A 457242-nucleotide genomic window follows, 5' to 3' on the forward strand; every position below is an offset into this window, starting at 1 on the left:
GGACCACGGCCCCGGCATCCCGGAAGAGGTCCTGCCGCACGTCTTCGACCGCTTCTACAAGGCGAGCGCCTCGCGGCCGCGGTCGGAGGGCAGCGGTCTCGGCCTGTCCATCGCGATGGAGAACGCGCACATCCACGGCGGTGAGATCACGGCCGCCAATCTGCCCGAGGGCGGCGCCGTCTTCACCCTGCGGCTGCCCATGGACGCCTCGCGGCTGACGGAGGACGGCGAGCGGGACGGCGGTGGCGTCACCCAGGGGCGCGGTGGCGCATCGGGCCGCGGCCGGGCGGCCGGCGGCACGTCGGGCGCGCCCGGCGACGGCACGGAGGGCGACCGATGAGACAGCCCGGTCCCGCGCGACCGCACGGGCCTGCGCCGGGGTCCGGCGGGGCCCGGAGGTGGCGGCGTACGGCCGCGGTGGCCGCCCTGGCGCTGGCCGCCGCGGGCTGCGGAGTCCGCGGCACGTCCGTACCGGTCGACGCCGGGGGCGCGCCCTCGCGGGTGAGCTGCAAGGTGCCCGAGGGCGATGCGCCGGCTTCGCCCGGCGAGGTGCAGGTCACCGTGTATCTGGTGTGCAGCTCGACGCTGACTCCGGTGGAGCGGACCGTGCCCCTGACCAAGGCGCCGGCGGACGGCGCGCGGCTGCAGGCCGCCCGCGCCCTGCTGGGTGAGCTGCAGAAGCAGCCTCTTTCGGCGGAGGAGGAGGCCGGGTTCAGCAGTGCGGTACCCGAGGACGTCGAGGTCACCGGACCCCGGGCGGCCGATGCCGCGGACGCGCTGCGGCTGAGCGTCCGTCCCGACGATCTGCCGTCCTTCGCGCTGGCCCAGCTGGTGTGCACCTACGGCATGAGCGCGGCGCTCGGCCGGACGCACGCGGTGATCCTGGGCGGGCCGGGTGGCGACGCGGCGCACCGCTACGAGTGCTCCGACGAGGTGCTGACCCACCCGGACATCGCCCAGAACACGAGCTGGGGCGGCCCACTGTCCCGCAAGGGCTGAGGCGGCCGGGCCGCCGGCCGCCGAGTCCGCCGTGGGACCGCCTCCGGGCGCGCTCCGGGGCCCACGGCGGCGGGACCGTCAAAACGGACGCGACAGTGCGGAACCGCAGCCCCCGCTACCGGCGTCCTGGGCTTTGTGCAGCGTCATGGCCTCGGCGACACCGCCGCCCTCCGTTTGCGCGCCACCGGACTGCTCCTCCTTGTGGCGCACCTTGTGCTCGTCGGCTGGCTGATGCTGCGTCCGCGGACGGTGCCCTGGGTGCCCGCCCCGAACCTCGAACCGCTGGCGTCGATCAGCGCCGAGCTGGCGCGCGGGCCGTGGGAGGCGGTGCAGCATCTGGGCGGATCCGCGCTGCTGCTCGCTCCTCTCGGAGTGCTGCTGCCGATGTCGGCCGGCCGACTGAACGTTTCGCCGCTGGTGTCGCTGACCCGCACGGTGTTCGCCGGCGCCATGATCGCGCTGGCCATCGAGCTGCTGCAGACCGGGGTCCCCGGGCAGGTCCCGGACATCGACACGGTGCTGCTGAACGCGGCCGGGGTGGCGCTGGTGCACCTGGCCGTCGTCCCCGGGTGCCGGTCCCGGCTCCGTCGCCGGAACGAGGATCTCAGGGGTGCGACCCCGACGATCCCCAGGGTCGGACTGGCCCCCCAGGCTGATGTTCTCTCCGGCTCGCGGACTTACCTTTGAGACATCGGGGCAAACGCCTCAGCATGTAGCAAAGGAGCCGTCATCATGGCCGCCGAACTGGTCCGTCCCCGCGACAACCGAATGATCGCCGGAGTGTGCGCGGGCCTGGCCCGTCGCTTCGGTACGACCCCGACCACCATGCGCACGATCTTCGTGGTCTCGTGCCTGCTCCCCGGCCCGCAGTTCCTGGTCTACCTGGCGCTGTGGATATTCATGCCCTCGGAGAAGACCACCGCCGCCGCCTGGTAGCACGCGAGGGCGCTCCTGCCCCGCCCGCCCCGGCACGCCGACGGCCGTGCCCCGGCACGCACGCCGAAACGGCGTACGGCCGGGGCACGGCCAGGCGCACGTCCCCTACGGGACGGTGCGGTGTGTTCAGCCACCCAGGGGGAGACCCTTGGTGACGGCGCCGGCGGGCAGGTTCTTGCCGGTGACCGGCAGGCCGCCCAGCAGGTTGCCCTTCGAGTTGCTCTTGGTCTTGACGACGCCGCCGACCGGCTTGGCGTCGGCGGACTTGGAGACCGTCTTGGCGGCCTGCTCGACCGGGAGACCGCGCAGCACACCCGCGGTGTCGATCGCGTCGGCAGCCGGGGCAGCGGCGGCGGTGCCCGCGGCGGTGGCGGCGAAGGCGGCACCGAGCGCGGCGACACCGAGAGTCTTGATGGTTCCCTGCTTCATCGCTTTTACGTCCTCGTGATGGGGGCTTGACCGGCTAGGAACCTACTGACGGGGCCACCGGCGCCGCAAACAGCGAGAAGCGAAGAAAAAACGGCCGGTGGACAATCCACCGGCCGTTCGAATAACGCCTTCAACCACCGTTACACAGCGTCAGACCCGCTGTTCACAATGGGTGTGGTGCCCGCGTGACGGAAGAGCCATTCGGCCCTCAGCGCCGCGTATTCGGGCTTGATCACGTCATTGATCATCGCCAGACGTTCATCGAAAGGAATGAACGCTGATTTCATCGCATTGACTGTAAACCACTGCATGTCATCGAGCGTGTACCGGAATGTCTTGACCAGGTGCTCGAATTCCCGAGACATGTTCGTACCGCTCATCAACCGGTTGTCGGTGTTGACGGTCAGGCGGAACTGGAGCCTGCGCAGCAAGCCGATGGGGTGCTGCGCGTAGGAGTCCGCGGCACCGGTCTGGAGGTTGGAGGTCGGGCACATCTCCAGCGGGATGCGCTTGTCCCTTACGTACGAGGCGAGCCGGCCGAGCTTGACCGAGCCGTCATCGGCGACCTCGATGTCGTCGATGATCCGCACGCCGTGGCCGAGGCGGTCGGCGCCGCACCACTGCAACGCCTGCCAGATGGACGGCAGTCCGAAGGCCTCACCGGCGTGGATGGTGAAGTGGTTGTTCTCCCGCTTGAGGTACTCGAAGGCGTCGAGGTGGCGGGTGGGCGGGTAGCCGGCCTCGGCGCCCGCGATGTCGAAGCCGACGACACCGAAGTCGCGGTAGCGGTTGGCGAGTTCGGCGATCTCCAGGGCGCGGGCCGCGTGCCGCATGGCGGTCAGCAGCGCGCCGACGCGGATGCGGTGGCCGTTGGCCTTCGCGCGCCGCTCGCCCTCACGGAAGCCGTCGTTGACGGCCTCGACGACCTCTTCGAGGGTCAGCCCGGCTTCCAGGTGCTGCTCCGGCGCGTACCGGACCTCGGCGTAGACGACGCCGTCGGCGGCGAGGTCCTCGGCGCACTCGGCGGCCACCCGGGTCAGCGCCTCGCGGGTCTGCATGACGGCACAGGTGTGCGCGAAGGTCTCCAGATAGCGCTCCAGCGAACCGGAGTCGGCGGCCTCGCGGAACCAGATCCCGAGCTTTTCCGGGTCGGTTTCGGGGAGCCCGGCGTAGCCGGTCTCCCGGGCCAGGTCGACGACCGTGCCGGGGCGCAGGCCGCCGTCGAGATGGTCGTGGAGCAGCACCTTGGGGGCGCGGCGAATCTGTTCACTGGTCGGGAGGTTGGTGGTCTCGCTCGTCATCTCGGCACTCTAGCCCCTACGCGCGTAGATCTCATCGAACGATACGTAACAGTGACCCGTCGGCGGGGTGGCCCGTACGCCTCCTTCTGCCATCGTTCTCGTCATGGCTCAGCAAGCGCTGCCGGTGCGCGAGGCCCGGCTGGGAAAACCGCTGGGATCGGCCGGCGAGGACGTGACCCGCGCGGCACTGCGATGGCGGCGTACGGAGGGGCGGGCGGCGGGCCCGGTGAACGCAGTCGCGCTTTTACTGCCGGCGGGTGAGCCCACCGGGGTGCGGCGCCCGTCCCCCATGTCGGCGCTCGCCGTGCGCCCGTTCGCCGTCCGGCTGGCGAAGGCGGGGCGACCGGAGGGGCTGACCGCCCATGTGGTGCGCTACCGCTGCCGCGGCTGGAACGGCGCGGCCGCCCATCCCGCGCGGGACGCGACGTGGGCGCTGGAGGAGGTGGTCCGCCGCTACGGCGATGTGCCGGTGTGCCTCGTCGGGACGGGCATGGGCGCCCGTGCCGCGCTGCACGCCGCGGGCCACCCGGCGGTGCATTCCGTCCTTGCGGTCGCCCCTTGGTTTCCCGAGCCGGGCCCGGACGCGGCGAAGCCCGATCCGGTCAAGCAGCTCGTGGGGCGGCAGGTGTTGCTCGTCCACGGCACGAACGACGAGCGCACCGACCCCGAACTGTCCTACCGCTACGCCGAGCGCGCCAAGAAGATCAATCGCGACACCTGCCGCTTCGAGGTGCACTCCGACGGCCATTCACTGAGCCAGCACCGCCCCGAAGTCCTGGCTCTCGCAGCCGACTTCATGCTCGGCTCGCTCTTCACCAGGGATTACGCCCGTCCGGTGCGCGACGCCCTGGCGGCGCCACCGCCGCTCGGCCTGCGGATGCCGCTGGCCGCCGGCTTCGGAGCGTCGCTGCGGCACTGAACGTCCCCTCGGGCACTCGGTGTCCGCGGCCGCCGCTCGCCGGTCTCAACGCGGCAGCAGCAGTCCCCGCCGGCTCAGCAGGAACTTCTTGAACGCGGCCACCGGCGGGGTGTCCGGATGTCCGCCCAGCCAGGCCACGCCGATCTCGCGGACCGCGCGCGGCGCGGTCACGGTCAGTTCGGCGACACCGGGCCGCGGCACCGCCGGTGGCGGCAGCAGCGCCACGCCCAGCCCTGCCGCGACGAGGCCGCGCAGCGTCTCTGCCTCCTCCCCCTCGAAGGCGATCCGCGGGGTGAACCCCGCCTCTGCGCACAGCGCGTCGGTGATCCGGCGCAGCCCGTAGCCCGGTTCGAGGGTGACGAACAGCTCGCCCGCGGTCTCCGCGAGGCGGACCCGCTTGCGGCCGGCCAGCGGATGGTCGTCCGGGACGACCAGGCGCAGCTTCTGCTCGTCCAGGCGGCGGGCGACCAGGTCGGGGTAGTCCGGGACGGGCGAGGTCAGGCAGAGGTCGAGGTCGCCGGCGCGCAGCCGCTCGATCATCGCCTCCCCGTAGTTCTGCACGAGTTGGAAGCGCACACGGGGGTGGTCGGCGCGGAAGGTGCGGATGAGGCCGGGAACGGTCTCGGGGCCGAGGGTGTGCAGAAAGCCGAAGGCGACCTTGCCCGCGGTGGGGTCGGCGTCGGCCTGTACGGATTCGGTGGCCCGCTCGATGTCGGTCAGCGCGCGCTCGGTGGAGGCGAGGAAGGCGCGGCCGGCCGGGGTGAGGGAGAGGGTGCGGCCGTGCCGGGCGAAGAGGGCGACGCCGAGGTCGTCCTCCAGCCGGACGATGGCGCGGCTGAGGGTCGGCTGCGGCATGCCGAGCTCCTGCGCGGCGCGGGTAACGTGCTCGTGCCGGGCGACCGCGGTGAACTGCGCCAGGCGCGGGGCGAGCGTCAGGGCCCAGGAGTCGACGCCGAGCTCGGCGGCCTCTCCCGCGTCCGCCGCGCCGCCCACCGTCCTGCTCCGTGTTCCCGACGTCTCATTTCTGTTGCGAGCTTGCGACAGAGGTGCTCGTGAACTGGGATCATGTGTCACAGCATCGATTATGGCGTTTCTATGCATTGGACGCATGAAACCCCGACGCCTACTTTCGAAGCATGCCCTCCGCTGATACCGGGGCGTCCGTCACCGACCGTGCGGCCGCCTCTCCCCAGTCGTCCCCCGACACCTCTCGCACCGCCGCCGCCGTCGACCCCGAGTCCGGCAAGCTGCACCCGGGCGGCCCCGGCTACCGCCGGATGAGTTTCGCCCTCTTCGCCGCCGGAGTCGCGACCTTCGCGCTCCTCTACTCCACCCAGGCCCTGCTGCCCGCGATCTCCACCGACCTCGGTGTGACACCGGATCAGGCCAGCTGGACCGTCTCGGCGGCCACCCTCGGACTGGCGCTCGCGGTGATCCCGCTCAGTGCGCTGTCCGAACGCCTCGGCCGCCGCACGCTGATGACCGCCTCGCTGACCGTCGCCGCGGTTCTCGCGCTGCTGGTGCCGTTCGCCCCGTCGCTCGGCTGGCTGATCGCGCTGCGCGCCGTCCAGGGAGTCGCGCTGGCCGGACTGCCCGCCTCGGCGATGGCCTTCCTGGCCGAAGAGGTACGTGCCAAGGCCCTGGTGGCGGCCATCGGCCTGTTCGTGGCGGGCAACAGCATCGGCGGCATGTCCGGGCGCATCGTGACCGGCTGGGTCGCCCAGCTCTGGGGCTGGCGGGCCGGGCTCGGCGCGGTGGGCGCGCTGGCCGTGCTGTGCGCGGTGACCTTCCGGCTGCTGGTGCCCAAGGCCCGTCACTTCGTGCCCCGTTCGGTGGGACCGCGGGCGCTGGCCCGCACCCTCGGCGGTCACCTCGCCGACCCCCTGCTGCGGCGCCTGTACGGCATCGGCGCGCTCTTCATGACGGTCTTCGGCGCGGTCTACACCGTCATCGGCTACCGCCTGGTGTCCGAGCCGTTCAACCTCCCGCAGGGCATCGTCGGTTCGATCTTCATCGTCTACCTGGTCGGTACGGTCTCCTCGGCCGCGGCGGGCAAGCTCGTCGGCCGGATGGGCCGCCGGGGCGCGCTCTACCTGGCGGTCGGCGCGACCTCGTCAGGTCTGCTGCTCTCGCTCGCCGACTCGGTCGCCGCGGTGCTGGTGGGCCTGGTCCTGATCACCGCCGGCTTCTTCGCGGGCCACGCGGTCGCCTCGTCCTCGGTCAGCCGCACCGCCAGGACGGCGCGCGCCCAGGCGTCGGCGCTCTACCAGTGCGCGTACTACATCGGCAGCAGCCTGGGCGGTGCGCTCGGCGCCCTCGCCTTCCACGCCGCCGGCTGGGAGGGCACCGTCCTCCTCGGCCTGTTCGCGATGGTCGGTGCCGCCGGCATCACGCTGTACGCCACCCGCAAGGCCGTGGCCGAACGCCGCCTCCTGCACCTGGAGAAGGCCGCGTAACGCCGCACGGCTCCCCGTACCGAAGGGCCCGCCCCACCACCTGTCCTGGTGGGGCGGGCCCTTCGCCGTCAGGCACCGAGGGGGAACACGCTGGTGTCGAGGGTGAGTCCGAAGGGCGCGGGAAGGCGGACGTCCTCGCCGAACTTCACCCGCTGGAGCTCTTGGTAGACCTCGTCCTTCGGCTCCCCGTAGAGCGTGACCGTGGGCCCGGCAGGGGCGAAGCGGTCGATGAGGACGTAGAGCGGAACTCCCGCCTGCGCGTAGGCGGCTGCCTTGTTGATGCGGTCGTAGCTCGCGTTGCACGGCGAGGTGACCTCGACGACCAGTTCGGCGGCTGTGAGGGGGGCGGGGTCGCCTCCGTCCAGCTCGTCGACAACCGCGTCCGGGATCACGACAAGGTCCGGGATGTAGAGGCGGCCGCGCGAGGGGTGAGCGACTGCGAGGGTCTGGTAGACCCCCCACTCCTCGGGAAGCACGGTGTACAGACTGCGCTGAACCCTCGCGGCAATACGGTGGTGGGGCACGGCCTGCGGTGGCGTCACCACGATGGTCCCGTCAGTGATCTCCACCTTGCTGCCTTCGGGCCAGTCCGACTCTCTCCAAAAGCGGACGAGCTGTTCCCAGTGCTGCCTCGGTGCGGGCTCAGTCGGAATTGCACTCATGGTGGTCTCTTCACTCGGCATGCCACCGATCCCAGCATGGCGAACGGGACCCGCGGCAGGCCACGGATCCCGTTCATCCATACGGGAAACCCAGGTCAGCCGATACGTTCCAGCACCACCGGCGTGGTCGCGAAGGCCGCGTCCTCCGGGCCGATCAGGACGCCGCCGTCCAGTGCCTCCAGGGCGTAGGGGAACTTCTCGGGGGTGTCGGTGTGCAGGGTCAGCAGCGGTTGGCCCGCGGTGATGGTGTCGCCGGGCTTGGCGTGCATTTCGACGCCGGCGCCCGCCTGCACCGGGTCCTCCTTGCGGGCGCGGCCGGCGCCCAGGCGCCAGGCGGCGAGGCCGACGGCGTAGGCGTCGAGGGTGGTGAGGGTGCCGGAGGAGGAAGCGGTGACGATGTGCTGCTCACGGGCCACCGGGAGGGCGGCGTCGGGGTCGCCTCCCTGGGCGGCGATCATGCGCCGCCAGTGGTCCATGGCCGAGCCGTCGGCCAGCGCCTTGGCGGGGTCGGCGTCCTTCAGGCCCGCCGCGTCGAGCATCTCGCGGGCGAGGGCGAGGGTCAGATCGATGACGTCCTGCGGGCCGCCGCCGGCCAGCACCTCGACGGATTCGCGGACTTCGAGGGCGTTGCCCGCGGTGCGGCCGAGCGGGGTGGCCATGTCGGTCAGCAGGGCGGCCGTACGGACGCCGTGGTCGGTGCCCAACTCGACCATGGTGGCGGCGAGTTCGCGGGCGTCGTCGAGGTTCTTCATGAACGCGCCGGAGCCGACCTTGACGTCCAGGACCAGGGAACCGGTGCCCTCGGCGATCTTCTTGGACATGATCGAGGAGGCGATCAGCGGGATCGACTCGACGGTGCCGGTGACATCGCGCAGCGCGTAGAGCTTCTTGTCGGCGGGCGCCAGGCCGTCACCGGCGGCACAGATCACGGAGCCGACGTCGTGCAGCACGCCGAGCATCTCGGCGTTGGAGAGCTGGGCGCGCCACCCGGGGATGGCCTCCAGCTTGTCGAGGGTGCCGCCGGTGTGGCCCAGGCCGCGGCCGGAGAGCTGCGGGACGGCCGCGCCGCAGGCGGCGACCAGCGGGGCGAGCGGCAGGGTGATCTTGTCGCCGACGCCGCCGGTGGAGTGCTTGTCCGCGGTGGGGCGGGGGAGGGAGGAGAAGTCCATCCGCTCGCCGGAGGCGATCATGGCGGCGGTCCAGCGGGCGATCTCCGTGCGGTTCATGCCGTTGAGGAAGATGGCCATCGCCAGGGACGACATCTGCTCGTGGGCGACCTCGCCGCGGGTGTAGGCGTCGATCACCCAGTCGATCTGATCGGGGGCCAGTTCACCGCGGTCACGCTTGGTGCGGATGACGGAGATGACGTCCATGGAGGCTTCCTTTCGAACGGTTGCCACCCGTTCTACACGCATAGACCGCATGGGGGCGAGGGGACGGCGGCGTGCGGGCGCACGGGGCGCTATCGGACGAGGTGTTGCGGGCCGAAGGCGTCCGGCAGCAGCTCCGCCAAGGGGCGGATGCCCGCGGCCGTGTCGACCAGCAGCTCCGGTCCGCCGTGCTCCCACAGGAGTTGGCGGCAGCGCCCGCACGGGACCAGCGGCTTGCCCTCGCCGTCGACGCAGGTGAAGGCGGTCAGCCGGCCGCCGCCGCCCGCGAACAGCGCGGAGATCAGGCCGCATTCGGCGCACAGGCCGAGGCCGTAGGAGGCGTTCTCGACGTTGCAGCCGGTGACGGTGCGGCCGTCGTCGACGACGGCCGCGGCCCCGACGGGATAGCCGGAGTAGGGGGCGTAGGCCCGGGACATCGCGTCCCGGGCCTGCCGCCTCAGCGACTCCCAGTCGGGAGCTGTGCTCACTTGCCCTGACCTCTCCGATACGTCTTGCCGATGGACTTCGGCGGCCGCAGCCGCTGCGCGGCCAGTGAGAGGACCAACAGCGTTGCGATGTACGGGGCGACGCCGACGATCTCCAGCGCGACCGTATCGGACGTCGCGTACCAAAGGCCGAGCAACGCGGCGACGACCAGGCTGATCACACCCTGGGTGAGCCGGCCGGCCCGCAGCTTCCAGACGGCCAGGCCCACCAGCAGCACGGCGAGCAGGAGCAGCAGCGCGTGGACGGTGGGGCCGCCGCCGCGCAGCTGCAGGGCGTCCATGAAGCCGAACAGGCCGGCGCCCATGGCCACTCCGCCGGGCCGCCAGTTGCCGAAGATCATGGTGGCGAGGCCGATGTAGCCGCGGCCGCCGGTCTGGCCGTCCTGGAAGATGTGCACGTAGATCGCCAGGAACGCGCCACCGAGGCCGGCCAGCGCACCGGAGGCGACCACCGCGGCGTACTTGTAGCGGTAGACGTTGACGCCGAGCGATTCGGCCGCGATCGGGCCCTCGCCGCAGGAGCGCAGCCGCAGCCCGAAGGAGGACCGCCACAGGACGAAGAAGCTGAGCGCGAAGACGGCCACGGCGAGCAGGGTCAGCCAGGAGACGTTGCTGACCAGGGAGCCGGCGATACCGGCCACGTCGGAGACCAGGAACCAGTGGTGCTTCTCGACGGAGTAGAGCCACTCGGACAGGCCGGGGACGGTGAACGTCGGCATGTCCGGCATCGGTGGCGACTGCTTGTCGTTGCCGCCGGCCGCCGAGGCCGCGCTGCCGTCGGCGCCGAACCACAGCTTGGCGAGGAACTGCGTCAGGCCGAGCGCCATGATGTTGATGGCGACGCCGGAGATGATGTGGTCGACGCCGAAGGTGACGGTGGCGAGGGCGTGCAGCAGCCCGCCGAGCGCACCGCCGATGACGCCGGCCAGCGCCGCGGCCCAGGGGCCGTACTGCCAGCCGATCGCACCGGCGGAGAAGGCGCCGAGCATCATCATGCCTTCGAGGCCGATGTTGATGACGCCGGAGCGTTCGGCCCACAGACCGCCGAGGCCGGCCAGGCCGATCGGCACGGCGGCGTTGAGTGCCGCGGTGTACTGGCCGGAGCCGGTGAGGTTGTTGGCGCCGGTGACGACCCGCAGCAGGGACAGCAGAACGAGGCTGCCCGCGATGATCAGCAGGACCTTGGGGTAGGTGAGCTTGCGCCGGGAGGCCGTGGGCTTGCTCTTGTCGCCGCGGGCCTTGGTGGCCGGGGCCGTGAGGTTCGTGCTCACGAGGAGACCTCCACCGTCTCGGTCTTGCGGGTCCGGGCGGCGAGCTGCTCGCCGACCTGCCGCTGCTGGAGTCTGAGGCCGTAGCGGCGTACGACTTCGTAGGCGATGACGACGCACAGCACGATGACGCCCTGCATCACGCCGACGATCTCCTGCTCGTATTCCTCGAATTCGAGCTGGGTACCGGTCCGTTCGAGGAAGCCCCACAGCAGCGCGCCGGCGGCCATGCCGACCGGGTGGTTACGGCCGAGCAGCGCGATGGCGATGCCGGTGAAGCCGATGCCGATGGGGAAGTCGGTGCCGTAGTTGTACGAGACGCCGAGCAGGGTCGGCATCCCGATGAGACCGGCCGCGGCTCCGGACAGCAGCATGGAGGTGACGACCATGCGCTTGACGCTGACGCCACCTGCCTCGGCCGCCGACTCCGACTGCCCCACGGTGCGCAGGTCGAAGCCGAAGCGGGTGCGGTTGAGGACGAACCAGTACGCGAAGCCGACGATGACGGCGATGACGATGAAGCCGTCGATGGGCTTGGGCGTGGTGGGGAGGGTGAAGAAGTGGCTGGAGGCCGGGAGGTTGGGCGTGTGGAAGAGGTTGCCGTCCCGCTCCGCGAGCCGTCCTTCCTGGAGGAAGTAGCCGATGACCGCGGCCGCGATCGCGTTGAGCATGATCGTGGTGATCACCTCGCTGACCCCGCGCGTCGTCTTCAGCAGACCCGCGATACCGGCCCAGACCGAGCCGACCACCATCGCCACGATGATGATCAGCGGGATCTGCAGGAAGCCGGGGAGCGTCAGCGCGCCGCCGACCACCGCAGCGAAGAACGCCGCGATGCGGTACTGGCCGTCCACGCCGATGTTGAAGAGGTTCATCCGGAAGCCGATGGCGACGGCGAGCGCGGACAGGTAGTACGGGATCGCCTTGTTGATGATCCAGACCTGGCTGTCGCTCTTGGAGCCGAAGTCGACCATCACCGTGTAGGCGTGGATCGGGTCCTTGCCGGTGGCCAGGATGATCACCGACGTGATGATCAGTGCCGCGACGATCGCCAGGACGGGCGCCGCGATCCCCAGGATCAGCTTGTTCTTGTCGAGCTTCTTCCTGGTGAGCTTCTTCGTGGCGAGCTTCTTCACTCGGAATCCGCCTCCTCGGACGACGGGGACGGCTCGGACTGGCGCGGCACGCGTGCCGCGTCGGCGTCGCCGCCGGCCGCGGTGAGGTGGCCGCTGGCGGCACCGGTCATGGCCGAGCCCAGCTCCTCGGGGGTGATGGTGGCGGGGTCCGCGTCCGCGACGAGCCGGCCGCGGTACATCACCCGCAGGCCGTCGGACAGGCCGATCAGCTCATCGAGGTCCGCGGAGATCAGCAGGACCGCGAGGCCCTCGCGGCGGGCAATGCGAATCTGGTCCCAGATCTGGGCCTGGGCACCGACGTCCACGCCCCGGGTGGGGTGCGCGGCGATCAGCAGCTTGGGGTGGTGGCTCATCTCGCGGCCGACGATCAGCTTCTGCTGATTGCCGCCGGAGAGCGAGGCCGCGGTGACCTCGATGCCGGGGGGGCGCACGTCGTAGGCGGCGACGATGCGCTCGGTGTCGGCGCGGGCCGCCTTGAGGTCCAGCAGCCTGCCCTTGGCGTTGGGCTTCTCCGTGACATGGCCCAGGATGCGGTTCTCCCACAGCGGGGCCTCCAGCAGCAGCCCGTGCCGGTGGCGGTCCTCGGGGATGTAGCCGATGCCGTCCTCGCGCCGGGTGCGGGTGGGCGCGTGGCTGATGTCGGTGCCGTCCAGCGCGATGGAGCCGCCGTCGGGGTCGCGCATGCCCATGATCGCCTCGACCAGTTCGGCCTGGCCGTTGCCTTCTACGCCCGCGATGCCGAGGACTTCGCCCTTGTGGATGGTCAGCGACACATCGTCCAGGACGGTGCGCTCGACCCCTTCGGCGTCCGTGGTGAGCAGCCGCAGCCCCTCGACCTTGAGCATCTCCACGTCCGTGACGGTGGATTCGCGGGTCTGCGGCGACGGCAGCTCGCTGCCGACCATCAGCTCGGCCAGCTGCTTGGGCGTGGTCTCGCCGGGCACGACCGAGGCGACGGTGGTGCCGCGCCGGATGACGGTGATGTCGTCGGCGACCGAGAGCACCTCGCCCAGCTTGTGGGAGATGAAGATGACGGTCAGGCCCTCGGCCTTGAGCTCGCGCAGGTTGTCGAAGAGGGCGTCGACCTCCTGCGGGACGAGGACCGCGGTCGGCTCGTCGAGGATCAGCGTCCGGGCGCCGCGGTAGAGGACCTTGAGGATCTCCACACGCTGGCGGTCGGCGACGCCGAGGTCCTCGACGAGGACGTCGGGGCGGACGCCGAGGCCGTAGCGGTCGGAGATCTTGACGATCTCGGCGCGGGCCTTGCCACCGATGCCGTGCAGCTTCTCGCCGCCGAGAACGATGTTCTCCAGGACGGTGAGGTTGTCGGCGAGCATGAAGTGCTGGTGGACCATGCCGATGTTGCGGGCGATGGCGTCGGCCGGGCTGTGGAAGCTGACCTGTTCGCCGTCGATGCCGATGGTGCCCTCGTCCGGCTTCTGCATGCCGTAGAGGATCTTCATCAGGGTCGACTTGCCCGCGCCGTTCTCGCCGACGAGCGCGTGCACGGTGCCGCGGCGGACGGTGATGTCGATGTCGTGGTTGGCGACAACACCCGGGAACCGCTTGGTGATCCCGCGGAGTTCCACCGCCGGTGCCGCGGCGGGGGAACTGTCTGCCTGGGGGCTGCTGGACGCTTTGATGGCGCACTCTCCTCGGGGGACAGGGAGTGGTACGGAGAAGCGGGGAGGCGACGATATCGCGCCAACTCGACGCTACGCGCGTAGTGTTGACGACGGAAGACCATCGCGGAAAAGGCCGGCGCATGCCGGCGCGGAAGGCCCGGCGCGGCGGCCGTGGCCGCCGCGCCGGATCCGGGGGGCTGCTACCGCTTGGCGGGGGTGTCGCTGACCTTGACCTCGCCCGACGCGATCTTCTTCTTGGCCGCGTCGATCTTGGGCTGGAGGTCGTCGATGAAGCCGCCCGAGGTGGACAGCCGCACGCCGTCGTCCTTGAGCGTGTAGCTCTTGTTGCCGTCCAGCGGCTTCTTGTCCTTGACGCTCTTGACCAGGTCGTAGACCGCGACGTCGACGTTCTTCATCACCGAGGTGAGGATGGAGCTCTTGTACTGCGCCAGGCCCGGCTGCTGGTACTGGTCGGAGTCGACGCCGATCGCCCAGGTGCCCTTCTTGCCGGCGACCGTCTCGATCGAGCCGTTGCCGGACTGGCCGGCCGCGGTGTAGATGACGTCGATACCGGCGTCGAGCATGCCCTTGGCCTTGCCCTTGGCGGCGGCCGGGTCGTTGAAGCCCTTGTCGTCGTTGGCGTAGAGGTACTCGGAGGTGATCTTCGCCTTGGGGTCGGTGTCCTTGACGCCCTGCTCGAAGCCGGCCTGGAACTTCTGGATCAGGGCGTTGTTCACGCCACCGATGAAGCCGACCTTGTGGGTCTTGCTCTTCAGGGCCGCGGCGACACCGGCGAGGTAGGAGCCCTCGTGCTCGGCGAAGACCATGCCGTAGACGTTCTTGGCCTCGGAGGGCGAGTCGACCACACCGAAGGTGGTGTCGGGGAAGTCCTTGGCGACCTTGTTGACGGACTTGCCGTAGTTGAAGCCGACGCCGATGACGGGGTTGAAGCCGGCCTCCGCGAGCGAGGACAGCCGCTGCTCGCGGTCGGCCTCGGTCTCGCCGTTCTTGGCCGTCATGAGCTTGGACTTCACGCCGAGGTCCTTCTCGGCCTTGTCCACGCCACGGGCCGCGGCCTCGTTGAAGGAGTGGTCGTCCCGGCCGCCGACGTCGAAGGCGAGTCCGACGCCCTTGTTCTTGCCACCGGCCTCGGTGGACGATTCTCCGCAGGCGGTGAGCGAAACAGCGAGGGCCGCGGTGGCTATGCCCGCGGCAGCAATCTTGGATACCCGGCGCACGAGGGGCCCCTTCGACTCGTAGCGCCTCCGTCGGCGCTGATTCCGCCGCATCGTAACGCGCGTAGATGCCAGAAAAAGGGGCCGTTCGAAGCCGTTATCGGATCGTCGCGAACGAGGGCCGACGGCCGGGTTACGGGCGGGCGTTGTCGATCATCGCCGCGGCGGTGAACAGCTCCACACCCACCTGGATCGCCCGCTCGTCCACATCGAAGTCCCCGCGGTGCAGATCGTGCCGCCCCACCTCGCCGGGCGGACGCACCCCGAGCCGGGCCATCGCCCCCGGGACGTGTTCGAGATACCAGGAGAAGTCCTCGCCGCCCAGGGACTGCTCGGTGTCCTCGACGGTGTGTGCGCCCAGCCGGGCCGCCATCGCGTCCTGCAGCAGCTGGGCCGAGGTCGCTTCGTTGACCACCGGCGGCACCCCGCGCACGTAGGTGATCTGCGATTTCGCGCCGTGCAGCGCGGCGACCTCGTCGATGGCGGCGTGCACCAGGTCGGGTGCCTGGCGCCAGGCACCCAGGTCGAGGCAGCGGACCGTGCCGGACAGGCCGGCGCGCTGCGGGATCACATTGCAGGCGTGGCCGGACTCCAGCCGGCCCCAGGTGACGGCGAGTCCGGCCCTGGCGTCCACCCGGCGGGCCAGCAGCGCCGGCACGTCGAGGGCGACCCGGGCGGCGGCGGTGACCATGTCGGTGGTCAGATGCGGGCGCGCGGTGTGGCCGCCCGGGCCGTCCAGCGTGACCTCCAGCCGGTCGCAGGCCGAGGTGATCGCGCCGGTCCGCAGCCCGATCCGGCCGGCGTCGACCCGCGGGTCGCAGTGCACGGCGAGGATCCGGCCGACGCCGTCCAGGGCCCCGGACGCGATGACGTCGGGGGCGCCGCCCGGCAGCACCTCCTCCGCCGGCTGGAAGACCAGCCGCACCGGCCGCGGCAGCTGCCCCCGGCGGGCCAGCTCGGCCAGGACCAGGCCGGTGCCGAGGACGACGGTGGTGTGCACGTCGTGGCCGCAGGCGTGCGCGCGGTCGGGGACCGTGGAGCGGTAGGGGACGGTCTTGGTGTCCGGGATGGGCAGGGCGTCGATGTCCGCGCGCAGGGCCAGCAGGGGCAGGGTGGGGTCGACGGCGAGGGCGGGAGCGGGGCCCGGTGCGGCCGCCTCGTCGTCCACCGCGCTCGTGGTGGGAGCCGTACCGATGTCGCACACCAGGCCGGTGCCGGTGGCCAGGACGCGGGGCCGAAGACCGGCCTGCTCCAGGCGCGCGGTGATCGCCGAGGTGGTCCGGAACTCCTGGTTTCCCAGCTCGGGATGCATGTGCAAGTCGCGGCGGAAGGCGATGAGTTCGGCGCGCAGATCCTCGGGCAGCACACCGGGGAGCGGAGGCCCGGGGGGAGTGTCGTCGGCACCGGTATCGCGGGACATCAGTTGGTTCACCCGTTGAAGGTTACGGGGCCCCGCGGGGCAACTGTCTCTCGATCAACAAAAGTTCAGCCCGTTAGGGGAAGAAAATCTAGGCCGCCCGGCGCATGGACCGATGGCGGCAGGGGTATGACCTATGGCTTCATCCGGCTGCCACCTGCTGGGTGAAGGGCAGTCGCTGCACGTCGCGGGCGGTGCCGGTGACCCCGTCGAGGAAACCTTGCGCGCGCGGCGACGCCGTGCTCGTCAGCCACGCCGGATCGACATCGCAGACGGCGACCTTCACGCCCGTGCCGAGCAGGGCCAGCGGCAGGGTGTGCACCACGGTCGAGGGGAAGCTGAGGATCAGCCGTCCGATGGGGCCACGCCGGGCGATCAGCTCCAGCGGCAGATCGGGGCGTACGACCTCCAGGCCGGTCTCGGTGGCGAGCCGGTGGAGCTTGTCGGCGCTCTCCCGGCGGTGTGCGAAGTAGCGGGTGGCGCCGTGCGTACGCGACAGGGCGCGCACCGCCTCCAGGTACCGGTCGGCGTCCACCACCCCGGTCTCGACCAGCGAGGTGCCGACGAGGTCGGTGCCGCGGGTCAGCCGGGGCGGGCCGAAGCGGCTGCGGGTCCAGGCGAATTCGTTGGTGGTGACGTGCACGCCCGGCGGCGCGTCGACCGGCATCGAGCTGAAGAGTCCGACGGTGCGCCGACCGCCCTCGGGTTCCGGGGTGAGCCGGCGGCGCGCGGTCGCCGAGAAGGGAGCGAAGACCAGGTCCCGCGCGCCGCGCCCGCTGCCGTGCCGGTGCCAGCGCACCAGCCGCTCGCCGCGGGCGAGTTGGCCGATGAACTCCATGGTGGCGGTGCCGTCGTCGACGACGACCAGGTCACGTGCCCGGGTGAGGGTGAGCAGCAGCTGGACGTAGCGCGAGAACGGGTCGCCGATGACGATGCGGCGGGCGCGGCGCAGCAACGGGGCGAGGCCGCCGATGGTGCGCACGGGGGCGGTGGGGCCGCCGCGGGCCTCTTCCCAGCGCACCGTGTGGCCCTCGTCGCGGGCGAGTTCCGCCATCCGGCGCAACTGGCCGCGGGTCATCGGGTCGTGCGGCGAGAGCACCACGAGGGTGAGCGCCTCGGCCCGCGCGGTGTGGGCCCACTCCAGGACGTTGAGCAGCTGCACCGGGCTCTCCACGAAGGCGAGGGTGCCGCCGGCCTCCGCGGCACCCGCGCCGGCCCGGACGGTGGACGGCGCGCGCCTGCCGCGCTGCCGGGGCACCCCCAGGAGACGGCGGGCGGGAGTACCCGCCGTCTCCTGGGGCGGGACCTGCGCGCCGGGCACGGACGGCTCGGCGCGGGTCCCCTCGGGTGAGCTCACGATGGGCGTCCCGTCGTCCGCTCAGACCGAGGCCGGCTCGCGGTCGGCGTCGGCCGCCTCCGTCTCGGCCACCACGCCGGTGACGCGGCGCAGCTTCTTCATCGGGCCGAGCTCGCTCTCGTAGACCTTCTTGACGCCGTCACCGAGGGACTCCTCGATGGTGCGGATGTCGCGGACCAGGCGGGACAGGCCGCCGGGCTCGACCGAGGCGGCCTGGTCGGAGCCCCACATGGCGCGGTCGAGGGTGATGTGGCGCTCGACGAAGGTGGCGCCCAGGGCGACCGCGGCGAGGGTGGTCTGCAGGCCGGTCTCGTGGCCGCTGTAGCCGATCGGGACGTTCGGGTACTCGTCCTGCAGGGTGTTGATCATGCGCAGGTTGAGCTCCTCGGCCTTGGCCGGGTAGGTGCTCGTGGCGTGGCAGAGCAGGATGTTCTCGCTGCCCAGGACCTCGACGGCGTGCCGGATCTGCTTGGGGGTGGACATGCCCGTCGAGAGGATGACGGTGCGGCCGGTGGCGCGCATGGCGCGCAGCAGCTCGTCGTCGGTGAGCGAGGCGGAGGCGACCTTGTAGCAGGGCACGTCGAACTTCTCCAGGAAGGCGACGGACTCGACGTCCCACGGGGAGGCGAACCAGGCGATGCCGCGCTTCTTGCAGTACTCGTCGATGGCGCGGTAGCCGTCCTCGTCGAACTCCACGCGGTGGCGGTAGTCGATGTAGGTCATCCGGCCCCAGGGGGTGTCGCGCTCGATGTCCCACTGGTCGCGCGGGGTGCAGATCTCCGGGGTCCGCTTCTGGAACTTCACCGCGTCACAGCCGGCGTCCGCGGCGGCGTCGATCAGCGCGAACGCGTTCTCCAGGTCGCCGTTGTGGTTGATGCCGATCTCGCCGGTGACGTAGACGGGGCGGCCGGGGCCGGCGACGCGGTCACCGAGGGAGCGGAGACGGGAGTTGGTGCTCATGGGGAGGTTCCTTCTTCGTGGGTGATTCGTGGGTATGGGGTGTGAAGGGTTCGAGGGGTGGTTCAGAGGGACGGGCCCAGGAGCCAGGAGGCGATCTCGCGGATCGCGCCGCTGCCTCCGGGCGTCGCGGTGACCGCGCGGGCCGCGCCGCGCACCACGTCGTGCGCCCCGGCGACCGCCACCGGCCAGCCGACGAGGTCGAAGCACGGGAGGTCGTTGACGTCGTTGCCGACGTAGAGGACGCGCTCGGGCGCGATGCCCGCTTCCTCGCACCACTGCTTGAGGGCGAGGTCCTTGCGGTCGATGCCGTGCAGGACGGGCACCTGGAGCTTGCGGGCCCGTGCGGCGACGACCGGGTTCTTCTCCGAGGACAGGATCAGCAGCTTCAGCTCCGCCTTGCGCAGCGCGGCGATGCCGAGGCCGTCGCCGCGGTGGACCGCGACGAGTTCCCGTCCGTCGGCGTCGATCAGCACCCGGTCGTCGGTCTGGGTGCCGTCGAAGTCCAGTACCACCGCGTCGACGTCGTCGGTGGTCGGCAGGTGGGTGGCGAAGTCGGTGGGGGCGCCGGGGCGCGGGGCGTCCAGCAGCGGCGCGAGGGCGCGGGCGCGGTCGAGGTCGTGCGGGTCGTCGACCTCCAGCACCCGGGCGGGGTCGGTGCGGACGGGTTCGGTGCGGCCGAAGAAGCGGTGCCCGCCGGCGCGGAAGCCGGCCGCGTCCATGGCGTAGGCGGCGCCGGTCTCCAGCAGGTCCTGGGGGCGGTCCTGGCGGCGGGGCCGGAAGGACTTGTCGTGGTTGACGCCGTAGCCGCCGGCCGTGGTGACGGTGGCCGTGGCGGTCCGGGGGCCCGCCGCGGATGCCGCGACGGCAGGGGCGGGGGTGGCCGCGCCGCCGACGCCGGTGACTTCGCTGCCCGCGTCGTCGGCGGCGTCGCGCCAGACGAAGCCGTGGAAGGGCGCGACGGTCAGCGCGCTGTCCGCGCCGCCCTCGACGACCGCGGCGGCGACCCCGTCGATGTCCTCGGGGACGAGGAAGGGGCTGGTGCACTGGACGAGGAGGACGGTGTCGACCGGTGTGCCGTGCTCGGTCTCGTAGCCGTCCATGGCGTGCAGGACGGCGGCCTCGCTGGTGGCCGTGTCGCCGGCGATGTCGCCGGGCCGCCGTATGACCACCGCTCCGGCGCCGCGGGCGGCGGCCGCGATGCCCGCGTCGTCGGTGGAAACCACGACGTCGGTCACCAGGCGCGCGGCGCGGCAGGCGCGGATCGCGCGGACCACCAGGGGCACTCCCCCGACGGTGGCGAGGTTCTTGGCGGGCACGCCCTTGGATCCGCCGCGGGCGGGGATGACGGCCACCACGGTCGGCCTGCCGGGCCGACCTGGCCGGTCCTGCGGAATGTGCGGCATTTCGGGCTCCTTCCGGGGGCCGTGCGGGCTCCGGGGGCTGACGGACGGGGTGCTCACAGCTGCCCCCAGCGGCGGATGGCGGGGGCCACGCGCTGCACGCCGTGGCGGTAGGCGCCTCTGGCGGCCTCGCGGACGGTGTCGCGGGCGACCCGGCGCAGTCCGCCGGCCTGCTCTGGGGCCTCCGCGTAGCCGGCGACCGGCGCACCGTGCGGGTCCAGGCCGTGGCGGGCGAGGATGCCGGGGAGGTAGCCGGGGGCGGTGCGGGGTGTGTAGTACGGGGTGATCGGCGGCAGCCGGTCGGCGGTGCGCAGGGCGGTGACCCGGGCGTGGGCCGCGTCGAAGGCCCTTGCGTACGCGTCGTGGTCCGCTGCCGGGGACGCGGGGGCCACGCCCTGGCGGGCGAGCCATGCCGGGTCCGGCTCCGGGCGGTGTCCGGCGTCCAGCTCGTCCCAGGAGGCCAGGCAGCCGGAGCCGAGGAAGTGGTGGTTGCCGAGGACTTCGCGGATGCCTAGGTCGGTGAGGACGGCGGTGGGGATGCCGCGGTGCAGGGATTCCAGGGCGGCGGTCGAGCTGACGGTCACCATCAGGTCGGTGCCGTCCAGGACCTCGCCCATGTTCCCGTACACCAGGCGGCAGTTGGCGGGCAGGCCGCCGGGCACCTTGGCGGCGAGCTTCTGGTAGGGCAGTTCCTCGATGTGCGTGGTGTGCTCGCCCGGCTTGCTGCGGAGCTTGATCAGCACCTCGCGTCCGGGGTGCTTGCGGGCGTGCTCAACGGCCCTGCCCAGCAGGTACGTCCGGTCGGCGCGGCTGTCCGGTACGGACGGCTGGGCGGCGAACACCACGGTATAGGGGTCGTGTCGGCCGGTGTAGCGCTCACCGCCGAGGAAGGGCAGGGCGCATTCGACGACGCTGCCGTCGTCCGCGCCGACACCGCGGTAGACCTCGCGGAAACGGTCCGCGTCCTGCCGGGAGTTGGCGAGCACGACATCGGCGCCGTGCCGCAGCAGCAGCCCGTCGGCGAGCTTCTCGTAGACCACGCCGACATAGCCGGTGACGACGACGGGGCGGCGGATTTCCTCACCTGCCGGGGTCCCGGCCCCCTGCCAGGCACGGGCGAGGCCGTGCAGCATCGCCTGCACCGCACCTCCTACGCAGGCCAGCACGATGACGTCGTAGCGCGTACGGTCGATGGACCGGACGAAATCGACGCCCCGGATCTCGCGCAGCGAGTCCGCACGGGCGCCGACCTCGTCGAGCTGGCGGACCGTGGGGGTGGCGCGGCCGCGGAGGAGATAACCGTCGAGCCGGATGTCCGATTGGAGCCGGTACGCTGTCAGAGCGCCCCATTTCCACCGGGTATCCGAGTCGGCGAGCACGGCGACCCGCGGCGAGGAATTCGTACGTGTTGGCACGTCGATGACGCTAGGAAGGCATTCCGGTCAGCGGGCCAACTGGGTCGCAACAAAGGGTTAACAGCGGGTCGACGAATGACGAACCGGGTCGCTTATCCGCCTGGTTAACCATCCCGCCATTCTTCGTTCACCCTGTGGCCCGCACCCGGTAAAGACGAATGCCGGGTCCGCGCCTAACGTCACCCGGGTGGTTAAGCTCTCCGTCATCGTGCCGTTCTACAACGTGCAGACATACGCGCCCGACACTCTGAAAAGCCTGGCAGCGAACGCCCGCGAGGACTTTGAATTCCTGCTCGTCGACGACTGTTCGCGCGACGAGACCCCGGAGATCCTCGCGCGCGCCGAGCGCGAGCTCCCGGGCGCCCGACTGCTCCGGCACGAACAGAACGGCGGTCTCGCCACCGCCCGCAACACAGGACTGGACGAGGCCCGCGGCGAATACATCGCCTTCCTCGACGGTGACGACTGGCTGGCTCCCGGCTACTACCGGGAACTCCTGGGCGCCATCGAGGAGTTGGAGTGCGACTTCCTGCGCACCGACCATGTCCAGTGCACCGCCCGCGCCCGCACCGTCCATCGGGTCCCGCACGGCCGGCGCGGCGTCGTCATGGACCCGCGCAGCCTGATCCTGCCCGCCGACCGCTCCACCTCCGTCGACTACGCCTTCGCCTGGGCCGGTATCTACCACCGCAGGCTGCTGGACGACGGTCTGCTGCACTTCACGCACGGCCTGCGCACCGCGGAGGACCGGCCGTGGATCTGGCGGCTGCACCGCGAGGCGCGCTCCATGGCCGTGGTGGGGCAGCTCGGCGTCTTCTACCGGCGGGGGGTCGCGTCCTCACTGACCCAGATCGGCGACGTACGGCAATTGGACTTTATTCGCGCGTTCGACCAGGTGATCGAGGAAACCGCGCGGGACCGCGATGCGGACGTTCTCCTTCCGAAAGCGGTGCGCACCTATTGCGCGATCATTTCTCACCATCTCGGCTCGATCGAACGGTTCGAACCGCAGGTCGCCAGGAAACTGCGCTCGATGAGCGCCGCGGCCATGAAACGCATGCCGCAGGACGTACTGAAGGAAGCACTGAATTCGATGGATGTGCAGCGCGCGTCCCGTTTGCGGCGGCTGCGCCGCCGCCCCGCCCAGGTGGAGGTCGCGGCCTGATGCCCAGCCGAGCCACCACCCAGATCTTCATGGCCTCCACGCTCTATGGCGCGGCCACCCTGGCCGCCGCGCTGGACGCCGACCGCTTCGAGCCGGCCGACCGGCGCCTGCTGCTGCTCAGCAACAACGCCACCACCCCGGAGACCACCGCGTCGCTGGACACCATGCCCGGCTTCGCGCGGCTGCGCGGCCGCTTCGACCGGGTGCTGTCGTGGAACGACACGATCAGCCCCTTCCACCCCGGCGGCTGGTCACCGCGCGCGGACGATGTCCCGTTGTGGGAGCGGCACTTGCGGCTGCTGTGGGGCCTGGGCGACGACCGGGTCGAGCTGATCGTCGAGTCCATCCAGGTCAACCCGGCGCTGGCGCTCGCCCAGTTGTTCCCCGACGCGCCGATCGACGTCTACGCCGACGGGCTGATGAGCTACGGCCCGACGCGCAACAAGCTCGACCCCCTGGTCGGCACCCGCATCGGACGGCTGCTGCACCTGGACCTGGTGCCGGGCCTGAAGCCGCTGCTGCTGACCGAGTTCGAGGTCGCGGCGCAGACCGTGCCGACCGACTCCTTCACCAAGGTACTGGCCGAACTCGGCGACGACAGCGGCCCGTTGGACGTGCCCGAGGGCGGGGCCCTGCTGCTCGGCCAGTACCTCTCCTCGCTGGGCATCCTCACCCCGCAAGAGGAGGAGGAACTGCATGTGCGGATGGTGCGCGGCGCCGTCGCGCGCGGCCACCGCGAGGTGGTCTTCAAACCGCACCCGTCCGCGCCGGCCCGCTGGTCGCGGCTGCTGGAGCGGGAGGCCGAGAAGCTGGACGTCGAGCTGACCGTGCTGGACAGTCCGGTGCTGGCCGAGGTGCTCTACCAGCGGATGCGGCCCGCTCTGGTCGTCGGCTGCTTCTCCACCGCGCTGCTGACCGCCGCCACCTTCTTCGACCTGCCGACCGCGCGGACCGGCACCGAGCTGCTGCTGGAGCGGCTCACGCCGTACCAGAACAGCAACCGCGTCCCGGTCACGATCGTGGACGCGCTGGTGCCCGACCTCGACGACCGGAGCGCGCGGCCGCATGCCGCGCAGGACATCCAGGGCCTGGTCACCGCCGTCGGCTATGCCATGCAGCACCAGATCTACCCGCAGTTGCGGCCCGCCGCCGAGCGCTACCTCGCCGCCCGGCTCGACCAGGGCACCTGGCGTTACTTCAAGCGCCGCCGGCTCACCTCGCTCGCACTGCCCGGTGCGATCCCCTCGCAGCTGTCGTTCCTCCCCCGCAACGCCACCGTGCGCCGGGTCGCACGCCGGGCGCGCGCCGTGCAGCGGCGGCTGAAGAAGCGGGCCGTCTTCGGATGACCGCGCAGCTGACGGCCACCGCGGCTCCCCCGGAGCCGGACCGGATACCCGACGGCGGCGGCGTCGCCACCCGGCTGACACCGCCACCCGCGCGAGGCCCGGTGCGGCTTCGCGCACTGGACGGGCTCCGGCTGCTCGCCGCCCTGATGGTCGCCGCGTACCACTACGGCGGGCGCGACGGCGAGATATCCCAGGCCTGGGGCGGCTCTCCGGCACAGCAGTTCCCCACCGCCTCCGGCCTGTTCGCCTACGGCTGCCTGGGTGTGCAGATCTTCTTCGTGATCAGCGGCTTCGTGATCTGCCTCAGCGGCTGGTCCCCGCCCGGCGACCGCCGCTTCCTCGCATCAAGCTCCCCGCCCGGTACGGCACGGCTGCGGGCCTTCCTCGCCTCCCGCGTCTCGCGTCTCTTCCCGGCGTACTGGGTGGCGATTCTCCTGGTCACCGCGGTGTTCGCGCTGCCCTGGGTGGCCTACGAGGCGCTCGCGCCCAGTGACGTGCTGACGAATCTGACCATGCTCCAGGAGCCGCTCGGGGTGGACCGGGTGCTGGGCGTGTGCTGGACGCTCTGGGCCGAGATGCGTTTCTACGCGCTCTTCGCGCTCTGCGTGGTGCTCCCCGGCGCGACGCGCGGCCGGGTCGTGCTGTTCTGCGCGGGCTGGACGCTGGCCGCGGCGCTGGCGCAGGCCGCCCACCAGCCGGTCCTCGACATCGTGCTGATGCCCGAGTACGCCCCGTACTTCGTCGGCGGCGTGGGCCTCTACCTCCTGCACCGCTTCGGTGCCCGCGACCCGATCGCCTGGGCGATCGTGCTGGTCAGCTGGCTGATCGGCCAGCACTACGCGGTCGCGCGGCTGTGGCACGCGCAGTCGGCCGACGGCTTCTCCTACCGCTCGGCGGCCGGCATCGTCGCCGTCATCACCCTCGGCTTCGCACTGGTCGCGGCCGTCGCCCTGGGCAAGATGCGGTGGGCGAACTGGCGTTGGCTGACCGTCGCGGGCGCGCTGACCTACCCGTTCTACCTCGTGCACGAACACCTGGGCTGGGTCGTCATACGCGCACTGCACCACGGCGTCGGACTCCCCTCGTACGCCACGCTGCTGCTGGCCGTCGGGCTGATGCTGCTGCTGGCCTGGGTGCTGCACCGGTGCGTGGAACGCCCGCTGACGCCCCTGCTGAAACGGTGGATCAACCCGAAACGGCCGGCGGTCTGAACGACGGATGCGCACTCCGCCCCAAAGGCGTGCGGCCGCGCCGGCGGATGTTCGCCGGCACGGCCGCACGGAGGGAACGGGCACCTGAGGGGGGTGGGGTGCCCGGGGCGGGAATCGCCCTGAGGTAAGGGGCCGGGGCCTGTCTTCACGCCGCCGCGCAGGCGGGAGGCGAAGACGGGCTCCCTAGAGCACCAGGGACAGCAGCAGGACGCACACGATCCCGACCACCGAGATCAGCGTCTCCATGACCGACCAGGTCTTCAGGGTCTGGCCGACGTTCATGCCGAAGTACTCCTTGACCATCCAGAAGCCGGCGTCGTTGACATGGCTGAAGAACAGCGAGCCGGAGCCGATGGCGAGGACCAGCAGGGCGCTGTGCGTGGTGCTCATGTCCGCGGCGAGCGGGGCGACCAGACCGGCGGCGGAGATGGTGGCCACCGTCGCGGAACCGGTCGCGAGTCGGATCGCGACGGCGATCAGCCAGGCCAGCAGCAGCGCCGAGATGTTCCAGTCCTTGGAGATCTCCAGGATCATCTGGCCGACGCCGGAGTCCACCAGCGTCTGCTTGAAGCCACCGCCGGCGCCGACGATCAGCAGCACACCCGCGATCGGGCCGAACGCCCTCTCGACGGTGGTGGCGATCCGGCCCCGGGTGAAGCCCGCGGCCCGGCCCAGCGTGAACATCGCGACGAGGACGGCGGTCAGCAGCGCGATCAGCGGCGAGCCGACGACGTCGAAGATCCGCTGGGTGACGTTCTCGGGGTCGTCGATCACGATGTCGACCAGCGCCTTGGCCAGCATCATCACGACCGGGAGCAGCACGGTGGCGACGGTGGTGACGAAGCCGGGGCGCTTCTCCAGGTCCTCGGAGGGACGCTGCGGGACCATGTTCTCCGGCGGGGCGATGTCGACCCAGCGGGCCGCGTACCGGGAGAAGACCGGACCGGCGATGATCGCGGTCGGGATGGCGACGACCACGCCGAGGGCCAGGGTGATGCCGAGGTTCGCGCCGACCGCGTCGATCGCGACGAGCGGGCCGGGGTGCGGCGGGATCAGCCCGTGCATGACGGACAGGCCCGCCAGCGCCGGGATGCCGATCCGCATCAGCGAGAAGTTGCCGCGCTTGGCGACCAGCAGCACGACGGGGATCAGCAGCACGATGCCGACCTCGAAGAAGATCGGCAGCCCGACGATGCCGGCGATCAGCACCATCGCCCAGGGCATCGCCCGCCCACTGGCCCTGGCCAGGATGGTGTCGACGATCTGGTCGGCGCCGCCGGAGTCGGCGAGCAGCTTGCCGAGGACCGCGCCGAGCGCGATCAGCACACCCGTCCCGGCGACCGTGGTGCCCAGGCCGGCCGAGAAGCTGGCTATCGCCTTGTCGAGCGGCGCACCGGCCACGGCGCCGAGCACCAGCGAGCCGATGATCAGCGACAGGAAGGCGTGCAGCTTGAACTTGGTGATGAGCAGGACGATGACGGCTATGCCGGCGAGGACGGCGATGCCCAGCTGCGCATGACCGGCCGAGGTGATGGGCTCGGTCGCATCCGCTGCGAGCATCTCGACGCTGAGATGTGTCACGGCGATTCCCTTGGTTGGACGGAGGGGGGAAGGGGGATTGCTGCGGTGCCTGTGGGGGGGTGGGGATTCGGTGGCGCGGAGGCCGGGGCCTTTCGGGCGGTCTAGGTGGCCGGCTCCAGCCGTCGCAGCGCGGCGACGGCCCGCTCGGCGATCTCCTGCGGTGTGCCGGACACGTCCACGGCCACACCCGTCTCGTCGGAGCCGAGCGGTTCGAGGGTGGCGAACTGGGAGTCCAGCAGCGCGGTGGGCATGAAGTGGCCCTTGCGCTCGGCCATCCGCTCCTCGATCAGCGCGCGGTCCCCGGTGAGGTGGAGGAGGACCACCCCGGGCGCGGCGGCACGCAGCCGGTCGCGGTAGGCACGCTTGAGGGCGGAGCTGCTGACGACGCCGCCCTTGCCGGCCCTCTCGTGCGCCCAGGCGCCGATGGCGTCCAGCCAGGGGCCGCGGTCGTTGTCGTCCAGCGGGGTGCCCGCCGACATCTTGGCGATGTTGGCCGGCGGGTGGAAGTCATCGCCCTCGGCGTAGGGAATGCCCAGTTCGGCGGCGACGAGCGGGCCGATCGTCGTCTTGCCGGTGCCGGCCACTCCCATCACGACGATGACGTGGGGGGTGCTCATCCCGAATACCTCGCTGTCTTCATTGACCTCGTGCGTCGCCCCACTGAAACCTATTAGGTACGACGTATTCAAGAGTCTGTGATGCAAACGTCATACTTAATCTCGGCCAGAGGGGAGAACGTAGGCTTGGCCCATGGAGAACGAGGGGAAGGGGCTGCACGCCCGGGTGCTGGAGTCCCTCGGACCCGCGATCACCGCGGGGGACTACCCTCCGGGCACGGTCTTGCGCACGGACGAGCTGGAGGAGCGCTTCGACGTCTCCCGCACGGTCATCCGCGAGGCGATCCGGGTCCTGGAGTCCATGCAGCTGGTCGCCTCAAGGCGACGCGTCGGCGTGACCGTACGGCCCACCGAGGAATGGAACGTCTACGACCCGCGGGTGATCGGCTGGCGGCTGGCCGGCCGGGACCGCCCCCGGCAACTGCGCTCCCTGACGGTCCTGCGCTCCGCCATCGAGCCGGTCGCGGCGGGTCTGGCCGCCACCCACGCCACCCCCGCCCAGTGCGCCGAGCTCACCGAGCACGCCATGGGCATGGTGGCCACCTCACGCGGCCAGCAGCTGGATGCCTACCTCGTGCACGACACGGCCTTCCACCGGGTGGTGCTCCGCGCCTCCGGCAACGAGATGTTCGCCCGGCTCGGCGATGTGGTCGCCGCGGTGCTGACCGGCCGCACCCAGCACCATGTGATGTTCACCGACCCCGACCCGGCCGCGGTCACCCTGCACGTCCAGGTCGCCGAGGCGGTACGCACCGGCGACGCGGCACGCGCCGAGTCCCTCACCCGCGAGATCACCGTCGGCGCGATGGCCGAACTGGACGTACTGGCACCGTAGTCGGCCGCCACCGCCGCGCGGCGCCCGGTTCAGAACAGTGGCTGCTGGCCCGGGATCGGCGGCGCCTCGGGGTCGAAGAGCTTCTCCGCCGGCGCCATCATCGGAGCCATCCGCCGCGACCCCGGGCAGGAGATCAGCTCCAGGCCGGTGCGCCGCCCGGGCGGGTCGTGACGGGCGAAGCGGCCGCCGACAACGGCGATCTCTCGGGTGCAGACGGGGCACGTGCGGCGGGGTGAGGACATGACACCAGTGTGACGCAGCCCGGTTCCGCGCCGGCCGGGTCCCCGGCCGGCGGCCACCGCAACGGGTGACCTCGGGAAGGCCACACGCGACTCGCCCTTCCGGGCTCGCTCCCCCAGCTCGCTCCCCACTCCCCCGCTCAGAACACGTCCGTCGGCTCGTACGTCCCCCACACCTCGCGCAACGCGTTGCACACCTCCCCGACCGTCGCCTTCGCCCTCAGCGCCTCACGCATCGGGTAGAGGACATTGGCCGTTCCCTCGGCCGCGGTCCTCAACTCCGCGAGCGCCGCGGTCACCGCGCCACCGTCCCGCCCGGCCCGCAGCGCGGCCAGCCGCTCGACCTGCTGCGCCTCGATCGCCGGGTCGACCCGCAGTGGTTCGTAGGGCTCCTCCTCGTCCAGCCGGAAGCGGTTGACGCCGACCACGACCCGTTCGCCGGCATCGGTCTCCTGCGCGATGCGGTACGCGTTCCGCTCGATCTCGCCCTTCTGGAAGCCGTGCTCGATGGCGGCCACCGCGCCGCCCAGATCCTCCACCCGCCGCATGAGTGCGACCGCCGCGGCTTCCACGTCGTCCGTCATCGCCTCGACGGCGTAGGACCCGGCGAACGGGTCGACGGTGGCGGGCACATCGGTCTCGTACGCGAGCACCTGCTGCGTACGCAGCGCGAGGCGGGCGGATTTGTCGGTGGGCAGCGCGATGGCCTCGTCGAAGGAGTTGGTGTGCAGCGACTGGGTGCCACCGAGCACCGCGGCCAGGCCCTGGACCGCCACCCGTACGAGGTTCACCTCCGGCTGCTGGGCGGTGAGCTGGACGCCGGCGGTCTGGGTGTGGAAGCGCAGCATCTGCGACTTGGGGTTGCGCGCGCCGAACTCCTCCTTCATCACCCGGGCCCAGATCCTGCGCGCGGCACGGAACTTGGCGACCTCCTCCAGGAGGGTCGTACGGGAGACGAAGAAGAACGACAGACGCGGCGCGAAGTCGTCCACGTCCATACCGGCGGCGATCGCGGTGCGGACGTACTCGACGCCGTCGGCGAGCGTGAAGGCGATCTCCTGGGCGGGCGAGGCGCCGGCTTCGGCCATGTGGTAGCCGGAGATGGAGATGCTGTTCCACTTCGGGATCTCGGCACGGCAGTACTTGAAGATGTCCGCGATCAGGCGCAGCGAGGGCTTGGGCGGGAAGATGTAGGTGCCGCGCGCGATGTACTCCTTGAGCACATCGTTCTGGATGGTGCCGGTGAGCCGGTCCGGCGTCACCCCTTGTTCCTCCGCGACGAGTTGGTAGAGGAGGAGAAGCAGTGCCGCGGGTGCGTTGATGGTCATGGAGGTGGAGACCTCGCCCAGCGGGATGCCGCCGAACAGCAGGCGCATGTCCTCGATGGAGTCGATGGCCACACCGACCTTGCCGACCTCCCCGGCCGCGATCGGCGCGTCCGAGTCGTGCCCCATCTGCGTCGGCAGGTCGAAGGCGACCGACAGACCCGTCGTGCCGTGGGCGATCAGCTGCCGGTAGCGGGCGTTGGACTCGCGCGCGGTGCCGAAGCCCGCGTACTGGCGCATCGTCCAGGGGCGCCCGGTGTACATCGACGGGTACACGCCCCGGGTGAAGGGGTACGCGCCCGGCGCGCCGAGCCGGGTTTCCGCGTCCCAGCCGGTCCGCGCTTCCGGTCCGTACACGGGCTCGATGGGCAGCCCGCTCTCGTTGCGTCGCACACTCTCCGGCTCGCGCGCCATGGGTGTCGCCCTCCACTGGTGACCGGTGATCCCCGTTACCGAGAAGTAGCACTTCTGCCGCCGCGACGGACTGTAGCGGCGGGCAGGCGTGTCGCGCGGAGCGGCACCGCTGGGCCTGCCGACGGCGCGCGCAGGTTCGCCGCCCGGTAGCGCAGGGAAGCATCACCGGTGGCCGGTGCAGCCGGCGAAACCCGGGGGTGGGACATGCGGCGTGGTGGGGGCGGACGAACGGTGCGCGGCGGGCGGGTGGCCGCCGCGGTGCTCGTGGTGGCGGCGCTGGCGGTGGGCTGCCGGCCGGTGACCGTCACGGGCACCGGCGGATCGGACGGGAGCGGACGCCACCTGCCCACGACCGCCGCCCCGGCTCCCGACGACGGCCCGCCGACCACCAGCCGTCCCACACCCCCGGTGTCGCAGGAGCGCACGAGGCGCCCCGCCCAGCCCGCCCGGCGACCGGTGATGGCGGCCGGCTCGCAGGGCCCGCAAGTCCGCGAACTCCAGGCGCGGCTGGCCCAGCTGGGGCTCTTCGGCCGCTCCCCCACCGGGTACTACGCGTCCGTCACCGCCGCCGCGGTCCGTGCCTTCCAGCGGCAGCAGGGCCTGTCGCCCACCGGCGCGGTGCAGCCCGCGGCGTGGAGCGCGCTGCGCTCCCGTACCCGGCAGCCGTCGCACACCGAGCTGTACCCGCCCACGACCAAGCCGATCGGCACCCCGGATCCGCGGTGCATGACGGGCCGGGTGATCTGCATCAGCAAGCGGAGCGACACCCTGGCGTGGATGGTCGACGGCCGGGTGGTCTCGGCGATGGACGTCCGCTTCGGCTCGCAGTACACCCCCACCCGCGAGGGCACCTTCGCCATCACCTTCAAGAGCAGGCACCACGTCTCGACGCTCTACCACTCGCCGATGCCGTACGCGATGTTCTTCAGCGGCGGCCAGGCGGTGCACTATTCGTCGGACTTCGCCGCCCGCGGCTACAGCGGCGCCTCACACGGCTGCGTCAACGTCCGGGACAAGCAGAAGATCGCCGCGCTGTTCGCGGCGGCGCGGAAGGGCACGAAGGTGGTCGTTCACCGGTAGCGGCGCCGCGCCCGCCACTGGGGGCCGGGCGGAAGAGAAAGGGCGCGGGCAGGGCCGGGGGAACGTGCCCCGCCCGCGCCATGTGCGCGGAGCCGTAGGTACGGGGGGAACCCCGGCTCCTGCGCAGCCGATGACCAGTCGGCTTCACTTGCTACTGCGCCACCGGGCCGAAAAACGTCACAGCCGGCCGCTCAGCGCGGTGGTGACGGTGGCGCCGACCGGGTCCGGGGCGGAGCCGGAAGGCGCGGGGGCTGGTGTGGACGCGCCGGGCGTCGGGGTGGTGCTCGGTGCGGCGGGCGGGTGTTCGTCGTCGTCCTCGTCGCCGCCGCCTTGGCCGCTGCCGCTCTGGCTGCCGCCCTTGCCGCCGTCGTAGCCGTCCTCGCCGTCGCCGCCCGAGTCGCCGTCCTGGTGGGAGCGGAGGTACTTGCGGCAGAAGGCGTGCACCTTGTCGGCGCCTCCGGCGGCGCGCTCCAGGCGGCGGATGGTGCGGCGGTCCAGTCCGCCGTGGTCACCGGACTCGTAGGCCCGGCAGAGCCGCTCCACGTACCTCTGGCGCGCATCGCGGTCCGGCGGGGTGTCGCCGTTGTCGCCGGCGCCCGCGGTGTCCTCGGGGCCCGGGCCGTCGCCGGGGGTGCCGGTGGCCGCGCCATCGTTGTCGCCGCCCGGCGTCGGGCTGCCGCCGGGCGGTGTCGTGCCCTGGCCGGGGGTGGCGTCCGGGGTGCGCTCGGTGGTGCCCTCGGTCTGGGGACCGGGTTCCTGCGTGGCGAGCGTGCCGGGGGTTTCCGCGGCCGAGACGCTGGCGGCCGGGTCGGGATCGCCACCGCCGCCCTCGAAGGGCGTCGGGAGCATGCCGGTGCCGGCCGCGACGGCGACGCCGCCGATGGCGCAGGCCGCCAGGGCGACGGCGAAGCCGCGCCGGAAGGGGCGTGCGAGCCGGGTGCGTTCGGGGAGGTCGGCGCGCAGGGTGTGCGCGGCGACCGGCTGCTCGCCGGCGACGGGCTTGCGCCGACGTGCCGCGGAGCCGTTGCGCGCCTGGCGGAAGGCGGCCAGTGCCGCGTCCTCACCGGGCAGTTCTCCCGTCCGGGCGGCTCCCCCGCCGGCCGCTGCCGCGGCGTCGAGGAGTTGCCTCAGCTCGCGTGCGCCGACGCTGTCCGGGCCTATCACCGGCTCGCCGCGCAGCAATTGCTCCGCGGCGTCCTTGTCGAGCCAGTTGTACCGGTCGTCGGCCATCACATGTCCTTCTGCGTTCGTGCAGCCGTTTCCGTCACACCCGGTACGTACGATTCCGCCATGCCGTCGCGGCGTCTTCTGCCCTGTGCGGGCACCCCGCCCACCGTTCCACCACCCCGGCGCGGGGTGCGCGCGGCCCGCTCCGCGGGGGCGTCGGCGCCCTGCTCCGCGCCGTCCTCGAAACCTTCCGCCGGTCCGCCGTCCCCGGCACGCGCGGCGCTGTCGCCGTCGTCACGATCCTGGCTCAGATCCAGGTCGGCGCCCACGTCCGGCGCGTCGGCGAGCAGTTCGGCCAGCCGCCGCAGGCCCCGGTGCGCGGCGGTGCGCACCGCGCCGGGCCGCTTGCGCAGGACCTGCGCCGCCCCCTTGGCGTCGAGTCCGACCACCACCCGCAGCACCACGGCCTCGGCCTGGTCCTGGGGCAGCCTGGCTATCAGGCCGAGGGTGCGGCCGGTGCCCAGCGCCTCCAGCGCCTCGCCCGCGGTGTCGGACGCGGCGGGGGTGTCGGCGAGTTCGCTCTCGTCGCCGCCGACCGCGGGGCGCCGGCCCCGCATGCGTATGTGATCCAGGGCGCGGTTGCGGGCGATCCGGGCGGCCCAGCCGCGGAAGCGGTCGGCGTCACCGCTGAAGCGGGCGAGGTCGCGGGTGATCTGGAGCCATGCCTCGGACGCGACATCCTCGGCGTCCGCTTCGCCCACCAAGGTCCGCACATATCCGAGAAGTCGGGGATGCACAGCGCGATAGACGGTACGGAACGCCGCCTCGTCGCCGTTCTGTGCCGCCTGCACGGCAACCGTCAGCCGACTGTCGTCCGGCTGAATGTCGTCCCCTCGCACGGGTCCATCCTGTCGCACGCGGAAAGTCCGCCGCCCGGTCTTTGATCACTTCGCTTCGCTGACCGCTCACGCGTCACGCGGCTCCGGACACCTGCCGGCCACCGCCCGCCGCCGGTCACTCGGCGCGCCGGGAACTCCTGGTAACCCGACTGTTCCTGCTGACCGTAACCCGTGCCGACGCACGCTCCGAATCCGGGCCACCGCAAGGAGCGACGACCACCCCGGTACCCCGGCGCCAGCAGCGCCCGGCGGACCGGCCGGCGCACGGCCCTCCGCCCGACGCGGCGCCCGTCCGGTGCGCGCACCGATCCATCTGGCAACTCCCGGAATCACGGCCTGTCTCGATCACGCACGACGGCGTGATCAGTGCGCCAACCGGCGCGGATGGGCACGTTACGGGCCACTGCGGGGCCGCGTCCAGAGAACTGGCGGTGCCACGGCCCGCACCCCGTGTGACGCTTTCGGGCCGTCCGGCGCTGTATCGGATAGGGGCCGTGAGCGGCCCCTTCGCGAACGACGGCCGGGGCCTCTCCTGTGGGGGGTGGCGGCCCCGGCCGTCCCTCGCTTCCCTCCGGGCCCGGCCGTCGTCGGGCCCTTTTCCTCACCCGGCCCGTTGCGCCAGCGCCTTGAAGTCCTGCCAGGACATGGCGGGGGTCCGCGGGTCCCAGGTCTTCTGGGCCAGTGCCGCCAGCGGCAGCCGGATGCCCGCGGCGACCTGCTCGGTGGTCTGCGAATCGGCCAGGTCGCACCAGATGGCGAAGCGCGCGCCGGGCACCCGGTCGGGGCCGGTCTGATTCCGCGGTACCCCGACCGGTGCGGTGCCGCGCAGCACCCTCGGGGTCCAGCTCCGGTAGATCCGCTCGCCGGTCGGGTAGGTGAAGTCGTTGGGCTCGCCGAGCACGTAGTAGAGGTACTCGTCGTTGAAGTTCAGGACGGTGCGGCCCTCACGCAGGAACTGCGCCGGGTCGTTGGCGCCCATCTCCTTGCCCGTCCAGTAGGCCACCGTCCGGTCCTTGTCGGGGCTCACCTCGCCGCCGGAGAAGAACCCGTCGTTCCACGCCTCGATCCGCTTCTTGCCCTTGTCCCGGACGGTCTTCTCCCGGTCGTTGAGCCAGCCGGTCGCCAGGTCCTCGATGGTGCCGTTCGGCCCGTACTTGTCCCGCGCGGCCCGCGCGAGCTGCGGATAGGTCGTATCGGGGGAGCTGGACATCAGCGCCTGGTACTCATCGCCGCCCAGATGCCAGTCCACCGAGGTGAACAGCTCCGCGAACTCGCGCATCAGCTGGTCGATCAGGGGGCCGGACTTCGGATTGGAGATGTCGATGGCGCCGCGCACCGTGCCGCCCTGCGCGTTGCGCAGCTGGAGGTCCTGGTGCTTGTTCAGGACGGCGCCCAGGTGACCGGGTGAGTCGATCTCCGGGATGACGGTGATGTGCAGGCTCGCGGCGACGCGCAGCAGATGGCGCACCTGGGCCTTGGTGAGGTGGTCCGCGGAGACGATCTCGGGGTGGGTGTCGCTCTGGATCCGGAAGCCCTGGTCGTCGGAGAAGTGCAGCTGGAACTGGTTGAGCTTGAGGTCGCCGAGCTCCCGGAGGCGGCCCTCGATCCAGGCCGCGCTGAACGGCTTGCGGGCGTTGTCCAGCATCATGCCGCGCTGGGGGCGGTCCGGCCGGTCCTCGATGGTGCCCTCGGGGAGGCCGCCGGCGGTGCGTACCGCCTGCTTCACGGTCCGGGTGCCGTAGAAGACGCCGGCGTCGGTGGGGGCCGTGAGGGTGAGGCGGGTGCCGCGGGCGGTGAGGGTGTACGCCTCGTCGGCGGTGCCGTCGGCCGGCGCGTTGTTCGGGTCGTCGCCCTTGCCGGTCAGTTTCACCTCGATGTCGCCCGGCCGTACGGTCTGCTCGCCCCAGACCGTGGGCAGGCCGCCCAGATCGCGGGCCATCAGCCGGGCCTCGTCGGCGACGGTGCTCTTCTCGCCGGCCGGCACCACCACCCGGGCCCCCTTGGACGGGCGCCAGCCCTGCCCGTCGGCCGGGCGGAAGTCACGTACCGCCGGGACGATGCGCGGCGGCCCCTTCACCGCCGCCCAGGTCGGGGTGGGCGCCGGCGAGGGAGCCGCGCTCTCCGAGGAGCCGGTGCTGCCGGGGGCGTCGGAGTCCGCCGCGTCCGAACAGCCGGCGAGCGCCAGCGTCGAGGCGAGGACCGCCACCAGGGCCACCCGCCCCACCGGGCCCCGCCGCGACCTCGGCCGGGACGAAGGCGAGGGCCACAGGGAGGTCGACGGCCGGGTGGAGCGCGACGGCCGCATCGGATTCAACATCGTGCAATCCTCACATTTCAGGGCGAAGGCATTGCCAAGTGCGGGGGCCTGTCGTCCACCAACCGCCGGAAAGCTCTCTCATCCGGGTGAAATTCGCGCATCCGTCGGACAGTGGTCGACAAGCGTCGTTAGCGTGGCGTCTTGAGCGGTCAGCCGCCCGGGGCCTCCCGGCCGGTCGGAATTCCGTCGGCGTGTCGCGTCGCCCGCACCATCGCACGACAGCTGCCACCTCCTCCGCTTCCTCCGCCCGCGTACCCCGGCTTCCGTCCGGCTCCCGTCCAGCTTCCGTCAGTAGTCCGTCCGGCACCCGCCGAAGAGATCCATCCGCAGTCCTCCGCACCACCCGAACCCTGCCGGAACCACCCGAACCGCTCCGGCCCGTCCCCTGCCCGCCCGCATCCGCATCCGCATCCGTCCGAGGAGCCACGCTGTCCGGCGAGAACCCGGCCGCCAGGCCGACGACGCTGCACATTCCGCAGCCCACGCGCTGCGGCATACGTGCGCAGGGCGGGGCAACGCTGTCCCCGGACCTCCGGGCCGCCACCGGGCTGGACCGCTTCAACGCCGCGCCCCGGGACCTCACCGAGGCCGCCCTGCTGACCTGCTGCGGCAGCCGCCGCTGGGCCGAGCGGGTCGCCGCGCACCGCCCGTACCCGGACCCGGACTCCCTCCTCGCCGCCTCCGACGAGGCCTGCTACGACCTGACCCCGGCCGAGGTGGACGAGGCGCTCGCCGAGGAGTCGTTCTCCCCGCACCCCCTGGTCGGCGCCCGCGGACCGGGCACGCTCGCCGCCCACACCGCGCTGCGCGCCGCGCACGCCGAGTACGAGCGGCGGTTCCGGCACGCCTTCGTGATCTGCCTCGACGGCTATCGCGAGGACGAGCTGCTCGACCAGGTGCTGGCGGGGATCCGCACCCGGCTGGGCAACGACGAGGACGAGGAGCGGGCGGTCACCGCCGACGAACTGCGCCGTCTGATCAGCGGCCGGCTGGCACGACTCGTGGCTTCTCACCCGTAAAGTGACGGTTCGTGTTTGTGTGATAGCCCGTTGGTGCCTGTTTGATCACACCTAAGGACCCCGGGCGAAGGAACCGACAAGTCGTCGCTACGATGGCCAGGGCCGGTGGACCGTACCCGGCCGGGCCCGACCGACAGTGAAGCCGGCTGGCCCCAATCCCCGCTCCCGGAGGGTATTTCCGTGCCGGCTGGAACGCTGTACCGCGGCCGGGAAGGCATGTGGTCCTGGGTGGCTCATCGAGTCACCGGCGTCCTCATTTTCTTCTTCCTGTTCGTACACGTCCTCGACACCGCTCTCGTCCGGGTCTCACCCGAGGCCTATGACGATGTCGTTGCGACATACAAGACGCCCCTCGTCAACGTGATGGAGTACGGCCTGGTGGCCGCCATCCTCTTCCACGCGCTCAATGGCCTGCGGGTCATCGCCGTGGACTTCTGGTCGAAGGGCCCGAAGTACCAGAAGCAGCTGCTGTGGACCGTTGTCGGTATCTGGGTCGTGCTGATGGCCGGTGCCTTCTACCCCGTGCTGCAGCACACCCTGCGCACGCTGTTCGGGAGCTGATGAAGCGAGATGTCTGCTGAAACCCACTCCCCCGCAGGTGCCTCTGCGACGGACGACGTCCCGCTCTACGACGTCGACCACCCGGCACCGGTGATCGAGCCGCCGCGCAAGCGCACCGGCAAGACCCCGCGCGCCTCGCGAGGCAACTTCGAGATGCAGACCTGGCTCTTCATGCGCCTGTCCGGCATCGTCCTGGTCGTCCTCGTCCTGGGCCATCTGCTGATCCAGCTGGTGCTGGACGGCGGCGTCTCGAAGATCGGCTTCGCGTTCGTCGCGGGCCGCTGGGCCTCGCCGTTCTGGCAGGGCTGGGACCTGCTGATGCTCTGGCTCGCCATGCTGCACGGCGCCAACGGCCTGCGCACCGTCATCAACGACTACGCGCAGCGGGACAACACCCGCTTCTGGCTGAAGATGCTGCTGTACACCGCCACGGTGTTCACCGTCCTTCTGGGCACGCTGGTGATCTTCACCTTCGACCCGAACATCCGCTAGGCCCCGGGGCTGAGGTAACGACCAATGAAGATCCACAAGTACGACACCGTCATCGTCGGCGCCGGCGGCGCGGGCATGCGCGCGGCCATCGAGTCGACGAAGCGCAGCCGCACCGCGGTCCTGACGAAGCTCTACCCGACGCGCTCCCACACCGGCGCCGCGCAGGGCGGCATGGCCGCCGCCCTCGCGAACGTCGAGGAGGACAACTGGGAGTGGCACACCTTCGACACGATCAAGGGCGGCGACTACCTGGTCGACCAGGACGCCGCCGAGATCCTGGCGAAGGAGGCCATCGACTCGGTCCTCGACCTGGAGAAGATGGGCCTGCCGTTCAACCGCACGCCGGACGGCACCATCGACCAGCGCCGGTTCGGCGGGCACTCGCGCAACCACGGTGAGGCCCCGGTCCGCCGGTCCTGCTACGCCTCGGACCGCACCGGCCACATGATCCTCCAGACGCTGTACCAGAACTGCGTCAAGGAGGGCGTGGAGTTCTTCAACGAGTTCTACGTCCTCGACCTCCTGCTCCAGGACGTCGACGGGGTCCAGAAGTCCGCGGGTGTCGTCGCGTACGAACTCGCGACCGGCGAGATCCACGTCTTCCAGGCGAAGTCGATCGTCTTCGCCTCGGGCGGCACCGGCAAGTTCTTCAAGGTGACCTCCAACGCGCACACCCTGACCGGTGACGGCCAGGCCGCGGCCTGGCGCCGCGGGCTGCCGCTGGAGGACATGGAGTTCTTCCAGTTCCACCCGACGGGCATCTGGCGCATGGGCATCCTCCTGACCGAGGGTGCGCGCGGCGAGGGCGGCATCCTTCGCAACAAGGACGGCGAGCGCTTCATGGAGAAGTACGCGCCCGTCATGAAGGACCTCGCGAGCCGTGACGTCGTCTCCCGCTCCATCTACACGGAGATCCGGGAAGGCCGCGGCTGCGGCCCGGACGGCGACCACGTCTACCTGGACCTGACGCACCTGCCGCCGGAGCAGCTGGACGCCAAGCTGCCCGACATCACCGAGTTCGCGCGGACGTACCTCGGCATCGAGCCCTACACGGACCCGATCCCGATCCAGCCGACCGCGCACTACGCCATGGGCGGCATCCCGACCAACGTCGCGGGTGAGGTGCTGGCCGACAACACCACCGTCGTCCCGGGCCTGTACGCCGCCGGCGAGGTCGCCTGTGTCTCCGTGCACGGCGCCAACCGCCTGGGCACCAACTCGCTGCTGGACATCAACGTCTTCGGCAAGCGGGCCGGTATCGCCGCCGCCGAGTACTCCGCGGGCGCCGACTTCGTCGAGCTTCCCGAGGACCCGGCACGCCAGGTCATCGACCAGGTCGAGCGCCTGCGCGACGCCAGCGGCACCGAGCGGGTCACGGAGATCCGCAAGGAGCTCCAGGAGTGCATGGACGCCAACGTGATGGTGTTCCGCACCGAGCAGACGATCAAGACCGCGGTCGAGAAGATCGGCGAGCTGCGCGAGCGCTACCTCAACGTGTCCATCCAGGACAAGGGCAAGCGGTTCAACACCGACCTGCTGGAGGCCATCGAGCTGGGCAACCTGCTCGACCTGGCCGAGGTCATGGCGGTGTCCGCGCTGGCCCGCAAGGAGTCCCGCGGCGGCCACTACCGCGAGGACTACCCCAACCGCGACGACGTCAACTTCATGCGGCACACCATGGCGTACCGCGAGGTGGGCGCAGACGGCGCGGAGTCGATCCGTCTCGACTACAAGCCGGTCGTGCAGACCCGCTACCAGCCGATGGAGCGTAAGTACTGATGAGCACCCCGACTCTCGACAAGCACTCCGCGGCCCTGGACGCGGCCGAGGACGGCGCTTCGCCCACGATCACCGTCACCTTCCGGATCCGCCGGTTCAACCCGGAGATCTCGGAGGACGCCAGCTGGCAGGACTTCGAGCTGGAGATCGACCCCAAGGAGCGCGTCCTGGACGCCCTCCACAAGATCAAGTGGGAGCTGGACGGTTCGCTGACCTTCCGGCGTTCCTGCGCCCACGGCATCTGCGGCTCCGATGCGATGCGCATCAACGGCAAGAACCGCCTGGCGTGCAAGACGCTGATCAAGGACATCAACCCGCAGAAGCCGATCACGGTCGAGGCGATCAAGGGCCTGACGGTCCTCAAGGACCTCGTCGTGGACATGGAGCCGTTCTTCCAGGCTTACCGCGACGTGATGCCGTTCCTGATCACGACCGGCAACGAGCCGACCCGTGAGCGCCGGCAGACCTCCGAGGACCGCGAGCGGTTCGACGACACCACCAAGTGCATCCTGTGCGCCGCGTGCACGTCGTCCTGCCCGGTGTTCTGGAACGACGGCCAGTACTTCGGTCCGGCCGCCATCGTCAACGCGCACCGCTTCATCTTCGATTCGCGTGACGAGGGTGGCGAGCAGCGCCTGGAGATCCTCAACGACAAGGACGGCGTCTGGCGCTGCCGTACGACCTTCAACTGCACGGACGCCTGCCCGCGCGGTATCGAGGTCACCAAGGCGATCCAGGAGGTCAAGCGCGCGCTGATCACGCGTCGCTTCTGATCACGCCTGACTCCTGACCCCGGCTCCGCTCCGGGTCGCCGCCCGGACAGCGAACCGGGTGACGACCCGGGCGCCGATCCGGGTCCGCACGTCACGAAGGGCCTCGCTTCCGTACCCACGGAGGCGGGGCCCTTCGGCGCTCACCGGCGCGCCGACCGGGTAGACCAGCACCGGCGGCAGCGCGTCGTCCGCGAGCGCCACCGGCTCGTCACGGCAGAAGTACGACGGGACCAGCACCAGCCCCCGCCCCGCCAGGCGCAGTTCCCGCTCGACGGGATAGTCGACCTCCAGCACCGGCGCCCGCCACCGCATCGCCGGCCCGAACGTCCGCAGCATCGCCTCGGCTCCCGACTGGCCCAGTGCGTGGGTGCGTAACGCCCGGTCCGCGGCGACCCACCGGGCGATGTGCGGCCAGTGGGGGGCGACGGCGAGATGGTGGTAGGTGCGCAGGCTGCGGGCGAGATCCCGGAGCGCGGCGGGCTCACCGTCCGCGATGGCGCGGGCCCATCCCGGCAGCGGCTGCTGCGCGGCCAGCATGTCCAGTTCGGCGCGGAGCCTGGCCCGTGGTGTGCTCATCACGGCCTCCAGCCCCGGCTCGACGCCGGCCGCGGCGGCGGGCGGTGTGAGGAAGTCCGGGAAGTAGCCGTGGAGCGGGATCAGCGGCAGCAGGGTCCGCAGCAGCCCGGGGCCCTGCCGCACCGCGTCCCGGCGCCAGGCGGCCAACGCCGGCTCGGCACGGTGATCCCGCAGGCTGTGCAGGCTCAGCACCGTCTCCCACAAGGGATCGGCCCCGTCCGCCAGCCGGGTACGGGCCAGATCCTGCGCGGTGAAATGCACTCTCAGCACGCCATCCCCCCTGCTCCCACCGCTCCCCCGAACGGCGTGGACATTGAGGATCCGTCGCCCCGGCCGGTTCCGCAAGCCAAACGCGCGAGTCGGTGGGGACTTCGGTGGGGGCCAGGGGGAATCAGGGGGTGGGGGTGGAGCGAGATGCGGCGGGCGGGGGGGGGCTGGTGGTGGCGGCCGGTCAGGGGACTGTCAGGCGGACCGGAGTGCCCTCGACGGCGGCGTCTCGTCCTCGGTGCGGCGCTCCCGCATGCCCTGCTCGTACGCCCCCAGGGCCGCCCGGTGACTCCGCAGCTTCTCGATCTCCCCGTCCAGCTGCGCCATCTGCCGCTCCACCACCTCCCGGGAGAGGGCACAGGAGATGAGCGCGGGGCCGCCTCGGGCGCAGGGCAGCAGGTCACGGATCGCGTCCGTGTTCAGGCCGGCGGCGAGGAGTTCGCGGATGCGGGCGACGGTGTCGACCGACTCGGGGCCGTAACTGCGGTAGTCGTTGGTGTCGCGCCGGGCACGGAGCAGCCCCCGCTGCTCGTAGTAGCGCAGCGAGCGTGTGCTGACGCCGGTACGACGCGACAGCTCACCGATCCTCATCCGGCTCCCCCATGCCCTCTCCCGCCGCCGACTTGACCTTCACACCGGCGTCAAGGTGCAACCTCGTGCCCATGACGCACATTCCCGCGAACACCGCTGCTCCTGCCCCCAACCAGGGTGAAGGTCTCCAGGCCCGCCGCGTCGGCCTCGGCACCTCAACGGCCTGTCGCCGACGGAGCTGGACGCCGTACTGGACCCGAGCCCCGACCTCCCGCCGCCCGGTTCGGCGGAACAGGCCGCGCTCGTACGGGCCGTGGACACCACCGCCGACCTCCCGCAGCTCGCCGTGCCGGCCCTCGTCATCGCCACCACCCGGGACCAGCTCCTGCACCCCTCGCTCTCCCGCTACGTGGCCGACCACATCCCCGGCGCCACCTACGCCGAGATCGCCACCGGCCATGTGCCGATGGTCGAGCGGCCGGAGGAGTGGCTGGGGCTCATCACGGGCTTCCTGGCGGCACACGGGCTGTGACGGGGCCGGGCGGGGCAGCAGGCCCCACGGTTGCCGGGCCGGCCGGCTCGGGGGCTGGGGTGCGGGAGCAGGAGGGGAATGGCGCGACCCGGCCTCCGGGCACGGCTCGGGTTCCCGTATCCGGGCCGGGGGCAGAGCCGGAGCCGGCCGCCGATTAAGGTCGTGCCGTGGATGACGCGACGACGAGCAGCGGGAAGGCGGCCGGGCCCGGGAGCGGCCCCGGGGCCAAGAGCGAGCAGACCCGGCGGCTGATCCTGGAGACCGCCCTGCGTCTCTTCCGCGAGCGCGGCTACGACCGGACGACGATGCGGGCCATCGCCCAGGAGGCCGGCGTCTCCGTCGGCAACGCGTACTACTACTTCGGCTCCAAAGAGCACCTCGTCCAGGGGTTCTACGACCGGATCGCCCAGGAGCACGCGGCCGCCGTCCAGGACATCCTCGCCCGCGAGACCGGCCTGTCGGACCGGCTGCGCGGGGTACTGCTCGCGTGGCTGGACATCGCCGAGCCGTACCACGAGTTCGCCGCCCAGTTCTTCAAGAACGCCGCCGACCCGGCCAGCCCACTCAGCCCCTTCTCCGGGGAATCGCAGGGCCCGCGGGACGCCGCCATCGCCCTGCAGCGCCAGGTCCTGGCCGGCGCGGACATCAAGCCGGACCCCGAACTCGCCTCCCAGCTACCGCAGTTGCTGTGGCTGCAGCAGATGGGCCTGGTCCTCTACTGGGTCCACGACCGCTCGCCGCGGTGCGCCCGCAGCCGCGCCCTGGTGGAACGCACCACGCCGCTCGTCGCCCGCGCGGTGGCCGCCTCCCGCTTTCGCGTACTGCGGCCCTTGGTGCGCGAAGTCACCGAGGTACTGAGCGAGTTCCTGCTCCGCCCGCAGGACCGGGTCGCACCGCCGGGAGAACCGCGCGCCCCCGGCGAAGGCTCCGACGGCAAGAACTGAGAAACCCGGGGCGGGCCGGCCTACTCCGCCTTCCCGTCGAGGACCTTCTCCAGGAAGGCGTCCAGGTTCCGCACGGTCCGCGTGATCCGCTCCTCCAGCGGCAGCGTCTCCTCGTGCCGCCCGGCGAGCTGCGAACGCTTGCGGCCGCGCACGTAGAGGGAGCACGCGAGGTCGGCGCAGAAGTACGTACCGACGGTGTTCCCCTGCCGCCCAGAAGGGCCCGCCCGACGCGCGGCGAGCAGGCTGACCCCGGAACCCGGATGCCCGGTCACACAGACCGAGCACACCGTCGTCTTGGTGAAACTCCGCCGCACCCCCTGCGGAACCCGCAACGTCACAGCGACCAGTTCGTCGCCGCGCGGCGCCACCAGATACCCCCGGTCCGGAGCCCCTGGGTCACGCCACCCGAGAAAGTCCAGATCCGCCCAGGGCAGCTCGGCCAGCCCCACCGGCAGATTGATCCTGCTCGCCTCCCCCTTCGAGCAGTTCACGAACGACGTGCGTATGGCTTTTTCACCTACGGGCTCCATGGCTACGGAAACTAACAGCGGGGCGGGTGCTCGGTCCTGCGATTTTCTCCCCGGCCCAACCGGCGCCGGCCGCTCCGATGGGCCGATGGGCCGATGGAACAGCAAAGAGAGCTGCCGACCGTGTGGGAACGGTCGGCAGCTCTCTCGGATGTCAGGGGCGCAGAGGGGCGCGACGGGTGTGTATGCCCCCTCGCGGTCTCAGCCCCAGGCTTGGGTGCGGGTGTTGTTCCGCCGTCGCATGGCGACCACCACCGCGATGACAATGCCGACGACAACCAGCGCCCCGACACCGATAGCGCCGTAGAGCATGAGCTTCTGCTTCCCGCCCATGGGCGGGTCGGGGTCCTGCCCCTTGTCGGCACCGGCCTTGACGGGTTCCTGCGGCGCCTCGCCCTTCGGCATGGGCAACGGGCCCTGGGCCGGGCCCGCCGCGATGTCGCGTCGCAGCGCCGGGCCGGGCTGAATGAAGCCGTAGCCGTAGTGCGTGTCCGGGAGCTGGAGGTGCTTGTCCTTCTGTGCCTGCGGCAGGCCGGCCGTCTTCACCAGTCGGTTGGCGATCTGGCCGGGAGTGAGGTCCGGGAACTTCTCCTTGAGGAGCGCGACGGTGGCAGAGACGTAGGCCGTGGCGGCCGAGCTGCCGTCCGCGGTGCGGTAGTCCGAGTCGCTCTTGCCCATCGCGACCGGGATCTTCACGCCCGGGGCGAGGAGATCGAGAGTGGAGTTGGTGTTGTTGGCGTCGGACGCCTCACCGAACTCGTCCACCGCTCCCACACCGATCGCGCCGGGGCACGCCACCGGGTAGTTCTTCACCGAATTGCCGTCGTTGCCGACACCGGCCACGACGACCACGCCCTTTTCCACTGCGTAGTGGATCGACGCACAGGTATCGGCGGACGGGGATTCCACGAAGGACATGTTGATGACGTCGGCGCCGTGGTCGACCGCGTATCGCGTGGCGGCCGCGTCGTTCTTGTACATCGGCAGCGGCATGATCTTGGCGCCGGGCGCCAGCCCCTTGACGCCGTCGGAGCCTCCTGCCCCGTGCCCGTGACCGGCGATGATGCCGGCCATGGCGGTTCCGTGGTCGCGGAGATCCTCCCCAGGGGCGAGGTCCTTGGACCCGTCGCCCTGCGTGGTGTTCGCGAAGTTCTCGCCGCGGACGAACTGTCCCGTCAGGTCCTGGTGGGACTTGCGGAAACCGCCGTCGATCACCGCCACGGTGATGCCCTTACCGGTGGCCGACTGCCACGCCTGCTGGGCCCCGAACGCCTCCAGCGGCCACAGATCCTTGCGTGTCTGATCTGCAGAGGCGGTACCGCCCGCGGCCAGCAGCAGCGCTCCCGTGAGCGCAGCACCCACCGTCGCGCGCAGTGTTCGGGTGACCCTCATCCTTCGCTCCTTCTTGCTGTGCTGTCCGGGCGGCTGTGTTCCGCCTGAGAGAAGCCCCGCACATCAAGTGCGGGGCCGTCCCTCACGGGCCGCCGTGTGACGGCTTCGCCCGCTTACTCGATGACGCGAGGCGCCACATTACGTTGCGGAGTCCACGTCTCTTCGTCCTCGACGAGGTAATCGGGGCGCTGCTTGGTGGTGCGCTCCTTCTCCTCGTTCCGGTTTCCCTTGGCCCCGGGGGCGCCTGCCATGCCCTTGCCGGCCTGCCCGGTGCCTGCCTTCAGGCCGCCGCGGCTGCGGTGCAATCCGGAGCCGCCCTGCTTGGCGCCACCCATCGGGCCGCCCGGCTTACCGGCCATGCCGCCTCGGGTACGGGCCTGCGCGCCGGTGCGCCCGGCAGCGCCGCCACGTGCCGCGTTGCTGCCGCCCGCGGCGCCCGGCATACCGCCGCCGCGCATCCCACCGGCACCACGCGCTCCGGAACCCGCGCCGCCGCCAGAAGCGCCGATGCCACCCACGGGGATCGCTCCGCCGAAGGCTCCGCCCGTACCGCCGCTCACGCCGTGGCCGCCACCAGGCGCGCCACCACCGAGTGAACCGCCGCTCGTCGGCGGGGCCATGGTGCCGCCCTGCACACTGTCGAGTCCGGTCTGCACGGGCAGCTCGGGCCGGTTGATCTTGGGGCCGTCGAAGCCTTCCGGTACCGCGGATCCGCCCGCACCGTTGGGCATCTTCGGAGTCCCGGACGAGGGCTTCGGACGCGGGCCGCCGATCACGGGCATGTTGACCGGCGGCGGCGCCGCGCTCGACGAGGGGTGCTTGGGCCAGTCGCCCTTGACGCCGCCCGGATCGGCCCCTTCGCCCAGAACCTTCGCGTGGCCTTCGTAGTTGGCCGCCAGCTCATCCATCACGATGACGGCCTCGACCTGGCGCTCCTTGCTCAGCGACAGGCTGTCCCTGTTGAGCTCAAGCGCCATGCGGGCGTCCATCTTCGGGTTGGCCATGTCCCGGTGGAACTGGGCGTCGTCCCCGCTGTCATCGAGGGCGCTGTCCACCTTGCCGGGATCCTTGATCCCGGACATGGTCTTCTTGGCCTCGCGAAGGTTGTGGGCAACGCCCGTCTCGGGACCGGACTCCCGGGTGCCGATCAGAGTGCGCTCGACGACCCTGGCGTGCCCGTACGTCCTGTCGACCTTGTCGAGCACCTTGAGCGCTTCCCGGCGGAAGGCTTCGGCGGCAGAGCCCTGCCAGTGAGCCGAGGCGTGGTCCACGGCGTCCATGAATGCCTTGCGGATGCCGCCGCGCCCGTCCTGCCCACCGAGACGGTCGGCGGAGGCGCGCCAGTGGCTGCCGGAGTTCTCGATCGCGTCGGGGTTGGCGTGCTCGACCAGCGCACGCAGCTCGCTGATTCCTCGGTGATGGAAGTCCGAGGGCGACGTGGGGGTGATGTGCTGGCCCTTGAACGCGCCGAGCCGCTCTTCCCGCTCGTCCGCTTTCCGCTGCCGCTCCATCGTCTTGGCGCTCTCGTACTCCTGCGCGGCGTCAACCATGCAGGCCCCCCTTCGTCCTCATCACCATCTGTCGTGCGTACATCGTGCGTGGCTCAGCCGTTCATCGAGGTCTTGGCGTTGTGCTCCTGGTCCTCGTACGCGCCGCGGCTGGCTTCCGTCTTGTCCCCGAAGTCACGGATGAGGTCCTGCAGGGCAGTGATGACGTCGGTCATGTACCCCTGCATCTGGTCGTGGGCGTTGGCGAGCTTGCCTCGCTCGATGAATTCGCCCCCGAATGCGGACTTCGGGATGTTCGTGCTGTACTTCACCTTCTGGCTCGGTTCGTCCATATCGCCCTGAAGGCGCTTCAGCTGACGTACAACGCCGTCCAGCTCGTCGAGGTCGACCTTGAACCGCTCAGCCATCTGCTCTCCCCGTTCCCCGCGTGCCCTGCCCGTCCCCTTCGCGCCGCCCGCGAAGCCACGGTAAGGGCAACGTAAAGTCAATAAAGAGTAGGGAGTTGACGCCCTCGACTGCAAGATCGAATGTCGGGACTAGTCCGATTTTGCGTCAGATGGGCACCGGATTTGTAGAGCGGTTGTTACCAACACTACGCAACCGGTCCGAGACGATCACGCTCGCAGCGAGGCCAGTTCGACGATCGTGATGTCCGGTGGTGCTCCCACGCGTACGGGTGGGCCCCAGGCGCCGGCGCCGCGGGTGACGTAGAGCTGGGTGTCGCCGTAGCGCGCCAGGCCGGCGTTGGTGGGGTTGGTGGCCTCGGCGATGTAGGTGACGGGCCACATCTGGCCGCCGTGGGTGTGGCCGGAGAGCTGGAGGTCCACGCCGTGGCGCACGGTGTCGTGGATGGTGACCGGCTGGTGGGCCATCAGGACGACGGGGCGGGCGGTGTCCCGGCCGCCCAACGCGCGTGCGTAGTCCGGGCCTTGGTGTTCGGGCTCGCCGGCGAGGTCGTTGATGCCCGCGAGGTCGAAGCCGGGGAGTTCGGTGCGCGCGTTCTCCAGCGGGTGGACGCCCAACTCCCTTACGTGGTCTACCCACTGGGCGGCGCCCGAGTAGTACTCGTGGTTGCCGGTGACGAAGTACGCGCCGTGCCGCGCGTGCAGGTCGCGCAGGGGCGCGGCGGCGGGGGCGAGTTCGGCGACGTCGCCGTCCACCAGGTCGCCCACGATGGCCACCAGGTCGGGGCCGGTGCGGTTGATCGCCTCGACGATGCGCCGGGTGTGCCCGCGGCCGAGGACGGGGCCGAGGTGGATATCGCTGACGACGGCGATCCGGAAGCCGTGGGCGGCGCGCGGCAGCTTGGCCAGCGGTACGGTCACGCGCTTGATCCGCGGGGTACGCAGCGCCGTCGCGGCGCCGTAGCCGACGGTGGCCGTGGCGGCGAGGGTCGCGCCCGCCGCGACCGCCCGTGCGATGAAGACACGGCGGGGTGGGGCGGGCCGGGACGGCAGGGCGGAGGTGCCGGGCGGGAGCAGGGTCGGGCCCTGGTCCTGCGGGGCGGGCGGGGCAGCGGGCTCCACCCGCCCGTCCGGCTCGGCCGCTTCGCCCTGCCGGTCACCCGCGGTGGCGGCGTCCTTTCCGTCACCCGGCTCGGCAGCCTCCTCGTCGGTGGGCTCGCTGCGAACCGTCCGGCGTTCACCCTCAGCTGCCTCGTCCGCGCTCGCCCCGGCGCGCCCCCGAGGCCCGCCGCCACGCCCCCGCGGCACCCCGGACGCCCGCAGCCAGACCAGCCGGACGACTTCGCCCACCAGCAGGGCCAGGGTGAGGTAGAGCACCAGGGCCAGCCAGAGGTAGCCGGGCCAGGCCAGGGCCTGCTGGACGGGCAGGGGTGCGCCGGAGCGGCTGGAGAGGAGGGCTCCGAAGGCCGTCAGGGGCAGGACGTAGGCGGCCACGGTGCCGGCGCGGCGGAGCCGGCTGCCGGGTGCGGTGGTGTCGCGGACGAGCCGGCACCAGAGGTAGCGGTGCACGCCGAAGAACAGTCCGATGACCGGCACCACGATCAGGGCGAAGATCACGGCTACTCCACGTGTCCGTTATTCAGTGTCCGTTGCGCAGGAGGCAGGTCCGCCAGGAGGCAGGTCCGCAGAGAGTCAGGTCTGCAGGTTTACATCCGGAGGTCTTCAGGAGGCGGACGGCGAGGATGAGGAGGGCTGCTCGGGCGTGCCGTCCGGCGTGTCGTCGGCCGGCCGGCGGCGCAGAGCCCGCACTCCACGGAACCCGATCACGCCGATCGCCGTCCCCAAGAGAAAAGACGTCACGGCGAGCACCAGATGGACCCAGAAGTAGGCGGTCGGGTCACCCGCGTCGTCAAAGGCGAGTCCGCTCCCGTCGTTCCAGAGGTTTTTGACGAAAGTGATCCAGATGAACCAGCTCCAGACCCCGAAGGCGAGCAGGAACCAGGAGACGGGGCGAGAGAGCTTCATGAGTTCCAGTATGGGCAGAGCCTCCATCCGGCGGTCGGCAGGGGCACTCTTCCGTGGGGTACCGGCGGCGACACGGCCCGGGACGGGTACGTTCACCGACGTGCCGATGACCTTCTCTGCTTCCACGGCTGTCCCTACTCCCACCACCGGCGCCGCCCCGGTGCGCACGGCGTTCCCCGTGCGTACCGCCGCCGCGCTGGCTTCTTCCGCGCTGTTGGTGTCGCCGCTGCTGCTGGCCGGCACCGCGTACGCCGATCCGCAGGACGGTCCCAAGCCTCCCGCGGCGCCCGCTCCGCCGGCGAAGATGTCGCAGGTCGGCGGGAAAGGGCTGGGTGCGCCCGGTGTCCAGGTCCGGTTGAAGGCCGGGGCGCCGAAGCTGCCGGGGCCCGACCAGCTCACGGCCCGTTCGTGGATCGTGGCCGACGCCGAGTCCGGCAAGGTCCTGGCCGCGAAGAATCCGCACTGGCGGCTGGCCCCGGCCAGCACGCTGAAGATGCTCTTCGCCGACACGCTCATCCCGAAGTTCCACAAGGACCAGAACTACAAGGTCAAGCCGGCCGACCTCGCGGGCATGGGCGAGGGCAGCAGCCTCGTGGGCATAAAGGAGAACCTGACCTACTCGGTCCATGACCTGTGGCTCGGTGTCTTCCTGCGCTCCGGGAACGACGCGGTGCACACGCTCTCGGCGATGAACGGCGGCACCAAGACCACCGTCGCCCAGATGCAGCAGCGCGCCAAGGAACTGAACGCCACGGACACCAACGTCGTCACGCCGGACGGCTACGACGCGCCGGGCCAGGTCTCCAGCGCGTACGACCTGAGTCTGTTCGCCCGGGCGGGCCTGCAGAACGCCGACTTCCGCGAGTACTGCTCGACGCCCACCGCGCAGTTCCCGGCCGAAGCGGGGAAGGGCGGCAAGCGGAAGAGCTTCGGGATCCAGAACACCAACCGCCTGCTGGTGGGTGACTTCGACATCAAGCCGTACCCCGGCATGGCGGGTGTGAAGAACGGCTCCACCACCAATGCCGGGGCGACCTTCACCGGCGTGGCCCAGCGCGGCGACCGCAAGCTCCTCGTCACGGTCATGAACCCGGAGAAGAAGGAGCACAACGAGGCCTACCGGGAGGCGGCCAAGCTCCTCGACTGGGGCTTCACGGCGGCCCCCAAGGTGGAGCCGGTCGGGCGGCTGGTCGGACCCCGCAGCGAAGAGGGCGACGCGGCCAAGGTCGGCGCGGACAAGAAGAACGTGAAGGGCGGGCAGGACCACACGCAGGCGGCGCTGGACTCCTCGAACGGTTCGGGCGGTGCCTGGACCGCCGTGGCGCTCATGGGCGGCGCCGTGGTGCTGCTGGGCATCCTGGCGGCCGGTGTCCACCGTCATTGGCCGCTGCCGGACCTCGTACGGGGCCGCCGCCGGAAGTGAGCCGGGCGAGCCGGAGCCGGGGGCCGGCCGGGACGGTGCGCGGTCCCTTCGGCCCCCGGGTGGCGGGCTCCGCGGCGCCCGGGGCCGGCCTCAGCTGGTCGGCCCGCTACGGCTCCCGGGGCCCTGCCGCGCGCTACGTCCGCAGCCGACGGTCGGCCGAGGTGCCGGGGCGCCCGCCCGCGGAGCCGTCGGCTGCGGTGCCGGACGCGCCGCCGTGTGCGCCCTGTGCGCCGTCTGACGGTGTGTCGTCGACCGCGGGGGCCGCCGTGCTCCCCGAGCCCCCGTCGGCCTCGGTCTCCTCCCCCGCCGCCTCGCTGTCCGGGTGCTGCGTCGCCGTCCAGGACGCGCAGAACACCAGCAGCTTCGCCGTGAAATTGATCCACAGGAGAAGTGCGATCGGGGTGCCGAAGGCGCCGTACATGCTCCTTGAGGCGACGCCCTGGAGGTAGCCGCTGATCAGCAGTTTCAGCACTTCGAAGCCGATGGCGCCGATGAGGCCGGCGACCACGACGGCGCGGCGCGGGGGTTCGGCTCCGGGCAGTTTGGTCAGGACGTAGACGAGCAGCAGGAAGTCCGCGAGCACGGCGATGCAGAAGCCGGCGGCGGCGAGCAGGCTGCTGCCGATGCCGCCCTGCGGCAGACCGATCGCGTCGGCGGCCTTGCCCACGGCGGAGCTCGCGAAGATCGAACAGCCGACCGAGAGCAGGGCGACGCCGCCGAGGCCGAGCAGCAGTGCTCCGTCCCGCAGCTTGCTGACGAAGAAGTTGGCGCCCTCGTCGTCCTTCTCCCACACCGCGCGCAGGCAGTCGCGCAGCGCCTCGACCCAGCCGATGCCGGTGAGCAGCAGCGCGGCACCGGCGATGAGGCCGACCGTGCCGGCGTTGTCGACGAAGCCGGCGAGGTCGAGCTGCCCCGAGATACCGGGGATCTGCTCGGCGAGCCTGCCCTGGAGGGTGTGCAGTTGGCTCTCGCTGAGCAGTGCGGCGCCGATGGCGGCGGCGACGGTGAGCAGCGGGAAGAGCGCGACGAAGCTGGTGAAGGTGATCGCGGCGGCGAGCCGGGTCCAGTGGACGCGCAGCATCCGCTCGTAGGCGCGCCAGAGGTGCGTGGTCATCAGCCAGGTCGCGGCCGGTCCGATCACCGGCAGCTTGCTCAGCCGGTCCATGGCGTTCCCCTCTCGCGCCTCATGCCCTTCTCGTCCTACGGGCGGGTGCCCCGGGAGATGCGGAACACTAGCCTCCGTGTACCCCAGAAACGCAGGCAGGTAGCCAGGGCCATGCCGATTCCCGCACCGGAGACCACGTCCGCGCGCCGTGAGGTCAGGCCGAGCAGGTAGTGCGAGACGCCGAGGCAGGCGAGTTGGACCAGCGCGCCGGCCAGGTTCACCGCGAGGAAGACCGCGGCCTGCCGCAGCCGGCTCGTGCCCGCGGTGGCGCCCCGGTAGGTGCCGACCGCGTTGCCCGCGTACGCGACCGTGCAACCGGCCAGGAAGGACAGCGATTTCGCGGTGAGCGGGCCCAGGCCGGCCGGGCCCCGCAGCCAGAGGAACAGTCCGAGGTCGACGGCGTACGCGCAGCAGCCCGCGACGGCGAAGCCGGCCATCTCGGCGAGCAGCCCGCGGCGGGCCGGCGCGCCGCTCCCGGGCTCCTCGCGCTGCGGAGCGGCGGTGGGCGTTTCGCTCATACGTCCGCGACGGCCATGGCGTACATCCCGAGCCACACCACGCCGATGACGGCCAGCGTCCGGTCCCGCAGCACGACGTCCTCCGGCGCGCCGGCCGTGCCGCGGTCGGCGAAGACGGCGTAGCGCAGCACGGCGAGGATGAACGGCACCATCGACAGCTGCCGCCAGGGCAGCACGTCCGCGCTGTTGCCGCTCTCCAGCGCCCACAGGCAGTACGCGAGGACCGCGCCGCCGGCCGCGAGCTGCCAGACGAAGCGCAGATAGCCCTCGGTGTACTCGCGCAGCAGCGCGCGGGTCTGCCCCTTCTCTCCGGTCGCCCGGAGAGCCTCGGAGTACCTCTTGGCGGAGACCATGAACAGCGCGCCGAAGCCCGCGGTGATCAGGAACCAGCGGGAGAGCGGGATGCCGAGCGCCAGCCCGCCGGACATCGCCCGCATCAGGAAGCCGCTGGTGACGACGACGAGGTCGACGACCAGGACGTGCTTGAGGCTGACGCAGTAGGCCAGCTGCATCACGAGGTAGGCGACGATCAGCGCGGCGGTCGCGGCGTTGCACAGCACGGCCGCGGCCAAGGGCACCAGGATCGCCAGCAGCCCTCCGGCGGCGTACGCCAGCGCCACGGGGACGTCGCCCGCGGCGACCGGGCGGCGGCACTTGTCGGGGTGGGCCCGGTCGGCCGCCGCGTCCTGCGCGTCGTTGATCAGGTAGACCGCGGCCGCGGCTGCCGTGAACAGGACGAAGACCACCGCGAGTTGGCTCAGCGTCTGGCGGCGGAAGAGGTCGCCCGCGGCGGCCGGCGCGGCCACCACGAGCAGGTTCTTGACCCACTGGCGCGGCCGGGTGGTGCGCAGCAGGCCCAGCGGCAGGGCCACCCAGCGCGACCGGTGGGCGGTCGCGGCGGGCGGGGTGGCCGACTCGCCGGGTCTCGGCGGCTGCTCCTCCAGGAGGGTGCTGCGCTCAGCCATGGGTACCGCCCGGGGAGGCCGGTCCGGCCGCGCGCATCCAGCCCGCGCCCGCCCGCGCGGTCAGGGCGCCCAGTGCGGCACCCGCCACGACGTCGGTCGGGTAGTGGACGCCCACGACGATGCGGGAGACGCAGACGGCCGCGGCCAGCACGGGCAGCGCCGCGCCCGCGGGCCGCAGCGCGCCGAGCGCCACCACGGCGGCGGCGGCCGAGGTGGCGTGGGAACTGGGGAAGGAGTGCTCGCCCGCGGTGCGGACGAGCGGGGCGAGGTCGGCCAGGCGGGGGCGGGGGCGGCGTACGGCCCGCTTGAGAGCCATGCTCGCCAGGTGCGCGCCGCCGATCAGGGCCGTACCGCGCAGCCAGGTGCGGCGCCGGGGCCGGTCGGCCGCGGCGCCCGCGAGGCCGGCGGCGAGCCACAGGGCGCCGTGCTCGCCGCCGCGGGAGAGGGCGCGGGCGACGGCGGCGACCCGAGCGTCGGCGCCGCAGTCGCGCAGCGCCACGAGCAGTCGGTGGTCGAGACCTTCGGGAGACAGCGGGGTCACCTCTATCCGATCCGTACGGTGCGGACGGTGCGTACGCATCCGTGAGCTCGTCGAGGACGATGGCCTGGGGCCGGTGCTTGTACGTCGTGCCGGTACGTCGGTGCCTGTGTCGGTGCCTGTATGGCGGTGCCTGTGTCGGTGCCTGTTGTCGGTGCGGAGGGGCGCCGCGGGCTCGGTCCCCGTACGGATACGGGCACGCGCTCTCGCCGGTGCGGTGATGCCTCTTCGACTCTCACTGCCCGACGGAAGACTTTCCTCACGATTAGCCCGGACACACCATTAATCACTCTTTTCGGCGAGCAGCGGGCGCAGGCTGGAGCAATAGCCGCTTATCACCTGATCCCCGGCACTACGGTCGGTGGCATGCCGCCTGACGTGACCTCCGCGCCCCCGCCCCCCACCGTCCCGGCCGGCTCCGCGGGCTCCTCGGCCGGCCCGGCTACCGGCCCCGTCGGCTCCGTCACCGGCTGGGGCCGCACCGCCCCCACCTCCGCCCGCCTGGTCCGCCCCGCCTCCGCGGCGGACGCGGTGACCGCGGTGCGGGAGTGCGGCCCGCGCGGCGGCATCGCACGCGGGCTCGGGCGGGCGTACGGCGATGCCGCGCAGAACGCCGGGGGCACCGTCTGGGACATGACCGGGCTGGACCGGATCCGCGCCATCGACGCCGAGGCCGGGGTGGTGACGTGCGACGCCGGGGTGAGCCTGCACCGCCTGATGCAGGTGCTGCTGCCGCTGGGCTGGTTCGTACCGGTGACACCCGGCACCCGCTTCGTGACGGTCGGCGGGGCGATCGGCGCCGATATCCACGGCAAGAACCATCACGGCGCCGGCTCCTTCGCCCGCCACGTACGGTCCCTGGAGCTGCTCACGGCGGACGGCGAGGTCCGCACCGTCGCCCCCGGCACCGACCTGTTCGACGCCACCACCGGCGGTATGGGCCTGACCGGCGTCATCCTCGGTGCGGTCATCCAACTCCTGCCGGTGGAAACCTCGTTGATGACCGTCGACACCGAGCGCGCCACGGACCTGGACGACCTGCTCGCCCGGCTGACGGCCACCGACCACCGCTACCGCTACTCCGTCGCCTGGATCGACCTGCTCGCCCGCGGCCGGTCACGGGGCCGCGCGGTGCTCACCCGCGGCGACCACGCCCCGGCCGCAGCCCTCGGCCCCCGCGCGCGGCGCGACCCGCTCGCCTTCCGGCCCGGCCGGCTGCCGCCCGCACCGCGCCATCTGCCGGAGGGCCTGCTCAGCCGTCCGGCCGTGGCCCTGTTCAACGAGCTCTGGTACCGCAAGGCGCCCCGCCGCCGGACCGGTGAGCTGCAGCGGCTGTCCGCGTTCTTCCATCCGCTGGACGGCCTACCGCACTGGAACCGGATCTACGGCCGCGGCGGCTTCGTCCAGTACCAGTTCGTGGTGGGGCACGGGCAGGAGGAGACGCTGCGCCGCATCGTGCACCGCATCGGGGACCGCCGGTGCCCGTCCTTCCTCGCCGTGCTCAAACGCTTCGGCCCCGCCGGGCCGGGCTGGCTGTCCTTCCCCACCGAGGGGTGGACGCTGGCCCTGGACATCCCCGCCGGGCTGCCGGGCCTGGGCGCGTTCCTCGACGAGCTGGACGAGGAGGTCGCGGCGGCGGGCGGGCGGGTCTACCTGGCGAAGGACTCGCGGCTGCGCCCGGAGCTGCTGTCCGCGATGTACGCCGGACTGCCCGCCTTCCGCACCCTGCGCGCGGAGCTGGACCCGCACGGGGTCTTCACCTCGGACCTCGCCCGCCGGCTCGGCCTCTAGGACGCGGCCCGGCGGGCCCCGTCCCGCGCCAGACGTCCATCCCCCATCCGTCCCGCCCACCGTGAAGGACGTACCCGTCATGAAAGACGCTTTCGGCGCCCCCCAGTCCCTGCTCGTCCTCGGCGGCACCTCCGAGATCGGGCTGGCCACCGCCGCCCGCCTCGCCGCCCGCCGCACCCGCACCATCTGGCTGGCCGGCCGCCCCTCCCCCGCGCTGGAGGAGTCCGCAGGACGGCTGCGGGACCTGGGCGCCGACGTCCGCACGGTCCCGTTCGACGCGCTGGACACCAACCGGCACGAAGAGACCCTCGGCAAGATCTTCGCCGAGGGGGACATCGACATGGTGCTGCTGGCGTTCGGGGTGCTCGGCGACCAGGCTCGCGACGAGAACGACTCCGCGCAGGCCCTCAAGGTCGTCCGGACCAACTACACGGGCGCGCTGTCCGCGGCCCTGATCTGCGGCCAGGCACTGCGGAGCCAGGGCCACGGCTCGCTGGTCGTGCTGTCCTCGGTGGCCGGCGAGCGGGCGCGCCGTTCGAACTTCGTCTACGGCTCCAGCAAGGCCGGCCTGGATGCCTTCGCCCAGGGCCTGGGCGACTCCCTGCACGGCAGCGGGGTCCACGTGATGGTCGTCAGGCCCGGCTTCGTCCGCACCAAGATGACGGCCGGGCTGCCGGCGGCGCCCCTGGCAACCACGCCGCAGGCGGTCGCCGAGGCGGTCGAGGAGGGGCTGCGGCGGCGCGCGGAGATCGTGTGGGTGCCGGGCGCGCTGCGGTATGTGATGTCGGCGCTGCGGCATGCGCCGCGCGCGGTGTTCCGTCGCCTGCCGATGTGAGGCGCGGCGGCGGCCGGAGTGACGGCGCCGCCCGGGAAGGAGCCGGAGCTAGCAGGAAGGGGCCGGCGGCCGGGAGAGGTCGGCGGCCTGGCGCGGCACGCCGGCCGTCTGCGGGCCGAAGGGGTACTCCCGCTCCAGCCGCCACACCGCGTCGGCGCCCTGTTCGTAGAGCGCGAACCCGCCGATCGTCCACGTCGCGGAGAAGTCCCTGAGCTCGGCCTGGGCGCGGTCCATCGCCTCCTCGGCGATGCCGTGGGCGACCGTGACGTGCGGGTGGTATGGGAACTGCAGTTCACGGGCGCACGGGCCGGACGCGGTGCGAATCCGGGCCTGCAGCGCGGTGCAGGCCGCCTCCCCCTCGGCGAGGTTCACGAAGACCACCGGCGACAGGGGCCGGAAGGTGTCGGTGCCCTCCAGGCGGAGGGGGAAGGGGCGGAAGGAGGCCGCGACCTCGGCGAGGTGGCGCTCGATGCCGGGCAGCGCCTCGACGGGGACCTCCGTCGGCGGGAGGAGGGTGATGTGCGTGGGGATGCCGTGTGCGGCGGGGTCCCCGAAGCCCTCGCGCTTCCTCTGCAGGAAGCTTCCGTAAGGCTCCGGGACCGCGATCGAAACGCCCAGCGTTACGGTCCCCACTGCGTTCTCCCTCCGGATGTTCCTGCGGCGCTGAAGGGCGCCGCTATCAGTGTGCCGGGTGCGCGCCCCGGGCGGGGAGCGTCATCAGTCCTGTTATAGCCAGGACCTTGGGCCTCCGCGCGCGAGGCGACGGCCTCCCGGCCCTCCGCGAGGCCGGTCGGAACCGGCCTCGCGGGGCGCCGCGTCAGTGCTTCGCCGGCAGCAATCCGAGCCGGTCATACGTGGTGGCGAGGGTCTCGGCGGCCACCGCGCGGGCCTTCTCCGCACCCTTGGCCAGGATCGAGTCCAGCGTCTCGGGGTCGTCCAGATATTCCTGCGTACGGTCCCGGAAGGGTGTGACGAAATCGACCATCACATCGGCCAGATCGGTCTTGAGAGCGCCGTACCCCTTGCCCTCGTACGCGCTCTCCAGCTCCGGGACGGCCGTACCGGTGAGCGTGGAGAGGATCGTCAGGAGGTTGCTGACCCCCGGCTTCGCCTCGCGGTCGAAGCGGATCACCGTGTCGGTGTCCGTCACGGCGCTCTTGATCTTCTTCGCGGTGGCCTTCGGCTCGTCGAGGAGGTCGATGATGCCCTTGGGCGAGGACGCCGACTTGCTCATCTTGATCGACGGGTCCTGAAGATCGAAGATCTTCGCCGTCTCCTTGACGATGTACGGGTTGGGGATGGTGAAGGTGTCGCCGTAGCGGCTGTTGAAACGGTCCGCGAGGTCGCGGGTCAGTTCCAGGTGCTGGCGCTGGTCCTCGCCGACCGGGACCTGATTGGCCTGGTAGAGCAGGATGTCGGCGACCATCAGCACGGGGTAGGTGAACAGCCCGACCGTCGTGCGGTCCGTGCCCTGCTTCGCCGACTTGTCCTTGAACTGGGTCATCCGCGACGCCTCGCCGAAGCCGGTCACGCAGTTCATGACCCAGCCGAGCTGTGCGTGCTCGGGCACATGGCTCTGGACGAAGAGCGTGCACCGCTCCGGGTCGAGGCCGGCGGCCAGCAGCTGGGCCGCGGCGACGCGGGTGTTGCGGCGCAGCTCGGCGGGGTCCTGCGGAACGGTGATCGCGTGGAGGTCGACCACCATGTAGAAGGCGTCGTGGGACTCCTGCAGGGCCACCCACTGGCGCACGGCGCCGAGGTAGTTCCCGAGGTGGAAGGAACCGGCGGTGGGCTGGATACCGGACAGGACACGCGGACGATCGAGAGCCATGGCACTGATTGTCTCAGGTCCCCGGGCGGCGCCGCCGCGTGGTCCGCGAAGCGGGCGGCAGCCGGCGTTCGGGTGGGCCCGCCGGGCGGCCGGCGGGCCCACCGTCGCAGGTCAGCCGATCGGCAGTCCCGGCGCCGGGTAGCCGGCCATCAGCTCGGTGACCTCGCCCCGAATGACGGCGAGGGCGTCCTCGTCACCGGCGTGGGCCGCCGTCACCGCGCGGTCGATCCACTCCGCGACCAGCGGCATGCGGTCGGTGCCCAGGCCCCGGGACGTCAGCGAGGGCGTGCCGATCCGGATGCCGGACGGGTCGAAGGGCTTGCGGGGGTCGAACGGGACGGTGTTGTAGTTGACGACGATGCCGGCCCGGTCCAGCGCCTTCGCGGCGACCTTGCCCGGCACGTCCTTGGACGTGAGGTCGATCAGCACCAGGTGGTTGTCCGTACCGCCGGACACCAGGTCGAAGCCGCGGGCGAGCAGCGCCTCGGCGAGCGCCTTGGCGTTGGCGACGACGGCGTGCGCGTAGTCCCGGAAGGAGGGCAGGCCGGCCTCGTGCAGGGCGACCGCGATGGCGGCGGTGGTGTGGTTGTGCGGGCCGCCCTGGAGGCCGGGGAAGACGGCCTTGTCGACGGCCTTGGCATGCGTGGCGCGGGACATCAGCATCGCGCCGCGGGGGCCGCGCAGCGTCTTGTGGGTGGTGGTGGAGACGACGTCGGCGTGCGGGACGGGTGAGGGGTGGGCGCCGCCCGCGATCAGCCCGGCGATGTGCGCGATGTCGGCAACGAGGACCGCGTCGACCTCACGGGCGATCTCGCCGAAGGCGGCGAAGTCGATGGTGCGCGGCACGGCCGTACCGCCACAGAAGATGATCTTCGGGCGTTCCTTGCGGGCGAGGTCGCGCACCTCGTCGAAGTCGATGCGGGCGGTGTCGGCGCGGACGCCGTACTGCACGCCGTGGAACCACTTGCCGGTCGCCGAGACGCCCCAGCCGTGCGTGAGGTGGCCGCCCATCGGCAGCGACATGCCCAGCACGGTGTCGCCGGGGTCGGCGAAGGCGAGATAGGCCGCGAGGTTGGCGGGCGAGCCGGAGTAGGGCTGGACGTTGGCGTGCTCGACACCGAAGACGGCCTTGGCGCGCTCGACGGCCAGCGTCTCGACGCGGTCGATGTTCTGCTGGCCTTCGTAGTAGCGACGGCCCGCGTACCCCTCGCTGTACTTGTTCTGCAGGACGGTGCCGGTGGCCTCCAGCACGGCCGCGGAGACGTAGTTCTCGCTGGGGATCAGCCGCAGGGTGTCGGCCTGGAGCCGCTCCTCCGCGCCGACGAGCGCGGCCAGTTCGGGGTCGGCGGCGGTCAGCGCGGGATGGGAGACGGAAGGCGAGGGGGAAGCGGATGCGGAAGGGGAAAGGGGAAGCGTCATGGCGTCCTCCGGGGCAGTCGATCGGTGGTCCGGTCGGTCCCGGGTGCCCAGGCGGGCGGCACCTCGTGATGGTGTCCGCGCACCGCTCCCTCGGGGTCGCTTCCCCGTGCGCCAGTCGCGGTGTACGCCGCCGAGTCTAGACAACCCGCACGCGTGCCGGGCGGAAAGCGGCCATCGCCGGAAGGTTTCCTCGCAAACCGCCCGCGCGACAATGGATAGGGGCGCGAGACCGCTCGCCTCCCGGAAGGTCTACGGAACGGAGTCACCGGTGTCGTCCACGGAACGCAGCATCGCCGCCGCCGAAGCCCACAGTGCGCACAACTACCATCCGCTTCCGGTCGTCGTGGCCTCCGCAGAGGGTGCCTGGATGACGGATGTGGAGGGCCGGCGCTATCTGGACATGCTCGCCGGGTACTCCGCGCTCAACTTCGGGCACGGCAATCGCCGGCTGCTCGATGCCGCCAAGGCGCAGCTGGAGCGGGTCACGCTCACCTCCCGGGCCTTCCACCACGACCGGTTCGCCGACTTCTGCACGCAGCTCGCCGAGCTGTGCGCGATGGACATGGTCCTGCCGATGAACACCGGTGCGGAGGCCGTCGAGACGGCGGTGAAGACGGCACGCAAGTGGGGCTACAAGGTCAAGGGCGTCCCGGACGGCCGGGCGAAGATCGTCGTCGCGGACAACAATTTCCACGGCCGGACCACGACCATCGTCTCGTTCTCCACGGACGCCGAGGCCCGCGCCGACTTCGGCCCCTATACCCCCGGCTTCGAGATCGTCCCGTACGGCGATCTGGCCGCCCTGGAGGCGGCGGTGGACGAGGACACCGTCGCGGTGCTGCTGGAGCCGATCCAGGGCGAGGCGGGTGTGCTGGTGCCGCCGCCGGGCTATCTGCAGGGCGTGCGGGAGCTGACGCGCAGCCGGAACGTGCTGTTCATCGCCGACGAGATCCAGTCCGGGCTCGGGCGCACGGGCCGGACGTTCGCCTGCGAGCACGAGGGCGTGGTCCCCGACATGTACGTACTGGGCAAGGCCCTGGGCGGCGGGGTGGTGCCGGTCTCGGCGGTGGTGTCGTCCCGTGCGGTGCTCGGGGTGTACGCGCCGGGCGAGCACGGCTCGACGTTCGGCGGGAACCCGCTCGCCTGCGCGGTGGCTCTGGAGGTCATCGCGATGCTGCGGTCCGGTGAGTTCCAGCAGCGCGCCACGGAGCTCGGCGATCATCTCCACGGTGAGCTGCGGCTGCTGGTGGGCGGCGGCGCGGTGGACGCGGTGCGCGGGCGCGGCCTGTGGGCGGGGGTGGACATCAATCCGTCGCGCGGTAGCGGCCGGGCCGTCTCGGAGCAGCTGATGGCACGCCGGGTGCTGGTCAAGGACACCCATGGCGCGACGATCCGGATCGCGCCGCCGCTGGTGATCAGCAAGGAGGATCTGGACTGGGGACTGACGCAGCTGCGGGAGGTGCTGGGGGCGTAGCCCGGCAGGAGGCGCCGGGCGACCCGAGCGCGGCCCCGTGGCTGACGGGGGCGCCATGCGCAGCGGGCGGTCGGCGGGCCGAAGCCCCGGCCGCTCGTTGCACCGTCCGCCGGACGGTGCGCGCCCCGTCTCAGGCGCGCGCCCCGTCCCGGCTGCCGCGGGCGCCCCGCGGGCTCAGAGGATCACATGCGGCAGGAAGCGGGCGTACTCGTCCGTGACGGGCCCGGAGGACTCCCGGATGCCGAGCCCCGCCGCCTCGTCCTCGACGACCCATGCGCCGAGCACCACGCGATTGCCGTCGAAGTCCGGCAGCGGCGCCAACTCCTGGTAGCAGCAAGGGTCGTCGGGCCCGCGCAGGACCGGTTCCGCGCCCGGCTCGTGCAGGGTGACCCCCGCTCCCTCACGGCCGAGCAGCGGCTTGGTGGCGTAACCGCGGGTACCGGCCAGCTCGCGCGGCCCGTCGAGGTAGGCCGGCAGCAGATTCGGGTGGCCGGGGTAGAGCTCCCACAGGACGGCGAGCAGCGCCTTGTTGGAGAGCAGCATCTTCCAGGCCGGCTCGATCCAGAGGGTGCTGCCCGTGCCGCCGCCGTTGTCGAGGGTGTCCAGGACCTGCGGCCCGAAGCCGTCGGTGGCCAGCCACTCCCAGGGATACAGCTTGAAGCAGGCGCGCATGAAGCGCAGCCGCTGGTCCACGAAGCGTCCGGAGAGGCGGTCCCAGCCGATGTCCTCCATGGAGATCGAGATCGTCTCCAGGCCCGCCTGCTGCGCCGTCTCCTCCAGGTAGGCGACGGTCATCAGGTCCTCGCCCAGCTCGTCACCGGACGAGTGCGCGAAGTGCAGCGGCGCACCCGGCGGCAGCAGCGGCGCCTGCCGCTTCCAGGCCGCCACCAGCCGCTCGTGCAGGGAGTTCCACTGGTCGGCGCCGGGGAACCGCTCCTCCATCCAGAACCACTGAGGGCTGGCGGCCTCGACCAGCGAGGTGGGCGTATCGGCGTTGTACTCCAGCATCTTGGCCGGACCGCTGCCGTCGTAGTGCAGGTCGAACCTGCCGTACAGGGAAGGCAGTTCCTCGCGCCGGCGCCAGGACTCGGCGACCAGCCGGGCCAGCCGCGGGTCGTCGATGCCGAGGTCGGCGAACCGGCCCTGCTCCACGATGTGCGCGGCCGCGGCCAGGCACATCCGGTGCAGTTCCTCGACGACGTCCTCCAGCGCCTCGACCTCGGGCAGCGAGAACTCGTAGTACGCGCTCTCGTCCCAGTACGGGCGGAGCGAGTCGTCGGGGAAGCGGGTGAGCGGGTAGATCAGGCCCTGCGCCTCCACGGTCTGCTGCCAGCCGGGGCGGGGGTCGATGGTGTGCCGTCGCATGGTCCGAGAGGCCCGCTCAGCCGCCGATGCGGCCGTGGTGCGAGCTGCTCGACCCCGAGCAGCCGAAGCCGCCCCGGTCGACGGCCTGGCTCTTGCTGAACGTGCCTTGGTCGGCGTACCGGCCACCGGAGTTCTCCGGCCCGTAGTACCAGCGGCCGTCCACGGACTGCTTCCCGACCCCGCCGCTCTTGCCGCTCTTGCCGTAGGAACCGCCGCTGCTGGACGAGCCGCTGCTGGAAGAGCAGTTCTTGGAGTCGACGATGCGGTAGCCGTTGAGCGTGTCGTAGCTGTTGCGGTCCACGCACCGCTTGTCGGGCTCGGAGCCGCAGGACGTCAGGGCGGCGGCCAACGCGCCCATGCCGCCCAGAATCACCGTGCTCGACCGCAGCCGTCGGCGTGCCTTCTCGGCCATGTTCTCGCCTTTCCCCCGTGAAGTTGGTATGAGCGGTGGTCAGCCTAGACGGGGACCCGCGCGCCTCCGACAAGGGGCCGTGGACGATTCCGACTCCGCCGCCTGCGTGCTGTTTTCGTTGTCCTTGGGGCGGTTGCGCCCCGACCAGGGCACCGCGGGGCCCCGCCAAAACCCCTGGAAGCGGCAGAGTTTCGAGGCTTACGCTCGCTGCGCGGCGCCGCGTACGGCTCCGCCGAAGCAGCCCCTCACCCCCCGACCGGAGGACCAGGACATGACGGAGCGCACGCCGGTGCTGGAGCGACTGCCCGGGGAGATGACGCTGCGCCGTCCCACGGTCTCGGACCATCCGCGTCTGCTGGCGGCCCTGGCCGACTGGTGGGGTGGCCAGGGCGGCGCCGCCGGTGTGCTCCAACGGCAGCTGCTGCTACCGCGGTTGTTCCTCCAGCACTTCGCCGACACCAGCTATCTCGTCGAACGCGCCGACGGCACCGTGCACGCGTTCCTCATCGGCTTCCTCTCCCAATCCGATCCGGGAACCGCCTACATCCACTTCATCGCGGTGTCCCCGGACGGCCGGGGGGACGGCTGGGCCCGCGGCCTCTACCGCCGGTACTTCGCCATGGCCCGCGACCTCGGCCGCAACCGGGTCCGCTGCATCACCAGCCCGGCGAACCGCACGTCCATCGCCTTCCACACCCGCCTGGGCTTCCGGATGGAGCCGGGCGACCGGCTCGACAGCGACATCCCGGTACACAGCGACTACGACGGCCCCGGGCTGGACCGGGTCTCCTTCGTACGGGACCTGTGATCGCCCGGCCGCGACGCACCGCCCTTGCCCCGGGCTTCGGCCACCCGCAGCGTGTCCGTAAGGCACTCGATCAGCCTGGCCGCGGCGAACCGCACTTCATCCGGCGCCGGGGGCTTCGCACCGTCCAGCATGTCGCGGGCGAGCCGGACGACGGTCCGCGCCGTGTCGAGTTGCTCCTGTTCCACCTCGTCCGCAAGACGGGACAGCAGGCAGTGACCGCCGTCCGTGGAGAGGTAGGCGGGCTTGCCCTCCGGGCCGTCCCACGGGAGACGACGAAGGCCGGTCACCAGCCGGCCCCTTCCACGGCCAGGACGTAGGGACGGACCGTCGCGGTCGCGTCCCCGTCGAAGACCTGGACCACGGGCCGCCGGGCCCGAACGACCACCCTGCGCACCGGCACGGGCACCGGCCGACTCGGCAGCGTCGACCGCGCGGGGCGGGCGCGGTGTTTCCCACGCGGGGGGAAGAGCAGTTTCGCCAGCAGCTCTAACGGGCTTGTCACTTGGCGCTCCTATCAGCTCAGGCCGTGCCACGGGGCCACTGCCGCCGTCGCCGGGTTCCTTCACTCGCATGGTAGCTGCTTGTATCGCTACGTCTCCATAGGTAGCTGTAGGAGCTACTTCGAACGGGGACACTTAGATTCGAGTCATGGCCATGGATCCGGATGCGGAAATTGATCACGGCGCGCCCCTGACGCCCTACCGGCAGCTGGTGGAGATCATTCGGGCGCGAATCCAGCGCGGCGACTGGAGCCCCGGCCGGGCGATCGCGTCCGAGACTCAGCTGGTGCAGCAATACGGACTCGCGCGCACGACCGTGCGGCGTGCCATCGCCGTGCTCGTGGAGGAAGGCGCTGTTTTCACGGTGCCCCAGCGCGGCACCTACGTCGCGCTCCCGCAGAGCACCGAACAAGGTGAAGCCGGAGACGGTAAGGCGTAGCGACGGCCGTCGGTCGACTCGAAAGGTCTCTTGCGGCTATCAGTACCCGGCCGCGCCCGTCGGCTTGCCCCTTGTCCTGGATCGAGCGCGTACCGCCGGAAGTCCGGTCGGCTGCCGTCGCGGTCGGTGAAGCCGTAGACCTGCGCGAGCCGGCCGCTGGACAGCGATTGCCCGTTCCACCGGCTCACCCGGGGATCGGCGGCCAGGGCGCCGACTGCCCGTCCGCGCCCTGGGACGGGCGCTAGAAGCTGAAGCTCATGAAGGCCCCGTATCCGCCCTTGGCCGCCTCGGCGAAGAAGGCGACGAGTTCCCCGTAGGAGCGCTCCAGCCACGCCAGCTCGCCGTCCGGGTCGAACTTCCAGGTGTTGGGGTACACCTCCTGCTCCATCATCAGCTCCGGGTCGTAGTGGACCGCCAACTGCTCCCACGGGGTGGCCCGCAGTTGCCGTGCCACGCTCTCGACCTGCTCCGCGGACCAGCCGAACAGGGTGCCGTCCTCCAGGATCGGGAACCCGTCCATCAGGAAGTCGAGGTGCACGTCCGTCTCGTCGAGCAGGAACTGGAGGCCGGCCCACGCCTTGTCCGGGCCGCCGTCGGGACGGTCCGGTGCGTAGAGGTCCTCGCCGCCGTACAGCTCGTAGACGTATTCATCGGCCCAACTCGGCTCCTTCTCCGCCCGGTCCAGCTCCTCCGTCGTCGCGCTGATGAACCCGATGCTCACACCCATGCAGAACAATCCCCCTTGTTCTCTTGCCCGTTCGGCCGTTCGATCGACCGACGGCGGCGAGTGTTCCACGGGGGACTGACAACGGACCGCTCGTCGGCGATGAACCGTGCTACGGCGCGGGCAGGGCCCCCACCAGCGCGTCCAGCACGTTCGCGAACGAGTGGTCCGGCGGGGTCCCGTAGCCCACGACCAGGGCGTCGCGGGAGACCGCGGTGGCGGCCGGGTCCGTGTAGAAGGACAGGCCGTGCAGGGCGAGGCCCTGCCGACGGGCCGTCTGGATAATGGACTGTTCGGTGCCCGGCGGGAGTTCGAGGATCGCGTGCAGGCCCGCGGCGATACCGGAGATGCGGACGTGCGGGGCGTGTTCGGTCAGGGCCGCCACCAACTGGTCACGGCGGCGGCGGTAGCGCAGCCGCATCCCGCGCAGATGGCGGTCGTACGCGCCGGAGGAGAGGAACTCGGCGAGGGTGAGCTGGTCGAGCGAGCCGGACTGCCATTCGCCGGTTTCCTTGACGGCGAGCACCTTGTCGACCAGGCGGTCCGGCAGCACCATCCAGGCCAGCCGCAGCCCGGGGGCGAGGCTCTTGCTGGCGGTGCCCATGTAGACGACGTGATCCGGGCCGAGGCCCTGGAGGGCGCCGACCGGCTGGCGGTCGTAGCGGAACTCGCCGTCGTAGTCGTCCTCAAGGACGTAACCACCATTTGTGCGCGCCCAGTTGACGGCTTCGGAGCGGCGGTCCGGGTGCAGCGGGACACCCGTCGGGAACTGGTGGGCGGGCGTGAGCAGCACCGCGCGCACGTCGTCGAGGGCCGCCAACTCGGCTGTGCAGGCACCGTGTCCGTCCACCCGGAGGGGGACGGTGCGCAGGCCCGCGCGATTGATGACATTGCGGTGGAAGCCGAGGCCGTAGGACTCCACGGCCAATTGCCCATCGCCCTGCCGCCAGTCCTCGCCGGGGCGGCGAGGGTGCCGGAAGGCGTGCGAGGGGCGGCGCCTGCCCTCGCCCGGCCAATTCGGTGGGCCGCCGTCCTCGCCACGCAGGGCGCGGCTGATCAGCCCCAGCCCCTGCATGAACCCGGCGCAGACGATGATGCGGTCCGGGTCGGCGCGTACGCCACGCGCTCGGGCGAGGTAGTCGGCGAGGACGGTGCGCAGTTCGGGGCGGCCCGCCGCGGTGCCGTAGCCGAAGACGTCGTGGGGGGCCGTGGTCAGCGCGCGGCGGGCGGCGGCCAGCCAGGCGGTGCGCGGGAACGAGGAGACGTCGGGGGTGCCGGGGGTGAGGTCGAAGCGCGGCCGGTCGGGCCCGCGGTCCCGCTCGGCGGCACGCCGGGACGCCGGGGTGGCACGCGCGCCCGGCGATACCCCCCGGGCCCCGTCGGGGAGGTATCCCGAGGCGACGCGTGTGCCGGAGCCCTGGCGGGCACTGAGCCAGCCCTCGGCGACCAGTTCGGCGTAGGCGTCGGCGACGGTGTTCCGGGCGATGCCGAGGTCGGCGGCGAGCGAGCGGGAGGAGGGCAGGCGGCTGCCGGGAGCCAGCCGTCCGCTGCGCACGGCGTCGCGCAGCGCGCGCATCAGGGCGGCCCGCAGCCCTCCCGGGCCGCTGAGGTCCAGGTGCAGGTCCCGCCCGAAAGTGGCCCACGAATTGTCCATGAAAGTGGACCATACCGCTGCGCCACTGAAGCCGTAGCGTCATTGGCATGACGACTGAGACAGCCCGCCACGCACACGGGCCCCGGATGCACTGGGCGAAGCTCGCGCCCGAGGTCTTCAAGGCCATGTCCGCACTGGACGCGGCCGCGCGGCAGGGGCTCGACCCGGTGCTGGTCGAGCTGGTCAAGATCCGAGCGTCGCAGGTCAACCACTGCGCGTTCTGCATCGACATGCACATCAAGGACGCACGCAAGGCCGGCGAGAGCGAGGAGCGGATCTACCTCCTCAACGCCTGGGAGGAGGCCACCGGCTTCTACACGGACCGGGAACAGGCCGCTCTCGCCCTCACCGAGTCGATCACCCTGCTGACCGACGGCTTCGTCCCGGACGCCGTCTACGACCGCGCCGCCGCCCACTTCGAGGACGCCGAGCTGTCACAGCTGATCGCCCTGATCACCACCATCAATGCCTGGAACCGCTTCGGCGTGACCACGCGCATGGCCCCGGGGCGGGTGTGAGCACGATGGCCCCGCGGATGAAGCCGGGGACGATGTCCCGGGAGGTCTTCCAGGCGCAGCTGAAGCTGACCATGGCCGCCAAGGAGGGGCTCGGCGATCCGGGCCTTGGCGAACTGGTCGTCCTGCGCGCCTCGCAGCTCAACCACTGCGCGTTCTGCATCGACATGCACGCCAGGAACCTCCGCGAGGCGGGCGAGACACCCGAGCGGATCGCGCTGCTGAACGCGTGGGAGGAGGCGACGGACCACTTCACCGAGCGCGAGCGCGCGGCCCTGGCGCTGACCGAGGCGGTCACCGTCCTCACCGACGGCTTCGTGCCCGACGCGATCTACGAAAACGCCGCGACGCACTTCACGGAGTCCGAGCTCGCCCACCTCCTCGCCGTTATCGTCGCCATCAACAACTGGAACCGCATCAACGCCACCCTGCGCATGCCTCCCGGGGAGCTCCCATGACACCGCCGGCCACCACGGCGCCAACGGCCGCCGCGCTGCGCGCCCTGCACCACGACCGCCGCCCGGAACGGCCGCTGGTCCTCCCCGGCCCCTGGGACGCCGCCTCGGCCAAGGTCTTCGCCGATGCGGGCTTCCCGGCACTGGCCACGCCCAGCGCGGGCATCGCGGCATCCCTCGGCCACGACGACGGCCGGACGCCGCCGGACGAGATGTTCGCGGCCATCGCCCGCATCGTCCGGGCGGTGCCGGACCTCCCGGTCTCGGCGGACGTGGAGGCCGGATACGGGCTCTCCGCCAAGGAGTTGGTCGCCCGGCTCGCCGACACGGGCGCCGTCGGCTGCAACCTGGAGGACAGCGACCACGCCACCGGCGCCCTCCGCGACCCGCGACGACAGGCCGACTGGCTGGCGGAGGTACGCGCCGAGGCGGGCGACGCCCTCGTCATCAACGCCCGGATCGACACCTTCCTGCGGGGCGTCGAGGGCACCGAGGAGGCGATCCTGCGCGGCCGGCTGTACGCCGAGGCAGGCGCCGACTGCGTCTACCCGATCCTCGCCCCGCCCCCGCTGCTGGCCGAACTGGCCGCAGGCATCGGCCTCCCCGTCAACGCGGTGCAGACCCCCGACGGGCCCTCGCCCCAAGAGCTGGGCACCCTGGGCGCGTCCCGGATCACCTTCGGCCCCGGGTTGCAGCGACAGGCGATGGCAGCGGTGAAGGAGATGGCGGAGCGGCTGCGGGAGGCGGATTAGCACTGCGGTGCGGCGGGCCCGGTGCGTCGCGCACCGGACCCGCCGCACCGGGCGCCACCTCGACGGCGGTTACCGGTTGGCGAACTTCTGGCTGATGCCGTTGAAGACGCGTTGGGCCTCGGTGCCCAGGTAGGGGCCGGCCAGCCAGGTGTGGGCGTTGGAGCTGATGGAGCTGTTGGACACCAGCGTCAGCTTGCCGCCGCGGGTGACGAACCAGCCGCCGCCGGAGGTGCCACCGGTCATCGTGCAGCCGATGCGGTGCATGGCGGGTGTGCCCTGCTGCATGGTCAGACGGCCGGGGCGGGCGGGGCAGTTCATCATGCGGGCGCCGTCGTAGGGCGCGGCCGCGGGGTAGCCGAAGGCGTCCAGTGAGCTGATGCGGTCGGCGGTCGGTGCGCCGAACCAGACCTGTGCGGCGGCGCCCACGGTCTCCTGGAGCGACTTGCCGCCGCCCCGCTCCGGCTTCACGTGCAGCACCGCGAAGTCGTAGGCGGAGCCGCCGTTGCCGGAGTCGGTGCTGCCCATGTTCATCCACTCACCGGAGGTGGTGATCCAGTCCGCCCAGAACCTGCCGTACGGCGTGACCTCCTGGGCGGGAGCCCTGCCGACCTGGTTCATCGGCAGGCCGTTGTCGTTGTAGGACGGCACGAAGACGATGTTGCGCATCCAGCCGCCCTGCTTGCCGGAGTGCACGCAGTGCCCGGCGGTCCACACCAGGTTGGACCTGCCCGGGTTCGCCGGGTCCTCGACGATGGTGCCGGAGCAGACCATCGGCCCCTTCGGACTGTCGAAGAAGATCTTGCCGATGGGGGCCATGTTCCGGTGGTACGGCCGTCCGACCTGCTCCGCGGTGACCGGGCGCGGCTCGGGGTCGGTGGCGGCGTATTCGCTGCCCGCGCCGGTGGCCCGTACGCCGATGTCGGGGGCGGCCTGGGCCTTCGCCAGCCGATCCGTCTTCCAGTGGTCCTTGATGATCGGGTTGGCGAAGTCGGTGGCCTTGCGGGCCCAGCGGTCCCAGTTCTTCCAGCCGCCGTCCTGCCACTTCTTCAGGCCGTCGATGCTGGTCGGCATCCCGTCCGGCAGCAGACCGCCGGCGTCCTTGCCACCGTCCTCGCCGCTGCCGGCGCCCTTGTCCTGCTGCTGGGCGGCGGCCGAACCGCCGTTCGCCGACGCGGTGTTGTCGTCGGGGCCGCAGCCGGTGGCGGTGACCGCGACCAGCGCGGCGAGCACCGCGGCAGCGGCGGTGGAGCGGCGTATGGATGGCATGCTGCGTCTTCCCCCTGATGCGTGCCGGCCCCGCGGCCGACCGCCGATGAATGTCATGCCCCCGGCGGGGCTGCGCTCTACTATGCCGTCACGCCGCGCCGGGGGCCGCCCCGGGCCGGGTTACCCGGACCGCGGCGGCCCGAGCGGGGATGCGGCGACGACAGTGACGGGGGGTGACGGTGCCGGAGGACCGCGATGTCGCGGTGCGGACCGCGCGACTGGTGCTGCGCGGATTCACCGCCCGCGACGGTGCCGCGCTGGCCGCGCTGCACGGCGACCCCGAGGTCATGCACTTCATCGGGACCGGGCGGCCGGTGCCCCGCGACGAGGTGCTCGCGCAGACGCTGCCGCGGTTCGTCGACGGCGCCGACCGCCCCGGCGGGCCGGTCGGCGCACTCGGTGTGCGGGCGGCCGAAGAGGCCGCCACCGGGCGGTTCGTCGGCTGGTTCGCGCTGCTGCCCACCCGTCACGGACGGCCCGAGGAGGCCGAGCTGGGCTACCGGCTGTGCCGTACCGCCTGGGGCCGAGGCCATGCGACGGAAGGTGCCCGCGCCCTGGTCGCCAGGGCCTTCGCGGAGCCGGGCGTGCAACGGGTGACGGCGACGACGATGACGGTCAACACCCGGTCGCGGCGGGTCATGGAGAAGGCGGGCCTGCGGTACGTCCGCACGTTCTTCGAGGAGTGGCCCGACCACATCGAGGGCGCGGAGCACGGCGATGTGGAATACGCGGTGACCCGCCGGGAGTGGACGGCTCGTTAGCCGGTCGCCCCCACGGGCCCGGCCACCGCGTCTCCCCCGGCCCCGACCGCTATGCGTCCGCCCGGCCTGTCGCCCCTCCCAGCCCCGCCTGGTGTGCCAGCAGCGCGGCCTGCACCCGGCTGGCGGTGCCGGTCTTCTCCAGGATGCGGCCGACATGCGTCTTCACGGTGCCGAGCCCGATGTCGAGGCGGTGGGCGATCTCCAGGTTGGGCAGTCCCGCGCCGAGCATCGCCAGCACCTCGCGCTCGCGGCCGGTCAGCGCGGCCAGCCGCCGGTCGACCGGCGCGGTCGTGGACGACGTCCCGATCAGTCCGCCCTGCAGCATCCGCTTGACGACGTGCCCGGTGACGCCGGGCGAGAGCACCGCGTCACCGGTCGCGGCGGCCCGTACGGCGCTGATGAGTTCCTGCGGTCCCTCGTCCTTCAGCAGGAAGCCGCCGGCACCGGCATGCAGGGCGCGGGTGACGTTCTCCTCGTCACCGAAGGTGGTGAGCATGACGACCTGCGGTTTGGGTGCGAGCCGCACCAACTGCTCGACGGCGGCGAGGCCGTCGAGCACCGGCATCCGGATGTCGAGCAGCACGACGTCGACCGGTTGTGCTGCCGCCAGTTCGACGGCTTCCGCGCCGTTGCGGGCCTCGGCGACCACGTCGATGTCCTCGGCATGCCGGAGGATCAGCCGGACACCGTGCCGGATCATCTCCTCGTCGTCGGCGAGCAGCACCCGGATCCGGCCGTCGGAAGCCGGTGCGGGGGTCGGGTGCTTCTCGGGGGGCGTGGCGGTCATCGGACGCTCCGTGGGCGGTGGGCGAGTGGGCGGAGGGGGACGCAGGGGACGCGGGGCCGTCGGTGGCCGGATCGCCGACGGGCCGGCCGCGGGGTCATGGGCCGGTCGGCGCCATCGGGACCGTGAAGGTGGCGTCGTCCACCAGGATGCCGCCGCGGAAGCAGTATCGGGTGATCTCCAGGCCCTTCGCGTTGCGGTGCGTCTCGTACGGGAAGAGGCAGTCGGTCCCGGGCGGACGGGGCGGCTCGCGGCCGGCCGCGGCCGCGCTGACCACGTCACTGCCCCATCCGACCACCGACCGGACCTCGTCCCGGGTCATGCCGGTACGCACCGTGCGGTCGGGCACGCCGTCCGCGGCCGGCCGGGAGTTCGCCACCAGGGAGATGAAGAAGAACAGCATCGCGCCGGCGCCGGCGAGGCCCAGCAACGCGGCCGCCGCACCGGGCAGATGCCTCATTACTCCGGAGCGCGACGCCTCGGCCGGGACGTCGGCGCGTGGCGTGGCGGAGTCCGTACCGTCCTCCGGGACGGCGGTGTCAGGGTTGCTGGGCAGCGACGCGTCGACGAGGAAGCCGCCGACCGCGGTGGGCTCGGCACGCAGCTCACCGCCGAGCAGCCGCACCCGCTCCCGCAGCCCGGTCAGGCCCCGCCCGGTACCGAGGCCGGTGGTGGCCTCCGGCGGGGCGGGCGGCGCGCCGTTGCGGACCCGCACACCGACGCGGCCGTCGGCGCGGGTCACGGTCAGCTCGACGGCGGCGCCGGTGGCGTAGCGGTGGACGTTGGTGAGCGACTCCCGGACCACGCGGTGCACGGCGCGCCGCACCCGCGGCTCCAGGTCCGCCAGGTCGGGGCCTTCCCAGGTGAGGTCGACGGGGATGCCGACGGCGCGCGACTCCTCGGTGAGCGCCTCGACGTCGGCGCGGGTGCCGGTCGCGTCGGTCAGTACGCCGGTGCCGGTGTCGCGGCCCAACGGGCCCAGTACGCCCAGCACTTCGCGCAGCTCCTGCATCGCGTCCCGCGTCGCGAGCCGGACCTGCGTGGCGTCGTCCTTGAGCTCCGGCGCCTTGGCGGCCAGGGCCATCTCCAGGCCGCCGCTGTGCAAGGAGATCAGGCTGAGCCGGTGGCCGACCAGGTCGTGCATCTCGGCCGCGATCCGCGCGCGCTCCTCGACGCGGGAGGCGTTGTCGGCGAGCCGGCGGGCCTCCTCCGCCGCCGCGGCGGTCTCGCGGAGGGCCACGACCAGCCGGTCCTGCTGGCCGACGGAGCTGCCGACCAGGCCGGGGATCAGGACGCCGACGCCGGCGACCACCGCGCCCAGGGCGAATCCGACCAGCCAGCTGCCGTAACCGGCGGCGGTGGTGCCGCACACGCTGATGACCAGCGGCAGGGCGGCCGAGGTGAGCAGCATCCCGCCCCGGAGGCGCGGGGCCCCGATCCGGCGGGCCGCGGTGAAGGCGGCCACCGCCGTCAGCAGCCCGGCGGTCGGCAGCGTGCCGGCGATGGCGGCCAGGCCGAGCAGCGCCATCAGCGGCAGTTTCCCGCGCAGCAGCACCAGGGCCACCGCGGCGCACCCCAGGGCCGCCTTCGTCAAGGAAGGCAGTTCGTCGAAGAAGCCGAAGGTGCTGGTGGAGGCGGCCACGAGGTAGAGCACTGCCGTGCACCCCTCCGCGGTGCGGGCGAGCCGGCGGCGTGCGGGCGCGGTGCTTTCCCGGGGAGTGCGGTGCGGATCGGGCGGCAGGGACGACATGCACTTGATTATCGGCACGGGACCGGCGCCCGCCCTGCACCTGGAGAACGAGCCGGGGCGCGGGCCCGTATACCCAAAGGCATACCGGCCCGCGCCCCGGGCGCGGCTCACGGCGGCACCGTGCAGTTCCCTGCGCGGCCGCTCGGCGCGGCTACTTCTCGTGCAGCCAGGACTTCCAGACGTCCGGGTGCCGCTCCACCCAACGCTTGGCCGCCTCGTCCGAGGGCAGGCCCTGCGAGGCGATCATCTCGGAGACCTCGTTCTGGTCGTCCTTGGTCCACTTGAAGGACTTCAGAAGCTCCGCCGCCTTGCCACCACTCTTGGCGAAGTCGGTGTTGAGGTACTTCTGCAGCGGGATGGTGGGGTACTCGCAGTCGATGGACTTGGGGTCCTTCGCGCCCTTCTCCCCGCACGCGTCGGTGTACTTCGGGAGCTTGACCTCCACCATCGGCACCTGGTTGAAGAGCCACTGCGGCTCGTACCAGTACGTGAGGAAGGGCTTGCGCTTCTTGGCGAACTGCTTGATCTGGGTGATCTGCGCCGCCTCGGAGCCCGCGAAGACGACCTCGTAGTTCAGGTCGAGGTTCTTCACCAGCGCCTTGTCGTTGGTGACGAAGGACGGGGAGCCGTCGAGGAGTTGGCCCTTCCGGCCGCTCTCCGCGGTGCGCAGCTCGTCGGCGTACTTGTCGAGGTTCTTCCAGTTGGTCACGTCAGGGTGCTTGTCGGCCCAGTACTTGGGGACGAACCAGCCGATGTGACCGGTGACGCCGTTGCCGCCGCCCGCCGTGACCGTCTTCTTGTCCTTGACGTAGCGCTGTTCCTCCTCGGGGTGGCCCCAGTCCTCCAGGATGGCGTCCACCCGGCCCTGGCTGAGCGCGTCCCAGGCAGGCTGCTCGTCCACCTGGACGGTGTCGACGCGGTAGCCGAGCTTGTGCTCCAGGATGTACTTCGCCACGACGACGTTGGCCTGCGCGCCGACCCAGGTCCCCACGGGCAGGGTGACGGACTTCGCGCCGCCCACGGCCGCGTACGGCGAGGCCTGCTTGGTCATGTCGGCAGCGCCGCAGCCGCTGAGCGACAGCGTCAGGGCGCCGGCGACGAGCGAGGCGCCGATGACTGTCTTACGCGTACGTGCCATGGTTCAGGCTCCCTTCGCCGTGCGGCGTTCCGTCGGCTGCGTGACCCGGTCGAGCACCAGGCCCAGGCAGACGATGGCCACGCCCGCGACCAGGCCGAGGGCCAGATCCCCGGTCGCCAGACCGGTGACGACGTCGTAGCCGAGCGCGCCGCCGCCCACCAGGCCGCCGATGATGACGACCGCGAGGACGAGGACCACTCCCTGGTTGACGGCCAGCAGCATCGAAGGCCGGGCGAGCGGGAGCTGGACCTGGCGCAGGAGCTGCCAGCGGGTCGCGCCCAGCGAACGGGCGGACTCCATCGCCGCGGGGTCGACCTGGCGCAGGCCCTGGGTGGTGATGCGGATGACCGCGGGCAGCGCATAGGTGACGGCTGCCGCCACGGCCGGGGCGCGGCCCACGGCGAAGAGGGCGACCACCGGGATGAGGTAGACGAACTGCGGCATGGTCTGCATGACGTCCAGGACCGGGCGCAGCAGCCTCTCGAAGCGCTCGCTGCCCGCGGCCAGGATGCCGATGCCGAAGCCGAGGATCAGCGTCGCCGCGAGGGCGGCGATCACCTGCGAGAGGGTGTTCATGGAGGGGTTCCACACGCCCAGCACGCCGATGGCCGCCAGCGCGAAGACCGCGGTCAGCGCCGTGCGCCAGGTGCCGATGAGCCAGGCCAGCGCGGCGACGATCAGCAGCGCGCCCCACCAGGGCAGCGCCGTCAGGCCGTCGCGCAGCGGGTCCAGGACGTCGGAGGTGAAGTGCGCGGCCCAGTCGGCGGTGCCGCCGACGACCGGGACTCCGGAGTAGAGGTGGTCGACCATCCACTCCTTGAAGTCGTTGACCGGGCGGGCGATCTCCACGACCCAGGCGGACGGCCAGACCATGGAGCCGGCGAGCCGGCCGACGAGGGCGATGGCGGCGGTGAGGACGGCGACGCCGGCCCACACGCGCCATCCGCGCAGCAGCCGCGGTCCGTCGGCCGGGGCGGAGCCCAGCCGCTCGCCCGCGGCCGCGGTCACCCGGTCCATGACGATCGCCAGCAGCACGATCGGGATGGCGGCGGCCAGCGCGGCGCCGACGTCGACCGAGGCGAGCGCCTGATAGACGCGGTCACCGAGGCCGCCGGCGCCGATCATGCAGGCGACCACGGCCATCGAGAGCGCCATCATGATCGTCTGGTTGAGGCCGAGCAGCAGCTCCTTGCGGGCCAGCGGGAGACGGGCGGTCAGCAGTCGCTGCCGTCCGGTCGCGCCCAGGGAGGACACGGCCTCCAGGACGCCCGGGTCGGCGCCGCGCAGCCCGAGCGCGGTGAGCCGGGCCATCGGCGGCGCCGCGTACACGACGGTCGTCAGCAGCGCGGCGGGCACGCCGAGGCCGAAGATCAGCACGACGGGCAGCAGGTAGGAGAAAGCCGGCAGGATCTGCATGGTGTCGAGAACCGGCCGCAGCAGGCGGAACATCCGGTCCGACAGCCCGCCGACGAGTCCGAGCAGTGCGCCGACGACGGCCGAGGCGAGCACCGCCACGACCATCAGCGCGAGCGTCTGCATCGTCGGCACCCACATGCCGAGCATGCCGCTGAGCACGAAGGACAGCAGGGCGACGGCGGCGATGCGCAGACCCGCGATGCGCCAGGCGACGAGGGTGACGCCCGCCGTCACGCCGGTCCAGCCGAGCGTGAGGAGCACGACGTAGACGGCGCGTACGGAGATGACCACGGCGTTGCTGACGTGGCCGAAGAAGTACAGGAACAGGGGGTGGCTGTCGCGGTTGTCGATGATCCAGTCGCTGGCCTTGCCCAGCGGCTCGCTCAGGTCGACCGACAGGGCCTCCGGCCAGGTTCCGCTGCCCCACTTGGCACTGGCGAGCGGGACGAGGACCGCCGCGGCGACGGCGAGGAGCAGGATCTTGCCGATGCCGCGGTGGCGCAGCAGCGCCTGGAACCGGGTGGCTTCGGTGTCCTTGGGGTTCTCGGTGGCGCCGTCGGCACCACCGGATCCGCCGGCGGCCCCTCCGGGAGCGACGGCCCCGGCCGCTCTCTCCCGGGCCGGAGCGGTGGTGGCGGCACTCATGCGCGGCCCCGCTTCACCGTGCCGGCAAGCACGTTCATCGCGGCTGCCCGCTGGGCCTGGCGCCAGTGCCGGCGGGCGGTCGCGGCCAGGGTCCCGGCGGCGGCGCGCACCGTGCGGGCGAGGGCCTCGCGGCGGCGCGCGGCGTGGGAGGTGGTGTACATCAGGCCGCCACCTCCTCGCGCTCGATGCGGGCGACGACGTTCAGCAGGCAGGCGTGGTCGACGATGCCGATGCAGCGGCCGCCCTCGACGACGCGGGCCGCACCGCCGGAGCGGGCGACGGCCTCGATGGCGTCGGCGCACAGCGTGTCCGGGGAGAGCGCGGCGCCCTCCTCGGCCTCGCCGGCCTCGGCCGGGCGCATCGCGCGACGGACGGTGAGGACCTGCTCGCGCGGTACGTCGCGGACGAAGTCGCGGACGTACTCGTCGGCCGGCGAGCCGACGATCTCCTCGGGGGTGCCGAGCTGGACGACCTGGCCGTCGCGCATCAGCGCGATGCGGTCGCCCAGCAGCAGCGCCTCGGAGAGGTCGTGGGTGATGAAGACCATCGTCCGGCCCTCCTCGCGGTGCAGGCGGACGACCTCCTCCTGCATGTCGCGCCGGATCAGCGGGTCGAGCGCGCTGAACGGCTCGTCGAAGAGCAGGACTTCGGGGTCCACGGCGAGCGCGCGGGCGAGCCCGACGCGCTGCTGCTGACCGCCGGACAGCTGTCCCGGGCGGCGCTGCTCAAGGCCGTCGAGACCGACCTTGTCGATCATCTCCTGGGCCTTGGCGCGGCGTTCGGCCTTGCCCACACCCTGGATCTCCAGGCCGTAGGCGACGTTGTCGAGGACGGTGCGGTGCGGCAGCAGGCCGAAGTGCTGGAAGACCATGGAGGCGCGGTTGCGTCGCAGCTCGCGCAGCGCGGTCTTGTCCATGCCCCGCACGTCCTCGCCGTCCATCTCCAGCGTGCCGCCGGTCGGCTCGATGAGCCGGGTCAGGCAGCGTACGAGCGTGGACTTGCCGGAGCCGGACAGGCCCATGACGACGAAGGACTCGCCCTTGTGGACGTCGAAGGAGACGTCGCGCACGGCCGGGGTGCAGCCGGTGCGCTCGCGCACCTCGGCGGCGGAGAGCTCCTGCAGGGACGCGTCCTCGGGGATGCGATCGGCCTTCGGGCCGAAGACCTTCCACAGGTTGCGTACGGAGAAGATGACGTCCCGCTCGTCCTTCGCGGCCGCGGTGCTGCGGGGCTCGGATATCCCGGTTGCGTCGGTGGTGGAGGTAGTCATCACGCACCACCTCCCTGCGTGGTGGAACCGGCGAGCAGTTCGGCGCACTTCTCCCCCACCATCAGGACCCCGAGCATCGGGTTCACGGCGGGCAGGGTCGGGAAGACGGAGGCATCGGCGATGCGGATGCCCTGCAGGCCCCGGATCTTCAACTCCGGGTCGACGACGGCGAGTTCATCGTCGGTGGCGCCCATCTTGCAGGTGCCCGCCGGGTGGTAGACGGTGTGCGCGCACTTGCGCACCAGCTCGCTGATCTCCTCGTCGTCGGTGACCTCGGGGCCGGGGAAGACCTCGCGCTTGAGCCACTTGGCGAAGGGCTCGGCCTTGGCGATCTCACGGGCCAGCTTGACGCCGTCGACCAGGGTCTGCCCGTCGTAGTCGCCCTCGTCCTCGAAGTACTTGAAGTCCAGCGCGGGCTTGACCTCGGGGTCGGCCGAGGTGAGGTAGAGACGGCCGCGGGCACGGGACTTGGGGATGTTCGGGGTCATCGACACACCGTGCTCGGGGCGTTCGTAGCCCAGCCGCTCGGGGTGGTCGGTGTAGGGGATCTGGTAGAAGTGGAACATCAGGTCGGGGCCCTTGTGTTCCGGGTCCCGCTTGACGAACAGCACCGCGTCGGAGTCCATCGCGGAGTTCTCCGGGATCGGCCCGTTGGTCTCCCAGACGATGACCGACTCGGGGTGGTCCATCAGGTTCTCGCCGACGCCCGGCAGGTCGAGCACGCAGGGCAGGCCCAGCGCTTCGAGGTCCTTCTTCGGGCCGATGCCGGAGTGCATCAGCAGTCGCGGGGTGTCCACGGCACCGGCGCAGACCAGCACCTCGCGGGCGGCCTCGACGTAGACCTCCTCGCCGTCCTTGGTGCGGACGTGGACGCCCTTGGCGGCGGTGCCCTCCAGCTCCAGCTTGGTGGCCCAGGTCTCCAGCATCAGCTGGAGGTTGGGACGGTCACCGGCCTCCATGTGCGGGTGGAGGTACGCGACGGAGGCCGAGGAGCGCTTGTTGTTCTCCGGGTGGTAGGCCAGGTCGAGGAAGCCGACGCCGTCCTCGAAGGGCCGGTCGTTGAAGCCGATGATCTCGGGCACGCCCAGGGCCGTCCTGGTGGCCTTGATCCAGTCGCTGGCGATCTGGTTCTGGTCCTTCTCGGCCACCCGCACGATGTTGTTGCGCAGCTTGCCGAAGTACGGGTCCATCGTGTTGGCGTTCCAGCCGGCCGCGCCCGCCTCTTCCCACTCGTCCCAGTCCGAGGGCAGCGGCTTGAAGGCGATCAGGGTGTTGTGCGAGGAGCACCCGCCGAGGACCTTGGCGCGGCTGTGCAGGATGTGGGAGTTGCCGCGCGGCTGCTCGGTGGTCGTGTACTCGTAGTCCAGCTCGCCGCCGAGGAGGCCGAGCCAGCGGCGCAGCGTCAGCACGTCGTCACGGTCGATGTCGCTGGGGCCGCCCTCGATGACGACGACGCTGACGTTCGGGTCCTCGGTGAGCCGGGAGGCGATCACGGAACCGGCGGTGCCGCCGCCGACGACGACGTAGTCGGCCCGGACGGTGCGGGAGGGCGAGGGGGAAGCAGAGGGGGGCATGGGGTGGTGCTCCTTTTGCACAGTGCGTGAGCGGCTGCGGTACTACGCGCCGCGGGTGGCGGCGGATGCTGCTGCCCGCGGGACATGCGGAACGTGCTGCTGACCTGCGGGGACGGGGTAACCCATGGGGCTGCGGGCGGGCCGGTCCGACCCGCCCGCAGCCGACCGGAACGATCAGCCGGCGAACCAGCGGACGGGCTCGGGCCGGAGGTTCTCGTAAATGTGCTTGCTCTCGCGGTACTCGTCCAGACCCGTGGGCCCCAATTCCCGACCAATACCCGACTTGCCGAAGCCGCCCCACTCCGCCTGCGGGAGGTAGGGGTGGTAGTCGTTGATCCAGATGGTGCCGTGCCGCAGACGGGCGGCGACCCGGCGGGCGCGGGCGGTGTCGGCGGACCAGACGGCACCGGCCAGGCCGTACTCGGTGTCGTTGGCGAGCGCCGCGGCCTCGTCCTCGGTGGTGAAGGTCTCCACCGTCAGGATCGGGCCGAAGGTCTCCTCGCGGACCACCTTCATGTCGCGGTGGCAGCCGTCCAGGACGGTCGGCGCGTAGAAGTAGCCGGTGGCGGGCCGTGCGTCGGACGGCTTGGGGCGGGAGCCGCCGCAGCGCAGCTGGGCGCCCTCGGAGAGCGCGGAGGCGACATACGCCTCGACCTTCTCCAGCTGCTGCTGCGAGACGAGCGGGCCGCACTCGACGCCGTCCTCGGTACCGCGGCCGAGCTTGATCTTCTCGGCGCGGCGGGCGAGTTCGGAGACGAAGCGGTCGCGGACCGACTCCTCGATGATCAGCCGGGCACCGGCCGAGCAGACCTGGCCGCTGTGGATGAACGCCGCGTTCAGCGCCTGGTCCACGGCGGTGTCGAAGCCCTCTTCGGTCGCGCAGGCGTCGGCGAAGACCACGTTGGGGTTCTTGCCGCCGAGCTCCAGCGCGATCTTCTTGGCGCCGGACACCGCTGCCGCGCCCGCCTTCGTACCGCTGACCAGGCCACCGGTGAAGGAGAACAGGTCGACGTCGGGGTGCTCCGCCAGCCGCTGCCCCACCGGCACACCGGCGCCGGTGACGATGTTGGCGACACCGGCCGGCAGCCCGGCCTCGACCAGCAGCTTGATCAGGTGCACGGTCGACAGCGGCGTGACCTCGCTGGGCTTGATCACGAAGGTGTTGCCCGCGGCCAGGGCCGGCGCGACCTTCCAGCTGGCCTGGAGCAGCGGGTAGTTCCACGGCGTGATGAGCGCGCAGACTCCGACCGGCTCGTGCACGACGACGCTGTGCACGTCCGGCGACCCGGCGTCGACGACCCGGCCGCCGCTCTCGTTCATCACCACGTCGGCGAAGTAGCGGAAGGCGTTGGTGACGTCGTCGACGTCGACCCGGCCCTCTTCCAGCGTCTTGCCGGTGTCCCGGCTCTCGATCAGCGCGATGGTCTCGCGGTCGCGCTGCAGCAGCTCGGCGACCTTGCGCAGCAGCGCGGAGCGCTCGGCGACGGCCGTGCGGGGCCAGGCGCCGGCGCCGCCGTCGAAGGCGCGGCGCGCGGCGGCGACCGCCGCGTCGGCGTCCTCGGCACCGCCCTCGGACACCAGCTGGAGCGTCGTCGCGTCGGCGGGGTCGAGGACCTCCCGCGTGGCGCCGGATGAGGCGGGGAGCCACACCCCGTCTACGTGAATGGTCTCGGTTGCCGCCACGTCTGTTCTGCCTTCCGCTTACCGATGCGTTGCCACTGGTTCAACCAGCAACGGGAACCCCTCCCCCCTCACCCTCCACCTATGCCCAAACCTTGATGGAAAGTGACTCGACTCACTCCATGTACGGCTGAATGTCCCGGTACGTATCGTTGACAGCCCTGCGCCGCCGCCCGCGCCCGGAGCGCAATGCGGCCGCGTCGACGCGTCGACGGCGCCAACCCGAGCCATCATGAGGAGAAATCGGGCCGAACGAGGAGGAGCGGGTCATGACGCGGGTCTTCGCGGACATCTCGATGTCGCTGGACGGATACATCACCGGCCCCAACGACAGCGTGGACAACCCCTTGGGTGACGAGGGCGAACGGCTCCACGAATGGGTGGTCGGCCTGAAAGGCTGGCGCGCCCAGCACGGCCTGGAAGGCGGCACGGAGGACCGCGCGTCCACATTGATGGAGGAGGCGTTCGACCGCTCCGGCAGCTTTCTGATGGGCCGCCGGATGTTCGACGCCGGCGAGCGGCCCTGGGGCGAGGAACCGCCCTTCCGCGGGCCGGTGTTCGTGGTCACCCACACCCCCCACGCGGACATCGCCAAGCGCGGCGGCACCACCTTCTCGTTCGTCACCGACGGCATCGAGGAGGCCCTGCGCCTGGCGAAGGAGGCCGCGGGCGACAAGGACGTGTCCGTCGCCGGTGGCGCCGCGGTGATTCAGCAGCTGCTCGCCGCCGGCCTCCTGGACGAGCTGCAGATCCACATCGTGCCCCTGCTGCTCGGCGACGGTGTCCCGCTCTTCGGGGCGATGCCGCCCGGCCTGCACGAGCTGGAGTCGACGCGGGTGCTCAGCTCCCCCGGTGTCACCCATCTGCTGCTGCGCCCGGCGCGCTAGGCCCGCGGGTCGGCGAGCCGCCTCCACCGGCCGCCCGCCCGGGCGGACAATTCACCCATGGCTGACACGGTGACGAAGGCAGTGCTCGAAGGCGGACCCGAAGACCTCCCGGAGCGCATTGTTCCGGTCGACCCTCCCGGGTCCGAGCTGAAGATCCCGTTCCGCGCCGGCTACGAGCACTTCCGCCAGACCTCACGGCTCCAGCAGACCGACCACGGCACACTCCCCGTCTACGAGTGGTGGGAGCGGACCGAGCTGCCCGGCTAGGACACCGGGTCCGGCGGCGGGCGCCCGGGGTGTCAGCCGGTGGAGTCGAAGGCTTCCAGGGCGATGCGCTGGGTTCTCTCCTGCTGCGGCCAGTCGGCGGCGGTGCCCAGTACGAGCACGGCGAACATCCGGCCGTCGGCGGCAGTGAAGGCGCAGTCCACGACCTTGACGCGCTCGCCCCTGCGGTCGCTGTCGTACGCGTAGACGAGCTGAGTGGCGTCCGTGCCCGGGGCGGGCTCACCGAGCGGTCCGAGGCCGATCTCCTCGTATCCGGGTTCGCCCGACCTTTCGCGTGACGCCTCCTCCAATGCCTCGCGCGCGCTCGCCCCTCCGGTGATTTCGAAGATCTGCACCAGGCCGCGGTCGTCAGGTGCGGTGTAGAAGACCCCGTGCTTGTCCTCGCTGCGCTTCCAACCCCGGGGAACCACAGTGGTGAAGTCCGCGCGGTCGTGGACGCGGCGATAGCCGTCCGGGACCGCGGTGCCGGACGGGGAGCCCTCGGGCGTCGGCGAACCGGACGAGGGGGGATCGCTTGCACCCGAGGTGGCGCCCGCACCCTCGGGGGCCGATGCCCGGGTGCTCCGAGGGCGGGCGTCGGCCGCGGGGTCCCCGTCACGGCCCCACAGCAGCCATCCGCCGCCGACGCCGATCGTGATCGCGGCCACCGCGGCGCCCGCGATGAGCGCGGTGGAGTGGCGGCGCCACACACGGGTGGGTGGGTGAGGGGGATCGTCCTGAGGTGACTGGTCGCCCTGCGGCGGCGGTGTCGGCGCGAAGGCGGGGCGCGGCGGCATCGGACCGGTGTAGGGAACGGGCGGTGGCGCGCCGTCCTCCCAGCCCTGCGTCTCGTCGTTCCAGCGGCCACTGCTACCGCCCGTCATCGTCACCCTCCTGCCAGCGCGGCGACCGCCTGACCGACGGCCGCCCCGGAGGCCAGCAGGCCCACGACGGCACCGGCGTCGGCCAGTGCGGCCCGCAGCCGGGCCAGCCTGCCGGGGCCGGCCGCCCCGGTGTCGGCGATCTCCGTCTCCGTGTCGGCCAGTTCGGTGCGCAGCGCCAGGGTCTGCGGGCTCTCCACCACGACGGCCAGTTCGCCGCGCAGTGCGCGGACGGCACGCAACAGCTCGGCCTGCGCCGGATCCGCCGCGGAGGTTCCGGCGCCTTCGTGGTTCGTCACCGTGTTGTTGTTGCCGATGGCGAACGCCCCCCGCACACTGCCGATGTGATTGCCGCCCCGCTCGTCAGCTGTTGCCACGACCGTTCCCTTCGTTCGGCGTGCTGCCGCCCTGATCGCTGTTGGTGATGCTGTTGTTGTCACCGATGCCGACCGCCCCCTGGGCGGACTCGACGTAGACGCCGCCGTTGGCGACGTTGACGATCCGCTGCTCGAACTCATCTGTCTGATAGCCGGCTTCGCGCAGTGCGGTCGTCACGCCCGCCGCTACCCGCTGCTGAATTGTCGTCAGATATCGAGCGATGTCCATGTCCTGGAAGAGGGAGGCGTCCTCGGACGAGCCCAGCTCGCGCACGGACACTCCGGGACCGTCAGGCAGCGACGCTCCGTATCCTTCGGTGCCCATCCCCCACCACAACAGCAGGCCGCGCAGCAGCGTGGCCACCGCGCGCCCCGCGGAATCGGGTGTGCGGGCAAGCGCCCACACGGCCTTGCCGAACGGGTCGCGGTTGCGGTCGAGGTGGGCGAGCCGGTCGGCATCCCGGAAGAGCTGCCTCAGCGGCCACAGCACATGTGGCGCGACCTCCAGCATCAGCATCCCGCCCTGGGTGTGCACCCGCACGAAGACCGTGGTCACGATGCCCTCACCCCAGCCGCCGACCCGGATGCGCAGGAAGTGCCGTCGGGTCTCCCCGCCCTCCTCCACCGCGCGGACCCGGTGGGCCTCGAACTCCTGCGGCGCGTACGGAGCGGCCTCGCGGGACGGCAGACCCTCGGCCGGCAGGAAGACACACTCGTCGATCTCCAGCCCCCGCAGCCGGTCGCGCACCGCCCCCGCCGACTGCAACGAACCGTGCGCGGACGGCACCCGCAGCGCCGCCACGAGCGGGACGATGCGTTGCAGGATGCCGCTGTTGTCCAGCGGCGCGACCTCGCGGCCCTTGCGCGGCCGCAGCTCCACCGACAGGGACCAGGTCTTGTACGGGCTGCCGGCACCGCGGAACGGGTTCGCGGCGCGGTACATCACCAACGGCCCGTGCTGCTCGGTGCGCACCCGGTCCCGCAGCCGGCCGAAGCGCTTGCCCTGGGAGCGCTCCGCGGGGTCGGACATGACGTCGGGGAAACGCGCCTTGGACAGTTCGCGCGCAAGCACCCTGGCGAACTGCCCGCGCTGCAGTGCCACCACCACGGCCACCAGCAGCGGCAGCGCGAGCGTGATCCAGGCCTGCAGGAGGAGGTAGTTCTCGTGACTGCCGCCGAGGGACGACAGGTCCGGACTGCCGACCTGCGGGCCGCCGGGCCACCCGCTGCCGCCGGAGGAGCCGTAGGGGTCGTAGTCGGGCGTGTCACCGGTCATGAAGGCCGGCAGTCCCGACGGAATGACCCATACATTCGCCAACCCGTCGCCGCCGCACACCCTGATGACCAGCGCCAGGAGGAAGAAGGTCAGCGTCAGCCGCCCGTACCAGCGCAGCACGAAGGAGAGGAACCGCGCGATCCACTGCGGAATCGGCGCCCGGCGGATGGCACGGGCGAGGGCCATCAGCACGACGGGGAAGAGATAGAACGACGCGAGACCCGAGGACAACGGGACGGCCACGATCCACAGCAGCAGGATCAGCGCCGCCCAGCCCAGTTGGAGACGCCGGGCGCGCAGCGCGTGCGCAAGGACCCGGGCGGCGTCGATGCCCAGGGACGGCGCGGCGAACCGTTCCTCATGGACGTACAGCTCGTCGATGACCGCGTCACGGAAGCCGTCGTCCAGGTAGGTTCCGGCGCACAGCAACCGGGTGGCCTCACTGGCGCCCGGCGGGGTCACCGGGAAGGGCGCGGGAGCCGGGTCGGCGTCCGGGCCCGGCGGGCCTGACCGCGGGGGCTCGTCCGGGTCATCCGGTCCGCCGGACCGCTCGGGCACATGTGTCTGCGTCACCGTCTCCCCCAAGACACCAACAAGCCACCACCGCAGGCTGGTTGCGCGGATCAGGAGCCGGCAAGAGGCCGCTGTGCGGAAGCCGTAGCATAGGGGAGAACGACACTCCGTGTCAGCGCCGATGGACATGCGGTGACACGGAGCGGTCGCCACGCCGCCCGGAGACGGCGGGTGAGCCGTCGGCTCACGGATGCGGCTCGGCGCGTTTCCGCCGAACCGGCAGCGCGGACCACCCGCTCAATGATTGCTGCTCAGGTTGAGCAGGACGACGCCGCCGATGATCAGGGCAAGCCCCAGCATCTTGGCCAGCGTGGCCGATTCCCCCAGGAACAGCATCCCGATGAGCGCGATCGCGGCCGTGCCGAGGCCGGACCAGATCGCGTAGGCGATGCCCAGCTCCATCTTCTTGAGCGCCTGGCCCAGCAGCGTGAACGCGGCGAGGTAACTGAACCCCATCACCAGGCTCGGCACCAGTTTGGTCAGCCCTTCGCTCAGCTTCAGGAACGAGGTGGCGATGACCTCAGCGGAAATGGCGCCCAGCAGCAGCACCCAGACCATGGCCGCCCCCAATCTGTCGTTCGGTCAGAGCAATGTCCGCGGTGGCCGGGCGGAAGGCCGGACGAACCGGCCCGTCCGCCCGGCCGAGGCGCAAACGGGAAAGGGTGCGGACGTCACGCACCGGCGGACGGCCGCTCCCACGGCGGCATGCCGCTGTAGGCACGTCCGACGAGGGACACCCACCGGTGCACGGAGTCCTCGATCGGCGCGAACGGTCCTGGCCGGTAGTGCTGCGAGGTGAGCCCGCGCTGGACGGATTCGCAGGCGTCCCAGTCCTGCAGGTTGATGCGGTGCCAGAAGTCGACGGGGCTGGCGTCGAGGACCCCGTCCTGCGCGTACCAGGCGCACTCGACGCGGCTGTGGCCCGGGGACTGCGCCACCAGGTGATGGATCAGCACGTAGTCGGGATGCAGGGAGATGAACATGTTGGGGACCAGCGCGGCGTAGAACACCTTGTCCAGGTCGACGCCCGGCAGGATGGCGCCGCCGGCCCGCCCGTCCATCGACATCGTCTGCGCGCCCTCCGCCAGGTCCATCGTGCCGCCGACCCAGGCTCCCGGCTCGTCGGCGATGTAGGCGGCACTGTTGGGCGGCGCCACCGCGGTCAGCTCGGGGTGGATGTGCGGGCAGTGGTAGCACTCCTGGTAGTTCTCGACGATCACCTTCCAGTTGGCCGCCACCTCGTAGGTGCGGGTCGCGGCCAGCTTCAACCGCTCGGGCGCGTACGGGGCGACATGCCCGGCGAGCGCTCCCAGGTACTCGGAGAAGCTCGCGGCATCGTCACTGGCGTTGACGAAGACCCAGCCGTGCCAGACCTCGGCGGGGAGTTCGATCAGCCCGTGGTCCTCCGGCAGGTCCGGGAACCGGGGCGCCGTGCGCAGCGCGCCGTCCATCTTGAACGTCCAGGAGTGGTACGGGCAGTGCACCACCCGCTTGCTCGACGAGCAGCCGTCGGCGAGCAGTTCGTGTCCGCGGTGCCTGCAGGTGTTGGCGAACGCGGCGATCCGGTCGCCGTCCCTGGTCAGCAGGACCGGCACGGTCCCCACCTGCTTGGCGTACTGGGTCGCCCCCTCGGGGAAGACCTCCTCCACCCGGCCGAGGCAGCTCCAGGTGCCGGCGAAGAGGTGCCGCTGCTCCCAGGCGAACACCTCCGGTGCGGTGTAGGCCGCGGCGGGCAGCATGCTGGATTTCCCGAACGGCCCCGTCACACGGTTCAGTTCGTCGAGAGGCAGCGGCGCGTGCGGCCAATCGGCTGGTGTGGTCGTCGTCATCAGGCGTCCCCTCCGGCAGTCGGGCGAGCGGATATCTCGGTGCGTACCGTGCGCTGTGCGTGGTCTTTCGCGGGGCGGAACGGGCCCTCGCCGCGCGGGCCGGCACGACGTCCGCGTGCGGTGAGTACCGGTCCTCCTGGCGGCGCGGCCCCATGGGTCCGGGACGGTCGCGTTCTCACGTTCGTCACGGGCGCGGGTCCTCTCGGGCGGTCCGGGCCGGATCCCGCTCGACGACCGGATCCAGAATCTCGTCGATCCGCGTGAGCAACTCCTGGTCGAGCCGGACGCCTGCCACCGCGGCGTTCTCCATCAGTTGCTTGGGGTGGGACGCGCCCACGATCGCGGAGGCGACGTGGGGGTTCTGCAGCGTCCAGGCCACCGCGAGCTGCGCCGGTGTCAGCCCTGCCGACTCCGCCAGCGGCCGGAGCCGCTGCACCCGGCTGAGCACCTCGTCGCGCATGAACGGATCCAGCCACTGGCGCCCCTCCGCATCGGCACCTCGCGAGCCGGAGGGCGGCTGCTGCCCCGGCAGATACTTTCCGGTCAGCACGCCCTGGGCGATCGGCGACCAGACGATCTGCCCCATGCCCAGCTCCGCGCAGGCAGGAATCACCTCTGATTCGATGACCCGCCACAACATGGAGTACTGGGGCTGGTTGGCGATCAGCGGAATGCGCAGTTCCCGGGCGAGCCGGTGCGCGGCGCGGATATCTTCGGCACGCCATTCGGACACCCCGATATAGCGGACCTTGCCCGCCCGGACGATGTCGTGGAACGCCTCCATCGTCTCTTCGAGCGGCGTCTCGACGTCATATTGGTGGGCCCAGTAAATGTCCACGTAATCGGTCCGCAGGCGGCGGAGAGATCCGTCGATGGCGTCGAGAATGTGCTTGCGGGACAGGCCGCGGTCGTTGTGGCCCGGCCCGGTCGGCCAGTACACCTTGGTGCTGATTTCCAACCCTGCCCGCCGCTGCTGGGCCAATGCTCGCCCCAGCACCTCTTCGGCACGGGTGTCGGCGTACATATCGGCGGTGTCGAAGGTCGTGATTCCGGCGTCGAGTGCCGCGCCCACACAGGCGAACGCGGCGTCCTCGTCGATCTGCTGGCCATGGGTGAGCCAGTTGCCGTACGCGATCTCGCTGACCATCAGTCCGCTTTTACCGACGTGACGGTGCTCCATCACACTCCTCCTCGCATTCGTCGTCGCCCGCCAGGACCGTTCGTCCTGGCGGGCAGGACAGTTCAGCCCTGGCGCCCGTTCGGTGCGGGCAGGAAACCGGATTCGACGAGGTGCTGGATGTACCGGTCGAGAAGGGCGTGATCGATGTCCGGGCATGCGATGCCCGATGCGGCCAGACCGCGCGAGGTATTGGTCCGGTCGTAGCCGAAATCATCGAGCTGCAGTGAATCCACCGCCGAGCTGACCAGGACGAGGGTCGCCCGCACCGAGCTGTTCCGGTCGTCGGCGAGGGCGTCCGCGTGTCGCTGGAGCCGGCCCATCCAGTCCTCGTACGGCACGGCCTCGACGGGGTGGCCCGCGGCGCGGATCCGGTCGATGATCGTGTGGATCCGCACGGTGCGCGGATTGGTCAGGTTGAACTCGCCGCCGATCGAATCCGGGTCCAGCGCCAGCCGCACATACGCCTTGGCGACGTAGTCGACCGGGACCACGTTCACCTCGGTCCAGCCGGCACCGGCCTGCGGCACGGCACCGATCTCGACACACGCGCGGATGTAGTGCCACAGGCCGTCGTTTCCTCCCACGGCACCGGTGGCCGTGTGGCCGCCGATCTGCGCGGGCCGGTACACCGCCGAGGGGATACCGCGGACGCGGGCGATGCGGAGCATTTCCTCGGCCACCCATTTGGTGCGCGCGTACCCCTCGGCGGGCATCAGCTCCGGATCGACCCGCCGGTCCTCGGCCAGGGGCTCCGGGTTGTCCGACGTCCCGATCAGCGCGCTCGTCGCGGAGACGTAGTGCAGCGGCTTGACCCGCTTGCTCGCGGCCAGCCGCAAGACCTCGCGGGTGCCCCCGACGTTGGCCGCCCTGAGCCGGCTGTAGGCATCGACCAGATTGACCCTCGCGCCGTTGTGGAAGATCAGGTCGACCTGCTCGGCCAGCATGTCGAACTGCGGTTCCGGCAAGCCGCACAGGGGCTTTTCCAGGTCGCCGGCGATCGCGGTGATCCGGCCGGCGTCCACACCGTCCGCAAGGCCGTAGCCGCGCAGGCTGTCCAGAACGCGCTCGGCCGCCTCGGTGTCCTCGCTCGCGCGCACCAGGCAGTAGATCTGCGCGTCCGTGCTGTCGAGAAGTTCCCTCAGCACGAAGGACCCGACGAAGCCGGTCGCGCCGGTCAGCAGGACCTTGCGGGGAGCACGGACCAGGCCCGGCTCCATCGGCTCGCTGCCCACCGTCGAGATGGCCGGGTCGAGGAAGGCTTCCTCGACGAGGTCCACCTCGACGGCGAACTCCTCTCCGGAGCCCGGGTGGATGAGCAGATCCGCGAGCGCGGCCGCGGTCGGCCTGGCGAAGATCTCGTGAACGGGCACCTCGACGCCGGTCCGCTGCTTGATCCGGCTGGCCAGACGGACCGCGAGGATGCTGTTGCCGAACTCGAAGAAGTTGTCGTCGACCCCGACCTGCGGCACGCCGAGGACCTGACTGAAGAGCTCACACAGCGTCTCCTCCATCGAGTTCTCCGGTGCCCGGCCCGATGAGGGGGCCGCCGGCGGCGGTGCCGGCAGCGCCGCGCGGTCGAGCTTCCCGTTCGCGTTGAACGGCAGGGCGTCCAGCCGTACGAAGGCCGCCGGAATCATGTACTCCGGCAACGTCCTGGCCAGGTGCGCCCGCAGCGAGGCGGTGGGCAGATCGCTCGCTGCCGCCGCCATCGGCGAGTTGGCGTAGGAGGCCAGTGGTGCCTTCTCCTCGGCGCCGGGCCGGTAGAGGTCGGTCAGCATCGCGTATTCCGGTCCGCCGGCGGGGGCCAGGACGCAGTCGAAGCTGCCGTCGGGGGCCCCGGACCAGGTGAGGATGGCCCGGTATCCCAACCGCTCGGCGCGTACGCGCAGTTCCTCGGGATCGACACCGCGCGGCTCGGCACGGAGCTCGGACAGCACCGGGCCGATCGCCGCGCCCTCCGCGAGCCGGCCGGAGGCGGCGATCTCGTTGGCGATGCGTCCGTTCGGAATGCCCGTGAGGCGGACCGGCGCCGACGCGCGCCCCTCCAGGACGGCGGCCAGCCGGTCCGGCCCGGCGATGTCCTGTCCCCACCGCAGGACAGGCAGATCGCCCAGGGACTCGGCCGCGGGCTCGGTCGTACCGGACTTCTTGCGCAGCACGACGTCGTAGCGGTACCGGGTGAACTCGTTGTGGTACCGACCGGGCTTGAGGCGCATGTCCACCGCCTCGACGGAGTCCATCCGGTCGGCCAGCGCGACGTAGAACTCCGGGTGCATCATCAGGTCTTTTTCCAGCGCCAGCGCGTGCTCGACATCGCGCCGCACCTCGGCGGCGTCCGTCCGCCCGTCGGCACGCTGGAGGTGGATCGCCGTCTTCAGGCTGCGCAGCAGCCCGAGATGGCGGACGTCCCCGACGACGACGGAGCCGCCGGGGCGGATCAGGTCCATCGCGTTCGTCAGGACCCGCACGAGGTAGTCGACCGTGGGAAAGTGCTGGATCACGGAGTTGATGACGACCAGGTCGAAGAAGTCCCTGGGCAAGCCGTCGAGGTCGTCCGCGGGCTGGCACCGCAGCTCGACCTTGCCGGCCAGCGCGGGGTCCTTGTCGACCTGGGCCCTGATGTTGTCGACGACCGGCGCGGAGAGGTCCGTGCCCCAGTAGGACTCACAGGACGGCGCCAACCGGGCCAGCGTCAGGCCGGCTCCCACCCCGATGTCCAGTACGCGGCGGGCCCGCAGTTCCCGCAGCCGCGCCGCGGTGTCGTCCTGGATCTCCCTGAGGTGCTCCATCGGAAGCAGATGTCCGTCGTAGCTGCTCTTCCAGACCCCGAAGTCCTCGCCGAGCGGGGGCTGCGCCGAGTCGGTGCCGGTGTAGACCGAGTCGTACACCTGCTGCCACTCGTCGACCTTCTCCCGTGCCGCCTCTTCCGACTCCACCTCGGTGGCCGGCACCACGTAGACCACCAGCCGCTGGTCACCGGGGTTGTCCGCGCGCACCTCGACCGCGGCCTGGCTGACCAGCGGGTGCGTGATCACGGCCGTCTCGATCTCACCGAGTTCGACGCGGTGGCCGCGGATCTTGACCTGCCGGTCGGCCCGGCCGACGAATTCGAGGTCGCCGTCGGCGGACAGGCGCACCAGGTCACCCGTGCGGTACATCCGCGACGCGCCCTGCTCGAAGGGGTTGTCGACGAAGCGTTCTGCCGTCAGGGCCGGCTGGTTCAGATAGCCGCGCGCGACCCCGGCTCCGGCGATGTACAGCTCACCGACCTCGCCCTGGGCCACCGGCTCCTGGCCGGGGCCGAGCACATGGACCTGCGTGTTGGCGAGCGGCCGCCCGATCGGCGGCGGGCCGGTGATCTCGTGCAGCGGGGCGATGGTCGACCAGACGGTGGTCTCGGTCGGCCCGTACAGGTTCACGACCTCGCGGCCGAGTGCGAGCATCGCGGTGGCGACCGCCGGGGGCAGCGCCTCGCCGCCGACCAGCATGCGCAGTCCGCGCAGGCTGTCCGGGATCTGCTCGACCAGCATTCCCCACCATGTCGGCGTGCCCTGCGCGATGGTCACGCCCTGCCTCAGCAGTTCGGCCACGGTCGCCGGCTCACGGTTGGCACCCGAGGGCGCGAGCACGATCGCGGCACCCCGCACCAGCGGCAGGAACAGCTCCACGCCCGACATGTCGAAACCCAGCACCGAGGTGGCCAGCATCCGGTCGCCGGACGCCAGGCCGAACCGCTCGCCCAGGTCGGTCAGCAGGTTGGCCAGGTTGCCATGGGTGACCACCACGCCCTTGGGGCGGCCGGTCGAACCGGAGGTGTAGATCACGTAGACCGGGTGCGTGGACCGCAGCGGCGCGATGCGCTCGTCATCCGTCAGGTCACCGTCGGGCCACTCGCTGTCCGCCCCGAAGAGCGACAGGTCGTCGAGGCCGATGGCCGGAACCTGGGCGTCTTCCAGCCCTGCCGTATTCGACGCGGAGGTGGTCAAGGCCAGTTTCGGCCGCACCTCGCCGGCCATGAACGCGACCCGTTCGACGGGCTGTTGCGGGTCGACGGCGAAGTATCCGGCCCCCGCCTTGAGAACGGCGAGGAGCCCCACGATCATCTGCTCGGTCCTGGGCAACGCGACAGCCACGAAGTCCTCGGGTCCGATACCGCGCGAAACCAGGGAACGGGCGAGTCGATTGGCGCAGGAATTCAGCTCGGCGTAGGTGTAGGAGCGGTTTTCGGAGAGCAGTGCCACCGCGTCGGGAGAGGCATCGGCGCAGGTTTCGAACAAAGTCGTTATCGTCGGCCTCGAAACGGTCACAACAGCAACCTACTTTCGTGCGATTTCAGCGACAGGGCGGCCTCGATCCGTTTCGGACAAATCATTGCCCAGAGGCTCACCCGGCAAGGACCGTAACTGCGTTGACCTCCGCCGCACCAGACTCACCTGCCTCTCCCAACTCACCTGTCCCAGACGGGGGTTGACAACCTCGCGCATCAGGGCCTAAGCGGCCCCCGGTGCAGCGAATCCGACGCGGTTCGGCCATCGTGGCGGCGTCGCCTTACGGGGGCGAGAACAACAGGGCAACACCCGCATCGGCGCACATCCGCACGGACTCGATCGCGTCATCTTCAGCCCGGGCGGCGCGCCATCAAGAGGGCGGCCATCGGGCGCCGAGGCGGCCGAAAGTTGCGGTCAATTTCGGCCGAAGATGGCGAGAAAGAGCGTCGGCGCCGACGCCGGATAAGCACACGGCAAGGGCCCGGCAGGCGCGCGATCCGGCCACCCGCCGGCGGTCAATTCGACGGCTCTGCGGGGAACTTGAGCAACTGGTCTACCAATGTGGCAGCCTGTGGCGGATTCTTGGATCTCGTGCTCATGCGTCTCGGGGGAGGATCCGCAGTGCCACGTATCCGACCGCGCGGGTCGAGTCGGCCCAGGCCCGCCTCCGCCGCCGCGTCCGCTTCCCCTTCCGCGCCCTCCGGCAGCTCCGGCTTCAGCTGGCTGCGCGCCCTGCTGCTGGCACTCGCCCTGAGCCTGCTGTTCACCCTGGTGTTCCTGGTCCTGTTCGCGACCGGGTGGGGTTCGAGCGAGGTGCGCATCGGGCTGGTCGGAGGCGTCGCGGTGCTCTGCGCGGCCCTCGTCGGCCTGCTGCAGTCCGTGACCAACGGCTTCCGGCTGTCCGAGATCGCCTTCGCCTTCGCGGTCCCCGTCGCCGCCCTCGTCGTGGCGTCCCTGCTGCTGGGATCGGAGGAGGACTCCCGGCCGGTCCCGGTCACCGCCAGGACCCACCTGACGGACGGACGGTCCATGACCCAGGGCAGCACGGCGCGGGTCACCGTCGCCGCCGGGGCCGAACGCGACCGCCTGCGGGTCACCTTCGCCGCGCAGGAGGCCGGGGACGCCTCCCCGTGCATCCCCGCCAGCTCACTTCGCATCTGGGGGGACGACCTCGCGCAGGAGGTGACGGCGAGGCTGCGGTCGGAGACGGTCGTGCACCTCCCGCTGGACACCACGGCCCCCGCGATCACGTTCAACGTCGACCTGGAAACCGACGCGCACTGCCACGTATCCATCGACGTCAAAGAAGCGAGCCTCCGCGACTGACGGAGCGGCGCCACACCCTGGCCTTCAGGAGGATTGATGACCGCAAAACCCCGGCTCCTGCTCATCGGGGCCTCCTGCCTGCTCGTGGCCGCCACCGCGTGCGGCCCCGGGGGCACCCCGGACGCGAAGCAGAGCAGCACACCCGAGCCGACCGTCGAGCCGCTGCTCAAGGGCGGCGTGACCGTCGCGGTGAAGATCGACCAGCCCGGCTTCAACGTGCACAGCCCCGCCGAGCACAACTACGCGGGCTTCGACAACGACCTCTCCGTCTACCTCGCCAGGAAGCTCAACTACACGGCCTCGCCCACCGATGTGGAGTCCAAGCGCCGCGAGGAGGTGCTGCGGCCCGGAGGGGCGGCCGACCTGGTCATCGCGACGTACTCGATCACCGACTCCCGCCGCTCCAAGGTCGACTTCGCCGGACCGTACCTCAACACCCGGCAGGGCCTGCTGGTCAAGAAGGGGTACACCGGGATCAAGAACCGCAACGACACGGCGGGCAAGGCGATCTGCACGGCCGAGGGCTCCACCTCCGACCCGAACAGCACCGCGATCAGCACCGACCCCGAGAAGACCCGCGAGGCCGTGCGGAACCTGCTGCACAAGGACGCGCGGGTGGAGACCCGCAAGGACTACCGGCAGTGCGTGGAGGAGCTGCGGCGCGGCGACTTCGAGGCCGTCTGGACCGACCGGGTCCTGCTGTACGGCTTCGCCGAGGTCTACGACGACGTGGAGGTCATCAAGGACTTCTCCACCGGCGAGCTGCAGCGCTACGGAATCGGCCTGCCCAAGGGACATCCCAAGGACTGCGCGAAGCTGGTCGAGGGGCTGCGGGACTTTCTGCAGTACCGCTGGAAGGACGCCTTCCGCAGTCACTTCCCCAAGCTCGCCCAACTGGACCGCGACTTCGAGAACACCTACAAGCCCGACCCCTCGCAACTGGAGGGGTACTCCTGCCAGTCGGGCGAGCCCGGCAAGTCCGGCTGAGGCGGCGATCGGCCCGCTCGCACAGCGGAGCCCGTACGGTCCGGCCTGGACCGTACGGGCTCCGCCGTGTCAGCAGCGCGGGCCGCCGGGGTGGCTCAGATGAGGCCGAGACCGCGCACGGCCTCGCGCTCCTCGGCGAGCTCCTGCACCGAGGCGTCGATGCGCTCGCGGGAGAACTCGTTGATGTCCAGGCCCTGGACGATCTCGTACTTGCCGCCCTTGGTGGTGACGGGGAAGGAGGAGATCAGGCCCTCCGGGACGCCGTAGGAGCCGTCCGAGGGGATACCCATGGAGGTCCAGTCGCCGTCCGCGGTGCCGTTGACCCAGGTGTGGACGTGGTCGATGGCGGCGTTGGCGGCCGAGGCGGCGGAGGACGCGCCACGGGCCTCGATGATCGCCGCGCCGCGCTTGGCGACGGTCGGGATGAAGGTGTCGGCCAGCCACGCCTGGTCGTTCACGACCTCGGCGGCGTTCTTGCCGGCGACCTCGGCGTGGAAGATGTCGGGGTACTGCGTCGCCGAGTGGTTGCCCCAGATCGTGAGCTTGCGGATCTCGGAGACCGGGGTGCCGGTCTTCTTCGAGAGCTGCGAGAGCGCACGGTTGTGGTCCAGGCGGGTCATCGCGGTGAAGCGCTCGGCCGGTACGTCCGGCGCGGCGGCCTGCGCGATCAGCGCGTTGGTGTTGGCGGGGTTGCCGACGACCAGGACCTTGATGTCGTCCGCGGCGTGCGCGTTGATGGCCGCGCCCTGCGGCTTGAAGATGCCGCCGTTCGCCTCCAGCAGGTCACCGCGCTCCATGCCCTTCGTACGGGGGCGGGCGCCGACGAGCAGGGCGACGTTCGCACCGTCGAAGGCCACGTTCGGGTCGTCGGAGATGTCGATGCCCTGCAGCAGCGGGAAGGCACAGTCGTCGAGCTCCATGGCGGTGCCCTCGGCGGCCTTCAGGCCCTGCGGGATCTCCAGGAGACGCAGCTTGACCGGCACGTCCGCGCCGAGCAGATGACCGGAGGCGATGCGGAAGAGGAGTGCGTAACCGATCTGGCCGGCAGCGCCGGTGACGGTGACATTGACGGGAGTGCGGGTCATGGCGATCTCCTGCGCGATATTTTCTGGGGTTCCTGGGGGCAAGCCCCCGGACCACCATCTGGCGGTGGGTGTCCCTGCCCTTATCGAGATCTCTCGGTATCAAGAGACCCGGCCGTCAGGCTATCGGACCCCTCCCCGACTCAGGCGACGGGCCGGTGTGGAACACCTCACCGGGTGGTCCCGGGACGCCCGTACGGGCGCCTCGCGGCGCCCGGCGCGGCCCCTGGGAGCGGCCGGCGGGCGGCGGCCGCAGCACATGAAGCGGCCGCCCGCTCTTGGAGGGGGAGCGCGGGCGGCCGCCGGGTTGTGCCACACCCGTGGGGGGGTCAATTGGTCGCATGCCCGGGATACCCGCGAACATTCCCCCCTGTTTTCGCACCGCTGCCGTTCCGCCCGGCGAACGGCCGGTTCGCGTAGGTCGACGGCTGGATCCCGGCGCTCGCCGGGAGACGCGACGGCGGGGCCGCGAAGCAGGGGCGTTGGCGGCCCGCAGGCCGAGCGCCGGTCCCTACCGCACCGTGAAGTGGACGATGTCGTCCAGGAACGGAATGTGCACCCACGGCTTGGGCTGCACCATCAGCGACAGCATCACGATGACGAAGCCGAGCACCCCGTACGTCGCCATGTCGGTGAAGCGGGAGCGCACCGCCAGCATCCCCACCGAGGGCAGCGCCCACCGCAGCACCGCGCCCGCCAGCAGCGACAGGCCGATCAGCAGGCAGCCGATACGGAAGGCGTCGAACGCCACGAGCAGCAGTCCGACCGCGACACCGCCCATGACGGTGAGCAGCGGCCACTGCCGGGCGGGCGCCGGGTAGTCGCCCGCGGCGGCGCGCCCGCCGCCCTCGGGCCGGGCGGTGTCCCGGGTCAGCTGCGGAAAGCGGCGCGAGCGTTGCGGTGCGGACGCTCCGTCCGAATGCGCTTCGGCACCCATGGCTGGCAGTCCCTTCAGGTGTGCGGTCCGGCTGTCTGGTCCCGCGCGGCTCAGCCGGCGGCGCGCTCGGCGGCCTCGACGACGTTGACCAGCAGCTGGGCGCGGGTCATCGGGCCGACGCCGCCCGGGTTCGGGGCGACCCAGCCGGCCACCTCGGCCACACCCGGGTGCACATCGCCGACGATCTTGCCGTTCTCGTCCCGGCTGACGCCGACGTCCAGCACGGCCGCGCCGGGCTTGACGTCCTCGGGCTTGATGATGTGCGGCACACCGGCGGCCGCGACGATGATGTCGGCCTGCTTGAGGTGCGAGGACAGATCGCGGGTGCCGGTGTGGCACTGGGTCACCGTCGCGTTCTCCGACTTGCGGGTCAGCACCAGCGGCATCGGGCGGCCGATCGTGATGCCGCGGCCGACGACCACCACGTGCGCGCCCTTGATCTCGACGTCGTGCCGCCGCAGCAGCTGGACGATGCCGTACGGGGTGCACGGCAGCGGGCCGGCGACACCGAGGACCAGCTTGCCCAGGCTCATCGGGTGCAGCCCGTCGGCGTCCTTTTCCGGGTCCATCAGCTCCAGGACGCGATTGGTGTCGATGCCCTTGGGGAGGGGGAGTTGGACGATGTAGCCGGTGCAGGCGGGGTCCTCGTTGAGTTCCCGTACGACCGCCTCGATCTCCTCCTGGGTGGCCGTCTCCGGCAGTTCGCGCTGGATGGAGGCGATGCCGACCTGGGCGCAGTCGCGGTGCTTGCCGCCCACGTACCAACGGCTGCCGGGGTCGTCGCCGACCAGCAGGGTGCCGAGGCCGGGCTGCACACCCTTCGCCTTCAGCGCCTCGACGCGGGCGGCGAGCTCGGACTTGATCGCGGCGGCGGTGGCCTTGCCATCGAGAATCTGGGCAGTCATACCCCCATCCTCCCGGATGGGGGTGGGTGGGTTCCAATCAGGGCGCGCAGGCGACAATGGATCATTGCACTTGGACAACGCCTCACGGCCTTGACTGGACAGACTCAATGCGCAACTAGAAGGATTGACGCGCAGTGCCGCAGGCATCGTCGGGGGCGGGCCAGTGAAACCTGTTTTTCCTCCGAGTCACGCCGCGTCGTCCCCCACTGACCCAACGGAGGAAAACAGCAGATGAGTTTCGGCGACCCGAACAACCCTTACGGCCAGCAGCCTCAGCAGGCGCCGCAGGCCCCTTACGGCCAGCAGCCGCCCGTCCCGCCGCAGGCGCAGCCCGGCTACGGCTACCCGCAGCAGCCGCAGGCCCCGCAGCAGCCGTACGGATACCCCCAGCAGGCGCCGCAGGCCCCGCAGCAGTACGGCTACCCGCAGCAGCAGGGCTACCCGGGCCAGCCCGGTATGCCGGGCATGCCGGGCATGGGCATGCCGCAGGGCTACGCGAGCTGGGGTGCGCGGGTCGGTGCGTTCCTCATCGACTACCTGATCGCGGGTCTGATCCCGATGATCCTGTACTTCATCGCCATCGGTATGTCCGCGAGCGCGGCCTCGTCCTCCATTCCGGACACCTCCAGCTGCCCGCCCGGTGACACCCAGTGCATCAGCGACGCCTTCGACTCGGCCTCGTCGTCGAGCGGCGGCATGACCGGCGGCGCCATCGTGATGATCCTCCTCGCGGGTGTCATCGGCTTCGCGGCCGGCATCTTCCTGCTCTACAAGGAAGGCACCACCGGCCAGACCCCGGGCAAGAAGGCACTGAACATCCGCCTGGTCCGCGAGGCGACCGGTCAGCCGATCGGCTTCGGCATGGCCTTCGTCCGCCGCCTGTGCCACATGCTCGACTCCCTCCCCTGCTCCATCGGCTACCTGTGGCCGCTGTGGGACGAGAAGTCGCAGACCTTCGCCGACAAGATCGTCGGCACGGTGGTCGTCCGCTCCCAGTGAGCCGGCAGCGGGCCGGCCGTCGGCCGGCCCGCCCGCTCCACCCTCCGGCCGTCCCCTGACGGCCGACGCGCTCCCTTCCCCGAAGGCCCCCTCGCAACAGCGCGATCGGGGCCTTCGCGGCGCTCAACGGGACACGCCCGCAGCGCTCCTGCCGGCCGCCGCGGCACCGGCGACGACCACGCCGCATGAGGCAGGTCACGGACACCGCCCGGAAACGGATCTTGGGTGGGACAGCCGGGACATGCCCCGCAGAACATGACGAGGCCCACGGGCCTTTCGTCCCCTCCGCTGACATCCGCTCAAGAAGCCCGAAGGACACCGCCCGTGAGCTACCCGAATCAGAACCCCTACGGTCCGCCGCCGGGCCAGCAGCCCGGCCAGCAGCCCGGTTACGGCTACCCGCAGCAGACCCCGCCGCCGTCGCCGTACGGCCCGTACCCGGGCGGCGGGATGCCCGGTGCGCCTTATGTGAACGGGATGCCGGGCGGCGTGAAGGCGGCCCGCGTGATGCTGTTCGTGCTGGCCGGCCTCAACGTCATCGGCCTGATCTTCGCCGTGATGGGCCTGGGCAGTGTCAGCAAGGCCGCACACAACACCTCGCCGTACGACACCGACGAGACCGCGGCCATGCTCAACCTCGGCAAGGGCGTGCTGATCGCCCTGATCGTGCTGATCGTGATCTTCTCGGCGACCGCCATCACCCTGGCCCTGCAGTTCGCCAACGGCGGCAACGGTGTCCGCGTCGCCGGCATCGTCTTCGGCATCGCCAACACCCTGGCGAGCCTGATGACCTTCCCGCTCGGTCTGGTGCACACCGCGCTGGGCATCATGGTCATCGTCTTCGTCTCCAAGGACGACGGCAACGCCTGGTTCAACAGGCCGCGTTACTGAACGCCGCGCCCGGACCGGGGCGTCCACGCCACAAGGGCCGCAACCCTCTCCGGGGTTGCGGCCCTTGTGCTGTGCTGCTCCTCGTACTGTGCGGCTCAGTGGAAGAAGTGCCGGGTGCCCGTGAAGTACATCGTCACGCCCGCCTTCTTGGCGGCCTCGACGACGAGTTCGTCGCGGACCGAACCGCCGGGCTGGGCCACGGCCTTGACGCCGGCCTCGGCGAGCACCTCGAAGCCGTCGGGGAACGGGAAGAAGGCGTCCGAGGCGGCGTACGCCCCGCGTGCCCGCTCCTCGCCGGCCCGCTGGACGGCCAGCTTCGCGGAGTCGACGCGGTTGACCTGGCCCATGCCGACGCCGACCGTGGCACCGTCCTTGGCCAGCAGGATCGCGTTGGACTTCACGGCGCGGCTCGCCCGCCAGGCGAAGGACAGCTCGGCCAGCTCGACTTCGGTCAGGGCCTCGCCGGCCGCCAGGGTCCACGTCGAGGGGTCGTCGCCCTCGGCCTGCAGCCGGTCGGTGACCTGGAGCAGCGCCCCGCCGTCGATGGCCTTGACCTCGACGGTGTTCGACGGCGCGTCCGGGCAGCGCAGGACGCGGATGTTCTTCTTGCGGGAGAGCGCCTCGACCGCCCCGTCCTCGTAACCGGGCGCCACGATGACCTCGGTGAAGATCTCGGCGACCTGCTCGGCCATCGCCAGCGACACCGGGCGGTTGACGGCGATCACGCCGCCGAAGGCGGACAGCGGGTCGCACTCGTGCGCCTTGCGGTGCGCCTCGGCGACGTCCGGACCGACCGCGATGCCGCACGGGTTGGCGTGCTTGATGATCGCCACACACGGCTCGGACTGGTCGTAGGCGGCGCGGCGCGCGGCCTCGGTGTCCGTGAAGTTGTTGAAGGACATCTCCTTGCCGTGCAGCTGCTCGGCGTCGGCAAGACCGCCCTCGCCGTTGACGTACAGCGCGGCGCCCTGGTGCGGGTTCTCGCCGTAGCGCAGCACGTTCTTGCGCTCGTAGGCGGAGCCGAGGAACTCGGGGAAGCCGGAGTCGTCGGCGGCGGCGTAGTCGTCCGCGAACCACGAGGCGACGGCGACGTCGTACGCGGCGGTGTGCTGGAACGCCTCGGCGGCCAGCCGCTTGCGCGCGGAGAGGTCGAAGCCGCCGGCGGCGAGCGCCTCCAGGACATCACCGTAGCGGTCGGGGTTGACCACGACGGAGACCGACGGGTGGTTCTTGGCGGCGGCGCGGACCATCGAGGGGCCGCCGATGTCGATCTGCTCCACGCACTCGTCGGGGGTCGCACCGGAGGCGACGGTCTCCCGGAACGGGTAGAGGTTGACGATCACCAGGTCGAACGGCTCGACGCCGAGGTCGGCCAGCTGCCGCTGGTGGTCGGTCAGCCGCAGGTCGGCGAGGATGCCCGCGTGCACCTTGGGGTGCAGGGTCTTGACCCGGCCGTCGAGGCACTCGGGGAAGCCGGTGAGTTCCTCGACCTTGGTGACCGGCACCCCGGCTGCCGCGATCCGGCCCGCGGTCGAGCCGGTGGAGACGAGCTGGACGCCCGCGGCGTGCAGCCCCTGCGCCAGCTCCTCCAGTCCGGACTTGTCATAGACGCTGACCAGCGCGCGGCGGATGGGCCGCTTCGTACCTTCGGTGGCGGTCACGAGATACGTACCTTTCGTCCCTCAATGCGGTAGCCGTGACGCGCCAGACGCCCCACGACCTCGACGAGCAGCGAGCGCTCGACTTCCTTGATGCGCTCATGGAGCGCGGATTCGTCGTCCTCGTCCCGGATCTCGACCACGCCCTGGGCGATGATCGGGCCGGTGTCGACACCTTCGTCGACGAAGTGGACGGTGCATCCGGTGACCTTCGCGCCGTACGCGAGCGCGTCGCGCACGCCGTGGGCACCGGGAAAGCTCGGCAGCAGCGCCGGGTGGGTGTTGACCGTGCGGCCGCCGAAGCGGGCGAGGAATTCCTTCCCCAGGATCTTCATGAACCCGGCCGACACCACCAGGTCGGGTTCGTACGCGGCGGTCGCGGCGGTGAGTGCCGCATCCCAGCCGGCGCGGCTGTCGTGGTCCTTGATCCGGCAGACGAACGTCGGCAGACCCGCCCGTTCGGCGCGCTCCAGCCCCGCGATGTCGCCCCGGTCGGCGCCCACGGCCACGATCTCCGCGCCGTATGCCGCCGCGCCTTCCTCGGCGATGGCGTCGAGCAGTGCCTGGAGGTTCGTCCCGGAACCGGAGACGAGCACGACGAGCCGGGCGGGCGGAACGGGCGCGTCCGCGCGGGGCGCGGTGGGAGAGGAGGCCACGGTGGGGGTCTTTCTCGCGGGGGGTGCTGCTGTCTGGCGGAGGGCGTACGGCCGCGTTGGCGGTTTGTACGGTCGTACGAAGCCATGGGTTGCGTGAATACGGGGAACCCTACGAAGGCGCCGACCGTCAGCAACGATACCGGCACACCGCGCGGCCCCCACGGGACGGGGGCGGGCACGGGAGGTAGCGTCAGGCGTAAGAGCGCATGTTGTTCGTGGTAACCGTCCCTCCGGTCCACCGGCCGGGGGGACGGCCAAGACAAGGGGAAGACTCACTCCAGATGCCGGACCGACGCCGCCGCGCGGCCCTCCTCCTCCCTCCCTCAGCTACCGCCGGGTGGTACCCCCACCCCGTGACCGCACCCGGGATGGTCCTGCTCCCGCGTGAGCGCAAGTCGTCGTCCTCCCCGGACTCCTCTTCCTCCGAGCCCACGAACGGCCCCCAGGACTCCCCGGAGGGCAACGGCGCCCGGGACCACCGCGCGCCCGACCGGGACAACCCCTTCGCGCCGCCGCCGGCCGACGCCCCCGAGCAGGAGTGGCGCCCGCGCCACCCCGCCCAGTCCGGCCAGTCCGGCCAGTCCGGCCAGTCCGGCCAGGGCAACGACGGTGAGCAGGAGCCGGGGCAGGAGGAGCCGCCCCCGGCGTGGGGCAGCCAGTGGAGCAGCCGCCAGCCCGGCAGGCAGAGCGGCGGCTTCGGCTCCCGGCCGGGCGCCCGCAACGGCCAGCAGGGCGGCGGCCAGGGCGGGCCCGGATCCGGCGGCGGACCCGGCGGCCTGCGCTGGGACCCGACCGACCCGGCGCAGCGGCGCGCCCGCTACGCCCTGCTCTCCGGCATGTGGTCGTTCTTCTTCGTCCTCTTCAGCCTGCCGGAGATCTCCCTGCTGCTGGCCTCGCTGGCCCTCTACTGGGGGATCAGCTCGCTGCGCGCCAAGCCGAGCACCGCGCGGTCGACCGCGGCCGCGACGACCGCGGCGATGGAGGGGCGGCCCGCGCCGAGCGCCACTCCGCCGGTTCCGGGACAGCCCGGCGGCGCCCCGGCCGCACCGGGCTCCACCCGTCCGCAGACCACTGCCGCGATCGCCGGACTGGTGACCGCGACGCTCGCGCTGATGATGGTGGCCGCGACCTTCACCGTCCAGCTCGTCTACCGCGACTACTTCACCTGCGTGGACGACGCCCTGACCCGGTCGGCCGCGAAGTCCTGCGAGAAGCTGCTCCCCGAGCAGCTGCGTCCGCTGCTGAGCACGCAGCAGTAGAAGCCCCGTCCGGTCGCCGGGAGAACCGGCCCGGCGCCCCTCGGGCCCCACGGCGTCACGGCTGTCCTCCGCCGGAGGATCCCGCACGCGCCTGCACCGCGTCGGCGTCGCGCGCGGGTCCCTCCGCGTGTGCGTCCTCGTACGCACGGGACCGGGACGGCTCCGTCGACGCCGGCGGCTCCGGCGGTGGCTGCACCGGCCCGCGCGGTGGGAAGTCGGCCATCAGGCCCCCGGATGCCGCCCGCAGCTGTGACCAGCGGGCCGGGCGGGAATCCGCGGCGTGCCAGGGCTCGTGGACGGTCCCGCCCGGGCCGGAGGGATCACCGGACGAGGGGGCCGCATGCTCACCTGACGGCGCATCGGACGCGTCCGCGTCGTCGGCGGTACGTCCCCGGGCGGGCCACCAGGTCCGAGGGTTGCGCCACGAGCGGCGGCGCAGGACGGCACCGGCGGCGCCCGCGGGGGCACCCTGCGAGGCCACCGGCTCGGTCGCGGCGCTCGCAGTGGTCAGGTCGGCGGGCGCGCGCGGCAGGGGCGGCCGTGCCACCGGGTCCGGCACCGTCCGCATGCCGCCGGACTCTTCGCGAGGACGCACGAACCACCGGCGCGCGACACGCTCCGAAGCCGGCTCGTCGGCGAAGGCGTCCCGCGGCGGGCCGCCAACTCCGGCCCGGCCGCGCACCTCGGGACGGTCGGCCCCTTCCGTCCGCCCCGGCGGCACGGTCCCCTGCGGGCCCCGGTAGGAACGCAGTCGGCAGACCCGCACGACGAGGGCGCCCGGAATGCCGATCACGGCCGTCCAGCCTGCCGCCGCGAGGCCGGTGAGCCACCAGCTGGGGCCGAAGTCGCTGAGCGCGCGGGTGCCGAGGGCCCCGCCGGCGAGAGCTGCCAGCACCGCCATCGCCAGGCCGCAGCCGACGGCGGCCAGACTCGCCACGGATGCGGTCGACCGCCAGGTCCAGGGCACGGCGACGGAGCCGGGCGCCCCGGGAGGACGTGCGGCGTACCGGGCGAGCAGCACCCCCGCGGCCACCGGCACCACGGCCACCGACCAGCTCAGCGGGCCGCCGGCGCCCGGGTCCGGCAGGCCGCTGAGCAGCGGGAAGTGCGGCAGCACCGGGGAGCCGGACACGCCCAGCGGCCCGACCGCGCTGCCCGCGCCGACGGCGAAGCCCGGCCCCAGCCCGTACGCGGCGCCCCAGACGGCCGCGTTCGGCAGGAGGGTGAGGCAGAGCAGCACGATCGTGCCGCGGCCCACCCAGTCCGGTGCGAGCCGGAGCAGGTCCTCGCGCACCTCCCCCGCGTGCAGGGCGAGTGCCAGGAGGGTGAGCAGCACGCCGGATGCGAGCAGCGTGGCGACCGCGGCGGCAGCGGCTTGCAGCGCCAGGGCGAGCCGTGGGGCCGTCAGCACCGCCCGGACACCGGCCGGAAGGCCGGCCAGGGCTAGGCGCACGCGGCCGGGCAAGAGGTCCGCGGCGGCGTCTCCGAGGGTGCGCCAGGCCGTGACGGCGAGGGTGGCGATCGCGGCGCCCGGTACGGCCGCCAGGGCGCTGAGCGGCGCGGCACTCAGCGGGCCGCCCGAGGCGTACAGCACGACCGTGAACGCGACCAGGACGTAGCCGGCCAGCAGCGATGCGAGCAGGGTGCGCGGCGCGACAGTCGTTTCGGTGGCGGCGCCGGCCCGGGAACCGGAGCTGCCGGAAGCGGGGCCGCCCGGTCCGTGGTCGTCCTCGCCGTCGCGGTGACGATCGGCGTGGTCCCGCGGAGTGCCGGCGGCCCTCGGCCCACCGGGACCCGCCGCCTCGGGCCCGGGCGGGTCGCAGACCGCGCTCGCCAGGGTGTGCCGGGCCGCCCGGTGGAGCAGCAGGACGGGGACGACGGCGAGCAGCAGCGGCGTCACCGCGACCGGGGCCGGTGGCCCGGAGAGTGTCGCGGTGCGTACGAGGTCGCCGCCGTGGGCGAGCAGCCACACGTCGGCCGCGAGATGCAGGGCCCGGGTCGGGTCGCTGTCGGGGTACGGGGAGGCGACCCACAGCAGGAGAACGGCGACCACGAGGGCGCCGAGCCCGAGGCCCGCGGCCGTCACGCCGCCCGCGAAGGCGGCGCCGATCGCGGAGGATCGTTGCGCGGCAGCTCGGCCCTGCGAGGAGAACGTCGGGCCATGGTCGGTCAACTGGCTCACACGGCCATGCTGCCAACAACACCCCATTCATCCAGGTAGTGGGCAAATGCCCGACGTGTCGCGCAATATATGCTTATGCATGCTTCTGCACTCCTCCGTGGCACGCGGCCCCTCGACCCGTCCGGTACCGGCGGGGAGAGGCAGAGATGACGCAGCGCAAGCAGCGGACGCCGCGCAAGCGGCAGCGGCCCCGGCCACCGCGGAACACCGCAGCGGGGCAGCCGACGGAACAGCCCGGGACGCCGCCCGAGTCGCCGTCGGAGGTTGCCGACGCCCCATCAGATGACGTCGCGCCGAGCACTCCTGAAGCAGCGTCGGCATCGGTGACGGATTCCGGCCACGACGGCGTCCCCGCCACCACCGGCGACGCCACCGCCGCTTTCGACGCGCTCTACAACCGGCACGCCGCCAGGCTGATCCGGCAGACGTATCTGCTCACCGGGCGGCGTCGGCCCTCCCAACGGGCGGTCGAGCGGGCCTTTCACCTGGCGTGGCACCGATGGCCCGAGGTGGCCAGGGATCCGGATCCGGCGGGGTGGGTGCGCGCCGCCGCGTACGAGTACGCGCTCTCGCCGTGGCGGCGCCTTCGGCCCGGGCGTCGCGGTGCGGAGAAGCCGGCGCGCAAAGCGCGCGCGACGCCCGCCGACCCCGCGCACCGCGCGCTGCTGGAGACCGTGCTGGAGTTGCCCGCGCCCTACCGTCGGACGCTGCTGCTGCACGACGGGGTCGGGCTGGGGCTGTACGAGACCGCGGCCGAGGTCGAGGCGAGCACCCCCGCGGCGGCCGGGCGGCTGACCCGTGCGCGGGCCACCATCGCCGAGCGGCTGCCGGATCTGGGGCTCGGCGCGCACTCACCGGTGCGACAGGGTGAGATTTTGCACGCGAGGCTCACCGAGGTGGCCGCCGCGCATCCGGTGGATCCGCCGGCCCCGCGAAGGGTCAGGGTCCGCAGCGAGCGGCGGGCCCGGCGCACCACTCACGCGGCGCTCGGACTGACCGGGCTGATCGCGGTGGCGGCCGTGCTCGCGACGGTCACCGCGCCGGACACCTACCGGACGCCGAAGGGGCGGCCTGCCGCGACCGCGTCGGCCACGGCCGGCACAGCCGGCCCAGACGGCACAGCCGGCCCAGACGGCACCGCCGGTCCCGCCGGCCGGGAGCGCTCGGGACACAAGGCCGACCGGCGAGGGGAGCGGGACGGGGCGAACAAGTCCGGCAAGGCGCACCGCCAGGAGAGAGCGGCCGTGCAGGGGCTGCTGCCCCGGGACGCGCGCCTGGCCCCGGAGCTCCGCTAGCCGTCCGCCGTGCGCGGAGAAACGGCCGCGGGCCCGTACCCACCATTGGGGTACGGGCCCGCGGCCGTATGCGCCGGACGGGATCCGGCGGCAGGAAGGCTCGGGTCAGCCGACGAGGATCTCGCGGGCCAGCCGGGCGGTCTCCGACGGGGTCTTGCCGACCTTGACGCCGGCGGCCTCCAGGGCCTCCTTCTTCGCCTGGGCGGTGCCGGAGGAGCCGGAGACGATGGCGCCGGCGTGGCCCATGGTCTTGCCCTCGGGCGCGGTGAAGCCCGCGACGTAGCCGACGACCGGCTTGGAGACGTTGGCCTTGATGTAGTCGGCCGCGCGCTCCTCGGCGTCGCCGCCGATCTCACCGATCATCACGATCAGGTCGGTGTCGGGGTCCGCCTCGAACGCCTTGAGGGCGTCGATGTGCGTGGTGCCGATGACCGGGTCGCCACCGATGCCGACGGCCGAGGAGAAGCCGATGTCACGCAGCTCGTACATCATCTGGTAGGTCAGCGTGCCCGACTTGGACACCAGACCGATGCGGCCGGGCTTGGTGATGTCGCCCGGGATGATGCCGGCGTTGGACTGGCCGGGGGTGATCAGGCCGGGGCAGTTCGGACCGATGATCCGGGTCTTGTTGCCCTTGCTGGTCGCGTACGCCCAGAAGGCGGCGGAGTCGTGCACCGCGATGCCCTCGGTGATGACGACGGCCAGGCCGATCTCGGCGTCGATCGCCTCGACGACGGCGCTCTTGGCGAACTTCGGCGGAACGAAGATCACGGAGACGTCGGCGCCGGTCTTCTCCATCGCCTCGGCGACGGAGCCGAAGACGGGTACCTCGGTGCCGTCGAAGTCGACGCTCTCGCCGGCCTTGCGGGGGTTCACGCCACCGACGATGTTGGTGCCGTCACCCAGCATGAGCTTGGTGTGCTTCATGCCGGTGGCACCGGTCATCCCCTGGACGATGACCTTGCTGTCCTTGGTGAGGAAGATAGCCATGGTTGTGGTGTCCCTCGTCCCTTACTTCGCAGCCGCGAGCTCGGCGGCCTTGTCGGCCGCGCCATCCATGGTGTCCACACGCTGGACCAGCGGGTGGTTGGCGTCGGACAGGATCTTGCGACCCAGCTCCGCGTTGTTGCCGTCGAGGCGCACGACCAGGGGCTTGTTGACGTCCTCGCCCTTGGACTTGAGCAGCGCCAGGGCCTGGACGATGCCGTTGGCGACCTCGTCACAGGCGGTGATGCCACCGAAGACGTTGACGAACACGGACTTGACGTCCGGGTCGCCGAGGATGATCTCCAGGCCGTTCGCCATGACCTCGGCGGAGGCGCCGCCACCGATGTCGAGGAAGTTGGCGGGCTTGACGTTGCCGTGGTTCTCACCGGCGTACGCGACGACGTCCAGGGTGCTCATGACGAGCCCGGCGCCGTTGCCGATGATGCCGACCTCGCCCTCGAGCTTGACGTAGTTCAGTCCCTTGGCCTTGGCGGCAGCCTCGAGCGGGTTGGCTGCGGCCTTGTCCTCCAGGGCCTCGTGCTCCGGCTGGCGGAAGTCGGCGTTCTCGTCGAGGGACACCTTGCCGTCCAGCGCGATGATGCGGCCGTCGGCGACCTTCGCGAGCGGGTTGACCTCGACGAGGAGCGCGTCCTCGGCGACGAAGGTCTCCCACAGCGTCACCAGGACCTCGGCGACCTGCTCGGCGACCTCGGCCGGGAACTTCGCCTGGGCGACGATCTCGCGGGCCTTCTCGATCGTGACGCCCTCGACGGCGTTGACCGGGACCTTCGCGAGGGCCTCGGGGGTCTTCTCCGCGACCTCCTCGATGTCCATGCCGCCCTGGACGGACGCCATGGCGAGGAAGGTGCGGTTGGTGCGGTCGAGGAGGTACGAGACGTAGTACTCCTCGGCAATCTCCGGCGCGGTCTCGGCGATCATCACCTTGTGGACCGTGTGGCCCTTGATGTCCATGCCGAGAATGTCCGTCGCACGGGCGACGGCCTCGTCCGGGGTGGCGGCGAGCTTGACGCCGCCGGCCTTGCCTCGGCCGCCGACCTTCACCTGCGCCTTGACGACCGACTTGCCGCCCAGCCGCTCAGTGGCCTCGCGCGCCGCCTCAGGCGTCTCGATGACTTCACCGGCCAGCACCGGTACACCGTGCTTGGCGAAGAGGTCCCTCGCCTGGTACTCGAACAGGTCCACGCGCGTCCGTCCCTTGTCTTTTCAGAATCGCCGTAGTGATCGCGGGTCGTTCTCTGCGATGGGCGTGCCGCGAAGGGCAACGTGACGGCGCTGTCACAGGGGAGGCGTACACGGTGTCCGGATACGCGGCATGTCCGTCCCGCAGGTTATCGCCGCAGCACCGAGGTCCCTAAATCGCAGATCACACTCCGGCGGTGATTACGGTCACAGATCTTTTGGCCGACTTCCGCCCGCGTCGGCCCCCGGCTGGTTTTCGACGACGGCCGAAGAGCCCGGCGGCGCCGGGGTCACGCGCCGTGCACTCCCCCGCCGCACGCCGTTCGGGCGCTCCTCCCGGTACGTCCCCGCGCGCCCCTTCTCGCGTGATTCCGGTTAGGGAGGCGAGGGAATCCGTTTGAGAAGAAGGTGCAACGCATTCTCACAAAAGCTCCCAACTGGCTGTCCGGAAAGGCCCCTTGACCCTCCAACTGTCAGCGTCGGAGACTGCGTTGAGCACTTACGCATCAGGAGTCACAAGCTTGGGCTTGGGCCCGTGCAGGTCGGTCGGCCGACCGTTCCGCACCGGGTGATGACGGGGGAACTTGATGGGTGGTGGGGGGATGCACGACCGCGGGCACAGGGCGGCCGTGGGCTCTTCCGCACCCTCTCCTCCCCTTCTTTCCGGGCATTCCCGGATTTCTTGGTGTCCACGCACTCGGTGCCTGAAGGGATTGGAGGGGGAATGCCGACACACACGACCTATCCCGGCGTCTATGTCGAAGAGCTTCCCAGCAGCATCCGAAGCATCACCACCGTCACCACGTCCGTGACCGCCTTCGTCGGACACACCCGGCGCGGTCCGCTCAACCAGCCGGTACGGATCACCAGCTTCGCCGACTTCGAGCGCCGCTTCGGCGGGCTGACCTCGCAGAGCCCGGTCGCCTACGCCGTTCACCAGTTCTTCGGCAACGGCGGCACCGTCGCGGTGATCGTCCGGGTCGCCAAGGCCGGCAGCGGCAAGGAAGCACACGTCACCCTGGAGTCCACCGAGGGCCACAGCGAGTGCCCCGTGCTGGAGGTGCACGCCAAGGAGCCCGGCGTCTGGGGTTCGGGTCTGCGGGTGGCCGTCGACCACGAGACCAACTGCCCGGACGAGACGTTCAACCTCCAGGTCCTGGACGCCCGCGGCACCGCCCGCGAGTCCTTCACCGGCCTGTCGATGGACGCCGGCCACGGCCGCTACGCCGAGACGATCATCAACGCCGGGTCGTCGCTGATCCGCGTCGCCGTCGTCGGCGAGGGCCGCCCGGACCCGTCCGGCACGGTCTCCAAGGCCTTCCACCACGAGCTGCCCGAGCTGAACGTCGACCTGACGGTCAAGATCGGCGAGGTGGAGCGCGAGTTCACGCTCCACGACCCGGACTGCGACGGCGAGGCGCCGTGCAGCGTCACCGAACTCGCGCTGCTGCTGGAGCACAAGCTGCGCGCCCTGCCGGACGCCCCGGGCAAGCACGCCTTCGCGGGCGCCCAGGTCACCGCCTTCGGACGCCGCCTCCAGGTCGTCGCCGGCTCCACCGACCCCGAGGACGTGGTGCGCTTCGTCGGCGAGTGCGCCAACGACCTGGGGCTCGAAGCCTCCGTCAACCCGCCGGTCTTCCCGCTGTGCGGCGGTGAGGACGGCGAGGCGCCGGGCCCGCGCGACATCATCGGCAGCGAGGCCCGCAAGAGCGGTCTGCAGGCGCTGCGCGACGTGCACGACGTCAATCTGCTGTCGCTGCCCGAGCTGGCGTCGTACGAGTCCACCGACGACATGGTCACCGTCCTCTCGGCGGCCGAGCGGCTGTGCCGGGAGCGGCGGATCTTCCTGCTCGTCGACGCGCCCGCCGCCTGGGGCAGCGTGGACGCCGCCCGTGCCGGCATCGCCGCCTTCGAGCCGGTCCGCAGCAACCACTCCGGCCTGTACTTCCCCCACTTGCAGCTCACCGACCCGCTCACCGGGCGGCTGCGGTCCTTCCCGCCCTCCGGCGCCGTCGCGGGGGTCATCGCCCGTACGGACAGCGAGCGCGGTGTGTGGAAGGCGCCGGCCGGCACCGAGGCGCGGCTCGCGGGTGTCCACTCGCTCGCCGTCAAGCTCACCGACCGGGAGAACGGCCTGCTCAACCCGCTGGGCATCAACTGCCTTCGCACCTTCCCGATGGTGGGCCCGCTGGTCTGGGGCGCCCGCACCCTGGAGGGTTCGGACGCGCTGGACAGCGAGTGGAAGTACGTCCCGGTCCGCCGTCTCGCCCTGCATGTCGAGGAGAGCCTGCTGCGGGGTCTGCAGTGGGTCGTCTTCGAGCCGAACAACGAGCAGCTGTGGCAGCAGATCCGGCTGAACGCCTCGGCGTATCTGCACGCGCTGTTCGAGAAGGGCGCGTTCAAGGGCGGCACCCCGCGCCAGGCGTACTTCGTCAAGTGCGACAAGGACACCACCACCGACGAGGACATCGAGCGCGGCATCGTCAACGTCGTGGTCGGTATCGCGCCGGTCAAGCCCGCCGAGTTCGTCATCGTCAAGATCCAGCAGATGGCCGGACAGTTCGACAACTAGGAACCCGAAGGAATGGAACCGAAGGAATCCGATGGCTGAGTTTCAGATCAACGCCCATCGCTTCGACCCGTACAAGAACTTCAAGTTCCTGGTCCTGTGGGACGGTCGTACGGTCGCGGGCATCAGCAAGATCAGCCCGCTGAAGCGCACCACCGAGGTCGTCAAGCACCGGCACGGCGGCGACCCCAGCTCGCCGCGCAAGTCCCCGGGCCGCTCGGAGTTCGAGGGAATCACCCTGGAGCGCGGTGTCACCCACGACCCGGAGTTCGACCGGTGGGCCAACAAGGTCTGGCAGGTCGGGGCCGGTCTCGGCTCCGAGGTGTCGCTGGCCGACTTCCGCAAGGACATCGTCATCCAGGTCCTCAACGAGGCGGGGCAGGTCGCCGTCTCGCACAAGATCTACCGGGCCTGGCCGAGCGAGTACCAGGTCCTGGGCGAGATGGACGCCAACGCCAACGCCGTCGCCATCCAGAGCCTGAAGCTGGAGTGCGAGGGCTGGGAGCGGGACTACGAGGTGCCGGAGCCGCAGGAGCCGTCGTTCACGCATCCGGCGTGAGTCCGCTTCCGCGGCGAACACACCGCGTGCGCAGCGTTGACGCGTGCGCGGGGCACGACGGCACCGGATGAGGTGAGGAATGGCGGTCACCGGGCCCGCGGAACTGCTGGCCACCTGGGAGGCCGGACTGGCCCAGCAGGGCAGCGGCCGGGCGCTGCTGCTGCACCGGGCTGCCCGTCCCGAGGCGGGCACCGACGAACTGCTGTCGGTGCCCCTCGGGGAGCGGGCCGCCGACCTGTTCGCGCTGCGCCGGGCCCTGTTCGGCGAGCGCATGCAGGTCACGATCGGCTGCGCCGACCCGGACTGCGGGGAGGCGATGGAGTTCGAACTCGACGCGGCCGGGCTCGGTGCCCGGCCCCGGCTGCCCGAGGGCGGGCTGCGGGTGTCGGAGGGCGAGTGGTCGCTGGAGTTCCGGCTGCCGGCCCCGGCCGACCTCGACGCCGTCGCGTCCCGGGCCGTCGACGCGGAGGACGCCCGGCGGCTGCTGGGCGCCCGCTGTGCGCTGTCGGCGGTACGGGGCGGCCGCGCGGTGGAGCGGGAGGAGCTGTCCCGGCTGCCGGAGGCGGTGCTGAAGCGGTTCGCGGAGGCGGCCGAGCAGGCCGACCCGGCGGCGGAGGTGACCCTCAACGTCGCCTGTCCGGAGTGCGGCACGGCCACCCCGGCCGAGCTGGACATCGCCGCGTACCTGTGGACCGAACTGGACGCCTGGGCACGGGACGTGATGCTCGACGTCCATCTGCTCGCCTCGGCCTACGGCTGGAGCGAACCCCAGATCCTGGCGCTGAGCCCGCTGCGGCGCCGCTACTACCTGGAGCTGTGCGCGGATGTCTGACGACTACTTCGGCCGGCTGCTGGCGCGGCACGTACCGCCGCCGCCCGCCGACCCCTTCGCGGCGGCGTCCGGCGAGCGCCCGGACGGGTCCCGGCGCGTCCTCGTACAGCCGCGCCTCCCGGGCCCGTTCGAGCGTGTCGAGGCGCTGCGGGGCGCACCCGCGGAGCCGGACGAACCTGCGCCACTGTTCCCGCAGGCCCCCAGGGCGACCCCCTTCGAGGGCGAACGGGTCCGGTACGAGCGGGAGATCAGGACCACCGACAGGGAGACCGTGCTGCGCACCCGGAGCGCGCACGAGGACGGGCCGGACCGTGCCGGGCGGCCCCTGCCGCCCTCGGCCGAGCTGCTGCGGCCCACCGCGCCGCTGCCTCCCGCGTCGCGCGCGTCGTCTCCCGACGCGTTCCGTCCGCAGCGGCGGGCCGCGGCGCGGTCGTCCGAGGCGGACGGTTCCGGCCGGACGGCGGCGGTTCCGCGCCCTGCGGGCAGGGCCGCGGCTCCCCTCGCGGCGGCGCCGGCACTGCGGCCCCGGACCGACGAGGTGCCGGCGGCCCGCAGTGCGGCGCGGGCGGCGGCCGGGCGGCGGGGGCCGCGGGCGGCCGAGCGGGTGGTGCACGTACAGATCGGGCGGCTGGAGGTCAGCGCGGCCGGAGCGGAGCGTCCTGCGGACGGCCGGGCGGGGCGCACCGAGCGCCGGGAGCCGTCGCTGAGCCTCGCGGACTATCTGGCGCGCGGGGAGAGGACGACGTGACGGGGAGCGACATGACGGGGGACGGCCCGGCGGAGGGCGGCCCGACGAGGGACGAACCGACGGTGGGTGACTGGACGGTGAGGGTGACGGGGGCTTTGACGACGGTGCGTTCGACGACGACTTCGCAGGTTTCACAGGGACGGATCTCATGAGCAACGCACTCGCCGTCGCGACGGTCACGCAGGCCCTCGCCCTGCTGATCGAGCACAATCTGCATCCCGAGATCGACATGGCCGTCTCGGTGGAGACCCGTAAGCCGCCGGCCGATCCGCCGACGGACCCGACGATCACGGTCTTCCTCTACCAGGTCACGCACAACCCCTCGATGCGCAACAACGACCTCGCCACCCGCGCCTCCGACGGCACGCTGCTCAAGCGGCCTGCCGCGGCGCTGGACCTGCACTTCGTGATCAGCGCGTACGGCGAGGAGACCGAGCTGGTCGGGCAGCGGCTGATCGGCAGCGTGGTGCGCACACTGCACGAAATCCCGGTGCTGCCACGGGAGTTGATCGAGGAGGCGGCGCAGCGGCCGTATCTGGACGGCAGCGACCTCGCCGAATCCCTGCAGCGGGTGCGCTTCACGCCCACCCAGATGGACGTCGACGAGACCTCCAAGCTCTGGGGCATGCTGCACAACACGCCGTATTCGCTCTCGGTCGTCTACCAGGCGTCGCTGGTGCTGCTCGACGGTCACCAGAAGCCGGTGCCCGCCAAGCCGGTCCGCAAGCCGGACGTCAAGGTACTGCCGTTCGGGGCACCGGGAGCGCCGGAACGGCCGTCTCCCGAGCAGGCCGACGACGGCACGCGGACGGGGCCCGAGGGCAAACGGACGGGCGCCGAGGGCACGCCGGCCGGCACGAAGCCGGCCGGGGCGAAGGCGTCGGACGCGCGTTCCGGGGCGAAGGCGTCCGAAGCGACGCCGGTCGAGGCGAGGGCGGCCGACACCAAGTCCACCGGGGCGGTCGAGGCGAAGGCGGCGGACACCAAGCCCACCGGGGCGGCCGAGGCCAAGGCGGCGGACACCAAGCCCGTCACCCACGACGGTTCGACCACCAACGTGCGGTCCACGGTGGCGAAGGCCGCGTCCTCCGGAGGCTCCCGTGGTGGCGGCGCGCGTGCCACGAAGAAGGCGGAAGGCGGTGGAGCGGGCGGTCGTGGCGGCAGCGCTTCGGGGGCCGCGCCCGCCCGTTCGCGTACGTCGAAGGCCGCCGGCGGGTCCAAGCGGGAGAGCGGCGACCGCCCCCGTACGAGCGGTGCGCGCCGCACGGACGAGGCGGGTGGCGCGGACACCGGCCGTACCGACGGTGCGGGCCCTGCCGACGGAGCGGCCCGCACGGACGACGGCAAGGAGAGCTGAGGCGCGATGCGCGGCACGGGGGCGGAGAAGGACATGGGCGGCAACGGGCCGGAGGCGGCGAACGGCGGCGCGGCGAACGGCGAGGCCGGCAGCGGGGAGGCGGACGGCGCCGCGCTGGCCGCCGCGCTGCGTTCCGTCCTGGTGCGACTGGACGCCCACGCCGCGCACGCCCGCACGAACGTGCCGGGCACCCCGTCCGAAGACCCCGAGCCCGCGTCCTCCGCAACGTCTCCCGAGCCCTCCGACGCCCCGCTCCCCACTCTCGACGCGCTGACCGCCTGCTTCGGGCTGAGCCCCTTCGAGCGGGAGATCGTGCTGCTCGCCGCCGCGGCCGAGCTCGATCCGACCACCGGCGCCCGCTGCGCCGCGGCGAGCGGCGACCCGAGCCGCACCCACCCGACCTTCTCCCTCGCACTGGCCGCCCTGGACGCTCCGCACTGGAGCGCGCTGACCCCCGTCGCACCGCTGCGCCGCTGGCGCCTGATCGAGCTGGACGACGAGACCCGGCTGACCACCAGCCGGCTCCGCCTCGACGAGCGGATCCTGCACTTCCTGGTCGGCTCCCCTTATCTGGACGCCAAGTTGCACGGTCTGCTGCGCCGCACCTCCGCTCCCGGGAGCCTGCCGCCCTCGCACGAACGGGCCGCGGCACGGGTCGCGGCGGGCTGGGCGGGCACCGGGCCGGACACGCCGCTGCGCGTGGAGCTGGTCGGCGGCGATCTGCGCACGCGCGCGGACATCGCCGCCACCGCGGCCCGGCGCTCCGGCCTTGGCCTGTACTCCATGGCCGCCGACGACGTACCGACCGAGGCCGGCGAACGCGACCGCCTCGCCCGCCTCTGGCAGCGCGAGGCGATCCTGCTGCCCGCGGCGCTCCTGGTCGAGGTCGGCGAGATGGACCGGGACCAGCACGCCGCGGCCGACGCGTTCATCGCGGGGGCGGCCGTGCCCCTCGTCGTGTCGAGCCCGGACCCGCGGCAGACCGGACAGCCGCGCGGCGAGCGGGTGACCGTACCGAAGCTGGACACCGAGGAGCAGCTTGGCCTGTGGTCCGACGCCTTCGCCGACGTGCCGGACGTGACCGACCGCCATCTCCAGTCCTTGGTGGCGCAGTTCCAGCTCCCCCCGCACGTCGTACGCGCGGCCGCCGCGACGGTCCGCCGCGATCTACCCGGCGCGGACGCGGCGGATGCCGGGGCCCTGGCCTGGCAGGCCGGCCTCACCGAGGCGCGGATGGGCCTGGACGAGCTGGGGCGCCGCATCGAGCCGAGGGCGGGCTGGCGGGATCTCGTCCTCGCCGAGCGGCAGTTGAAGATCCTCCAGGAGGTCGTGGCGCACGTACGGCAGCGCAGCACCGTCTACCAGGACTGGGGCTTCGCGAAGGCGCTGCGCAGCGGCCTGGGCGTCACCGCCCTCTTCGCGGGCGGCTCGGGTACCGGCAAGACGCTGGCCGCGGAGGTCATGGCCAAGGAGCTCGGCCTCGACCTCTTCATCATCGATCTCTCCCAGGTCGTCAGCAAATACATCGGTGAGACCGAGAAGAACCTGAGCCGCGTCTTCGACGCCGCGGAGCGCGGCGGCGCCCTGCTCCTCTTCGACGAGGCGGACGCCCTGTTCGGCAAGCGCAGCGAAGTCAAGGACAGCCACGACCGGTACGCGAACCTGGAGGTCAGCTACCTCCTGATGCGCATGGAGGCGTACCGGGGCCTGGCGATCCTCACCACGAACATGAAGAAGGCGCTCGACTCCGCCTTCATGCGCCGCATCCGCTTCGTCGTCGACTTCCCCTTCCCCGGCGAGAAGGAACGCGCGGAGATCTGGAGCCGGGTGCTGCCCGCCCAGGCCCCGACCAAGGGCATCGACCCGGCCCTGCTCGCCCAGCTCACCGTCGCCGGCGGCTCGATCCGCAACATCGCACTCTCCGGTGCCTTCCTCGCCGCGGAGGAGGGCGACCGCCTCCAGATGCGCCACATGCTGGCGGCCGCACGCACCGAGTACCTGAAGCTGGAACGCTCCTTGACGCCGTCGGAGGTCCACGGATGGGTCTGAACGAGCACCCCGGGCACGCCCGCGGCGACGGGCCGGACGGCGGCGTCATGCCCCGCCCGGCAGCAGCCGCCGAGCCCCCGCGCACCTTCCGCATCGACATCGGTGAACTGGTCCTGGACGGCTTCGACGCCCGCGTCGACCCGGACCGCGTATCGGCGTCCTTCGAACGCGAACTGGCCCGCCTGGTCCACGAACGCGGCGTCCCTCTGGCGGCCGACGGCTCCCCGGTGTCCCTCGACGGGCTCGCGGGTCTGCCGCCGCTGCCGCGTACGACCTCACCGGCGCGCCTGGGCGAGGCCCTGGCCCGCTCGGTCCACGCCGGCCTCATGGGAGGAGGTGAGCCCCGATGAGCACGTCCCACTCCTCCACCCAGGACAACAGCCAGGCCACCGCCGCCGAGAAGCGCCGCAAGCGCCGGGAGCGGAACGCCAAGTCCCGTACCCCTGAACCGAAGGACATCGTCAGCGGCGCCGGCCAGCCCCTGGACCTGAGCGTCCGCCGCGACCTCGAAGAGCAGCTCGGCCACGACTTCAGCCAGGTCCGCCTGCACACCGACCGCGACTCCGGACAACTCGCGGACATGATGGGCGCCGACGCCTTCGCCGTCGGCCAGGACATCTTCTTCCGCGAGGGCACCTACCGCCCGGGCACGGCCGACGGCCAACGGCTGCTCGCCCACGAGCTCCTCCACACGGTCCAGAACCCGCACGGCCTGGGCGCCCTCCGGGCCGGCCGCGACCTGGGCTCGGTATCCCTCCCCCAGGAATCCATCGAGCGGGAGGCGGAGTCGACGGCCCAGGAGTCGGTGCTGGGGGCACTGCGGGATTCGGTACGCGAGGAGCCCGCGGCCGAGGTCGAGGAGGGCCAGGCGACGCCGGGGTGGCTGCGGTACGCGACGGTGGATGCGGACCGGATGCGGCTGGAACAGATTGACCCGGCGACCTTGGTCGACCGCATGACGAACGGCATCGTCCGGTCCCTACGGGGGGACCCCGAGGACCTGTCGGGCCGCGTCCGTATGGAACTGGCCCGTTTGGCACCCGAACTGCAGGACTCGGTGCTGGACCGGCTGGAGGTCCGGCTGCTCTCGCCCGAGTACGAGCGGCTCCTGGATCTGACCGCGCAGGCGGAGGCCGAACCGCTCGGGCTGCAGCCGCTGAACGTACCCGAGCCGGTGCCGGACGCCATCGACCTGGTCGAGGACGAGCGGCAGACCAAGGCCGCCCGTACGGAGGGCGAGAAGAAGTCCGCGGCAGCGCGCGACGAGGACACCAAGGAAGAGAAGAAGGACGCCAAGGGCAGGGACGGCGACCGCGAGCAGGAGCAGACGCGCGCCCAGCGGGACGCCTCGGCGGAGGAGAAGGAATCAGGCGAGCGCAAGGCGCAGGAGGACGAGCGCGCCGAGGAACTCGCGGACTCCAAGAAGGAACAACAGCAGGAAGAAGACAAGCAGGGCGAGGAGCGCGAGAAGGCCGAACAGGCCGACGCGGAGAAGGCACAGGAGGGCCAGGAAGGTTCCGAGCGCACCAAGGAGGAGCGCAAGGAGCAGCGGGAGCGTGAAGAACAGGACCCGGAGCAGGCCAACCGGCCGGGTGCCGACAAGCGCAAGCGCAAGGACGACGAGAGGAAGCCTGCTGACGGGGCCAAGCAGGAAGAGCTCGACAAGAAGAAGAAAGAACAGCCGGGCCCCGCCCGCCCGGAGAAGGTCGACGAGCGGGCCGACCAGCGTGACAGCGCGCTCTCCGAGCACGGGCTGCACGAGAAGGACGAGGACGAGGGCGAGCCGCGCGAGGAGGAACAGCCGCTCGGCCTGGAGGCCGGCGCGGAGAAGGAGGTCGACGGCGGCCAGGAGGAGAAGCGCGGCGGAGGCTTGGGCAAGGGCGAGGCGGAGCTGAAGCCCGAGGACCACCTGCCGGAGACGGATCCCGACCTGTCGTCCGTACCGACGGCCGAGAACCCGACGGCGAGCATGCCGTCCTTCCCCGCTCCCCCGCCCACCAAAGCGGAGAAGGTCCAGAAGGAACGGGAGAACGAGGCCGACGAGGAGCAGGACGAGGACGCTCCGGAGGCCGAGACCAAGGCACCGGGCGAGGAGCGCGGGCCCGTGGAGGGCGAGGCACCGCAGCCCGAGCACGGTCCGGCGTCGGAGGCTCCCGACCGGAGCGAGAAGGACCTGCAGCCGGAAAAGCCGGTGGAGCAGGAGGTCGGCCCCGATCCGGAAGCCGAGGAGCAGCGGGACCCGGAGCAGGAGGCCGAGGGGAAGAAGGACCAGGACGAGGACGGAGCCAAGACGGCCCGGCAGGACGCGGCCGACAAGGACGCGGAGCGGGACGAGGACTCCGGCGACGGTGAGGGTGCGCCGGACGCCAAGGAAGCCCAGGACGAGCAGCAGGACAAGAAGGACCAGGACGAGCGGGAAGAGAAGCAAGAAGCCAAGGGGCAGCCGGAGGGCGCGGCGGCGGACAAGCCGACCGGTGCTCCCGGCTCCGGTGCGGGCGGACCCGGGCCCGGCCCGGCCGGCTCGTCCCTGGCGCCGCCCGCCGGTGCGCACACGGAACGTACGGCAACGGAGGACCGGCACCCCTCCCCTGCTGCCCGGCGCGGGGTGGCGCCGGTACGGAGCGAGAACGAGGCGCCCGCACCGAAGAGCGCCGTACCGAAGGAGGCCGGGCCGGGAGCGGCACCCAGCGGCGCGGTCGGTGCGAACGAGCCGGCCGCCCAGCCGAAGGCGGCTGCCGGACCAGGTGGCGCGCCGTCCGTCGCCCAGGCCGCCGTGAGCCCTGTGGGCGAACAGGCGGAGAACCCGGGGAAGATGGGCGCCCCGGCGCCCGAGGGCGCCAAGGCGCAGCCCGACGCGTCGCTGGAGAAGGACGGCGGTGGCTGCGCGCCGCCCGCTCCCGCGCCCGAGCAGGAGGAGAAGGGCGGCTCCTGCGGCGGGGGCGGGGGCGAACAGGCCCCGGAGGAGAAGAAGGAAGAACCACCGGACGTATCGGGCCAGGATCCGAAGGCCGCGCTCAGTACCGTCAGCAAGCTCTCGCCCGACCAGGCGCAGGCCGCCATGCCCGGTGTGGACGCGGCGGCCGACAAGAAGGTCAAACAGGAGCAGAAGCGCCTGCAGGCCAACCCGCCCAAGCGGGAGCGGCCTTCGGGTGCGCCGCAGACCCAGTCCTCACCTCCGGAGGCCGAGGCTCCGGAGACGGCGGTCAGCGGGAAGCTGGAGAAGGTCGGACCGGAGGACCAGGGCGAGAAGCAGCGGGCCAAGGGCAGCGAGAAGGCGAAGGGCGCCAAGCCCACCGACAACATCAAGGCCCCGCACCTCCCGCCCACCAAGGACGGCAAGCTGACGGAGGGCGACGCCAAGAGCGTCGAGGCCGCCGCGGACAAGGTGCCGACGACCGACCCCGAACTCCGCAACAAGACGGTCGGCCCTGCACCCAAGATCAAGCTGGAGGGCGAGAGCGACCCGAAGCGCACGGACAAGCAGGCGGAGAAGCTCAAGGACAAGCAGGGCAAGATCCAGGACACCGGCCGGGCGGACGCGTCCAAGCCGATGGGCGAGGACAAGATCTTCCCCAACGCTCCCAAGGAGCAGTTGACCGGTAAGGCGTCCGGGCGCGCGGGCGGCGGCGGTGGCCGCCAGTCGGCAGGCGGTGGAGCCAAGCAGCACGTCGGCGTCGTCGCCAAACAGGAGCGTGGCGGCGAGCTCAAGAGCGGGGCGGCTCAGTCGCAGACCGACATGTCCGCCAAGGAGAAGGAACACCAGCAGGGCGAGCAGAAGTCGAAGCAGGAAAAGCAGCAGGAGATCGACAACGAGGTCGCGCGCAACTCCGAGCAGCAGACGGCGGAGCGCGGCCGGGCGGCCGAGAAGGCCGGCAAGGAGCGCCAGAGCTGGCGTGACGAGCAGGACAAGAAGATCGAGAAGTCCGACAAGGACACGGACAAGGAGCACAAGGACGGCAACAAGAAGATAACCAAGGAGCGGGACGGCAAGGACAAGGAAGTCGAGGGCCGCAAGAACGACGACAACAAGGACATCGACACCAAGGCGGAGAAGGCCGAGAAGGACGCCGAGAAGAAGAAGGAAGAGAAGAAGGGCGAGTCCGACAGCCTCTTCGGCAAGATCCTCGACGCCGTCGGTGACTTCTTCAAGGGCCTGCTGGACGCCGTTACGGCCATCTTCGACGCGGCGCGCGACGCCATCAACAGCGTCATCGACAAGTTCAAGGAGTTCGCCAACAAGGCGATCGACGCGGTACGCGACTTCGCCATCAAGGCCATCAACGTCCTGGCCGACGCGCTCATCGCCATCGGCGACGTCCTGCTCGCCGCCTTCCCCGAACTCCGCGACAAGTTCCGCAAGGCCATCGAGGGTCTCCGCGACGCCGCGATCAACACCGTCAACAAGCTGGCCGACGGCCTCAAGAAGGCCGTCAACACCCTCCTCGACGCCCTCGCCGCCGGTCTCAACAAACTCCTCGACGTCCTCGAAGCGGGCGTCAAGGCGGTCATCAAGGCCTACCAGGCCGTCATCACCGCCGCGATCAAGTTCGCCGAGGCGGCCATCGAGGCGCTCGGCAAGTTCGCGGCCCTGGTCGCCGACATCGCCCCGGACCCGGGCGGCTGGCTGAAGAAGGCCGGCAGCGCCGCCAAGACCGGCATCCAGGAACATCTCTGGGGCGCCATCAAGTCGGCCGTCAAGCAGTGGTTCGACACCAAGGTCGAGGGGATCCTCGGACTGGGCAAGGCGGTCATCAACGTCCTGGTCAAGGGCTGCATGTCCTTGAAGCAGATCGGCAAGATGGCCTGGGACGCGATCGTCGCCTCCCTGCCCATGATGATCGCCTCCCTGGTCATCGAGAAGGTCGTCTCGATGATCATCCCGGCGGCCGGCGCGATCCTCACCATCGTCCAGGGCTTGATGGCGGCCTGGGACAGCATCAGCTCCATCCTCACCGCCTTCTCCAAGTTCTTCGCCTACCTCAAGGCGGTAAAGGCCGGCCCCGCCGCCTGCCTCTTCGCCGAAGCGGTCGCCGCCGGCGTCGTGGCCCTCCTGGACTTCATCACCAACTTCCTCCTCCAGCGCCTGGGTCGGGCCACCAAGGGCGTGGGCAAACGCCTCAAGGCCATGGCCCAGAAGATCACTGCGGGCTTGAAGAAGACCGGCAAGGGCGCCCGCAAGGCAGCCGGCAAGGCCGTCAACGCCGCAAAGGGCGCCGCCCGCAAGGCCGCCCAGGCCCTACGCAAGCCGGCCCGCCCAGCCAAGCCCAAGGGACCGCGCGTCCCGACCCGCCCAGGCGCGTCCACGGACCGCACCCCCGGCGGCGGCGCCGCCCCCAAACACCAGCCGAAGACCCACCCCACCGGCCGCCCGACCAGCAAGACCCCGGACCCGACGAAGAAGAAGCACGACGACGAGGCGGACACGAAGAAGACGAGGGACGAGGCGGCGTCCCCCAACAAGCCTCACGACAAGGACACCCCGAACAAGCCGCAGGACAAGACCCCGGACAAGGACGGCCCAAACCAGAAGCCGGACAGGGACGGCGCGGACAGCAAGAAGGACAGGACTCCCGACAAGGACGGCGCGGACAGGAAATCCGACAAGGACAACTCGGACTCCAAGAAGGACAAGAAGCCCGACAAGCCGTCCAAAAAGAAGGAGACCGACGCCCCCAAGCGCGCCAAGCCGCGCAAGCCCAAGTCCCCCTTGGGGCAAGCCCTGAAGAAGATCAAGGGCAGGGTCAAGTCCGCCCTCAAGAAGGTCCGCAACGCCGGCAAGGCCCTGGGCAAGAAGCTGCGAAAGTCCAAGGTCGGCAAGGCCCTGAAGAACACGGCGAAGAGGACCCGCGACTTCTTCAAGAAGAAGCGCGACCATTTGCGCGAAAACAAGAAGAACAAGCAGGAACACAAAAATCAGAAGAAGGACGACAAGAAGAAAAAGGAGAACTCGAGGGGGTCGAAGGAGGCGCGGCTCCAGAAGATCGTCGCCCGCATTCGGCCGTCCCTTCAGCGCATCATGGGACCCGGTGTGCCCCGCCCCATCATGAAGCTGACTCTGGCCGGGCTTCGACTGTGGTACAAGCTCACGAACCTCTCCCTCGACGGTACCGACCACGGCTACATCGAGGCCGCGCTCAATCCGAGAAGGAAAGCCGTTCCTTTCCATACCTGGGACGGCCACACCGAGCCTTCGCGCCTTACCGAGAAACGGGCGAAGGCACGCACAGAGGAGGCAGACGAGGTCCGGCGCATCCAGGAGAGGGAGGCGAATTCGGCCCGGGCAACGCAACCGAATGCAGCGCGGACCTCCACACCCTCGACGCCTAGCCGCACTTCGATGGCCCCGGAGCTGGCCCGCCTGCTCGCGGCGCCGCGGCCAACACCGGGAGGCCGCCGCAGTGCTCCCCGCATGGGCCCCAAGGGCCCCTACCTCACTAAGGGCGAGAGCGTGCCCTACAAGGAGGACAGGACTCGCGGGGAGACAGGCGACGAGATGACGCCGGACCACATACCTTCGGGCGCCGCCATCCTCTTCGCAGCTCAACGTAAATTCATCGCAGAGCAGGAGGCCACCCAGAACAAGAAACTCAGCGATCAGGAAGTCGAAGACTTGCTAATAAAGCACGAATACATAGTAATCAACGACAAGGGTGGATACGACAGGGGGAAACTGGGAAACAAGATTTACAACGAGGCGCAAACTCTGATGGTCGATGAATCGGAGCATGAATTCGATAAAAACGGAGACCGGGAGGGCGGTTCGAGAACATTCAAGGGGAGGAACAGCGCAAGCAAGGTCGTTCTTGACGGCAAGGACCTCACCCTCGCCGTTGAGCAAGACTTCCGCCACTACCTGAACTTCTGGCACAAAAAGGGAACATTACGCAAGACCCAGGTGTACGACATGATTCGACATTACAAGCGACTGGCTGACCGGAATGGCAAGGACAGTAAAATCGGCACGCAAGTGCACTACTCTGACCACATCGACACCTTGCTGCTGTACTACTGGGAGAAGGCAAAATGACAACGAGCGAACGCGTCGAGGAAATTGCCTTTGACTCCAGCCTTTCGGTATCCGAGAGGTCCCAACGCATCACGGAAACTTTCTCTGAACAGGGCGCCGAAGGGCCCGATCTTGCCGTCTCCTGTCTCCTGAAGACGACTGACGAGGCGATTGCCGAGTATGCCGCCGCCTATCTTGAGCTGGTCCCTGGCAACAGCGAGGCGAAAACACGGGCGGCCGAACGGCTGCGCGGTGCGGGAGCGCTGGCGTCTTCGGCGGCCCGGCTCGTCCCCTGGCTTCCGGAGTCCCTGATCGACGCGTTCATCGACGACTTTCTCTCATCGCCGGGTGAGGACTCCCCACTGTCTTCCGTCATCTTCTCCATTGGCGTCTACCACCCGGACCTGCTACGCCCTCATGCCGGCCTCCTCGGCCCCACTGTCCGGCCGAGCCTCCTGTCGGGGGCGCCGGATACCCAGGCGGACGCTCTGCTCAACGACTGGCACCGGACCGGCGACGGGGACAACCTGCAGGCCCTAGCTCTCATCAGGACACCCCACGCTGCCGACCTGATCGCCTCGGTGCGCGCCGAGCTCGACTCATTCGACGACTGGGAGTGGCTCATGCCGCTCGCAGGGCGCCTACCCGACACCGGGAGCGAGTCGGGGTTTACCCCCTCCTTCATGGGGTTCGTCACCGCCCGCGGCGAGAGCCCTCACGTGATGGGCGGACGGTACGCGCAGGACGTGCCTCTTTGCGTGCAATGCAACGCGCCTGCCGACCGGGTGCTCACCCTCTCTGCCCGTGACATGCCGCAAACGCTCAGCCGCGACCCCTCGTTCTTCTGGTTTTCCTGCGACTGCGACGAAGTCGACATTTTGACCGTGAGGTTCACGGACGACGCCACATACGCCTACTTCCAGCCGCAGGGGCCCGCCGCCGAGAGTTCCCGCGTGGTTCCCGGTGAACGGTCCATGACGCTGGAACGCCACCCCAATCAGACAGGAGTGAGCCGTCCCGCTGTCGCCGGCCTGGCCCGACATCAGGTAGGTGGGCTACCGCGCTGGCCCTCACCGGAGACGCACCCGTACTGCCCCGAGTGCGGAAACTTCATGCCATTCCTGGCAGCCGTGGACAGCGGTCCCACGCCGTTCGGCCCGATGAGCTTCCCGGGTTCGCTCTTCGGCTTCTGGTGCGACCACTGCTCCGTCTCGACCACCCGCTCGCAGATCTGAACTCCTCGAAGGACTGACATGACCCGCTACGCCGACATCCCCAAGCCCATCCGCTCCGGCCTCGTCATAGTCGACCCCGAGCGCGGCACCCCCCAGCGCATCATCGTGCTGCAGTTCAACCCGGACACGCTGGAGCGTTCCGTCGCGCCTCAAGCCGCCAGTGGAGAAGGCGGTGGTGGCGGAGGCGGGAGTGGTGGCGACCGCAACGAAGCGCTCAGGCTCAAGGGCCCCGCCCAGGAGACCTGGAAGTTCACCGCCGAGATCGATGCGACAGACCAGCTCGATGTTGCCGCGCCTGACGGGATTCATCCTCAACTTGCCGTGCTGGAAATGCTCGTGCAGCCGACTACCGCTCAGTTGAGGGCCGCGTCCAAGTTGAGCAAGAAGGGGACCATCGAGATCAGTCCGATCGAGATGCCGTTGACGCTCTTCACCTGGGGGAGCAAGCGGGTGATGCCGGTCAGGCTCACAGAGCTGTCGGTGAACGAGTCGGCGTTTGATGTGAATCTCAATCCGATTCGGGCCTCGCTCAGTATCGGGATGAAGATTCTGACGGTCAGCGACCTGCCGGCCGGGCATCGCGGTGCGGAGCTGTATCTCGCTCACCTCGCGCAGAAGGAGCAGTTGGCCCGGCGGGCGCGGGGCGGGAGCTTGGCGCAGCTTGGGCTCGGGGGAGGGATCTGAGGCGTGATCGAGCCGTATGAGAGTGCGTTGGACGATGTGCCGGGGGCTCATCCGTATCCGCGGAGCAGTCGGTATCACGATGTGGAGATCGGGGTGCATCGGGCCGCGGATGGCAGTGAGGTGAAGTACGCCAAGCGGAGGTTGTTGCCGCCGCTGGAGCAGGACGAGGACGACACCGTGCCGCACATCGTCAGGGACGGGGAGCGGGCCGATCATCTCGGGCAGCGGTATTTCGGGGATTCGGGGCAGTGGTGGCGGATCGCGGATGCCAACCCGGTGCTCGGGCCGCGGGAGTTGACCGATGAGCCGGGTGAGGAGATAGCCGTGCCGTTGCCCGGCGGTTTCCCCGGCGGCATGGGCGGTCCGGGGGTGCGCAATGGCTGATGATCTGCCCGTGGGCGGTGGGCCCATTCATGTGTCGCTCTACATGGGCCCCAAGTTGGCGCGGCTGGTGCCGCAGGAGGTGACGGAGGCGCTGTTGTCCGCTCAGATCACCAGTACTGCGGGTGAGCGGAGCGGGTTCCAGCTCGCGTTTGACCTGACCAAGAAGGGGGCGATCATTCAGCGGCTGCTCCCGGAGGGGTTCTTCGATCCCAAGAGTCGGGTGATTCTCACCGTCGCGGTCAAGGGGACGCCCGTCGTACTGCTCGACGGTTTGATCGTGCGGCAGGAGGTGGGGGCCAGTAATCAGCCCGGGCAGACCACGCTGACGGTCACGGGTGAGGATCTCAGCCTTCTCATGGACCTTGAGGAGCGGACGGACCGGTACCCGAACCTCGCGCCCTCGCAGCGGGTCGAGCGCATCCTGGCGAAGTACGCGGATTACGGGATCGACGCCCGGATCATTCGGGAGCAGGTGCCGCAGCCGCCGCGGGAGCAGTTGCGGGTCGACTACCAGACGGGGACCGATCTGCAGTATGTGAATGACCTGGCGCGGGCCAACGGTTACACGTTCTATCTCGACCCCGGTCCCGTTCCGGGGCGGTCCACCGCGTTCTGGGGGCCGGAGCAGCGGCTCGGGCAGCGGCAGCATGCCCTGAACGTGAACATGGATGTGCATTCGACCGTTGATCAGCTGACGTTCGCTTATGACGGGACGGCGAGGGAAGAGCCGCAGGCTCGGGTGCAGGATCCCGTGACGCGGATGGCGCCGCTCCTCGCGCAGCCCGATATCAGCCCCCTCAGGCCGCCGCTCGGCCGGCGCGCGTCGCCTGCGCTGAAGCGGAAGACGCTCTCGGGCACCGCGAAGAAGGATGAGGCCCTGGCGAAGGCGGAGGCTCTGGGGCGTGCCGCCACCAGTGCCGATGCGATCAGCGGGTCGGGGCAGTTGGACGTGAACCGGCACGGATACGTGCTGCGGCCGCGGGAGTTGGTCGGGGTGCGGGGCGCGGGGGTCACGTACGACGGCGACTACTACGTGAAGAGCGTGACGCACAATCTCCGGCCGGGCTCCTACCAACAGAACTTCACGCTGTCGCGGGAGGGGCTGATCGCCCGCAGCGGCACCGTCCGGCCGTGACAGCCGTAATGCCCGTCCCTCTCCCCCGCACCGCGCAGTACACGACGTGCCGCACAGACGCGCAGCACACGACCAGGAGCAGCTCGCATGGCGCCAGCATCGAACAATCGCTTCCTCGGCAAGTTCCGGGGCCGGGTGGCGAGCAACAACGATCCGATGCGGATCGGCCGGATCACGGCTTACGTGCCGGACGTCCTCGGGGACGAGGCGTCCACGTGGGCCATGCCGTGTTTTCCGTTCACCGGCGCGCAGGCGGGTCAGTACGTGATCCCGAGCGAGGGCGCGGGTGTGTGGATCGAGTTCGAGCAGGGGGATCCGAGCTTCCCGGTGTGGACGGGCTGTTGGTACGGAGCGGGGGCAGAGCTGCCGGTGGACGCGCAGGCCGGGGCGCGGGCCGGGGCCGAGCCGGTGGTCATCGAGACGCAGGGGCACCACAAGATCGTGCTGTCCGATGTGCCGGAGGAAGGGATTCTGCTGCAGGCGCCGGGCGGAGCGTATGTGCGGATCAATGCGGCGGGTGTGCAGATCAACAACGGTGCGGGGGCGTCCATTTCACTGGTCGGCGACCAGGTCGACATCAACGAGGGCCGGTTGACCGTGCCCAAGAAGCGATAGCGAAGACGGGGGGAGCAAGAGACGTGGTGACCGGGAATCTCGTCCACGGCGGTGCCGTGATCAGCTGCCCGCACGGCGGCCGGGCGGTGTCGACCGCCGCCGCCGGCAGGGGCGTACGCGTCGACGGTGTGCCCGTGGCCACCGCCGCCGACCTCTTCACGGTCAGTGGCTGCCCGCACTCCGTCGGCGGCCGGCCGCAGCCGTGCACCAGCGTGCGCTGGACGCCGGCCGGCGGCGGCGACGAGGTACGGATCGACGGGGTGCCGGTTCTTCTCGACACCTCGGCGGCGATGTGTTTCAGCGCCGGGCTGGTGCCGCAGGGCCCGCCGGTCGTGGCGCCCGTCCATCAGGGGGTGTCCAGCCGATGAGGGCTGCGAAGAAGATACGTACCGAAGTGGCGTTTCCGTTCCGGGTCGACCGGCGGGGGCGGACCGCGCATGCGGATCACGATGAGCATGTGCGGGATCTGATCGAGCAGTTGCTGTTCACCAGTCCTGGTGAGCGGGTCATGCGGCCGGACTTCGGCTGTGGGCTGCTGGATCTGGTCTTCACGCCGAACAGTCCGGAGCTGGCGTCGGCCGTGGAGCTTTCCGTTCAGGCGTCGTTGCAGCGCTGGCTGGGGGATCTCATCGAGGTCGAAGCGCTGGACGTGGTGAGCGAGGAGAACGTCGTACGGGTCCATCTGCGCTATGTGGTGCGCTCCACCGCGAGCCGGCGCGATGAAGTGTTCGAGGGGCGGGGCGAGATATGAGTGAGCAGCAGCTCATCAGCGGTGAGCTGGTGTGCCGAACCGACCAGCGGCGCGGGCGCATCAGGGCCGCGCGGCTGAACGGCATCGACGCGGTCGAGGTCGCCGACGACGGTGTGACGCTGACCGTCACGTTCCTGGGGAAGGCGCCCCACGGGCTGTGCCCGGAGAACGTACGGATCGACGGCGGGCGGCGGATCACCGGCATCGAGGCGCTGGAGGTCAGCGTCGAGCGGGAGGAGGACCCCGAGCTGGACGACCGGCTGCATGTGGTCCTCGACCGGGCCGGTGATACCTCCACCTACCGTCTCTCGCTGGTCACCACCGACCCTTACGGGCGGCCGGGCACCGAGCCGTACGAGGGCTTCGACCAGCGGTATTTCGGTGCGGAGTTCCGTTTCCGGGCCGACTGCCCGAGCCCCTTCGACTGCGTCGAGGAGACGGGCGCCGACTGCCCGGACACCTTCAGGCCCGCCCCGGTCATCGACTACACCGCGCGCGACTACGACACGCTGCGGCAGCTGGTCCTGGACCGGATGCGGCTGACGACGCCGGACTGGGTCGAGCGCAACCCCGCCGACCTGGGGATGACGCTGGTCGAGATGCTGGCGTACACGGCCGACCAGATCAGTTATCAGCAGGACGCGGTGGCGACCGAGGCGTATCTCGACACCGCGCGCCGCCGGGTCTCGGTGCGCCGTCACGTGCGGCTCATCGACTATCCGATGCATGACGGGTGCAGCGCGCGGGCCTTCGTCGCCGTCGAGGCCGCCGAGGAACTCGACCTGCTGCCGGGAGAGTTCCGCTTCGCCGCCGTCGACGTCCGTACCTACGGGCCGCACGACCGGCCGGAGGTCGGCACCGTCATCGACGACCGGGATCTGGCCGTGCTGGACGAGCGCGGGTCCGTCGAGGTCTTCGAGCCGGTGTCGGACGCGCCCCTCCGCCTGCGCCCCGAGCACAACGTCATCCGGCTGTGGACCTGGGGCGACGAGGTGTGCGCGCTGTCGAAGGGCGCGACCTCGGTGACGCTGCGGGACGAGTGGACCGATGAGGCGTGCGAGACCCGTTCCTTGCGGCTCTCCCCCGGTGATCTGGTGTTGTTCGAGGAGGTGAAGGGGCCGCGTACGGGTACGCCCGGCGACCAGGACCCGAGCCACCGCCAGGCCGTCCGGCTGATCTCCGTCACTCCTGCCGTCGACCGGCTCGACAACCAGCCGGTGCTGGAGGTGACCTGGGCGCCGGAGGACGCGCTGAGGTTCCCGCTGTGCCTGTCCACGCGGGGCGGCCGCGACTGCCGGCCGGTGGACGACGTGAGCGTCGCGCGCGGCAATGTGGCACTCGTCGACCACGGGCGGTCGCTGACCTTCGGGGAGTGCCCGGAGGGTGTTCCGGAGACGGTGACCGTGCCGCCCGTACCGGCCGTGACCGGCTCCTGCGAGCCGCCCGCCTTCGGCTGCGGCGACGTCAAGGACGGCGGCAACGCCACCGCCCGGACCATCAACGCCCTGCTGGAGAAGACCACTTGCCATCGGGCGCTGACCGCCGACGACATCCGTGAGCTGTTCACGGTCGTCGGCGAGGAGGAGACCGTACGGGCCGGGCTCGGCCTGGAGCTGGCCGGGCAGCGGCGCGAGAAGGTGGTGCCGGGGACTGCTTACGCGCAGGCCGAGGCGTTGCGCACGCTGCTCGCGCAGTCGGTTTACCCGGGCATCGCGCCGCGCTTCCGCCCCGTCCTGCACCGCTCCCCCGTCGCCCAGACCGTTCCCTTCCCACAGCCCGCGCAGGTCGCGGCCGGGCAGGCGACGCGGCTGGCCGGCATCCGGGACCGGGTGCGGGCGCGGCTGGTGGAGCTGTGGCGCAGCGCCCGCGACCACGACGGGCTGTCGGATGCGGAGATCGCCGAGCTGACGGTGGTCTTCGGCCTCAAGGTCCTGGAACGGCTGGAGCTGCGCCACCACCCGGTGCGGGCGCTGCGGGAGCTGCTGCACCGCGGCGACCGGCTGGTGAGCACGAAACTGCGCCGGCTGGACGTGCTGACGGCGCGAGCCCGCGCGGGTGCGGTGCTGGACGGCCGGATCGCCTGGGAGATCGCGCACACCTGGGGCCCCGAGTACGCGGTGGGGCTGCACCCGGACGAGCCGGTGCTGCACGGCCCGGCGTCCGCCCTGCTGCCCGATCCACGGGCCGCGCTCCCTGCCGTACGTCTGCAGGACGGGGAAGACACCTGGGTCCCCCGCCGTGACCTGCTCGGCAGCGGCCCCCGGGACCGGCATTTCGTGGGCGAGCTGGAGGACGACGGCCGGATCGCGCTGCGCTTCGGTGACGGCCGGTACGGCGCCCGCCCGGTGCCCGGCAGCCGACTGACGCTGCACTACCGGCTGGGTGGCGGCACGGCGGGCAACGTCGGCGCCGAGGCGATCAACCACCTGGTGCTCAGCCGTGCTCCACGGCTGTCGGACGCCGGCGCACCGATGCCGGTGGCGGGCGTACGCAACCCGCTGCCCGCGACCGGCGGCGCCGCGCCGGAGCCGATCGAGCAGGTCCGCCAGCTCGCTCCGCTGGACCTCAAGCGGACCCGGCTGCGCGCGGTGACCGCGGCGGACTACGCGGAGCTGGCCTCCGCGCTGCCCGGGGTGCAGCGGGCCGCGGCGGAGATCCGCTGGACCGGCAGCGTCCAGGAGGCGCATGTCGCCGTCGACGCGACCGGGTCCGGCGAGCCGGCTCCGCGGCTGCTGGACTCCGTCGCGTACGCGCTGGAGAGCTACCGGCGGATCGGACACGACCTGGTGGTCGAGCCGGCCCGTACGGTGCCGCTGGACATCGAGATCGAGGTGTGCGCCGCGCCGGGTCACCAACACGGCCAGATCCTGGCGGAGTTGACGCGGGTGCTGAGCAGCCGGCGGCTGTCCGGCGGCCGGCTGGGCTTCTTCCACCCGGACGCGCTGTCGTTCGGCGAGCCGGTGCGGCTGTCCCGGCTGGTCGCGGTGGCCGCGGCGGTGCCGGGCGTGCAGAGCGTACGGGTGACCCGGCTGCAGCGGCTCTTCTCCCACGGCCGCATGGACACCATCGACACCATCGACAACAGAGCACTGGAGGACGGTGTGCTGCGGCTCGGCCCGCTGGAGATCGCCGTGTGTGACAACGACCCGGACCGGCCCGAGAACGGCCGGCTGGTCATCGAGCTCGGGGGTGCCCGATGAGCACGACCTGCGGATGCGGCTGCGGGGGCGGCACGAGCGACGAGCGACGCGCCCCCGACGGCCAGTACAACCCGCCGGGCCGCACGGCCCTGGACCACCGCGTCGGCGACCACGGCTCGTTCCTGGCCGGGATGCTGGACCGGCTCGCCTCGCCCGCCTACCCGGCGCTGCGCGGCCTGACCGTGCGCACCCCGGACGACCCGGCGATCGGCCTGCTCGACGCCTGGGCGGTCCTCGGTGATGTGCTGACGTTCCACTCCGAGCGGATCGCGGACGAGGGCTATCTGCGAACCGCCGACGAACACCGGTCACTGGCCCTGCTCGGCCGGCTGGTCGGCCACCGGCCGCGGCCGGGCGTCGCCGCCGACACCCACCTCGCGTACACCCTCGACAAGGACCCGCGCGCCGAGGATCTGCCGGTGGTCATCCCGCGGGGCGCGCGGAGCCACAGCGTGCCCGCGTCCACCGGCGAGGAGTCGCAGACCTTCGAGACGAGCGAGGACCTCACCGCCCGCTGGGCGTGGAACGAGCTGAAGGTGCGCAGGCGCCGGCCCGCTCTGATCACGGCCGAGGACCTGGCCAAGCGTGCGGAGCTGTACGTCTCCGGTACCTCCACCTCACTGCAGACCGGTGACCAGCTGCTCTTCGACTTCGGCGACAAGCAGCTGCTGCTGCCCGTCGCGAAGGTCCGCACGGACCGCGAGGAGGACATCACCGCCATCGGGCTGCCGCAGTCCGCGCCGCCCACCCTGAAAGAGCTGGTGGCGGAGCTGCGGCAGTGGATCACCGAGCCGGAGGACGGCGGGGATCCCGACGACCCGGACGAGCCCGGGCCGCCCACGCCGCAGACCCCCAACCCGCGGCCGGTGAGCAAGCTGATCGCCACCTTCGACGCGCAGGTGCTCGCGCCGCTCCGCAAGGACCTCGACGGCATCACGACACCCGCGGCCTTCGCCGAGCGGCTCGCCGCCCCGCACGAGCGGCTGGTCGAGGCGCAGGTGCTGGCCGCGGCGTACGAGGAGGTGTCGGCCTGGTTCGAGCAGCTGGCGGCCGTGGTCGGTGAACTCCGGGAGCGAGCGCGGGACTTGGAGCCCGCGCGACGCGTACCGGCGAAGCCGAAGGCGGCTGGGGCGGCGGCGGAGCCCTCCCCCGCGCTGCGCGCGCTCGGTGCCGTACTGCCCGCGCTGCGCACCAGCGTGGTCCGTCCGCCGTCCGGCGCGCGGGCCGTCTCGCGCGACCCTGGCCGGCTGTTCGCGCCCGGCTCCGACCTGACCGCGCGGCTGCTGTCCGCGCTGGATCCGCGCCTGGCCGACGGGATGTACGCGGCATGGCGGCAGGCCGCGCCCGAGGTGCCCGCCGCGCTGCGCGCGCTGCTGGCGATGCGGGTGACGGCCGCCCCCTTCGGGGCGACCGCTCCGCTCAAGCCCGTGCAGGACGACAAGGGCCGCGTCATCAGGCAGTCCGACTGGCCGCTGACCGGCGGTGTGCTGACCAGCGTGCGGATCCTGTTCGACACGGCCGGCCGGGTGCCGGTGAAGGCGGAGTTCCAGCACACCGAGACGGGCAGTTCGGTGCAGCGGACCGAGAACCTGCCGTCCGACGCCGCCTTCGACTTCGGCCCGGGGCGCGTGGAGCTGTCCACCCGCGTGGCCCAGGACCACGACCTGAGCTGGCTGGGCCGCCGTCCGACCGACTCGCAGGAGGCCGGGATCACCGCCCGGCTGCTCGCGGGCCTGCCCGAGCGCAGCCTGTTCGTGTCCCGGCCGGACGACGAAGGAAAGATCCAGGTCGCCATCCACAACGGCGAGACGAAGGAATGGCACCTCGCCCCGGGCGACAAGCAGCAGATCCGGCACGGCGAGTACGAGGTGACCGTGCGCCGTGCCCCGGGCAGCGAGCCGCCGTCCGTCGAGATCGGCATCGCGACGGTCCCGGCGCCCGCCAACCGCTATGTGCTGGCCCTGGAATCGGTCCAGGACGGCATCACGGTCGGCAGCTGGGTCGCGATCCAGCGCCCCCGCAAGGGCGCGGAGGGCCCGGACGGCATCCCCGGCGACAAGAAGCTGGCGTTCGTCACGACCCGCGTCAAGGCCGTGCGCACCGCCGCGTACACCACCTACGGCATCACCGGCCGGGGCACCGAACTGACCCTGGCCGACCCCTGGCTGGACGAGCACGATGTGACGCTGTCGGCGATCCGCGACACCACGGTGCACGCGGGCGGGCAGCCGCTGCGGATGGCGGACGAGCCGCTGGGCGAGGACGTGCACGGCAACGAACTCGAACTGGACCGTCTCCACGACGGGCTGCTGCCCGGCCGGCACCTCATCGTCTCCGGTGAGCGCACCGACATCCCGGGCTCGGCCGGGGTCCGGGGCACCGAACTGGCGGTGATCGCCGCCGTCGAGCAGCGCCTCGATCCCGACCTGCCGGGCGATCACGTCCACACGACGCTCACCCTCACCGCCGACCTCGCCTACCGCTATCGCCGCGACACCGTCCGCGTCCAGGGCAACGTCGTGGCCGCCACCCACGGCGAGTTCCGGGACGAGCCGCTGGGCAGCGGCGATGCGAACCGCGCGAACCAGACGTTCGCGCTGTGGCAGTCGCCGCTGACGTGGCTCCCCGCGGACAACCCGCTGGGCGCCACACCCGAGCTGGAGATCCGGGTCGACGGGCTGCTGTGGCACCCGGTCGACAGCCTGGCGGGGCGCGGCCCGCGCGAGCGGGTGTACGTGCTCGGCGCCACCGCTGGGGGCACCTCCCGGTCGAGCGGAGCCGAGAGCGGGGGAAGCCGTACGACGGTGACCTTCGGCGACGGCAAGCACGGCGCCCGGCTGCCCACCGGACACGAGAACGTCCGTGCCCGCTACCGCTTCGGTACCGGGCACGCCGCCAACGTCAAGGCGCATCGCATCACCCAGGCCATCACCCGGCCGCTGGGCGTCACCGGCGTCACCAACCCGCAGCCGGCCACCGGCGGCGCGGACGCCGACGGCCCCGGCCTGACGCGGCGCACCGTCCCGCTCGCCGTCTCCGCGCTGGACCGGCTCGTCTCGCTGCGCGACTACGAGGACTTCGCACGCTCCCGGGCGGGCATCGGCCGGGCCTCGGCACGTGAACTCCACGACGGGCGGCGCAAGGTCCTGCATCTGACGGTGGCCGGGGTGGACGACACCCCGCTCGGCGAGGACGCCGAGGTGCTGCGGGCGCTGCGGTCCTCCCTCGCGGAGTACGGCGACGCCCGGCTGCCGGTCCGGGTGGACGTACGCGAGCCGGTGCTGCTGCTCCTCATGGCGAAGATCAAGGTGGCGGAGGACCACTCCTGGCCGCTGGTCGAACCCCGGGTCCGACGGGCCCTGCTGGCGGAACTCGGCTACTCAGGGCGTGAGTTGGGCCAATCGGCCCGCCTTTCCGAGGTGCTGGCCACCGCCCAGGCGGTGCCCGGCGTCGACCATGTGGACGTCGACGTCTTCACCGGCGTCCCGGCCTCCGTCACACCGGACGAACTGGCCGGGCTCGCGGACCGGTTCACCGAACCGCCCCCCACCGCGGTGCCGTCCCGGCTCGCCACGTATGACGAGCAGGTCCACGTGGTGACCGAGGACGACGGAGAGGCCCTGTCCGCCGTCGCCGCGCGCCACGGCGTCTCGCTGGCCGAACTCCTGCGTCTGAATCCCGACATCACCGACACCCGTCCGCTGGAGAAGGGCCGCGCGGTCTGCGTCTTCCGCGGCATCCGCCCTGCCCAACTCGCCCTGTTCTCACCGCAGGTCGCGGACACGCTGATCCTCACGGAGGTAGCCCGATGAGCGAACGTCATGAGCGGATCATCGGGAGGTGCGCGCCTCGCGCATGCGGGGCCGGGCGAAGCGAGGTGGCGGCATGAGTGCGACGAGGGAGCCGGACGGGCTCGCGGAGCTGCTTCCGCAGTGGCACCGGCTGCGCGACGCGGAGGCCGGGGAGCCCCTGCGGGCGCTGCTCGCGGTGATCGCCGAGCAGGTGGATCTGGTGCGCGACGGCGTCGCGCAGCAGTACGACGACTGGTTCGTGGAGAGCGCCGCCGAGTGGGTGCTGCCCTACCTCGGCGACCTGGTGGGCTACCGGCCGCTGCCCGGCTACGAGCGGGTGCTGGCGACCGGACTGCGGGACGGCGGCCTGCCGGACTCCTCGCGGCGGCGGCTCGCCGAGGCGCTGGCGCCGCGCCGGGACGTGGCGGCAACCGTCGGCAACCGCCGGCGCAAGGGCACCCTCGCGCTGCTGGAGGAGCTGTCCGAGGGCGTCGCCGGCTGGCCGGCCAGGGCCGTGGAGTTCTCCCGGCTGGTGGCACATCAGCAGCCGGTGAAGCTGTACGGGTCCGGCACCGAGGCCGGCAACGCGCGGCGGCGCGGGCGCGGGCGGCTGGTGGACCTGCGGGACAGCTCGGCGCTCGACCTGGCGGGCGGCCCGTTCGGGACCGTCGCCAGGTCGGTCGATGTGCGCAGCGTCAACTCCCGCCGCAGGCCGGGTGGTTACACGCCGGCCGGCGTCGGCCTCTTCGTCTGGAGGCTGAAGCCGTACGCGGTGACGCACGCGCCCGCGTACTGCATCGACCGGGCCCGCAACCTCTACACCTTCTCGATCCTCGGCAACGACACCCCACTGGTGACCCGGCCGGAGCCGGAGCCGTCCGCGTCGCACATCGCGGCCATCGACAACGTGCCGGCCGCGATCCGGCGCCGCCAGCTGCACGACCGGCTGGCGGACTACTACGGCCCCGGCAAGAGCTTCACCATCCGGCGGGACGGCCACGACACCCCGATCCCGCTGTCCGACGTCGTCGTCGCCGACCTCGGCGACTGGCGCTACCGGCCCAAGCGCGGCCAGGTCGCCGTCGACCCGGAGCTGGGCCGGATCGCCTTCGGCTCGCGGTCCGCGCCGCGGCAGGGCGTGTGGGTGGACTACCACTACGCGTTCGCGGACGACCTCGGCGGCGGCGAGTACCTTCGCGAGGACCGTGCGGACCGTGAACGCCACACGCCGCCGCCGGACACGGCGGTCTACCGCGTCGGACCGGGGCAGACCTTCCAGCGGATCATGGACGCGTACGGCGCGTGGCAGCACGACCGCCGGGCCGGGCGCTGCGGACCCGACGGCCTCATCGAGATCACCCACAGCGGCGCCTACCAGGAACAGCTGGACTTCGACCTGGACCCGGGCGACCGGCTGGAGCTGCGCGCCGCCGAAGGCGCCCGGCCCGTCATCCGGCTCCTCGACTGGTACAGCAACCGGCCCGACGCCCTCAACATCCGCGCCAGGGAGGAGGATTGCGCTCCCGGTGAGCGTCCCCGGATCGTGCTGGACGGCCTGCTAATCGCCGGCCGCGGCCTCAATGTCACCGGGCCGATGGGCTCTCTGGTGCTGCGGCACTGCACCCTCGTACCCGGCTGGTCACTGGAGCCGGAGTGCGACCCGGCGTCCCCCGAGGAGCCGAGCCTGGTCCTGGACCGGACCACCGCCTGCGTCGAGATCGACCGCAGCATCCTCGGCACCATCGAGGTGATCGGCGAGGAGGTGAGCACCGACCCGCTGCCGATCCACCTGCGCGACAGCATCCTCGACGCCACCGGGCACGACCGCGAGGCACTGTCCGCACCGGACTGCCGGCATGCGCACGCCGTGCTGCACGCGCACCGCAGCACCGTCATCGGCGAGGTGCACACCCACGCCGTGCAGATCGCCGAGAACAGCGTCTTCACCGGGCGGATGCATGTCGCCCGGCGGGGCATCGGCTGCGTCCGTTTCTCCTACGTCCCGCCGGGTTCGCGCACCCCGCGCCGCTACCGCTGCCAGCCCGACCTGGCGGGCCCGGATGGGGGTACCTCCCGCTCGAGCGGAGCCGAGAGTGGGGGAGCCGCCCGGGTGCGGCCGCTGCTGCGCAGCGAGCGCTACGGAACGCCGGGGTACGCGCAGTTGGCGCCCGGCTGCGCCGAGGAGATCCGGCGCGGCGCGGAGGACGGCGCCGAGATGGGCGTCTGGCACGACCTCTATCAGCCGCAGCGCGAGGACAGCCTGCGGGCCAGGCTCGCCGAGTACACGCCGGCCGGCACCGACGCCGGGATCGTGTTCGTGACGTGACGCGCCGATTCGTCCGTGAGGTGAGCTCCCCGCCCGGGGGACCCGATCCGCCCACCGCCCGCGACCTTCCGACTCCCGACCTTCTGAGCATCCCGTACGAGGGGGACCCCTTCCATGCACGCCGATCTCTCCCGCATCACCCACCGGCCGGAGCGTCACTACTCCGCGGTCGTCGCCCAGCAGGGCCGCGTCCAGCTGGACGCGGACGCCAATGAGCAGGCCGCGATCCAGCTGTTCCAGGCCAGGACCCTCGCCGCCGATCTGATCGGGCAGCACGGCGGGCCGCGCGGCGCCACCGGCTTCAAGATCGAGATGCAGGGCGGCAGCCGCGAGCTGGACGACCTGATCATCAGCGGCGGCCGCTACTACGTGGACGGCATCCTGTGCGACGCGACCCGCCCGGAGCCCGGCGTGCCGGTGCCCGCGGACGGCTCCGCCGAAGCGGGCGGCAAGGACGGCGCCGGAGACGATGACGAGCCCGCCGCCACGCCCGCCACCTGGACGTACTGGGACCAGCCCGACGGCTTCCGGGACCCCGAACGCCCCGGCGACCGGCTGCCCACCCGGTTCCCGTACCTGGCCTACCTGAAGGTGTGGGAGCGCACCGTCACCGCGGCCGAGGACCCGGCGCTGCGCGAGGTCGCGCTGGGCTCTGCCATGCCGGACACCGCGGCCCGCACCAAGGTGGTGTGGCAGGTGCTGCCGCTGCCCGCGTCCGAGCTGGACCTGGAGGACGACAGCCCGCCGGTCGACGACGTGCGCGCGGCGTTCGCGCGCTGGGCGAAGAAGGCCGGCGCCCCGGCCTCCCGGCTCGCGGCACGCGGCGAACGCCCCGACCAGGCCGACGACGAGCCGTGCCTGGTGCTGCCGGACGCCCGCTACCGGGGGCCGGAGAACCAGCTCTACCGGGTCGAGGTGCACGACGCGGGCACCGCGAAGGACGCCACCTTCAAATGGTCCCGGGAGAACGGCTCGGTGACCTTCCCGGTCGACGCGCTGGACGGCACCTGGGTGGAACTGGCGACCCTGGGCAGCGACGACAAGCTGGACCTGAACGTCGGCGACCGGGTCGAGTTCGTGGACACCGCGTACACCAGCCGGGGCGAGGCGGAGCCACTGCTGCGGGTGGAGGAGCTCGACCTCCCGGGGCGGCGGGTACGGCTCTCGGACGAGCCGGCACCGGGCGTCGGACGGCGCCCCGAGCTGCACCCGTTCCTGCGCCGCTGGGACCACCACGAGAGCACCCGCCGGACCAAGGAAAGCTCGCGGACCGGCGGACTCCAGCACGGTGCGCTGCGCGCCGAGGAGGGCCGCTGGCTGCCGCTGGAGGACGGCGTCGAGGTGTACTTCGCGGCCGGCGGCACCTACCGCACCGGCGACTTCTGGCTGATCCCGGCCCGTACCGCCACCGGCGGCGTCGAGTGGCCGACCGACCCGGCCCGCCGACCGCTGCTCCAGGCACCCTCGGGCATCGAGGTGCACTACGCGCCGCTGGCGTGGGTACAAGGTGAACAGGCCGCCCCCGACCTGCGGCTGGCCTTCCGGCCGCTGTCCGCGGGCATTCCGGCCGCGGACGAGGCGGCGCTCGCCGCCGAGGCCGAGGCGCGGGCGGAGGAGACGGACGCCGCTCCCACGGCGACCGAAGCCGCGGGCCCCGCGGTGGGCAGGTCCCAGACGACCGCCGCGGCCGAGGCGGCCGTGGACGAGGGAGGTGCTGGCTGATGGCCACTCCGCTGACCGCGACGCGGCTGCTCAAGGCTCTGCGCGACGAGGGCCTGGTCGTGCACGAGGTGCGCAACTGGCGCACGCACAACCGCAATTCCAAGGGCCCGTGGGGCCCGGTGAACGGCGTGATGATCCACCACACCGTCACCAAGGGCACCGCCGGCTCGGTGGACCTCTGCTACGACGGGCACCCGAACCTGCCGGGCCCGCTGTGCCACGGCGTGATCGACAAGAAGGGCGAGATCCACCTCGTCGGCAACGGCCGCGCCAACCACGCGGGGCTCGGCGACCGCGACGTCCTGCGGGCAGTGATCAACGAGTCCGAACTGCCCAACGACAACTCCACCGACACCGACGGCAACCGCCACTTCTACGGCTTCGAGTGCATCAACCTCGGCGACGGCAAGGACACCTGGCCGGAGGCGCAGAGACTCGCGATCGAGAAGGTCTCCGCGGCGATCTGCCGGGCGCACGACTGGACCGAGCGCTCGGTGATCGGCCACAAGGAGTGGCAGCCGGGGAAGGTCGACCCGCGCGGCTTCACCATGGACTCGATGCGCGGGCGCATCAAGAAGCGGCTGGCCAAGGCCGCGGAAGGCACCGCAGGGCCGGGCGGCGAGGGCGCGGACACCGGCGGCTCGCCGACGCCGCCGAAGCCGCAGCACCCGCCGTACGAGCCGTTCCCCGGCAGCGGCTTCTTCCACGCGGGCGCGCGCAGCGCGGTGATCACGGCCATGGGCAAGCGGCTGGTCGCGGAGGACTGCGGTCATTACAAGAGTGGCCCCAGCCCTGAGTGGACCGAGGCGGACCGCAAGTCGTACGCGGCCTGGCAGCGCAAGCTCGGCTTCTCCGGCCGGGACGCGGACGGGGTACCGGGCAGGGTGAGTTGGGACCGGCTACAGGTGCCGCACTCCTAGCCGGCACCGGCTGACCGGCCGGAACGGGCGGACCTCCGCGGGGGAGCCCTGCCCGCCCCGAACCGGCTCCGGGAAAACACAAGGCCGGGCGGTCCTCCCCCACAGAGGGCCGCCCGGCTGTTCATGGGTGCACCGGCATGAACGGACTCCGCGGGACTCCGCGCTGACGCGCGATCGTCCGCAGGTGGCTGCCGCCGCAGCCGGTCCGCCGGCCCCGTGTGGGGCCGGCCGACCTGGAGCGTTCCGATGGTGCCGGTGGTTCGGCCGGGGCCCGCCGGACGGAAGTTGACCGCCCGGGGAGCTACGGCTGGTGAAAGGTCACCGTCCGGGGCGCCACGGCTGATGGCCGTGCCCTACCCGGACCGGCGCCCGAGAACTCGGTCTCAGACGCCCTGGACCGGGAGGGCCGGCAGGTTCGGCAGGGCCGGACGGCTCGGGAGAACCGGGAGGACCGGGAGAGCCGGGATGTTGGCGGCGTCGGTCAGGTCGGCGGGCACGGCCGGGAGCGCCACCGCGTCGGCCAGGTTGGCCGGGACGGCGGGCGTAGCGGGCACGGCCGGGGTCGCGGGCACAGCCGGGGTGGCCGGGAGGGCCGGGGTGGCCGGGAGCGCGGTGACGTCGGTCAGGTTGGCCGGGACGGCGGGGGTCGCGGGCACGGCCGGGAGGGTGGGCACAGCCGGGACGGTGGGCACGGCCGGGAGGGCGGCGGTGACGTCGGTCGGGTTCGCGGGCACCTGAGCGGGCGCCAGGCCCTGCGCGCCGGCGGCGGCGCTGGTGGCGACGCCCTGCGCGTCGGTCACCACGACGGTGACCAGCCCCTGAGCGAAGGGAGCGGCATCAGCGGCGACACCCTGCGCGAACGGCGCGGCATCCGCAGCCACGCCCTGCACGAACGGAGTGGCGTCCGCCGTCACGCCCTGCACGAACACCTGCGCGCGGCCACCGACGGTGGTCACGAAGGGGGTGGTGTGGGCAGCGGCGTCACCAGCGAGCCGGCCGGCACCGCCGACGGCACCCTGGGCGACCGGCACCACCTTGACGACGACGCGGCGGGCGACGGGCGGCAGGACATCCGCGGCCGCCTTGTCGACAGCCGGACGGACGGTGCTCAGGCCACCCTGGGCCGGGTTCGTCAGCTGCTCGGGGCGGACACCGGCACCGGCGAGACCGGCGAGCAGGTTCTCGACCGAGCCGGGAGCCTTCGGCAGCGCGGGAGCCTTGGGCACCTCGGGCGTCTCGGGCAGCTGCGGGGCGGCGGGCAGACCGGCGGACGGCAGACCCGGGGTGGCGGGCAGCGACGGGACGGCGGGCAGCGTGCCATTCGCCGGCTTGCCGGCCCGCTTCAGAGCGGCCTTCGCCTTCTTCTCGGCCTTGGCGGCCTTGGCGGCGTGCTTGGCCTTCTTCAGGTCGGCAGCCTTCCGCACGTCCTGCACACCGGCCGGCGCGCCGGTCAGGGAACCGAGGCGGTCGGCCGAGGGCAGCTGCGGGGTGGCGGGCAGGGCATCGGTCGACGCGCCGTCGACGGCACCCGTCGCCTTGTCGGTGGCCCCGCCCGCGGTCTCCTCCGCGGTACCGGCCAGGTCACCGGCGGGCAGCCGCTTCGCGGCGTCCGTCACCGTGTCGGTGGCCGACAGGTCCGGGCTGACGGGCAGCTCGGCCGCGTTCGCGGTGACGGAACCCAGAGCCCACAGACCCGTGGCAGCGGCGGCGACAACGATGGAACGGCGAATGTTGGTGCGCATGATGAGGAAGTCCTTCGAATTCAGAGGGTGTTGACGGGCAGACCTGTCCCGCCCCCGCGCGGCAGGTCGGTTACAGACGCGGAGCGGTCTGCCCTAGCCCGGGAATTCGAGGATTTCTTCGGCACGCCGACGCGTCGGAGCGCCGTCGGCCGTACGCACGCCACCCGGCAGCAGCCGGAAGCGCGGGGAATTCGCCGTCGATACGGCGTTCTGGTCCCCACCACGGGGACTGTGGCCATCGCCCGCGGTGTGCGGGGAAGGCGCCACGGGGCCCTGCGGGAGCTGGCCCGGAAGGCCGTGCGATCCCTGGTCCCGCTGTTCCTGCGCGGCGGGTCGGGCCTGATCAGCCGCGGTGCGCAGGCCATAGGCCGCGTCGGCGTACGCCTGCGCGGCGGAGACCGAGGCCCCGTCGGCGCGCGAACCGGCCGGCTGCTCGCCGTACGGGGCGCCCTGGCCGGGGTTGCCGACATCGCCGGTCCGACCGGGGTTTTCGCAGGTCGGAAGCTGAACGGGCAGCTCCGGATCGGCCGTTTCCCGCAGCTCGTCCACGACATCGGTCACCGGCGCGGCAACCGGTTCTGTGGCCCGTGCGGCCTGCTCGGCGGCGGGCCGCACGGCCTCCGCGAACGCGCCGTCCGCGGCGTCCTTGTGCGCGGCCACCTCCGTCCGGGCCGTCTCGCGCTGCTGCGCGAACTCGGTCTCGGAGCGGGACAGTCGGTCCGTCGCCCCGTCCCGGGTGGCGGCCCGGGCCGGGGTGGACGTCTCGTCCGTGGCCGGAGCCCCGGTCGAGAGGGATGCGCTCTCATCGACAGCCCGGCCCTCGACCGGGGCGGATGCCCCGGAGAGGTCCCGCGTCGCCGTGCGGTCCTCGGCGTGGGCGCCGGGGCCGAAGGCGAAGCCGAGGGCGACGAAGCCCACCAGGAAGAGCCCCGCCAGCAGCGCGCGCCGCACGGCCACCGTGCGCGGCAAGCGCACGGTGGCAGGCAGAACGGACACAGCTGACACGGAGGGGACCTTCCCATTCGGACGGGGACACTCGGGCGTACGCCTCGGTGTCACTCGCGTCGCGGGCGATCAAGCGATGGATCGAACGATGGTGTTGATACTTGCACGACGAGCCAGGTGCCGCGCAAGTCCTGCCGGCACTCCTGTCACCGTTGCTCCGCCATGTCCGGTATGGGCAGCGGCCTTTTCTCCAAGGCGGCCGCCATCACCTCCGGAAAGAGGTCGGGTGTGCACGCGAACGCCGGTGCGCCCAGGGCACCGAGGGCCGCGGCGTGGTCACGGTCGTAGGCGGGCGCCCCCTCGTCGGAGAGTGCGAGCAGCGTCACGAACTGCACCCCGGAGGCCTTCATCGCGGCGACGCGCTTGAGCATCTCGTTGCGGATACCGCCCTCGTAGAGGTCGCTGATGAGCACGACGACGGTCTCTGCGGGCCGGGTGATCCGGGACTGGCAGTAGGCGAGCGCACGGTTGATGTCCGTGCCTCCGCCGAGCTGGGTGCCGAAGAGGACATCGACCGGGTCGTCGATCTGGTCCGTCAGGTCGACCACCGCGGTGTCGAAGACGACCAGCCGGGTGTCGATGGCCCGTAGGGACGCCATCACCGCGCCGAAGACCGAGGCGTAGACGACGGAGGCGGCCATCGAGCCGGACTGGTCGATGCAGAGCACCACTTCCTTCTTCACCGACTGCGCGGCCCGGCCGTATCCGATCAACCGCTCGGGCACGACCGTGCGGTACTCGGGGAGGTAGTTCTTCAGGTTGGCCCGGATCGTGCGGTCCCAGTCGATGTCACGGTGGCGGGGCCGGCTGATCCGTGCGGAACGGTCCAGCGCGCCGGTGAGGGTGGCCCGGGTGCGGGTCGCGAGCCGCTTCTCCAGTTGTTCGACGACCTTGCGGACGACGGCACGGGCGGTCTCCTTGGTCGTCTCCGACATGACTTTGTTGAGCGAGAGCAAGGTGCCCACGAGGTGCACATCCGCCTCGACGGCCTCCAGCATCTCCGGCTCCAGCAGCAGCGCGGACAGGCCGAGCCGGTCGATGGCGTCCCGCTGCATCACCTGCACGACGGAGGAGGGGAAGTACGTACGGATGTCCCCGAGCCAGCGCGCCACCCCGGGCGCCGATGCCCCGAGCCCCGCCGAACGCCGCCTGCCGTCCGCCCCTTGCCCGCCCTTGCCGCGTCCGTAGAGCGAGGCGAGCGCACCGTCCATCTCGGCGTCCCGCCCCTGCAACGCGCACCCCGTACCGTCCGCCTCTCCCCCACCGAGCACCAACCGCCACCGCCGCAACCGCTCCTCCTCGGAGAGAGAAAAACCGGAGGAGGCGGCGTCGGGGGTGTTGGGGGTATCGGGAGTGGTTTCAAGGGCTGGGGAGTTGAGTGCCGGGGAGTTGAGGGGGCCGGGTGCAGGGGTGTTCGGAGCGGCGACACCGTACGGGGTCACTGCGCCCGGGGCGGGGACGTGGGCCGAGGTCACCGCTCCGGAGGTCGCCGCGCCAGCCATCACCGTCTTGGCCACTGCCGTGGCCGCCAGCGCCATCTCGGGCCCCGCTGCCTCGGCCACCACCGTGCCGACTCCAGCCACCCCGGGCCCTGCCGCCTCGGCCAACGCAGTGCCGGAAACGGCCATATCGGCCGCCGTGCCGGCTTCCGCCACCCCGGTCGCTGCCGTCTCGGCCACCGCCGCCTCAGTCCCCTCCGCGTCAGTCCCTGCGGCCTCAGTCTCGGCCGGGCCTCCCCCTTCCGTCGCCTCGGCTCGCGTCGTTTCGGCTTCCGTCGCCCTGACTCCCGTCGCCCCGGTCGCTGTCGTCGCGGTCCCCGTCGCCCCGGCCGAAGTCGATCCAGTCGCCGTCGTCCCGACCGCGGTCGTGCCCGCATCTGCCCTGTGGGTCTTGCTCGTTGTCATCCGGCCGCCCCCGCATGCTCGTTGTCTCGTCTGCCGAATGCTGCGTCCGCCGCGCCTGTCGAACCTGTCGTGCTTCCTGCGCCTACCGGTCCTGCCGCGCCCGTCGGACCTGCCGTGCGTGACGTGCCTGCGACGTCCGCCAGCTGCTGCTCTCCCGGCTCGCGGTCGTCGCCTCCACGGCGCTGCCGCGCGCCCTGGCCGACCGCACTCCCATCGCGCCCCGGGGCGAGGCCGGGGCCGTCGAACTCCGGCCCCCCGATTCCCGGCCAGCCGAGGCCCGGCTCGCCGGTGCCCGGATCATGACTACGCGGCTCGCCGAAGCCCGGTTCCTCGATGCCCAGCAGCAGGCGCAGGGTGGGGAGGACGGCCGCGGCGCGGTCGCGGTCCAGGCCGGGGCCGAAGCCCGGGGCCGCCGCCTCCTCGCCTGTGTCCGCAGGATGGCGGGAGCCGGTCGTAGGGCCGCGCCGGACCAGCTCACCGAGCGTGCGGCGAACCCCCGCCTCGTACTCCGCGAACGTCCTCCGCAGCAGCGGCAGTACGTCCGTGAAGGCGGCACCCGGGACCCGCGTCAGCCAGCCGTCGACCAGCGCGAGCAGCCGTTCGTCGTGGACCAGGAGCATGCCGCCGTCCCCGCCGCCGACGAAGCCTTCGATCCACCCCGCGGCGTCCGCGGGCGGAGTACCGGGCGAGAGGGCCAGGCCCATCAGCTGCTCCGCACCCCCCTCCCCCAACTGGCCGTCGTCGAGCAGCAATCGGGCCGCCCGCCCCCGGATCAGTCCGGGAACGGTGTCCCGCCCCGATACCGCCCGCAACACCCCGGCCCAACGCGCCCGCAGCCCAGCCGTGTCCCCCACCTTGTCCCCGGCCCCGGTCGGCACGGAACCTGTCGGCGTATTGCCGGTCGGCGCGTCGGCTGTCGGGCCGGCGTCGGCTTCGAGTCGGCCGAGGAGGGCGACGGCCCGCTGGGTGGCGTCGAGATGGCCGCGCATCTCCGACGCTCCGTCCGCGTCCAGCCCCGAGCAGGCCGGGGGGAGTCCGACGAAGACGCGTTCGGCAAGGCCCATCGCCACCTCGCGGAGCGCCGCACCGTCCGTGCCGCGCACATCGCCGTACCGCACCGACCGCACGAGGGCGGGCAGCGCCCGGGCGAGATGACCCACGTCCGCGTCGAGTGCGGCGCGGTCCGAGAGGACCCGCATCACCACCGGCAGGGCGTCGGGGAGTTCGGCGAGCAGGCACTGCTCGGCCAGCGCCGTCACCGCGGCCAGGTCGGCGGCGCCCACCGCGTCCGACGCGGCCTTGGCGGTGGCGGCCGCGAGCACGGTCGTGCCCCAGATGCCGGCCTCGGCGACCCGCACGGACAGCTCGGGCTCCCAACGCAGCCGCCAGGTCTCCCGGAATGTGCCGGTGCTGCCGCGGGAGCGGGTCGGCTCGCCCCAGGGAATGCCGAGCAACCGCAGCCGGTGCAGCAGCCGGCTGCGCCCGGCGTCCGTCTCCTTGCGCAGATCCAGCTCCATCTCGCGCTCCAGCGCCTCCGGCTTGAGGCGCAGTGCTCGCCGGATGCGGGCGATGTCCCGTTCCAGCGGGACGGCTGGGGCGTCCTCCGGTACCTCGCCGAGCACGTCGCCGACCACCAGCCGGTCGTGGATGAGGGCGGACGGCGCCTCGGAGCCGTCGCCCATGACGGCCCGGATCGCGTCGTCGGTCTCGGCCAGCCCGGCCAGCGGCCGCCCGCGCACCGTGGCCAGCCCCTCGGCGAGCCGTACGGCCTCGATGACATGCGCGGAGGAGACGGCGTAGTCCTCCTCCCGCAGCAGGCCCGCGACCTTGGTCATCCAACGCTCGATGGGGCGGTCGGGGGCACTGAACAGATGGCCGTACCAACCTGGCGAGGCGATGCCGGCGCCGTAGCCACTGCGGCGGGAGAGCCGCCGGTGTGTCCACGGCACCCAGGTCAGCGCGGCCTTCGCCTTCGGCAGGCCCTTGAGCAGTGCCCGGTCGGCGGTGACGGTGCTGCGGCGTGCCAGCGCCGGTACGTGCCAAGCCCCGCACACCACGGCGATGTCGTCCCCGAACTCCTTGCGCGCGGCCCGCAGCCGGAGCCGCATATGGGCTTCACGCACCGGGTCGCGGTCGTGCCCGCCGTCGCCGTACACCTCGCGGAGCGCGGCCATCGCCTCGGCCAGTGCGTGGAAGGGCGCGAGCGCGTCGGCCTCCGGGCCACTCGTCCCGCGGTGCTCGACGACGTCCTCCCACCAGCGCTCGGGGTCGTCGTAGCCCGCGGTCTGTGCCAGCACCCGGAGCGGATCGACGCGTACGTCGGCCGGACCGTCCGGATCGCCGTCGCCCGGCTCTGCCCCTTCCCGGCACCCCGGAGCCTCGCCCCGGTGCCCGTCCTCCGCCGCCGCTTCCGCTCCGGTCGGCTCCTCGGACTTCCCCCGCTCGCCCGGCCCTCCGCGTCCCCCGTCTCCCCTGTTGCCGTCGGCCCGCTCACCCTCTGCAGGGCTCTCCATGTCGGCCATGGCCAGGGAGTGCGCCGCCGGCAGGTCGATGAAGCGGACCGGGACGTCGTGCTCCAGGGCCCAGCGCAGTGCGACCCACTCCGGGGAGAACTCGGCCAGCGGCCAGAACGCCGCCCGGCCCGGATCGTCCAGCACATGGGCGAGCAGCGCGACGGGCGGTCGCATACCGTCCTGCGCCGCCAGGGGCACCAACTCGTCTGCCTCGGGCGGTCCTTCGATCAGTACGGCGCGGGGCGCGCACTGCTCCAGGGCCGCCCGCACCGCCCGCGCGGAGCCGGGGCCGTGGTGCCGCACCCCTAGCAGCACCGGCTCCCCGCCGGACGCGGGCTTCTCGGCCGCCCTCTCCGGGGCGGCCACGCGTCCCCCGGTCATGCGCTCGCCTCACGGCAGGCGCGGTAGAAGTCCTTCCAGCCGTCGCGCTCGCGCACGACCGCCTCCAGATACTCCTGCCAGACGACGCGGTCGGCGGCCGGATCGCGGACGACGGCGCCCAGGATGCCGGCGGCCACATCGCCGGAGCGCAGCACGCCGTCCCCGAAGTGAGCCGCCAGGGCAAGGCCGTTGGTCACCACCGAGATGGCCTCGGCCGTGGACAGGGTGCCGGAGGGCGATTTGAGCTTGGTGCGGCCGTCGGCGGTGATGCCGTCGCGCAGCTCACGGAAGACCGTCACGACCCGGCGGATCTCGTCCATACCCTCGGGCGCGGCCGGCAGGTCGAGCGAGCGGCCGATCTGCTCGACCCGGCGCGAGACGATGTCCACCTCTTCGTCCGGCGTCGCGGGCAGGGGCAGGACGACGGTGTTGAAGCGGCGGCGGAGCGCGCTGGAGAGTTCGTTGACGCCGCGGTCGCGGTCGTTGGCGGTGGCGATCAGGTTGAAGCCGCGGACGGCCTGCACCTCTTGCCCCAGCTCGGGGATGGGCAGGGTCTTCTCCGACAGGACGGTGATGAGTGTGTCCTGGACGTCGGCCGGGATACGGGTCAGCTCCTCGACCCGCGCGGTCATGCCCTGCGCCATCGCGCGCATCACCGGGCTGGGCACCAACGCCTCGCGGCTGGGGCCGTTGGCGAGCAGCTGGGCGTAGTTCCAGCCGTAGCGAATCGCCTCTTCAGGGGTGCCGGCGGTGCCCTGCACGAGCAGGGTGGAATCGCCGCTGACGGCCGCCGCCAGATGCTCGGAGACCCAGGTCTTCGCCGTGCCGGGCACCCCGAGCAGCAGCAGGGCGCGGTCCGTCGCGAGGGTCGTCACGGCGACCTCGACGATCCGGCGCGGGCCGACGTACTTCGGTGTGATGAGTGTGCCGTCGGCGAGCGTGCCGCCGAGCAGGTAGGTCGCCACCGCCCAGGGCGAGAGTCGCCAGCGCTCCGGCCGCGGCCGGTCGTCGGCCGCCGCCAGGGCCTTCAATTCCGCCGCGAAAGTGTCCTCCGCGTGCGGCCGCAGCGCCTCGCCTGGCCCGGCCGTCGCTGCCTTGTCATCCGTCGTCCCTGCGCTGTTCCCGGACATCGCTCCCCCTCGTCGCAAGATGTGCGTCCGGCACCCCGAAATCCCGCCGGCCGCTTGCTGAACCAAGCCTGCACCACCCCACTGACAACGACCGAAATACCGCCTCTGACCTGCCACTTCACCTCGATTTACGGCCGCTGTCAGTGGTGGGTCGTAGCTTCGATGACATGAATTCGCAGGGGGAACGCTGGACGGCGGATCAGGTGCTCGCGCTGGCACCTGACGAGGCATCACGCAAGGCGGGCGGCAAGCTCGCGGCGCCCGGCCCGTGGTCGGAGGCGGGGGCCGCCGGGGGCGCGGTGTGGGGACAGTGCAAGGGCAGCGGGAAGAAGCCCTACCAAGCGGTCATCGACATCAAGGGCCCGGCCTTCAAGTGCAGTTGCCCGAGCCGCAAGTTTCCGTGCAAGCACGCGTTGGGGCTGCTGCTGCTCTGGGCCGGCGGCGACGGCGCGGTGGCGGCCGGGGATCCGCCGCAGTGGGCGGATGAATGGCTGGCCGGGCGTCGGGAGCGCGCCGAGCGGTCCGCCGAGGCGCGCGGCGAGGGCGGCGGTGCGTCGCGCGCACCGGCCGACCCGGAGGCCGCCAGGCGGCGCGCCGAGCGCCGGTTGCAACGGATCGGCGCCGGCGCCTCGGAGCTGGAGCAGCGGCTGGAGGACCTGCTGCATGCCGGCCTGGCCTCGGCCGACCGCGCCGGCTACGGCTCCTGGGACGAGACCGCCGCCCGCATGGTGGACGCCCAGGCGCCCGGACTCGCCGCCCGGGTGCGCGAATTGGGGTCGGTCGCGGCCTCCGGTCCCGACTGGCCCGCCCGGCTGCTGGAGGAGTGTGCGCTGCTCCATCTCCTCGACCGGAGCTTCCTGGGGATCGAGCGGCTGCCCGGCCCGCTCGCGGCGACGGTGCGCTCCCGCGTCGGACTGACCACCGAAGCGGCGGAACTGCTGACCGGCCCCGACGCGACCACGATTCGCGACCGCTGGCTGGTGCTGGCCCAACAGGACTCCGACGACGGCAAGCTGGTCACCCGCCGGATCTTCCTGCGCGGGGAGCGCACCGGACGCATGGCGCTGCACCTCTCCTTCGGCGGCGCTCACCGCCCCATGGACACGGCCCTTCCGCCCGGCCTCGTCCTCGACGCCGAGCTGGCCTACTACCCGGGCGCCCGCCCGCTGCGCGCCACCCTGGGTGAACGGCACGCGCCTGCGGCGCCCGGCCCGGTCCCACCGGGCAACGGCATCGACGCCGCCCTCGCCGCGTACGGCGACGCCCTGCGCGACGACCCCTGGCTCGACTCCTGGCCGGTGGTGCTCGCGGATGTCACCCCGATACCGGGACGCGACGGCGCGAGCTGGCAACTGGCCGACGCCGATGGCGAGTCGGCGCTCCCGCTCGACCCGCGCTTCCTGGGCCGTTCGGGCCTGTGGCAGCTGGCCGCCCTGTCCGGTGGCGCTCCGATCACGGTCTTCGGGGAGTGCGGGCACCGCGGCTTCCTGCCGCTCACCGCCTGGGGCACGGCCACCGCCGGGGACACGTCGCCGGTGTCCCTGTGACCTCACCCCATGACCGTGCCCGTGCGCCCCGTCCCGGCCCCGCCGTGACGCCGCCTTCTCCCGCGCGCCGCCCCACACCTGGAGGAACGCCATGCCAAGCACCCGCAATCCCCTGACCACCACACCGTCCGGTGCGGCCCGCGACGCCCGCGCACAACCGGCCAACGGCCCGTCGCCCCAGCATCTCGGCGCACCCACGGGAGCGAACGGGACCACATCCCCCGCCGGGGCCGCCCAGGCCACCTGGTCCGACCTGGTGAGTGCCGCTCTGCTCGGTACGGAGCGGCGCGACCCCCCGGTGGCGATACGGCCCGGCCAGGGCGGTGCCACCGCTCTGCTCGACGCCGCCGCGGTGAGCACGGTGCGCCGCCGCGCCGCACTGCGCCCCGCACCGGCCGGCGAGCGCCCTTCACCGGCCCCCGCCGACCCCCGTCCCCCACTGCCGACCGCTGCCCGGCGCCGGCTCTCCCTGCTGCTCGCCGACCGCGGCGGCGCAGGCGGCAGCCGGCGCGGCCCGACGCCCGATCTCACCGAACTGCTCCCCCAGTGGCTCGCCGCGGCAGGCGAACTCGGCTACCGCGCCCCCGAGGCGCTGCTGCCCGCGCTGCTCGACGCCGCCCGCGCCCGCACGGATCTGCGGTCCTCCGCCCTCTCCCTGGCCGGGCCGCGCGCCCTGTGGCTGGCGCGGCTCAACGACGACTGGAAGTACGCCCTCCGCGGCATCGGCGGCCCAGCGTTGCCCGGCACCGAGGACCCGGAGAGCGTCCGGGCGCTGTGGGAAGAGGGCCTGTTCGCGGAGCGGGTCGCGATGCTGACGGCGCTGCGCCGCCGCGACCCGCAGGCGGCCCTGGACCTGCTCGCCTCGACGTGGGCCACCGAGCGCGCCGAGGACCGGCTGATGTTCCTCGACTCCTTGCGCGAGGGCCTCTCGGCGGGCGACGAGCCGTTCCTGGAACAGGCGTTGTCGGACCGCAGCCGTAACGTCCGCGCGACGGCCGCCGAGCTGCTGTCCGCGCTGCCCGGCTCCGCGCTGGCGGCCCGGATGACACAGCGGGCCCGCACCTGCGTCAGCCTGGACCGGCTGGCCGCCCCGTCCGGAACTCCCGGCCCTCGTACGGACGCCACACCGGAACCGGTCGGCCCGGCCATCCACGTCGAGGCTCCGCACGAGTGCGACGCCGGCATGCAGCGGGACGGCGTGGCCGCCAAACCGCCGTCCGGGCGCGGCGAACGCTCCTGGTGGCTCGGCCAGTTGGTGGAGGCGGCGCCCCTCGACGGCTGGCGCGAACGTTTCGGCGGCCTGGACCCGGCGGCGATCGTCGCCCTCCCGGTGGCCGACGACTGGCGTACGGAGCTGCACGACGCGTGGTGCCGCGCCGCCGTGCGCCAGCGGAACGCCGACTGGGCGCGGGCGCTGCTGGGCGCGCCCGCGGCTCCGTCCCAGGCCGCCGAGGTCGCACCGGGCGGCTCGTCCCGCGATCTGGCGAAGCTGCTCACCGTGCTGCCGGAGGACGAACGCGCCGGGTGGGTGGCGGAGTTCATCGCGGCACACGGACTGTCGGAGGCGTTCCGGCTGCTCGGCGTGTGCGGGGTGCCCTGGTCCGAGCCGTTGGGCCGGTCGGTCGTGGACGCGCTGGACATCGCCCGGGACGCGGGCAGCTACCCATGGAGCTTCAGCGGCGTGATGGGCCTGGCGGAGCGCTGCCTGGACCCGGCGGCCGCGGACCACCTCGACAAGCTCACCGCGCTCACGGACGAGCCGGAAGGCGCCTCACCGGGCTCCGGCGGCTACTGGTCCGAGGCGTTCCAGCGGTTGGTCGGAACCCTGCGACTGCGCTCCACCATGCACGCGGAACTCCGCCACCCCACCGCCCCGGAAGGGAACCCCCAACAGCCCACCGACACCCACATCCACACCCCACTCGCGGAGCCCACCGACTAGCCCGACCACCACAGGCGGCGGACGCCACCGCCACCTCGCGCGGTCGCCATTCCGGCAGACGCACCGCGCCAGTCGACATCACCGACAGACCCGACACCCCTGACCGGCCGGGAGCACAAGCCCACACCGCGCCGCGCTACACCGGGCCCCTGGGGCCACGAGCCACCAGCAGCGGCGAAGCCCCGGCCTACCCACCTGCTCCAGGGCTGCGCCCCCGGCGCCGGGCGACGCGGCCAGGGCGAGAAGCCTTCCCCGGCCGCAGGTCTGAGTCGGGCGGCTGGGGCGAGGAGCAGGGGTCCGAGGACAGCCGTCCGGGGGTGCCGGAGCGCAGCCACAGTTCCTCGTCAGAGGGGGTGCGGAGTCTCGAACCAGGCACAGGAGCACGGGCCCGGGAGTACCGGCCTGAGGAGTACGAGTCCGAGGCCGGGCACCTACGGGCGCCCGGGACGGGACGCCCAGGCCGCCGAGGGCTGACGGCAAGCCCTGAGCCCCATTAGCTAGGCCGCCATGACCGGGGCCACCGTGGCCAAGCAGCGGCCAGACCGTTCGCCGCACCGGGATCTCCGGAGTTGCGATCGGCCCGCGGGCCGAGATTCCGCGCCTGCGGGCCGAGATCCCGCGCCCGGCGGCTGAGCTGGAGTGCCCTGTCGCGGATCCGGGATCCGGAACCGCACCGCACCGCCATCCCGGACGCCGCCCTCCGCCCACAGCCCCAAACGCCACTTCCGCCCGCAGCCCCGACTTCGACTCCGCCCGCAGGAACGCCGTCGCCCCGCGCAGCCTCGGTCAGACCGCCAGCGACCGGACGTTCGCGTTGACCCACTCCACGATGGAGGCGGTCGTCGCGCCCGGGGTGAAGATTTCCGCGACGCCCTGTTCCTTCAGCGGCGCGATGTCCGCCTCGGGGATGATGCCGCCCCCGAAGACCTTGATGTCGGCCGCGTCGCGCTCCTCCAGCAGGGCGATCACCTTCGCGAAGAGGGTGTTGTGGGCGCCCGAGAGGATGGACAGCCCGATCGCGTCGGCGTCCTCCTGGATTGCGGTGTCGACGATCTGCTCAGGGGTCTGGTGCAGACCGGTGTAGATGACCTCCATACCGGCGTCGCGCAGCGCCCGCGCGATGACCTTGGCACCCCGGTCGTGGCCGTCCAGTCCCGGCTTGGCCACCACCACCCGGATCGGACCCGACCGGCCCGTCGCGCTCGGGCTCTCCGACTGCGCTCCGTCTTGCCGCGCCACACCCATCACTGCCTCCAAGCCATGCACGGCATGCGCTGTAGCGATGCCGCCGAGCCGACAATCGATCGCGCGACCGCGATCCGGCGGCCACGAGTGTGAACGAACGTTATCGCCAGCATCCCGTACCCAGCTGTTTCGTGACATGCAGGGAGGGGGAAATCACACATGGGACACGTTCGCCAAGCGTCGCGTCCCGCGTGTCGCACCGTCGCGGCCCAGCGGCGGAGGCCGTCGCGCGGGCCGGGCGCAAGGGGAGCCGCAGCCGGGCCTCCACGCCGCAGGGCGCGCGCCAAGGCCGGAGCAGCACGCTCCAGGCCGCCGTCTACGGCTTCCCACGAGGGCGACCGGGAGTCAGAGACGCCTCCCGGACGCCGTTCGGGAGGTCCGCCATGCCGGCCATGCCCCTTCTCTCCGCAGCCGCTCTTCTCGCGCACCTCCGCTTCGCGCCGCTCGAACGCACGCGCACGCTCTCCACGCGCGTCTCCTCGCTGCTCCCGCTCAGCATGTTCATGGACCTCGCGGTCCTCGCGGGCCATCTGATCCTCTACCCGACGGGCATCTCCCAGGAGCAGCCCGCACCGCACCACGCACCCCGCCGCGCGGGGCAGGACACCGACGCCGACGCGCCCGCGGTGCTCCCGACGGAAGGGCGCGCCCATCCGCCCGTCCTGATGCTGCACGGCTTCATCGACAACCGCTCCGTCTTCGTGCTGCTGCGCCGCTCACTGCGGCGGCACGGCTGGCGCCATGTCGAGGCGCTCAACTACTCCCCGCTGACCTGCGATCTCCGAAAGGCCGCCGATCTGCTGGGCAAGCATGTGGAAGAGGTGTGCCTGCGGACCGGGCACACCCGAGTGGACATCGTCGGCCACAGTCTCGGCGGGCTGATCGCGCGATATTACGTACAGCGACTGGGCGGTGACTCCAGGGTGCGTACGGTCATCACTCTCGGTACGCCGCACTCCGGCACGAGCGTCGCGCCGCTGATGTCGGCGCACCCCGTCATTCGGCAGATGCGGCCGGATTCCGATGTGATCGCCGAGCTGGCACTTCCGGCCCCGCATTGCCGGACGCATTTCGTCGCGTTCTGGAGCGAGGACGACCACGTGATGGCGCCGCCCCGGACGGCCTGCGTCGAACACCCTGATTTGAGTGCGTACAACGTGCATGTCACCGGTGTCGGACATCTCGCGCTACCGGTCAACGGCACGGTCGCGGCGGGCATCCGCGAGGCACTCACCTCGGTCGAGGAGGCGGAAGGGACAGGACGGGCCTTTTCGGTGGCTTGAACCGATCCCTCACCGCGTCGCATTGGCCCCGCATTCGCGCGGCGATCACGGCTCGACATCGAACAAACGTCGAACGTGGCGCCAATATCTCGCATGTGGATTGGCGAAAGGCGGCCAAATGCCCGGTCTCGTCGAGGCTGAAACCTGTGGAAGATTGTCGCCGTCGCGTACCGCCGGGTACAGTCGCCGCTAATTCTCCTGCTGCCGAGGCGAAAGAGAAGTTGGTGAACGACCGTCACCCATCGGGGGCTCCGCTTCCGACAGGCCCCGCTTCCGACGCCTCGCATGCGCACTATCCGGGCTACGACGTCTACGCCCCGCAGCACTCCCAGGATGCCGTGGCCGAGTACGGCGGCGGCGACCCGCTCTTCGGTTCGCTTCCCGGCTCGTACGAAACGGGCCAGTACGACACCGGCGCGTATGCCACGGACCCTTATGCCACGGGCACTTACGACACCGGTGTGTACGACACCGGCGCCTATGGGCAGGCCGGTTACGGCCAGGGCGGGTACGACGCCACCGGCCATCCCGACGCCTTCGTCCCGGGCCAGTACGACGCCGGCGGCCACGAGACCGGCGCCTACGACATCGGCTCCTACGCCGCCTACGGCACGCAGCAGCCGGCCGCGGAACACGACCCGTACGCACACACCGCCTACGGGGCTCCCGCGTACGACACCGCCGCGCACGGCCTGGCCGGGCAGGACACCGGAGCGTACGGCCACCCCGGCTACGACACCGGCTACGGGGTCCCCGCGCAGTCCGACGGCGGATGGGACGCGGGCAACTACGCCACCGGCGGCTACGACAGCGGGAGTTACCCCACCAACGGCTACGACCCCGCCGGGTACCACGCCGACGCGCTCCAGGAGACCGGCAGCTTCGACGCCACCGCCGTCTGGTCGACCGAGGACCAGGGCCTGATCGCGAGCATCCCGGCCCAGGCAGGGCCCCCGCCGAACGACACCGGCCAGTGGGACACCACCGTCTGGGGCGAGGCGACGGGCTACGGCACCGGCCAGTTCGAGGCCACCCAGTTCGAGGCCGGGCAGACCGGGACCGGGCAGTACGACTCCGATCCGTACGCGACCGGCCAGTTCGAGACGACGTCCCACGAGGGCGCCCTTTACGGGGCGGCCCCCGACGCCGCCCCCGGGCACGACGCTCTCGGGCACGACGCCTTCGGGCAGGACCCCTTTGGGCAGGACGCGACCCCGGAAAGCGCGGGTCACGAGTTCGCCGGGCAGGCGCACGAGACGTACGAGTCGGAGGACGGTGCCCACACCGCGTCGACTCCCGTGTCCGAGGAGGCCGCGGCCGTCGCCGACGCGATGACGCAGGCCATGCCGGTCACTCCGCCGGTCGCCACTCGCGTCGTCGGCCGGGAGGCCGGCAAGTCGGTCCGCGGCCGTGGCCGCCGGCGGCCGGTGAAGCGGTCGGCGCTGCTGACCGTCGCCGTCCCCTCGGTCGCCGCCATGGGGGTGTGCGCCGTGGCCGCCGCGTCCGTCAGCGGTTTCACGGGCGACGACAAGGAAGAGGCGACCGCGCAGGCCGCGCCGGACACCGGCGGCATCAAACCGGCCCTCGCCAACAGCAAGCTCGACACCCAGCTCGAAGGGCTCAGCAGGGGCGCCGACGACTTCCGCGACCGGGCCAGCCGTACCCAGGAGCGGATCGACCTCAAGGAGCGCCAGGCGCTGGAGCGCAAGCGCGCCGCGGAGGAGGCGGCCCGCAAGGAGGCCGCCCGTCCCAAGTTCCTGCTGCCGGTCAAGCAGCACGGACTGAGCGCGCTCTACGGCCAGGCCGGCGTCAACTGGATGTCCGTGCACAGCGGCATCGACTTCCCGGTCAGCTACGGCACCTCCGTCATGGCCGCGACCGACGGCACCGTCCGCACCCAGTGGAACTCCGCGTACGGCAACATGGCGATCGTGACGGCACCCGACGGCACCGAGACCTGGTACTGCCACCTCAGCAGCACCAAGATCCGCTCCGGTTCGGTCAAGGCCGGTGACCAGATCGCCTACTCGGGCAACTCCGGCAACTCCACCGGGCCGCATCTGCACTTCGAGGTGCGCCCCGGCGGCGGCGAGGCGGTCGACCCGCTGCCGTGGCTGCGCAGCCACGGCCTCGACCCCAACTGACCGGATCCCGGCCCGTCGAAGGGGCCGAGGGCGATGCCCCCGGCCCGACGACTCCGCCGTCCCCCGCGCCGGCTACAGCTTCTGCACCGGCGCGTACCGCAGCAGCAGCCGCTTCGGCTTCTCGCCGCCGAAATCGATCGTCGCCTCGGCGTTGTCGCCGCTGCCCTTGACGCCCACGACCGTGCCGAGCCCGAAGCTGTCGTGGGTGACGCGGTCGCCGATGGTCAGCGCGACGACCGTGCGGTCCTTCGACCGGCGGGTCGCGAAGCCGCTCGGGCCCTTCGCCCGCGCCGACGACGACAGCGCGGAGCCGATGCCGCTCCCGAAGCCGCCGCCCGACGAGAGTCCGCCCATGGAAGCGGACGGCGTCGCGGGCCCGGTCCGCTTCCATTCGACGTGGTCGTCCGGGATCTCCTCCAGGAAGCGGGAGGCGGGGTTGTACGACGGCTGGCCCCAGGCGCTGCGCATCGTCGAGCGGGTGAGGTAGAGCCGCTCACGGGCGCGGGTGATGCCCACGTACGCCAGCCGGCGCTCCTCCTCCAGCTCCTTGGTCTGGCCCAGCGAGCGCATGTGCGGGAAGACGCCGTCCTCCATGCCGGTGAGGAAGACCACCGGGAATTCCAGGCCCTTGGCGGTGTGCAGGGTCATGAGGGTGATGACGCCGCTGCCGTCCTCGTCCTCGTCCGGGATCTGGTCGGAGTCGGCGACCAGCGCGACCTGCTCCAGGAAGTCGGAGAGGGTGCCGGGGTTCTCCTCGCCGCGGTCCTGCTCGAACTCCAGGGCCACCGCGGCGAGTTCCTGGAGGTTCTCGATCCGGGTCTCGTCCTGCGGGTCGGTGGAGGCCTGGAGTTCGGCGAGGTAGCCCGTGCGCTCCAGGACGGCCTCCAGGACGGTCGCCGGGCCCGCACCGGACTCGACGATGGTGCGCAGCTCCTCCATGAGGACGTTGAACCGCCGGACGGCGTTGGCGGAGCGGGCGGCCATGCCGTACGCCTCGTCGACCCGGCGCAGCGCCTGCGGGAAGGTGATCTTCTCGCGCAGGGACAGGGCGTCGATCATCGCCTCGGCGCGGTCGCCGATGCCGCGCTTGGGGACGTTCAGAATGCGGCGCAGCGGGACGGTGTCCTCGGGGTTGGCGAGCACCCGCAGATACGCGAGGACGTCGCGGACCTCCTTGCGCTCGTAGAAGCGCACGCCGCCGACGACCTTGTAGGGCAGCCCCACCCGGATGAAGATCTCTTCGAAGACACGGGACTGGGCGTTGGTGCGGTAGAAGACCGCGACGTCGCCGGCCTTGGCGTCGCCCGCGTCGGTGAGCCGGTCGATCTCGTCGGCGACGAACTGGGCCTCGTCGTGCTCGGTGTCGGCGACATAGCCGGTGATCTTGGGGCCGGCTCCGGCGTCCGTCCAGAGGTTCTTGGGACGGCGGTTCTCGTTGCGCTCGATGACGGCGTTGGCGGCGCTGAGGATCGTCTGGCTGGAGCGGTAGTTCTGCTCCAGCAGGATCGTCGTGGCGTCCGGGTAGTCCTCCTCGAACTGGAGGATGTTGCGGATCGTGGCGCCGCGGAAGGCGTAGATGGACTGGTCGGCGTCGCCGACGACGCACAGCTCGCCGGCTTCCTCCGCGGGGCCGACCAGTTCGCGTACGAGGGTGTACTGGGCGTGGTTGGTGTCCTGGTACTCGTCGACGAGCACGTGCCGGAAGCGGCGGCGGTAGTGGTCGGCGACATCCGGGAAGGCCTGGAGGAGATTGACCGTCGTCATGATGATGTCGTCGAAGTCGAGGGCGTTGGCCTCGCGCAGGCGTGCTTGGTACATCGAGTACGCCTCGGCGACGGACTTCTCGAAACCGTCGGCGGCCTGCTGGGCGAAGGTCTCCTCGTCGACGAGCTCGTTCTTGAGGTTGGAGACCTTGGCGCTGAAGGACTTGGGCGGGAAGCGCTTGGGGTCGAGATCGAGGTCCCGGCACACCAGCGCCATCAGCCGCTTGGAGTCGGCCGCGTCGTAGATCGAGAAGGAGGACGTGAAGCCCAGCTTCTTGCTCTCCCGGCGCAGGATGCGGACGCAGGCGCTGTGGAAGGTGGAGACCCACATCGCGTGGGCGCGCGGGCCGACCAGTTCCTCGACGCGCTCCTTCATCTCGCCCGCGGCCTTGTTGGTGAAGGTGATGGCGAGGATCTGACCAGGGTGCACACCGCGGGCGCCGAGCAGATGCGCGATGCGGTGCGTCAGGACGCGGGTCTTGCCGGAACCCGCGCCCGCGACGATCAGCAGCGGCCCGCCGGTGTGCGCCACGGCGGCCTTCTGCTGTTCGTTGAGCCCCTCCAGGAGGGCGTCCGGATCGACCGCGGGGCGGGCGGCGCCGTCGCGGTAGTAGCGGTCGCGCCCCGGGCCGATGGCGTGCGGGATCCCGCCGGGCACGTCGAAGCGGCCACCGAACAGGTCGGCGGGGATCTCCTCCTGTGCGGGACCGTCCTCGTCCTCGGGAGGCGGCGGGGGCTCCTCGCCCTTCGGGCCGAGGTCCGCCAGGAAGCTGTCGTCAAAGAGGCTGCTCATCGCCCACCGAGTCTAGGCGGCCCCACTGACAGCCCGCCCCGGAGTATCGGATAGTGGGTCCGAATCGGCCGGAGTGGCGCCGGAGGAGACCGGGGAGCGGCTGAACGGGAGCCGTCCAGGGTGTCGTGCAGGGGGCCGGCGGGGCCGCGGGGAGTCGAAATCGGGAGCCGGCGGGCGACGAGGGCGACGCCGGTCGTCGACGCGGGGCGCCTCGGCCCACTTCGTCACCGTCGTGCACCGGATCGTCACACCCCGGAGCCGTGGCGCGGGCCCCCGCCACCACCACGAACCCGACATCTGCCGCAAGTACGCCTGGCACACATTCAGGTCACGAAAAGGTTTCGGGCAAATCGAACATCAGCCTTCACAGGAGCCACACGAGTTGGCTACCGTGCTCGCTCGGGCAGCCCGCATCCCCGCAGACGACAGCGTCAGCACGGGCCGCCTCCGCCGAGTCCGGCCCTGCCACGAAGGCACCCGGAGCCGGGGACCCACCAGCACCACCGGGGTGAATCGATCGGCGCGGCCGCCGGAGGCGGACGCGACGACCGTAGGGCAAGCCTTCCGTCAGCGACACCCGCCCGAACCCGACAGCTAACCCGGTAGGCGGTCCACGGAAGGAGTCGCCGGCCTTGGCGTCGCATCGCAAGCCGCGCACCCGCGTGCTCAGTTCGCCCGGAAGCCGCCGCACGGCGGCCGGGCTCACCACCGCCGCCCTCGCCTCGGTCACGCTGCTCTCGCAGTCCGCCGACGCGGCGCCCCGGGCGCCCAAGCCCACCATCGAAGAGGTCAAGCAGAAGGTCGACGGCCTCTACCGCCAGGCCGAGGTCGCCACCCAGAAGTACAACGCCGCCAAGGAGAAGGCGGAGGGGCAGCGCGAAACCGTCGACAAGCTCCTGGACGCCGCCGCCAAGCGCGCGGAGCGGATGAACGAGTCCCGGCGCACGCTGGGCACGTTCGCGTCGGCCCAGTACCGCACCGGCGGCATGAACCCGACCGCGCAGCTGATGCTCGCGAAGGACCCGCAGCAGTTCGTCGACCGCAGCCACCTCATGGAGCGGCTGACCGGCCGGCAGAAGCAGGCGGTCACCGACTACCAGGAGCAGCAGGCCGAGGCCACCCGGCAGCGCGCGGAGGCGACCCGCAGTCTGGAGCGGCTGCAGGAGTCCCAGACGTCACTGAAGGAGTCCAAGCAGTCGGTCCAGGGCAAGCTGGCCGAGGCCCGGCAGCTGCTGTCCCGGCTGACCGCCCAGGAGAAGGCGCGGCTGGCCGAGCTGGAGCGCAAGCGGGAGGCCGCGGCCCAGCGCAAGGCCGAGGAGCTGGCGCGCAAGCAGGCGGAAGAGGAGCGCCGGCAGCGCGAGGAGCAGAAGCAGCCCGGCGACGGCGCCTCGGACGGCTCGACCGGCGGCGGCAGCGACACCGGCGGTTCGTACTCGACCAAGGCCGACAAGGCGCTCGCCTTCGCCCGCGCGCAGATGGGCAAGCCGTACGTCTGGGGCGCGACCGGCCCCACGTCCTACGACTGCTCGGGGCTGACCCAGGCGGCATGGAAGGCGGCCGGGGTCGACCTGCCGCGCACGACCTGGGACCAGGTGAAGGTGGGCGAGCGGGTGGCCACCAAGGACCTTCAGCCCGGTGACCTGGTGTTCTTCTACGACGACATCAGCCACGTCGGGATGTACATAGGCGGCGGCAAGATGATCCACGCACCGAAGCCGGGCGCCAACGTCCGCGAGGAGTCGATCTACTACATGCCCATCTACGGGAGCGTCCGCCCGGCATAGCGCCGGCGCCGCTCCGCCAAGGCCACCCCCCACGGCCACCCCCCACATGCCACCGCGCGGTCACCGCCCCGGAAGTCCGAACCGGACTCCGGAGGTGGGGACCGCGCGGTGAGCCGTCTGCAGGGCCTTCCGCAAGGCCGTCCGCAGGGCCTCGTCCGGACGACGCCGTGAGCGCGCGAGCGGTGTACCGGGCCGGATCAGGTCCAGAGCACCGCGATGAAGATGTTGGCGACCGTGAGCAGGCCGACCGCGCCGAACAGCGGCTTGGCGACCGTCTCCTCGTCCCGCTTGACGTAGACCAGCGCCAGGATCACCACCAGGACGGCCATCTTGATGCCGATCTTGATGTTGTTGAGTTCCTGGTCCTGCGCCTGGTTCAGGCCGACCAGCACGATGCCGGTCACCAGCATCGTCAGCGCGCCGTGCAGCATGGCCGGCACGAACCGGGCCCCGCCTGCGCTCATCGCCTTCATCTGGGTCAGGAAGCCGCCCAGCAGGGAGGCGATGCCGATGATGTGCAGGCCGACGAAGATATTGATTACTACGTCCATAGTGCTGGATCGTATCCGCCGCATAGCACGGGCCTTCGGGCAGGGCACCCCCGATCGCCGCATCGGTCAGGGCAGGCAGGGAGCCGACCGCGGCCCCGGCGACCGCGCGGTCAGCTACGGACAATCGGCGGTCGAAAGTGAGCAATGCCGGGCAAGCGGGCTCGCCCCGGGGAGACGCAGGTTTAGCGTCCTCCTCCAGGCGGTCGACTCCCCGCTGTCGCCGGTCTCCGCCCCGGCGACGCGTCGACCGCCCCGCCGGAAGGAATGGCGGCGGCCCGCTCCCCCTCTTCACGGGCCGCCGCCGGACCCACCGGACCCCGCCCGGACCACCCGGGCCACGCACGGCCCGAAGGGAAGGAAGTGACGGCCACAGTGGCGTCGCACCGCAGGACCAGGCACCACCCGCTCGCCCTCACCGGCGGCACGGCGCGCGGTGCGCGCACCGCCCGTACGGCCGCCGTTCTGGCCCTCGCGGGAGCCGCCACCGCCACCGCCTTCGACGGCACCGTCCAGGCCGCACCCGAACTCACCCCCGCCCAGGTGCAGGACCGGGTCGACACGCTGTACCAGGAGGCAGAGGTGGCGACGCAGAAGTACAACGGCGCCAAGGAGCAGGCCGACACCGCGCGCGAGGAACTGAGCCGACTCCAGGACGAGGCCGCGCGCAGGACGTTGAAGCTGAACTCCGCGAAGGCCGGCCTGGGATCCATGGCCGCCGGCCAGTACCGCTCCGGCGGGGTCGACCCCACCGTCCGCCTGCTGCTGTCCGCGGACCCCCAGCGCTACCTCGACGGCGCCACCGTCCTGGAGCGCGCGGGCAGCCACCAGGCGAACGCGGTGGCCGGTTACGCGCGCCGGCTCGGCAGTATCCGGCAGGTCCGAGAGCGGGCGGAGGAGACCGCGGAACGGCTGGCGGACACCGAGGCCGCGCTGAAGAAGCACCGGGTGACGGTGGTGCGGAAGCTGGACTCCGCGGAGCGGCTGCTCGACCGGCTGACCGACGAGCAGCGGCAGGGTATGGGGAACGAGGACGCCGCCGGCGGGAGCGACGCCGCCTCAGGTGGGGAGGAGGCGGCCCAGGCGCCCAACCCCCGTGCGGCGCAAGCTGTTTCGTATGCCTACGCCGCGCTGGGCAAGCCTTACGTCTGGGGCGCGACCGGCCCCTCCGCGTACGACTGCTCGGGCCTGACACAGGCCGCTTGGCAGGCCGGCGGGATCTCCCTGCCCCGTACGACCTACACCCAGATCAACGCGGGATCCCGCATCGACAGATCCCAACTCGCCCCTGGCGACCTGGTGTTCTTCTACGCCGGGATCAGCCACGTCGGCCTCTACATCGGCGACGGGAAGATGATCCACGCCCCGCATCCGGGTGCGCCGGTGCGCATCGCACCGATCGACCAGATGCCGTTCGCGGGGGCCTCCCGCCCTGCCTGACCCGCATGTTGGGGTCAAGGGCTGAGGGTGCCGTTCGACGCCGTGATCTGGCGGCCCAACCACGCGAAGGTGACCGGCACCTGCTGCTTCCACACCGCCGTGGAGTGCCCGCCCGCGCCCGCCGGGATCTGCTGGACGGTCACCGTCGTCGGCTTCCTCGCGATCTGCCGCAGCCCGAGGCCCGCCTGGTAGCCGTCGCCCGACGCGCCCGAGATGTACAGGGCCGTACGCGGCGGCTTACCCGCCGCGTTGGCCGCGCTCAGGATGTTCATCGGGTTGGATTCCACGCGCAGCTTCGGGTCCTTGCCGGCCAGCGAATCGCGCTCGATCGCCGGGTCGTTGTAGCCGGACATGGCGACCGCGGCGCGGTAGCGGTCCGGGTGGGCCAGCGCGAGCTTCGTGGCGCAGTGAGCACCCGCCGAATACCCCGCGAGGCCCCACGCGTCCGGGGTACTACCGGCCCGGAAGTTGTCGATGACCATCTGCCGCACGTCGACGGTCAGCCAACTGTCGGCGTTGACCTTGCCGGGGATGTTGACGCACCCGGTGTCGGCGGTGCCCAGCACGTTGGTACGCGGCGCGACCAGGATGAAGGGCTTGACCTCGCCACGTTCCATGAGCGGCCGCAGCTGCTCCCCCGCGCGCAGCGAGCCCAGCCAGGACTTCGACGAGCCGGGGTAGCCGGGCAGTACCTCGACCACCGGGAACTTCGTGTTCCGGTAGGCGGGGTCGTTGTACTGCGGCGGCAGCCATACATAGACCTCGCCGTTCACACCCGAGATGGTGCCCTTGAGATCCGTCATCTGCACGCCGCTGCCGACCACCGGGTCGTCGGCCGGCCGGAACTGCTGGAGCTGCTTGGGCCGGTCGTTGATCTGCTTGCCGCCCGTGCCGTCCGGACCGAGGTCCCTCGCCTCCTCGACATGGCCGGCGGTCCCGAGCAGATCGCCCCAGGTGTCGTAGAGGTTGTTCGCGTCATTGACCACGACGAAGACCAGGGTGATGGCGGTGAGCTGCGCGAACACCAACATCACCAGCCGGGCGAGGCCGCGCACCAGGCGCGGCCCGGCTATCCGGCCCCACAGGGCGAGCGGCAGCACGAGGGCGACGATCAGCAGCGCGATCGAGGTGAGAAAGAAGGGCGTGCCCGTCAGGCTCATCGGGATCTCGCTTCCAGGACAGGTGGGTGAAGGACCGGGGTGGTGACGGCCCCGCCTTCGGCAGCGAGCCTCTCCGCGCCCTTAGATGGCGATCCGCGCGGTCCTGGTTGCTCGCCCTGCGTCCCTCTTTGCCCACACTTCGGCCCGGCGACCGCCGGGCATCGTTCCTGGTCGGGGCGGGGCCTGTCCTGGGGGCCCCGGTCCGGCCTTCTCCTGCTGTGAGCCTGGGGCCGGGTCCGGGCCGAGACCTCCTGCTCCTACGCCTGACGGGACTTCCCGTTCCTGGGCCTGGGCCGAGACCTCCCGTTCCTGGGCCTGGGCCGGTGGCGTTTCCGGCGCCCGGCCGGGGCCGCGCGCCGCCTTCCGCCGTGGGGACGAGTCCCGTCGTGCGGCCGGGGTCTCAGACCAGCCGGCGGGCCGTCGCCCAGCGCGTCAGCTCGTGGCGGTTGGAGAGCTGGAGCTTCCTGAGCACCGCCGAGACATGCGATTCGACCGTCTTGACGGAGATGAACAGCTGCTTGGCGATCTCCTTGTACGCGTATCCGCGGGCGATCAGCCGCAGCACCTCGCGCTCGCGCTGGGTGAGGCGGTCCATGTCCTCGTCGACGGGCGGGGCGTCGGTGGAGGCGAAGGCGTCCAGCACGAAGCCGGCCAGCCGAGGGGAGAACACCGCGTCGCCGTCGGCCACCCGGAAGACCGCGTTGACCAGGTCCGTACCGGTGATCGTCTTGGTGACGTAGCCGCGGGCGCCGCCCCGGATGACGCCGATGACGTCCTCGGCGGCGTCGGAGACGGAGAGCGCGAGGAAGCGGACCGGGCGGTCGGCGTCGGCCATCATCGCGGCGCTGCGGCGCAGCACCTCGACACCGCCGCCGCCGGGCAGATGGACGTCCAGCAGAACGACCTCCGGGCGGGTGGCGGTGATGACCGTGACGGCCTGGTCGACGTCGGCGGCCTCGCCGACCACCTCGACGCCGGTGCGTTCGGTCTCCCCGATCTCGGCCTGGACGCCCGTACGGAACATCCGGTGGTCGTCGACGAGGACGACCCGTACGGTCCGGCCCTCGGCCGCCCCGGTGCCGGCCTCGCCCTGCTGTGCGCCGTCGCTGCTCATCTCGTCCGCCCGTCCCTCGGTGTCTGCTCCGCCATCATCCCTCGCTCCGTCCCCCGCCCGCTGCCCCGCACGGTGGTTTGTGCCGCGGCCGTCCGTCGGTGCCGTCCACGCGCTCACTCCGTGCGCTCCATCTCCAGCTCGACCACGGTGCCGCCGTCGGGGGCGGACCGCAGCCGGGCCGTGCCGCCGTGGCGCTCCATCCGTCCGATGATGGATTCACGGACGCCCATCCGGTCCTCGGGCACGGCGTCCAGGTCGAAGCCGGGGCCGTGGTCGCGCACCGAAAGGAAGACCGACCGGCCCTCCACCTCGGCGAACACCTGCACCGCGCCCCCCTCGCCACCGTACTTGGCGGCGTTGACCATCGCCTCGCGTGCGGCCTGCATCTGGGCGCTCACGGCGTCGTCGAGCGGGCAGTCACCAACGACCACGACCTCGATCGGTACGCCGTGGTGGTCCTCCACCTCCGCGGCGGCCGTGCGCACCGCCTCGGCGAGGGTCGTCGGCTCCTCGTCCTCCTCCTTGCCACGGCCCTCGGGTTTGTACAGCCACGCGCGCAGTTCGCGCTCCTGGGCGCGCGCCAGCCGCGCCACCTCCCGGGGGTCATCGGCGCTGCGCTGGATGAGGGTGAGGGTGTGCAGCACGGAGTCGTGGACATGGGCGGCGACCTCGGCGCGCTCCTGCGCCCGGATGCGCATCAGCCGTTCCTCGGAGAGGTCCTGCGTCATCCGCACGAGGTAGGGGCCCGCCAGCAGAGCGATGCCCACGACGACGGCGAGCGCGGCCTGCAGCACCGAGCCGAGATGGCGGACCGATCCCTGGAGCACGACGATGCCGGTCACGCCGATGCCGACCAGCAGCACTCCGGCCGCGCCGCGCAGCACCGGCAGCAGGCCCTTGCGCCGGCCGAGCTCCAGCCACTGGGCGCGCCGGGAGTTGTCCGCCTGACGCCATACCAGGGCGACACCGGCGCCGATCAGCAGCACCGGCCAGAGATAGCCGTTGGCCCGGGCCAACTCGAACCTGGACGCGACGACGGACGCGCCGATCAGCAACGCGATCAGCGCGAAGACCTGGCCTTTGTCGGGCCTGCGGCCGCGCAGCAGGCGTCGGTCGTCGGCCTTGCGGGACCGCCGGCCCCTGGCCTCGACGCCGCCGACGCCCAGGGGCACGAAGAACCAGAACGCGGCGTAGAGCAGTGCGCCCATGCCGTCCGCCAGGAACAGCGCCACGAACACGACCCGCACCCACGAGACCGGCAGCCCCAGATGCCCGGCCAGCCCCCGCGCGACCCCGCCGAGCAGCCTGCCGTCCGCGCTGCGGTAGAGCTTGCGCACGGGTGGTTCGTCAGGGTCCGGCGTCGGGGCGTAGATGGTCCCGGCACGGGGCGGCGCGGTGGTCATGTCCCCGATCGTCACACGGTGCCGGGCCGCAAGGCATCAGGGAGGACCCTGAAGCGACCCCTGACGTTGCAGCGGCCGGACATAGGGGGCCGGCAGCGGGCCGACGGCCGTTCGCGCGCCCTGCCTCGGCCCGCGCAGGTCCGTACCCGTCGCCGCCCCCGCTACCCGTCAGCTGTCGGAGCTGTCCTTACGGAAGCCGTCCTTCACGTGGGAGAAGACCTTTTCGTACTTCGGCCAGTTCGCGCTCGGCGCGGAGACATAGATGGCGTACTCCTTGGCGCCCTCGCGGCCGAAGCCCAGGTCGATCCCCCGGTATTCACGGACCCGGCCCATGAAGGAGAACTCCCAGATGGCGGCGGGATCGCCCTGGAAGACGGTGCCCTGGAGCCGCAGTCGCTTGTAACTCGGGTACTCCACCTTGAGGTCCGCCTCGACGTCCTTGAAGTGCTGCACCTGGTCCGCCGAGGAGAAGTCCAGGACGTTGATCGTCAGCGCCGCCAGTTCGGACTCGGACGCGTAGTTGACCTGTCGGCCGCCGTCCTTGACCTCGCGCTTCCAGCCGTCGGGCACCGGGAAGGAGATGCCCATCGCCGGCTCCTTGGCGCGGTGGAAACCCGCGGGCAGGGGCGGCGGCGGGCCGACGCTGCTCTCCGGGACGCTGGGCTGCACGGGCGTGGTCTTGCTCCCGGTCGCCTGGGACGCGTCGGAGACGTTGCTGTGGACGAAGTACCAGGCCGCCCCGGCACCGCCGCCGGCGATCAGCACCCCCACGACGGACCAGGCCACGACCCGGCCGCGCCGCTTACCGGGCAGCGAGACCGTGGCCTGCACGTTCGTGGGGCCCTCGGTGGCCGCGAGGTGGCCCGCCGCCGCCGGGACCGCCACTCCGTTCGCCGCGGACGCCGTGCCCGCGCCCGTACCGGTACCGCCATGGACGCCCGTGCCGCTACCGGTGACGGCGGCGGTGCCCGTACCGGTGGCCGGCGTGGCCCCGTGACCCGCCGCGTACACCGGGCGCGTGGGCGCCTCGGCCGACGCGCTCGACCCGGTCGAGACGGTCGGCCCGGTCGAGACGGTCGGCCCGGTCGAGACGGTCGGTCCGGTGGACGCGGTGGGCCCGGTCGAGTCGGACGAGTCGGCGGGCGCCGTCCGGTCGCGGTCGACGGTCCCGAGCGCCAGCGTCGGCCAGCCGATCAGCGCGGTGTCCGCCTCACCTTCGGCGGCCCGTAGCGCCTGCTCGACGACCGCGGCCGTCGGCCGGTCCGCCGGCTCCTTGGCGAGCAGCGCCTCGATGAGCGGGGTCAGCGGACCGGCGTTCCGCGGCGGCACCAACGGGTCCACGGCGATGGCGTACGCCGTCTCGATCGCGGTGGGCTTACGGAACGGGGGCCGCCCCTCGACCGCCTGATAGAGCGTCGCGCCCAGCGCCCACAGATCGGAGGCGGGCCCGGGGGTGCCGCCCTTGACCCGCTCGGGCGCCAAGTAGTCGATGGAGCCGACCAGCTCACCGGTCTTGGTGAGGGTGGAGGTTCCGCTGGCGACGGCGATCCCGAAGTCCGTGAGGACGACCCGGCCGCCCTCACCGAGCAGAACGTTGCCCGGCTTGACGTCACGGTGCAGCACACCGGCGGAGTGCGCGGCCCGGAGCGCGGCGATCATCCCGCGTCCGATGCGCGCGGCCTCCCTGGTCGGCACCGAACGGTCGGCGCGGGCAGCCTCCTTGATGGCGTCGCCGAGAGTGGAGGACGGCACGTACTCCATGACGATGCAGGGCAGCCCGGCGTCGTCCACGACGTCGTGGACCCCCACCACGTTCGGGTGATTGATCCGGGCCGCGGCCTGCGCCTCCCGGGTCGTGCGCTCGTGGCGGGTGGCGAGTTCGTCGGCCTCCAACTGGGGCGAGACATGCAGCCGCTTGACCGCGACCTGGCGCCCGAGGACCTCGTCCCGGGCACGCCAGACGGTGCCCATGCCGCCCTGGCCTATCCGTTCGACCAGGCGGTACCGCCCGGCGACCAGTCGCCCCTCGTCCACCGACGCCGCCTCCGTCACCGCACGCCCCTCCGGAAACCCGTACGTATCCGGGGCGCAACGATAGTCCCCGGGGCCGCGGGATCGGGCTTCGGCCACCGGCTGTCCGCCCCTGGAGCCGCCGTCGGACCGCGGTCCCGGGCGATATGCGAACTCCCGGGCGATATCAGGGCCACACCTCGACGCGCGGGCCTTGCCACGGCGCTCGATGTCGGCGTACAGCGTCCGGCGACCGGCATCCGGCGTCCCGCGCTGGGCGCTCGGCAACCGGCGTCCGGCGTCCGGCGTCCGGCGTCCGGCGTCCGGCGTCCGGGGCATGCTCGCGGTGGGAGCCGGTCACGGTGACGCCGTGACCGGCACGGCCTCAGGGCCGATCTCAGGGATCTGCCAGGGTTCCCACGGATGTCGGGACCTCGCCGCGGTTGTCACCATGGGTCCATGAACGATGCAGCCCACGCTGAGGAGCCGGCGCCCTCCGACGCCGCCGGTCCCACCCCGCCCCATGTCCCGCTGCGCCGCAGCCGGCGGCACAAGGTCGTCGGCGGGGTCTGCGGCGGGCTGGGCCGGCACTGGGATCTCGACCCGGTGATCTTCCGCATCGTGCTGGCGGTCCTGTCGCTCTCCGGCGGCCTCGGGCTCATCGCCTACGGCTTCGCCTGGCTGCTCATCCCGCTCGACGGCGAGGAGGAGAACGAGGGCCGCCGGCTGCTCTCCGGCCGCGTCGAGGGCTCCGCGCTGACGGCCCTGCTCTTCGCGCTGATCGGCTGCGGGCTGTTCCTGACGACGCTCGGCAAGGGCAGCGTCATGTCCTTCGCCATCATGCTGACGCTGGTGGTGGCCGGCTCCGCCTACTGGTCGCGGCAGCGCCGGCGGGCGGAAGCGGCGGGGGCGGAGTCGATGGACGCCGCGACCGCCCAGACCGTCGCCGACGCACCACCCGAGACCAAGGCACCCCCCGCGCCCAACACCCCTTCCTGGTGGCGTGATCCGCGCTCCGCGGAACCGCCGGCGGGCGGGGGCTACCTCTGGGGCCCCGAGAGCCTGCCCCTGGATGTGACGTACGAGTTCGAGCACGGTGCGGGTGCGGCGGGCGGGCGGCGTGGTGCCGCGCCCCCTCAGGGGCGGCAGTGGCCCGCCGAGCCGTCCCGGCCCCCGCGGCGGGGAACTCCCCGCGCCGGCCGCTCGATCGGGGGATGGACCTTCCTGCTGGCGATGTTCGCCGGTGCCGGCGCGACCCTGGCCGTCTCCGCGTACGACGGCCTCACACCGTCCTTGCAGGCCGGCCTCGCCGCGGCGTTGGTCGTCCTCGGCCTGGGGCTGGTGCTCAGCGCGTGGTGCGGGAGGACCGGCGGCGGCACGGTCTTCATGGTCGTCCTGACCGCGGTCCTGCTGGCCGGCGCCACGGCACTGCCCGACAAGCTCACCACCAACTGGCAGCACCGCACCTGGGCCCCCACCAGCGTCGCCGCGGTGGAGCAGCACTACGAACTCGGCTCCGGCGACGGCATCCTGGACCTCCGAGGACTGCCGCTGAAGGCCGATGACAAGGTCCACACCAGCGCGGAGGTGGGCGCCGGACGCCTGCAGGTCACCTTGCCTCGCGGCGTCCCCGTCACCCTCCACATCTCTCTCGGACTGGGAGACATCCAGCTGCCGGGCGACGCCCCGGACGACGTGGATCTCTCCGCCGGCGATCGGCAGCGGACGGTCACCCTGCCCGCCGAAGGTCTCAAGAAGGGCGAGAAGCCGCGCGGCTCCCTGCGGCTGGACCTCAAGGTCGGCGCCGGCCAGGTGGACGTCCAGCCCTACGCCCCGGCCATCCCACCGACCGCTCCGACGGCTCCGACGGCCCCAACTGCCCCGTCCAGCCCACCCACCCCGTCGAACGCAGCCGTCCCCCCGAGCCCGACCGGCCGCTCCCCCCAGGCGCCCCAGGCGCCCGAGGCACCCGAGGCACCCGCGGCCGGCGCGCAGGCCCTTGTCCCACCGTCGCACCGGATCTCCGAGGGAGCCCTCTCGTGATGCGCCACCCCTTCGAACCGGCCCGTCTGATCGCCGGCGCCACCGCCCTCACGGTCGGCACGGGTTACGGCCTCGACGCCCTCGGCGCCTGGGACGCCCCCGGCCCCTGGCTCTTCTTCGCCCTCCCCTTCGGGCTGGTCCTCTCCGGCATCACCGCCGCCATCTGGGCCCCGGTCCGCAGACGCCGCGAGTCGCAGCACCAGCCGTAGCAACAGCCGCAGCAGCAATCACAGCCGCGCCTGGATCCTCAGCACAAAGACGGGCCGGGTGCCTCCGGCAGCAGGCAGATCCTGCCTGCTGCCGGAGGCACCCGGCCCTCGGCCCTCGGCCCCGTCCTCAGCCGCGCCCCAGCCCACCCCTCAGCCGAACAGCTGCCGCCCCTGCCGGGCTCGGCGGTTCGCCAGCGCCGCGTCCAGCGAGAATCTTGGCGTGCCCGCCAGCACCAGCGGGATCCAGGCCATCAGGTAGGCCAGGTCATTGCCGTAGTAGTAGGGCGAGGTCGCCCAGCTCACGGTGAGCCACAGCGTCAGCGAGATCAGCGCTCCGCCGACCGCCGCCAGCCGTCCCAGCAGGCCGACCAGAATCCCGACGCCGACCAGCAGTTCACCGACGGCGATGGCGTAGCCGAAGCCCACCGGGCTGCGCTGCGCCAGCTCCACCAACTGCGGCAGCGCCGCCGTGTCATGGACCTGCCCCAGCAGAGCGCCGAGCGATCCGTTGCCGTCGGCCGCCAGGAAGGCCGGGTCCGTCAGCTTGTCGACACCTGCGTAGGCGAAGGTGCCGCCCAGGAAGATGCGCAACGGGAGAAGCGCGTGGCGTGCCGCCCGCGCCCGCCCTCCGGTGCCGGCAGCGCCGACCCCCGCCCCTTTCAGGTCTGCGCTGATCGTACGGTCCGCGTGAGCCATGACGTCCGCCTCTCCGTTGCCACCGGGCGCAGACGATTGTGCCCGCGACCGCGCCTCCTGGGGAGATACGGACGCGTGTGCGTACAACGTTCAACCGTCCGATGCACGTCAGAGAGGTACGTCTGGCAAAATCACCGCGCCGCCGGCCGGCCGCACCTCCCGGACGCCAGACACCCGGCCGCCGCCGCCCGGCCGCCCGGGCAATCCCACAGCGGCCACCGCCCACCGACCACGGCAGCCACAACCGATCCGCAACCACAACCACAACCGGAACCGCAAAGCCACACGGCAACCGATCACGGCAATCAATCACGCCCACCGTTCACGAAGGCACCCGGCCCCGGCCGCCGCGCCCCGGCCACCGCCCCCGCCGGGACCCCTCAGTCCTGCACGTCGATCGCGTAGCCGCCGGTCTCCGCCCCCGCCGCCGTAACAACACGGACCTCGACCCGGCCCGGTTCGACATCGACCGGTACCGGCACGGTCAGGACGTCGTCCGTCGGGTTGGCGAATCCGCCGACGACCGGGATCAGCGGGACCGGGACGTGCACCGTGCCGATCCGTACGACCGTGCGGGCGAGCCGGTCGGGTGTTCCGGCGCCCGGCGGGACGAAGCCGGTGCCGCGGATCTCGATGTCGTCGCCGGTGCGGATCGGCGAGGCGAGGTCGCCCAGCTCCCGGGACCGGACCACCGAGAGGATGACCGGGCGGCCGCCCGCCGTCGCCCGGCCGGCCAGGTACGTCGCCCCGGAGAGCACCACCAGGACCGCCACACCCCAGGGGAGGCGCGGCAGTTGATCGGGGCGGACCGCCAGGCACACCACGGCGTAGGCCACCCCGACCGCGTTCACCAGCGCGTACTGCGCGTCCGGGAAGCTGCCGCGGCCCGCGTCGTCCGTCAGCAGATCGACGGCGCGCGGCCGGGCGGCGGGGACCTTCTGGACGCGCCCGGTCCTGACCCGCGCGGCCACCAGGCCGTATGCGAGCAGGGCCACGGCGCAGACGGCGCCGAGCACGGTCAGCAAGGGTGCGGAGACGGCGAGTTCGATGCCGGCGCGCAGCTTCCTGCGCTCGCGGGGCCCGCCCGCCGCGGCCAGTTGCACCGCCGCCATCAGGACCGCGTACAGCGCCACCGCCACCCAGGCAGCCGCGACCGTGCGGGAGGTGGACAGCCGACGGTCGGCGCCGATGAGCGGTGCCAACGCCCCGCCGTGCGTGCCGTCCCGCCAGGCCGCCACGGTCAGCGCCATGGCCGGGACGATCGCCGCGACCAGCCCTGCCGTACGCGTCACCGTCCAGCCGGACCCGATGGCGGTCAGGGCCTGGCCGATCAGCAGCGTGGCGACCAGCGCCCAGGCGACCAGCGGGGTGCGTCGCCCCGCGGCCGCCAGCCGCGCGGTGCCCTCCGCGGCGGCACGCTCGGCCAATGTCCGTGCGGACAGAGAGAGTTCATCGGACACCCACTGACGTGCCGCGCCCGCGGAACGCGCGAGTCCGGCCGGTACGCCCCGGCCGGCGGCGAAGTCCTCGCGCAGTGCGACGAAGGCGGCCACCGCCTGCCGGTGCCCCTCGCGGGCGCCGTGCGGGCACTTCCCGCACCGGCACGCACCACCGTCGCCGCGCTGCGCGCCGCCTCCCGGCTCGCCCGTTCCGGCCACTCTGCCCGCCGCATCAACCGACACGTCCGCTACCGCCCCGCCACAACTCGTCGCCAACTTCTCATCCGTGAGCGGGAATTGTGCCCTACCTGACGGGCGCACCGGTGAACCGTCCAGCTGGTGGCCGATGGGCGGGTGTCGCGAGCGGCCGACCCCGGGCCTGCGGGTTCTCGATACGCACAGATGGTCGGCGCACGCCCGCGCAAGAACCGACCTTCCCCCGTTCGGGCGAACCGGTGGACCGGTAGGGCTGAGCCGACCTCGCGCTGCGCAAGCTCTCGGCGTGTACGCACCGCACGGACTTCACGGACCATATGGACCACATGGAATATCTCGGGTGAGACGGGGCCTCGCGGCGGCCGCGCTCCTGTTACTGGCCGGGGGCGCCGCGGCACTGGGCACGGCGCCCACGGCAGCGGCTCACGGCAGCCGCGTCGAAGGACACGTCGAAGGCCGCGTGGCGGCGGCCGTCACGGGCGACAACTGCGCATTCGCCGGGACGAGTCCGCCCATCGACGTGCCCACCGGGTTCCCCATGCCCGACGACTGGCAATTCCCCTGCACCAAGCCCACACCCACCCCGCCGCGCCCGCCGAAGCCCCGGCCGCCGCGGATTCCCGCACCGCCCCCGGCTCCCCGGCCGACGGTGCGCCCGACGCCACCGGCCCCGCCGCCGGTGCAGCGCAGCCGTCCACCGGCGCCACGCCCCTCGCCCACACCCCGGCTGCGCATGCCCGCACCCTCACCGGAGCCGCTGCGCAACTACGCAGCGGTGTCCCGGAAGCCGCGTGACAGCCGCTCCATGGTGACCAGGACCTTGCTGATCACCGCGCCCGCCGTCCTGGCGGCCGCAGCTCTCCGTCCCCGTTCGAGCTCTCCGTCCGGCTCGTCCGGGCGCCGTTCCTCGTAGGAGGTTCCATGTCGCAATGGCTGGTACTGACCATCGCCATGGTCGCTGCCTGCGGCGTCGTCCTGGCCATCACGGTGCTGCGGCAGCGCAGGATCGGCGACGACGACGACCCGACCGAGACACCGGACGTCATCGAGTACATGACGATGATGGTGGGCGTGGTCTACGCGATCGTCCTGGGCCTGGCCATCGCCGGCGTCTGGGAGGCGCGCGGAGCCGCCGAGGACACCGTGCGGACCGAGGCCCAGGCCCTGCATGAAGTCAGCGCACGGGCGCGCGCCTACGCCCCTCCGGAGCGGGACCGCATCAGAGCGGACGTCGAAGCGTATGTCAGCCACGTGGTGAAGAAGGAGTGGCCGGTCATGAGTGAACGGGGCGAGCTCACCCAGCGCGGTGCGGACCTGTTGCAAAAGGTCCGGGCGGACGTCACCGACTACCACCCCCGCAACAGCTTCGAGGAGCAGTCCTACCAACCCATCGTCGACCAGATCGCGGTGGCCGACGGCGCCAGAAACGCCCGTGCCGACGCGGCCGAGTCCACCCTGCCGTCCGTGGTGTGGTTCGGTCTCATCGCGGGTGGCGCCGTCACCATCGGCGTCATCTTCACCCTGCAAATCAGGCGGTCGGGGCGCGAGTTGCTGATGGCGGGGCTCTTCAGCATGCTGATCGCGTTCCTGCTCTTCCTGGTCTGGGACTTCGACGCGCCGTTCAGCCGCGGCATCTCGGCAGGCGTCGACCCCTTCACCGATCTGCTCTCCCAACGATGACCGGGCGTCCTGCGGCCCGGCCTCCGGTCCGCAGGACACCGCCCCGCCCTCAGCTCTCCGGCTCGGTCGCCGCGGCGAAGGCTCGCGCGACCGCGAGGCTGTCCTCGTAGACGTGGTGCCGGGCGACCCGTCCCGCTTTCCGGGCACATGGTGCGGCGATACACCCAGGATCGCCCGCACCGCTCCTGCGCCACCCCCTCAGTCGAAGAGGTCCGGTTCGCTGCGCGCGATCTGCTGGTAGAGGGGTTGGTAGTTGATCCATGCGACCAGGTCGTTACCGAGCTGCTCGCGGGTGTGGACGGCGTTGTGGTGGTCGATCAGGACGGGCTTGCCGGCCGCCTTGGCGGTCAGCTGCACCTGGCAGGACCGCTCCATGGTGATGAACCACCACGCCGCGGCGTCCACCGAGTCGCCCACCGTCAGCAGCCCGTGGTTGCGCAGGATCACCGCCTTGTGCGGGCCGAGGGCGGCCGCGATCCGGCGGCCCTCCTCCGCGTCGACGACGACGCCCGTGTACTCGTCGTAGAGCGCATGGGATTCGTAGAACGCGCACACGTCCTGGGTTATCGGCTCCAGCAGCTCGCCCAGGGAGGAGAGGGCCCGACCGTAGGTGGAGTGGCTGTGGGCCGCGGCGATGACGTCGGGGCGGGCGCGGTGGACCTGTGAGTGGATCGCGAACGCGGCCTGGTTGACGTGATAGCGGCCCTCGACGACCTTGCCCTCGTGGTTGACGAGGATCAGGTCGCTGACCGTGATGAGCTTGAAGGACATCCCGAAGGGGTTGACCCAGAAGCAGTCGGTGAACTCCGGGTCGCGCGCGGTGATGTGGCCAGCGACGCCTTCCTCGAAGCCGAAGCGGCCGAACAACCGCAGCGCCGCGACCAGGCGCTCCTTTCGGTAGCGGCGCTCGTCCTCGACGGTGGCGTGCGTCGGCGGCATCGCGAAATGCAGCTGCTCGGTGGGGATCGGCGTCGGCTCGGGCATCGCGGCTCTCCTCCTGGCACGTGGTTCTCTGCGCTCGGGGCGGAAGCTACCCTCCGGTACTTCAGGAGGCCAGGGCTGTGACGATCCGACCTGCCCGAACCTGCATGATGAGGGCCCACGGACGCCGGCCGGCAGCCGCCGCCGGCGAGCGCACATCGGCCCGTACCGCCGCATCGGCAACAGGGCCGTGGCGGCAGCAGAGGGGACACCATGAGAGCCATATCGGTCAGCAAGGACATCAGCGCGACGCCCGGGCAGCTCTTCACCGTCCTGCGGACCCCGGCCCGGCACGCGGAGCTGGACGGTTCGGGCACGCTCCGAGGCCGGCCCGCGGGCCCGGACGTGCTGGGCCCCGGCGACCGGTTCAGCATGGCGATGCGGCAGGGCGGCGTGCCGTACCGCTCGGTGAACGTGGTGGTCGAGTACGAGCAGGACCGGCTGATCACCTGGCAGACCTGGGGCGAGTTCGGCGGCCGGCGGCTCGTCGGGGGCCAGTGCTGGCGGTACGAGCTGACCGCCTCCGACACCGCCGGCACCACGCGGGTCACCCACACCTACGACTGGTCGGGCGCCCGGCTGCCGCGCCTCGTCGTCGAACTCCCCGGCTACCCCAAGCGGATGGGACCAGCGATGGCCGGCACCCTGGAGCGCCTGGCGGAGGCCGTGGCCTCCTGAGGCCCCAGGACCCGGCCTATTCCTGCTCGCAGCCGCTCAGGCGCTCCACGCCGCGCAGGAGCGCCGAGTGGTCGAGGCCGCCGTCGCCGCGGGCCACGGCGGAGCCGATGAGCTGGGCGGCGACCGCACCGACCGGGAGGGTGGCCCCGACGCTGCGCGCGGCGTCGGTGACGATGCCCATGTCCTTGTGGTGCAGCTCCAGCTTGAAGCCGGGGGTGAAGTCCCGGGCGAGGACGGCGTCCTTCTTGCGGGTCAGGACGGTGGAGCCGGCCAGCCCGCCGTTGAGGACGGCCAGCGCGGCGGCGAGGTCGACGCCGGACTTCTCCAGGAAGACCACGGCCTCGGCCACGGCCTGCAGATTCACCGCGACGATCAGCTGGTTGGCGGCCTTGACGGTCTGACCGGAGCCGTGCGGTCCGCAGCGCACCACGGTCCTGCCGACCACCTCGAAGACCGGCCGGGCGGCGTCGAAGTCGGCCTGGTCGCCGCCGACCATGATCGACAGCACGCCCTCGACGGCACCCGCCTCACCGCCGGAGACGGGGGCGTCCAGCACCCGGATGCCCTTGTCGCCGGCCGCCTTCGCCAGCTCGACGGAGGTCTGCGGGGTGATGGAGGAGTGGTCGATCACCAGGGTGCCGGGCCCGGCGTTCTCCAGGATGCCGTCGGGGCCGTACGCGACCGCCTCGACCTGCGGGGATGCCGGGACCATGGTGATGACGACGTCGGCGTCACGGACCGCCTCGGCGATCGACGCCGCCTCCTTGCCGCCCGCCGCGACCAGTGCGTCGGCGCGGCCCGGGCTGCGGTTCCAGCCGACCACGGTGTGCCCGGCCTTCGCGAGGTTCACCGCCATCGGGCTGCCCATGATGCCGAGGCCGATGAATCCGATGGTGCTCATTGCGTCACACTCCCCATTACTTCCGCATGATGGACTTCCATCACCACCATACGGAATAAGTCCAGAGCCGTCGCGTCCGCGTCCCCGACACCCTGCCGGATGGGCGCCCACCCGCCCGTGCGGCCCGCCGCCCGCCGGCCGTCCACCGGAAAACAGCGACGCCGCCGCTCGGAAGGTGAGCGGCGGCGTCGGTGTCAGGCAGCGGGGAGGGCCCGTGGGGTCACTCCCACTCGATGGTGCCCGGCGGCTTGCTGGTGACGTCGAGGACGACGCGGTTGACGTCGGCGACCTCGTTGGTGATGCGGGTGGAGATGCGCGCCAGCACGTCGTACGGCAGTCGCGTCCAGTCCGCCGTCATCGCGTCCTCGGACGAGACCGGGCGCAGCACGATCGGGTGGCCGTAGGAGCGACCGTCGCCCTGGACACCCACCGAGCGGACATCGGCGAGCAGCACGACGGGGCACTGCCAGATCTCGCGGTCGAGACCGGCCGCGGTCAGCTCCTCGCGGGCGATGGCGTCGGCCTCGCGGAGCAGGTCGAGCCGCTCCTTGGTGACCTCGCCGACGATCCGGATGCCCAGACCGGGGCCGGGGAACGGCTGGCGCTGGACGATCTCGTCCGGCAGGCCCAGCTCGGTGCCGACCATCCGGACCTCGTCCTTGAAGAGCTGCCGCAGCGGCTCGACGAGCTCGAACTCGATGTCGTCGGGCAGGCCGCCGACGTTGTGGTGCGACTTGATGTTGGCCGTGCCGGTGCCGCCGCCGGACTCGACGATGTCCGGGTAGAGCGTGCCCTGGACGAGGAAGGCCACGTCCTCGCCGTGGGCGCCGGCCTCGGCGACCAGCTCGGCCTGCGCCTGCTCGAAGACGCGGATGAACTCGCGCCCGATGATCTTTCGCTTCTGCTCGGGGTCGGTGACGCCGGCCAGCGCGGCCAGGAAGCGGTCCTCGGCGTCCACGACCTTCAGCTGCACGCCGGTGGCGGCCACGAAGTCCTTCTCGACCTGCTCGGACTCGCCCTTGCGCTGCAGACCGTGGTCGACGTAGACGCAGGTCAGCTGGTCGCCGATGGCCTTCTGCACGATGGCCGCGGCCACCCCGGAGTCGACGCCGCCGGACAGCCCGCAGATGGCGCGCTTGTTGCCGATCTGCGCACGGATCGCGGCGACCTGCTCGTCCACCACGCTGGTGGTGGTCCAGCTCGGCTCGATGCCCGCGCCGCGGTAGAGGAAGTGCTCCAGCACCTGCTGGCCGTGCGTGGAGTGCATCACCTCGGGGTGGTACTGCACGCCGTACAGCTTCTTCTCGTCGTTCTCGAAGGCGGCGACCGGCACGACGTCCGTGGACGCGGTGACGGTGAAGCCCTCGGGGGCGGCGGAGCAGGCGTCGCCGTGCGACATCCACACCGACTGCTCGGCGGGGGTGCCCTCGAAGAGGGTGGAGCCGGGGCGGGAGACCGTCAGCGGGGTACGGCCGTACTCACGCGCACCGGTGTTGTCGACGGTGCCGCCGAGGGTGGTGGCCATGAGCTGGAAGCCGTAGCACATACCGAAGACCGGGACACCGGCCTCGAAGAGCGCACGGTCCAGGCGGGGGGCGTGCTCGGCGTAGACCGACGAGGGGCCGCCGGAGAGGATGATCGCCTTCGGGTTCTTGGCGAGCATCTCGGCCACCGGCATGGTGGACGGAACGATCTCGCTGTAGACCCGGGCCTCGCGGACGCGGCGGGCGATGAGCTGGGCGTACTGCGCGCCGAAGTCGACTACGAGGACGACGTCCGGGGCGGCGGCAGGGGGTCCTGATGGCACTTCGGCGGCCTTCCGGCGGTGTGGAGCAGGGGTTGGACTTTCGATTCTAACGGGCTCATACTGAGCCCCATGTCCAAGCAGCTGACCTTCGTCTTTACCTATGGCACCGGCCCGTCCGGCTGCCATGGTCGTGCTGCTTGATCCACTGACGAGCGCAACTTCCCAGGCGCCCCGGGCCGACAAGGTCCGGGGCGCCTGCGTCTGTTCGGACCCGATCATCGGCTCCGGGGTCACACCACCCCAGGAGAGACGGACATGAGCACCGAGACCACCACGGCCCCCGGCACGACCGCGACCGCCCACGACGCCCCGGACACCGGCGCCCGCACCCCGGAGGCGGCCGGCCTGATCACCGACGCGCGCGGCCGGATCGACGATCTCGACGGGCGGATCATCGGCCTCGTACAGGAACGGATCGCGGTCTCGGCCGTCATCCAGCGCGAGCGCATCGGATCCGGCGGGCGACGGGTCAACCTCTCCCGCGAGATGGAGATCCTGGCCCACTACCGCGACCAGCTGGGCAAGCCCGGCACCGCGCTGGCGATGACCCTGCTGGAACTGTCGCGGGGCCGCGTCTGAGGTGTGGCCGAATCCGCACCCTTTTCGGGGGCCCTTCACGGCGCACGGGCACCGGCGCGTGCGCCCGACGCCACAGCCGCATCTGAGTTCGGTCGGCCTCTCACCCGTACGGCGCGTGACCGGCCGCCGCCGGGCTTCGTTGTTCCCGGTGCCACGCCAGCCAGGCGCGGCCTGCAGGACTACGCGTAGACGCCGCCCCGCGGGCGGAAAGAACCGGAGCGATGAGACGTCGGCCGCTGACAGCGGCCCGTGTCGTGGGACCTCGTTCCGGTGCCGTGGCCGGTCAGCAGGGGACAGCAGCCCGGTCACATCCGATGGGGTGGTCGGTCCTGGGGACGCCCGGGGCCGACCGCATCCGGTCGAAACGGTTGCGCCGGGTGAGGCGCATCCAGGACGATGCTTGACGCACCACCCGCCGCGCCCGGCCGGTACCTCCGCGCCGTCATTGGTCCCACCACCGCGCGGTTCGCACCATCCAGCACCACCCCACAGCCAGCGGCGCTACCCCCCCCCCCCCCAGCGCCGCCCCTCGGTGCCGGCGCTGCCCTGACGCCGGCACCGAAAGCAAAGGGCCCCGTGGCCGTCCGCACCCCCCTCGCGGACGGCGTTTCCGGGGCCCTTCGCTGTGTCCCCGCTGTGCATGTGCTGTGTGTGCGCTTTCCCGGGACCGTGCGGAAGTTGTCAGGCCGCTGTCCGGTGGCTGTGGAGGGACTCTGTGGTCCCTGTGTGGCCGCTGTGACGAACGTGACGGGCATCACGTGAACCGATCTGTCCGGCCAGGGCAACCTTTTTCGGCCATCGCCGGTCATGTACCTGCAATCGCACGGCCATACCGCGCCCCACCGCGACGGCCCGCCACCAACGTGTGCCTCCCTACGGCACTTTGGACCCGAGAGGTCTTCTCGATGAAGCTTCGCCGTGCCCTGACGGCTGCCGCCGCGACGGCCGTCATAGCCCCCGCCGCCCTCATGGCGGCCCCCGCCGCCTACGCGACGACCGGTCCTGAGACCGAGTCCAGCGCGAGCGCCGACCCGACGCCGGGCACCCCCGACGCCGAGGAGACCGACGACGCCACCGCGCCGGCCGAGACCCCCGGCACCGGCGAGACCCCGGGCGACGACACCGACCCCGGCACCGAGCCCGGCGACGAGGAGGGCGAGCCGACCGGCTCCGCCACCCCCGGCGACGACACCGAGCCCACCGACTCGGCCGAGCCGACCACCACGGCCACGCCCACCGAGAAGCCGACGGACGAGCCCACCGACGAGCCGGCCTGCGAAGAGGAGTCGGACGAGGCCGCGATCAGCACCGAGCTGCGCGGGCTGCCCAGCAAGATCGTCGCCGGCTCCGGCTGGAAGAGCTTCACCTTCCGCGCCACCAACACCTCCGACAAGTCGATGAAGTCGGTCGACGCCTTCGTCGCGCTGGCCGGCATCAGCACCGACGACTTCGACGACATCTCCAAGCTGCTGACCGTGCAGTGGTACGACGAGAAGTCCGGCAGCTGGAAGGCGATCACCGACGAGGAGGGCTACTTCGCCTCCACCTCGAACCTCAAGCCCGGTGAGTACGCCGACGCCGAGCTGCGCCTGAAGGTCGACGCCAAGACCCCCGGCAGCTACGGCTTCGCGTTCACCATCGGCGCGTACCACAACGAGGACGACGTCTGCGGCTACTCCGAGGTCTCGGAGTACGACTTCGACATCCTGGTGGCCGGCAGCAAGCCGGGCACCGTGCCGCCGGCCACCGGCAAGCCGGGCGAGGGCAAGCCCAACAAGCCCGCCCCGCAGGGCGGTCTGGAGAAGCTCCCGGTCACCGGCAAGCTCGCCGAGACCGGTTCGTCCTCCGCGCTGCCGACCCTCGCCCTCGTGGGCGGGGTCGCGATGGTCGTGGGTGCCGGTGCGATCTTCGTCGTCCGCCGCCGCAAGAGCGAAGGCGCCGCCGCGTAACGACGACGCACGACAGTGGGGCCGCACCCGCCAGGTGCGGCCCCTTCGCCATCTCCCGCGCGTCAGGCCGTCTCGGTCGCCCCCGCGGGCTCCGAGTCCGCCGTGGATGCCTTCGGCGGGACCGGGGGGACCGCCAGGAACGGCAGGTTCAGCGCCCCGAACGCCTTCTCCGGGACCGCGGGGCTGACCGGCTCGACCGGCGCCAGCCGCCGGTACGCCCGGCCCTGCGCGGGCCGCGGGTCCTCCTCGCCCTTGTTCGGCCAGAACGACATCGCCCGCTCGGCCTGCGCGGTGATCGTCAGCGACGGATTGACGCCCAGGTTGGCGGAGACCGCGGCACCGTCCACCACCGAGATGCCCGGGTGGCCGTAGAGCCGGTGGTAGGGGTCGATGACGCCGTGGTCGGCGTCCTCACCGATCGGGCAGCCGCCCAGGAAGTGCGCCGTCAGCGGCGTCCCCATCAGCTCGCCGACATTGCTGCCCGCGAAGCCGTTGATCTCCTGCGCGAGGAGGGTGGCAGCCTCCGCCGCCTCCGGGATCTGGTCCGGGTTGGGCGCGCCGTGCCCCTGGCGCGCGGTGAGCAGGCCCTTTCCGATGCCGCTCGGCTTGCGGTACGTCGTCAGGGAGTTGTCCAGCGACTGCATCACCAGGCCGATGATGGTGCGCTCGGACCAGCGGCGGTTGGACAGCGAGCGCAGCAGCAACAAGGGGTGCCGGACGCAGTTGGCGGCGAACGCGGCGGCGCGCGAGCCGCGGCCGGACCGCAGCGGCACCTGGAGGATGGACAGGCCGCCCATCGCGTTGGATCCCTTGCCGTAACGGACCGGTTCGATATGGGTGTTGGCGTTGGGGTGGATGGACGAGGTGATCGCGACACCCCGGGTGAAGTCGGCGTCCTCGCCGTGCACCTTGCGGTAGCGGCGGTTGTCCGTCTGGGACCCGACGAGCGCCTCGGAGTTGGTGCGGGTCAGCTCGCCCAGCTTGCCGGAGATCCCCGGCAGCAGCCCGCTGTCCTTCATCTTGTGCAGCAGGCTCTGGGTGCCGTAGGTGCCGGCGGCGATGACGACCCGGCGGGCGGTGAAGGTCCGGCCCCGGCCCTTGCGCTTCTTGTCGGTGGGCAGGGTGGCGACGGCGAATCCGCCCTGCGAGTCCTCGGTGACGGTGACGACGGAGGTCATCGGGTGGATGACGGCGCCGGCCTGCTCGGCGAGGTGGAGGTAGTTCTCGTTCAGCGTGTTCTTGGCGCCGTGCCGGCAGCCGGTCATGCACTCGCCGCACTCCGTGCACGCCTTGCGGGACGGGCCCTTGCCGCCGAAGTACGGGTCGGGGACCTCGGTACCCGGTGCGACCTTCGGGGAGCCCGCGTCCTGGCCGTTCACGGCGTCGCGGCCGTCGCCGAAGAACACACCCACCGGCGCGAGGTGGAACGAATCACCCACGCCCATCTTCTCCGCGGCGCCCTTGAGGTGGATGTCGGACGGCGTCATCGTGGGGTTCAGGCGCACCCCCAGCATCCGCTTCGCCTGGTCGTAATACGGCGCCAACTCCGCGTTCCAGTCGGTGATGTGGCCCCACTGCTGGTCCTCGAAGAACTGCGGCGGCGGGACGTAGAGGGTGTTGGCGTAGTTGAGCGAGCCGCCCCCGACACCGGCGCCCGCGAGCACCATGACGTTGCCGAGCAGATGCACCCGCTGGATGCCGTAACAGCCGAGGGCCGGTGCCCACAGGTAGTCGCGGACGTGCCAGGAATTCTTCGGCAGCGTCTCCCGGGTGAAGCGCCGGCCGGCCTCCAGGACGCCGACGCGGTAGCCCTTCTCGCTCAGCCGCAGGGCGGAGACGGCGCCGCCGAAGCCGGAGCCCACGACGACGACGTCGTAGTCGTACTCGGGGCCTTGCGGGGCCTTGCTCGGGCCGTCCTGGGCACGATCCGGTCCCTGGGGTGCGTCCTGGTCGCGGGCAGAGTTCTCCTGGGGCACTGGCTCTCCTGGATTTTTGGTTGGCGAGGACCCAACGGGGCCCGCCGTGCGGGCCCCGTGACTCAACCGTCTAGCGAAGACGCAGCGCCTTCATCGCGCGCAGGCTGCGGGTCATGAACTGTGCGTACTTCTCGTCCGTCATCCCGAAGGACGGCGCAAGCGGCATCACCCGCTGATGGGCGACGGTCTGTGCCTCGGTGTACTTGAGGATGCCCTCGGAGCCGTGCCGGCGGCCCAGGCCCGAGTCGCCCATGCCGCCCATCGGCGCCTGCACGCTGCCGTAGCCCGCGGCGTACGCCTCGTTGACGTTGACCGTGCCGGTGCGCATCCGGGCGGCGACCGCGCGGCCACGCCGGCCGTCCTTGGTCCACACGCTGGAATTCAGGCCGTACGGCGTGGCGTTGGCGAGCGCGATCGCCTCGTCCTCGTCGCCGAAGCGGTAGACGGACACGACCGGACCGAAGGTCTCCTCGCCGCAGACGGCCATCGGCGCCTGCACGCCGTCGAGGATGGTCGGCTCGTAGAAGAGCGGGCCGATGTCCGGGCGCGGTCGGCCGCCGGCGACCAGCTTCGCGCCCTTGGCGACGGCCTCCTCGACATGCCGGGTGACGGTCTCCAGCTGGCGCTCACCGACCAGCGAACCCATGTCGGCGCCGTAGGCCAGGGCGTTGCCGAGCCGCATCGCCCTGGTGCGGGCGGCGAAGCGCTGCAGGAAGTCGTCGGCGATGGACTCGTGGACGTAGAGCCGCTCGATGGAGATGCACAGCTGGCCGGCGGAGGAGAAGCAGCCGCGGATCGCGCCGGCGGCGGCCTTCTCGACGTCGGCGTCGTGCAGCACCAGCATGGCGTTCTTGCCGCCGAGTTCGAGGGAGACGCCGACCAGTCGGGCGGCGGCGCCCCGGGCGACCTCGCGTCCCGTCGGGGTCGAGCCGGTGAACGAGACGTAGTCGGCGTGCTCGACGACGGCCGGTCCGACGACCGGGCCCGCACCGATCACGACCTGCCAGACGTCCTCCGGCAGCCCGGCCTCGATCAGCTGCTCACGGGCCCACAGCGCGGTCAGCGCGGTCTCGGTGTCGGGCTTCATCACGACGGCGTTGCCCGCGACGAAGGCCGGCAGGGCGTCGCCCACGGACAGTTCGAGGGGGTAGTTCCAGGGGGCTATCTGCCCGACGACGCCGCGCGGCTGGCGCAGTTCGGTGACCTTGGTGAGGGTCGGTACGACGCCGGTGTGGCCCTTGGGCTTGAGGTAGGCGGCGGCCTTGCGGCCGTAGTGGCGGGCCGCGACGGCGACCGCCTGCACCTCCTCATGGGCGTGCAGCCGGGCCTTGCCGGTCTCCAGCTGGATCAGGTCGAGCACCTCGGCCTGGCGGCGCAGCACCAGGTCGTGGAAGCGGAGCAGGACGGCGGCGCGCTGCTTGACCGGGACCTTCGCCCAGCGCTCCTGCGCGGCGCGGGCCCGCTCGAAGGCGGTGGCGACGTCCTCGGGGGTGGACTCGGGCAGGTCGGCCAGCTTCTCCCCGGTGAACGGGGTGTGGTTGGCGGTGCGGCCTCCCCCGCTGACGACGCCCCGGGTGAGCCGGGCGGCCACCTCGGGGGTGACCACGTCCGCGGCGGTACGGGTGCCGGCCGCGGCGGGCGCGAGCGGGTTGCCGTCGGCGGCCGGGTCGGGGTCCGTACGGGGCGGCGCCGTGGTCGCGGCAGCCGTGGTCGCGGCGGCCTCGTCGGCGGTGGAGCTGGGGGTACCTCCCGCGCGAGCGGAGTCGAGCGCGGGGGATGTTCCGGTGTCCTGCGAGTCCGTCATGTCGGCGAGGGTATTCCTCCCCGGGCGCTTTGTGTACCCGGCAGTAATGGGTTTTCACGCCGTACACACAATCGCGCCAGTAATCGCTGGCCACAAGGGGTCTGGTCAGCGAGGACCCGGCGAAATCGTCCGGACGGGAACGCGGAGCCTGGCTCGCGGCCGCCGGCCGGCGCCGCGTCGGACGCTCAGGGCTTCGCGCTCCGCCGGGTCAGCTGGAAGGTGTCGAGCGCGGTGTCGAAGTGCCGCTTGGCCTCGGTGCGCGAGCCGAGCGGCGAGGAGATCCACACGTCCATCATCCGTCCGCCCTCGTTCCAGCTGAGGTCGTAGGTGTAGCGCGGGCCGGCGTCCTCGGTGGCGCCGTCCCAGGCGAACTCCCAGAGCCCGGCCTGGAATCCGTTGTGCGTGGTCTCGGTGACCTGGCCTTCGCGGTAGCCCGGGTAGTCGGCGGGGCCCTTGGCGTGGGCCGCCCGCATCGCGCCGAGCGGGCCCTCCGGCGACAGCTTCTGGAGGTGGATGCCGATCCGGAACCGCTTGTTCTCGGAGTAGTAGTAGACCCGCGGGGCCTCGTACGAGCGCGTGAAGCCGTCCGGTACGGCCAGGGCGAAACCGAGCGGGTCGCGCACGATGCCGTAGCCCGCGGGGGCCTTGGCCGTGACGCCCGGGACCGGCGTCGAGGTGACCGTGACGGTCGGGCGCGGCGTCGTGCCCGTCGAACCGGCATCCGGGGTGCCCTGAGGGCCCGACGCCTGCTGGGAGCGGCCGGCGGCGCCGTCCTTGCCGTTCGTGCCGTCGTCGCCGTTCTGGCTCATGACCAGGGCCGCGACCCCGGCGCCCGCACCGCCGAGCACGAGGACGGCCAGCGCGATGAGCAGGCCGACGCGGGTACGGCCGGTGTGCGGGCGGGCGGCGGCGGCCAGTGCCCGGTCGTCGAGCGCGTCCGGGATCGGCATCCCGGGGGTGCGCCCCCCGCGCCCGCCGGGCGTACGGCTGTGGGTGCGGTCGGCGGGGGTGGGCGCGAGCGGCGTGGGGGCGGGGGCGGGGTGCACGGCCGGCTCGTCGGCCGGGTGCTCGCCGGCCCGGCCGCCGCCGGGGCCGTCGTGCAGCGGCGCGTGTCCGTCGGCGCCCGGGCGGTCGTCGTCGGCCGGTCCGGCGGGCCCGCGCGGAGCGCTCGCGCCCGCCACGGCCTCGGCGCCGACCGCGCCGCCCGCGGGCTGGGGGCCGCGTCCTGGCCCGCCCGGCCCGCGCTCGGGCGCGCGGCCCGAGTGCAGATAGCCGCGCAGCAGCCGCTCGGTCTCGGCGACGTCCAGCCGCTGAGCGGGGTCGCGCTCCAGCAGCCCGGTGACGACGGCGAGCAGCGGGCGCGCGGCCTCCGGCAGGGCGATCTCGTCGTAGACGACCGCGTGCAGCACGCCGCCCAGCGAGTCGCGGTGGAAGGGCGATTCGCCGCTCAGCGCGGCACACAGCAGCACGCCCAGGGACCACAGGTCGGACTCGGGTCCGGTACCCCGGCCGGCCATCCGCTCCGGGGCGGTGTACTCGGGCGAGCCGACGAACCCGCCGGTCTCGGTGAGCGTGGTGACGCCGGGGACCTGGGCGATGCCGAAGTCGGTGAGCACCACCCGTCCGGTGCCCGCCTCCATCAGGACGTTGGCGGGCTTGAGGTCGCGGTGCAGCACGCCGCGGGCGTGCGCGGCCCGCAGCGCGCCCAGCAGCGCGATCCCGATCCTGGCCGCCTCACGCGGCGCGACCGGTCCGCCGCCGGCCAGCCGGTCGGCGAGCGACGGGCCCTCGACCAGCTCCATCACGATCCACGGCCGGCCGCCCTGCTCGACGACGTCATGCACGACGATCACGTTCGGGTGCTTGATCTGGGCGACGGTCCGCGCCTCGCGCACCGCGCGCTCACGCTGCCCACGCGCCTCGGGCTCGACGGTCATTTCGTCCAGATGCAGCTGCTTCACGGCTACTTGGCGACCCAGCAACTCGTCGGTGGCACGCCAGACCGTGCCCATTCCGCCACGGCCCAGCCGTATGCCCAGGCGGTACCGGCCCGCGATCAGTCGGTCATCGCCCCCGAAGCTCCCCATGGGGCCATCTTGCCGCACGGCCCCCGCGCCGCAGGGGTCGGCACCCACCGCACCGGCCGCGCCTTCCGGTTTCCAGCCGATGACCTGCGGTGAACGGGACTTTCGCAGCGGCACCGGGCCGCGGGGTGATCCACTGGGCGCATGGAGGCAGTTGTTGCGAGCATCGTCGCCGTCGTCGGCACCCTGCTGGGTTCCGGCGTCACCCACGTCTTCCAACGGCGGGCCACCGACCGCAGCGAGCGGTTCGCGCGCGAGGAACGGCTGCGGCAGGAGCGCATCGACGCGTACTGCGCCTACGCGGGCGCACTCCTCGACTACCGCCGGGTGCTGGTCTACCGCTGGTTCGTTCTCCACGAGGAGGGCCGCGAGGAGGAGGACACACCGGCGCTGCGGGAGGAGCTGTACAAGAACCGCTACGCGGCCCAAGAGGCCATGTTCCGGGCGCAGATGGTGACCGGCGACCCGCGGATACTCTCCCTCTCCGAAGAGGTGATGGCGCAGGTGACGGAACTCCACCGGGCCGACGACCTGGAGAAGCTCACCGCGCTGCGGGCCGTCACCCGTCAGGGAATTCGCGACTTCGTGGCGGCCACCGCCCCGCAGGTCCGTTGACGCCCGGCCGCCGCGCGGGAGCCCGCATCGGTGTGCGAACCCCCCGACACGGGGTGGAACCTCCACCGCCTCTCCCGCCGTCCTTGACACAGTGAGGCTGCTGTACGGGACCAGCCGGTACGGCGGCTGCTTCGGGTGGATCGGGGGTCGGCCATGGTGATGCAGGACGGCGGAGCGGTGGACGTCCGCCCGGGCCCCGACCCCGGACGCGCCGCACCGGAGCACGGCGGCGCCTATCTCGCGTCCGGTATGTGCCTCGCGCTCTACGCGGGCGCGCTGATCGCCTGGACCGTCCACGGCATCGCCGGGGGCGACGCCGGCCTCGGGGGCTTCGTCGAGGGCCTGTTCAACCCGGGGGCCTCCCCCGCCTCGCAGGAGGTGGGCCCGTACGAGTGGGCGTTCGCCGTCGCGTTCCTGGTCATCGCGGCGCTGGCCCTGGCGCAACGCCGGATCGCGCGCCCCGCCGCACTGCTGTCCGCCTTCCTGCTGCTGGCCGTCTCCGCGCGCGAGGGCGTCGGCCTGCTGGACGCGGCCTATCGGGACCGGTACGGCAACGACGAGCTGGGCGGCTGGGCCCTCGCCACGCGCGGCCTCGGACTGCTGGCGGCACTGGTCATCCTGGCCATGCTCTTCCCCGCCACCGAGCGACGTGACGGCGAGGCCGCGGACCGGCGGGCCGCGGGCAGGGCCCCCGAGGGGCTCGACGCCAGGTGGCGCCGCCTGTCCCGGGTCTGCGGGGTGCTGTTCCTGGTGCTGGGCGCGGCCCGCCTCGGCTGGGTGCTGCGGGGCCTCGCGGCGCCGGAGGTGGACACGGGCCGCTTCCTGCGCGGCGTGCTCGACGCCTCCGAGCCGGGCCCGCTGCGGCTGGCCGTCACCCCCGAGTTCACCACCGTCGGCTCGGTGCTCGTGCTGCTCGTCCTCGGCGTACTGGCCGTGCGGGGGCGGCGGGACGTCCGGGGCGCGCTGCTGGTGTTCGCGGCGGTGGAGCTGTATCTGACCGTCCGGACGGTGGTGTGGCTGACCGTGACGGACTTCTTCAACCGGTCCTTCGAGACGACCGAGGGCACGCTGTCCGCGGTGACGACGGCCTACAGCCTCGCGGCGATGACCTCGGTGGTGCTCCTGGCGACGGGCCGCGGCTTCGTCCCCTACGGAAGTCCGCGCCCGGAACCCCTCCGCACGGCCTTGGACGGGCGGTACGGGGGCCGGTAGACGGGCTCGTTCGTGCTCCGCGTACCGCGTGAGCGGGCGCCGCTCGCCATGCTCTCCAGCGGCTCGGCCACGCCCTGCCCCTGATCGACGATCCGACGGCGGACGCACGGCGGCCGCGCTGACCGTCGTCGCGGCTCGGTGAGGCGCTGCGGGATGCGGTGCGGGTGGCAAGGGGCCGGGGCGAGCGCTCGCGGGACGCCGCGCCCCCGGCAGGACGGTCCCGGTCGGCGCCGGACAGGGCCTGGTCGTGCGGGAGCGGTTCCCCTCCGAACGCCCCCGCACGACTGCCCTCCCGTACGCCAAAGACGGCCGTCGCGTGTGGGGGTCGCGGCGGCCGCCAATGTGAACTGCAACGCGTATGGGGCTTGTGGCCTCTTCAGTGGTGCAGCATGTGAACCACTCTGCCCGCGGGTACCTCCCCGCGGCATCCTCCACAGGTCGCGGGCTCACCCCCGCCACGTGGCGGGGGTGCGGGGCCGCCTCCGGGCGGGACCCGGTGGGCGGCGGGCGGAGTCGTGCGGAACCGGCGGTTCCGCGGCCTGGAACGGGTGCGACGGAGAAAGGGGCGGCCGGTGATCCGTGTCGCTGTGGTGGATGACGAGCGGCTCGTCAGATCGGGACTGCGGATGATTCTGGGGACCGCCCCGGACATCGAGATGGTCGCGGACTGCAGCGGGGCCGAGGCCGTGGACACCGTGCTGGAGAGCGCGGCGGAGGTCGTACTCCTCGACATCCGCATGCCGGACGTGGACGGGCTGACCGTCCTGCGGCGGCTGCGCGCCGTCCCGAAGCCACCGACCGTGGCGATGCTGACCACCTTCGACGCCCAGGAATACCTGACCGCGGCGCTGCGGGCGGGCGCGGCCGGCTTCCTGCTCAAGGACTCCGACCCCGAACAGCTCCTGCGCGCCGTACGGACCCTCGCGGCGGGCGGCAGCGTGCTGGACCCGGGCGTCACCCGGGCGGTCATCGGCGGCTACCTCACCGCCGAGGACCAGGCGGCCGCCACCCGCGCCGTCGACGGCCTGACACCGCGCGAGTCCGAGGTGCTCGCGCTGCTCGGCGAGGGCCTGGGCAACGCCCAGATAGCCGACCGGATGGGACTCGCCCCCAGCACGGTCAAGGACCATGTCCGTGCCCTGCTGGCCAAATTGGGCGGTATCAACCGCATCCAGGCCGCCATCGTCGCCGACCGGGCGGGCCTGGTCACGGGCACGCCCCGAGGGACGTGGTGAGCGTGCTCGCGGCGGCCCGCGGCCCGGTGGGACGAGCGGTGCGCCGGATCGCCCCGGTCGTGGTCCCGGTGCTGCTCGCCGTCGCCGACGCGCTGCTGGTCAACGGCGTCGAACTCGCCCTGGAGCTGTGGGTGTCGGTGGTGGCCGCGGCGGCCCTGCTGCTGCGCCGCCGCTTCCCGCTCCTCGTCTTCCTCTTCACCCTCCCGGGCCTCTACATCGGCTACATCTGGTTCGCGCCGATGATCGCCCTCTACACCCTCTCCGCCCGACGACCGGGCCGGGCCAGACTCGGCATCTGCGCGCTGCTGCTGATCGCCGCGCACTTCTTCCCGTACCCGATCTCCGACCTCGATCTGTCCGAACACCGCGAGAACACCCTGGTGCTGATCGACGCCTGCGTCACCTCGGCGGCGCCGATCACCCTGGGCCTGCTGGTCCGCACCCGCCGCGAACTGGCCGTCCGCGTCGAGGATCTGACCCGCAGCCTGCGCCGCGAGGACCGGCTGCTGGCCGACCGGGTGAAGACGACCGAACGCGCCCGGCTCGCCCGGGAGATGCACGACGTCGTGGCCCACCAGGTCAGCCTGATCAGCCTGCAGGCGGGAGCCGTGCAGGTCAGCACCGAGGACGAGGCGGCCCGCACGGGCGCCAAGACGATCCGCGACCTGTCGATAAGGACGCTGGAGGAGCTGCGGCACATGGTCGGCGTGCTGCGTGCGGCCGGCGGCGACGCGGAGGAGGCCCGCGGCCTCGCGCCCCAGCCCGACCTGGACGAACTGCCGCGGCTGATCGAGATGAGCGCGCTGGACGTCACGTACGAGGGCGGGGTGGTGGCCGGCGCGAGCGGCGCGAAGACCGTGGAGCGGGCCGCCTTCCGCACCGTCCAGGAGGCGCTCACCAACATCCGCAAGCATGCGCCGGGCGCGCAGGTCAGGGTCCGCGTGGACCCGGTGGACACGATCCGCGCGACGCACCCGGCAGGCGAGGACGGCACGGCCGTGCCGGGCGCGGCGCGGGCGGCGGACACGCGGCGCGCGGACGCGGCGAACGAGGGGACCCAAGGACTGCGGGTCGAGATACGCAACGGTCCGCCGGACGCCTCGGCGACCGCGCCGGCGCTTCCCGGGGGCGGGCACGGTCTTGTGGGGCTGCGGGAGCGGGCCCAGAGCCTCGGCGGGACGCTGGAGGCGCGTCCCACGTCCGACGGCGGCTTCGTCGTACGGGCGGAGTTCCCGTACGGGGCGGGGTGAAAGGGGCAGCGGCACGCAAGGGACCGGCCGCATCAGGCCGGACGCGGTGCTCCGCTGCGCGGGACGGAGCGGTGGGGGGTGCGGCGTCGAGGCCGGTCGGGGCGGCGGTGCCGTGCGGCTCTGCGCTGTGCGGCTCGGTACGGGCTCGGTGCGGTGCGGCTCAGGCGGAGAGCGGCGCCGCGGCCTCGTCGACGGCGGTGTGCAGGTCGGGGTAGACCTCGAAGAGACGGCGGACGCCCAGTGCCGCCAGCACCCGGTTGACGTGCGAGCCGTCCACGGCCCCCTGCGCCGGCAGGATCAGCCGCAGCCGCCCCTGGCAGGAGCGCATCAGCCGACGCGCGGCGATGAGCACGCCGACGCCGCTGGAATCGCAGAACCGCACCTCGGAGAGATCGAGTACGAGACTTCGCCGGCCGTCCGCCACCGCGTCGTGCACATGCTGGCGCACCGCAGGCGACGTGACCAGGTCCATTTCCCCGGACACCTGTAGTACGGCCCATTGGCCCTGTTCGCCCTCTGCCACCTTCAACGACACGCGCTCGAAGCCTTTCGCTCGCTTTCGGAACGGACGAGCCCCGGAGAGATCCGGAACGAATCCTTCCCCGGCTCGACTGCCCGGCCTCTCTCCCCTGAAACTCTTACGAATCCTTGGCGCAACAGGCCGCTCCCGCCCAAGGCTATGCCCCGCGGGCGACCACTTCGCCCCGTTGCGTGGTCACGCACGGATAACACATCCGCCGATACGGGCACGAACGATCCGCATCGGCCGACTCTGATCAGTAATTTCCCGCTCAAAGTAGTGACTCCTTTACCATCCGCATCGGCCGTCGGGCTCCGTTTGTCGCAAACGAGCGTGCGTTGTCATACCCGCGCACTAGATTCGACGACAGGCCGAAGTGTGATCGTGGGCACAAATGTGGGCATGGGGTGGGCAGTGGTGCCGTAGAGGCGTCAGGAGGAACGACAGCCGGATGCCGGCAGAGGTGTCGGCAGAGGTGTGAACTCGGCGGCGACGGACAGGTATGGGGGTCCGATGGGAAACGACGCACATCCGCGGTGGGACAGGCGGATGCAACAGCGGCTGGCCCGCGGCGAGGCAGCCGCGCTCGGCGAGCTGTACGACCGCTTCGCCTCCCTCGTGCACAGCCTCGCCCACCGCGTCCTGGACGACGAGGACGCCGCGGACCGCATCACCCGCGAGGTGTTCGCCTTCATCTGGGAGCACCCGGACTCCTACGACCCCAAAGAGGGCTCGCTGCGCTCCTGGGTCGCCGGGGTCACCCGCCACCAGGCCGTACAACGGCTGCGGCAGACCGAGGCCGCGTCGGCGCGCGACTGCGGCGCGGACGCCCCCGAACCCGCCGAGATAGAGCAGAAGATCCGCGAAGCCTCCGCCGCCGCCCGCGCCGACTACATCGTCACGTCCATGCCGGCACCGCTGCGGGCCGCACTGGAACTCGCCTACTTCCAGCGGCGGGACTACCGCCAGACCGCCGCCGACCTCGGCGTCACCGAGGACGAGGCACGGCGCCGGCTCCGCCTCGGCCTTCAGCTGCTGTCCACCGCCCACAACCACCAGGCTCTGCCGCCCGCCGCGCCCCGCGCGTCCCACGCCGCCCCCTCCTCGCCGATGACGTCCCACGCTCCCCCGCCGTCGCACGCGTCCCGCAAGCCGCGGCCGCCCCATGCGCAGCGCGCGCTTCCGAGTTCCGTCCATCCACCCGGCCAGGGCCGCGGACGGTCCCTGTGAGCGGCCCCGACGAGTGGGACGGCCACCGCCCCGACGATCCGCGCGAGCACCCCGGCCGGCCCGAACGCCATGGGCCGCCGTCCGGCTCCCCCGACCCGCAAGGGCCGCAGGGCCGCGCGCTGCCCGGCCGCCCGCGGATACCGTCACCGCGCAGCGCGGCCGAGGACTTCGGCCCGCTGCCCGACGCCACCCCGCCGACGCCCGCCCCGGAGACCGAGCGGAACGGTGCCGACTCCCGCCCCGAGTCCGGGGCCGAATCCGGGGCGCGATCCGGCCCGGAACCCGGCGCGGACTCCGGGCCGAGATCCGAGAGCGAGTCCTTCACCGTGCCCGTCGCGCTGCCCGTACCGACGGCTCCCGCCGCCCCGCCGCACAGGGTCCTCAAATCGCTGCTGGGTGCCTGGGCGCTGGCCGCGTGTTCCGCCGAGGAGACGGCCGCCGTCGAGGCGCATCTGACGGACTGTGCCGCCTGCGCGGACGAGGCACTGCGGCTGCGCGACGCCGTCGGCCTGCTGCACCCGGCTGACAGCCTCGACCTCGACCCGCTGCTGCGCTCCCGTGTCCTGGAAGGCTGCCTGGGCCGCCGCCCGGCCCGCATCCCCGTCCCGGAATGGGCGATGCCCTACGACGCCGAGACCGCCAAACTCGACGCGCTGCTGCGTGACATGGGCGAGGCGGAGTGGCGCGCACCGGTACGGCTTCGCTGGTTCGAGCACGAGCGCCCCGTCGAGCGGGAGACCACCGTCGCCGGCGTCATCGGCCATCTGATGGCGGTGGACGGCCTGCTGGCCACGGCACTCGGCCTGCCCGACCCGCTCGGCGGCCCGCCGCCGGGCACCCCGCCGGGGCCCGCCGGCCGTACGGAGGGCTACTGGCAGGCGATGAGCGCGGAGCAGGCCCCGTCGACCACCCTCGGACCGTGGCGCGACCAGAGCCACGCGCTGATCAGGACCGTCTCCTTCACCGGCCGCGCGGCGTCCGAAATCGCCGTTCCCTACGGCGGGTTCAAGCTGCCGCTGCGCGACTCGTTCCTGGACCGCGCCTTCGAGTGCTGGGTGCACGCCGGCGACATCGCCGAGGCGGTGGACTACCCGTACGAACCGCCGGCCGCCGGGCATGTCCACCGGCTGGTCGACCTAGCCGCCCGGCTGCTGCCCGTCGCCCTGGCCGACCGCCGCCGGGCCGGGCTCGCCGCGCCGCCGCAGCGGCTGGTCGAGGCGGGCGCCCCGGGCCGCACCCTGCATCTGGAAGTGGAGGGCAACGGCGGCGGCCACTGGTACATAGCGCTGGACTCGCCCGCGGCGCTCGGCACCCCGGACCACACGGTCGCCCATATCGCCCTGGACAGCTCGGAGTTCTGCCAGCTGGCCGCCGGCCATGTCTCCCCCGAGGAGGCCGCGGCGGGCCAGCGCGGCGAACGCGACGCCATCCGAGAGGTCCTGTTCGCGACCGCTTCGCTCTCCCGCCTCTGAGCACTCCCGTCGCCGCCCGCCCGGCACTCCGGCCGGGCGGCGACGGGACTGCCAGGGCGGGTGGGTGCGTGACCCCGGCGGTTCGGAGGGGGTGGACGCGCTAGGCGAAGACGACGGTCCGGCTGCCGTTGAGCAGCACACGGCGCTCGCTGTGCCACTTCACGGCACGGGCCAGGGCCTGGCACTCGACGTCCCGGCCGATGGCGACCAGCTGGTCGGGCGTGACCTCATGGCCGACGCGCTCGACCTCCTGCTCGATGATCGGGCCCTCGTCGAGGTCCGCCGTGACGTAGTGGGCGGTGGCCCCGATCAGCTTCACCCCGCGGGCGTGCGCCTGGTGGTAGGGCTTGGCGCCCTTGAAGCTCGGGAGGAAGGAGTGGTGGATGTTGATGATCCGGCCGGACAGCGCCTTGCACAGATCGTCGGAGAGCACCTGCATGTAGCGGGCGAGCACCACCAGCTCGACGTTCTCGTCGCGCACCAGCTTCAGCAGCTGCGCCTCGGCCTCCGCCTTGTTGTCCCGGGTGACCGGCAGGTGGTGGAAGGGGAGGTCGTACGAGCCGACCAGCTCGGCGAAGTCCGTGTGGTTGGAGACCACGGCCGCGATCTCGATCGGCAGAGCGCCGATCGAGGAGCGGAAGAGCAGGTCGTTGAGGCAGTGCCCGAACTTGGACACCATCAGGATGACGCGCATCTTCTCCTCGGCCCGGTGGATCTGCCAGTCCATGCCGAAGGAGTCGCCCACCGCGGCGAAGCTGGCCCGCAGCTTCTCCACACTCACCGAGGCGTCCGCGCTGAAGTGGACGCGCATGAAGAACAGCCCGGTGTCGTGGTCGCCGAACTGCTGACTGTCCTCGATGTTGCAGCCGGTGATGAAGAGGTAACTGGACACCGCATGCACGATCCCCTGCTTGTCCGGGCAGGACAGCGTCAGGACGTACTGCTCGGACCGGTCGGGCCGGCCGGTCTGGGTGGGCTGGGACTCGCTCATGACCTCATAGGGTCGCACACCTGCCGGGATGGTCAGGCAGGGGCGTCCAGGGCTCCGGTCATGATGGCCAGCACCTCCAGCGAGCGCGGCGGGACATCCGGGTCCTCGCCGTCCGCCGCCGACAGCCGCAGATGCGCCTCGCGGGCCGCCTGAACCGCCTCCGGCCAGCCCTGATGCTGCATGTACGCGGCGACGGGGGCGTCCGCGCCGACTTGGTGCATGATCCTCAGCACCCGCAGCACGGCGACGTCGACCAGGGCCGCCTCCTGGGCGTCCCGGAAGATCGTGCCGACGTACTTGTCCGCCGACCAGTTGTCGAGCCAGGTGTCCTCGACGAGCCGGTAGACGGCGTCGGTGACATCGCCGTACCCGGGGAGGCCGGCCAGCCAGGTCTCCTGCTGGAAGACGGGGTCGGAAAGCATGTGCAGCGCGGAGCGCACATTGCTGCGCCAGCGCCACCACGGCATGTCGTTGAGTGGCATGCCGCCCATGGTGGTGGAGCGGCGGCCGCGACGGGAAGAGTTCTCCGAACCTTGCACAGTATTCGATCGTACGTTCCGTCCCGATGATCTCCCGCGGCCCCCCGGAGTTCACTCCGAGGTCACCATCCGTTGCCCCGACGTCACTCACCCGTTCCTGGCGGGGCGGAAGGGTTACTGCACATGACCGGACGGCGACGTTCCTTCCCCCGCCCCTTCTCCTCCGCTCCCGCGATCGCGATCGCTTCGGCGGTGGCGTGTACGGCGGTCCTCGCGTCCCTGCTCTCGGCCTGCGGCACCGTCCCCGGCTCCTGGCAGGACTCCGGGGAGAAGGAGCCGATCACGGTGATGACCTGGGCCCCGCAGGGCACCAAGGCGACCAATATGCCGGGCATGCCGGCGATGGCCCAGGCGTACGCCCGCTGGGTCAACGCCCACGGCGGTCTCAGCGGCCACCGCCTGAGGGTCCTCACCTGCAACGACCACAACGATTCGGTGGCCGCCGCGCAGTGCGGCCAGCGCGCGGCGGACAAGGGCGCGGTCGCCGTCGTGGGCTCGTACAGCCAGTTCGGCCGGTCGTTCATGTCGCCGCTCGAAGTCAAGGGCATCCCCTTCATCGGCGGTTACGGCGCCTCCGACGAGGAGTTCGCCAGCCCGCTCTCCTACCCCGTCAACGGCGGCCAGGCCTCCCTCCTGGCCGGCAACGGGCGGCAGTTGGCGCGCAGCTGCGAGCGGGTCGCGCTGATCCGGCCGGACACCATCCAGGGCGACCAGATGCCGTCCCTGCTCAACTCCGGCCTGGAGAGCGGCAGTCGCCGCCCGGCGCAGGACATCCGCGCCCCCGAGGACGGCACCGACTACTCGGGCGAGGTGTCCCGGGCGCTGGACGGCGTGGGCGCGGGCCCCGGGGTCTACGGCACGGCTTCGGCCGGCGGGAAGGCGGACGGCGCGTGTGTGACCGCCTCGCTCGGCGACCACACCGACGCGTTCTTCGACTCCTTCCGGCGCCTCCAGCAGGACAGCCCCAAGGTGCGGATCGCCTCCGTCCTCGGCAGCGTCGGCCAGTCGCTGGTGAACCGTACGGGCGGCGGTTCCGGGCCGTTGGAGGGCGCCTACCTCACCGGCTGGTACCCGGTCGCGAGCGACGCCCGCTGGGAGCCGATGCGCCGGGTCATCCACGACCACGCCTTCGGCGACAACCGCATCGACCCCGCCGACCAGGGCGTCCAGACGACGTGGATCGCCTACACCGTGCTGCGCGCCCTGGTGCAGCAGCTCGACGAGGCGGGCGTGAAGGACATCAGCTCGCACGCCCTGCAGAAGGGGCTGGACCGCGGCGAGCGGGCCATCGACACCGGCGGCCTGACGCCCGAGCTGCGCTGGCGGTCGGAGGACATGCTCGCCGTCCAGGACTTCCCGCGCATCGTGAACGGCCAGGTGACCTACCAGGCCGTGCGGGACGGACAGCTGGTCGCCGTGAAGAACGGCTTCGTGAACGTCGCCAAGACGCTGGAGCGGCGCCGCACGGACAGCTGAGCGGGCCACCGGACGGGGCGAGGCCCGCCGCGGTCCGGAGGCGGGTCCGCGCCGTCCGGTCGCTGCGGGCCTCGTCCCGTCCGGTGGCCGGAGTTGTTCCGGACGGCCTTCGGGGCTTTCGGGGCGTCGCTCAGAGCTGCTCGGGGCGGCGCTCCGTCAGGCTGTACTTCTGGGCGAGCGGGTTCCAGATCTTCGCCGCCTGCTGCTTGGCCCTCGTCGCCTCACCGCTGGCCACATTGCCCTCGGCGGCCTGCTTGGTGCCGCGGGCCCTGCCCTTGTGGCAGCCCTTCTTACCGGCGACCTGGCCCGCCCATGCGGCGTAGTGGTTGTCCGCCGCGGCGGAGGACTGCCACGCCTTGGTGAGCGCCGCGGTCAGCGCGGCGTTGTCGGGGATCTTGTCGACGGGCAGCTGCCGCAGCCGCTGCACCAGGGCGTTGCGCTGCCCGGCCGCGGCCCGCAGGTCCTTGGCCGCCTTCCCCAGGTTGTCGCAGGTCTTGATGCTGTTGACGGCGGTGATCACGGACGAGCGGCTGTTGTTGCTGTCGCCGAGCAGCGAGTCCAGTCCCTTGGCCTGTGCCTCGGCGGGGTCGGCGGACGGCTCCGCGGAAGGCTCCTTCGTCGCCGTCTTCTCCGTACCGCTGCCGGGCGACTTCTTCTTCGCGTCGTCGTCGCTGCCGCCGCTCAGGGCCCAGCCGACACCGAGGCCGGCGCCCGCGAGCGCGACCACGACGACACCGACGATGACGGCCGGGGCCAGCCGCCGGCGCCGCTCGCCGTGGCCGTCGTCGTAGGGCTGCGGGTCGTGGCCGCCACCGTGCGGCGGGAACTGCCCGTGGCCCGGCCCGCCGTACGACGGGCGGCCCGGGTCCTCGAAGCGCGGCAGCTGCGCGGTGGCATCCGGCGCGGCGGCCGCTCCCGGCGTGCCGGAGTCGCTGCGGAAGAGCCCGTCGAACTCGGCGGGCGTCGGGCGGTCCCCGGGCGCACCGGGACGTATCCCGTACGGCGCGCGCGGCGGCGGCGCGGGCACACCACCCGCACCCACCGGGGGAATCAGCGCGGTGGCCTCGGAGTCCGCGGGTCCGGCGCCGGGCATCGGCTGGGACTGCTGCGGCAGCGGCTGCGCCTGGCGCCCCGCGCCGCCGTCCTGCGGCTTCACCCGGCGCAGCATCTGCGTGGACTCACCGGCCGTCTCGGGGCGCGAGGCCGCCTCGGGCGGCAGCGGCGCGACACCGGGGCCGCCCTGCTGGGCGCCGACCGGCGGGATCAGCGCGGTCGCCTCCGCGTCTCCCGCGGGGGGCGGCAGGGGCGCTCCGGTCTGCGGGGACGCCGGGACGAGCTGCCCGGACGTGGCCTGCGGCTGCTGAGGGTGCGCCTGCTGAGGGTGCTGCCCGCCGTACGGGTCCTGCTGCTGCGGGCCGCCGTACTGCTGGGGCTGCTGCGGTTGCTGGGGCTGCTGCTGTCCGTACTGCTGCGGAGGCTGCTGGCCGTACGCCTGCTGCTGGGGCTGCTGCGCGTGCCCGCCGTAGCCCTGCTGTAGACCGTCGCCGTACGCCGATCCCTCGGGCGGCAGCCCGCCGCCCTGGGCGCCGTACGGCGGCATGAACGCCGTCGCCTCGGCGTCGGAGGCGGCCGGCAGCTGCCCGGGGGGCTGCTGCTGGGGCATCGACGGGGGCAGCGGCGGCATCGGCGGCTGCCCCTGGGGCTGCTGCGGGTACCCCTCACCCTGGGGCGGCAGCGCCTGCTGCGGCGCCGGGGCCGGCTGCTGGCCGTACGCGGGCGGCTGGGACTGGCCGTAGCCCTGCTGCGGGGCGGATGCCTGCCCCTGCGGGGGTGCCTGGCCGTAGCCCTGCTGCGGCGCGGGCGCCTGACCTTGGGCGGGCGCCTGGCCGTACGTCTGCGGACCGGCCTGCTGGTCGGGTCCCCAGGGCTGGCCCCACGGCTGTCCGGCCGGCGGTGCGGCCTGCTGGTCGGGTACCCACGGCTCACCGTTAGCGGGCAGCACAATGCCCTCTCGCGCGGGACCGGCCGCAGAATCCTGCGGGTCGTGACCCTGTCCGCTCTGCGTCACCGGGGGCTCCTACCATCGTGCAGACCTACGGAATCGTCGGCTCACGCTACCGGTTCGCAGCAACGTTCGACCACGTCCCCTGGTCACCACCCCCGCCGGCCCACGGGTGCGGCGACCGCGGGCCCCCGACGCACCGGGCGGACCGGATTCCCCGGCCCGCCCGGCGTCCCGCGAAACGCCCGTGCCCGCCGCCGGCCCTTACGCCGCCACGGTCCGCAGCTCCATCCGGGCGCTGAACTCCCGCACGACCGGTTCGTCCCGATACGGCTCCAGGCGCAGCTGCAGATCCTCCAGATACTCGACGCCGCGGTTCGAGCGCAGCGTGCTCAGCAGCTCCACCGCCCGGGACCCCGTGTGGCATGCCTGCTCGATCTCACGCTGCTGCACCTGGGCGCCGGCCAGCAGCACCAGCCCGATGGCGCGGCGCCGCGCCCGGCCCTCCGGATGCTTGTCCAGCGCTTCCCTGGCCCGCTCCTCGGCGGGCCCCGGCTGCCCCAGGTCGCGATGGCAGTGGGCCAGTTCATCGGCGAGGTACGCCTCGTCGAAGTGGCTGATCCAGACCGGGTCGTCGCCCGCGTCGGCGGCGGCCTCGGCGCGCTCCATCGCGGTGAGCGCCCGGCCCGCCACGGCCTGGAACGCCCGGCCGTCCCCCATCAGGGCGTGTCCGCGCGCCTCCGCCGCACAGAACATCGCCTCCGCACGCGGCGTGACATGCCCACGGGCGCCCTCCTGCGCGGCCCGGGCCAGCTGGGCGATCTCCCGCGGGTTGCCGAGCGAGGCGGCGAGGTGGCTCATGCTCGCGGCCAGTACGTAGCCGCCGTAACCGCGGTCACCGGCCGCCTGCGCCAGGCGCAGCGCCTGGATGTAGTAGCGCTGCGCGAGTCCGGGCTGACCGGTGTCGACGGCCATGTAGCCGCCCAGCTCCGTCAGCCGGGCGACCGCCGCGAACAGCTCCCGTCCGACGGATTCGCGGTACGAGCCGGCGAGCAGCCCCGAGACGACGCTGTTGAGGTAGTGCACGACGACCGGCCGGACGTGTCCGGCGCCGAACCGGTGGTCCAGCTCGCTCAGCGCCGAGGTCATCGCGCGGACCGCTTCGACGTCCGCCATGCCGACCCGTGAGCCGGCGCTGCGGGCGACCTGGGTGTCCGCGCCGGTGATCAGCCAGTCCCGGCTGGGCTCCACCAGCGCGGAGGCCGCCACCGTCGAGCCGCTGAGGAAGTCACGCCGCCCGACGTCGCTGCGCCACAGCTCGCAGACCTGCTCGATCGCCCCGAGGACGGTCGGCGAGAACTGCAGCCCCACCCCGGACGCGAGGTTCTTGCCGTCGGCCATCCCGATCTCGTCGATGGTGACCGTGCGCCCCAGCTTCCGGCCGAGCGCCTCCGCGATGACGGCCGGCGCGCGGCCCCTCGGCTGCTGGCCACGCAGCCAGCGGGCCACCGAGGTCTTGTCGTACCGCAGGTCGAGACCGTGTTCCGCACCGCACATGTTGACGCGGCGGGCCAGCCCCGCGTTGGAGCAGGCGGCTTCCTGGATCAGCGCCTGCAGCCGTTCGTTGGGCTGCCGCGCGACGAGTGGCCTTGCGGCCATGCTGTACCCCCAGTTGCTGCTGCGCGTTCACCGTCGAACGCCGTTCCCCGCGATCAATTCCCCAGGAATATGCCGGATATCCGAGACTTCCGGGATACGAGCGATACACCTCTTCGGCACTTTGCGGCAGATGCGTTGAATACGGGCTTCCGGTCGTTGCCCGTCGTGGCGCCGTCGTGCGAAGCGTGACCGCCGGGCCCTGGTGCGGCCCGGGAGTTGACCTGCGAGAAGAACGGACGCGCGGTGCCCACACTCGGATCACGGCGCCGCTGTGCCCGGGCTCCCCCTCCTGCGCACCACGGACGCCGCCGGGCGGCCTCTCCGCCCGTCAGGCAGGTGGCTACCCGCTCCTGGGGCCCCGGCCCCACACGCGCCCCCGCCGATGCACCCATGCGCCCCGCGTGCCGGAACGATGCGCCGGGGTGCGCCGCGTGTCGGCCGTAACCCTTGGTGACAAGGGAAGTTGTCCTCAGCGTGGAAGAGACCATCGGAGTCACAGGAGCCTCGCAGATCCCCAAGCAGCGCGGCGAGCAGCTGCTCGACACTGCGGTGCGTTACGCGGAAGAACGGCATTGGGATGTGTTCCCCGGCGCATGGCTGGAGCACGACGGCCGGACGCCGCGCTGCTCGTGCGGCGCCGCCGACTGCCCCGCGCCCGGCGCGCACCCCACCGCTCCGGGATGGGCCGGCCAGGCCAGCGGCAGCGCGACGGCCGTCCGGCGCATGTGGACCAAGCAGCCGCACGCCTCGATCCTGCTCCCGACGGGCCGGACGTTCGAGGCGCTCGACGTTCCCGAGACCGCGGGCTGTCTGGCCCTGGCCCGTATGGAGCGGATGGAACTGCCGCTCGGCCCGGTGACGCGCACCCCGGACCGCCGGATGCTCTTCCTCGTCCTCCCCGGCGCCGCGGTGAAGGTGCCGGCCCTCGTACGCAGCCTGGGCTGGCCGCCGGCCGCCCTCGACCTGGTGTGCCGCGGCGAGGGCGAATACATCGCCGCCCCGCCGACCAGGGTGGGGGCCCACGGCTCGGTGCAGTGGGCCCGCCGCCCCACGGCCAGCAACCGCTGGCTGCCGGACGTGGAGGAGCTGATCAGCCCGCTGGCGTACGCCTGCGCCCGCGACGCGGCGGCCGCCCGGGGCCACTGAGGCCCGGCCCACCACGCCCCTTCCGGCCCGCCCCTGCCCCGCCGTCCTGGTTGCCGCTGCGCCCGTCCCGGATCCCGCCGTGCTGCCCGCCCGCCCGTATCGTGGGGCGCCGACGGGGGCAGGATCGGCCCCTGCGGGGACGTCGAAGGGCAGGACCGGTGGCCAACGAACCGGAACACAGCAAGGAGCGGGCCGCGACGGCCCCGCAGCAGACCGCACCGGACGCGGGATCCGGCGGGCCGACCGCACCGGACGGCGCGCCCGCCGTCCGCATCCAGGGCCTGTGGAAGCGCTTCGGCGATCAAGTCGCCGTATCCGGCATCGACTTGACGCTGCCCGCGGGCCGCTTCATCGGCCTGGTCGGGCCCAACGGCGCGGGCAAGACGACCACGCTTTCCATGGTGACGGGCCTGCTGCGGCCGGACTCCGGACAGGTCGAGATCGGCGGCCACGACGTGTGGCAGGACCCGGTTGCCGTGAAGTCCCGGATCGGCGTACTGCCCGAGGGCCTGCGGCTCTTCGAGCGACTGTCCGGCCGGGAACTCCTCGGCTACATCGGCCGGTTGCGCGGACTGCCCGGCGACGAGGTCGACAAGCGGGCCGGGCAGCTCCTGGACGTGCTGGACCTCTCCGGCTCCCAGCACAAACTCGTCGTGGACTACTCGACCGGTATGCGCAAGAAGATCGGGCTGGCAGCGGCGCTGCTGCACAACCCCGAGATCCTCTTCCTCGACGAGCCCTTCGAGGGCGTCGACCCGGTGTCCGCGCAGACCATCCGCGGCGTCCTGGAGCGCTACACCGCCTCCGGCGCCACCGTGATCTTCTCCAGCCACGTCATGGAACTCGTCGAGTCGCTGTGCGACTGGGTCGCGGTGATGGCCGCCGGGCGGATCCGCGCGGACGGTCCGATCGCGCAGGTCCGCGGCGCGGCGCCCTCGCTGCAGGACGCCTTCCTCGAACTCGTCGGCGCAGGTGACCGCGGGGCGGGTCAGAACCTGGACTGGCTGGGCGGTGGCGGCGCCCGATGAGCACCGAATCCGCCGTCGCGGTCGTCCGCCCGGCCGCCGCCCCCTCCCTGACCACCGTCTTCGTCCGGCTGAAGCTGACGCTGCTGCGCAACGGGCTGCGCCAGTCCACCGGACGGACCCTGGCGTACATCGCCTCGATCGTCGTCGGCCTGCTCTTCGCCGCCGGGGCGGTGCTGGGGCTCGTCGCGCTGCGGGGCAACGAGCACGCCGGCGCACTGGTCGTGCTGCTCACCGGGATCCTCACCCTCGGCTGGGCGGTGATGCCGCTGTTCTTCCCCACCGGCGACGAGACCCTCGATCCCACGCGGCTGGTCATGCTGCCGCTGCGGCCGCGCCCGCTGATCGTCTCGCTGCTGGCCGCGTCGCTCGTCGGCATCGGTCCGGTCTTCACGCTCGCCCTGATGGTCGGCTCGGTGATCGCGGTCGCGGACGGCCCGGTCGCCGGCGCCGTCGGCGTCCTGGCCGTCGTCCTGGTGGTGTTGGTGTGCGTGTCCCTGGCGCGCGCCGTCGCCACCGCCTCGGTGCGGCTGCTGACCAGCCGCCGCGGCCGCGATCTGGCCGTGCTGAGCGGCCTGTTCATCGCCGTCGGCGCCCAGGGCGTCAACATCGCCGCCCAGAAGCTGGGCCGCCCCGACGGTCTGTCCGTGCTGGAGCCGATCGGCGACGTACTGCGCTGGGTGCCGCCGGCCTCCGCGATGAGCGCCGTGGAGGACGCGGGCCACGGGGCGTACGGGCGGGCCGCGGCCGGCCTGGCGCTGACGGCGCTCGCCCTGGGCCTGCTGCTGTGGTGGTGGCAGCGGACCCTGACCACCCTGATGACGTCCCCGGACTCGTCCACTCTCCAGGCCGTGGAGAAGGACAGCGCACGCCGGACCGACACCGGAGAGCGCGGTCTCGCCCGGATGCTGCCGTCCGGCCGCACCGGCACGGTCATGCTGCGGGCGCTGCGCTACGCGTGGCGCGACCCCAAGACGAAGATGTCGTGGGCGACCTCGCTCGCCGTCGGCCTGCTGGTGCCGTTCGTCTCGTCCGTACAGGGCAGGGGCAGCATCTACACCGCGTTCTCGGCGTCCGCGCTGCTCGGCATGCAGATGTACAACCAGTTCGGGCAGGACACCTCGGCGTTCTGGATGGTCGCGTCGACGATCTGCACACCGCGGGACGCGTACGAGGAACTGCGGGCCCGCGCGCTGACGCTGGCCCTGGTGGCGGTCCCGTACGTGACGCTGGTCGTCATCGGCACCGCCGCCCTCATCGGCCCGTGGTCCTCCTTCATCGAGGTGTACGGGCTGTCGCTGGCCCTGCTGGGCGCGCTGCTGGCCACCGGGGCGCTATCCTCGGCCCTCTTCCCGTACTCGATCCCGTCGGAAGGCAACAAGAACGTCGCCCCGGGGCAGGGCTCCATCGCCTGGTTCAGCCTCTTCGGCGGCCTGCTGATCGGCGCGGTGCTCAGTGCGCCGATGCTCGGGCTGACGCTCTGGCTGCATATCGCGGGCATGCACGACCTGTTGTGGGTGCTGCTGCCGGTGGGCGCGCTGTACGCCGTGGGCATCGCGGAACTGGGCCTCCGGCTGGCCGCCCCACGGGTGGCCCGTCGACTGCCGGAAATCCTGACGGCGGTCAGCAAGGGGTAGAGCGGGGCCTACGGGGCTGCGAACCTGCGCCCATCGACCACAAAGGAGGGTCGGCCTTTCGGGGCCGGCCCTCCTTTCTGTCGGCAGGGCTCGGTGGGGCTTCTCCCGCGGCTCCGGGGCGGATGGAACTCGGGCTGATGCCTCTGGGCGTCTCAGTTGCCCCCTACGGAGTCGGTACGGGCCTCCTCCAGGCATCTGAGCTGCCGTCCACGAACTCGGTGCCTCGGTGCGTGCCTTGTGGGGCGGCGGCTCGGTGGGGGTTTCGACCGCGGGCGTCCTGGCCGGGGCTCGCGGCGGGGCGCTTGACCGGGCCTGGCCTCCGGCCGGTCCGTTCCGGCCGGGCATTCCTCGTCCGTTCCGGCCGTGCTCTCCTCGTCGGAGGGCGCCCGCGCGGCCTTCCCGGCCGCGCGCCCCGAGCCCGGGAGGCCACGTGCATCGGGTCAGTGGCCCTTGGAGGCCGCGCCACCGAGCCCCGCCCCCGATCGGGCTCGGCGGCGCTCACGGGCGAGGCCCTCCCGCACACTTCCGGTGCGCCGGACGCCGGGGCTCGGGTGGTCAGGTTGAGGGGAGGGCCTCGGCCAGGAAGGGGTCGACGGCGCGGCGCCAGGCGTCGGGTTGTTCCCAGGGCAGGAGGTGGCCGGTGTCGGCTATTTCGGCGTAGACACCGCCCGGGAGCACCCGGACCATCTCCTGAGCCTCGGCGCGGCCCAGCTCGCCGTCGAGGCCGCGGACCACGAGCGTCGGGCAGCGCACATGGGCGAGTTCCTCCCAATGGGCGTCGTGCACCCAGGTCGCCCGGGCCGTGAGCATCTGACGGCGGGAGAAGACCGGGCGCCAGCCGTCCGCGCGCTCGGCCATCACCTCGGCGAAGAACTCGCCGCGGGCCGGCCGGGGCCGCTCCAGTGTCGGGTCGTCCTCGCCGAACCACTTGCGGACATCGGCGAGGGTCGCGAACGGCACCGGCCAGGAGCGGAACCACTCGGTCCAATCCTGCTGCGACGCCGCCCCGAGCGCCGAGGCACGCATATCGCAGATCACCAGCGCGCTCACCAGATCCGGTCGGCGGGCCGCCAACTGCCACGCCGTCAGAGCCCCCATGGAGTGACCGATCAGGACGACGGGGGCCAGCCCGAGCTGCTCGATGGCGGCGATGGCGTCGTCGACATACGCATCGCGGTCGTACGGACCGTCGGCGGGCTTGTCGCTGCGGCCATGGCCGCGCTGATCGAGGCCGACCGGGCGGTAGCGCGCGCTCAGCCATCGCGCGGTATCGGCCCAGTGCGCCGCGCGGCCCATCAGTCCGTGCAGGAGCAGAACACCCGGTCCGCGCTCAGCCTCCCCCGCGCCGCCGATCTTGGGCGGATCGGTGAATTCCCAGGCGGCGAGCCGCACGCCACCGGTCCCGGTCACATCGATGCGTCGCACCATGCGCCTTGGCACCCCCAATCGTCCCTCGATCAGCCCCACACTATCGAACCTCTATTCGAACGTACGGCATTCGCGCCCAAGACCCCTCGTTCGGGTGACCACGCTCAAGGATTGGCCGCGAGCGCCACGGGGAGAAATGTGGCGGGAGGCGGGCCCTACCGGGAAGGGGGCCCGCGGGAGAAGAAGACCCTGGGAGCTCGGGGCTCCGGGTCTTGGCGGGGGGACATGGGGAGGCGGGGCCTCGGCTGCTCGCAGCGCCGGGGCCCCGACTGTCTCCAGGGAAAGCGGGCCACGGAAGCGGCGGGTGCACCGCGCGTACCGCGCCCGGCAGACGTGAGCGGCCGATCGGACTCCGTGGACGCATCCGAGCCCCCTCCCCGGCCCGAGGAGCCGACGGCGGGCGCCCTGTCCGCGTGGGCGTTCAGCCGCGCAAGCCGCCCGGTCCCATCCAGGTCTTACGGCACACGTCTCGTGGCGACGTATGCCGATGCGTCAGCGCCAGCGTGGCACGAGACCGGCCGAATCGCACGGATTCGCACAAGCCCGTTCAACCGACAAGCGGTTGCCGAGCCGGCGGGACACCGCGTCCTCGCAGCTCAAAGGGACGCCGCGGCCCGGTGGCCGTGCGGAGATTTTCCGGGCCCCGGCCCAGGGAGATGCGCCCCCTGCCGGCGCCCGCAGCCCCTCGGGGCTCCTGCCCGGTCAGCGCTTGGCGACGAAGACGTGGGAGGCGATACCGGCGTCCAGCTCGGCGGCCTCGCCGCTGCTGCCGACCAGCACCCCGCCCGGCGACTCCGTCACGCTCACCACGGCGCCCGGCTGCACGCCGGCCCTGCGCAGGGTGTACATCAGCTGGGCGTCGGCCTGGATGGGCTCGCCGATGCGGCGCACCACGACCGTCTTGCCGTCGGTCCCGGCGTCCAGGTCCGTCAGGCTGACCATGCCGGCGTCCAGGAACGGGTCGCCGCCCGCCGTCTCACCGAGCTCCTCCAGCCCCGGGATCGGGTTGCCGTAGGGCGACTCGGTCGGATGCCGCAGCAGCTCCACGACGCGGCGCTCGACCGCCTCGCTCATCACATGCTCCCAACGACACGCCTCGGCGTGGACCTGCTCCCACTCCAGCCCGATGACGTCGACGAGCAGACACTCGGCGAGGCGGTGCTTGCGCATCACCCTGGTCGCCAGTCGCCGGCCTTCTTCCGTCAGCTCCAGGTGCCGGTCACCCGCGACCGTCAGCAGGCCGTCTCGCTCCATGCGCGCCACTGTCTGGCTGACCGTCGGGCCGCTCTGTTCGAGCCGCTCCGCGATCCGGGCGCGCATGGGGACCACACCTTCCTCTTCCAGTTCGAGGATGGTGCGGAGATACATCTCCGTGGTGTCGATCAGTCCGGACATGCGTGCCCCTCGATGTGTCGTGCGGTGGCCCTGGACTCAATTCTGACGCATCCCGCTGACAACAGTGCCTCCTCGTCCGCGCAGCGGACGTCGCGTCCGTATTGACAGGGCACTGGTCCAGACCGCAACGTGATCCGCGCCACGCTTGCCTCCCGGGCGAAAACCCCGTCGGGGACAGGCGCGCGCAGTGGTGCGCGGTGGTGTGCGCGAGGCAGGAATGCCGGTGCGACGCTTCGACGAGACTCGACGAGAGGGGCCCGCGGCAATGGCTGAGAGCGACCGGAGCGACCGGCTGGGCGATCAGTTCTTCGACGCCGCGATCGGCCTGCTGCGGCAGGTCCGTGACCAGGAGGGCGACCGGATCGCCGCGGCCGGGCAACTGATCGCCGACACCGTCGCGGCCGGCGGCCGGGTCTTCTCCTTCGGCGCCGGGCACTCCTCGCTGCCGGCCCAGGACACGGTCTACCGCGCCGGCGGCCTGGCGGTCATGAACCTGCTGTCCGTCCCCGGCGTCGTGGGCGTCGACGTACGGCCCGCGACGCTCGGCAGCGCCCTGGAGCGGGTCGACGGGCTGGCCGGCGCGGTGCTGGACACCAGCGCGCTGAAGGCGGGCGACGTGCTGGTGATCATCTCGCTCTCCGGGCGCAACGCGCTGCCCGTGGAGATGGCGATGAACGCGCGGGCGCTCGGCATCAAGGTCATCGGCCTCACCTCGGTGGCGTACACCACGGAGACCAAGCCCCGGCACGCCTCCGGGACGTATCTCAAGGACCACTGCGACATCGTCCTGGACAGCCGCATTCCGGTCGGCGACGCGGAGTTGACGCTGCCGGGCATCGAGGCGCCCTTCGCCCCCGCCTCCACGGTCGTCACCAGCGCGATCATGCAGGCCGTGGTCGCGACGGCGGCCGGCGAGCTGGCGGAGCGGGGCATCGACCCGCCGCTGCTGCGCTCGGGGAACGTCGACGGCGGTCACGAGTGGAACGGCCGGGTGATGAGCGAGTACGCGGACCGGATCTTCTACCGCCAGTGACCTCGCCCGCGCGGCCCCGGGCCCGCGGGCCCGTCCGGGCCCGTCCCGTTCAGAGCCCCGCGGCGCCCGCGAGGTCCAGTGCGGCGGCGATGCGGGCCGCGACGTCCTCGGCGTAGTCGGCGTCCGCGCGGTCGAACGGGCGCCGGGCCGGGGTGCGCAGGAACGTGACGACGCCGAGCGTGCGACCGCGGCTGCGCAGCACCACGCACAGGCCGTGCACCGTGCCGTCCGGCCATTTGCGGGCGGCGGCCCAGCCCCCGGACGCGTCCGGGCCCGCGCTGGTGCGCACCGAACCGCGGCGTTCGTACGCCTGGGCCGCCGGATGGCCCGGCGCGTACGCCACCGGAATGCCCGTCGCGGGAACCGCCTCGGAGGGGCCGGGGGATCCGGCCGGGGAGGCCAGGGTCCGCACCAGCCGCGGCGGATCGCCCCACCGTGGGCGCCCGCCGGCGCCGGGCCGCTCGTCGCTCCCGTCCTCGGCCGGGCCCATGTCGGCGTCCCATTCCGCGTCCTCGCCGACCGTTCCGTACGGCGCCGGGGCGGGGGTCCTGGCGAGGTCGACCAGGCCGTGGTCGGCGAAGCCCGCCAGGGCGAAGTCGAGGTGGACGGCGGCGGCCTCGGCCGGGTCCGGGCACTCGGCGGCCGCGCGGCCCGCGCGGTGCAGCTGCTGGGCCCGGAAGCGCAGCAGGGAGTTCTCCTGCTCGGCCCGCTTGGCCTCGGTGACGTCCTGGAAGAGCCAGGCCACACCCAGCGGCACCGGTTCCTCGGCGAGCGGGGAGGCGAGCCGGACGAATCCGCTGCGCCAGCACCGGCGCGGCAGATCGGCCTCCTCGGAGCGCAGCGTCACCCACAGCTCGGCGGCGGCCGGCGGCGCACCCTCGGCGAGGACGTGCTGCAGCGCGCTCTCCAACTCCTCCACGCCCTGCGCGAGCAGGTCGCCGAGGGGGCGGCCGAGCAGGGCGGTGCGTCCCACGCCCAGGACGCGGGCGGCATGGGCGTTGACGGCCGCGGGCCGCAGGTCGGCGTCCACCAGCACCACGCCCCAGGAGGCGTCCTCGAAGAGGGCCTCGCTCAGGGCGATGGACCGCTCCAGGTCGATCTGGGTGTGCACCTCGCTGAAGGCGCAGTACACGCCGGCGACGCGGCCGTCGCCGCCGCGGACCGCAGAGGACTGGGTGCGCACGAGGACGCGGTGGCCGTCCTTGGTGAGCAGCGCGAATTCGTGTACCTGCCGGCCCCGGGAGCGCATCGCGGTCGCGAGGACCGCGTCGATCTCGTCGCTGTCCTCCCGGCGGACGGCCCAGCCGGACAGGCCGGGGCGTCCGACCGCCTCCTTGGCCGTCCAGCCCAGGATCCGCTCGGCCTCCTGATTCCAGTGGGTGACCGTGCCGTCGCCCGCGAAGGCGACCAGGGCGGCGTCCATGCCGTCCAGGAGGGCCGCGAGCAGTCCGGAGTCGTCGTTGCGCGGCGACCGGCCGGAGTCGTCGGCGGAGCCGGTGGACGAGGGGGCCCCGTCCTCGCCCGGGGCCCGCGGCCCGTCGGCGGGACCGGACGACGCGGCGTCGGCGCGGTGATCGGACGACGAGGCTGACGAAGCAGTCACTGGCACCCCTTACGAACGCGGCCGCACGTGCTGCACCTGGGTCATTCAACTGGAACGTGACCCAGCACACACCCCATTCCCGGAAATCGTTGCTTCGGGGAAATTCGGTTGTGTGCGCCAGGAGCGGTTCCTAATGTGTGGAGCACACGAGAAGGGAGGTGGTTCGGCCAATGATTTCGCACCGGACGCGTGAGGTGGCTGCGGGCTAGCGGCCCGTCGCTTCACCAATGCAGCGCCGGACCAGCGCATACTGCAGATGCGCAGCCGGCCAATCCCAAGCAGTCACCCGACCCGCGGGCTGCCGGTTCGTCCGACCGGCCCTTCGCGCCACCGAGCGCGGGGGAAGCAGCCCGCGGGTCGTCTGCGTGTGGGGGGCGATTCCCGCGCGGGACGCGGTCAGGGCGACAGCCGCTCCAGGTTCCAGACCCATGCCCCGGCGCCGCCTTCGGACTCGCGTACGTACCGCAGCCGGTCGTGCAGCCGGTTGTGCCGGCCCTGCCAGAATTCCGCCGTTTCCGCGGTGACGCGATAGCCGCCCCAGTGCGGCGGCGCAGGCACCTGTTCGCCTTCCGGATAACGCGCGGCCAATTGCTCGTAGGACCGCTCCAGTTCGGCGCGCGAGGCCACCGGCGTGGACTGGTCGCTCGCCCAGGCGCCCAGCTGGGAGCCGTGCGGGCGGGTACGGAAGTAGGCGGCGGTCTCGTCCCGGCCGATGCGTTCCGCGGTGCCGTTCACGATGACCTGGCGGGCGAGCGCGTGCCAGGGGAACAGCAGCGAGACATGGGGATTTTCGGCCAAGTCGCGGCCTTTGCGGCTCGTGTAGTTGGTGAAGAAGACGAAGCCGCGCTCGTCGAACGCCTTCAGCAGGACCGTGCGCGAACTCGGGCGGCCCGTGGCGTCCGCGGTCGAGACGACCATCGCGTTGGGTTCGTGCAGGCCGGCGGCGGTCGCTTCCTTGAACCAGTACGCGAATTGCTCGTACGGACTGGCTGCGAGGTCGGACCCGTCGAGTCCCTCGGCGCGGTAGTGCGCGCGCATGGACGAGGGATCGGGGTTCAGGGGAGAGGGCGTGTCGGCGGAGTGCACGGCCTCATCTTGCAGCATTCGGCGCGGCCCGGTCAGCCGGGCGGGGCGGAAGTCTGCCCCTCGTCGACGGGCCGTAACCCTCCCGTCGGCGAATCGACCGGTGTGCCGGATCTCACCCTCCCCCGCAGGTGACGAACCCGCCAAAATCGTCGGTCGAGCCACTGTGGCCTTCGAACATCGCGAGCTATCGTGTCCGGCCTGAAGGGACGTACCGCTGCCCTGAAGAGACCACGCAGGAAACGCGATGCAACGGAGCAGCGTTCCGGCGCGCACGACCACCGCAACGCACCGCACACACACGTAACGCACCACCTCGCACGTGGCCGCCCGCGGCCCGACCCACCGCCGGCGGAACCGTCGCGTGACCTCTGCCCTGGCGGGGCATCACCGAGGTGACCGGAACGGACCGCGAGCTGCCCGGCGCAGCCGCGTAGCCGCCCGGCACCGCACCAGACTCGACCGCACGGCATCGGTCACGGACCGTGTGCCGTCCCCATCTTGAGGAGCCGCCTGATGTCCGACTTCGTACCCGGACTCGAGGGAGTCGTCGCGTTCGAGACGGAGATCGCCGAACCGGACAAGGAAGGCGGAGCGCTCCGCTACCGCGGGGTCGACATCGAAGATCTTGTCGGGCACGTGTCCTTCGGCAACGTCTGGGGGCTGCTGGTCGACGGGGCGTTCAACCCCGGTCTGCCGCCCGCCGAGCCGTTCCCGATCCCCGTGCATTCCGGTGACATCCGGGTCGATGTCCAGTCCGCGCTCGCGATGCTCGCGCCCGTGTGGGGCCTGAAACCGCTGCTGGACATCGACGAGCGGACCGCCCGCGACAACCTTGCCCGCGCCGCCGTCATGGCGCTGTCGTACGTCGCCCAGTCGGCGCGCGGGCAGGGCCTGCCGATGGTGCCGCAGCGGGAGATCGACAAGGCCGACACCGTCGTGGAGCGCTTCATGAAGCGCTGGCGCGGGGAGCCCGACCCCAAGCACGTGAAGGCCGTCGACGCCTACTGGACCTCGGCCGCCGAGCACGGCATGAACGCCTCGACCTTCACCGCCCGCGTCATCGCCTCCACCGGCGCCGATGTGTCGGCCGCGCTGTCCGGCGCGGTGGGCGCGATGTCCGGCCCGCTGCACGGCGGTGCCCCGTCCCGCGTCCTCGGCATGATCGAGGAGATCGAGCGGACCGGCGACGCGGACGCGTACGTCCGGCAGGCCCTGGACAAGGGCGAGCGGCTGATGGGCTTCGGCCACCGGGTCTACCGCGCCGAGGACCCGCGGGCGCGCGTGCTGCGGCGGACCGCCAAGGAGCTGGACGCGCCGCGCTTCGAGGTCGCCGCTGCGCTGGAGAAGGCCGCGCTGGACGAGCTGCACAGCCGCCGGCCCGATCGGGTGCTCGCCACCAACGTCGAGTTCTGGGCGGCCATCGTGCTGGACTTCGCGGAGGTCCCGGCGCACATGTTCACCTCGATGTTCACCTGCGCCCGTACGGCCGGCTGGAGCGCGCACATTCTGGAGCAGAAGCGGACCGGCCGGCTGGTGCGGCCGTCGGCCCGCTACGTGGGGCCCGCCGCGCGCAGCCCGCGGGATCTCGTCGGCTTCGACGACATCGCTCGCTGAGCCGTCCGGCTCCCGCCCCCGGCGGCGTTCGAAGCGGTCCCGGCTCCGTGCCGGGGCCGCCTGCCCGCCGTCCCGGGCCCGCTACCCGGCCGGGTTCAGCGCCTCGTCGATGATCTTCGCCCACTGCGCCACGACGCGGTCGCGGCGGGCGGCGTCGTCCGTCAGGAGGTTGGCGAGGCCCAGGCCGCGCGCCATGTCCAGCAGGCCCTGCACGGTCTCGCGGACCCCGGGGACCGATTCGTCGGCCTCCAGCAGCGCCACCGCGGTGCGGTGCGCCTCGCGGCCCACCCGGGCCTCCAGCGCCGTGACCCGCTCGCGCAGCTGGTCCTCGTCGGAGGCCGCGACCCACAGGTGCAGCGCGGCACGGAACACCGGGCCGGTGTAGAGGCCGACGATCTCCTCGACGATGATCCAGGTGCGGGCCACCGAACCGGCCGGCGGCAGATTGTGCGCCACGGCCTTCAGCGCACCCTGGCGCTTCTCGGCGACGTGCTCGACGGCCGCCGTGAAGAGGTCCTCGCGGGTGCGGAAGTGGTGCTGCGCGGCGCCCCGGGAGACGCCCGCGCGCTCGGCGACGACGGAGACCGTGCTGCCGCTCCAGCCGCGCTCCGCCAGGCAGGAGACGGCGGCCTCCAGCAGCTTGAGGCGGGTGGCGCGGCTGCGCTCCTGCTGGGGCTCCTTGGCGCCGCGGGCCGGCGTCACGGCGCCCATACCGGGGCCCGGCGCTCCAGGAAGGCCGTCATGCCCTCGCGGGCCTCGGCGGAGCCGAAGAGCCGCGCGGAGGTCTCGGCGAGGGCGCCGGTGTCCCGGTCGAAGGCGCGCAGCACCTCCGCCGTGACCAGCTTCTTGGACTCGGCCAGCCCCTGCGGGGAGCCCTTGCGCAGCCCTTCGAGGACGGGCGCGAGTCCGGCGTCCACGTCGTCCGCGGCCAGGGTGACCAGTCCGATCCGGGCCGCTTCCGCCGCGTCGAACTTCTCGCCGGTCAGGTAGTAGCGGCCGGCCGCGCGCGCGTCCAGGCGGGGCAGCAGGGGCAGGGAGATGACGGCGGGGGCGAGGCCGAGCCGTGCCTCGGTGAAGGCGAAGGTGGCTTCCGGCCCGGCCACCGAGATGTCGCAGGCGCCGAGCAGACCGAGGCCGCCCGCCCGGACGTGACCGGTGACCCGGGCGACGACCGGCTTGGGCAGTTCGACGAGGGTGCGCAGCAGCCCGGCGAGGCCGAGCGGGCCGGCCGTCGGGGCGTCGGTGGCGGTGGCCTCGGTGAGGTCGGCGCCCGCGCAGAAGGTGGTGCCGGTGTGGCACAGGAGCACCGCGCGGATCGTGCCGGACGCGGCCGCTTCGGCCAGCGCGGCCCGCAGCTCGGCGACCAGCCGGGCGGAGAGGGCGTTGCGGTTGTGCGGCGAGTCCAGGGTGAGGGTGGCGATGCCGCGCTCGTGCGCGACCCGTACGAGGGGCTCGGGCGGGGCGGCGGCGCCGTGCCCCGTGTCGGTGGTGGCGTCGGTCATCGGGCCGTCGAACTCCTTTCCCTGGCGCGCAGTTCGCGCCGCAGGATCTTGCCGGTGGCTGCGCGCGGCACGCTGTCGAGGAACTCCACGCGGCGCACCTTCTTGTACGGGGCGACCTGACCGGCAACGTACGCGATGACGTCGTCCCCGCTCAGTTCGACCCCCTGCTGCCGGACGACGAACGCCTTGGGCACCTCGTTGCCGTCGTCGTCGAGGACTCCGATGACGGCCGCGTCGGCGATGGCGTCATGGGTGAGCAGCAGGGCTTCGAGGTCGGCGGGGGCGACCTGGTAGCCCTTGTATTTGATCAGCTCCTTGACCCGGTCGACGACGTAGAGCCAGCCGTCGTCGTCCACCCGCCCGACGTCGCCGGTGCGCAGCCATCCGTCGGCGTCGATCATCGCGTCGGTCTCGGCGGGCCGTCCCAGGTAGCCCTTCATCACCTGCGGGCCGCGGATGAGGATCTCGCCGCTGTCGCCCGCCCGGAGGTCGTCGCCGGTCTCCAGGGAGACGATGCGCATCTCGGTACCGGGGACGAGCTTGCCGACGGCGCCCGGTGGTGGCCGGTGCGCGTCCAGGGGCACGACATGGGTGCCCGGCGAGAGTTCCGTCATCCCGTACGCCTGCATGACGGGCGGCAGCCCCAGCCGCCGGGAGCAGGCCGCCGCGAGTTCGGCGTCCAGGGGCGCCGCGGCGCTCACGAGGTACCGGAGGGAGGACAGGTCGTATGCGGTGACGAGGGGGTGCTTGGCGAGCGCGAGCACGATCGGCGGTGCGACGTACACCGCGGTGATGCGGTGTTCGGCGATGGCGGCCAGGAACTGCTGGAGGTCGAAGCGGGGCAGCACGACGACGGTGGAGCCGTTGCGCAGCGGTGCGTTCATCAGGGCGGTGAGCCCGTAGATGTGGAAGAAGGGCAGTACGGCCAGCACCCGGTCATCGGGTCCGCTGCTGATCAGCGGGTCGAGCTGGGCGAGGTTGGTGGCGATGCTGCGGTGGGTGAGCATCACGCCCTTGGGCGCGCCGGTGGTGCCGGAGGAATACGGGAGCACGGCGAGGTCTTCGGCCGGGTCGAGGGCGACGGACGGCTCGGGGGCGGTGGAGGCAAGCAGGTCGACGACGGACCGGTGGCCCTCGGCGTGGTCGCAGACGAAGATCTCCGCGACGCCGCCCGCCCGGTGTGCGGCGCCGCGCGCGGTGTCCAGCAGCGCCGAGACGGTGACGATCCAGCGGGCGCCGCTGTCGCGCAGCTGGGTGGTGAACTCGCCCTCGGTGGCGAGCGGATGGACGGTGGTGACCGCCGCCCCGCAGCGCGAGGCGGCGTGGAAGACGGCCGGGAAGACCACGGTGTTCGGGCTGTGCAGGGCCAGCACGTCCCCTTTGCGGACGCCGGCCTCGGCGAGGCCGGCCGCGATCCGGCGGGTGGCGTGGTCGAGCTGCGCGTGGCTGAACGTGGTGCCGTCGACGCCGTCGATCAGCGCGGGGTGGTCGCCGTACACCGCGGCCCGCCCGAGGACGGCTTCGTGGATCGGCAGCTCGACGGGCGCGATGTCGGCGTATGTGCTGTGGAAGACGTGGAACACCATGACCGGTCCTTCCGTGCGACGGTGGGCTGCGGTGCGACGGTGCGGGTGGGGCGGCGGTTCGGGTGGGGCGGCGGTTCGGGTGGGGCGGCGGTTCGGGTGGGCGGCGGCTTCCGGTGCGGGGCTGCGCCCGGGGTGCCTCGCCCGGCCTCAGTAGGACTTGGGCAGGCCCAGCGACTGGTGCGAGACGAAGTTGAGGATCATCTCGCGGCTGACCGGCGCGATCCTGGCCACCCGCGCGGCGGTGACCATCGAGGCGAGACCGTACTCCTGGGTGAGGCCGTTGCCGCCGAGGGTGTGCACGGCCTGGTCGACGGCGCGCACCGCGGCCTCGGCCGCCGCGTACTTGGCCATGTTGGCGGCCTCACCCGCGCCCATGTCGTCGCCCGTGTCGTAGAGATACGCGGCCTTCTGCATCATCAGCCGGGCCAGTTCCAGTTCGATGTGGGCCTGCGCGAGCGGGTGCGCCACGGCCTGGTGGGCGCCGATGGGCTCCTTCCAGACCTGCCGGGTGCGGGCGTAGTCGACGGCCCGGTCGAGGGCGTAGCGGCCCATGCCGACGGCGAACGCCGCGGTCATGATGCGCTCGGGGTTGAGGCCGGCGAACAGTTGCAGCAACCCGGCGTCCTCGTCACCGACCAGGGCGTCGACGGGCAGCCGCACCTCGTCGAGCGTCAGCTCGAACTGCTTCTCCGGGGCGGCCAGTTCCATCGGGATGGGGCTGCGCCCGAAGCCGGGGGTGTCGCGCGGGACGATGAACAGGCACGGTTTGAGGCGCCCGGTCCTGGCGTCCTCGGTGCGGCCGACGATCAGGGTCGCATCGGCGATGTCCACCCCGGAGACGAAGACCTTGCGCCCGTTGAGGACCCACTCCGCACCGTCCCGGCGGGCGGTGGTGGTGATGCGGTGCGAGTTGGAGCCGGCGTCCGGCTCGGTGATGCCGAAGGCCATCTTGCGGGTGCCGTCGGCCAGGCCGGGCAGCCAGGCCCGCTTCTGCTCCTCGGTGCCGAAGCGGGCGATGACCGTGCCGCAGATGGCGGGCGACACCACGAGCATCAACAGCGGGCAGCCGGCCGCACCCAACTCCTCCAGTACGAGGGAGAGTTCGGCTATGCCGCCGCCTCCGCCGCCGTACTCCTCGGGGAGGTTGACGCCGAGGTAGCCGACCTTGGCGGCCTCCGCCCACAGGTCGTCGGTGTGCTTTCCGTCGGCGACGACCTGCGCGAAGTACGCCCGGCCGTAGCGCTTGCCGAGCGCGGCGACGGCGTCCCGCAGGGCGCCTTGTTCCTCGGTCTCGATCACAGGGTTGCTCATGACGGCTCCTTGTGCGGTGGGTGAGGGTCGTGCGGGGCGGGGCGCGCGGACGCGCACTCGTGGCGGTTCAGTCCGTGACGACGGCGAGCAGCGCGCCCACCTCGACCTGCTGGCCGGTGCGGACCGGCAGCGTCGTGAGGGTGCCGTCGGCCGGCGCGGTGATCCGGTGTTCCATCTTCATCGCCTCCAGCCACAGCAAGGGCTGGCCGGCGGTGACGCGGTCGCCCTCGGCGAGGCCGGGCGCGAGGCGTACGACCGTGCCGGGCATCGGGGCGAGCAGCGATCCGGGTTCGGTGCGGGCGGTGGGGTCGGGGAAGCGGGGCAGTGCGGTGAAGGCGTGCGCGCCGAGCGGGGAGTCGACATGGACCCGGTCGCCGTAGCGGGCGACGGTGAACTCCCGTCGCAGTCCGTCGACTTCGAGGACGACTCGGTCCGGGGCGAGGGTCTGCAGCCGCACGCCGGGGAAGTCCTCGGCCTCCAGTCCGTCGCGGCCCAGGCGGTAGCGAACCTCGTGGCCGGCACTGTCGCCGCCCGCGCCCTGGTAGCTCTTCGTCTGCTGCTGCGAGGGGACGTTGCGGAAGCCGCCGAACCGGGAACGGCCGTGCGCGTCGGCGAGGGCCGCGGCCAGCGCCGAGAGCCCCTCCCGGGAGAGCCGGGTGGCGTCACGCGCGGTCAGCTCGGCGAGGTGGCGGTCGTAGAAGCCGGTATCGAGGCGGGCGGCGGCGAAGTCCGGGTGGCGCAGCGAGCCGACGAGCAGGTCGCGGTTGGTGACCGGGCCGTGGATGAGGGCCCGCTCCAGGGCGTGCGCGAGGCGGCGGACGGCCTCGGCGCGGGTGGGTGCCCAGGCGATGACCTTGGCCAGCATGGGGTCGTAGTGGACGCCGATGGCGTCGCCGTCGGTGACCCCGGAGTCGAGCCGGACGTCGCCGGGGACGCGGAAGTGGTGCAGCGTTCCGGTCTGCGGCTGCCAGTCGTGCGCGGGGTCCTCCGCGTACAGCCGGGCCTCGACCGCGTGGCCGGTGGGCTCCGGGGGCTGTGGCTCCAGCGCCTGCCCTTCGGCGACGCGCAGCTGGAGGGCGACCAGGTCGACCCCGTGCACCGCCTCGGTGACGGGGTGTTCGACCTGGAGGCGGGTGTTCATCTCCAGGAAGTACGGCTGCCCCTCGCCCGAGAGCAGGAACTCTACGGTGCCGGCGCCCCGGTAGCCGATCGCGCGGGCCGCCTCGGTGGCCGAGTCGTGCAGGGTGCGGCGCAGCGCGTCGTCCAGGCCGGGTGCCGGAGCCTCCTCGATGACCTTCTGGTGGCGGCGCTGGAGGGAGCAGTCGCGGGTGCCCAGCGCCCAGACGGTGCCGTGCGCGTCGGCGAGGATCTGGACCTCGACGTGCCGCCCCTCGACGACGTACGGCTCCAGGAACACCTCGCCGTCGCCGAAGGCGGAGGCCGCTTCCGCGCCGGCCGCGGCCAGGGCGTCCGGCAGTTCGCCGAGGGTGCGCACGATGCGCATGCCGCGCCCGCCGCCGCCCGCGGCGGCCTTGATCAGCAGCGGCAGGTCGGCCGCGGTGACGGCGTCGGGGTCGAGGGGTGCGAGCAGCGGCACCCCGGCCCCGGCCATCAGCTCCTTGGCCCGGGTCTTGGACGCCATGGCCTCGATGGCGGCGGGGGGAGGCCCGATCCACCGCAGTCCGGCGTCGGTGACCGCCGCGGCGAACCCGGCGTTCTCGGAGAGGAAGCCGTAGCCGGGATGGACGGCGTCCGCGCCGGCCGCGAGCGCGGCCTTCACGATGAGGTCACCACGCAGGTAGGTGTCGGCGGGCGCGTCGCCCGGCAGGCGTACGGCCGCGTCGGCCTCCCGGACGTGCGGGGCGTCGGCGTCCGCGTCGGAGTGCACGGCGACCGTCGCGATGCCCAGTTCGCGGCAGGTCCGAAAGACCCGCCGGGCGATTTCGCCGCGGTTGGCGACAAGTACCGAAGAGATCATTCCTGCCTCACATCCGGAAGATGCCGAAGCCGCCGCGCGCGCCCTCGACCGGGGCGGTGTGCAGGGCGGACAGGCACAGGCCGAGGACGGTTCGGGTGTCGCGGGGGTCGATGACGCCGTCGTCGTAGAGCCGCCCCGACAGGAACATCGGCAGCGACTCCGACTCGATCTGCTGCTCGACCATGGCCCGCAGCCCGGCGTCCGCCTCGTCGTCGTAGGGCTGCCCCTTGGCGGCCGCCGAGGCGCGGGCGACGATCGACAGCACACCGGCGAGCTGCTGCGGCCCCATGACGGCGGACTTGGCGCTCGGCCAGGAGAAGAGGAAGCGCGGGTCGTAGGCCCTGCCGCACATGCCGTAGTGGCCCGCGCCGTAGGAGGCGCCCATCAGGACGCTCAGGTGCGGCACCTTCGAGTTCGACACGGCGTTGATCATCATCGCGCCGTGCTTGATGATGCCGCCCTGCTCGTACTCCTTGCCGACCATGTAGCCGGTGGTGTTGTGCAGGAACAGCAGCGGGATGTCCCGCTGGTTCGCCAACTGGATGAACTGGGCGGCCTTCTGCGACTCCTCGCTGAACAGCACGCCCTGCGCATTGGCGAGGATGCCGACCGGGTAGCCGTGCAGCTCCGCCCAGCCGGTGGCCAGGCTCGGCCCGTACAGCGGCTTGAACTCGTCGAAGTCCGAGTCGTCGACGATCCGGGCGATGACCTCGCGCGGATCGAACGGCGCCTTGAGGTCGCCGGGCACGATGCCCAGCAGCTCCTCCTCGTCGTACTTCGGCGGTGTCGCGGGGGCCGGATCGGCGTGCGCCTTGCGCCAGTTGAGGCGGGCGATGACGCGGCGCGCCTGGCGCAGCGCGTCCGGCTCGTCGGTCGCGAAGTAGTCCGCGAGGCCGGAGGTGCGGGCGTGCATCTCGGCGCCGCCCAGCGACTCGTCGTCGCTCTCCTCGCCCGTCGCCATCTTCACCAGCGGCGGCCCGCCGAGGAAGACCTTGGCGCGCTCCTTGACCATGATGACGTGGTCGGACATCCCGGGGACGTACGCGCCGCCCGCGGTGGAGTTGCCGAACACCACGGCGACGGTCGGGATGCCGGCCGCCGACAGCCGGGTGAGGTCCTTGAACAGCGCCCCGCCCGGGATGAAGATCTCCTTCTGGCTGGGCAGATCGGCGCCGCCGGACTCGACGAGGGAGACGACCGGGAGGCGGTTGGCGTACGCGATCTCGTTGGCCCGCAGCGCCTTCTTCAGCGTCCAGGGGTTGCTGGCGCCGCCCCGCACCGTCGGATCGTTGGCGGTGATCAGGCACTCCACGCCTTCGATCACGCCGATGCCGGTGACCAGCGACGCGCCCACGGTGTACTCCGGCGAGGCGCCCCAGGCCGCGAGCGGCGACAGTTCGAGGAAGGGTGTGTCGGGGTCGAGCAGCAGCTCCACCCGCTCACGGGCCGGCAGCTTGCCGCGGCTCCGGTGACGTGCGAGGTACTTCTCGCCGCCGCCCGCGAGGGCCTTGCCGTGTGCGGCCTCGACCTCCGCCAGCTTCCCGAGCATCGCCGTACGACGCTCCGCGTACTCGGCACTCGCCGGGTCGACCCCGGTCGGGAGCACGGTCACAACAACACCTCCGGTATCTCCATGTGCCGCGCGCGCAGCCACTCCCCCACGGCCTTGGCCTGGGGATCGAAGCGGGCCCGCGAAGCGACGCCCTCACCCAGCAGGCCCTCGACGACGAAGTTCAGCGCCCGCAGACGGGGCAGCAGATGCCGGTCCACGGGCAGTCCCGCGGTCTCCGGCAGGAGTTGGCGGAAGCGGTCGACGGTCAGCTCGTGCGCCAGCCAGCGCCACGCCTCGTCGGTCCGGGCCCACACCCCGACGTTCGCCGCGCCGCCCTTGTCCCCGCTGCGCGCGCCGGCCACCAGGCCGAGCGGCGCCCGGCGGGTCGGCAGCGTCGCATCGAGCGGTTCGGGCAGCGGCGGGTCCGCGAGGCGTTCGCACTCCTTCGTGCGTTCCGCGGGCGGGACGACGACCCGGGTGCCGTCCGGCAGCACCGCGGTGTGCGGCACGTCGGCCGGATCCACGCTCACCGCCTCGAAGACGCCGTACGGCTCGCCCTTGCCGGGCGGGGCGGTGACATGGAAGCCGGGGTAGCTGGCCAGCGCCAGTTCGATCGCGGCGCCGCTGACGACCCGGCCCACCGCTTCCTGGTCGGGGTCGCGCACCACCATCCGCAGCAGCGCGCTCGCCTCCTCCTGCACGTCGGCGTCGTCGTGGTCGGTTCGGGCCAGCGTCCAGCGCACCTCGGCCGGGCGCCGGGCCGCGGCGTCGAGGGCGGCGTCCATCTGGCCGCGGACGAGGTCGGCCTTGGCCGCGATGTCCAGGCCGGTCAGCACGAACGTGACCTCGTTGCGCCAGCCGCCCAGGCGGGTCAGTCCGGCCTTCAGCGACGGCGGCGGAGCCTCGCCCCGCACCCCCTCGATACGGACCCGGTCCTGTCCCTCGTCGACGAGGGACAGGGTGTCCAGCCGCGCCGTGACATCCGGCCCCGCGTAGCGCGCGCCCTGGGTCTCGTACAGCAGTTGGGCGGTGACCGTGCCGGCCGTGACCGCGCCCCCGGTGCCCGGGTGCTTGGTGATCACCGAGCTGCCGTCGGCGGCGATCTCGGCGAGCGGGAAGCCGGGCCGCAGCAGGTCGTGGGCGCCGAAGAAGGAGTAGTTGCCGCCGGTGGCCTGGGTGCCGCACTCCAGGACGTGCCCGGCGACGACGGCCCCGGCCAGTCGGTCCAGATCCTGCGCGTGCCAGCCGAAATGCGCCGCGGCGGCGCCACTGACCAGGGCGGCGTCGGTGACCCTGCCGGTCACCACCACCTCGGCCCCGGCCCGAAGGCAGGCCGCGATCCCGCCCCCGCCGAGGTAGGCGTTGGCGGTCAGCACGCCGTCGCGCCGGTCACCCGCAAGGGCCTGCGGCGAGTTCCGGTTCAGGGCCGACGCCCCTGGCGCCAACAGGTCGTCGCCCTCGACATGCGCGACCCGTACCGGCACGCCGACCTTCAGCGCCAACTCCTGTACCGCGTCGGCGAGTCCGGCCGGATTCAGACCGCCGGCGTTGGTGACGATCCGCACCCCGCGCTCGGCTGCCAGGGCCAGGGTCTCCTCCAGCTGCCGCAGAAAGGTCCTTGCGTAGCCGCGCGCGGGGTCCTTCAGCCGCTCCCGGCCGAGGATCAGCATGGTCAGTTCGGCGAGATAGTCGCCGGTCAGGACGTCCAGCGGGCCGCCGGTGAGCATCTCGCGGACGGCGTCGAACCGGTCGCCGTAGAAGCCGGAGGCATTGCCGATCCGCAGCACGCCCGGGTCCCTGCCGAGCGGCTCCGCGGGGCTCACGCGCCGCTCCCGCCGGCTCCCGTGGCTGCCGGGCCGGACGGCGCGCGGCCCTTCCCGGGCGGTCCGGCGAACGCCTGGGCGATGCCCAACCAGCGCTCCGCCTCGGCTCCTTGGGCACATACGCCGGGTACGTCGTCGCGGTGCGCCCGCTGCGTCACCAGCAGGCAGAACTCCAGCGCGTCCCCGGTCACCCGCTCGGCGGCGTCCGGCGGGCCGTAGTCCCAGACCGTGCCGTCCGGCGCCCGCAGCTCGACCCGGAAGTCGTCCTCGGGCGGCGTGAGTCCGTGGGCGGCGTAGGAGAAGTTGCGGGCCCGCACTCCGATCCGGGCGACATGCCGCAGCCGGGCGGTGGGAGCGCGCCGCACACCCAGCGCGTCGGCGATGTCCTGGCCGTGCGCCCAGGTCTCCATCAGCCGCCCGGTGGCCATCGACGCGACGCTCATCGGCGGGCCGAACCAGGGCAGTTTCTCGCCTGCCGGGCGCTCGGCGAGTGCGGTCGCCAGCGCCTCGCGACCCGCCCGCCAGTCCGCGAGCAGCTCCGCGGGCGGCGCCTGCGCCCCGGCCTCCGCGGCGTCGTCGACGAAGGTCAGCGGCGTGGCGAGCGCCTCCTGCGCGGCCCGGAGGAAGCCGTCGGGGTCGGTGGCCGAGCGCAGGGCCTGCCGGTCGGTCCAGGCCAGATGGGCGATCTGGTGGGCGACGGTCCAGCCGTCCGCGGGAGTGGGGGTGGCCCACCGCCCCGCGGGGAGCGCGCCGACGACGGCGTCCAGCTCCTCGCTCTCGGCCTTGAGATCCGCCAGTACGGCGCCGGGATCGGACACGCGGCACTCCCCTCCTCGGCCCGACTGCCTTGACGGCGGGGCGCGTTGGCATGCGTCGCAGGCCGTGGCGGAATGCCGCGGCCGTACGGGTGCGGTGTGGTGCGGTGCGCTCCGAGCGTGGCAGCGTCGACAGAAACAATCAAGCACGCCTGCATGATTTTCTCCCCGGACACCACCGCCAAGTCGGTGAATAAGGCGCGCCGACCGGTGAGCGGCGGCGCAGCCGGTCAGACCTAAGGGGACCGCTCTCGTACCCCTCGACCTCGCTCGCCCCTTCTCACCCCGCTCACCCCTTGCTTCGCTCCCCTCTCGCCCAGGTTGTGTGTGTTCCACGGAAGGACGGCCCGAGCCGCGATGCGCTCCACCGCACTGACCCTCTGCGCAGCCACCTTCACAGCCCTGCTGGCCTGCGGCGCGACCCCTGCCGCCGGCGCCACGGCGCACCCCGCCCCCGCACCGCACCGCGCCCTGCGGCTGCTCGCCCCGCCGCGCATCGTCACGGTGCAGGGGGAGCTGAACCGCCTGACCGCGAGATGCCCCGCCGGCTCCTACGTGATCAGCGGCGGCTTCGAGATCTCCGGCTACGAGATCGAGCAGACCGTCACCGCCTCCCACCCCACCACCGCGGGCGACGGCTGGGTGGTCAGCGCCGACTCGATCAACCCGGAACTGCTCAAGCAGCTGGAGGTCGTCCAGGCCAAGCAGGACGCCGTGGACAACGCCACCACCGACGCCCAACGCGAGGCGGCACAGAAGGAGTTGGAGGAGGCGCAGCGGATCGCCTACAACATGCCGCAGCGCGCCCCCGTCAACGGCGCGGTGTACGCGGTCTGCTCCACCGGCGCCTGAGCCGGCGCGCCGGAACGCCCCGGGGCGGGACCGAGCGCGACCCGTGCGCGGCGCCGGGCTCCCGGCGCTTCCCGCGCCGTCCCCGTCACCCGGTGCGTTGCCGGTGACCGGCCGTTCCCGCCTGGTAGACGGAGGGAGGCGGCACCGGGCAGCCGCCCGGGGCCGGTCCCGGCCGCCGCGGAGAGTTCACACCTGCCTGGAGGGGCCATGTCCGTGTCGCCGTCCGTTCCGCTGCGCCCCGTCGCCGGGCCGCGGGGGCTGCCGTGGCTCGGGAACCTCCCGGAGTTCGGCAGCGACCCGCTGGCCTTCCTGGTCCGTCTGCGGGAGGACTTCGGGGACACCGTGGCCTGGTCACTGGGTCCACGGCGGAGCCTGTTCCTCGCCCACCCGCAGCACATCGCCGAGATGCTGGCCGCCCGGGAGCAGACCTTCGAAATCCTGGAGATCGGCTGGGCGTTCAAGCAGCTGGTCGGCCGCAGCGTCATCCGCAGCCGGGGCGCCGACTGGCGTCGCAAACGCTCCCTGGTGCAGCCGACCGTCCGTCCCCGGCAGGTCCGCGGGTACGCCACGGCCATGGTCGACTGCGCCCGGCTGGCGGCCGAGCAGTGGCGGGACGGCGACCGGCTCGATGTGCACCGGGCGATGGCGCTCATCACCCGGCGGATCGTGCTGCGCACCCTGTTCGGCAACGATGACGCGGAGGGGACCCGCGCGATCGGCGACGCGATGGCCCTGGCCGAGCGGGTGGTCGGCGACGAACTCCGAGGCATCAACCTCTTCCTGCCCGACTGGGTGCGCACCCCCTCCCGGCGGCGGCTGCTGACCGCCGTCGCCGCCATCGACGCGGAGGTGCACCGGCTGATCGGCGCGCGCCGGGCGGCGGGAGCGGCGGCCGAAGGGCGGGACGACCTGCTGGGCCGACTGCTCGCGGCGCGTGACGAGGGAGGCGGGCCGCTCTCGCCCGTGGAGGTCAGGGACGAGGCCGTCACGCTCTGGGCGGCCGGCCACGAGACGACCTCCACCGCGCTGACCTGGGCCTGGTATCTGCTGTCCGGCGCCCCGGAGGTGCGGGCGCGGCTGGACGACGAGTTGGCGCGGGTGCTCGGCGGCCGTCTGCCCGGCTTCGACGACTACGAGCGGCTGTCCTACACCGGCCAGATCGTCAAGGAGACCCTGCGGCTGTACCCCCCGGCCTGGCTGATTCCCGCCGTGGCCGGGGAGGGCGCCACGCTGGGCGGCCGGGGCATCCGGGCCGGGACGACCGTGTGGTGCAGCCAGTGGGCCACCCACCGCGACCCCCGGTGGTTCCCGGAGCCCGCGGCGTTCCGGCCGGAGCGGTGGGCACCCGACGCGCGGGACGCCGTCCCCGACCACGCCTGGTTTCCGTTCGGCGGCGGCCCGCGCGCCTGCCTCGGCGCGCGCTTCGCGCAGGTCGAGGCGGTACTGCTGCTGGCGACACTGGCGCAGCGCTTTCATCTGGACGTCACCCCGCGAGAGGTCCGCCCCGCGGTCGGCCTGCTGCTCCAGCCGGCCACGCGGCTGCACGCCACCCTGCGCGGCACCGGCTGAACCCGGGCTGCGCGCGCGACGGTGCCCCGACGCCGTGCCGGTTCAGCTGTGCGAGGACGCCCCCGCGCTGCGTACCGCGCCCACGCTCGCGACGACGACCAGGCCGATCGCCAGCACCTCGACCCAGCCCAGCGCCTGGTGCAGGACCAGGAATCCGGCGGTGGCCGCGGCGGCCGGCTCCAGGCTCATCATGACCGCGAAGCCGGAGGCGGGCAGCTTGCGCAGGGCGAGCAGTTCCAGCGTGTAGGGCAGCACCGACGACATCAGGGCGACGGCCGCGCCCAGGCCCAGGGTGACGGGGTCGAGCAGCGCGGCGCCCGCGCTCGCGACGCCGAGCGGGAGGCTGAGCACCGCGGCGACGGTCATGGCCAGCGCGAGCCCGTCCGCCTGGGGGAAGCGTTGGCCGGTACGGGCCGAGAGCAGGATGTACGCGGCCCACAGCCCGCCGGCCGCCAGGGCGAAGCCGGCGCCGGCGAGGTTCAGCCCGTCGAAGCCCTCGCGGCCCAGCAGCACCACACCACCGAGCGCCAGCGCTGCCCACAGCATGCTCAGCGCCCGCCGTGAGGTGGCCACCGACAGGATCAGCGGACCGAGGAACTCCAGCGTGACCGCGGCGCCCAGCGGGATGCGGTCGATCGCCTGGTAGAAGAGCGAGTTCATGCCGGCCAGCGCGACGCCGAAGGCGACCACCGTGGCCCAGTCGCCGCGGCTGTGGCCGCGCAGCTTGGGGCGGCAGACGATCAGCAGCACCAGCGAGGCGACGACGAGCCGGAGGGTGACGACGCCCAGCGCTCCGGCGCGCGGGAAGAGCAGCACCGCCACCGAGGACCCGAACTGGAGCGAGACGATGCCGCCGATGACCAGCGCCACCGACACCAGCCGCCCGCGCGCCCCCGCGGGACCCGCCGCAGCGGCCGCCGCCTCCGCCGTCATGACCTCCGGCGAGGCGGGCACCGGGTGGTGGACCGACCCGTCGTGGGCCTGGTCACCGGAGGCCGGGCCGGCCGAAGCGGAAGCGGTCGCGGCCCCACCGGCGGTGGCGCCGGACGAGGCGCCGCGGGACGAAGTGGCGGAGGGGTCGGTGGGGGCGGAAGTGGCCGCTATGGGGCCATCGGAGCCGGCGGGGGAAGAATTCACACCCCCACGCTAAGGGCCATCCTTCCGGTCCGTGAAATGCCGTTTCCCCTGTTGTTATGCTCCACACGCATGACCATCGAGCTGCGTCATTTCCGCTGCTTCCTCGCCATCGCCGACACGCTCAGCGTCACCCGCGCCGCGGAGCGGCTGCACCTGACCCAGCCGGCCGTCTCCCGCACCCTGCGCCAGCTGGAAGAGGAACTGGGCGTCCGCCTCGTCGACCGCTCCACCCATCACCTCGCGCTCACCCCCGAAGGCACCGGCTTCCGGGATCAGGCCGCCATCGCGGTGACCGCCTTCGACCGGGCGCTGGGGCACCCGCACCGGGGCTGGCCGCTGCGGCTGGGCCACGCCTGGTCGGCGGCCGGCCGGTACACCACCGTGCTGCTCCGGCGCTGGCACGAACGGCACCCCGACACCCCGCTGGAGCTGCTGCGGGTCGACGACCGCACGGCGGGGCTGGCCCGCGGCGACGTCGACGCGGCCCTGCTGCGCGGCGAGGTCAGCGCTCCCGGGCTGGTCACCGAGCAACTGACCACCGAGCCCCGGGTGGCCGGACTGCCGGCCGACGATCCGCTCGCCGGCCGCGCCACTCTCTCGCTCGCCGACCTGGCGGACCGCACCCTCGCGCTGAACACCGTCTCCGGCACCACCACCCTGGACCTGTGGCCCGCGGGGAACCGCCCGGCCTCGACCATCACCATCGGCAACACCGATGACTGGCTGGCGGCCATCACCGGTGGCCGGGCGGTCGGCGTGACCACCTCCGCCACCGCCGGGATGCACCCGCACCCCGCGATGGCGTACGTCCCGCTGACCGACGCCCCGCCCGTGCCCGTGGTGCTGGCCTGGCGCGACAGCCCCGGCCACCCCCTCATCCCGGATCTGATCGCGCTGGCGCACGAGGTCCTCGGCGAGACCGGCGGCGCCTGAGCCCGGCCCGGTCGGGGCCGGCCGCGGCGGCCGGCCTCACCCGCTCGCCGCGCCCCGCTCCTCCCGCAGTGCCTGGGCGAGCACCTCGGCCAGATGGCGACCGGGCCGTCCGGCGAGCTGGTCGAGCTGGGTGCGGCAGGAGAAGCCGTCCGCGAGGACCTCGGCGTCGGCGGCGGACTCGCGTACGGCGGGCAGCAGGCGGTCCTCCGCGCAGGCGACGGAGACGTCGTAGTGCCCGGCCTCGAAACCGAAGTTGCCGGCAAGGCCACAGCAGCCACCGCTCAACTCCCCTGTCAGACCTGCGCGTTCGCGCAGTCGGCGCTCCGCCGCATCGCCGAGGACGGCGTGCTGGTGGCAGTGCGTCTGGCCGACCACGGGGCGGTCGAGCCGCGGTGGCTCCCAGTCGGGGGCCAGCTCCTCCAGGGCCTGCGCGAAGGTCCGCACGGACGCGGCGATCCGGGCGGCCCGCGGATCGTCCGAGAGCAGCTCGGGCAGGTCCGTGCGCAGCGCCGCCGCGCAGCTCGGTTCGAGGACGACCAGCGGACGGCCGTCCCGCAGCAGCGGATCCAGCGCCTCGACGGTCCGCCGCATGACGGCGCGCGCCTGGTCGAGCTGGCCGGTCGAGACATAGGTCAGCCCGCAGCACAGCGGGCGGTGCCGGCGCGGCCGGGGTGCGCGGCCGGCCGATCCCTTGGGCAGGGTGGGCGGCAGCAGCGGCCGAAGACCGGCGGCTTCAAGGACCTCTACGGCGGCCCGGCCGACCTCCGGGGAGAGGAAGTTGGTGAAGGTGTCGGCCCACAGGAGGACCGTGCGGGCGGTTCCGGCGGCCGGGACGTCCGATGCCTTCCTCCGGCGCCACCACCAGCGGGTGAACGGCTCGGTGGCCAGCCGCGGGATCGGACGCTCGGCGGCGATTCCGGCGAGCCGCTTGCCCACGGCTGCGAGCGGGCTGCGGGCGAGGACGTTGAGCAGCGGCGCGGCCGGCGCCGCGGCGCGCAGCCACTGCGGCAGCCGTCCCATCGCGTAGTGCGCGGCGGGCCGCAGGCGGCCCTCGTAGTGGTGGTGCAGGAACTCCGCCTTGTAGGTGGCCATGTCCACACCGACCGGGCAGTCGCTGCGGCACCCCTTGCAGGACAGGCACAGGTCGAGGGCGTCGCGCACCTCCTCCGACCGCCAGCCGTCGGTGACCACCTCGCCCGCGAGCATCTCGTGCAGCAGCCGGGCCCGCCCGCGGGTGGAGTGCGCCTCTTCCCCGGTGGCCCGGAAGGACGGGCACATCACGTCGGACGAGCCCGCGTTGGCGGTGAGCTGGCGGCACTTGGCGACGCCCACACAGCGCCGCACCGCCGCGGAGAAGTCCCCGTCGTCGTGCGGATAGCCGAACTCCACCGGCACCGGCCGCTTCGGCAGCACCTCGAAGCGGAGGTTGTCGTCCAGGCGGTCGGGGCGTACGAGCATGCCGGGGTTGAGCCCCCCGGCCGGGTCCCACAGGTCCTTGAAGCGGTCGAACAGCCCGACCAGCTCCGGCCCGTACATCTTGGGCAGCAGCTCGGCGCGGGCCTGTCCGTCGCCGTGCTCGCCGGACAGCGAACCGCCGTGCGCCACCACCAGGTCGCCCAGGTCGTAGGAGAATTCGCGGAAGGTGCGGATGCCGGGCGCGGTCAGCAGATCGAAGTCGATCCGGACATGGATGCAGCCGTCCCCGAAGTGGCCGTAGGGCGTGCCGCGCAGGCCGTGCTGGGTCAGCAGGGCGCGGAATTCGCGCAGATAGGGGCCGAGTCGGGCGGGCGGCACGGCGCAGTCCTCCCAGCCGGGCCACGCCTCGCTGCCGTCGGGCATCCGCGTCGCGGTCCCCGACGCGTCCTCGCGCACCCGCCACAGCGCCCGCTGCCCGGCCGGGTCGGAGACGACGGCGTGGTCGGTGAGGCCGTCGGCCGCCGCCCGGCACAGCGCCTCGGCCGCGGCCGTCGCCTCGGCGCGGCTCGCGCCGCCCGTCTCCACGAACAGCCAGGCGCCGCCCTTGGGCAGCCCGGCGGCGCTGCCGACCAGGTCGGCGGCCATGCCCTCGACGGTCAGCGGGCCGTGCGGCAGCAGGGTGTGCGCGGCCTCGGCCGCCGCGCTCTCGTCCGGGTAGCCGAGCACCGCGAGCGCCCGCGCCGCCGGGGTCCGTACCAGCCGCACGGTGGCCTCGGTGAGCACGCCGAGGGTGCCCTCGCTGCCGGTGAGGGCGCGTGCCAGGTCGGTGTCCGCCTCCGGGAGCAGGGCGTCCAGCGCATAGCCCGAGATCCGGCGCGGCAGCTCCGGGTAGCCGGTGCGCAGCAGCGCCAACTCCCCGTCCACCAGGGACTTCACCCCGTCCCGCAGCCGCGGCGGCAGACCGGTGGGCGCGCCGCCGGCGTCGGTGCCGCGCCCGGCCCGCACCCGCTCCCCGCCGTACGTCAACAGCTCCAGCTCGTGCACACTGTCGGCGGTGGTGCCCCAGGCCACCGAGTGCGAGCCGCAGGAGTTGTTGCCGATCATGCCGCCGAGGGTGCAGCGACTGTGCGTGGAGGGGTCCGGGCCGAACGTCAGGCCGTGCGGTGCGGCCGCGGCCCGAAGGTCGTCCAGGATCACGCCGGGCTGGACGACGGCCGTCCCGGCGGCCGCGTCCAGGGACACGATCCGCCGCATGTGCCGCGTGAAGTCCAGGACGACCCCGACGCCGGTGGCCTGCCCCGCGATGCTCGTCCCGGCGCCGCGCGCGACCACGGGCACGCCGTGTTCGCGGCACACCCGCAGCGCCGCCGCGACGTCCTCGGCGTCCCGGGGGGCGACGACCCCGCGGGGCACCCGCCGGTAGTTGGACGCGTCCATCGTCATCAGCGCCCGGTCGGCCGTGGTGAAGGAGACCTCCCCTCGTACCGCGGCCGCCAACTCCTTCTCCAGTTCCCGCTTCTCGTTCTCCGTACGATCAGCCATGCCCCCAGCCTGCCCACTCGATCCGGTTCATGGCGCCTCGGCATGCCCGTCACCGGCGACGGATGTGGGCGAGGAGACGGCTCCGGCGGGCCCGGCGGCCGCGAGCGGGTGGAAGCGGAAGATGTCGGCCGGATCGTGCGCCGCCTTCAGCGCGGCCAGCCTGCGGTGCAGGTCGTCGCCGTGCGCGCTGCGGGCCACCGCCGCCGCGTCCGGCCGCGTGCCGTGATCGCCGAGCAGGAAGTTCACGCTGCGGCCGAGCCGCCACGGCGCGACCTCCGCCAGCGCCGCCTCGTGCAGCGCCCGAGCGGTGCGCAGATCCGATGCCGGGTTCCCCGCGTCCAGGGGCGAGAGCACCCGCAACGCGAACCGGGCGTCGCGGTGTCCGACCGCGTCCGCCACGGACGGCCGCGCAAGCGCGCCCCCGAGGTGGTTGAGCTGGACCACGCACATCACCGGCGCGTCCGGCCCGGTCAGCCGTGCCACCCGCCGCAGCGCGGCCGCGTCGAGCCCGCTGAGCAGCGCGTTGTCGCCGAGGTAGGCGTGCGGATCGCTCGGGTCCCGGTGGATGGTGTGCGACTCGGCGTACGGCATCTCGCGGAGGTCGTCACCGGCGAGCGGGCCCACCGCGCGCAGCGGAGCCACCAGCTTCTCCCCCTCCCGCGCACTGCCGGTGTACGCGATACGGATCTGCGCGAGGCTGCGGCCCCGCAGCGACGGAGGCAGCTGCGGGAGGTCCGGGTAGGTGATCAGCGCGACCGAGGACGTCAGGGTGTCCGGAACGGTCCCGGTCCACCGCAGGTAGGCCGCCAGCGCGTCGTCGATGCGGTCCGCGCCGAACACCAGCTGCCCGCCGTAGACCCGGGCCACCGGCAGCAGCCCGAACTCCATCGCGGTCACCACACCGAGGCCGTGGCCGCCGCCGAGCAGCGCCCCGAACAGCTCCGGGTCGCTCGTGGCGGTCAGGTGCCGCTGCCGGGCGTCGGCGGTCACCAGGTCGACGGACCGGACGTGGTCGGCGGCGAATCCGAAGGTGCGGGCCAGCACGCCCACCCCGCCCCCGAGGGTGTACGAGACGACGCCGACGCCGGGCGAGGAGCCGTTCAGCGGCGCCAGTCCGTGCCGGGCGGCCTCCTCGACGACCGTGCCCCACACGGTGCCCGCCTCGACCCGCGCGGTGCCCGCGGCGGCGTCCACCCTCACGCCGGACATCCGTCGCGTGCCGATCAGCAGCCCGCCGTCGGTGGCCGCGGCCAGCCCGTGACCGGTGGCCTGTACCGCGACCGGCAGCCCGTGCTCCCGGGCGAAGCGCACGGCGGCGGCCACGTCGTCGGCGCACGCCGCCCCGACGAGGACTGCCGGACGGTGCCGGTGGGCCACCTGGAAGCCGGACCGCTCGTCGTCGTACCCCTCGTCGCCGGGGGCCAGGACAGGCCCGCGGACCTGCCGGGCCAGGTCGGCCAGGGCGCCGGGGGCGGGCACGGGAGGTGCAGTGGCAGCAGCCGTGCCAGGGGTCCCGCCGCGGGAAGCGGCGGCGTCACGACGGTCCTGGATGCGTTCGTTGGTCTCCATGCCGCGCACTCTGGCGCGATAACCTGACAGCTGCCGTCATATATAAAAGCGGGCGTGAAGTCCGACCGCCTGCTGTCCCTCCTGCTGCTCCTCCAGACCCGCGGCACGGTCCCCGCATCGGAGCTCGCCGAGCGGCTGGAGGTCTCCACCCGCACCGTCTACCGCGACGTCGAGTCCCTCTCGGCGGCCGGTGTCCCGGTCTACGCCGAGCGCGGCCGGCACGGCGGAATCGCTCTGCTGCCGGGATTCCGCACCGACGTGACGGGGCTGACCGCCGACGAGTCCCGCGCGCTGTTCGTGCTGGCCGCCCAGGGCGCGCACACCGCCCTCGGCCTCGACGACGCCCTCGGCTCGGCGTTGCGCAAGGTGATGGCCGCGCTGCCCGCCCCGCACCGCCCGGCCGCGGAACTCACCAGCCGGCGCATCCTCGTCGACCCGGACCGCTGGATGGCCCGGCCCACCCACCCCGCCGTGGACGTCGACGAGCTGAGCACCGCGGTCTTCACCGACCGCCGGCTGCGCCTGCGCTACCGCCACAGCGGCGCGACGACGCCGCGGACGTACACCGTCGACCCCTACGGCCTGGTGGCCAAGGCCGGCATCTGGTACCTCGTCGCCGACCGGCGGGGCAGACCACGGCTGCTGCGCACCGACCGGATCCTGGCGGCCACCGTCACCGACGCCCCGGTCCGCCGCCGGCCCGGCGTGGAACTCGCGGACGTGTGGCAGCTGCTGCGGCGCGAGGTGGAGGAGCGCTCGGCGCCGGTGCGGGTGACCGCCCGGATCCGGCGCGACCGGCTGGACCTCGCCGTCCGCATCCTCGGCGCGGCACTGACCGGACCGCCACGAACGGGTGACACCGAGGACGGCGCGGCGGGCGGCACCGGAGCCACCGGCGAAGCCGCCGGCGATTCCTGGGTCACCGTCGAGCTGGCGTACCCGGTGCTGCGCGCCGTCCGCCAGCTGCTGCAGTTCGGCGACTCGCTCGAAGTGCTCGACCCGCCGGAGGCCCGGCAGGTCCTGGCCCGCGCCGCCGCCGAGGTCACCGCTCTGTACGCCGCGGACGACGCGGGCCCGGTGCCCGGCGCGCCGCCGGAGGGCTGAGGCGCCGTCTCACCAGGAGACCGATCGCCATCTCATCCGGTGGACGCACCGCCAGGGCCCCGGGCGCGACGGATTAGGCTTCCGCTGTGGCTGATATCCAGATCCCCGCTGACATCAAGCCCGCCGACGGACGCTTCGGCGCGGGCCCCTCCAAGGTGCGTACGGAGGCGCTCGGCGCCCTCGCCGCCACCGGAACCTCCCTTCTCGGTACGTCCCACCGCCAGGCCCCGGTCAAGAACCTCGTGGGCAAGGTGCGCGACGGCGTACGCGACCTCTTCCAGCTCCCCGAGGGCTACGAGGTCGTGCTCGGCAACGGCGGCTCGACCGCGTTCTGGGACATCGCGACCCACGGGCTCATCGAGAACAAGTCCCAGCACCTCTCCTTCGGTGAGTTCTCCTCCAAGTTCGCCAAGGCCGCCAAGCTGGCGCCCTGGCTGGAGGAGCCCACCGTCATCTCCGCCGACCCGGGCTCGCACCCCTCGCCGGCTGCGGAGCAGGGCGTGGACGTCTACGCCTACACCCACAACGAGACCTCGACCGGTGTCGCGGCCCCGATCAAGCGGGTCGCGGGCGCGGACGAGGGCTCCCTGGTCCTGGTCGACGCGACCTCCGGCGCCGGCGGCCTCCCGGTGGACATCACCGAGACCGACGTCTACTACTTCGCCCCGCAGAAGTCCTTCGCCTCCGACGGCGGCCTGTGGCTGGCGGCGTTCTCCCCGGCCGCCCTGGAGCGTGCCCGCAGCATCCACGCGTCCGGCCGCCACGTCCCGGAGTTCTTCTCGCTCCCCACGGCGATCGACAACTCGCTCAAGAACCAGACGTACAACACCCCGGGGCTGTCCACCCTCTTCCTGCTCAACGAGCAGCTGGAGTGGATCAACGGCCAGGGCGGCCTGGACTGGGCGGTGCGCCGCACCGCCGCCTCCGCGCAGAACCTCTACGGGTGGGCCGAGGACTCCAAGCACGCCACCCCGTTCGTCACCGACGCGGCCAAGCGCTCGCAGGTCATCGGCACGATCGACTTCACCGACGAGATCGACGCGGCGGCCGTCGCCAAGGCCCTGCGGGCCAACGGCATCGTCGACACCGAGCCCTACCGCAAGCTCGGCCGCAACCAGCTGCGCGTCGCGATGTTCCCGGCGATCGACCCGGCGGACGTCCAGGCCCTGACGGCCTGCATCGACCACGTCATCGAGAAGCTCTAGCGCTCGGCTGCGACCAGCGCGTCCCCGTGCCCCCGGCGTTCCCTCGCCGGGGGCACGGCGTTTTCCGCGGCCCGCCTCGCCACGGGCGTCCGCCCGAACGGCCGTACCGGGGCATGACGAACCGGCCCGGCTGTGCCTGTATGGAGAGCATGACGACTCCCGCGGAGCCCGGCCTCTCGCCCTTCGTACGCCAGGCGGTCGTGCTGCTCACCACGTACAAGCGTGACGGCACGGGCGTCGGCAGCGCCGTCAACATCGCCGTGGACGGCGACCACGCCTATGTCCGCACCTACAGCAGCTCGGGCAAGGCCAAGCGGCTGCGCAACTTCCCGGAGGCGGAGTTCTGCGCCGCCACCTGGCGCGGCCGGCCCACCGGGCCCAACCACCCCGCCCGTCTGCGCCTGCTGGACCCGGCCTCCCGGGAGTACCGCCGCGCCGAGCGTGCGCTGACCCGCAAGTACCCGCTTCTGCACGGCCTCGTGGTGCCGCTGACCCACCGCCTGAAGAAGGAGCGGACGCTGCACTACGAGCTGCGGCTGATCGAGAACGAGGGCGACGACGGGCCTGCGTCGAGCCGGGATGACAGCACGGACGTCACCTCCTGAGGGATGCCCCCCCTTGGCGCAGGTGGCCCTACCGGCGCCGCCGCAGCAGCCTGCGGAGCGCGATGACCAGCACCGTCGCCGCCACGAAGACCATGGCCCCCTTGCCGAAGCTCGGGTTCAGCGGCGAACCGTCCTCGTCCTGCCCGCCGTTGGCGTCGGATCCGGCGGCCCCGGCCGTCTCCTTGCCCGCCGACTCCGGCAGCTGATCGCCGCTCAGACCGACCGGCCGGACCTCGCTGTCGCCGCCCTCGGAGCCGTACATCAGCGTCCGGCCGTCCGCGGTGAACGTCACCGACTCGCCCTGCTGCTGGATCGGCACACCCACACTGCCGATGTCCCTGGGGCGGCCGTCCTGCCAGCGGTACATCCGGGCCCCGAAGTAACTGCGCATCACCAGCCGGGTGCCGTCGGGCGAGAAGGCCCCGTCGGTCACCCACAGATCGATCGGCGCCACCTTGCGGAAGGTGTTGGTGCCGGACGTGGTGAGGTGCGCAGGGCCCTCGTACAGCGCGCCGCCGCCCCCCTCCTTCTTGCTGGCCAGGTAGACGCGGCCGGTCTTCGGATGCACCATCAGCGCCTCGGCGTCCCGGGGCCCGTCCGCGTACTTCACGGTGAACTGCGCCGCCGTGACCGTGGCGCTGCGCAACTGCTTCGGTTCGGGGAAGCGGTAGATCCAGACGTGGTTCCAGGAGCCGCCGAGGTTGTCCCCGATGTCCCCGACGTAGACGTTGCCGTCCGCGCCGACCGAGATCGCCTCCACGTCGCGCGGATCGCCGACCCCGCGCAGCGTGATGGTGGCGAGCGTCTTGCCGGACGCGCCGTCGACGGCGTAGATGAACGGCCCGTCGTCACTGTCGTTGTGGGTCCAGTAGACGCCGGGGTGCGCGCGGCTGGCGGCCAGCCCGCTGGACTCGGTGATCCTGGGATCGGTGAGGGTGAAGCCGTCGGACTCGTCGGCCGCGGCCGGCGCGACCGCCGCACACAGCACAATCCCCGCGGCACCGGCCGCGCACAGAAGCGAACGCATGGGCACAGACTGCCATCCGCGGCGACACCGCGCGTACGGCGTGTCCAGCGTCACGTACCGGGCCGTAGGGGTTGTCGGCCATCATGGCCGGATGAGGATCATGTTCGTCGGTGACTCGATGACGGTCGGGCACACCGGCGATTTCACCTGGCGCTACCGCATGTGGCAGCACCTGAACGCGAGTTTCGGCGGCCCCTACCGCATCGTCGGGCCGCGCTGCGCGCTCCATGACACCCTCCGCGACACCCCCACCTCACACGACTACGGCGATCCGGGCTTCCCCGGGCCCGCCCGCCGTCATCTCGCCGGCTGGGGCGAGGGCTGGCTGCACATGGCGCCGCTGATCGGGGACGCCGTCCGTCGGCACGACGCCGACACCCTGCTGGTCTCGCTCGGCCTGATAGACCTCGGCTTCTACACGAACGCCGAGCAGACCGCGGAGAACGTGCGGCAGTTCGTGGCGGAGGCCCGCGAGGCCGCGCCGCACATCCGGGCGGTACTGATGCCCGTGATACCCAATGTGCGGGCGGTGACCGACGGCCCGTTCGGCGCGGAGTGCGTGCGCTTCAACGAGCTGCTCGGCAAGGCCGTTGCCGACCTCTCGACGCCCGCCTCCCCTCTGCTGCTGGCCTCCGAGCCTGCCGGGTGGGAGATCCCGCGCGCGACGTACGACGGGACGCACCCCTCGCCCGAGGGCGAGCACCTCCTGGCGGGCGCGTTCGCCGACGCGATGCACCAGGCGTGGGGGGTCGGAGCGGCGTACGGGGCACCGGGGATACGCCGGGTCCGCGAGGCGCACGGGACTCCCGTCGGCTGAGCCCGGACGTGCTGCCCGGGGGCCGGTGCCCACGTCGCTTTCCGCCCACGACGCGCCCCTGCGGCCCTTGATTCGAGCGCACTCGAAGGCGTTGGCTGAGCAGCTATGGAGTACACGCAGCTCGGACGCACCGGACTCAAGGTCAGCCGACTCGTCCTCGGGACGATGAACTTCGGGCCTCAGACCGACGAGGCCGCAAGCCACACCATCATGGACGCCGCGCTCGGCGCCGGCGTCAACTTCTTCGACACCGCCAACGTCTACGGATGGGGCGCGAACAAGGGCCGCACGGAGGAGATCGTCGGCTCGTGGTTCGCCAAGGGCGGCGGCCGGCGCGACAAGACCGTGCTGGCCACCAAGGTCTACGGCAACATGGCGACCGACGGCGAGCCGGTCTGGCCCAACCACGACAAGCTCTCCGCTCTCAACATCCGGCGCGCGGTCGACGCCAGCCTCAAGCGGCTGGGCACCGACCACATCGACCTCTACCAGTTCCACCACGTCGACCGGGACACGCCCTGGGACGAGATCTGGCAGGCCATGGACGTCCTGGTCCAGCAGGGCAAGATCCTCTACGTCGGCTCGTCCAACCACGCCGGCTGGCACATCGCCCGCGCCAACGAGACGGCCGCGCGGCGCGGTTCGCTCGGCCTGGTCAGCGAGCAGTGCCTCTACAACCTCGCGGAACGGCGCGCCGAGATGGAGGTCATCCCGGCCGCCGAGGGCTACGGCATGGGCGTCATCCCGTGGTCGCCGCTGCACGGCGGACTGCTCGGCGGAGCCATCCGCAAGGAGCGGGAGGGCGGCTCGGCGCGCTCTGCATCCGGGCGCTCCGCGGACGCGCTGGCCAATTCCGCGATCCGCGCGCAGATCCAGTCCTACGAGGACCTGCTCGACAAGCACGGCCTGGAGCCGGGAGAGGTCGCGCTGGCCTGGCTGCTCACCCGTCCCGGGGTGACGGGGCCGATCGTGGGCCCGCGCACCACCGACCAGCTCGCCTCCGCGCTGCGCGCCGTCGAGCTGACGCTGCCGGACGATCTCCTCGTGTCCCTCGACGAGATCTTCCCCGGCCCCGGCCCCTCGCCGGAGTCCTTCGCCTGGTGAGTGACGTGCGCCCGGCGGCCCGGCGATGACCGGCCGCCGGGTGCCTGCCGGGCCCGGTGGTCAGCGGAAGGCCGCCGCCACGATCACGACGACGAGCAGCACGGCGAAAAGACCGGACATGATCCGGTTACGGGTTTTGGGATCCACCCCTTGAGCGTAACGGGGCGGGATCCGAACGCTTCAGCGACCCAGGGGCCAGGCGGCCACCGTCTCGTACCGGGGCTGCTTGCCCGCGATGCCGTCGACGGGCGGATGGCTGCGCACCAGGGCCAGTTCCCCGACGGTCCACGGCGTGCCCACGAAGCCGTCCAGGGCGCCCACGAACGGGGCGATGTCCAGGTCGTCGGTGCGGTTCCTGGCGAGTGTGAGGTGGGGGTGGTAGGCGCGGTGCTCCGCCATCGGCACCCCGGCGCGCCGCGCCCCGGCCGCCGCCGAGTCCGCCAGCTTCTGCATGACCGCCCGGTCGCCCTCGGCCCCCGCCCACAGCACCCGGTCGGAGAAGCGTCCCCCGCCGGAGATCCGCAGCTCGTAGGGTGCGTTGCGCCGCGCTGCGCGCGCCAGCCGCTCGTGCAGCTCGGGCAGCAGCTCCTCCGCCACCTCGCCGTAGAAGGCGAGAGTGAAGTGCCACCCTTCCCGTCCGGTCCAGCGCAGCCGGCCCGCCCCCGGGAGGGACTTCAACTTCTGCACCTCGTCGGCCAGTTCGTCGGCGGCGGAGGCGGGCGGCAGGACGGCGGCGAAGAGTCTCATACGGCACAGTCTCACTCGTCGGCCGGCCGTCGCGCCCGGATTTCCGGGCGCCGGGCCGAGCGCGGCGGCCCGACCCGGCCCGCCCTCCGCGGCGGCACTTCTCACCCCGGCAGCGGGATCTCGTAGTGCACGGTCCCGAATCCCGCCCCGTGCTCGCCGGTCTCCCGGGCGTCGCAGACCTCCTTGGCAAGGCTGTCCCAGAAGGCGCGCGCGCCGGGGATGTCGACGTTGGTGTGCAGATAGACCGTGCGGTACCCGCCCTCGGTGGCGGCGAATTCACAGGCCCGCTCGACCATGGCGCGGGCGAGTCCGTGCCGCCGGTGCGCGGGGGCGACATAGACACGTACGAGCTGTGCGGTGCTCCCGGAGGGGTAGCGCTCGGCGATCCACCGGGGGTGAGGCGGATGCGCGGGGCCGCGCGACAGCAGCCCGGTGGTCCCCACCACCTCGTCGCCCGCGACGGCGACGACCAGGCGGTGGCGCGGGTTGTCGAGATAGGCCCCTTGGACATCGATGACATCGGCGTGCCAGGCAGGCACATATCCGTAGGAGAACTCGCGGTAGAAGGTCTCCAGCATGACCCGGCGCGCACCGTCGCAGTCCTGCGGCAGAGCGTCCCGGATGGTGTACGGGCCGGCGCTCTGCGGCTCGCGTCGTCGGTCGTGCACAGCGGTCCCTGGTGGTGTGGCGGCTGGGACCGCCACTCTAGCCTTTAATGACAATGACTTCCATTTCCAGCACGGCCTCCGGTGCGCCCGGCGCCCACCTCCCCGACAGGCCGCCAGGACAGCACCGCGCCCCGCCGGCACGGCCGGCGGGGCGTAATGCGGTGATCGCGGTCGGCGGCGAACTCAGGCAGCCGCCGTGAGGTGCTGCTCCGAGGACGGCGAGACCGTCCGGGGTACGAACGCCACGTGCTGGTGCCCGCGACGCAGATCTATCTTCAGCCGCAGCCCGCCCACCCGGGCGAGGATCAGGCCGATCAGCGCCGCGGCCAGCGCGGAGATCACACCGCCCGCCAGGAAGCCGATCCGGGCGCCCCAGGCGTCCGTGATCCAGCCGACCAGGGGCGCGCCGAGCGGTGTGCCGCCCATGAAGACCATCATGAACAGGCTCATCACCCGGCCCCGCATCAGCGGGTCGGTGGCCAGCTGCACGCTGGAGTTGGCGGTGACGTTGATCGTCAGGCCGACCATGCCGATCGGGGCGAGCAGCGCCGCGAACAGCCAGAACGACGGCGCGAGCGCGGCCGTCATCTCCAGGGCGCCGAACAGCAGCGCCGCGCCCACCAGCAGCCGCAGCCGGGAGGACGCACGGCGGGCCGCGAGCAGCGCGCCGATCAGGGATCCGGCCGCCATGAGGCCGTTGAACAGCGCGTAGGTGCCGGCGCCCTCATGGAAGACCTTGTACGTGAACGCCGTCAGCCAGATCGGGAAGTTGAAGCCGAAGGTGCCGATGAAGCCGACCAGCACGATCGGCCAGACCAGCTCGGGACGTCCCGACACATAGCGCAGGCCCTCCCGCAACTGCCCCTTGCTGCGCGGGACCCGCTCGACCTTGTGGAGTTCCGCGGTACGCATCATCAGCAGCCCGGCGAGCGGCGCGATGAACGACAGGCCGTTGAAGAGGAAGGCCCAGCCGCTACCGAAGGCCGTGATCAGCACACCCGCGACCGCGGGCCCGATGAGCCGGGCGGACTGGAAGTTGGCGGAGTTGAGGCTGACGGCGTTGCGCAGGTCGTCCGGCCCGACCATCTCGACGACGAACGCCTGCCGGGAGGGGTTGTCGAGGACCGTGACCAGGCCGAGGACGAAGGCCACCAGGTAGACGTGCCATACCTGCACGTGGCCGCTGAGGGTGAGCACGGCGAGGGCGAGGCCGGTGAGTCCCATGGCGGACTGGGTGATCAGCAGCAGCGTGCGCTTGGCGAAGCGGTCCGCGATGACACCGCCGTAGAGCCCGAAGAGCAGCATCGGCAGGAACTGCAGCGCGGTGGTGATGCCGACGGCGGCGGACGAGCCGGTCAGGCTGAGCACCAGCCAGTCCTGGGCGATGCGCTGCATCCACGTACCGGTGTTGGACACCACCTGGCCGGTGGCGAAAAGACGGTAGTTCCGGATGCGGAGTGAGCTGAACATGCCCCTGCGCGGCGGGGCGGCGGGGCCGGCGGCGGCACCCGGGGCGGTGCCCGGAGCGGTCGCGGTCGCGTCGCCGGAAACCGCGTCGTGGTGGGAGTTCGGTGCGGGGGCGGAGTCTGCTCCGGATCCCGTACTCAAAGTGGGTTCGCCTCCTCGGCGTGGGTCCTTACAACTGGGCGAGTTTCTCCAGCACGGGCGCGGCGGCCCGGATCTTGGCCCACTCGTCATCGTCCAACCCTGAGGCCAGCTCGGCGAGCCAGGCATTGCGCTTGCGGCGGCTCTCCTCGAGCATCGCCTCGGCCTGTTCGGTCTGCGTGACGACCTTCTGCCGGCGGTCGTCGGGGTGGGGCTCCAGCCGGACCAGTCCCTTGGCCTCCAGCATGGCCACGATGCGCGTCATCGACGGCGGCTGCACATGCTCCTTGCGGGCCAGCTCACCGGGCGTGGCGTGGCCGCACCGGGCGAGGGTGCCGAGCACCGACATCTCGGTGGGGCTCAGCGACTCGTCGACCCGCTGGTGCTTGAGTCGGCGGGACAGGCGCATCACGGCGGACCGCAGCGCGTTCACGGCGGCAGCGTCGTCGCCGCTGGACAGTTCCGGCATGTTCGTTAGCATAACTCATTACCTTTTCTAAGGAAAGTCGCAGGACGAGACCTCCCCTGGATCACCCATTCGGGTGAGGGTGCAGCCGAAAGCGACACGCCCGACCGGATCGCGCGGGGACGGTATTCCTATGGGATCGAGAGTGCTCAGCCTGCGCGTCGACGGGGAGCTGCTGGAGCGCATCAAGCAGCACGCCGCAAAACGCGGAATGAGCGTCCAGGACTATGTGGTCCGGACGCTCATTCGCGATGATTTCGACGAACGCTTTCAGACGTCGGTCGACGAGACGGAGCGGCTGGGCGGCTGGGGCACCGCCCCCGGCCCGGCACCGCACACGGCGCCGCCGCTCGGAACGCGGGTCACCTGACCCCGAGCACCTGCTCGATCGGGTTCAGCAGGAAGTAGACGAGGAAGCACAGCCCGACGGCGTTCAGCAGCCACGGGATCTCCTTGAAGCGACCGGTCGCCGTCCGCAGCAGGATGAAGGCGAGGACGCCCATGCCGATGCCGTTGGTGATGCTGTAGGTGAACGGCATCGAGACCATCGTCAAGAACGCCGGGATGCCGACGGTGAAGTCGCCCCAGTCGATCTCCTTGACGTTCGAGGCCATGATCAGGAAACCGACGACGATCAGTGCGGGCGTCGCGGCCTGCGAGGGCACGACGGTCGCCAGGGGCGTGAAGACCAGCGCCAGCAGGAAGAGACCGCCGGTCATCACGTTCGCAAGGCCGGTGCGGGCCCCCTCGCCGACGCCCGCCGTGGACTCCACGAAGCAGGTGTTGGCGGAGGCCGAGCAGGCGCCGCCGGCCGCGACCGCGATGCCGTCGACCATCAGGATCCGGCCCATGCCCGGCAGGTTGCCGTTCTCGTCGGTCAGTCCGGCCTCCTCGCCGACGCCGATGATCGTGCCCATCGCGTCGAAGAAGCCGGAGAGCAGAACGGTGAAGACGAACAGGCAGCCGGTGAGGAGGCCGACGTCCTTGAAGCCGCCGAAGAGGCTGATCTCGCCGATCAGGCCGAAGTCCGGTGCGCCGACGATGCTGTCCGGGACGTTCGGGACCGCAAGGCCCCACTCCGCGTCCGGGATGGTGGCGATGGAGTTGATGATGATCGCCACGACGGCCATGGTGACCATGCCGATGAGGATCGCGCCCTTGGTCTTCCGCACGACCAGCATGAACATCAGCACCAGGCCGACGACGAAGACCAGCACCGGCCAGCCCGTGAGCTGACCCCCCTGGCCGAGACCCATCGGCACGGTCGTCTGCGCGGCGTCCGGGTTGCGGGTGACGAAGCCCGCGTCGACCAGGCCGATCAGCGAGATGAACAGGCCGATGCCGATCGCGATGGCCCGCCGGAGCCCGTTCGGGATCGCGTCCATCACCCGCTGCCGCAGCCCCGAGGCGACCAGGACCATCAGCACCAGGCCGGCGAGCACGACCATGCCCATCGCGTCCGGCCAGCTCATCTTGGGGGCGAGCTGCAGCGAGACGACGGCGTTGATGCCCAGGCCGGCGGCGATGGCGATCGGGACGTTGCCGAGGACACCCATCAGCACCGTGCTCAGACCGGCCATCAGAGCGGTCGCGGTGACCAGCTGGGCGTTGTCGAGCTGGTGGCCGAACTTGTCATGGCCGGCGCCGAGAATGATCGGGTTCAGCACGATGATGTAAGCCATCGCGAAGAAGGTCGCGAGCCCGCCACGCAGCTCGCGGGAGACCGTCGACCCCCGCTCGGAGATCTTGAAGAAGCGGTCGAAGCCGTTCTTGGGGGGCTTGGGGCCGGGGTCGTGAAGGGCGTCGACCGGCGTGGTGGCCGAGGGCGGCATGCGGGGACCTCAGTCGGACAGGGCCTGGAGGCGGCACGGGGGCCCGGAGGCCCAGAACATGAACAACCGGATCAGATTGGAGGAATCAACGAGCCAAACCAGTCAGATCCAGAAAGGTTCAGTATGAATAAACAATTCCGTGATCGCTATCTCCGCGCGTAGACCCTTGTGCCATATGGCCTCCTCGCGGCCTGCCGGTTTCCGGGCCGCCGCCCGGAACCGCCCTCCGGCCGCCCCGTAAGCTGGGCACCATGTGGAAGAAGTCCGAACTGCGCGAGGCCCCGGCGCCTCTTGAGGGGCCGGTCGTCGGCACGATCACCGGCGGCACCGTCATCTGGTTCGTGCTCTTCCTCGGCCAGCTCCCCTTCTACGGCTGGTACGCCGACCACGACCTCACCTGGTGGGTGTGGACGTGCCTGGCCGGCGGCGCCCTCGGCCTGCTCGGCATCTGGTACGTCCGCCGGCGCGACGCCGCGATCAAGCGCGCGGCGGGAGCCCCGGACGCCACCTGACCCACCCGGCCGCCACGCGATCCGACGCGGCCTCCCCCACCGCCGAACGCCCAGCCGGCAGGTGATTTGCCCCTTGCGCCCGTAACGTCGAGGGCATGACGCAGCGGGCGAGGACCGACGTCGAGGAGCCGGAGCCGGGCGGCAGGTCCGCTTCCGCTCCGGCGCACCGCGGACTGACCGCGGCCGAGGTCGCCGAACGGGTGGCCAGGGGCGAGGTCAACGACGTCCCCGTACGCTCCTCGCGCTCGGCCACCGAGATCGTCCGCTCCAACGTCTTCACCCGGTTCAACGCCATCATCGGCGTCCTCTTCGTGATCATCCTGATCGTCGGGCCGATCCAGGACGGGCTGTTCGGCTTCGTGATCGTCGCCAACACCGGCATCGGCATCGTTCAGGAGCTGCGCGCCAAGAAGACCCTGGACCACCTCGCCGTCATCGGCGAGGCGAGACCGACGGTCCGGCGCGACGGGGTGGCCGCCGACATCCCCACCTCCGAGGTCGTCCTCGGGGAGCTGATCGAGCTGGGGCCCGGCGACAAGATCATCGTCGACGGCGAGGTACTGGAGAGCGACGGCCTGGAGATCGACGAGTCGCTGCTGACCGGCGAGGCCGACCCCGTGCTGAAGAAGCCCGGTGAGCCGGTGATGTCCGGCAGCTTCGTCGTCGCGGGCGGTGGCGCCTTCACCGCGACGAAGGTCGGCCGGCAGGCGTACGCCGCGCAGCTCGCGGAGGAGGCCAGCCGGTTCACGCTGGTCCACTCCGAGCTGCGCACCGGCATCAGCCAGATCCTGAAGTACGTCACCTGGATGATGGTCCCGACCGCGATCGGCCTCATCCTCAGCCACCTCTACACCCTCAACCTGACGGGCGACGAGGCCGTGCGGCGGATGGTCGCCGGGATCGTGCCGATGATCCCCGAGGGCCTGGTGCTGCTCACCTCCGTCGCCTTCGCCATCGGCGTCATCCGGCTCGGCCGCAAGCAGTGCCTGGTCCAGGAGCTGCCCGCCATCGAGGGCCTGGCACGGGTGGACGTGGTCTGCCTGGACAAGACCGGCACGCTCACCGAAGGCGGCATGGACGTCAGCGCGCTGCGCCTGCTGACGCCCGCCTCCGGGGAGGGGGCGGCGAGCGGAACGGATGCCGCGCGCAACGGGCCGGACGAGCCCTACGTCCGGCAGGTGCTCGGCGCCCTCGGCGAGTCCGATCCGCGGCCCAACGCCTCCCTGCAAGCGATCATCAACACCTACCCCGCGGCTCCCGGATGGCGCTGCACGGAGTCACTGCCCTTCTCCTCGGCCCGCAAATACAGCGGAGCCTCCTTCAACGACCCGCACGGCGAGAGCAGCACCTGGCTGCTGGGCGCGCCCGATGTGCTGCTGCCCGCCGCCGATGCCGCCCTCGGTGAGATCGACGACCTCAACGCCCAGGGCCTGCGGGTCCTGCTGCTGGCCCGCAGCGAGCGGGAGCTGGACGACTCCGCCGTCGCGCGGGACGTGACGCCCACGGCGCTGGTCGTCCTGGAGCAGCGGCTGCGCCCGGATGCCACGGACACCCTGCGCTACTTCGCGGACCAGGACGTCCAGGCGAAGGTCATCTCCGGCGACAACGCGGTCTCGGTGGGCGCGGTGGCCGCGAAGCTCGCGCTGCCCGGCGCGCAGGAACCGGTGGATTCCCGGAAGCTGCCTGCCGAGACGGACGAGATGGCGTCGGCGCTGGAGGAGGGGGCGGTCTTCGGCCGCGTCACCCCGCGGCAGAAGCGGGACATGGTCGGTGCCCTGCAGTCGCGCGGCCACCATGTCGCGATGACGGGCGACGGTGTCAACGACGTGCTGGCGCTGAAGGACGCCGATATCGGCGTGGCGATGGGGTCCGGCTCCGAGGCCACCCGCGCCGTGGCGCAGATCGTCCTGCTCAACAACAGCTTCGCGACGCTGCCGTCGGTGGTCGCCGAGGGCCGCCGGGTGATCGGCAACATCACCCGCGTCGCCACCCTGTTCCTCACCAAGACCGTCTACTCGGTCCTGCTGGCGATCCTGGTGGCCTGCTGGCAGATTCCCTACCCGTATCTGCCGCGGCATCTGACGCTGCTGTCCACCCTGACCATCGGCGTCCCGGCCTTCTTCCTGGCGCTCGCGCCGAACACGGAGCGGGCGCGGCCGCATTTCGTACGGCGGGTGATGCGGTACGCCGTCCCGTCCGGCCTGATCACCGGGACCGCGGCCTTCATCACGTATCTGCTGGCCCGCAGCCACTACAGCGGTCCGGACGCCCTCCCCGCCGAGACCAGTGCGGCGACCCTGACGCTCTTCCTCGCCGCGATGTGGGTGCTGGTGATCATCGCCCGGCCCTACACCTGGTGGCGCATCGGCCTGGTCCTGACGATGGGGGCGTGCTTCCTGATCGTCCTGATCACTCCGTGGCTGCAGCACTTCTTCGATCTGAAGCTGGTGGGGACGACCATGCCGTGGACGGCGGTGGGCATCGCGGTCGTCGCGGCGGTGCTGCTGGAGGCCGCCTGGCGGTGGGTGGGACACCGGGCGCCGGACTGAGGCCCGGTTTCGGCGAGGTCACGGATCCGGCCCGGCGATGGCGTCGGGCACCGGCCACCCCCTAGGGTCCCTGCCCATGGCATTCCACAGCGGGGACCTCATGCACGAGCTGCTCGCGGGCTCGCACCGTCACCACCACTACACCTCGGGGGGCAGCTCCTCCGGGGGCGGCAGCACCGAGTGGTGGGTGTGGCTGGTGCTCGCCCTCTCCGCGATCGTGCTCATCTGGGGCATCGCCAAGAAGTTCAGCTCGGACTGATCCCGTACGGCGGCGCCGGGGCGGCCGGACCGCCCGGTGCACGTGGGCGGCGGCCCCCGCCGAGCGACGGGGGCCTGCGTCACGCCGGTGAGCGGTGCACGGCACGGACACCCGCACCGTCGCTCAGTCGAACCAGCGCGCCCGCGCCAGCTCGTCGCCCCGGTCGGGGTCCTCCAGCAGCGCCGCCACCTCGAACCGGCGCGGCCACTGCCCCGCCGCCCAGGCCAGCCCGGCCGCGACACCCTCCAGCGTCGCGGCGTGCAGGGTGCCGTCCGGCGCCCACCGCCAGTCCAGCTCGACCGTCGTGGCGCCGCCGTCGACCAGCAGCTCCTCGTGTTCCGTGTACGCCTCCGGGGTGCCGGCGCCGAGCAGCACCCGCACCGCCTCCGGGACCTCGTGCCGGGTGCCCTCGGAGCGCACCTCGGCACCGACCGCCTCGCTCAGCCGCCGCACCTGGAGCAGCTCGGTCAGTTCGGCGGCCCGCGCGGGCCGCACCGGCAGCAACGCGTGACCCGCGGCCAGCGGCATCAGGTCCGGCGCGTCGGCGACCAGCGCGTCCGCCGCGTCCACCACACGGACCTCGCCGTCCACCACCGCCCGCAGCTCGTCCGGCAGCGTCACCTGCTCGGGGTCGAGGTCGGCCAACGCGCTGTAGAGGGCGTGCAGTTGGGTGGGGCCCACCGGCAGCTCCGGATCGGCGAGCCGGCCCAGCAGCTCCGCCGCGCCGCCAGGCTCCTCCAGGAGCGCGGCCACCGAGGTGCGCACCCCGAGCGCGCGGAGCACCTGCGCATCGACGTCACCGGCGTCCGCCGACTCGTACAGCCCGGCCAGCAGCGGATCGCCGCCGGCCGACCGGAGCCCCGCGGGCCGCCGCCCGTCCAGCACCGGGTGCCCTCGCAGCCACCACGCGGTGTACGGCCGCACGGACTCCGTGGTGCCGTCCGGCAGCAGCACCCGCACCGGCGCGGTGAGCGCGTCACGCAGCGGCGGGCGGGAGAGCATCGCGAGGGCCTGCGGCCAGGCGTCGTCGTCGACCAGCTCCAGATCGCGCACGGCGACCAGCTCGGTCACCACCGGCGGCACGGGCGTCTCCGGGAGCCCGTCGAGCACGTCCTCGCACCAGACGTCCACCGCGTCCAGCAGTCCGGCGTCGTCCGGCTCCGCGAAATCGCCGTCCCTGGGCTCCAGTTCGTCCGGGTCGAGCACCACATCGGTGGCCCGTACGAGCGCGAAGCCGGCCAGCACGCCGACCGCGGTCAGCGGCTGCTCACCCCAGCGCTCCGCCAACTCCGCGTCACAGGCGGCGAGTTCGCCCTCCCGGATGACCTGCTCGAAGGCGCTCCCCGGGAACACCAGCTCCCCCGCGGGCGCCGGTTCGCCCTCCTCGTCGGGGAGGGCGAGCGCCGCCAGCCACGGTTCGTCGCCCGGCAAGAGATTGGCGTCCCGGACCAGGCCGAGCACCGTCTCGGCCAGCGCGTCCGCGCCCAGCGGAGCCCCCGGGCCGTCCTCCATGTCGTCCGCGAAGACGTCGTAGGCATCCTCGTCGGCGTCCAGCGAGTTCGCCACGGCCGCCCGGACCTGCGGGGTCGTCAGCACGGCACGCGGTGAGGCGGGAGTGGCGCCCAGCTTCTCCAACAGCGGGTGCACCGCGTCCGGATGCGCGACCTTCAGCCCGAGCCTGGCGAGCGTCCGGTGCCGCGCCGCGGCCTCCTCGTCCGCCCCGCCGGCCATCGGCAGCAGCACCTGGCGCGGCCCGATCGTCGTCCGTACGCCGCCCGCCCCGCCGGGACGCTGCCCGGACGGGCCCGCCAGCGGCACCGGCAGCCCGCTCAGCCGGTCCGGGTCGGTGCCCGCCAGCGCGTCGTAGAGCCGCCACCACCAGCCCGGCGCCCGCTCGACGCCCGCGAGCCGGTCCACCATCTCCCCGAGCGGCACCCGCGCGACGCCCAACGCCCGCAGCTCGGGACGGCGTTCGAGGCCGGCCGGCAGCAGGCTCGGGAACAGCTCGGCCAGCACCCCGACCGTCGCCGCGCCCGCGCCCTCCACCAGCTCCGCGTCCACCGGACGCAGCACGAAGCGCTCCGCGCTCTCCTCGTCCCATTCCTCCGCGGGCGCCTGCGGCTCGGGCTTCTCCGGCGCCGCGTCACCGGGCGCGCCGGCGCTCGGCAGGAAGCGCACCCGCGGCAGCAGTTCGAGCACCCGTCGGCGCAGCTCACCGTCCAGGCCGCCCTTGCCCAGCGGCCCCGGGACCAGATCGAGGGTGCCGACCGAGACCGGCTGCCAGTCGCGCAGCAGCGTCGTGTACGTCTCGGCGGCGCGCTCCACGAGGAAGTCGGCGAGCGGGCCCGGCGCGACATGACGCCGGGTCGGCTCCAGCGGGAAGGACGCGATCAGCAGCGCGGGCAGCCCGAGCGGCTCGTCGGTCGGTGTCGGGGCGTGCACCACCGGTGCGGTACCGGGCCGGGCCGGGGCCCCTTCGGCGTCCACCGGGACCGCCCAGGTCACCGACCACACCGGCCGCAGCCGCTCCTCGACCGGGCGGTCGGCGAGCAGCGCGGGCTCCAGCGGACCGCCGTCGCTCGCCACCCGCCAGCGGGTGGCGCCCCGCGCGCTGTCCTCGATGACGACGAGGTCGCCGTCCCGGCGCCGGCGAAGCTCCCGGACGCCTTCCGGGGTCTCGACCACGACGTCGGAGAGCCCCGGCAGGGTCAGCAGCAGCGCCGCGTCGATACCGTCGAGGAGCCGCTCGGCGAGATCCCGCGCCGCGCCGTCCCGCAGCGGCAGCACCACCGCGGTGTCGTAGCCCTCGGGCGCGCCGCCCTCGGCGGGCAGCGGGAGCCGCAGCAGCGGCACATGGCCGTCCCGGCGGCGCAGCTCGCCCCCGAGGCCGGGGCTGTGCGCGGCCACCTCCTGCGCCAGCTCACGGGCCTCGGCCAGGGACCAGCGGACACCGCCGGTGCGGCCCACCAGCGCCGGCTCGTCGCTGACGGACAGGACGGCGGCGAACCCGACACCGAACCGGCCGACCGCACCGGCCGCGGCGCTGGTCTCCCGCTTCGCCGAGGCGCGCAGGGTCGAAAGCGACTCGACGCCGGTGGCGTCCAGCGGAGCGCCGGTGTTGGACGCGACGAGCACGGCGGGCTCGATGCCGTCCGACGGGTGCAGGGTCAGCCGCAGCCTGCCCGGTACACCGGCCCGGGCCGCGGCGTCCGCGGCGTTCTGCGCGAGCTCCACCACGAGACGGTCGCGGTAGCCGCCGAGCGCGAGGTCCTCCTCCGCGTTGGCGTCCTCGCGGAACCGGGCCGGCGAGGCGGCCCAGGCGTCCAGCACGCCGCGCCGCAGTCGCGCGGTCCCGAACGGGTCCGCCCCTTCGGCCGCGCCGCGCACCATCGCCGTACCGGTCACTGTCCGTCTCCCTCGACTTGGTCGGTGGCCCGAACGGTATCGCCCCACGTTGCCGTGTGCCGCGCCGTGCCGCGCCTGGTGTGCTTTTGCCCGCCGTTGCCGGCGGCGGGGTCCGGGTGGGGCGGCCGCCGCCGGTTCGGGCGCGGCCGGTGGCGGGCCCTGGGAAGTGCCCGCGACCGCGCCGAACGGCTTACGACCACCCTCGGCCGCGGCCGCGAGGAACGGCAAGAGTTGCGGGGCGGCCGGCGACACTTCCGCGCGCGTGATCCCGTCGCCGCACCGGGCGAGGGGATCGGCATCAGGACATGCGTCGCCGCGCCCACGTCCCGCTGAAAGCGGTGACCGCGGGGTCGTGCGGTGGCGTTCCCTCGTTCCAGGGCCGCGCCCCGGGGGTCAGCTGTGGCCCAGCTCCTCGGCGGGCCCGCTGTCCTCGACCGAGCCGCCGTCCCGCTCGGGGCGCAGCGACAGCGCGTCGACGATGGTCTCGTCGATCACCGGCTCGGCGGGCCGGGCCGGCTTCGGCATCACGGCGGCCTCGGAGTGCCCGCCGCAGCCGTAGGCGAGCGAGACGACCCGGCCGTCCGCCGGGGAGAACTCGTTGGCGCAGACGCCGAACGCCTGCCGCAGGGAGCCGGTGAGCGGGGTGAGGAAGCCGCAGGACACGCAGGAGGCCGGGGCGGCCTGCGCCATGGGGGTCTTCGCGCCGTACGCCTCCTCCCAGCGGTCGGCCGCGACATGCAGGCCGTAGCGGGAGAGCACCCTGGCGCGGCCCATGCCCAGCTCCTGGGCGACGGCCGCGGCACTGCCCCGCGCGGGGGCCGGCTGGACCGCCGGGGAGCCGGTGGTGACATCGGCGTCCTCGACCTCGGCGAGATCCTCGACGAGACCGGCGGGCGCCTTGTCGGCGACCACGGAGTTCGGCGGCGGTGCGTCCTCGCCGGAGTAGCCGGGCTCCAGGCGCAGGTCCTCGGCCTCGGTGGGCAGCAGATCGCCGGGGCCCATGTCGCCCGGGCGCAGCCGCTCGCTCCACGGCACCCACTCGGGTGCGAGCAGCGCGTCGGGGCCGGGCAGCAGCACCGACTCGTCGAGCGTGACGACCTTGGCGCGGGAGGCCCTGGCGACCGTCACCGCCCAGCGCCAGCCCCGGTAGCCGGGCTCCTTGCAGGCGAAGAGATGGGTGACCACCCGGTCTCCGTCGGCGACGGCGTCGATGTGCTCGCCGACCATGCCCGGCAGCGCGGCTTCCTCCGCCGCCGCCCGCGCAAGATCGACCGCCTCGGCGCACAGGCGGTCAGGGGTACGGCTTCGCATCGCAGCACTCACAAGAATCGATTCTCTCTTCCACGCCGTCTCACGAGTGCGCCAGCCGGAGCTGTCCTGTCCTGTCCGGACGACCGGCGGGGCCGGGGCGGGCGGAGCGGACCTGGGGACCGCGTCGACGTCCGCGCCCGATCGTTTCGGTCGAGCGCACCTATTACGAACCATTCTGCGGGATCGCGGTAAGGCGCGCGGCCAAAAACGACCGCCGGTGGCGCGCTACACACGCTACCCCTTCAACCGTGGACGATCCCTCGGCGGGAGCGCCAATTGTCCCCGACGGCCGCCGGGGGCCCGCGCGCCCCGCGCGGCAGAGCGGAGAAAGTGCCATCTCCTGGGCGAGTTGGGGCAGTATGGCGTGGTGGCTGCCGCAAAGGCGTCGAAGGTGTCGAAGTCATCACGGGTGTCGCGCGCATCGACCAGGGGCGGAGAAGGCAACCGGGCCCGCCGGGCGGGCCGGGTCGTCGGCCGTGCCCTGCACCGGCCCTTCACGGGCGCGGCCCGCGGTATACGGCGCGCCACCCACGCGCACGGCGCGGGCGAGTCGGGTCTGGGCAAGCTGATCGAACTGCACGCGGTGAACGCCGCGGGCGACATGATGATCACCGTCGCGCTGGCCTCGACGGTGTTCTTCTCGGTGCCGACGGACCAGGCACGGGGCCGGGTGGCGCTCTATCTGGCGGTCACCATGGCGCCGTTCGCGCTGCTCGCCCCGGTCATCGGCCCGCTCCTGGACCGGGTGCCGCACGGCCGCCGGGCGGCGATGGCCGGCTCGATGCTGGCCCGCGCCCTGCTGGCGCTGACGATGGCGGGGGCGGTGGCCGGCGGCGGCCTGGAGCTGTATCCGGCGGCGCTGGGGGTGCTGGTGTCGTCCAAGGCGTACGGCGTGGTCAGGAGCGCGGTGGTGCCACGGCTGCTGCCGCCGCGGATCGCGCTGGTCAAGGCCAACTCCCGGGTGACCCTCGCCGGGCTGCTGGCCACCGGGCTGGCGGCGCCGATCGGCGGCGCGCTGCATCTGATCGGGCCGAGCTGGCCGCTGTACGGCGCCTTCGTGGTGTTCGTGACCGGCACCTTCCTGTCGTTCTCGCTGCCGCACAAGGTCGACTCGGCCAAGGGCGAGGTCCGGGCCCGGATGGCGTCCCGGGACGAGACGGCGGGCTCGGTGCTCACCAAGCGGCGGCCCGGGCTGCGGACGGTCGGCCCCTCGGTGCTGCACGGGCTGCAGGCCAACGCCTGCCTGCGCTCGCTCTCCGGCTTCCTGACGTTCTTCCTGGCCTTCCTGCTGCGCGAGCACCCGCTGGGCGGGCTGGGGCCGGCGACCTCGCTCGGCCTGGTCGCGGTCGCCGCAGGCACCGGCAACGCCCTGGGCACCGCGATCGGCGCGTGGCTGAAGGCGCGCGGCCCGGAGCGGCTCATCGCCTCGATGCTGGCGCTCGCCCTGTCCGTGACGATCCTCGCGGCGGTCTTCTACAACGTGGTGGCGATCGTCGTGGTCACCGCGGCGGCGGCCGCCGCGGGTCTGTGCCAGGCCCTGGCGAAGCTGTCACTGGACGCGATGATCCAGCGCGACGTGCCCGAGGGGGTCCGTACGTCCGCGTTCGCCCGCTCCGAGACGGCGCTGCAGATGTCGTGGGTGGTCGGCGGCGCCATCGGGATCTCCCTGCCGCTGATCGGCGTCGTGGGCATGTCGGTGGCCTCGGCATTGGTGGCGACCGGACTGATCGCGGCGGGCAGCGGACTGCTGGGGGCCGCCCGGCGGGGCGGCGGGGCCGGCGCGCGCGTGGCCTGAGTCGCGGCACGCCGCACCCGCGCGTGGCCGGAGCCGGGGCGCCCGATAGCCTGCCCGCATGACCGCTGCGTTGATCTCCTGGGGCAAGGGCCGCCGTGCCGCTGCCGCCATCGGTGCCGTGTCCCTGGGTCTCATCACCCTCTCCGCCTGCGAGAAGCCGACCGCCTTGGCGACGGTGACCGTCGGATCCACGACGGTGACGTCCGAGGCGACCGCCGGCTGCGACGGTGACGGCAAGGTTCTCGACAAGAAGACGATCGAGTCCTGCATCACCAAGAAGGGCGGCAAGACGATCACGGTGCGCCCGGGTGAGAAGGTGCGCGTCGGTGTCGAGCCGGACGTCGCCAAGTCCGGCTGGATCGTCATCGGTGGCGGACCCGTCATGCGTGAGCCCAGCAAGGAGACGTACCGCAGCTTCGACTCGGACGAGCTCTTCGCGCAGCAGAACCCGCAGACCGGCCAGACCTCGTACACCAAGTCCGTCACGCTCCAGGTGGCCGAGCTCGGCGCGGGCCAGGGCCCCAAGACCATGTGGCACTTCACGCTGAAGCAGAAGGACTGAGTCCTCTGAGGGAGTTCCGGCCGGGCGCCCCGAGGGCCGTCTGATGCGGGTACTTGCCGTCACCGCGGTGGCCGCCGAGCGCGACGCCGTGTGCGCCGCGGCGGGGCCCCACGACTCCTCGCCGCTGCCCGGCGGTTACGACCTGCGGCGCGCGGCCCGGCCGGCCGGCCCGCGTTCCGCCGCGGCGCTCGACGCACTGGCCGTCGGCGTCGGCCCGGCCGCCGCGGCCGCCGGCACGGCCACCGCGCTCACCGCCGCCGCGCTCGCCGGCGAGCCGTACGACCTGGTCGTCTCTTCCGGCATCGGCGGTGGCTTCGCGCCGGGCGCGCCATTGGGCAGCGTCGTCGTCGCGGACGCGATCGTCGCCGCCGACCTGGGCGCGGAGACACCCGAAGGATTCGTGCCGGTCACCGAACTCGGCTTCGGCACCGTGTCCCACCGCCCCGACCCCGCACTGGTGAAGGCCGTCGCCTCGGCGTCCGGCGCCGCGACCGGGACCGTACTGACCGTCTCGACGGTCACCGGCAGCGCCGCCCGCGCCGCGGAGCTGACCGCCCGTCACCCCGGTGCGCTCGCCGAGGCGATGGAGGGGTTCGGAGTCGCCGAGGCGGCCGCCGCGCATGGCGTGGCGGTGCTGGAGATCCGTGCGGTCTCCAACGGCGTCGGCCCCCGCGACCGCGCCTCCTGGCGGATCGGCGAGGCGCTCGCCGCCCTGACCGAGGCGTTCCGGACACTGCCCGAAGCGCTTTCGGCCGCGCCGCCCACCGGCTCCGGACCGGCTCCGGAACAGCCGCCATCCCCGAGGAGGACCCCGTGACCCGGCCGCTGGACATCGCGTACTCGCCGTGCCCGAACGACACCTTCGTCTTCGACGCCCTGGCACACGGCCGCGTCCCCGGCGCACCGGAACTCGCGGTCACCTTCGCCGACATCGACCTCACCAACGGCATGGCGGAGCGCGGTGAGTTCGATGTGCTGAAGGTGTCCTACGCGGTGCTGCCGTGGGTGCTGGAGGAGTACGCCCTGCTGCCCTGCGGCGGCGCCCTGGGGCGTGGCTGCGGGCCGCTGGTGCTGACCCGGGAGGCGGGCCGGGCCGCCGACCTGGCGGGCCGGACCGTCGCGGTGCCCAGCGAGCGGTCCACCGCCTACCTGCTGTTCCGGCTGTGGGCCGCGGCCGAGGTGCCGGGCGGCGTCGGCGAGATCGTCGTGCTGCCGTTCCACGAGATCATGCCGGCCGTCCGCGACGGCAAGGTCGACGCCGGCCTGGTCATCCACGAGGCCCGCTTCACCTACCAGGACTACGGGTTGTCCTGCCTGGCCGACATGGGCGAGCACTGGGAGGACACGACCGGGCTGCCGATCCCGCTCGGCGCGATCATCGCCAAGCGGTCGCTGGGCACGGACGCGCTGCGTGAGCTCGCCGCGGCCATCCGCACCTCCGTCCGGATGGCCTGGGACGAACCGGAGGTCTCCCGGCCGTACGTGCTGGCGCACGCGCAGGAGATGGATCCGGCCGTCGCCGACCAGCACATCGGGCTGTACGTCAACGAGTTCACGGCCGACCTCGGCGAGGACGGCTACGCCGCGGTCCGCGGGCTGCTCACCCGCGCCGCGGCCGAGGGACTCGTACCGCCCCTGGGCCGCGACGCGCTGAACTTCGTCTGACGCCCCGGATCCCGTACGACTTCGCCCCGGACGCGGTGAGCGGCCGGGGCGAGGTGCGTCGCGGAGCTGTCGGGCTGCCGGTCAGACGTCCAGCTGGTCGGCGACCGCGCGCAGCATGCCGGCGATCTTGGAGCCGTGGGCCTTGTCCGGGTAGCGGCCGCGCTCCAGTTGCTGGGTGACGTTCTCCAGGAGCGTGGTGAGGTCCTGCACGATCGAGGCGAGCTCGTCGGGCTTGCGGCGCTGCGCCGCCGCCACCGAGGGTGCGGGGTCGAGGAGGGTGACGGTAAGCGCCTGGTCGCCGCGCTGGCCCGCTACGACGCCGAATTCGACACGCTGGCCCGGCTTGAGTGCGTCCACGCCGTCGGGCAGCACCGACGAGTGCACGAAGACGTCGCCGCCGTCATCGCGGGAGAGAAAGCCGAAGCCCTTCTCGCTGTTGAACCACTTGACCTTGCCGGTAGGCACGTCTGTCCTCGTCCTCGTACTCGTGGGAAAAAAGCTGGCCGGATCACTTGCGAAAATGTGTGGGAAAACGGGTCTGGATAGCAGTGCAGCGGGCCGCAGGGCCCGCCACGACACAAGGCTAATGGTCCGGTGCCCGGTGACAAGACGTCGCAGGGTGGTTCCTCTGTGCTTCTGGCCCGGACTTACCCTGGTCAGGTGTCTGACGAAACTCCCCAGGCCGGGGATCTGCTGGTCCGAATCGGCGCGATCATGTTCCTTGTTGGCGCGCTGGCCACTCTCGCCACGGTAACGCCGCTGTTCATCGGGACCGAGCCGCTGCCGTCCGCTTTCTACTGGGTCTGCATGCTGATGGGCGCCGGGTTCCTCGTCGCCGCGGCGGGCGTGATCCGGTCCGCCGTGGCCCAGCGCCGTCAGGCGGAAGCGGCGTCCGCGCCCTCGGTGACGTAACCGCCGTCGGCGACGTACCGCTCCAGCCAGGCCGGGAAGGCGGTCAGGTCGTCGAGCAGGACGTCGGCGCCGGCCGCGCGGAGCTCGTCGGCCGCGCAGGGGCCGGTGGGCACCGCCACGGACAGTGCGCCGGCGGCGCGTGCCCCGCGGACGTCACCGGTGTGGTCGCCGACGTAGATCTGCGCACCGTGCTCACGCAGGGCGTCCGCCTTGGCCTCCGCCCACAGGGAGCCGATGACGGCGTCCGGCTCGATGCCGAGGTGCTGCAGATGCAGCTTGGCGTTCGGCTCGAACTTGGCCGTGACGACCACGGCCCGGCCGCCCGCCGCGCGCACCGCGGCGATGGCCTCCCGGGCGCCTGACATGGCCGGCGTGCCCGTGATCGCGTGCAGGGGGTACAGCGCGCGGTAGACCTCGCTGATCTCGGCCACCCGCTCCTCGGGGAACCAGTGGCGGATCTCCTGCTCCAGCGGCGGTCCCAGCCGGGTGACGGCCAGGTCGGCGTCGACAAAGGTGCCGGTCCGGGCGGACAGCGCCTGGTACGCCGCCTTGATGCCCGGGCGGGAGTCGATCAGCGTCATGTCGAGGTCGAATCCGACCGTCAGTGGGTGCGCAGCCATGCCCGCCATTGTGCCTGCCATGGCCATCGGCCCGGAAACACGTGGTGAGGCGTTCGTTGCGCCGCGGTGTGCATCGCGCGCACACCGGCGGCGACGAGCCGGCGCCGGGCGCGAGGCGCGGCCGGGGACGCGGACGGACGGTGTGGCGGTCGGCCCGGCCGCCTCACCGCGCGGCCTTCACCCAGGGGCCCGCCTCATCCGCCACACCAGGAAGAGGGCGGAGGCGACGGCCGCGACCCTGGCCACCGCCGGAAGCCCGTCGGCGAGTTCCTGCCCGAGCCGGCCCTGCGCGATCGGGTCGCCCCAGCGTCCGTCGAACCGCCCCCACAGCCACACCATCAGGCCGGCCACGACGATTCCGGGCACACCGAGCGCCGCGAACTTCGCCTCCGTCCGGCTCAGCCGCCGCGAGACATACGCCAGCCCCCAGCCCCCGGCCAGCGCGAGCCACGACCCCAGCAGGGCACCGGCGGCCAGCAGCAGGACCGCCAGGGACAGCACCGGGCTCAGCGGCGCCCGGGCGACCACCTCGGGGGCGGCCGTCCCGTCCGCGGTCTCCGCCTCGGGCTCGTCGTCCGCAGCCGCGCCGCGCCACCGTCGGAGCGCTTTGCGCAGCATCCCGGGAAGGGCACCCGCCCCACCGGCCGGCGCCTCCGCGTCCGGCTCCGCGCCGGCATCCGTTCCGGCCTTCTTGAGGGACGGCGGGTCCTGCGGGTCCTCGCCCGGGGGCCGTTCCCATATCTCCGGGATCTCGATGCCACCGACGAACCCGGGCACCGTCTCCCCCGGCCCGAACGGCGACGCCTCCACCCGCCACCAGTCGGGCCCGCCGGCCGTGTCGCCCAGTTCCGCGGCGCTCGCCAGATGCGGCGGCGAGGCGCTCTGGCCCAGGTCGGGCAGCGGCGGCCGCTCGGGGCGGCCGGGCTTCTTCAGGAAGCCGAAGCCGGAGGACGGGGCGGATCCGGACCCCTCGCGCGGCGCGGGCAACTTGCCGGTCAGGCCGGACAGCCCGCTGCGCCAGCCCAGGCCGCTGAGCTTCTGCCGCGGGGTCGACCAGGGCCGGCCGGCGGGCCGCGACGACCCGGTCCCCGGCGAGGACTCCGGCGCCCCGGAAGAATCAGAGGAATCAGGGCGGAGCGGCACCGCCGGGCCCGCCGATGCACCCTCCGCGTCCTGGGGAGCGCGGGGAGTCCCGACGGCCGGGCCCCCGCCCGCTCCGGCGGCCGCCACCACCGCCTCCGGCGTCCCCAGCCGCGACAGGATCCGCCGCACCCCCGGGACCGAGTCGGCCTTCTGTGCGTCTATCTCGGCGCGCAGCGTGGCCACCAGCCGCATGCGTGCGGCCGACGGCAGACCCCGCTGCTGGGCCAGGTCGCCCACCCGGCTCAGATAGTCAAAGACGAGCTGATCGCTCTCGATCCCCACGAAATCCCCTGCGGCATGCGCTGGTTGCTGTTTCGACGGTACCCCGTCGATCGGCGTGCGGGCCGCAGGTTCCCGGTGGCGGCGCGCGCAGCGCCCCGGGGCCGGGCGCGCGGCGCGGGAGCGGCGGAACCGGCGTACGACGGGCCGCGCAGCGCCGGACGGTGCCCCCGCCTCCCCGTCACCGCTAACGTAGGACGAATGACCGGTACACCCCGCACCCTCGCCGAGGAGCTCAGGACCCGCACCGACAGCGGGCTCGTCGGCCTGCTGCGGGCCCGGCCCGATCTGCTCAATCCGGTTCCGGGCGATGTCACCCAGCTGGCGACCCGGGCCGGCACCCGGGCGTCGGTCGTGCGCGCCGTGGAGCGGCTCGACCGGTTCGTGCTGCAGGCCGCCGAGGCGCTGGCGGTGGCCCCCGACCCGTGCCCGTACGCCACCCTCGGCGCCCTGATGGGCGGGGACGCGGGGGACGAGGCGGTCGCCGCGGAGCTGCCACGAGCGGTGGCCGAGCTGCGAGCGCAGGCGCTGGTGTGGGGCCCGGACGACCGGCTGCGGCTGGTGCGTACGGCCCGTGAGCTGCTCTCCCCGAGCGCCACCCACCCCTCCCCGACGGGCCTGGGGCCGACGGTCGCCGAGGCCACCGCCGGGATGTCCCCCACCCGGCTGCAGGAGATCATCGCCGCGGCCGGGCTGCCCGCGACCCATGACCCGGTGAGCGCGGTCGCCGCCCTGACCGGCCTGTTCACCGACCGCACGCGGATGGCCGGGCTGCTGGACACCGCGCCCGCGGAGTCCGTCGCGGTGCTCGACAGGCTGCTGTGGGGGCCGCCCTACGGCGCGGTCACCGAGCGGCCGGCACCGCATCTGACGTGGCTGCTCGACCACGGTCTGCTGCTTCCCGCGGGGGCGCGCAATGTCGTGCTGCCCCGGGAGGCGGCGCTGCATCTGCGGGGCGGGCGCGCCCACCGCGCTCCGGAGCCGATGCCGCCGGCGCTCGCCCCGGCGACGGAACGTGATCCACAGCTTGTGGACAACGCCGCCGCGAGCCAGGCGTTCACCGCGCTGGCGACCGTCGAGGAACTGCTGAAGGAATGGGATCTCGGCGGGCCGTCCGTGCTGCGCGCCGGCGGTCTGAGCGTGCGCGACCTCAAGCGGACCGCGGTCGCGCTGGACACCACCGAGCAGCTCGCCGCCTTCTGGCTGGAACTGGCCTACGCGGCCGGGCTGGTGGCCTCCGACGGTGAGGCCGACGAGCGCTACGCCACCACACCCGCCGCCGAGGAATGGCTCGACCTGCCCGATCATGAGCGCTGGGCCGTGCTCGCGGCCGGCTGGCTGTCCGCCACCCGCACACCGGGCGTGGTCGGCACCGCCGACGCGAAGGGCCGGGCGCTCGCCGCGCTGGGGCCCCACCTCGACCGCTCCCCGGCCCCCGAGGTCCGCCGCCGCGCCCTCGCCCTGCTCGGCTCCCTCCCGCCCGGCACGTCCGTCCCGCCCACCGCCGTCCTCTCCCGGCTGCGCTGGGAGCGCCCCCTGCGGGGCGCGGGCACGGCGCAGTCGACCGGCCCGGCGGCACCGACGACGGCCGCCACGGCGGGCGAAGGGCCCGGCCCGGCGTCCTCCCCCGCCGACGACCTGCGCTCCCGTCTCGCCCAATGGGCACTGGCGGACGCCGAGTTGCTCGGCGTGACCGGTCGCGGCGCGCTGTCCGCACACGGCCGCGCCCTGATCGACGCCGCGACCGCGTCGGCGCACCCGACCACCGCGGAGACCCGGGCCGCCGCGAACCGCGCCGCCGCGCTCCTCGCGCCGCTCCTCCCCGAACCGCTCGATCACGTCCTCCTCCAGGCGGATCTGACCGCGGTCGCCCCCGGCCCGCTGCGCCGCCCGCTCGCCGAGGCACTCGGCGTGCTCGCCGACATCGAGTCCAAGGGCGGCGCAACGGTCTACCGCTTCACACCGGGCTCGGTGCGGCGCGCCCTGGACGCCGGCCGCTCCGCCGCCGAACTCCAGGAGTTCCTCACCACCCACTCCCGTACGCCCGTGCCCCAGCCGCTGGCCTACCTGATCGAGGACGTGGCCCGTAAGCACGGCCGGCTGCGGATCGGCGCGGCCGCCGCGTACGTCCGCTGCGACGACGACGCGCTGCTCTCCGAGATCCTCGCCGACCGGCGCGCCATCGCCCTGCGGCTGCGCCGCCTGGCCCCGACGGTGCTGGCCGCCCAGACCTCGCCCGACCAACTCCTCGACGGCCTGCGGTCGATGGGCTACGCCCCGGCCGCCGAGTCCGCCGAGGGCGATGTGCTGATCGCCCGCGCCGACTCCTACCGGACCGCGCCGCGCACGGCGCCCGCCCCGGTCCCCGACGGCCCGCCGTCCCCCGATCCCACGCTGCTCGACGCGGCCGTACGCGCGATCCGCGCCGGCGACCTCGCCGCGACCGCGGAGCGCAAGCCGGTGCACGCGCCCGCCCCCGCGTCCGGCGCGCTCCCCCGCACCACCTCGGCCGAGACCCTCGCCACGATGCAGGCCGCGGTCCTCACCAGCTCCGCCGTGTGGATCGGCTACGTCAACGCCGACGGCGCTGCCAGCCAACGCGTGATCGCGCCGGTGCGGGTGGAAGGCGGCTTCGTCACGGCCTACGACCACACCTCCGACGAGGTCCGCACCTACCCGCTGCACCGCATCACGGGCGTGGCGGAGCTGGCGGACGACTCGGTCTGAGGCGGGCGGGCCCGGCGGAGCCCCGGCGCGTGCGCAGCTCCGGCGGTCTTCCGGGCGCCCGCGGGAATCCCCGTGGCGCGGCGGAACGCTGAAGACAGTGGCGGCGGGGAGGTGCCCCGCCGGCCCGTCGTAGGGGGCGGTCCCGGCCGGGCGGGTTGCGGCGATGCGGCACACTGGACGTTTGGCCGTATCTGCGGCCGATGCCCGGGAAGCGAAAGGCGAGGCGCGTGAACGGACCTCTCATCGTCCAGAGCGACAAGACGCTGCTTCTGGAGGTGGACCACGAGCTGGCGGACGCGTGCCGGCGCGCCATCGCGCCCTTTGCCGAACTCGAACGCGCCCCGGAGCACATCCACACCTACCGCGTCACACCCCTCGGGCTGTGGAACGCGCGGGCGGCCGGGCACGACGCCGAGCAGGTCGTCGACGCGCTGGTGCAGTACTCGCGATACCCCGTACCGCACGCGCTGCTGGTGGACATCGCGGAGACGATGTCCCGCTACGGGCGCCTCACCCTCACCAAGCACCCCGCGCACGGCCTGGTGCTGACCAGCACCGACCGCCCGGTGCTGGAGGAGATCCTCCGGTCGAAGAAGGTGCAGCCGCTGGTCGGGGCCCGGCTGGATCCGGATTCGGTCGTGGTGCACCCCTCCGAGCGCGGCCAGATCAAGCAGACGCTGCTCAAGCTGGGCTGGCCGGCCGAGGACCTGGCGGGATACGTCGACGGCGAGGCGCACGACATCGCGCTCGCCGAGGACGGCTGGGCACTGCGGCCCTACCAGCAGCAGGCCGTGGAGGGGTTCTGGCACGGCGGCTCGGGTGTCGTGGTACTGCCCTGCGGCGCGGGCAAGACGCTGGTCGGTGCGGGCGCGATGGCGCAGGCCAAGGCGACCACGCTGATCCTGGTGACGAACACCGTCTCGGCCCGGCAGTGGAAGCACGAGCTGGTGAAGCGGACATCGCTGACCGAGGACGAGATCGGCGAGTACAGCGGCACCAAGAAGGAGATCCGGCCGGTCACCATCGCCACCTACCAGGTGCTGACGACCAAGCGAAAGGGCGTCTATCCGCACCTGGAGCTGTTCGACTCGCGGGACTGGGGCCTGATCATCTATGACGAGGTGCACCTGCTGCCCGCGCCCGTCTTCAAGTTCACCGCCGACCTCCAGGCCCGGCGGCGGCTGGGGCTGACCGCGACGCTGGTGCGCGAGGACGGCCGGGAGTCGGACGTCTTCTCGCTGATCGGCCCCAAGCGGTTCGACGCTCCGTGGAAGGAGATCGAGGCGCAGGGGTACATCGCGCCCGCGGACTGTGTCGAGGTGCGGGTCAATCTGACCGACTCCGAGCGCCTCGCGTACGCGACGGCCGAGACCGAGGAGAAGTACCGCTTCTGCGCGACCACCGCCAGCAAGCAGCGGGTGACCGAGGCGCTGGTCCGCAAGCACCAGGGCGAGCAGACGCTGGTCATCGGGCAGTACATCGACCAGCTGGACGAGCTGGGTGAGCATCTGGACGCCCCGGTGATCAAGGGCGAGACCACCAACGCGCAGCGCGAGAAGCTGTTCGGGGCCTTCCGGGAGGGCGAGATCTCCGTCCTGGTCGTCTCGAAGGTCGCGAACTTCTCCATCGACCTGCCCGAGGCGACGGTCGCGATCCAGGTCTCCGGCACCTTCGGCTCGCGCCAGGAGGAGGCCCAGCGGCTGGGCCGGGTGCTGCGCCCGAAGGCGGACGGGCACGAGGCGCGCTTCTACTCGGTCGTCGCCCGCGACACCATCGACCAGGACTTCGCGGCCCACCGCCAGCGCTTCCTGGCCGAACAGGGCTACGCGTACCGGATCGTCGACTCCCACGAGCTGCTGTCGGCGGACGAGGACGTCTGAGGGCGGGCGGCCGGCCGCCCGCCGGGATGATCAGCAAGCGGCCGGGCCGTCGGCCACTACGAACGGGCTGACCGGCATCAGGATGCCGGGCCCCGGGGCGGCGTAGCCGGCAGCAGCCGGACCGCTGCCGGACGCTCAGCCCGCCCGGGAACGCGTGCTCAGGGGCTCGTGATCGGTGCGGGGCAGCGGGATGTGGCCGGGGCCGCCTGCGGGCGGGGAGCCGGCGCGCGACCACCGGGCCATCGCCACCAGGAACGCCAGGCCGAGCAGGGGGTAGGGCGCGGCGAGCAGCTGCTGCCACCAGGGGAAGTAGAGGTCGACGTCGCCGGCGTGCGGCACCACCCACATCGTGCGGGCGGTGAAGGCGAGGGTGACGACGGCCAGCAGGACGCGGCGCCACGGCATACCGCGGGTGTGTGCCGCGAGCATGGCGAGCAGGGGTACGCACCAGACCCAGTGGTGGGACCAGCTGATCGGCGAGACCAGCAGCGCCGTGACGGCCGTGATCAGCACGCCCCAGTTGTCGAGCCCCCGCCGCTGGTGGACCCGGCGGGCGACGAAGAGCCCGGCGCCCGCCGTGAGCAGTGCCGGGACGGCCCACAGGATTCCGGGTTCGGGATCGTGCAGCGCGCGGGCGATCAGCCCCTGGAGGGACTGGTTGTCGACGATCCACGCCTTGCCGACGCGGCCGGTCTCGAACATCCGGCGCGTCCAGAACTCGATGGTCGGGCCCGGCAGGACCAGCACCCCGACCAGCACCGAGCAGAGGAATCCGGCGAGGGCGGTGCACGCCGCCTTCACCCGGCCGGTGACGAGGAGGTATACCGCGAAGATCGCGGGCGTGAGCTTGATGCCGGCCGCGATGCCGACGGCGAAGCCCTTGAAGCGGGCACCGTCCGGCCTGGAGAGGTCCCACAGGACCAGGCAGGCGAGGGCGAGGTTGATCTGCCCGAAGACGAACGTCTGGAAGACCGGTTCGAGCCACAGGCCCAGGGCGGTCGCGGCGAGCAGGGTGGGCGCGGTGTACGCGGCCTTGCGCAGGCCGGCGGCCTTGCAGGACAGGTGGATGAGCAGCGCGAGGAGCCCGGCGTTGGCGAGGACGCAGGCGACTTTGAGGGTGCCGAGCGAGATCCACGTCGTGGGGATGAACAGCAGGGCGGCGAAGGGCGGGTACGTGGCCGGAAGTGCCCACTTCGTGACCGTGAAGCCGTAGAGGTCGCCGCCGGCCGCGGCGGCTTCGCCCTCCGCGCGGTAGACGACTATGTCGGACATCGGCAGCGGCTGGACCGTGTAGAGCACCCACAGTCCGGCGAAGGAGGCCACCAGCAGGGCTGCCGCGAGGAGCAGCCTGCGGGGTCTGGCGACGCTCAGCGCCCAGGTGCGTCTCCATGTCCACGTTCGTGCCCCGTCGGCGGCAGACACCCGTTGTCCCCTTCTCGTCGCCCTGAGCGCGCTCTCTGCGGCGACGCTAGTGGATCGGAGCCGACCGTCCGTAACGGTTTCCGGTCATCCGGATGTCCGCTCGGGGCCGGCTCTTGCGCGTGATTGTGCGCGGTGCGCGCGGCTGTGTCCGTGGGGCGCGCGCGGAGAGGTGCATGCGCGCTGCGGACGCGGGGCGCCTGGGCACTGCGGGGCATCAGGCGGGCTGAGCGTTGCGAGCATTGCGGAGCGCGGCGGGTCGGCGGGTCGAGGTCGGCTGCGGAGAAGGGCCCGGTCAATCGTCAATCGTCGGCGTGATCGTCGTCGCCGTACTCGCCCATGACGACGACGCTGAAGGCGGCCGCGACGAAGACCTTGACCGCTCGGAGCGCGTTGCCCAGCACATGGCGGTCGTGACCGCCGTGCGTGGGTGCCGCTCCCAGGGCCGTCGCGCCGGCGGCGCCGCGCGGGGAGGTCGGGCTGACAGGGACTGGGTGAAAGGCTGCGGTGCTCATGTCTCCATGATGGATTTCACGCGATTGCCGCACATCGGTCCATGGGTCCATCCCGACAGGGCCGGACGTCAGACTCCCGACCTATTCCCACCCCTACGGGACTACGCGGGAGCCTTGAGGTCTCCCGGGCGGCGCCGGACGCCGAATATCCGTTGGCGCCCGGAATGCCCGCTGACTACAATCGCGCGTCTGCCCTGCCTCCCGTCGAGGAGTGCCGCCGACCGGACGGAAACCGGCCGGTCCTTCGCTGCACGCTGATGACCCGCCCGACGCACCGCCCGGCCGACCGTGCCCGCTTCCGTGGCGCGCGCCCGCCGCAGTACATCTCACCGGAGGCAACGCCGTGCCCTCGCACGCCCACCCGTCACCCGCCACCGACCCGACCGCGGCCACCCCGGCACCGCCCGAGACCGCTGCCGCCGACGGCGGGGCACATCCGCTCGGCCCGGAAGCGCCCCGGGCGGAAGAGTCCGGCCCCCGCGCCGACCCCCTGCAACGCGAGCGCACCCATCTCGCCTCCTCCCGCGCCGCGCTCCGGGCCATGCGCGAGGACGCCGAGGCGCTGAACATCGCCGACGTCACCGCGAACTGGGTCAACGCCGAGGTGCTCCAGGGCGAGATCGACGCCCGGATCAAGGCGCTCGCCGACCTCTCGCACACCCCCCTCTTCTTCGGCCGGCTCGACTATCTGCACGCCCCGGGCATCGATCTCGCCGAAGGGGCGGCGGGCGAGAACTTCTACATCGGACGCCGCCATGTGCACGACGCCGACGGCGACCCCATGGTCATCGACTGGCGCGCGCCCGTCTCCCAGCCGTTCTACCGGGCCTCGAAGAAGAACCCGATGGACCTCAAGCTGCGCCGCCGATTCGGTTACACCAGCGGCGAGTTGACCGCGTACGAGGACGAGCACCTCACCGACCCGGCGGAGGCCGAGCAGAGCAGCAAGCTGCTGCAGACCGAGATCGAGCGGCCGCGCGTGGGCCCGATGCGCGACATCGTCGCGACCATCCAGCCGGAGCAGGACGAGATCGTGCGTGCCGGGCTCGGCGGCACGGTCTGCGTCCAGGGGGCACCGGGCACCGGAAAGACCGCGGTCGGCCTGCACCGTGTCGCCTATCTGCTGTACGCGCACCGCGAGCGGCTGGCCCGCTCCGGCACCCTCGTCATCGGCCCGAACCGCTCCTTCCTGCACTACATCGAGCAGGTGCTGCCGGCCCTGGGTGAGCTGGAGGTCAAGCAGGCCACCGTCGACGATCTCGTCGGGCATGTGGAGGTGCGCGCCTCGGACGACGCGACCGCGGCGACGATCAAGGGCGACGCCCGGATGGCGGAGGTGCTCCGGCGCGCCGTCCGCTCCCACATCACGCTGCCGCAGGAACCGTGCATGGTCGTCCGCGGCTCCCGCCGCTGGCGCGTACCGGCCTATGAACTCGAAGAGATCGTCCGCGAGTTGATGGCACGTGAGATCCGCTACGGCGCGGCGCGTGACGCGCTGCCGCAGCGGATCGCGCATGCCGTACTGGTCCGCATGGAGCAGGCCGGCGAGGCGCCGGACGACCGCGTGCAGGACGCGGTGGCCCGCAACGCCGCCGTGAAAGCCGCGGTCAAGGCCGTCTGGCCGCCGGTCGATCCGGCGAAGCTGGTGCTGCGGCTCCTGGGGGACGCCGATTTCCTCGCCGAGCAGGCCGAGGGCATCCTGACGCCGGAGGAGCAGAAGGCGATCCTGTGGGCCAAGCCGGCCCGGAGCGTGAAGAGCGCCAAGTGGTCGACCGCGGATGCGGTGTTGATCGACGAGACCATGGACCTGGTGGCGCGCACGCCGTCCCTGGGCCATGTGGTCCTCGACGAGGCGCAGGACCTCTCCCCCATGCAGTACCGCGCGGTGGGACGGCGCTGCACGACGGGTTCGGCGACGGTCCTCGGCGACATCGCCCAGGGCACGACCCCGTGGGCAACGGACACCTGGGAGGACGCGCTGGCACACCTGGGCAAGCCGGGGTCGACCGTCGAGGAGCTGACCCAGGGCTTCCGTGTGCCGCGCGAGGTCATCGCGTACGCGTCCAGGCTGCTGCCGGCCATCGCCCCCGATCTGACGGAGGCGACCTCGATCCGTGAGTCCGCGGGCGACTTCGAGGTACGCACCGTCGCGCCCGAGGATCTGGACTCCGCCGTACTCGCCGCCTGCCACGAGTCCCTGGCGAAGGAGGGTTCGATCGGCCTGATCGCCGCCGAGGCCCGCATCCCCGCGCTGCGCGCCGGCCTGGAGAAGGCCGGTGTGACCTGCCTGGCGCCGGGCGAGGAGACCTCGGCCAAGTCCCGGCTGACCCTGGTGCCCGCCACGCTCGCCAAGGGCCTGGAGTACGACTACGTGGTCCTTGACGAACCGGCGGCGATCGTCGACGGCGAGCCGGACGAGCGCACCGGCCTGCGCCGGCTGTACGTCTGCCTGACCCGGCCCGTGTCCGGCCTGACGGTGGTGCACGCCGCGCCACTGCCGGCGCAGTTGGGCGGCGCGCTGCCACGGCAGTCGAGCGAGCAGCGGTAGGAGGAGAGGTGGGGATTGCCCCCACCCACCCGGCCCCTGGCGCCGGCGCTCGGGCGCCAGGGTCGTTACTCCGCAGCGTCCGCGGCCTCTCCGGCCGTTATGCCGGCGCCCCGTCCCGCACCCCGTCCAGCGCGTCGCGCCACTGCCGGACGGCCGCCACGTCGACGGGGGCCGACCAGCCGGCGGGACGGGCCGCGCCGCCGATGTGGAACGCGTCGATGCCCGCCGCGCGGAGTTCCGGCAGGTGGCCGAGCCCGAGGCCGCCGCCGACCAGGATGCGCGGCGCGTACCCGGATTCGCCCGCCGCCGTACGGGCCTGCTCGGCCAGGAGCGTCGGCAGCCCCGCGTCGACCCCTTGGGCGGCACCGGCCGTGAGGAACGTGTCGAGCCCCGTCGACGTACCGGAGGAGGCGGGCACCGCGCAGTGCGCCGCCAGCTCCTTGCGCAGCGCGTCGCGGTCCGCGGCCCGGTCGATGGCCCGGTGGAAGGTCCAGCGGCAGCCGTCGATCACCTCGGCCAGCGCCCGCACCGCGGCGACATCCGGCCGCCCGTCCGGGGTCAGGAAACCGAGCACGAACTCCTCGGCGCCTTCCGCGCGCAGCGCCGCGGCCTCCTCGCACAGGGCCGCCACGTCACCGGCGGCGAAGCCGTCGGCGGACCGCAGCATCACCCGCAGCGGAATGTCGACGGCCGCCCGGATGGCCGCGAAGGTGCTCCGGGGCGGCGTCAGCCCGTCGGCCGCCATGTCGGTGACCAGTTCGAGGCGGTCGGCTCCACCGGCCTGGGCGGCGACCGCGTCCTCCGGGCCGAGCGCGATCACCTCCAGGAGTGCGCGCTTGCTCATGTGACCCCAATCCTCCGACGACGACGTGACAGGCCATGACGTAACGAGACGAACAGACACCGGACGGGACGCGAGGCGCCACGAGGCCGAGCGGCGACAGGTCTAGTCCAATATCCAGCGTAAGGGGTGGCCGGGACCGCCGGGGCCACATCGACAGGGGACGCGGCGGAAACCACCGGTGTGTACCAAGGCGGGGCCGGTACGGCGGCCGACGCGGGCCGGTTCACCCGGCCCGCACGGGCCGGTTCGCCGGGCCGGTTCGCCGGGCCGGTTCGCCGGGCCGGTTCGCCGGGCCGGTTCGCCGGGCCGGTTCGCCGGGCCGGTTCGCCGGGCCGGTTCGCCGGGCCTGCTGCGGCCGGTTCGTCGGCCGGCGCGGGCTCGGGGCAGGCATCGGGGCACGGTGGGCGGCACGCACGCCGGCGCGAGGCGGCGTGCCGCGGGCCGGCCGCTCGCGCCCCTCGCCCGCCCCCGAGGCACAATTGCCGGCATGACTCCCGTGTCCCGAACGGCGCGCACCACCGACCTGGCGCCGGAGCTGCGCAGGCGCTGGGCCATGACCGTGGCAGAGGCCCGTGGCACCAAGGGGGCCGAGGACCCCGACCCCGACCCGTACGCGGACAACCTCCTGGCCCGGTGGGACGAGCCGCAGCGGCGCTACCACACCAGCCACCACCTGGCCGACGTCCTGCATCACATCGACGAACTGGCGGACTGCGCACTGGACTTGGCGACCGTTCAGTTGGCGGCCTGGTTCCACGACGCGGTCTACCGGCCGGACCGGTCCGAGAACGAGGAGCGCAGCGCCTCCCTCGCCGAACGCGCCCTGCCCGAGCTGGGCGTCGACGCGGCGCGGACGGCCGAGGTGGCCCGCCTGGTGCGGCTGACCATCACGCACGATCCGGCGCCCGAGGACCTCGACGGCGCGGTGCTGTGCGACGCCGATCTCGCCGTGCTCGCCGGTTCGCCCGAGGGGTACGCGGCCTATGCCGCCGCCGTCCGCGAGGAGTACTCCTTCGTGCCGGACCCCGACTTCCTGGTCGGCCGGTCCGCCGTGCTGCGTCAACTGCTCTCCCTGCCACGCCTGTTCAGGACGCCGCTGGCCTACGACTGGTGGGAGCACATCGCCCGCCGCAACCTCGCCACCGAACTCGACCTGCTGAGCGGCTGAGCGGCTGAGCGGGAGCGTACGGCGCCGGCCTTCATGAGCCTCCCGGGGCGGCGCCGGCGGACCCTCATGAACATCCGCGCATCCGCACATCTGCGCTTCCGCACATCCACACATCCGCATGACGCTCTCATGACGGCCGTCACCGCGCGGCCATGAGTGCCGGCGCGACATGGGGAAGGTCACCCCCTTCGGCGGCCCCGAAGGGGAATGTCAGCGGCTTCATCCCTGTTGGTTGCTGTCATGCCTGCTCCTTCCGAACGCGCCCGCATGCCCATAGCCGTCTACGTCCTCGGCCTGTCCGTCTTCGCGCTCGGCACGAGCGAATTCATGCTCTCCGGCATCCTCCAGCCGCTGGCACGTGACCTGGGGGTCTCCATCCCGCAGGCGGGACTGCTGGTCTCGGCGTTCGCGATCGGCATGGTGGTCGGCGCCCCCGTGCTGGCCGCCGCCACCCTGCGGCTGCCGCGCCGGACGACGCTGATCGCCCTGCTGGCGTTGTTCGGCCTCGGTCAGGTGGCGGGCGCGATCGCCCCCTCGTACGGCGTGCTGTTCGCCTCGCGGGTGCTGAGCGCACTGGCCTGCGCCGGCTTCTGGGCGGTGGGCGCGGCGGTCGCCGTCTCGCTGGTGCCGGTGACCGCGCGGGCCCGCGCGATGGCCGTGATGGTCGGCGGCCTGAGCATCGCGAACATCGCCGGAGTCCCGGCCGGCGCCCTCCTCGGGCAGCACGCGGGCTGGCGGGCGGCGTTCTGGGCGGTCGCCGGACTCGCCGCGGTCGCCCTGGTCGGCGTGACCGCGCTGGTGCCGCGTACAGCCGTGCCCACGGGCGAGGGCCGGCCGCAGCTGCGCCGTGAACTGACCATCTACAAGGACAAGCAGGTCTGGCTCGCGCTGACCGCCACGGCCATGAACGGCGCGGCCGTCTTCGCGCTCTTCTCCTACCTCTCGCCGCTGCTGACGGACACCGCGGGGCTCGCCGAGAGCTGGGTCCCGACGGTGCTCGCGCTGTTCGGCGTCGGCGCGCTGATCGGTACGTTCATCGGGGGCCGGATCGCCGACGCCCACCTCTTCGGGACGCTGTTCGCCGGCATCTCCGCCTCCACGGTCGTCCTGACCGTCCTGGCGCTGACCGCGCACAGCCCGGTCGCCGCCGTCCTGCTCGCCCTGCTGCTCGGTGTCACCGCGTTCGCCACGGCCCCGGCGCTGAACGCCCGGATGTTCAACGTCGCGAATGCCGCGCCCACGCTGGCCGGCGCGACCACCACCGCCGCGTTCAACATCGGCAATACGCTCGGCCCCTGGCTGGGCGGCCTGACCATCGGCGCGGGCTGGGGTTACCCGTCCGTCGCCTGGACCGGTGCGGCACTGGCAGCGGTCGCCGTCGGCACCACCGCCGTCGCCTACCGACTGCACCGCTCGCCACACCCCTCACGCCTCGTCGCCTCCTCGGGGGTCATCACCACCAAGCCCGAGACCGAGAACGCCAACCGGCACTGACCGGGCCGGGCCGGGTCTGGCCGTGCCTGGGGCGCCCCACCGACGCTGACCGCACGAGGACCGGGCGCCTTCCGCCGGAACTCCAGCGACCCCTGCTTGGGGGCGGGCTCCGACCGGGTCGGCGCCCGCCCCGCGGACCCACCCGAGTCGTTGCGACGGCAGCCCCTGGGTCCGGCTACGGGCGCCGGGGCTTTCGGCGCAGCGTCTATCCGTTCTGCCCGTCGAAGCTCCAGCGCGTCTGGCTGTAGGTCTCCCCGCGGCCGAAGCCGAAGGCCCTGACGGGCTCGACCCGGAAGACGTCGGCACGGTCGCCGACGCCGTAGAAGGCGCCGTTGCGGACGTCGAAGTGCCAGTCGCTGCCGTACTTGGCGGCGTACAGCTCGGCCAGCCCGCGCAGCGTGGTCTCGTCCTGGACCTGTACCGCCTCACCCTCGATGATCACGTCGAGTCCGGCGTGCAGGTCGTTGCCGCCGGCCGTCGAGGTGGTCAGCACGCACCGGGCGTTGGCCGCGAGGTTCCTGGCCTTGCGCTCGTCCGGGCCGGTGCAGAAGTGGAGGGCGTCGTCCGCCCAGACGGCGAGCAGCGGGGTGACGTGCGGGCGGCCGTCGGGCCGGACGGTGCTGAGCCAGAAGATCTCCGCCTCCGTCAAGCCGCCCACGGCCGTGGACCACGCGGTGGGGGTGGCGTCCTCGCTGCTGAACCTCGTGGTGAGCGTAGTGGCCGGTTCGCTGGCTGACATGACTGTCCCTTTCGGTGCGGCGCACGAACTGGCCCCATCGTGCGCGGGCCACCCGTCACCCCGGCGGTGCGACGCGCCGCGGGCGGGCGCACCGGGCACGCCCTACCGGCCGGCGGCCGCCGGCCCCGGACGGTGTTTGGGCCTGCGCAGCCCCGCGGCCGTCAGCAGGCGGACGAGTTCCTTGCTGCCGATCTCCACCGCCCCGGCGTGCACCGCGTCGGCGTACCGCTCCTCGGGCAGGTCGTAGTGATCGCGCTCGAACGCCCGCCTGGGCGCGCCGAGGGCGGCCGCGAAGCTGTGCAGTTCTTCGAAGGAGGTGTCGCTGACCAGGTGCGACCACATCCGCCCGTGGCCCGGCCACGTCGGCGGATCTATATAAATCGCCACGTCAGCTCTCCGACCCCATCACCGCGTCAGCCCTCGGTGGGGGTGCGCAGTCTGCCGACGCGGGCCACCGCGACCGCCGTCTTGGGGCAGACCCAGTGCGGATCGGGCCCCAACTCCGGCTCGACATCCAGCGCGTGAGGGTCCCCGGACTGGGTGCAGACGGGGCACAGCGGCCAGCGGCCGTACCTCTCCAGCAACGCGTCCTGGACGTCCTGCGCTATCAGTCCCGCGACGAATCCGACACCTTCCGGCCACTGCTCGACCCACCATCGGCGGTGCACGACCGCGTCCTCGACGAGCGAAACGATGTCGGCGTCGGCGACGTCGTCCGCCATCAGGTCGGCGAGCACCAACGCTCGCGCGGCATGCAATGCCTGTTCCAGCTCCATGCCGTCCATTGTCTCGCGGACCCGCGCCGCACCCCACCGTCATCCACAGATCGATGCGCGCCACGCCGCTTGTCCACAGGTCTCACGGAGGGTATTGACGCGCGACGTCTATGAAATTACTTTTCAGCTGTGAGCAGCAGCCTGAAGGAAACTTTCAAGGACGTGGCCGCCGAGACCCGGCCGGCCCCGGCCCCACCCGCCCCCGCGGCGCTGGCCGCCAAGGTCCGCACCCTCGCCCCGACGATGACCCGCTCCATGCAGCGGGTCGCCGAAGCGGTCGCGGGTGACCCGGCCGGCTGTGCCGCCCTCACCGTCACCGGCCTCGCGGAACGCACGGGCACGAGCGAAGCCACCGTCGTGCGGACCTCCCGCCTGCTCGGCTACCCCGGCTACCGGGATCTGCGCCTGGCGCTCGCCGCACTCGCCGCGCAGCAGGCGGCCGGCGGCGCACCGGCCGTGACGGCCGACATAGCGGTCGACGACTCCCTGACCGATGTCGTCGCCAAGCTCGCCCAGGAAGAGCAGCAGTGCCTTGCCGACACCGCGGCCGGCCTGGACGTCACCCAGCTCGAAGCCGCCGTCGGCGCGCTCTCCTCGGCCCGCCGCATCGACGTCTACGGCATCGGCGCCTCCAACCTCGTCGGCCAGGACCTCGCCCAGAAGCTGCTGCGCATCGGCCTGATCGCGCATGCCCACTCCGACCCGCACCTCGCGGTGACGAATGCCGTGCAGATGCGGACCGGCGATGTCGCCATCGCCATCACCCACTCCGGGCGCACGACCGACGTCATAGAGCCGCTGCGTGTCGCCTTCGACCACGGCGCGACGACCATCGCGATCACCGGCCGCCCGGACAGCGAGATCGCCTCGTACGCCGACTACATCCTGACCACCTCCACCGCCCGTGAGAGCGAGCTGCGACCGGCGGCGATGTCCTCCAGGACGAGCCAACTCCTCGTCGTCGACTGCCTGTTCATAGGAGTCGCGCAGCGCACGTACGAGACCGCGGCGCCCGCCCTGTCCGCGTCCTACGAAGCCCTCGCACACCGCCACTCCCCGCGCTCCCCCCGCTGAGCCCCGGCGCCGGATCTCAGCGCCGCCCCTTCAGCGCTGGGCTTTCCTCCCGACAGCCGCCGAGCCCCGCACCGATCACGTCGTACTGAGCCGTACGAGCCCGGAAAGAGCCGACACCCATGACTTCCCCCGCCGAACACGCACAGCTGCGGGCCCAGCTGGACACCCTCACCACAGAGGCGTTCCGGCCCGAGCTCGCCGAGATCGACAGGTTCTCCACCCTGGAGATCGCCCGCACGATGAACGGCGAGGACGCCCAGGTCCCCGCCGCCGTCGCCGGTCAGCTCCCGCAGATCTCCGCCGCCATCGACGCCACCGCCGCGCGGATGGCCCAAGGCGGCCGACTGATCTATGCCGGTGCCGGTACGGCCGGCCGGCTCGGGGTGCTGGACGCCAGCGAGTGCCCGCCGACGTTCAACACCGACCCCTCCGAGGTGCTCGGGCTGATCGCGGGCGGCCCGTCCGCGATGGTCACCGCCGTCGAGGGCGCCGAGGACAGCAAGAAGTTCGCCGCCGAGGATCTGTCCACGATCGGTCTGACGGACCGGGACACCGTCGTCGGTATCTCCGCCTCCGGCCGCACGCCGTACGCCGTCGGCGCCGTCGAGCACGCCCGTTCGCTGGGCGCGCTGACCATCGGGCTGTCCTGCAACGCCGGCTCGGAGCTGGCCGCGTCCGCCGAGCACGGCATCGAGGTCGTCGTCGGCCCCGAGCTGCTGACCGGCTCCACCCGGCTGAAGGCGGGCACGGCACAGAAGCTGGTGCTCAACATGATCTCGACGATCACCATGATCCGGCTGGGCAAGACCTACGGAAACCTGATGGTCGACGTCCGCGCCTCCAACGAAAAGCTGCGGGCCCGCTCCCGGCGCATCGTCGCGCTCGCCACCGGTGCCTCCGATCCGGAGATCGAGGCAGCCCTGGCCGCGACGGACGGCGAGGTGAAGAACGCCATCCTCACCCTCCTCGGCGAGGTCGACGGTCCGACGGCCGCCCGCCTTCTCCACGACTCCCAAGGCCATCTCCGCGCGGCCCTCCAGGCCACGCGGAACAGCTGACCCGTCCCCTGGTTGCTCGCACAGCAAGGCACCGCACATGAACGAAGACAAGAACCGCGCCACCGCCGCCGCGATCCTCCCCCTCGTCGGCGGCGCCGGGAACCTCTCCTCCATCGCCCACTGCATGACCAGGCTCCGCCTCGGCATCGTGGACCGCTCCCTGGTCCAGGACGACGCCCTGCAGGCACTGCCCGCCGTGATGGGGGTGGTCGAGGACGACACCTACCAGATCGTGCTGGGTCCCGGGACGGTCGCCCGGGTCACTCCCGAGTTCGAGCGGCTGGTGGAGGAGGCGCGCGCCACCACACCCGAACCGGCCGGCACCCCCGAGCCGGCCACCGCCACACCCTCCGAGCCCGACGCCGCCCGGCCCGCCACCCCCACCCCGGCACCGGCGCCCGGCTCCGCTGCGTCGCACTCCACCACGGCCGAGGAACTGGCCGCCCAGGGCGCCGCCCTCAAGGCACGCCGGAAGGCGAAGAACGCCACCCCGGTCAAGCTCTTCCTGCGCCGGATCGCCAACATCTTCGTCCCGCTGATTCCCGCCCTGATCGGCTGCGGCATCGTCGCGGGCATCAACGGCCTGCTGACCAACCTCGGCTGGGCGCCGTCGGTCGTCCCGGCACTCGCCGCCATGGCCTCCGGCTTCATGTCGCTGATCGCCGTGTTCGTCGGCTACAACACCGCCAAGGAGTTCGGCGGCACCCCCGTGCTGGGCGGCGCGGTCGCCGCGATCATCGTCTTCCCCGGCGTCGCGAACATCACCGCCTTCGGCCAGAAGCTCTCCCCCGGCCAGGGCGGCGTCCTCGGCGCACTGGCCGCAGCCCTGCTCGCCGTCCAGGTGGAGAAGTGGTGCCGCAAGTGGGTCCCCGAGGCGCTCGACGTCCTCGTCACCCCCACCCTCACGGTCCTCCTCACCGGCCTGGTCACCATCTTCGGCCTGATGTACGCGGCCGGGGAGGTCTCCACCGCCATCGGCAGCTTCGCCAACTGGCTGCTCGCACACGGCGGCGCGTTCGCCGGCTTCGTCCTCGGCGGGCTCTTCCTCCCCCTGGTCATGCTGGGCCTCCACCAGGCCCTGATCCCCATCCACACCACCCTCATCGAGCAGCAGGGCTACACCGTTCTGCTGCCCATCCTCGCCATGGCGGGCGCGGGCCAGGTCGGCGCGGCCCTCGCCGTCTACCTCCGCCTCCCCCGCAACGGCTCCCTCCGTACGACCATCAAGTCCGCTCTCCCGGCAGGCTTCCTGGGCGTCGGCGAGCCCTTGATCTACGGCGTCTCGCTCCCCCTCGGCCGCCCCTTCATCACCGCCTGCGTCGGCGGAGCCTTCGGTGGCGGCTTCGTCGGCCTGTTCAACCAACTCGGCGACGCGGTCGGCTCCACCGCCATCGGCCCGTCCGGCTGGGCCCTCTTCCCCCTGGTCAAGGGCAACCAAGGTGTCGGCACCACGATCGCCGTCTACGCCATGAGCCTGGCCGTCGGCTATGTCGTCGGCTTCCTCGCCACCTACTTCTTCGGCTTCAGCAAGCAGATGCTCACGGACCTGAACGCCGACACCCCCCGTGACACCGGCACCGAAGCCGGCACAGGCGCCCCCACGACCGCCCCGGCCGCCGTCGCGGACAACGGCCGCACTCCCGCCCCGACACCCGACCGCGAGGACCCGGACGCCCAACCGGCCAACGTCTGACCGCCCCTACGCCGCACCGCACTCCGAAGCAGCCCCCGCCTGACGCGTCCGTATACCGCCCCGCTGGACAACAGCCCTACGGACGCGTCCGGCACCCCCGGGCCTCAAGCCCCCGAACCTCGGAGCACCGACCCACCTCACCCCAACCTCCGGCGCCCCCCCGGGCCTCAAGCCCCGGCCGCGGGGCGCGGGGCCGAGCCAGGGGGGCGCCGGGCTCCGGGCCGAGCCCCGGGGGCGCCGCGCTCCCGTCACCAGACATCGCGCTCCGATGCCTGCCTTCAAGGAACGGGTGGGGCGCCTAGCCCCCGTCCCCCTCCCTCCCCAACTGCCCCACGCACCAGGGAGGATGACACCCCGCGTTCCGCCCACCACAACACGAGCAAGTCACCTCGCACCGCACCACACCACACCGGGCCACCGGGCCACACAACACCGCACCGTTCCCGCGTGCACCGGCCCCGCGTGCGCCGCAAATGAAACGCCGCCGGGGCGGCACCCTCCTGGAAGGAAGGTGCCGCCCCGGCGAACGTGAGGACAGTTGATCCGGGAGGATCAGAAGTCCATGTCACCGCCCGGCATGCCGCCGCCGGCCGGGGCAGCGCCCGCCTTCTCCGGCTTGTCGGCGATGACGGCCTCGGTGGTGAGGAACAGCGCGGCGATCGACGCGGCGTTCTGCAGCGCGGAGCGCGTCACCTTGGCGGGGTCGATGATGCCTTCGGCGATCATGTCGACGTACTCACCGGTCGCGGCGTTCAGGCCGTGGCCGACGGCCAGGTTGCGCACCTTCTCCACAACGACGCCACCCTCGAGGCCGCCGTTGACGGAGATCTGCTTCAGCGGGGCCTCCAGGGCCAGCTTCACAGCGTTGGCACCGGTGGCCTCGTCGCCCTCGAGCTCAAGCTTCTCGAAGACCGCGGAGGCCTGGAGCAGGGCCACGCCGCCGCCGGCGACGATGCCCTCCTCGACGGCCGCCTTCGCGTTGCGAACGGCATCCTCGATGCGGTGCTTGCGCTCCTTGAGCTCGACCTCGGTGGCGGCACCGGCCTTGATGACGGCCACGCCGCCGGCCAGCTTCGCCAGGCGCTCCTGGAGCTTCTCGCGGTCGTAGTCCGAGTCCGAGTTCTCGATCTCGGCGCGGATCTGGTTCACGCGACCCTGAACCTGCTCGCTGTCACCGGCACCGTCGACGATGGTGGTCTCGTCCTTGGTGATGACGACCTTGCGGGCACGGCCCAGCAGGTCGACGCCGGCGTTCTCCAGCTTGAGGCCGACCTCCTCGGAGATGACGGTGCCACCGGTGAGGATGGCGATGTCGCCGAGCATGGCCTTGCGGCGGTCACCGAAGCCCGGGGCCTTGACGGCAACGGACTTGAAGGTGCCACGGATCTTGTTGACGACCAGGGTCGACAGGGCCTCGCCCTCGACGTCCTCGGCGATGATCAGCAGCGGCTTGCCGGACTGCATGACCTTCTCCAGGAGCGGCAGCAGGTCCTTGACGTTGCCGATCTTGGAGTTGACGATCAGGATGTACGGGTCGTCGAGCGACGCCTCCATACGCTCCATGTCGGTGGCGAAGTACGCCGAGATGTAGCCCTTGTCGAAGCGCATACCCTCGGTGAGTTCCAGCTCCAGACCGAAGGTCTGGGACTCCTCGACGGTGATGACGCCTTCCTTGCCGACCTTGTCCATCGCCTCGGCGATGAGCTCGCCGATCTGGGTGTCGGCGGCGGAGATGGAGGCGGTGGAGGCGATCTGCTCCTTGGTCTCCACATCCTTGGCCTGCTCCAGCAGGGCGGCGGAGACGGCCTCGACGGCCTTCTCGATGCCGCGCTTGAGGGCCATCGGGTTGGCGCCGGCGGCTACGTTGCGCAGGCCCTCGCGGACCAGCGCCTGCGCCAGGACGGTCGCGGTCGTCGTGCCGTCACCGGCGACGTCGTCCGTCTTCTTCGCGACCTCCTTGACCAGCTCGGCGCCGATCTTCTCGTACGGGTCCTCGAGCTCGATCTCCTTGGCGATGGAAACACCATCGTTGGTGATCGTGGGGGCGCCCCACTTCTTCTCGAGGACGACGTTGCGGCCCTTGGGGCCGAGGGTGACCTTGACGGCGTCGGCGAGCTGGTTCATCCCGCGCTCGAGACCGCGCCGTGCCTCCTCGTCGAACGCGATGATCTTGGCCATGTGAAGTGGTCCTCCCGGACAGGGGTGGATTGCTCCGGACCGCGCTGGCGCCCGCGACGGACGGTCTGCGAGCCTGTGGTTCCTTGCCCCACCGGCCTGCCGACCTCACCGAGTCGGTCCTTAACTGTCACTCTCACTCGGAGAGTGCTAACGCAATGATTAGCACTCGGGGGGTGCGAGTGCAAGCGCCTCCCGAGATGGCCCACCCTCCGGACGCACGCCGAACGCATGCCGCACGCACCGGACGCACAGCAGAGGGTCCGCACCCCCTCAGGGATGCGGACCCTCATCACGCTGCAGTCGGTCGGCGCTTCAGCCGGCCACCCGGACCATGTCCGCCTGCGGCCCCTTCTGGCCCTGCGAGATCTCGAACTCGACCCGCTGACCCTCCTCAAGGGTGCGGTAGCCGTCCATCTGAATCGCGCTGTAGTGGACGAAAACATCCGCACCACCGTCGACCGCGATGAAGCCGTACCCCTTCTCCGCGTTGAACCACTTGACGGTGCCCTGAGCCATGCCTAACTCCCCTATTACTGGCCCTTGCACAGGACCGCACTCCGCGGACCCGGGTCAGACCTCACCCCCCGAAAGGCCCGCGGGGTGTGCGCCGGAACGCGTCGACCGCCGCTGAATGTATCTGCACCACTGCCCAGCGCAACAGGTCAATCGGACGAGAATTCTGGCGCCGGAGAATCGGCAATATGCGGTGAAACACCGCTTTCCCTGGGCAAGCCGGGCCGGGCATAACGCACCTGGGCGACAAATGCCGCACACACTTTGGGCACAACTCGCCGCGGTCTCATATGCGTTCGGCACGCGCGCGGAGAGGGATCTTCGCCATGGTATCCCCATTCACAGAACGGAATTGCCCCGTCCGCTTTTCGGCGGACGGGGCAATTCCAGTCAAGCGAGAGGCGAGATGGCGCGAATTAGCACCCGCCGGCCACTGCCGGAATGATCGAGACACCCGCACCGTCCGGCGTCGGCGTCTCCAGGCCCTGCTCGAAACGCACGTCGTCGTCGTTGACATAGACGTTCACGAAGCGGCGCAGCTTGCCCGCGTCGTCCAGCACCCGGGCCGCGATGCCCTGGTGGTTCTTCTCCAGGTCGGCAATCACCTCGGAGAGGGTCGCGCCGTCTGCCGCGACCTCGGCCTTGCCGTCGGTGTAGGTGCGAAGAATGGTGGGGATGCGGACGTTGACGCTCATGGGTTCTGCCTTCCAGCGACTTCGGAGTACAAGTTCGGGGCTGTGCGACTGCCTACGGCTGCGCTCGGCGGCCGTAGGGCTGCATGCGGCGGGTCAGCCGGCCAGGCCGGCCGCGCGGAACGCGTCCAGGCTCGGGCGGATGGTCGCCGAGGGCCCCGTGGTGGGGGCGACGGCGTCAAGCGTCTTGAGGCCGTCGCCGGTGTTCAGGACGACCGTGGACAGGGACGGGTCGAGCAGACCGCTGTCGATGAGCTTCTTGGTCACGCCGACGGTCACACCGCCCGCGGTCTCCGCGAAGATCCCTTCCGTCCGGGCCAGCAGCTTGATCGCGTCCACGACCTGCTCGTCGTTGACATCCTCCACCGCACCACCGGTACGGCGCGCGATGTCGAGCACGTACGGCCCGTCGGCCGGGTTGCCGATGGCCAGCGACTTGGCGATGGTCTTCGGCTTCTGCGGCCGCACCACGTCGTGGCCGGCCTTGAAGGCCGTCGAGACGGGCGAGCAGCCCTCGGCCTGCGCGCCGAAGATCTTGTACGGCTTGTCCTCGACGAGGCCGAGCGCGATGAGCTCCTTGAGGCCCTTGTCGATCTTCGTCAGCTGCGAGCCCGAGGCGATCGGGATGACGATCTGGTCCGGCAGCTGCCAGCCCAGCTGCTCGCAGATCTCGTACGCCAGCGTCTTGGAGCCCTCGCCGTAGTAGGGGCGGAGGTTGACGTTGACGAAGCCCCAGCCCTCACCCAGCGGGTCGCCGATGAGTTCCGAGCAGAAGCGGTTGACGTCGTCGTAGTTGCCCTCGATGCCGACCAGGTCGCCGCCGTAGACCGCGGCCATGACGACCTTGCCGGCCTCCAGGTCGTGCGGGATGAACACGCAGGAGCGGAAGCCCGCACGGGCCGCCGCGGCACCGACCGCACCGGCGAGGTTGCCGGTGGAGGAGCAGGACAGGGTGGTGAAGCCGAAGGCGCGGGCCGCCTCGACGGCGATCGCCACGACACGGTCCTTGAAGGAGTGCGTGGGGTTGCCGGAGTCGTCCTTGACGTACAGACCGCCGGTGACGCCCAGCTCACGGGCGAGGTTGTCGGCCTTGACCAGCTTGGTGAACCCCGGGTTCAGGTTCGGCTTGTCCGCGACGTCGGCGGGGACGGGCAGCAGCGGCGCGTAGCGCCAGATGTTGTCGGGGCCGGCCTCGATCTGCTTCCGCAGGGCCTCAGGGTCGCCGCTCGGCAGGTCGTACGCGACTTCGAGCGGCCCGAAACATTCCTGGCAGGCGAAGATCGGGCCGAGGTCGAAGCGCTGTCCGCACTCGCGGCAGGAGAGCGCGGCGGCGGGACCGAGAGCGACGGAGGGAGTGTTTTCGGTGACTTGCACAGCCATGGAGGCGAGGCCCTTTCTCCTCATCTTCCTCGCGGCGCATCTCGCCACGAGACGGATTTGGCACCTTCCCTAGCCGGGAGCCTCACGCGCGCGGGACATCAGCGTCCTGGCGGCAAGACCGGCTGGAGGGTTGCCGGGGCTTCAACGGGCCGTTTCCCTCTGCCCCTCTGGATGAGCGGTATGGCGCTGGGCCGAAACCCAGGCGTTTGTTCTGCGGGACCCCCGACATAGGACGGTGATCCGCGTTGTTCAAGACTGTAACCGAAGGCAGTGAGGGTTGAGATAGTCGTCCGAACCGCGAGATGGATCACACGGTCGTCGTTCGACGGCCACCGAGGAGATCGTAGACGTGCTGGAAGAAGTGGAGCGCTGGCTGAGCGGCCGCTCCTGGTCCGCTGCCGACCGGCCGCTCGGCCGGCTCCTGGAGGCCAAGCGGCAGACGGGCCGGACGGTCAGCGTGGTGCTGCCCGCACTCGACGAGGAGGCGACGGTCGGCGCGATCGTCGCGGCGATCCGCGGCGAGCTGATGACCGAGGCGGCGGCGCTGGTCGACGAACTGGTGGTGCTCGACTCCGGCTCCACCGACCGCACCGCCGAGGTCGCGGCGGCGGCCGGGGCGAGGGTGGTGCACCGCGACAGCGTCCTGCCGCGGCTGCCCGCGCTGCCCGGCAAGGGCGAGGTGCTGTGGCGCTCACTGCTCGCCACCAGCGGCGACATCGTCTGCTTCGTCGACGCCGACCTGCGCGAGTTCTCGCCGTCGTTCGTCTCCGGGATCGTCGGCCCGCTGCTGACGGATCCGGACATCCAGTTCGTGAAGGCGATGTACGACCGGCCGCTGGAGACCGGCGTGGACGGCTCGGGCGCCGGCCAGGGCGGCCGGGTCACCGAGCTGGTGGCCCGCCCGCTGCTGAACCTGCACTGGCCGCAGCTGGCCGGCTTCGTCCAGCCCCTGGGCGGCGAGTACGCCGCCCGACGGTCGCTGCTGGAGCGGCTGCCGTTCCCGGTCGGCTACGGCGTCGAGCTGGGCCTGCTCGTCGACGCGCTGCACACCGTCGGCCTGGACGCCCTGGCGCAGGTCGACGTGGGCGTGCGCAAGCACCGCCACCAGGACGGCCAGGCCCTCGGGAGGATGGCCGCGGCGATCTACCGCACCGCTCAACTGCGCCTCACCCGCGGCCACTTGATCCGGCCTCGGCTGACCCAGTTCGACCGCGGGCAGGACGGATTCGTGCCGCGCACGACGGACGTGGACACCGAGGAGCGGCCTCCGATGGCCGATATCCCGGAATACGCCGAGCGGCGGGCGGCCTGACCGACTCCGTACGTTTGAGCGGATCTGTCGCGGGTTAGTCTCGCGGCATGGTCTCCGAGCGCAGTGGTGCCGAGGTTCTCGTCGCGTCCAATCGCGGCCCGGTCTCCTACTCCCTGGGGGAGGACGGCGCGCTGACCGCCAAGCGCGGCGGCGGCGGGCTCGTCTCGGGCCTGTCGGCCATCGGCCCGGACACCGACGCGGTGTGGGTGTGCGCGGCGCTCGGCGAGGGCGACCGGGAGGCGGTGCGGCGCACCGGCGGGCTGCTGTCCGCGGAGGACACCGGCGGACAGCGCGTTCGGATGCTGGACATCCCGGCGGAGGTGTACGCCGACGCCTACAACGGCATCGCGAACTCCGTCCTGTGGTTCGTCCACCACATGCTCTACCAGACGCCGATCGAACCGGCATTCGATTCGGACTTCCGGGCGCAGTGGGCTTCCTACGTGGACTACAACGCCGCCTTCGCCGACGCGCTGGCCGAGCAGGCGGCGCCCGGCGCGGCGGTCCTGGTCCAGGACTACCACCTGGCGCTGGTGCCCGGCCTGCTCCGCGACCGCCGCCCCGACCTGCGCATCGGCCACTTCTCGCACACGCCGTGGGCACCGGCGGAGTACTTCGCGATGCTGCCCGACGACATCCAGCGGCAGCTGGCCGCGGGCATCCTCGGCGCGGACCACGCGAACTTCCTGACCGAGCGGTGGGCGCGGGCCTTCATCGGCTGCTGCGGGACGGCGCTCGGCGCGGACTGCGAGGTGCGCCACCCCGGCGACGAGGCGCCGTACCTCCTGACGGCCCTCGCGGGAGGCAAGCCGCACAAGACGTCGATCGGCGTGTACGGCCTCGGCGCGGACGCCGAGTTCCTGCGCGAGCGGGCGCACCGCCCCGACGTGGAGGAACGACTGTCGGCGCTGCGGGGGCAGATCGGCGGGGTGGAGCGCAGGACAATCGTCCGGGTCGACCGCACGGAGCTGTCCAAGAACATCGTGCGCGGGCTGCTCGCCTTCCGCCGGCTGCTGACCGACCGCCCCGAGTGGCGCGAGCGGGTCGTGCACATCGCCTTCGCGTATCCCTCGCGCCAGGATCTGGCCGTCTACCGCGACTACACCGACCAGGTGGGCCGGCTGGCGGAGGAGATCAACGACGAGTTCGGCACGGCGGACTGGCAGCCGGTCGTACTGCACGTCAAGGACGACTTCGCGCGTTCGCTCGCCGCCTACCGGCTGGCGGACGTCGCCCTGGTCAACCCGATCCGGGACGGCATGAACCTGGTCGCCAAGGAGATCCCGGTGGTCTCCGACGAGGGCTGTGTCCTGGTGCTGTCGCGGGAGGCGGGCGCCCATGCCGAGCTGGGCGAGGACGCGCTGAGCGTCAATCCGTACGACGTCAACGCCACCGCCGAGGCGCTGCACACGGCGCTGTCGATGGACGGCGAGGAGCGGGCCGAGCGCACCCGGCGGCTCGCCGCGGCGGCCACGGCGCTGCCGCCGGCCAAGTGGTTCCTCGACCAGCTGCGGGCGCTCCAGGCGTAGGGCGTGCGGGGCTCTGCCGCGACGGGTGCGCCCGCGCGCTCAGCCGGCGGCCAGCCGGCCCGCCAGCGCGTCGAGCAGCCCGACGACGCCGGCCGGGCCGTCGACGACCAGGTCGGCGCGCTCGGCCAGCTCGGTGACCTCGTTGTTGCCGCTGCACACCAGCACGCCCGTGAGGCCCTCGGCGCGCAGCTTCTCCACCGCGGCGAAGGCGGCCAGGTCGCCGAGGTCGTCACCGGCGTACAGGACGGTCTTCGCACCCGTCTCGCGGACCCAGTCGGCGAGCGCGACGCCCTTGTCCATGCCCGGCGGCCGCAGTTCCAGGACCAGCCGGCCGGGCTCCACGATCAGGCCGTGGCGTTCGGCGAGCGTGGTCAGCGGGCCGCGCAGCCGGTCGAAGGCGTCCTGCGGGTCCGCGGCCCGGCGGGTGTGGACGGCGAGGGCCCGGCCGCCCTTGAGCTCGACGGCGGTCTCGACCCAGGGGCCGTGCCAGACGCCGGTGTCCTCCAGGACGGCGGGGAGTTCGGCCTGCACGGCGGCGACGCCGGGGTGCGGGGGCGGGGCCTGGACGGCGCCGGAAGCCGCCTCCCAGCGCTCCGTGCCGTAGTGGCCGAGGACGACGAGGTGTTCCAGGCCGGGGGCGTGCGCGACGCCGGCGAGGCGGACCGCGACGCCGGCCGGGCGGCCGGTGATCACCGCGGCGGCGCGCAGCCGGGGCACGAGCCGGCCGAGGGCGGCGGTGGCGCCGGGATGGGCTCGGGCCTTCTCGGGGTCGGGGACGATGTCGGCGAGGGTGCCGTCGAAGTCGAGTGCGATAGCGGCGCGTTCGGGCCTGGCCAGCAGCGCGGCGATGCCTTCACGGCCCGCGGCGGTGGTCGGCGTCGGCACGGAGTGCGGCGTCGGTGAGGACTGTGGCGCGTCGTTCGAGAGGCTGCCCATGCCGTCGACCCTACCGGCGGACCACCGGCGCACGCCGGGTGCACGGGGGCATCCGGGCGGCGGGCGGTGCGTCCCCGGGCCGCGGTCAGCGGCGGGCGCGGCGGGCGTCCCGTACGCGGCGCAGGCGGTTGATGGTGACCGGGTCGTGCGCGAGGGCGCGCGGGTCGTCCAACAGGGCGTTCAGGAGCTGGTAGTAGCGGGTCGGGGAGATGCCGAGGCGCTCGCGGACGACGCGCTCCTTGGCGCCGGGGCCCGGCCAGGAGCGGCGTTCGACCGCGAGGACCGCTTCGTCCTGGGCGGAGAGGGGCGTTATGCCGGGCCCGTCGGCGGCGTCCGCCCCGGTTCCGCTCCCGCCCGCTTCGGCCTCTCCGTCGGCGCCACGCCCCGCGCCGCCCGGTCCGCTCGTCATCACGATTCCACGATAAGCCCACCGTCGGACAGCTCCCGGTGGGCCGTCGCGACCGTCACTCGGCGGTGTTGTCCGCGGTGTCCGCGGTGTTCTGGATGTCGGTGAGGACGCCTTCGGGGTTGCCCCTGGGGCCGACCGCACCGGCGACCTTGGCCTTGATGGTCTTGGAGACCAGCGGCCAGGAGGTCTTGTCGGCCGGGTAGAACTCGGCGTTGTCGAGCTGCTTCAGGAAGCCGTGCAGCTTGGCGTACCGGCGGTCGGCGAGCATGGCCTGCGACGCCGACTGGGTGACCGGCAGCAGGCCGTAGTCGCCGGAGAACCTCAGGACGTTCTTCTCGCTGTAGACGAAGTCCAGGAACTTGCCGATCTGCCGGCGGTGGCCGTGCTGCTTGAACGCCATCATCCAGTCGGCGACGCCCATGGTGGCCTTGGCCTTGCCGTTGGTGCCGGGCAGCTCGACGGTGCCGTAGTCGATGCCCTTGGCGGCTGCCTGCTTCATCAGCGTGGGGTGGCCGTTGAGCATGCCGACCTCGCCGTCGGCGAAGCCCTGGAAGGCGTCGGCGCGGTTGAGTTCGGCGGGGTCGGTGCCGGTGAGCCCCTTGCCGACGAGGTCCTTCTGGAGCCACTGGAAGGTCTTGATGTTCTCCGGCGAGTCGATCGTGTACTTGCCGATGCTGTCGGTGTAGCCGCCGCCTCCGCTGAGCATCCACATCAGCGTCTCGGCCTGTGTCTCCTCCCGGCCGAGCGGCAGCGCGAACGGCATCTTCACGCCGTGCGCCTTCAGCAGCTCGGCGTCGTGGGTGATGTCGTCCCAGCTCTTGGGGGGCGTGGTGATGCCGGCCTCGGCGAAGAGCTTCTTGTTGTAGAACAGCCGCCGGGTGCTCGCGCCGAAGGGCATGCCGTACTGGATGCGCTCGTATTCGCCCGCCTCCGCGAGGGAGGGGGTGAAGTCGGCCTGGGTGGGGATGGAGAGCAGCTCGTCGGCGCTGTAGAGCTTGTGGTCGGCGGCGTAGTCGGCATACGCGCCGATCTGTGCGAGGTCCGGGGCGTCGCCCGCCTCGACCATGTCCGCGACCTTCTTGTCGACGTCGGTCCAGGGATGGACCTCGACATCGATCTTGATGCCGGGATTCTTCTTCTCGAAGGCGCGGCCGAGCCGGTCCCAGTAGTGCTGGGAGCCGTTGGACCGGCTGTCGCCGTAGTCCGCCGCGACGAGCTTGAGGGTGACGTCGCCGTCGTCACCGGAGCTGCCGCAGCCGGTGAGAGTCAGTGTCATGGTGGTGGCTATCCCCGCCGCCGCCAGGCTCACATACCGCCGCTGCACTGCTACTACCGCCCTTTGTCCTGAATTCCGTGCTGAACGGGAATACCCCCGCGGCCTCGGGGATCGCCCTCGGCCGGCATGAACGGCGGGTGTCTCCCGCGTTCCGACACAAGGTCTACACCACTCACCTTCGCGCCATACCGGCGCCCTTCCCCGGGCAGGCCGGCGGCTTTCGGGGCGAGGGGCGGCAGCCCTCGGGGCGAACGGCAGCCGGGAACCGGCGGGTATCCGGTGCACGGAAACCAGAACGTACGGTGAGTGGACTAGACCTTTCATGTCGGATCGCGCGAAACTGTTCCCGTGAGACACGTCATCGCCCTTGATGTGGGCGGCACCGGAATGAAAGCCGCCCTCGTCGGGGCGGACGGCAGGCTGCTCCACGAGGCACGGCGGCCCACCGGCCGCGAGCGCGGCCCGGAGGAAGTCGTGGAGAGCGTGCTCGGCTTCGCCGCCGAGCTCCGCGACGTCGGCGCCCGACGCTTCGGCGCCCCCGCCGTGGCCGCCGGCGTCGCCGTGCCCGGCATCGTCGACGAGGCCGGCGGCATCGCCGTCTACGCCGCCAACCTCGGCTGGCGGGACGTCCCGATGCGGGCCCTGCTCTCCGAGCGCCTCGGCGGCATCCCCATCGCCCTCGGCCACGACGTACGCACCGGCGGCCTGGCCGAAGGCCGGATCGGCGCCGGCAAGGACGCCGACCGCTTCCTCTTCGTGCCCCTGGGCACCGGCATCGCGGGCGCCATCGGCATCGGCGGACGCATCGAGGCCGGCGCCCACGGCAGCGCGGGCGAGATCGGCCACATCGTCGTACGCCCCGGTGGGCGCGAGTGCGGCTGTGGTCAGCGCGGCTGCCTGGAGACGCTGGCCTCGGCCGCCGCGGTCGGCCGCGACTGGGCCGCCGCGTGCGGCGATCCGCAGGCCGGCGCCGCGGACGCCGCCAAGGCCGTGGCATCCGGCGACGCGCGCGCCCGGGCCGTCTGGCGGACGGCCGTGGACGCCCTCGCCGACGGCCTGGTCACCGGACTCACCCTGCTCGATCCGCAGACCCTGATCATCGGCGGCGGACTCGCCGAGGCGGGTGACACGCTCTTCGAGCCTCTCCGGGAAGCCGTCCGCCGGCGCGTTACGTTCCAGCGGCTCCCCTCGATCGTTCCGGCGGCCCTTGGGGACGCCGCCGGGTGCCTGGGCGCAGGACTCCTCGCCTGGGATCTTCTCTCCACGGAGGTAACCGCCTGATGGCACAGCAACAATCCGCGGGACGGCCCTCGGACGCCGGGCGCACCGTGCTGACCGGCGCCCGGATCGCGCGGCCGTCGGGCGTCGCCGACAACGGCCGGATCACCGTCGAGGGCGGCCGCATCTCCGACATCCGCAGCCGTGACGCCGACCGGGGCGGGGCCCGCGGCGGGGACAGCCGAAGAAGAGGGGACGTCGCGCCACCCGCGGGGGGCACCACCGTCGACCTGACCGGCCATCTCATCGTCCCCGGCTTCGTCGACATGCACGTCCACGGCGGGGGCGGCGGCTCCTTCTCCTCCGCCGACCCCGAGGAATGCCTGAAGGTCGCCGCCACCCACCGCAGGCACGGCACCACCTCCATGGTCGCCTCCACCGTCACCGGCGACCTCCCCGACCTCGCCCGGCAGGCCGCGGTGCTCGCCGAGCTCGTCCAGCAGGACGAGCTGGCCGGTATCCACTTCGAGGGACCGTTCATCTCCCCGCACCGCTGCGGCGCCCACCAGCCGGAGCTGCTGCGCGACCCGGACCCGGCGGACGTCCGCAAGCTCGTCGACGCCGCCCACGGCGCCGCCCGGATGATGACCGTCGCCCCCGAACTGCCCGGCGGCCTGGACTCCGTACGGCTGCTCGCCGACGCCGGCGTGATCGCCGCCATCGGCCACACCGACTCCTCCTACGACGCCACCCGCGAGGCCATCGACGCGGGCGCCACCGTCGCCACCCACCTCTTCAACGCGATGCCCGGCCTCGGCCACCGGACCCCGGGCCCGATCGCCGCCCTGCTGGAGGACGACCGGATCACCGTCGAGCTGATCAACGACGGCACGCATCTGCACCCCGCGATCCTCCAGATGGCCTTCCGTGACGCCGGCGCCGAGCGCGTCGCGTTCATCACCGATGCCATGGGCGCGGCCGGCATGACCGACGGGATGTACCCGCTCGGCCCGATGCGGGTCGAGGTCAGGGACGGCGTCGCGCGGATCAGCGAAGGCCCCACCGCGGGCTCCATCGCGGGCTCCACGCTCACCCTGGACCGTGCCTTCAAACGCGCCGTCACCGTCGACGGCCTGACGGTCGACCAAGCCGTCCAGGCGCTCTCCGCCAACCCCGCCCGGCTGCTCGGCATCGACGACCGGGCCGGCTCCCTCGCGCCCGGCATGGACGCCGACCTGGTGGTGCTCGACGCCGCGTACGACCTGGTGGGCGTCATGCGCCGGGGCGAGTGGCTGGTCCGTCCGGCAGGCGTCTGACGGCCCGCACGGGAACGCTCGGTGGCGGGCGGCCGGCCACCCGGTGGCCGGCCGCTCATCGGATGGTGACCGGCCCGGGTCTGGGCCAACGACCGTCGGCGATGGCATGATCGCTCGCGCACTTGTCCGCATGCCACCGCCGAGGGCGGTTGCGATACCAGCAGCCGTCCGACCGGCGGCTGCTCGGCCAACGACTGCCCGGCCAACGGCTGCTGTCCAGCGGTAAGCCGTCCGAGCACGGCGCGGGAGGGGGAACCATGATCCTCACGGTCACGCTGAACGCCGCCCTGGACATCACCTATCGCGTCCCCGGGCTCCGACCGCACACCACCAACCGGGTCACCGAGGTGGCCGAACGGCCCGGCGGCAAGGGCCTGAACGTCGCCCGGGTGCTGGCCGCGCTCGGCCACCGCACGGTCGCCACCGGCTTCGCGGGCGGCGGCACCGGCGACGCGCTGCGGGCCCTGCTCACCCAGGAGAGCGACGTCACCGACGCCCTGGTGCGGGTGGGCGGCGCCACCCGCCGCACCGTCGCCGTCGTCGACGCGGCCTCCGGCGACACCACCCAGCTCAACGAGCCGGGCCCGGTCGTCACCCCCGCCGAATGGGACACCTTCCTCGGCACCTTCCGCGAACTGCTGGGCGACGCACAGGCGGTGGCGCTGTGCGGCAGCCTCCCGCCGGGCGTCCCGGTCGATGTCTACGCCCGTCTCACCCGCGCCGCGCGCGGCGCGGGGGTCCCGGTCCTGCTGGACACCAGCGGCGAACCCCTGCGGCGCGGCCTCGCCGCCCGCCCCGACCTCGCCAAGCCCAACGCCGACGAACTCGCCGCCCTCACCGGCTCCACCGAACCGCTGCGCGCCGCCCGCGACGCCCGCCGGCGCGGCGCCCACGCGGTGGCCGCGTCCCTGGGCCCGGACGGCATGCTCGCCGTCACCGCCGACGGCGCCTGGCAGGCCGCCCCGCCGCGCCGCATCGCCGGCAACCCGACCGGCGCCGGCGATTCGGCCGTGGCCGGTCTGCTGTCCGGGCTGGTCGAGGGGCTGGCCTGGCCGGAGCGCCTGACCCGCGCGGTGGCCCTCTCCGCCGCGACCGTACGGGCCCCGGCCGCAGGGGAGTTCGACACCGCGACCTACGAAGAGCTGCTGTCCCGCGTCGCGGTGACGGAGCATCCGACGGCGGCGTGATCGGCCCCGCGCCGAAATGAGCGACCCCCGGCGCGAGCCGCGCCGGGGGGAAAGTGCGGGCGCCCGGTGTCAGCGGACGCCGGGGCCTACTTCTCGCCCAGCCACACCTTGTCGAGGTTCACATCGCACTGGTTGCCGCTCTCGCAGGACAGCTTGACGCTGTTCGTGCCCTTGTTGAGCTGCACATACGACCAGGTCTTGGTCCAGCCCTTGTCCCAGGCGCCCTCGTCGGCGCCGGCGAAGTTCTCCATGTTCACCGGACGGCTCGCGGCCGTGCCGTTCACGCCCAGCGTGAGGTTCGCGTCCTTGCCCGGGACGCCGTAGCCGACCCAGAGCTTGTACTGGCCGGCCTTGTCGACATCCACCGTCCACGTGGCCGACGCGCCCGGGGCGTTCATCCCGGCGACGTAGGCGCCGCTGGACGAGCGCGCGCCGGGGACGTCCTTCGCGGTGCTCGCGCCGCCTTCGAGCCGCAGCCCACCGGCGTCGATCTTGGGGAGTTCTCCCGCGCTGGGCTTGCCGGTGGGCTCCTCGCTGGGGGCCACCGACTCACCGGCCGACGGACCGGCGCCGCCCGCCTTGTCGTCCGCGCTGTCCTTGCCGTTGGTGAGCATGGCGACGCCGATGCCTATGCAGACCACCGCGACCACCGCGACGGCGCCGATCAGCAGGCCGTTGCGGTTGCGGCGGGGCTCCTGGCCACCGCTGTACGCCGGGGCGGAGCCGTTGCGCGCACGGTCACCGCCGGGCAGCGTCTCCGGCGCGGCGTAGTGGGCGTTCTGCTGCCCGTACGCCTGCTGCGGAGCCTGCTGCGGGGCGCCGTACTGCCGCTGGCCGACCGCGCGCACCTGGTTGTAGGAGGTACGCGGAACTCCCGGCTGCCGCGCCGCCGCGCCGTCGCCCGACGGGCCCGCGCCACCCTCGCCGCCTTCCGAGCGGTAGAGATAGGCGAACGGGTCGTCGTTCTCCGGCGTGTCCGCGCCGTTGTTGCCGGCCGTCATTCCGTGTCACTCCCAAGCGATGTGTACGCGTGTGTACGCGTTCGCACGTGGATGCGCGAACTGTCTCTTTCGGGCCCCCGGCGGCACCGCGCCGCATCGGCGCAGCCTACCCCTTTCGGGCATTGCCACGCCGGGCCCGGACAGCCACAAGATCGCTACAAATCGATGAACGGGTGGTGCGGGGGTGCGCTGCGCGAGGCGCGCGGCGAGCGGATGAGCTGGGACGACGGGCGCACGGAGAGGGGTGCGGCGAGTCGCACCTTACGGCACCCGGGCAGGCGGACGGGAGGGCCCGGTGGTGACCGGAGTCTCAGGCCGACGGGAGTGCGGCCGGGCCTCCGCCGCCGGAGCGGCCGGGGTGCGGGCCGGGGCCTCAGCCCGCCCGCCGGTTCGCCTTCGAGCGGGACCGCTTCTCGACGTACATCCGCTGGTCGGCCGAGGCGAGAACCTCCTCGGCCGTCATCCCGCAGCTCGCCCAGCCGATGCCGAAGCTGGCGCCGACCCGGACCGCCCGGCCGTCCACCCGGATCGGCGGAATGATCGCGTTCCGCAGTCGGACGGCGAGGTCCTGGGCGTCGGCGGTGCCGAGGCCGTCCGCGAGCACCACGAATTCGTCGCCGCCGAGCCGGGCGACCGTATCGCCGTCACGGACGCCGCTGGTGAGCCGGCGGGCGACCTCGATCAGCACCGCGTCACCGGTGTGGTGCCCGAACCGGTCGTTGATCGACTTGAAGCCGTCGAGGTCGCAGAAGAGCACCGCGAGCCCCTTGGAACCGTCGTCCGCGGCGCCGTCCGGGGGCGCGGCGATGTGCACATGGTGGTCGTAGGGGGCCGGGCCCTTGCCCTCGAACCCGTCGACCCCCTCGAAGGGCTCCTTGCCGTCCGCCCCGAAGCCGTGCGGGTCGCGAGGGTCCGCGAAGACGGTCGCCGAGGCGGCGTAGGAGTCGGCGAGCGAACTGGGCGGGCGCGAGCACAGCCGGGCACCGAGCCGGGAGCGCAGCTCCGCGCTGTTCGGCAGGCCGGTGAGCGAGTCATGGCTGGCACGGTGCGCGAGCTGCAGCTCGTGCCGCTTGCGCTCCTCGATGTCCTCGACGTGGGTGAGCAGAAAACGCGGTCCGTCGGTGGTGTCGGCGACCACGGAGTTCCGCAGCGAGACCCAGACGTAGGTGCCGTCGCGGCGGGCCAGCCGCAGCTCGGCCCGGCCACCCTCCGCGGAGGTGCGCAGCAGCGTGCCGATGTCCTCGGGGTGCACCAGGTCGGAGAAGGAGTACCGGCGCATCGCGGAGGCCGGACGGCCCAGCAGCCGGCACAGCGCGTCGTTGGTGCGCAGCAGCCGGCCGTGCTGGTCGCCGCCCATCTCGGCGACGGCCATCCCGCTCGGCGCGTACTCGAAGGCCTGGCGGAAGCTTTCCTCACTGGCCCGCAGGGCCTGCTGATCGCGCTCCAGCCGGACCAGGGCGCGCTGCATGTTCGCCCGCAGCCTGGCGTTGCTGATCGCGATCGCGGCCTGGAAGGCGTACATCTGCAGCGCCTCCTGCCCCCAGGGCCCGGGGCGCCGGCCGTTGCGCGGCCGGTCGACGGAGATCACGCCGAGCAGCTCGCCACCGCCGTTGGCCGCCGCGTACATCGGCGCGAACAGGCGGTCCATGGGGTGCCACTCGTCGGGGAATCGGGGCGCGGGGCCGGCGGTGTGCCACTGCGGGACGTCGTCGTCGTCCAGCACCCAGCCCTCGGTGTGCGGAATGAAGCAGAGGTCGCCCCACCGCTCCCCCATGGCCAGCCGGCGCTCCCAGGAGGACCGGGAACCGACCCGCCCGGCCATCAGCGCTTCGGCGCCCGCACTGCCGGCCACCGCTGCCACGACGAGGTCGCCGTCGGGACGGACGAGATTGACCGCGGCCAGCTCATAGCCCAGCCCGGCGATCGCGCCGTCGGCGACCGTCTGCAACGTGTCCGCAAGGCTGCGTGCGGTGTTCAGCTCGGCGACCACTTGGTGCAGCTGCCGCAGGGTCGCAAGACGGACGTATGGCTCCGACTCGGTCTCCATCGCTCGCTCTCCCTGAGACCTCGACAGCAACTCCACGATTCTTGGTCGTCCGATTCCACGCTCACTGAATCACAGTGAGCTGTTCACCCGGTACACAGGGTCAACAATTAGCGCCGGCTGTGACTCAAGTCACAAGAGATGAGGAGTGGTTGGCACTCCCTCAGGGAACCTGGGTGGGAGCGCTCCTACACTTCCTGAACGCAAATTCGCCTTCCGCGCCCCTCCGTCGACAGACCTAGGACACAGGTGGTCCCCGGGCCCGATGCGCACAGCGGGGTGACGAAGTTAGCGTGCATGGCGTGTTCACGAAAACCGCCGCCGCAGACCGGCTCACCACCGCCGACACCGCCGCCGCACCCACGGTCACGCCCGCGTCCGTGCCGGGCGGCCCGTCGATCCCGCATTCTGTGGGGGTGAGTGACGAGGAGTTCCGCGCCGCCCTGTCCCGACTGGCCGCCGGGGTCGTACTGATCACCGCGCATGACCCGGACGACGGGCCGCGCGGCGAGGACGTCGGCATGACCGCGACGGCTTTCTTGTCCGTATCGCTCGAACCGCCGCTGGTGATGGTGAGCGTTCGCAACGACTCCCGCATGGACGACCTTCTGGAGCAACAGCCGCTCTGGGCGGTTTCGGTGCTGTCGGAAGGTCAAAGCCACATTGCCGGACGTTTCGCGATGAAGAACCGCATCAGTGACCGACTGCTCTTCGAGGGTATTCCGCATGAACGCGGCGAAGCGGCCGGGGCGCCGCTGATCGGCGGCGCGCTCGCCACCCTGGAATGCCGCACCGAACAGCGGGTCGTCGCCGGCGATCACACCCTCGTCATCGGCCGCGTGCTGACGGCCTCGGCCCTGGCGGACGACGGCGGGCCGCTGACGTACTTCCGGGGGAAGTACCGACGGCTGGGCTGAGGCGGGAGCGGACACCTGGCTCCTGGCTCCTGGCTCCTGGCTCCTGGCTCCTGGGCAGGATCGGCCTGGGAGCGGGGGGGGCCGCGGTCTCGGTCGAGGCGGCGCCCGGGACGCCCGGCACCAGGGGCGGGCGCCGGCTCAGGTCCAGTCGCGGCCGGAGCGTCCCCGCTTGGTGTCGCCGCGCTGCTTCTTCTCCCGCAGCCGTCGTTCGTTGATGCCCCGCGGAATGCGGGACTTGCGGCGCGGCTTGGGCGGCGGCGCGGTGGCCTGCGCCAGCAGCGCCGCCAGCCGGACGGCCGCGGTCTCGCGGTTGCGCCACTGGGAGCGGTGGTCGGAGGCGCGTACGGACAGCACGCCGTCGGCCAGCCGGCCGTCCAGCCGCTCCAGGGCGCGCTCCTTCCACACAGGAGGCAGCGCCTGCGTTCTGCCGAGGTCGAAGCGCAGCTCGACCTGGCTGTCGCTGGTGTTGACGTGCTGGCCGCCCGGACCCGAGGACCGCGAGAAACGCCATACGAGCTCGGCCTCTGGAAGGACGACCGAACCGCGGATGACATAGGGCCCGGACATGCGTCCCATGATCCCGCCTCCGCGGGCGTCCCGTCACCCACTTTTCCCCCGGCACACCGCCGGGTAGGAGCGGAACCGCCGGTGGGGTGACCGGATGAGGCTGCCGACCTCAGGATTTCGCGGGACTCGGCATCAGGATTCGGCAAAGAAAGTAAAGGCAGCTGGAACCTCGTGGTCCCCTGACGGCGTTGAGGTGGATGACGGTAGCTTCGTCCGCAGTACGGAGCCCGACGAATTCGACGAGGAAAGGGCATCCCCATGGCTGTAAGCCTGTCCAAGGGCGGCAACGTCTCGCTCACCAAGGAGGCACCGGGCCTGACCGCCGTCACGGTCGGCCTCGGCTGGGACGTCCGGACCACCACCGGCACGGACTTCGACCTCGACGCGAGCGCCATCGCCGTCAACCCGAGCGGCAAGGTCTACTCCGACCAGCACTTCGTCTTCTTCAACAACAAGGCGACGCCGGACCAGTCCATCGAGCACACTGGTGACAACGTCACCGGCCAGGGCGAGGGCGACGACGAGCAGATCAAGGTCAACCTGGCGGGCCTGCCGGCCGACGTCGAGAAGATCGTCTTCCCGGTCTCCATCTACGACGCCGAGAACCGCAGCCAGAACTTCGGCCAGGTGCGGAACGCCTTCATCCGCATCGTCAACCAGGCCGGCGGCACCGAGATCGCCCGCTACGACCTCAGCGAGGACGCGGCGACCGAGACCGCCATGGTCTTCGGCGAGCTCTACCGCAACGGCGCCGAGTGGAAGTTCCGCGCCGTCGGCCAGGGCTACGCCTCCGGCCTCGTCGGCATCGCCCAGGACTTCGGCGTCAACGTCTGACGACACCCTGTTCCGACGCGTTCAGCGCAGCCGAGGGCCGGTTTCCCCATGGGGAGCCGGCCCTCGGCGCTTCGTGCCCGGCAAGGGGCGCGACGGTCGCGACGGGTTACTTCCCGAGCGCCTTCGCGCCCGCCTGGGCGAACTGCTCGTCGGCCGCACCGCTCGGGGCGCCGGCCACGCCGATGCCCGCGATCGGCGCGCCCTGCGCCTGCACGGGGGCGCCGCCCGCCAGGAAGAGGGTGCCGGGGATGTCCTTGAGCGTGGGCGCCTGGTCGAGGCGCTTGACCAGCTCCGAGGTCGGCGCGTTCCAGGCGACGGCGGTGTAGGCCTTCTTGCTCGCCGACTCGAACGACTGCGGGCCGGCGCCGTCGCCACGCAGCTGCACGAGCGTGTTGCCGTCGCGGTCCACCACGGCGACCGAGACCTTCTGGCCCGCCTTCTCCGCGGCGTCCAGCGCGGCCTGCGCGCCCTTGGTGGCGGCGTCGATGGTGAGGTGCGTGGAGCGGGTCAGGTTCTTGTCGCCTGCGTCGGCGGTCGCCGCGGCCGGCCGGGAGGCGGCCGGCGACGGCGCGGCCGTCGCGGAGACGGCTCCGAAGGTGCCCGCGCCCGCCAGAGCGACGGCGGCGGCACCGGTGGCAACACGGGCGCGGAGGGAAAGCTTCTTCATGATCTCGGGCTCCTTGAGGTGACGCGGGGAGGGGCGGGTCGGGGGCCGGGACGGCGGCGAGCCGTCGGACACGCCGGGTCGGGACTGCCGTGCCGTTCCTGCCGTGTCGGCCCACATCCATCCTCGGAGCGGGGCGGGGCCGCTCGGGTCGACGTACCGGCTGGGGTGGCCGAGCATGATGGTGGATACGGGTGTCAGCCGATCGGTTGATGCGGGAGGCTCCCCGGCCGGGTTACGACTACGGGGTAACGACCACCGGGCACGGGCACCCCAGGGCCGCGGCCGCGCCAAAGGCCATCGACCTTGGGATTGGCGTTGGCATTGGCCTTGGCATTGCCGCGGCTACGGCCAGGGCCGACCGCCGGTGCCCGGGCACCCGCCGGTCGGTACTCCCTAGGGCGGCGCCCGCGGCCGGCGGTACCGGCCGTGTCGGCCGTTCCGGCGGGTTCCGGCGGCGTCCCCGGGTGACGATCACGGCAGCGCCCGGCAAGGAGACCACGTGCACACACCGCAGCAGCGCCCCTCCCCACCGCCACCGACCCCGGCGGAGGTTCTCCGTGACGCCGAACGACGCAGCGGCCAGGCCCCCGTGGAGACCGACGACCGCCACGCCGGCCGGGACCCCCATCCGGACGCCCGCCTCCTGGGCCCGGTCATGCACGCGGCGTTCTTCCTGCTGCTCGGAGCCTCGCTCGCGCGATTCCTGATCCGGCACCCCGGCGAGCCGCGCACCCCGTGGATCATCGCCCTCAGCCTCGCCCTCGCCCTGCTCTACGTCCTCGGGCCGACGCTCGGCCCCCGTACGCACGACGAGCGGCGGCCCACCCCGCGCAGGCTGGTCTGGCTGGGTGCGGTCGTCGCGATCTGGGTCGTGCTGGTCCTCCTGGCGCCGAGTTTCGCCTGGTGCGCGGTGCCGCTCTTCTATACGGGCCTGCGCACCCTGCCCGCCGGCGCCGCATCGTTGCTCGTCGGGGTGCTGACCGCGTTCGTGGTCGCCGCCCAACTACGGCTGTCGACCGGCTTCGACCCGAATCTGCTGCTGGCCCCGCCGGCGATCGCCGCGCTCGCCACCGCCGTCTTCGTCCACATGGAGCGGCAGGCCGCGCGACAGCGTGCGCTGATCGACGACCTGATCCGGACGCGGCGCGAACTGGCCGCCACCGAGCGGCGCGAAGGCACCCTCGCCGAGCGCCAGCGGCTGTCCATGGAGATCCACGACACGCTCGCCCAGGGCCTGTCCAGCCAGCAGATGCTGCTGCAGGCCGCCGACCGCACCTGGGACACCTCACCGGACACCGCTCGCGACCACGTCCGTACGGCCACGGAGATCACCGCCCGCAACCTCGCCGAAGCCCGCCGCTTCGTCCACGACCTCGCTCCCGCGGACCTCGCCGACGGCACGCCCCTCCCCGAAGCCCTCCGCCAACTGACCGTCCGGGCAAGCCGGTCGGCGCCGGACGCCACGGGAGAGCTCGCCGTGCGCTTCCACCTCGACGGCATGCCCACGCCGTTGCCCGACCGGGTGCAGTCCGCCCTGTTGCGCGTCGCCCAAGGAGCCCTGGCGAACGTCGATGAACACGCCTTCGCGAGCTCCGTCGCGCTGACCCTCAGCTACCTCGGTGACCAGGTCGTCCTGGACATCGCCGACGACGGCCACGGCTTCGACCCCGCGGACGCGTCCGGCCGCGCCGGTCCTGAGCGGCCGGCCGACCCCGCACCGGACCGGGGCCACGGCCTGCCCGCCATGCGGGCCCGGGTGCGGCAGCTCGGCGGCACCCTCACCATCGAGTCGGCACCCGGCGAAGGCACCGTCCTGTCCGCCGCAGTCCCCCTGGAGCTCACCCCATGAGCACCTCTCGCACCCCGTCCCCCGAGCCGGCGTCACCGCCCCCGCCGGTCCGCGTCGTGCTCTGCGACGACCACGCCGTCGTACGCGCCGGGCTCCTCGCCCTGCTCAGCAGCGCCCCCGGCATCGAGGTCGTCGGGGAGGCCGGCAACGGCGAGGAGGCCGTCGCGATGGCCGCCAAGCTCCGCCCCGATGTCGTGCTGATGGATCTGCAGCTCGGTCCCGGCATCGACGGCATCGAGGCGACCCGTCGGATCACCGCCCTGCGGGCAGCCCCCTCCGCAGCCGCCCCTGCCCCGGCCCCCCACGTCCTCGTCCTGACCACCTACGACACCGACGCCGACATCACCCGCGCCATCGAGGCAGGCGCCACCGGATACCTCCTCAAGGCCGAGCGCCCGGACGAGCTCTTCTCCGCCATTCACGCCGCGGCACAGGGCCGCAGCGCCCTTTCCGAGCCGGTCGCCCACCGCGTCCTGGCCCGGATGCGCAGCCCCCGTCCCACCCTCACCGACCGGGAACGCGACATCCTCGGCCAGCTCGCGCGGGGACTGGGCAACCGGGAGATCGCCCGTGCGCTCTTCATCAGCGAGGCGACGGTCAAGACGCACCTCGGCCGCATCTACGACAAGCTCGGGGTGGACACCCGCTCCGGCGCGGTCTCCGTGGCCAAGGAACAGCGCCTGTTGCCCTGACCGGAGCGGCGACCGGGCCACGCTCCAAGGGCATTCCCCTTGCGTCCGATGCGGGCGATGTCCTCTCCCACCGGCGTGACACCATCAAGAGGTGATCGACCTCGGCTACTCCCTCTCCCGGCGCTTTCCGGACCCTTCGTACTTGGATTACCGGACCGCCGATGTGCGCACGCTGCGTCACGACCTCTTCTGCGGCGACGTCTACATCGCCGACACCAAGTCGGACCGCGAGCTGTCCACGGCATGGGGATGGGTTCCGGTCCTGGACTTCGCCTGGGCGCTGTGCGACATCGTCGAGCAGCTCGACACAGACCCGCGTGGCAACCGCTCGGCCCGCTCGATCTACGCCGAGCTGGACTTCACGGAATCCAGCGACCGGATGCTCTTCGAGCGCCGCTTCGGGTGGGTCGAGGTCGAAGCCGACTGGATGCCGACCGACGAGCCCCCGCTCACCTTCAACCACTCGGCGCTCCGCCGGGAGACCCGCGACTTTCTGCACGACCTGATCGCGGACCTCACCGATATGCACGAGGGCCTCGGCGACAACCCGATCATCTGGGACCTCCAGGCCCGCTTCCCCCGCATCTGAACGACGTCGCTGCCCTGACCCGGACGACATCGCCGTACGACACCGCTGGACGACATCACTGCCCCGGGCCGGCCCGTCACTCCCGAAGACGCTCGGGCAGCCCCGGCCCCGCCCCGACTCCTCTTCGCTCCCCGCGTCCCCCGCCCCCGGTCACTCCACCCGGACTCCTATCTGCGCCGCGAACGCCGGTGCGAGATCGAGCAGTTGGGAAGGGCTGATCACCGCGCCCGCCAGTCGGTCGATCCCGCGCGCGATGTCCACCGCGGCGGCACCCCGCAGATCCACGTCCTTCATCCGCACGTCCGTGAAGTCCACCCGCGCGAGGGTGCAGTCGTCGAACGTCACCCGCTGCAGCTCCGCACCCGCGAAGTCCGCCTCGACCAGGACGCACCCCTCGAAGACGACATCCCGCAGCTTCGCCTTGCGCAGATTGGGGAAGTCGATCTTCCCGCCGCGCACCACGACCCGCTCCAGCACCGCGCCGTGCAGCTGCGTCCCCCCGAGTCTGGCGTCCGTCAGCTCCACATCGCGCAGTGACGCCTCGGACAGGTCCGTCCCGACGCCGCGCACACCGCTGAGCACGCTGTCGATGATCCGCGCCCGGCTCAACACCGTCTCGTCCAGCGCGCACCGGCGCACCGCACAGTCCATGAAGCGGGCGCCGCGCGCCGCCTGACCCGCCCAGTCGGCCTCCACGAACTCCAGGCCGTCGTAGTCCCCTTCGGGCTCCAGCTCACCACCGTCGTGCTGTTGCAGCTCCGGCAGCCGCACCTCGGCCCGCCGCACCGCGCGCACCGTCTCCTTGCCGCGCCCCGCCACGCGATCACCGCCTTCCAGCCACTCGCGTCCCGCCCTCGACACACCCGGACCGCGCCAGGACCTGCCGAAGACCTCGATCGACGGACCGCGTCTGAGACCCGATCCGCTTCTGCCCACCCATCGTGAACCACACCACTGACAACGCCGCGGACACACCCGCGAGCAGGGCTTCCCGCCTGCCGCCCGAGGCCCACTGCATCCGCGATGGCCGGTGCGCACAAGGAATGACGGACGCCACTGGCCCGGCGCACGGACGGTGCTGCCGAACGCCTCCTGGCCGCGGCCTCCCCCGGGTGACGCGACCGCACCACCCGGGGCCGCGAGTCGCCGGCCACCCGCCGTACGGGGGCGCTCGATCCGCCGGGCACCACGTGGCGCGACCGCCCGGCCGTGGACCGCGGTTACGGGTCCAGCTGGCGGGCGAAGGCCGCTACCCCACCACCGCCATCTCCCGCGCCGTCTCGTTCAGCCGGCGTCCGCCCGTCTGCGTACACGTCACGATGTCCTCGATCCGCACCCCGAACCGGCCCGGAAGGTAGATCCCCGGTTCGATCGAGAAGCACATCCCCGGCACCAGCGGCAGATGCTCCCCCTCGACCATGTACGGCGGCTCGTGGGTGGTCACCCCGATGCCGTGCCCGGTCCGGTGGATGAAGTACTCGCCGTATCCGGCGGCCTTGATCACCTTCCTGGCCACCCGGTCGATCTCCTGGCACGCCACCCCGGGCCGTACCGCCTCGAACGCCGCCTGCTGCGCCTCCCGCACGATGTCGTGCACCTTGCGCTCCTCGGCGTTCGGCGGCCCGACATGGACGGTCCGCGTCGTGTCCGAGCCGTACCCGTCCTTCAGGCCACCGAAGTCGAGCACCACCATGTCCCCGTCCTCGATCACCCGGTCCCCGGCCTCGTGGTGCGGGTTGGCGCCATTGGGGCCCGACCCGACCACCGTGAAGTCCACCTGGCTGTGCCCGTGCTCGGTCAGCAGCCGCGCGAGGTCCACCGCCACCTCGCGCTCCCGGCGGCCCCCGAACGGAAAGCCCAGGATCTTCTCGTACGTGGCGTCCGCCGCCGCACCGGCCGCCGCGAGCCGCTCCACCTCATGAGCGTCCTTGACGGCACGCAGCATCGGCAGGACCTCCGTCAGCGCGCCGTACGCGCTCCCCGGCAGCGCGCGCTGGAAGCCCAGCAGGTGCATCGCCCAGGTCGCGTCCGACACCCCGTAACGCCCCTCGCCGTCCAGCCACTTGGCGACCTCCGCGTACGGGTTCGCACCGTCACGCCACCCGGACATCTGCATCGCCTTGGCACCCTCGGACCGCTTCGCGTCGGGCAACTCCAGCGCGGGCGCCAGCAGCCGCGGCCGCTGCCGGGGCTGGAGGACCAGCGCGGTCAACCGCTCGGTGGCGGCGGGCGGCCGGTAGCCGCACAGCCACTCCATGTCCGGTCCTGGGGTCACGATGAGCCCGGCCAGCCCGGCATTGGCGGCCGCCTGCCCCGCCCGTTCCATGCGTCGCTCATAGTCATCGCGCGTCATCGAAGTCACCATGCGGGCGAATTTACGCCGCCGACGGCCCCGCCGTCCCTGCCGGAACGGGCGCGTCTCCGCCGTCTTCCCGGCGCCCGCGCGCACCCCCGTGAGCCACACATGCCGACGGCACATTCGACACAGGCGCACCCTTGCCGAGGCCGCAAGAGGCTCCCGCCACCACCCGCATCATCCGCACCGCCCGCACTGCCCGCACGACTCCGGCCGACCGGGCACGCCCGGCACGGCGGCTCAGCGCTTCAGGGACCGGTACCGCTTGAGGAGTGCCGTGATCTTCGCGTGGTCGGCGGCACCGTTCAGCTCCACGAGGAGGTCGTCAGGACACAGTTCGTAGTGGTCGCCCCACCACCGGCGCCCCTTGTTGTCCCAGATCCGATACCCGCCCGGAACCCCTCTGGCCACATACCGTCTTCGGCTCATGTGCCGTCCCCCCCCCGCTTCGCCCCATACAACAACTCACCGCCACGCCACGCTGGTTGCGGGCGCGCCCAAGCGAGCAGCAGGGCGCTTGTCCGGTGAGAAGAGCCCGGTGAGAAGAGTACGTCTCCGGGTAGCGGCTCATTCGGCGAGCGGCCGGGGTGGACACGGACGCCCCGCCTCCGCTGAGCCGGCAGCGGGACCGGATCCACCGCCTGCGGCGCAGATTCGTCCCGCGGTGGAACGAGTGCCGTGCGGGTCAACGCCACCCGCACGGCACTCGTTCCACTCGGCCGCGCTCGCTAGGCGGCCACGCCACGGGAGGCGGTGGCGGCGTGCTCCGCGGTCTCCAGCCAGGTGATGAGGTCCGCGCGGGCGCGGGCGACGCGTGAGCGCACCGTGCCGATCGGACAGCCCACCACCGCCGCGGCATCCGCGTACGGGAGACCGACCAGCTGCGTGAGCACGAATGCCTCACGACGCTCGCAGTCCAGCGCCTCCAGCAACTCGCCCATCGCCAGGCCCTCGTCGAATCCCGGCAGCTCGCGCGGCTGGGTGTGCTCGGCCACGGTCTGCCAGTCCGCGACATCGGTGATGCGCGGGCGGGCGGCGGCAGCCCGGTAGCGGTCGATCACCACCCGGCGGGCGATGGACAGCAGCCAGGTGCGTGCCGACGAGCGGGCGGCGAACCCGGGCAGGCCGGTCAGGGCCCGCAGGTAGGTCTCCTGGGTCAGGTCATCGGCTCCGTTGAGGTCGTTGCTCAGGTGCGCCACGAACCGCCACACGTCCTGGTGAGTGGCACGGACGAAGCGGTCGACGGCGTCGGGGTCTCCGTCTCGCGCCGCCAGCGCAAAGGCGGTCACGCGCTCGTCTTCCGCGGGGGACCGCGATCCACGGGTCGTCGCGGGGAGCACAGCGGGTAGGACAGGAGTCATCGCAAAAGGTCTCTCGGTGACGTGCGGGGCCGTGCCATGGCGCGGCACGGCTCCGCCGGCGAGCGGTGCTCCACGGCCACCGCACCGAGGGCCGGTGGGTCCGGGAGAGCACCACATGGGTCAAGGGGCCGGCATGCGGGAGCGCCGGACGTCCCTCGGGACGGCCGCGCGGGCACGCCGGTACGCCACCCGTCGGCGCGGCAACACTCCCTACGAACCCGGAGCGCACCGGCGACGCGTGGTCAGCCGCACATCGAGAGCGCGGGCGGGCCCCTTCGGGAGAGGACGTGCTGGAGGAGCACCCCGCGCAGACGCACCGCGGTCGGGGCGGCCACCGGAGCGGCAGGCGGCGTACGACCGGCCCACCGCAGCGTCGTCAGCACCAGGAGCAAGGGGGTGAACAGCGACGCCGCCAGGCTGCGCCCGAGCCGGAACCCCGCCGCCTCGCCGCGCCACAGCCACAGTCCGCACAACACCGCAGCCAGTGCGTGGGCCAGCCACATCCCCGTGGAGCCGTGACCCGCGTGCTGCATCGGCAGGTGGTCCATGGCACCGGACATGGCGGTCATGTGATCCATGCCCCCCACGTGCGCCATGTGCCCCGTATGAGCCATGTGCCCCGCGTGGGCCGTGTGTTCCATGCCGTTCATTCCGCCCGCGGACGTCGGGGGTGGCAGGTGCGCCTTCCCCGGTCCGAGTCCGGCGTGGTGCAGCAGCCGGATCACTGCCTCCTGCGAGGCGGACGTGGGGGCGGCGCCGGACGCCCCGCACAGGAACTGTGCCGTCCACCCGGCCGCGGACGACGCGTGGCCCGCCCGCCCACCGGGAGGGGTCTGCGCCAGGCTGAACAGGGAGTGCAGACCGAGCTGGGCGATGACGGTGGAGCCGATGATGACCAGCGGACCGCGTTCCCGTCCGGCCAACCACCATGCCGCCCCGCTCGTGCCGCAGAAGGCTGCGACGAGGGCCCACCAGGGCAGGGGCGCCGCGGACATCAGCGCGTGTCCCAGGGCCGCTGTCGCCACACAGACGGACGCGAAGATCGCGGCGCGTGCGGCGCGTGCGGCGGGCCCGGTGGTCATGCGGGACATCGTGCCATTCGGTTCAACGCCCCTGGCCGGGTGGGTCGACGGGCGTGCAAGGGCGGCAGGGCGACAGGGTCGGCAGCATCCGCGCGGTGGCGGTGAACCCGGTGCCGGTGAACCCGGTGCCGGTGAACGCGGTGCCGATACACCCGCACGCGCCACGCTGCGTACGGGTGTACCGGCAGGGTCACGGCGTCCCGCTCCCCCGCAGCGTCACGCCACGGACCCGGACGTCCTCAACGCCCGCCCCAAGGCCCCCGGCATCACGTGCTCGCGCTCGCGTTCCGCGTCGTGCGTACCGGCCGGATCCCCGTCAGCGGCGTCGAGCAGCGCGACGAGCGCCTCCCGGGCCCGAGCGACCCTGGAGCGGACCGTGCCCACAGGACAGCCGACGACGGCCGCCGCCTCCGCGTACGGCAGTCCGATCAGCTGGGTGAGCACGAACGCCTCCCGCCGGGACGGCTCCAGAGCGGAGAGCAGATCGGCCAGGGCAACGCCCTCGTCGAACCCCGGACCGGTCTCACGCTGTACCTGCTCCGCCACGACCTGCCAGTCGGCGAGCCCGGCGACCCGCGGCCTCGCCTTGTTCGCGCGGATCCGGTCGGCGACCGTACGCCGGGCGATGGCCAGCAGCCAGGTACGGGCCGAGGACCGGCCTTCGAATCCGGGCAGGCTGCGCAGGGCACGCAGGTAGGTGTCCTGCACCAGGTCGTCCGCGGCCTGGGCATCGCGGCTCAAATGCGTCACGTAGCGCAGCACATGGCGCCGGGTGCCCCGCACGAACTTCTCGACGGCCTCCTCGTCGCCCGTGCGGGCCGCCAGCGCCCACCGGGTCACCAGAGCGTCCTCGGCCTCACGCATGTGCGGCCTCCCCTCGCCGGTCACCGTGCGGCTCGGTGAGAATGGGCCGATGCACTGCTCCGTTTCCCGCACCGCGCTCTCCGCGCGCCTCGACGGCGAGTGCCTGCCGGAGGGCGTCACCGACCAGGCGGTCCGCGACCACCTCGCGGGGTGCGCCGACTGCAGCCTCTGGGACCGCAAGTCCCGACGGCTGCGCTCCCTCTTCCAGGGCATGGCGCAGCCGGAGGCCGAGCCCACCAGCGCTCTGCTGGAACGGCTGAGGCGCGCGGGCCGCGCCGACAGGCCCTCGACCGGTACGGGCCGGCCTGACGCTTGATACGTGGTGCCCCTTGGGCGGCGCGGGTGTGTGCCGCGTGGTGGCTCGGGTGTGCGGCGTGACGGCTCGGGCGGATGGAACGAGATCGACCGTGGGCACCTGGGATGCCAACGTCCGGACAGGCGTCATCATCTGGAGTCCTTCGCGTGATCCGGTCGCCGTGACTACGGACGGACCGGCAGGGCCGGGTCCGGGCACCGTCGCCGCAACTGCAGTGTCACGACGGCCGCACCCGGTATCAGCTGATGTCAGCGGACAGCCGGACCCTGCGGAGGACCACGCAGCGACACCACATGCGCCAGCAGCCACTCCCGCATGACCCTGCGCGGCCGCTGCTCCGGCACCCGAACGGCGTGCGGATGCGCCGGAAGTACGGGGCGCCGCACCGTCGGAAGCCGCCGGAAGAGGAACAGGGAAATGGTCCGTACGACCCGGAAGACCGCCTGCTCCCCGCCCCACATCCACCAGGCGCTCAACGCCGCGACCAGCACATGCGCCGCGATCATCGAGTGCCCGTCGCCCTGCATCCCCTCGTGCGGCGACACGGGCATGCCGTGCATCGGGGCGCGAACGGGCCCGCCGCCGTCGGCCGTCTGACCGAGAGCGAACGCCGTGTGCATCACCGCCTGGGTGCCGGCGGTCAGCAACCCCACCACGATCGCCCCGCGCTCGCGCCCGGCGAAGCACCACGCGCCGGCGGCAGCCCCCGCGACAGCCGCGGCCACCACGCCCCACGGCAGGGGCGAACCGGACGACCGCACGTGCCCAAGAGCCGTGAGCAGCACGCAGACGGTGGCGAACACCACGGCCCGTAAGCCCCTGAGAACGCGTCCGGATTCCATGTCCGGCCCAGCTTGCACCCCGCCCGCTCCCCCCGACCCCGGAGTGCGGAAGGTGCTCAATCCTTGAGCGAATTCGTCGAGCCGTGGCGCGGGCAGCGCATGACGACGCGGGGCCCTTCGCGTGACGTGGAACACACCGTGCTCGGGGAACTCGTCCGCCCAACTCCCCGACGACTGAGGTGATGGCTGGGTGGTGCCGGCCCACGCCTCGGAGGAGAAGGATGTCGAGCAACAGCGAGACGGCCGGGATCGCCCAGGACGACGCGGCGGATCGCGCGCGGGAAGGCGCAGCGGAAAACGCCCCGGAAGCCGCAGCGGAACGCACACGGGACAGCGCCCCGGAGAGCACACCGGGTGACGCAGAAGCGAACAACCCCTCCTGCTCCCGCGCGTCCCAACCCGCCGCTCCGCCCCCGAGAGGGTGGCCGGCGCTGCGCCCGCTGCTGCTCCGCCTGCACTTCTACGCGGGCGTTCTCATCGCCCCGTTCCTTCTCCTGGCCGCCGTGACCGGCCTGCTGTACGCGGGTTCCTTCCAGGCGGAGAAGATCGTCTACGCGCACGAGCTGCGCGTGCCCGTGGGCGATCACCGGCTGCCGTTGACCGAGCAGGTCGCCGCGGCACGCTCCGCACACCCCGAGGGCACGGTCAACGCCGTACGTCCCGGCGCCGAACCGGATGCCACGACCCGCGTACTGCTCGATGTGCCCGGCCTGGAGGAGAGCCACCGGCTGGCGGTGTTCGTCGACCCCTACACCGGCACGGTGCGCGGCGCCCTGGACAGCTACGGCAGCTCCGGGGCGTTGCCCCTGCGCACCTGGATCGACCAGCTGCACGGCAGCCTCCTGCTCGGGGATGCCGGGCGGATCTACAGCGAACTCGCCGCCAGCTGGCTATGGGTGGTGGCGGCCGGCGGGGTCGCCCTGTGGATCGGCCGCCGCCGCAAGGCCGACCGCCTGCGCCGGACGCTGCTGCCCGAGAAGGCCGCCACCGGCCGCCGGCGAACGCGGTCCTGGCACGGCGCGGTCGGCATCTGGGCCGCCCTGGGCTTCTTCTTCCTCTCCGCCACCGGCCTCACGTGGTCGCAGTACGCCGGACAGAACGTCACCGACCTGCGGGCAGCGCTGTCCTGGGAGACCCCGGCCGTATCCGGCGAGGCATCGGCACATCACCAGGGGGCCATGGACCACGGCTCCCACTCGATGCCCCGGGCGGACGTCGGAGTCGACCGCGTGCTGAAGGCGGCCCGCGGCGAAGGTCTCTCCGACCCGGTCGAGATCACGTACCCGGCGAACCCCGGCGCCGCCTACACGGTGAAGCAGATCCGCACCACGTGGCCCGAGAAGCAGGACGCTGCGGCCGTCGACGCCACCACGGGCTCGGTGACCGATGTCGTGCGGTTCCAGGACTGGCCGCTGGCCGCCAAGTTGAGCCGATGGGGCATCGACGCCCACATGGGCCTGCTGTTCGGCCTCGCCAATCAGATCGCCCTGGCCGCCCTGATGGTCGCGCTGATCTGCATGATCTTCTGGGGCTACCGGATGTGGTGGCTACGCCGTCCCACCCGGGCCGACCGCCGAGGCGTGGGCCGCCCGCCCGCCCGCGGAGCGTGGCGGCGGATCCCCCTGCGCGTACTCGCGCCCTCACTCGCCCTCGCGGCGGCGACCTGCTACTTCCTCCCCCTGCTGGGCATCCCCTTGCTGGCCTTCCTGGCCGGGGACCTCGCCATCGGAACCCGAGACCGACGGCGCGCCCGCCGAGCCACCACGGCCACGTGACCCCCACGGGTATGGGTGGCGCTCCAAGGGTGCGCCGTCACTGCCCCGGGCCGGGCGTCGCCCACCAACCCCTGAGCAGGCTTTTCAAGTCACAGCCGTGCCGCTGCCTGGCGCCCGACAGGAACTCGAGGACACGTACCGACTGGGCTAGCCCGCCCTCTTGGCCTGTACGTCCGCGGCGGTCAGGGCCTGACCACCCACCGCCCATTCGCCACTGGGTGTCTCGGTGATCGCGACATGCGTCACGGGCCGCATCGCCTCGCCTTCGATGGCGATCAACGCCTCGGAGACATCCTTGACCATCTTCTGCTTCTCTTCGGGCGTGAACACTCCTGCGATCACCTTGATGTCGATGAAGGGCATCGGATACCTCCCACAGGATGGTGAGATCGAGCCGTCCTGATCGCTTTGGGTACCAGGGCCGAAGGCAGTGCGGGCTGCGTGTCCCTCTCCGGGAAGCAGGACGCCGACGAGCCGCAAAGCTCTCGTGCGCGTTCCGCGACCGCCCGTAGGCGGGGCACCCGACCCTCGTCCGGCGGGGCCGGCTCACCGCGACCCGCGAGGCCGGCGGCAACCGCCGCTATCAGCCCTGAGGTGCTGGCATTCACCTACAAGTGTCGCAGATCGACCACCCTGACAGCCGCCCGATCACCCCACGGAAGCCGCACGCCCCGATGGAGACATCCGCCGACGCCCCCGAAGACGTCAGAAGCCCCAGGCCACATCCGGCCCGGGGCTTCTTCCCTGGTCAAGCTGAGAGCCCCCTGTCGGATTCGAACCGACGACCTTCGCTTTACAAGTTCGTCCGATCGCCGCAGGGATCAGGCCTTCGGCGCCCCACTCAAGCGTCTGGGGTGCTCGAACGGGTTCCTCGGTGCGGCAGCGTGCACCCCTGTTGCCGTCAGCGACTGCCGTCACCCGGCCGCCCGTCATCGCCTTCCGTCCAGATCTTCCAGCGTGACGCGGGCACGGATCGCCGGACGGGCCGGATTGGACGAGATCGGGACAGCCGGCCGTTTGGGTGAGCGCGGATACCAGTCGTCAGCTTCGGGGGGCGAGGTGATCCGTCCACTGACCCTGAATCTCAGAAGCCCCTCAGAGATAGCCAATCCTGGCAACTCCGCGTGCCGCCTGCAGGCACCCTCGTCTACATGAGATCGAAGACTAAGCGCATCCTCGTCTACGTCACGCTGGCTCTGGTCATCTTCGGTTACGCCCTCTTGCTGTGGCGCGGCCCCTGGATACTCGACGGAGAGCACCTAAGAGAAAAAGGCCTTCAGCCGGCCGACGGAGTGGTCATCACTGGCGTCAGAACTATGCTCGTTGCTTTGGGAGCCGGAATTGTAGCCGCGCTTGGGCTTCTGTATACCCATCGCAGTCACGAACACGCCGAAAAGCTATACGAACACAGCCAAGAACAGTTCATGCACCTTCGCGAGAAGGATCGCGAGCAAGCTGAGCTAACCCGCGAGGGACAAGTAACCGATCGATACATAGAAGCCGTCAAGCTTCTCGCCTCGCCTCAATCAACTGAACGGATCGGAGGCATCTATTCACTGGAACGCATCATGCGCGACTCGGAAAAGGACCACGCTACGATCGTCAAGATCCTCGCGGCGTATGTTCGTCAACACGCCCCGGCGAAAAAGGGTAGCAAGCCCGCGGACCCGCGTCGGAACCCTGATCACGACGTGCAGGCCGCTCTCAGCGTTCTAGTGGAGCGCCCCGAGCGTCCAGAGCGCTTCTCCATTGACCTCAGGCATACCGACCTGCACGGCGCAGACTTGCGACGACTCAACCTACCTAGAGGCCTACTTACCGGGACGGATCTCGGAAGGGCAAATCTCACGCAGGTTAACCTCAAGAAGGCACACCTTGAGCGGGCCATTTTTGATGGTGCATATGCGCATCTAGCTGACCTATCGATGACCGTGCTCCGATGGGCTTCCTTCCGGGGAGCCGATTTGACCGGCAGTAACCTCCGAGGCGCATATGCGGAAGGCGTAGACATGCATAACGCCGATGTGCGAATGTCTGAACTGATCGACACCAATCTCACGGGAGCGGACCTTAGCGATGCGAAGTTCTCCGGGAGTGAGATGGATGGCGCAATCCTAAGCAAGGCCAACCTTCGCGGATCCCGCCTAGCGGAAGTTGAGGATATTACCGCTGAACAGGTGCGGAAGGGGGAAATTAACCATGCGACATCATTGCCTGAAGAGGTTGCTGCTGACCAACGAATCCGAGAACATCTCAGCAATCTCGATGACTAAGCGAGACCTCCGAGTAAACTGATCTAATCGGCTGCGGAAGTTCACCTGAGATCGCCCTCCGAGCACGGGGGCGTGACGACGATGGCGGAGCAACTCCCCCTCGGATCCTGCTCGTACATACACCGGGGTGGGAGCCGGCGCCGCCCGGTGGCACTCGTGCGAGGCTTGGGAGGCGCAGTGACGATGCTGGAGAGAGGGGATCAGGTGCCGGGAGCTAGCCCGCGCGGTACGTATCTGCTGATCGCGGATGCGCTCCGCAAGGAGATTAGGGAGGGGCGCATCGTCAAGGAGCTCCCGTCCGAGTCCGCCTTGATGCAAGACCACGGAGTGGCACGCACCACCGTCCGCCGCGCCCTGGACATCTTGCAGAAGGAAGGTCTCATCCATTCGGCACCTGGGGTCGGTCGTGTGGTCAGCGACGGTACTGAACGCCGGCCCCTGGTGGAACGGATGAGGGACTTGTTTGCGGAGAGGGGCCTCGCAGTTGGTGCTGCCTTCCCGTCCGAGGCACGCCTCTGTGACGAGTTCGGCGTCTCTCGGACGGCCGTACGCGCGGCTCTGTCGACGCTGGAAGGGCAGGGCCTGCTGGAAGCTGTGCACGGGAAGGGACGCTTCGTGCGTGCTCTCCCGCGTCCCGTGGTGAATTCGTAGGCTGGCCGTATGGGACTCACCGAGCGGGCTTACGCGCTCTCCGAATCGCTACTGGCCGAACCTCTTCCGCGTCGATGGGGGCACTCCCTCGGAGTCGCGAAGCGCGCGGTCTCGCTGCGCCCGATCCTCGGGCCCGACGCCGAGCTGATGGAAGCCGCCGCGGTACTTCATGACATCGGGTATTCGCCCTCGATCGCCACCACCGGCTTCCACCCGCTCGACGGCGCGCGCTTCCTCCGCGATCAGGAGGGGCTGGACGAGCGAGTTATTCGGCTCGTGGCCCACCACTCTTGCGCTTTGCTGGAAGCCGAGGAGCGGGGGTTGCGGGAGGACCTAGAGGGCGAGTTCGAGTTGGAGCAGCCGCACCTCGTCGACGCACTGATCTTCTGCGACATGACGACGACGCCAGACGGCGGCCACACCACCTCGACCGATCGGCTGGACGAGATCGTGTCCCGGTACGGCCCTGACACGATCGTGGGTCGATTCATTCAGCGGGCAGCACCGGAGATTCATGGGGCCACTGCCCGGGTCGAACAGCGTATGGCCGCGGCGGGTGCAGATCAGCCGATGTAAGGCGCCGACCGCGAATCGTCCATGCCGTGCCTGATGCGCAACCGCATCGAAGGGTGGATGTCGAGAGCATCCAGGTCCGCTGGGGCAACCCAGCGGACCTCTTTGGATTCGTCGCTCGTACGCAGCGAGCCCCCCGTTGGGCGCGCGCGGAAGCAGATGGAAAACTGCTGACGGACCTCTCCATCGTCGTACGCCATGACGTGCCGCGGGTCGGTATAGAGCCCGCTCACGTCATCGACAGCGACCCTGATGCCGGTCTCTTCCTCCACCTCGCGTACGACGGCCTCAGCGATCGATTCACCGATGTCGTGGCCGCCGCCGGGGAGGGCCCACAGGTCGTTGTCCGTCTTGTGGATGAGGAGCAATCGCCCGTCCGCGTCGCGGACAACCGCGGTCACTGAGGGCACGACAGAGTTCACCTTCGGCGCGGCTGGGTCGTCGTAGTAGTCGATGCGGCTCATACGTGGGTCTCTGCGCAATCCGTGGGTGACGAGATCGGACGGGCGCTTTCCCACACCCGCTCGACGCTCTCGGCGTACGTGTCGAACAGCTCCCCGCCTGGGACCCGCTGAAGGTGCAGCACGGGCGCGAGGTACGCGCCGACGCCGTAGACGTGACCGTTGGCGAGCAGCTCGTTGTCAGTCCGGTAGATGGAGTTGTAGAGGGTCGTGCTGTGGAGGCGGAATTCCACACCGGGCAGGCCGAAGAGCGAGCTGTAGTTCATCAACGCATTGCGAATCTTGCTGGCCATGGCCCCGCCGATACCCTCGTCGGCGCCGCGGGTCGCGACCTCCGGACTATCCGGGTCTCCGAGCATGAAGCGAACCGGTACGCCGGCCGCCGACTTTTCCTTGACCAGCCGCCGGAACACGGCATCTTCGGTGAGCCAAAACCCGGAGTAGACCAGCACGTCGAAGTGGGTCTGAGCCTTCGCGTAGAGCTGCGGCCAAAGGCTCTGCGGAACAGCCGACCGGTGGGGGTACAGCTTGACCAGCTCCGCGCCGCCGGATGCGGTCACCTCCGCCATCGTCCGCTCATCCGGCCAGAGGTAGGAGATCTCGTACCGGAGCAACGAGGCGAGCGCGTACTGGTAGCGGCGGTAGGGCTTGCGGTCCGAGTTGCTGACCCAGCGTTCGACCGTCTTGCTGGCTACGCCGAGCCGTTCGGCGACTTCTTCGAAGGTGAGCCCCCGCTCAACTATCGCGCCTCGAAGTCTCTCGTTCGCCATGCGCCGCCCTTCCCTCGCGCTGGGACGTCCTGGGACGACTTCGACCTTAGTGAGACGTCCCTGAGCCGTCCACCAGCGCAGTCGTCTGTCTGACGCTCTGCCAGCAATCTAGAAGCACACCGAGAGAACGCCCCTCCAGGGCAGGACTCTTGACGGCGCGTGAGATACACGTGTTACATGTATCTCACGATCTCCGTAGCGGCCCGAAACGGGGCCAAAGCGGCTGTCGCACCTGCACGACCAATGGGGGCCCCGTCTGCGGACGTGGCTTCAAGGGGCCCGGGATAGAGCGGGCCGAGGGACCCGGATCCCTGGTCAACCGGAGGGCAAGACCGAAAGGTCACTTCGTCTCAGCCTGAAACGGGAGCTCGTGTTCCCGAAGGAGACGACTACGTACGACCACTCCGCAGCTCTACTGCTGCGGCCAGTTGCCTCCTCCGCCCGTCCGGCCACTTGTGCCGTACGGGCGGGGCTGAGGGGAGCCGGAGTTCCCGGACCATCCACCAAGGAGCCTCAATGCCTGTTGCCACATTCGCAGCTGTGTTCGTCGCCCTGTACGTCGCTCACAGCGTGGGTGATCACTGGGTGCAGACCTCCTGCCAGTCCGCCGACAAGGGTCGCCCCGGATGGGTCGGCCGCCTGGCCGGCGCCCGGCACGTCGCCACCCTGACCGCCACCAAGCTCGCCTTACTCGCCCTGGTCGCAGGCCTGCTCGGGCTGAGCCTCTCCGCCCTCGGCCTGGTGGCCGGCATGGGCGTGGACGCGCTCACCCACTGGTGGGCGGATCGGCGCTCCACCCTCGCGTGGCTGGCCAGGGTCACCGGCAAGGCCGAGTTCTACTCGCTCGGCACCGGCGCCCACCCCGCACACCCGGTGACCGCAAAGGGCGGCCCGGCCGCCCACCTGGGCACCGGCGCCTACGCGCTGGACCAGTCCTTTCACCACCTGTGGCTGCTGGTCGCCGCGCTGCTCATCGCCACTGTCTGACCCACCCATACGACGGCGCGGCTCCGGTGCTGGAACACCGGAGCCGCTGTAGGGCCGTCACTTCGAGAGGAACCACGACCCATGAAGCTCATTCTCCCCGCACAGGATCTTTTCACCGCCTCCGCGATCGGCCTGGAGCCGACCGACGCCGAACTCGACGCGATCGAGCGGGAGATGCCGGTCATCTCCGCTGAGGTCGAGTTGCTGGACGCGCAGATCATGTCGCTCGATCGGCTCCCGAACGAGCTGGATGCCCGCCGCATCCGCCGGGCCGGGCGCAAGGTGCTCGCCGCTCGCCGTGAGCTGGCCAACCAGGCCGGGGCGGGGGACGCGGCATGAGCGCCAAGACCACCAAGACGGTCCTGCCCGCCGTCGCGATGACGGCAGTGTCCATGGTGCTGACCCTGGCTGTGGTCGTGATGTGGCTTGGCACCGCAGTGCCCTGGATCATCGCTCTGGTCGTCGGTCTCGGCATCGACGGGGGATGGCTTGCCACCCTCGCCTACGAACGCCGACTGGCCGCCCAAGGCGACCACAACCGTGCGGTCACCGCCGTCGGCTGGTGCTTCGGCCTCATCGCAGCAGGCGTCCTGGTGGCACACGCACTTACCGCTGAGGAATCGGCCGGCGCGTGGCTGGCCGTGGCGTGGCTGCCGATCGCAGCTAAGGCCCTGTGGCTGGTGCATGGCCTGTGGGAGCGGACCGCGCTCACCCCGGGCGCGCTCGGAGCGATCCGGGGCATCCAGCAAGAGGCCCGCGACGAAGCGGCCGTGGCCCGCGCCCGGCTGCAGGCCGAGGCGGTCACCGAGGAGACCCGGCTGACGGCCGTGACGGCCGCCGGCGCACGCGTCGCACACGCCCAAGCCAAGACCGCCCAGCACCTCTCGCGGGCATGGTCGACGCTGAAGACGGCGCGAGATGGCGAGGACACCGGACCGGCGCTGACCAGCGTGACGGCCCCCGTCACACCCGGCGTCACACCCCGCTGGGAACTCCCCATCTGGGGACCCACAGAGCCGGTCCCCGCACTCCCGGAAGCGGCACCCGGCCTCACCGACGAAGCCCTCGACGCGCTCGTCGACCAGATCCGCTACAGCGAGACACCCGCCCTGTCCTACCGCGAAATGGCCACCCGCTTCCGCGCCGCAGGCCACTCCGCCTCCGAAGTCCGCCTGCGGGCCGCATGGAAGCGCGTCGCCGCGTGACGCGGCTTGGCCCGGCCGCCTACCCCGACCCATCGAACTCCCCGAGGAGAACCTGACATGGGCAACTCCGACCTCCGTCGCCTGGATCGCGAGATCCAGGCGACCACGAAGAAGCTGGAAGCGGTCAGGCAGGGCGAGGCGTGGCCGATGAACGGCCGTGAGCGCCGCGCTATGGCCCGAGCTCTGGCCAGCGGCTCCTACCGCGCCGCCCGGGGCCGCAGCACCGGCCGCGCCGAGGAACAGATCGACTCCACCGGCAACGCTGCCGAGATGCGACTGAACGCGGAACTCACCGCCCTGCTCGCCGAACGGCAAAGGATCACGACCGAGGCCGCCCGTACCAAGGCCGCCAAGAAGTCGTCGGGGTGGTGGTGACCGTGGCTGGCAAGGAGACGCCTCCTGGCGAGTGCCCGCAGTGCTGGCAGCACGCCCACAACAGGCGCGCACACCGCCACCTCGGGCCCCGCGAGGACTGCCCGCAGTGCGTGGACCACATGGTCAACGGCCACCCCTACCTCGTGCCCAAGAAGTCGTCGGGGTGGTGGTGACCATGCGCCACGCCGCCCGACGGTGCCCCGCCGCGCAACCTGACGACCCGACGCCGTGCACCGGTCCGGTCGCGGTGACCGTGCTGGACGCCTCCAACGCGGGGGCGGACGGCTGCGAGCACCACGGCGCCCGACTGCTCGCCTCGATGGAGGGCGGCCGCGTGTACGCCGTGCCGGACGCTGCGGCGGATGCCGCGATCCGCGTCTTCAAGGCCGCCGACGGCATCCGCCCGTTCTGCTGGGTCGACGGCCCGCGCACCGACCCGTCGCAGCTCAGCCGCGCGGAGAACCGCGCCCGCAACAACCGCTGATCCGCCCGCCCCCGCTCACACGATGCCGGCGGGGGCGGCGCCTCTCTCCACTTCCGGCCCCTCTTCGTTGGGGCAGTCAGGAGCGCTTCCAGCATGTCTGAGAACGTCGTCCACCTCCACAAGCCCACCGACCCACCCACCACCGACACCGCCCCCACCGTGCTCACCGTCGTGCCCGACGCCCCGCCCGCGCGGCCCGTGCCACTGTGGGTGCGCTCCGGCCGCGCCGTGAAGCACGCGGTCACTCACGACACCACCAAGACCGCCGCGCGCTCCGTGACGCGGCACAGCCTCTACACGTTCAACGGGGGCCGGATCGTGGCCCGCCGCACGTGGGACGGCCGCACCGGGTCCCGCTACGAGCGCATGATCCGGGCCGCCGAAGCCGCGGGAAACCTGGAGATGGCCCACGAGTGGGAAGAGAAGCTGCAGCGCTTCCGCGCCGCCCGCCACCACCGCCGCATGGACCTGCTCCACTCGCCCATGGACGCCGCCAAGGGCGTGGCCGTCGGCGCCGGCGTGAGCATCGGCGTGCTGGTCGCCCTCGGCGTCGTGATGGCCATCAACACCAAGGACGTCGGTGACGTCATCACGCCGCTGGGCGCGACGATCGACTTCATCGCGCTGCTGATCCGGATCGTGCAGGTCGTATGGGGCCCGGCCCTGTCCATCGGCCCCTTCCTGGCCCTGTTCGCGCTGTGGTCAGTGGGCCGCAAGCAGCAGGCCGCCCCGAACTGGGCGCTCCCGGTCAACGCGCGGTCCGACGAGGGCGAGCCGATCACCCCGTCCATCGTGGTCAAGGCCCTGCGCGACCTCGGAGTCCCCGCCCTGGCCCGGGCCATCAAGGAGATGGGCGACGCCGGCGCCTCCATGCTGGGGCCCATCCGGATCGCCGGATGCGGCGTGGAAGTCGACGTCACCCTCCCCTCCGGGGTGTCCACCAACGAGGTGCAGAGCAAGCGCCGCAAGCTCGCCGAAAACCTCACCCGCCACGAACACGAAGTGTTCATCACCATCCCCCAGGCCGCCCGCACGGTCCGGCTGTGGGTGGCCGACTCCGGGGCGCTAGATGAGCCGATCGGCCCGTCGCCGCTGGTCACCGACGAGTCGATGACCGCCGACTACGCCAAGGGCCGTGCCCCCTGGGGTCAGGACCTGCGCGGGGATGCTGCCGCGCTGAGCCTGTACCAGCGCCACCTGCTCATCACGGGCCTGTCCAACCAGGGCAAGACCGTTGCCCTGCGCTCCCTGGCCCTGTGGCTCGCGCTGGACAAGTCGGTGCAGTTCCTCATGGGCGACCTCAAGGGCGTGGGCGACTGGGCCATGTTCGACGGTCTCGCCAAGACCTTGATCCAGGGTCCGACGGATGAGCACGTGATCCAGGTGACCGAGATGGTCGAAGGCGCGGTGCACGAGATGAACCGCCGTATCCAGGCGCCGCCCGGCACCGTGTTCCCGCCGCTGATCGTGCTGGTCGACGAAGCGCAGGTGGCGTTCATGTGCCCCGCCAAGGACGCCGAAAAGCGCCCGTACGGCGGGTCGAAGGCCAACTCCCGGTACTTCATGGCCGTCCGGAAAATCCACAACCAGGGACGGGCCGTGAACGTCCTGATGTGGCAGGGCACCCAGGACCCGACCAACGAGAACCTGCCCAAGCTGGTCCGCGAGGGCGCCCACACCCGCGCCTCCCTCGCCCTCGGTACGGAGTCGCAGGCCCGCATGGCCCTGGGAGACAAGGCCGTTGACGGCGGCGCTGCACCCAACCTGCTGCGCCCCGGCCTGGACCAGGGAACCCTGGTGCTGGCCTCCAGCGGCATCGACATCCCGGCTGGACAGTCGTCCATCACGGTGCGCACGCACTACATCGACGACGACGCAGCCGAGGCCATCACCGACCGGGCCAAGGCCCTGCGCGACGGCGTGACCACCCTGCACGCCATCGAGCGAGACGAAGAGCACGACTCTCTTGCCGACATTGCCGCAGTCGTCGGCGACGCGCCCCGCGTGCGGACCAAGGACGTTCTCGCCCGGCTCGCGACCCGGAATCCGGACGCCTACGGCGGCTGGTCGTTCATCGACCTCAAGCGCGTCCTGGACGACGCCGGCGCCGGACCCTACAAGTCCGACGGCGTGATGGTCGTCGCCCGCGACCGCATCGTCCGCGCCCTCGCCAACCGCGACGGAGACGGTTCCGCTTCCGCTGCCGGATGACAGGGAGCGCGCCGCCGACGGGTCAGGGAGGCAGGGAGAACTCCCTAACCGCCTCCCTGACCCACCTCCCTGGCCCTGACCTGCACGAATGATCGTTCAGGGAGTCAGGGAGGCGCGCAGGTCAGACCCCCCGAACACCCCTCCACACGGCGCCCCGAAGGGGGTGTCTGTGCCTCCCTGGCCACGCGCCGGAAGGGATTCCGCATGTACCCCGACACCACCCCTCAGACGGCTTCGGCGGGCGCCGGGCTGAGCGAGGCTCAGGCCGAGACTGAGGCCCGGCGGATCATCGCCGACGCCTACCGGCCCACCGCCTACCGCGACGACACCGCGGTCCCCACCCACGGCGACACCCCGCCCGTCACCCAGCCCGGACGCCCCCCGATGAGCCGGGGCGCCACCGATGCCAGCGTGCTCATGCTCGCCGGCGGCGCCACCACCGCCATGGTCGGCGGCACAGCGGCCGTCCTGATGTACGTGTCCCAGTTCGCCGACCCGGTGGTGTGCGGCCTCGTCTTCGGCGCCCCCACCGCCCTCGTGCTCGCCCTCGCACGGCTTGCCGCGAGGGCCAAGCCCGCCCCGGACGTTCACCACCACTACGAGGGACCCGTCTACCAGGACCGGCGCAACGTCCACAGCCGCACAACCGGCGTGTGGGCCAAGACCAACAACCACCAGTAGCTACGCCAAGGGCGGCCCCCGTCTCGGCAAAGTCCGGGGCCGCCCTGGTCTCCAGTCCTCAACAGACCTGTTGGAGGTCTCCAGCATGACGCAACCTGTCCTGATCCGGCGAGCCTGCACTCTGAGGGTGGCCGCGACCGACCACATGCACACCGCCCTCCGCCTCGCATCCCACGGCGTGCCCCCGCTGCCCCTGCGCAAGGGCAAGGTTCCCTTCGGGAACTGCCCGGCCTGCGCGGGCAACGCCTGCGGTGGCCGGCCGAACATGAAGGCCCCCGGCCCCTGCACCTGCCCGCACCCGTGCCACGGCTGGGCCGCCGCCACCACCGACCCCGTTGTCATCAACGCGCCGACGTGGGCGCGAGCGTGGCGGGATGCGGCTGGGGTGGCCTACCACCCCGGTGGCGCCGGCCTGACCGTCGTCGACCTCGACAACGCCGAAGCCATCGCGTGGGCCCGCGGGGCCCTGCCCGCCACCCGGATCGTGCCGACGACCCGGGGTGAGCACTGGCTTTACCTCGGTGCGATGCAGTCCGCCAACGCGGTCCGACCGGGCGTGGACATCAAGTCCACGATGGCCTACGCGCGGTGGCTCGGTCCCGGCGCCGGCGCCCTCACGGCGCTGCCGGACGTCGTGCGGGCACTGATCGTGAAGGAGCCCACCGCAATCCGTCCGGCGGCCGTCACCGTGCCCGCACTGGTCGGGGGCGGGCAGTGCCCTCACCGCACGCCCACGTACCTGGACCGTGGCATCGCCATGGCGGAACAGCGCATCACCGAAGCCTCCAGCGCGGTGCACGCCACCGTCTACCGCACCTTCCTCGCCGTGCTGTCGACGCACGGCTGGTGCGGCTGCCTCACCGAGGCGCACACCGCGCGGCTGTTCACCGCCGCGCAGACCAAGGGCGAATCGCCCCGCCACTGCACCGACGCGTGGACCAACGCCCGCACCGCACTGGGGATGTGAGTCATGTCCGAGGACGAGAAGACTCCCGCCCGCGAGGTCATCGCGGACTACGCGCAATCGCACTTCCGGTACTTCCGCACCGCTGACGGGACGGTGTACGCGCAGAAGAACGGCCACCCCGTGGCCCGTCCGATCCGCTCCCAGGGCACGACGGGCAGCCATCGCCAGGAACTCATGGTCGGCCTGTTCAAGGACGGGATCGGCGTATTCAACGGGTCTGCGCTCAAAGAGGCGTTGGATCTGATCGAAGCGCTGGCGCTGTCCGAGGACGTGCAGCCCGTGAACATCCGCGTCGCTCCCGGCTTCGACGGGGCGACGTGGCTGGACCTGGGGCGTACCGATGGGCAGTCCGTCCGCATCCACCCCTCCGGCTGGGAGATCCTCACGCCCGACCCGCGTGAGGTCTGCTGGCGGCGCACCCAGCTCACCGGGGAACTCCCCCAGCCGGCCAAGGACACCGATGGCAAGGGCATCGACCTGCTGATGCAGCTGTGCAACTTCGCCAACGCTGAGACCGAATGCCTGGCCATTGCGTGGCTGATCGGCTGCCTGGGGCCGTCCGTGCCGGTTCCGGCGCCGTTCCTCACCGGGCCGCAGGGCGCGGGGAAGTCCACCGGCGGGCGGATGCTCGTGCGGATCATCGAGGGCATGAGCGGGGACCTGCGCCGCGCTCCGAAGGATGAGGAGAACCTGATCGCGGCCGTGGCGGCGGGATGGGTCACCGCCCTGGACAATCTCTCCCACATGACGCCGGACCTGTCCGACGCCGTGTGCTGCGTCGTCACCGGCGCTGAGAACGTCAAGCGCGCCCTGTTCACCGACGGGGACGTGTTCCGCGTCGGCTACCGCCGGCCCCTGCTGCTGACCGGTATCGACGTGGGAGTCATCCGGGCCGACTTGGCGGAACGGCTCCTGCCGCTGCGGTTGGAGCGGCCCCGCGTCCGGCGCACCGAGGCCGAACTGTGGACCGAGTACGCGGAGGTGCTGCCCGTGGTCCTCGGCTCGCTCCTGGACCTCACGGTCAAGGTCCGCGCAGCCGACGCGGAGACCCCCACCGACCTGCGGATGGCGGACTTCGCCCACCTGTGCGCGCAGCTGGATGCGGCAACCGGCCTGGGGGCGCTCACCGCTTACCGGGCCAGTCTGGACGATCTGAACGACGACGTGATCGAGGGCGATCTCCTCGCACAGACCGTTCTCCGGCATGCCGACACCATCGAGCCGGGCGGCGAGCAGCGGATGACCTCAACCGAGTGGCTGCACTGCCTCAGTCGCCTCTACAGCGGCGACGAACTGCGTCCCGTGCCCAAGGGCTGGCCGACCACGGGCAAAGTCCTCTCCGACCGGCTCAAGCGCCTCCAGCCGACGCTTGCCGCTCGCGGTGTCCTCATCGACACGGGCCGCACCAGCGAAGGGCGCTACCTCGAAATGACCCGCCTACAGGCCCCGCCACCGCACGTCCCGAAGCCGATGTTCTGACCCGAGATTCGCGCGCTCGCCCGGACAAGCAAGAAGAGCAACATGCCGCCCACGCCAGAGTTGCTCCTCTTGCTGTTCGGCGGAACGCCGCCCCAAGGCGCGCCGCGCAGCGGCTCCTTCTTCACGCTGTGAGGCGCACCCAACTACAACAAACACCCCCTCTTTTGTCCTAAGAGGGAAGACGCTGCGTCATCTGCGTCATGCAGGCCAAAAAACGGCACCTGACCTGCGGCACCAGCCATGACGCAGACGGAAGCGGCTGCGTCATCCTGCGTCATCTGCGTCATGCGATGACGCAGCCCAAGACGCTGCGATGACGCACCCCCAAACCGCTGCGTCACACAAAACCGCAGGTCAGAAGCGCAAATGACGCTGATGACGCAATGACGCAGGAATCCGCGCCTCGGACAGGCGCAGGCCTCCGAGAAGCCCCCGAACCAACTCCATTCGCATGCCCGGCCCTCTTCCGGAGGTCTCAACGTGCTGACCGTCGTCGCAAGCGACCCGCAAGCCCTCACTGTCCCGGAGGTCATGACCGCTCTGAGGCTCAGCCGCAGCAAGGTCTACGACCTGATCCGCTCCAAGCAGCTCCCGAGCTACACGTCCGGCCGTGCCCGCCGCATTCCGGTCGATGCCGTACGCCACTACATGCAGGAACGACTTGAGGAGAACGCAGCCTGATGGCAGCCCGAAAGAGGAATCCCAACGGCGCTGGCAGCATCTGGCAGCGCAAGGACGGCCGCTGGGAGGGACGTGTCTACGTCCCTCAACCCGACGGGACCCGCAAGCGCAAAACCATCTACGGCGCTACCTGGGAAGAATGTGATGAGAAGCGCCAGGAACTCGTCCGGCGTGACCGTCAGGGCATCCCTACACCCACACGCTCCGCCAAGCTCTCCGAGTGGCTGCCGTACTGGCTGGAGGAACACGTCAGGCCACAGCGTAAGCGCACCACCTACGTGAAGTACGAGATGCACACCCGTCTGTACCTCGTGCCGCTCCTGGGCAGCCGCCGCCTGGAATCGCTCACCACCGCGAACGTGCGCCGGATGATTTCAGCGGTGACCGCGCAAGCGTCGGCGGCAACCGCGAAGGAGGCTCACCGCGTCCTGCGCACCGCCCTGACGGCCGCATGCCGAGAGGAGTTGATCAGCCGCAACGTGGTGCAGCTGGTCCCCGCCCCGCAGGTCGAGCCGCGCGAGCTGTGCCCGTGGTCGCTAGACGAGTCCTTGACCTTCTTGGAAGCCGCGCGGTCCGACCCGCTGTACCCCGCATTCGTCCTGGCCGTCGCCCTCGGCCTGCGACGTGGGGAGATCCTGGGATTGCAGTGGCGAGACGTGGATCTCGACCGGCGAACCTTGACGGTCCGAACCACGCTCAACCGCGGCGGCAAAGAGCTGTACCTGGATACGACCAAGAACCGGCGTTCGAGGGTGATCCCCGTTCCACTGATGTGCGTGGCTCCACTCCGGTGGCAGCGTATGCGCCAGGGCGGCCAGCGGGCCGCCCTCGGCGCGGAGTGGCACGACAGCGGCCTCGTGTTCACCACCCGCAGTGGTCTGCCCATCGAACCGCGGAACCTGTACCGGTCCTTCCAGCGGGTGTCAGCGTCAGCGGGCCTGCCGCAGGTCCGGCTGCACGACACCCGGCACGGGTGCGCATCCCTGCTGTTCGCGGCCGGCGTCGCACCCCGCACCGTCATGGAAATCCTGGGGCACTCCCAGATTGCGGTCACCATGAACGTCTATACGCACGTCAGCGATGACACCCGCCGGGAGGCCATGAGCCACATGGATCGGCTGCTCAAACGGCGTCGTTAGACGGGACTGCCGTCAGGTTCTGCCGTCAACGCCCCCGTGATTCATGATCACGGGGGCGTTGCTGCAGGTCACACTCAGAGCCCCCTGTCGGATTCGAACCGACGACCTTCGCTTTACAAGAGCGGTGCTCTGGCCAGCTGAGCTAAGGAGGCGTGCGAGAAGAAGTGTACCCAGGCGCGCCGGATGCCGGTCCCCCGGTTTTCGTGACCGTAAGGCTACTGACACCGGCCCGGGACGACGGTAGCGTCACGCCGAAGTCCACAGCAGTGGACCACATCACTCCTTTTACTCGGATCGTCCGGCACGTTCCTGCCGGTGAAGGGACACATCACCATGGCTACGGTCACGTACGACCAGGCAACCCGCGTCTACCCGGGTTCCGACAAGCCCGCCGTCGACAAGCTCGACATCGCCATCGAGGACGGCGAATTCCTCGTCCTCGTCGGGCCGTCCGGCTGCGGCAAGTCCACCTCGCTGCGGATGCTCGCGGGGTTGGAGGACGTCGACGGCGGCGCCATCCGCATCGGGAACCGCGACGTCACCCACCTTCCGCCCAAGGACCGGGACATCGCCATGGTGTTCCAGAACTACGCGCTCTACCCGCACATGTCGGTCGCCGACAACATGGGCTTCGCGCTCAAGATCGCCGGTGTGCCGAAGGCCGAGATCCGGCAGAAGGTGGAGGACGCGGCGAAGATCCTCGACCTGACGGAGTACCTCGGGCGGAAGCCGAAGGCGCTCTCCGGCGGTCAGCGCCAGCGTGTCGCGATGGGCCGGGCGATCGTCCGGGAGCCGCAGGTCTTCCTCATGGACGAGCCGCTGTCCAACCTGGACGCCAAGCTCCGCGTGCAGACCCGTACGCAGATCGCCGGCCTGCAGCGCCGCCTGGGGATCACCACGGTGTACGTCACCCACGACCAGGTCGAGGCCATGACGATGGGCGACCGCGTCGCGGTCCTCAAGGACGGCCTGCTCCAGCAGATCGACTCGCCGCGCAACATGTACGACCGCCCGGCGAACCTCTTCGTCGCCGGCTTCATCGGCTCTCCCGCGATGAACCTCGTCGAGGTGCCGATCACCGACGGCGGCGTGAAGTTCGGCAACAGCGTCGTCCCGGTCAACCGCGAGGCACTGACCGCGGCCGCCGACAAGGGCGACAGGACCGTCACGGTCGGCGTGCGTCCCGAGCACTTCGAGATCGTCGAGCAGAACGGTGCCGCCGCGAAGTCGCTGTCCAAGGAGAGCACGGACGCCCCGGCGGGCCTGGCCGTCACGGTGAACGTCGTCGAGGAGCTCGGCGCCGACGGCTACGTCTACGGGACGGCCGAGGTCGGCGGTGAGGTCAAGGACCTGGTGGTGCGGGTCAACGGCCGCGAGGTTCCGGACAAGGGCGCGCGACTGCACGTCGTACCGCGGCCGGGCGAGACACACGTCTTCTCGACGTCGTCGGGTGAGCGCCTCACCGACTGAGCGGATCGGGCGGCAGCGCCCGACGAAAGCGGTTGAAGCGGCGGCGCCGGGTCTGCGGACCTGGCGCCGCCGCGGTGCGTCGACCCCGGAGCCGCCGGAGCGGGTTTCCGTACGGGACTCCCCGGGGCCCGCACCTGCACCGGATCTCGATCCGCACCTCGACGGGGACCTCGCCCACTGCCCCGTGTCGACAAAATCCCCGGCAAAACCTCACAGATGCCGCCTTTCTCGCCGGTACGTCAACGCAACAACCGCACCGACGAGCCATTCGTCCCTCGATAAGGTGACCAAATGTCGCCAAATCATCACTCCTCGCTACCATCACGTCCGTGAACTCCGCAGCCCGCCGTATCGGCCGAACTCTCGCCCTCGTCCTCCCCGTCGTCCTCGTCCTCTCCGGGACCCTCGCGGTCACCCGCGTCCCGTGGGCGTCGACGGCCACCGAGTCGCAGGTGCTGACCGCGTCCTCCGGGAAGGCCTCCACCAAGGCCGGCCCCCGAGCCCCCCAGGACGTCCTCCGCGACCGCCTCCTCGTCGAACTCCAGGAGAAGGATCCCGGCGTCGCACTGACCCACCTCCAGAAGGCGACCACCGCGCGGCCCTCGCTGGCCAAGCACTGCGCGTCCATCGCCCGCGCCCTCGGCCGCGCCGCCGTCGCCAAGTACGGCGCCGCACACCGCGCCCAGGCGTTCTCCCGGCCGGTCTGCGACACCTCCTTCGCCACGGGCGTCGCCACGTCCCAGTGACCGCCCTGCGCACCACGCAGTGACCGCAACGCGCACCGCATAGGGTGCGAACCATGACAGGCGCCCCGCATCCGTACCCCACGCAAGCCGTGGTCCTGGCCGGAGGCCAGGGCTCTCGTCTCCGCCCGTACACCGACGACCGACCCAAGCCGATGGTCGAGATTCCCGGAACCGGAACCCCGATCATCGGCCATCAGCTGAACTGGCTGGCCGAGGAAGGCGTCACGGACGCGGTGGTCTCCTGCGGCCACCTCGCCGAGGTGCTCCAGGACTGGCTCTCCCAGGCCCAACTGCCCCTGCGCGTCAGGACCGTTGTGGAGAACGAGCCGCTGGGCCGGGGTGGTGGACTCAAGTTCGCGGCCGCCTCCCTCCCCCGCCCCGACGAGCCCTGGTACGCCACCAACGGCGACATCTGGACCCGCTTCCCGCTCCGCGAGATGGCCGCCTTCCACCACGAACGCGACGCGGAGGCCACCCTCGCGCTGGCCCGCCCCCGCATCCCGTGGGGCGCCGTCGAGACCGATGCGTTCGGGCACGTGCTGGACTTCGTCGAGTCGCCCCCCTCGCCGTATCTCATCAACGCGGGCGTCTACGTCTTCTCCGCCGCCTTCACGGAACTGCTGCCCACCCGCGGCGACCACGAGCGGACCACCTTCCCCCGCCTCGCCCGCCAACGCCGCCTGGCCGGCTATCCGCTCCCGCAGGGTGCCTACTGGCGCGCCATCGACACCGCCAAGGACCTCACCGAGGCCGCCAAGGAGCTGGGCGCGCAAGGGCGTTGAGCGGCCTTCTGACGGCCCGGGGTCCGTGGCCCCCGCCCGGGTAGCCCATCGACGCCGTCAGGGACGTACGCACCCGCCAGGCCCCCTCCACGCCCTTCAGGGCCGGCTGGACGCCCTCCGAGCACGGCACAGGCCCCGGGCGCGCTCCGGCGCCGCTCAGGCGCCTCCCGCCCGCCCACAGGGCATACGCAGAAGTCCCGGGCCCCGCCCCGGGCACCGATACCCGGGCCGTCCGGGCTCCCCCGAACACGCCGCTGCCCCCGGCCGCCCCTCCCCTGCGCCTCGTGGTCGAGGCGAAGGGGGTTCGGGACGAACGGGGGCAGGTACGCGGTCCGTGAGGGCGCGCGGTCCGGCGTCAGCCCAGGAGGCCGCCCAGAGTGCTGCCACGGCCACCGGAATCGCCACCGGAGCCACCGGTGCTGCCACCGGTCGTACCGCCGCCGGTGCCGCCCGAGGTGGTCGGCGCCTGGGACGGCGCCGGTGCCCGGGTCGGGGTGGTCCGCTGCGGCGGGCCGCTGGTGGTCGCGCCGGGCTGCTGAGCACTGCCGCTCGCGCTGCCCGACGGAGCCGCACCCGGCGTCGATGCGGACGGCCTGCCGGCCTGGCCCGCCTTGCGGGAAGCATCCGCGGAGGGCCTGGTGCGGCGCTGCGGGATGTTGTTGCCGTTCTGACCCTGGCCGGGCCTGGTGGCCTTCTTGTACGGACGCGGCAGCGGCGAACCGGGGAGGTTGTTGATCGCCGGCTCACCGGGCCGCGGCACGGGCGTGACCGTCGCGGACCGTACGGCGCCGCCGAGCAGCGAGCCGATGAGCAGCGTCAGGCCGGCCACCACCGCGGTCATCACCGCGCCGCGGCGCAGTACCCGGCGGCGCAGGTCGGCGACCTCGACCCGCGGGCCCAGCCGCCGCCAGGCCTCGCCGGCCAGCCGGGCGTCCATGGAGTAGACCGGGGCACCCGCGATGATCAGTGGGCTCCACGCGGCGAGGTAGATGATGTCGGGAGCGTCGTAGGCGGGGACCGTGCGCCAGCTGACGGTCATCAGCAGGGCCGCGGAGAGCAGCGCGCCGAACGAGGCGGCGAGCCGCTGCCACAGACCGCAGATCGTCAGCACGCCGACGACGACCTGGAGGAACGCGACGGTCAGGCCGGCGCCGACGGGGTGCGAGACGGCGAAGTCCCGGAGGGGCACCGCCAGGGCCCACGGGTCCAGCGACTGGAGCCACTTGACCATCGAGCCGCGCTCGCCGCCGTCGAAGTACACGGGGTCGCAGAGCTTGCCCATGCCGGCGTAGACGGAGATCAGGCCGAGGAAGACCCGCAGCGGCAGCAGGACGACACCGAGGTTCATCCGGCGCCCGGGGTAGTAGGCGTGCCGGACTGTGTCGCTGCCGCGCCGCTTGGAGCCGGCGTCGTACGCTTCGCGGGCCTCGAAGCTGTCGTCGTCGTAACCGTCGTCGGCGCGGCCGCGGTCGTAGGTGTTGTCGCCGTACGCGCTGCCGACGGGGCGCACGCCGCGCAGCAGGGTCGTTTCGGAGTCGGTGGGGCCGCGCTGGCCGATCACGGTCGAGGCGGGTGCGGCGTCGTCGATGCGTACCCGGGGCAGGACCTGGGTCGTGCCGATCTCCTCGCCGTGGCCGCCGTCGAGCCCGATGCCGGCGTCGCGGACCGCGTGCAGGAGCTGGGTGGTGGCACCGGCAGTGCCGCCCGGCGCCGTCCGACCGCTCCACACCACGGGCGCCCGGCGTCTGGCACCGGGGGTCGAGCCCCGGACCATGGGGATGTGCGCGGTGTCGGCCATGGCGCTGCTGCTCACCACTGGGGCGGCTAGCTGTACCCGGAAGCTGGCGTGGTTGACGATGACCTGCGCGGGATCGCACGGCACCTTGACCGAGCTCAGGACCGGCTCGTCATCGAAGCCCGGCGAGCGTCCCCCCGTAGGTGTGCGGGGTGTTCTGGTGTCCACGCTCATCTAACCGAGTGACCCGCGGTTAAGACACTGCTTTGACCGGCCCGATCTGTCCGAGACCCGTCAAAGATCACGGGATCTCCGCAAGAAGTGCGGAGCGTCAGGCTTTGCCCCCAGCTGGGCGATGCGGGCGCGGCCGGGGCATTCCGCCCCGCCACGGGCCGCCCGCGACCGTGCGCGGGAGGGAGTGACGCAGCGCGGACCGGCCGTCTTCCGGACGGCCGGTCCGCGATCGTGCTCTCGTCAGGCGCGGCGGCGCGCCGCCTCCCACAGGACCACACCGGCCGCGACACCGGCGTTCAGCGACTCGGCGCCGCCCGGCATCGGGATCCGCACCCGGACGTCACAGGTCTCGCCGACCAGCCGCGACAGGCCCTTGCCCTCGCTGCCGACCACGATGACCAGCGGACCGCCCAGCGCCTCGACGTCCTGCAGCTCCATCTCGCCGTCCGCGGCCAGACCGACGACCGTCAGGCCCGCCTTCTGGTACGCCTCCAGCGTCCGGGTCAGGTTCGTCGCACGCGCGACCGGCGTACGGGCGGCCGTACCCGCGGAGGTCTTCCACGCACCGGCCGTCATGCCGGCCGCGCGGCGCTCCGGCACGACCACGCCGTGGCCCCCGAAGGCGCACACGGAGCGGACGACGGCGCCGAGGTTGCGCGGGTCCGTGACGCCGTCGAGCGCCACGATCAGCGGGTCGTCGCCGGTGTCGAAGGCGGCCGCGGCGAGGTCCTCGGGGTGCGCGTAGTCGTACGGCGGAACCTGGAGGACCAGGCCCTGGTGGTTGAGGCCGTTGGTCATCCGGTCCAGCTCGGGGCGCGGCGCCTCCATCAGGTTGATGTTGCCGCGCTCGGCAGCGAGCTGGAGCGCTTCGCGCACCCGCTCGTCGGTGTCGATGAACTGCTGGACGTAGAGGTTCGTCGCCGGCACGCCGTCGCGCAGTGCCTCGAAGACCGGGTTACGGCCGACGACGAGCTCGGAGGTGCCCTTCGCACCGCCGCGCCGGGGGGCCGGACGCCTGGCCGCGGCGTGCTTGGCCTTGGCGTTGGCCACGCGGTTCTTGACATGCCCCTTCCGCTCGGAGGCGGGCGGGGTCGGACCCTTGCCTTCCAGGCCCCGGCGCCGCTTACCGCCACTGCCGATCTGCGCGCCCTTCTTGTTGGACGTGCGGCGGTTCCTGCGCTGGCTGTTGCCGGCCATGGGTCACCTGTTTCTTCACTGCTCTCGACGTCTCTCGACGTGGAGTGGGTACGTACGTATGGATTGAGTGTCGCCCGCAGCCCCCGGGAAGGGCGAATCCGGACGTCGGCTGGGGGTCACGGCGGTGCTCAGGACAGCGACCAGCGCGGGCCGGACGGGGTGTCCTCGATGGCGAGGCCGGACTGCTGGAGCTGGTCGCGGATCGCGTCGGCGGTGGCGTAGTCCTTGCGCGTGCGGGCCGCCTGCCGCTGGTCGAGCACCAGCCGGACGAGCGAGTCCACCACGCCGTGCAGATCCGCGCCGCGGTCCGCGCCGCCGCCGGACCAGCGCTCGTCGAGCGGGTCGAGGCCCAGGACGCCGAGCATCGACCGGAGCTCGGCCAGCCTGGCGACCGCCGATTCCTTGTCGTCCGCGGTGAGCGCGGCATTGCCCTGGCGGACGGTGGTGTGCACGATCGCCAGCGCCTGCGGGACCCCGAGGTCGTCGTCCATCGCCTCGGCGAAGGCCGGCGGCACCTCGGGTGCCGGCTCGACGATGCCCACCTTCTCCACCACGCGCTGGATGAAGCCCTCGATCCGCGCGAACGCGGACTCGGCCTCGCGCAGGGCTTCCTCGCTGTACTCGATCATCGAGCGGTAGTGCGGGGTGCCGAGGTAGTAGCGGAGCACGATCGGACGCCAGCGCTTGACCATCTCCGAGACCAGCACGGAGTTGCCCAGCGACTTGGACATCTTCTCGCCGCTCATGGTGACCCAGGCGTTGTGCGCCCAGTAGGCGGCGAAGTCGTCACCGAACGCCTTGGCCTGCGCGATTTCGTTCTCGTGGTGCGGGAAGACGAGGTCGACGCCACCGCCGTGGATGTCGAAGGCGCTGCCCAGGTACTTGTGCGCCATCGCCGAGCACTCCAGGTGCCAGCCGGGACGGCCGCGGCCCCACGGGGTCTCCCAGCTGGGCTCCCCCTCCTTGGCGGCCTTCCACATCGCGAAGTCGCGCGGGTCCCGCTTACCGGTCTCGTCCTCGCCGGACGGCTGGCGGAGGTTGTCCAACTCCTGGTTGGTCAGCTGCAGATAGCCCGGGAAGGACTTCACATCGAAGTAGACGTTGCCGTCGGCGGCGTAGGCGTGACCGTTCTCGATCAGGCCGCGCATCATCTCGATCATCTCGGGGACGTGGCCGGTGGCGCGCGGCTCGTACGTCGGGCGCAGGCAGCCGAGAGCGTCGTACGCCGCGTTGAAGGCGACCTCGTTCTCGTAGCCGATCGCCCACCACGGGCGGCCCTGCTCGGCCGACTTCTTGATGATCTTGTCGTCGATGTCGGTCACGTTCCGTACGAACGTGACGTCGTAGCCGCGGTACTCGAACCAGCGGCGCATGATGTCGAAGTTCAGTCCCGACCTGATGTGCCCGATGTGCGGGGCGGCCTGCACGGTGGCACCACACAGGTAGATCGAGACACAGCCCGGCGTGAGCGGGATGAAATCGCGAATCTGCCGGGCGCTGGTGTCGTACAGGCGAATCGTCACGCAACCAGGGTAGTCGGAACCAGGCAGTGCCCTGCGCCCCCTTGGGTTACCGGCACACAGAAGCGTGACGGTCGGCCGGGTCGGGGGTACCGCCGGCCGCTTCCCCGGCCGCCCGCCCGGCGCGTTTGCCCAGGCGGACGGGGCGGGGGCGGTCAGATGCGGCCCACCACCTTGCGCGGCGTGATCCGGACCACGACGCGCGCGTCGTCCTGCCCGGCGGACGGATTGAACTGCGCGTAGTCCTTCCCCGTGTACTTCCGCGCGAGCTCGTCGATCAGCTCCTGCCCGCCCTCGGTGGTGAGGGTGGCCGAGCCGCGGATCTCGGCGTAGGTGTACGGCGCGTCGAACGGCTGGATCACGACGGACACCCTCGGGTCACGGCGAATGTTGGCTTCCTTGCGGCGCCCGACGGTCGTCGAGATCAGCAGGTCGTCGCCGTCCCGCTTCACCCAGACCGGGGACACCTGCGGGCTGCCGTCGGGCTGAATCGTCGCGACGGACACGAAGACCGGGGTGTCGAGGAGCTTCTTGAGGTCGTCGGACAGGGTGGCTGACACGGGGTGCCTCCTGGGCGGGCCGAAGTCGATCCGATGGTCACGAGTTCTCCGACAAGCCCCAACGTCCGCGCGGCGCCCGGCATTCCCGCATCGGCGGGGAGCCGGGCGCCGCACGGACGCGCGCAGGTGCGTGACCGCTCAGGCCGTGCGGACCACCAGCGCCGTGGCGATCGCCGCCAGGCCCTCGCCGCGGCCGGTCAGCCCGAGGCCGTCCGTGGTCGTCCCGGACACCGAGACCGGCGCCCCGACCGCCGCGGACAGCGCCTTCTGCGCCTCGTCCCGCCGCTTGCCGACCTTCGGCCGTACGCCGATGACCTGCACCGCGACATTGCCGATGGCGAAGCCCTCGGCCCGTACGATCCGGGCGGCCTCGGCCAGCAGCGTCACGCCGGAGGCACCGGACCACTCGGGGCGGCCGGTGCCGAAGTGCGCGCCGAGGTCGCCCACGCCGGCCGCCGAGAACAGCGCGTCACAGGCCGCGTGCGCCGCCACATCAGCGTCGCTGTGGCCGGCCAGGCCGTACTCCTCGTCCGGCCAGTGCAGCCCGGCGCACCACAGCTCGCGGCCCCGCTCGAAGGCGTGCACGTCGGTGCCGATCCCGACGAGGGGGATGCCCGGCAGGCCGCCGCCACCGGCGGGGTCCGCGGACACGGCGGGCGCTGCGGCCCCGGCGGACGATTCCGGCACGGCCGGCTCAGACATAGCCATCGGTGGCCCTCCTCCGGGCGAGTACGGCCTCGGCCAGGACCAGGTCCAGCGGCCGGGTCACCTTGAACGCCTCCTCGTGGCCGGGCACGACCACGACCGGGGCGCCGAGTCGCTCGACCAGCCCGGCGTCGTCGGTGGCACCCTCACCCTCGACGGACGTGTCGTGCGCCTTGAGCAGCGTCTCCAGGTCGAATCCCTGCGGCGTCTGGACGGCGCGCAGCAGTGACCGCTCCGGGGTGCCGACCACCGGCTCGGGGGCGCCCTGGGCCTGCGGCTCGACCTGCTTGACGGTGTCCGAGAGGGGCAGGGCGGGCACGACGGCGGGCGCCCCGGCGCGGACGGCCGCGATCACCGTGTCGACCGTGTCGACGGGAACCAGCGGGCGCGCCGCGTCGTGCACCAGCACCACATCGATGGCCTCGGGCAGCGCCGCCAGACCGCGGCGTACGGAGTCCTGGCGGGTCTCGCCGCCGGGCACCACCACGATGTCGGTGCGGTCACCGAAGGCGTGCTCGTCGAGAAGATGGCGGACGTCGAGGGCGCCGTCGGGCGGTGCGACCACGACGACCAGGGAGACGGCGCGCGAGGCGGCCATCGCGCGGACGGCGTGCACCAGCATCGGGGTGCCGCCCAGGGTGCGCAGCGCCTTGGGGGCGCCGGGGCCGAGCCGGACACCGCGGCCGGCGGCGGGAATCACCGCGGCGGTGCGGATCGGACGGGAGGGATCAGACATCGAAGGCTCCGGAGTTCCGGGGCGACCCCGGAATTGGCGCAGACAGGTTTGTTTCCTCGTGGGAGGTGGGTATGGCCACAGCGTGCCGGGCGTGACGCCTTGACCGGACCCCTTCCGTGACATCGGTCGAGGCAGCTGCCCGAGCCCGGCACGCCAGAGGTGGCGTACGGGGCATTCCCTCTCCCCTTCGGTCGGCGGCGCTGCTCCGCGCAGCGGCTCCCACCGGACACGCGGACCGTCCGGCGGACCGCGCGAGGTCCCGGCGTCGGCCGACGGCACAGGCGACGGGCAGAAGCAGCGGTCGAGAAGCACGCACAGCGATGAAGCACTGCGAAGAAGAGGCCCGGCGAGGAAGAAGCGGGGCGACCGACCGCAGATATGCCGCAGCGCCCGGCAACAGACCCCGGGGAAGGGGTCGTCACTCGGGCACCGCGGCATTGCTGCGTCGACTCACACGCGGACAACACGCAAAGTCATTTCACGTGGCGTTCACGCACACTTCTTGATGCACAGCGTCGTCAGGACGCGAGGACCTCGTCGAGCAGAGCCTCGGCCTTGTCTTCGTTGGTGTTCTCCGCGAGGGCGAGTTCGCTCACCAGAATCTGGCGGGCCTTGGCGAGCATCCTCTTCTCACCGGCGGAGAGTCCGCGCTCACGCTCACGACGCCACAGGTCGCGAACTACTTCGGCGACCTTGATCACGTCACCGGAAGCGAGCTTCTCGAGATTTGCCTTGTAACGACGAGACCAGTTCGTCGGCTCTTCGGCATACGGTGCACGAAGCACCTCGAAGACCCGGTCCAGCCCGTCCTGACCAACCACGTCGCGTACGCCGACGAACTCCGCATTGTCCGCTGGCACACGAACAGTCAAGTCGCCCTGGGCGACCTTCAGCACCAAGTAGGTCTTGTCCACGCCTTTGATCTGGCGAGTTTCGATGGCCTCGATCAGCGCGGCCCCGTGATGGGGATAGACCACGGTGTCGCCAACCTTGAACGTCATGTGACAGGTACCCCTTCCGTGGCTATCCATGCTAACACGGGAACGGACCGTTCTGAATGGCGTTTTCGCAGGTCAGGGCGCATCTCGGGGCTTGACAACAGTGACCGGAACGTGCTGCGAGGGGCCGCCCGAGGCAGGTATTCGCAGGTCGGAGGGGCTTCGCGGGCGAGCGGAAACATGTCCGTCACACCGCATGAACTTGATGATCGACATGACGAACGTCCCGTTTTGCGCGGATCCGTATGAGCTACTTCCGCTACTCCGTTCGGTTGGCGGAGCCCGCGGCAGGACCGTTTCCGGAATTGATCACGCGGCGGACGGCGGAGCTTGATCAATATCGTCCGGCACCCGCATTCCGCATCGAATACTGCTTTTCACCGGCCGAAACGCGGGGCCGTCACCCGAACGGCCTTCGGTCGAATATTCATCGCACTTCTCCGGCCACGCCGCGGAAGGAGTCGCGGAGGACTCACGGAGGAACGGTGAACACCCATCCGCCGCAACCGGGAACCGGATCGGGAGGGGCATCGGCGACGCGCGGAAGCGGACGGGATTCATGTGCCGGGAGACGCCGGTGGAATGGGACCCGGGGCAGGGCCGGGAAGCCGATCCTGACACGGACCGGGCGGAAGGCGATCGGCTCCGGGGCATCGAGGGGATTTTCTCGTCGGCCTCACGCGGCGGCGTGGCGTGTTCCCGAGGATCCGCGGGAACGGGCCGCACGGGACCGGTTGGGAATGCCGGGCGATCAGGCCCCGGGGGTGCGGGCGTAGTTCTGTTCCACGTGCCGATTCGGGCCCGTCCAGGCGCGCTCCAGGGGCCCGTTCGGGCGCCGGCAGCAGGGCATCGCGGGGTGCCGCCAGGGGAGGCCCGGCGGGGTGCGGCCGCGCAGGGGGCGGGTCGGGTGCGGCGGCGCGGGGGCGGCTCGGTAACCTAGCGGCGCTGACACACCCTTAGGGCGGCTTTACGCACCCGTCGTCATGACGCGTACGCCACTGCCGCCACAGCCGTCCATCCGCGACCGGGCACGAAGTTCGGCCGCCGTAGCTCGTCAAGGAGATGCCGCCGCCGTGAGCCGCAGCCTTCGACGCGGCGTCCTCGCCGCAACCGTCCTCTCGCTTTCGATCGCCTCGCTCGCCGCCTGCGGGGCCGGGAACGACGCCCAGACGCTGCAGGTGAAGCCGGACAACGCCGCGACCGCCGTCGGCGACATCAAGATCCAGAACGCCTCTGTGGTCACCCAGCCCGAACTCGACGCCAAGGGCCCGGCCGTGATCACCGCGACCGTGTTCAACAACGGCGACACGACCGAGAAGCTGACCGCCATCACCGTCGACGGCACCGGCACCTCGGCCCAGCTGAAGTCCGCCAAGGGCCGCGCCGGCGGGATCACCGTGCCGGCCGGCGGCTCCGTCGTCATCGGCGGCCAGGGCAACGCCCAGGCCGTCCTGCCCAGCGGCCGGGAGGCCGTCCAGGACGGCAACGCCCAGGCGGTGACCTTCAACCTCAGCAACAGCGGCAAGATCAAGATGTCGGCCTTCGTCGTCCCGGCGAAGAGCTACTTCGAGAGCTACGGCCCCAGCGAGGCGCCCAAGCCGTCCGGTTCGGCGTCCCCGTCCGGCTCCACCGAGCCCACGGGGTCCGCGTCCCCGTCCGGCTCCACGTCGCCCTCCGGCTCGACGAGCCCGTCCGGCGAGGCGAGCCAGGCGGCGCACACCGGTCACTGACACCGCGCGCCGGTCACCTGCCGGCCCGCACATGGCGAAACGCGTCAGGGGCGCCCTCCGATTCGGGGGGCGCCCCTGACGCGTAGCTGCCGCAGGTCGGCGCTGCCGGCCCGATGGCCGGAAGTCGGTGCCGGAGCCCCGGCCGGGGATTACCTTCCCGGGCCGCGGCTCGTGTCACCACAGGAACGGCTCAACGGCACGGCGCAGCACGCCACTTCACCGCTCCGCGGCGTGCGCCTCTGCGGTGTCGTGCTTGCGGTTCCGCGGTGTCGTGATCGCGGTCAGGCGGTTTACGGCTCGAACTTGTAGCCCAGGCCGCGGACGGTGACGAGGTAGCGGGGCGCGCCCGGGTCCGGTTCGATCTTGGCGCGCAGCCGCTTGACGTGGACGTCGAGGGTCTTGGTGTCGCCCACGTAGTCGGCGCCCCAGACCCGGTCGATCAGCTGCATGCGGGTCAGCACCCGGCCCGCGTTGCGCAGCAGCATCTCCAGGAGGTCGAACTCCTTGAGCGGCAGGTCGACCTTGCCGCCGGAGACCGTGACGACGTGCCGGTCGACGTCCATCCGGACCGGGCCCGCCTCCAGGGCCTGCGGGGCGACCTCCTCCGGCTCGCCGCGGCGGCGGAGCACCGCGCGGATGCGGGCGACCAGCTCGCGGGAGGAGAAGGGCTTGGTGACGTAGTCATCGGCTCCTATTTCCAGGCCGACCACCTTGTCGATCTCGCTGTCCTTGGCGGTCACCATGATGACCGGGACGTTGGAACGACCGCGCAGCTGGCGGCAGACTTCGGTGCCGGGCAGGCCCGGCAGCATCAGGTCGAGCAGGACCAGGTCGGCGCCGTTGCGCTCGAACTCGTCCAGTCCGTCGGGGCCCGTAGCCGCGATGGCGACCTCGAAACCCTCCTTGCGGAGCATGTACGACAGTGCGTCGCTGAACGATTCCTCGTCCTCGACGACGAGCACTCGGGTCACGGAAGGACCTCCGGGGCTGGGTGAGCAGGAAGCGGATCGTTGAAGGTCTCGTACGGGCGGTCCTCTTCGTCGAGGCCCTCCGTGGCAGTGAGGTCGGTGGCCCGCTCGCGGTCGCGTGCGGCACCGGCTTCGGGGAGACGCAGGGTGAAGGTGGAGCCCTGTCCTTCAGCGCTCCACACCGTGACTTCCCCGCCGTGCGAGGCGGCCACGTGCTTGACGATGGCGAGGCCGAGGCCGGTCCCGCCGGTGGCGCGCGAGCGCGCCGGGTCCACTCGGTAGAACCGCTCGAAGACTCGGTCGCGGTCCTTCTCCGATATCCCGATGCCCTGGTCGGTCACCGCGATCTCGATGAATCCCCCGGTGCCGGAAGCCTGGATGCCGCCGCCGCTGGGGGCGGGGACGCGGCGGCCGGCGATCCCGACGCGGGTGCGCGACGGGGAGTAGTTGACGGCGTTCTCGACGAGGTTGCCGAGCGCCGCGGCGAGCTGGCCGCGGTTGCCCCAGACGCTCAGCTCGCCGGTGCGGCCGGCCGGAGCGCCGGCGCCCCCGGTGGAGGCGCCCGCGGGCCCGCCGATCGAGCTGGTCATGGTGATGTGCTTGGTGGCGGCCTGCTGGCGGCAGCGGTCCATCGCCTCGGCGACCAGTTCGTCGACCCGGACCGGCTCGGCGTCCTCCAGCGGGTCGTCGTTCTGGACCCGGGAGAGGTCGATGAGCTCCTGGACGAGGTTGGTCAGGCGGGTGGCCTCGTTCTGCATGCGGCCCGCGAAGCGGTTGACGGCCTCGGGGTCGTCGCTGGCGTCCATCACGGCCTCGGAGAGGAGCGACAGGGCGCCGACGGGGGTCTTCAGCTCATGGCTGACGTTGGCCACGAAGTCACGCCGGACCGCCTCTATGCGGCGGGCCTCGGTGAGGTCCTCCACCAGCAGCAGCACCAGGCGGGAGCCGAGCGGGGCGACCCGGGCGGAGACCGCGAGGGCGTCTCCGCGGCCGGTGCCACGGCGGGGCAGATCCAGTTCGACCTGGCGTATCTCGCCGTCCCTGCGGGTGTCCCGGGTCATCTGCAGCATCGGCTCGACGGCGAGCTTGCCGCCCCGGACCAGCCCGAGGGCGTACGCGGCGGAGCTGGCCTTGACGACGGCGTCGGCCTCGTCGAGGACCACCGCGGAGGAGCGCAGCACCGACAGCACGGTGTCCACGCCGGGGGGCAGGACGGCGTCGGTGTGCAGGGAGGACCGGGTGGGCTTGGCCTGCTCGCGCTCGCTCCATCGGAACGCCAGCATGGCGAAGACCCCGGTGCACAACCCGGCGATCGCTGCCACTGCGGCGACGGCCGCGTCCACGTTCATGACTCCAGGTTATGCGCCTGCTCGGACACTTCCCCAGCCGTCCGAGCGTCTGCTCGAACACACGTCGCCCAGAGTTCACCCGGGCGTCGGTGCCGGTTCACTCCGGAGGGCCGCACGGGGCCCGGGAGGGCTTCTGGGGCGCCCTTGCTGGGCCGGTCGAGTGACCCAAAGGCTCCGGAGAAGTCCGGCCGGCGAACCCTCCGGACGATCTCGCGAGGGCCCGGATCCCTCTCTGGGGCCCTCCCGGGGAGACGGTGGCGTCGCCCAGAGTTCACCTTCACGTCGGCGGCGATTCACTCCCGGTGGGACCGCAGGTCGCGCTGCGCCCGCACTGTGAGGGTGCGGGTGCGGAAACGATCCCGCACCGGCGCGCGGCCGGGAACCCCCGGGGCCCGGCTCCGGAGAAGCGGAATTGCCGGGCGAGTCGCGGGGCCACGGCCCCGGGCGGACCGGGAGCCGCGGTCTCCGGGCCGAACCGCGGAGCCTCTCTTCGGGCAGCGGCCCGCCGGGCAGGGGCTCCACGGGGACCGGGTCCACGGACAACGGCTCGCGCGGGCACAGACCGTGGGAGCGTGGAGGAAGGGCGGCCGTTCACTCCCCTTCTCCACCTGCCACACCACCACTCGATGCGAGAGAAGGTCACTGATGCGGGACGCGTACCACGAGGAGCTTGATTCGATCGGCGAGGGCCTGGTCGAGATGGCCCGGCTCGTCGGCTCCGCGATCGGGCGCGCCACCACGGCGATACTCGACGCGGATCTCAAGCTGGCCGAGAACGTCATCGCCGGCGACGAGAAGGTCGACGACCTCCAGCGCGAGCTGGAGGCCCGCGCCATCGCGCTGCTGGCCCGCCAGCAGCCGGTCGCCACCGACCTGCGGATCGTGGTCACCTCACTGCGGATGAGCGCCGACCTGGAGCGCTCCGGCGACCTCGCCCAGCACGTCGCGAAGCTGGCCCGGCTGCGCTTCCCGCAGACGGCCGTGCCCAGCGACCTGCACGCCACCATCCTGGAGATGGGGCAGCTGGCGCAGCGCCTGATGGCCAAGGCCGCGGAGGTCATCATCACCAAGGATGTCGACCTCGCGCTCCAGCTGGAGCAGGACGACGACGCCATGGACACGCTCCACCGGACCCTCTTCCAGCACCTGATGGACGACCGCTGGAAGCACGGCATCGAGACGGCGGTGGACGTGACCCTGCTGGGCCGCTACTACGAGCGGTTCGCGGACCACGCGGTCTCCGTGGCCAAGCGGGTCGTCTACCTCGTGACCGGCGAGCATGCCGACGAGATCGCCCCGCCGACCGCTGTGGAAGGCGCCTGACCGGGACGGCGTGAGAGGGGCGCTCAAGCGCCTCTCGTGCCGCCGTGCGCCGTGCCGCCATGCCTCCGCGCGCCGTTGACGCGCCGCTCGGTCCGGGCATGCAATGGCGACAAGGTGACCCCTAGGAGGCAATTCATGGCACTCACGGCGGACTCCCCCAACCCGGCGCCGCGCGACGAGCCGACGGCCGTCGACCGCCCTCGACTCCCGGTGCTCGGCGCCTGCGGCTGCGGCTCCGGCTGCAGCTGCGGCTGCCAATCCGGCGGACCGTGCCAGTGCGGAGGCTGCTAGCCGGCCCCTTCGTCACGGCCGGTCCGGAGCGATCCGGAGCGATCCCAAACGGTCCGGAGCGGCACACACCGACACACGGCGGCACGGCGCGACACAGCGACACCAGCAGCGCAGGACCACGGCGCGACACGGTTTCGCACGCGCGATCGCGCGTGCGCGACTGCGCCGCAGCGGCCCCGAACGGCAGACCGCCGGTCGGGGCCGCTGTGCGTTGCCGTGGCCAGGGAGCGGGCGATGGGGCGCGGCCAGGGGGCAGGGGCAGGCGATGGGGCAGGGGGGCGGCCAGGGGCGCTGGGCCGGAGGGCCCTCTCCCCATGGCGGCCGACGCGGCCCCAGACCTCCTCCCGTACTCGCCCCCGCCTACCGCCCATCCGGCTTTCCGGGTTTCCGGGTTTCCGGGTTGCGTATCCGGTTCCTGGCCCGTTAGTGACGCGTTAGCCGATCATCAGCAGCCGGCAGCAGGCTCTTCCTCGTAGACCGCAGGACTGCACGCACGCACACAACGAGGGGAACCTCATGTCGCTCACCAGCACCTCCCTCCGCCGCGGCCGTCAGGTCGCCGCCGCCGCGCTGATCGGCGCCGCGGCGCTCGCGCTCACCGCTTGCCAGGACGGGAAGAGCAGCGCGGCACCCCACTCCTCGGCGCAGACCACGGCGGCCTCGTCCGCGAGCGACAGCGGCACCACCGGGCAGGAGACCCCGGGCGAGAAGTCGGCCGCCGCACGGGCCGCGTCCGGCTCCGGCCCTTCGGCGCAGCTGGGCGCGGACCGGTGCGCCTCCAAGGACATGAGCCTGCGCCTCGGCGACGCCGACCCCGGTGCCGGCAACATCTACTACCCGCTGGTCTTCACCAACACCGGCAAGAGCACCTGCGCCCTCCGCGGCTTCCCCGGCGTCTCGCTGCGCGCGGGCGACGGCCGGCAGATCGGGGCGCCCGCGACACACGAGGGAGGCGCGGGCCAGGTGGTCAAGCTGGCACCGGGGCAGAGCGCGCACGCCGTCCTCCACACCCTCAACGACGGCGTCAAGGACGTCCCGTGCCGACCGACGGCGAAGCTCGTCTACGTGTACGCCCCCGGCTCCACCGACGCGATGACCGCACGCACCGAGGGCCTGCGAGTGTGCGGCGACACCTTCACCGTCACCGCGGTCACCCCGGGCACCGAGGGCTGACAGCACCGGCCCGCGCGGCCCCGAACACAGCCGAGCCCCCTGCCCGCGGAGAAACCGCAGGCAGGGGGCTCGTTGCCGGCTAGGGCTTACTTCTTGTTGCCCTAGCGCCTCGCACCGTCCAGCGCACAACTCAGGTGACGGCGAGTTCCGGACGACGCTAACGTGCGGCGGTGATCAGCAATGAGGGAGCGCACCTGGGTGCGGAGGCCGCACGTCGCCTTGCAGAGACAGGTCTCTACGAGCTTGAGCCGGGTCTGACGGACGCTGAGTTCGCGCGCATCGAGCGCGAGTACGGCTTCGAGTTCGCGGACGATCACCGGGCATTCCTCGCCGCCGGCCTGCCGGTCAACGTTCCTCCCGAAGACGGGCAGACCTGGTCCACACCGTGGCCGGAGTGGCGCGGCGGTGACATGGACAGTTTGCGTCGACAGCTCGGCTGGCCGGTCGAAGGTGTGGTGCTCGCCGTCGAACACAACGAGTACTGGTACGAGGGCTGGGGCCGTCGTCCGGCGGGCGGAGCCGCTGCACTGGATGAGGCGCGGCGCCATCTGGCGGAGGTGCCGGTGCTGGTGCCCTTGTATGCCCACCGATACCTGCCCGCCGGTCGTGGAAGCTTCGGGCATCCGGTGCTCTCGATGTGGCAGACGGACATCATCTATTACGGGGCGAACCTGCTCGACTACATCCACCAGGAGTTCGACGAGGCGCGGGGCGAGGCTGATGAGAGCTGGAACCCGCGGGCAACGGCTCCCTTCTGGCGGGATCTTCTCTGAGGCCGCTCGGTCCGCGGACAGAGCGGCGGAGCCATGCGGCTTGGGATGCTCGGGTGACCCAAGGGGAGTTGGGGGTCTGACCTGCGACGGAGCGGCCTGGGAAAGATCGACTCCGACGACTGATCGTCCGCGATTCCCCGTGGCTCCCCGCTCAACCCGGTACGTCTGCGGCACGCCGGGCAGTAACCAAGTACCCCGCAAAGGAGACATCTGGCCGAGCCTCCGCCCGCCCGTCGGCTTCCTTGACCGGAACCAATTCGGTGCTGCCCCGCACCGGGTAATGCACCTGGGCGGTGCTGCCTGAGGGTACGTCGTAACGGCAGTGCACCTCGGCGATTGCCAGTACTTCCAACCAGGTCGGCGCGTGCTCTTCCTGGCCGTGATGCTCCTCGCGGAAGTCGATCTCAGCCGCACGTTCACTACCGACGACGTCGGCGTAGTCCTCCGGATCGACCTCCATCAGCGTCCACGAGACGACTTCCCCCGTCGTGAAGCTCCCCCCGCAGCACTGGATCTGCCAGTCATCGACCCAAATCGTCAACGTCATGCAGCCATCGTCTGCCACGTGACCTGAGCTCACCAGGGATTTGCTCGGCACGGGACACGGCCCGATCGCGCAGTGACGGCCCCGAGAAGGCCCCAGGGCAGCACAAAGCCCCCTGCCCGCGGAGAAACCGCAGGCAGGGGGCTCGTTGCCGGCTAGGGCTTACTTCTTCTTGCCCTGGTTTTTCACTGCCTCGATGGCGGCCTTGGCGGCGTCCGGGTCGAGGTAGGTGCCGCCGGGCTTGACCGGGCGGAAGTCGGCGTCGAGCTCGTAGGCGAGCGGGATGCCGGTGGGGATGTTCAGGCCGGCGATGTCCGCGTCGGAGATGCCGTCGAGGTGCTTGACCAGCGCGCGGAGGCTGTTGCCGTGGGCGGCGACGAGGACCGTGCGGCCGGCGACGAGGTCCGGGACGATGTCGTCGTACCAGTACGGCAGCATCCGCGTGACGACGTCCTTGAGGCACTCCGTGCGGGGGCGCAGCTCGCTGGGGATGTTCGCGTAGCGCGGGTCGTCGCTCTGGGAGAACTCGGAGCCGTCGGCCAGCTCGGGCGGCGGGGTGTCGTACGAGCGGCGCCAGAGCATGAACTGCTCCTCGCCGAACTCGGCGAGCGTCTGCGCCTTGTCCTTGCCCTGGAGCGCACCGTAGTGGCGCTCGTTCAGACGCCAGCTGCGGTGGACGGGGATCCAGTGGCGGTCGGCTGCCTCCAGGGCCAGCTGCGCGGTGCGGATGGCGCGCTTCTGGAGGGAGGTGTGCAGCACGTCGGGGAGCAGACCGGCGTCCTTGAGCAGCTCACCGCCGCGGACCGCCTCCTTCTCGCCCTTCTCGTTGAGGTTCACGTCCACCCAGCCGGTGAACAGGTTCTTCGCATTCCACTCGCTCTCGCCGTGGCGGAGGAGGATCAGCTTGTACGGTGCGTCGGCCATGGCGTCGAGCGTAATCGAAAACGGAAGAGGGGCTTGCCGGGGCCCAGTACCTGGAATCCCCGGTGACGTTTGACGCTTCCCGTCAATTGAGTGGCGGCGGGAGACCCGGCAAAAGTAGCTTGTGAACCGTGCTCGCACCGCTTACACACGGCGCGGCGCTCCCACCCCTCCAAACCACCGCGTCCGCGCGACGCCCCACCGCTCCGCGCGCACCCGCACCGCTTCCCGCGCCGCTCGCCGCACCGCGTTCCGGCGCCGCGTTCCGCACCACCGCCTGCCACTTCCGGCCGCCGCCCGGCCGCACCGCACGACTCCACGGGGGAGATGTCATGTCCGCATCCATATCAGGGCCGCCGGCCGAACCGAGCGGTCCGGCCGAACCGGCGCGTACGGGGAGAGGGGCCGCGCTGCGGCGGGCCGCCGTGGAGAGCGTCTCCGGAATGCCGCGGCAGTTCTGGTGGCTGTGGACCAGCACCTTGATCAACCGGCTCGGCGGCTTCGTCGCGACGTTCCTGGCGCTCTACCTGACCGTCGAGCGCGGCTACTCCGCCTCCTACGCGGGCCTGGTCGGCGCGCTCTACGGGCTCGGCGGCGTGGTCTCCTCGATCGGGGCCGGTGTGCTGACCGACCGGCTCGGGCGGCGGCCCACGATGCTGATCGCCCAGCTGTCGACGGCCGCGTCCGTGGCACTGCTCGGCTTCATGACGGACCCGGTGGCCATCGCGGCGGTCGCCTGCCTGGTCGGTATGGCGTCCAACGCCTCACGGCCCGCGGTGCAGGCGATGATGGCGGACATCGTCGCCCCCGAGGACCGGGTGCGGGCCTTCTCCCTCAACTACTGGGCGATCAACCTCGGCTTCGCGATCTCCTCGACCGCGGCCGGACTCATCGCCCAGCACGGCTACCTCGCCCTCTTCCTGGGCGAGGCCACCCTCGTCCTGGCCTGCGCGCTGGTGGTCTTCCGGAAGCTCCCCGAATCACGCCCCGACGCGGGCCGGGAGACCGGCCCCGAGGGCCCGGCCGGCGTGGCACCCGCACGGGTCTCGATGCTGACCGTGCTGCGGGACGGCCGCTTCATGACCGTCGTCGGCCTGAACCTCCTGCTGGCGCTGCTCTTCCAGCAGGCATACGTGTCGATGCCGGTGTCGATGGGCCAGGACGGGTTCTCCAGCGCGGACTTCGGCCTGGTGATCGCGATCAACGGCGTCCTCATCGTGCTGCTCCAGATCCCCGTCACCCGCTTCATCGAACACCGCAGTCCGGCGATGCTCCTGATCGGCTCGGCCCTGCTCGCCGGTTACGGCTTCGGACTGACCGCCCTGGCCGGGTCCGTCGCCATGTACGCGGTGGCGGTCGCCGTCTGGACCCTCGGCGAGATCATCAACTCGCCGACGCAGATGGGACTCGTGGTCCGCCTCTCGCCGGTCCACGGCCGCGGCCGCTACCAGGGCATGTACGCCCTGTCCTGGTCGATCGCCTCGCTGGCGGCGCCGCTGCTCGGCGGCGCGGTGATCGACGGTTACGGCGCCGACGCGCTGTGGGCCGGCTGCGCGGTCGTGGGCACGGTCGCCGCGGTGGGCTACGGGCTGCTGCTGCGGAAGGTGCCGGGGCAGACGGAACCGGTGGCCGGGTCCTCGGCGAAGACACCGGCGGGTGGGGGTACGGCTGCGGAGCCGGCGCCCGCCCCGGCGTCGGCATAGGGGTAGGGGTAGGTACAGGCGGCGAGCGTCGGTTGGCGGCGGGGGCGAACGGGGTGGGCCCGGTTCGCCCCCGCCTCCGTCGTCTTCATCGGCGCCATCAGCAGCGGGCCGTCATCGGCGCAGGGCGCGTTGGGCCTCGTAGAGGTTGGGGGGCGTGACGGCCCCCGGGTGGCCGTAGGACTCGGCGCGGGTGTGCAGGGCGCCGGTGAAGTCCGGCCGGTCCACCTGTCCGAACTCGGAGACCTCGCTGATGCCGACGGTCGCGCTGTACGGGGCGATCTCATCGAGCTTGATGCAGCCCGCACGCTGGTTGGTGACGGTGATGTTCCAGTGCGTGAAGCGGGCGCCGTACAGCGGGCCCGCGCTCGCGTCGCCGCCGTGGGAGCCGTCGTTGGTCACCGTGATGTCGGTGCGGACGTTGGCGAACGGCAGGCCGCGATGGGTGTCGAAGGTGCCCATGGCCATCCGCCCCCGGGACCAGACGTTGTAGCTGGAGAGCCCCTCGACGTTGATGCCGTGGAGCTGGGTGCCCGCCGGGGCCGGGACGGTGCGCCGGTCGAGGGCGAAGTCCTCCACGAGGTTGTCGTGCGAGCCCTCGCGGCAGCAGTACGGATGGTGGCTGCCACGCCCGGAGACGCGGGTGGCGCGCAGCGTGCATGCCTTGGCGGCGACGAGCAGGAACCCGTTGTCGGCGTGCCGTACGTGCACATCGTCCACCCAGCAGTCCCAGGCGCACTGCAGGGCGACGCCGTTGTAGCCCTTGTCGAGGAGGTGCGGGGACTGCGGCGTCTCGGTCATCTCCAGGGTGAGGGACTCGACGCCGGCGCCGGTCAACGTGGTTACCAGGGTGGTGAGTTGCGGGCGCCAGGCGGCGCGGGTGTCGAGCGGCAGGGGACGGTCGAGGGTGACGCGTCGGCTGCGCGGGTCGACGGCGGTGACGCGGCAGGGCCATTCGTAGGGGACGTAGGAGGTGAGCTTGGTCTTGTCGGACCAGCTGTACGACGCCGCGCCGGGGGCGTCGCCGCTCATGTGCCGGAGGAGGGTGTGACCGGCGTCGTCGGCGAGTTGGAGCAGCACACGATCGCCGGAACGGAGCGTGCCGGTGTCCTGCACGGTGACGGTGCGGTCGCCCTGGCGGGCGGTGGGGCCGGTGAGCGCGGTGAGGGTGCGCCACTCGTCGCGGCGGTTGCCCGTCCAGCCCTCGAAGGGCCAGTCGGCGGAGCCGATCGCGGCGGTCAGGGTCTGCCAACGGGCGGACGGACAGAGCCAGATGAGGCCGCCCGCCCAGGACCAGCTGGACTTGTCGCCGCCGTAGCGGCTGCCGTAGGGGCCGATGATCTCGGTGAGACTGCGGGTGGCGTACAGCGTGGTGCGGCCGCTGCCGGCGCCGCGCAGGACGACGTTGTCGTGGCCGATGCGGATGATGTCGTCGATGCGGTACGTGCCGGCGGGGACGAGGACGGTGCCGCCGCCGCGGAGGCCGGCGTCGTGGAGGGCGCGGTTGATCGCGGGGGCGGCGTCGGCGGAGCCGTCCGGGGCTGCGCCGTAGTCCTTGACGACATCGGCGACGACGGGCCGCCGGGGGAGGTCGGCGCCCCCGCGGTAGCCGGCCAGGCCGACGTAGGGGATCTGGGGGTGGGTGCAGGGCCGCGCCGTGAACTCGCGCCAGAGCGACGAGTGTTGACTTCCTCGGGGGCCGTCCGCCGCCCCGGGCGTGGCCGCTGTCCGAGAGCTGTTCGCGGTGGCCGTGCCGGTCGGGAGGGCGGCCGCGGCCGCGACGCCGATCGCGCTCCCGAGCAGCCCTCGTCTGCTGATCCCCATGAGCCCCGCCTTCCATGTATATGAACAACGTTCATATAGAGACGGCGTGAGGATGCCACGGCACCGGGGGCGGGGGAAGAGGTCGTGCGCGGACCGGGGTCAGCCCTCGGCGTCGGCTACTGGGACGAGCGACCGGTCAGGTTCGTGAACGCGTCGAGGTTGCGGGTGGACTCGCCGCGCGCCACCCGCCAGGCGTACTCCTTGCGGATGGCTGTCGCGAAGCCCATCTCCAGCAGGGTGTTGAAGCTGCCGTCGGCGTTCTCCAGGACCGAGCCGAGGATGCGGTCGAGTTCGTCGGCGGTGACGGCCGCGAGCGGCAGCTTGCCGACGAGGTAGATGTCGCCGAGCTTGTCGATGGCGTAACTCACGCCGTACAGGCGGGTGTTGCGTTCGAGCAGCCAGCGGTGCACGGCCTCGTGGTTCTCGTCCGGATGCCGCACGACGAAGGCGTTGACGGACAGCGAGTGCTTGCCGACGATCAGCGAACAGGTCGTCGACAGCTTGCGGGTGCCCGGCAGCTTGACGACGAACGTGCCCTCCGAGGGGGACTCCCACTCCAGGTCGGCGTCGTCGAGGGTCCGCTCGATCACCTTGCGCGCGGTAGCCACCTCGCCCGTCGGATGCGCTCCGGACGCGCCGGGCGCACCGGGACCGTCGGAAACACCGGCCGCACCGGACCCGTCAGAAACATCAGCCACGTCACCCATGGGGGGATCGTAGGTGACGGCGGTGTTCCTGCAGGGCGGCGGTGTACGCCTCGCCGGTCGCGGCGGCGGCGGTGTCCCAGCCGAAGGACTGGGCGTGCCGGGCAGCCTCGGCGCCCATGCGGGTCGACAGCGCCGGGTCGGCGACGAAACGGCCGATCGCACGGGCGTAGTCGGCGGGGATGTGTCCGGGGACGAGGAAGCCGCTGACGCCGTCGCGGACGGCCACCGGAAGACCTCCGACAGCGGCCGCGATCACCGGGGTGCCGCACGCCTGGGCCTCTATGGCGACCAGTCCGAACGACTCGCTGTACGAGGGCATGACCAGCACGGACGCGGCGCGGTACCAGTCGGCGAGCTGCTCCTGGCCGACCGGCGGACGGAACTGCACCAGGTCGGCTATGCCGAGCCGGGCGGCCAGCTTCTGCAGGCCCTCGGGCTTGGCCAGGCCGCTGCCGCTCGGTCCGCCGACCACCGGCACCACCAGCCGGGACCGCAGCGAAGGGTCCTCGTCCAGCAGTGCGGCGGCGGCGCGCAGCAGGATGTCGGGGGCCTTGAGCGGCTGGATGCGGCCGGCGAACAGCGGGATGACCGCGTCCTGCGGCAGGCCGAGACGGTCGCGCGCCGCGGCCCGGCTCCGCGCGACATCGCCGCCGAGGGGCCGGAAGCGGTCGAGGTTGACGCCCGGATGGACCACGGCGACCTTCTGCGGGTCGGCTTCGTAGTGCCGTACGAGTTCGTCGGCCTCCTCGGCGGTGTTCGCGATGAGGCGGTCGGCGGCCCGCACCACCTGGGTCTCGCCGATGACGCGGGCCGCGGGCTCCGGGTTGTCACCGACGGCGAGGGAGGCGTTCTTGACCTTGGCCATGGTGTGCATGGCGTGCACCAAGGGGACGCCCCAGCGTTCCGAGGCGAGCCAGCCGACGTGGCCGGACAGCCAGTAGTGGGAGTGCACGAGGTCGTAGTAGCCGGGGCGGTGGCCCGCCCATGCCTGCATCACGCCGTGCGTGAACGCGCACAGCTGGGCCGGGAGCTCTTCCTTCGCCAGACCTTCGTACGGTCCTGCGTCGACATGCCGGACGAGGACGCCGGGGGCCAGCTCGACGGTGGGCGGGAGGGTGCCGGTGGTGGCGCGGGTGAAGATCTCCACCTCGATGTTGATCGAGGCGAGCTTCTTGGCCAGCTCGACGATGTAGACATTCATGCCGCCGGCGTCGCCGGTGCCGGGCTGGTGCAGCGGGGAGGTGTGCACGCTGAGCATCGCGACGCGCCGCGGCCGCCGCGCGCCGCCGGGCAGCCGCAGGCGCGACTGGCCCGGGAACTGGCCGTGGGGACGGCTGCGGAGCCGGGATACGTATGGGCTCACTGCGAGCTACCTCCTAGCCGGGGCGGGCTGCGCGCCTCCGACCCCCGTCAACAAGGGAAGGCAGCCCCGCATTTCCGTCCGGCGCGCACTCTTCATACTTTGCCAAAGCGTGACCGACGCCGGCCGTCCGGTCCCGGCGCCCCGCCCCCGTAGGCTCGACGGCATGGCCCGCCGCACTTCCGTCCCCGCCGCCCCGGCGTCCCCACCCTCCCCCTCCCGTCCCGTCGGAACGGTGACCCGCGGCACCACCAACCCCAACCGCCTGCGCCGCATGGACCGCTGGATCGCCGCGGAGCACGGCGCCGAGCTGCGGCGCGCCGGCGACCCGGTCGCGGTCGACCTCGGGTACGGCGCCGCCCCCTGGACCGCGGTGGAGCTGCTCGGCCGGCTGCGCACGGTGTGCCCGGACGCCCGGGTCGTCGGCGTCGAGATCGAACCGGCCCGGGTGGCGGCCGCCCGGGACTATCAGCGGCCGGGGCTGGAGTTCGTGCACGGCGGGTTCGAGGTGCCGCTGCCCGGCGGGCCCGGCCGGGCGCCGGTCCTGATCCGCGCCGCGAACGTACTGCGGCAGTACGACGAGGAGGCGGTGGCCGCCGTATGGCAGCGGCTGTGCGCGCGGCTGGCTCCGGGCGGACTGCTGGTCGAGGGCACCTGTGACGAGATCGGGCGGCGGCACGTCTGGGTGGCGCTGGGCCCCGAAGGGCCCCGAGCGGTCACCTTCGCGACCCGGCTCGGCTCCCTGCAGACACCGTCCGACCTGGCAGAACGCCTTCCGAAGGCGCTGATTCACCGCAATGTGCCGGGCGAGCCCGTGCACGCTTTCCTGCGCGACTTCGACCGGGCCTGGGCGGCGGCCGCCCCGCTGGGCGCCCTGGGCGCGCGCCAGCGGTGGCTGGCCGCGGTGCGCAGCCTGGCGGCGGACTGGCCGCTCGCCGGCGACCCGCGGCGCCGCCGTCAGGGCGAGGTCACGGTGCGGTGGGAGGCGCTGGCCCCGCGGAGGTGAAACGGGTGGCCGCCGCTGCCCGACGCTCCGCCACTGCCTGACGGCCACTGCCAGCGGACGCCCGCCCGTCCTTCCGCCCGGCGGCACCGAGGCGTACGCCGCCTACGCCGCCCCGGCTCCGGCCCTGGCCACCGAGCCGGGCAGCGGTGCGGCGGGGCGGTCGGGAGCGGGGCGGTCGGCGGTGGCTCGTTCGGCAGCGAGGCGGTCGGCGGTCACCAGCTCGGCCAGGTGGCGCAGCCGCGCCGCCGTCACCGAGCCGCGCGGCGCGCTGTAGGTCACCAGGGCCTGGTCGGGGTCGGTGCTCAGGCGGAAGCTCTCGAAGCTCACCTGCAGCTCGCCCACCTGGGGGTGCACGATGAGCTTGGTGCCGCGCAGACACTCGTGCACGGCCTGCGCCTCCCAGGCCCGCCGGAATTCCGCACTGCCGTCGAGCAGCTCGCCGACCACCTCGCAGAGCCGCGGATCGTCAGGATGGCGACCGCTCTCGGCCCGCAGATTGCCGACGACCTCCTCGGCGATCCGCTCCCACTCCGGGTGCAGAGCGCGCGCCGCCGGGTCGAGGAAGACCAGCAGCGCCGAATTCCGGCGGCCGCGGTCGAGCGCTTCGAGGTCGAACGCGATCCGGCCGCCGAGGGCGTTCCAGGCCAGGATGTCCATCCCGCGCCCGATGATCATGGCGGGGACGGTGGATTCCATCGTGTCCAGCAGCTGCTGGATCTCCGGGCGGACGGTCTGCCCTGGGCCGGCGGGGGCGCAGTCGGCGGTGCGGCGCCGCGGATCGGCCACATTGCGCAGGTAGGTCACCTCGCCGCCGGTCAGCCGCAGCGCTCGCGCGATCGCGTCCAGGACCGAGTCCGAGATGGCGTGCGCCCGGCCCTGCTCGATCCGGGTGTAGTAGTCGACGCTGATGCCGGCGAGCTGGGCGACCTCCTCGCGCCGCAGCCCCCGCACCCGCCGCCGGCTGATTCCGCCCGGCAGACCGATCTCGGCCGGGTCCAGCGCCGCGCGGCGCGCCTTGAGGAATGAGCTGATCTCGACTTCCGCATGCAGCATCCGTCCAGTATGCGGCGCACCGCCGGTCGGGTGGTTCCGCCGGACCCAGGCAGGGACGGGCCTGGTCCGCCGCCGCGGCGGGCCGCAAGGTGGTGCACACGCGGGTCCCGTCCCACGACCAGGGGCCGGCCGCGCGGGCACCGGCACCGGCCCCGCCGCGGCGGCGGACCGCTCGGCGCATCCGGCGCACTCGAACCCACTCGGCCCACCCGGCAGAAGGAGCAGCTCATGAAGCGCAGGATCCTCGGCGGCACCGGCATCTCGGTCAGCGAGTACGCGCTGGGCACGATGATGCTCGGCGCCTGGGGCAACACCGACCACGACGACTGCGTACGGATCGTGCACCGCGCGCTGGACGCCGGCATCAACTTCGTCGACACCGCGGACGTGTACGCCGCGGGTGAGTCCGAGGAGATCGTCGGCAAGGCGCTCAAGGGGCGGCGCGACGACGTCGTGCTGGCCACCAAGTTCTTCAACTCGATGGGGCCGGACGCCAACCACGGCGGCAACTCCCGGCGGTGGATCACCCGGGCGGTGGAGGACAGCCTGCGCCGGCTGGGCACCGACCACATCGACCTCTACCAGGTGCACCGCCCCGACCCTGCGACGGACATCGACGAGACGCTGGACGCGCTCTCCGACCTCGTACGGTCCGGCAAGGTGCGGGCCGTCGGCTGCTCGACCTTCCCGGCCGAGCAGATCGTCGAGGCCCGGTGGACGGCCGAGCGCCGCGGTCATGTCCGGTTCCGCACCGAGCAGCCGCCGTACTCGATGCTGGCGCGCGGCGCCGAGGCCGCAGTGCTGCCGACCGCGCAGCGCTACGGCATGGGCGTGCTGACCTGGGGTCCGCTCAGCGCCGGCTGGCTGTCCGGGCGGGATCTGTCGGCCAGCTCGCGGGCCGGTCTGGAGACCCAGAAGTTCGATCTGTCGGTCCCGGAGAACGCGCGGAAGGCGGAGGCGGTCAACGCCCTGGCGAAGGTCGCCGCCGAAGCCGGACTGTCGCTGCCGCACCTGGCGACGGCGTTCGTCCGGGCCCACCCCGCGGTCACCTCGGTGATCATCGGCCCGCGCACCCTCGACCAGCTCACCGGTCTGCTGGAGGGCGCCGAGGTCACGCTGAGCGGGGACGTACTGGACCGGATCGACGCGATCGTGCCACCGGGCACCGATCTCAACCGGGCCGACAGCTACTACCTGCCGCCGGCCCTCACCGAGGCGTCCCTGCGCAGGCGCTGACCCACCGGCCGGCCCGCGCGGCCCGGCCTCACGCCAGGTGCAGGGCGGCGAGCAGCGCGTCGACCAGCGGCCGGTCCCGCTCGTGCGTGAGCCGGGACCGGGCCTCGGCCGGCGAGAGCCACACCAGGCGGTCGACCTCGCGGTTGGGACGGAATCTGCCCGCGCATGCCTCCGCCGCCCAGTAACGCACCTGCTTGCGGCGGCCGTTGGCGAGGTAGTGCGCGGTGGGCAGCGGGGCGCCGGGCCGGCAGTCCATGCCGGTCTCCTCCGCGACCTCCCGCACCGCTCCGGCCAGCGCGCCCTCGCCGCGCTTGAGCTTGCCCTTGGGGTGGGACCAGTCGTCGTACTTGGGACGGTGCACCAGCCCGATCTCCAGTCCGTCCTCGGACGCGGCGCGGCGCCAGAGCACGCAACCCGCCGCGTACACCGGATCCTGATCCTGAGTCACCGTCACGTCCTCATCCCTTCCGCTCCGCCGTCCCCCGCGCTGCCGCGCGGGCTCAGCCTGCCGGGTCGGCCCTCGGAGGGCCGCTAGCCCTGGCCGCGTCCCCGTCCCGGCTCGCCCGCCGGGCCCGGCAGCCATACCCGGCCGAAGGCGAAGCGGGCCGCCTCCACCTCGTGCCGCTGGTCGGCGTGCAGCACACCGAGCGCGTACGCCGTGGCGGGCGCGATCCGGGGAGTGCGGGCCGCCGCGGCGGCAGCGGCGGCGGCCTCCGCGGCGTCCCGGTGCCGTTCCAGCGCGCGGCTCGCCTCCACCAGCCGCGGATCGCCCTGCTCCGGTACCAGCACTTCCTGGGCGTAGCGGCTCAGCCGCACCAGCATCCGCGCCTGGTGCCAGGGCGCGTCCTGGCGGTGGTCGGCGGCCAGGGCGTCGGCGTTGTACGGGTGGCCTGCGCGGGACAGCGGCAGCGCCGCGACCGCCTCGGCCAGCCGCCGGTGGGCATGCTCGGCGAGCGGCGGCAGCACTTCGGCGGCCGGGCCGTCCGCGGCCGTACGGGCCAGCGGCGCCTCGGAGGCGAGTACCGCGACGGAGTCGGCGAGGGCGTGGAAGCGGGAGGAGCCGAGCGCCTGGAGGGCGGTGGAGTGCGCGCGGGTGCGGGCGAGGGTGAGCTGGCGGTCCAGAAGGGCACCGGCGCGGGCCGCACCGGCCGCCAGGGCGCCCTCCGGGTCCGGCTCCGCGGCCTTCGCGACGGCGGTGCGGTCGCCGCGGCCCGTCGCCGCCCCGCGTGCCGGGCGGTCGGCCCGCTCGGCACGCCCGGTCAGCCGTGCCAGGGCCGTCATCAGCCGCTCGCGGCGGGCGGTGCAGGCTTCCTCCCGCGCGAGGGTGCCGGACAACCAGCCGAGTTCGGAGCGGAGTTGATCGGCCCAGCTCTCCTCGGTCAGCGGGCGGAAGGTGTGCAGGGTGGCGCTGATGCGGCGGGCGGCGCGGCGCAGCTGCCAGGTGGCCTCGCCGGTGCCCTCCGCATCCGAGCCGCTCTCGCGGTGCAGCCGCAGGCTGCGCAGGAAGTCCCCGGACTGCCGGTGCAGGTATGCGGCGAGCACCTCCCCCGCGGTGCGGCCGCCGAGCGGCCCGTCCGCCGGGTTCTGCCCGTCGAGGAGGCCGTGCGGGTCGTACGGGCCGCCGGGTGGCCCGTCCACCACCGCGGCGCGGGCTCCCGGAGCCCCGGCGGGCTCGTATCCGATACCGGTGGGACCGGCCGGCCCCCCGGCCGGCTGGTCATGTCGCTGGGCCACGCCGGCGCCTCCGCGCGTCAATGAGCATTTCCTGTACGTTCCGCAGCGGCGCGCCGTCCGCGTCCACCGCGTGCCGGGTCCAATTGCCGTCCGGTCCCAGGTGCCAGGAGGACGTCGCGTCCGACATCCCGGTCTCCAGGAGCCTGGTGAGGGAGGTGCGGTGGGCCGGGTCGGCCACCCGCACCAGCGCCTCGATCCGCCGGTCCAGATTGCGGTGCATCATGTCGGCGCTGCCCAGCCAGACCTCGGTCTCGCCGGCGTTGCCGAAGGCGAAGACCCGGGAGTGCTCCAGGAAGCGGCCGAGGACGCTGCGGACCCGGATGTTCTCGCTCAGGCCGGTCACGCCCGGGCGCAGCGCGCAGATTCCGCGCACCCACACATCGACGGGCACGCCCGCCTGCGAGGCGCGGTAGAGCGCGTCGATGACGGCCTCGTCGACCATGGAGTTGACCTTGACGCGCACGAAGGCGGGCTGCCCCGCCCGGTGGTGGGCGATCTCGTCGGTGATGCGCTGGATCAGGCCGTCCCGCAGGGACTTGGGGGCGACCAGCAGCCGCCGGTAGGTCTCCCGGCGGGAGTAGCCGCTGAGCCGGTTGAACAGGTCGGAGAGGTCGGCTCCGACCTGCGGGTCCGCGGTCAGCAACCCCAGGTCCTCGTACAGCCGGGCGGTCTTGGGGTGGTAGTTGCCGGTGCCGACGTGGGAGTAGCGGCGCAGCATCTCGCCTTCCTGGCGGACGACCAGCGAGAGCTTGCAGTGCGTCTTGAGGCCGACCAGGCCGTAGACGACGTGGCAGCCGGACTCCTCCAGCTTGCGGGCCCACTTGATGTTGGCCTGCTCGTCGAAGCGTGCCTTGAGTTCGACGAGGACCAGGACCTGCTTGCCGGACTCGGCGGCGTCTATCAGGGCGTCCACGATCGGCGAGTCGCCGGAGGTGCGGTACAGCGTCTGCTTGATCGCGAGCACGTCCGGGTCCGCGGCGGCCTGCTCCAGGAACGCCTGCACGGAGGTGGAGAACGAGTCGTAGGGGTGGTGCAGGAGGACGTCCCGGGCGCGCAGTGCGGCGAAGATGTCGGGCGCGGACGCCGATTCGACCTCCGCGAGGTCGCGGTGGGTCCCGGCGACGAACTTCGGGTACTTCAGCTCGGGCCGGTCCAGCGCTCCTATGCCGAACAGGCCGGTGAGGTCCAGCGGTCCGGGCAGCGGGTAGACCTCGGAGTCGGAGACCTTCAGCTCCTGGACGAGCAGGTCCAGCACGGCCGGGTCGATGGACTCCTCGACCTCCAGCCGCACCGGCGGGCCGAACCGCCGCCGCATCAGCTCCTTCTCCAGGGCCTGGAGGAGGTTCTCCGCGTCGTCCTCCTCGACTTCGAGGTCCTCGTTGCGGGTGACCCTGAACATGTGGTGCGCGCGCACCTCCATGCCGGGGAAGAGCTCTTCGAGGTGCGCGGCGATGACGTCCTCTATGGGGACGTAGCGCTGCGGGGACGCCTCCAGGAAGCGGGCGAGCAGCGGCGGCACCTTGACCCGCGCGAAGTGGTCGTGGCCGCTCACCGGGTTACGGACGACGACCGCGAGGTTCAGGGACAGCCCGGAGATGTACGGGAACGGGTGCGCGGGGTCCACCGCGAGGGGGGTGAGGACGGGGAAGATCTGCTGGCGGAAGAGGGTGAACAGGCGCGCCTGCTCCTTCTCGGTCAGCTCCGGCCAGCGGATGAGGTGGATGCCCCGGTCGGCGAGTTCGGGGGCGATGTCCTGCTGGTAGCAGGCGGCGTGCCGGGCCATGAGTTCGCGCGAGCGCGTCCAGATCAGATCCAGCACCTCACGGGGCTGCAGACCGGATGCGGAGCGGGTGGCGACGCCGGTCGCTATCCGTCGCTTGAGGCCGGCCACCCTGACCATGAAGAACTCGTCCAGATTGCTGGCGAAGATCGCCAGGAAGTTCGCCCGTTCGAGGAGAGGAGTGGCCGGGTCCTCCGCCAGCTCCAGCACCCGCTCGTTGAACGCCAGCCAGCTGCGCTCCCGGTCCAGGAACCGGCCGCTGGGCAGCTCCTCGCCGTCCGCGCCGGGCACGCCCTCGTCCTCGTACGCGTCCATTTCCGCGTCCAGGTCCGGCTCCAGCTCGGGCAGCGCCGCGGCGACGGCGTGCGGCCGGTGCGCGGCGATGGAGCCGACCGAGGGCTGGGCCGCCGAGCCCGAGCCCTCCGGCGGGGCCTGCCGGGGCTTGCGGGAGGCCGTCTCGGGCTGGGCCTGGGCCTGAACGCTGGGCTGCTGGTTCATGACCCCATTCTTCCGCGCTCCGGCCCATCCAGGCGCGTCGGACGGAGGCGGATCGATACGGCGCCCCGGGCTCGGGACATTCGGCACGGCGGGCTGCATTCCGTGATGCTCGCAAGCGACATTGAATCGCCGGTAACGCGGATATGGCGGCCAGGCAAGCGGGGCGCTACTCCCCGGGGCTGCACGGAGGCTCCGCGTGCGGCCGGCGGGCCCGGAGGGAAGCGGAGTGCGGGGGTCCGGGCGGCCCGCTCCGGGTGTCTACCCCGCACCGCGCGTCTCAGACCCGCCGACGGCCCCCGATGCCGTCACGGGCCCGCCAGGGGCGGCCCCGGCGTGGGCCCCCGCGTACCGGAAGCGCCGACAGGTGATCACGTGAAAATCGGGCTGCACCCGGGCCCGCGGCTGCCTACGCTGACCGCGTGCCGACACCTACCGCGCCTCCCACGCCGCCGCTGCCGTACCGCCCCGACTACCCGATACGCACCGAGCGGCTGGACCTGCGCCCCGTGCGGGCCGACGACTTCGAGGCGATCTACGCCTACCAGCGCCGCCCGGAGGTCTGCCGCTATCTCTACTGGGGCCCCTTCGACGAGGCCGCGTCGCGTGCCTCGGTCACCACCAAGGCGGCCCGCACGACACTGCGCGACAGCGGCGACGTCCTCCAACTCGCCGTCGTGGTGCGCGAGACGGGGCACCTGGTGGGTGACGTCACGTTCGTCCTGACCAGCCGAGAGCACCGCCAGGGCGGCATCGGCTACGTCTTCAACCCGGAATTCGCCGGCCGCGGTTACGCCACCGAAGCCTCCCACGCACTGCTGCGGATGGGCTTCGAGGATCTTCTGCTGCACCGCGTCCAGGCCGAGTTGGACGGCCGCAACGGCGCCTCGGCCCGGCTCCTGGAGCGGCTCGGGATGCGCCGCGAGGGCCATCTGCGCGAGAACGAGTTCCTCGACGGCGAGTGGAGCGACGAGGTCGTCTACGGCCTCCTGGCCCGCGAGTGGCACGCCCAGGAGGCCGACCGGGCGGGCGGGGCCCGATAGCCGGACAGCCGGAGGGGAGGACGGGCCGCGCAGGACCGTCCCGCCCTCCTCACCTCCGGCGTACCGCTCAGGTCTCCGAGCGGTACATCAGGTCCGTCTCGTGCGTGCGGAAGCCGAGCCGTTCGTAGACGGTGAGGGCGGGGACGTTGTCCGCGTCGACGTAGAGCATCGCCGTCGGCAGGCCCTGCCCGGCCAGGTGCCGCAGCCCGATCGCGGTCAGCGCCTTGCCCAGGCCACCGCCCTGCGCACCCGGCAGGACGCCGACCACGTAGACCTCGCCGAGGCCCTCCTCGGCGTGCACCTTGGTCCAGTGGAAGCCGACCAGCCGGCCGTCCTTCTCCGCGAGGAAGAACCCCTTCGGGTCGAACCACGCCTCGCCCTTGCGGTCGTCCAGGTCGCGCTGGGTCAGCCCGCCCTGCTCGGGGTGGTGCGCGAACGCCTCGGCGTTCGCCGCCAGCCAGGCCGCGTCGTCGGTGCCCGGCTGGAAAGTCCGCACCGAGACCCCCTCGGGGAGCACCGGCTCCGGCAGCTCCAGGTCCGCCAGCGAACGCCTCATCTGCCGCAGCTCGCGGAACTTCGTCAGGCCCAGCGTCTGGGCGAGGTGCCGGGCGGCCGGATGCCCGCCGTGCGCCCACACCCGCAGCCGGCGCCCGGACTGGCCGAGCAGCTCGCTGCCCAGCGCCCGGCCGTGGCCGCGGCCGCGGTGCCCGGGGTGCACGACCAGCTCGGCGGCCGGCGCCTCCACCGGGTCGGTGTCCTCCAGCTGTCCGTACGCGACGAGCTCCGGTGCGTCGTCCCCGGGCACGTACACCAGCACATGCCGGACGCCCTCCCGCGGCCCGCCGCGCAACTGCAACCGGCCCTGCTCGGACACGGCGGGCTGCCCGTCCCTGTGCGCGGCCTGCTCGATCAGTTCGAGGACGGCCGCGGCCTCTTCCGGCGCCAGCTCCTCGGCCACCTGAATCCTGCGGCCCGTCCGGCCCGTCTCGTGTGCAGCGTCAGTCATGCGTGAAGCGTACGACCCGGTCGCCCCGCGGGCGGCGAACGGGCCCGGGGCGCCGGGTCAGCGCCCACGGGAGCGGGAGCGACCTCGCGGCAACCAGCTCGTAACCCTTTTCCCCCTGTTGCGCTACGCGCGTTGACAATATGCTGCCGACCGCTCGGGCAGCCACCACGGCCGCCCGTCCGGTCCACGAAGGGGATCTCATGCCATCGACACCTCAACGGCGGCGCACCGTCCGCAGATTGACGGCCGCGGCCGCCGTACTGGCCGCCGCCGTCGGGGTCACCGCGACGGCCCTGCCGGCCGGCGCCGACGACGGCAGGCAGCGCCACGGCCGCACGGTCGACGTCCAGCTCCTCTCCTTCAACGACTTCCACGGCAACCTCGAACCCCCGCAGGGCTCTTCCGGCACCGTCGAGGAGCTCCAGCCCGACGGCAGCAAGAAGACCGTCCAGGCCGGCGGGGTGGAATACCTCGCGCAGTCCCTGCGGACGGCCCGCAAGGGCCACCCCTACTCCGTCACGGCCGCGGCCGGCGACATGGTCGGGGCCAGCCCGCTGCTCTCCGGGCTGTTCCACGACGAGCCGACCATCGAGGCCATGAACAAGCTGGGCCTCGACGTCACCTCCGTCGGCAACCACGAATTCGACGAGGGCCGCACGGAGCTGACGCGTCTTCAGCGGGGCGGCTGCCACCCGAAGGACGGCTGCTTCGAGGACGGCAAGAAGTTCCGCGGCGCCGACTTCCCCTACCTGACGGCCAATGTCACCGACGACAAGACCGGCAAGCCGCTGCTCGCGCCGTACACCGTCTGGAAGCACAAGGGCGTCAAGATCGGCTTCATCGGTGTGACGCTGGAGGGCACCCCGGACATCGTCAACGCGGGCGGCATCAAGGGCCTGAAGTTCCACGACGAGATCGAGACGATCAACAAGTACGCCAAGGTCCTCAACCGCAAGGGCGTGAAGTCGATCGTCGCGCTCATCCACGAGGGCGGCCTGCCCGCCTCCACCTCGTACAACTACCGCTGCGACAGCCCCGGACCGGGCGACGGCATCTCCGGCCCGATCACCGAGATCGCCGAGAAGGTGACCCCGAAGGTCGACGCGCTGGTCACCGGCCACACCCACCAGGCGTACGCCTGCACCGTCCCGGACCCGTCCGGCGCGCCGCGCACCGTCACCTCCGCCGCGTCCTACGGCAAGCTCTACACCGACACCACGCTGACGTACGACCGCCACACCAAGGACATCGTGCGCACCAGCGTCAAGGCGCCCGGCGCGGCCAACCACGTCGTCGACCGCACCCAGCCCAAGGCCGCGGACATGACCTCCCTGATCGCGCGCTGGAACAAGCTCGCCGCCCCGGTGGCGGGCCGCCCCGTGGGCCATGTCTCCGCCGACATCGCGGGCCGCGGTTCCGGGGCCCCCGAGTCACCCCTCGGCGACGTCATCTCCGACGCCCAGCTGGAGGCCACCGCGGCGGCCGACAAGGGAGGCGCCCAGCTCGCCCTGATGAACCCGGGCGGCATCCGCTCCGACCTGGCCTTCAAGGCGTCCGGGGCGGAAGGCGACGGCGTGGTCACCTACGGCGAGGCGTTCACCGTCCAGCCGTTCACCAACATGATGAACGTCCTCGACCTCACCGGCGCGCAACTGCTCAGCGGCCTCCAGCAGCAGGTCAGCGGCCCGAACGAGGCGTCCCCGAAGATCCTCCAGGTCTCCGAGGGCCTGACGTACACCCTGGACATGACCAAGTCCGGCGCCGACCGCGTCGTGAAGGACTCGGTGAAGCTGGACGGCAAGGCCATCGACCCCGGCAAGACCTACCGGGTCGCCATGAACGAGTTCCTGGCCGGCGGCGGCGACGGCTTCACCGCCTTCAAGGACGGCGGGAACAAGTACGTCGGCGCCTCCGACCTCGACGCCTTCACCGCCTACCTGACGGCCCACTCCTCGGCGGACAAGCCCCTCGCCCCGCCGAAGGCCGATCGCATCACGGTGGTGAAGTAGCACTCCGGGGCCGATAGTTCGGCACACCGCCGGTACGGCCCGGCGCAGCACGCGACGGCCGGTGGGGGCTCCCCGCCGGCCGTCGTCGCACGTCACCCGGACAGCGGCGCCCGCCCGGCGGACGCCGCCGCGGACCGCATCCCCCCGCCGCCCTCTCGTCGTTACCCAGCCGAAGTCACCACGAGAGGAAAGCCCTTGCTCCCGAAGCCTCCGGCACTGCTGCGCCTCGCCGTCCTGGCGGTGTCCACCGCCCTGCTCGGCGCCGCGGCCCCCGCCGCCCCCGCGCACTCCCCCGCCGACCGGCCGCCGCAGCTCGCGCACGGCAGCCCGTATGTCGAGACCAGCCTGTTCTTCGGCACCGCCCGCCCGGACGGCGGCCCGGCGGTCACCGACCGGCAGTTCCGCACCTTCGTCGACCGGGTCGTCACCCCGAGATTCCCCGGCGGGCTGACCGTCCAGGAGGGATATGGCCAGTACCGCGACGCGCACGGCACCATCGAGCGGGAGCGGTCCTACGAGCTGACGCTCTTCTATCCCGCGTCCCGGGCCCGCCCGAACGACCCGAAGATCGAACTGATCCGGGCGGCGTACGCCGAGCGCTTCGCGCAGGAGTCGGTGGCCCGCGTGGACGACCGCGCCCGCGTCGACTTCTGAGCCGACGCCGCTTCCGGTCCCGCGCTCGGTCGCCCAGCCCGGCGGGCCGCCACGGCGGGGCCGGACGTCAGTCCGTCCCGAACCACGCCTGCGCCAGGGACTCCAGCGTGGGCTCCGGCGGGGCGGGCAGCTCCCGGAGATACCGGGGGAGGTTGCCGCAGACGTGCAGCAGGGTGAAGGCGAGGAGTTCGCGGGGGTCGAAGGTCTCGCCGTAGGCGCGCAGGACCCGGGCGAGCAGCCGGGGATCGCCACGGGAGACATAGAGGCCGACGGCCACGAAGTCATAGCCGCGGTGGCCGATCATGGCGGGCTCGAAGTCGAGGAGCCCGGTCAGCCGCCAGTCGTCGGACTCATCGACGGTCAGATGCTGCCGCATGAACTCGGTGTGCAGCAGGGTTCCCGCGGGTTCCGGGGGCAGCGCGACGGAGTTGAGGAAGCCCGGGATCTGTTCGAGCCAGGGTTCGGCGAGGCCGCGGGCGGACTGCCGGGCGACGGCCGAGGAGCGCTGCGCGTCGAGGAAGGCGGCCCAGTCGCCGGGGCCCAGGACGTCCGCGAGCGGGGCCGGGTCCAGGGAGTGCAGCTCGGCGAGGGTCTCCCCTGCCTCGGTGGCGATGCGGTCCTGCTCGGCGGTGGGAATCCGGGGCCAGGTCACGGCCAGGTCGGTGCCGCGCAGCCGGGACATCAGCACATAGCGCCAGCCGTTGTCGTACTCCCCCGCGTCGTGGACGTACGGGGTGGGGACCGGCAGGCGGCCCTGGACGTGCGAGAGGACACGGGCCTCGGCGAGGCCGTCGTCCGCGGCGGCGGCCGGGAAGAGCTTGAGGACGTAGCGGTCCCCCACGGCGTAGACGGGCTGGGAGCCGGCGGGGTAGCGGACCAGTGGGGCGCCGGCCAGGCCGAGGCGCCCGCAGAGCGCCTCGGCGCCCGGCCGCATCACCTGTTCGTCGGGGACGACCGCGTCCCACTCTTCGTCCGTGTCCACGCGAGGCAGCATGCGCGGACGGTAGGACGGGCGGCGCGGAAAGATCAACGGGTTTTCCGGCGGCGGCCGGCGAGAAGAAGACCGGCAAGGCCGCGGCCGCTTCCGCGGGTATTGCCGATCACTCCGGGTATCACGATCATGGGAGTGCTCGGCGCGGCACAACGACGAAATTCCGCTGTGCGACAGTCCGGGCACATTCCGTGACGGAGAGCCATTTCACCGGCTTTTGTTCATCCGGCAGGATTGCTGGTGTCACCACGTTGTTCATTGCGCCGAGCAGGGTGACGACAGTTCAGGCGGCCCGACCACCCGGCGCTTTTTCGCCAAGCGGATCGGGCAACTTTCCCCAAGTCGGCCGGACAACCTTCGCGTACCTCACTTACTTCCGGTAAGACTTGCGTTCAAGGGCCCCGCGCATGGTGGGATAAGCGGATGCGAACCCCCACACGCATACCCTCATCGTCGTCCTCGCCGACCGCCGGGCAGCATTCCGAATCGCCCGCGCCGGCACCGCAGGACGACCCGCGCGGCGACACCAGAGAGATCGAAACCGTCAATCCTTATGCGGACCTGGCCGCCCTCGCGGACCCCGAGCCGACACGCGGCTACCTCAACGAGCGCGACGACAGCGACGACCCGCTGGGCCTGGGGCTGCGCTCGGACGAGGAGGGCGAGGACTGGACACCGCCCAACCACCGGCGCAGGAAGCGCGGCGTCAGCCGCTTCGCCGCCGTGCCGTTCGCCGCGAAGCTGCTCGTCGCGGCCCTGGCATGCACGGCCTTTCTGACGGTTTCTGACCGTTTCGCCTTGTTGTACGCGCAGAACAAGGCCGAGGAAAAGCTGAAGGATTCGCTGCACCTCACGGCGACTCCGGAAGTCGATATCAAGGGTTTCCCGTTCCTCACCCAGGTCTTCGGAAAGCGCCTCGACCAGGTCGACGTGGCCATTCCCGACCTGGCGGCCGACCGGGTCTCCCTGGCGAAATTCGAGGCGAGCGCCAACGACGTCCGCATCAACGGCGATCTGCCCAGCTCCATCAAGGGCGCCACGATCGGCAGAATGCACGGCAGCGTGCTGCTCGCCTTCGACGACATGAATCGTGAACTGGGCGCCTCCCAGGTCAAATTCAGCGAAATGGGCCCGAACGCGGTGCGCGCGGTCGGCCGGCTGCCGATCGCCGGGCACGAATTGCGGGTACGGGCCGAGGCCCGCATCCAGCGCGCGGGCGACCGCGGCATCTCCACCGACATCAGCCGGATGCGCCTGGACCTCGGTGACGTCGCCGTCTACCGCCCCGGCACCGGCAAGGAAGAGGGCCTGCGGCTGACCCGCAAGGCCGCCGCCGAGGTCAGCCGCCAGGCGGCCAAGGTGAAGGCGATGCTCTCCGTCCCCGCGATCGCGGACCGGATCGGCATCCCCCGGCCGTACATCCAGGAGGCGCTGCAGAGCGAGGAGAAGCTGCACCAGCTGACCGGGTCGCCGCGCTTCATCGGCAAGCTGATGAAGGTCAACCTCGTCGATGTGGTGGCCGACCACCCGTGGCTGCTGGAGAAGGTCGGCATCGACCCGAAGGTGCTCGGCGGACTGACCGCGCTGACCAAGCCGCAGCTCGCCGACCAGCTGTCGCTCTCCTTCCAGCTGCCCAAGACGCCCGGCGACGTACGGCTGCGCAACATCAGCGTCGAGCGGGACGGCATCCGCGCCGACCTGTCGGGCACGGACCTGCCCTTCGGGGACGCCGCGAAGAAGTAGCTGCGGCCAAGCCGGCGGGGGCTTGCCTCCCGGGGCGGGATGACGGCACGCGCGACGACGGAACCGGGTGAACTGGCGGTGTGCGGCGGGGGCGTGGCGGGGTAACGGGGTGGTGAACGGCAGAACCGCGGGCCGGTGCTCCGCGTCCTAACCGGCGTGCGCGGGTGCTTCACCGTGGGTGCGCGACGGCGCGCACGCGGCGTACGCGCACACGCCATCATCGGCCCCAGGAGGACCTGTGCGTCACCGCTCCCGTTCCACCACCGCGCGCCGCATCGCGGTGGCTGCTCTGCTGGCCACCCCGCTCGCGGTCAGCGGCCCCCTCGCCACCGCGGCTGACGGCGACTCGGCGGGCGCCACCGCCGCGACCGCCGACTTCAACAACGACGGCTACGCTGACATCGTTGCCACCGCGCCGCACGGCACCGTCGCCGGCAAGCCGGGCGCCGGCTACATCACCGTCGTCCACGGCTCCGCCAAGGGAGCCGACACCGCGAAGCACCAGGTGATCAGCCAGGCCACCGCGGGCGTCCCCGGGGAGCCCACCGAGGACGGCGCCTTCGGTTACCGCACCGTCGCGCGCGACCTGGACGGCGACGGCTGCGACGACCTCGCCATAGACACCGGCTACGCCTCCGAGGTGACCGTGCTCTGGGGATCGACCGACGGCAAGGGCGGCGCGTCGACGCTGCCCGGCATCGGCCGCAACGTCACCGCCGGCGACTTCAACGGAGACGGCCACACCGACCTGGTCTCCGACGCCAAGGACGGCGAGGAGCCGCAACTGCACGTCGCCTACGGCCCGTTCACCCGCGACGGCCGGCCGGCCTCGACCGGGACCATCAACACCGGACGCACCTTCGGCTCCGTCGACCTGGTGGCCGGCGACGTGACCGGTGACGGCAAGGACGACCTGGTCAGCTTCCACGCCTTCGAGGAGATGTCCGAGCGCAGCCAGCTGTGGCGGGGCACCGGGGAGGGCCTGAGCAGCACGTCCACCGCCCTGCCCGACGCCGCGGCCGGCACCGTCGGCGACGTCGACAACGACGGCTACGGCGACCTGATCTTCCGCCCCGTACCCAACGGCGTCGTCGAGGACCAGCCGTACGACAAGGGCACCGTCAAGGTCCTGTACGGCGCGGCAAGCGGCCCCGGCGCGCGCACCACGACGCTCACCCAGGACAGTGCCGGTGTCCCCGGCGTGGGTGAGGAGGGCGACCAGTTCGGCTACACCCTCAGCGCCGGCGACGTCAACGGCGACGGCTACGCGGACGTGGCCGTCGGCATCCCCTTCGAGGACCTCACCAACTCCTCGGGCCGGGCGCTGAAGGACGCCGGCAGCACCGTGCTCCTCAAGGGCGGCAAGGGCGGCCTGTCCGGCACCGGAGCCCAGGCGTTCACGCAGGACACTCCGGGTGTGCCGGGCGTCGCCGAGGCCGGTGACCGGCACGGCGAGGCGCTCGCCCTCCTGGACACCAACGGCGACGGCAAGGCCGACCTGACCACCGGCGCCCCCGGCGAGGACGGCGCCACCCTCAAGGACACCGGCGCCGCCTGGTCCCTGCTGGGCTCCCCGTCCGGTCTGACCACCACCGGCGCGGTCTCCTACGGCCCCGGCGCCCTCGGCGGCCCGGAGTCGGGCGCGGCACTGGGGTCGAACTTCCCCCGCTGACAACCAACGGGCCGCGCACCCGGCCCCGGAAAGGCCCGGGTGCGCGGCCCGGATCGGCGGCGACGCGCCCCCACGGCACAGCCGGCCACAGCGGCAGCGGTGTTCGGCATGCCCCCTCTACTCCTCGACGGGCCCCTCCCCCGTCGGCAGTTCCGGTGGTGGGGTTGCGGCGCCGGGCAGGGTCAGTACCGCTTCGGTGCCGCCGCCCTCGGCGGGGCGCAGGCGGACGCCGCCGCCGGCCTGTTCCGCCGTGCGGGCCACGATCGACAGGCCCAGGCCGCTGCCGGGCATGCTGCGGGCGGAGGGTGAGCGCCAGAAGCGCTCGAAGACGTGCGGCAGCTCGTCCCGGGGGATGCCGGGGCCGTGGTCGCGGACGGTGAGTTCGCCGGATGCGAGGCGGACCTGGACGGTTTCGCCGGCGGGGCTGAACTTCACGGCGTTGTCGAGCAGGTTGACCACCGCGCGCTCCAGGGCGGCGGGCTCGGCCCGTACGAACCAGGGGTCGAGGTCCGCGGTGACGGTGAGCGTGGGGCCGCGCAGCCGGGCACGCTCCAGGGCCGCGCCGACGATCTCGTGCAGGGCGACGACCCGGACGGCGCCCGCGCTGCCGGGGCCCGCCTCCGGGGTCCGGGACAGCTCCTGGAGGTCGCCGATCAGCGCCGCCAGCTCGCCCATCTGCGCCTTCACCGAGGACAGCAGTGCCTCCTTGTCCGCGGCCGGGATCTGGCGGCCGGAGCGCTCGCTGCGGACCAGCAGGTCGATGTTGGTGCGCAGCGACGTCAGCGGGGTCCGCAGTTCGTGTCCGGCGTCGGCGATCAGCTGCTGCTGGAGGTCGCGGGAGGCGGCCAGCGCGGCGGTCATGGAGTTGAAGGAGCGGGAGAGCCGGGCGATCTCGTCGTCGCCTTCCGCCGGGATGCGGACGGCCAAGTCCTCGGTCCTGGCGACGTGTTCCACCGCCTCGGTGAGCCGGTCGACGGGTTTCAGGCCCGCGCGGGCGACCCACAGGCCCGCCGTCGCCGCGCCCAGCACACCGACGCCGGTCACGATCAGCAGCACCAGCGCGAGCTGGTTGAGCGGATCGGTCACCTGGTCCATGGGGGCGGCGACGGACACCGCGAGACGGTTGCCGCGGGCGTCGGTGACCGGGCCGCGGTGGGGCACGGTCGAGACCCGCATCTCCTCGCCGTTCCTGGCCTTGGTGGTGTGCACCGAGCTGGGCAGATGCCGCTCGGCGACCGCAACGTCCGACCGCTGTGCGGGAATCGGCGACTTCTCGGGCGAGGTGCAGACCTCGCCCTCGACCGACACCAGCTGGACGGTGTACGGAGTGGGCTGGAAACGCATGCCGTCGGGCGCGGTGCCGGAGCACGCGGCGGTCAGCGCCTGCACGTAGCCGGACTGCACGTCCACGGTCCGCAGCGTGGTGTCGAGCTGCTCGGTGAGCCGGTCGCGGGTGATCAGCCAGCAGGCGGCGGCCGAGGCGGCGACGGCGATGGCCACCGCGACGGCGGTGAGCATCGCCAGGCGCGAGCGCAGCGGCAGTCTGCGGTAGCGGTCCAGGCCGGTCACTCGGCACCGCCGTCCACACGCAGGACGTAGCCGACGCCGCGCACGGTGTGCACCAGCCGGGCCTCGCCGCCCGCCTCGGTCTTGCGGCGCAGATACATCACGTACACGTCCAGGGAGTTGGAGGTGGGCTCGAAGTCGAAGCCCCACACGGCCTTGAGGATCTGCTCCCGGGTGAGGACCTGGCGCGGATGGGCGAGGAACATCTCCAGCAGCGTGAACTCGGTACGGGTCAGCTCCACCGGCCGCGTGCCCCGGGTCACCTCGCGGGTCGCCAGGTCCATCCGCAGATCGGCGAAGGCCAGCACCTCGCCCTCCTCGGGGGGCGCGCCGGCCGCCGCCGCGTAGGAGCTGCGCCGCAGCAACGCCCGGATTCTGGCGAGCAGTTCATCGAGTTCGAAGGGCTTGACGAGGTAGTCGTCGGCACCGGCGTCCAGGCCGGTGACGCGGTCCCCGACGGTGTCCCGCGCGGTCAGCATCAGGATCGGTACGGTCACGCCGCTCGCCCGCAGCCTGCGGGCGGCCGTCAGCCCGTCCATCCGCGGCATCAGCACGTCCAGCACGATCAGCTCGGGGTCGTAGGCGGCGACCTTCTCGACCGCGTCCAGGCCGTCGACGGCCTGCTCCGTCCCGTAGCCCTCGAAGGCGAGCGAGCGTTGCAGTGCCTCGCGGACCGCGGGCTCGTCGTCGACGATGAGGATGCGGGCGGGCTGGTCACCGTGCTCGGCGGAACTCATGTGCGTGACTACCTCGGGAGTGGGATGACGGACGGCTGACGACTGTCGGACTCGTCCTTCAGCCTTGCACGGTGCCGAGCGGGGCGCGGCGGTCGACGCGGGGTCCTGCGGTCACCGCCCGGCCGCTGCCCTGCGCCGGGTCGCCGCGGTCCGTCCGCGGCGGGTGCGCCGCTCGGCGGCGATCTCCTCGGGGCGGCTGTCCGCCGCGGGCACCGCCGCCACGCGTGCGGCGTCCTCGACGGCAGAGGCGAGCACCGAGGCGAGTGCGAGGTCCAGGTCCGCCGGGCCGGTGCGGCCGGACCGGTGCCGCACGGAGTGCAGCTGCGCGCTGCGGCGTTCGCCGCCCGCGCCCCAGGCGATGGCCGAGGCCAGCGCCCGTCGGGCACGGTGGACCGGGACAGTGATCTTGTGGGCCATGTCGGCCTCCTAGGACGTACTCGGTGAAGGGGTGCGGCGTCAGACGCCGCTGCTGCCGCTGCCGCCGCCGCGCAGGGCGTCGAGGTCGGCCTTGACGGTGTTGATCGGGATGGCGAAGCCGAGACCGACACTGCCCGCCGTGCTGCTCGTCGCCGAACTCGGCGAATACATGGCCGAGTTGATGCCGACGATCTGGCCCTGCATGTTTATGAGCGCGCCACCGGAGTTGCCCGGGTTGAGCGAGGCATCGGTCTGGATCGCCTTGTAGGAGGTCTTCGACGAGCCGGTGTCGCCGTTGTACTGGTTCCCGCCGAACTCGAACGGCCAGCCGCCTCCGCCGCCCTGGCCGCCCTGGCCCTGCCCCTGGTCCTCGTCCTTCGCGACCGTGACGTCCCGGTTGAGCGCGGAGACGATGCCGCTGGTCACCGAGCCGGTGAGCCCCTCGGGCGAGCCGATGGCGACGACCGGGTCGCCGACCGCGACCTTGCCGGAGTCGCCGAGCGTGGCCTTGGTCAGGCCCTTGGCGCCCCGCACCTTGATCAGCGCCAGGTCCTTGTCCGGGTCGGTCCCCACGACCTCGGCGGTCTTCTTGCTGCCGTCGCTGAAGGTGACGGACACCGTGTCCGCCCCGGACACCACATGGTTGTTGGTGATGATCTCGCCGTCACCGGTGATCACCACACCCGAGCCGGTCGACTGGCCACCGGACGTCCGCGCGTTGATCTCCACGATGGCGGGGCTGACCGCCTTGGCGACCGCGGAGACGCCGCTGCCGCTGCTCTGCCCGGCGTTGACGACCGGGGTGCTCGCGCTGCTCCCCGTGCTCCCGCCGGCGCCCGCGAGCAGTGCCGCGCTGCCCCCGCCGATGAGGCCGGAGGCGAGCGCCACCGCCGCGATCAGGGCGATCGGGCGCCGGGCCCTGCGGTGCTCCCGCGGCCCGGGGACCTGCGGGCCGCCCGCACCGAACCCGGCGTACGCGCCGTCGCCGCCCTGGCCCCCGCCGGCCGCGGACGGGGCCGGCGCCCCGTGGACGGCGTACCCGCCCGGCGCCCCCGAGCCGTCGCCCGCCGCACTCGCGCCGCTGCCCTCGCCCGGCCACACCGTGACCCCGTCACCCGCGGCGAGGGGACGGGACGGCGCGAACGGGGGCGGCGGGGGGAAGGCCCGCTCGCGCTCGCGCCGCGCGTCCTGTGGGGCGCCGTGGCCGTACTCGTAGGGCCGGTCCTGGGGGATGTCGTCGCCGCTTCGGCGGTAGCTCTCGGTCATGGCTATGACTGTGCGACCGGTGCATGAGAACGGTCTGAGAGTGCCCTGAGAGACCCGACAGAAGTGGGTATGCCCGGTATAAAGACGCCGGGAGCGCCGGTGTTCGCGGCCGCCTTCCCGCCGGGCGGGCGGCTGGGCCGTGCGGCGGCCGCGTCAGTCCCGGCAGCCGCAGGACCGCCGGACCACCAGCCGCGACGGGAACTGCCGCAGCCGCTCGCGGCGCGATCCCACCACCCGCAGTCCGTCGTCCAGTACCAGGTCGACCGCGGCCCGCGCCATCGCCTCGCGGTCCGAGGCGACCGTCGTCAGCGGCGGGTCGGTCAGCCCCGCTTCCTTCACATCGTCGAAGCCGGCGACCGCCAGCCCCTCCGGCACGTCGATCCGCAGCTCGCGGGCGGCCCGCAGCACACCGATCGCCTGGTCGTCCGTCGCGCACATGATGGCCGGCGGCCGGTCCGGGCCCGCCAGCAGCTTCAGCGCGACCTGGTAGGCGTCGTAGCGGTTGTACGGCGCCTGGAAGTAGCGGCCCTCGACCGACTTGCCCGACTCCTGCATGGCGCGCCGCCAGCCCTCGACGTGGTCGGTGACCGGGTCGCCGGACTTCGGGGTCTCTTCCGTGCCGCCCAGGAAGGCGACGTACGGGTGGCCGTGCTCCAGCAGGTGCCGGGTCGCCAGCTGAGCGCCCCACACGTCGTCGGTCATGACCGCGACATCGTCTATGGCGTCCGGCCTGCGGTGCAGCAGCACCACCCGGGCGTCCCAGGCGTCGATCTCGGCGGCGGCGTGCTCGCTGGGGCCCTGGCTGATCAGGATCAGCCCGGACACCCGCATCCCGAGGAACGCGCGCAGGTAGTGCACCTCGCGCTCGTCGAGATAGTTGGCGTTGCCGACCAGCACCATCTTTCCGCGCTCGGCGGCGGCCTGCTCGACGGCGTGCGCCATCTCCGCGAAGAACGGCTGCCGGGTGTCCGGCACGATGAGCCCTATGAGATCGGTCCGGCGGGACGCCATCGCCTGCGCGACGCGGTCCGGCCGGTAGCCGAGCTCCTTGATGGCGGCGAGCACCCGCTCGCGCGTGGCCGGGGCGACCGGCCTTGGTCCGTTGTTGATGACGTAACTGACAACGGCGGTGGACGTACCCGCCAGTCTTGCCACATCATCCCGCGTCACCTTGGCCACGCGCGGCAGTCTACGCGGGTGGTCCTACCGCTGGGCAGGCCGTCCGCCGGCCGATTCGGCACCCGATGCCACGGCTTTCACCGCGCCGTTCCCGGCCCTCGCATCGGCCTCGGCGGCTTTGGCCGCATTGGCGGCTTTGGCGGCCTGCGCGGCCTTGTCCTTCGCCTGGGCCTCCGCCGCCGCCCGCTCGACCTTCTCCGGGGTCACGAAGCGGTAGCCGACGTTGCGGACCGTGCCGATCAGCGACTCGTGCTCGGGGCCGAGCTTGGCGCGCAGCCGCCGTACGTGCACGTCGACGGTGCGCGTGCCGCCGAAGTAGTCGTAGCCCCAGACCTCCTGCAGGAGCTGGGCCCGGGTGAAGACGCGGCCGGGGTGCTGGGCCAGATACTTCAGCAGCTCGAACTCCTTGAAGGTCAGGTCCAGGACCCGGCCCTTGAGCTTCGCGCTGTAGGTCGCCTCGTCCACCGACAGATCACCGTTGCGGATCTCCATCGGGCTGTCGTCGGTGGTGATCTGCTGGCGGCCCATGGCCAGCCGCAGCCGTGCCTCGACCTCGGCGGGCCCCGCGGTGTCCAGCAGGACGTCGTCGACGCCCCAGTCCGCGGTGACCGCGGCGAGCCCGCCCTCCGTCACCACCAGGACCAGCGGACAGCCCGGACCGGTGGACCGCAGCAGCTGGCACAGCGAGCGCACCTGCGGCAGATCACGACGGCCGTCGATCAGTATGACGTCGGCCCCGGGGGTGTCGATCAGGGCCGGTCCCTCGGCGGGAGCCACCCGCACACTGTGCAGGAGCAGGCCCAGCGCCGGGAGCACCTCCGTCGAAGGCTGGAGTGCGTTGGTCAGCAGCAGGAGGGAACTCACTTCCGACCACCCACCCGGTTTTCGGCGTGCTTCATCCTGTGCTGCTCGCGGTCCTGCTCGCTTCGCTCGCCCATGACGTCTGGTTCCTCCTCGGTCCCTGCGACGGGGGCACCACCCGGACTGGCCGGGGGAGTCTGCGGCACTGCTTCGTACGGTTCTCCCAGCCGCGGATCACCCGGGCTGAAAGCACAAAAGGACCCGGGGGCAACGCTGCCCGGATCCTTCATGCCCGACAGAATAGCTCACATGGGTTCCGGAGCCGAGGCCGATTTTGCACGTTCCTGTGTTTCGTCGATCACTTCGAGTGGTCATCGGGCGTCTTTGTTGACGTCGGACGGCGTTCGCATCGAGGCCGCTCACACCCCTCGTGAGGCGCCCGGCGGGCCGCCTTCCGGTGATCTGGTGGTGGTCCTCGCGCACGGTTTCAGCGGCGCCCTGGAACGCCCCGCGCTACGCCGGGCGGCCGCCGCATTCACCCAGCGTGCCGGCGTGGTCACCTTCTCCTTCCGTGGGCACGGCCGCTCCGGCGGGCACTCCACCGTCGGCGACCGGGAGGTCCACGATCTGGCCGCCGCGGTCCGCTGGGCGCGGTCCCTGGGGTACCGCCGGGTCGCCACCATCGGCTTCTCGATGGGCGGCTCGGTCGTGCTGCGGCACGCGGCGATTCACGGCCAGGGGGAGCGCGGGGGGCGCACGGGTGCGCACACCGACGTCGTGGTCGCGGTGAGCTCCCCCGCCCGCTGGTACTACCGCGGCACCGCGTCGATGCGCCGCCTCCACTGGGTCATCACCCGGCCCACCGGCCGCCTGGTCTCCCGCCTCGGCCTGCGCACCCGCATCCATCCCGAGGACTGGGACCCGGTCCCGCTGTCCCCCACCGAGGCCGTCCCGCTGATCGCGCCGACCCCGCTGCTGCTCGTCCACGGCGACCGCGACCCGTACTTCCCCGTGGACCACCCCCACATGCTGATGGCCGCCGCCGACCCCGCGAGCAGCGAGCTGTGGCTGGAGCGCGGCTTCGGGCACGCGGAGAACGCGGCCGAGCCGGAGCTGCTGGAGCGGATCGGGGAGTGGATCACCGCGCACGGCTGACCGCCCCGGGCGCGGCGCCCGGCCCCGGACCACGGGCCCGGGGCCGGGCGCTCACTCGGTCTCCGCCATCGCCTCCGCGAACTGCGCCGCGTACAGGCGGGCGTAGGCGCCGCCGGCCGCCAGCAGGCCGTCATGGGTGCCCTGCTCGACGATCGCGCCGGACTCCATCACCAGGATCACGTCGGCGTCGCGGATGGTGGAGAGGCGGTGCGCGATGACGAAACTGGTGCGGCCGGTGCGCAGTTGCGCCATGGCGTGCTGGATCAGCACCTCGGTGCGGGTGTCGACCGAGCTGGTGGCCTCGTCGAGGACGAGGATGGCGGGCTCGGCGAGGAACGCCCGGGCGATGGTGATCAGCTGCTTCTCGCCGACCGAGACATTGCCGCCCTCCTCGTCGATGACGCTGTCGTAGCCGTCGGGCAGGGTGCGCACGAAGCGGTCGACGTGGGTGGCCCTGGCCGCCTCGACGATCTTGTCGCGCGAGATGCCCGCGGGCGCGCCGTAGGCGATGTTCTCGGCGATGGTGCCGCCGAAGAGCCAGGTGTCCTGGAGGACCATGCCGATGTGGGAGCGCAGCTCCTCGCGTGACATCTCGGCGATGTCGACGCCGTCGAGGGTGATCCGCCCGCCGCGCACCTCGTAGAACCGCATGAGGAGGTTGACGAGCGTGGTCTTGCCGGCGCCGGTGGGACCGACGATGGCGACCGTCTGGCCGGGGTGGACGGCCAGCGACAGGTCCTCGATGAGCGGCTTGTCCTCGTCGTACCGGAAGGAGACGTTCTTGAACTCGACGCGTCCGGTGACGTGTTCGGGGCGGGCCGGCAGCTCGGCGTCGGGGTCCTGCTCGGCCGCGTCGAGGAGTTCGAAGACCCGCTCGGCGGAGGCCACGCCGGACTGCACGAGGTTGGCCATCGAGGCGACCTGGGTGAGCGGCTGGCTGAACTGCCGGGAGTACTGGATGAACGCCTGGACGTCACCGATGGACAGGCTGCCCGACGCGACACGGAGGCCGCCGACGACCGCGACCAGGACGTAGTTGAGGTTGCCGATGAACATCATCGCGGGCTGGATGATCCCGGAGATGAACTGCGCCTTGAAGCCGGCGGCGTAGAGGGCGTCGTTCTGCTCGCGGAACAGCTCCGCGGACTCCCGCTGGCGGCCGAAGACCTTCACCAGGGCGTGGCCGGTGTACATCTCCTCGATGTGCGCGTTGAGCTTGCCGGTGGTCTTCCACTGCTGGACGAACTGCGGCTGGGCACGCTTGCCGACCTTGGTGGCGACGACCACCGATACCGGGACGGTGATCAGGGCGACCAGCGCGAGCAGCGGCGAGATCCAGAACATCATCACCAGCACACCGACGATGGTCAGCAGCGAGGCCACGATCTGGCTGAGGGTCTGCTGGAGCGTCTGCTGGATGTTGTCGATGTCGTTGGTCGCCCGGGAGAGCACCTCGCCGCGCTGCTGCTTGTCGAAGTAGCTCAGCGGCAGCCGGGCCAGCTTCTCCTCGACCTGCTCACGCATCCGGAAGACCGCGCGCTGGACGACGCGGGTGGCGATCCGCGCCTGGACGAATCCGAAGAGCGAGGCACCCGCGTAGATCAGGGCGACCCACAGCAGGACCACGCCGACGGCGCCGAAGTCGATGCCCTGGCCGGGCACGACCGGCATCGTGCCGAGCATGTCGGCGAGCCCGTCCTCGCCGCGCGCCCGCAGCCGGTCGGCGGCCTGGGCCTTCGTGAGGCCGTCGGGCAGCCCGCGGCCGACGAGGCCCGCCATGATCAGGTCGGTGGCGTGGCCGAGGACCTTGGGCCCCACCACGCTCAGCGCCACGCTCAGCACGCCGAGCACCAGCGCGACCGAGATCACGCCGCGCTCGGGCCGCATCTGGCGCAGCAGCCGCTTGCCCGAGCCCTTGAAGTCCATCGACTTCTCGATGGGCTGCCCGCCCATCATCCGGCCGGGCCCGGCCGCCGGAGCCGGTCCGCGCCGGGGCGCCGCCGGCGCCGGCGGGGCCTCGGACGGCCCGGCCGCTTCCTTGTCCGCGGTGGTCACGCCGCCTCCTGCTCGGTGAGCTGGGAGAGCACGATCTCCCGATAGGTCTCGTTGTCCGCCATCAGCTCGGCGTGTGTGCCGGTGCCGACGACCCGGCCCTCGTCCAGGACGACGATCCGGTCGGCACCGCGGATCGTCGAGACGCGCTGCGCGACGATCACCACCGTCGCCCGGCCGGTCTCGCGGGAGAGCGCGGCCCGCAGCGCGGCGTCCGTCGCGTAGTCCAGCGCGGAGAAGGAGTCGTCGAAGAGGTAGATCTCCGGCCGGCGCACCAGCGCCCGCGCGATCGCCAGCCGCTGCCGCTGGCCTCCGGAGACGTTGCTGCCGCCCTGCGCGATCGAGGCGGCGAGGCCGCCCTCCATCCGCTCGACGAAGTCGCGCGCCTGCGCGGTCTCCAGCGCGTGCCACAGCTCCTCGTCGGTGGCGTCCGGCTTGCCGTAGCGCAGGTTCGTCGCGACGGTCCCGGAGAAGAGGTACGGCTTCTGCGGGACCAGGCCGATCGCGTCGGCGAGGGTCTCCTGGTCGAGGGTGCGGACGTCCTCGCCGTCCACCAGGACCGTGCCGCCGGTCGCGTCGAACAGCCGTGGGACGAGGCCGAGGAGGGTCGACTTGCCGCTGCCGGTCGAGCCGATGACGGCGGTGGTCTCGCCGGGCCTGGCGACCAGCGAGATGTCCTTGAGCACCGGCTCCTCGGCGCCCGGGAAGCGGAACTCGACGCCGCGCAGCTCCAGTTCGCCGTGCCGGCGCAGTTCGGTGACGGGGTGCTCCGCCGGAATGACGCTGCTGTCGGTCGCCAGCACCTCCTGGATGCGTTCGGCGCAGACCTCGGCGCGCGGCAGCATCATCACCATGAACGTCGCCATCATGATCGACATGAGGATGTACATCAGGTAGCTGAGGAAGGCGGTGAGCGCGCCGACCTGCATGTCGCCGCTGTCGATGCGGAGTCCGCCGAACCAGACCACCGCCACGCTGGAGAGGTTCACGATGAGCATGACCAGCGGGAACATCATCGACATCAGCCGGCCCGCGCGCAGCGAGACGTCGTAGAGGTCGGTGTTGGCGGCGCCGAACCGCTCGCGTTCGTACCGGTCGCGGACGAAGGCGCGGATGACGCGGATGCCCGTGATCTGCTCCCGCAGCACCCGGTTGACGGTGTCGATGCGCTCCTGCACCCCGCGGAAGAGCGGGCGCATCCGGCGCACGATCAGTGAGACGAGGATCCCGAGGACCGGGACGATGACGAGGAGCAGGCCCGACAGCGGCACGTCCTGGTTGAGCGCCATGACCACACCGCCGACGCACATGATCGGCGCGGAGACCATCATCGTGAAGGTCATCAGCACCAGCATCTGCACCTGCTGGACGTCATTGGTGGTGCGGGTGATCAGCGACGGTGCGCCGAAGGTGCCCATCTCCCGTGCGGAGAACGACTGCACCCGGTCGAAGACGGCGGCGCGGATGTCACGGCCGAGGGCCATGGCGGTCCGGGCGCCGAAGTAGACGGCGCCGATCGCGCAGACGATCTGGAGCAGCGTGACGGCGGTCATCGCGCCGCCGAGACGGAGGATGTAGCCCGTGTCCCCCTTGACGACACCGTTGTCGATGATGTCGGCGTTGAGGGTGGGCAGGTAGAGGGTGGCCAGCGTCTGGATGAGCTGGAGCACCACGATCAGGGATATGGAGCGCCTATGCGGCCGCAGATGGGCCTTCGCGAGTCGGACCAACACGGAGCGAGCCTATGCGAACGCTTGCCTTCGGCAATCGAATTATCCGCTTTCCCCTGCGCCCCGCCCGCGACCTTTGCCGGAACTTGCCCGGAACCGGACCGGCCGCGCCGTACGCCATCATGGAGGCGGCAACGACGGGGGCGGCCCACACCGACGGCCCGCCCTACGACCGACACGATGAAGAGGTCGCCGTGACAACAACTGGCACCGTGCGCTATTGGGCCGCGGCCAAAGCCGCCGCCGGCACGGCAGAGGAGCCGTACGCGGCGGCGACGCTCGCCGAGGCGCTCGACGCGGCGCGCGCCGCGCATGCCGCGAACCCGGAGTTCGCGCGTGTCCTGATGCGCTGCTCGTTCCTGGTGGACGGCGACCCGGTCGGCACCCGCGACCACGGGGCGGTGTCGCTGGCCCAGGGCGGCACCGTCGAGGTCCTGCCGCCGTTCGCGGGAGGGTGAGCCCACGATCATGAGCGACAACCAGCCGCGCCACCGCAAGCCGTACGAACCGCACGAGCCCTCCTCGCGCCCGGAGAGCCAGGGCTCCCACGAGCCCTACGCCGCCCCGGACCCGTACGCCCAGAACACCCCGCAGACCCCGTACGACCCGCAGACCCCGTACGACCCGCAGGCTCCCTACGACCCGCAGACGTCGTACGGCCGTCCTTACGGGCAGCAGCAGGGGCCGGTCCAGGGGCAGCCGCACGAGCCCTACCCGGCACAGCAGCCGCACCAGCCGCAGCAGCAGCCCCGGACGCCGTGGCCCGCGGCCGGCGGCCGCCACGCCCAGTACGGCTCCGGCCAGTACGGCTACGACCCCGCCGCGCAGCAGCCGCCCGCCCGGGACGGGTACGGCACCCCGCAGACCCCGCAGACCCCGCAGCCGCACGGCCCGCAGACCCAGACCTGGGACGCCCCGACCTGGGAGACCGGCACCCAGCCGCCGGTCCCGGCAGCCGGCGCGGAGACCACCCACCTGCCCACCCAGCACCAGACCGCGCCGCCGACCGAGGAGCCGTACGCCCGGCAGCACCCCCAGCGGGCCAAGCCGCACCCGCAGGGCGCGGCCGCCGCCCGCCCGGCGGCCCCCCTGGCGCCCCATCAGCGGGCCCGCGCCGAAGGCCGCTCGCCGATCATCCCGCCGGGGCGGAAGCCGGCCGTCCTGACCGCCGCGCTCGCCCTGCTGCTCGCGCTCGCCGCGCCACTGGGACAGCCGGCGCTCTTCGTGCCGGTGGTCCTCCTGCAGGCCGTCACGGCGGCGGGCTGGTTCCGGCTGAACGGCATGTGGCCCGCGCGGCAGGGCATCGCGCTGGCGTTCCTGGCCGGCCTGACCACCGATGTGGCGCTGCTGGCCACCGACCGCGGGGACGCTCCCGTCGTGGCCGTCGGCACGCTCGGCGTGTGGTGCCTGTTCGTCCTCGTCCTCCAGCTGCGCAACCGCAGCAGCGCGGACGAGCGGATGTACGCACTGACCGCGGGGCTCGCCTCGACCGCCCTCGCCGTGCTCGCCTCGGGCCAGCTCGCCGCCGCGCCGCACGCGGTGGTGGTCGGCGCCGTCGCGGTGGGCGTCGCGACGCTCGCCCGCGCACTGCCGCTGCCGCCCTACGTCTCCGTGGCCGTCGCCCTGGTGGCCTCGGCCGGCGCCGGAGTCGCGGCCGGGGGGCTGACCGACCTCGGCCCGGCGGGCGCGCTCCTGGGATTCGCGGCCGGTGGCTGTGCGCTGATCGGCCTGCGGGTGGCCAGCTACGACTACCCGTCCCGCTTCGTCCACATGACGGCGGGCGTGGCCCTGCCCCTCGCCCTCGCGGCACCGGCCGTGTACGTCCTGGGGCGCGCCCTGGCCTGAGCCGCGCCGCGGACCGGCGAGTGCACCCGGCACGCCTCGGGGGCCGCTCGCGCCCTCCCGCGGCCGACGGGCGCGCCCGCCGGACCCGGTCGTCTAGGCTCCCCGGTGCGCAGGCCGGGGAGCCTGCGGGCATGGCGGAGACGGCCGGGCGTCCGGCCCTTGCGTGGGGAAAGTGGTTCGATGCGTGCACTACGGGTGCTGCTGGTCATCGTCGTCATACTCGGGGCGCTGTTCGTGGTCGGCGACCGCGTCGCGGTGAGCCTCGCGGAGGAGAAGGTCGCGGACAAGATCCGCGTCAGCGGGGGCCTGGCGAAGGCGCCGGGCATCTCCATCAAGGGCTTCCCGTTCCTGACCCAGGTCGCCGGGCGGTCCCTCCAGGAAGTGGACGCGGACCTCGACGGCGTCGAGGCCAGCGCCCAGGGCCGCACCCTGCGGGTGAGCAAGCTCAGCGCCCGGTTCCACGACGTGCAGCTGACCAGCGACTACTCCTCCGTCGAGCGGGCCGCCTCGGCCACCGGCACCGCCCGGATCAGCTACGCGGACCTGACGAAGGCCGCGGGCGGCGGCGTGAAGATCAGCTACGCCGGCCAGGAGAACGGCCGCAGCCAGGTCACGATCTCGCCGAACGTCCCGCTCCTCAGCTCCCTGAAGGTGACCGGCTCGATCACCACCGTCGGCGGCGACACGGTGCGGCTGCGGGCCGACTCGATCCCGGCGATGTGCCGGACGATCCCCGGCTGTGAGTCGAAGGTGCGCTCGCAGACCGACCACGAGTGGAAGCTGGCGCAGCTGCCCGGCAATCTCACGCTGGAGAAGGTCGTGACGACCGCCGAGGGCATCTCGATCGCCGCCTCGGGCAAGGACGTCGAGCTCTCCGGCTGACCGGCCGACCGCGTGGCGGGCCGCCCCACCGGCCCGCCCGCACCCCGTTCGGCCCCGTGCCGGGCGGTACCGAACCTTCCGGTCCGTGACACCCCTCCGGCCGACGTCCACCCCCTGAGACAGGGCAGTCCGTCCGCCAGACGTCCGCACCGGAACACCGCCCGCTCGCTCCTCCGTGCGACCGCCGGCGGCATCCGCATCCCACATCGCGGACAATCACATCTCGACATATGACACGCCGGTGACACGCCCCGCCGTCCCTCCCTACGATCGGTGGCATGCAGAGCTCATTGAGCGGTCTCCGTCCGCGGGGACAGGCGGTCCTGACGAAGCGGCGGGCAGTGGACCTGTGCCGCGTCGCCGCCATGCTCTGTCGCCCTGTCTGACGGGCCCCTTTTCCCGCGTCCCGTCCTTTTCGGCCCCTCGGGCCGATTCCCGCATGCCCTCGCGCAGCGCCGCGCGCCGTCAGCAGCCGCGCGCATCCGGCGTCACCGCGTGCACTTCTGCAACTGCCCCCCGCAACTGCCCCGGAGGAGAAGAACATGAGCCGTACCGACGTCCTGGTGGACGCAGACTGGGTCGAGGCCCACATCGACGACCCGAAGGTCGTCATCGTCGAGGTCGACGAGGACACGTCCGCGTACGAGAAGAACCACATCAAGAACGCGATCCGCATCGACTGGCAGCAGGACCTCCAGGACCCGGTGCGCCGCGACTTCGTCGACCAGGCGGGCTTCGAGAAGCTTCTCTCGGAGAAGGGCATCGCCAACGACGACACCGTCGTCCTCTACGGCGGCAACAACAACTGGTTCGCTTCCTACGCGTACTGGTACTTCAAGCTCTACGGCCACGGCAGCGTCAAGCTGCTCGACGGCGGCCGCAAGAAGTGGGAGCTGGACTCCCGCGACCTGGTCGACGCGGTGCCCACCCGCGCGAAGACCGACTACAAGGCGAAGGCCCAGAACACCGCCATCCGCGCCTTCCGTGACGACGTCGTCGCCGCGATCGACAACCTGAACCTCGTCGACGTGCGCTCCCCCGACGAGTTCAGCGGCAAGCTGCTCGCGCCGGCGCACCTCCCGCAGGAGCAGTCGCAGCGCCCCGGCCACGTGCCCAGCGCCCGCAACATCCCCTGGTCGAAGAACGCCAACGACGACGGCACCTTCAAGTCCGACGACGAGCTCAAGGAGCTCTACGAGGGCGAGTCGGTCGACCTGGCGAAGGACACCATCGCCTACTGCCGCATCGGTGAGCGCAGCGCGCTCACCTGGTTCGTGCTGCACGAGCTGCTCGGCCAGACCAACGTCAAGAACTACGACGGTTCCTGGACCGAGTACGGCTCGCTCGTCGGCGTGCCGATCGAGCTCGGCGCGAACAAGTAAGCAACCTTCCCTCCCCGACCCCTCAAGGAAGTACCCCCATGTGTGGAGCACAGGCAGGCGGCCCGGACGCCTCGACCATCAAGCCCGGTGAGACCACCATCCAGGGCAACGTGACCCGCGACGGCGAGCCCGTCACCGGCTACGTCCGCCTGCTGGACAGCACCGGCGAGTTCACCGCCGAGGTACCCACCTCGGCGACCGGACAGTTCCGCTTCTACGCGGCCGAGGGCACCTGGACGCTGCGCGCCCTGGTCCCCGGCGGCACCGCGGACCGCACCGTCGTCGCCCAGCAGGGTGGCCTGGCGGAGGTCGCCATCGCCGTCTGACGGCATGGAGGACGGGATCGCCAGCGATCCTTACGGCCGGAGGGCCGCACCCCAGGGGTTTGGACACCTGACCGGGGTGCGGCCCTCCGTGCTGCGCGCCTGCGCGTCCGGACTTCTCTCCCACCCGCCGCGGTCTTACCGTGGAGCTATGCACGCCCGTCGCCTGCTGCCCGCGCAACGCCGCCATCGCAGGTACTTCCTGCTGATGGGCGTCTGCATCGTGCTGTTCGTGCTGGCGTGGAGCGTCGTGCGCCTCTGGTCGGTGCCCGCGGCGGTGGGGATGTGCGTGGTCGCGATGGTCATCCCGCCGGTCGCGGCGATCATCGGAAACCGCCGGGAGCCCGGCTGGCGCTGGTGGGACGAGTCCGGCGACCCGGAGTCCGACCGCTGGTGGCGCGAGCTGGACGACAAGGACGACAAGCACCCGCAATAGGGCCCTGAGGCCGGACGTGGCGTCCGACCCCGCCCGCCGCGTCAGTACACCAGGGCCTGGACGCCGTCCGGCATGATCTCGCTGACGAAGACCTGGGCACCGGCGATGCCCGCGCCCTCGATCAGGTCCTTCTCCTCGATGCCGCGCCGGGCCGCGCACTGCGTGCAGACCGTGATCGCCCCGCCGCCCGCGATGATGCCGTCGATCAGCTCCGGCAGCGGCGCGGCGTGCGGCAGCTCGAATTCGGCCGCCCGCCCCGGCAGCCCGAACCACGCCGATTCTCCGGTCAGCCACAGGGAGACCTCGACGCCGCTGGCCACCGCCACCGCCGCCACCGTGAACGCCTGCGAGCACCGCTCGGGCGCGTCCGCACCCGCCGTCACCTTGATCACGAGCTTGTTCGCCATGGCCTCAGCCTAGAGCCCGGCCGACCGCCGCCGGGGACCCGCGCCCGTACGTCCCCCGCGCCTCGCGTCCCGCCCGCGCGGCGCCCCCGCGGGGCGGGCGGGGAACCTCACAGCGCCGGACGCACCGGCGCCGACTAGACTTGCCTGCGGTCCGTAACACCTCACTCCGTCCAAGGAGCGCGCTCGTGCTTGAGGCAGTCTTCACCACCCTGCTCGTCCTGGTCGCCGTCGGCGTCGTCGCCTTCGCCGGCCTGACCTGGAAGAAGCTGTACCAGGGCCAGCGCTGAACCTGCCCCTCCCCCTGCCCTCAGCAGGAGCGCCGCGCGCCCCGGCTGTCCCCTCTCCTACAGATCGCCTGAGCTCATGATCGAGATCCCGTCCGACCTGAACCCGGCCCTGGTGCCGCTCGCCTTCCTCCTCGGCAACTGGGAGGGCGCGGGCGTCGCGGACTTCCCCGGCACCGAGAAGTGCAACTTCGGGCAGGAAGTCACCTTCACGCACGACGGCCGTGACTTCATCGAATACACCTCGCACAGCTGGGTGCTCGACGGCGAGGGCAAGAAGGTCGGCCCGCTGGAGACCGAGAGTGGCTACTGGCGCATCGACGCCGACCGCAAGGTCGAGGTCGTGATGATCCGCGACCAGGGCGTGGCTGAGGTCTGGTACGGCGAGCTGGCCGACCAGAAGCCGCAGATCGACCTGGCCACGGACGCCGTCGCCCGCACCGCCTCCTCCGGCCCTTACAGCGGTGGCAAGCGGCTCTACGGCTACGTCAACAGCGACCTGATGTGGGTCGGCGAGAAGGCCACGCCCGAGGTGCCGCTGCGCCCGTACATGTCCGCGCACCTGAAGAAGGTCGTCGACCCGAGCGAGTGGGCCAAGGACCTCAAGGACCTGCCCGACGACGGCATCGCCTTCTTCAAGTAGGACGCCCGGCGGCGAGCGGGCCGCGCGGTCCCCGGACCGCGGCCCGCCTCCGCCGTACATCTGCACACGCACGACAGCGCCCCGCGGGGGAAGTCCGGTGAGAGTCCGGCGCTGACCCGCAACGGTAAGCGGAAGCACCCCTTCCGCAAGCCCGATCGCCCGCGGCGGCGCCGGATCCTGACAACTCGCCGTGGACTGCGAGGGGACGCCTCCGCCGCCACCCGCGCCGGGCCGTGCCTCCTTCCGCACGCGGCCCGACCGAAGGCGGACCGCCCGTGGCGACCACCGAGGCCACGCCCCGCGCCCCCGCACCGCCACCCGGCTCCGTGCGGCCCCGACGGCTCCCCGTGCCGCTCCTGGTGGCCGCGCTCTCCGTCGTCCTGCTCGGCTCCCTGCTGTGCGGCATCGGCCTCGGCGCCGCCGGACTGAGCTGGGCGCAGGTGGTGCGGTATCTCGGCGCGGGACTGACCGGCGGCGCCCTCGACGCGGACGAGGTCTCCGCGTACACCATCGTGTGGGAGCTGCGCTTCCCGCGGGCCGTGCTGGCGGCCGTCGTAGGCGCCGGGCTGTCCGCGATCGGCGTCGCCGTCCAGGCGCTGGTACGCAACGCGCTCGCCGACCCGTTCGTGCTCGGCATCTCCTCCGGCGCCGCCGTCGGCGCCAACGCGGTACTCCTCTTCGGGGCGTTGGGCGCGCTGGGCGTCTGGGCCCTGTCGGTTTCCGCGTTCGCCTCCGCGCTGATCGCGATGGTCCTGGTGTACGCGGCCGCCCGCACCGCCCACGGGCTCACCCCGCTGCGCCTGGTGCTGACCGGTACCGCGATGTACTACGGGTTCTCCGCCGTCACCACCCTGATGGTGTTCACCGCCGACCGCGGCGAGGCGGCCCGCTCCGCGATGATGTGGCTGCTGGGGAGCCTGAGCGGGGCCGGCTGGGGTTCGGTGCCGATCGCGGCGGCCGCGGTGGCCGCCGCACTGGCCCATCTGCTGCTCTCCGCGGGCCGGTTGAACGCGCTGGCCATGGGCGACGAGACCGCGGCGGCGCTCGGGGTCGACGCGGAGCGGCTGCGCCGTGAGCTGTTCGTGGTCGCCGCCGCGGTCACCGGAGCGGTGGTCGCGGTCAGCGGCGCGATCGGCTTCGTCGGGCTGATGGTGCCGCATGCGACGCGGATGCTGGTCGGCGCCGACCACCGCCGGGTGCTCGCGGTCGCGCCACTGCTGGGCGCGGTGCTGCTGGTGTGGGTCGACCTGCTCTCGCGGGTACTGCTCGCGCCCGTCGAACTGCCGGTGGGCGTGATCACCGCCGTCCTCGGCGTGCCCTGCTTCGTGCTGCTGATGCGGCGGCGCGGCTACACCTTCGGAGGCGGCGCCTGATGCGGCTCGACATCGACGGCCTGTCGGTGGAGGTGGCCGGGCACCGGCTGGTCCACGACATATCGCTGGGGGCCGGCAGCGGCCGGCTCGTGGGGCTGGTGGGCCCCAACGGCAGCGGCAAGTCGACACTGCTCCGGTGCGTCTACCGCGCGCTGCGCCCGGCCGCGGGCTCGGTGCGCCTGGACGGCGAAGAGCTGCATGCCATGGACGCGCGGGAGGGCGCCCGGCTGCTGGCCGCGCTGCCGCAGGAGGCCAGCACCGAGTTCGACTTCACCGTCGCCGAGGTCGTGGCGATGGGGCGGCTGCCGCATCAGCGCGGCTCCGGTCGCGCGCGGCGCACGGACACCGAGGTGTGCGAGCGGGCGCTGGCCCGGGCCGGGGCGGACCACCTCGCGGGCCGCGGCTTCCTGAGCCTGTCGGGCGGCGAGAAGCAGCGGGTCCTCATCGCCCGCGCGCTGGCCCAGGAACCGGCCGTGCTGGTGCTCGACGAGCCCACCAACCACCTCGACATCGCCCAGCAGTTGGAGGTCCTCGCACTGGTGCGGGACAGCCGGCTGACGGTGCTCACCGCGCTGCACGACCTCAACCTGGCCGCCGTGCACTGCGACGAGCTGTACGTCATCGCGCACGGCCGGATCGTCGCCTCCGGTCCGCCGTACGACGTCCTGACCCCCGAGCTGCTCGCCGAGGTCTTCGGCGTCCGCGCGCACCGCGTACGGCATCCCGAATCGGGCGCCGTACAGCTGCTGTTCGACCGCCTGAGGCGCGCGGACGCCGCCCCTGGCGCCTGTGCCCCTGCCCCCCTCCCCCGGCCCACCCAGGCCGACCCGACCGCTCCGTGAGGACCCCCCGATGACCCCGGCCCACCGCCCCGCCGCTCTGCTCACCGTCCTCGCGCTCGCGCTCACCGGCTGCGGCGCGCAGATCACCCCCGAGGGCGAGAAGGCCGCCGGGGGCTCCGGCCACTACCCGGTCACCATCGAGAACTGCGGCGTCCGCGCGACGTACGACAAGGCACCGCAGCGCGTGGTCACCAACGATGTCGGCATCACCGAGCTGATGTTCGCGTTGGGCCTGGAGAAGCACATGGCCGGCTATGTGATGCCCGACGACAAGGGCGATCTCGGCTCGGTGCCCTACAAGGACGCCTACGACAAGGTGCCCCGGCTCTCGAAGAAGGCCATCACCAAGGAGATGGCCCTGGACGCCAAGGCCGACCTGGTCTTCGCCGGCTGGAACTACGGATTCGGCGAGGACAACGACCTCACCCCCGCGTCCCTGAAGAAGCTCGGCATCGGCAGCTACGTCCTGACCGAGTCCTGCCGCAAGGGCCCGGACGGCAGCGCCCGGGGCGTGATGCCGCCGCTGAAGGCGCTCTACACCGACCTGCGGACGCTCGGGAAGATCTTCGACGTGCGGGAGCGGGCCGAGGCCCTGGTGAAGCGGTACGAGAAGCAGGTCGCGCAGGTCCACGCCAAGATCCCCGCGCCGGGCGACCGGCCCTCCGTCTTCCTCTACGACGACGGCCGCGACAAGCCGCTGACCTCGGGCTTCTACGCGGGCCCGCACGACATCATCACCAAGGCCGGCGGCGACCACGTCATGAAGGACCTCAAGGACTCCTGGACCACGGTGGGCTGGGAGACCGTCGTCGCCCGCGACCCGGACGTCATCGTCATCAACGACTACGGCGACACCACCGCCGAGCGGAAGAAGGAATTCCTGCTGTCCTACGCCCCGCTGGCGAACGTCTCGGCCATCAAGCACCGGCGGATCTACGTCATGGACTACGCCGAACTCGTCGAGAGCCCCCGCAACCCCGCCGCGATCAGCGCCCTGGCCCACTATCTGCGCGGCGTACGCCACGGCTGACGCCCACGCCGTACGCACCGGGCGTCCGCCCTCCTACACTGGCTGTGTGGTGACCACCGACTGGCAGAGCGACCTCCGCAGGCGCGGGTACCGCCTGACCCCACAGCGTCAGCTGGTGCTGGAGGCTGTGGACAGGCTGGAACACGCCACCCCCGACGAGATCCTCACCGAGGTGCGCAAGACGGCGGGCGGCGTGAACATCTCCACGGTCTACCGGACCCTGGAGCTGCTGGAGGAGCTGAGCCTGGTCAGCCACGCCCACCTCGGCCACGGCGCCCCGACCTACCACCTCGCCGACCGCCACCACCACATCCACCTGGTGTGCCGGGACTGCACCGAGGTCATCGAGGCGGATCTGTCGGTGGCCGAGCCGTTCACCGCGGAGCTGCGCGAGAGGTTCGGCTTCGTGACGGACATGAAGCACTTCGCGATCTTCGGGCGCTGCGCGTCCTGCGCCGCCAAGGCCGCCCAGGGCGACGGGTAGCCCGCTCGCGGCCGAGTCGTAGGCTGGCTTCATGCTGCGACATTCGAAAGCCAGCCCCCTGCTGTCGCTGCCCGGTGCGGTTCCCGCCGAAGCCCCCGACGAAGGCGTCGCCGCGCACTACGGCGACCTCTTCCGGGAGCAGCGCGCCCTCGCCGACGGCTCCGGCTTCGTGGACCTCTCGCACCGCGGGGTGGTCACCGTCACGGGCGCCGAGCGGCTGCCCTGGCTGCATCTGCTGATCACCCAGCACGTCACCGATCTGGCGCCCGGCCATGCCACCGAGGCGCTGATCCTCTCCGCGCACGGCCACATCGAGCATGCGCTCTACCTCGTCGACGACGGTGAGACGACCTGGCTGCACACCGAACCGGGCACCCAGGAGGCGCTGATCGCCTACCTGGAGAGCATGAAGTTCTTCTACCGCGTCGAGGTCACCGACCGCACCGACGACTTCGCGGTCGTGCACCTCCCCGCCGGCTCGATCGCCGAGGTGCCCGAGAACACCGTCGCACGCGAGACCGCACACGGCCGGGACCTGTTCCTGCCCCGGGCCGACCTGGAGTCGTTCGCGGCGGCGCACGGCCCGGCGATCGGCATCCTGGCCCTGGAGGCCCTGCGCGTCGAGGCGCACCGCCCCCGGCTCGGTCTGGAGACCGACCACCGCACCATCCCGCACGAGCTGGGCTGGCTGGGCAGCGCCGTGCACCTGCAGAAGGGCTGCTACCGCGGCCAGGAGACCGTCGCCCGGGTCCACAACCTGGGCAAGCCGCCCCGCCGGCTGGTGTTCCTGCACCTGGACGGCAGCGAGGTGCACCTGCCGCCGCACGGCGCGCCGGTGCGGCTGGCCTCGGACGGCGAGGAGGGCAGGCAGCTGGGCTTCGTCACGACCTCGGCCCGCCATCACGAGCTCGGTCCCATCGCCCTGGCGCTGGTCAAGCGCAATGTCCCGCTCGACGCCCAGCTGACGGCGGCCGGTACGGCCGCCGCCCAGGAAGTCGTCGTCGAGCCGTAGCGAAACGGCCCGTTCTGCGGTGCCTCGGGGGCTCAGACCTCGACGAGCACCGTGAACGGGCCGTCGTTCGTCAGCGACACCTTCATGTCGGCGCCGAAGCGCCCGGTCTCCACCCGGGCGCCGAGTGCCCGCAGCTGCGCGACGACCTCGTCGACCAGCGGTTCGGCCACCGGCCCGGGGGCGGCGGCGTTCCAGGTGGGGCGGCGCCCCTTGCGGGCGTCACCGTAGAGAGTGAACTGGCTGATCACCAGGAGCGGCGCCCCGGTGTCCGAACAGGACTTCTCGCCCTGCAGGATCCGGACCGACCACAGCTTCCGGGCGAGCTGTGCCGCCTTCTCCGCAGTGTCCTCGTGGGTGACCCCCACCAGCACGCACAGCCCTTCACCGACGATTTCGCCGACCGTCTCGCCCGCCACGTCGACGCGTGCGCCGTCGACCCTCTGCACCACAGCTCGCATACCGGCCATCATGCACGGCGGCTTTCGGCATCCGTACGGCTGTACCCCCACGAGGGCCGTTCGGGTGCCATCGCCCTGCGCATGGACCGCCCAGAGTGGCACGATGCGTGCACGCGGTGCGTTTCACGGACAACATGCCCTGGATGCCGCACCGGACGAGGGGACGGAACGACTCATGAGCACTGCCGGCTCCGGGCAGACGCCCGGTCCCGTACCGACCGCCCGTACGACGACGACCGCCGTACCGACACCGACCGCCCCGACCACGACGGCATCGGCTCCCGACGAGCCCACCCGCAGCGAGGATGGCCCCATGCTCCCGGCAGGCCAGGCCCAGCACCCCCGCCCCCCGCAGCAACGCGACCGCTGCCACCCCGTCGCGACACCCGATCTGTCCGTCCTGGGATTGCCGGAGCTGCGGGTGGTGCGGCGTGACGCGCAGCAGGACGAGGCCGATCTGAGCTATCTGCGGCGGCTGCTGCAGGGCCGCATCGACATCCTGCGGGCCGAGATCGCCCGGCGCACCGCGCAGCATTCGCCGCTGCTCGACCGCCTCCCGGAGATCCTGACGGACCTCCCGTCGCGGCACCGCTCCTCGGCCCGGCACGTCACGCTCGGGACGCCGCACAGCGAGGAGTACCGCGAGATGGCCGAGCAGATGCTCGGGGAGGTCGAGCTGTCCGACCTGACGGCACGGACGGACGGCGAGCTGCACGACGCGATGGGCCGCCTGATCCGCCATGAGCGGGAGGTTTCGCGGCGCCGCCAGTCGCTGCAGCGGATGGCCGATGATTGCAGTACCGAAATCACCCGCAGGTACCGTGAGGGCGAAGCACAAGTAGACGACCTGCTGTCCTGACCCGGCCACCCCGGAGGGCGCGGGTCACTCCCGGAAGGCCGACGATGACCTCGCCCACCCCGATATCCGAGCCGTCCCAGGATTCCTCTCCGTCCCCGGATTCCGCGGCGGCCGCGCAGTCCGCGGTGCCCCCCGTCCTCGCCGAGGTCGTCCGTTCCGGCTTCGTCGAGGGACGCCACCGCGGCTCGCTGGTGGTGCTGGCGGCCGACGGCAGCGTGGAGTGGGCGCTGGGCGATGCCGCGGCCCCGGTCTTCCCCCGGTCGGCGAACAAGCCGATGCAGGCCGCGGCGGTGCTGCGGGCGGGCCTGGACCTCTCGGGCGAGCGGCTCGCGCTGGCCGCCGCGAGCCACTCCGGCGAGTCCTTCCACCTCGATCTCGTACGGACCATGCTGGCCGAGCACGGCCTGACCGCCGACCAGCTGCAGACCCCGCCCGATCTGCCGCTCGACCCCGAGGAGTCGGAGCGGTATCTGGCGTCGGGCCAGGTCCGCGAGCGGCTGACGATGAACTGCTCCGGCAAGCACACCGCCATGCTGGCCGCCTGCGCCCTCAACGGCTGGCCGCTGGGTTCCTATCTCGACCAGGACCACCCGCTCCAGCAGCTGGTGCTCGACGGTGTCCGCACGGCGAGCGGCGAGGACGTCGCGCACATCGGCACCGACGGCTGCGGTGCGCCGCTGATGTCCCTGTCGCTGACCGGTCTGGCCCGCGCCTTCCGGCACTTCGTCGCCGCCGAGCCGGGCAGCCCGGAGCGGCGGGTCGCGGACGCGATGCGCGCTCACCCCGAATACGTCGCCGGCACCCGCCGCCCCGACACCTGGCTGATGCAGGCACTGCCCGGCACGCTGTCGAAGATGGGCGCGGAAGCCGTCCAGGCACTGGCGCTGCCCGACGGCCGGGCGCTCGCCTTCAAGATCGACGACGGTGCGATCCGCACGCTCGGGCCGGTGCTGGCGAGGGTCCTGCGCCGGATGGGGGTCGATGCCCCCGTGCTCTCCCGTATCGAGGACGCACCGCTGCTGGGCGGCGCCACACGCGTCGGGGAGATCCGCGCGGCCTTCTGAGCGCCGCCGAGAGCGCGGGGATGCCGTCCTCGCGCTCTCCCCGTACGCGGGATCGCCCGAACTCCCCCTCGGATGGGGCATGTTGGCGTCGCCGCATATGGGCGGCGCGTCGGCGCCCGGCCGACGAAGCCCCGCCGGGCGTACGGAGAGCGGGCCGGGCCCTCTCGGCGCCCCGGCCCGGACGGGCCGGCCGGCGGCCCACCGCCCCGCCGCGGGCACTGCCCCAACGGAGGTGACCTGCATAAAGTGGCGAGGACACAGTGCACCACTCACCACAGCAGGAGGCCGGCGACCATGAGCGACGCGAATACCGAGCCGCAGGGGCCCGAGGCGATCGAGCACGCGCACGACCCCGAGGTGCTGCAGCTCGCGGCCAAGGTCTTCGACCTGGCGCGGCACGGTGACACCGACACCGTCGCCGCCTATGTGGACGCGGGCGTGCCCGCGAATCTGACGAACGAGAAGGGCGACTCCCTGGTGATGCTGGCCGCCTACCACGGCCACGCGGCCACCGTGGAGGCGCTGCTCCAGCGCGGCGCGGACGCCGACCGCCCCAACGACCGGGGCCAGACGCCGCTCGCCGGCGCGGTCTTCAAGGGTGAGGACGAGGTCGTCAAGGCGCTGATCGCCCACGGCGCGGACCCGGCGGCCGGCACCCCCTCGGCGATCGACACGGCCCGGATGTTCGAGAAGAAGGAGCTGCTGACGCTGTTCGGCGTGCAGTGAGTCCTCCCGGCGCGGCGGGCCGTGCCACCGGGATCGGCAGGGTCCGGGTCGGCGCGGGTTCACGCGTGCCCGGCGGGGCGTGTGCGTCCGCACGGTGGGGCACCCGGCTCGCCGCGCTTGACCTCAAGTTTCCTTGAGGTTCTAGCGTCGGGGTCTGACGGCAACACCGCCGCCGCACCCCCATGGAGGGCCCCGCATGTCCGAGCACCGCTACCGCCTCGCAGTGATCATCGGCAGCACCCGGGAGGGCCGGTTCGCGCCCGTCATCGCGAACTGGTTCACCCGGCACGCCGAAGAGCACCGGCACATCGACGTCGACGTCATCGACCTGGACACCGTCCGCCCCTACGAGCTCCGGCCCGGCAGCGAGGACCACGCCTCCTTCGCCAAGCGCGTCGACACGGCGGACGCGTTCGTCGTGATCACCCCGGAGTACAACCACTCCTTCCCGGCACCGCTCAAGCACGCCATCGACCTGCTGCACGCGCCGTGGCAGGCCAAGCCGGTCGGCTTCGTCTCGTACGGCGGGGTCTCGGGCGGCCTGCGGGCCATCGAGCAACTCCGGCTGGTCTTCGCCGAGTTGCACGCCACGACCGTGCGCGAGACGGTCAGCTTCCCGCTCGCGGGCAATCTCTTCGACGACGACGGCCGACTGCACGACCCCGCCCCCGCCGCCCGGGCCGCCGACGCCCTGCTGAACCAGCTGACCTGGTGGGCGGTGGCCCTGCGCGAAGCCCGCGCCGCACGGCCCTACGGCGCCTGACCTCAGGCCCGCCGCACCGTCGCGACATGCACCCGCATCGCGCACGGGATGCGGCCGCCGGGCAGCGCCGAGTCCGCCGTCTCCGCCTCGAAGCGGGCCCGCAGCTCAGCGGTGACGGCGGCGTCGAGCGGCCCGAGGTCGTAGAGGCCCCCCACGGTCCGCCACACCTGCTCCGGCGGTCCGGTCAGATCGAGCCGTAGCGTCTCCCAGTCGGCCGGGCCGAAACCGGCCGGGCCGAAGACCTCGTCGAACCCGTCACGGGTCCGCAGCCGACGGTCCCCCAGGCGCGGGATCCGCTGCCCCGGCGGCGCCGCCTTGATCAACGGCAGGGCCAGCCGCAGAAAACTCCCGTACGCCTCGTCCCCCACGGCGCCGCCGCCCAGCACCACCGCCAGCGTGCCGCCGGGCTCCAGCACCCGCGCCAGCTCGGCCGCGACCCGCTCGGCGTCGCTCATCAGCATCAGCGCCATGTGCGAGACGCAGCCGTCGAACCGGCCGTCCTCGAACGGGAGGTGTTGCGCCCGGCCGACCCGGAGATCGGCCCGTGCGGTGTGCGGGCGGCGGCGCGCCAGCGCCAACTCCTCGGCGGAAAGGTCCAGTCCGGCGAGGGAGCGCCCCTCGTCCTCCCCCAGCAGCTCCAGCAGCAGGCCGTCACCGCATCCGAGGTCCAGCACACGCCGGCAGCCCGCGACCCGGTCGCGGAGGACGGCGTAGCTGGACCGGCCGTCCTCGGCCCTGCCGTGGGCCATCGCCCGTGCGGTCACCGCCGGATGCGCGGCGTGGAACGTCCGGAGAAAAGCTTCCTGATCCGTCGTCATCCGCCGAGCCTATGAGGCGCCTTCATGCCTCCGCGCCCGGCGGGCGCTCCTGTACCGCCCAGCCGTTGCCGTCCGGGTCGCTGAAGAACACGAAGGAGTTCCACGGCTCGCCGGGGCCCTCGGCCATCGTCCCGTCCTCCAGGTGCTGCACCGGACCGGCCGCCACGCCGTGCGCGACCAGCTGGGCGCGGGCGGCCTCGATGTCGGGCACCACCAGCTGCATCCCCTGCACCGTGCCGGGCTCGGCCTGCCGGACGCCGGTGCCGGCACCGATCACGATCGAGCAGCCCGAGCCGGGCGGCGTCAGCTGGACGATGCGGACGTCCCCGCCGACACGGGTGTCGTGGTCCACCGCGAAGCCCACCTGCTCGCTGTAGAAGCGCTTCGAGCGTTCCACGTCGGAGACCGGGATCGGCACCAGTTCGAGCTTCCAGTCCATGGCGGCCGTCCTTCCGTACGGGCGGCGGGCCGCGGACCGCGGCGGTCGCCGCGGGCTGGACGCGCCCCGAAAAAGTCTAGGCCGCGCGGCCCCGCACGGCCCGGTACGGCGCCGCCGACCGGGACGGAGCCCGTCCCGCGCACGGGCTCCGCCTCGCTGCTCCGCGCCCGCCGCCCCGCACCGGCCGCGTCCGCTCACCTGTTCACGAACGTCATGCTCACCTCGTCGTAGCGCGTCCCGGCGACCTGGCCGGCCGGCGCCGCGGCGTCGATCGCGGCGAGTTCGTCCTCGGACAGCTCGATCGCGAGCGCGCCGAGGTTCTCCTCCAGATACTTCTGCCGCCGGGTGCCCGGAATCGGCACCACATCGCTCCCGCGGTGCTGCACCCAGGCCAGGGCCAGCTGACCGGCCGTGACGCCCTTGGCTGCGGCCAGCTCGTCCAGCTTCGCCACGATGGCGAGGTTCTGCTCCAGGTTGCCGTCGGCGAACCGCGGCTGGCTGCGGCGCACATCGGACTCCGGCAGCTCCGTGACAGAGGTGTACCGCCCCGTCAGGAAGCCGCGCCCCAGTGGCGAGAAGGGCACCAGGCCGATGCCCAGCTCCCGGCACACCGGCGCGATCTCGTGCTCCAGGTCGCGGGTCCACAGCGACCACTCGCTCTGCAGGGCGGCGATCGGGTGCACCGCGTGCGCCCTGCGGAGCGTCGCCGCGCCCGCCTCGGACAGCCCGAGGTGGCGCACCTTGCCCGCCGCGACCAGCTCGGCCATCGCGCCGACCGTCTCCTCGATCGGGACGTCGGGGTCGACCCGGTGCTGGTAGTAGAGGTCGATGTGGTCGACGCCCAGACGGCGCAGCGACGCGTCACACGCCTGCCGGACGTAGGCGGCGTCGCCCCGGATCGCGGTCGGCTCGCCGAGCCGGTTGGCGAAGCCGAACTTGGTCGCCAGCACCACCTCGTCCCGCCGGCCGGCCACGGCCCGCCCGATCAGCTCCTCGTTGTGCCCCGCTCCGTAGAAGTCGGAGGTGTCCAGCAGGCTGACCCCCAGGTCGAGCGCCCGGTTGAGGGTCGCGACGGACTGCGCGTCGTCCACCGGCCCGTAGCCGTGGCTCATGCCCATGCACCCGAGCCCCTGCGCGGAGACCACCAGTTCACCGAGGTGACGCGGGGGGATGTCGGTCATGCTGCTGCCTCCTGTGCCGTGCGGCGATAGCGGCTCCGGGGCCGTCCCCGGAGCGTCGTCGCCGACGGTAGGAGTTGGAGCGCGCTCGAAGTCAACCGCGCCCGGAGCGGGGGCCGTCGCGCGGTGACGGGGGGTGGCGGTTCGGGTAATGTTGCCGTCTCACGCAGTGGACCGACCCAGGAGGTGAGACCGATTCCCCGCCAGATCAGGCAGGTGCTCCCGTCTCACCGTCGCACGGTCCGCCCGCAGCAGGTGACCGTCCGACAGACGTGACCGGGCAAGCGCCATCGGCGCCCCGAAAGGCTCACATGTCGACGTACCCGTCACCCCTCCCCCCGGCTCTCTCCCGCTCCACCGTTGTCACCACGCTCCGTGCCGCCGGCTGTGTCTTCGCCGAGGACGAGGCCGAGTTGCTGCTCGCCGCGGCCCGCTCACCGGCCGGCCTCGCCGCCATGGTGCGGCGCAGGGCCGGTGGGGTGCCGCTCGAACACGTCCTGGGGTGGGCCGAGTTCCACGGGCGGCGGATGGCGGTGGATCCCGGGGTGTTCGTGCCCCGCCGCCGCACCGAGTTCCTCGTGGAGCGGGCCCTGGCCCTCGCCTCCGGAGCCCGCACCGCCCGGCGCCGCACGGTGGTCGTCGACCTCTGCTGCGGCTCGGGCGCGGTCGGTGCCGCTCTGGCGGCGGTCCTCGGCGCGGTCGAACTGCACGCCGCCGACATCGAACCCGCCGCGGTGCGCTGCGCCCGGCGCAACCTCGCCGCGGTCGGCGGCGAGGTGTACGAGGGCGATCTCTACGCCCCGCTGCCCGGCGGCCTCCGGGGGCGGATCGATCTGCTGGTCGCCAACGTGCCGTACGTGCCCACCGAGGAGGTCGGGCTGCTGCCGCCGGAGGCCCGCGAACACGAACCTCTGGTGGCGCTCGACGGCGGCGCGGACGGGCTCGACGTGCTCCGCCGGGTCACCCGGGAGGCGGCCCGATGGCTGGCGCCCGGCGGCCATCTGCTGGTCGAGACCAGCGAGCGCCAGGCGGAGCGCGCGGTCGGGACGTTCGCCCGTGCGGGGCTGCTTCCCCAGGTGGCCACCAGCGACGAGTGGTACGCCACGGTCATCGCCGGAACCCGCCCCGACGAGCCGCGGGCCTCCGGCGACCGCTAGGGCGAGGTCGGGGGCGGCCCCGCCGGGGCCGCCCCGGCACCGTGCCCGGGCGGGCCCCGGCGGTGGCCGAGGTCCTCAACTCACCCGCTCCGCAAGGAAGTCCTCCCAGGTCCGCTTGCCCACATGCGCGCCCTCGACGGACAGATTCGCGCCGGCCCGGTAGGCACGGCCGGCCTTCCCCGGCATCCGTACCGGCACCGTCAACCGGCGCTTCCCGCGCGCCGCCAGATATCCACGGCTCAGCTCGGCCATCCCGTACACCGTCGGCCCGGCCAGATCGGGCACCAGGCCGGCCGGCTCCCCGAGCGTCAGCTCCACCAGCCGCGCCGCCACCTCGCGGGCATCGACCGGCTGGAACCGGAGTCCGCCCGGGGCGGGGATCACCGGCAGCTTCGCCATCTTCTCCACCACGGTCAGGGCGAGGTCGTGGAACTGCGCGGCACGCAGCGTCGTCCACGGCAGGCCGGATCCGGCCACCGCGCGCTCCGCGCCGAGCTTGGCCGCGAACCAGCTCAACGGGACCTTGTCCGCGCCGATGACCGAGATGTAGACCACGTGCCGTACCCCGGCTGCCGCGGCGGCCTCCATGAGGTTCGAGGTCGCCTCCTCGTCGCCCTTGGGGCCGCCCGCGAGGTGCAGGACGGTCCCGGCCCCTTCGACCGCGGCCGCCAGCCCCTCGCCCGTCCGCAGATCCCCGGTCACCTGGTCGATACCGTCCGCGGGGTCCCGGGGCTGCCGGCTGAGCACCCGCACGTCGCGGCCGGCGGCGCGCAGCATCGGCACCACGAGGCGCCCGAGGGTGCCCGTCCCGCCGGTGACCAGAAGGAGTGAGTTCGTCTCGGTCATGTCCAGCACTCTCCGATGCGTCATGCGGGAAGTCCGGCTTCCCGGAGCCGACCCATGGATTTCGTGGGCCTGCTCCCATGACTCGCGCCGAGGAAGGAATGTGACAGGTCGCGGCACCCGGTTTTCCGCCCTCACCTGTGAGGCGGGCGCTTCCGTGGCCCTGAGCGTGTCGACGACCACCCCCTCCCGGACCGGCCAGGGGGCGTTCAGCGCGCGGCGGCGTCCGCGAGGATCGCCTCAAGGCGTGCCCGGCATTCGGCGACGAAGGCGGGGAAGGTGTGCCGGTAGTCGGAGATTCCGCTGACGCCCACCGCGATCGCCCAGGCGCGGGCGCGGGCCCAGGTCACCTCGTCGAGGTTCGAGGCATCCCAGTAGGCCCGGCGCGCCTGGGGCGGCAGGTCCCAGACGGTGGCGTGCTCGGCGTCGGGAAAGCCGACCGAGAGTGCTCCGAAGTCGATGACCGCGTGCAGCTTGCCGTTCCGGGCCAGGAGGTTGGTCGGTTTGAGGTCGCCGTGCAGCCACACATGGGGTCCGGAGGGTTCGGGGAGCGCGAGCGCGGCTCGCCACAACCGTTCCAAGGTGTCGACGTCGAGCTCGGAGCCCAGGGCGGCCCGGCAGTCGTCGAGACATCCGCCGACCCACTCCTCGCACGGCTCCAGGGTGCCTCCGCGGTACCAGCTGAGGTCCTCCGCGCGCGTCGCTCCCATGAGGTCGATGCGGTGGAGCCGCCCCACGACCGCCGCCAGGTCGGCCCCGAAGGCGGCCCAGTCCCGGACGGTGTCCGGGCCGACCTCGTCACCGTCGATCCAGCGGTAGACGGACCAGAGCAGCGGGAAGGCATCGGTGGGCGTCCCGGCGTGTACGGGCTCGGGAATCGGACAGCCGAGGAGTGGTGCCAGCCGGGGAAGCCACTCCTGCTCCTTGCGCACGGACCGTCCGTTGCCGGGGGTCCGTGGCAGTCGCACGAGGAGGTCCTCGCCCAGCCGGTACATGGTGTTGTCCGTGCCGGCGCCCGCGGGCGACAGCGGCAGGCCGGCCCACTCCGGGCGCTGCGCCTTCAGCAACGACCGGACCAGCGTCTCGTCGACCGGGATCTCGTCCTCGTGAAGCATCACGTCGCGAAGTCTCACGCCCGAAGGGACCGTCACGCCAGTGACTTTCCCTCGGTCCCGGCACCACACCGCCACTCTTGCTAGCGCTTGCTTGCAATAGTTAGCACGAGCGTGCACTATCGGGGCATGGCATCTCTCAACGTCGGCAACCTCGGCGAGTTCCTGCGGGAGCAGCGGCGCACGGCGCAGCTGAGCCTGCGGCAACTCGCGGATGCCGCAGGGGTGTCCAACCCGTATCTCAGCCAGATCGAGCGCGGCTTGCGCAAGCCGAGCGCGGAGATCCTCCAGCAGCTGGCCAAGGCCCTGCGGATCTCCGCCGAGACGCTGTACGTCCAGGCCGGGATCCTCGACGAGCGGCACGGTCCGGACGAGATCGGGGTGCAGACCTCGATACTCACCGACCCCTCGCTGAACGAGAGGCAGAAGCAGGTCCTGCTGCAGATCTACGAGTCCTTCCGCAAGGAGAACGGATTCGTCGGCGGCGGGGACGGCTCTGCGAACGGGCATGAGGACGGGCGCGGTACGGACTCCCACGACGCAGAGGCCGACGGCGGCCCGCACGCCACCTGAGCGACCGATTTCGATTCCAGGAGGAACCACGTCATGGCCATCACCGATGACCTCCGCAAGACCCTGACCGACGCCACCCCGCTGTACGCCCTGGCCGGCACCGCCGACCTGGCCGCCGAGAAGCTCGGCGAGGTGCCCGCGCTGGTCGAGAAGGTCCGGGTCGAGGCGCCCAAGCGCTTCGAGTCCGTGCGGGCGACCGACCCGAAGGAGATCCAGGACCGGGTCACCAAGCAGGCCAAGGACGCCCAGGAGAAGTTCAACGAGCTGCTGGGCTCGCTGGACGGCGACCTGAAGAAGCTCCGTGAGCAGGCGCAGGACCTGGCGATGCAGAGCGTCGGCCGGGCCGCCGAGTACGCCGTCAAGGCGCGCGAGACCTACGACGAGCTGGCCGAGCGCGGCCGGGGCGCCGTGCAGACCTGGCGCGGCGAGACCGCCGACCAGGTCGAGGACCTCGCCGTGGCGATCGAGCCGGAGGCCAAGGAGCCGACGGTCAAGGAGACGCTGACGGCCCAGCAGAAGGCCAAGCCCGCGAACGGCACCCGGACCGAGGCCAAGCCCGCCGCGGCGAAGAAGACCGACTCCGCCGCCAAGCCGGCCGCGAAGAAGCCCACGCCGCCGGCGAAGTGACGTCCGTCACCGCGCACTGAGCGGTAGGGCGAGGGAGCGGGCGCGCCGCCATGGCGCACCGCGCCCCACCGGGTCCACCGGCCGGGCCGGGCACGCATGGCGTGCCCGGCCCGTTCTCCGGGTACGGTGGGGCCGCGAAGAGACCGACACATCCAGGCGAACGGGCGGTGGGCAACGTGCTGATCTACGGGTTCCAGAACGTTCTGAGCTGGGTGCAGCTCGCCCTGGGCGTGTACGCGGCAGTGATGCTGGTGGACGCGGCCGTGCGCCGCGAGGACGCCTATCGCGCCGCGAGCAAGCAGTCCAAGGGCCTCTGGCTGATTTTCCTCGTGATCGCCACGGCGCTGCTGTTCCTGCTGCCGCTGATGTCGTTCCTGCCGATCATCGGCGTGATCGCGGTGATCGTCTACACCGTCGACGTCCGGCCGGCCCTCCGGCAGGTCACCGGGGGCGGCCGCGGCCCGCGCCGCGGCGGCTCCAGCTCGGACGGCCCGTACGGCCCGTACAACGGCGGCCGCTGAGCCCGACCCGTGCCGCCGGCTGGGCTAGTGCCGGTCGAGCAGCAGCACCGCGACATCGTCCGTGAGCTCCCCGCCGTTCAGGTCGCGCACTTCCCTGACCGACGCGTCGAGCAGTTCCTCACCCCGGAGACCGGCCGCCATCCGACGGCTGACCAATGCGGTCATGCCCTCCTGGCCGAGGCGCTCCTTGCCCTCACCGACGCGGCCCTCGATCAGGCCGTCGGTGTACATCATCAGGCTCCAGGAGCCGCCCAGTTCGACCTGCCGGCGCGGCCAGCGGGCACGCGGCAGCAGGCCGAGGGCCGGGCCGCCGAACTCGTACGGCAGCAGCTGCGGCTCCTGCCCCGCGCGGGCCAGCAACGGCGCGGGGTGGCCGGCCAGGCACACTCCCGCGCGGCGGCCGTCGGCGGAGATGTCGACCGTGCACAGCGTCGCGAAGATCTCGTCGTCCGCGCGCTCGTGCTCCAGCACCTTCTGGAGGGTGGAGAGCAGCTCGTCGCCGCACAGTCCGGCGAAGGTCAGGGCGCGCCAGGCGATCCGCAGTTCGACGCCGAGCGCGGCCTCGTCCGGGCCGTGGCCGCAGACGTCGCCGATCATCGCGTGAACGGTGCCGTCCTGGGTGCGCACGGTGTCGTAGAAGTCGCCGCCGAGCAGGGCACGGCTGCGGCCGGGGCGGTAGCAGGCGGCGAAGCGCAGGTCCGAGCCGTCCAGCAGCGGGGTGGGCAGCAGCCCGCGCTCCAGGCGGGCGTTCTCCTGCGCCAGCATCCGCGATTCGGTCAGCTGGCGCTGTGCGAGGTCGGCGCGTTTGCGTTCGACGGCGTAGCGCACCGCGCGGCTGAGCACCGCGCCGTCCAGCTCGTCGCGGAAGAGGTAGTCCTGGGCGCCGACGCGGACGGCCTCGGCGGCCCGCTCGGCGTCCGTCTCGGACGTCAGCACCAGCACCGCCTGCGCGGGCGCCATCCGCAGCACCTCACGCAGTGCGTCCAGCTCGTCACCGGGGCAGTCGATGTCGCCCGCGTCCCGCTCGCTCTGCTCCGGCGGGGCGAGGTCGAGCAGTATGCAGTGCACGTCGTGGGTGAGCAGCCGCTCGGCCTCGGTGAGGTTGCGGGCGGTGCGCAGACGGACCTTGCGGCCCGCCCAGTCCCACATGTCGGGGACGGGGCTGTTGGGGTCCTCGCCGATCAGGAGCAGCGTCAGGCCCTGGTCGAGCGATCCCAGGTCGGCCGGGAGGAGCGGGTCCGGTGCCGTCGAGGTGCGGCTCGCCGGCTCCTGGCCGGCGTGCCCCAGGGCGCTCGTGCCCCGGGCCGTGTCGTCCGCCACAGCCGGGGCGCCGGCGGCGCGCGGCGAATCCGCGCAGGCCGCGTCCACCGGTCCTGCCTGGTGCGGCAGCACGGCCGTCCGCTGGTGCGGTACGGGTACGGGCATTCCTCTGCTTCCTTTCCCTCCCCCCGAGGGTGCGGCGGCCGACCGGCGCGCCACCGTGCCCGGTTCCACGCCGCTCGTCGGTCACATGAGCGAGGCGCTACCGGGCACTGAGAGGCGACCATAGCGCCAGTACCGAGCAGTACGGAATGGCCGATGGCAATCGGCCATCGTCATATGCCGCGCCCCATCAGCAATTTGACCCGTGGAGGCAGGAAAGCGGAATGACGAACATCACCCCGCATGACCCGTATTCGGCCGCCGGCGACAACCGTCGGAAACCGAACGAACCGGTCATTTATCGGGCCGCACCACACCCAGGATCGGCATCGAACCGGCGCCGGTGACCGTGATCTGCCGGCCGGGCCGCGGGGCGTGCACGATCGCGCCGTCGCCGATGTACATCCCGACATGGCTGGCATCGGTGAAATAAATGATCAGGTCGCCGGGCCGCATGTCCTTGACGCGCACCCGGTCCAATTGCCGCCACTGCTCCTGCGACGTCCGCGGAATCGTCCGGCCGGCCGCCTGCCACGCCCGCAGGGTCAGCCCTGAGCAGTCGAAGGTGTCCGGTCCCTCGGCGCCCCACACATAATCCTTGCCGATTTGATCAGTGGCGTAGGCGATGGCCTTCTTGCCTTTGGCGGACGCGCGGCTGTCGATGTCCTTCCACACGCCGGAGTCGAGCCATTTCTGCTGTTCCCGGAACGCCCGCTCGTCCTCCAGCTCCTTCAGCCGGTCGATTTCCTCGGCGGCCAGCCGGGATTCCACTTTCTTCGCCGCGTCGATCTTCTTCTTGATCTCCCGCTGCGCGGCTTCCTTCTTCTTGCGATTCGCCTCCAGCCGCTCCCAGCGATCCGTCGCGGCCTTGGAATAGCCCTCCAAGTCGCCCTTGAGACGTGACAGTTGGCCGATCACGCCTTTGGTGGCCTGCTGCCCCTTGCGGACCAGAGTGGCGTTGTCGAGAAAACGCTCGGGATGGGTGTTGAGCATCAGCCGGGCCTCGGAGGGAATTCCGCCACCGCGGTACTGGGCACTGGCCAGCGCACCGGCGTGCCGCTTGAGGGCGGTGAGCTTGTGCTGCGTCGTGTCGATGCTCCGCGCCAGCTTCACGATCTCCTTCTGCTGCAGCTCGACCTGCTCCTTGGCGCCGTTATAGGCGTCGGTCGCCTGCTCCGCCCTGCGGTAGAGATCCTCGATCTTCTTGCGCACGCCCTCCAGGCGCTTGAGGCCGGGGTCGTCGAGCGGGACGTCGCCCTTCTTGTCGCCGCCGTCACTCCCGGCACCCCGGTCGTTCGCGCGACTGTCCGAATCCTTGCCCTGCCCCGGACCCGGTTCGGCGTACGCCGTGGACGCCGTGCCACCGAGCAGACCCATCGCGCACAGGACGATGGCGGTGCACGTCACGATCCGGCCACCCCGGCCACCCCGGAAGCCCCAGGCCCCCCACCGGTCCCAGACGCCCTTTACGGCCTGTTCGTCCTGCCGTGCCCCCTGGCTCCGCACCAGCCACCTCCGGTCGATCCGCACCGATTCGCGTCTTCGCCTCAGGCGCGGATGCTGCCATACCGACCGGTAATTCAACAGAGCGACGGGCGGTTTCTCCCCAGCCTTCCGGCACACCGCACCCTCACACCCACCTGATGGCCGAGGTTCACCCTGCGTTCACTCCCCTCCATCGGCGGCTTCACCTGATCTGCCTAATTTCGGCCTCACCGAGTACGCGCCACGCCTTCGGGCCCGGCGCCGCCCGGCCGGCTGACACCCGCTCCCCGCGGCAGCCCCCATCTGCTCTCACCCGCACGCCGACGTAGCGGCGCGCCCCAGGAAGGAACTTTCGACAGTGAAGCTTCAGCGCAAGAACCGGGTTCGCGCCCTCGCCGTTGGCGCTCTCGCCGTCTCCGGTGCCCTGGCCCTGACGGCGTGCGGCTCCGACGACACCAGCGCCTCCCCCGGCGGTACGGCCGCCAAGCCCGGCAGCATCAAGTGCGACGGCAAGGGCAAGCTGCTCGCCTCCGGCTCCTCCGCGCAGAAGAACGCCATGGACGTCTGGGTGCAGAACTACTCGGGCGCCTGCAAGGACACCGAGATCAACTACCAGCCCACGGGCTCCGGTGCCGGTATCACCACCTTCCTGCAGGGCCAGACCGCGTTCGCCGGCTCCGACTCGGCGCTCAAGCCCGACGAGGTCGCGAAGTCGAAGAAGATCTGCAAGGGCGGACAGGCCGTCAACCTCCCGATGGTCGGCGGCCCGATCGCGGTCGGCTACAACGTGCCCGGCGTGGACGACCTCGTGCTGGACGCCGCGACCCTCGGCAAGATCTTCGACTCGGAGATCACCAACTGGAACGACCCCGCGATCAAGAAGCTGAACCCGGGCGCCAAGCTGCCCGACCTCAAGATCCAGGCGTTCCACCGCTCCGACGACTCGGGCACCACCGACAACTTCACCAAGTACCTCAAGGGCGCGGCCCCGGCCTCCTGGAAGCACGAGCCCGCGAAGACCTGGGAGGGCAAGGGCGGCCAGGCGGCCTCCGGCTCGGCCGGCGTCTCCTCGCAGGTCAAGCAGACCAGCGGCGCCATCTCCTACTTCGAGCTGTCGTACGCCACGGCCTCCAAGATCCCCACCGCCAAGCTGAACACCGGCGCCAAGGCCCCGGTCGAGGCCACCGTCGACAACGCCTCCAAGGCGATCGGCGAGGCCGAGCAGGTCGGCAAGGGCGACGACCTCGCGCTGGAGCTCAACTACACCTCCAAGGCCGAGGGCGCCTACCCGATCACCCTCGTGACCTACGAGATCGCCTGCGACAAGGGCAACAAGGCCGAGACGCTGCCCGCCACCAAGTCCTTCCTGACGTACGTCTCCAGCAAGGAGGGCCAGACCGCCCTCAAGGAGCTGGGCTACGCCCCGCTGCCCACCGAGATCGCCGACAAGGTCCGCAAGACCGTCAAGACGCTCTCCTGACCCACCGGGCGGCGGCCCCACACCGCCGTACGGCCACCCGGCCGCCACCCGGCCGCCGAGGCCGTCAGGCCCCATGGGCCGCCGCCCGTCCGGTGCACCGCCGCGCCAGGAGCCCCCACCGGCTCCGCAGACCGGAGAAACCATGACTTCCACACAGTCGATAGCCGACACACCCCCGCCACCTCCGCCTTCCGACGAGCTCTCCGCCGTCTCCGGCAAGGCGGTACGCCCCGGAGACCGGATCTTCCTCGGGTTCTCCCGCGGCTCGGGCATCACCCTGCTGGTGATCATGGCCGCCATCGCGGCCTTCCTCACCTACCGGTCCGTGCTCGCCATCTCCGGCGACAAGGCCAACTTCTTCACCACCCTGGAGTGGAACGCCACCGGGGCGGAACCGAAGTTCGGCATCGCCGTCCTCGCCTTCGGCACCGTCGTCAGCTCGGTGATCGCGATGGTCATCGCGGTCCCGGTCGCGGTCGGCATCGCCCTGTTCATCTCGCACTACGCGCCGCGCAAGCTGGCCTCGCCGCTCGGCTACGTGATCGACCTGCTCGCCGCGGTGCCCAGCATCATCTACGGCCTGTGGGGCGCGCTCTTCCTCGTCCCCCACCTGACCGGCCTGTACAGCTGGCTGGACGACTACCTCGGCTGGACCGGCATCTTCGCGTACGGCGACGGGGCCGCCCGCTCGCTGTTCACCGTCGGCATCCTCCTCGCGATCATGATCCTGCCGATCGTGACCAGCGTCAGCCGCGAGGTCTTCCTCCAGGTCCCGAAGATGCACGAGGAGGCCGCGCTCGCGCTCGGCGCCACCCGCTGGGAAGTCGTCCGCATGTCGGTGCTGCCCTTCGGACGCTCCGGGATCATCAGCGCCTCCATGCTGGGCCTGGGCCGCGCGCTCGGCGAGACGATGGCCGTCGCCACGGTCCTCTCCCCCAGCTTCCTCATCGGCACCAGCCTGCTGGACCCGGGCGGCGGCACGTTCGCCCAGAACATCGCCAGCAAGTTCAGCGAGGCCGATGAGTTCGGCCAGGACGCCCTGATCGCCTCCGGCCTCGTCCTTTTCGTGATCACGCTGCTCGTCAACGGCGCGGCCCGCCTGATCATCGCCCGCCGCAAGGAGTACTCGGGAGCCAGCGCATGAGCGACGTCATGACGGAACGCCGACCGCTTACCGACTCCGGCGACAGCCCGCTCCCGGTCTCCCTCAAGCAGGCCCGGCTCCCCCGCTGGACCCCGCCGGCCCTCGCGCTCGTCGCGGCGGGCATCGGCGTCGGCACCGGCCTGGCCGCCGGCCTGACCAGCAGGATCCAGTGGGGTCTGATAGCCGCCGTGCTGTTCATCGTCGGCACCTACGTCCTCGGCACGATCGTCGAGGGCGGCCGGCAGGCCAAGGACCGGCTGGCCACCAGCCTGGTCTGGATCGCCTTCCTGCTCGCCGTCGTACCGCTCGCCTCGCTGCTGTGGGAGACGGTCGCCCGCGGCACCAAGGTGCTCGACGGCTACTTCCTGTCCCACTCGATGGGCACCCTCCCGGACGCGTTGCCCGGCGGCGGCATCTACCACGCGATCATCGGCACCCTGGAGCAGGTGGGCCTGGCGACGCTGATCGCCGCGCCGATCGGTCTGCTCACCGCGATCTACCTCGTCGAGTACGGGCGCGGCAGGCTCGCCAAGGCCGTCACCTTCTTCGTGGACGTGATGACGGGCATCCCCTCCATCGTGGCGGGTCTGTTCGTCCTGTCCGTGTGGATCCTGATCCTCGGCTTCGGCCCGTCCGGCTTCGCCGGCGCGATGGCTCTGGCGATCCTGATGATGCCGGTCGTGGTCCGCTCCACCGAGGAGATGCTCAAGCTCGTCCCGAACGAGCTGCGCGAGGCGTCGCTCGCTCTCGGCGTCCCGAAGTGGCGCACCATCCTCAAGGTCGTGCTGCCCACCTCGATCGGCGGCATCACCACCGGCGTGATGCTCTCCATCGCCCGCATCACCGGTGAGACCGCCCCGGTGCTGCTCCTGGTGTGGGGCGCGAAGACGATCAACAACAACCCCTTCGAGGGCGCCCAGCAGTCGCTTCCGCTGTACGTCTTCCAGCAGTGGCAGCAGGGCTCCGAGGCCTCCTACGACCGCGCGTGGGCGGCGGCCTTCGTCCTCATCGCGTTCGTCATGGTCCTCAACCTGCTGGCGCGTGGCATCGCCCGCTGGAAGGCCCCGCGCGGAGGACGGAGTTGAGCTGCAGCGGAGGTCGGGGGTCGCGCCTGAGGAACGAGGGCACGGCACCCGGCCGGAGCGGAAGCGAAACGACGTCCGACCAACCAGAACGGCCCGGCCGTTAAGGCACCCGATAATGCGGCTCCGCCTGATCGGGGCCAACGGAAAGAAGCAGTGATCTCCATGGCCAAGCGAATCGATATCAGCGGTCTTTCCGCCTACTACGGCGGCCACAAGGCCATCGACGACATCTCCATGACCGTCGAGCCCCGCTCGGTGACGGCCTTCATCGGCCCGTCCGGCTGCGGCAAGTCCACCTTCCTGCGCACGCTGAACCGTATGCACGAGGTCACCCCCGGTGGCCGCGTCGAGGGCAAGGTGATGCTGGACGACGAGAACCTCTACGGCTCCGGTGTCGACCCGGTCGCCGTGCGCCGCACCGTCGGCATGGTCTTCCAGCGTCCGAACCCGTTCCCCACGATGTCGATCTTCGACAATGTGGCGGCGGGTCTGCGGCTGAACGGCTCGTACAAGAAGAACGACCTCAAGGACGTCGTCGAGAAGTCCCTGCGGGGCGCCAACCTCTGGAACGAGGTCAAGGACCGCCTCAACAAGCCCGGCTCGGGCCTGTCCGGCGGCCAGCAGCAGCGTCTGTGCATCGCCCGTGCCATCGCGGTCGAGCCGCAGGTCCTGCTGATGGACGAGCCGTGCTCGGCGCTCGACCCGATCTCCACCCTCGCCATCGAGGACCTGATCGGCGATCTGAAGGAGCGCTTCACGATCGTCATCGTGACGCACAACATGCAGCAGGCGGCCCGTGTCTCGGACCGTACGGCCTTCTTCAACCTCGCGGCCGTCGGGCAGCCCGGCAAGCTGGTCGAGATCGACGAGACCGAGCGGATCTTCTCCAACCCGTCGGTCCAGGCGACCGAGGACTACATCTCGGGCCGCTTCGGCTGAGCCGCCGCGGCCGGGCGTCGTCGCGCGGCAGGGCCGCGCCGTGGCCCCTCTCACGTCCTGCGGTGCTGCATGGCGGTGCCACCGCATGACGAAGGGCCCGCCCCTCCTTCCCGGGGGGCGGGCCCATTCCGTGGTGCCGTACGACCGGAGGGGGGTCGTACGGCACCACGGACGTCCGCCGGGCGCGCCCGGCGGAGGCCGCTCAGGATCTGCCGACCGGAGTCACACGAGCTGCTGCCGTGACGCACCTCACCTCGCGGAGGGGGCAGTGCAGAGGCCGGAGCCGGTCGCCTCCCGAACGAGCCGGCACGGGAGCAGCCCCCGAGCCGCAGGCGACCGCACGCTCAGCGGTCAGGCAAGCACAGGGGGCGCCGGCGGGGCCGCACGCACAGCCGCCCCAGGGCCCGCACGCACAAAGGCCCGCCCCCTACCCAGGGAGCGGGCCCACGTCTGTGCCGTTCGGTCAGGAGAAGCCGAGCTGGATGACCCAGAAGGCCAGCGCGGCGACCACCGCCGCCGCCGGCATGGTGATGAACCAGCCCATCACGATGTTCTTGGCGACGCCCCAGCGCACGGCTCGCGAGCCCTTGGTCGAGCCCACGCCCATGATGGCGGAGGTGATCACGTGCGTGGTGGAGATCGGCGCGTGGAACATGAACGACGCGGTGTACATCACCGAGGCGGCCGTGGTCTCCGCGGCGAAGCCCTGCGGCGGGTCAAGCTCGATGATCCGCCGGCCCAGGGTCCGCATGATCCGCCAGCCGCCGGCGTACGTGCCGAGCGAGAGCGTGATCGCACAGGCCAGCTTGACCCAGATCGGGATGGCGTCGTTGAAGTCCTCGACATCGGCGATGACCAGGGCCATCACCACGACGCCCATGGTCTTCTGCGCGTCCTGCAGACCGTGGCCGAGTGCCATGCCCGCCGCCGAGACCGTCTGCGCTATGCGGAAGCCGCGCTTGGCCTTGTGGGGGTTGGACTTACGGAACATCCACAGGATGACGACCATCACCAGATAGCCGAGCAGCAGGCCGATGACGGGCGAGATGAACATCGGCAGGACGACCTTCTCGACCACCCCGGTCCAGATCACCTCCGTGCCACCCGCGAGCGCCGCGCCGACCATGCCGCCGAACAGGGCGTGCGAGGAGGACGAAGGCAGCCCGAAGTACCAGGTGACGAGGTTCCAGACCACCGCGCCGAGCAGGGCGGCGAAGAGGATTCCCATCCCCTTGTTGCCCTGCGGTGTGGCGATCAGCCCTTCGCTGACCGTCTTGGCGACCCCGCTGCCCAGGAAGGCACCTGCGAGATTCATCACCGCGGCCATCGCCAGCGCCGCCCGCGGGGTGAGTGCCCGCGTCGAGACCGAGGTCGCGATGGCGTTCGCGGAGTCGTGGAAGCCGTTCGTGTACGTGAAACCGAGCGCGACCGCAATGGTCACGATGAGCGCGAAGGTGTCCATGGCCGGGGCTCAGGACTCCTTTACCGCGATGGTCTCGACCGTGTTGGCGACATGCTCGAACGCGTCGGCCGCCTCTTCCAGGATGTCCACGATCTGCTTGAGCTTGAGGACCTCGATGGCGTCGTACTTGCCGTTGAAGAGGTGCGCGAGCAGCTTGCGGTGGATCTGGTCGGCCTGGTTCTCCAGACGGTTGACCTCGATCCAGTACTCGGTGAGGTGGGACATCGTCCGCAGGTTGGGCATCGCCTCGGCGGTCAGTACCGCGGCCCGCGCCAATACCTCGATCTGCTGGTCGACGCCCTTGGGCAGCTCTTCGACCTTGTAGAGGACGACCAGGTCAACGGCCTCCTCCATGAAGTCCATGATGTCGTCGAGCGACGAGGCGAGGTTGTAGATGTCCTCGCGGTCGAACGGCGTGATGAACGAGGAGTTCAGCTGGTGGAAGATCGCGTGGGTCGCGTCATCACCCGCGTGCTCCGCCGCCCGCATCCTTTCGGCGATCTCTGCCCGCGCGGAGGCATCCGCCCCGAGCAGTTCCATCAGGAGCTTCGAGCCCGTGACGATGTTGTCCGCGGAGGCGGCGAACATGTCGTAGAAGCTCGTCTCCCTGGGGGTCAGACGAAAGCGCACGTGAAATCCTCGGGGTGCATCGGATTCGGTCGGGTTGATGCTAGGCGCATCATCCAGCCACTGCTAACCGGCATTCCTTCAGTGTCGCCCATCGGGCAGCATGCTTTGCACGGGGTACCGCAGGTGCCCGCAAAGTTCGGTACCATATACCCACTAGGGGTATACGAATCGCCTAGATACCACGGGAGACGGCCATGACGAGCACGGACGCCGACACCAACGGCAGCACCGGAGCCGCCGCGGCCCCCGACGCTCCCCCGCCGGAAACTGTCCCCCAAGGCGACCCGAATGCCGTGACCAACCACGATCTGGGCATTCACGGCTATGCACACCAAAAGGACGCCCACCTCAAGCGGCTGCGCCGCATCGAGGGCCAGATCCGCGGTCTGCAGCGGATGCTCGAGGAAGACGTCTACTGCATCGACATCCTCACGCAGGTCTCGGCGAGCACGAAGGGCCTGCAGTCCTTCGGCCTCCAGCTCCTGGAGGAGCACCTGCGCCACTGCGTCGCGGACGCGGCCGTCAAGGGGCCCGAGGCCATCGACGCCAAGGTCCAGGAGGCCACCAAGGCCATCGAACGGATGCTGCGCACCTGACCCGGACCGGCAATCCGTCCGAGCCGCCCCGTAAAGCGAGCCGGACCCTGCGCCCCCCGGGCCGTCGCCCCTCACCCTCCGGTCGCCGACCTCGCGTCTGGAGCGTCGCGCCTAGAACCGTCTCGCCGCACCGGGCCACGGCCGCACCGACTCCGTGACCTCGACCTCATCCCCGTCGACGTCCAGCACCTCGTCGATACGGTCCGGGCTGAGCCGATCCTCGGTGGCGGCGGCCGCCGCGATCATCAACTCACCAGTCAGCTCGATCTCGACGAGGGCCACATGGTCCTGAACCGTCGCATGGCGGTGGGGCGACACGTACCGCACCTCCTCCTCCGAGCGCCTTGCCACGCCTCTGGTGGTTACCGCCCAGAGTAGGGACGGCAGCACCCTCCGCGCATGGCACGGATGGACCATTTCCGCCACCTGGAAAACCCCTGTGGCACATGCCCCACGCGCCCGGATGCCCCCTATCGCCCCGCCGAAGCGATCCGGCCCGCGTAGATGTCGCTGTCGTCCGGCAGGCGCACCGTGACCTTGGTGCCGAAGGCGTACAGCTCCGTGGTGGAGGTCACCGACGCGCCCTTCGGTACACCGTTGGCGAAGTGGAAGCGGTGGCGCACCTTGCGCAGCCGGCCGGCGTCGTCCAGGAACGCGTCGAACGGCACGGCATCGGTGGTGAACCCTTTCTCCGCGGCGACCAGCGCCGGCCGGCTGCGCGCCGACGCGGCCGCGGCCGCCGTGCCGATGTCCGTTGTGCCGCGGTAGTGCCGGACCAGGACGCCGTCCAGCAGTTCCTGCCCCTCGTACGCCACATCCCGTGCCCCGCGCAGCAGTTCGGCGGCGGCGAGCGGATCGGTCGCGCCGCCGGTCACCAGATTCCCGTCCGTCAGCGAGGCGGTGTCGACCCGCACCCACTTGTCGGCGGGCACCCCGGCGCCGCGGTTCTTCATGTAGAGGGCGCCCGGCGCGAGGATCTCCGTGATCGGCTGGTGGCCGCCGCTCGGCCGGCCCGCCGGATCGGGCAGCACGACCAGCAGCTGCCCGCTGTTGGTGCGGAAGTCGTAGTTGCCGGTGCCCCGGATGGCGACGCGGGTTCCGCCGCTCACCGTCTCCATCGCCGTACGGACCTTGGCGGTGCCGGCCCTGAGCAGCACATCGGCGCTTCTGCGGAGGTCCGCGGCGGCCGACCGGTCCGATGGCGCGTGGTCGTCGGCCGCCGCTCCGTTGGGGGAACAGCCCGTCGCCAGCAGTCCGACCGCCAGACCCGTCCCGCACGCCACGGCCATGGTGACCGCGCCGCCACCTCGCCTGCCCTGCACCACCATCGCGTACGAGCCCCCTCGGCCGCTGTGTTCGAGACGGCCGCTGCCGGCCGGTCTGTTCCGGACGGTCGGACATTTCGCCAACGGCACGTTGGACAAAGCGCCAACCGCCCAGTTCAACGACTGTTACGGGGGGCCGTCACGCACCGGCACCCGAGGCGCGTAGCGTGGCCGCGTGCCCGACCGAGCCCCTCACGACCCGCCGCGAGGTCCCGCCAGGCCCTCCGGCGCCCCCGGCGGCAGCGCCCCGGCCGCGCAGCCGGCCTCCCCGGACGGAGCCGCTCAACGGCACGAGGCCGCCACCACCGAACGCGGTTCCTTCTGCCTGGCCCTGTGCAACTGCGGCTGGTCCGGGCCGGCCCGGCGCGCACGCTCCCAGGCGCGTACGGACGCAGAGCGCCACCTGACCGCCGCCGAGGCCGCCGACGAACCGGCCTCCTGGCGCCACCTGGAATGAGCCGGTCCGCCGCGGGAACCCCTCGCCCTCATTCCGCATCTGGGTAATGAGACAGCGGGCCCCACAGCGGGACCGGACCAAACGGACGGCACGGGACAGCACTCGGCAATACCGGACACACCGCGACGCGAGGGAAGCGCATTGCCGTGGCCGTCCGACCGCGCGCTCCCGGCACGAGCCCCGCGACCAGCGGCCGAGCGGCCGACGGGGCCGGGCCGTACGACTTCGAGGGGGCACTCCAGTGAAACGGCGCACACTCCTGCACACCGGCGGTGGGCTCGCGGCGACCGCGGTCGCCTGGGCCACCGGCTGCCATGCCACCGGTGGCGGCGCGAGCGCCGCGTCCTCCCGGTCCGCCGCGGGGGCGGCCACCGGGACCGTACCGGCCGACGCCTCCGCCCGCGCCGCCAAGGGCGCCGCCTCGAAAGCCTCGTGGAGCGCACTCGGCAAAAGCCTGGACGGCAGCCTCGTCCGCCCCTCCGACGCCTCGTACGCGACGGCCCGCCGCCTCTACAACACCCGCTACGACACGCTGAAGCCGTCGGCCATCGCCTATGTCAAGCACCCTGCCGACATAGCCGAATGCCTTGCCTTCGCGCGCCGTTACGACGCCCCGGTCGCCATCCGCAGCGGCGGCCACTCCTACGCCGGCTGGTCCAGCGGCAACGGCAAGCTCGTCATCGACGTCTCCTCCCTCGCCAAGGTCGGGGCGCCGTCCGGCGGCATCACCCGAATAGGCGCCGGCGCCAAGCTCATCGACGTCTACGAGGGCCTGGCGCCGCACGGCGTGACCGTCCCCGGCGGCTCCTGCCCCACCGTGGGCATATCCGGCCTGACGCTCGGCGGCGGCCACGGCGTGGTCTCCCGGGCGTACGGCCTGACCTGCGACAGCCTCGTCGGCGCCACCCTCGTCACCGCCGACGGCAAGACCGTCGACTGCGACCGCTCCCGGCACGCCGACCTGTTCTGGGCGCTGCGCGGCGCGGGCAACGGCAACTTCGGGGTGGTCACCGAGCTGCGCTTCCGGACCCACCCGGCGCCGCCCGCGGTGATGGCGTACATGACCTGGCCGTGGGCCAAGGCGGCGGCGGTGCTGGCCTCCTGGCAGAAGTGGGGCCCGGTGCAGGCCGACGAGATATGGTCCGCCTGCCACCTCGACGCCCGGCCCGGCGGCACCCCCGGCGTCTCCGTGGCGGCCTTCTCCCTCGGCGGCTACCGCGAACTGCAGAACGCCGTCGACAAGCTCGCCGACCAGCCGGGCGGCCCCGGCCCCGCGACCACCGTCCGGCTGAACCGCATCGGCTATCTCGACGCGATGGAGGCTTACGCGGGCTGTTCGTCGAAGACCACCGCGCAGTGCCACACGCCGGGCACCCTGCCGGGCCAGACCGGCGCCGGACAGCTGGGCCGCGAAACCTACGCCGCCCGCTCGCACTTCTTCGACCGCTCGCTCTCCGCGACCGGCATCCGCACGGTGCTCGACCAGATCGAGAGCGCCGGCCGCAAGGGCGTCAACGGCAATGTCGCGCTGACCGCACTGGGCGGCGCGATCAACCGCGTGGGCCGCACCGACACCGCGTTCGTGCACCGCGGATCGCGCTTCCTCGCCCAGTACTTGGCCTCCTGGCCGTCCAACGGATCGTCCGGTACGCGCACCGCATGGCTGGATTCCTTCCACGCCGCGATGCGCCGCCACTCCTCCGGCGCCGCCTACCAGAACTACACCGACCCGGGCCTGACCGACTGGAAGTCCGCCTACTACGGCCAGGCCGCCACCCGGCTCGCGGACGTCAAGCGGACGTACGACCCGGAGCGGCTCTTCAGCACCTTCCCGCAGGCGCTCTGACGGCGCATACACGGACGGCCCGGCCCCTCTGAAGGGGTCGGGCCGTTCGTGTCCGCCAGGTCGTCAGCCGCGGCGCCGGGGAGAGCGAGTCCCCCGGCTCCCGACTGTGTGTCAGGCCGCCAGATCCTTGTCGCGCTTGTCGTGCCGCGTCGCACCGGGGGCCTCGTCGCCGAGGCCGTCGTCGTCGGCCTGCGCCGCGCCCGCGGGCTCCGCCACGACGCCGGGCGCCTGCACCAGCCATCCGATCCGCGACCTGCCGATCGCGCTCGTCAAGGGGACCAGCAGGGCCTGCGCGAGCGGTGCGAGCAGCAGGGCGACGGCGGTGCCCAGCGCGAAACCGCCGACCACGTCGGTCGGGTAGTGGACGCCCATGTAGACCCGGCAGAAGCCTTCGAGCAGCGCCAGACCGATGCCGATCAGACCGTAGGTGCGGTGGGCGACGAACAGACCCACGCCGACCGCCATCGTCAGCGTGGCGTGGTCGCTGACGAACGAGAAGTCGCTCTTCCCGGGGATCAGCACTTCCAGCCCGGCGTGGTCCTTGAACGGCCGTGGCCGCTCGACGAACGCCCGGATCGGAATGTTGGCCAGCAGCGCCAGTCCGGCGGCCAGCGGCGCCCAGACCAGGCCCGCGACGGCGGCCGGTGCGTTCGGCTTGCGGCGCGCGGCCCACCAGGCGACCAGGCACAGCACCGCGAGCGCGGCGATGATGCCGTATTCGCCGATGTACTCCATCGCGCGGTTGACCCAGTGCGGGGCGTCCTTCGCGAGGCCGTTGATGCCGTCGAGCACGTCGACATCCGGGTTCGGCCCCTCGAATGCGAGTTCAGCCATCTGCCGCGGCCCCTTATCTTTCACGCGCGCGAGCGCCTTGGTGTGCTGCCGGCCCCCGTGGTCGTCGAGCGTCTGCTGCCATGAGCGCTGCTACGTCCCCACGCAAAGGAAACGCGATGTACGGGCCCGGCGTTCCACTCTCCACCCAATGATCACCAGGACGTTATCGAAGCTTGACTCATCGCCGCAGTTCAGGGCCCTATGTTCACGCAGCGTTCGCGCCGGGGAGCGCTTTTGCGCCATCCGACGTGACCCTCGTCGCACCGATGTAGTCCGGCGTGTCGATCTTGTCGAACCGGATCACCGCACCCGTGTACGGCGCGTTGATCATGTACCCGCCACCCACATACATCCCGACGTGGTGAATCGACCGCGGATCCTTCAGGTCGTGCGCGAAGAACACCAGGTCACCCGGGAGCAGCTCGCTGCGCCGCGGATGCGGCCCGGCGTTCCACTGATCGTTCGCCACCCGGGGCAGCTCGATGCCCACCGAGTGATAGGCCGCCTTGGTCAGCCCGGAACAGTCGAACCTGCCGCCCTGCTCGGCTGTCCCGTTTCCGCCCCACAGATAGGGCGTACCGAGCTTCTCCTGCGCGTAATAGATCGCCCCGGCGGCCTGCTTCGAGGACGCCACGGGCCCCACCGGCGCCTCGAAGCTCTTCGCCAGGGTCGTGATGGTCTTCACGTAGTTCTGCGTCTCACGGTACGGCGGCACACCCTGGTACTGGATGACGCGGTACGCCCCCGCGTTGTACGCCGCGAGCATGTTGTGCGTGGCGTTGCCCGGCGCGTCCTTCACATACTTCGCGAGCTCGCAGTCGTACGACGCAGCGGACGGAATCGCATCCTCCGGATCCCAGACGTCCCGCTTGCCGTCGCCGTTGCCGTCGATGCCGTGGGTCTGCCAGGTCCCCGGGATGAACTGCGCCATGCCCTGCGCGGCGGCGGGGCTCTGCGCCTTCGGGTTCCAACCGCTCTCCTGGTAGAGCTGCGCCGCGAGCAACGCCGGGGAGATCGCCGGGCAGAGCGTGCCCCACTTGGCGACCAGCGACTGATACGCGGCCGGCACCGCACCCTTCGCCAGGCCCACGGCCCGGCCGCCGGCTCCGGCCATCCCCGCGGCGGCGGAATACGTGCCGATCACGAGCAGCGCGAGGAGGCAGAGCACCAGCCCCGCCCCTATCCCACCGGCAATCCAGAATTTCCGCACGCCCCAACCCTCCCCCATTCAGGCGCGGTTCACCGCCCTTTCGACCGTCCGGGCGCGCATTGCCGCCGCACGGCAGCGCACGGCGCGGCGCAGGGGGCGCTCCGCCGGGCGCGATGCCCGCACCAGGATGACAACCTCATTCGCGGTACGTCGAGTTCGGCCCTGCTGGCGTCGGGGGCCGCTGCGACGGTCGTCGCCCGAGCCGACGGGCCCGGCCGCCGTACACCGCCCGCGCGCCGCCCTTCGGCGAGAACCGGCCACATTCACTCGCCCCGAGCGACTCCCGCCACCGTCGCCGCCATTTCACCGCCGGGCACGGGACTCCCGCACCCTCGACGCGACGGCCCGGGAGTCAGGCCAGTTCAACGCTCCGGAACCCCATCCGACCCTCCGGACCGCGCCCCCGTCTCCCCCTGATGATCATTGCTCAGCGTGACACGCCGTGATACACACAGTGAGACTAATGGGTCCAATGGGCGGCTTGCGCACGCACACACACGCCACTCCCACGGGATCCGTCAAAGAAAGCCGCCAAGTCGACATCCCAAGGCGTCTTTGTCAGCGAAGATAGAGGCTGACCTGTGCCATGCGGCGCGGGCACACAACTACCCACCAAGGGGCGGTGAGTTCACACATGTTCATTGCAGCCGAAAAGGGCGACATCACCACCATCATCGGCGGAATCGCCCCCGACTGGGGGCCGTTCGGCAGCCTGGGCAACGAAGCCCGCGTGATGATCGAAGTGGTCATGGCAATCGCGATCCTGCTGTGCCTCGGCATCGCGATCTGGGGAGCGGCCAAGCAGCGCATCGGCGCCACCGCCCTCCGCGACACCTTCAGCGCCGAGCAGGGCAAGGGCCTGATCGTGGCCGGACTGACCGGCGTCTTCATCATCGGCTCCCTGGGGACGCTCTTCACCATCGTCTACGGCATGGCGGTCTAGCCGCAGCCATCCGCCGCCGCACCTCCGGCACGGGCCCCGGCCCGGCGCCACCCCCTGTGCGCCCCCGCTCGGCACCTCTCCGCCGTCCCGTGCCCCCGCTCGCCTCCCACCGGCCCCACCCTCCCTCCCGAGGCCACATGCTGACGCCCGATCACCCCGGCCAGACGCACCTCTCGGCGCGCCTTCGCCACCCCCGCCACCAGGGGACCGATTGGGCTGCCCGGTACGCGGGGACAGGAAGGCCCGGAGGCAAGACGGCCGTAGCGGACACGGGACGGACACCGGGCACAAATGACCCAGAGTCCCCCATTCGCCTCTGCCGCTCAGCATCTGAGGAACCGTCACGGTGAGATGTACTCGTACCACTTCGCCCGAGCCGCCGCCCACGCGGCTACGGTCATATGAGGGCGGCACTACGACGGCACAGAAGGCGATGTCGGCAGAGGGGGCACAGGCGCGATGAGTCTCAGCGATGACGGCGGCTACGGCGGCGACCACCGCGGGTCCGAGACGGGCCAGACGCGTACGAGACTTCCCGACGGCGACAACGACGCCTACGGAACGGGACGGCGGCCCCGGGCGGGCGGCCTGTCCAGCCGGAACCTCGTCACAATCGTGGGCGTGGTGGTCCTGCTGATCGCCGCCATCGCCTTCGCCAACCGCGGCGGGAGCGGCAACAGCGAGACCGCCTCGGACGACACCGCCCAGGACGCCGCCGCCCGGCCGACCGCCCCCACCGGCACCAAGCCGGTCAACGGCAAGAACGGCGACATCGCCGCAGGCTTCGCCAAGACGGAGCAGGGGGCACAGTCGGCGGCGGCGAATTTTGCGGTGGCGCTGGGATCCGAGCGGATGTTCAAGGTCAACAGCCGCCATCAGATCGTGGACGCGGTATACGCACCAAAGGCCGCATCGAATCTCAAGGGGCCTCAGGACAAGGCCTACTCAAAGGCATTCCTGCGCAAGCTCGGGCTGGACCCCGCGGGCAACGCCCCCAAGGGCAAGACTTTCATCTCGCGCACCATCCCCGTGGGAACCAAGGTCGAGCAGTTCACGGACGGCACCGCCAAGGTCTCCGTCTGGTACACGGGCCTCATCGGCATGGCCGGCGCGGGCTCCACCGACCCCGTGCGCACGGACTGGAAGACCTGGACGTTCGACCTGTCGTGGACCGACGGCGACTGGAAGGTTGCCGCAGACTCCCAGAAGAACGGACCTGCGCCGATCGCAGGGGATGTTCCCGCTTCCGGAGCGGATGAAATGACCAAGGCGGTCGAGCAGTACGGAGGCTTCACTTATGCCAGGTAGCGCGCGCCGCCGAGTGGTCTCCATCGCAGCCGTCCTGACGAGCGTGCAGACCGCAGCCTTCATGTTGGCCACACGTGCCGTGGCAGCTCCGACGCCGACGCCTTCACCAGGCAAGAGCAACGAGCCCTGTGACCTGCTCATCGGTCCGGCGAAGGAGTACTGCCAGGACGGCGACAAAGCCGGCTCCAACGCCCCCTCCCCCTCGACCAACCCCCTCGACAACAACCCCCTCGACCCCCTCGAATCCCTCGCCAAGGGCTGTGCCAAAGCCGCCGCCTGGATCGTCACCAAGCTGTCCGAGGCCGTGAAGTCCACCTCGCAGGTGGACTTCACCAACACCACCTTCCTGCGCCAGTACGCCGTCGTCTTCGCGGCGTCGACGATCCTGACGCTGGTCCTGTGGCTGCTCGCGGTCGCCAAGCGTGCCGTGCGCGGGGTGCGGCTCACCGAGGCGATCGGCGAGGCCGTGGGGTTCTTGTGGCTGACGGTCCTGGCGTCCGCGTTCACGCCCCTCATCCTCTACACGATCGTCTCGGCGACCGACGGCGTCACCGAGATCATCGCCAAGGGGACCGGCGCCCAGACCGACACCTTCTTCGGGTCGTTCTCGCAGGCGCTCACGAAGGGCACCGACATCGGCGGCGGCCCGATCATGCTGATCGTGGTGTCACTGGTCTCCGTCCTGGCCGCCGGCGTGCTCTGGCTGGAGCTGGTGATCCGCGCCGCGCTGCTGTACGTCGGGGCGCTGCTGGGCACCGTCGTGTACGCCGGTCTGGTCGACAAGAACATGTGGGGCCACGTCCGCCGTTGGGCGGGCATCATGATCGCGGTGATCATGGTGAAGCCGGTGATCGTGATCGTGCTCGGCATCGCCGGCGCGCTCTCCCACGACAAGGGCCCCAACGCCTTCTCCGCGGTCGTCTCCGGCCTCGCGATCATCCTGCTGGCCATCTTCGCCAGCGCCGTGATCTACCGCTTCGTCCCCGGCTTCGGCGACGAGATGGTCTCGGCCCGCTCCAACAAGGGCCGGGCCACCGACGGCAGCCAGGCCGCCGCCATGATCTCCTCTCCCGCCGCACTGGTCTCCCAGGGCATCAAGACCCACAGCTCGCGCAGCTCCGGCGGCGACGGCGGACAGCAAGGCGCCCAGGGCGGCCAGTCCCGGCCCGCAGACGCGGTCTCCGGTGGCGTCGCCGCGCACAGCTCCCGCCCCTCCGGCGGCCGACCCACCACCCCCGCACCCCGTTCGAACCCCAACCCCGGCCCGAGCACCAGCGCCCACGGCAGCGCCCGCACCGGCAAGACAGCAGGAGGTGATGGGCGTTGACCACGCAGTCCCACCCGATCGCGCCCCGTCGCACGTATCTGATCGGCCGCGCCCGGCCCAACGCGATCGTCGGCAAGAACCGCGAGACCGGTGAGATCGCGTTGATCATCGCGGGCGCGTTCATCGGCATGATGTGCGGCCTGCTGGTGCCCGTGCTGCCCCTGCGGATCGCGACGCTCACCGGCTTCCCGATGCTGGGCCTCGCCCTCGTCTACGTCCCCTACAAGGGCCGTACGTTCTACAAGTGGTTCGAGATCAACCGCAGTTACCGCCGCACGGTCCGCCGCGGCACCACCTACCGCTCCGCCGCCGTCGAGGCCGGCGTGCGCCTCGACGGACGCGAGGTCGAGATCGGCCCGCCGCCCGGCATCGGCCGGATCAACTGGCTCGCCGCCCCGTTCGGCCCCGACGAGATCGCCGTACTGCTGCACGCCGACCGCAAAACCGTCACCGCCGCCATCGAGATCGAGGGCCCGGGCGTCGGCCTGCGCGACAGCGAGGACCAGGAAGCCCTGGTCGACCGCTTCGGGACGCTCCTCAAGCACGTCGCGAACGGCGACGGCTTCGTGACCCGCCTGCAGATCCTGGCGCGTACGCTGCCCGCCGACCCCGACGCGCACGCCAAGGACGTCGCCCAGCGCGGCGACCACGCCTCCCCCAACTGGCTGCAGGAGTCCTACGAGCAGCTCCAGTCGATGGTCTCCACCTCCTCCGAGCAGCACCGCGCCTACCTCGTCGCCTGCATGCACTACACCCGCGAGCTGGCCGCCGAGGCGCACACCATGGCCCGCGCCGCCCGCACCCACCGCGGCGGCCTGATCCGCCAGAAGCTCGACCGCGACGCCGGCCTGGCCGTCGTCATGGCCCGCGAGCTGACGGACATCTGCGCCCGTCTGGCCGAGGCGGACATCCGCGTGCGCCAGCCCCTCGGCCAGGGGCGCCTGGCCTCCCTGGTGCACTCCATGTACGACCCGGACCACCCCATCGACCACATCCAGGCCATGAGCAAGCGCAACGCCTGGCCGGCCGAGCTGGACGCGATGGAGCCGACGTACCTCCAGGCCAAGACCCGCGAGTCCACCACCCGCGCGCCCTGGTGCCACTCCACCGCCTGGATCAAGGAATGGCCGCTGACCCCGGTCGGCGTCAACTTCCTCGCGCCCCTCCTGGTCCACACCCCCGACGTGATCCGCACCGTCGCGGTCTGCATGGACCTGGAACCGACCGAGGTCGCCATCGAGCGGATGCTGACGGAGAAGACCAACGACGACGCCGAGGCCAGCCGCGCGGCCAAGATGAACCGCGTGGTCGACCCGCGCGACGTCGCCCACCACGGCCGCGTCGACCAGCGCGGCGAGGACCTCGCGTCCGGCGCCGCCGGCGTCAACCTCGTCGGCTACATCACGGTCTCCTCCCGCTCGCCCGAAGCCCTGGCCCGCGACAAGCGCACCATCCGCGCCTCCGCCGGCAAGTCCTACCTCAAGCTGGAATGGTGCGACCGCGAGCACCACCGGGCCTTCGTCAACACCCTTCCTTTCGCGACCGGGATCCGCCGCTAAGCCGCTGGGAGGCGCGTACGTCATGGCCATGCTCGACCCGCTCGGAGCACTCACCGACGCATTCACCAGCTTCCTGTTCGGGAAGGTGGAGACGACACGGCTGCCCGTACGCACCTCCACCGGCCAGGCCCAGGCCGTCTACCTGCCCACCGCGGCCCCCGGACTCGGCGACTCCGGCGTGATCATCGGCCGCGAGGTCTACAGCGGCAAGGGCTATATCTACGACCCCTTCCAGCTCTACGGCCAGCAACTCCCCGCACCCCACTGGCTGGTCCTGGGCGAGTCCGGCAACGGCAAGTCCGCCCTGGAGAAGACCTACGTCCTGCGTCAGCTCCGCTTCCGCGACCGCCAGGTCGTCGTCCTCGACGCACAGGGCGAGGACGGCGTCGGCGAATGGAACCTCATCGCCCAGGAGCTGGGAATAACTCCCATCCGCCTGGACCCCACCGCGGCCCTCAACGGCGGCATCCGCCTCAACCCCCTCGACCCCTCCATCACCACGACGGGTCAGCTGGCCCTGCTGCGCACCATCATCGAGGTCGCGATGGGCCACGGCCTGGACGAACGCTCCGGCTTCGCCCTCAAGGTCGCGCACGCCTTCGTCAACGAGACGATCACTGACCGGCAACCCGTCCTGACCGACATCGTCGAGCAGCTGCGGCACCCGGAAGCGGACTCCGCCGAGGCGATGAACGTCGACATAGACGACGTCCGCGCCTGGGGCCTCGACGTGGCGCTGGTCCTGGACCGCCTCGTCGACGGCGACCTGCGCGGCATGTTCGACGGCCCGACCTCCGCCGGCATCGACCTCGACTCACCGCTGATCGTCTTCGACCTCTCGCACATCGACCGCAACTCCATCGCGATGCCGATCCTGATGGCGATCGTCGGCGTCTGGCTGGAACACACCTGGATCCGGCCCGACCGCAAGAAGCGCATCTTCCTGGTGGAAGAGGCCTGGCACATCATCAACTCGCCGTTCGTCGCGCAGCTCTTCCAGCGGCTGCTGAAGTTCGGCCGACGCCTCGGCCTGTCCTTCGTCGCCGTCGTCCACCACCTCAGCGACGTGGTCGACGGCGCGGCCGCCCGCGAGGCCGCCGCGATCCTCAAAATGGCGTCCACCCGCACGATCTACGCCCAGAAGGCCGACGAGGCACGCGCCACCGGACGGGTACTCGGCCTGCCACGCTGGGCCGTCGAGATCATCCCCACCCTCACCCCCGGCATCGCCGTCTGGGACGTCAACGGCAACGTCCAGGTCGTCAAGCACCTCATCACCGAGGCCGAACGCCCGCTGGTCTACACCGACCGCGCGATGACCGAGGCGTCCTCGATGATGACGGACGAGGCACGCGCCATCGAACGCGCGGCGGACGCGGAGGCCGAGGAGCGCGCCGAAGCACTGGCGATGGCGAGGCAGTTGAGGGACGAGTCGAGCGAGACGGTGGCGTGAGGCGCGGATACGAACAGGGCCGGGACGGCCGGGAGCGCGGCATCCCCGACTCCCTGCTGATCGGGCTGCTCGCCTTCCTCCTCGGCCTGACCCTGCTGGTGTGGACGGCAACCGGCCTCGCCGGGCTCCTCGCCCACGGCTCCTGGCCCGACGGCGTCACCTACCCCGGCACACCGATGGCCCTGCGGCACCTCGCCTCCGCACCGCACAACCTGGCCGCGGCCTGGCCCGACACCCCCAAGGACCAGCTCTCCGGCTACGGCCTGTTCTGGGGCATCCTCATCAGCCAACTGATGGTGCTGCTGGTCCTGACGATCTTCACGCTCGGTACGGTCACCCGCTACCGCGCCGTCCGCGCCGCCCGCCGCGAGGCCGTCCGCGCAGCTCGTGACGACGCACGCGCGGACGCACGCGAAGCCGCCCGGCAGGCCCCGGCACCCCGCGCGGAGACCGCACTCGCCCCGGCAGCCGCCGGCAGCCCTGCCGTGCCCACCGACACCGCGGCCACCCGGCCCCCGGAGCCCACCCCGGTACCGCACCCGGTCGCCCCGACCCCGGTTCCCTCCCCCCTGACCGCCTCCCCCGCCGACGACGCGCTCCCCGTGCCGCCCCCCACGACCGCGGCCGCCGACCTCACCGAACCAGCGCTCCCCCGCGTGCAGTTCGGTACGGACCGCGCCGCCGCCCTCGCCACGGCCGCCGCCACCATCGCGACCGCCGAAGGCGCGCTCATCGTCGCCACCTCCGACCCCGCCCTCTGGGCCGAGACCAAGAACGCCCGCGCCAAACTCGGGCCGGTCCTGACCTACGACCCCACACACCTCCTCGACACCCCGGCCCGGCTGCGCTGGTCGCCGACCGCGGGCTGCGAGGACATCGCCACCGCCACCACCCGCGCCGCCGCCCTGCTGGCCCCCGTCCGCCCGGCGAGTACCCTGGACTCGGCCGTCGCGGACGCCGCCCAGACCCTGCTGCGCTGCTGGCTGCACGCCGCCGCCGTCGAAGGCCGGCCCTTCCGTCAACTGCACCGCTGGGCCCACACCACGGGCGCCGCCCAGGAGCCCGTACGCATTCTGCGCACCCACCCCAAGTCCTCCGCCGGCCAGGCGGGCGAGCTGGAGTCCGTCCTCACCGCCCACGCCGAACGCCGCGAAATGGCCAAAGAGTTGGTCAACCGCTCACTGGCCGCCCTCTCCTCGATCCACATCCGCGACGCCTGCAATCCACTCCGAGCAGATTCGCTCGTTCTCGAATCATTCGTCGACGAAGGGGGAACGCTCTACGTGGTGGGCGAATCCCTCGAGGATCCGCGCACCGATCCGGGTGCGATGCCGCTGCTCACCGCACTCCTCTCCAGCGTGGTCGAGCACGGCCGCCGCATGGCCGAACGGTCATCTGACGGTCGGCTCGACCCACCACTCACCCTGGTCCTGGACGACATCGCCGCCCTGGCGCCCCTCCCCGCGCTCCCCGATCTCCTCGAAACGGGCCACCTGCGCGGCATGCTGACGCTGGCGACCATGCGCTCCCAGGAACAAGCCCGCGCACGCTGGCCCCACCGCTCCGTACAGCCCTGACGAACCGCCACATCCCCGCACCACGCCACCTGCCGCAGGACCACCCCTACGGCCCTCCTGACGGCCCCCGCACGCCCCAGGCGCCCTGCCGCCCTGCGGCCGTCAGATGCCCGCCCCGGCCCCATAGACCCGCAGAATCGCCCGCACGCCGCAGTTGACCCTCTTCTCCACGAACTCCAGCGGCACTTCAAGCGCCCCGAAGTACGACGCCCGGGTGCCCTCCGCGCCCACCAGTTGAAGGCAGGCCATTGCCCTCTACCGCGAGCAGTGGCAGGCCAAGCCCGTCGGCTTCGTCTCGTAGGAGGGCTGGCCGACGGCCTCTTCCACATGGCATGCGACAAAAATTCGACGAAACCGCTGCCCTCGAGGACCCCGAGAGCCGCAATAGCGCCGCGAAGATATTGCTCGACCAACTCGCCTGGTGGGCAGAGGTACTTCGCGCCGGCAATGCGGCCACGCCTACAGCGCCTGACGCCCGAAAGAGTCCGCCGCATTTTCCGTCTCTTCGTTCCGGAAACGCGTGTAAGCCCCGCAGGAACCGAAGTTCCCACGGGGCTTACACACAAAGATTGTTCGGCGGCGTCCTACTCTCCCACAGGGTCCCCCCCTGCAGTACCATCGGCGCTGAAAGGCTTAGCTTCCGGGTTCGAAATGTAACCGGGCGTTTCCCTAACGCAATGACCACCGAAACACTATGAAGTTAACCAACCCGGCAAAAACACAGGTCGTTACTTCAGAACCTACACAGTGGACGCGAGCAACTGAGGACAAGCCCTCGGCCTATTAGTACCAGTCAACTCCAACCGTTACCGGTCTTCCATATCTGGCCTATCAACCCAGTCGTCTACTGGGAGCCTTAACCCCTCAAAGGGGGTGGGAGTACTCATCTCGAAGCAGGCTTCCCGCTTAGATGCTTTCAGCGGTTATCCTTTCCGAACGTAGCCAACCAGCCATGCCCTTGGCAGGACAACTGGCACACCAGAGGTTCGTCCGTCCCGGTCCTCTCGTACTAGGGACAGCCCTTCTCAATACTCCTACGCGCACAGCGGATAGGGACCGAACTGTCTCACGACGTTCTAAACCCAGCTCGCGTACCGCTTTAATGGGCGAACAGCCCAACCCTTGGGACCGACTCCAGCCCCAGGATGCGACGAGCCGACATCGAGGTGCCAAACCATCCCGTCGATATGGACTCTTGGGGAAGATCAGCCTGTTATCCCCGGGGTACCTTTTATCCGTTGAGCGACGGCGCTTCCACAAGCCACCGCCGGATCACTAGTCCCTACTTTCGTACCTGCTCGACCCGTCAGTCTCACAGTCAAGCTCCCTTGTGCACTTACACTCAACACCTGATTGCCAACCAGGCTGAGGGAACCTTTGGGCGCCTCCGTTACTCTTTAGGAGGCAACCGCCCCAGTTAAACTACCCACCAGACACTGTCCCTGATCCGGATCACGGACCCAGGTTAGACATCCAGCACGACCAGAGTGGTATTTCAACAATGACTCCACAACCACTGGCGTGGCTGCTTCAAAGTCTCCCACCTATCCTACACAAGCCGAACCGAACACCAATATCAAGCTATAGTAAAGGTCCCGGGGTCTTTCCGTCCTGCTGCGCGAAACGAGCATCTTTACTCGTAGTGCAATTTCACCGGGCCTATGGTTGAGACAGTCGAGAAGTCGTTACGCCATTCGTGCAGGTCGGAACTTACCCGACAAGGAATTTCGCTACCTTAGGATGGTTATAGTTACCACCGCCGTTTACTGGCGCTTAAGTTCTCAGCTTCGCCACACCGAAATGTGACTAACCGGTCCCCTTAACGTTCCAGCACCGGGCAGGCGTCAGTCCGTATACATCGCCTTACGGCTTCGCACGGACCTGTGTTTTTAGTAAACAGTCGCTTCTCGCTGGTCTCTGCGGCCACCCCCAGCTCACCGAGTAAATCGGATCACCAGAAATGGCCCCCCTTCTCCCGAAGTTACGGGGGCATTTTGCCGAGTTCCTTAACCATAGTTCACCCGAACGCCTCGGTATTCTCTACCTGACCACCTGAGTCGGTTTAGGGTACGGGCCGCCATGAAACTCGCTAGAGGCTTTTCTCGACAGCATAGGATCATCCACTTCGCCACAATCGGCTCGGCATCAGGTCTCAGCCTTAACGTGTGACGGATTTACCTACCACACGGCCTACACCCTTACCCCGGGACAACCACCGCCCGGGCTGGACTACCTTCCTGCGTCACCCCATCACTCACCTACTACAAGTCTGGTTCGTCGGCTCCACCACGTCCCTTTGTCCGAAGACTCCAGGCCGGCTTCACGGACTTAGCATCGCCTGATTCAATGTTTGGCGCTTCAAAGCGGGTACCGGAATATCAACCGGTTGTCCATCGACTACGCCTGTCGGCCTCGCCTTAGGTCCCGACTTACCCTGGGCAGATCAGCTTGACCCAGGAACCCTTAGTCAATCGGCGCACACGTTTCCCACGTGTGTATCGCTACTCATGCCTGCATTCTCACTCGTGAACCGTCCACAACTCGTTTCCACGGCTGCTTCACCCGGCACACGACGCTCCCCTACCCATCACAGTCCCCGTTGGGGGTATGTACTGCAATGACACGACTTCGGCGGTGTGCTTGAGCCCCGCTACATTGTCGGCGCGGAATCACTTGACCAGTGAGCTATTACGCACTCTTTCAAGGATGGCTGCTTCTAAGCCAACCTCCTGGTTGTCTCTGCGACTCCACATCCTTTCCCACTTAGCACACGCTTAGGGGCCTTAGTCGATGCTCTGGGCTGTTTCCCTCTCGACCATGGAGCTTATCCCCCACAGTCTCACTGCCGCGCTCTCACTTACCGGCATTCGGAGTTTGGCTAAGGTCAGTAACCCGGTAGGGCCCATCGCCTATCCAGTGCTCTACCTCCGGCAAGAAACACACGACGCTGCACCTAAATGCATTTCGGGGAGAACCAGCTATCACGGAGTTTGATTGGCCTTTCACCCCTAACCACAGGTCATCCCCCAGGTTTTCAACCCTGGTGGGTTCGGTCCTCCACGAAGTCTTACCTCCGCTTCAACCTGCCCATGGCTAGATCACTCCGCTTCGGGTCTTGGGCACGCTACTCAACGCCCTATTCGGACTCGCTTTCGCTACGGCTTCCCCACACGGGTTAACCTCGCAACATACCGCAAACTCGCAGGCTCATTCTTCAAAAGGCACGCAGTCACGACTGCATGTGCAAGCACATACAGCGACGCTCCCACGGCTTGTAGGCACACGGTTTCAGGTACTATTTCACTCCGCTCCCGCGGTACTTTTCACCATTCCCTCACGGTACTATCCGCTATCGGTCACCAGGGAATATTTAGGCTTAACGGGTGGTCCCGCCAGATTCACACGGGATTTCTCGGGCCCCGTGCTACTTGGGTGGTTCTCAAGCAAGCCGTTGATGTTTCAGCTACGGGGGTCTTACCCTCTACGCCGGGCCTTTCGCATGCCCTTCGCCTACACCAACGGTTTCTGACTTGCCTCATCGCCGGCAGACGATGAAAGAGAACTCCCACAACCCCAACCACGCAACCCCTGCCGGGTATCACACGTGACTGGTTTGGCCTCATCCGGTTTCGCTCGCCACTACTCCCGGAATCACGGTTGTTTTCTCTTCCTGCGGGTACTGAGATGTTTCACTTCCCCGCGTTCCCTCCACACTGCCTATGTGTTCAGCAGCGGGTGACAGCCCATGACGACTGCCGGGTTTCCCCATTCGGACACCCCCGGATCAAAGCTTGGTTGACAGCTCCCCGGGGCCTATCGTGGCCTCCCACGTCCTTCATCGGTTCCTGGTGCCAAGGCATCCACCGTGCGCCCTTAAAAACTTGGCCACAGATGCTCGCGTCCACTGTGCAGTTCTCAAGCAACGACCAGCCACCCATCACCCCGCCACACAAGGCGAGTTCACTGGGGCCGGCATCACGAAGGTCCAGACTCGAAAGTCCGTACCCTCAGATACCCAACAGCGTGCCCGGCCCACCCGATCCATCCTCACGTTCCACGCCGAAGCAGTACTAATGACAACCAACCGAATGTGCCGAATAGTCAACGTTCCACCCATGAGCAACCACCGTCGAACATTTGCCGACGAAGTGGCCTCTGACCAACCGAAGTCGGTAAGAAATGCTCCTTAGAAAGGAGGTGATCCAGCCGCACCTTCCGGTACGGCTACCTTGTTACGACTTCGTCCCAATCGCCAGTCCCACCTTCGACGATTCCCTCCCACAAGGGGTTGGGCCACCGGCTTCGGGTGTTACCGACTTTCGTGACGTGACGGGCGGTGTGTACAAGGCCCGGGAACGTATTCACCGCAGCAATGCTGATCTGCGATTACTAGCAACTCCGACTTCATGGGGTCGAGTTGCAGACCCCAATCCGAACTGAGACCGGCTTTTTGAGATTCGCTCCACCTCGCGGTATCGCAGCTCATTGTACCGGCCATTGTAGCACGTGTGCAGCCCAAGACATAAGGGGCATGATGACTTGACGTCGTCCCCACCTTCCTCCGAGTTGACCCCGGCAGTCTCCTGTGAGTCCCCATCACCCCGAAGGGCATGCTGGCAACACAGAACAAGGGTTGCGCTCGTTGCGGGACTTAACCCAACATCTCACGACACGAGCTGACGACAGCCATGCACCACCTGTACACCGACCACAAGGGGGCGCCTGTCTCCAGGCGTTTCCGGTGTATGTCAAGCCTTGGTAAGGTTCTTCGCGTTGCGTCGAATTAAGCCACATGCTCCGCTGCTTGTGCGGGCCCCCGTCAATTCCTTTGAGTTTTAGCCTTGCGGCCGTACTCCCCAGGCGGGGAACTTAATGCGTTAGCTGCGGCACGGACGACGTGGAATGTCGCCCACACCTAGTTCCCAACGTTTACGGCGTGGACTACCAGGGTATCTAATCCTGTTCGCTCCCCACGCTTTCGCTCCTCAGCGTCAGTATCGGCCCAGAGATCCGCCTTCGCCACCGGTGTTCCTCCTGATATCTGCGCATTTCACCGCTACACCAGGAATTCCGATCTCCCCTACCGAACTCTAGCCTGCCCGTATCGAATGCAGACCCGGGGTTAAGCCCCGGGCTTTCACATCCGACGTGACAAGCCGCCTACGAGCTCTTTACGCCCAATAATTCCGGACAACGCTTGCGCCCTACGTATTACCGCGGCTGCTGGCACGTAGTTAGCCGGCGCTTCTTCTGCAGGTACCGTCACTTTCGCTTCTTCCCTGCTGAAAGAGGTTTACAACCCGAAGGCCGTCATCCCTCACGCGGCGTCGCTGCATCAGGCTTTCGCCCATTGTGCAATATTCCCCACTGCTGCCTCCCGTAGGAGTCTGGGCCGTGTCTCAGTCCCAGTGTGGCCGGTCGCCCTCTCAGGCCGGCTACCCGTCGTCGCCTTGGTAGGCCATCACCCCACCAACAAGCTGATAGGCCGCGGGCTCATCCTTCACCGCCGGAGCTTTCCACCACCAGACCATGCGGTCGGTAGTCGTATCCGGTATTAGACCCCGTTTCCAGGGCTTGTCCCAGAGTGAAGGGCAGATTGCCCACGTGTTACTCACCCGTTCGCCACTAATCCCCTCCCGAAGGAGGTTCATCGTTCGACTTGCATGTGTTAAGCACGCCGCCAGCGTTCGTCCTGAGCCAGGATCAAACTCTCCGTGAATGTTTGCCGGTAATCCGGCGAAACACACACGAGAGCGGAACGAGCGGACGGAATAAGTCTGCTCGTTCACAGCGTCCTCGCTGTGTGTGCCACCCACGCCACATGGACGGGATGGACTTTCAAAGGAACCTCATCCACCGAGGTGGACGGGGTATCAACATATCTGGCGTTGACTTTTGGCACGCTGTTGAGTTCTCAAGGAACGGACGCTTCCTTTGTGCCTGTTTCACCAGGCTCTCCGGGCGCTTCCCTTCGGTCTTGCGTTTCCGACTCTATCAGATCCTCGCGGTCCTGATTTTCGCCGGTGCGATTCGTCCTTTCGGCTTCTTCGCGATTCCAACCTTACCAGATCCGTTTCCGTCTCCGGCCCCCTGTTGGAGCGGGGTTGGCCTTCTTGCTTTCGCTTTCCGGCCTTTCCGACTCTATCAGATCCAGTCCGTTCCGTTTCCGGTCCGAATTTGTTTCCGATTCCCCGTCGGAGGGGGTTGTTCGCGCCTTTCGGCGTGATCACTACTTTAGCGGAATTCCTCGGTGACTCATAATCGAGTCATGGTCCGAATTTCGGCATGCCGAAATGCTTCCCGGTGAGGAGGCCGTGCAGTAGTGGTGTGCCGCTGAAGCGGCGGATGGCTGTCCGGGGCCTGACGGCTCCGTGGCAACTCGGAGGACACTACACGAGGCCCTCAGATGCTTCAAACCCGCGCCGGACGGCGGTTGTAGGGGTAGTTTTGCCCGCATGAACACGCATGCGCTCGTACAGCAGTGGTGGCTCGCCTGACGGCGGCCGACCCCCAGCGCATGCATGACCACGGCCGCCGCTTCGGCGGCCGTTCGCGTATCTCCCCCTCGTAGCCGGCCGGCGGCAGCGGTGGCTCCCTCACCTCACAGCAGTACGGGAGCGAGACGAGATGGCGATGACGCGGATCTTCAGTGGTGTGAAGCCGACCGGGCACCTGACGCTCGGGAACTACCTCGGGGCGATGCGGCGGTGGGCCGAGACCGACCAGCACCGCGCGGATGCCCTGTTCTGTGTGGTGGACCTGCACGCGCTGACCGTGGACCGTGATCCGGCGCGGGTGCGGCGACTGAGCCGGCAGGCGGCGACGCTGCTGTTGGCGGTGGGGCTGGATCCGGAGCGGTGCACGCTGTTCGCGCAGAGCCATGTCGATGAGCACACGCGGCTGGCGTATCTGATGGAGTGCACGGCCTCGGACGGCGAGATGCGGCGCATGATCCAGTACAAGGAGAAGGCCGCGCGGGAGCAGGCGCGGGGCGGGAGTGTGCGGCTGTCGCTGCTGACCTATCCCGCGCTGATGGCGGCGGACGTCCTGGCGTACGGAACGGACGAGGTCCCCGTCGGCGAGGACCAGGCGCAGCACATGGAGCTGGCGCGGGATCTCGCGGTGCGGTTCAACCAGCGGTACGGGATGACGTTCGTGGTGCCCAGGGCGACGCTTCCCGCGGTGGCGGCTCGGGTGATGGATCTGCAGGAGCCCACGTCGAAGATGGGGAAGTCCCATGTGCGGACCGCGGGGATCGTCTATCTGCTGGACGAGCCGGAGGCGGTGCGGAAGAAGGTGTCCCGCGCGGTGACGGATGCCGGGCGGGATGTCGTGTACGACCGTGCCGAGCGGCCGGGGGTGGCGAATCTGCTGGATGTGCTGGCGGCCTGTACGGGTGGTGACCCGGAGGCGCTGGCCGGGGACTACGCGTCGTACGGGGCGTTGAAGAAGGACACGGCCGAGGCGGTGGTGGAGCTGTTGCGGCCGGTGCGGGAGCGGCATGCGGAGCTGGCCGCCGACCCGGGGTACGTCGATGCGGTGCTGCGGTCGGGGGCGGAGCGGGCGCGGGGGATGGCGCGGCCCCGGGTGGATGCGGCGTATCAGGCGGTGGGGCTGATGCCGGCGGGGTGATGCGGGTGAGGTGACGCCCGGAAGAGAAAGAGAGGGGCCGCGGGGTGGGTGCGGCCCCTCGGTCCGTCAGCCGTTGCCGGAGGCCAGTTCGCGGCTGCGGTCGCGGGCGGCTTCCAGGGCGGCGATGAGGGCGGCGCGTACGCCGTGGTTCTCCAGTTCGCGGATGGCGTTGATGGTGGTGCCGGCCGGCGAGGTGACGTTCTCGCGGAGCTTGACCGGGTGCTCGCCGCTGTCGCGGAGCATCACCGCGGCGCCGATGGCGGCCTGGACGATGAGGTCGTGGGCCTTGTCGCGGGGCAGGCCCAGCAGGATGCCGGCGTCGGTCATGGCCTCGACGAGGAAGTAGAAGTACGCCGGGCCGGAGCCGGACAGCGCGGTGCAGGCGTCCTGCTGGGATTCCGGGACGCGCAGGGTCTTGCCGACGCCGGAGAAGATCTCCTCGGCGCGGGTGAGGTGCGTGCCGGTGGCGTGGGTGCCTGCGGAGATGACGGACATCGCCTCGTCCACGAGGGCGGGGGTGTTGGTCATGACCCGGACGACCGGGGTGCCGGCGGCCAGCCGCTCTTCGAAGTAGGCGGTGGGGATGCCGGCGGCGCCGCTGATGACCAGGCGGTCGGCGGGGATGTGCGGGGCCAGTTCGTCCAGGAGGGTGCCCATGTCCTGGGGCTTGACCGTGAGGATCAGGGTGTCGGCGGCCTCGGCGGCCTCGGCGTTGGTCACCGCTTCGACGCCGTAGCGGGTGCGCAGCTGCTCGGCGCGTTCGGCCCGGCGGGCGGTGACCAGGAGGTCGGAGGGTGCCCAGCCGCCTCGGATCATTCCGCTGAGCAGGGCTTCGCCGATTTTGCCGGTGCCGAGTACGGCGACCTTCTGGGTCATGCTGCGGTTCACCTCGCCGGTGGTGCCTGATCGGTTACGTCGTCATCCTCGCACCCGTGAGCGCGGGGCGCCGGGGCGTCCCGAGGGCCGGGACGGGTGCCGGGGCGGGCTCCGGCGGGGCGGCCGCCTCGTCAGGCTCGTCAGGCCGTACGGCGTCGGAGGGTGGCGGCGCCCAGGGCAAGGACGAGCACCGCGCAGCCGGTGACCACGACGATGTCGCGGAGGAAGTCTCCGGTGATGTCGGGTTGGTGGAGGACTTCGTTCATTCCGTCGACGGCATAGGACATCGGCAGGACGTCGGAGAGTGCTTCGAGGGCGGGGTGCATGGTGTCGCGCGGGGTGAAGAGGCCGCAGAGCAGGAGTTGGGGCATCAGGACGGCGGGCATGAACTGCACGGCCTGGAATTCGGAGGCGGCGAAGGCCGAGACGAACAGGCCGAGTGCGGTGCCGAGCAGCGCGTCCAGAACGGCCACCAGGAGCAGCAGCCAGGGGGAGCCGATGACGTCCAGGCCGAGCACCCATACGGACAGACCGGTGGCGACGGCCGACTGGAGGATCGCGAGCAGGCCGAAGGCGAGGGCGTAGCCGCCGATCAGGTCGGCCTTGCCGAGGGGCATGGCCAGCAGGCGTTCGAGGGTGCCCGAGGTGCGCTCGCGGAGGGTGGCGATCGACGTCACCAGGAACATCGTGATCATCGGGAAGATGCCGAGGAGCGAGGCGCCGATGCTGTCGAAGGTGGCCGCGTGGGCGTCGAAGACGTAGCGGAGCAGGGCGATCATCACGCAGGGGACGACGAGCATCAGCGCGATGGTGCGGGGGTCGTGACGCAGCTGGCGCAGGACTCTGGCGGCGGTGGCGAGGGTGCGGGCGGCGGAGAGCGGCGCGGCCCCGGAGCGGGGTGCGGCGCCGGGGAGGGGTGCGGCGCCGGGGAGGGGTGCCGAGGTCATCGCGCTGACTCCTTGGTGCCGGTGGGGTCTTCGGCGTCGGGTGGGGCGGGCCGGTCGTCGCGGGTCCCGGGGTGTGGCGTGTGGCCGGCGGGTTGCTCCGGGCGGGTGGTGGCCCGGGGGCCGGTGACCTGGAGCGGTGCGCCCGGTGCGCGGGCGGACGCGGCCCTGGCCTCGTCGACCAGGTGGAGGAACGCCTCCTCGACGGTGGCGCGTCCGGTGCGGTCGCGGAGGGCCTCGGGGGTGTCGTCGGCGAGGATGCGGCCCTCGCGCATCAGCAGCAGGCGGTGGCAGCGCTCGGCCTCGTCCATGACGTGCGAGGAGACCAGGAGGGTGGCGCCGCGGTCGGCGGCGAGGGTGTGGAAGAGGTTCCACAGGTCGCGGCGCAGGACCGGGTCGAGGCCGACGGTGGGCTCGTCGAGGACGAGGAGTTCGGGGGTGCCCAGGAGCGCCACCGCGAGGGAGACCCGGCTGCGCTGGCCGCCGGAGAGGTTGCCGGCGAGGGCGTCGGCGTGGCTTTCGAGGTCGACGTCTGCGATCGCGCGGGCGACGCTCTCGCGGCGCGCGGCGCGGGCGGCGCGGCCGGGGTTCAGGACGTCGGCGAAGTAGTCGAGGTTCTGCTTGACGGTCAGGTCGTCGTAGACGGAGGGCGCCTGGGTGACGTAGCCGATGCGGGGGCGCAGCCGGGGGTGGCCGGCGGGCAGGCCGAGGACGTCGAGGGTGCCGGTGACCTTGCCCTGGGTGCCGACGACGGCGCGCATCAGGGTGGATTTGCCGCAGCCGGAGGGGCCGAGGAGGCCGGTGATCTGCCCGCGGGGGACGTCGAAGGCGAGAGAGTCCAGGACGGTGCGGCCGCCGCGGAGGACGGTGAGGTCTGCGGCGTGGACGGCTGGGCGGACACCGGTGGGCGCGGCTGCCTGCACCGGGTCCGGGTGCGGGACGGGGTCCCCACGGCCATTATTCATCATGCGATGAATAATGCTCCTGGCGGTATGCGGCGTCAAGCGGTCGGGCGGGTGCGCAGACGGGTGACGACCCGGCCAGGACGGGGCCAGGGGCCGCGCCGCACCGACCGGAGGACCGGGCGCACAGAGGTTCCCCCTGCGCTCCGGCGGTCGCCGGAGCGATCGGAACTGATCATTCTGTTTCGATGACACCGCGTTTACCTGACGGTTACACACCGACTTGCCTCAGGCCCATATCTCCGTGGACACAATGGAGTTGAGTGTCCAACCGCGCCGGAAGGGAGCGACGATGGCGAAGGTCCGGACCGGCGTTCTCTGCCGGCTCCTGGCGATCCTCGCGGCCGTCGTCATGACCCTCCCCGCCCTCGCCGACGGCACGTACGGAGGGGCCGCGGCAGCCGCGGCCCCCGCCTTCGCCGCCTCCGCCACGATTCCCCGCGCCGCCCAGCTCGCGGTGGACGCCGTCGAGCACCAGGAAACCGGCGCCGACCGCTGCCAGCCGCGGCGCGGCGGGCGGTCCACCGCGACGGTGTCCGTTCCGGCGCCGCTGTCCACCCCGCTGTCGACGACCACCCCAGTACATCCGGTGGGCGGGCTCGCCGTGACCGTCCCGCTGACCGGCCGGCAGGCCGTACCCCTGTCGAGATCGGGCGAACTTCCCGTACAGCACCGCGCCTTCCGCTGCTGAGAGCTGCCCCAGGGCTTCCCCGGCCCACGCATCCGACGGATCCAGCCGTCCCCCACCCATGGCGCCTCGCGTACGCGGTGCACCCCGCCGGCCGGCGGGCTGCCGTTCACGGGCCCGCCGCTCGCCCGCACCGGATTTCCGGTGACCGGCCGGCGGTGCCCGCGGCCGGTGGCCGCCGCCCGATGGCCGGTGCCGCCGGCTCCCGACCACATGCCGCCGCATCGCCCCGCGGCCGCTTGCGCGCCCCCGCGTTCCGCATCCGCTGGAGGCATCCCTCGTGCAGAGATTCCCCGTCATCCGCCGCCGTCCGTCGAACCCGCCACGGCAGCGGAGTTCGTTCCGCCCGTCCTTTCCGACCCTGCGCGCCGACGTCACCTCGTCCCTCGTCGTCTTCCTCGTCGCCGTCCCGCTGTGTGTCGGGGTGGCCGTCGCGTCCGGGGTGCCGGCCGAACTGGGGCTGGTCACCGGCATTGTCGGCGGGCTGCTCACCGGCCTGCTCCCGGGCAGCAGCCTTCAGGTCAGCGGGCCGGCCGCCGGGCTGACCGTCCTGGTCTACGAGGCCGTGCAGGAGTACGGGCTCGGCGCTCTGGGCGCGCTGGTGCTGACGGCGGGCCTGTTGCAACTGACCATGGGCGCGCTGCGGCTCGGGCGGTGGTTCCGGGCGATCTCGGTCGCCGTCGTCCAGGGCATGCTCGCCGGTATCGGGCTGGTGCTGATCGCCGGTCAGCTGTACGCGCTCGCCGACGCCCCGGCGCCCGGCAGCGGACTGGCCAACCTCGGCGGACTGCCGGACCTGGCGGTCGCCACCGCCGGATCGGGCAGGTCGCTCACCGCCCTCGCGGTGGGCGCCGGGACGATCGTGGTGCTGGTGCTGTGGCCGCGGCTGCGGCGGGCTGCGCGGGTACTGCCCGCGCCGCTGGTGGCGGTGGCTCCGGCGACGGTCGCGGTGTTCCTGCTCGACCTGCCGGTGGCGCGGGTGGAGGTGCAGGGCCTGCTGGACGCCGTCCAGCCGCCGTCCGCCGCCGACTTCGGGCGGCTGGTGGAGCCGGTGATGCTCGCGGGGGCGATCGGCACGGTGCTCGCCTTCACCTTGATCGCATCGGCGGAGTCGCTGTTCAGCGCGGCCGCGGTGGACCGGCTGCACGAGGGTCCGCGCACCCACTACGACAAGGAGCTGATGGCGCAGGGCGCGGGCAACGCGGTGTGCGGGATGCTCGGCTCGCTTCCGATGACCGCGGTGATCGTGCGCAGTGCGGCCAATGTGCAGGCGGGTGCGCGGACGAAGGCCTCGCGGGTGCTGCACGGTGTGTGGCTGCTCGTCTTCGCCGCGGCGTTCCCCGCGGCGCTGGGGGTGGTGCCCCTCGCGGCGCTGGCGGGCGTACTGATCCACGCGGGCTGCAAGCTGATCCCGCTGAAGGAGTTCGGGCCGCTGTGGCGCAAGCACCGGGGTGAGGCCGTGGTGCTGGCGACGACCGCGGTGGCGATCGTCGCGACGAACATGTTCGAAGGGGTGCTGCTGGGACTGCTGATGGCCATCGCCAAGTCGGCCTGGGAGACCTCGCACGTCCACCTGGAGATCATGGGGCTGGAGGGGGCGGCCGAGCGGGCCGGGACGGAGGACGATGCGGCGGCGTCTCCCCCGGCCCCTGCCCCGTCCGGTGCGACGGCACTGAGCGCGACGGCACTGTCCGCGGTGCCCGGCACGGTCGCGGCGTCCGGGGCGTCCGGCTCGGTCGGCTCGTCCGGGGATGGTCCTGCGGCCGGGGGCGCGCGGCGGACGATCCGCGTGCGGGCCGTCGGCCATGCGACGTTCCTGCGGTTGCCGAAGCTGCTCGACCAGTTGGAGGCGCTCCCCCGGGACCGGGAGATCGAGCTCGACCTGTCCGGGCTGCGGCATCTCGACCACGCCTGTGCGGCCGCGCTGGGCAGTTGGGCCGAGCAGCGCCGCTCGACCGCTGAGGAGGCGGGCAAGGGGGATGAAGTGGCCGACGCGGATGACGCTGATGGGGCGGACGCGGCAGCCGGGACGGCCCGCTTCGGCTCGGACGGTGGCGCGGGAGGCACAGACCGCACCGACGGCCGACGCCGAAGCTGACCGGGCGACCTGGCGACCTGGCGAGCGGGCTACCCGGTCGCCAGGAACGGGATCACCGCGCCCAAAGCCCTCGTAACCGCCCTCACCTGACATCGCACCAGTAATCCATCTCTCACACGACCAAAGCGGAAGGGACCGGCGTTGCGGCGCAAATGACCGTAGGGTCGGGGGGCTTGTGATCACCCGCCGACCCTGGGAGTGCTGTGAACCGCCGGCCCCTCCGCTCCTGCGGCGCGACCGCCGCCCTGGCCGTCGCGCTGCTGCTGTCCTCGTGCACCGGCGAGACCGTGGCCGCCAGTGGGGCCGCGGGCTCCGGCAGCGTGGGCGACCCGCTCTTCCCGGGCCTCGGCAACGGCGGCTATCAGGTCACCCACTACGGCCTCGACCTCGACTACGACGTACCGAGGAAGCAGCTGCGGGCGAAGGCCGCGATCACCGCGAAGGCCGAGGAGGATCTGCGGTCCTTCCAACTCGACCTCCAGGGGCTGAAGGTGTCCGGCGTCCGCGTGGACGGCCAGGAGGCGGCGTTCAGCCGCAAGGGGCACAAGCTGAGGGTCCGGCCGGCCGCCGGGCTCAAGAAGGGCGCCACCTTCCGCACCACCGTCGCCTACGGCGGCAGCCCACAGGAGATGCGGGACCCGGACGAGTCGACGGAGGGGTGGGTCAAGACCGGCGACGGTGCGTTCGTGGCGGGTGAGCCCGCCGGGGCGATGACCTGGTTCCCGGTCAACAACCACCCCGGCGACAAGGCCGCCTACGACTTCAAGATCACCGTGCCGCAGCGCTACCGGGCCCTCGCCAACGGCGAGTTGCGGGCGATGAGGACGGACAAGGGCCGGACGACCTTCGAGTGGCACAACGGCGAGCCGATGGCCAGCTACCTCGCCACCGCCACCATCGGCGTCTTCGACTTCCGTACCTACCGCACTCCCGAGGACCTGCCCGTCTACGTCGCGGTGGACCCCGCGGAGGCCGCGGCGAGCAAGCGGGCGCTGGACCGGCTGCCGGAGATCCTGAAGTGGCAGACCAAGCTGTTCGGCCGCTATCCGTTCTCCTCGGCCGGGGCGATCGTCGACAACACACCCGACCGGATCGACTGGATCGCACTGGAGACCCAGACCAAGCCGATCTACGCCGGCGCACCGGATGCCGCGACGGTGGTGCACGAGATGGCGCATCAGTGGTTCGGGAATTCGGTGACGCCGAAGACCTGGCGGGACACCTGGCTCAACGAGGGCTTCGCCACCTATGCCGAGTGGCTGTGGGAGGAGCGCGAGGGCGGCCGGACGACCCAGCGGCATTTCGACGAACTGTTCGCCTCCGACGACGAGGAACTCTGGGAATTCCCGCCGGGGGATCCGGGCGAGCCGGAGAACGTGACCGAGACGCCCGTCTACGAGCGTGGCGCGATGGTGCTCCAGCAGCTGCGGAAGGCCGTCGGCGACAAGACGTTCTTCTCGATCCTCAAGGAGTGGCCCGCCGCGCACCGGCACGGCAACGCCGATTCGGCGGACTTCATCGCCTTCTGCCAGGAGCGGACCGACGAGGACCTGACCGACCTCTTCGACGACTGGCTGTACGGGAAGGGTCAGCCGGACTGGGAGTACTGAGCGGGGCGGGGCGGCCGGGCCGCCGGAGCCGGCCGCCTCGTCGGTCCCGGACGCCGGTTACCGGCGCTTCCTGCCCGTGGCCTTGGTCTTCCGGGCCGCCGGGTTGCCGGTGCGGGTGCCGCGGCGGCGCTCATGACGCTCCCGGGCCGCGGCGAACTCGGCGCGGTGCAGCTTCTCGCCGGGTGCCTCGACGAGGCTGCGGCAGAAGTAGGCGACGAGCGAGCCGATGAAGCCGATCAGCTGCAGGCCCTGCGCGGACTTGTCGGCCGTGCTCGCGGCGGACGGGTCGGGGCGGCGGGTGAAGCCTTCCCAGGTGCGCCGGAAGGCGAGCGCGCTGCAGATGGCGAAGCACGCGACGACCAGGATGCCGACGAAGCCACCGACATCGGCGACGACCAGGCCCTCGAAGGCGAAGCGCAGGACGAGCGCGCCGGCCGCGGCGAGCGCGAGTGAGCCTGCCGCGACGCCGGCCCGGCGCAGGCCGTAGCCGCCGTCGTGCTCGACCCAGGTGGTGCCGAAGAACCGGATCTCCTCCGGCTCGGGGCCGCGCCGCTCCGGGCCGCCGGTCGTCGTCTGCTCATCGCTCATGGCATCGATTATCCCCGGCGGCCCGGTGGGCTCAGCTGGTGCAGGGCTCCGCGACGAAGCCGTCGCTCCCGGTGTGGACGTAGGTGTCGGAGACGTACTGCCCGGGGGCGATGTTGTCCCAGATGTCTGAGGTGCCGTACGGGCCGCTGACGCGCTCGCCGTGCCGCTGGCAGTAGATCCGGACCCGGGCGCCGCTCTCCAGCTGCCCGACGGCCGGGAAGCCGGTGCCCGGGCCCTTGCGGATGTTGACGTGGTAGCCGGGCGCGGTGGCGTAGCTGCGGCGCGCGGCCGTCGCCAGGGCGGTCGACGCGGTGTCCGCCGGGCCGGTGGCGGCCGGTTCCAGGTAGCCCTGAACGTCCTGTGTGCTCATGTCCTGCTCCCCCGTTAAAAAATGATGCCGGCGCCGTGCTGTCGGGTGGCGCGCGGTGCGGGGCGCACAAAGGCCCCGCAACTCGCACGCTAGCAAGCCTCATTCATGTCGTACGCACCATCGACTAGGCTCCGCGCGTCGCACCTGCGACCGAATGGCATGGGCAATCACACGGGGGTGGATCGATGCCATCGCTGCGCGATTCCGGGGTCGGCCCGGAAGCGGAGCGTCCGGAATACGCCGGGCAATACCGCCTGGAGGCGCGCCTGGGCTCCGGCGGCATGGGCGTGGTCCATCTGGCGCGCTCGTCCTCCGGGCTGCTGCTCGCGGTCAAGGTCATCCACGCCGAATTCGCCCAGGACCCGGAGTTCCGGGGGCGGTTCCGGCAGGAGGTGGCGGCTGCCCGGCGGGTCAGCGGGGCCTTCACCGCACCGGTCGTGGACGCCGATCCGGACGCCGGGCGGCCCTGGATGGCGACCCTGCACATCCCCGGCCCGACCCTCTCGGACCATGTGAAACGGAATGGTCCGCTGCCGCCCGCCGAGGTGCGCAGGCTGGCCGCGGGGCTTGCGGAAGCGCTGCGCGACATCCACCGCGCCGGTGTCGTGCACCGCGATCTGAAGCCGGGAAATGTGCTGCTGGCCGCCGACGGGCCGAAAGTCATCGACTTCGGTATCTCGCGGCCGTCCGACAGCGAGATGCGGACCGAGACCGGCAAGTTGATCGGGACGCCGCCGTTCATGGCCCCCGAGCAGTTCCAGCGGCCGCGCGAGGTGGGGCCTGCGGCCGATGTCTTCGCGCTGGGTTCGGTGCTGGTGCACGCCGCGACGGGAAGCGGGCCGTTCGACTCCGAGAGCCCGTACATCGTCGCGTATCAGGTGGTGCACGACGAGGCGGACCTGACGGGAGTGCCGCCGGAGCTGGCACCGCTCATCGAGAGCTGTCTGGCGAAGCACCCCGAGGACCGGCCCACACCGGACGCGCTGATGGCGCGGCTGCATTCCGATACGCCGACCGAGGTGCACGACCGGCTGCACGCGGAGCTGCTGGACGAGCTGCACGCGCGTGCGCGGGGCGGGGCGGCGAGCGGCCCGGGCGAGGACCGGCCGGGCGGCCCCGGGGCGGGCGAGGCGTCCGGCGCGACGGACGGCTCGGTCGACGAGGCCGCCCGGATACCGGGTCAACGGCAGCCGGTGCGCGCCGAATCCGCGCCGCCCCGGGCCGAGGCCACGCACGTCCGCGCCCGTATGCCGGGTGCGGGCCCCGTGGACGGCGTCCCGGCGCCGTCACCTGGGGCTTCCGGAGCGCCGCTCGCCGGGTCCGCCCCCGGTGCCGCGCGCCCGACCGATGACGCGGTGGACGGCGCGGGAGTCGGAGCGGCCCCGCCGGACGGCCGCCACCCGGAAGCCACCGAGGGCGCCCCTCCCGGGTCCGCCCCTCCCGCAGGCCCCAGCGGCCACCCCGATTCAGGACGCCCCGGCCGCGCCCGCCGCCGAGCGGTCCGCGCCGCGATCGCACTCGTCGTGGCCGGCGCCGCCGCCTTCGCGGGCTTCCAAGCCCTGTCCGACGACGCGCCCGGCCAGGACCCGGCGCTCCAGACCCGCCCGTCCCGCGCGGACCGTGCCGCCTTCCACCCGTGGCGCACCACCCTCGTCGAACGCCCCGAGGGCTACCGCGCGGAGATGCCGTTCTGCACGACGCGCCCGCCGGGCGGCTCCGGCCCCGCCTCCGCCGATGCCGGCGCGGTCTTCTGCGCACAGTCCGGCCTACGGGCCGCCCGGCTCACCCCGGACACCGGCCGCCTGGCCTGGCGCCGCACCGCGAAGGCCCCCGGCAAGGCCGATATGCCGCCGAGCGCCCCGGTGTTGTCCGGCGGCCTGCTCTACGTCTTCTCCCCCGACGGAAAGCGGCTGGAGGCGCTCGATCCGTCGGCCGGGGGCAAGGGCGCGACGCGCTGGAGCAAGGACCTCTCGGGGTACGAGGGCGGGGCCTTGGTCATCGGGGACCGGGTGCTGCTGACCGCCGCGGACGGCACGGTCACCGCGCTCGACAGCGCCACGCACCGGCAACGGTGGCGCAAGAAGTTCCCCGGCCACGCGCTGACGCCCTTCGTGACGTTCGGCGACCCGCACTCCGCCTTCGCCGCCGACGCCGGTCCGGGCGGGGGCACCCGGCTCACCGCCATCGATCCGGCCAACGGCAGGCTCCGCTGGCAGAAGCGGCTGCCCGGCGCGCTCACCCCGGCCGGGGTCGGCGCCTCCGGGGACCTCTATCTGACCGTCGCCGACCCGCAGTTCACCTTCAGCACCTCCGCCGTGGTCCGCTACGACCCGAAGACCGGTCACACCCGCCGCCTCCCCCTCGACGCTCCGCTCGACGGCGTGAGCGCCGTGGTGCGCGGCGAGACGGCGTATCTGCTGGCCGAGGGCGGTGCACTGCGGGCGGTCGGGGAGCGGCGATGGGACATGGAGACGTCGGTCAGCCGGGGTTCGGCGCCGGTGGTGGCCGGCGACCGGCTGTACTTCTCCGCCCCGGACGGCCGCCTGCTGGCCGTCGACACCACCAAGGGCACCATGCTCGGCCAGACCTCGCCGCGGCTGGCGGCCGGCCGGCACCACGGGTTCCTGGAGACGCTGCCCGTGCCGCTGGTGGACGCGCCGCGCGGCCGGATCTACGCGGCGGCACCCGACGGCACGGTCTTCGCGGCGGCGACCAAGGACCCGTCGGGCTGGTGAAGACCGGGCCGCCCGCCCTCGTGGCAGCGGCACACACAGGCTTCATGCCGGACCCCGGGGACGGTGCTGCCCGCCGCGGTGCCCTTGTCGCATCTCGCGTGCGTGCCGATGTGACAGGCCGGGGAGAGGTACGTGGACTCCGGGACCGCCATCTCAGGCCACCGCCGAGCGGGGCATGCGCGTGCCGGTGCCGGGGGCGGGGAGACGCACGCCGTGGATCACGACCGGCCCCACGTCCATGCCCCGCAGCGCCATGTCGAGTACCCACCGGCGCTCCGCCTGCGCCTGTCGCTCGGGGCTGTCCTCGCCCTCCCGCACACTCCGGTGACGGCTGAGCAGGTAGGGGCGTACGCGGCTGGGCGTGTCCATGAGAGGGCGGTCCTGTGCGGCTTCACGGGCGTACGGGCTCTTGTGACGCGGGAGCGGGTGGGGGCGCCGGTGAGCCGGTGCGGGGGACGCCTTCGGCGCGGCGGCGGCACGGTGCTTCCCGTACGCCGGTAAGAGGCACGCGAGGAGCCGTCGCAGGTACACGGTCACCGGGCCGCCGCCTTCTTGAGCGCCTCGATGAGCTTGCGGGTCGTCGCGAGGTTGCAGCGCCCCAACTCGATGAGGGGGCTGGGCTGTTCGTAGCTGTAGGACAGCGGATCGACGCACAGTGACGGCAGGACCACGTCCACCCGCCGGAGCGCGGCCGCCAACTCGTCGCGTGCCGCCTCGGCCTCTGCGTGTTCCCTCGTCATGCTGCTGCTCCCGTCGTTTCGTTTCCCTGTCCGAGACACCCGGCCACGACTACGCTGAGTGGTCCGGGCATTACGAGAATGCAGTCGACGGAGGGTGAAATCGCCCCTGACGGGCCGTAATTCCACACCCGGGCCCGTTAGTTCCACACCTTCCACGGAGGAGGGCGCCATGCCGCCGAGGCGAGCGGTCACCGGTCGCAGCCAGGAGCCACGCCAACGGTTCGCGGAGGAGCTGCGATTACTCCGCAGCCGGAGGGGGGACAGCCTCCGGCAGCTCGGTGAGGTGCTGGGCTGGGACTCGTCCCTGTTCGGCAAGATGGAGAGCGGCCAGACCCTGGGCAGCCCGGAGGTCGTCCAGGCACTGGACCAGCACTACGGGACGCCGGGATTGCTGCTGACGCTCTGGGAGTTGGCGGCGGGGGATCCTACGCAGTTCCGCGAGCGCTACCGGCGGTACATGACGCTGGAGGCCGAGGCGGTCAGCATGTGGCACTTCGGTGTGAGCGTCCTGCCCGGAATGCTTCAGACGGCAGGGTACGCACGCGCAGTCCTCGCGGCTGGTAGCGCCAGGGGCGAGGAATTAACTCGCCAGGTCGAAGCGCGCATAGGACGGCGCGAGTTGCTTACAGGGCACGATGCTCCCCCCTTCCGCACCGTCCTGTCGGAGTCTGTGCTGCGCACGTCTCTGGAAGATCCGGCACAGTGGCGACGACAGCTTGAGAGCCTGGCCGAAGAGGCCGATCGGCCGAACCTCACGCTCCACGTGCTGCCCCACAGCTCCGGCCCACATGGCCTGGTAAGCACAGACGTGATGTTCCTACGGCTGCCCGAAGGGCGCACCGTGGCGTACACGGAGAACGCTCACCATGGCGAACTCATCGAAGAAAACGCATCGGTTGAGCGTCTGCAACGCGCGTACGATGCGGTTCGTGACCTGGCATTGAGCCCGGCCGAATCGTTGAAGTTCATCAGGCGGATGTTGGAGGCAGTGCCGTGCGAGCCATCGACTTGAGCTCCATCAACTGGCGCAAAAGCTCATACAGCAACCCAGATGGAGGCCAGTGCATCGAGGTCTCCGACACCTTCCCCGCCCTCGTCCCCGTTCGGGACTCAAAGGACCCCCACGGCCCCGCCCTCATCTTCGAGCCGGCCGCGTGGACGTCCTTCATCACCGCCGTGAAGCACCAGGGACTGGCCGACGCCTGACGGTCGCCGTCCGGCGCATGCGAACGGCCCCCGTCTTCCCGACGGGGGCCGTTGCCGTACTGCTGCCGGATCAGCCCAGCTTGCTCACGTCGCGCACCGCGCCCTTGTCCGCGCTGGTGGCCATCGCCGCGTACGCGCGCAGGGCCTGGGAGACCTTGCGTTCGCGCTGCTTGGGGGCGTAGACGCCGCCCAGGGCCTCGCGGCGGGCGGCCAGCGTGGCGTCGTCCACGAGGAGTTCGATGCCACGGTTCGGGATGTCGATGCGGATGCGGTCGCCGTCCTCGACCAGCGCGATGGTGCCGCCGGCCGCCGCCTCGGGCGAGGCGTGGCCGATGGACAGGCCGGACGTGCCGCCGGAGAAGCGGCCGTCGGTGACCAGCGCGCAGGTCTTGCCCAGGCCGCGGCCCTTGAGGAAGGACGTCGGGTAGAGCATCTCCTGCATGCCGGGGCCGCCCTTGGGGCCCTCGTAGCGGATGACGACGACGTCACCCTCCTTGACCTGCTTCTTGAGGATCTTGTCGACGGCCTCTTCCTGCGATTCGCAGACCACGGCCGGACCCTCGAAGGTCCAGATCGACTCGTCGACGCCGGCGGTCTTCACGACACAGCCGTCCTCGGCGATGTTGCCCTTGAGGACCGCGAGGCCGCCGTCGACGGAGTAGGCGTGCGCCATGTCGCGGATGCAGCCGCCCTCGGCGTCGGTGTCCAGGCTCGCCCAGCGCTCGGACTGCGAGAAGGCGGTCGCGGAGCGCTTGCAGCCGGGGGCCGCGTGCCACAGCTCGACGGCCTCGTCGGACGGGGAGCCGCCCCGCACGTCCCAGGTCTTGAGCCATTCCTCGATCGAGTCGCTGTGCACGGTGTGCACGTCCTCGTTCAGCAGGCCGCCGCGGTAGAGCTCACCGAGGATGGCGGGGATGCCGCCCGCCCGGTGGACGTCCTCCATGTAGTACGTGCCGCCGGGCGCGATGTTCGGCGCGACCTTCGCCAGGCAGGGCACCCGGCGGGAGACGGCGTTGATGTCGTCCAGGTCGAAGCTGAGACCGGCCTCCTGCGCCGCGGCGAGCAGGTGCAGGATCGTGTTGGTCGAGCCGCCCATGGCGATGTCCAGGGCCATGGCGTTCTCGAAGGCGGCGCGGGTGCCGATGTTGCGCGGCAGGACGGTGTGGTCGTCCTGGTCGTAGTGCCGCTTGGTGATCTCCACGACCGTGCGGCCGGCGTTCTCGTACAGCGCCTTGCGGGCGGTGTGGGTGGCCAGCACCGAGCCGTTGCCGGGGAGGGCGAGGCCGATGGCCTCGGCGAGGCAGTTCATGGAGTTCGCGGTGAACATGCCGGAACAGGAACCGCAGGTCGGGCAGGCATTCTCCTCGATGCGGAGGATGTCCTCGTCGGAGATCTTGTCGTTGACCGCGTCCGAGATCGCGTCGACCAGGTCGAGGGTGCGGACGGTGCCGTCCACCAGCGTCGCCTTGCCGGACTCCATCGGGCCGCCGGAGACGAAGACGGTGGGGATGTTGAGCCGCATCGCGGCCATCAGCATGCCCGGCGTGATCTTGTCGCAGTTGGAGATGCAGATCAGCGCGTCGGCGCAGTGCGCCTCGACCATGTACTCCACGGAGTCGGCGATCAGGTCGCGCGAGGGCAGGCTGTAGAGCATGCCGCCGTGGCCCATCGCGATGCCGTCGTCGACCGCGATGGTGTTGAACTCGCGCGCGATGCCGCCCGCGGCGTGGATCGCCTCCGAGACGATGCGCCCCACCGGCTGGAGGTGGGTGTGGCCCGGCACGAACTCGGTGAAGCTGTTGGCGACGGCGATGATCGGCTTACCGAAGTCCTCGCGCGCTACGCCGGAAGCCTGCATAAGGGCTCGGGCGCCGGCCATGTTGCGGCCATGGGTAACAGTGCGGGACCTCAGCTCGGGCACGATGGTCACTCCCTCGGGGTTCGTACGTCGCCGGTCTCGATACGTGCGGCGCACATATCAGCTGAGCTTCGAGATTACGCCCCTGATCCAAGATCCGGACGCGCCCTCCGCGATGTGAGACAACTGCCCGCAGTACGGACACCACGGGCGGGCCCTGCCGACACGCGCGGCGGGCCCGGCTCACGGCTGGGTCAGATACCTCTGCAGGGTCGGCGCGACCATCGCGATGATCTCCTCGACCTCCGCGGAGGCGACCGGCTCCATCTTGATCACGTAGCGCAGCATGGCGATCCCGATGAGGTGCCCGGCGGCCATCTGCACGCGGAACTTCGGGTCGGCCACCTGGAGCTCACCGGCCACCCGCTGCAGCAGCCGGCGCTCGATGAGCCCCCGCAGGACCGTGGCGGCGGTGTCGTTGGTGAGCGCCGAGCGCATGATCGCCAGCAGCGGCTGCCGGCTGACCGGGTTCTCCCAGACGGCGAACATGAAGCGGGCCATCCGCTCGCCCACGTCGGCGCCGCCGCCCGCGATCGCCTCCGGCATGGTCATCGCGGGGGCGAAGGACATCTCGATGGCCGCCGCGAAGACCTGCTCCTTGGTACCGAAGTAGTGGTGCACCAGCGCCGCGTCCACCCCGGCCGCCTTGGCGATGCCGCGGACCGAGGTCTTGTCGTAGCCCCGCGCGGCGAACTCGGTGCGGGCCGCGGCGAGGATCCGCTCACGCGCCCCCGGACCGGCTTCGGCCCCGGCGCGGGCCGGACGGCCCCGTCTGCGGGCGGCCGGTGCGGCGTCCGGCTCCTCACCGGGCGAGGCGGCGTCCGACGCGCCCGCGTCCCGCCCACCGCTCACGAGCCCGGCACCCAGGTCGGCGAGGCGAGATGGAGCCGGGTGAAGGCCAGCGCCTCGGCCAGGTCGGCTTCGCGTTCGGCCGCGGACATCGCCCGGCGGGTGTTGACCTCGACGACCACATGCCCGTCGAAGCCGGTGGCCGCCAGCCGCTCCAGCAGTTCGGCGCAGGGCTGGCTGCCGCGTCCTGGCACCAGATGCTCGTCCTTGGCGGAGCCGTTGCCGTCGGCGAGGTGGACATGCGCCAGCCGGTCGCCCATCCGCCCGACCATGTCCAGCGCGTCGTTGCGGGCCGTGGAGGTGTGCGAGAGGTCGACGGTGAAGTGCCGGTAGTCGTCGTTGGTCGGGTCCCAGTCCGGCGCGTACGCCAGCATCTCGCGGTCCCGGTAGCGCCACGGGTACATGTTCTCGACGGCGAACTTCACATCCGTCTCGTGCTCCATCCGCCACACACCGCGCACGAACTCCCGTGCGTAGGCGCGCTGCCAGCGGAAGGGCGGGTGCACCACGACGGTCGAGGCGCCCAGCTTCTCCGCGGCATTGCGCGCCCGCTGGAGCTTGACCCACGGGTCGCTGGACCACACCCGCTGGGTGATCAGCAGACACGGTGCGTGCACGGCGAGCACCGGCACGCCGTGGTAGTCCGAGAGCCGGCGCAGCGCCTCGATGTCCTGGCTGACCGGGTCGGTCCACACCATGACCTCGACGCCGTCGTATCCCAGGCGCGCGGCGATCTCGAAGGCCGTCGCCGTCGACTCCGGATAGACCGAGGCCGTGGACAGGGCGACCTTCGCATCCGGGATGCGCACCACTGGCTCTGTCACGTGGGACAGCGTACGGGCCGAGGCCCGGCCCATGGAGGGAGGTCCGGACGACCGGCTTCCGCGCCTGGCGGCATCCCTGCCGCTCCGTGTGAGGCCCGGGGGCGGTGAGGCGGGGATCTAAGGGTGTGGCGCGCCCCCGGGCCCTGCGCGGAGTGTGACGCGTCTTACGCCGACGGGGCGTGCCTCATGTCGTGGGCAGATGGTCGAGCCGCCGCAGGATGACACCCTCGCGCAGCGCCCACGGGCAGATGTCCAGCGTCTCGACCCCGAACAGGTCCATCGCCGCCTCGGCGACCAGCGCCCCGGCGAGCAGCTGGCGGGAGCGGCCCTCGGACACCCCGGGCAGCTCGGAGCGCTCCAGCGCGGACATCCCGCCCAGCTTCGGCACCCACTCCTCCAGCTTCTTGCGGGACAGCTCGCGCTGGACGTACAGCCCCTCGGCGGAGCGGGCCGCGCCCGCGATCCGGGCGAGCTGCTTGAAGGTCTTGGAGGTGCCGACGACGTGATCGGGCGTTCCGTAGCGGGTGAAATCGCTCACCACGCGGGCGATCTCGGCCCGGACGCGGCGGCGCAGCGCCCGTACGTCGTCGGCGTCGGGCGGGTCGCCGGGCAGGTCGCTGCCGGTCAGCCGGCCCGCGCCGAGCGGCAGCGAGGCCGCCACGTCGGGCTCCTCGTCGAGGCCGTAGGCGATCTCCAGCGAGCCGCCGCCGATGTCCAGCACCAGCAGCCGGCCGGCGGACCAGCCCAGCCAGCGACGGGCCGCGAGGAAGGTGAGCCGCGCCTCGTCCTCGCCGGAGAGCACCCGCAGCTCGACGCCGGTCTCCAGGGCGAGGCGGCGCAGCACCTCCTCGCTGTTGGACGCCTCACGCACCGCGGAGGTGGCGAACGGCAGGACGTCCTCGACGCCCTTGTCCTCGGCCACCTGCATCGCGTCGCGGAGGGTGTGCACCAGCCGCTCCACCCCGGCTTCGCTGATCGCGCCGTCCTCGTCGAGGAGTTCGGCGAGGCGCAGCTCCACCTTGTGCGAATAGGCGGGCAACGGGCGCGCGCCCGGGTGCGCGTCCACCACCAGGAGATGGACCGTATTCGAACCCACATCGAGGACACCGAGTCTCATACGGGGAAACCTACTGCCGGGGCGGTGACCGGTGGTCGGCCGCCCTCCACCCGGGGTCGCCGGCGGCGCCCGGGGGCGACGTGGACGAGCCACCGGCACCCAGGTCGTAGGCTGGAGTGGTGGCTAAGACGAAAAAGGCGAAGCAGGAGAAATCCCTGAAGAAGGATGCAAAGCGGCGCACTCCCGGGGACAAGGGAGCGCAGCCCGCGCACGGGGCTCCGGCCGACGAGGTCGGCCTCGACTTCGCCCGCGCCTGGGTCACCTTCCCCGACCCGGCCGACGACGAGCAGCTCTTCCGCTGCGACCTGACCTGGCTGACCTCCCGGTGGACGTGCATCTTCGGCAGCGGCTGCCAGGGCATCCAGGCCGGTCGCGCGGACGACGGCTGCTGCACGCTCGGCGCGCACTTCTCCGACGAGGACGACGAGAAGCGGGTGGCCGAGAACGTGGCCCGGCTCACGCCGGACCTCTGGGAGTTCCACGACGTCGGCACCTCGTCCGGCTGGGTGCAGGAGGACGAGGACGGCGAGCGGCAGACCCGGCGCTGGGAGGGCTCGTGCATCTTCCAGAACCGCCCCGGTTTCGCGGCCGGCGCCGGCTGCTCGCTGCACATCCTCGCGCTGCGCGAGGGCAAGGAGCCGCTGGAGACCAAGCCGGACGTCTGCTGGCAGCTGCCGGTCCGGCGCACCTACGACTGGATCGACCGGCCGGACGACACCCAGATCCTCCAGGTCACGATCGGCGAGTACGACCGCCGCGGCTGGGGCGCCGGCGGCCATGACCTGCACTGGTGGTGCACCTCGGCGACCTCCGCGCACGGTGCGGGCGACCCGGTGTACGTGTCGTACAAGCCGGAGCTCACCGAACTGATGGGCAAGAAGGGCTACGCCAAGCTCGCGCAGCTCTGCGAGGAGCGGCTGGCGGCGACGCTGCCGATGGCGCCGCATCCGGCCGATCCGCCGCGGAAGTAGCGCCGCGGCGAGCGCAGTGCGCCCGCGTCGGGGCCGCCGGGTTGTCTCCCGGCGGCCCCGACGCGTTTCAGCCCGTCGGGGACCCGGTGTCCGGCGGAGGCGACGTCGGCGTCGGCTCGGTCGGGGTCGGGGTGGGGTCCGTGGGCGGTGTTGTCGGGTCCGTCGGGGTCGGCGTGGGGTCCGTGGGGGTGGGATCCGTGGGCGTCGGGTCCGTCGGCGTCGGGTCCGTGGGCCCGGGGTGGCTCGGGCCGGGGGCGGGACCGGTCGCGCCGTAGCCCTCCAGGGTGACCGCGCTGCCGCCGGGACCGATGGTGATCTTCGCCCGCCAGTGGCCCGCGGGCTCCCGGTCGTGGTCGACATAGACCGTGATCGTCGTGGACTCCCCCGGCCGCAGCTCCCCCGCCGTATGGCTGATCTGCAGCCAGGCGGCGCCGGAGGACGCCCGCCAGCGCACGGGGGCGCCGCCCGAGGCGCTGAGCGTGATGACGGTGGTGCCGCCGCTGGGCTGCGCGCTGACGGTCAGCCGCCCCGGACCCGTCCGCGCGCCCGTCGGCTCGCCGGGCCGCACCGGCGTGCCGTCGGCGCTGATCACCTCGACCGACACATCAGGGGTGCCCGCACCGGCGGAGAAGCCGGGCCCAGGGGTCGTCCGGGCGTTGCCCGCGTTCTCGTACGGACGGCCGTCCAGCTCGCCCGCGGTGTCCGACTCGTTGGCCGTCACCGACGGCGAGCCGTCCGCCTCGCCCGTCATCGGGGCGCTGCGATAGGCGGCCCACAGCGCCAGCACCGGCGCGGCGAGCACCGTGGCGACGACGGTGGTGGTCAGCGCCCGGCTGCGCAGCCGTCGGCGGCGGGCGGCCCGGTCCGTGGGAAGAACCGGGAATCCTCTGCGGTCGTACCTAGGAGAACCGTTTGCCCCGCCGCTGCGGCCCGCGCGTCCGGCGGCTGCCGCGGCGCCCCCACCCGCCACGCCCTCGGCACGGCCGGAGCGGGAGTGCAGCGCCGCCGCCAGCGCACCGAGCACCGCCTCGCGCGGGGCCGTGACCAGCGGCAACGCACCGTGGTCGGTGGGCGCGGTGCCCGGCCAGGGCCCGGCCGCGGTCGTCCGCTCGGCCATCCGCCGGCACTCCGCGCAGTCGTCGACATGGCGCACCAGCTCACGGCGGAGCGCCGCACCCAGCAGCATCTGGGTGTCGCCGGCCAGCCGCGCGACGTCGGGGCACCGGCCGAACTCGACGACGGCCAGCGCGGCGCGGGTCCGCTCGACCTCGCAGGACGCGGCGGCGAGCAGGGCGCGGGTGGCGACCGGCTCCGCGCCGAGCACCGCCGCGACCTCTTCCGCCGACAGGCGGTGGCGCACCGAGAGCTCCAGCGCCTCCCGCTGCTCGGGGGTCGTCCCGGCCGCCTCCGGCCAGGCCAGGGCGGCGAGTTCGCGCTGCCGTTCGTTGTCGGAGGCGGCGTCGGGGGCGGCGTCGGGGGCGGCGGCATCCGGTCCGGTGTGCTCGGCGAGCCGGCGCAGACAGCCCCAGCGGGCAAGGGCGTAGAGCCAGGGGCCGTAAAGGGCGGGCTCGGAGGGCCGCTTGCCGTGGTGCCGCTCGGCGAGCGCGAGCACCTCGCCCAGCACGGCGGTGGCCGCGTCGTGCGAGCACAGGACCGACAGGCAGTAGGTGAACAGCCCGTCCAGATGCGGGTCGTAGCGCTCCGGATACCCGGCACGATCCTGGCCCGCGGGGCCGCCGGGACTGTCGGTGCGGCCGGCGCGGTCCTGGCGGGCGGGCCGCTCCGGGTGCTGCGCGGGGTCGGGCGGGCCGGGCCGCTCGGAGGGCTGCGGCCGGCTCCGGCGGGGCGCGCCGCCGCGCGACCGGTGTGCGCCGGTGGTGTGCCTGGGGTGCTCGGGCCTACTGCTCATCACCCGGCGACGGTAGGCGGATGATGCAGCGGCTCACTCCCCCCTCGGTTGCTTTTAACCCTTACGGGTGACCATCTCCCTCAAAAGGGGACACCAACTGCCCCATCCGCCGCTGAATGCGCTCGGCGTGCGCCGCTCGGTCGGCCCAACCTCGACGGACGACGGCGCCGAATCACGGCAGCTGGCGACGGCTCCGGACGACGACGGCGGGCGAGCGCCGAAAGCAGTGACCGGTGCCCCGCTGCTCCGCGACCGCTCGGGTGCGGGCGTTGTCCTACCCCGCCGCTACGGTGACTCCATGGCAACCCGTAAAACATCGGCCAAGGAGCGCCCCTCCTACCGCTGCACCGAGTGCGGATGGACGACCGCGAAGTGGCTCGGCCGCTGCCCGGAGTGCCAGGCGTGGGGCACGGTCGAGGAGTTCGGCGGCGCCCCCGCGGTGCGCACCACCGCGCCCGGCCGGGTCACCACCGCCGCGCTGCCCATCGGTCAGGTCGACGGGCGGCAGGCCACCGCCCGCTCGACCGGTGTGCCGGAGCTGGACCGGGTGCTGGGCGGCGGCCTGGTGCCCGGCGCGGTGGCACTGGTCGCCGGGGAGCCCGGCGTCGGCAAGTCCACCCTCCTGCTGGACGTCGCCGCCAAGGCCGCCTCCGGCGACCACCGCACGCTGTACGTCACCGGGGAGGAGTCCGCGAGCCAGGTCCGGCTGCGCGCCGACCGCATCGGCGCCATCGACGACCACCTGTATCTGGCGGCCGAGACCGATCTGTCCGCCGTGCTCGGCCACCTGGACACCGTCAAGCCGTCGCTGCTGATCCTGGACTCGGTGCAGACCGTCGCCTCCCCGGAGATCGAGGGGGCTCCCGGCGGCATGGCCCAGGTCCGCGAGGTCGCCGGCGCGCTGATCCGCGCGTCCAAGGACCGCGCGATGTCCACGCTCCTGGTCGGCCACGTCACCAAGGACGGCGCCATCGCGGGCCCCCGTCTGCTGGAGCATCTCGTCGATGTGGTCCTGAGCTTCGAGGGCGACCGGCACGCCCGGCTGCGCCTGGTGCGCGGCGTCAAGAACCGCTACGGCACCACCGACGAGGTCGGCTGCTTCGAGCTGCACGACGAGGGCATCACCGGCCTCGCCGACCCCTCGGGCCTCTTCCTGACGCGCCGCGCCGAGCCGGTGCCCGGCACGTGCCTGACGGTCACCCTCGAAGGCCGCCGCCCACTGGTCGCCGAGGTCCAGGCGCTCACCGTCGACTCCCAGATCCCCTCCCCGCGGCGCACCACCTCCGGGCTGGAGACCTCCCGGGTCTCGATGATGCTGGCCGTCCTGGAGCAGCGCGGCCGGATCAGCGCGCTGGGCAAGCGCGACATCTACAGCGCGACGGTCGGCGGCGTGAAGCTGACGGAGCCGGCCGCGGACCTCGCCGTGGCGCTCGCGCTGGCCAGCGCGGCGAGCGACACCCCGCTGCCGAAGAATCTCGTCGCCATCGGCGAGGTGGGGCTCGCGGGCGAGGTCAGGCGGGTCACCGGAGTGCAGCGCAGACTGTCCGAGGCGGCCCGGCTCGGCTTCACCCACGCCCTGGTCCCGTCCGACCCCGGCAAGATCCCCGACGGCATGCGGGTGCTGGAGGTGGCCGACGTCGGGCAGGCGCTGAGCGTGCTCCCCAAGCGGGTGCGACGGGAGGCCCCACAGGAAGAGGAGCAGCGCCGGTAGACTTTGCCCTGGTCTCGCCCGCCACCGCAGTCTTGCCGTCGGCCACGTACGCTCCGCTGGTACGTACGTCACCGCGGCACCGGCCGGGCGGCCTGCGGACCGACAGACCGTGCGACGGAGGAGTGCAGTGGCAGCCAACGACCGGGCATCGTCCCCTGGTGGCAGGTCTGGTTGGGTTCCGCCCTACCGAAGGTCGGGGGACACCGAGGGCCTGATGCGTGCCTCGCTGAGCGCCGTCGCGCCCGGTACGGCCCTGCGTGACGGCCTGGAGCGCATCCTCCGGGGCAACACCGGCGGCCTGATCGTGCTGGGCTTCGACAAGACCGTCGAGTCCATGTGCACCGGCGGCTTCGTGCTGGACGTGGAATTCACCGCGACCCGGCTGCGCGAGCTGTGCAAGCTCGACGGCGCGCTGGTCATCGACAAGGACATCACCAAGATCATGCGGGCCGGGGTGCAGCTGGTCCCGGACGCCTCCATCCCCACCGAGGAGACCGGCACCCGCCACCGCACGGCCCAGCGCGTCTCGATCCAGGCGGGCTTCCCCGTCGTCTCGGTCAGCCAGTCCATGCGGCTGATCGCGCTGTACGTCGACGGCGAGCGCCGCGTCCTGGAGGAGTCGGCCGCGATCCTCTCCCGGGCGAACCAGGCGCTGGCGACCCTGGAGCGCTACAAACTGCGCCTGGACGAGGTCGCCGGCACCCTGTCCGCCCTGGAGATCGAGGACTTGGTGACGGTCCGCGATGTCTCCGCGGTCGCCCAGCGCCTGGAGATGGTCCGCCGGATCGCCACCGAGATCGCCGAATACGTCGTCGAACTCGGCACGGACGGCCGGCTGCTCACCCTCCAGCTCGACGAGCTGATCGCCGGAGTGGAGCCCGAGCGCGAACTGGTCGTCCGCGACTACGTCCCCGAGCCGACCGCCAAGCGCTCGCGCACGGTCGTCGAGGCGCTCGCCGAGCTGGACGCGCTCAGCCACACCGAACTGCTCGAACTCCCCACCGTGGCCCGCGCGTTGGGCTACAGCGGCTCTCCCGAGACGCTGGACTCCGCGGTCTCGCCGCGCGGCTTCCGCCTGCTGGCGAAGGTCCCGCGGCTGCCCGGCACGGTCATCGACCGCCTCGTCGACCACTTCGGCGGCCTGCAGAAGCTGCTCGCCGCGAGCGTCGACGACCTTCAGGCGGTGGACGGCGTCGGCGAGGCCCGCGCCCGCTCGGTCCGCGAGGGCCTGTCCAGGCTCGCGGAGTCGTCGATCCTGGAGCGGTACGTCTGACGCTTCCGCGGCGCCCTCGCCACGAACGTTTCTGCGGCCCGCGCGGTGCACACCGCGCGGGCCGCTCACGTCAGCTCGTCACGCCCCGCAGCGCCGCCTCCTCCTTCTCCGGGGCGAGGCCGACCACCGGGCGGTCCGGGCGCTGCGGTGCCACTCCGCCGATGCTCCGCAGCCAGGTCCAGGTATCGGCGACCGTCTCCTCGACGGGACGGCAACGCAGGCCGTCGGCAACGGCCTTGGAGACATCGGCGCCGTACATGGTGTCGTGGAGCTCGCCCGCCGGCAGCCAGGCGGGCAGCTCCGACCAGGGCTCGATACCGGCGGCGAGCACGTCCTGCGGCGCCGTCCAGCGCAGCGCGGCATCCGAGCCGGTGACCCGCACGCAGCTCTCCAGCAGCTCCCCCATGGTGGCGTGCCCGGGCTCGCTCACCAGGTTGTACGCACCTCCGAGGCCGCCCTGCACCGCGTCCAGCGTCCACTGCGCAAGATCGCGGACGTCGATGTACTGCAGGGCCAGCTCACGCGGCCCCGGCGCGAGGACGGTGCCGCCGCGGGCGATCCGGTCCAGCCACCACGGCAGCCGTCCGATGTTCTCGTAGGGGCCGAGGATCAGGCCCGCCCTGACCAGCAGCGCCCGGTCCCCGAATACCTCGACCGCCGCCAGTTCGCCGCCCCGCTTGGCCTGCGCGTAGTCGTCGGCGTCGGTGGCGTCGGGGGACGCCTCCACCACCGGACCCTCCTCGTCGAGCCCGGCCGGGGCGGGGTAGGCGTACACCGACCGGCTGGAGACGTAGGCGTAGGTCCGGGCCCGGCCTGCCAGCAGCCGTGCCGCGTCCCGTACGGCCGCCGGGGAGCCGCTCCAGGTGTCGACGACGGCGTCCCACTCGCCTTCCCGCAGGGCCTTGAGGCCCTCGGCGTCCGCACGGTCGCCGTGCAGGGCCGTCACGCCCGCCGGCGGTGCGTGATGCCCGCGGTGGAACACGCTCACCTGCCACCCGCGCGCGAGCGCCGCCTCGGCGATCGCCCTGCCCACGAACTCGGTACCACCCAGCATCAGTAGCTTCATGCCGGTGACCCTGCCCCAGCACCGCGCCCGGGGCCACCACTCCACGCTGTCAGCGGAATCGCCTACAGCGGACAGGACTGTCCGCGCAGGTCAGAAGCGCGGGGATGGAGGGAGGCAGGCCAACTCCGCGGCATGACAGAAGGGTTGGCGACGGGAGGTCGCGGGCTCCGCAACGCCCGGGTCAGTCCTTGGCGAGGACGAAGGAGGTACGCGCGGTGGACAGCCCGGGGACCTTCGCCTCGATCAGATACGTGCCGGCCGGCACGGCGGCGGCGCTCGGCGTCGCGCACCGCGGGGCGCTCGCCCGGCGGTCCCATTCGACGACGCGCTTCGTGGAGCCCTTGGCCGGCACCTTCAGCAGCGCCGTACCGCTGCCCTCGGGGCAGTCCGCGGACACCCACACCCGGTCGTCGTCCGCGGTGTCGCTGATGGTGAGCACCGCGGCCTTCCGGCCGAGATCGACCTTGCAGGCCGAACCGCCGGAGTTCTTGACCGTCACCTCGAACTTCGGCTTCTCGCCCGGCGCGTAGGAGTTCTTCACGCTGTGCAGGGCCAAAGTGACCTTGCCGTTGGTGCAGTTGGGGACGGACGAGCCGGCCGGTACGGCGACGCCGCCCGACCCCTCACCGATCGGCAGGTTGGCACCGGCGCCACCGGAACCACCGGCGCCCGAGCCACCCGAACCGCCGGAACCACCGCTGCCGCCGCCGGACGCCGAACCGCCGCCCGCACCGCCGGAGCCGGAACCCGAACCGGAATCGCCGCCGCCGGCACCCGACTCGTCACGCCCGCCCGGCTTCTGACTGATCGCCGGGCCGGTGGAGGAAGGGCCGGGGGTGATGGAGGTGGCGGGTCCCGGGCGCTCCGATCCCTTGCCCTGGTTGTCGCCGGAGCTGTCACCGCCCCAGCTGACGACCCACACCACCAGGAGGGCGAGCAGGACGACGATGGCCAGCGCAACGGCCCTCCGCCGCCAGTAGATGGAGGAGGGAAGCGGCCCGATCGGATTGCGCAGTGATCCCACGCGGAAACTGTACGAGAGATCCGCCGCCGCACCGTCCAGTACCCGCCGTACGAAGCGGCAACTTTTCCCATGATCAGCCCGGAGAGCGGTCCCGGCCGCGTCCGCCCCCTCCCGGGGACACCCGTCCGACGGCCCATCCGGTCCGATCCGCCCTGGTCGGACCCCTTCCGACCGCTTCGCGACGGCGCCCGCCCGAGGCGGCCGGATCACATCCGTACCGCATGCGGCCCACGGCCCGCGGGGCGACGGGCGGAGGGCGGCCTACGAGTCGGCCGCCCGGTGCCACTCCTCCTTGTGACCGAAGCCCTGACCGTTGTCG

General features: G+C 71.9%; 396 protein-coding genes, 1 tRNA gene, 3 rRNA genes, 3 pseudogenes and 4 riboswitches (2 of these 407 only partly in view). Of the genes and pseudogenes, 193 read left to right on the plus strand and 210 right to left on the minus strand.

Annotated elements, in window-relative coordinates; translation table 11 throughout:
* From QOM21_RS14055 to QOM21_RS14070, 4 genes are all read left to right on the plus strand, one after another.
* Positions 1-340: the 3' portion of an ATP-binding protein gene (locus QOM21_RS14055; protein ID WP_407550233.1), read on the plus strand. The gene continues 1517 nt to the left of window position 1, outside the view; the window shows 340 of its 1857 coding nt (coding positions 1518-1857); its start codon lies beyond the left edge, outside the window; its stop codon occupies positions 338-340.
* The gene (locus QOM21_RS14060; RefSeq protein ID WP_407550234.1) at positions 337-999 is read left to right on the plus strand and encodes a hypothetical protein; all 663 of its coding nucleotides are present in this window, start codon (positions 337-339) and stop codon (positions 997-999) included. Before QOM21_RS14055 ends, QOM21_RS14060 begins: the two co-directional genes overlap by 4 nt.
* A 135-nt stretch (positions 1000-1134) precedes the next feature.
* A complete protein-coding gene (locus QOM21_RS14065; RefSeq protein ID WP_407550235.1) occupies positions 1135-1686 on the plus strand; it encodes a VanZ family protein in 552 nt (183 codons plus the stop codon).
* A 45-nt stretch (positions 1687-1731) separates the two neighbouring features.
* A complete protein-coding gene (locus QOM21_RS14070) occupies positions 1732-1935 on the plus strand; it encodes a PspC domain-containing protein (RefSeq protein ID WP_407550236.1) in 204 nt (67 codons plus the stop codon).
* A 126-nt stretch (positions 1936-2061) separates the two neighbouring features.
* Here QOM21_RS14070 and QOM21_RS14075 read toward each other — a convergent pair whose 3' ends face one another.
* Both QOM21_RS14075 and QOM21_RS14080 read right to left on the minus strand, forming a co-directional pair.
* The gene (locus QOM21_RS14075; RefSeq protein WP_407550237.1) at positions 2062-2364 is read right to left on the minus strand and encodes a hypothetical protein; all 303 of its coding nucleotides are present in this window, start codon (positions 2362-2364) and stop codon (positions 2062-2064) included.
* 140 nt (positions 2365-2504) lie between these two features.
* Positions 2505-3665, minus strand: coding sequence for an adenosine deaminase (locus QOM21_RS14080; protein ID WP_407550238.1), 1161 nt, complete (start codon positions 3663-3665; stop codon positions 2505-2507).
* 103 nt (positions 3666-3768) lie between these two features.
* On the opposite strand from QOM21_RS14080, the gene QOM21_RS14085 reads away from it, so the two are divergent.
* The gene (locus tag QOM21_RS14085) at positions 3769-4584 is read left to right on the plus strand and encodes an alpha/beta hydrolase (protein ID WP_407550239.1); all 816 of its coding nucleotides are present in this window, start codon (positions 3769-3771) and stop codon (positions 4582-4584) included.
* 45 nt (positions 4585-4629) lie between these two features.
* On the opposite strand, the gene QOM21_RS14090 is transcribed toward QOM21_RS14085, so the two are convergent.
* On the minus strand, positions 4630-5577 hold the full coding sequence (locus QOM21_RS14090; protein WP_407550240.1) for a LysR substrate-binding domain-containing protein: 948 nt from the start codon (positions 5575-5577) through the stop codon (positions 4630-4632).
* 143 nt (positions 5578-5720) lie between these two features.
* On the opposite strand from QOM21_RS14090, the gene QOM21_RS14095 reads away from it, so the two are divergent.
* A complete protein-coding gene (locus QOM21_RS14095; protein ID WP_407550241.1) occupies positions 5721-7040 on the plus strand; it encodes an MFS transporter in 1320 nt (439 codons plus the stop codon).
* A gap of 68 nt (positions 7041-7108) precedes the next feature.
* On the opposite strand, the gene QOM21_RS14100 is transcribed toward QOM21_RS14095, so the two are convergent.
* The 12 genes from QOM21_RS14100 to QOM21_RS14155 all read right to left on the minus strand — a co-directional run bounded on the left by QOM21_RS14100 (position 7109) and on the right by QOM21_RS14155 (position 21391).
* A complete protein-coding gene (locus QOM21_RS14100) occupies positions 7109-7609 on the minus strand; it encodes a Uma2 family endonuclease (protein ID WP_407550242.1) in 501 nt (166 codons plus the stop codon).
* A gap of 188 nt (positions 7610-7797) precedes the next feature.
* Entirely contained in the window at positions 7798-9075 is a 1278-nt protein-coding gene (locus QOM21_RS14105; protein WP_407550243.1) for a thymidine phosphorylase, read from the minus strand.
* 89 nt (positions 9076-9164) lie between these two features.
* A complete protein-coding gene (locus tag QOM21_RS14110; protein WP_407550244.1) occupies positions 9165-9560 on the minus strand; it encodes a cytidine deaminase in 396 nt (131 codons plus the stop codon).
* Complete coding sequence (locus QOM21_RS14115) at positions 9557-10849, minus strand: ABC transporter permease (RefSeq protein ID WP_407550245.1); 1293 nt, start codon at positions 10847-10849, stop codon at positions 9557-9559. Before QOM21_RS14115 ends, QOM21_RS14110 begins: the two co-directional genes overlap by 4 nt.
* A complete protein-coding gene (locus QOM21_RS14120) occupies positions 10846-11982 on the minus strand; it encodes an ABC transporter permease (protein ID WP_407550246.1) in 1137 nt (378 codons plus the stop codon). Before QOM21_RS14120 ends, QOM21_RS14115 begins: the two co-directional genes overlap by 4 nt.
* A complete protein-coding gene (locus QOM21_RS14125; protein WP_407550247.1) occupies positions 11979-13571 on the minus strand; it encodes an ABC transporter ATP-binding protein in 1593 nt (530 codons plus the stop codon). The genes QOM21_RS14120 and QOM21_RS14125 overlap by 4 nt, the downstream gene beginning before the upstream one ends.
* A gap of 236 nt (positions 13572-13807) precedes the next feature.
* Entirely contained in the window at positions 13808-14845 is a 1038-nt protein-coding gene (locus tag QOM21_RS14130) for a BMP family protein (protein ID WP_407550248.1), read from the minus strand.
* A 130-nt stretch (positions 14846-14975) separates the two neighbouring features.
* Complete coding sequence (locus QOM21_RS14135; RefSeq protein WP_407555670.1) at positions 14976-16262, minus strand: amidohydrolase; 1287 nt, start codon at positions 16260-16262, stop codon at positions 14976-14978.
* Positions 16263-16401: 139 nt separating this feature from the next.
* Positions 16402-17616, minus strand: coding sequence for a hypothetical protein (locus QOM21_RS14140; RefSeq protein ID WP_407550249.1), 1215 nt, complete (start codon positions 17614-17616; stop codon positions 16402-16404).
* 21 nt (positions 17617-17637) lie between these two features.
* Positions 17638-18576, minus strand: coding sequence for an N-acetylneuraminate synthase family protein (locus QOM21_RS14145; protein ID WP_407550250.1), 939 nt, complete (start codon positions 18574-18576; stop codon positions 17638-17640).
* 62 nt (positions 18577-18638) lie between these two features.
* Entirely contained in the window at positions 18639-19979 is a 1341-nt protein-coding gene (locus QOM21_RS14150; RefSeq protein WP_407550251.1) for a cytidylyltransferase domain-containing protein, read from the minus strand.
* 53 nt (positions 19980-20032) lie between these two features.
* The gene (locus tag QOM21_RS14155) at positions 20033-21391 is read right to left on the minus strand and encodes a DUF6716 putative glycosyltransferase (RefSeq protein WP_407550252.1); all 1359 of its coding nucleotides are present in this window, start codon (positions 21389-21391) and stop codon (positions 20033-20035) included.
* Between the two features lie 187 nt (positions 21392-21578).
* Between QOM21_RS14155 and QOM21_RS14160 the strand changes: the two genes are divergently transcribed.
* Genes QOM21_RS14160 through QOM21_RS14170 form a run of 3 tightly spaced genes read left to right on the plus strand, consistent with a single transcriptional unit; the run spans position 21579 to position 25113 of the window.
* A complete protein-coding gene (locus QOM21_RS14160; protein WP_393894575.1) occupies positions 21579-22556 on the plus strand; it encodes a glycosyltransferase family 2 protein in 978 nt (325 codons plus the stop codon).
* Positions 22556-23902, plus strand: a complete 1347-nt coding sequence (locus tag QOM21_RS14165; protein ID WP_407550253.1) for an alpha-2,8-polysialyltransferase family protein — start codon at positions 22556-22558, stop codon at positions 23900-23902. The genes QOM21_RS14160 and QOM21_RS14165 overlap by 1 nt, the downstream gene beginning before the upstream one ends.
* Positions 23899-25113, plus strand: a complete 1215-nt coding sequence (locus QOM21_RS14170) for an acyltransferase family protein (RefSeq protein WP_407550254.1) — start codon at positions 23899-23901, stop codon at positions 25111-25113. Before QOM21_RS14165 ends, QOM21_RS14170 begins: the two co-directional genes overlap by 4 nt.
* 183 nt (positions 25114-25296) lie before the next feature.
* On the opposite strand, the gene QOM21_RS14175 is transcribed toward QOM21_RS14170, so the two are convergent.
* A complete protein-coding gene (locus QOM21_RS14175; protein ID WP_407550255.1) occupies positions 25297-26694 on the minus strand; it encodes a gluconate:H+ symporter in 1398 nt (465 codons plus the stop codon).
* A gap of 101 nt (positions 26695-26795) precedes the next feature.
* Positions 26796-27311 (minus strand): gluconokinase, encoded by a 516-nt coding sequence (locus QOM21_RS14180; RefSeq protein WP_407550256.1) that lies wholly within the window; start codon positions 27309-27311, stop codon positions 26796-26798.
* A 133-nt stretch (positions 27312-27444) separates the two neighbouring features.
* Between QOM21_RS14180 and QOM21_RS14185 the strand changes: the two genes are divergently transcribed.
* Positions 27445-28146: a FadR/GntR family transcriptional regulator gene (locus QOM21_RS14185; protein ID WP_407550257.1), complete on the plus strand. Its 702-nt coding sequence runs from the start codon at positions 27445-27447 to the stop codon at positions 28144-28146.
* 29 nt (positions 28147-28175) lie between these two features.
* Here the strand turns inward: QOM21_RS14185 and QOM21_RS14190 are convergent, their stop codons facing one another.
* Both QOM21_RS14190 and QOM21_RS14195 read right to left on the minus strand, forming a co-directional pair.
* Positions 28176-28388: a hypothetical protein gene (locus tag QOM21_RS14190; protein ID WP_393894581.1), complete on the minus strand. Its 213-nt coding sequence runs from the start codon at positions 28386-28388 to the stop codon at positions 28176-28178.
* 137 nt (positions 28389-28525) lie between these two features.
* Positions 28526-30124, minus strand: a complete 1599-nt coding sequence (locus QOM21_RS14195) for a methylmalonyl-CoA mutase (RefSeq protein ID WP_407550258.1) — start codon at positions 30122-30124, stop codon at positions 28526-28528.
* Positions 30125-30328: 204 nt separating this feature from the next.
* Here QOM21_RS14195 and QOM21_RS14200 point away from each other — a divergent pair, with 204 nt between their 5' ends.
* Positions 30329-31204 carry a peptidoglycan-binding protein gene (locus tag QOM21_RS14200; protein WP_407550259.1) on the plus strand — a complete coding sequence of 292 codons (876 nt, stop codon included), beginning with the start codon at positions 30329-30331 and terminating at the stop codon, positions 31202-31204.
* 177 nt (positions 31205-31381) lie between these two features.
* On the opposite strand, the gene QOM21_RS14205 is transcribed toward QOM21_RS14200, so the two are convergent.
* The 3 genes from QOM21_RS14205 to QOM21_RS14215 all read right to left on the minus strand — a co-directional run bounded on the left by QOM21_RS14205 (position 31382) and on the right by QOM21_RS14215 (position 35587).
* Positions 31382-32434, minus strand: a complete 1053-nt coding sequence (locus QOM21_RS14205) for a hypothetical protein (protein ID WP_407550260.1) — start codon at positions 32432-32434, stop codon at positions 31382-31384.
* Positions 32434-33270 carry an RNA polymerase sigma factor gene (locus QOM21_RS14210; protein WP_407550261.1) on the minus strand — a complete coding sequence of 279 codons (837 nt, stop codon included), beginning with the start codon at positions 33268-33270 and terminating at the stop codon, positions 32434-32436. Before QOM21_RS14210 ends, QOM21_RS14205 begins: the two co-directional genes overlap by 1 nt.
* Before the next feature lie 601 nt (positions 33271-33871).
* Positions 33872-35587 (minus strand): beta-N-acetylhexosaminidase, encoded by a 1716-nt coding sequence (locus QOM21_RS14215; protein ID WP_407550262.1) that lies wholly within the window; start codon positions 35585-35587, stop codon positions 33872-33874.
* A gap of 464 nt (positions 35588-36051) precedes the next feature.
* On the opposite strand from QOM21_RS14215, the gene QOM21_RS14220 reads away from it, so the two are divergent.
* From QOM21_RS14220 to QOM21_RS14240, 5 genes are all read left to right on the plus strand, one after another.
* On the plus strand, positions 36052-36606 hold the full coding sequence (locus QOM21_RS14220; RefSeq protein ID WP_407555671.1) for a 2-oxo-4-hydroxy-4-carboxy-5-ureidoimidazoline decarboxylase: 555 nt from the start codon (positions 36052-36054) through the stop codon (positions 36604-36606).
* Positions 36607-36786: 180 nt separating this feature from the next.
* On the plus strand, positions 36787-37167 hold the full coding sequence (gene sdhC / locus QOM21_RS14225; RefSeq protein WP_393894587.1) for a succinate dehydrogenase, cytochrome b556 subunit: 381 nt from the start codon (positions 36787-36789) through the stop codon (positions 37165-37167).
* Between the two features lie 9 nt (positions 37168-37176).
* Positions 37177-37659, plus strand: coding sequence for a succinate dehydrogenase hydrophobic membrane anchor subunit (locus QOM21_RS14230; protein ID WP_407550263.1), 483 nt, complete (start codon positions 37177-37179; stop codon positions 37657-37659).
* Between the two features lie 24 nt (positions 37660-37683).
* The gene (gene sdhA / locus QOM21_RS14235) at positions 37684-39438 is read left to right on the plus strand and encodes a succinate dehydrogenase flavoprotein subunit (RefSeq protein WP_407550264.1); all 1755 of its coding nucleotides are present in this window, start codon (positions 37684-37686) and stop codon (positions 39436-39438) included.
* Entirely contained in the window at positions 39438-40211 is a 774-nt protein-coding gene (locus tag QOM21_RS14240; RefSeq protein ID WP_407550265.1) for a succinate dehydrogenase iron-sulfur subunit, read from the plus strand. Before sdhA ends, QOM21_RS14240 begins: the two co-directional genes overlap by 1 nt.
* Here QOM21_RS14240 and QOM21_RS14245 read toward each other — a convergent pair whose 3' ends face one another.
* Both QOM21_RS14245 and QOM21_RS14250 read right to left on the minus strand, forming a co-directional pair.
* A complete protein-coding gene (locus QOM21_RS14245) occupies positions 40212-41057 on the minus strand; it encodes a hypothetical protein (RefSeq protein ID WP_407550266.1) in 846 nt (281 codons plus the stop codon).
* Positions 41058-41249: 192 nt separating this feature from the next.
* Positions 41250-41645 carry a MerR family transcriptional regulator gene (locus tag QOM21_RS14250; protein ID WP_407550267.1) on the minus strand — a complete coding sequence of 132 codons (396 nt, stop codon included), beginning with the start codon at positions 41643-41645 and terminating at the stop codon, positions 41250-41252.
* Positions 41646-41898: 253 nt separating this feature from the next.
* Between QOM21_RS14250 and QOM21_RS14255 the strand changes: the two genes are divergently transcribed.
* Together QOM21_RS14255 and QOM21_RS14260 are read left to right on the plus strand one after the other, a co-directional pair.
* The gene (locus QOM21_RS14255) at positions 41899-42117 is read left to right on the plus strand and encodes an alpha/beta fold hydrolase (protein WP_407550268.1); all 219 of its coding nucleotides are present in this window, start codon (positions 41899-41901) and stop codon (positions 42115-42117) included.
* A 167-nt stretch (positions 42118-42284) separates the two neighbouring features.
* A complete protein-coding gene (locus QOM21_RS14260) occupies positions 42285-43061 on the plus strand; it encodes a TetR family transcriptional regulator (RefSeq protein ID WP_407550269.1) in 777 nt (258 codons plus the stop codon).
* A 20-nt stretch (positions 43062-43081) separates the two neighbouring features.
* Here the strand turns inward: QOM21_RS14260 and QOM21_RS14265 are convergent, their stop codons facing one another.
* The 6 genes from QOM21_RS14265 to QOM21_RS14290 all read right to left on the minus strand — a co-directional run bounded on the left by QOM21_RS14265 (position 43082) and on the right by QOM21_RS14290 (position 48917).
* A complete protein-coding gene (locus QOM21_RS14265) occupies positions 43082-43591 on the minus strand; it encodes an FBP domain-containing protein (protein WP_407550270.1) in 510 nt (169 codons plus the stop codon).
* Positions 43592-43789: 198 nt separating this feature from the next.
* On the minus strand, positions 43790-44980 hold the full coding sequence (locus QOM21_RS14270) for a S8 family peptidase (protein ID WP_407550271.1): 1191 nt from the start codon (positions 44978-44980) through the stop codon (positions 43790-43792).
* A gap of 113 nt (positions 44981-45093) precedes the next feature.
* The gene (locus QOM21_RS14275) at positions 45094-46530 is read right to left on the minus strand and encodes a hypothetical protein (protein ID WP_407550272.1); all 1437 of its coding nucleotides are present in this window, start codon (positions 46528-46530) and stop codon (positions 45094-45096) included.
* Positions 46531-46583: 53 nt separating this feature from the next.
* Positions 46584-46895, minus strand: coding sequence for a hypothetical protein (locus tag QOM21_RS14280; RefSeq protein ID WP_407550273.1), 312 nt, complete (start codon positions 46893-46895; stop codon positions 46584-46586).
* Between the two features lie 207 nt (positions 46896-47102).
* Positions 47103-48509 carry a metallophosphoesterase gene (locus QOM21_RS14285; protein ID WP_407550274.1) on the minus strand — a complete coding sequence of 469 codons (1407 nt, stop codon included), beginning with the start codon at positions 48507-48509 and terminating at the stop codon, positions 47103-47105.
* Positions 48510-48614: 105 nt separating this feature from the next.
* A complete protein-coding gene (locus tag QOM21_RS14290) occupies positions 48615-48917 on the minus strand; it encodes an SCO4848 family membrane protein (protein ID WP_407550275.1) in 303 nt (100 codons plus the stop codon).
* Between the two features lie 106 nt (positions 48918-49023).
* Between QOM21_RS14290 and QOM21_RS14295 the strand changes: the two genes are divergently transcribed.
* Positions 49024-50340, plus strand: a complete 1317-nt coding sequence (locus tag QOM21_RS14295; RefSeq protein WP_407550276.1) for a D-alanyl-D-alanine carboxypeptidase family protein — start codon at positions 49024-49026, stop codon at positions 50338-50340.
* 133 nt (positions 50341-50473) lie between these two features.
* Here the strand turns inward: QOM21_RS14295 and QOM21_RS14300 are convergent, their stop codons facing one another.
* The 4 genes from QOM21_RS14300 to QOM21_RS14315 all read right to left on the minus strand — a co-directional run bounded on the left by QOM21_RS14300 (position 50474) and on the right by QOM21_RS14315 (position 53568).
* Positions 50474-51505, minus strand: coding sequence for a YihY/virulence factor BrkB family protein (locus QOM21_RS14300; protein ID WP_407550277.1), 1032 nt, complete (start codon positions 51503-51505; stop codon positions 50474-50476).
* A gap of 35 nt (positions 51506-51540) precedes the next feature.
* A complete protein-coding gene (locus QOM21_RS14305) occupies positions 51541-51942 on the minus strand; it encodes a GtrA family protein (RefSeq protein WP_407555672.1) in 402 nt (133 codons plus the stop codon).
* A 77-nt stretch (positions 51943-52019) separates the two neighbouring features.
* Entirely contained in the window at positions 52020-52988 is a 969-nt protein-coding gene (locus tag QOM21_RS14310) for a decaprenyl-phosphate phosphoribosyltransferase (RefSeq protein ID WP_407550278.1), read from the minus strand.
* Positions 52981-53568: a phosphatase PAP2 family protein gene (locus QOM21_RS14315; protein WP_407550279.1), complete on the minus strand. Its 588-nt coding sequence runs from the start codon at positions 53566-53568 to the stop codon at positions 52981-52983. Before QOM21_RS14315 ends, QOM21_RS14310 begins: the two co-directional genes overlap by 8 nt.
* Before the next feature lie 324 nt (positions 53569-53892).
* Here QOM21_RS14315 and QOM21_RS14320 point away from each other — a divergent pair, with 324 nt between their 5' ends.
* Together QOM21_RS14320 and QOM21_RS14325 are read left to right on the plus strand one after the other, a co-directional pair.
* Positions 53893-55317 (plus strand): FAD-binding protein, encoded by a 1425-nt coding sequence (locus QOM21_RS14320; protein ID WP_407550280.1) that lies wholly within the window; start codon positions 53893-53895, stop codon positions 55315-55317.
* 79 nt (positions 55318-55396) lie between these two features.
* Positions 55397-56152: a decaprenylphospho-beta-D-erythro-pentofuranosid-2-ulose 2-reductase gene (locus QOM21_RS14325; protein WP_407550281.1), complete on the plus strand. Its 756-nt coding sequence runs from the start codon at positions 55397-55399 to the stop codon at positions 56150-56152.
* 48 nt (positions 56153-56200) lie between these two features.
* Here the strand turns inward: QOM21_RS14325 and QOM21_RS14330 are convergent, their stop codons facing one another.
* From QOM21_RS14330 to glyA, 3 genes are all read right to left on the minus strand, one after another.
* Positions 56201-56785, minus strand: a complete 585-nt coding sequence (locus tag QOM21_RS14330) for a 2'-5' RNA ligase family protein (protein ID WP_407550282.1) — start codon at positions 56783-56785, stop codon at positions 56201-56203.
* A gap of 184 nt (positions 56786-56969) precedes the next feature.
* Positions 56970-57983 (minus strand): tryptophan--tRNA ligase, encoded by a 1014-nt coding sequence (trpS, locus tag QOM21_RS14335; RefSeq protein WP_407550283.1) that lies wholly within the window; start codon positions 57981-57983, stop codon positions 56970-56972.
* Positions 57984-58094: 111 nt separating this feature from the next.
* Positions 58095-59402 (minus strand): serine hydroxymethyltransferase, encoded by a 1308-nt coding sequence (glyA, locus tag QOM21_RS14340; protein ID WP_407550284.1) that lies wholly within the window; start codon positions 59400-59402, stop codon positions 58095-58097.
* 38 nt (positions 59403-59440) lie between these two features.
* A riboswitch (ZMP/ZTP riboswitch) is annotated at positions 59441-59531 on the minus strand.
* A gap of 139 nt (positions 59532-59670) precedes the next feature.
* Here glyA and rocD point away from each other — a divergent pair.
* Entirely contained in the window at positions 59671-60876 is a 1206-nt protein-coding gene (gene rocD / locus QOM21_RS14345; RefSeq protein WP_407550285.1) for an ornithine--oxo-acid transaminase, read from the plus strand.
* Between the two features lie 174 nt (positions 60877-61050).
* Here rocD and QOM21_RS14350 read toward each other — a convergent pair whose 3' ends face one another.
* Positions 61051-62241: a glutathionylspermidine synthase family protein gene (locus tag QOM21_RS14350; RefSeq protein WP_407550286.1), complete on the minus strand. Its 1191-nt coding sequence runs from the start codon at positions 62239-62241 to the stop codon at positions 61051-61053.
* Positions 62242-62257: 16 nt separating this feature from the next.
* Positions 62258-62653 (minus strand): hypothetical protein, encoded by a 396-nt coding sequence (locus QOM21_RS14355; protein ID WP_407550287.1) that lies wholly within the window; start codon positions 62651-62653, stop codon positions 62258-62260.
* Between the two features lie 271 nt (positions 62654-62924).
* On the opposite strand from QOM21_RS14355, the gene QOM21_RS14360 reads away from it, so the two are divergent.
* On the plus strand, positions 62925-63461 hold the full coding sequence (locus QOM21_RS14360) for a GNAT family N-acetyltransferase (protein WP_407550288.1): 537 nt from the start codon (positions 62925-62927) through the stop codon (positions 63459-63461).
* Here QOM21_RS14360 and QOM21_RS14365 read toward each other — a convergent pair.
* Both QOM21_RS14365 and QOM21_RS14370 read right to left on the minus strand, forming a co-directional pair.
* Positions 63413-63748 (minus strand): hypothetical protein, encoded by a 336-nt coding sequence (locus QOM21_RS14365; protein ID WP_407550289.1) that lies wholly within the window; start codon positions 63746-63748, stop codon positions 63413-63415. The genes QOM21_RS14360 and QOM21_RS14365 overlap by 49 nt on opposite strands.
* Positions 63745-63963 carry a hypothetical protein gene (locus tag QOM21_RS14370; protein ID WP_407550290.1) on the minus strand — a complete coding sequence of 73 codons (219 nt, stop codon included), beginning with the start codon at positions 63961-63963 and terminating at the stop codon, positions 63745-63747. The genes QOM21_RS14365 and QOM21_RS14370 overlap by 4 nt, the downstream gene beginning before the upstream one ends.
* 146 nt (positions 63964-64109) lie before the next feature.
* On the opposite strand from QOM21_RS14370, the gene QOM21_RS14375 reads away from it, so the two are divergent.
* Complete coding sequence (locus QOM21_RS14375) at positions 64110-64400, plus strand: GntR family transcriptional regulator (protein ID WP_407550291.1); 291 nt, start codon at positions 64110-64112, stop codon at positions 64398-64400.
* 39 nt (positions 64401-64439) lie between these two features.
* Here the strand turns inward: QOM21_RS14375 and QOM21_RS14380 are convergent.
* The 3 genes and pseudogenes from QOM21_RS14380 to QOM21_RS14390 form a co-directional block, all read right to left on the minus strand.
* Positions 64440-64624: pseudogene (locus tag QOM21_RS14380) on the minus strand (short-chain dehydrogenase); the annotation flags it as partial.
* A gap of 17 nt (positions 64625-64641) precedes the next feature.
* A complete protein-coding gene (locus QOM21_RS14385; RefSeq protein ID WP_407550292.1) occupies positions 64642-65127 on the minus strand; it encodes a YfbM family protein in 486 nt (161 codons plus the stop codon).
* A 109-nt stretch (positions 65128-65236) separates the two neighbouring features.
* The gene (locus tag QOM21_RS14390) at positions 65237-66778 is read right to left on the minus strand and encodes a PLP-dependent aminotransferase family protein (protein ID WP_407550293.1); all 1542 of its coding nucleotides are present in this window, start codon (positions 66776-66778) and stop codon (positions 65237-65239) included.
* Positions 66779-66825: 47 nt separating this feature from the next.
* Between QOM21_RS14390 and QOM21_RS14395 the strand changes: the two genes are divergently transcribed.
* The 3 genes from QOM21_RS14395 to QOM21_RS14405 are packed head-to-tail and all read left to right on the plus strand — an operon-like array spanning position 66826 to position 68500.
* Positions 66826-67296 carry a carboxymuconolactone decarboxylase family protein gene (locus QOM21_RS14395; RefSeq protein ID WP_407550294.1) on the plus strand — a complete coding sequence of 157 codons (471 nt, stop codon included), beginning with the start codon at positions 66826-66828 and terminating at the stop codon, positions 67294-67296.
* A gap of 5 nt (positions 67297-67301) precedes the next feature.
* Entirely contained in the window at positions 67302-67751 is a 450-nt protein-coding gene (locus QOM21_RS14400) for a carboxymuconolactone decarboxylase family protein (protein ID WP_407555673.1), read from the plus strand.
* Positions 67748-68500 carry an isocitrate lyase/phosphoenolpyruvate mutase family protein gene (locus QOM21_RS14405; RefSeq protein ID WP_407550295.1) on the plus strand — a complete coding sequence of 251 codons (753 nt, stop codon included), beginning with the start codon at positions 67748-67750 and terminating at the stop codon, positions 68498-68500. Before QOM21_RS14400 ends, QOM21_RS14405 begins: the two co-directional genes overlap by 4 nt.
* Before the next feature lie 69 nt (positions 68501-68569).
* Here the strand turns inward: QOM21_RS14405 and QOM21_RS14410 are convergent, their stop codons facing one another.
* A complete protein-coding gene (locus QOM21_RS14410) occupies positions 68570-69766 on the minus strand; it encodes a trypsin-like serine peptidase (protein ID WP_407550296.1) in 1197 nt (398 codons plus the stop codon).
* A gap of 173 nt (positions 69767-69939) precedes the next feature.
* Between QOM21_RS14410 and QOM21_RS14415 the strand changes: the two genes are divergently transcribed.
* The gene (locus tag QOM21_RS14415; RefSeq protein ID WP_407550297.1) at positions 69940-70527 is read left to right on the plus strand and encodes a GNAT family N-acetyltransferase; all 588 of its coding nucleotides are present in this window, start codon (positions 69940-69942) and stop codon (positions 70525-70527) included.
* A gap of 49 nt (positions 70528-70576) precedes the next feature.
* Here the strand turns inward: QOM21_RS14415 and QOM21_RS14420 are convergent, their stop codons facing one another.
* From QOM21_RS14420 to QOM21_RS14455, 8 genes are all read right to left on the minus strand, one after another.
* A complete protein-coding gene (locus QOM21_RS14420; protein WP_407550298.1) occupies positions 70577-71314 on the minus strand; it encodes a response regulator in 738 nt (245 codons plus the stop codon).
* Between the two features lie 94 nt (positions 71315-71408).
* A complete protein-coding gene (locus QOM21_RS14425) occupies positions 71409-73061 on the minus strand; it encodes a histidine kinase (RefSeq protein ID WP_407550299.1) in 1653 nt (550 codons plus the stop codon).
* Between the two features lie 151 nt (positions 73062-73212).
* Positions 73213-74199, minus strand: coding sequence for an ABC transporter substrate-binding protein (locus tag QOM21_RS14430; protein WP_407550300.1), 987 nt, complete (start codon positions 74197-74199; stop codon positions 73213-73215).
* Positions 74200-74202: 3 nt separating this feature from the next.
* Positions 74203-76260 carry an ABC transporter permease gene (locus QOM21_RS14435; protein ID WP_407550301.1) on the minus strand — a complete coding sequence of 686 codons (2058 nt, stop codon included), beginning with the start codon at positions 76258-76260 and terminating at the stop codon, positions 74203-74205.
* Positions 76257-76421, minus strand: a complete 165-nt coding sequence (locus tag QOM21_RS14440; protein WP_407550302.1) for a hypothetical protein — start codon at positions 76419-76421, stop codon at positions 76257-76259. Before QOM21_RS14440 ends, QOM21_RS14435 begins: the two co-directional genes overlap by 4 nt.
* A complete protein-coding gene (locus QOM21_RS14445; RefSeq protein ID WP_407550303.1) occupies positions 76421-77530 on the minus strand; it encodes a glycine betaine/L-proline ABC transporter ATP-binding protein in 1110 nt (369 codons plus the stop codon). Before QOM21_RS14445 ends, QOM21_RS14440 begins: the two co-directional genes overlap by 1 nt.
* Complete coding sequence (locus QOM21_RS14450) at positions 77530-79104, minus strand: GMC family oxidoreductase (RefSeq protein WP_407550304.1); 1575 nt, start codon at positions 79102-79104, stop codon at positions 77530-77532. Before QOM21_RS14450 ends, QOM21_RS14445 begins: the two co-directional genes overlap by 1 nt.
* Before the next feature lie 174 nt (positions 79105-79278).
* Positions 79279-80787, minus strand: coding sequence for an aldehyde dehydrogenase family protein (locus tag QOM21_RS14455; RefSeq protein ID WP_407550305.1), 1509 nt, complete (start codon positions 80785-80787; stop codon positions 79279-79281).
* A gap of 266 nt (positions 80788-81053) precedes the next feature.
* Here QOM21_RS14455 and QOM21_RS14460 point away from each other — a divergent pair, with 266 nt between their 5' ends.
* Complete coding sequence (locus tag QOM21_RS14460; RefSeq protein WP_407550306.1) at positions 81054-81671, plus strand: dihydrofolate reductase family protein; 618 nt, start codon at positions 81054-81056, stop codon at positions 81669-81671.
* 57 nt (positions 81672-81728) lie between these two features.
* A complete protein-coding gene (locus QOM21_RS14465; protein ID WP_407550307.1) occupies positions 81729-81938 on the plus strand; it encodes a DUF5988 family protein in 210 nt (69 codons plus the stop codon).
* Positions 81939-81970: 32 nt separating this feature from the next.
* Here the strand turns inward: QOM21_RS14465 and QOM21_RS14470 are convergent, their stop codons facing one another.
* The 7 genes from QOM21_RS14470 to QOM21_RS14500 form a co-directional block, all read right to left on the minus strand.
* Positions 81971-82819 carry a hypothetical protein gene (locus QOM21_RS14470; protein WP_407550308.1) on the minus strand — a complete coding sequence of 283 codons (849 nt, stop codon included), beginning with the start codon at positions 82817-82819 and terminating at the stop codon, positions 81971-81973.
* A 2-nt stretch (positions 82820-82821) separates the two neighbouring features.
* Positions 82822-83193, minus strand: coding sequence for a hypothetical protein (locus QOM21_RS14475; protein ID WP_407550309.1), 372 nt, complete (start codon positions 83191-83193; stop codon positions 82822-82824).
* Positions 83180-85042: a hypothetical protein gene (locus QOM21_RS14480; RefSeq protein WP_407550310.1), complete on the minus strand. Its 1863-nt coding sequence runs from the start codon at positions 85040-85042 to the stop codon at positions 83180-83182. The genes QOM21_RS14475 and QOM21_RS14480 overlap by 14 nt, the downstream gene beginning before the upstream one ends.
* A gap of 237 nt (positions 85043-85279) precedes the next feature.
* Positions 85280-85600 carry a DMT family transporter gene (locus QOM21_RS14485; protein WP_407550311.1) on the minus strand — a complete coding sequence of 107 codons (321 nt, stop codon included), beginning with the start codon at positions 85598-85600 and terminating at the stop codon, positions 85280-85282.
* 113 nt (positions 85601-85713) lie between these two features.
* Positions 85714-86871, minus strand: coding sequence for an aromatic ring-hydroxylating oxygenase subunit alpha (locus tag QOM21_RS14490; protein ID WP_407550312.1), 1158 nt, complete (start codon positions 86869-86871; stop codon positions 85714-85716).
* A gap of 184 nt (positions 86872-87055) precedes the next feature.
* The gene (locus QOM21_RS14495; protein ID WP_407550313.1) at positions 87056-88051 is read right to left on the minus strand and encodes an aldo/keto reductase family protein; all 996 of its coding nucleotides are present in this window, start codon (positions 88049-88051) and stop codon (positions 87056-87058) included.
* A gap of 62 nt (positions 88052-88113) precedes the next feature.
* Positions 88114-92328 (minus strand): amino acid adenylation domain-containing protein, encoded by a 4215-nt coding sequence (locus QOM21_RS14500; protein ID WP_407550314.1) that lies wholly within the window; start codon positions 92326-92328, stop codon positions 88114-88116.
* A gap of 612 nt (positions 92329-92940) precedes the next feature.
* Between QOM21_RS14500 and QOM21_RS14505 the strand changes: the two genes are divergently transcribed.
* Positions 92941-93645, plus strand: coding sequence for a hypothetical protein (locus QOM21_RS14505; RefSeq protein WP_407550315.1), 705 nt, complete (start codon positions 92941-92943; stop codon positions 93643-93645).
* Positions 93646-93681: 36 nt separating this feature from the next.
* Positions 93682-94632 (plus strand): transporter substrate-binding domain-containing protein, encoded by a 951-nt coding sequence (locus QOM21_RS14510; protein ID WP_407550316.1) that lies wholly within the window; start codon positions 93682-93684, stop codon positions 94630-94632.
* 95 nt (positions 94633-94727) lie between these two features.
* On the opposite strand, the gene QOM21_RS14515 is transcribed toward QOM21_RS14510, so the two are convergent.
* The 3 genes from QOM21_RS14515 to QOM21_RS14525 all read right to left on the minus strand — a co-directional run bounded on the left by QOM21_RS14515 (position 94728) and on the right by QOM21_RS14525 (position 97556).
* The gene (locus QOM21_RS14515) at positions 94728-95717 is read right to left on the minus strand and encodes a malate dehydrogenase (protein WP_407550317.1); all 990 of its coding nucleotides are present in this window, start codon (positions 95715-95717) and stop codon (positions 94728-94730) included.
* Positions 95718-96225: 508 nt separating this feature from the next.
* On the minus strand, positions 96226-96651 hold the full coding sequence (locus QOM21_RS14520) for a DUF3017 domain-containing protein (protein ID WP_407550318.1): 426 nt from the start codon (positions 96649-96651) through the stop codon (positions 96226-96228).
* Positions 96652-96701: 50 nt separating this feature from the next.
* The gene (locus QOM21_RS14525) at positions 96702-97556 is read right to left on the minus strand and encodes a bifunctional methylenetetrahydrofolate dehydrogenase/methenyltetrahydrofolate cyclohydrolase (protein ID WP_407550319.1); all 855 of its coding nucleotides are present in this window, start codon (positions 97554-97556) and stop codon (positions 96702-96704) included.
* A gap of 231 nt (positions 97557-97787) precedes the next feature.
* Between QOM21_RS14525 and QOM21_RS14530 the strand changes: the two genes are divergently transcribed.
* Entirely contained in the window at positions 97788-98555 is a 768-nt protein-coding gene (locus QOM21_RS14530; RefSeq protein WP_407550320.1) for an RDD family protein, read from the plus strand.
* A 324-nt stretch (positions 98556-98879) separates the two neighbouring features.
* Positions 98880-99446, plus strand: coding sequence for a hypothetical protein (locus QOM21_RS14535; RefSeq protein ID WP_407550321.1), 567 nt, complete (start codon positions 98880-98882; stop codon positions 99444-99446).
* A gap of 95 nt (positions 99447-99541) precedes the next feature.
* Here the strand turns inward: QOM21_RS14535 and purH are convergent, their stop codons facing one another.
* Both purH and purN read right to left on the minus strand, forming a co-directional pair.
* Positions 99542-101107, minus strand: a complete 1566-nt coding sequence (purH, locus tag QOM21_RS14540; RefSeq protein ID WP_407550322.1) for a bifunctional phosphoribosylaminoimidazolecarboxamide formyltransferase/IMP cyclohydrolase — start codon at positions 101105-101107, stop codon at positions 99542-99544.
* A complete protein-coding gene (gene purN / locus QOM21_RS14545) occupies positions 101104-101760 on the minus strand; it encodes a phosphoribosylglycinamide formyltransferase (protein ID WP_407550323.1) in 657 nt (218 codons plus the stop codon). Before purN ends, purH begins: the two co-directional genes overlap by 4 nt.
* A 281-nt stretch (positions 101761-102041) precedes the next feature.
* On the opposite strand from purN, the gene QOM21_RS14550 reads away from it, so the two are divergent.
* Complete coding sequence (locus QOM21_RS14550) at positions 102042-103019, plus strand: hypothetical protein (protein WP_407550324.1); 978 nt, start codon at positions 102042-102044, stop codon at positions 103017-103019.
* A 55-nt stretch (positions 103020-103074) separates the two neighbouring features.
* Here the strand turns inward: QOM21_RS14550 and QOM21_RS14555 are convergent, their stop codons facing one another.
* Entirely contained in the window at positions 103075-105201 is a 2127-nt protein-coding gene (locus QOM21_RS14555) for a DUF6350 family protein (RefSeq protein ID WP_407550325.1), read from the minus strand.
* A gap of 323 nt (positions 105202-105524) precedes the next feature.
* Between QOM21_RS14555 and QOM21_RS14560 the strand changes: the two genes are divergently transcribed.
* Positions 105525-106496, plus strand: a complete 972-nt coding sequence (locus tag QOM21_RS14560) for a hypothetical protein (RefSeq protein WP_407550326.1) — start codon at positions 105525-105527, stop codon at positions 106494-106496.
* 105 nt (positions 106497-106601) lie between these two features.
* Here QOM21_RS14560 and sucD read toward each other — a convergent pair whose 3' ends face one another.
* Positions 106602-107486, minus strand: coding sequence for a succinate--CoA ligase subunit alpha (gene sucD, locus QOM21_RS14565; protein ID WP_407550327.1), 885 nt, complete (start codon positions 107484-107486; stop codon positions 106602-106604).
* A gap of 21 nt (positions 107487-107507) precedes the next feature.
* The gene (sucC, locus tag QOM21_RS14570) at positions 107508-108686 is read right to left on the minus strand and encodes an ADP-forming succinate--CoA ligase subunit beta (protein WP_398555377.1); all 1179 of its coding nucleotides are present in this window, start codon (positions 108684-108686) and stop codon (positions 107508-107510) included.
* Between the two features lie 721 nt (positions 108687-109407).
* Between sucC and QOM21_RS14575 the strand changes: the two genes are divergently transcribed.
* The 20 genes from QOM21_RS14575 (at position 109408) to QOM21_RS14670 (ending at position 140566) form a co-directional block, all read left to right on the plus strand.
* Positions 109408-111255, plus strand: a complete 1848-nt coding sequence (locus tag QOM21_RS14575; protein ID WP_407550328.1) for a phage tail sheath family protein — start codon at positions 109408-109410, stop codon at positions 111253-111255.
* 31 nt (positions 111256-111286) lie between these two features.
* The gene (locus QOM21_RS14580) at positions 111287-111811 is read left to right on the plus strand and encodes a phage tail protein (RefSeq protein ID WP_393894653.1); all 525 of its coding nucleotides are present in this window, start codon (positions 111287-111289) and stop codon (positions 111809-111811) included.
* A 79-nt stretch (positions 111812-111890) separates the two neighbouring features.
* A complete protein-coding gene (locus QOM21_RS14585; protein ID WP_407550329.1) occupies positions 111891-112643 on the plus strand; it encodes a hypothetical protein in 753 nt (250 codons plus the stop codon).
* Positions 112636-113391 carry a hypothetical protein gene (locus tag QOM21_RS14590; protein ID WP_407550330.1) on the plus strand — a complete coding sequence of 252 codons (756 nt, stop codon included), beginning with the start codon at positions 112636-112638 and terminating at the stop codon, positions 113389-113391. Before QOM21_RS14585 ends, QOM21_RS14590 begins: the two co-directional genes overlap by 8 nt.
* Positions 113392-113539: 148 nt before the next feature.
* Complete coding sequence (locus tag QOM21_RS14595) at positions 113540-114748, plus strand: Pvc16 family protein (protein WP_407550331.1); 1209 nt, start codon at positions 113540-113542, stop codon at positions 114746-114748.
* 6 nt (positions 114749-114754) lie between these two features.
* Positions 114755-116797, plus strand: coding sequence for an ATP-binding protein (locus tag QOM21_RS14600; protein WP_407550332.1), 2043 nt, complete (start codon positions 114755-114757; stop codon positions 116795-116797).
* Complete coding sequence (locus QOM21_RS14605; RefSeq protein ID WP_407550333.1) at positions 116788-117147, plus strand: hypothetical protein; 360 nt, start codon at positions 116788-116790, stop codon at positions 117145-117147. The genes QOM21_RS14600 and QOM21_RS14605 overlap by 10 nt, the downstream gene beginning before the upstream one ends.
* Positions 117144-123824 (plus strand): DUF4157 domain-containing protein, encoded by a 6681-nt coding sequence (locus tag QOM21_RS14610; RefSeq protein WP_407550334.1) that lies wholly within the window; start codon positions 117144-117146, stop codon positions 123822-123824. Before QOM21_RS14605 ends, QOM21_RS14610 begins: the two co-directional genes overlap by 4 nt.
* Positions 123821-125038: a hypothetical protein gene (locus QOM21_RS14615; RefSeq protein WP_407550335.1), complete on the plus strand. Its 1218-nt coding sequence runs from the start codon at positions 123821-123823 to the stop codon at positions 125036-125038. Before QOM21_RS14610 ends, QOM21_RS14615 begins: the two co-directional genes overlap by 4 nt.
* A gap of 18 nt (positions 125039-125056) precedes the next feature.
* Positions 125057-125722: a hypothetical protein gene (locus QOM21_RS14620; RefSeq protein ID WP_407550336.1), complete on the plus strand. Its 666-nt coding sequence runs from the start codon at positions 125057-125059 to the stop codon at positions 125720-125722.
* A gap of 3 nt (positions 125723-125725) precedes the next feature.
* Positions 125726-126106: a hypothetical protein gene (locus tag QOM21_RS14625; RefSeq protein WP_407550337.1), complete on the plus strand. Its 381-nt coding sequence runs from the start codon at positions 125726-125728 to the stop codon at positions 126104-126106.
* The gene (locus tag QOM21_RS14630) at positions 126099-127241 is read left to right on the plus strand and encodes a hypothetical protein (RefSeq protein WP_407550338.1); all 1143 of its coding nucleotides are present in this window, start codon (positions 126099-126101) and stop codon (positions 127239-127241) included. Before QOM21_RS14625 ends, QOM21_RS14630 begins: the two co-directional genes overlap by 8 nt.
* 87 nt (positions 127242-127328) lie before the next feature.
* Positions 127329-127856, plus strand: coding sequence for a phage baseplate assembly protein V (locus tag QOM21_RS14635; protein WP_407550339.1), 528 nt, complete (start codon positions 127329-127331; stop codon positions 127854-127856).
* A 23-nt stretch (positions 127857-127879) separates the two neighbouring features.
* Entirely contained in the window at positions 127880-128224 is a 345-nt protein-coding gene (locus tag QOM21_RS14640; RefSeq protein WP_404259737.1) for a hypothetical protein, read from the plus strand.
* A complete protein-coding gene (locus QOM21_RS14645) occupies positions 128221-128607 on the plus strand; it encodes a GPW/gp25 family protein (protein WP_407550340.1) in 387 nt (128 codons plus the stop codon). The genes QOM21_RS14640 and QOM21_RS14645 overlap by 4 nt, the downstream gene beginning before the upstream one ends.
* Positions 128604-131807, plus strand: coding sequence for a putative baseplate assembly protein (locus QOM21_RS14650; protein ID WP_407550341.1), 3204 nt, complete (start codon positions 128604-128606; stop codon positions 131805-131807). The genes QOM21_RS14645 and QOM21_RS14650 overlap by 4 nt, the downstream gene beginning before the upstream one ends.
* Complete coding sequence (locus QOM21_RS14655) at positions 131804-135619, plus strand: putative baseplate assembly protein (protein WP_407550342.1); 3816 nt, start codon at positions 131804-131806, stop codon at positions 135617-135619. Before QOM21_RS14650 ends, QOM21_RS14655 begins: the two co-directional genes overlap by 4 nt.
* A gap of 73 nt (positions 135620-135692) precedes the next feature.
* The gene (locus QOM21_RS14660; RefSeq protein ID WP_407550343.1) at positions 135693-137924 is read left to right on the plus strand and encodes a hypothetical protein; all 2232 of its coding nucleotides are present in this window, start codon (positions 135693-135695) and stop codon (positions 137922-137924) included.
* Between the two features lie 114 nt (positions 137925-138038).
* On the plus strand, positions 138039-139646 hold the full coding sequence (locus tag QOM21_RS14665) for a DUF6519 domain-containing protein (protein WP_407550344.1): 1608 nt from the start codon (positions 138039-138041) through the stop codon (positions 139644-139646).
* A complete protein-coding gene (locus QOM21_RS14670) occupies positions 139646-140566 on the plus strand; it encodes a peptidoglycan-binding protein (RefSeq protein ID WP_407550345.1) in 921 nt (306 codons plus the stop codon). Before QOM21_RS14665 ends, QOM21_RS14670 begins: the two co-directional genes overlap by 1 nt.
* Before the next feature lie 383 nt (positions 140567-140949).
* Here the strand turns inward: QOM21_RS14670 and QOM21_RS14675 are convergent, their stop codons facing one another.
* The 5 genes from QOM21_RS14675 to QOM21_RS14695 all read right to left on the minus strand — a co-directional run bounded on the left by QOM21_RS14675 (position 140950) and on the right by QOM21_RS14695 (position 149241).
* A complete protein-coding gene (locus QOM21_RS14675; protein WP_407550347.1) occupies positions 140950-142308 on the minus strand; it encodes a hypothetical protein in 1359 nt (452 codons plus the stop codon).
* Positions 142309-142401: 93 nt separating this feature from the next.
* Positions 142402-143313 (minus strand): hypothetical protein, encoded by a 912-nt coding sequence (locus QOM21_RS14680; protein WP_407550348.1) that lies wholly within the window; start codon positions 143311-143313, stop codon positions 142402-142404.
* Between the two features lie 146 nt (positions 143314-143459).
* Complete coding sequence (locus tag QOM21_RS14685) at positions 143460-144815, minus strand: VWA domain-containing protein (protein WP_407555674.1); 1356 nt, start codon at positions 144813-144815, stop codon at positions 143460-143462.
* A 398-nt stretch (positions 144816-145213) separates the two neighbouring features.
* Positions 145214-148111, minus strand: a complete 2898-nt coding sequence (locus QOM21_RS14690; RefSeq protein WP_407550350.1) for a DUF5682 family protein — start codon at positions 148109-148111, stop codon at positions 145214-145216.
* A complete protein-coding gene (locus QOM21_RS14695) occupies positions 148108-149241 on the minus strand; it encodes an AAA family ATPase (protein ID WP_407550352.1) in 1134 nt (377 codons plus the stop codon). The genes QOM21_RS14690 and QOM21_RS14695 overlap by 4 nt, the downstream gene beginning before the upstream one ends.
* 167 nt (positions 149242-149408) lie before the next feature.
* On the opposite strand from QOM21_RS14695, the gene QOM21_RS14700 reads away from it, so the two are divergent.
* Together QOM21_RS14700 and QOM21_RS14705 are read left to right on the plus strand one after the other, a co-directional pair.
* On the plus strand, positions 149409-150788 hold the full coding sequence (locus QOM21_RS14700) for an SWIM zinc finger family protein (RefSeq protein WP_407550354.1): 1380 nt from the start codon (positions 149409-149411) through the stop codon (positions 150786-150788).
* A gap of 91 nt (positions 150789-150879) precedes the next feature.
* Entirely contained in the window at positions 150880-152730 is a 1851-nt protein-coding gene (locus tag QOM21_RS14705) for a DUF5691 domain-containing protein (RefSeq protein ID WP_407550355.1), read from the plus strand.
* Positions 152731-153516: 786 nt separating this feature from the next.
* On the opposite strand, the gene QOM21_RS14710 is transcribed toward QOM21_RS14705, so the two are convergent.
* Entirely contained in the window at positions 153517-153975 is a 459-nt protein-coding gene (locus tag QOM21_RS14710) for a cobalamin B12-binding domain-containing protein (RefSeq protein ID WP_407550356.1), read from the minus strand.
* A 383-nt stretch (positions 153976-154358) separates the two neighbouring features.
* Between QOM21_RS14710 and QOM21_RS14715 the strand changes: the two genes are divergently transcribed.
* Positions 154359-155258 carry an esterase/lipase family protein gene (locus QOM21_RS14715; protein WP_407550358.1) on the plus strand — a complete coding sequence of 300 codons (900 nt, stop codon included), beginning with the start codon at positions 154359-154361 and terminating at the stop codon, positions 155256-155258.
* Positions 155259-155482: 224 nt separating this feature from the next.
* Entirely contained in the window at positions 155483-157402 is a 1920-nt protein-coding gene (locus QOM21_RS14720) for a peptidoglycan DD-metalloendopeptidase family protein (protein WP_407550360.1), read from the plus strand.
* A 72-nt stretch (positions 157403-157474) separates the two neighbouring features.
* On the opposite strand, the gene pcrA is transcribed toward QOM21_RS14720, so the two are convergent.
* Positions 157475-159958 carry a DNA helicase PcrA gene (gene pcrA, locus QOM21_RS14725; protein ID WP_407550362.1) on the minus strand — a complete coding sequence of 828 codons (2484 nt, stop codon included), beginning with the start codon at positions 159956-159958 and terminating at the stop codon, positions 157475-157477.
* A gap of 438 nt (positions 159959-160396) precedes the next feature.
* Positions 160397-160583, plus strand: a riboswitch (cyclic di-AMP (ydaO/yuaA leader).
* A gap of 7 nt (positions 160584-160590) precedes the next feature.
* Here pcrA and QOM21_RS14730 point away from each other — a divergent pair.
* Complete coding sequence (locus QOM21_RS14730) at positions 160591-161742, plus strand: NlpC/P60 family protein (protein WP_407550364.1); 1152 nt, start codon at positions 160591-160593, stop codon at positions 161740-161742.
* A 197-nt stretch (positions 161743-161939) separates the two neighbouring features.
* Here the strand turns inward: QOM21_RS14730 and QOM21_RS14735 are convergent, their stop codons facing one another.
* Positions 161940-162293: a hypothetical protein gene (locus QOM21_RS14735; RefSeq protein ID WP_407550366.1), complete on the minus strand. Its 354-nt coding sequence runs from the start codon at positions 162291-162293 to the stop codon at positions 161940-161942.
* A gap of 360 nt (positions 162294-162653) precedes the next feature.
* Between QOM21_RS14735 and QOM21_RS14740 the strand changes: the two genes are divergently transcribed.
* Positions 162654-163730 carry an NlpC/P60 family protein gene (locus tag QOM21_RS14740; RefSeq protein ID WP_407550368.1) on the plus strand — a complete coding sequence of 359 codons (1077 nt, stop codon included), beginning with the start codon at positions 162654-162656 and terminating at the stop codon, positions 163728-163730.
* Positions 163731-163744: 14 nt separating this feature from the next.
* Here QOM21_RS14740 and QOM21_RS14745 read toward each other — a convergent pair whose 3' ends face one another.
* The 4 genes from QOM21_RS14745 to QOM21_RS14760 all read right to left on the minus strand — a co-directional run bounded on the left by QOM21_RS14745 (position 163745) and on the right by QOM21_RS14760 (position 169459).
* Positions 163745-164890 (minus strand): alpha/beta hydrolase, encoded by a 1146-nt coding sequence (locus QOM21_RS14745; protein ID WP_407550370.1) that lies wholly within the window; start codon positions 164888-164890, stop codon positions 163745-163747.
* A gap of 400 nt (positions 164891-165290) precedes the next feature.
* Positions 165291-166004: a LuxR C-terminal-related transcriptional regulator gene (locus QOM21_RS14750; RefSeq protein ID WP_407550372.1), complete on the minus strand. Its 714-nt coding sequence runs from the start codon at positions 166002-166004 to the stop codon at positions 165291-165293.
* Positions 166005-166117: 113 nt separating this feature from the next.
* Positions 166118-167407, minus strand: a complete 1290-nt coding sequence (locus tag QOM21_RS14755; protein WP_407550374.1) for a PspC domain-containing protein — start codon at positions 167405-167407, stop codon at positions 166118-166120.
* 168 nt (positions 167408-167575) lie between these two features.
* On the minus strand, positions 167576-169459 hold the full coding sequence (locus tag QOM21_RS14760; RefSeq protein WP_407550376.1) for a protein kinase domain-containing protein: 1884 nt from the start codon (positions 169457-169459) through the stop codon (positions 167576-167578).
* 417 nt (positions 169460-169876) lie between these two features.
* Here QOM21_RS14760 and QOM21_RS14765 point away from each other — a divergent pair, with 417 nt between their 5' ends.
* Positions 169877-171460, plus strand: coding sequence for a PspC domain-containing protein (locus QOM21_RS14765; RefSeq protein WP_407550377.1), 1584 nt, complete (start codon positions 169877-169879; stop codon positions 171458-171460).
* The gene (locus QOM21_RS14770; RefSeq protein ID WP_407555675.1) at positions 171460-171669 is read left to right on the plus strand and encodes a hypothetical protein; all 210 of its coding nucleotides are present in this window, start codon (positions 171460-171462) and stop codon (positions 171667-171669) included. The genes QOM21_RS14765 and QOM21_RS14770 overlap by 1 nt, the downstream gene beginning before the upstream one ends.
* Before the next feature lie 150 nt (positions 171670-171819).
* On the opposite strand, the gene QOM21_RS14775 is transcribed toward QOM21_RS14770, so the two are convergent.
* The 3 genes from QOM21_RS14775 to QOM21_RS14785 all read right to left on the minus strand — a co-directional run bounded on the left by QOM21_RS14775 (position 171820) and on the right by QOM21_RS14785 (position 174950).
* The gene (locus QOM21_RS14775; protein WP_407550379.1) at positions 171820-172365 is read right to left on the minus strand and encodes a DoxX family protein; all 546 of its coding nucleotides are present in this window, start codon (positions 172363-172365) and stop codon (positions 171820-171822) included.
* A gap of 380 nt (positions 172366-172745) precedes the next feature.
* Positions 172746-174047: a hypothetical protein gene (locus tag QOM21_RS14780; RefSeq protein WP_407550380.1), complete on the minus strand. Its 1302-nt coding sequence runs from the start codon at positions 174045-174047 to the stop codon at positions 172746-172748.
* A 738-nt stretch (positions 174048-174785) separates the two neighbouring features.
* Positions 174786-174950, minus strand: coding sequence for a hypothetical protein (locus QOM21_RS14785; protein ID WP_407550382.1), 165 nt, complete (start codon positions 174948-174950; stop codon positions 174786-174788).
* On the opposite strand from QOM21_RS14785, the gene QOM21_RS14790 reads away from it, so the two are divergent.
* A complete protein-coding gene (locus QOM21_RS14790) occupies positions 174942-175700 on the plus strand; it encodes a hypothetical protein (protein WP_407550384.1) in 759 nt (252 codons plus the stop codon). The genes QOM21_RS14785 and QOM21_RS14790 overlap by 9 nt on opposite strands.
* Positions 175701-175898: 198 nt before the next feature.
* On the opposite strand, the gene QOM21_RS14795 is transcribed toward QOM21_RS14790, so the two are convergent.
* A complete protein-coding gene (locus QOM21_RS14795) occupies positions 175899-176858 on the minus strand; it encodes a class II aldolase/adducin family protein (protein WP_407550385.1) in 960 nt (319 codons plus the stop codon).
* A gap of 36 nt (positions 176859-176894) precedes the next feature.
* On the opposite strand from QOM21_RS14795, the gene QOM21_RS14800 reads away from it, so the two are divergent.
* A complete protein-coding gene (locus tag QOM21_RS14800) occupies positions 176895-177359 on the plus strand; it encodes an SRPBCC family protein (protein ID WP_407550387.1) in 465 nt (154 codons plus the stop codon).
* 16 nt (positions 177360-177375) lie between these two features.
* Here the strand turns inward: QOM21_RS14800 and QOM21_RS14805 are convergent, their stop codons facing one another.
* Positions 177376-178260, minus strand: a complete 885-nt coding sequence (locus QOM21_RS14805; RefSeq protein WP_407550389.1) for a 2-hydroxy-3-oxopropionate reductase — start codon at positions 178258-178260, stop codon at positions 177376-177378.
* Positions 178261-178480: 220 nt separating this feature from the next.
* On the minus strand, positions 178481-180067 hold the full coding sequence (gene guaA, locus QOM21_RS14810) for a glutamine-hydrolyzing GMP synthase (protein WP_393894698.1): 1587 nt from the start codon (positions 180065-180067) through the stop codon (positions 178481-178483).
* A gap of 255 nt (positions 180068-180322) precedes the next feature.
* On the opposite strand from guaA, the gene QOM21_RS14815 reads away from it, so the two are divergent.
* Together QOM21_RS14815 and QOM21_RS14820 are read left to right on the plus strand one after the other, a co-directional pair.
* Positions 180323-180646 carry a chorismate mutase gene (locus QOM21_RS14815; protein WP_407550390.1) on the plus strand — a complete coding sequence of 108 codons (324 nt, stop codon included), beginning with the start codon at positions 180323-180325 and terminating at the stop codon, positions 180644-180646.
* A gap of 905 nt (positions 180647-181551) precedes the next feature.
* Positions 181552-182595: an LAETG motif-containing sortase-dependent surface protein gene (locus QOM21_RS14820; protein ID WP_407550392.1), complete on the plus strand. Its 1044-nt coding sequence runs from the start codon at positions 181552-181554 to the stop codon at positions 182593-182595.
* A 62-nt stretch (positions 182596-182657) separates the two neighbouring features.
* Here QOM21_RS14820 and QOM21_RS14825 read toward each other — a convergent pair whose 3' ends face one another.
* The 3 genes from QOM21_RS14825 to QOM21_RS14835 form a co-directional block, all read right to left on the minus strand.
* Positions 182658-184571: a GMC oxidoreductase gene (locus QOM21_RS14825; RefSeq protein WP_407550393.1), complete on the minus strand. Its 1914-nt coding sequence runs from the start codon at positions 184569-184571 to the stop codon at positions 182658-182660.
* Positions 184572-184641: 70 nt separating this feature from the next.
* Positions 184642-186375 carry a succinic semialdehyde dehydrogenase gene (locus tag QOM21_RS14830; RefSeq protein ID WP_407550395.1) on the minus strand — a complete coding sequence of 578 codons (1734 nt, stop codon included), beginning with the start codon at positions 186373-186375 and terminating at the stop codon, positions 184642-184644.
* A 185-nt stretch (positions 186376-186560) separates the two neighbouring features.
* Positions 186561-188462, minus strand: coding sequence for a serine/threonine-protein kinase (locus QOM21_RS14835; protein WP_407550397.1), 1902 nt, complete (start codon positions 188460-188462; stop codon positions 186561-186563).
* 141 nt (positions 188463-188603) lie between these two features.
* Here QOM21_RS14835 and QOM21_RS14840 point away from each other — a divergent pair, with 141 nt between their 5' ends.
* From QOM21_RS14840 to QOM21_RS14855, 4 genes are all read left to right on the plus strand, one after another.
* Positions 188604-189074: a hypothetical protein gene (locus QOM21_RS14840; protein WP_407550399.1), complete on the plus strand. Its 471-nt coding sequence runs from the start codon at positions 188604-188606 to the stop codon at positions 189072-189074.
* A gap of 153 nt (positions 189075-189227) precedes the next feature.
* On the plus strand, positions 189228-190286 hold the full coding sequence (locus QOM21_RS14845; protein WP_407550401.1) for a hypothetical protein: 1059 nt from the start codon (positions 189228-189230) through the stop codon (positions 190284-190286).
* 572 nt (positions 190287-190858) lie between these two features.
* The gene (locus QOM21_RS14850) at positions 190859-191521 is read left to right on the plus strand and encodes a response regulator (RefSeq protein ID WP_393894706.1); all 663 of its coding nucleotides are present in this window, start codon (positions 190859-190861) and stop codon (positions 191519-191521) included.
* Positions 191522-191523: 2 nt separating this feature from the next.
* Positions 191524-192771: a sensor histidine kinase gene (locus QOM21_RS14855; RefSeq protein WP_407555676.1), complete on the plus strand. Its 1248-nt coding sequence runs from the start codon at positions 191524-191526 to the stop codon at positions 192769-192771.
* A 160-nt stretch (positions 192772-192931) separates the two neighbouring features.
* Here the strand turns inward: QOM21_RS14855 and QOM21_RS14860 are convergent, their stop codons facing one another.
* Positions 192932-193306, minus strand: a complete 375-nt coding sequence (locus QOM21_RS14860) for an STAS domain-containing protein (RefSeq protein WP_393894707.1) — start codon at positions 193304-193306, stop codon at positions 192932-192934.
* 498 nt (positions 193307-193804) lie between these two features.
* On the opposite strand from QOM21_RS14860, the pseudogene QOM21_RS14865 reads away from it, so the two are divergent.
* Together QOM21_RS14865 and QOM21_RS14870 are read left to right on the plus strand one after the other, a co-directional pair.
* A pseudogene (locus tag QOM21_RS14865) lies at positions 193805-194371 on the plus strand (sigma-70 family RNA polymerase sigma factor); the annotation flags it as partial.
* Between the two features lie 146 nt (positions 194372-194517).
* On the plus strand, positions 194518-195993 hold the full coding sequence (locus QOM21_RS14870; protein WP_407550403.1) for a zf-HC2 domain-containing protein: 1476 nt from the start codon (positions 194518-194520) through the stop codon (positions 195991-195993).
* 100 nt (positions 195994-196093) lie between these two features.
* Here the strand turns inward: QOM21_RS14870 and purU are convergent, their stop codons facing one another.
* Together purU and QOM21_RS14880 are read right to left on the minus strand one after the other, a co-directional pair.
* A complete protein-coding gene (purU, locus tag QOM21_RS14875; protein ID WP_407550405.1) occupies positions 196094-196984 on the minus strand; it encodes a formyltetrahydrofolate deformylase in 891 nt (296 codons plus the stop codon).
* Positions 196985-197016: 32 nt separating this feature from the next.
* A complete protein-coding gene (locus QOM21_RS14880; protein WP_407555677.1) occupies positions 197017-197475 on the minus strand; it encodes an SCO4402 family protein in 459 nt (152 codons plus the stop codon).
* Positions 197476-197646: 171 nt separating this feature from the next.
* Between QOM21_RS14880 and QOM21_RS14885 the strand changes: the two genes are divergently transcribed.
* Positions 197647-198999, plus strand: coding sequence for an ABC transporter substrate-binding protein (locus tag QOM21_RS14885; protein WP_407550407.1), 1353 nt, complete (start codon positions 197647-197649; stop codon positions 198997-198999).
* A 130-nt stretch (positions 199000-199129) separates the two neighbouring features.
* Here the strand turns inward: QOM21_RS14885 and QOM21_RS14890 are convergent, their stop codons facing one another.
* Positions 199130-201067 (minus strand): hypothetical protein, encoded by a 1938-nt coding sequence (locus QOM21_RS14890; RefSeq protein WP_407550408.1) that lies wholly within the window; start codon positions 201065-201067, stop codon positions 199130-199132.
* Positions 201068-201265: 198 nt separating this feature from the next.
* Positions 201266-202660 carry a transcriptional regulator gene (locus QOM21_RS14895; RefSeq protein WP_407550410.1) on the minus strand — a complete coding sequence of 465 codons (1395 nt, stop codon included), beginning with the start codon at positions 202658-202660 and terminating at the stop codon, positions 201266-201268.
* A 474-nt stretch (positions 202661-203134) separates the two neighbouring features.
* Here QOM21_RS14895 and QOM21_RS14900 point away from each other — a divergent pair, with 474 nt between their 5' ends.
* The 3 genes from QOM21_RS14900 (at position 203135) to QOM21_RS14910 (ending at position 206468) form a co-directional block, all read left to right on the plus strand.
* Entirely contained in the window at positions 203135-203806 is a 672-nt protein-coding gene (locus QOM21_RS14900) for a bifunctional DNA primase/polymerase (protein ID WP_407550412.1), read from the plus strand.
* Positions 203807-203964: 158 nt separating this feature from the next.
* Positions 203965-204834 (plus strand): ABC transporter ATP-binding protein, encoded by an 870-nt coding sequence (locus QOM21_RS14905; RefSeq protein WP_407550413.1) that lies wholly within the window; start codon positions 203965-203967, stop codon positions 204832-204834.
* Positions 204831-206468: a transporter gene (locus QOM21_RS14910; protein WP_407550415.1), complete on the plus strand. Its 1638-nt coding sequence runs from the start codon at positions 204831-204833 to the stop codon at positions 206466-206468. Before QOM21_RS14905 ends, QOM21_RS14910 begins: the two co-directional genes overlap by 4 nt.
* Before the next feature lie 555 nt (positions 206469-207023).
* On the opposite strand, the gene QOM21_RS14915 is transcribed toward QOM21_RS14910, so the two are convergent.
* Both QOM21_RS14915 and QOM21_RS14920 read right to left on the minus strand, forming a co-directional pair.
* Positions 207024-207896, minus strand: coding sequence for an alpha/beta fold hydrolase (locus QOM21_RS14915; protein ID WP_407550417.1), 873 nt, complete (start codon positions 207894-207896; stop codon positions 207024-207026).
* Between the two features lie 702 nt (positions 207897-208598).
* Positions 208599-209291: a metal-dependent transcriptional regulator gene (locus QOM21_RS14920; RefSeq protein ID WP_393894718.1), complete on the minus strand. Its 693-nt coding sequence runs from the start codon at positions 209289-209291 to the stop codon at positions 208599-208601.
* A 265-nt stretch (positions 209292-209556) separates the two neighbouring features.
* Between QOM21_RS14920 and QOM21_RS14925 the strand changes: the two genes are divergently transcribed.
* On the plus strand, positions 209557-210324 hold the full coding sequence (locus QOM21_RS14925) for an SIS domain-containing protein (RefSeq protein ID WP_407550419.1): 768 nt from the start codon (positions 209557-209559) through the stop codon (positions 210322-210324).
* Positions 210325-210373: 49 nt separating this feature from the next.
* On the opposite strand, the gene QOM21_RS14930 is transcribed toward QOM21_RS14925, so the two are convergent.
* Both QOM21_RS14930 and pdxH read right to left on the minus strand, forming a co-directional pair.
* Positions 210374-211927, minus strand: a complete 1554-nt coding sequence (locus QOM21_RS14930) for a PAS domain S-box protein (RefSeq protein WP_407550421.1) — start codon at positions 211925-211927, stop codon at positions 210374-210376.
* A gap of 396 nt (positions 211928-212323) precedes the next feature.
* Positions 212324-212965, minus strand: a complete 642-nt coding sequence (pdxH, locus tag QOM21_RS14935; protein ID WP_407555678.1) for a pyridoxamine 5'-phosphate oxidase — start codon at positions 212963-212965, stop codon at positions 212324-212326.
* Between the two features lie 561 nt (positions 212966-213526).
* Between pdxH and QOM21_RS14940 the strand changes: the two genes are divergently transcribed.
* Positions 213527-214627, plus strand: a complete 1101-nt coding sequence (locus tag QOM21_RS14940) for a citrate synthase 2 (protein WP_407550423.1) — start codon at positions 213527-213529, stop codon at positions 214625-214627.
* Positions 214628-214708: 81 nt separating this feature from the next.
* Here the strand turns inward: QOM21_RS14940 and QOM21_RS14945 are convergent, their stop codons facing one another.
* From QOM21_RS14945 to QOM21_RS14980, 8 genes are all read right to left on the minus strand, one after another.
* Complete coding sequence (locus tag QOM21_RS14945) at positions 214709-215338, minus strand: TetR/AcrR family transcriptional regulator (RefSeq protein WP_407550425.1); 630 nt, start codon at positions 215336-215338, stop codon at positions 214709-214711.
* Positions 215326-216129, minus strand: a complete 804-nt coding sequence (locus tag QOM21_RS14950; RefSeq protein ID WP_407550427.1) for an enoyl-CoA hydratase family protein — start codon at positions 216127-216129, stop codon at positions 215326-215328. The genes QOM21_RS14945 and QOM21_RS14950 overlap by 13 nt, the downstream gene beginning before the upstream one ends.
* Positions 216126-217715, minus strand: a complete 1590-nt coding sequence (locus QOM21_RS14955) for a 4-coumarate--CoA ligase family protein (RefSeq protein ID WP_407550429.1) — start codon at positions 217713-217715, stop codon at positions 216126-216128. The genes QOM21_RS14950 and QOM21_RS14955 overlap by 4 nt, the downstream gene beginning before the upstream one ends.
* A 147-nt stretch (positions 217716-217862) precedes the next feature.
* Complete coding sequence (locus QOM21_RS14960; protein WP_407550430.1) at positions 217863-219026, minus strand: acyl-CoA dehydrogenase family protein; 1164 nt, start codon at positions 219024-219026, stop codon at positions 217863-217865.
* Between the two features lie 67 nt (positions 219027-219093).
* On the minus strand, positions 219094-221004 hold the full coding sequence (locus QOM21_RS14965; protein WP_407550432.1) for a biotin carboxylase N-terminal domain-containing protein: 1911 nt from the start codon (positions 221002-221004) through the stop codon (positions 219094-219096).
* Between the two features lie 7 nt (positions 221005-221011).
* On the minus strand, positions 221012-222616 hold the full coding sequence (locus tag QOM21_RS14970) for an acyl-CoA carboxylase subunit beta (protein ID WP_407550434.1): 1605 nt from the start codon (positions 222614-222616) through the stop codon (positions 221012-221014).
* Complete coding sequence (locus tag QOM21_RS14975) at positions 222613-224379, minus strand: acyclic terpene utilization AtuA family protein (RefSeq protein ID WP_407550436.1); 1767 nt, start codon at positions 224377-224379, stop codon at positions 222613-222615. Before QOM21_RS14975 ends, QOM21_RS14970 begins: the two co-directional genes overlap by 4 nt.
* Entirely contained in the window at positions 224376-225197 is an 822-nt protein-coding gene (locus QOM21_RS14980; protein ID WP_407550437.1) for a TIGR03084 family metal-binding protein, read from the minus strand. Before QOM21_RS14980 ends, QOM21_RS14975 begins: the two co-directional genes overlap by 4 nt.
* A gap of 354 nt (positions 225198-225551) precedes the next feature.
* Between QOM21_RS14980 and QOM21_RS14985 the strand changes: the two genes are divergently transcribed.
* Both QOM21_RS14985 and QOM21_RS14990 read left to right on the plus strand, forming a co-directional pair.
* Complete coding sequence (locus QOM21_RS14985; RefSeq protein ID WP_407550439.1) at positions 225552-226046, plus strand: hypothetical protein; 495 nt, start codon at positions 225552-225554, stop codon at positions 226044-226046.
* 207 nt (positions 226047-226253) lie between these two features.
* Positions 226254-227615, plus strand: coding sequence for a cytochrome P450 (locus QOM21_RS14990; RefSeq protein ID WP_407550441.1), 1362 nt, complete (start codon positions 226254-226256; stop codon positions 227613-227615).
* Between the two features lie 42 nt (positions 227616-227657).
* On the opposite strand, the gene QOM21_RS14995 is transcribed toward QOM21_RS14990, so the two are convergent.
* A complete protein-coding gene (locus QOM21_RS14995; protein WP_407555679.1) occupies positions 227658-228548 on the minus strand; it encodes an EamA family transporter in 891 nt (296 codons plus the stop codon).
* 273 nt (positions 228549-228821) lie between these two features.
* Between QOM21_RS14995 and QOM21_RS15000 the strand changes: the two genes are divergently transcribed.
* Positions 228822-229685 carry a LysR family transcriptional regulator gene (locus QOM21_RS15000; protein ID WP_407550443.1) on the plus strand — a complete coding sequence of 288 codons (864 nt, stop codon included), beginning with the start codon at positions 228822-228824 and terminating at the stop codon, positions 229683-229685.
* Positions 229686-229721: 36 nt separating this feature from the next.
* Here QOM21_RS15000 and QOM21_RS15005 read toward each other — a convergent pair whose 3' ends face one another.
* Together QOM21_RS15005 and QOM21_RS15010 are read right to left on the minus strand one after the other, a co-directional pair.
* Positions 229722-232643 (minus strand): FAD-binding and (Fe-S)-binding domain-containing protein, encoded by a 2922-nt coding sequence (locus QOM21_RS15005; protein WP_407550445.1) that lies wholly within the window; start codon positions 232641-232643, stop codon positions 229722-229724.
* 27 nt (positions 232644-232670) lie between these two features.
* The gene (locus QOM21_RS15010; RefSeq protein WP_407550447.1) at positions 232671-234212 is read right to left on the minus strand and encodes an FAD-binding oxidoreductase; all 1542 of its coding nucleotides are present in this window, start codon (positions 234210-234212) and stop codon (positions 232671-232673) included.
* A 54-nt stretch (positions 234213-234266) separates the two neighbouring features.
* On the opposite strand from QOM21_RS15010, the gene QOM21_RS15015 reads away from it, so the two are divergent.
* The 3 genes from QOM21_RS15015 to QOM21_RS15025 all read left to right on the plus strand — a co-directional run bounded on the left by QOM21_RS15015 (position 234267) and on the right by QOM21_RS15025 (position 237126).
* Positions 234267-235316, plus strand: a complete 1050-nt coding sequence (locus QOM21_RS15015) for a helix-turn-helix transcriptional regulator (RefSeq protein ID WP_407550449.1) — start codon at positions 234267-234269, stop codon at positions 235314-235316.
* A gap of 86 nt (positions 235317-235402) precedes the next feature.
* Positions 235403-236521 carry a phosphoserine transaminase gene (gene serC / locus QOM21_RS15020; RefSeq protein ID WP_407550450.1) on the plus strand — a complete coding sequence of 373 codons (1119 nt, stop codon included), beginning with the start codon at positions 235403-235405 and terminating at the stop codon, positions 236519-236521.
* 149 nt (positions 236522-236670) lie between these two features.
* Complete coding sequence (locus tag QOM21_RS15025; RefSeq protein WP_407550452.1) at positions 236671-237126, plus strand: PPOX class F420-dependent oxidoreductase; 456 nt, start codon at positions 236671-236673, stop codon at positions 237124-237126.
* 28 nt (positions 237127-237154) lie between these two features.
* Here the strand turns inward: QOM21_RS15025 and QOM21_RS15030 are convergent, their stop codons facing one another.
* Positions 237155-238153, minus strand: a complete 999-nt coding sequence (locus QOM21_RS15030) for a hypothetical protein (RefSeq protein WP_407550454.1) — start codon at positions 238151-238153, stop codon at positions 237155-237157.
* A gap of 100 nt (positions 238154-238253) precedes the next feature.
* On the opposite strand from QOM21_RS15030, the gene QOM21_RS15035 reads away from it, so the two are divergent.
* Positions 238254-238970, plus strand: coding sequence for a GDSL-type esterase/lipase family protein (locus tag QOM21_RS15035; protein WP_407555680.1), 717 nt, complete (start codon positions 238254-238256; stop codon positions 238968-238970).
* A gap of 105 nt (positions 238971-239075) precedes the next feature.
* A complete protein-coding gene (locus QOM21_RS15040; protein ID WP_407550456.1) occupies positions 239076-240074 on the plus strand; it encodes an aldo/keto reductase in 999 nt (332 codons plus the stop codon).
* Between the two features lie 180 nt (positions 240075-240254).
* Here QOM21_RS15040 and thpR read toward each other — a convergent pair whose 3' ends face one another.
* From thpR to QOM21_RS15060, 4 genes are all read right to left on the minus strand, one after another.
* Entirely contained in the window at positions 240255-240821 is a 567-nt protein-coding gene (gene thpR / locus QOM21_RS15045; protein WP_407550457.1) for an RNA 2',3'-cyclic phosphodiesterase, read from the minus strand.
* A 101-nt stretch (positions 240822-240922) separates the two neighbouring features.
* Complete coding sequence (locus QOM21_RS15050) at positions 240923-241489, minus strand: GNAT family N-acetyltransferase (protein WP_407550459.1); 567 nt, start codon at positions 241487-241489, stop codon at positions 240923-240925.
* Between the two features lie 183 nt (positions 241490-241672).
* On the minus strand, positions 241673-243097 hold the full coding sequence (locus tag QOM21_RS15055) for an MFS transporter (protein WP_407550462.1): 1425 nt from the start codon (positions 243095-243097) through the stop codon (positions 241673-241675).
* A gap of 28 nt (positions 243098-243125) precedes the next feature.
* Positions 243126-243563: a MarR family winged helix-turn-helix transcriptional regulator gene (locus QOM21_RS15060; protein ID WP_407550464.1), complete on the minus strand. Its 438-nt coding sequence runs from the start codon at positions 243561-243563 to the stop codon at positions 243126-243128.
* Between the two features lie 130 nt (positions 243564-243693).
* Between QOM21_RS15060 and QOM21_RS15065 the strand changes: the two genes are divergently transcribed.
* Complete coding sequence (locus QOM21_RS15065; protein WP_407550466.1) at positions 243694-243930, plus strand: hypothetical protein; 237 nt, start codon at positions 243694-243696, stop codon at positions 243928-243930.
* On the opposite strand, the gene QOM21_RS15070 is transcribed toward QOM21_RS15065, so the two are convergent.
* Positions 243923-245392, minus strand: coding sequence for an NCS2 family permease (locus tag QOM21_RS15070; protein WP_407550468.1), 1470 nt, complete (start codon positions 245390-245392; stop codon positions 243923-243925). The two genes, QOM21_RS15065 and QOM21_RS15070, sit on opposite strands and share 8 nt — an antisense overlap.
* Before the next feature lie 251 nt (positions 245393-245643).
* Between QOM21_RS15070 and QOM21_RS15075 the strand changes: the two genes are divergently transcribed.
* The 3 genes from QOM21_RS15075 (at position 245644) to QOM21_RS15085 (ending at position 248712) form a co-directional block, all read left to right on the plus strand.
* Positions 245644-245904 carry a DUF2530 domain-containing protein gene (locus QOM21_RS15075; protein WP_407550470.1) on the plus strand — a complete coding sequence of 87 codons (261 nt, stop codon included), beginning with the start codon at positions 245644-245646 and terminating at the stop codon, positions 245902-245904.
* Positions 245905-245999: 95 nt separating this feature from the next.
* Positions 246000-248453, plus strand: a complete 2454-nt coding sequence (locus QOM21_RS15080; RefSeq protein ID WP_407550472.1) for an HAD-IC family P-type ATPase — start codon at positions 246000-246002, stop codon at positions 248451-248453.
* 76 nt (positions 248454-248529) lie between these two features.
* Positions 248530-248712, plus strand: coding sequence for a hypothetical protein (locus QOM21_RS15085; protein ID WP_407550474.1), 183 nt, complete (start codon positions 248530-248532; stop codon positions 248710-248712).
* A 123-nt stretch (positions 248713-248835) separates the two neighbouring features.
* On the opposite strand, the gene QOM21_RS15090 is transcribed toward QOM21_RS15085, so the two are convergent.
* Positions 248836-252102: a sacsin N-terminal ATP-binding-like domain-containing protein gene (locus tag QOM21_RS15090; RefSeq protein ID WP_407555681.1), complete on the minus strand. Its 3267-nt coding sequence runs from the start codon at positions 252100-252102 to the stop codon at positions 248836-248838.
* 408 nt (positions 252103-252510) lie between these two features.
* On the minus strand, positions 252511-253428 hold the full coding sequence (locus QOM21_RS15095; protein WP_407550476.1) for a DUF3027 domain-containing protein: 918 nt from the start codon (positions 253426-253428) through the stop codon (positions 252511-252513).
* A gap of 391 nt (positions 253429-253819) precedes the next feature.
* Here QOM21_RS15095 and QOM21_RS15100 point away from each other — a divergent pair, with 391 nt between their 5' ends.
* From QOM21_RS15100 to QOM21_RS15115, 4 genes are read left to right on the plus strand one after another with little or no spacing between them, the layout of a single operon-like run.
* Positions 253820-255223: an MFS transporter gene (locus QOM21_RS15100; RefSeq protein ID WP_407550477.1), complete on the plus strand. Its 1404-nt coding sequence runs from the start codon at positions 253820-253822 to the stop codon at positions 255221-255223.
* Between the two features lie 58 nt (positions 255224-255281).
* Positions 255282-255785 (plus strand): hypothetical protein, encoded by a 504-nt coding sequence (locus tag QOM21_RS15105; RefSeq protein ID WP_393894751.1) that lies wholly within the window; start codon positions 255282-255284, stop codon positions 255783-255785.
* Between the two features lie 43 nt (positions 255786-255828).
* Complete coding sequence (locus QOM21_RS15110) at positions 255829-256602, plus strand: futalosine hydrolase (protein ID WP_407550479.1); 774 nt, start codon at positions 255829-255831, stop codon at positions 256600-256602.
* Positions 256599-257450, plus strand: coding sequence for a 1,4-dihydroxy-6-naphthoate synthase (locus tag QOM21_RS15115; protein WP_407550481.1), 852 nt, complete (start codon positions 256599-256601; stop codon positions 257448-257450). Before QOM21_RS15110 ends, QOM21_RS15115 begins: the two co-directional genes overlap by 4 nt.
* An 81-nt stretch (positions 257451-257531) precedes the next feature.
* Here the strand turns inward: QOM21_RS15115 and QOM21_RS15120 are convergent, their stop codons facing one another.
* Entirely contained in the window at positions 257532-257915 is a 384-nt protein-coding gene (locus QOM21_RS15120) for a cold-shock protein (protein ID WP_136740898.1), read from the minus strand.
* A 249-nt stretch (positions 257916-258164) separates the two neighbouring features.
* Between QOM21_RS15120 and QOM21_RS15125 the strand changes: the two genes are divergently transcribed.
* Positions 258165-258362, plus strand: a complete 198-nt coding sequence (locus tag QOM21_RS15125) for a hypothetical protein (RefSeq protein WP_393894910.1) — start codon at positions 258165-258167, stop codon at positions 258360-258362.
* Here the strand turns inward: QOM21_RS15125 and QOM21_RS15130 are convergent.
* Together QOM21_RS15130 and QOM21_RS15135 are read right to left on the minus strand one after the other, a co-directional pair.
* A complete protein-coding gene (locus QOM21_RS15130; RefSeq protein ID WP_407550483.1) occupies positions 258326-258982 on the minus strand; it encodes an HAD family hydrolase in 657 nt (218 codons plus the stop codon). The two genes, QOM21_RS15125 and QOM21_RS15130, sit on opposite strands and share 37 nt — an antisense overlap.
* A 177-nt stretch (positions 258983-259159) precedes the next feature.
* Positions 259160-260407, minus strand: a complete 1248-nt coding sequence (locus QOM21_RS15135; protein ID WP_407550485.1) for a hypothetical protein — start codon at positions 260405-260407, stop codon at positions 259160-259162.
* Between the two features lie 198 nt (positions 260408-260605).
* On the opposite strand from QOM21_RS15135, the gene QOM21_RS15140 reads away from it, so the two are divergent.
* Together QOM21_RS15140 and QOM21_RS15145 are read left to right on the plus strand one after the other, a co-directional pair.
* Complete coding sequence (locus tag QOM21_RS15140; RefSeq protein WP_407550486.1) at positions 260606-263131, plus strand: helicase-associated domain-containing protein; 2526 nt, start codon at positions 260606-260608, stop codon at positions 263129-263131.
* A gap of 227 nt (positions 263132-263358) precedes the next feature.
* Positions 263359-265011 carry a DNA repair helicase XPB gene (locus QOM21_RS15145; protein WP_407550488.1) on the plus strand — a complete coding sequence of 551 codons (1653 nt, stop codon included), beginning with the start codon at positions 263359-263361 and terminating at the stop codon, positions 265009-265011.
* A 135-nt stretch (positions 265012-265146) separates the two neighbouring features.
* Here the strand turns inward: QOM21_RS15145 and QOM21_RS15150 are convergent, their stop codons facing one another.
* Together QOM21_RS15150 and QOM21_RS15155 are read right to left on the minus strand one after the other, a co-directional pair.
* Complete coding sequence (locus tag QOM21_RS15150; RefSeq protein WP_407550490.1) at positions 265147-266433, minus strand: glycosyltransferase 87 family protein; 1287 nt, start codon at positions 266431-266433, stop codon at positions 265147-265149.
* Positions 266434-266732: 299 nt separating this feature from the next.
* Positions 266733-266945: a hypothetical protein gene (locus QOM21_RS15155; protein ID WP_407550492.1), complete on the minus strand. Its 213-nt coding sequence runs from the start codon at positions 266943-266945 to the stop codon at positions 266733-266735.
* Between the two features lie 343 nt (positions 266946-267288).
* Between QOM21_RS15155 and QOM21_RS15160 the strand changes: the two genes are divergently transcribed.
* Positions 267289-269493 carry a HelD family protein gene (locus QOM21_RS15160; protein WP_407550494.1) on the plus strand — a complete coding sequence of 735 codons (2205 nt, stop codon included), beginning with the start codon at positions 267289-267291 and terminating at the stop codon, positions 269491-269493.
* 97 nt (positions 269494-269590) lie between these two features.
* Here QOM21_RS15160 and QOM21_RS15165 read toward each other — a convergent pair whose 3' ends face one another.
* Complete coding sequence (locus tag QOM21_RS15165) at positions 269591-270337, minus strand: copper homeostasis protein CutC (protein WP_407550496.1); 747 nt, start codon at positions 270335-270337, stop codon at positions 269591-269593.
* A gap of 487 nt (positions 270338-270824) precedes the next feature.
* On the opposite strand from QOM21_RS15165, the gene QOM21_RS15170 reads away from it, so the two are divergent.
* Both QOM21_RS15170 and QOM21_RS15175 read left to right on the plus strand, forming a co-directional pair.
* Entirely contained in the window at positions 270825-271505 is a 681-nt protein-coding gene (locus QOM21_RS15170; protein ID WP_407550498.1) for a hypothetical protein, read from the plus strand.
* A 240-nt stretch (positions 271506-271745) separates the two neighbouring features.
* Positions 271746-272999 carry a Cmx/CmrA family chloramphenicol efflux MFS transporter gene (locus QOM21_RS15175; protein WP_407550500.1) on the plus strand — a complete coding sequence of 418 codons (1254 nt, stop codon included), beginning with the start codon at positions 271746-271748 and terminating at the stop codon, positions 272997-272999.
* A 205-nt stretch (positions 273000-273204) separates the two neighbouring features.
* On the opposite strand, the gene QOM21_RS15180 is transcribed toward QOM21_RS15175, so the two are convergent.
* The 3 genes from QOM21_RS15180 to QOM21_RS15190 all read right to left on the minus strand — a co-directional run bounded on the left by QOM21_RS15180 (position 273205) and on the right by QOM21_RS15190 (position 274514).
* Positions 273205-273738, minus strand: coding sequence for a pyridoxamine 5'-phosphate oxidase family protein (locus QOM21_RS15180; RefSeq protein ID WP_407550502.1), 534 nt, complete (start codon positions 273736-273738; stop codon positions 273205-273207).
* 102 nt (positions 273739-273840) lie between these two features.
* Positions 273841-274125, minus strand: coding sequence for a DUF4031 domain-containing protein (locus QOM21_RS15185; protein WP_407550504.1), 285 nt, complete (start codon positions 274123-274125; stop codon positions 273841-273843).
* A gap of 26 nt (positions 274126-274151) precedes the next feature.
* Positions 274152-274514 carry a hypothetical protein gene (locus QOM21_RS15190; RefSeq protein WP_393894766.1) on the minus strand — a complete coding sequence of 121 codons (363 nt, stop codon included), beginning with the start codon at positions 274512-274514 and terminating at the stop codon, positions 274152-274154.
* A 129-nt stretch (positions 274515-274643) separates the two neighbouring features.
* Here QOM21_RS15190 and QOM21_RS15195 point away from each other — a divergent pair, with 129 nt between their 5' ends.
* From QOM21_RS15195 to QOM21_RS15205, 3 genes are all read left to right on the plus strand, one after another.
* Positions 274644-275588: a MurR/RpiR family transcriptional regulator gene (locus QOM21_RS15195; protein WP_407550506.1), complete on the plus strand. Its 945-nt coding sequence runs from the start codon at positions 274644-274646 to the stop codon at positions 275586-275588.
* 119 nt (positions 275589-275707) lie between these two features.
* Complete coding sequence (murQ, locus tag QOM21_RS15200) at positions 275708-276646, plus strand: N-acetylmuramic acid 6-phosphate etherase (protein WP_407550508.1); 939 nt, start codon at positions 275708-275710, stop codon at positions 276644-276646.
* Between the two features lie 37 nt (positions 276647-276683).
* Complete coding sequence (locus QOM21_RS15205) at positions 276684-278339, plus strand: PTS transporter subunit EIIC (RefSeq protein WP_407550510.1); 1656 nt, start codon at positions 276684-276686, stop codon at positions 278337-278339.
* Positions 278340-278891: 552 nt separating this feature from the next.
* Here QOM21_RS15205 and groL read toward each other — a convergent pair.
* The 4 genes from groL to thrC all read right to left on the minus strand — a co-directional run bounded on the left by groL (position 278892) and on the right by thrC (position 283102).
* Entirely contained in the window at positions 278892-280517 is a 1626-nt protein-coding gene (groL, locus tag QOM21_RS15210; protein ID WP_407550512.1) for a chaperonin GroEL, read from the minus strand.
* 312 nt (positions 280518-280829) lie between these two features.
* Positions 280830-281033 carry a cold-shock protein gene (locus tag QOM21_RS15215; protein ID WP_003986833.1) on the minus strand — a complete coding sequence of 68 codons (204 nt, stop codon included), beginning with the start codon at positions 281031-281033 and terminating at the stop codon, positions 280830-280832.
* A gap of 413 nt (positions 281034-281446) precedes the next feature.
* Positions 281447-281725 carry a MoaD/ThiS family protein gene (locus tag QOM21_RS15220; protein WP_393894771.1) on the minus strand — a complete coding sequence of 93 codons (279 nt, stop codon included), beginning with the start codon at positions 281723-281725 and terminating at the stop codon, positions 281447-281449.
* A 93-nt stretch (positions 281726-281818) separates the two neighbouring features.
* Positions 281819-283102 (minus strand): threonine synthase, encoded by a 1284-nt coding sequence (thrC, locus tag QOM21_RS15225; protein WP_407550515.1) that lies wholly within the window; start codon positions 283100-283102, stop codon positions 281819-281821.
* Positions 283103-283119: 17 nt separating this feature from the next.
* Positions 283120-283280: riboswitch (SAM riboswitch) on the minus strand.
* A 171-nt stretch (positions 283281-283451) separates the two neighbouring features.
* On the opposite strand from thrC, the gene QOM21_RS15230 reads away from it, so the two are divergent.
* The gene (locus QOM21_RS15230; RefSeq protein ID WP_407550517.1) at positions 283452-284414 is read left to right on the plus strand and encodes a glucosyl-3-phosphoglycerate synthase; all 963 of its coding nucleotides are present in this window, start codon (positions 283452-283454) and stop codon (positions 284412-284414) included.
* 47 nt (positions 284415-284461) lie between these two features.
* Entirely contained in the window at positions 284462-285943 is a 1482-nt protein-coding gene (locus QOM21_RS15235) for a trehalose-6-phosphate synthase (RefSeq protein ID WP_407550519.1), read from the plus strand.
* A gap of 39 nt (positions 285944-285982) precedes the next feature.
* Here the strand turns inward: QOM21_RS15235 and otsB are convergent, their stop codons facing one another.
* From otsB to QOM21_RS15250, 3 genes are all read right to left on the minus strand, one after another.
* On the minus strand, positions 285983-286879 hold the full coding sequence (gene otsB / locus QOM21_RS15240; protein ID WP_407550521.1) for a trehalose-phosphatase: 897 nt from the start codon (positions 286877-286879) through the stop codon (positions 285983-285985).
* An 85-nt stretch (positions 286880-286964) separates the two neighbouring features.
* Positions 286965-287288: a DUF3263 domain-containing protein gene (locus tag QOM21_RS15245; protein ID WP_407555682.1), complete on the minus strand. Its 324-nt coding sequence runs from the start codon at positions 287286-287288 to the stop codon at positions 286965-286967.
* A gap of 55 nt (positions 287289-287343) precedes the next feature.
* Positions 287344-288612, minus strand: coding sequence for an extracellular solute-binding protein (locus QOM21_RS15250; protein ID WP_407550523.1), 1269 nt, complete (start codon positions 288610-288612; stop codon positions 287344-287346).
* 300 nt (positions 288613-288912) lie between these two features.
* Between QOM21_RS15250 and QOM21_RS15255 the strand changes: the two genes are divergently transcribed.
* The 3 genes from QOM21_RS15255 to QOM21_RS15265 all read left to right on the plus strand — a co-directional run bounded on the left by QOM21_RS15255 (position 288913) and on the right by QOM21_RS15265 (position 292285).
* Positions 288913-289845, plus strand: a complete 933-nt coding sequence (locus tag QOM21_RS15255) for an ROK family protein (RefSeq protein WP_407550525.1) — start codon at positions 288913-288915, stop codon at positions 289843-289845.
* On the plus strand, positions 289845-291098 hold the full coding sequence (nagA, locus tag QOM21_RS15260; protein ID WP_407550527.1) for an N-acetylglucosamine-6-phosphate deacetylase: 1254 nt from the start codon (positions 289845-289847) through the stop codon (positions 291096-291098). The genes QOM21_RS15255 and nagA overlap by 1 nt, the downstream gene beginning before the upstream one ends.
* Before the next feature lie 257 nt (positions 291099-291355).
* Entirely contained in the window at positions 291356-292285 is a 930-nt protein-coding gene (locus QOM21_RS15265) for a 1-phosphofructokinase family hexose kinase (protein WP_407555683.1), read from the plus strand.
* 86 nt (positions 292286-292371) lie between these two features.
* Here the strand turns inward: QOM21_RS15265 and QOM21_RS15270 are convergent, their stop codons facing one another.
* Both QOM21_RS15270 and cdgB read right to left on the minus strand, forming a co-directional pair.
* Complete coding sequence (locus QOM21_RS15270; protein WP_407550529.1) at positions 292372-293286, minus strand: CBM35 domain-containing protein; 915 nt, start codon at positions 293284-293286, stop codon at positions 292372-292374.
* 373 nt (positions 293287-293659) lie between these two features.
* Positions 293660-295333: a diguanylate cyclase CdgB gene (gene cdgB / locus QOM21_RS15275; protein WP_407550531.1), complete on the minus strand. Its 1674-nt coding sequence runs from the start codon at positions 295331-295333 to the stop codon at positions 293660-293662.
* 299 nt (positions 295334-295632) lie between these two features.
* On the opposite strand from cdgB, the gene QOM21_RS15280 reads away from it, so the two are divergent.
* On the plus strand, positions 295633-296247 hold the full coding sequence (locus QOM21_RS15280; RefSeq protein ID WP_407550533.1) for a flavin reductase family protein: 615 nt from the start codon (positions 295633-295635) through the stop codon (positions 296245-296247).
* A gap of 138 nt (positions 296248-296385) precedes the next feature.
* Here QOM21_RS15280 and arfB read toward each other — a convergent pair whose 3' ends face one another.
* On the minus strand, positions 296386-296814 hold the full coding sequence (gene arfB / locus QOM21_RS15285) for an alternative ribosome rescue aminoacyl-tRNA hydrolase ArfB (protein ID WP_407550535.1): 429 nt from the start codon (positions 296812-296814) through the stop codon (positions 296386-296388).
* Positions 296815-297072: 258 nt separating this feature from the next.
* Here arfB and QOM21_RS15290 point away from each other — a divergent pair, with 258 nt between their 5' ends.
* Complete coding sequence (locus QOM21_RS15290) at positions 297073-297648, plus strand: TerD family protein (RefSeq protein ID WP_393894784.1); 576 nt, start codon at positions 297073-297075, stop codon at positions 297646-297648.
* A 106-nt stretch (positions 297649-297754) separates the two neighbouring features.
* On the opposite strand, the gene QOM21_RS15295 is transcribed toward QOM21_RS15290, so the two are convergent.
* Entirely contained in the window at positions 297755-298315 is a 561-nt protein-coding gene (locus QOM21_RS15295) for a GlcG/HbpS family heme-binding protein (protein ID WP_407550537.1), read from the minus strand.
* 499 nt (positions 298316-298814) lie between these two features.
* Between QOM21_RS15295 and QOM21_RS15300 the strand changes: the two genes are divergently transcribed.
* The 3 genes from QOM21_RS15300 (at position 298815) to QOM21_RS15310 (ending at position 301445) form a co-directional block, all read left to right on the plus strand.
* On the plus strand, positions 298815-300164 hold the full coding sequence (locus tag QOM21_RS15300; protein WP_407550539.1) for a sensor histidine kinase: 1350 nt from the start codon (positions 298815-298817) through the stop codon (positions 300162-300164).
* Positions 300161-300856 (plus strand): response regulator, encoded by a 696-nt coding sequence (locus tag QOM21_RS15305; protein ID WP_407550541.1) that lies wholly within the window; start codon positions 300161-300163, stop codon positions 300854-300856. Before QOM21_RS15300 ends, QOM21_RS15305 begins: the two co-directional genes overlap by 4 nt.
* Before the next feature lie 91 nt (positions 300857-300947).
* Positions 300948-301445, plus strand: a complete 498-nt coding sequence (locus QOM21_RS15310; protein ID WP_407550542.1) for a hypothetical protein — start codon at positions 300948-300950, stop codon at positions 301443-301445.
* 150 nt (positions 301446-301595) lie between these two features.
* Here QOM21_RS15310 and QOM21_RS15315 read toward each other — a convergent pair whose 3' ends face one another.
* The gene (locus QOM21_RS15315) at positions 301596-302240 is read right to left on the minus strand and encodes a pentapeptide repeat-containing protein (RefSeq protein WP_407555684.1); all 645 of its coding nucleotides are present in this window, start codon (positions 302238-302240) and stop codon (positions 301596-301598) included.
* A 258-nt stretch (positions 302241-302498) separates the two neighbouring features.
* On the opposite strand from QOM21_RS15315, the pseudogene QOM21_RS15320 reads away from it, so the two are divergent.
* Positions 302499-302672 (plus strand): annotated as a pseudogene (locus QOM21_RS15320) (FAD-dependent oxidoreductase); the annotation flags it as partial.
* Between the two features lie 22 nt (positions 302673-302694).
* On the opposite strand, the gene QOM21_RS15325 reads toward QOM21_RS15320, so the two are convergent.
* The 5 genes from QOM21_RS15325 to QOM21_RS15345 all read right to left on the minus strand — a co-directional run bounded on the left by QOM21_RS15325 (position 302695) and on the right by QOM21_RS15345 (position 307108).
* Positions 302695-303798 carry an aminopeptidase P family protein gene (locus tag QOM21_RS15325; protein ID WP_407550543.1) on the minus strand — a complete coding sequence of 368 codons (1104 nt, stop codon included), beginning with the start codon at positions 303796-303798 and terminating at the stop codon, positions 302695-302697.
* A gap of 243 nt (positions 303799-304041) precedes the next feature.
* A complete protein-coding gene (locus tag QOM21_RS15330; protein WP_407550545.1) occupies positions 304042-304230 on the minus strand; it encodes a hypothetical protein in 189 nt (62 codons plus the stop codon).
* A gap of 299 nt (positions 304231-304529) precedes the next feature.
* Complete coding sequence (locus QOM21_RS15335; protein ID WP_407550547.1) at positions 304530-305162, minus strand: sigma-70 family RNA polymerase sigma factor; 633 nt, start codon at positions 305160-305162, stop codon at positions 304530-304532.
* Between the two features lie 242 nt (positions 305163-305404).
* Positions 305405-306244, minus strand: coding sequence for a PE-PGRS family protein (locus QOM21_RS15340; protein WP_407550548.1), 840 nt, complete (start codon positions 306242-306244; stop codon positions 305405-305407).
* A 216-nt stretch (positions 306245-306460) separates the two neighbouring features.
* Positions 306461-307108: a sigma-70 family RNA polymerase sigma factor gene (locus QOM21_RS15345; RefSeq protein ID WP_407550550.1), complete on the minus strand. Its 648-nt coding sequence runs from the start codon at positions 307106-307108 to the stop codon at positions 306461-306463.
* 49 nt (positions 307109-307157) lie between these two features.
* On the opposite strand from QOM21_RS15345, the gene QOM21_RS15350 reads away from it, so the two are divergent.
* Positions 307158-307424, plus strand: a complete 267-nt coding sequence (locus QOM21_RS15350) for a zf-HC2 domain-containing protein (RefSeq protein ID WP_407550552.1) — start codon at positions 307158-307160, stop codon at positions 307422-307424.
* Between the two features lie 248 nt (positions 307425-307672).
* Here the strand turns inward: QOM21_RS15350 and QOM21_RS15355 are convergent, their stop codons facing one another.
* Positions 307673-308230, minus strand: a complete 558-nt coding sequence (locus tag QOM21_RS15355) for a PE-PGRS family protein (RefSeq protein ID WP_407550554.1) — start codon at positions 308228-308230, stop codon at positions 307673-307675.
* Between the two features lie 257 nt (positions 308231-308487).
* On the opposite strand from QOM21_RS15355, the gene QOM21_RS15360 reads away from it, so the two are divergent.
* Positions 308488-310041: a PepSY-associated TM helix domain-containing protein gene (locus tag QOM21_RS15360; protein WP_407550556.1), complete on the plus strand. Its 1554-nt coding sequence runs from the start codon at positions 308488-308490 to the stop codon at positions 310039-310041.
* Positions 310042-310188: 147 nt separating this feature from the next.
* Here the strand turns inward: QOM21_RS15360 and QOM21_RS15365 are convergent, their stop codons facing one another.
* Positions 310189-310404 (minus strand): 4-oxalocrotonate tautomerase family protein, encoded by a 216-nt coding sequence (locus QOM21_RS15365; protein ID WP_393895631.1) that lies wholly within the window; start codon positions 310402-310404, stop codon positions 310189-310191.
* Between the two features lie 788 nt (positions 310405-311192).
* Here QOM21_RS15365 and QOM21_RS15370 point away from each other — a divergent pair.
* The 3 genes from QOM21_RS15370 to QOM21_RS15380 all read left to right on the plus strand — a co-directional run bounded on the left by QOM21_RS15370 (position 311193) and on the right by QOM21_RS15380 (position 313541).
* Positions 311193-312314: a pentapeptide repeat-containing protein gene (locus tag QOM21_RS15370; protein ID WP_407550558.1), complete on the plus strand. Its 1122-nt coding sequence runs from the start codon at positions 311193-311195 to the stop codon at positions 312312-312314.
* Positions 312315-312497: 183 nt separating this feature from the next.
* Positions 312498-312965 carry a GntR family transcriptional regulator gene (locus tag QOM21_RS15375; protein ID WP_407555685.1) on the plus strand — a complete coding sequence of 156 codons (468 nt, stop codon included), beginning with the start codon at positions 312498-312500 and terminating at the stop codon, positions 312963-312965.
* A 9-nt stretch (positions 312966-312974) separates the two neighbouring features.
* Complete coding sequence (locus QOM21_RS15380; protein ID WP_407550560.1) at positions 312975-313541, plus strand: HD domain-containing protein; 567 nt, start codon at positions 312975-312977, stop codon at positions 313539-313541.
* Here the strand turns inward: QOM21_RS15380 and QOM21_RS15385 are convergent.
* Positions 313529-314002, minus strand: coding sequence for an NUDIX domain-containing protein (locus QOM21_RS15385; protein WP_407550562.1), 474 nt, complete (start codon positions 314000-314002; stop codon positions 313529-313531). The genes QOM21_RS15380 and QOM21_RS15385 overlap by 13 nt on opposite strands.
* Entirely contained in the window at positions 313999-314769 is a 771-nt protein-coding gene (locus QOM21_RS15390; RefSeq protein ID WP_407550564.1) for a helix-turn-helix domain-containing protein, read from the minus strand. The genes QOM21_RS15385 and QOM21_RS15390 overlap by 4 nt, the downstream gene beginning before the upstream one ends.
* 516 nt (positions 314770-315285) lie before the next feature.
* On the opposite strand from QOM21_RS15390, the gene QOM21_RS15395 reads away from it, so the two are divergent.
* The 12 genes from QOM21_RS15395 to xerC all read left to right on the plus strand — a co-directional run bounded on the left by QOM21_RS15395 (position 315286) and on the right by xerC (position 324978).
* A complete protein-coding gene (locus QOM21_RS15395) occupies positions 315286-315756 on the plus strand; it encodes a transcriptional regulator (RefSeq protein WP_407550566.1) in 471 nt (156 codons plus the stop codon).
* An 81-nt stretch (positions 315757-315837) separates the two neighbouring features.
* On the plus strand, positions 315838-316095 hold the full coding sequence (locus QOM21_RS15400; protein ID WP_407550568.1) for a DUF6284 family protein: 258 nt from the start codon (positions 315838-315840) through the stop codon (positions 316093-316095).
* Positions 316092-316961, plus strand: a complete 870-nt coding sequence (locus QOM21_RS15405) for a protein spdB (RefSeq protein WP_407550570.1) — start codon at positions 316092-316094, stop codon at positions 316959-316961. Before QOM21_RS15400 ends, QOM21_RS15405 begins: the two co-directional genes overlap by 4 nt.
* A gap of 57 nt (positions 316962-317018) precedes the next feature.
* The gene (locus QOM21_RS15410) at positions 317019-317336 is read left to right on the plus strand and encodes a hypothetical protein (RefSeq protein WP_407550572.1); all 318 of its coding nucleotides are present in this window, start codon (positions 317019-317021) and stop codon (positions 317334-317336) included.
* Positions 317333-317509 (plus strand): pRL2-8, encoded by a 177-nt coding sequence (locus QOM21_RS15415; RefSeq protein ID WP_407555686.1) that lies wholly within the window; start codon positions 317333-317335, stop codon positions 317507-317509. Before QOM21_RS15410 ends, QOM21_RS15415 begins: the two co-directional genes overlap by 4 nt.
* Before the next feature lie 2 nt (positions 317510-317511).
* Positions 317512-317820: a hypothetical protein gene (locus tag QOM21_RS15420; RefSeq protein ID WP_407555687.1), complete on the plus strand. Its 309-nt coding sequence runs from the start codon at positions 317512-317514 to the stop codon at positions 317818-317820.
* A 93-nt stretch (positions 317821-317913) separates the two neighbouring features.
* Positions 317914-320031: an FtsK/SpoIIIE domain-containing protein gene (locus tag QOM21_RS15425; RefSeq protein ID WP_407550574.1), complete on the plus strand. Its 2118-nt coding sequence runs from the start codon at positions 317914-317916 to the stop codon at positions 320029-320031.
* A gap of 204 nt (positions 320032-320235) precedes the next feature.
* Complete coding sequence (locus tag QOM21_RS15430) at positions 320236-320712, plus strand: hypothetical protein (RefSeq protein ID WP_407550575.1); 477 nt, start codon at positions 320236-320238, stop codon at positions 320710-320712.
* Positions 320713-320797: 85 nt separating this feature from the next.
* A complete protein-coding gene (locus QOM21_RS15435) occupies positions 320798-321679 on the plus strand; it encodes a bifunctional DNA primase/polymerase (protein WP_407550577.1) in 882 nt (293 codons plus the stop codon).
* 3 nt (positions 321680-321682) lie between these two features.
* Positions 321683-323158, plus strand: a complete 1476-nt coding sequence (locus tag QOM21_RS15440; protein WP_407550579.1) for an ATP-binding protein — start codon at positions 321683-321685, stop codon at positions 323156-323158.
* A gap of 480 nt (positions 323159-323638) precedes the next feature.
* Positions 323639-323839 (plus strand): helix-turn-helix domain-containing protein, encoded by a 201-nt coding sequence (locus QOM21_RS15445; RefSeq protein WP_407550581.1) that lies wholly within the window; start codon positions 323639-323641, stop codon positions 323837-323839.
* The gene (gene xerC / locus QOM21_RS15450; protein WP_407550583.1) at positions 323839-324978 is read left to right on the plus strand and encodes a tyrosine recombinase XerC; all 1140 of its coding nucleotides are present in this window, start codon (positions 323839-323841) and stop codon (positions 324976-324978) included. The genes QOM21_RS15445 and xerC overlap by 1 nt, the downstream gene beginning before the upstream one ends.
* Before the next feature lie 78 nt (positions 324979-325056).
* Here xerC and QOM21_RS15455 read toward each other — a convergent pair.
* Positions 325057-325130, minus strand: a tRNA-Thr gene (locus QOM21_RS15455).
* 181 nt (positions 325131-325311) lie between these two features.
* On the opposite strand from QOM21_RS15455, the gene QOM21_RS15460 reads away from it, so the two are divergent.
* The 3 genes from QOM21_RS15460 to QOM21_RS15470 all read left to right on the plus strand — a co-directional run bounded on the left by QOM21_RS15460 (position 325312) and on the right by QOM21_RS15470 (position 327976).
* Complete coding sequence (locus tag QOM21_RS15460; protein WP_407550585.1) at positions 325312-326448, plus strand: ABC transporter ATP-binding protein; 1137 nt, start codon at positions 325312-325314, stop codon at positions 326446-326448.
* Between the two features lie 329 nt (positions 326449-326777).
* Positions 326778-327194: a hypothetical protein gene (locus QOM21_RS15465; protein WP_393894815.1), complete on the plus strand. Its 417-nt coding sequence runs from the start codon at positions 326778-326780 to the stop codon at positions 327192-327194.
* Positions 327195-327247: 53 nt separating this feature from the next.
* Positions 327248-327976: an NDP-sugar synthase gene (locus QOM21_RS15470; protein WP_407550587.1), complete on the plus strand. Its 729-nt coding sequence runs from the start codon at positions 327248-327250 to the stop codon at positions 327974-327976.
* Positions 327977-328331: 355 nt separating this feature from the next.
* Here QOM21_RS15470 and QOM21_RS15475 read toward each other — a convergent pair whose 3' ends face one another.
* From QOM21_RS15475 to QOM21_RS15505, 7 genes are all read right to left on the minus strand, one after another.
* A complete protein-coding gene (locus QOM21_RS15475; protein ID WP_407550589.1) occupies positions 328332-329945 on the minus strand; it encodes a DoxX family membrane protein in 1614 nt (537 codons plus the stop codon).
* Positions 329946-330185: 240 nt separating this feature from the next.
* Entirely contained in the window at positions 330186-331142 is a 957-nt protein-coding gene (rlmB, locus tag QOM21_RS15480; protein ID WP_407550591.1) for a 23S rRNA (guanosine(2251)-2'-O)-methyltransferase RlmB, read from the minus strand.
* A gap of 128 nt (positions 331143-331270) precedes the next feature.
* The gene (cysS, locus tag QOM21_RS15485; protein WP_407550593.1) at positions 331271-332665 is read right to left on the minus strand and encodes a cysteine--tRNA ligase; all 1395 of its coding nucleotides are present in this window, start codon (positions 332663-332665) and stop codon (positions 331271-331273) included.
* Between the two features lie 152 nt (positions 332666-332817).
* Positions 332818-333222 carry a PPOX class F420-dependent oxidoreductase gene (locus QOM21_RS15490; RefSeq protein WP_407550595.1) on the minus strand — a complete coding sequence of 135 codons (405 nt, stop codon included), beginning with the start codon at positions 333220-333222 and terminating at the stop codon, positions 332818-332820.
* Between the two features lie 138 nt (positions 333223-333360).
* Positions 333361-333930: a 2-C-methyl-D-erythritol 2,4-cyclodiphosphate synthase gene (gene ispF, locus QOM21_RS15495; RefSeq protein ID WP_407550598.1), complete on the minus strand. Its 570-nt coding sequence runs from the start codon at positions 333928-333930 to the stop codon at positions 333361-333363.
* Positions 333917-334663: a 2-C-methyl-D-erythritol 4-phosphate cytidylyltransferase gene (ispD, locus tag QOM21_RS15500; RefSeq protein ID WP_407550600.1), complete on the minus strand. Its 747-nt coding sequence runs from the start codon at positions 334661-334663 to the stop codon at positions 333917-333919. The genes ispF and ispD overlap by 14 nt, the downstream gene beginning before the upstream one ends.
* A 518-nt stretch (positions 334664-335181) precedes the next feature.
* Positions 335182-335664 carry a CarD family transcriptional regulator gene (locus QOM21_RS15505; RefSeq protein ID WP_003953493.1) on the minus strand — a complete coding sequence of 161 codons (483 nt, stop codon included), beginning with the start codon at positions 335662-335664 and terminating at the stop codon, positions 335182-335184.
* Between the two features lie 1070 nt (positions 335665-336734).
* Here QOM21_RS15505 and QOM21_RS15510 point away from each other — a divergent pair.
* The gene (locus QOM21_RS15510) at positions 336735-337391 is read left to right on the plus strand and encodes a DUF461 domain-containing protein (protein ID WP_407550603.1); all 657 of its coding nucleotides are present in this window, start codon (positions 336735-336737) and stop codon (positions 337389-337391) included.
* Between the two features lie 290 nt (positions 337392-337681).
* Here the strand turns inward: QOM21_RS15510 and QOM21_RS15515 are convergent, their stop codons facing one another.
* Both QOM21_RS15515 and QOM21_RS15520 read right to left on the minus strand, forming a co-directional pair.
* Positions 337682-338362 (minus strand): response regulator transcription factor, encoded by a 681-nt coding sequence (locus QOM21_RS15515; RefSeq protein WP_030063828.1) that lies wholly within the window; start codon positions 338360-338362, stop codon positions 337682-337684.
* The gene (locus tag QOM21_RS15520; RefSeq protein ID WP_407550605.1) at positions 338359-339708 is read right to left on the minus strand and encodes a sensor histidine kinase; all 1350 of its coding nucleotides are present in this window, start codon (positions 339706-339708) and stop codon (positions 338359-338361) included. Before QOM21_RS15520 ends, QOM21_RS15515 begins: the two co-directional genes overlap by 4 nt.
* Positions 339709-340353: 645 nt before the next feature.
* Between QOM21_RS15520 and phoU the strand changes: the two genes are divergently transcribed.
* The 3 genes from phoU to QOM21_RS15535 all read left to right on the plus strand — a co-directional run bounded on the left by phoU (position 340354) and on the right by QOM21_RS15535 (position 343268).
* Positions 340354-341031: a phosphate signaling complex protein PhoU gene (gene phoU / locus QOM21_RS15525; RefSeq protein ID WP_407550606.1), complete on the plus strand. Its 678-nt coding sequence runs from the start codon at positions 340354-340356 to the stop codon at positions 341029-341031.
* Between the two features lie 807 nt (positions 341032-341838).
* Complete coding sequence (locus QOM21_RS15530; protein ID WP_407550608.1) at positions 341839-342495, plus strand: DUF4232 domain-containing protein; 657 nt, start codon at positions 341839-341841, stop codon at positions 342493-342495.
* Between the two features lie 170 nt (positions 342496-342665).
* Positions 342666-343268: a hypothetical protein gene (locus tag QOM21_RS15535; protein WP_407550609.1), complete on the plus strand. Its 603-nt coding sequence runs from the start codon at positions 342666-342668 to the stop codon at positions 343266-343268.
* Between the two features lie 151 nt (positions 343269-343419).
* Here QOM21_RS15535 and QOM21_RS15540 read toward each other — a convergent pair whose 3' ends face one another.
* Together QOM21_RS15540 and QOM21_RS15545 are read right to left on the minus strand one after the other, a co-directional pair.
* Complete coding sequence (locus QOM21_RS15540) at positions 343420-343815, minus strand: DUF6578 domain-containing protein (RefSeq protein WP_407550611.1); 396 nt, start codon at positions 343813-343815, stop codon at positions 343420-343422.
* A 159-nt stretch (positions 343816-343974) separates the two neighbouring features.
* A complete protein-coding gene (locus QOM21_RS15545) occupies positions 343975-344736 on the minus strand; it encodes a phosphoglyceromutase (RefSeq protein WP_407550613.1) in 762 nt (253 codons plus the stop codon).
* 440 nt (positions 344737-345176) lie between these two features.
* Here QOM21_RS15545 and QOM21_RS15550 point away from each other — a divergent pair, with 440 nt between their 5' ends.
* Positions 345177-346436, plus strand: a complete 1260-nt coding sequence (locus QOM21_RS15550) for an MDR family MFS transporter (protein ID WP_407555688.1) — start codon at positions 345177-345179, stop codon at positions 346434-346436.
* Between the two features lie 111 nt (positions 346437-346547).
* On the opposite strand, the gene QOM21_RS15555 is transcribed toward QOM21_RS15550, so the two are convergent.
* The 3 genes from QOM21_RS15555 to mshA all read right to left on the minus strand — a co-directional run bounded on the left by QOM21_RS15555 (position 346548) and on the right by mshA (position 350327).
* Positions 346548-348257: a glycosyl hydrolase family 28-related protein gene (locus QOM21_RS15555; RefSeq protein ID WP_407550615.1), complete on the minus strand. Its 1710-nt coding sequence runs from the start codon at positions 348255-348257 to the stop codon at positions 346548-346550.
* Between the two features lie 116 nt (positions 348258-348373).
* On the minus strand, positions 348374-348964 hold the full coding sequence (locus tag QOM21_RS15560) for a YbjN domain-containing protein (protein WP_407550616.1): 591 nt from the start codon (positions 348962-348964) through the stop codon (positions 348374-348376).
* Entirely contained in the window at positions 348957-350327 is a 1371-nt protein-coding gene (gene mshA / locus QOM21_RS15565; RefSeq protein WP_393894831.1) for a D-inositol-3-phosphate glycosyltransferase, read from the minus strand. Before mshA ends, QOM21_RS15560 begins: the two co-directional genes overlap by 8 nt.
* A 163-nt stretch (positions 350328-350490) precedes the next feature.
* Between mshA and QOM21_RS15570 the strand changes: the two genes are divergently transcribed.
* Positions 350491-351330, plus strand: a complete 840-nt coding sequence (locus QOM21_RS15570; protein ID WP_407550618.1) for a class I SAM-dependent methyltransferase — start codon at positions 350491-350493, stop codon at positions 351328-351330.
* Positions 351331-351432: 102 nt separating this feature from the next.
* Here QOM21_RS15570 and QOM21_RS15575 read toward each other — a convergent pair whose 3' ends face one another.
* Positions 351433-352383, minus strand: coding sequence for a helix-turn-helix domain-containing protein (locus tag QOM21_RS15575; protein ID WP_407550620.1), 951 nt, complete (start codon positions 352381-352383; stop codon positions 351433-351435).
* A 228-nt stretch (positions 352384-352611) separates the two neighbouring features.
* Between QOM21_RS15575 and QOM21_RS15580 the strand changes: the two genes are divergently transcribed.
* Complete coding sequence (locus QOM21_RS15580; RefSeq protein WP_407550622.1) at positions 352612-353619, plus strand: aldo/keto reductase; 1008 nt, start codon at positions 352612-352614, stop codon at positions 353617-353619.
* 28 nt (positions 353620-353647) lie between these two features.
* Here the strand turns inward: QOM21_RS15580 and QOM21_RS15585 are convergent, their stop codons facing one another.
* The 3 genes from QOM21_RS15585 to QOM21_RS15595 all read right to left on the minus strand — a co-directional run bounded on the left by QOM21_RS15585 (position 353648) and on the right by QOM21_RS15595 (position 357631).
* Positions 353648-354067 carry an NUDIX hydrolase gene (locus tag QOM21_RS15585; RefSeq protein WP_407555689.1) on the minus strand — a complete coding sequence of 140 codons (420 nt, stop codon included), beginning with the start codon at positions 354065-354067 and terminating at the stop codon, positions 353648-353650.
* Between the two features lie 83 nt (positions 354068-354150).
* A complete protein-coding gene (locus QOM21_RS15590; protein WP_407550624.1) occupies positions 354151-355374 on the minus strand; it encodes a CHAD domain-containing protein in 1224 nt (407 codons plus the stop codon).
* Positions 355337-357631 carry an RNA degradosome polyphosphate kinase gene (locus QOM21_RS15595; RefSeq protein WP_407550625.1) on the minus strand — a complete coding sequence of 765 codons (2295 nt, stop codon included), beginning with the start codon at positions 357629-357631 and terminating at the stop codon, positions 355337-355339. The genes QOM21_RS15590 and QOM21_RS15595 overlap by 38 nt, the downstream gene beginning before the upstream one ends.
* 419 nt (positions 357632-358050) lie before the next feature.
* Here QOM21_RS15595 and QOM21_RS15600 point away from each other — a divergent pair, with 419 nt between their 5' ends.
* A complete protein-coding gene (locus QOM21_RS15600) occupies positions 358051-358671 on the plus strand; it encodes a GNAT family N-acetyltransferase (protein ID WP_407550627.1) in 621 nt (206 codons plus the stop codon).
* 67 nt (positions 358672-358738) lie between these two features.
* Here the strand turns inward: QOM21_RS15600 and mshD are convergent, their stop codons facing one another.
* On the minus strand, positions 358739-359677 hold the full coding sequence (gene mshD, locus QOM21_RS15605; RefSeq protein WP_407550629.1) for a mycothiol synthase: 939 nt from the start codon (positions 359675-359677) through the stop codon (positions 358739-358741).
* Between the two features lie 200 nt (positions 359678-359877).
* Between mshD and QOM21_RS15610 the strand changes: the two genes are divergently transcribed.
* Positions 359878-361686 carry a bifunctional metallophosphatase/5'-nucleotidase gene (locus tag QOM21_RS15610; RefSeq protein WP_407550631.1) on the plus strand — a complete coding sequence of 603 codons (1809 nt, stop codon included), beginning with the start codon at positions 359878-359880 and terminating at the stop codon, positions 361684-361686.
* A 195-nt stretch (positions 361687-361881) separates the two neighbouring features.
* A complete protein-coding gene (locus QOM21_RS15615) occupies positions 361882-362340 on the plus strand; it encodes a DUF3574 domain-containing protein (RefSeq protein WP_407550633.1) in 459 nt (152 codons plus the stop codon).
* A 67-nt stretch (positions 362341-362407) separates the two neighbouring features.
* Here QOM21_RS15615 and QOM21_RS15620 read toward each other — a convergent pair whose 3' ends face one another.
* Positions 362408-363334: a phosphotransferase family protein gene (locus QOM21_RS15620; protein ID WP_407550635.1), complete on the minus strand. Its 927-nt coding sequence runs from the start codon at positions 363332-363334 to the stop codon at positions 362408-362410.
* A 420-nt stretch (positions 363335-363754) separates the two neighbouring features.
* On the opposite strand from QOM21_RS15620, the gene QOM21_RS15625 reads away from it, so the two are divergent.
* Together QOM21_RS15625 and QOM21_RS15630 are read left to right on the plus strand one after the other, a co-directional pair.
* On the plus strand, positions 363755-365074 hold the full coding sequence (locus QOM21_RS15625; RefSeq protein WP_407550637.1) for a DUF2993 domain-containing protein: 1320 nt from the start codon (positions 363755-363757) through the stop codon (positions 365072-365074).
* A gap of 238 nt (positions 365075-365312) precedes the next feature.
* Positions 365313-366746 carry an FG-GAP-like repeat-containing protein gene (locus QOM21_RS15630; protein ID WP_407550639.1) on the plus strand — a complete coding sequence of 478 codons (1434 nt, stop codon included), beginning with the start codon at positions 365313-365315 and terminating at the stop codon, positions 366744-366746.
* Positions 366747-366863: 117 nt separating this feature from the next.
* On the opposite strand, the gene QOM21_RS15635 is transcribed toward QOM21_RS15630, so the two are convergent.
* The 6 genes from QOM21_RS15635 to QOM21_RS15660 form a co-directional block, all read right to left on the minus strand.
* Positions 366864-368264 carry a sensor histidine kinase gene (locus QOM21_RS15635; protein ID WP_407555690.1) on the minus strand — a complete coding sequence of 467 codons (1401 nt, stop codon included), beginning with the start codon at positions 368262-368264 and terminating at the stop codon, positions 366864-366866.
* Positions 368265-368311: 47 nt separating this feature from the next.
* On the minus strand, positions 368312-369049 hold the full coding sequence (locus tag QOM21_RS15640) for a response regulator transcription factor (RefSeq protein WP_407550641.1): 738 nt from the start codon (positions 369047-369049) through the stop codon (positions 368312-368314).
* Between the two features lie 111 nt (positions 369050-369160).
* The gene (locus QOM21_RS15645; RefSeq protein ID WP_407550643.1) at positions 369161-369466 is read right to left on the minus strand and encodes a hypothetical protein; all 306 of its coding nucleotides are present in this window, start codon (positions 369464-369466) and stop codon (positions 369161-369163) included.
* A gap of 39 nt (positions 369467-369505) precedes the next feature.
* Complete coding sequence (locus QOM21_RS15650) at positions 369506-370732, minus strand: S1C family serine protease (RefSeq protein ID WP_407550645.1); 1227 nt, start codon at positions 370730-370732, stop codon at positions 369506-369508.
* A gap of 153 nt (positions 370733-370885) precedes the next feature.
* Positions 370886-371911 carry a LacI family DNA-binding transcriptional regulator gene (locus QOM21_RS15655; protein ID WP_407550646.1) on the minus strand — a complete coding sequence of 342 codons (1026 nt, stop codon included), beginning with the start codon at positions 371909-371911 and terminating at the stop codon, positions 370886-370888.
* Between the two features lie 24 nt (positions 371912-371935).
* Positions 371936-372775 (minus strand): response regulator transcription factor, encoded by an 840-nt coding sequence (locus QOM21_RS15660; RefSeq protein WP_407550648.1) that lies wholly within the window; start codon positions 372773-372775, stop codon positions 371936-371938.
* Between the two features lie 246 nt (positions 372776-373021).
* Between QOM21_RS15660 and QOM21_RS15665 the strand changes: the two genes are divergently transcribed.
* Positions 373022-373867 (plus strand): alpha/beta hydrolase family protein, encoded by an 846-nt coding sequence (locus QOM21_RS15665; protein WP_407550650.1) that lies wholly within the window; start codon positions 373022-373024, stop codon positions 373865-373867.
* 51 nt (positions 373868-373918) lie between these two features.
* Here the strand turns inward: QOM21_RS15665 and QOM21_RS15670 are convergent, their stop codons facing one another.
* Together QOM21_RS15670 and QOM21_RS15675 are read right to left on the minus strand one after the other, a co-directional pair.
* Entirely contained in the window at positions 373919-375922 is a 2004-nt protein-coding gene (locus tag QOM21_RS15670; RefSeq protein WP_407550652.1) for an ABC transporter ATP-binding protein, read from the minus strand.
* Positions 375919-377652: an ABC transporter ATP-binding protein gene (locus QOM21_RS15675; RefSeq protein ID WP_407550654.1), complete on the minus strand. Its 1734-nt coding sequence runs from the start codon at positions 377650-377652 to the stop codon at positions 375919-375921. Before QOM21_RS15675 ends, QOM21_RS15670 begins: the two co-directional genes overlap by 4 nt.
* Positions 377653-377861: 209 nt before the next feature.
* On the opposite strand from QOM21_RS15675, the gene QOM21_RS15680 reads away from it, so the two are divergent.
* The 7 genes from QOM21_RS15680 (at position 377862) to QOM21_RS15710 (ending at position 382517) form a co-directional block, all read left to right on the plus strand.
* Positions 377862-378107, plus strand: a complete 246-nt coding sequence (locus QOM21_RS15680; RefSeq protein ID WP_407555691.1) for a MoaD/ThiS family protein — start codon at positions 377862-377864, stop codon at positions 378105-378107.
* A gap of 10 nt (positions 378108-378117) precedes the next feature.
* On the plus strand, positions 378118-379494 hold the full coding sequence (locus QOM21_RS15685; protein WP_407550656.1) for a hypothetical protein: 1377 nt from the start codon (positions 378118-378120) through the stop codon (positions 379492-379494).
* A 180-nt stretch (positions 379495-379674) separates the two neighbouring features.
* Positions 379675-380376, plus strand: coding sequence for a DUF2993 domain-containing protein (locus QOM21_RS15690; RefSeq protein ID WP_407550658.1), 702 nt, complete (start codon positions 379675-379677; stop codon positions 380374-380376).
* A 278-nt stretch (positions 380377-380654) separates the two neighbouring features.
* A complete protein-coding gene (locus QOM21_RS15695) occupies positions 380655-380762 on the plus strand; it encodes an Ms5788A family Cys-rich leader peptide (RefSeq protein WP_371873992.1) in 108 nt (35 codons plus the stop codon).
* 156 nt (positions 380763-380918) lie between these two features.
* Complete coding sequence (locus tag QOM21_RS15700; RefSeq protein ID WP_407550660.1) at positions 380919-381758, plus strand: sulfurtransferase; 840 nt, start codon at positions 380919-380921, stop codon at positions 381756-381758.
* Between the two features lie 38 nt (positions 381759-381796).
* Positions 381797-382084 (plus strand): DUF1416 domain-containing protein, encoded by a 288-nt coding sequence (locus tag QOM21_RS15705; RefSeq protein ID WP_398559687.1) that lies wholly within the window; start codon positions 381797-381799, stop codon positions 382082-382084.
* A 148-nt stretch (positions 382085-382232) separates the two neighbouring features.
* Complete coding sequence (locus QOM21_RS15710; RefSeq protein ID WP_407550662.1) at positions 382233-382517, plus strand: DUF3099 domain-containing protein; 285 nt, start codon at positions 382233-382235, stop codon at positions 382515-382517.
* A gap of 41 nt (positions 382518-382558) precedes the next feature.
* Here QOM21_RS15710 and QOM21_RS15715 read toward each other — a convergent pair whose 3' ends face one another.
* Positions 382559-382924, minus strand: a complete 366-nt coding sequence (locus tag QOM21_RS15715; RefSeq protein ID WP_407550664.1) for a DsrE family protein — start codon at positions 382922-382924, stop codon at positions 382559-382561.
* Positions 382925-383287: 363 nt separating this feature from the next.
* Between QOM21_RS15715 and QOM21_RS15720 the strand changes: the two genes are divergently transcribed.
* The 6 genes from QOM21_RS15720 to QOM21_RS15745 all read left to right on the plus strand — a co-directional run bounded on the left by QOM21_RS15720 (position 383288) and on the right by QOM21_RS15745 (position 388592).
* Complete coding sequence (locus QOM21_RS15720) at positions 383288-383851, plus strand: FABP family protein (RefSeq protein ID WP_393894858.1); 564 nt, start codon at positions 383288-383290, stop codon at positions 383849-383851.
* 86 nt (positions 383852-383937) lie between these two features.
* Positions 383938-384012: riboswitch (cobalamin riboswitch) on the plus strand.
* 114 nt (positions 384013-384126) lie between these two features.
* On the plus strand, positions 384127-385224 hold the full coding sequence (locus QOM21_RS15725) for a FecCD family ABC transporter permease (RefSeq protein WP_407550667.1): 1098 nt from the start codon (positions 384127-384129) through the stop codon (positions 385222-385224).
* A complete protein-coding gene (locus QOM21_RS15730) occupies positions 385224-386066 on the plus strand; it encodes an ABC transporter ATP-binding protein (protein ID WP_407550669.1) in 843 nt (280 codons plus the stop codon). The genes QOM21_RS15725 and QOM21_RS15730 overlap by 1 nt, the downstream gene beginning before the upstream one ends.
* Positions 386067-386076: 10 nt before the next feature.
* A complete protein-coding gene (locus tag QOM21_RS15735; RefSeq protein WP_407550671.1) occupies positions 386077-387096 on the plus strand; it encodes an ABC transporter substrate-binding protein in 1020 nt (339 codons plus the stop codon).
* Positions 387097-387142: 46 nt separating this feature from the next.
* Positions 387143-387580, plus strand: a complete 438-nt coding sequence (locus QOM21_RS15740; protein ID WP_407550672.1) for a Fur family transcriptional regulator — start codon at positions 387143-387145, stop codon at positions 387578-387580.
* A 31-nt stretch (positions 387581-387611) separates the two neighbouring features.
* Positions 387612-388592, plus strand: a complete 981-nt coding sequence (locus tag QOM21_RS15745) for a YgfZ/GcvT domain-containing protein (RefSeq protein WP_407550674.1) — start codon at positions 387612-387614, stop codon at positions 388590-388592.
* Between the two features lie 32 nt (positions 388593-388624).
* Here QOM21_RS15745 and dtd read toward each other — a convergent pair whose 3' ends face one another.
* Positions 388625-389050 (minus strand): D-aminoacyl-tRNA deacylase, encoded by a 426-nt coding sequence (dtd, locus tag QOM21_RS15750; protein WP_407550675.1) that lies wholly within the window; start codon positions 389048-389050, stop codon positions 388625-388627.
* 175 nt (positions 389051-389225) lie between these two features.
* Here dtd and QOM21_RS15755 point away from each other — a divergent pair, with 175 nt between their 5' ends.
* From QOM21_RS15755 to QOM21_RS15770, 4 genes are all read left to right on the plus strand, one after another.
* The gene (locus tag QOM21_RS15755) at positions 389226-389909 is read left to right on the plus strand and encodes an ABC transporter substrate-binding protein (RefSeq protein ID WP_407550677.1); all 684 of its coding nucleotides are present in this window, start codon (positions 389226-389228) and stop codon (positions 389907-389909) included.
* 44 nt (positions 389910-389953) lie between these two features.
* A complete protein-coding gene (locus QOM21_RS15760; protein WP_407550679.1) occupies positions 389954-390973 on the plus strand; it encodes an asparaginase in 1020 nt (339 codons plus the stop codon).
* Positions 390974-391267: 294 nt separating this feature from the next.
* The gene (locus tag QOM21_RS15765) at positions 391268-391699 is read left to right on the plus strand and encodes an ankyrin repeat domain-containing protein (protein ID WP_407550681.1); all 432 of its coding nucleotides are present in this window, start codon (positions 391268-391270) and stop codon (positions 391697-391699) included.
* 196 nt (positions 391700-391895) lie between these two features.
* Positions 391896-392462: an NADPH-dependent FMN reductase gene (locus tag QOM21_RS15770; protein WP_407550683.1), complete on the plus strand. Its 567-nt coding sequence runs from the start codon at positions 391896-391898 to the stop codon at positions 392460-392462.
* A gap of 2 nt (positions 392463-392464) precedes the next feature.
* On the opposite strand, the gene QOM21_RS15775 is transcribed toward QOM21_RS15770, so the two are convergent.
* From QOM21_RS15775 to QOM21_RS15785, 3 genes are all read right to left on the minus strand, one after another.
* Positions 392465-393280, minus strand: coding sequence for a class I SAM-dependent methyltransferase (locus tag QOM21_RS15775; RefSeq protein WP_407550684.1), 816 nt, complete (start codon positions 393278-393280; stop codon positions 392465-392467).
* A gap of 22 nt (positions 393281-393302) precedes the next feature.
* Complete coding sequence (locus QOM21_RS15780) at positions 393303-393719, minus strand: VOC family protein (RefSeq protein WP_407550686.1); 417 nt, start codon at positions 393717-393719, stop codon at positions 393303-393305.
* A gap of 194 nt (positions 393720-393913) precedes the next feature.
* Complete coding sequence (locus tag QOM21_RS15785; RefSeq protein ID WP_407550688.1) at positions 393914-394900, minus strand: aldo/keto reductase; 987 nt, start codon at positions 394898-394900, stop codon at positions 393914-393916.
* A gap of 308 nt (positions 394901-395208) precedes the next feature.
* On the opposite strand from QOM21_RS15785, the gene QOM21_RS15790 reads away from it, so the two are divergent.
* Positions 395209-396054 (plus strand): putative protein N(5)-glutamine methyltransferase, encoded by an 846-nt coding sequence (locus QOM21_RS15790; RefSeq protein ID WP_407550690.1) that lies wholly within the window; start codon positions 395209-395211, stop codon positions 396052-396054.
* A gap of 75 nt (positions 396055-396129) precedes the next feature.
* Here the strand turns inward: QOM21_RS15790 and QOM21_RS15795 are convergent, their stop codons facing one another.
* Together QOM21_RS15795 and QOM21_RS15800 are read right to left on the minus strand one after the other, a co-directional pair.
* Positions 396130-396900, minus strand: a complete 771-nt coding sequence (locus QOM21_RS15795) for an SDR family oxidoreductase (RefSeq protein ID WP_407550691.1) — start codon at positions 396898-396900, stop codon at positions 396130-396132.
* Positions 396901-397106: 206 nt separating this feature from the next.
* On the minus strand, positions 397107-398015 hold the full coding sequence (locus tag QOM21_RS15800) for an aminoglycoside phosphotransferase family protein (protein WP_407550693.1): 909 nt from the start codon (positions 398013-398015) through the stop codon (positions 397107-397109).
* Positions 398016-398138: 123 nt separating this feature from the next.
* Here QOM21_RS15800 and QOM21_RS15805 point away from each other — a divergent pair, with 123 nt between their 5' ends.
* The 3 genes from QOM21_RS15805 (at position 398139) to QOM21_RS15815 (ending at position 399730) form a co-directional block, all read left to right on the plus strand.
* Positions 398139-398582, plus strand: a complete 444-nt coding sequence (locus tag QOM21_RS15805; RefSeq protein WP_407550695.1) for a helix-turn-helix domain-containing protein — start codon at positions 398139-398141, stop codon at positions 398580-398582.
* A 33-nt stretch (positions 398583-398615) separates the two neighbouring features.
* Positions 398616-399209 carry a hypothetical protein gene (locus QOM21_RS15810; RefSeq protein ID WP_407550697.1) on the plus strand — a complete coding sequence of 198 codons (594 nt, stop codon included), beginning with the start codon at positions 398616-398618 and terminating at the stop codon, positions 399207-399209.
* Positions 399210-399385: 176 nt separating this feature from the next.
* Positions 399386-399730 (plus strand): DUF2516 family protein, encoded by a 345-nt coding sequence (locus QOM21_RS15815; protein WP_407555692.1) that lies wholly within the window; start codon positions 399386-399388, stop codon positions 399728-399730.
* Between the two features lie 24 nt (positions 399731-399754).
* On the opposite strand, the gene QOM21_RS15820 is transcribed toward QOM21_RS15815, so the two are convergent.
* Positions 399755-401155 carry a PP2C family protein-serine/threonine phosphatase gene (locus QOM21_RS15820; protein ID WP_407550699.1) on the minus strand — a complete coding sequence of 467 codons (1401 nt, stop codon included), beginning with the start codon at positions 401153-401155 and terminating at the stop codon, positions 399755-399757.
* A 291-nt stretch (positions 401156-401446) separates the two neighbouring features.
* Positions 401447-402559, minus strand: a complete 1113-nt coding sequence (locus tag QOM21_RS15825) for an NlpC/P60 family protein (protein ID WP_407550700.1) — start codon at positions 402557-402559, stop codon at positions 401447-401449.
* A gap of 436 nt (positions 402560-402995) precedes the next feature.
* On the opposite strand from QOM21_RS15825, the gene pstS reads away from it, so the two are divergent.
* The 4 genes from pstS to pstB all read left to right on the plus strand — a co-directional run bounded on the left by pstS (position 402996) and on the right by pstB (position 407285).
* The gene (gene pstS / locus QOM21_RS15830; RefSeq protein ID WP_407550702.1) at positions 402996-404117 is read left to right on the plus strand and encodes a phosphate ABC transporter substrate-binding protein PstS; all 1122 of its coding nucleotides are present in this window, start codon (positions 402996-402998) and stop codon (positions 404115-404117) included.
* 142 nt (positions 404118-404259) lie between these two features.
* Positions 404260-405261, plus strand: a complete 1002-nt coding sequence (gene pstC / locus QOM21_RS15835; RefSeq protein ID WP_407550703.1) for a phosphate ABC transporter permease subunit PstC — start codon at positions 404260-404262, stop codon at positions 405259-405261.
* An 8-nt stretch (positions 405262-405269) separates the two neighbouring features.
* On the plus strand, positions 405270-406346 hold the full coding sequence (gene pstA, locus QOM21_RS15840) for a phosphate ABC transporter permease PstA (RefSeq protein ID WP_407555693.1): 1077 nt from the start codon (positions 405270-405272) through the stop codon (positions 406344-406346).
* A gap of 162 nt (positions 406347-406508) precedes the next feature.
* Positions 406509-407285, plus strand: coding sequence for a phosphate ABC transporter ATP-binding protein PstB (gene pstB / locus QOM21_RS15845; RefSeq protein ID WP_407550705.1), 777 nt, complete (start codon positions 406509-406511; stop codon positions 407283-407285).
* 463 nt (positions 407286-407748) lie between these two features.
* Here the strand turns inward: pstB and QOM21_RS15850 are convergent, their stop codons facing one another.
* Both QOM21_RS15850 and QOM21_RS15855 read right to left on the minus strand, forming a co-directional pair.
* Positions 407749-408747: an inorganic phosphate transporter gene (locus QOM21_RS15850; protein WP_407550707.1), complete on the minus strand. Its 999-nt coding sequence runs from the start codon at positions 408745-408747 to the stop codon at positions 407749-407751.
* Between the two features lie 9 nt (positions 408748-408756).
* Positions 408757-409377: a DUF47 domain-containing protein gene (locus tag QOM21_RS15855; protein ID WP_398559661.1), complete on the minus strand. Its 621-nt coding sequence runs from the start codon at positions 409375-409377 to the stop codon at positions 408757-408759.
* A 194-nt stretch (positions 409378-409571) separates the two neighbouring features.
* Here QOM21_RS15855 and QOM21_RS15860 point away from each other — a divergent pair, with 194 nt between their 5' ends.
* Positions 409572-409973 (plus strand): metal-sensitive transcriptional regulator, encoded by a 402-nt coding sequence (locus QOM21_RS15860; RefSeq protein ID WP_407550709.1) that lies wholly within the window; start codon positions 409572-409574, stop codon positions 409971-409973.
* Between the two features lie 111 nt (positions 409974-410084).
* Here the strand turns inward: QOM21_RS15860 and QOM21_RS15865 are convergent, their stop codons facing one another.
* Complete coding sequence (locus QOM21_RS15865; protein ID WP_407555694.1) at positions 410085-410300, minus strand: hypothetical protein; 216 nt, start codon at positions 410298-410300, stop codon at positions 410085-410087.
* A 143-nt stretch (positions 410301-410443) separates the two neighbouring features.
* Positions 410444-411301: a hypothetical protein gene (locus tag QOM21_RS15870; RefSeq protein ID WP_407550711.1), complete on the minus strand. Its 858-nt coding sequence runs from the start codon at positions 411299-411301 to the stop codon at positions 410444-410446.
* 172 nt (positions 411302-411473) lie between these two features.
* On the opposite strand from QOM21_RS15870, the gene QOM21_RS15875 reads away from it, so the two are divergent.
* Positions 411474-411755: a hypothetical protein gene (locus QOM21_RS15875; RefSeq protein WP_407550713.1), complete on the plus strand. Its 282-nt coding sequence runs from the start codon at positions 411474-411476 to the stop codon at positions 411753-411755.
* A gap of 241 nt (positions 411756-411996) precedes the next feature.
* Positions 411997-413601, plus strand: a complete 1605-nt coding sequence (locus QOM21_RS15880) for an FAD-binding oxidoreductase (protein WP_407550715.1) — start codon at positions 411997-411999, stop codon at positions 413599-413601.
* Between the two features lie 111 nt (positions 413602-413712).
* Here QOM21_RS15880 and QOM21_RS15885 read toward each other — a convergent pair whose 3' ends face one another.
* Both QOM21_RS15885 and QOM21_RS15890 read right to left on the minus strand, forming a co-directional pair.
* Complete coding sequence (locus tag QOM21_RS15885) at positions 413713-414435, minus strand: phosphatase PAP2 family protein (protein ID WP_407550717.1); 723 nt, start codon at positions 414433-414435, stop codon at positions 413713-413715.
* Positions 414436-414640: 205 nt separating this feature from the next.
* A complete protein-coding gene (locus tag QOM21_RS15890; RefSeq protein ID WP_407550719.1) occupies positions 414641-415645 on the minus strand; it encodes an NlpC/P60 family protein in 1005 nt (334 codons plus the stop codon).
* Positions 415646-416279: 634 nt separating this feature from the next.
* On the opposite strand from QOM21_RS15890, the gene QOM21_RS15895 reads away from it, so the two are divergent.
* From QOM21_RS15895 to QOM21_RS15920, 6 genes are all read left to right on the plus strand, one after another.
* Positions 416280-416588 carry a hypothetical protein gene (locus QOM21_RS15895; RefSeq protein WP_393894892.1) on the plus strand — a complete coding sequence of 103 codons (309 nt, stop codon included), beginning with the start codon at positions 416280-416282 and terminating at the stop codon, positions 416586-416588.
* A 459-nt stretch (positions 416589-417047) separates the two neighbouring features.
* Positions 417048-417896: a hypothetical protein gene (locus QOM21_RS15900; protein ID WP_407550721.1), complete on the plus strand. Its 849-nt coding sequence runs from the start codon at positions 417048-417050 to the stop codon at positions 417894-417896.
* Complete coding sequence (locus QOM21_RS15905) at positions 417886-419223, plus strand: hypothetical protein (protein ID WP_407550723.1); 1338 nt, start codon at positions 417886-417888, stop codon at positions 419221-419223. The genes QOM21_RS15900 and QOM21_RS15905 overlap by 11 nt, the downstream gene beginning before the upstream one ends.
* Entirely contained in the window at positions 419220-420782 is a 1563-nt protein-coding gene (locus QOM21_RS15910) for an SCO6880 family protein (RefSeq protein WP_407550724.1), read from the plus strand. The genes QOM21_RS15905 and QOM21_RS15910 overlap by 4 nt, the downstream gene beginning before the upstream one ends.
* Positions 420783-420810: 28 nt before the next feature.
* Complete coding sequence (locus QOM21_RS15915; RefSeq protein ID WP_393894918.1) at positions 420811-422235, plus strand: ATP-binding protein; 1425 nt, start codon at positions 420811-420813, stop codon at positions 422233-422235.
* Positions 422232-423812, plus strand: a complete 1581-nt coding sequence (locus tag QOM21_RS15920; protein ID WP_407550726.1) for a type VI secretion protein — start codon at positions 422232-422234, stop codon at positions 423810-423812. Before QOM21_RS15915 ends, QOM21_RS15920 begins: the two co-directional genes overlap by 4 nt.
* Before the next feature lie 102 nt (positions 423813-423914).
* Here the strand turns inward: QOM21_RS15920 and QOM21_RS15925 are convergent, their stop codons facing one another.
* The 4 genes from QOM21_RS15925 to QOM21_RS15940 all read right to left on the minus strand — a co-directional run bounded on the left by QOM21_RS15925 (position 423915) and on the right by QOM21_RS15940 (position 429531).
* Complete coding sequence (locus tag QOM21_RS15925; protein ID WP_407550728.1) at positions 423915-424061, minus strand: hypothetical protein; 147 nt, start codon at positions 424059-424061, stop codon at positions 423915-423917.
* A gap of 322 nt (positions 424062-424383) precedes the next feature.
* Positions 424384-424501, minus strand: a 5S ribosomal RNA gene (gene rrf, locus QOM21_RS15930).
* Positions 424502-424575: 74 nt separating this feature from the next.
* A 23S ribosomal RNA gene (locus QOM21_RS15935) occupies positions 424576-427699 on the minus strand.
* Positions 427700-428002: 303 nt separating this feature from the next.
* Positions 428003-429531 (minus strand): 16S ribosomal RNA (locus QOM21_RS15940).
* The 16S, 23S and 5S rRNA genes sit together here, the layout of an rRNA operon.
* A 914-nt stretch (positions 429532-430445) precedes the next feature.
* Here QOM21_RS15940 and trpS (QOM21_RS15945) point away from each other — a divergent pair.
* Entirely contained in the window at positions 430446-431444 is a 999-nt protein-coding gene (gene trpS / locus QOM21_RS15945) for a tryptophan--tRNA ligase (RefSeq protein ID WP_407550730.1), read from the plus strand.
* Between the two features lie 66 nt (positions 431445-431510).
* On the opposite strand, the gene proC is transcribed toward trpS (QOM21_RS15945), so the two are convergent.
* The 3 genes from proC to QOM21_RS15960 form a co-directional block, all read right to left on the minus strand.
* Complete coding sequence (gene proC, locus QOM21_RS15950; protein WP_407550732.1) at positions 431511-432320, minus strand: pyrroline-5-carboxylate reductase; 810 nt, start codon at positions 432318-432320, stop codon at positions 431511-431513.
* 140 nt (positions 432321-432460) lie between these two features.
* Positions 432461-433267, minus strand: coding sequence for an ABC transporter permease (locus tag QOM21_RS15955; protein WP_407550733.1), 807 nt, complete (start codon positions 433265-433267; stop codon positions 432461-432463).
* Complete coding sequence (locus tag QOM21_RS15960) at positions 433264-434232, minus strand: ABC transporter ATP-binding protein (protein ID WP_407550735.1); 969 nt, start codon at positions 434230-434232, stop codon at positions 433264-433266. The genes QOM21_RS15955 and QOM21_RS15960 overlap by 4 nt, the downstream gene beginning before the upstream one ends.
* A gap of 286 nt (positions 434233-434518) precedes the next feature.
* Between QOM21_RS15960 and QOM21_RS15965 the strand changes: the two genes are divergently transcribed.
* From QOM21_RS15965 to QOM21_RS15975, 3 genes are all read left to right on the plus strand, one after another.
* Positions 434519-434917, plus strand: a complete 399-nt coding sequence (locus QOM21_RS15965; RefSeq protein ID WP_407550737.1) for a hypothetical protein — start codon at positions 434519-434521, stop codon at positions 434915-434917.
* Between the two features lie 295 nt (positions 434918-435212).
* Positions 435213-437012 carry a SulP family inorganic anion transporter gene (locus QOM21_RS15970; RefSeq protein ID WP_407555695.1) on the plus strand — a complete coding sequence of 600 codons (1800 nt, stop codon included), beginning with the start codon at positions 435213-435215 and terminating at the stop codon, positions 437010-437012.
* 203 nt (positions 437013-437215) lie between these two features.
* Complete coding sequence (locus QOM21_RS15975) at positions 437216-438622, plus strand: M1 family metallopeptidase (RefSeq protein WP_407550738.1); 1407 nt, start codon at positions 437216-437218, stop codon at positions 438620-438622.
* A gap of 57 nt (positions 438623-438679) precedes the next feature.
* On the opposite strand, the gene QOM21_RS15980 is transcribed toward QOM21_RS15975, so the two are convergent.
* The gene (locus tag QOM21_RS15980) at positions 438680-439210 is read right to left on the minus strand and encodes a hypothetical protein (protein ID WP_407550740.1); all 531 of its coding nucleotides are present in this window, start codon (positions 439208-439210) and stop codon (positions 438680-438682) included.
* A 31-nt stretch (positions 439211-439241) separates the two neighbouring features.
* Complete coding sequence (locus QOM21_RS15985; RefSeq protein ID WP_407550742.1) at positions 439242-439580, minus strand: peptidase; 339 nt, start codon at positions 439578-439580, stop codon at positions 439242-439244.
* A 185-nt stretch (positions 439581-439765) separates the two neighbouring features.
* On the opposite strand from QOM21_RS15985, the gene QOM21_RS15990 reads away from it, so the two are divergent.
* The gene (locus QOM21_RS15990) at positions 439766-442315 is read left to right on the plus strand and encodes a protein kinase domain-containing protein (protein ID WP_407550743.1); all 2550 of its coding nucleotides are present in this window, start codon (positions 439766-439768) and stop codon (positions 442313-442315) included.
* A 153-nt stretch (positions 442316-442468) separates the two neighbouring features.
* On the opposite strand, the gene QOM21_RS15995 is transcribed toward QOM21_RS15990, so the two are convergent.
* Together QOM21_RS15995 and QOM21_RS16000 are read right to left on the minus strand one after the other, a co-directional pair.
* Positions 442469-442684, minus strand: a complete 216-nt coding sequence (locus QOM21_RS15995) for a hypothetical protein (protein WP_407550745.1) — start codon at positions 442682-442684, stop codon at positions 442469-442471.
* Positions 442685-442848: 164 nt separating this feature from the next.
* A complete protein-coding gene (locus tag QOM21_RS16000; protein WP_407550747.1) occupies positions 442849-443055 on the minus strand; it encodes a hypothetical protein in 207 nt (68 codons plus the stop codon).
* 169 nt (positions 443056-443224) lie between these two features.
* Between QOM21_RS16000 and QOM21_RS16005 the strand changes: the two genes are divergently transcribed.
* On the plus strand, positions 443225-444067 hold the full coding sequence (locus tag QOM21_RS16005; RefSeq protein WP_407550749.1) for a helix-turn-helix domain-containing protein: 843 nt from the start codon (positions 443225-443227) through the stop codon (positions 444065-444067).
* On the plus strand, positions 444049-444261 hold the full coding sequence (locus tag QOM21_RS16010; protein ID WP_407550751.1) for a DUF397 domain-containing protein: 213 nt from the start codon (positions 444049-444051) through the stop codon (positions 444259-444261). Before QOM21_RS16005 ends, QOM21_RS16010 begins: the two co-directional genes overlap by 19 nt.
* Before the next feature lie 70 nt (positions 444262-444331).
* Here QOM21_RS16010 and ilvD read toward each other — a convergent pair whose 3' ends face one another.
* From ilvD to QOM21_RS16030, 4 genes are all read right to left on the minus strand, one after another.
* Positions 444332-446182, minus strand: coding sequence for a dihydroxy-acid dehydratase (ilvD, locus tag QOM21_RS16015; RefSeq protein ID WP_407550752.1), 1851 nt, complete (start codon positions 446180-446182; stop codon positions 444332-444334).
* A gap of 180 nt (positions 446183-446362) precedes the next feature.
* The gene (locus QOM21_RS16020; RefSeq protein ID WP_407550754.1) at positions 446363-447031 is read right to left on the minus strand and encodes a TetR family transcriptional regulator; all 669 of its coding nucleotides are present in this window, start codon (positions 447029-447031) and stop codon (positions 446363-446365) included.
* Positions 447028-447852, minus strand: coding sequence for a sugar phosphate isomerase/epimerase family protein (locus tag QOM21_RS16025; protein WP_407550756.1), 825 nt, complete (start codon positions 447850-447852; stop codon positions 447028-447030). Before QOM21_RS16025 ends, QOM21_RS16020 begins: the two co-directional genes overlap by 4 nt.
* 184 nt (positions 447853-448036) lie before the next feature.
* A complete protein-coding gene (locus QOM21_RS16030; protein ID WP_407550758.1) occupies positions 448037-448969 on the minus strand; it encodes a Ppx/GppA family phosphatase in 933 nt (310 codons plus the stop codon).
* A 119-nt stretch (positions 448970-449088) separates the two neighbouring features.
* Between QOM21_RS16030 and QOM21_RS16035 the strand changes: the two genes are divergently transcribed.
* Positions 449089-449940, plus strand: a complete 852-nt coding sequence (locus QOM21_RS16035) for a hypothetical protein (RefSeq protein WP_407550759.1) — start codon at positions 449089-449091, stop codon at positions 449938-449940.
* Positions 449941-450007: 67 nt separating this feature from the next.
* On the opposite strand, the gene QOM21_RS16040 is transcribed toward QOM21_RS16035, so the two are convergent.
* Entirely contained in the window at positions 450008-451849 is a 1842-nt protein-coding gene (locus QOM21_RS16040) for a BACON domain-containing protein (RefSeq protein WP_407550761.1), read from the minus strand.
* 298 nt (positions 451850-452147) lie between these two features.
* Between QOM21_RS16040 and radA the strand changes: the two genes are divergently transcribed.
* Together radA and disA are read left to right on the plus strand one after the other, a co-directional pair.
* Entirely contained in the window at positions 452148-453560 is a 1413-nt protein-coding gene (radA, locus tag QOM21_RS16045) for a DNA repair protein RadA (RefSeq protein WP_398558202.1), read from the plus strand.
* 127 nt (positions 453561-453687) lie between these two features.
* Positions 453688-454833 carry a DNA integrity scanning diadenylate cyclase DisA gene (gene disA, locus QOM21_RS16050; RefSeq protein WP_407550764.1) on the plus strand — a complete coding sequence of 382 codons (1146 nt, stop codon included), beginning with the start codon at positions 453688-453690 and terminating at the stop codon, positions 454831-454833.
* Positions 454834-454903: 70 nt separating this feature from the next.
* On the opposite strand, the gene QOM21_RS16055 is transcribed toward disA, so the two are convergent.
* From QOM21_RS16055 to QOM21_RS16065, 3 genes are all read right to left on the minus strand, one after another.
* Positions 454904-455899 (minus strand): NAD-dependent epimerase/dehydratase family protein, encoded by a 996-nt coding sequence (locus tag QOM21_RS16055; RefSeq protein WP_407550765.1) that lies wholly within the window; start codon positions 455897-455899, stop codon positions 454904-454906.
* Positions 455900-456080: 181 nt separating this feature from the next.
* On the minus strand, positions 456081-456923 hold the full coding sequence (locus tag QOM21_RS16060) for a hypothetical protein (protein ID WP_407550767.1): 843 nt from the start codon (positions 456921-456923) through the stop codon (positions 456081-456083).
* A 261-nt stretch (positions 456924-457184) separates the two neighbouring features.
* Positions 457185-457242, minus strand: the end of a protein-coding gene (locus tag QOM21_RS16065; protein WP_407550768.1) for a pyridoxamine 5'-phosphate oxidase family protein. Its footprint extends 431 nt past the window's final position; 58 of the gene's 489 nt are visible here — the last part of the coding sequence; its start codon lies off the right edge, out of view; its stop codon occupies positions 457185-457187.

Source organism: Streptomyces sp. Pv4-95, from assembly GCF_045782725.1.
Lineage (GTDB): Bacteria > Actinomycetota > Actinomycetes > Streptomycetales > Streptomycetaceae > Streptomyces.

Bases quoted from the DNA above. Each gene is read 5' to 3' on its own strand.
- QOM21_RS14820 (WP_407550392.1), top strand. From the start codon at position 181,552: ATGAAGCTTCGCCGTGCCCTGACGGCTGCCGCCGCGACGGCCGTCATA.
- QOM21_RS14840 (WP_407550399.1), top strand. From the start codon at position 188,604: ATGGAGGCAGTTGTTGCGAGCATCGTCGCCGTCGTCGGCACCCTGCTG.
- pstA (WP_407555693.1), top strand. From the start codon at position 405,270: ATGACGGAACGCCGACCGCTTACCGACTCCGGCGACAGCCCGCTCCCG.
- QOM21_RS15385 (WP_407550562.1), bottom strand. From the start codon at position 314,002: ATGAGCCGCATCGACTACTACGACGACCCAGCCGCGCCGAAGGTGAAC.
- QOM21_RS14925 (WP_407550419.1), top strand. From the start codon at position 209,557: ATGGCTGAGAGCGACCGGAGCGACCGGCTGGGCGATCAGTTCTTCGAC.
- QOM21_RS14670 (WP_407550345.1), top strand. From the start codon at position 139,646: ATGGCCACTCCGCTGACCGCGACGCGGCTGCTCAAGGCTCTGCGCGAC.
- QOM21_RS16030 (WP_407550758.1), bottom strand. From the start codon at position 448,969: ATGAGACTCGGTGTCCTCGATGTGGGTTCGAATACGGTCCATCTCCTG.
- QOM21_RS14530 (WP_407550320.1), top strand. From the start codon at position 97,788: ATGAGTTTCGGCGACCCGAACAACCCTTACGGCCAGCAGCCTCAGCAG.
- QOM21_RS15110 (WP_407550479.1), top strand. From the start codon at position 255,829: ATGCGGGTACTTGCCGTCACCGCGGTGGCCGCCGAGCGCGACGCCGTG.
- QOM21_RS14575 (WP_407550328.1), top strand. From the start codon at position 109,408: ATGCCGACACACACGACCTATCCCGGCGTCTATGTCGAAGAGCTTCCC.
- QOM21_RS15085 (WP_407550474.1), top strand. From the start codon at position 248,530: ATGGCATTCCACAGCGGGGACCTCATGCACGAGCTGCTCGCGGGCTCG.
- QOM21_RS14735 (WP_407550366.1), bottom strand. From the start codon at position 162,293: ATGGACGTAGTAATCAATATCTTCGTCGGCCTGCACATCATCGGCATC.
- QOM21_RS14460 (WP_407550306.1), top strand. From the start codon at position 81,054: ATGACGCGGGTCTTCGCGGACATCTCGATGTCGCTGGACGGATACATC.
- arfB (WP_407550535.1), bottom strand. From the start codon at position 296,814: ATGTCCGGGCCCTATGTCATCCGCGGTTCGGTCGTCCTTCCAGAGGCC.
- QOM21_RS14445 (WP_407550303.1), bottom strand. From the start codon at position 77,530: ATGACTACCTCCACCACCGACGCAACCGGGATATCCGAGCCCCGCAGC.
- QOM21_RS14835 (WP_407550397.1), bottom strand. From the start codon at position 188,462: ATGGGGAGCTTCGGGGGCGATGACCGACTGATCGCGGGCCGGTACCGC.
- ispD (WP_407550600.1), bottom strand. From the start codon at position 334,663: ATGTCTGATCCCTCCCGTCCGATCCGCACCGCCGCGGTGATTCCCGCC.
- QOM21_RS15340 (WP_407550548.1), bottom strand. From the start codon at position 306,244: ATGACCACCGGGCCCGCCGCACGCGCCGCACGCGCCGCGATCTTCGCG.
- QOM21_RS15805 (WP_407550695.1), top strand. From the start codon at position 398,139: ATGGCATCTCTCAACGTCGGCAACCTCGGCGAGTTCCTGCGGGAGCAG.
- QOM21_RS15685 (WP_407550656.1), top strand. From the start codon at position 378,118: ATGAGCGACAACCAGCCGCGCCACCGCAAGCCGTACGAACCGCACGAG.
- QOM21_RS15965 (WP_407550737.1), top strand. From the start codon at position 434,519: ATGGCGAAGGTCCGGACCGGCGTTCTCTGCCGGCTCCTGGCGATCCTC.
- QOM21_RS15390 (WP_407550564.1), bottom strand. From the start codon at position 314,769: ATGGCGAACGAGAGACTTCGAGGCGCGATAGTTGAGCGGGGGCTCACC.
- QOM21_RS15265 (WP_407555683.1), top strand. From the start codon at position 291,356: ATGATCCTCACGGTCACGCTGAACGCCGCCCTGGACATCACCTATCGC.
- QOM21_RS15560 (WP_407550616.1), bottom strand. From the start codon at position 348,964: ATGGGTGACGTGGCTGATGTTTCTGACGGGTCCGGTGCGGCCGGTGTT.
- sdhA (WP_407550264.1), top strand. From the start codon at position 37,684: ATGAAGATCCACAAGTACGACACCGTCATCGTCGGCGCCGGCGGCGCG.
- QOM21_RS16000 (WP_407550747.1), bottom strand. From the start codon at position 443,055: ATGACGAGGGAACACGCAGAGGCCGAGGCGGCACGCGACGAGTTGGCG.
- QOM21_RS15650 (WP_407550645.1), bottom strand. From the start codon at position 370,732: ATGACCGAGAGCTACCGCCGAAGCGGCGACGACATCCCCCAGGACCGG.
- QOM21_RS14350 (WP_407550286.1), bottom strand. From the start codon at position 62,241: ATGCGACGGCACACCATCGACCCCCGCCCCGGCTGGCAGCAGACCGTG.
- purU (WP_407550405.1), bottom strand. From the start codon at position 196,984: ATGAGCGAGTCCCAGCCCACCCAGACCGGCCGGCCCGACCGGTCCGAG.
- QOM21_RS14265 (WP_407550270.1), bottom strand. From the start codon at position 43,591: ATGGAGCCCGTAGGTGAAAAAGCCATACGCACGTCGTTCGTGAACTGC.
- radA (WP_398558202.1), top strand. From the start codon at position 452,148: ATGGCAACCCGTAAAACATCGGCCAAGGAGCGCCCCTCCTACCGCTGC.
- QOM21_RS14280 (WP_407550273.1), bottom strand. From the start codon at position 46,895: ATGGCTGAGCGGTTCAAGGTCGACCTCGACGAGCTGGACGGCGTTGTA.
- QOM21_RS15870 (WP_407550711.1), bottom strand. From the start codon at position 411,301: ATGGTGGTGCAGGGCAGGCGAGGTGGCGGCGCGGTCACCATGGCCGTG.
- QOM21_RS14180 (WP_407550256.1), bottom strand. From the start codon at position 27,311: ATGAGCACCCCCCACGTCATCGTCGTGATGGGAGTGGCCGGCACCGGC.
- QOM21_RS14770 (WP_407555675.1), top strand. From the start codon at position 171,460: ATGCGCCACCCCTTCGAACCGGCCCGTCTGATCGCCGGCGCCACCGCC.
- QOM21_RS14190 (WP_393894581.1), bottom strand. From the start codon at position 28,388: ATGTCCTCACCCCGCCGCACGTGCCCCGTCTGCACCCGAGAGATCGCC.
- QOM21_RS15400 (WP_407550568.1), top strand. From the start codon at position 315,838: ATGAAGCTCATTCTCCCCGCACAGGATCTTTTCACCGCCTCCGCGATC.
- QOM21_RS14700 (WP_407550354.1), top strand. From the start codon at position 149,409: ATGAATTCGCAGGGGGAACGCTGGACGGCGGATCAGGTGCTCGCGCTG.
- QOM21_RS15775 (WP_407550684.1), bottom strand. From the start codon at position 393,280: ATGACGACGGATCAGGAAGCTTTTCTCCGGACGTTCCACGCCGCGCAT.
- QOM21_RS14715 (WP_407550358.1), top strand. From the start codon at position 154,359: ATGCCGGCCATGCCCCTTCTCTCCGCAGCCGCTCTTCTCGCGCACCTC.
- QOM21_RS15075 (WP_407550470.1), top strand. From the start codon at position 245,644: ATGTGGAAGAAGTCCGAACTGCGCGAGGCCCCGGCGCCTCTTGAGGGG.
- QOM21_RS15000 (WP_407550443.1), top strand. From the start codon at position 228,822: ATGACCATCGAGCTGCGTCATTTCCGCTGCTTCCTCGCCATCGCCGAC.
- QOM21_RS16040 (WP_407550761.1), bottom strand. From the start codon at position 451,849: ATGAGCAGTAGGCCCGAGCACCCCAGGCACACCACCGGCGCACACCGG.
- QOM21_RS15370 (WP_407550558.1), top strand. From the start codon at position 311,193: ATGAGATCGAAGACTAAGCGCATCCTCGTCTACGTCACGCTGGCTCTG.
- QOM21_RS14685 (WP_407555674.1), bottom strand. From the start codon at position 144,815: ATGGCTGGCGCGGCGACCTCCGGAGCGGTGACCTCGGCCCACGTCCCC.
- QOM21_RS15710 (WP_407550662.1), top strand. From the start codon at position 382,233: ATGCACGCCCGTCGCCTGCTGCCCGCGCAACGCCGCCATCGCAGGTAC.
- trpS (WP_407550730.1), top strand. From the start codon at position 430,446: ATGACGCGGATCTTCAGTGGTGTGAAGCCGACCGGGCACCTGACGCTC.
- QOM21_RS15350 (WP_407550552.1), top strand. From the start codon at position 307,158: ATGCACTGCTCCGTTTCCCGCACCGCGCTCTCCGCGCGCCTCGACGGC.
- QOM21_RS14450 (WP_407550304.1), bottom strand. From the start codon at position 79,104: ATGCCCCCCTCTGCTTCCCCCTCGCCCTCCCGCACCGTCCGGGCCGAC.
- QOM21_RS15925 (WP_407550728.1), bottom strand. From the start codon at position 424,061: ATGGCCTGCCTTCAACTGGTGGGCGCGGAGGGCACCCGGGCGTCGTAC.
- QOM21_RS14440 (WP_407550302.1), bottom strand. From the start codon at position 76,421: ATGTACACCACCTCCCACGCCGCGCGCCGCCGCGAGGCCCTCGCCCGC.
- QOM21_RS14105 (WP_407550243.1), bottom strand. From the start codon at position 9,075: ATGGACGTCATCTCCGTCATCCGCACCAAGCGTGACCGCGGTGAACTG.
- QOM21_RS15730 (WP_407550669.1), top strand. From the start codon at position 385,224: ATGCGGCTCGACATCGACGGCCTGTCGGTGGAGGTGGCCGGGCACCGG.
- QOM21_RS14490 (WP_407550312.1), bottom strand. From the start codon at position 86,871: ATGACGACGACCACACCAGCCGATTGGCCGCACGCGCCGCTGCCTCTC.
- QOM21_RS14885 (WP_407550407.1), top strand. From the start codon at position 197,647: ATGACCGGACGGCGACGTTCCTTCCCCCGCCCCTTCTCCTCCGCTCCC.
- QOM21_RS15335 (WP_407550547.1), bottom strand. From the start codon at position 305,162: ATGACTCCTGTCCTACCCGCTGTGCTCCCCGCGACGACCCGTGGATCG.
- QOM21_RS15550 (WP_407555688.1), top strand. From the start codon at position 345,177: ATGCCGCGGCAGTTCTGGTGGCTGTGGACCAGCACCTTGATCAACCGG.
- QOM21_RS15665 (WP_407550650.1), top strand. From the start codon at position 373,022: ATGGGTTCCGGAGCCGAGGCCGATTTTGCACGTTCCTGTGTTTCGTCG.
- QOM21_RS14755 (WP_407550374.1), bottom strand. From the start codon at position 167,407: ATGACCACCGCGCCGCCCCGTGCCGGGACCATCTACGCCCCGACGCCG.
- QOM21_RS14775 (WP_407550379.1), bottom strand. From the start codon at position 172,365: ATGGCTCACGCGGACCGTACGATCAGCGCAGACCTGAAAGGGGCGGGG.
- QOM21_RS15060 (WP_407550464.1), bottom strand. From the start codon at position 243,563: ATGCCGGAACTGTCCAGCGGCGACGACGCTGCCGCCGTGAACGCGCTG.
- phoU (WP_407550606.1), top strand. From the start codon at position 340,354: ATGCGGGACGCGTACCACGAGGAGCTTGATTCGATCGGCGAGGGCCTG.
- QOM21_RS14385 (WP_407550292.1), bottom strand. From the start codon at position 65,127: ATGGGTGTGAGCATCGGGTTCATCAGCGCGACGACGGAGGAGCTGGAC.
- QOM21_RS15780 (WP_407550686.1), bottom strand. From the start codon at position 393,719: ATGGACTGGAAGCTCGAACTGGTGCCGATCCCGGTCTCCGACGTGGAA.
- QOM21_RS14395 (WP_407550294.1), top strand. From the start codon at position 66,826: ATGACGACTGAGACAGCCCGCCACGCACACGGGCCCCGGATGCACTGG.
- QOM21_RS14410 (WP_407550296.1), bottom strand. From the start codon at position 69,766: ATGCCATCCATACGCCGCTCCACCGCCGCTGCCGCGGTGCTCGCCGCG.
- QOM21_RS15530 (WP_407550608.1), top strand. From the start codon at position 341,839: ATGTCGCTCACCAGCACCTCCCTCCGCCGCGGCCGTCAGGTCGCCGCC.
- QOM21_RS15705 (WP_398559687.1), top strand. From the start codon at position 381,797: ATGTGTGGAGCACAGGCAGGCGGCCCGGACGCCTCGACCATCAAGCCC.
- QOM21_RS15430 (WP_407550575.1), top strand. From the start codon at position 320,236: ATGTACCCCGACACCACCCCTCAGACGGCTTCGGCGGGCGCCGGGCTG.
- QOM21_RS14305 (WP_407555672.1), bottom strand. From the start codon at position 51,942: ATGGCCGGCTTCGCCGTCGCGGGCTGCTGCGCGTACGCCGTCGACCTC.
- QOM21_RS14135 (WP_407555670.1), bottom strand. From the start codon at position 16,262: ATGTCCCGCGATACCGGTGCCGACGACACTCCCCCCGGGCCTCCGCTC.
- QOM21_RS14595 (WP_407550331.1), top strand. From the start codon at position 113,540: ATGAGCAACGCACTCGCCGTCGCGACGGTCACGCAGGCCCTCGCCCTG.
- QOM21_RS15330 (WP_407550545.1), bottom strand. From the start codon at position 304,230: ATGAGCCGAAGACGGTATGTGGCCAGAGGGGTTCCGGGCGGGTATCGG.
- QOM21_RS15635 (WP_407555690.1), bottom strand. From the start codon at position 368,264: ATGCTCACCGCCGTCGCGGTGGCCATCGCCGTCGCCGCCTCGGCCGCC.
- QOM21_RS14815 (WP_407550390.1), top strand. From the start codon at position 180,323: ATGAGCACCGAGACCACCACGGCCCCCGGCACGACCGCGACCGCCCAC.
- QOM21_RS15345 (WP_407550550.1), bottom strand. From the start codon at position 307,108: ATGCGTGAGGCCGAGGACGCTCTGGTGACCCGGTGGGCGCTGGCGGCC.
- QOM21_RS15025 (WP_407550452.1), top strand. From the start codon at position 236,671: ATGACGACTCCCGCGGAGCCCGGCCTCTCGCCCTTCGTACGCCAGGCG.
- QOM21_RS14250 (WP_407550267.1), bottom strand. From the start codon at position 41,645: ATGAGGATCGGTGAGCTGTCGCGTCGTACCGGCGTCAGCACACGCTCG.
- QOM21_RS14920 (WP_393894718.1), bottom strand. From the start codon at position 209,291: ATGTCCGGACTGATCGACACCACGGAGATGTATCTCCGCACCATCCTC.
- xerC (WP_407550583.1), top strand. From the start codon at position 323,839: ATGGCAGCCCGAAAGAGGAATCCCAACGGCGCTGGCAGCATCTGGCAG.
- QOM21_RS14270 (WP_407550271.1), bottom strand. From the start codon at position 44,980: ATGAGGGTCACCCGAACACTGCGCGCGACGGTGGGTGCTGCGCTCACG.
- QOM21_RS14690 (WP_407550350.1), bottom strand. From the start codon at position 148,111: ATGACCGGGGGACGCGTGGCCGCCCCGGAGAGGGCGGCCGAGAAGCCC.
- QOM21_RS14085 (WP_407550239.1), top strand. From the start codon at position 3,769: ATGGCTCAGCAAGCGCTGCCGGTGCGCGAGGCCCGGCTGGGAAAACCG.
- QOM21_RS15235 (WP_407550519.1), top strand. From the start codon at position 284,462: ATGGTCTCCGAGCGCAGTGGTGCCGAGGTTCTCGTCGCGTCCAATCGC.
- QOM21_RS15090 (WP_407555681.1), bottom strand. From the start codon at position 252,102: ATGGTGCGCGGCGCGGCCGAAGGGGCGGACCCGTTCGGGACCGCGCGA.
- QOM21_RS15130 (WP_407550483.1), bottom strand. From the start codon at position 258,982: ATGGCTGCGCACCCACTGACGGTCGGATTCGACCTCGACATGACGCTG.
- QOM21_RS14295 (WP_407550276.1), top strand. From the start codon at position 49,024: ATGACCTTCTCTGCTTCCACGGCTGTCCCTACTCCCACCACCGGCGCC.
- trpS (WP_407550283.1), bottom strand. From the start codon at position 57,983: ATGGCTCTCGATCGTCCGCGTGTCCTGTCCGGTATCCAGCCCACCGCC.
- QOM21_RS14710 (WP_407550356.1), bottom strand. From the start codon at position 153,975: ATGGGTGTGGCGCGGCAAGACGGAGCGCAGTCGGAGAGCCCGAGCGCG.
- QOM21_RS14795 (WP_407550385.1), bottom strand. From the start codon at position 176,858: ATGCGGCGGTACGGGCCGATGTGCGCTCGCCGGCGGCGGCTGCCGGCC.
- QOM21_RS15140 (WP_407550486.1), top strand. From the start codon at position 260,606: ATGACCGGTACACCCCGCACCCTCGCCGAGGAGCTCAGGACCCGCACC.
- QOM21_RS14610 (WP_407550334.1), top strand. From the start codon at position 117,144: ATGAGCACGTCCCACTCCTCCACCCAGGACAACAGCCAGGCCACCGCC.
- QOM21_RS15610 (WP_407550631.1), top strand. From the start codon at position 359,878: ATGCCATCGACACCTCAACGGCGGCGCACCGTCCGCAGATTGACGGCC.
- QOM21_RS16055 (WP_407550765.1), bottom strand. From the start codon at position 455,899: ATGAAGCTACTGATGCTGGGTGGTACCGAGTTCGTGGGCAGGGCGATC.
- proC (WP_407550732.1), bottom strand. From the start codon at position 432,320: ATGACCCAGAAGGTCGCCGTACTCGGCACCGGCAAAATCGGCGAAGCC.
- QOM21_RS14990 (WP_407550441.1), top strand. From the start codon at position 226,254: ATGTCCGTGTCGCCGTCCGTTCCGCTGCGCCCCGTCGCCGGGCCGCGG.
- QOM21_RS14290 (WP_407550275.1), bottom strand. From the start codon at position 48,917: ATGAAGCTCTCTCGCCCCGTCTCCTGGTTCCTGCTCGCCTTCGGGGTC.
- QOM21_RS14945 (WP_407550425.1), bottom strand. From the start codon at position 215,338: ATGGGCGCCGTGACGCCGGCCCGCGGCGCCAAGGAGCCCCAGCAGGAG.
- QOM21_RS15365 (WP_393895631.1), bottom strand. From the start codon at position 310,404: ATGCCCTTCATCGACATCAAGGTGATCGCAGGAGTGTTCACGCCCGAA.
- QOM21_RS15595 (WP_407550625.1), bottom strand. From the start codon at position 357,631: ATGAACCAGCAGCCCAGCGTTCAGGCCCAGGCCCAGCCCGAGACGGCC.
- QOM21_RS14200 (WP_407550259.1), top strand. From the start codon at position 30,329: ATGCGGCGTGGTGGGGGCGGACGAACGGTGCGCGGCGGGCGGGTGGCC.
- QOM21_RS14620 (WP_407550336.1), top strand. From the start codon at position 125,057: ATGACCCGCTACGCCGACATCCCCAAGCCCATCCGCTCCGGCCTCGTC.
- QOM21_RS15640 (WP_407550641.1), bottom strand. From the start codon at position 369,049: ATGAGTTCCGCCGAGCACGGTGACCAGCCCGCCCGCATCCTCATCGTC.
- QOM21_RS15360 (WP_407550556.1), top strand. From the start codon at position 308,488: ATGTCGAGCAACAGCGAGACGGCCGGGATCGCCCAGGACGACGCGGCG.
- QOM21_RS15105 (WP_393894751.1), top strand. From the start codon at position 255,282: ATGACCGCTGCGTTGATCTCCTGGGGCAAGGGCCGCCGTGCCGCTGCC.
- QOM21_RS15325 (WP_407550543.1), bottom strand. From the start codon at position 303,798: ATGACGCGCGATGACTATGAGCGACGCATGGAACGGGCGGGGCAGGCG.
- QOM21_RS15625 (WP_407550637.1), top strand. From the start codon at position 363,755: ATGCGAACCCCCACACGCATACCCTCATCGTCGTCCTCGCCGACCGCC.
- QOM21_RS15435 (WP_407550577.1), top strand. From the start codon at position 320,798: ATGACGCAACCTGTCCTGATCCGGCGAGCCTGCACTCTGAGGGTGGCC.
- QOM21_RS14325 (WP_407550281.1), top strand. From the start codon at position 55,397: ATGAAAGACGCTTTCGGCGCCCCCCAGTCCCTGCTCGTCCTCGGCGGC.
- QOM21_RS15545 (WP_407550613.1), bottom strand. From the start codon at position 344,736: ATGGCCGACGCACCGTACAAGCTGATCCTCCTCCGCCACGGCGAGAGC.
- QOM21_RS14320 (WP_407550280.1), top strand. From the start codon at position 53,893: ATGCCGCCTGACGTGACCTCCGCGCCCCCGCCCCCCACCGTCCCGGCC.
- QOM21_RS14750 (WP_407550372.1), bottom strand. From the start codon at position 166,004: ATGAGCAGCGACGGCGCACAGCAGGGCGAGGCCGGCACCGGGGCGGCC.
- QOM21_RS14360 (WP_407550288.1), top strand. From the start codon at position 62,925: ATGACGGAGCGCACGCCGGTGCTGGAGCGACTGCCCGGGGAGATGACG.
- QOM21_RS14705 (WP_407550355.1), top strand. From the start codon at position 150,880: ATGCCAAGCACCCGCAATCCCCTGACCACCACACCGTCCGGTGCGGCC.
- QOM21_RS14585 (WP_407550329.1), top strand. From the start codon at position 111,891: ATGGCGGTCACCGGGCCCGCGGAACTGCTGGCCACCTGGGAGGCCGGA.
- QOM21_RS14215 (WP_407550262.1), bottom strand. From the start codon at position 35,587: ATGTTGAATCCGATGCGGCCGTCGCGCTCCACCCGGCCGTCGACCTCC.
- QOM21_RS15690 (WP_407550658.1), top strand. From the start codon at position 379,675: ATGCGTGCACTACGGGTGCTGCTGGTCATCGTCGTCATACTCGGGGCG.
- QOM21_RS14800 (WP_407550387.1), top strand. From the start codon at position 176,895: ATGAGAGCCATATCGGTCAGCAAGGACATCAGCGCGACGCCCGGGCAG.
- QOM21_RS15215 (WP_003986833.1), bottom strand. From the start codon at position 281,033: ATGGCTCAGGGCACCGTCAAGTGGTTCAACGCGGAGAAGGGGTACGGC.
- QOM21_RS14470 (WP_407550308.1), bottom strand. From the start codon at position 82,819: ATGACGGGCGGTAGCAGTGGCCGCTGGAACGACGAGACGCAGGGCTGG.
- QOM21_RS14205 (WP_407550260.1), bottom strand. From the start codon at position 32,434: ATGGCCGACGACCGGTACAACTGGCTCGACAAGGACGCCGCGGAGCAA.
- QOM21_RS15470 (WP_407550587.1), top strand. From the start codon at position 327,248: ATGACAGGCGCCCCGCATCCGTACCCCACGCAAGCCGTGGTCCTGGCC.
- QOM21_RS15985 (WP_407550742.1), bottom strand. From the start codon at position 439,580: ATGAGCACACAGGACGTTCAGGGCTACCTGGAACCGGCCGCCACCGGC.
- QOM21_RS14915 (WP_407550417.1), bottom strand. From the start codon at position 207,896: ATGGTGCGACGCATCGATGTGACCGGGACCGGTGGCGTGCGGCTCGCC.
- QOM21_RS14950 (WP_407550427.1), bottom strand. From the start codon at position 216,129: ATGACCGACGCCACCACCGACACGGGGCACGGCGCCGCCGCCCCGCCC.
- QOM21_RS14095 (WP_407550241.1), top strand. From the start codon at position 5,721: ATGCCCTCCGCTGATACCGGGGCGTCCGTCACCGACCGTGCGGCCGCC.
- QOM21_RS14400 (WP_407555673.1), top strand. From the start codon at position 67,302: ATGGCCCCGCGGATGAAGCCGGGGACGATGTCCCGGGAGGTCTTCCAG.
- groL (WP_407550512.1), bottom strand. From the start codon at position 280,517: ATGGCCAAGATCATCGCGTTCGACGAGGAGGCACGGCGCGGTCTCGAG.
- QOM21_RS15850 (WP_407550707.1), bottom strand. From the start codon at position 408,747: ATGGACACCTTCGCGCTCATCGTGACCATTGCGGTCGCGCTCGGTTTC.
- QOM21_RS15760 (WP_407550679.1), top strand. From the start codon at position 389,954: ATGACCTCGCCCACCCCGATATCCGAGCCGTCCCAGGATTCCTCTCCG.
- QOM21_RS14195 (WP_407550258.1), bottom strand. From the start codon at position 30,124: ATGGCGCGCGAGCCGGAGAGTGTGCGACGCAACGAGAGCGGGCTGCCC.
- QOM21_RS14805 (WP_407550389.1), bottom strand. From the start codon at position 178,260: ATGAGCACCATCGGATTCATCGGCCTCGGCATCATGGGCAGCCCGATG.
- thrC (WP_407550515.1), bottom strand. From the start codon at position 283,102: ATGGCTGTGCAAGTCACCGAAAACACTCCCTCCGTCGCTCTCGGTCCC.
- QOM21_RS15410 (WP_407550572.1), top strand. From the start codon at position 317,019: ATGGGCAACTCCGACCTCCGTCGCCTGGATCGCGAGATCCAGGCGACC.
- QOM21_RS15915 (WP_393894918.1), top strand. From the start codon at position 420,811: ATGCTCGACCCGCTCGGAGCACTCACCGACGCATTCACCAGCTTCCTG.
- QOM21_RS14425 (WP_407550299.1), bottom strand. From the start codon at position 73,061: ATGTCGTCCCTGCCGCCCGATCCGCACCGCACTCCCCGGGAAAGCACC.
- QOM21_RS14830 (WP_407550395.1), bottom strand. From the start codon at position 186,375: ATGACGGACTCGCAGGACACCGGAACATCCCCCGCGCTCGACTCCGCT.
- QOM21_RS14300 (WP_407550277.1), bottom strand. From the start codon at position 51,505: ATGGACCGGCTGAGCAAGCTGCCGGTGATCGGACCGGCCGCGACCTGG.
- QOM21_RS14745 (WP_407550370.1), bottom strand. From the start codon at position 164,890: ATGAGCCTGACGGGCACGCCCTTCTTTCTCACCTCGATCGCGCTGCTG.
- QOM21_RS15305 (WP_407550541.1), top strand. From the start codon at position 300,161: ATGAGCACCTCTCGCACCCCGTCCCCCGAGCCGGCGTCACCGCCCCCG.
- sucD (WP_407550327.1), bottom strand. From the start codon at position 107,486: ATGGCTATCTTCCTCACCAAGGACAGCAAGGTCATCGTCCAGGGGATG.
- QOM21_RS14655 (WP_407550342.1), top strand. From the start codon at position 131,804: ATGAGCACGACCTGCGGATGCGGCTGCGGGGGCGGCACGAGCGACGAG.
- QOM21_RS15570 (WP_407550618.1), top strand. From the start codon at position 350,491: ATGGCCCGCCGCACTTCCGTCCCCGCCGCCCCGGCGTCCCCACCCTCC.
- QOM21_RS15715 (WP_407550664.1), bottom strand. From the start codon at position 382,924: ATGGCGAACAAGCTCGTGATCAAGGTGACGGCGGGTGCGGACGCGCCC.
- QOM21_RS15040 (WP_407550456.1), top strand. From the start codon at position 239,076: ATGGAGTACACGCAGCTCGGACGCACCGGACTCAAGGTCAGCCGACTC.
- QOM21_RS15220 (WP_393894771.1), bottom strand. From the start codon at position 281,725: ATGAGCGTCAACGTCCGCATCCCCACCATTCTTCGCACCTACACCGAC.
- QOM21_RS15895 (WP_393894892.1), top strand. From the start codon at position 416,280: ATGTTCATTGCAGCCGAAAAGGGCGACATCACCACCATCATCGGCGGA.
- QOM21_RS14510 (WP_407550316.1), top strand. From the start codon at position 93,682: ATGACCGCAAAACCCCGGCTCCTGCTCATCGGGGCCTCCTGCCTGCTC.
- QOM21_RS14995 (WP_407555679.1), bottom strand. From the start codon at position 228,548: ATGACGGCGGAGGCGGCGGCCGCTGCGGCGGGTCCCGCGGGGGCGCGC.
- QOM21_RS15420 (WP_407555687.1), top strand. From the start codon at position 317,512: ATGCGCCACGCCGCCCGACGGTGCCCCGCCGCGCAACCTGACGACCCG.
- QOM21_RS15170 (WP_407550498.1), top strand. From the start codon at position 270,825: ATGACTCCCGTGTCCCGAACGGCGCGCACCACCGACCTGGCGCCGGAG.
- QOM21_RS15425 (WP_407550574.1), top strand. From the start codon at position 317,914: ATGTCTGAGAACGTCGTCCACCTCCACAAGCCCACCGACCCACCCACC.
- QOM21_RS15475 (WP_407550589.1), bottom strand. From the start codon at position 329,945: ATGAGCGTGGACACCAGAACACCCCGCACACCTACGGGGGGACGCTCG.
- QOM21_RS15980 (WP_407550740.1), bottom strand. From the start codon at position 439,210: ATGAGCGATGAGCAGACGACGACCGGCGGCCCGGAGCGGCGCGGCCCC.
- QOM21_RS15645 (WP_407550643.1), bottom strand. From the start codon at position 369,466: ATGGCCCACAAGATCACTGTCCCGGTCCACCGTGCCCGACGGGCGCTG.
- QOM21_RS14635 (WP_407550339.1), top strand. From the start codon at position 127,329: ATGGCGCCAGCATCGAACAATCGCTTCCTCGGCAAGTTCCGGGGCCGG.
- QOM21_RS15080 (WP_407550472.1), top strand. From the start codon at position 246,000: ATGACGCAGCGGGCGAGGACCGACGTCGAGGAGCCGGAGCCGGGCGGC.
- pcrA (WP_407550362.1), bottom strand. From the start codon at position 159,958: ATGAGCAGCCTCTTTGACGACAGCTTCCTGGCGGACCTCGGCCCGAAG.
- QOM21_RS14375 (WP_407550291.1), top strand. From the start codon at position 64,110: ATGGCCATGGATCCGGATGCGGAAATTGATCACGGCGCGCCCCTGACG.
- QOM21_RS15375 (WP_407555685.1), top strand. From the start codon at position 312,498: ATGCTGGAGAGAGGGGATCAGGTGCCGGGAGCTAGCCCGCGCGGTACG.
- QOM21_RS15620 (WP_407550635.1), bottom strand. From the start codon at position 363,334: ATGCTGCCTCGCGTGGACACGGACGAAGAGTGGGACGCGGTCGTCCCC.
- QOM21_RS15700 (WP_407550660.1), top strand. From the start codon at position 380,919: ATGAGCCGTACCGACGTCCTGGTGGACGCAGACTGGGTCGAGGCCCAC.
- QOM21_RS15770 (WP_407550683.1), top strand. From the start codon at position 391,896: ATGTCCGAGCACCGCTACCGCCTCGCAGTGATCATCGGCAGCACCCGG.
- QOM21_RS15720 (WP_393894858.1), top strand. From the start codon at position 383,288: ATGATCGAGATCCCGTCCGACCTGAACCCGGCCCTGGTGCCGCTCGCC.
- QOM21_RS15555 (WP_407550615.1), bottom strand. From the start codon at position 348,257: ATGGGGATCAGCAGACGAGGGCTGCTCGGGAGCGCGATCGGCGTCGCG.
- cdgB (WP_407550531.1), bottom strand. From the start codon at position 295,333: ATGGAGACCGAGTCGGAGCCATACGTCCGTCTTGCGACCCTGCGGCAG.
- QOM21_RS14240 (WP_407550265.1), top strand. From the start codon at position 39,438: ATGAGCACCCCGACTCTCGACAAGCACTCCGCGGCCCTGGACGCGGCC.
- QOM21_RS14430 (WP_407550300.1), bottom strand. From the start codon at position 74,199: ATGGCACGTACGCGTAAGACAGTCATCGGCGCCTCGCTCGTCGCCGGC.
- QOM21_RS15860 (WP_407550709.1), top strand. From the start codon at position 409,572: ATGACGAGCACGGACGCCGACACCAACGGCAGCACCGGAGCCGCCGCG.
- QOM21_RS15540 (WP_407550611.1), bottom strand. From the start codon at position 343,815: ATGACGTTGACGATTTGGGTCGATGACTGGCAGATCCAGTGCTGCGGG.
- QOM21_RS15270 (WP_407550529.1), bottom strand. From the start codon at position 293,286: ATGACGGCCGGCAACAACGGCGCGGACACGCCGGAGAACGACGACCCG.
- QOM21_RS15405 (WP_407550570.1), top strand. From the start codon at position 316,092: ATGAGCGCCAAGACCACCAAGACGGTCCTGCCCGCCGTCGCGATGACG.
- QOM21_RS14405 (WP_407550295.1), top strand. From the start codon at position 67,748: ATGACACCGCCGGCCACCACGGCGCCAACGGCCGCCGCGCTGCGCGCC.
- QOM21_RS15795 (WP_407550691.1), bottom strand. From the start codon at position 396,900: ATGACCGAGACGAACTCACTCCTTCTGGTCACCGGCGGGACGGGCACC.
- QOM21_RS15960 (WP_407550735.1), bottom strand. From the start codon at position 434,232: ATGATGAATAATGGCCGTGGGGACCCCGTCCCGCACCCGGACCCGGTG.
- QOM21_RS14965 (WP_407550432.1), bottom strand. From the start codon at position 221,004: ATGATCTCTTCGGTACTTGTCGCCAACCGCGGCGAAATCGCCCGGCGG.
- QOM21_RS14590 (WP_407550330.1), top strand. From the start codon at position 112,636: ATGTCTGACGACTACTTCGGCCGGCTGCTGGCGCGGCACGTACCGCCG.
- QOM21_RS15065 (WP_407550466.1), top strand. From the start codon at position 243,694: ATGGGATCGAGAGTGCTCAGCCTGCGCGTCGACGGGGAGCTGCTGGAG.
- QOM21_RS15755 (WP_407550677.1), top strand. From the start codon at position 389,226: ATGAGCACTGCCGGCTCCGGGCAGACGCCCGGTCCCGTACCGACCGCC.
- QOM21_RS14615 (WP_407550335.1), top strand. From the start codon at position 123,821: ATGACAACGAGCGAACGCGTCGAGGAAATTGCCTTTGACTCCAGCCTT.
- QOM21_RS14580 (WP_393894653.1), top strand. From the start codon at position 111,287: ATGGCTGAGTTTCAGATCAACGCCCATCGCTTCGACCCGTACAAGAAC.
- dtd (WP_407550675.1), bottom strand. From the start codon at position 389,050: ATGCGAGCTGTGGTGCAGAGGGTCGACGGCGCACGCGTCGACGTGGCG.
- QOM21_RS15885 (WP_407550717.1), bottom strand. From the start codon at position 414,435: ATGGCTGAACTCGCATTCGAGGGGCCGAACCCGGATGTCGACGTGCTC.
- QOM21_RS14985 (WP_407550439.1), top strand. From the start codon at position 225,552: ATGCGCTCCACCGCACTGACCCTCTGCGCAGCCACCTTCACAGCCCTG.
- QOM21_RS14165 (WP_407550253.1), top strand. From the start codon at position 22,556: ATGCCCAGCCGAGCCACCACCCAGATCTTCATGGCCTCCACGCTCTAT.
- QOM21_RS15030 (WP_407550454.1), bottom strand. From the start codon at position 238,153: ATGCGTTCGCTTCTGTGCGCGGCCGGTGCCGCGGGGATTGTGCTGTGT.
- QOM21_RS15575 (WP_407550620.1), bottom strand. From the start codon at position 352,383: ATGCTGCATGCGGAAGTCGAGATCAGCTCATTCCTCAAGGCGCGCCGC.
- QOM21_RS14520 (WP_407550318.1), bottom strand. From the start codon at position 96,651: ATGGGTGCCGAAGCGCATTCGGACGGAGCGTCCGCACCGCAACGCTCG.
- QOM21_RS15180 (WP_407550502.1), bottom strand. From the start codon at position 273,738: ATGTCAGCCAGCGAACCGGCCACTACGCTCACCACGAGGTTCAGCAGC.
- QOM21_RS15005 (WP_407550445.1), bottom strand. From the start codon at position 232,643: ATGGCTGATCGTACGGAGAACGAGAAGCGGGAACTGGAGAAGGAGTTG.
- pstC (WP_407550703.1), top strand. From the start codon at position 404,260: ATGACTTCCACACAGTCGATAGCCGACACACCCCCGCCACCTCCGCCT.
- QOM21_RS15165 (WP_407550496.1), bottom strand. From the start codon at position 270,337: ATGAGCAAGCGCGCACTCCTGGAGGTGATCGCGCTCGGCCCGGAGGAC.
- QOM21_RS15785 (WP_407550688.1), bottom strand. From the start codon at position 394,900: ATGACCGACATCCCCCCGCGTCACCTCGGTGAACTGGTGGTCTCCGCG.
- murQ (WP_407550508.1), top strand. From the start codon at position 275,708: ATGACTTCCCCCGCCGAACACGCACAGCTGCGGGCCCAGCTGGACACC.
- QOM21_RS15175 (WP_407550500.1), top strand. From the start codon at position 271,746: ATGCCTGCTCCTTCCGAACGCGCCCGCATGCCCATAGCCGTCTACGTC.
- QOM21_RS15290 (WP_393894784.1), top strand. From the start codon at position 297,073: ATGGCTGTAAGCCTGTCCAAGGGCGGCAACGTCTCGCTCACCAAGGAG.
- rlmB (WP_407550591.1), bottom strand. From the start codon at position 331,142: ATGGCCGGCAACAGCCAGCGCAGGAACCGCCGCACGTCCAACAAGAAG.
- QOM21_RS15765 (WP_407550681.1), top strand. From the start codon at position 391,268: ATGAGCGACGCGAATACCGAGCCGCAGGGGCCCGAGGCGATCGAGCAC.
- QOM21_RS14600 (WP_407550332.1), top strand. From the start codon at position 114,755: ATGCGCGGCACGGGGGCGGAGAAGGACATGGGCGGCAACGGGCCGGAG.
- QOM21_RS15695 (WP_371873992.1), top strand. From the start codon at position 380,655: ATGCAGAGCTCATTGAGCGGTCTCCGTCCGCGGGGACAGGCGGTCCTG.
- QOM21_RS15810 (WP_407550697.1), top strand. From the start codon at position 398,616: ATGGCCATCACCGATGACCTCCGCAAGACCCTGACCGACGCCACCCCG.
- QOM21_RS15820 (WP_407550699.1), bottom strand. From the start codon at position 401,155: ATGCCCGTACCCGTACCGCACCAGCGGACGGCCGTGCTGCCGCACCAG.
- pstB (WP_407550705.1), top strand. From the start codon at position 406,509: ATGGCCAAGCGAATCGATATCAGCGGTCTTTCCGCCTACTACGGCGGC.
- QOM21_RS15095 (WP_407550476.1), bottom strand. From the start codon at position 253,428: ATGCGAAGCCGTACCCCTGACCGCCTGTGCGCCGAGGCGGTCGATCTT.
- QOM21_RS14605 (WP_407550333.1), top strand. From the start codon at position 116,788: ATGGGTCTGAACGAGCACCCCGGGCACGCCCGCGGCGACGGGCCGGAC.
- QOM21_RS14665 (WP_407550344.1), top strand. From the start codon at position 138,039: ATGCACGCCGATCTCTCCCGCATCACCCACCGGCCGGAGCGTCACTAC.
- QOM21_RS14895 (WP_407550410.1), bottom strand. From the start codon at position 202,660: ATGGCCGCAAGGCCACTCGTCGCGCGGCAGCCCAACGAACGGCTGCAG.
- QOM21_RS14420 (WP_407550298.1), bottom strand. From the start codon at position 71,314: ATGACCGCCACGCCCCCCGAGAAGCACCCGACCCCCGCACCGGCTTCC.
- QOM21_RS15395 (WP_407550566.1), top strand. From the start codon at position 315,286: ATGCCTGTTGCCACATTCGCAGCTGTGTTCGTCGCCCTGTACGTCGCT.
- QOM21_RS15520 (WP_407550605.1), bottom strand. From the start codon at position 339,708: ATGAACGTGGACGCGGCCGTCGCCGCAGTGGCAGCGATCGCCGGGTTG.
- QOM21_RS14465 (WP_407550307.1), top strand. From the start codon at position 81,729: ATGGCTGACACGGTGACGAAGGCAGTGCTCGAAGGCGGACCCGAAGAC.
- QOM21_RS14955 (WP_407550429.1), bottom strand. From the start codon at position 217,715: ATGGTGTTCCACGTCTTCCACAGCACATACGCCGACATCGCGCCCGTC.
- QOM21_RS14525 (WP_407550319.1), bottom strand. From the start codon at position 97,556: ATGACTGCCCAGATTCTCGATGGCAAGGCCACCGCCGCCGCGATCAAG.
- QOM21_RS14880 (WP_407555677.1), bottom strand. From the start codon at position 197,475: ATGGGCGGCATGCCACTCAACGACATGCCGTGGTGGCGCTGGCGCAGC.
- mshD (WP_407550629.1), bottom strand. From the start codon at position 359,677: ATGACTGACGCTGCACACGAGACGGGCCGGACGGGCCGCAGGATTCAG.
- QOM21_RS14075 (WP_407550237.1), bottom strand. From the start codon at position 2,364: ATGAAGCAGGGAACCATCAAGACTCTCGGTGTCGCCGCGCTCGGTGCC.
- QOM21_RS14185 (WP_407550257.1), top strand. From the start codon at position 27,445: ATGGAGAACGAGGGGAAGGGGCTGCACGCCCGGGTGCTGGAGTCCCTC.
- QOM21_RS15735 (WP_407550671.1), top strand. From the start codon at position 386,077: ATGACCCCGGCCCACCGCCCCGCCGCTCTGCTCACCGTCCTCGCGCTC.
- QOM21_RS15995 (WP_407550745.1), bottom strand. From the start codon at position 442,684: ATGGACACGCCCAGCCGCGTACGCCCCTACCTGCTCAGCCGTCACCGG.
- QOM21_RS15900 (WP_407550721.1), top strand. From the start codon at position 417,048: ATGAGTCTCAGCGATGACGGCGGCTACGGCGGCGACCACCGCGGGTCC.
- QOM21_RS14845 (WP_407550401.1), top strand. From the start codon at position 189,228: ATGGTGATGCAGGACGGCGGAGCGGTGGACGTCCGCCCGGGCCCCGAC.
- QOM21_RS15505 (WP_003953493.1), bottom strand. From the start codon at position 335,664: ATGACGTTCAAGGTTGGCGACACCGTGGTCTATCCCCATCACGGGGCC.
- QOM21_RS14765 (WP_407550377.1), top strand. From the start codon at position 169,877: ATGAACGATGCAGCCCACGCTGAGGAGCCGGCGCCCTCCGACGCCGCC.
- QOM21_RS14060 (WP_407550234.1), top strand. From the start codon at position 337: ATGAGACAGCCCGGTCCCGCGCGACCGCACGGGCCTGCGCCGGGGTCC.
- QOM21_RS14630 (WP_407550338.1), top strand. From the start codon at position 126,099: ATGGCTGATGATCTGCCCGTGGGCGGTGGGCCCATTCATGTGTCGCTC.
- QOM21_RS14675 (WP_407550347.1), bottom strand. From the start codon at position 142,308: ATGCGCACCAACATTCGCCGTTCCATCGTTGTCGCCGCCGCTGCCACG.
- QOM21_RS15205 (WP_407550510.1), top strand. From the start codon at position 276,684: ATGAACGAAGACAAGAACCGCGCCACCGCCGCCGCGATCCTCCCCCTC.
- QOM21_RS15745 (WP_407550674.1), top strand. From the start codon at position 387,612: ATGCTGCGACATTCGAAAGCCAGCCCCCTGCTGTCGCTGCCCGGTGCG.
- QOM21_RS14275 (WP_407550272.1), bottom strand. From the start codon at position 46,530: ATGGTTGACGCCGCGCAGGAGTACGAGAGCGCCAAGACGATGGAGCGG.
- glyA (WP_407550284.1), bottom strand. From the start codon at position 59,402: ATGACGCTTCCCCTTTCCCCTTCCGCATCCGCTTCCCCCTCGCCTTCC.
- QOM21_RS15580 (WP_407550622.1), top strand. From the start codon at position 352,612: ATGAAGCGCAGGATCCTCGGCGGCACCGGCATCTCGGTCAGCGAGTAC.
- QOM21_RS16005 (WP_407550749.1), top strand. From the start codon at position 443,225: ATGCCGCCGAGGCGAGCGGTCACCGGTCGCAGCCAGGAGCCACGCCAA.
- QOM21_RS14550 (WP_407550324.1), top strand. From the start codon at position 102,042: ATGCCGGACCGACGCCGCCGCGCGGCCCTCCTCCTCCCTCCCTCAGCT.
- QOM21_RS14495 (WP_407550313.1), bottom strand. From the start codon at position 88,051: ATGGAGCACCGTCACGTCGGTAAAAGCGGACTGATGGTCAGCGAGATC.
- QOM21_RS14910 (WP_407550415.1), top strand. From the start codon at position 204,831: ATGAGCACCGAATCCGCCGTCGCGGTCGTCCGCCCGGCCGCCGCCCCC.
- QOM21_RS14310 (WP_407550278.1), bottom strand. From the start codon at position 52,988: ATGGCTGAGCGCAGCACCCTCCTGGAGGAGCAGCCGCCGAGACCCGGC.
- QOM21_RS15380 (WP_407550560.1), top strand. From the start codon at position 312,975: ATGGGACTCACCGAGCGGGCTTACGCGCTCTCCGAATCGCTACTGGCC.
- QOM21_RS15155 (WP_407550492.1), bottom strand. From the start codon at position 266,945: ATGAGCACCGCAGCCTTTCACCCAGTCCCTGTCAGCCCGACCTCCCCG.
- QOM21_RS14230 (WP_407550263.1), top strand. From the start codon at position 37,177: ATGTCTGCTGAAACCCACTCCCCCGCAGGTGCCTCTGCGACGGACGAC.
- QOM21_RS15070 (WP_407550468.1), bottom strand. From the start codon at position 245,392: ATGCCGCCCTCGGCCACCACGCCGGTCGACGCCCTTCACGACCCCGGC.
- QOM21_RS14485 (WP_407550311.1), bottom strand. From the start codon at position 85,600: ATGGTCTGGGTGCTGCTGCTGGGCGCCATTTCCGCTGAGGTCATCGCC.
- QOM21_RS15125 (WP_393894910.1), top strand. From the start codon at position 258,165: ATGTTCCTTGTTGGCGCGCTGGCCACTCTCGCCACGGTAACGCCGCTG.
- pdxH (WP_407555678.1), bottom strand. From the start codon at position 212,965: ATGCGCGCGCACTACCGCGCCGAGGGACTCGACGGGTCCGACCTCGCA.
- QOM21_RS15010 (WP_407550447.1), bottom strand. From the start codon at position 234,212: ATGGAGACCAACGAACGCATCCAGGACCGTCGTGACGCCGCCGCTTCC.
- QOM21_RS14070 (WP_407550236.1), top strand. From the start codon at position 1,732: ATGGCCGCCGAACTGGTCCGTCCCCGCGACAACCGAATGATCGCCGGA.
- QOM21_RS14080 (WP_407550238.1), bottom strand. From the start codon at position 3,665: ATGACGAGCGAGACCACCAACCTCCCGACCAGTGAACAGATTCGCCGC.
- QOM21_RS15955 (WP_407550733.1), bottom strand. From the start codon at position 433,267: ATGACCTCGGCACCCCTCCCCGGCGCCGCACCCCTCCCCGGCGCCGCA.
- QOM21_RS15460 (WP_407550585.1), top strand. From the start codon at position 325,312: ATGGCTACGGTCACGTACGACCAGGCAACCCGCGTCTACCCGGGTTCC.
- QOM21_RS14170 (WP_407550254.1), top strand. From the start codon at position 23,899: ATGACCGCGCAGCTGACGGCCACCGCGGCTCCCCCGGAGCCGGACCGG.
- QOM21_RS14960 (WP_407550430.1), bottom strand. From the start codon at position 219,026: ATGAGCAACCCTGTGATCGAGACCGAGGAACAAGGCGCCCTGCGGGAC.
- QOM21_RS15905 (WP_407550723.1), top strand. From the start codon at position 417,886: ATGCCAGGTAGCGCGCGCCGCCGAGTGGTCTCCATCGCAGCCGTCCTG.
- QOM21_RS14515 (WP_407550317.1), bottom strand. From the start codon at position 95,717: ATGACCCGCACTCCCGTCAATGTCACCGTCACCGGCGCTGCCGGCCAG.
- QOM21_RS14695 (WP_407550352.1), bottom strand. From the start codon at position 149,241: ATGTCCGGGAACAGCGCAGGGACGACGGATGACAAGGCAGCGACGGCC.
- QOM21_RS14650 (WP_407550341.1), top strand. From the start codon at position 128,604: ATGAGTGAGCAGCAGCTCATCAGCGGTGAGCTGGTGTGCCGAACCGAC.
- QOM21_RS14660 (WP_407550343.1), top strand. From the start codon at position 135,693: ATGAGTGCGACGAGGGAGCCGGACGGGCTCGCGGAGCTGCTTCCGCAG.
- QOM21_RS14355 (WP_407550287.1), bottom strand. From the start codon at position 62,653: ATGGCCGAGAAGGCACGCCGACGGCTGCGGTCGAGCACGGTGATTCTG.
- ispF (WP_407550598.1), bottom strand. From the start codon at position 333,930: ATGGCTATGTCTGAGCCGGCCGTGCCGGAATCGTCCGCCGGGGCCGCA.
- nagA (WP_407550527.1), top strand. From the start codon at position 289,845: ATGGCACAGCAACAATCCGCGGGACGGCCCTCGGACGCCGGGCGCACC.
- QOM21_RS14315 (WP_407550279.1), bottom strand. From the start codon at position 53,568: ATGCGTACGCACCGTCCGCACCGTACGGATCGGATAGAGGTGACCCCG.
- QOM21_RS15990 (WP_407550743.1), top strand. From the start codon at position 439,766: ATGCCATCGCTGCGCGATTCCGGGGTCGGCCCGGAAGCGGAGCGTCCG.
- QOM21_RS15035 (WP_407555680.1), top strand. From the start codon at position 238,254: ATGTTCGTCGGTGACTCGATGACGGTCGGGCACACCGGCGATTTCACC.
- QOM21_RS15295 (WP_407550537.1), bottom strand. From the start codon at position 298,315: ATGAAGAAGCTTTCCCTCCGCGCCCGTGTTGCCACCGGTGCCGCCGCC.
- QOM21_RS14390 (WP_407550293.1), bottom strand. From the start codon at position 66,778: ATGGACAATTCGTGGGCCACTTTCGGGCGGGACCTGCACCTGGACCTC.
- QOM21_RS14150 (WP_407550251.1), bottom strand. From the start codon at position 19,979: ATGCCGCACATTCCGCAGGACCGGCCAGGTCGGCCCGGCAGGCCGACC.
- thpR (WP_407550457.1), bottom strand. From the start codon at position 240,821: ATGAGACTCTTCGCCGCCGTCCTGCCGCCCGCCTCCGCCGCCGACGAA.
- QOM21_RS14645 (WP_407550340.1), top strand. From the start codon at position 128,221: ATGAGGGCTGCGAAGAAGATACGTACCGAAGTGGCGTTTCCGTTCCGG.
- QOM21_RS14435 (WP_407550301.1), bottom strand. From the start codon at position 76,260: ATGAGTGCCGCCACCACCGCTCCGGCCCGGGAGAGAGCGGCCGGGGCC.
- QOM21_RS15245 (WP_407555682.1), bottom strand. From the start codon at position 287,288: ATGACGAGCGGACCGGGCGGCGCGGGGCGTGGCGCCGACGGAGAGGCC.
- QOM21_RS14145 (WP_407550250.1), bottom strand. From the start codon at position 18,576: ATGAGCACCAACTCCCGTCTCCGCTCCCTCGGTGACCGCGTCGCCGGC.
- QOM21_RS15440 (WP_407550579.1), top strand. From the start codon at position 321,683: ATGTCCGAGGACGAGAAGACTCCCGCCCGCGAGGTCATCGCGGACTAC.
- QOM21_RS14790 (WP_407550384.1), top strand. From the start codon at position 174,942: ATGTCGCAATGGCTGGTACTGACCATCGCCATGGTCGCTGCCTGCGGC.
- QOM21_RS14940 (WP_407550423.1), top strand. From the start codon at position 213,527: ATGTCCGACTTCGTACCCGGACTCGAGGGAGTCGTCGCGTTCGAGACG.
- QOM21_RS15190 (WP_393894766.1), bottom strand. From the start codon at position 274,514: ATGGAGCTGGAACAGGCATTGCATGCCGCGCGAGCGTTGGTGCTCGCC.
- otsB (WP_407550521.1), bottom strand. From the start codon at position 286,879: ATGGGCAGCCTCTCGAACGACGCGCCACAGTCCTCACCGACGCCGCAC.
- QOM21_RS15790 (WP_407550690.1), top strand. From the start codon at position 395,209: ATGTCGACGTACCCGTCACCCCTCCCCCCGGCTCTCTCCCGCTCCACC.